This is a genomic window from Proteus sp. CD3 (assembly GCF_008808075.1).
Taxonomy (GTDB): domain Bacteria; phylum Pseudomonadota; class Gammaproteobacteria; order Enterobacterales; family Enterobacteriaceae; genus Proteus; species Proteus appendicitidis.
On sequence record NZ_CP019686.1, the window covers coordinates 2,191,517 to 2,652,889 of the forward strand.

Annotated in this window: 383 protein-coding genes, 19 tRNA genes, 2 other RNA genes, 2 pseudogenes and 1 riboswitch (2 of these 407 only partly in view); of the genes and pseudogenes, 142 read left to right on the plus strand and 264 right to left on the minus strand. The window is 37.5% G+C overall.

Annotated elements, in window-relative coordinates:
* The 4 genes from flhD to cspE form a co-directional block, all read right to left on the minus strand.
* Nucleotides 1-217, minus strand: partial view of a flagellar transcriptional regulator FlhD gene (gene flhD, locus BTA34_RS09980; RefSeq protein ID WP_151435501.1) — the 5' portion only. 134 nt of this gene lie to the left of the window's left edge; 217 of the gene's 351 nt are visible here — the first part of the coding sequence; its start codon is at nucleotides 215-217; its stop codon lies beyond the left edge, outside the window.
* Between the two features lie 3,728 nt (nucleotides 218-3,945).
* Nucleotides 3,946-4,644, minus strand: a complete 699-nt coding sequence (locus BTA34_RS09985) for an MgtC family protein (RefSeq protein ID WP_151435502.1) — start codon at nucleotides 4,642-4,644, stop codon at nucleotides 3,946-3,948.
* 403 nt (nucleotides 4,645-5,047) lie between these two features.
* The gene (gene dsrB / locus BTA34_RS09990) at nucleotides 5,048-5,242 is read right to left on the minus strand and encodes a protein DsrB (RefSeq protein WP_151435503.1); all 195 of its coding nucleotides are present in this window, start codon (nucleotides 5,240-5,242) and stop codon (nucleotides 5,048-5,050) included.
* 110 nt (nucleotides 5,243-5,352) lie between these two features.
* The gene (cspE, locus tag BTA34_RS09995; RefSeq protein ID WP_004243573.1) at nucleotides 5,353-5,565 is read right to left on the minus strand and encodes a transcription antiterminator/RNA stability regulator CspE; all 213 of its coding nucleotides are present in this window, start codon (nucleotides 5,563-5,565) and stop codon (nucleotides 5,353-5,355) included.
* Between the two features lie 455 nt (nucleotides 5,566-6,020).
* Between cspE and BTA34_RS10000 the strand changes: the two genes are divergently transcribed.
* Entirely contained in the window at nucleotides 6,021-6,527 is a 507-nt protein-coding gene (locus BTA34_RS10000; RefSeq protein ID WP_151435504.1) for a YlaC family protein, read from the plus strand.
* Between the two features lie 177 nt (nucleotides 6,528-6,704).
* Nucleotides 6,705-6,780 (plus strand) — tRNA-Asn (locus BTA34_RS10005).
* 158 nt (nucleotides 6,781-6,938) lie between these two features.
* Here BTA34_RS10005 and BTA34_RS10010 read toward each other — a convergent pair.
* Nucleotides 6,939-7,532 (minus strand): NAD(P)H-dependent oxidoreductase, encoded by a 594-nt coding sequence (locus BTA34_RS10010; protein ID WP_151435505.1) that lies wholly within the window; start codon nucleotides 7,530-7,532, stop codon nucleotides 6,939-6,941.
* A 90-nt stretch (nucleotides 7,533-7,622) separates the two neighbouring features.
* Nucleotides 7,623-8,564, minus strand: a complete 942-nt coding sequence (locus BTA34_RS10015) for an AraC family transcriptional regulator (protein WP_265576059.1) — start codon at nucleotides 8,562-8,564, stop codon at nucleotides 7,623-7,625.
* 296 nt (nucleotides 8,565-8,860) lie between these two features.
* Here BTA34_RS10015 and BTA34_RS10020 point away from each other — a divergent pair.
* The 6 genes from BTA34_RS10020 to BTA34_RS10045 all read left to right on the plus strand — a co-directional run bounded on the left by BTA34_RS10020 (nucleotide 8,861) and on the right by BTA34_RS10045 (nucleotide 12,388).
* A tRNA-Asn gene (locus BTA34_RS10020) sits at nucleotides 8,861-8,936 on the plus strand.
* Between the two features lie 365 nt (nucleotides 8,937-9,301).
* Nucleotides 9,302-9,377 (plus strand) — tRNA-Asn (locus BTA34_RS10025).
* Between the two features lie 321 nt (nucleotides 9,378-9,698).
* Nucleotides 9,699-9,774: transfer RNA gene (locus BTA34_RS10030), tRNA-Asn, on the plus strand.
* Between the two features lie 198 nt (nucleotides 9,775-9,972).
* Complete coding sequence (pyrC, locus tag BTA34_RS10035) at nucleotides 9,973-11,025, plus strand: dihydroorotase (protein WP_151435506.1); 1,053 nt, start codon at nucleotides 9,973-9,975, stop codon at nucleotides 11,023-11,025.
* A 211-nt stretch (nucleotides 11,026-11,236) separates the two neighbouring features.
* A complete protein-coding gene (gene bssS / locus BTA34_RS10040) occupies nucleotides 11,237-11,491 on the plus strand; it encodes a biofilm formation regulator BssS (RefSeq protein WP_064720401.1) in 255 nt (84 codons plus the stop codon).
* 294 nt (nucleotides 11,492-11,785) lie between these two features.
* Nucleotides 11,786-12,388: a response regulator transcription factor gene (locus BTA34_RS10045; protein ID WP_151435507.1), complete on the plus strand. Its 603-nt coding sequence runs from the start codon at nucleotides 11,786-11,788 to the stop codon at nucleotides 12,386-12,388.
* Between the two features lie 269 nt (nucleotides 12,389-12,657).
* On the opposite strand, the gene ttrA is transcribed toward BTA34_RS10045, so the two are convergent.
* From ttrA to ttrB, 3 genes are read right to left on the minus strand one after another with little or no spacing between them, the layout of a single operon-like run.
* Nucleotides 12,658-15,738 carry a tetrathionate reductase subunit TtrA gene (gene ttrA / locus BTA34_RS10050; protein ID WP_151435508.1) on the minus strand — a complete coding sequence of 1,027 codons (3,081 nt, stop codon included), beginning with the start codon at nucleotides 15,736-15,738 and terminating at the stop codon, nucleotides 12,658-12,660.
* Nucleotides 15,731-16,759, minus strand: a complete 1,029-nt coding sequence (gene ttrC, locus BTA34_RS10055; RefSeq protein WP_151435509.1) for a tetrathionate reductase subunit TtrC — start codon at nucleotides 16,757-16,759, stop codon at nucleotides 15,731-15,733. Before ttrC ends, ttrA begins: the two co-directional genes overlap by 8 nt.
* Complete coding sequence (ttrB, locus tag BTA34_RS10060) at nucleotides 16,756-17,499, minus strand: tetrathionate reductase subunit TtrB (protein ID WP_151435510.1); 744 nt, start codon at nucleotides 17,497-17,499, stop codon at nucleotides 16,756-16,758. Before ttrB ends, ttrC begins: the two co-directional genes overlap by 4 nt.
* Nucleotides 17,500-17,676: 177 nt before the next feature.
* On the opposite strand from ttrB, the gene ttrS reads away from it, so the two are divergent.
* The 7 genes from ttrS to BTA34_RS10095 all read left to right on the plus strand — a co-directional run bounded on the left by ttrS (nucleotide 17,677) and on the right by BTA34_RS10095 (nucleotide 25,965).
* The gene (ttrS, locus tag BTA34_RS10065) at nucleotides 17,677-19,440 is read left to right on the plus strand and encodes a tetrathionate respiration histidine kinase TtrS (RefSeq protein WP_151435511.1); all 1,764 of its coding nucleotides are present in this window, start codon (nucleotides 17,677-17,679) and stop codon (nucleotides 19,438-19,440) included.
* Between the two features lie 10 nt (nucleotides 19,441-19,450).
* Nucleotides 19,451-20,053 (plus strand): tetrathionate respiration response regulator TtrR, encoded by a 603-nt coding sequence (gene ttrR, locus BTA34_RS10070; RefSeq protein ID WP_151435512.1) that lies wholly within the window; start codon nucleotides 19,451-19,453, stop codon nucleotides 20,051-20,053.
* 74 nt (nucleotides 20,054-20,127) lie between these two features.
* Complete coding sequence (locus BTA34_RS10075; protein ID WP_151435513.1) at nucleotides 20,128-21,069, plus strand: Kdo(2)-lipid IV(A) acyltransferase; 942 nt, start codon at nucleotides 20,128-20,130, stop codon at nucleotides 21,067-21,069.
* A 272-nt stretch (nucleotides 21,070-21,341) separates the two neighbouring features.
* Nucleotides 21,342-22,550: a multidrug efflux MFS transporter MdtG gene (gene mdtG / locus BTA34_RS10080; RefSeq protein ID WP_151435514.1), complete on the plus strand. Its 1,209-nt coding sequence runs from the start codon at nucleotides 21,342-21,344 to the stop codon at nucleotides 22,548-22,550.
* Between the two features lie 420 nt (nucleotides 22,551-22,970).
* The gene (locus tag BTA34_RS10085; RefSeq protein ID WP_151435515.1) at nucleotides 22,971-24,506 is read left to right on the plus strand and encodes a peptide MFS transporter; all 1,536 of its coding nucleotides are present in this window, start codon (nucleotides 22,971-22,973) and stop codon (nucleotides 24,504-24,506) included.
* Between the two features lie 161 nt (nucleotides 24,507-24,667).
* Nucleotides 24,668-25,447, plus strand: a complete 780-nt coding sequence (locus tag BTA34_RS10090) for a PhzF family phenazine biosynthesis protein (RefSeq protein WP_151435516.1) — start codon at nucleotides 24,668-24,670, stop codon at nucleotides 25,445-25,447.
* 107 nt (nucleotides 25,448-25,554) lie between these two features.
* On the plus strand, nucleotides 25,555-25,965 hold the full coding sequence (locus BTA34_RS10095; RefSeq protein WP_023581781.1) for an acyl-CoA thioesterase: 411 nt from the start codon (nucleotides 25,555-25,557) through the stop codon (nucleotides 25,963-25,965).
* A gap of 230 nt (nucleotides 25,966-26,195) precedes the next feature.
* On the opposite strand, the gene BTA34_RS10100 is transcribed toward BTA34_RS10095, so the two are convergent.
* The 6 genes from BTA34_RS10100 to BTA34_RS10125 all read right to left on the minus strand — a co-directional run bounded on the left by BTA34_RS10100 (nucleotide 26,196) and on the right by BTA34_RS10125 (nucleotide 31,737).
* Nucleotides 26,196-26,513 (minus strand): hypothetical protein, encoded by a 318-nt coding sequence (locus BTA34_RS10100; protein WP_151435517.1) that lies wholly within the window; start codon nucleotides 26,511-26,513, stop codon nucleotides 26,196-26,198.
* Nucleotides 26,514-26,645: 132 nt separating this feature from the next.
* Nucleotides 26,646-28,343: a YadA-like family protein gene (locus BTA34_RS10105; RefSeq protein WP_151435518.1), complete on the minus strand. Its 1,698-nt coding sequence runs from the start codon at nucleotides 28,341-28,343 to the stop codon at nucleotides 26,646-26,648.
* Nucleotides 28,344-28,749: 406 nt separating this feature from the next.
* Nucleotides 28,750-29,379: a CatB-related O-acetyltransferase gene (locus tag BTA34_RS10110; protein WP_151435519.1), complete on the minus strand. Its 630-nt coding sequence runs from the start codon at nucleotides 29,377-29,379 to the stop codon at nucleotides 28,750-28,752.
* Nucleotides 29,380-29,612: 233 nt separating this feature from the next.
* The gene (locus tag BTA34_RS10115) at nucleotides 29,613-30,704 is read right to left on the minus strand and encodes an NADH:flavin oxidoreductase/NADH oxidase (protein WP_151435520.1); all 1,092 of its coding nucleotides are present in this window, start codon (nucleotides 30,702-30,704) and stop codon (nucleotides 29,613-29,615) included.
* A 173-nt stretch (nucleotides 30,705-30,877) separates the two neighbouring features.
* Entirely contained in the window at nucleotides 30,878-31,156 is a 279-nt protein-coding gene (locus tag BTA34_RS10120) for a DUF2798 domain-containing protein (RefSeq protein ID WP_099075800.1), read from the minus strand.
* 242 nt (nucleotides 31,157-31,398) lie between these two features.
* On the minus strand, nucleotides 31,399-31,737 hold the full coding sequence (locus BTA34_RS10125) for a DUF5713 family protein (protein WP_151435521.1): 339 nt from the start codon (nucleotides 31,735-31,737) through the stop codon (nucleotides 31,399-31,401).
* Nucleotides 31,738-31,899: 162 nt separating this feature from the next.
* Here BTA34_RS10125 and BTA34_RS10130 point away from each other — a divergent pair, with 162 nt between their 5' ends.
* The 3 genes from BTA34_RS10130 to BTA34_RS10140 all read left to right on the plus strand — a co-directional run bounded on the left by BTA34_RS10130 (nucleotide 31,900) and on the right by BTA34_RS10140 (nucleotide 35,389).
* Complete coding sequence (locus tag BTA34_RS10130) at nucleotides 31,900-32,634, plus strand: hypothetical protein (protein ID WP_151435522.1); 735 nt, start codon at nucleotides 31,900-31,902, stop codon at nucleotides 32,632-32,634.
* A 685-nt stretch (nucleotides 32,635-33,319) separates the two neighbouring features.
* Nucleotides 33,320-33,985, plus strand: a complete 666-nt coding sequence (locus tag BTA34_RS10135; protein WP_109373830.1) for a response regulator transcription factor — start codon at nucleotides 33,320-33,322, stop codon at nucleotides 33,983-33,985.
* A complete protein-coding gene (locus tag BTA34_RS10140; protein WP_151435523.1) occupies nucleotides 33,986-35,389 on the plus strand; it encodes an ATP-binding protein in 1,404 nt (467 codons plus the stop codon).
* 80 nt (nucleotides 35,390-35,469) lie between these two features.
* Here BTA34_RS10140 and BTA34_RS10145 read toward each other — a convergent pair whose 3' ends face one another.
* Both BTA34_RS10145 and BTA34_RS10150 read right to left on the minus strand, forming a co-directional pair.
* On the minus strand, nucleotides 35,470-35,799 hold the full coding sequence (locus BTA34_RS10145; RefSeq protein WP_151435524.1) for an AzlD domain-containing protein: 330 nt from the start codon (nucleotides 35,797-35,799) through the stop codon (nucleotides 35,470-35,472).
* Entirely contained in the window at nucleotides 35,796-36,458 is a 663-nt protein-coding gene (locus BTA34_RS10150; RefSeq protein WP_151435525.1) for an AzlC family ABC transporter permease, read from the minus strand. The genes BTA34_RS10145 and BTA34_RS10150 overlap by 4 nt, the downstream gene beginning before the upstream one ends.
* Nucleotides 36,459-36,543: 85 nt before the next feature.
* Between BTA34_RS10150 and BTA34_RS10155 the strand changes: the two genes are divergently transcribed.
* A complete protein-coding gene (locus BTA34_RS10155) occupies nucleotides 36,544-37,104 on the plus strand; it encodes a helix-turn-helix domain-containing protein (protein ID WP_151435526.1) in 561 nt (186 codons plus the stop codon).
* A 139-nt stretch (nucleotides 37,105-37,243) separates the two neighbouring features.
* Here BTA34_RS10155 and BTA34_RS10160 read toward each other — a convergent pair whose 3' ends face one another.
* Nucleotides 37,244-38,098 carry a D-amino-acid transaminase gene (locus BTA34_RS10160; protein ID WP_151435527.1) on the minus strand — a complete coding sequence of 285 codons (855 nt, stop codon included), beginning with the start codon at nucleotides 38,096-38,098 and terminating at the stop codon, nucleotides 37,244-37,246.
* Between the two features lie 191 nt (nucleotides 38,099-38,289).
* Between BTA34_RS10160 and BTA34_RS10165 the strand changes: the two genes are divergently transcribed.
* Entirely contained in the window at nucleotides 38,290-38,868 is a 579-nt protein-coding gene (locus tag BTA34_RS10165) for an HdeD family acid-resistance protein (RefSeq protein WP_151435528.1), read from the plus strand.
* A 91-nt stretch (nucleotides 38,869-38,959) separates the two neighbouring features.
* On the opposite strand, the gene BTA34_RS10170 is transcribed toward BTA34_RS10165, so the two are convergent.
* Complete coding sequence (locus BTA34_RS10170; protein ID WP_151435529.1) at nucleotides 38,960-40,582, minus strand: hypothetical protein; 1,623 nt, start codon at nucleotides 40,580-40,582, stop codon at nucleotides 38,960-38,962.
* Between the two features lie 598 nt (nucleotides 40,583-41,180).
* On the opposite strand from BTA34_RS10170, the gene BTA34_RS10175 reads away from it, so the two are divergent.
* The 4 genes from BTA34_RS10175 (at nucleotide 41,181) to BTA34_RS10190 (ending at nucleotide 46,637) form a co-directional block, all read left to right on the plus strand.
* Nucleotides 41,181-42,437, plus strand: a complete 1,257-nt coding sequence (locus tag BTA34_RS10175) for a mechanosensitive ion channel family protein (RefSeq protein WP_151435530.1) — start codon at nucleotides 41,181-41,183, stop codon at nucleotides 42,435-42,437.
* Between the two features lie 358 nt (nucleotides 42,438-42,795).
* Nucleotides 42,796-45,228 (plus strand): DMSO/selenate family reductase complex A subunit, encoded by a 2,433-nt coding sequence (locus BTA34_RS10180; RefSeq protein WP_151435531.1) that lies wholly within the window; start codon nucleotides 42,796-42,798, stop codon nucleotides 45,226-45,228.
* An 11-nt stretch (nucleotides 45,229-45,239) separates the two neighbouring features.
* Complete coding sequence (locus tag BTA34_RS10185) at nucleotides 45,240-45,857, plus strand: DMSO/selenate family reductase complex B subunit (protein ID WP_023581764.1); 618 nt, start codon at nucleotides 45,240-45,242, stop codon at nucleotides 45,855-45,857.
* A gap of 3 nt (nucleotides 45,858-45,860) precedes the next feature.
* Nucleotides 45,861-46,637: a dimethyl sulfoxide reductase anchor subunit family protein gene (locus BTA34_RS10190; protein ID WP_151435532.1), complete on the plus strand. Its 777-nt coding sequence runs from the start codon at nucleotides 45,861-45,863 to the stop codon at nucleotides 46,635-46,637.
* A gap of 74 nt (nucleotides 46,638-46,711) precedes the next feature.
* On the opposite strand, the gene BTA34_RS10195 is transcribed toward BTA34_RS10190, so the two are convergent.
* Entirely contained in the window at nucleotides 46,712-47,254 is a 543-nt protein-coding gene (locus BTA34_RS10195; RefSeq protein ID WP_151435533.1) for a DUF924 family protein, read from the minus strand.
* Between the two features lie 699 nt (nucleotides 47,255-47,953).
* Between BTA34_RS10195 and BTA34_RS10200 the strand changes: the two genes are divergently transcribed.
* Nucleotides 47,954-48,133 (plus strand): GhoT/OrtT family toxin, encoded by a 180-nt coding sequence (locus tag BTA34_RS10200; RefSeq protein WP_036912664.1) that lies wholly within the window; start codon nucleotides 47,954-47,956, stop codon nucleotides 48,131-48,133.
* A gap of 453 nt (nucleotides 48,134-48,586) precedes the next feature.
* Here BTA34_RS10200 and BTA34_RS10205 read toward each other — a convergent pair whose 3' ends face one another.
* The 18 genes and pseudogenes from BTA34_RS10205 to BTA34_RS10285 all read right to left on the minus strand — a co-directional run bounded on the left by BTA34_RS10205 (nucleotide 48,587) and on the right by BTA34_RS10285 (nucleotide 62,416).
* Nucleotides 48,587-49,768, minus strand: a complete 1,182-nt coding sequence (locus tag BTA34_RS10205) for a pyocin knob domain-containing protein (protein ID WP_265576332.1) — start codon at nucleotides 49,766-49,768, stop codon at nucleotides 48,587-48,589.
* Nucleotides 49,751-50,131, minus strand: a pseudogene (locus BTA34_RS18380) (hypothetical protein); the annotation flags it as partial. The gene BTA34_RS10205 and the pseudogene BTA34_RS18380, both read right to left, overlap by 18 nt.
* A gap of 5 nt (nucleotides 50,132-50,136) precedes the next feature.
* Nucleotides 50,137-50,793, minus strand: a complete 657-nt coding sequence (locus tag BTA34_RS10210; RefSeq protein ID WP_151435535.1) for a DUF2612 domain-containing protein — start codon at nucleotides 50,791-50,793, stop codon at nucleotides 50,137-50,139.
* Nucleotides 50,790-51,977 carry a baseplate J/gp47 family protein gene (locus BTA34_RS10215; RefSeq protein ID WP_151435536.1) on the minus strand — a complete coding sequence of 396 codons (1,188 nt, stop codon included), beginning with the start codon at nucleotides 51,975-51,977 and terminating at the stop codon, nucleotides 50,790-50,792. The genes BTA34_RS10210 and BTA34_RS10215 overlap by 4 nt, the downstream gene beginning before the upstream one ends.
* Complete coding sequence (locus BTA34_RS10220; RefSeq protein ID WP_151435537.1) at nucleotides 51,970-52,314, minus strand: hypothetical protein; 345 nt, start codon at nucleotides 52,312-52,314, stop codon at nucleotides 51,970-51,972. Before BTA34_RS10220 ends, BTA34_RS10215 begins: the two co-directional genes overlap by 8 nt.
* A complete protein-coding gene (locus BTA34_RS10225) occupies nucleotides 52,311-53,003 on the minus strand; it encodes a Gp138 family membrane-puncturing spike protein (protein WP_151435538.1) in 693 nt (230 codons plus the stop codon). Before BTA34_RS10225 ends, BTA34_RS10220 begins: the two co-directional genes overlap by 4 nt.
* 2 nt (nucleotides 53,004-53,005) lie before the next feature.
* Nucleotides 53,006-53,818, minus strand: a complete 813-nt coding sequence (locus BTA34_RS10230) for a baseplate hub protein (RefSeq protein ID WP_151435539.1) — start codon at nucleotides 53,816-53,818, stop codon at nucleotides 53,006-53,008.
* Nucleotides 53,787-54,107 carry a phage baseplate plug family protein gene (locus BTA34_RS10235; protein ID WP_151435540.1) on the minus strand — a complete coding sequence of 107 codons (321 nt, stop codon included), beginning with the start codon at nucleotides 54,105-54,107 and terminating at the stop codon, nucleotides 53,787-53,789. Before BTA34_RS10235 ends, BTA34_RS10230 begins: the two co-directional genes overlap by 32 nt.
* Nucleotides 54,108-54,119: 12 nt before the next feature.
* Nucleotides 54,120-54,608, minus strand: coding sequence for a phage baseplate protein (locus tag BTA34_RS10240; RefSeq protein WP_151435541.1), 489 nt, complete (start codon nucleotides 54,606-54,608; stop codon nucleotides 54,120-54,122).
* Between the two features lie 2 nt (nucleotides 54,609-54,610).
* Nucleotides 54,611-56,914 carry a hypothetical protein gene (locus tag BTA34_RS10245; RefSeq protein ID WP_151435542.1) on the minus strand — a complete coding sequence of 768 codons (2,304 nt, stop codon included), beginning with the start codon at nucleotides 56,912-56,914 and terminating at the stop codon, nucleotides 54,611-54,613.
* An 82-nt stretch (nucleotides 56,915-56,996) separates the two neighbouring features.
* A complete protein-coding gene (locus BTA34_RS10250) occupies nucleotides 56,997-57,455 on the minus strand; it encodes a hypothetical protein (protein WP_151435543.1) in 459 nt (152 codons plus the stop codon).
* A gap of 63 nt (nucleotides 57,456-57,518) precedes the next feature.
* The gene (locus BTA34_RS10255) at nucleotides 57,519-57,971 is read right to left on the minus strand and encodes a phage tail fiber protein (RefSeq protein ID WP_151435544.1); all 453 of its coding nucleotides are present in this window, start codon (nucleotides 57,969-57,971) and stop codon (nucleotides 57,519-57,521) included.
* A gap of 10 nt (nucleotides 57,972-57,981) precedes the next feature.
* Nucleotides 57,982-59,469 carry a DUF3383 domain-containing protein gene (locus BTA34_RS10260; protein WP_151435545.1) on the minus strand — a complete coding sequence of 496 codons (1,488 nt, stop codon included), beginning with the start codon at nucleotides 59,467-59,469 and terminating at the stop codon, nucleotides 57,982-57,984.
* Between the two features lie 8 nt (nucleotides 59,470-59,477).
* Nucleotides 59,478-59,990 (minus strand): phage gateway protein, encoded by a 513-nt coding sequence (locus BTA34_RS10265; protein WP_151435546.1) that lies wholly within the window; start codon nucleotides 59,988-59,990, stop codon nucleotides 59,478-59,480.
* Nucleotides 59,991-60,086: 96 nt separating this feature from the next.
* Nucleotides 60,087-60,536 carry a lysis protein gene (locus BTA34_RS10270; RefSeq protein ID WP_151435547.1) on the minus strand — a complete coding sequence of 150 codons (450 nt, stop codon included), beginning with the start codon at nucleotides 60,534-60,536 and terminating at the stop codon, nucleotides 60,087-60,089.
* A complete protein-coding gene (locus BTA34_RS10275) occupies nucleotides 60,533-60,937 on the minus strand; it encodes a structural protein (protein ID WP_151435548.1) in 405 nt (134 codons plus the stop codon). The genes BTA34_RS10270 and BTA34_RS10275 overlap by 4 nt, the downstream gene beginning before the upstream one ends.
* Nucleotides 60,930-61,238 (minus strand): phage holin, lambda family, encoded by a 309-nt coding sequence (locus tag BTA34_RS10280; protein ID WP_088495157.1) that lies wholly within the window; start codon nucleotides 61,236-61,238, stop codon nucleotides 60,930-60,932. Before BTA34_RS10280 ends, BTA34_RS10275 begins: the two co-directional genes overlap by 8 nt.
* A 362-nt stretch (nucleotides 61,239-61,600) precedes the next feature.
* The gene (locus BTA34_RS10285; protein WP_151435549.1) at nucleotides 61,601-62,416 is read right to left on the minus strand and encodes an antitermination protein; all 816 of its coding nucleotides are present in this window, start codon (nucleotides 62,414-62,416) and stop codon (nucleotides 61,601-61,603) included.
* 238 nt (nucleotides 62,417-62,654) lie between these two features.
* On the opposite strand from BTA34_RS10285, the gene BTA34_RS10290 reads away from it, so the two are divergent.
* A complete protein-coding gene (locus BTA34_RS10290; RefSeq protein ID WP_151435550.1) occupies nucleotides 62,655-63,392 on the plus strand; it encodes a LexA family transcriptional regulator in 738 nt (245 codons plus the stop codon).
* 122 nt (nucleotides 63,393-63,514) lie between these two features.
* Here the strand turns inward: BTA34_RS10290 and BTA34_RS10295 are convergent.
* The 4 genes from BTA34_RS10295 to BTA34_RS10310 form a co-directional block, all read right to left on the minus strand.
* Nucleotides 63,515-63,590: transfer RNA gene (locus BTA34_RS10295), tRNA-Thr, on the minus strand.
* A 6-nt stretch (nucleotides 63,591-63,596) separates the two neighbouring features.
* Nucleotides 63,597-63,684: transfer RNA gene (locus BTA34_RS10300), tRNA-Ser, on the minus strand.
* Between the two features lie 291 nt (nucleotides 63,685-63,975).
* Nucleotides 63,976-64,051 (minus strand) — tRNA-Thr (locus BTA34_RS10305).
* A gap of 6 nt (nucleotides 64,052-64,057) precedes the next feature.
* Nucleotides 64,058-64,145: transfer RNA gene (locus BTA34_RS10310), tRNA-Ser, on the minus strand.
* Nucleotides 64,146-64,347: 202 nt separating this feature from the next.
* Between BTA34_RS10310 and BTA34_RS18385 the strand changes: the two genes are divergently transcribed.
* Genes BTA34_RS18385 through rcsB form a run of 3 tightly spaced genes read left to right on the plus strand, consistent with a single transcriptional unit; the run spans nucleotide 64,348 to nucleotide 67,715 of the window.
* Nucleotides 64,348-65,463, plus strand: coding sequence for a hypothetical protein (locus tag BTA34_RS18385; RefSeq protein WP_265576062.1), 1,116 nt, complete (start codon nucleotides 64,348-64,350; stop codon nucleotides 65,461-65,463).
* 33 nt (nucleotides 65,464-65,496) lie between these two features.
* Nucleotides 65,497-67,056, plus strand: coding sequence for an Hpt domain-containing protein (locus tag BTA34_RS18390; RefSeq protein WP_265576063.1), 1,560 nt, complete (start codon nucleotides 65,497-65,499; stop codon nucleotides 67,054-67,056).
* 2 nt (nucleotides 67,057-67,058) lie between these two features.
* Entirely contained in the window at nucleotides 67,059-67,715 is a 657-nt protein-coding gene (gene rcsB / locus BTA34_RS10320) for a response regulator transcription factor RcsB (RefSeq protein WP_006533269.1), read from the plus strand.
* A gap of 410 nt (nucleotides 67,716-68,125) precedes the next feature.
* On the opposite strand, the gene rcsC is transcribed toward rcsB, so the two are convergent.
* Both rcsC and gyrA read right to left on the minus strand, forming a co-directional pair.
* Complete coding sequence (rcsC, locus tag BTA34_RS10325) at nucleotides 68,126-70,960, minus strand: two-component system sensor histidine kinase RcsC (protein ID WP_151435551.1); 2,835 nt, start codon at nucleotides 70,958-70,960, stop codon at nucleotides 68,126-68,128.
* A 192-nt stretch (nucleotides 70,961-71,152) separates the two neighbouring features.
* The gene (gyrA, locus tag BTA34_RS10330) at nucleotides 71,153-73,780 is read right to left on the minus strand and encodes a DNA topoisomerase (ATP-hydrolyzing) subunit A (RefSeq protein ID WP_151435552.1); all 2,628 of its coding nucleotides are present in this window, start codon (nucleotides 73,778-73,780) and stop codon (nucleotides 71,153-71,155) included.
* A gap of 172 nt (nucleotides 73,781-73,952) precedes the next feature.
* On the opposite strand from gyrA, the gene ubiG reads away from it, so the two are divergent.
* From ubiG to tyrP, 6 genes are all read left to right on the plus strand, one after another.
* Nucleotides 73,953-74,690 (plus strand): bifunctional 2-polyprenyl-6-hydroxyphenol methylase/3-demethylubiquinol 3-O-methyltransferase UbiG, encoded by a 738-nt coding sequence (ubiG, locus tag BTA34_RS10335; RefSeq protein WP_151435553.1) that lies wholly within the window; start codon nucleotides 73,953-73,955, stop codon nucleotides 74,688-74,690.
* A 348-nt stretch (nucleotides 74,691-75,038) separates the two neighbouring features.
* Nucleotides 75,039-77,330 carry a class 1a ribonucleoside-diphosphate reductase subunit alpha gene (gene nrdA, locus BTA34_RS10345; RefSeq protein ID WP_151435554.1) on the plus strand — a complete coding sequence of 764 codons (2,292 nt, stop codon included), beginning with the start codon at nucleotides 75,039-75,041 and terminating at the stop codon, nucleotides 77,328-77,330.
* An 11-nt stretch (nucleotides 77,331-77,341) separates the two neighbouring features.
* Entirely contained in the window at nucleotides 77,342-78,472 is a 1,131-nt protein-coding gene (gene nrdB, locus BTA34_RS10350) for a class Ia ribonucleoside-diphosphate reductase subunit beta (RefSeq protein ID WP_151435555.1), read from the plus strand.
* 25 nt (nucleotides 78,473-78,497) lie between these two features.
* On the plus strand, nucleotides 78,498-78,776 hold the full coding sequence (gene yfaE / locus BTA34_RS10355) for a class I ribonucleotide reductase maintenance protein YfaE (protein ID WP_151435556.1): 279 nt from the start codon (nucleotides 78,498-78,500) through the stop codon (nucleotides 78,774-78,776).
* Nucleotides 78,777-78,866: 90 nt separating this feature from the next.
* A complete protein-coding gene (locus BTA34_RS10360) occupies nucleotides 78,867-79,100 on the plus strand; it encodes a YgdI/YgdR family lipoprotein (RefSeq protein WP_151435557.1) in 234 nt (77 codons plus the stop codon).
* Between the two features lie 181 nt (nucleotides 79,101-79,281).
* Nucleotides 79,282-80,493, plus strand: coding sequence for a tyrosine transporter TyrP (gene tyrP, locus BTA34_RS10365; protein ID WP_151435558.1), 1,212 nt, complete (start codon nucleotides 79,282-79,284; stop codon nucleotides 80,491-80,493).
* Nucleotides 80,494-80,577: 84 nt separating this feature from the next.
* On the opposite strand, the gene BTA34_RS10370 is transcribed toward tyrP, so the two are convergent.
* Nucleotides 80,578-81,120 carry a YfaZ family outer membrane protein gene (locus BTA34_RS10370; RefSeq protein ID WP_151435559.1) on the minus strand — a complete coding sequence of 181 codons (543 nt, stop codon included), beginning with the start codon at nucleotides 81,118-81,120 and terminating at the stop codon, nucleotides 80,578-80,580.
* Nucleotides 81,121-81,403: 283 nt separating this feature from the next.
* Between BTA34_RS10370 and BTA34_RS10375 the strand changes: the two genes are divergently transcribed.
* The gene (locus BTA34_RS10375) at nucleotides 81,404-82,861 is read left to right on the plus strand and encodes a catalase (RefSeq protein ID WP_151435560.1); all 1,458 of its coding nucleotides are present in this window, start codon (nucleotides 81,404-81,406) and stop codon (nucleotides 82,859-82,861) included.
* Between the two features lie 132 nt (nucleotides 82,862-82,993).
* Here BTA34_RS10375 and menE read toward each other — a convergent pair whose 3' ends face one another.
* From menE to BTA34_RS10405, 6 genes are all read right to left on the minus strand, one after another.
* A complete protein-coding gene (gene menE / locus BTA34_RS10380) occupies nucleotides 82,994-84,430 on the minus strand; it encodes an o-succinylbenzoate--CoA ligase (protein WP_151435561.1) in 1,437 nt (478 codons plus the stop codon).
* Nucleotides 84,418-85,389 carry an o-succinylbenzoate synthase gene (menC, locus tag BTA34_RS10385; protein WP_151435562.1) on the minus strand — a complete coding sequence of 324 codons (972 nt, stop codon included), beginning with the start codon at nucleotides 85,387-85,389 and terminating at the stop codon, nucleotides 84,418-84,420. Before menC ends, menE begins: the two co-directional genes overlap by 13 nt.
* Nucleotides 85,389-86,246 (minus strand): 1,4-dihydroxy-2-naphthoyl-CoA synthase, encoded by an 858-nt coding sequence (gene menB / locus BTA34_RS10390; RefSeq protein WP_151435563.1) that lies wholly within the window; start codon nucleotides 86,244-86,246, stop codon nucleotides 85,389-85,391. The genes menC and menB overlap by 1 nt, the downstream gene beginning before the upstream one ends.
* Before the next feature lie 12 nt (nucleotides 86,247-86,258).
* Nucleotides 86,259-87,026, minus strand: coding sequence for a 2-succinyl-6-hydroxy-2,4-cyclohexadiene-1-carboxylate synthase (gene menH, locus BTA34_RS10395; protein ID WP_151435564.1), 768 nt, complete (start codon nucleotides 87,024-87,026; stop codon nucleotides 86,259-86,261).
* Nucleotides 87,001-88,695 (minus strand): 2-succinyl-5-enolpyruvyl-6-hydroxy-3-cyclohexene-1-carboxylic-acid synthase, encoded by a 1,695-nt coding sequence (menD, locus tag BTA34_RS10400; RefSeq protein ID WP_151435565.1) that lies wholly within the window; start codon nucleotides 88,693-88,695, stop codon nucleotides 87,001-87,003. The genes menH and menD overlap by 26 nt, the downstream gene beginning before the upstream one ends.
* Nucleotides 88,696-89,041: 346 nt before the next feature.
* Nucleotides 89,042-90,373, minus strand: a complete 1,332-nt coding sequence (locus BTA34_RS10405; protein ID WP_151435566.1) for an isochorismate synthase — start codon at nucleotides 90,371-90,373, stop codon at nucleotides 89,042-89,044.
* Between the two features lie 210 nt (nucleotides 90,374-90,583).
* Here BTA34_RS10405 and BTA34_RS10410 point away from each other — a divergent pair, with 210 nt between their 5' ends.
* Both BTA34_RS10410 and BTA34_RS10415 read left to right on the plus strand, forming a co-directional pair.
* Nucleotides 90,584-91,798, plus strand: coding sequence for an alpha-xenorhabdolysin family binary toxin subunit A (locus BTA34_RS10410; protein WP_151435567.1), 1,215 nt, complete (start codon nucleotides 90,584-90,586; stop codon nucleotides 91,796-91,798).
* Between the two features lie 15 nt (nucleotides 91,799-91,813).
* The gene (locus BTA34_RS10415) at nucleotides 91,814-92,857 is read left to right on the plus strand and encodes an alpha-xenorhabdolysin family binary toxin subunit B (protein WP_151435568.1); all 1,044 of its coding nucleotides are present in this window, start codon (nucleotides 91,814-91,816) and stop codon (nucleotides 92,855-92,857) included.
* Nucleotides 92,858-92,929: 72 nt separating this feature from the next.
* On the opposite strand, the gene nuoN is transcribed toward BTA34_RS10415, so the two are convergent.
* The 14 genes from nuoN to hexA all read right to left on the minus strand — a co-directional run bounded on the left by nuoN (nucleotide 92,930) and on the right by hexA (nucleotide 109,596).
* A complete protein-coding gene (nuoN, locus tag BTA34_RS10420; protein ID WP_151435569.1) occupies nucleotides 92,930-94,399 on the minus strand; it encodes an NADH-quinone oxidoreductase subunit NuoN in 1,470 nt (489 codons plus the stop codon).
* 6 nt (nucleotides 94,400-94,405) lie between these two features.
* Nucleotides 94,406-95,935, minus strand: a complete 1,530-nt coding sequence (gene nuoM / locus BTA34_RS10425; protein WP_100158484.1) for an NADH-quinone oxidoreductase subunit M — start codon at nucleotides 95,933-95,935, stop codon at nucleotides 94,406-94,408.
* A gap of 19 nt (nucleotides 95,936-95,954) precedes the next feature.
* Nucleotides 95,955-97,790, minus strand: coding sequence for an NADH-quinone oxidoreductase subunit L (nuoL, locus tag BTA34_RS10430; protein ID WP_151435570.1), 1,836 nt, complete (start codon nucleotides 97,788-97,790; stop codon nucleotides 95,955-95,957).
* Entirely contained in the window at nucleotides 97,787-98,089 is a 303-nt protein-coding gene (gene nuoK / locus BTA34_RS10435; protein WP_099073810.1) for an NADH-quinone oxidoreductase subunit NuoK, read from the minus strand. Before nuoK ends, nuoL begins: the two co-directional genes overlap by 4 nt.
* Complete coding sequence (nuoJ, locus tag BTA34_RS10440) at nucleotides 98,086-98,619, minus strand: NADH-quinone oxidoreductase subunit J (RefSeq protein WP_100158482.1); 534 nt, start codon at nucleotides 98,617-98,619, stop codon at nucleotides 98,086-98,088. Before nuoJ ends, nuoK begins: the two co-directional genes overlap by 4 nt.
* Nucleotides 98,620-98,631: 12 nt before the next feature.
* A complete protein-coding gene (nuoI, locus tag BTA34_RS10445) occupies nucleotides 98,632-99,174 on the minus strand; it encodes an NADH-quinone oxidoreductase subunit NuoI (RefSeq protein ID WP_006533299.1) in 543 nt (180 codons plus the stop codon).
* 14 nt (nucleotides 99,175-99,188) lie between these two features.
* Nucleotides 99,189-100,166 (minus strand): NADH-quinone oxidoreductase subunit NuoH, encoded by a 978-nt coding sequence (nuoH, locus tag BTA34_RS10450; protein ID WP_006533300.1) that lies wholly within the window; start codon nucleotides 100,164-100,166, stop codon nucleotides 99,189-99,191.
* Nucleotides 100,166-102,898 carry an NADH-quinone oxidoreductase subunit NuoG gene (nuoG, locus tag BTA34_RS10455; RefSeq protein WP_151435571.1) on the minus strand — a complete coding sequence of 911 codons (2,733 nt, stop codon included), beginning with the start codon at nucleotides 102,896-102,898 and terminating at the stop codon, nucleotides 100,166-100,168. Before nuoG ends, nuoH begins: the two co-directional genes overlap by 1 nt.
* Before the next feature lie 53 nt (nucleotides 102,899-102,951).
* Nucleotides 102,952-104,316: an NADH-quinone oxidoreductase subunit NuoF gene (nuoF, locus tag BTA34_RS10460; protein WP_151435572.1), complete on the minus strand. Its 1,365-nt coding sequence runs from the start codon at nucleotides 104,314-104,316 to the stop codon at nucleotides 102,952-102,954.
* Complete coding sequence (gene nuoE, locus BTA34_RS10465; RefSeq protein ID WP_006533305.1) at nucleotides 104,313-104,858, minus strand: NADH-quinone oxidoreductase subunit NuoE; 546 nt, start codon at nucleotides 104,856-104,858, stop codon at nucleotides 104,313-104,315. Before nuoE ends, nuoF begins: the two co-directional genes overlap by 4 nt.
* Nucleotides 104,859-104,860: 2 nt before the next feature.
* Nucleotides 104,861-106,657 carry an NADH-quinone oxidoreductase subunit C/D gene (nuoC, locus tag BTA34_RS10470; protein WP_099073806.1) on the minus strand — a complete coding sequence of 599 codons (1,797 nt, stop codon included), beginning with the start codon at nucleotides 106,655-106,657 and terminating at the stop codon, nucleotides 104,861-104,863.
* A 76-nt stretch (nucleotides 106,658-106,733) separates the two neighbouring features.
* Nucleotides 106,734-107,408 carry a NuoB/complex I 20 kDa subunit family protein gene (locus BTA34_RS10475; protein ID WP_004243697.1) on the minus strand — a complete coding sequence of 225 codons (675 nt, stop codon included), beginning with the start codon at nucleotides 107,406-107,408 and terminating at the stop codon, nucleotides 106,734-106,736.
* Nucleotides 107,409-107,425: 17 nt separating this feature from the next.
* Nucleotides 107,426-107,878 (minus strand): NADH-quinone oxidoreductase subunit A, encoded by a 453-nt coding sequence (locus BTA34_RS10480; protein ID WP_036912633.1) that lies wholly within the window; start codon nucleotides 107,876-107,878, stop codon nucleotides 107,426-107,428.
* Between the two features lie 800 nt (nucleotides 107,879-108,678).
* A complete protein-coding gene (gene hexA / locus BTA34_RS10490; protein WP_151435573.1) occupies nucleotides 108,679-109,596 on the minus strand; it encodes a transcriptional regulator HexA in 918 nt (305 codons plus the stop codon).
* Between the two features lie 860 nt (nucleotides 109,597-110,456).
* Here hexA and BTA34_RS10495 point away from each other — a divergent pair.
* Both BTA34_RS10495 and yfbR read left to right on the plus strand, forming a co-directional pair.
* Nucleotides 110,457-111,671 (plus strand): pyridoxal phosphate-dependent aminotransferase, encoded by a 1,215-nt coding sequence (locus BTA34_RS10495; protein WP_151435574.1) that lies wholly within the window; start codon nucleotides 110,457-110,459, stop codon nucleotides 111,669-111,671.
* A 136-nt stretch (nucleotides 111,672-111,807) separates the two neighbouring features.
* Nucleotides 111,808-112,389, plus strand: a complete 582-nt coding sequence (gene yfbR, locus BTA34_RS10500) for a 5'-deoxynucleotidase (protein WP_151435575.1) — start codon at nucleotides 111,808-111,810, stop codon at nucleotides 112,387-112,389.
* 47 nt (nucleotides 112,390-112,436) lie between these two features.
* On the opposite strand, the gene BTA34_RS10505 is transcribed toward yfbR, so the two are convergent.
* From BTA34_RS10505 to yfbV, 5 genes are all read right to left on the minus strand, one after another.
* Nucleotides 112,437-113,681, minus strand: coding sequence for a hypothetical protein (locus BTA34_RS10505; protein WP_151435576.1), 1,245 nt, complete (start codon nucleotides 113,679-113,681; stop codon nucleotides 112,437-112,439).
* 190 nt (nucleotides 113,682-113,871) lie between these two features.
* On the minus strand, nucleotides 113,872-115,701 hold the full coding sequence (locus BTA34_RS10510; RefSeq protein ID WP_151435577.1) for an SLC13 family permease: 1,830 nt from the start codon (nucleotides 115,699-115,701) through the stop codon (nucleotides 113,872-113,874).
* A gap of 109 nt (nucleotides 115,702-115,810) precedes the next feature.
* Entirely contained in the window at nucleotides 115,811-116,473 is a 663-nt protein-coding gene (locus BTA34_RS10515) for a sugar phosphatase (protein ID WP_151435578.1), read from the minus strand.
* Between the two features lie 53 nt (nucleotides 116,474-116,526).
* The gene (locus tag BTA34_RS10520) at nucleotides 116,527-117,021 is read right to left on the minus strand and encodes a YfbU family protein (protein ID WP_151436756.1); all 495 of its coding nucleotides are present in this window, start codon (nucleotides 117,019-117,021) and stop codon (nucleotides 116,527-116,529) included.
* A gap of 139 nt (nucleotides 117,022-117,160) precedes the next feature.
* Complete coding sequence (yfbV, locus tag BTA34_RS10525) at nucleotides 117,161-117,616, minus strand: terminus macrodomain insulation protein YfbV (protein ID WP_069367978.1); 456 nt, start codon at nucleotides 117,614-117,616, stop codon at nucleotides 117,161-117,163.
* A 392-nt stretch (nucleotides 117,617-118,008) separates the two neighbouring features.
* Between yfbV and ackA the strand changes: the two genes are divergently transcribed.
* From ackA to BTA34_RS10540, 3 genes are all read left to right on the plus strand, one after another.
* Entirely contained in the window at nucleotides 118,009-119,211 is a 1,203-nt protein-coding gene (ackA, locus tag BTA34_RS10530; protein WP_023581716.1) for an acetate kinase, read from the plus strand.
* Nucleotides 119,212-119,288: 77 nt separating this feature from the next.
* Nucleotides 119,289-121,433 (plus strand): phosphate acetyltransferase, encoded by a 2,145-nt coding sequence (gene pta / locus BTA34_RS10535; protein ID WP_151435579.1) that lies wholly within the window; start codon nucleotides 119,289-119,291, stop codon nucleotides 121,431-121,433.
* A gap of 409 nt (nucleotides 121,434-121,842) precedes the next feature.
* On the plus strand, nucleotides 121,843-121,986 hold the full coding sequence (locus BTA34_RS10540; RefSeq protein ID WP_099073797.1) for a Hok/Gef family protein: 144 nt from the start codon (nucleotides 121,843-121,845) through the stop codon (nucleotides 121,984-121,986).
* Between the two features lie 72 nt (nucleotides 121,987-122,058).
* Here the strand turns inward: BTA34_RS10540 and alr are convergent, their stop codons facing one another.
* The 4 genes from alr to BTA34_RS10560 form a co-directional block, all read right to left on the minus strand.
* Complete coding sequence (gene alr / locus BTA34_RS10545) at nucleotides 122,059-123,282, minus strand: alanine racemase (RefSeq protein WP_151435580.1); 1,224 nt, start codon at nucleotides 123,280-123,282, stop codon at nucleotides 122,059-122,061.
* 206 nt (nucleotides 123,283-123,488) lie between these two features.
* Complete coding sequence (locus BTA34_RS10550; protein ID WP_099073795.1) at nucleotides 123,489-124,745, minus strand: PTS ascorbate transporter subunit IIC; 1,257 nt, start codon at nucleotides 124,743-124,745, stop codon at nucleotides 123,489-123,491.
* A 10-nt stretch (nucleotides 124,746-124,755) separates the two neighbouring features.
* Nucleotides 124,756-125,043, minus strand: a complete 288-nt coding sequence (locus tag BTA34_RS10555; protein ID WP_069367973.1) for a PTS sugar transporter subunit IIB — start codon at nucleotides 125,041-125,043, stop codon at nucleotides 124,756-124,758.
* A 29-nt stretch (nucleotides 125,044-125,072) separates the two neighbouring features.
* Nucleotides 125,073-125,516 carry a PTS sugar transporter subunit IIA gene (locus BTA34_RS10560; protein ID WP_098942351.1) on the minus strand — a complete coding sequence of 148 codons (444 nt, stop codon included), beginning with the start codon at nucleotides 125,514-125,516 and terminating at the stop codon, nucleotides 125,073-125,075.
* 227 nt (nucleotides 125,517-125,743) lie between these two features.
* On the opposite strand from BTA34_RS10560, the gene BTA34_RS10565 reads away from it, so the two are divergent.
* Entirely contained in the window at nucleotides 125,744-126,790 is a 1,047-nt protein-coding gene (locus tag BTA34_RS10565; RefSeq protein ID WP_151435581.1) for a LacI family DNA-binding transcriptional regulator, read from the plus strand.
* Here BTA34_RS10565 and yfcD read toward each other — a convergent pair.
* The gene (gene yfcD, locus BTA34_RS10570) at nucleotides 126,787-127,329 is read right to left on the minus strand and encodes an NUDIX hydrolase YfcD (RefSeq protein WP_151435582.1); all 543 of its coding nucleotides are present in this window, start codon (nucleotides 127,327-127,329) and stop codon (nucleotides 126,787-126,789) included. The two genes, BTA34_RS10565 and yfcD, sit on opposite strands and share 4 nt — an antisense overlap.
* A 198-nt stretch (nucleotides 127,330-127,527) precedes the next feature.
* Here yfcD and BTA34_RS10575 point away from each other — a divergent pair, with 198 nt between their 5' ends.
* The gene (locus tag BTA34_RS10575) at nucleotides 127,528-128,142 is read left to right on the plus strand and encodes a glutathione binding-like protein (protein ID WP_151435583.1); all 615 of its coding nucleotides are present in this window, start codon (nucleotides 127,528-127,530) and stop codon (nucleotides 128,140-128,142) included.
* Between the two features lie 66 nt (nucleotides 128,143-128,208).
* Complete coding sequence (locus BTA34_RS10580) at nucleotides 128,209-129,114, plus strand: TIGR01777 family oxidoreductase (RefSeq protein ID WP_151435584.1); 906 nt, start codon at nucleotides 128,209-128,211, stop codon at nucleotides 129,112-129,114.
* 519 nt (nucleotides 129,115-129,633) lie between these two features.
* On the opposite strand, the gene BTA34_RS10585 is transcribed toward BTA34_RS10580, so the two are convergent.
* The 11 genes from BTA34_RS10585 to BTA34_RS10635 form a co-directional block, all read right to left on the minus strand.
* Nucleotides 129,634-130,215, minus strand: a complete 582-nt coding sequence (locus BTA34_RS10585) for a UbiX family flavin prenyltransferase (RefSeq protein WP_151435585.1) — start codon at nucleotides 130,213-130,215, stop codon at nucleotides 129,634-129,636.
* Between the two features lie 119 nt (nucleotides 130,216-130,334).
* Nucleotides 130,335-131,852 (minus strand): amidophosphoribosyltransferase, encoded by a 1,518-nt coding sequence (gene purF, locus BTA34_RS10590; RefSeq protein WP_075670606.1) that lies wholly within the window; start codon nucleotides 131,850-131,852, stop codon nucleotides 130,335-130,337.
* Nucleotides 131,853-131,882: 30 nt separating this feature from the next.
* On the minus strand, nucleotides 131,883-132,374 hold the full coding sequence (gene cvpA / locus BTA34_RS10595; RefSeq protein ID WP_023581692.1) for a colicin V production protein: 492 nt from the start codon (nucleotides 132,372-132,374) through the stop codon (nucleotides 131,883-131,885).
* 184 nt (nucleotides 132,375-132,558) lie between these two features.
* Entirely contained in the window at nucleotides 132,559-133,221 is a 663-nt protein-coding gene (dedD, locus tag BTA34_RS10600) for a cell division protein DedD (RefSeq protein WP_151435586.1), read from the minus strand.
* Nucleotides 133,211-134,509, minus strand: coding sequence for a bifunctional tetrahydrofolate synthase/dihydrofolate synthase (gene folC, locus BTA34_RS10605; protein ID WP_151435587.1), 1,299 nt, complete (start codon nucleotides 134,507-134,509; stop codon nucleotides 133,211-133,213). Before folC ends, dedD begins: the two co-directional genes overlap by 11 nt.
* Nucleotides 134,502-135,464, minus strand: a complete 963-nt coding sequence (gene accD, locus BTA34_RS10610) for an acetyl-CoA carboxylase, carboxyltransferase subunit beta (protein ID WP_151435588.1) — start codon at nucleotides 135,462-135,464, stop codon at nucleotides 134,502-134,504. Before accD ends, folC begins: the two co-directional genes overlap by 8 nt.
* Nucleotides 135,465-135,633: 169 nt before the next feature.
* On the minus strand, nucleotides 135,634-136,335 hold the full coding sequence (locus BTA34_RS10615; protein WP_151435589.1) for a DedA family protein: 702 nt from the start codon (nucleotides 136,333-136,335) through the stop codon (nucleotides 135,634-135,636).
* A gap of 24 nt (nucleotides 136,336-136,359) precedes the next feature.
* Entirely contained in the window at nucleotides 136,360-137,244 is an 885-nt protein-coding gene (truA, locus tag BTA34_RS10620) for a tRNA pseudouridine(38-40) synthase TruA (protein ID WP_151435590.1), read from the minus strand.
* Complete coding sequence (locus BTA34_RS10625) at nucleotides 137,244-138,254, minus strand: aspartate-semialdehyde dehydrogenase (RefSeq protein ID WP_151435591.1); 1,011 nt, start codon at nucleotides 138,252-138,254, stop codon at nucleotides 137,244-137,246. Before BTA34_RS10625 ends, truA begins: the two co-directional genes overlap by 1 nt.
* A 45-nt stretch (nucleotides 138,255-138,299) precedes the next feature.
* Nucleotides 138,300-139,442: a 4-phosphoerythronate dehydrogenase PdxB gene (pdxB, locus tag BTA34_RS10630; RefSeq protein ID WP_151435592.1), complete on the minus strand. Its 1,143-nt coding sequence runs from the start codon at nucleotides 139,440-139,442 to the stop codon at nucleotides 138,300-138,302.
* Nucleotides 139,443-139,591: 149 nt separating this feature from the next.
* Entirely contained in the window at nucleotides 139,592-140,374 is a 783-nt protein-coding gene (locus tag BTA34_RS10635; protein ID WP_151435593.1) for an AraC family transcriptional regulator, read from the minus strand.
* Nucleotides 140,375-140,495: 121 nt separating this feature from the next.
* On the opposite strand from BTA34_RS10635, the gene BTA34_RS10640 reads away from it, so the two are divergent.
* Nucleotides 140,496-141,416, plus strand: a complete 921-nt coding sequence (locus tag BTA34_RS10640) for a DMT family transporter (RefSeq protein WP_151435594.1) — start codon at nucleotides 140,496-140,498, stop codon at nucleotides 141,414-141,416.
* Nucleotides 141,417-141,978: 562 nt separating this feature from the next.
* Here BTA34_RS10640 and fabB read toward each other — a convergent pair.
* Nucleotides 141,979-143,190 (minus strand): beta-ketoacyl-ACP synthase I, encoded by a 1,212-nt coding sequence (gene fabB, locus BTA34_RS10645; RefSeq protein ID WP_023581685.1) that lies wholly within the window; start codon nucleotides 143,188-143,190, stop codon nucleotides 141,979-141,981.
* Nucleotides 143,191-143,395: 205 nt separating this feature from the next.
* Between fabB and mnmC the strand changes: the two genes are divergently transcribed.
* On the plus strand, nucleotides 143,396-145,444 hold the full coding sequence (gene mnmC / locus BTA34_RS10650; protein ID WP_151435595.1) for a bifunctional tRNA (5-methylaminomethyl-2-thiouridine)(34)-methyltransferase MnmD/FAD-dependent 5-carboxymethylaminomethyl-2-thiouridine(34) oxidoreductase MnmC: 2,049 nt from the start codon (nucleotides 143,396-143,398) through the stop codon (nucleotides 145,442-145,444).
* Between the two features lie 109 nt (nucleotides 145,445-145,553).
* Here the strand turns inward: mnmC and BTA34_RS10655 are convergent, their stop codons facing one another.
* The 7 genes from BTA34_RS10655 to prmB form a co-directional block, all read right to left on the minus strand.
* Complete coding sequence (locus BTA34_RS10655) at nucleotides 145,554-146,102, minus strand: GNAT family N-acetyltransferase (RefSeq protein ID WP_151435596.1); 549 nt, start codon at nucleotides 146,100-146,102, stop codon at nucleotides 145,554-145,556.
* A 108-nt stretch (nucleotides 146,103-146,210) separates the two neighbouring features.
* Complete coding sequence (locus BTA34_RS10660) at nucleotides 146,211-147,107, minus strand: hypothetical protein (protein ID WP_151435597.1); 897 nt, start codon at nucleotides 147,105-147,107, stop codon at nucleotides 146,211-146,213.
* 327 nt (nucleotides 147,108-147,434) lie between these two features.
* Nucleotides 147,435-147,707 (minus strand): YfcL family protein, encoded by a 273-nt coding sequence (locus BTA34_RS10665; RefSeq protein ID WP_151435598.1) that lies wholly within the window; start codon nucleotides 147,705-147,707, stop codon nucleotides 147,435-147,437.
* A 153-nt stretch (nucleotides 147,708-147,860) separates the two neighbouring features.
* Complete coding sequence (locus BTA34_RS10670; RefSeq protein ID WP_088495095.1) at nucleotides 147,861-148,415, minus strand: elongation factor P hydroxylase; 555 nt, start codon at nucleotides 148,413-148,415, stop codon at nucleotides 147,861-147,863.
* A gap of 17 nt (nucleotides 148,416-148,432) precedes the next feature.
* Nucleotides 148,433-149,233, minus strand: a complete 801-nt coding sequence (locus BTA34_RS10675; RefSeq protein WP_109370925.1) for a sulfite exporter TauE/SafE family protein — start codon at nucleotides 149,231-149,233, stop codon at nucleotides 148,433-148,435.
* 168 nt (nucleotides 149,234-149,401) lie between these two features.
* Entirely contained in the window at nucleotides 149,402-150,487 is a 1,086-nt protein-coding gene (gene aroC, locus BTA34_RS10680; RefSeq protein ID WP_151435599.1) for a chorismate synthase, read from the minus strand.
* Nucleotides 150,488-150,581: 94 nt separating this feature from the next.
* Entirely contained in the window at nucleotides 150,582-151,451 is an 870-nt protein-coding gene (gene prmB, locus BTA34_RS10685) for a 50S ribosomal protein L3 N(5)-glutamine methyltransferase (protein ID WP_265576333.1), read from the minus strand.
* Nucleotides 151,452-152,085: 634 nt separating this feature from the next.
* Between prmB and smrB the strand changes: the two genes are divergently transcribed.
* Nucleotides 152,086-152,628: an endonuclease SmrB gene (gene smrB, locus BTA34_RS10690; RefSeq protein WP_100158442.1), complete on the plus strand. Its 543-nt coding sequence runs from the start codon at nucleotides 152,086-152,088 to the stop codon at nucleotides 152,626-152,628.
* 88 nt (nucleotides 152,629-152,716) lie between these two features.
* Here smrB and sixA read toward each other — a convergent pair whose 3' ends face one another.
* The 4 genes from sixA to BTA34_RS10710 form a co-directional block, all read right to left on the minus strand.
* On the minus strand, nucleotides 152,717-153,190 hold the full coding sequence (sixA, locus tag BTA34_RS10695; RefSeq protein ID WP_151435601.1) for a phosphohistidine phosphatase SixA: 474 nt from the start codon (nucleotides 153,188-153,190) through the stop codon (nucleotides 152,717-152,719).
* Nucleotides 153,191-153,577: 387 nt separating this feature from the next.
* The gene (gene fadJ / locus BTA34_RS10700; RefSeq protein ID WP_151435602.1) at nucleotides 153,578-155,734 is read right to left on the minus strand and encodes a fatty acid oxidation complex subunit alpha FadJ; all 2,157 of its coding nucleotides are present in this window, start codon (nucleotides 155,732-155,734) and stop codon (nucleotides 153,578-153,580) included.
* Nucleotides 155,734-157,038 carry an acetyl-CoA C-acyltransferase FadI gene (gene fadI, locus BTA34_RS10705; RefSeq protein WP_151435603.1) on the minus strand — a complete coding sequence of 435 codons (1,305 nt, stop codon included), beginning with the start codon at nucleotides 157,036-157,038 and terminating at the stop codon, nucleotides 155,734-155,736. The genes fadJ and fadI overlap by 1 nt, the downstream gene beginning before the upstream one ends.
* A 235-nt stretch (nucleotides 157,039-157,273) precedes the next feature.
* A complete protein-coding gene (locus BTA34_RS10710; protein ID WP_151435604.1) occupies nucleotides 157,274-157,570 on the minus strand; it encodes a YfcZ/YiiS family protein in 297 nt (98 codons plus the stop codon).
* A gap of 345 nt (nucleotides 157,571-157,915) precedes the next feature.
* On the opposite strand from BTA34_RS10710, the gene fadL reads away from it, so the two are divergent.
* Nucleotides 157,916-159,271, plus strand: a complete 1,356-nt coding sequence (gene fadL / locus BTA34_RS10715) for a long-chain fatty acid transporter FadL (protein WP_151435605.1) — start codon at nucleotides 157,916-157,918, stop codon at nucleotides 159,269-159,271.
* A gap of 129 nt (nucleotides 159,272-159,400) precedes the next feature.
* On the opposite strand, the gene BTA34_RS10720 is transcribed toward fadL, so the two are convergent.
* The 3 genes from BTA34_RS10720 to BTA34_RS18395 all read right to left on the minus strand — a co-directional run bounded on the left by BTA34_RS10720 (nucleotide 159,401) and on the right by BTA34_RS18395 (nucleotide 162,509).
* A complete protein-coding gene (locus tag BTA34_RS10720) occupies nucleotides 159,401-160,411 on the minus strand; it encodes a hypothetical protein (protein WP_151435606.1) in 1,011 nt (336 codons plus the stop codon).
* A 631-nt stretch (nucleotides 160,412-161,042) separates the two neighbouring features.
* A complete protein-coding gene (gene mlaA, locus BTA34_RS10725) occupies nucleotides 161,043-161,780 on the minus strand; it encodes a phospholipid-binding lipoprotein MlaA (RefSeq protein WP_109399872.1) in 738 nt (245 codons plus the stop codon).
* A gap of 471 nt (nucleotides 161,781-162,251) precedes the next feature.
* On the minus strand, nucleotides 162,252-162,509 hold the full coding sequence (locus BTA34_RS18395; RefSeq protein WP_265576064.1) for a hypothetical protein: 258 nt from the start codon (nucleotides 162,507-162,509) through the stop codon (nucleotides 162,252-162,254).
* 783 nt (nucleotides 162,510-163,292) lie between these two features.
* Here BTA34_RS18395 and BTA34_RS10735 point away from each other — a divergent pair.
* The 4 genes from BTA34_RS10735 (at nucleotide 163,293) to BTA34_RS10750 (ending at nucleotide 168,161) form a co-directional block, all read left to right on the plus strand.
* Nucleotides 163,293-164,054, plus strand: a complete 762-nt coding sequence (locus BTA34_RS10735) for a hypothetical protein (protein ID WP_265576065.1) — start codon at nucleotides 163,293-163,295, stop codon at nucleotides 164,052-164,054.
* A 9-nt stretch (nucleotides 164,055-164,063) separates the two neighbouring features.
* The gene (locus BTA34_RS18400) at nucleotides 164,064-165,260 is read left to right on the plus strand and encodes a hypothetical protein (protein WP_265576066.1); all 1,197 of its coding nucleotides are present in this window, start codon (nucleotides 164,064-164,066) and stop codon (nucleotides 165,258-165,260) included.
* 882 nt (nucleotides 165,261-166,142) lie between these two features.
* Nucleotides 166,143-167,357 (plus strand): reverse transcriptase family protein, encoded by a 1,215-nt coding sequence (locus BTA34_RS10745; RefSeq protein ID WP_151435607.1) that lies wholly within the window; start codon nucleotides 166,143-166,145, stop codon nucleotides 167,355-167,357.
* A gap of 6 nt (nucleotides 167,358-167,363) precedes the next feature.
* Nucleotides 167,364-168,161 carry a retron Ec48 family effector membrane protein gene (locus BTA34_RS10750; protein WP_151435608.1) on the plus strand — a complete coding sequence of 266 codons (798 nt, stop codon included), beginning with the start codon at nucleotides 167,364-167,366 and terminating at the stop codon, nucleotides 168,159-168,161.
* A gap of 1 nt (nucleotide 168,162) precedes the next feature.
* Here the strand turns inward: BTA34_RS10750 and BTA34_RS10755 are convergent.
* The 3 genes and pseudogenes from BTA34_RS10755 to BTA34_RS10765 all read right to left on the minus strand — a co-directional run.
* A pseudogene (locus BTA34_RS10755) lies at nucleotides 168,163-168,932 on the minus strand (tyrosine-type recombinase/integrase); the annotation flags it as partial.
* Between the two features lie 59 nt (nucleotides 168,933-168,991).
* Nucleotides 168,992-169,066: transfer RNA gene (locus BTA34_RS10760), tRNA-Arg, on the minus strand.
* Between the two features lie 194 nt (nucleotides 169,067-169,260).
* Nucleotides 169,261-170,037 carry an AraC family transcriptional regulator gene (locus BTA34_RS10765; RefSeq protein WP_151435609.1) on the minus strand — a complete coding sequence of 259 codons (777 nt, stop codon included), beginning with the start codon at nucleotides 170,035-170,037 and terminating at the stop codon, nucleotides 169,261-169,263.
* Nucleotides 170,038-170,141: 104 nt separating this feature from the next.
* Here BTA34_RS10765 and BTA34_RS10770 point away from each other — a divergent pair, with 104 nt between their 5' ends.
* From BTA34_RS10770 to BTA34_RS10795, 6 genes are all read left to right on the plus strand, one after another.
* Nucleotides 170,142-170,945, plus strand: a complete 804-nt coding sequence (locus BTA34_RS10770) for a sulfite exporter TauE/SafE family protein (RefSeq protein WP_151435610.1) — start codon at nucleotides 170,142-170,144, stop codon at nucleotides 170,943-170,945.
* A gap of 884 nt (nucleotides 170,946-171,829) precedes the next feature.
* Nucleotides 171,830-174,109, plus strand: a complete 2,280-nt coding sequence (gene phsA, locus BTA34_RS10775) for a thiosulfate reductase PhsA (RefSeq protein ID WP_151435611.1) — start codon at nucleotides 171,830-171,832, stop codon at nucleotides 174,107-174,109.
* A 14-nt stretch (nucleotides 174,110-174,123) separates the two neighbouring features.
* Nucleotides 174,124-174,702 carry a 4Fe-4S dicluster domain-containing protein gene (locus BTA34_RS10780; protein WP_151435612.1) on the plus strand — a complete coding sequence of 193 codons (579 nt, stop codon included), beginning with the start codon at nucleotides 174,124-174,126 and terminating at the stop codon, nucleotides 174,700-174,702.
* The gene (gene phsC / locus BTA34_RS10785) at nucleotides 174,699-175,478 is read left to right on the plus strand and encodes a thiosulfate reductase cytochrome B subunit (protein WP_151435613.1); all 780 of its coding nucleotides are present in this window, start codon (nucleotides 174,699-174,701) and stop codon (nucleotides 175,476-175,478) included. The genes BTA34_RS10780 and phsC overlap by 4 nt, the downstream gene beginning before the upstream one ends.
* 276 nt (nucleotides 175,479-175,754) lie before the next feature.
* Nucleotides 175,755-177,896, plus strand: a complete 2,142-nt coding sequence (locus BTA34_RS10790; RefSeq protein WP_265576067.1) for a TonB-dependent receptor — start codon at nucleotides 175,755-175,757, stop codon at nucleotides 177,894-177,896.
* A gap of 12 nt (nucleotides 177,897-177,908) precedes the next feature.
* Nucleotides 177,909-178,955, plus strand: coding sequence for an ABC transporter substrate-binding protein (locus BTA34_RS10795; protein WP_151435614.1), 1,047 nt, complete (start codon nucleotides 177,909-177,911; stop codon nucleotides 178,953-178,955).
* A gap of 592 nt (nucleotides 178,956-179,547) precedes the next feature.
* On the opposite strand, the gene BTA34_RS10800 is transcribed toward BTA34_RS10795, so the two are convergent.
* The 8 genes from BTA34_RS10800 to BTA34_RS10835 form a co-directional block, all read right to left on the minus strand.
* Nucleotides 179,548-179,850 carry a helix-turn-helix domain-containing protein gene (locus tag BTA34_RS10800; RefSeq protein WP_088495080.1) on the minus strand — a complete coding sequence of 101 codons (303 nt, stop codon included), beginning with the start codon at nucleotides 179,848-179,850 and terminating at the stop codon, nucleotides 179,548-179,550.
* A 2,175-nt stretch (nucleotides 179,851-182,025) separates the two neighbouring features.
* Nucleotides 182,026-182,101, minus strand: a tRNA-Val gene (locus BTA34_RS10805).
* Nucleotides 182,102-182,115: 14 nt separating this feature from the next.
* Nucleotides 182,116-182,191: transfer RNA gene (locus BTA34_RS10810), tRNA-Lys, on the minus strand.
* A 40-nt stretch (nucleotides 182,192-182,231) separates the two neighbouring features.
* Nucleotides 182,232-182,307: transfer RNA gene (locus BTA34_RS10815), tRNA-Lys, on the minus strand.
* Nucleotides 182,308-182,345: 38 nt separating this feature from the next.
* Nucleotides 182,346-182,421 (minus strand) — tRNA-Lys (locus BTA34_RS10820).
* Nucleotides 182,422-182,462: 41 nt separating this feature from the next.
* Nucleotides 182,463-182,538: transfer RNA gene (locus tag BTA34_RS10825), tRNA-Val, on the minus strand.
* A gap of 43 nt (nucleotides 182,539-182,581) precedes the next feature.
* Nucleotides 182,582-182,657 (minus strand) — tRNA-Val (locus BTA34_RS10830).
* Nucleotides 182,658-182,696: 39 nt separating this feature from the next.
* Nucleotides 182,697-182,772, minus strand: a tRNA-Val gene (locus BTA34_RS10835).
* A 321-nt stretch (nucleotides 182,773-183,093) separates the two neighbouring features.
* Between BTA34_RS10835 and gltX the strand changes: the two genes are divergently transcribed.
* The 3 genes from gltX to BTA34_RS10850 all read left to right on the plus strand — a co-directional run bounded on the left by gltX (nucleotide 183,094) and on the right by BTA34_RS10850 (nucleotide 184,848).
* Nucleotides 183,094-184,512 carry a glutamate--tRNA ligase gene (gltX, locus tag BTA34_RS10840; protein WP_109370941.1) on the plus strand — a complete coding sequence of 473 codons (1,419 nt, stop codon included), beginning with the start codon at nucleotides 183,094-183,096 and terminating at the stop codon, nucleotides 184,510-184,512.
* 157 nt (nucleotides 184,513-184,669) lie between these two features.
* A tRNA-Ala gene (locus BTA34_RS10845) sits at nucleotides 184,670-184,745 on the plus strand.
* A 27-nt stretch (nucleotides 184,746-184,772) separates the two neighbouring features.
* Nucleotides 184,773-184,848: transfer RNA gene (locus BTA34_RS10850), tRNA-Ala, on the plus strand.
* A 64-nt stretch (nucleotides 184,849-184,912) separates the two neighbouring features.
* On the opposite strand, the gene BTA34_RS10855 is transcribed toward BTA34_RS10850, so the two are convergent.
* Complete coding sequence (locus BTA34_RS10855; RefSeq protein ID WP_151436760.1) at nucleotides 184,913-185,665, minus strand: SDR family NAD(P)-dependent oxidoreductase; 753 nt, start codon at nucleotides 185,663-185,665, stop codon at nucleotides 184,913-184,915.
* A 183-nt stretch (nucleotides 185,666-185,848) separates the two neighbouring features.
* Between BTA34_RS10855 and BTA34_RS10860 the strand changes: the two genes are divergently transcribed.
* On the plus strand, nucleotides 185,849-186,289 hold the full coding sequence (locus BTA34_RS10860) for a MarR family winged helix-turn-helix transcriptional regulator (RefSeq protein WP_151435615.1): 441 nt from the start codon (nucleotides 185,849-185,851) through the stop codon (nucleotides 186,287-186,289).
* Between the two features lie 2 nt (nucleotides 186,290-186,291).
* Here the strand turns inward: BTA34_RS10860 and BTA34_RS10865 are convergent, their stop codons facing one another.
* The 4 genes from BTA34_RS10865 to zipA form a co-directional block, all read right to left on the minus strand.
* On the minus strand, nucleotides 186,292-186,507 hold the full coding sequence (locus tag BTA34_RS10865; protein WP_023581656.1) for a DUF3820 family protein: 216 nt from the start codon (nucleotides 186,505-186,507) through the stop codon (nucleotides 186,292-186,294).
* Nucleotides 186,508-186,669: 162 nt separating this feature from the next.
* Entirely contained in the window at nucleotides 186,670-187,854 is a 1,185-nt protein-coding gene (locus BTA34_RS10870; protein ID WP_023581655.1) for a NupC/NupG family nucleoside CNT transporter, read from the minus strand.
* A 227-nt stretch (nucleotides 187,855-188,081) separates the two neighbouring features.
* Entirely contained in the window at nucleotides 188,082-190,109 is a 2,028-nt protein-coding gene (ligA, locus tag BTA34_RS10875; protein WP_151435616.1) for an NAD-dependent DNA ligase LigA, read from the minus strand.
* 58 nt (nucleotides 190,110-190,167) lie between these two features.
* Entirely contained in the window at nucleotides 190,168-191,196 is a 1,029-nt protein-coding gene (gene zipA, locus BTA34_RS10880; RefSeq protein ID WP_151435617.1) for a cell division protein ZipA, read from the minus strand.
* A 223-nt stretch (nucleotides 191,197-191,419) separates the two neighbouring features.
* Between zipA and cysZ the strand changes: the two genes are divergently transcribed.
* Entirely contained in the window at nucleotides 191,420-192,190 is a 771-nt protein-coding gene (cysZ, locus tag BTA34_RS10885) for a sulfate transporter CysZ (RefSeq protein WP_151435618.1), read from the plus strand.
* A gap of 112 nt (nucleotides 192,191-192,302) precedes the next feature.
* Here cysZ and BTA34_RS10890 read toward each other — a convergent pair whose 3' ends face one another.
* Nucleotides 192,303-192,833, minus strand: coding sequence for a hypothetical protein (locus BTA34_RS10890; protein WP_151435619.1), 531 nt, complete (start codon nucleotides 192,831-192,833; stop codon nucleotides 192,303-192,305).
* Nucleotides 192,834-193,068: 235 nt separating this feature from the next.
* Between BTA34_RS10890 and cysK the strand changes: the two genes are divergently transcribed.
* From cysK to crr, 4 genes are all read left to right on the plus strand, one after another.
* Nucleotides 193,069-194,022, plus strand: a complete 954-nt coding sequence (gene cysK / locus BTA34_RS10895; protein ID WP_151435620.1) for a cysteine synthase A — start codon at nucleotides 193,069-193,071, stop codon at nucleotides 194,020-194,022.
* A 330-nt stretch (nucleotides 194,023-194,352) separates the two neighbouring features.
* The gene (gene ptsH, locus BTA34_RS10900) at nucleotides 194,353-194,610 is read left to right on the plus strand and encodes a phosphocarrier protein Hpr (RefSeq protein ID WP_006533407.1); all 258 of its coding nucleotides are present in this window, start codon (nucleotides 194,353-194,355) and stop codon (nucleotides 194,608-194,610) included.
* 137 nt (nucleotides 194,611-194,747) lie between these two features.
* Nucleotides 194,748-196,475 carry a phosphoenolpyruvate-protein phosphotransferase PtsI gene (gene ptsI, locus BTA34_RS10905; protein WP_023581648.1) on the plus strand — a complete coding sequence of 576 codons (1,728 nt, stop codon included), beginning with the start codon at nucleotides 194,748-194,750 and terminating at the stop codon, nucleotides 196,473-196,475.
* A gap of 49 nt (nucleotides 196,476-196,524) precedes the next feature.
* On the plus strand, nucleotides 196,525-197,034 hold the full coding sequence (crr, locus tag BTA34_RS10910) for a PTS glucose transporter subunit IIA (RefSeq protein WP_036935451.1): 510 nt from the start codon (nucleotides 196,525-196,527) through the stop codon (nucleotides 197,032-197,034).
* Between the two features lie 289 nt (nucleotides 197,035-197,323).
* Here crr and cysM read toward each other — a convergent pair whose 3' ends face one another.
* From cysM to BTA34_RS10950, 8 genes are all read right to left on the minus strand, one after another.
* A complete protein-coding gene (gene cysM / locus BTA34_RS10915) occupies nucleotides 197,324-198,208 on the minus strand; it encodes a cysteine synthase CysM (protein ID WP_151435621.1) in 885 nt (294 codons plus the stop codon).
* A 179-nt stretch (nucleotides 198,209-198,387) separates the two neighbouring features.
* On the minus strand, nucleotides 198,388-199,476 hold the full coding sequence (gene cysA / locus BTA34_RS10920) for a sulfate/thiosulfate ABC transporter ATP-binding protein CysA (RefSeq protein WP_151435622.1): 1,089 nt from the start codon (nucleotides 199,474-199,476) through the stop codon (nucleotides 198,388-198,390).
* 32 nt (nucleotides 199,477-199,508) lie between these two features.
* Entirely contained in the window at nucleotides 199,509-200,351 is an 843-nt protein-coding gene (gene cysW, locus BTA34_RS10925) for a sulfate/thiosulfate ABC transporter permease CysW (RefSeq protein ID WP_151435623.1), read from the minus strand.
* Nucleotides 200,351-201,184 (minus strand): sulfate/thiosulfate ABC transporter permease CysT, encoded by an 834-nt coding sequence (gene cysT, locus BTA34_RS10930; RefSeq protein ID WP_151435624.1) that lies wholly within the window; start codon nucleotides 201,182-201,184, stop codon nucleotides 200,351-200,353. The genes cysW and cysT overlap by 1 nt, the downstream gene beginning before the upstream one ends.
* On the minus strand, nucleotides 201,184-202,203 hold the full coding sequence (cysP, locus tag BTA34_RS10935; RefSeq protein WP_151435625.1) for a thiosulfate ABC transporter substrate-binding protein CysP: 1,020 nt from the start codon (nucleotides 202,201-202,203) through the stop codon (nucleotides 201,184-201,186). Before cysP ends, cysT begins: the two co-directional genes overlap by 1 nt.
* A 236-nt stretch (nucleotides 202,204-202,439) precedes the next feature.
* The gene (locus BTA34_RS10940) at nucleotides 202,440-203,336 is read right to left on the minus strand and encodes a Dyp-type peroxidase (RefSeq protein ID WP_151435626.1); all 897 of its coding nucleotides are present in this window, start codon (nucleotides 203,334-203,336) and stop codon (nucleotides 202,440-202,442) included.
* A gap of 120 nt (nucleotides 203,337-203,456) precedes the next feature.
* Nucleotides 203,457-204,086, minus strand: coding sequence for an RpoE-regulated lipoprotein (locus tag BTA34_RS10945; protein WP_265576068.1), 630 nt, complete (start codon nucleotides 204,084-204,086; stop codon nucleotides 203,457-203,459).
* Between the two features lie 335 nt (nucleotides 204,087-204,421).
* Nucleotides 204,422-204,859 (minus strand): GNAT family acetyltransferase, encoded by a 438-nt coding sequence (locus BTA34_RS10950; RefSeq protein WP_075670504.1) that lies wholly within the window; start codon nucleotides 204,857-204,859, stop codon nucleotides 204,422-204,424.
* 133 nt (nucleotides 204,860-204,992) lie between these two features.
* On the opposite strand from BTA34_RS10950, the gene hemF reads away from it, so the two are divergent.
* A complete protein-coding gene (gene hemF / locus BTA34_RS10955; RefSeq protein ID WP_151435627.1) occupies nucleotides 204,993-205,901 on the plus strand; it encodes an oxygen-dependent coproporphyrinogen oxidase in 909 nt (302 codons plus the stop codon).
* 88 nt (nucleotides 205,902-205,989) lie between these two features.
* On the opposite strand, the gene BTA34_RS10960 is transcribed toward hemF, so the two are convergent.
* Nucleotides 205,990-206,337: a hypothetical protein gene (locus BTA34_RS10960; RefSeq protein ID WP_265576069.1), complete on the minus strand. Its 348-nt coding sequence runs from the start codon at nucleotides 206,335-206,337 to the stop codon at nucleotides 205,990-205,992.
* 305 nt (nucleotides 206,338-206,642) lie between these two features.
* Between BTA34_RS10960 and BTA34_RS10965 the strand changes: the two genes are divergently transcribed.
* Nucleotides 206,643-207,557 carry a Gfo/Idh/MocA family protein gene (locus tag BTA34_RS10965; RefSeq protein ID WP_151435628.1) on the plus strand — a complete coding sequence of 305 codons (915 nt, stop codon included), beginning with the start codon at nucleotides 206,643-206,645 and terminating at the stop codon, nucleotides 207,555-207,557.
* A gap of 70 nt (nucleotides 207,558-207,627) precedes the next feature.
* Here the strand turns inward: BTA34_RS10965 and der are convergent, their stop codons facing one another.
* The 22 genes from der to trmJ all read right to left on the minus strand — a co-directional run bounded on the left by der (nucleotide 207,628) and on the right by trmJ (nucleotide 233,538).
* Nucleotides 207,628-209,118, minus strand: a complete 1,491-nt coding sequence (der, locus tag BTA34_RS10970; protein WP_098942308.1) for a ribosome biogenesis GTPase Der — start codon at nucleotides 209,116-209,118, stop codon at nucleotides 207,628-207,630.
* A gap of 119 nt (nucleotides 209,119-209,237) precedes the next feature.
* Nucleotides 209,238-210,410, minus strand: a complete 1,173-nt coding sequence (gene bamB, locus BTA34_RS10975; RefSeq protein ID WP_151435629.1) for an outer membrane protein assembly factor BamB — start codon at nucleotides 210,408-210,410, stop codon at nucleotides 209,238-209,240.
* 14 nt (nucleotides 210,411-210,424) lie between these two features.
* Nucleotides 210,425-211,045, minus strand: coding sequence for a YfgM family protein (locus BTA34_RS10980; RefSeq protein ID WP_151435630.1), 621 nt, complete (start codon nucleotides 211,043-211,045; stop codon nucleotides 210,425-210,427).
* Nucleotides 211,046-211,055: 10 nt separating this feature from the next.
* Nucleotides 211,056-212,339, minus strand: coding sequence for a histidine--tRNA ligase (gene hisS / locus BTA34_RS10985; RefSeq protein WP_151435631.1), 1,284 nt, complete (start codon nucleotides 212,337-212,339; stop codon nucleotides 211,056-211,058).
* A gap of 122 nt (nucleotides 212,340-212,461) precedes the next feature.
* Entirely contained in the window at nucleotides 212,462-213,583 is a 1,122-nt protein-coding gene (gene ispG, locus BTA34_RS10990; protein ID WP_151435632.1) for a flavodoxin-dependent (E)-4-hydroxy-3-methylbut-2-enyl-diphosphate synthase, read from the minus strand.
* Between the two features lie 55 nt (nucleotides 213,584-213,638).
* The gene (rodZ, locus tag BTA34_RS10995) at nucleotides 213,639-214,607 is read right to left on the minus strand and encodes a cytoskeleton protein RodZ (protein ID WP_151435633.1); all 969 of its coding nucleotides are present in this window, start codon (nucleotides 214,605-214,607) and stop codon (nucleotides 213,639-213,641) included.
* Between the two features lie 74 nt (nucleotides 214,608-214,681).
* On the minus strand, nucleotides 214,682-215,116 hold the full coding sequence (locus BTA34_RS11000) for a hypothetical protein (RefSeq protein WP_151435634.1): 435 nt from the start codon (nucleotides 215,114-215,116) through the stop codon (nucleotides 214,682-214,684).
* Between the two features lie 88 nt (nucleotides 215,117-215,204).
* Nucleotides 215,205-216,386: a bifunctional tRNA (adenosine(37)-C2)-methyltransferase TrmG/ribosomal RNA large subunit methyltransferase RlmN gene (locus BTA34_RS11005; RefSeq protein WP_151435635.1), complete on the minus strand. Its 1,182-nt coding sequence runs from the start codon at nucleotides 216,384-216,386 to the stop codon at nucleotides 215,205-215,207.
* Nucleotides 216,387-216,542: 156 nt separating this feature from the next.
* Nucleotides 216,543-216,968, minus strand: coding sequence for a nucleoside-diphosphate kinase (ndk, locus tag BTA34_RS11010; RefSeq protein WP_023581630.1), 426 nt, complete (start codon nucleotides 216,966-216,968; stop codon nucleotides 216,543-216,545).
* A gap of 345 nt (nucleotides 216,969-217,313) precedes the next feature.
* Complete coding sequence (gene pbpC, locus BTA34_RS11015) at nucleotides 217,314-219,635, minus strand: peptidoglycan glycosyltransferase PbpC (RefSeq protein WP_151435636.1); 2,322 nt, start codon at nucleotides 219,633-219,635, stop codon at nucleotides 217,314-217,316.
* Nucleotides 219,636-219,683: 48 nt separating this feature from the next.
* Complete coding sequence (locus BTA34_RS11020) at nucleotides 219,684-224,777, minus strand: alpha-2-macroglobulin (protein WP_151435637.1); 5,094 nt, start codon at nucleotides 224,775-224,777, stop codon at nucleotides 219,684-219,686.
* A 289-nt stretch (nucleotides 224,778-225,066) separates the two neighbouring features.
* Nucleotides 225,067-225,492 (minus strand): enhanced serine sensitivity protein SseB C-terminal domain-containing protein, encoded by a 426-nt coding sequence (locus BTA34_RS11025; protein ID WP_151435638.1) that lies wholly within the window; start codon nucleotides 225,490-225,492, stop codon nucleotides 225,067-225,069.
* Nucleotides 225,493-225,519: 27 nt separating this feature from the next.
* Nucleotides 225,520-226,815: an aminopeptidase PepB gene (gene pepB / locus BTA34_RS11030; protein WP_151435639.1), complete on the minus strand. Its 1,296-nt coding sequence runs from the start codon at nucleotides 226,813-226,815 to the stop codon at nucleotides 225,520-225,522.
* 281 nt (nucleotides 226,816-227,096) lie between these two features.
* Nucleotides 227,097-227,291 (minus strand): Fe-S cluster assembly protein IscX, encoded by a 195-nt coding sequence (gene iscX / locus BTA34_RS11035; protein WP_006533441.1) that lies wholly within the window; start codon nucleotides 227,289-227,291, stop codon nucleotides 227,097-227,099.
* A gap of 15 nt (nucleotides 227,292-227,306) precedes the next feature.
* The gene (fdx, locus tag BTA34_RS11040; protein ID WP_006533442.1) at nucleotides 227,307-227,642 is read right to left on the minus strand and encodes an ISC system 2Fe-2S type ferredoxin; all 336 of its coding nucleotides are present in this window, start codon (nucleotides 227,640-227,642) and stop codon (nucleotides 227,307-227,309) included.
* Nucleotides 227,643-227,644: 2 nt separating this feature from the next.
* Entirely contained in the window at nucleotides 227,645-229,495 is a 1,851-nt protein-coding gene (hscA, locus tag BTA34_RS11045; protein WP_151435640.1) for a Fe-S protein assembly chaperone HscA, read from the minus strand.
* 11 nt (nucleotides 229,496-229,506) lie between these two features.
* Nucleotides 229,507-230,028: a co-chaperone HscB gene (gene hscB, locus BTA34_RS11050; RefSeq protein WP_151435641.1), complete on the minus strand. Its 522-nt coding sequence runs from the start codon at nucleotides 230,026-230,028 to the stop codon at nucleotides 229,507-229,509.
* 48 nt (nucleotides 230,029-230,076) lie between these two features.
* Nucleotides 230,077-230,400 carry an iron-sulfur cluster assembly protein IscA gene (iscA, locus tag BTA34_RS11055; RefSeq protein WP_006533446.1) on the minus strand — a complete coding sequence of 108 codons (324 nt, stop codon included), beginning with the start codon at nucleotides 230,398-230,400 and terminating at the stop codon, nucleotides 230,077-230,079.
* A gap of 89 nt (nucleotides 230,401-230,489) precedes the next feature.
* Nucleotides 230,490-230,876, minus strand: a complete 387-nt coding sequence (gene iscU, locus BTA34_RS11060; protein WP_006533447.1) for a Fe-S cluster assembly scaffold IscU — start codon at nucleotides 230,874-230,876, stop codon at nucleotides 230,490-230,492.
* A 24-nt stretch (nucleotides 230,877-230,900) separates the two neighbouring features.
* Nucleotides 230,901-232,115 (minus strand): IscS subfamily cysteine desulfurase, encoded by a 1,215-nt coding sequence (locus BTA34_RS11065; RefSeq protein WP_072063243.1) that lies wholly within the window; start codon nucleotides 232,113-232,115, stop codon nucleotides 230,901-230,903.
* Between the two features lie 68 nt (nucleotides 232,116-232,183).
* Nucleotides 232,184-232,678 (minus strand): Fe-S cluster assembly transcriptional regulator IscR, encoded by a 495-nt coding sequence (gene iscR / locus BTA34_RS11070; protein WP_151435642.1) that lies wholly within the window; start codon nucleotides 232,676-232,678, stop codon nucleotides 232,184-232,186.
* Nucleotides 232,679-232,809: 131 nt separating this feature from the next.
* Nucleotides 232,810-233,538 carry a tRNA (cytosine(32)/uridine(32)-2'-O)-methyltransferase TrmJ gene (trmJ, locus tag BTA34_RS11075; RefSeq protein WP_109370966.1) on the minus strand — a complete coding sequence of 243 codons (729 nt, stop codon included), beginning with the start codon at nucleotides 233,536-233,538 and terminating at the stop codon, nucleotides 232,810-232,812.
* A 124-nt stretch (nucleotides 233,539-233,662) separates the two neighbouring features.
* Here trmJ and suhB point away from each other — a divergent pair, with 124 nt between their 5' ends.
* Complete coding sequence (suhB, locus tag BTA34_RS11080; RefSeq protein ID WP_023581619.1) at nucleotides 233,663-234,466, plus strand: inositol-1-monophosphatase; 804 nt, start codon at nucleotides 233,663-233,665, stop codon at nucleotides 234,464-234,466.
* Between the two features lie 98 nt (nucleotides 234,467-234,564).
* Here the strand turns inward: suhB and BTA34_RS11085 are convergent, their stop codons facing one another.
* Nucleotides 234,565-235,719 carry a 3-phenylpropionate MFS transporter gene (locus BTA34_RS11085; RefSeq protein ID WP_196735110.1) on the minus strand — a complete coding sequence of 385 codons (1,155 nt, stop codon included), beginning with the start codon at nucleotides 235,717-235,719 and terminating at the stop codon, nucleotides 234,565-234,567.
* 92 nt (nucleotides 235,720-235,811) lie between these two features.
* Nucleotides 235,812-237,065: a serine hydroxymethyltransferase gene (glyA, locus tag BTA34_RS11090; RefSeq protein WP_088495048.1), complete on the minus strand. Its 1,254-nt coding sequence runs from the start codon at nucleotides 237,063-237,065 to the stop codon at nucleotides 235,812-235,814.
* 366 nt (nucleotides 237,066-237,431) lie between these two features.
* Between glyA and hmpA the strand changes: the two genes are divergently transcribed.
* The gene (gene hmpA, locus BTA34_RS11095) at nucleotides 237,432-238,631 is read left to right on the plus strand and encodes an NO-inducible flavohemoprotein (protein ID WP_151435644.1); all 1,200 of its coding nucleotides are present in this window, start codon (nucleotides 237,432-237,434) and stop codon (nucleotides 238,629-238,631) included.
* Between the two features lie 94 nt (nucleotides 238,632-238,725).
* Here hmpA and BTA34_RS11100 read toward each other — a convergent pair whose 3' ends face one another.
* The 7 genes from BTA34_RS11100 to purL form a co-directional block, all read right to left on the minus strand.
* Entirely contained in the window at nucleotides 238,726-239,373 is a 648-nt protein-coding gene (locus BTA34_RS11100) for a hypothetical protein (protein WP_151435645.1), read from the minus strand.
* 266 nt (nucleotides 239,374-239,639) lie between these two features.
* Nucleotides 239,640-239,978: a nitrogen regulatory protein P-II gene (gene glnB / locus BTA34_RS11105; RefSeq protein WP_075670460.1), complete on the minus strand. Its 339-nt coding sequence runs from the start codon at nucleotides 239,976-239,978 to the stop codon at nucleotides 239,640-239,642.
* Nucleotides 239,979-239,993: 15 nt separating this feature from the next.
* On the minus strand, nucleotides 239,994-241,610 hold the full coding sequence (locus BTA34_RS11110; RefSeq protein WP_151435646.1) for an NAD+ synthase: 1,617 nt from the start codon (nucleotides 241,608-241,610) through the stop codon (nucleotides 239,994-239,996).
* A 73-nt stretch (nucleotides 241,611-241,683) separates the two neighbouring features.
* A complete protein-coding gene (gene glrR, locus BTA34_RS11115) occupies nucleotides 241,684-243,021 on the minus strand; it encodes a two-component system response regulator GlrR (RefSeq protein WP_023581612.1) in 1,338 nt (445 codons plus the stop codon).
* An 11-nt stretch (nucleotides 243,022-243,032) separates the two neighbouring features.
* On the minus strand, nucleotides 243,033-244,097 hold the full coding sequence (gene qseG, locus BTA34_RS11120; RefSeq protein ID WP_265576070.1) for a two-component system QseEF-associated lipoprotein QseG: 1,065 nt from the start codon (nucleotides 244,095-244,097) through the stop codon (nucleotides 243,033-243,035).
* Nucleotides 244,097-245,545 (minus strand): sensor histidine kinase, encoded by a 1,449-nt coding sequence (locus BTA34_RS11125; protein ID WP_196735114.1) that lies wholly within the window; start codon nucleotides 245,543-245,545, stop codon nucleotides 244,097-244,099. Before BTA34_RS11125 ends, qseG begins: the two co-directional genes overlap by 1 nt.
* Nucleotides 245,546-246,235: 690 nt before the next feature.
* Nucleotides 246,236-250,126 carry a phosphoribosylformylglycinamidine synthase gene (gene purL / locus BTA34_RS11130; protein WP_151435647.1) on the minus strand — a complete coding sequence of 1,297 codons (3,891 nt, stop codon included), beginning with the start codon at nucleotides 250,124-250,126 and terminating at the stop codon, nucleotides 246,236-246,238.
* Nucleotides 250,127-250,390: 264 nt separating this feature from the next.
* On the opposite strand from purL, the gene mltF reads away from it, so the two are divergent.
* The 6 genes from mltF (at nucleotide 250,391) to BTA34_RS11160 (ending at nucleotide 258,324) form a co-directional block, all read left to right on the plus strand.
* Nucleotides 250,391-251,863 (plus strand): membrane-bound lytic murein transglycosylase MltF, encoded by a 1,473-nt coding sequence (gene mltF / locus BTA34_RS11135; RefSeq protein ID WP_151435648.1) that lies wholly within the window; start codon nucleotides 250,391-250,393, stop codon nucleotides 251,861-251,863.
* An 809-nt stretch (nucleotides 251,864-252,672) separates the two neighbouring features.
* Entirely contained in the window at nucleotides 252,673-253,221 is a 549-nt protein-coding gene (locus tag BTA34_RS11140; protein ID WP_151435649.1) for a fimbrial protein, read from the plus strand.
* Nucleotides 253,222-253,398: 177 nt separating this feature from the next.
* Entirely contained in the window at nucleotides 253,399-255,885 is a 2,487-nt protein-coding gene (locus BTA34_RS11145; RefSeq protein WP_151435650.1) for a fimbria/pilus outer membrane usher protein, read from the plus strand.
* Nucleotides 255,886-255,915: 30 nt separating this feature from the next.
* Nucleotides 255,916-256,680, plus strand: a complete 765-nt coding sequence (locus BTA34_RS11150) for a molecular chaperone (protein WP_151435651.1) — start codon at nucleotides 255,916-255,918, stop codon at nucleotides 256,678-256,680.
* A gap of 25 nt (nucleotides 256,681-256,705) precedes the next feature.
* Nucleotides 256,706-257,776: a fimbrial protein gene (locus BTA34_RS11155; protein WP_151435652.1), complete on the plus strand. Its 1,071-nt coding sequence runs from the start codon at nucleotides 256,706-256,708 to the stop codon at nucleotides 257,774-257,776.
* Nucleotides 257,776-258,324 (plus strand): fimbrial protein, encoded by a 549-nt coding sequence (locus BTA34_RS11160; RefSeq protein ID WP_151435653.1) that lies wholly within the window; start codon nucleotides 257,776-257,778, stop codon nucleotides 258,322-258,324. The genes BTA34_RS11155 and BTA34_RS11160 overlap by 1 nt, the downstream gene beginning before the upstream one ends.
* A gap of 7 nt (nucleotides 258,325-258,331) precedes the next feature.
* Here the strand turns inward: BTA34_RS11160 and tadA are convergent, their stop codons facing one another.
* Nucleotides 258,332-258,862 carry a tRNA adenosine(34) deaminase TadA gene (tadA, locus tag BTA34_RS11165; protein WP_151435654.1) on the minus strand — a complete coding sequence of 177 codons (531 nt, stop codon included), beginning with the start codon at nucleotides 258,860-258,862 and terminating at the stop codon, nucleotides 258,332-258,334.
* 107 nt (nucleotides 258,863-258,969) lie between these two features.
* Complete coding sequence (locus BTA34_RS11170) at nucleotides 258,970-259,605, minus strand: LysE family translocator (protein WP_099073671.1); 636 nt, start codon at nucleotides 259,603-259,605, stop codon at nucleotides 258,970-258,972.
* Nucleotides 259,606-259,811: 206 nt separating this feature from the next.
* Here BTA34_RS11170 and BTA34_RS11175 point away from each other — a divergent pair, with 206 nt between their 5' ends.
* The 3 genes from BTA34_RS11175 to BTA34_RS11185 all read left to right on the plus strand — a co-directional run bounded on the left by BTA34_RS11175 (nucleotide 259,812) and on the right by BTA34_RS11185 (nucleotide 260,944).
* Nucleotides 259,812-260,129 carry a type II toxin-antitoxin system RelE/ParE family toxin gene (locus BTA34_RS11175; RefSeq protein WP_151435655.1) on the plus strand — a complete coding sequence of 106 codons (318 nt, stop codon included), beginning with the start codon at nucleotides 259,812-259,814 and terminating at the stop codon, nucleotides 260,127-260,129.
* 3 nt (nucleotides 260,130-260,132) lie between these two features.
* Nucleotides 260,133-260,441, plus strand: a complete 309-nt coding sequence (locus BTA34_RS11180) for an addiction module antidote protein (RefSeq protein WP_151435656.1) — start codon at nucleotides 260,133-260,135, stop codon at nucleotides 260,439-260,441.
* Nucleotides 260,442-260,683: 242 nt separating this feature from the next.
* Nucleotides 260,684-260,944 (plus strand): YfhL family 4Fe-4S dicluster ferredoxin, encoded by a 261-nt coding sequence (locus BTA34_RS11185; RefSeq protein WP_072068718.1) that lies wholly within the window; start codon nucleotides 260,684-260,686, stop codon nucleotides 260,942-260,944.
* 40 nt (nucleotides 260,945-260,984) lie between these two features.
* On the opposite strand, the gene acpS is transcribed toward BTA34_RS11185, so the two are convergent.
* From acpS to trmN, 12 genes are all read right to left on the minus strand, one after another.
* The gene (gene acpS / locus BTA34_RS11190; protein ID WP_069367826.1) at nucleotides 260,985-261,365 is read right to left on the minus strand and encodes a holo-ACP synthase; all 381 of its coding nucleotides are present in this window, start codon (nucleotides 261,363-261,365) and stop codon (nucleotides 260,985-260,987) included.
* The gene (gene pdxJ / locus BTA34_RS11195; RefSeq protein WP_151435657.1) at nucleotides 261,365-262,096 is read right to left on the minus strand and encodes a pyridoxine 5'-phosphate synthase; all 732 of its coding nucleotides are present in this window, start codon (nucleotides 262,094-262,096) and stop codon (nucleotides 261,365-261,367) included. The genes acpS and pdxJ overlap by 1 nt, the downstream gene beginning before the upstream one ends.
* A 69-nt stretch (nucleotides 262,097-262,165) precedes the next feature.
* Complete coding sequence (recO, locus tag BTA34_RS11200; RefSeq protein WP_151435658.1) at nucleotides 262,166-262,906, minus strand: DNA repair protein RecO; 741 nt, start codon at nucleotides 262,904-262,906, stop codon at nucleotides 262,166-262,168.
* Nucleotides 262,907-262,915: 9 nt separating this feature from the next.
* Nucleotides 262,916-263,824 (minus strand): GTPase Era, encoded by a 909-nt coding sequence (gene era, locus BTA34_RS11205; RefSeq protein WP_151435659.1) that lies wholly within the window; start codon nucleotides 263,822-263,824, stop codon nucleotides 262,916-262,918.
* Nucleotides 263,821-264,501 (minus strand): ribonuclease III, encoded by a 681-nt coding sequence (rnc, locus tag BTA34_RS11210; protein WP_069367822.1) that lies wholly within the window; start codon nucleotides 264,499-264,501, stop codon nucleotides 263,821-263,823. Before rnc ends, era begins: the two co-directional genes overlap by 4 nt.
* Before the next feature lie 194 nt (nucleotides 264,502-264,695).
* Entirely contained in the window at nucleotides 264,696-265,667 is a 972-nt protein-coding gene (gene lepB, locus BTA34_RS11215) for a signal peptidase I (protein WP_099073675.1), read from the minus strand.
* A 14-nt stretch (nucleotides 265,668-265,681) separates the two neighbouring features.
* Entirely contained in the window at nucleotides 265,682-267,478 is a 1,797-nt protein-coding gene (gene lepA, locus BTA34_RS11220; protein WP_023581598.1) for a translation elongation factor 4, read from the minus strand.
* Between the two features lie 301 nt (nucleotides 267,479-267,779).
* On the minus strand, nucleotides 267,780-268,244 hold the full coding sequence (gene rseC, locus BTA34_RS11225; protein ID WP_151435660.1) for a SoxR-reducing system protein RseC: 465 nt from the start codon (nucleotides 268,242-268,244) through the stop codon (nucleotides 267,780-267,782).
* 13 nt (nucleotides 268,245-268,257) lie between these two features.
* Nucleotides 268,258-269,226, minus strand: coding sequence for a sigma-E factor regulatory protein RseB (gene rseB / locus BTA34_RS11230; RefSeq protein ID WP_151435661.1), 969 nt, complete (start codon nucleotides 269,224-269,226; stop codon nucleotides 268,258-268,260).
* A gap of 47 nt (nucleotides 269,227-269,273) precedes the next feature.
* Nucleotides 269,274-269,900, minus strand: a complete 627-nt coding sequence (rseA, locus tag BTA34_RS11235; protein WP_265576071.1) for an anti-sigma-E factor RseA — start codon at nucleotides 269,898-269,900, stop codon at nucleotides 269,274-269,276.
* A gap of 38 nt (nucleotides 269,901-269,938) precedes the next feature.
* Entirely contained in the window at nucleotides 269,939-270,517 is a 579-nt protein-coding gene (gene rpoE, locus BTA34_RS11240; RefSeq protein ID WP_006533574.1) for an RNA polymerase sigma factor RpoE, read from the minus strand.
* A 295-nt stretch (nucleotides 270,518-270,812) separates the two neighbouring features.
* Entirely contained in the window at nucleotides 270,813-271,568 is a 756-nt protein-coding gene (gene trmN / locus BTA34_RS11245) for a tRNA(1)(Val) (adenine(37)-N(6))-methyltransferase TrmN (RefSeq protein WP_151435663.1), read from the minus strand.
* 264 nt (nucleotides 271,569-271,832) lie between these two features.
* On the opposite strand from trmN, the gene srmB reads away from it, so the two are divergent.
* A complete protein-coding gene (srmB, locus tag BTA34_RS11250; RefSeq protein WP_265576072.1) occupies nucleotides 271,833-273,197 on the plus strand; it encodes an ATP-dependent RNA helicase SrmB in 1,365 nt (454 codons plus the stop codon).
* Nucleotides 273,198-273,363: 166 nt separating this feature from the next.
* Here srmB and grcA read toward each other — a convergent pair whose 3' ends face one another.
* A complete protein-coding gene (grcA, locus tag BTA34_RS11255; RefSeq protein ID WP_023581591.1) occupies nucleotides 273,364-273,747 on the minus strand; it encodes an autonomous glycyl radical cofactor GrcA in 384 nt (127 codons plus the stop codon).
* Between the two features lie 334 nt (nucleotides 273,748-274,081).
* On the opposite strand from grcA, the gene ung reads away from it, so the two are divergent.
* A complete protein-coding gene (gene ung, locus BTA34_RS11265; protein ID WP_151435664.1) occupies nucleotides 274,082-274,762 on the plus strand; it encodes a uracil-DNA glycosylase in 681 nt (226 codons plus the stop codon).
* A gap of 117 nt (nucleotides 274,763-274,879) precedes the next feature.
* Here the strand turns inward: ung and grpE are convergent, their stop codons facing one another.
* Nucleotides 274,880-275,491: a nucleotide exchange factor GrpE gene (gene grpE / locus BTA34_RS11270; protein ID WP_151435665.1), complete on the minus strand. Its 612-nt coding sequence runs from the start codon at nucleotides 275,489-275,491 to the stop codon at nucleotides 274,880-274,882.
* A 100-nt stretch (nucleotides 275,492-275,591) separates the two neighbouring features.
* On the opposite strand from grpE, the gene nadK reads away from it, so the two are divergent.
* The 3 genes from nadK to bamE all read left to right on the plus strand — a co-directional run bounded on the left by nadK (nucleotide 275,592) and on the right by bamE (nucleotide 278,716).
* Nucleotides 275,592-276,491, plus strand: a complete 900-nt coding sequence (nadK, locus tag BTA34_RS11275; protein WP_151435666.1) for an NAD(+) kinase — start codon at nucleotides 275,592-275,594, stop codon at nucleotides 276,489-276,491.
* Between the two features lie 87 nt (nucleotides 276,492-276,578).
* The gene (gene recN / locus BTA34_RS11280) at nucleotides 276,579-278,240 is read left to right on the plus strand and encodes a DNA repair protein RecN (protein WP_151435667.1); all 1,662 of its coding nucleotides are present in this window, start codon (nucleotides 276,579-276,581) and stop codon (nucleotides 278,238-278,240) included.
* A 113-nt stretch (nucleotides 278,241-278,353) separates the two neighbouring features.
* Nucleotides 278,354-278,716, plus strand: coding sequence for an outer membrane protein assembly factor BamE (gene bamE, locus BTA34_RS11285; protein WP_151435668.1), 363 nt, complete (start codon nucleotides 278,354-278,356; stop codon nucleotides 278,714-278,716).
* 207 nt (nucleotides 278,717-278,923) lie between these two features.
* Here bamE and BTA34_RS11290 read toward each other — a convergent pair whose 3' ends face one another.
* Both BTA34_RS11290 and BTA34_RS11295 read right to left on the minus strand, forming a co-directional pair.
* On the minus strand, nucleotides 278,924-279,217 hold the full coding sequence (locus BTA34_RS11290) for an RnfH family protein (RefSeq protein WP_151435669.1): 294 nt from the start codon (nucleotides 279,215-279,217) through the stop codon (nucleotides 278,924-278,926).
* The gene (locus tag BTA34_RS11295; protein WP_069367808.1) at nucleotides 279,210-279,644 is read right to left on the minus strand and encodes an SRPBCC family protein; all 435 of its coding nucleotides are present in this window, start codon (nucleotides 279,642-279,644) and stop codon (nucleotides 279,210-279,212) included. Before BTA34_RS11295 ends, BTA34_RS11290 begins: the two co-directional genes overlap by 8 nt.
* 156 nt (nucleotides 279,645-279,800) lie before the next feature.
* Here BTA34_RS11295 and smpB point away from each other — a divergent pair, with 156 nt between their 5' ends.
* The 5 genes from smpB (at nucleotide 279,801) to BTA34_RS18410 (ending at nucleotide 281,849) form a co-directional block, all read left to right on the plus strand.
* Nucleotides 279,801-280,283 (plus strand): SsrA-binding protein SmpB, encoded by a 483-nt coding sequence (smpB, locus tag BTA34_RS11300; RefSeq protein ID WP_109370996.1) that lies wholly within the window; start codon nucleotides 279,801-279,803, stop codon nucleotides 280,281-280,283.
* A gap of 59 nt (nucleotides 280,284-280,342) precedes the next feature.
* Nucleotides 280,343-280,709, plus strand: a transfer-messenger RNA (tmRNA) gene (gene ssrA / locus BTA34_RS11305).
* Between the two features lie 163 nt (nucleotides 280,710-280,872).
* Nucleotides 280,873-281,241 (plus strand): hypothetical protein, encoded by a 369-nt coding sequence (locus BTA34_RS11310; RefSeq protein ID WP_151435670.1) that lies wholly within the window; start codon nucleotides 280,873-280,875, stop codon nucleotides 281,239-281,241.
* Between the two features lie 181 nt (nucleotides 281,242-281,422).
* A complete protein-coding gene (locus BTA34_RS18405) occupies nucleotides 281,423-281,572 on the plus strand; it encodes a hypothetical protein (RefSeq protein WP_265576073.1) in 150 nt (49 codons plus the stop codon).
* Between the two features lie 154 nt (nucleotides 281,573-281,726).
* Entirely contained in the window at nucleotides 281,727-281,849 is a 123-nt protein-coding gene (locus BTA34_RS18410) for a hypothetical protein (protein WP_265576074.1), read from the plus strand.
* 1,023 nt (nucleotides 281,850-282,872) lie between these two features.
* Here the strand turns inward: BTA34_RS18410 and BTA34_RS11315 are convergent.
* From BTA34_RS11315 to BTA34_RS11325, 3 genes are all read right to left on the minus strand, one after another.
* Nucleotides 282,873-284,306 carry a DNA translocase FtsK gene (locus BTA34_RS11315; RefSeq protein WP_151435671.1) on the minus strand — a complete coding sequence of 478 codons (1,434 nt, stop codon included), beginning with the start codon at nucleotides 284,304-284,306 and terminating at the stop codon, nucleotides 282,873-282,875.
* 95 nt (nucleotides 284,307-284,401) lie between these two features.
* Complete coding sequence (locus BTA34_RS11320) at nucleotides 284,402-288,112, minus strand: hypothetical protein (RefSeq protein WP_151435672.1); 3,711 nt, start codon at nucleotides 288,110-288,112, stop codon at nucleotides 284,402-284,404.
* Nucleotides 288,113-288,670: 558 nt separating this feature from the next.
* A complete protein-coding gene (locus tag BTA34_RS11325) occupies nucleotides 288,671-289,339 on the minus strand; it encodes a hypothetical protein (RefSeq protein WP_151435673.1) in 669 nt (222 codons plus the stop codon).
* Between the two features lie 136 nt (nucleotides 289,340-289,475).
* On the opposite strand from BTA34_RS11325, the gene BTA34_RS18535 reads away from it, so the two are divergent.
* Nucleotides 289,476-289,565 carry a hypothetical protein gene (locus BTA34_RS18535; protein ID WP_416202680.1) on the plus strand — a complete coding sequence of 30 codons (90 nt, stop codon included), beginning with the start codon at nucleotides 289,476-289,478 and terminating at the stop codon, nucleotides 289,563-289,565.
* Nucleotides 289,566-289,764: 199 nt separating this feature from the next.
* On the opposite strand, the gene BTA34_RS11335 is transcribed toward BTA34_RS18535, so the two are convergent.
* Together BTA34_RS11335 and BTA34_RS11340 are read right to left on the minus strand one after the other, a co-directional pair.
* Complete coding sequence (locus tag BTA34_RS11335) at nucleotides 289,765-290,652, minus strand: PhzF family phenazine biosynthesis protein (protein ID WP_151435674.1); 888 nt, start codon at nucleotides 290,650-290,652, stop codon at nucleotides 289,765-289,767.
* A gap of 67 nt (nucleotides 290,653-290,719) precedes the next feature.
* Nucleotides 290,720-291,301 (minus strand): histidine phosphatase family protein, encoded by a 582-nt coding sequence (locus BTA34_RS11340; RefSeq protein WP_151435675.1) that lies wholly within the window; start codon nucleotides 291,299-291,301, stop codon nucleotides 290,720-290,722.
* A gap of 506 nt (nucleotides 291,302-291,807) precedes the next feature.
* On the opposite strand from BTA34_RS11340, the gene BTA34_RS11345 reads away from it, so the two are divergent.
* Complete coding sequence (locus BTA34_RS11345; protein ID WP_151435676.1) at nucleotides 291,808-293,358, plus strand: methyl-accepting chemotaxis protein; 1,551 nt, start codon at nucleotides 291,808-291,810, stop codon at nucleotides 293,356-293,358.
* 193 nt (nucleotides 293,359-293,551) lie between these two features.
* Here BTA34_RS11345 and BTA34_RS11350 read toward each other — a convergent pair whose 3' ends face one another.
* The gene (locus tag BTA34_RS11350) at nucleotides 293,552-293,842 is read right to left on the minus strand and encodes a putative quinol monooxygenase (RefSeq protein WP_151435677.1); all 291 of its coding nucleotides are present in this window, start codon (nucleotides 293,840-293,842) and stop codon (nucleotides 293,552-293,554) included.
* 2,024 nt (nucleotides 293,843-295,866) lie between these two features.
* Here BTA34_RS11350 and BTA34_RS11355 point away from each other — a divergent pair.
* The 4 genes from BTA34_RS11355 to BTA34_RS11370 all read left to right on the plus strand — a co-directional run bounded on the left by BTA34_RS11355 (nucleotide 295,867) and on the right by BTA34_RS11370 (nucleotide 300,372).
* Nucleotides 295,867-297,393 carry an L-lactate permease gene (locus BTA34_RS11355; RefSeq protein ID WP_151435678.1) on the plus strand — a complete coding sequence of 509 codons (1,527 nt, stop codon included), beginning with the start codon at nucleotides 295,867-295,869 and terminating at the stop codon, nucleotides 297,391-297,393.
* A gap of 119 nt (nucleotides 297,394-297,512) precedes the next feature.
* Complete coding sequence (locus tag BTA34_RS11360; protein WP_151435679.1) at nucleotides 297,513-298,232, plus strand: (Fe-S)-binding protein; 720 nt, start codon at nucleotides 297,513-297,515, stop codon at nucleotides 298,230-298,232.
* A 12-nt stretch (nucleotides 298,233-298,244) separates the two neighbouring features.
* Nucleotides 298,245-299,666, plus strand: coding sequence for a LutB/LldF family L-lactate oxidation iron-sulfur protein (locus tag BTA34_RS11365; RefSeq protein WP_075670932.1), 1,422 nt, complete (start codon nucleotides 298,245-298,247; stop codon nucleotides 299,664-299,666).
* A 1-nt stretch (nucleotide 299,667) separates the two neighbouring features.
* On the plus strand, nucleotides 299,668-300,372 hold the full coding sequence (locus tag BTA34_RS11370) for a LutC/YkgG family protein (RefSeq protein ID WP_151435680.1): 705 nt from the start codon (nucleotides 299,668-299,670) through the stop codon (nucleotides 300,370-300,372).
* Nucleotides 300,373-300,494: 122 nt separating this feature from the next.
* On the opposite strand, the gene umoC is transcribed toward BTA34_RS11370, so the two are convergent.
* The gene (gene umoC, locus BTA34_RS11375; RefSeq protein ID WP_151435681.1) at nucleotides 300,495-300,899 is read right to left on the minus strand and encodes a lysozyme inhibitor LprI family protein; all 405 of its coding nucleotides are present in this window, start codon (nucleotides 300,897-300,899) and stop codon (nucleotides 300,495-300,497) included.
* A gap of 451 nt (nucleotides 300,900-301,350) precedes the next feature.
* On the opposite strand from umoC, the gene BTA34_RS11380 reads away from it, so the two are divergent.
* Nucleotides 301,351-301,695: a DMT family protein gene (locus tag BTA34_RS11380; protein WP_098942257.1), complete on the plus strand. Its 345-nt coding sequence runs from the start codon at nucleotides 301,351-301,353 to the stop codon at nucleotides 301,693-301,695.
* A 405-nt stretch (nucleotides 301,696-302,100) separates the two neighbouring features.
* A complete protein-coding gene (locus BTA34_RS11385; protein ID WP_151435682.1) occupies nucleotides 302,101-302,484 on the plus strand; it encodes a YkgJ family cysteine cluster protein in 384 nt (127 codons plus the stop codon).
* A gap of 477 nt (nucleotides 302,485-302,961) precedes the next feature.
* On the opposite strand, the gene BTA34_RS11390 is transcribed toward BTA34_RS11385, so the two are convergent.
* From BTA34_RS11390 to galE, 10 genes are all read right to left on the minus strand, one after another.
* Nucleotides 302,962-303,540 (minus strand): DUF1287 domain-containing protein, encoded by a 579-nt coding sequence (locus tag BTA34_RS11390; protein ID WP_151436766.1) that lies wholly within the window; start codon nucleotides 303,538-303,540, stop codon nucleotides 302,962-302,964.
* A gap of 216 nt (nucleotides 303,541-303,756) precedes the next feature.
* Nucleotides 303,757-304,923, minus strand: a complete 1,167-nt coding sequence (locus BTA34_RS11395) for an MFS transporter (RefSeq protein WP_099074867.1) — start codon at nucleotides 304,921-304,923, stop codon at nucleotides 303,757-303,759.
* A 398-nt stretch (nucleotides 304,924-305,321) separates the two neighbouring features.
* On the minus strand, nucleotides 305,322-306,179 hold the full coding sequence (locus BTA34_RS11400) for an alpha/beta hydrolase (RefSeq protein WP_265576075.1): 858 nt from the start codon (nucleotides 306,177-306,179) through the stop codon (nucleotides 305,322-305,324).
* 115 nt (nucleotides 306,180-306,294) lie between these two features.
* Nucleotides 306,295-308,331: an IreA family TonB-dependent siderophore receptor gene (locus BTA34_RS11405; RefSeq protein WP_151435683.1), complete on the minus strand. Its 2,037-nt coding sequence runs from the start codon at nucleotides 308,329-308,331 to the stop codon at nucleotides 306,295-306,297.
* 257 nt (nucleotides 308,332-308,588) lie between these two features.
* Nucleotides 308,589-310,223: a sodium/sugar symporter gene (locus BTA34_RS11410; protein WP_151435684.1), complete on the minus strand. Its 1,635-nt coding sequence runs from the start codon at nucleotides 310,221-310,223 to the stop codon at nucleotides 308,589-308,591.
* A 336-nt stretch (nucleotides 310,224-310,559) separates the two neighbouring features.
* Complete coding sequence (locus BTA34_RS11415) at nucleotides 310,560-311,570, minus strand: substrate-binding domain-containing protein (RefSeq protein WP_151435685.1); 1,011 nt, start codon at nucleotides 311,568-311,570, stop codon at nucleotides 310,560-310,562.
* Nucleotides 311,571-311,753: 183 nt separating this feature from the next.
* On the minus strand, nucleotides 311,754-312,824 hold the full coding sequence (gene galM, locus BTA34_RS11420; protein WP_151435686.1) for a galactose-1-epimerase: 1,071 nt from the start codon (nucleotides 312,822-312,824) through the stop codon (nucleotides 311,754-311,756).
* Complete coding sequence (gene galK / locus BTA34_RS11425) at nucleotides 312,824-313,984, minus strand: galactokinase (protein ID WP_151435687.1); 1,161 nt, start codon at nucleotides 313,982-313,984, stop codon at nucleotides 312,824-312,826. The genes galM and galK overlap by 1 nt, the downstream gene beginning before the upstream one ends.
* Before the next feature lie 274 nt (nucleotides 313,985-314,258).
* Nucleotides 314,259-315,314 (minus strand): UDP-glucose--hexose-1-phosphate uridylyltransferase, encoded by a 1,056-nt coding sequence (locus BTA34_RS11430; protein WP_151435688.1) that lies wholly within the window; start codon nucleotides 315,312-315,314, stop codon nucleotides 314,259-314,261.
* A gap of 45 nt (nucleotides 315,315-315,359) precedes the next feature.
* A complete protein-coding gene (gene galE / locus BTA34_RS11435; RefSeq protein WP_151435689.1) occupies nucleotides 315,360-316,376 on the minus strand; it encodes a UDP-glucose 4-epimerase GalE in 1,017 nt (338 codons plus the stop codon).
* A gap of 702 nt (nucleotides 316,377-317,078) precedes the next feature.
* Between galE and ghrB the strand changes: the two genes are divergently transcribed.
* Nucleotides 317,079-318,038 carry a glyoxylate/hydroxypyruvate reductase GhrB gene (gene ghrB / locus BTA34_RS11440; RefSeq protein WP_151435690.1) on the plus strand — a complete coding sequence of 320 codons (960 nt, stop codon included), beginning with the start codon at nucleotides 317,079-317,081 and terminating at the stop codon, nucleotides 318,036-318,038.
* An 83-nt stretch (nucleotides 318,039-318,121) separates the two neighbouring features.
* Here ghrB and BTA34_RS11445 read toward each other — a convergent pair whose 3' ends face one another.
* A complete protein-coding gene (locus tag BTA34_RS11445) occupies nucleotides 318,122-319,036 on the minus strand; it encodes a cation diffusion facilitator family transporter (RefSeq protein ID WP_151435691.1) in 915 nt (304 codons plus the stop codon).
* Nucleotides 319,037-319,570: 534 nt separating this feature from the next.
* Here BTA34_RS11445 and BTA34_RS11450 point away from each other — a divergent pair.
* Nucleotides 319,571-320,008 carry a universal stress protein gene (locus tag BTA34_RS11450; RefSeq protein WP_151435692.1) on the plus strand — a complete coding sequence of 146 codons (438 nt, stop codon included), beginning with the start codon at nucleotides 319,571-319,573 and terminating at the stop codon, nucleotides 320,006-320,008.
* 88 nt (nucleotides 320,009-320,096) lie between these two features.
* Here BTA34_RS11450 and eco read toward each other — a convergent pair whose 3' ends face one another.
* Nucleotides 320,097-320,588 carry a serine protease inhibitor ecotin gene (gene eco / locus BTA34_RS11455; RefSeq protein WP_100159065.1) on the minus strand — a complete coding sequence of 164 codons (492 nt, stop codon included), beginning with the start codon at nucleotides 320,586-320,588 and terminating at the stop codon, nucleotides 320,097-320,099.
* Between the two features lie 252 nt (nucleotides 320,589-320,840).
* Between eco and BTA34_RS11460 the strand changes: the two genes are divergently transcribed.
* Both BTA34_RS11460 and BTA34_RS11465 read left to right on the plus strand, forming a co-directional pair.
* The gene (locus BTA34_RS11460; protein ID WP_023581560.1) at nucleotides 320,841-321,056 is read left to right on the plus strand and encodes a DUF465 domain-containing protein; all 216 of its coding nucleotides are present in this window, start codon (nucleotides 320,841-320,843) and stop codon (nucleotides 321,054-321,056) included.
* A 110-nt stretch (nucleotides 321,057-321,166) separates the two neighbouring features.
* Nucleotides 321,167-321,406, plus strand: a complete 240-nt coding sequence (locus BTA34_RS11465) for a YecH family metal-binding protein (RefSeq protein WP_023581559.1) — start codon at nucleotides 321,167-321,169, stop codon at nucleotides 321,404-321,406.
* A 132-nt stretch (nucleotides 321,407-321,538) separates the two neighbouring features.
* Here the strand turns inward: BTA34_RS11465 and BTA34_RS11470 are convergent, their stop codons facing one another.
* A complete protein-coding gene (locus BTA34_RS11470) occupies nucleotides 321,539-321,784 on the minus strand; it encodes a DinI-like family protein (protein WP_036934877.1) in 246 nt (81 codons plus the stop codon).
* Between the two features lie 179 nt (nucleotides 321,785-321,963).
* Between BTA34_RS11470 and BTA34_RS11475 the strand changes: the two genes are divergently transcribed.
* Complete coding sequence (locus tag BTA34_RS11475; protein ID WP_151435693.1) at nucleotides 321,964-322,314, plus strand: nitrous oxide-stimulated promoter family protein; 351 nt, start codon at nucleotides 321,964-321,966, stop codon at nucleotides 322,312-322,314.
* On the opposite strand, the gene BTA34_RS11480 is transcribed toward BTA34_RS11475, so the two are convergent.
* Nucleotides 322,292-322,849 carry a GNAT family N-acetyltransferase gene (locus tag BTA34_RS11480; protein ID WP_151435694.1) on the minus strand — a complete coding sequence of 186 codons (558 nt, stop codon included), beginning with the start codon at nucleotides 322,847-322,849 and terminating at the stop codon, nucleotides 322,292-322,294. The genes BTA34_RS11475 and BTA34_RS11480 overlap by 23 nt on opposite strands.
* An 81-nt stretch (nucleotides 322,850-322,930) precedes the next feature.
* Nucleotides 322,931-323,446 (minus strand): bactofilin family protein, encoded by a 516-nt coding sequence (locus tag BTA34_RS11485; RefSeq protein WP_226892275.1) that lies wholly within the window; start codon nucleotides 323,444-323,446, stop codon nucleotides 322,931-322,933.
* 1,165 nt (nucleotides 323,447-324,611) lie between these two features.
* Between BTA34_RS11485 and BTA34_RS11490 the strand changes: the two genes are divergently transcribed.
* Entirely contained in the window at nucleotides 324,612-325,448 is an 837-nt protein-coding gene (locus tag BTA34_RS11490; RefSeq protein ID WP_151435696.1) for a helix-turn-helix transcriptional regulator, read from the plus strand.
* Between the two features lie 84 nt (nucleotides 325,449-325,532).
* Nucleotides 325,533-326,408, plus strand: a complete 876-nt coding sequence (locus BTA34_RS11495; protein WP_265576076.1) for a T3SS regulon anti-activator ExsD domain-containing protein — start codon at nucleotides 325,533-325,535, stop codon at nucleotides 326,406-326,408.
* A 59-nt stretch (nucleotides 326,409-326,467) separates the two neighbouring features.
* Here the strand turns inward: BTA34_RS11495 and BTA34_RS11500 are convergent, their stop codons facing one another.
* Both BTA34_RS11500 and BTA34_RS11505 read right to left on the minus strand, forming a co-directional pair.
* A complete protein-coding gene (locus BTA34_RS11500; protein WP_151435698.1) occupies nucleotides 326,468-329,170 on the minus strand; it encodes a sugar transporter in 2,703 nt (900 codons plus the stop codon).
* A 5-nt stretch (nucleotides 329,171-329,175) separates the two neighbouring features.
* The gene (locus BTA34_RS11505; protein WP_265576077.1) at nucleotides 329,176-329,667 is read right to left on the minus strand and encodes a hypothetical protein; all 492 of its coding nucleotides are present in this window, start codon (nucleotides 329,665-329,667) and stop codon (nucleotides 329,176-329,178) included.
* A gap of 437 nt (nucleotides 329,668-330,104) precedes the next feature.
* On the opposite strand from BTA34_RS11505, the gene BTA34_RS11510 reads away from it, so the two are divergent.
* The 3 genes from BTA34_RS11510 to BTA34_RS11520 all read left to right on the plus strand — a co-directional run bounded on the left by BTA34_RS11510 (nucleotide 330,105) and on the right by BTA34_RS11520 (nucleotide 331,875).
* The gene (locus BTA34_RS11510) at nucleotides 330,105-330,653 is read left to right on the plus strand and encodes an NADPH-dependent FMN reductase (protein WP_151435700.1); all 549 of its coding nucleotides are present in this window, start codon (nucleotides 330,105-330,107) and stop codon (nucleotides 330,651-330,653) included.
* Nucleotides 330,654-331,158: 505 nt separating this feature from the next.
* Nucleotides 331,159-331,368: a sigma-S stabilization anti-adapter protein IraP gene (locus BTA34_RS11515; protein WP_069367749.1), complete on the plus strand. Its 210-nt coding sequence runs from the start codon at nucleotides 331,159-331,161 to the stop codon at nucleotides 331,366-331,368.
* 303 nt (nucleotides 331,369-331,671) lie between these two features.
* Nucleotides 331,672-331,875 carry a hypothetical protein gene (locus tag BTA34_RS11520; RefSeq protein ID WP_151435701.1) on the plus strand — a complete coding sequence of 68 codons (204 nt, stop codon included), beginning with the start codon at nucleotides 331,672-331,674 and terminating at the stop codon, nucleotides 331,873-331,875.
* Between the two features lie 253 nt (nucleotides 331,876-332,128).
* On the opposite strand, the gene BTA34_RS11525 is transcribed toward BTA34_RS11520, so the two are convergent.
* The 8 genes from BTA34_RS11525 to xerD form a co-directional block, all read right to left on the minus strand.
* Nucleotides 332,129-333,679 (minus strand): methyl-accepting chemotaxis protein, encoded by a 1,551-nt coding sequence (locus BTA34_RS11525; protein ID WP_151435702.1) that lies wholly within the window; start codon nucleotides 333,677-333,679, stop codon nucleotides 332,129-332,131.
* 372 nt (nucleotides 333,680-334,051) lie between these two features.
* The gene (locus tag BTA34_RS11530) at nucleotides 334,052-336,316 is read right to left on the minus strand and encodes a TonB-dependent receptor domain-containing protein (RefSeq protein ID WP_151435703.1); all 2,265 of its coding nucleotides are present in this window, start codon (nucleotides 336,314-336,316) and stop codon (nucleotides 334,052-334,054) included.
* Between the two features lie 353 nt (nucleotides 336,317-336,669).
* A tRNA-Gly gene (locus BTA34_RS11535) sits at nucleotides 336,670-336,743 on the minus strand.
* Between the two features lie 207 nt (nucleotides 336,744-336,950).
* Nucleotides 336,951-338,465, minus strand: coding sequence for a lysine--tRNA ligase (gene lysS, locus BTA34_RS11540; RefSeq protein WP_151435704.1), 1,515 nt, complete (start codon nucleotides 338,463-338,465; stop codon nucleotides 336,951-336,953).
* Nucleotides 338,466-338,473: 8 nt separating this feature from the next.
* A protein-coding gene (gene prfB, locus BTA34_RS11545) for a peptide chain release factor 2 (protein WP_109371064.1) occupies nucleotides 338,474-339,572 on the minus strand; the annotation gives its coding sequence in 2 pieces (ribosomal slippage) (nucleotides 338,474-339,496 and nucleotides 339,498-339,572; 1,098 coding nt in all).
* Between the two features lie 170 nt (nucleotides 339,573-339,742).
* The gene (recJ, locus tag BTA34_RS11550) at nucleotides 339,743-341,476 is read right to left on the minus strand and encodes a single-stranded-DNA-specific exonuclease RecJ (protein WP_151435705.1); all 1,734 of its coding nucleotides are present in this window, start codon (nucleotides 341,474-341,476) and stop codon (nucleotides 339,743-339,745) included.
* Nucleotides 341,477-341,485: 9 nt separating this feature from the next.
* Nucleotides 341,486-342,193 (minus strand): bifunctional protein-disulfide isomerase/oxidoreductase DsbC, encoded by a 708-nt coding sequence (dsbC, locus tag BTA34_RS11555; protein WP_151435706.1) that lies wholly within the window; start codon nucleotides 342,191-342,193, stop codon nucleotides 341,486-341,488.
* Nucleotides 342,194-342,226: 33 nt separating this feature from the next.
* Nucleotides 342,227-343,165 carry a site-specific tyrosine recombinase XerD gene (xerD, locus tag BTA34_RS11560; protein ID WP_151435707.1) on the minus strand — a complete coding sequence of 313 codons (939 nt, stop codon included), beginning with the start codon at nucleotides 343,163-343,165 and terminating at the stop codon, nucleotides 342,227-342,229.
* Between the two features lie 108 nt (nucleotides 343,166-343,273).
* On the opposite strand from xerD, the gene fldB reads away from it, so the two are divergent.
* A complete protein-coding gene (gene fldB, locus BTA34_RS11565; protein WP_100159164.1) occupies nucleotides 343,274-343,792 on the plus strand; it encodes a flavodoxin FldB in 519 nt (172 codons plus the stop codon).
* Nucleotides 343,793-343,808: 16 nt separating this feature from the next.
* Here fldB and BTA34_RS11570 read toward each other — a convergent pair whose 3' ends face one another.
* Both BTA34_RS11570 and sdhE read right to left on the minus strand, forming a co-directional pair.
* Complete coding sequence (locus tag BTA34_RS11570; protein ID WP_151435708.1) at nucleotides 343,809-344,216, minus strand: protein YgfX; 408 nt, start codon at nucleotides 344,214-344,216, stop codon at nucleotides 343,809-343,811.
* A 478-nt stretch (nucleotides 344,217-344,694) separates the two neighbouring features.
* Nucleotides 344,695-344,970: an FAD assembly factor SdhE gene (gene sdhE / locus BTA34_RS11575; protein WP_036913402.1), complete on the minus strand. Its 276-nt coding sequence runs from the start codon at nucleotides 344,968-344,970 to the stop codon at nucleotides 344,695-344,697.
* Nucleotides 344,971-345,234: 264 nt separating this feature from the next.
* Here sdhE and ygfZ point away from each other — a divergent pair, with 264 nt between their 5' ends.
* Together ygfZ and BTA34_RS11585 are read left to right on the plus strand one after the other, a co-directional pair.
* Nucleotides 345,235-346,221 (plus strand): tRNA-modifying protein YgfZ, encoded by a 987-nt coding sequence (ygfZ, locus tag BTA34_RS11580; RefSeq protein WP_151435709.1) that lies wholly within the window; start codon nucleotides 345,235-345,237, stop codon nucleotides 346,219-346,221.
* Between the two features lie 31 nt (nucleotides 346,222-346,252).
* Nucleotides 346,253-346,855, plus strand: coding sequence for an HD domain-containing protein (locus BTA34_RS11585; RefSeq protein ID WP_151435710.1), 603 nt, complete (start codon nucleotides 346,253-346,255; stop codon nucleotides 346,853-346,855).
* 93 nt (nucleotides 346,856-346,948) lie between these two features.
* Here the strand turns inward: BTA34_RS11585 and gcvP are convergent, their stop codons facing one another.
* The 7 genes from gcvP to BTA34_RS11620 all read right to left on the minus strand — a co-directional run bounded on the left by gcvP (nucleotide 346,949) and on the right by BTA34_RS11620 (nucleotide 356,339).
* A complete protein-coding gene (gcvP, locus tag BTA34_RS11590; protein WP_151435711.1) occupies nucleotides 346,949-349,825 on the minus strand; it encodes an aminomethyl-transferring glycine dehydrogenase in 2,877 nt (958 codons plus the stop codon).
* 133 nt (nucleotides 349,826-349,958) lie between these two features.
* A complete protein-coding gene (gene gcvH / locus BTA34_RS11595; protein ID WP_151435712.1) occupies nucleotides 349,959-350,351 on the minus strand; it encodes a glycine cleavage system protein GcvH in 393 nt (130 codons plus the stop codon).
* A 35-nt stretch (nucleotides 350,352-350,386) separates the two neighbouring features.
* A complete protein-coding gene (gene gcvT, locus BTA34_RS11600) occupies nucleotides 350,387-351,481 on the minus strand; it encodes a glycine cleavage system aminomethyltransferase GcvT (protein WP_100159083.1) in 1,095 nt (364 codons plus the stop codon).
* A gap of 414 nt (nucleotides 351,482-351,895) precedes the next feature.
* A complete protein-coding gene (ubiI, locus tag BTA34_RS11605; RefSeq protein ID WP_151435713.1) occupies nucleotides 351,896-353,131 on the minus strand; it encodes an FAD-dependent 2-octaprenylphenol hydroxylase in 1,236 nt (411 codons plus the stop codon).
* A 69-nt stretch (nucleotides 353,132-353,200) separates the two neighbouring features.
* On the minus strand, nucleotides 353,201-354,373 hold the full coding sequence (ubiH, locus tag BTA34_RS11610; RefSeq protein ID WP_151435714.1) for a 2-octaprenyl-6-methoxyphenyl hydroxylase: 1,173 nt from the start codon (nucleotides 354,371-354,373) through the stop codon (nucleotides 353,201-353,203).
* Between the two features lie 13 nt (nucleotides 354,374-354,386).
* Entirely contained in the window at nucleotides 354,387-355,697 is a 1,311-nt protein-coding gene (gene pepP / locus BTA34_RS11615) for a Xaa-Pro aminopeptidase (RefSeq protein WP_151435715.1), read from the minus strand.
* A gap of 63 nt (nucleotides 355,698-355,760) precedes the next feature.
* Nucleotides 355,761-356,339 (minus strand): YecA family protein, encoded by a 579-nt coding sequence (locus tag BTA34_RS11620; protein ID WP_151435716.1) that lies wholly within the window; start codon nucleotides 356,337-356,339, stop codon nucleotides 355,761-355,763.
* Nucleotides 356,340-356,515: 176 nt separating this feature from the next.
* Here BTA34_RS11620 and zapA point away from each other — a divergent pair, with 176 nt between their 5' ends.
* From zapA to BTA34_RS11650, 6 genes are all read left to right on the plus strand, one after another.
* Nucleotides 356,516-356,845: a cell division protein ZapA gene (gene zapA / locus BTA34_RS11625; protein WP_023581530.1), complete on the plus strand. Its 330-nt coding sequence runs from the start codon at nucleotides 356,516-356,518 to the stop codon at nucleotides 356,843-356,845.
* A gap of 109 nt (nucleotides 356,846-356,954) precedes the next feature.
* Nucleotides 356,955-357,138, plus strand: a non-coding RNA gene (gene ssrS / locus BTA34_RS11630) — 6S RNA.
* 170 nt (nucleotides 357,139-357,308) lie between these two features.
* Entirely contained in the window at nucleotides 357,309-357,902 is a 594-nt protein-coding gene (locus tag BTA34_RS11635) for a 5-formyltetrahydrofolate cyclo-ligase (protein WP_151435717.1), read from the plus strand.
* A gap of 123 nt (nucleotides 357,903-358,025) precedes the next feature.
* Nucleotides 358,026-360,083, plus strand: a complete 2,058-nt coding sequence (locus tag BTA34_RS11640; protein WP_151435718.1) for a peptidase domain-containing ABC transporter — start codon at nucleotides 358,026-358,028, stop codon at nucleotides 360,081-360,083.
* Between the two features lie 2 nt (nucleotides 360,084-360,085).
* The gene (locus BTA34_RS11645; RefSeq protein WP_151435719.1) at nucleotides 360,086-361,447 is read left to right on the plus strand and encodes an HlyD family type I secretion periplasmic adaptor subunit; all 1,362 of its coding nucleotides are present in this window, start codon (nucleotides 360,086-360,088) and stop codon (nucleotides 361,445-361,447) included.
* Nucleotides 361,448-361,463: 16 nt separating this feature from the next.
* Complete coding sequence (locus tag BTA34_RS11650) at nucleotides 361,464-363,575, plus strand: type I secretion system permease/ATPase (RefSeq protein WP_151435720.1); 2,112 nt, start codon at nucleotides 361,464-361,466, stop codon at nucleotides 363,573-363,575.
* Between the two features lie 72 nt (nucleotides 363,576-363,647).
* Here BTA34_RS11650 and serA read toward each other — a convergent pair whose 3' ends face one another.
* Both serA and rpiA read right to left on the minus strand, forming a co-directional pair.
* Nucleotides 363,648-364,898, minus strand: coding sequence for a phosphoglycerate dehydrogenase (serA, locus tag BTA34_RS11655; RefSeq protein WP_151435721.1), 1,251 nt, complete (start codon nucleotides 364,896-364,898; stop codon nucleotides 363,648-363,650).
* 272 nt (nucleotides 364,899-365,170) lie between these two features.
* On the minus strand, nucleotides 365,171-365,827 hold the full coding sequence (gene rpiA / locus BTA34_RS11660; protein WP_151435722.1) for a ribose-5-phosphate isomerase RpiA: 657 nt from the start codon (nucleotides 365,825-365,827) through the stop codon (nucleotides 365,171-365,173).
* 160 nt (nucleotides 365,828-365,987) lie between these two features.
* Here rpiA and BTA34_RS11665 point away from each other — a divergent pair, with 160 nt between their 5' ends.
* Nucleotides 365,988-366,887: a LysR family transcriptional regulator ArgP gene (locus BTA34_RS11665; protein ID WP_069367724.1), complete on the plus strand. Its 900-nt coding sequence runs from the start codon at nucleotides 365,988-365,990 to the stop codon at nucleotides 366,885-366,887.
* 74 nt (nucleotides 366,888-366,961) lie between these two features.
* Here the strand turns inward: BTA34_RS11665 and BTA34_RS11670 are convergent, their stop codons facing one another.
* From BTA34_RS11670 to ampD, 10 genes are all read right to left on the minus strand, one after another.
* On the minus strand, nucleotides 366,962-367,696 hold the full coding sequence (locus BTA34_RS11670; protein ID WP_151435723.1) for an oxidative stress defense protein: 735 nt from the start codon (nucleotides 367,694-367,696) through the stop codon (nucleotides 366,962-366,964).
* Nucleotides 367,697-367,780: 84 nt separating this feature from the next.
* Complete coding sequence (argO, locus tag BTA34_RS11675) at nucleotides 367,781-368,404, minus strand: arginine exporter ArgO (protein ID WP_151435724.1); 624 nt, start codon at nucleotides 368,402-368,404, stop codon at nucleotides 367,781-367,783.
* A gap of 164 nt (nucleotides 368,405-368,568) precedes the next feature.
* Entirely contained in the window at nucleotides 368,569-369,429 is an 861-nt protein-coding gene (mscS, locus tag BTA34_RS11680; RefSeq protein WP_151435725.1) for a small-conductance mechanosensitive channel MscS, read from the minus strand.
* 92 nt (nucleotides 369,430-369,521) lie between these two features.
* Nucleotides 369,522-369,893 carry a YacL family protein gene (locus BTA34_RS11685; protein ID WP_151435726.1) on the minus strand — a complete coding sequence of 124 codons (372 nt, stop codon included), beginning with the start codon at nucleotides 369,891-369,893 and terminating at the stop codon, nucleotides 369,522-369,524.
* Nucleotides 369,894-370,029: 136 nt separating this feature from the next.
* Nucleotides 370,030-372,627: a bifunctional aconitate hydratase 2/2-methylisocitrate dehydratase gene (acnB, locus tag BTA34_RS11690; RefSeq protein WP_151435727.1), complete on the minus strand. Its 2,598-nt coding sequence runs from the start codon at nucleotides 372,625-372,627 to the stop codon at nucleotides 370,030-370,032.
* A gap of 475 nt (nucleotides 372,628-373,102) precedes the next feature.
* Nucleotides 373,103-374,530, minus strand: coding sequence for a dihydrolipoyl dehydrogenase (gene lpdA, locus BTA34_RS11695; protein WP_151435728.1), 1,428 nt, complete (start codon nucleotides 374,528-374,530; stop codon nucleotides 373,103-373,105).
* A gap of 200 nt (nucleotides 374,531-374,730) precedes the next feature.
* Nucleotides 374,731-376,596 carry a pyruvate dehydrogenase complex dihydrolipoyllysine-residue acetyltransferase gene (gene aceF / locus BTA34_RS11700; RefSeq protein WP_151435729.1) on the minus strand — a complete coding sequence of 622 codons (1,866 nt, stop codon included), beginning with the start codon at nucleotides 376,594-376,596 and terminating at the stop codon, nucleotides 374,731-374,733.
* Nucleotides 376,597-376,608: 12 nt separating this feature from the next.
* On the minus strand, nucleotides 376,609-379,275 hold the full coding sequence (gene aceE, locus BTA34_RS11705) for a pyruvate dehydrogenase (acetyl-transferring), homodimeric type (protein ID WP_151435730.1): 2,667 nt from the start codon (nucleotides 379,273-379,275) through the stop codon (nucleotides 376,609-376,611).
* Nucleotides 379,276-379,438: 163 nt separating this feature from the next.
* A complete protein-coding gene (pdhR, locus tag BTA34_RS11710) occupies nucleotides 379,439-380,209 on the minus strand; it encodes a pyruvate dehydrogenase complex transcriptional repressor PdhR (RefSeq protein WP_151435731.1) in 771 nt (256 codons plus the stop codon).
* A 325-nt stretch (nucleotides 380,210-380,534) separates the two neighbouring features.
* Nucleotides 380,535-381,077, minus strand: coding sequence for a 1,6-anhydro-N-acetylmuramyl-L-alanine amidase AmpD (gene ampD / locus BTA34_RS11715; RefSeq protein WP_151435732.1), 543 nt, complete (start codon nucleotides 381,075-381,077; stop codon nucleotides 380,535-380,537).
* Nucleotides 381,078-381,288: 211 nt separating this feature from the next.
* Here ampD and ppdD point away from each other — a divergent pair, with 211 nt between their 5' ends.
* From ppdD to yacG, 6 genes are all read left to right on the plus strand, one after another.
* Nucleotides 381,289-381,732 carry a prepilin peptidase-dependent pilin gene (gene ppdD, locus BTA34_RS11720; RefSeq protein WP_151435733.1) on the plus strand — a complete coding sequence of 148 codons (444 nt, stop codon included), beginning with the start codon at nucleotides 381,289-381,291 and terminating at the stop codon, nucleotides 381,730-381,732.
* Nucleotides 381,733-381,832: 100 nt separating this feature from the next.
* Complete coding sequence (locus tag BTA34_RS11725) at nucleotides 381,833-382,933, plus strand: ATPase, T2SS/T4P/T4SS family (protein WP_151435734.1); 1,101 nt, start codon at nucleotides 381,833-381,835, stop codon at nucleotides 382,931-382,933.
* Nucleotides 382,930-384,129, plus strand: a complete 1,200-nt coding sequence (locus BTA34_RS11730; protein ID WP_151435735.1) for a type II secretion system F family protein — start codon at nucleotides 382,930-382,932, stop codon at nucleotides 384,127-384,129. Before BTA34_RS11725 ends, BTA34_RS11730 begins: the two co-directional genes overlap by 4 nt.
* Before the next feature lie 234 nt (nucleotides 384,130-384,363).
* Nucleotides 384,364-384,987 (plus strand): dephospho-CoA kinase, encoded by a 624-nt coding sequence (gene coaE, locus BTA34_RS11735; protein WP_151435736.1) that lies wholly within the window; start codon nucleotides 384,364-384,366, stop codon nucleotides 384,985-384,987.
* Nucleotides 384,980-385,732, plus strand: coding sequence for a cell division protein ZapD (gene zapD, locus BTA34_RS11740; RefSeq protein ID WP_151435737.1), 753 nt, complete (start codon nucleotides 384,980-384,982; stop codon nucleotides 385,730-385,732). The genes coaE and zapD overlap by 8 nt, the downstream gene beginning before the upstream one ends.
* 54 nt (nucleotides 385,733-385,786) lie before the next feature.
* The gene (gene yacG, locus BTA34_RS11745; RefSeq protein ID WP_151435738.1) at nucleotides 385,787-385,999 is read left to right on the plus strand and encodes a DNA gyrase inhibitor YacG; all 213 of its coding nucleotides are present in this window, start codon (nucleotides 385,787-385,789) and stop codon (nucleotides 385,997-385,999) included.
* A gap of 87 nt (nucleotides 386,000-386,086) precedes the next feature.
* Here the strand turns inward: yacG and mutT are convergent, their stop codons facing one another.
* The 4 genes from mutT to tnaC form a co-directional block, all read right to left on the minus strand.
* A complete protein-coding gene (gene mutT / locus BTA34_RS11750; protein ID WP_151435739.1) occupies nucleotides 386,087-386,479 on the minus strand; it encodes an 8-oxo-dGTP diphosphatase MutT in 393 nt (130 codons plus the stop codon).
* A 125-nt stretch (nucleotides 386,480-386,604) separates the two neighbouring features.
* Nucleotides 386,605-387,855: an aromatic amino acid transporter gene (locus BTA34_RS11755; RefSeq protein WP_151435740.1), complete on the minus strand. Its 1,251-nt coding sequence runs from the start codon at nucleotides 387,853-387,855 to the stop codon at nucleotides 386,605-386,607.
* A gap of 72 nt (nucleotides 387,856-387,927) precedes the next feature.
* Nucleotides 387,928-389,331 carry a tryptophanase gene (locus BTA34_RS11760; RefSeq protein WP_075670808.1) on the minus strand — a complete coding sequence of 468 codons (1,404 nt, stop codon included), beginning with the start codon at nucleotides 389,329-389,331 and terminating at the stop codon, nucleotides 387,928-387,930.
* Nucleotides 389,332-389,444: 113 nt separating this feature from the next.
* Nucleotides 389,445-389,549, minus strand: coding sequence for a tryptophanase leader peptide (gene tnaC, locus BTA34_RS18540; protein ID WP_071788547.1), 105 nt, complete (start codon nucleotides 389,547-389,549; stop codon nucleotides 389,445-389,447).
* 828 nt (nucleotides 389,550-390,377) lie between these two features.
* On the opposite strand from tnaC, the gene BTA34_RS11770 reads away from it, so the two are divergent.
* The gene (locus tag BTA34_RS11770; RefSeq protein WP_151435741.1) at nucleotides 390,378-392,063 is read left to right on the plus strand and encodes a ShlB/FhaC/HecB family hemolysin secretion/activation protein; all 1,686 of its coding nucleotides are present in this window, start codon (nucleotides 390,378-390,380) and stop codon (nucleotides 392,061-392,063) included.
* Between the two features lie 33 nt (nucleotides 392,064-392,096).
* Nucleotides 392,097-396,839, plus strand: a complete 4,743-nt coding sequence (hpmA, locus tag BTA34_RS11775; RefSeq protein ID WP_151435742.1) for a calcium-independent hemolysin HpmA — start codon at nucleotides 392,097-392,099, stop codon at nucleotides 396,837-396,839.
* Between the two features lie 198 nt (nucleotides 396,840-397,037).
* Here the strand turns inward: hpmA and secA are convergent, their stop codons facing one another.
* On the minus strand, nucleotides 397,038-399,746 hold the full coding sequence (gene secA, locus BTA34_RS11780) for a preprotein translocase subunit SecA (protein WP_151435743.1): 2,709 nt from the start codon (nucleotides 399,744-399,746) through the stop codon (nucleotides 397,038-397,040).
* Between the two features lie 99 nt (nucleotides 399,747-399,845).
* Nucleotides 399,846-400,373 (minus strand): secA translation cis-regulator SecM, encoded by a 528-nt coding sequence (gene secM / locus BTA34_RS11785; RefSeq protein ID WP_151435744.1) that lies wholly within the window; start codon nucleotides 400,371-400,373, stop codon nucleotides 399,846-399,848.
* A gap of 45 nt (nucleotides 400,374-400,418) precedes the next feature.
* Between secM and BTA34_RS11790 the strand changes: the two genes are divergently transcribed.
* Nucleotides 400,419-400,934: a DUF721 domain-containing protein gene (locus BTA34_RS11790; RefSeq protein ID WP_099074808.1), complete on the plus strand. Its 516-nt coding sequence runs from the start codon at nucleotides 400,419-400,421 to the stop codon at nucleotides 400,932-400,934.
* 34 nt (nucleotides 400,935-400,968) lie between these two features.
* Here the strand turns inward: BTA34_RS11790 and lpxC are convergent, their stop codons facing one another.
* The 19 genes from lpxC to leuO all read right to left on the minus strand — a co-directional run bounded on the left by lpxC (nucleotide 400,969) and on the right by leuO (nucleotide 423,412).
* Nucleotides 400,969-401,886, minus strand: a complete 918-nt coding sequence (lpxC, locus tag BTA34_RS11795; protein WP_036913397.1) for a UDP-3-O-acyl-N-acetylglucosamine deacetylase — start codon at nucleotides 401,884-401,886, stop codon at nucleotides 400,969-400,971.
* 98 nt (nucleotides 401,887-401,984) lie between these two features.
* Complete coding sequence (gene ftsZ / locus BTA34_RS11800; RefSeq protein WP_151435745.1) at nucleotides 401,985-403,151, minus strand: cell division protein FtsZ; 1,167 nt, start codon at nucleotides 403,149-403,151, stop codon at nucleotides 401,985-401,987.
* Between the two features lie 70 nt (nucleotides 403,152-403,221).
* The gene (gene ftsA / locus BTA34_RS11805) at nucleotides 403,222-404,478 is read right to left on the minus strand and encodes a cell division protein FtsA (protein ID WP_098942190.1); all 1,257 of its coding nucleotides are present in this window, start codon (nucleotides 404,476-404,478) and stop codon (nucleotides 403,222-403,224) included.
* A 45-nt stretch (nucleotides 404,479-404,523) separates the two neighbouring features.
* Nucleotides 404,524-405,309, minus strand: coding sequence for a cell division protein FtsQ (ftsQ, locus tag BTA34_RS11810; protein WP_151435746.1), 786 nt, complete (start codon nucleotides 405,307-405,309; stop codon nucleotides 404,524-404,526).
* 1 nt (nucleotide 405,310) lies between these two features.
* The gene (locus BTA34_RS11815; RefSeq protein WP_151435747.1) at nucleotides 405,311-405,667 is read right to left on the minus strand and encodes a hypothetical protein; all 357 of its coding nucleotides are present in this window, start codon (nucleotides 405,665-405,667) and stop codon (nucleotides 405,311-405,313) included.
* Between the two features lie 5 nt (nucleotides 405,668-405,672).
* Entirely contained in the window at nucleotides 405,673-407,136 is a 1,464-nt protein-coding gene (gene murC, locus BTA34_RS11820) for a UDP-N-acetylmuramate--L-alanine ligase (protein WP_100159118.1), read from the minus strand.
* Nucleotides 407,137-407,177: 41 nt separating this feature from the next.
* Nucleotides 407,178-408,260 carry an undecaprenyldiphospho-muramoylpentapeptide beta-N-acetylglucosaminyltransferase gene (gene murG, locus BTA34_RS11825; protein ID WP_151435748.1) on the minus strand — a complete coding sequence of 361 codons (1,083 nt, stop codon included), beginning with the start codon at nucleotides 408,258-408,260 and terminating at the stop codon, nucleotides 407,178-407,180.
* On the minus strand, nucleotides 408,257-409,450 hold the full coding sequence (gene ftsW, locus BTA34_RS11830) for a cell division protein FtsW (protein WP_151435749.1): 1,194 nt from the start codon (nucleotides 409,448-409,450) through the stop codon (nucleotides 408,257-408,259). Before ftsW ends, murG begins: the two co-directional genes overlap by 4 nt.
* Entirely contained in the window at nucleotides 409,450-410,760 is a 1,311-nt protein-coding gene (gene murD, locus BTA34_RS11835; RefSeq protein ID WP_151435750.1) for a UDP-N-acetylmuramoyl-L-alanine--D-glutamate ligase, read from the minus strand. The genes ftsW and murD overlap by 1 nt, the downstream gene beginning before the upstream one ends.
* A gap of 1 nt (nucleotide 410,761) precedes the next feature.
* Complete coding sequence (gene mraY, locus BTA34_RS11840; RefSeq protein WP_023581493.1) at nucleotides 410,762-411,844, minus strand: phospho-N-acetylmuramoyl-pentapeptide-transferase; 1,083 nt, start codon at nucleotides 411,842-411,844, stop codon at nucleotides 410,762-410,764.
* Nucleotides 411,838-413,220, minus strand: coding sequence for a UDP-N-acetylmuramoyl-tripeptide--D-alanyl-D-alanine ligase (gene murF / locus BTA34_RS11845; protein WP_151435751.1), 1,383 nt, complete (start codon nucleotides 413,218-413,220; stop codon nucleotides 411,838-411,840). Before murF ends, mraY begins: the two co-directional genes overlap by 7 nt.
* Nucleotides 413,217-414,704 carry a UDP-N-acetylmuramoyl-L-alanyl-D-glutamate--2,6-diaminopimelate ligase gene (murE, locus tag BTA34_RS11850; protein WP_151435752.1) on the minus strand — a complete coding sequence of 496 codons (1,488 nt, stop codon included), beginning with the start codon at nucleotides 414,702-414,704 and terminating at the stop codon, nucleotides 413,217-413,219. Before murE ends, murF begins: the two co-directional genes overlap by 4 nt.
* The gene (gene ftsI, locus BTA34_RS11855; RefSeq protein WP_151435753.1) at nucleotides 414,691-416,487 is read right to left on the minus strand and encodes a peptidoglycan glycosyltransferase FtsI; all 1,797 of its coding nucleotides are present in this window, start codon (nucleotides 416,485-416,487) and stop codon (nucleotides 414,691-414,693) included. Before ftsI ends, murE begins: the two co-directional genes overlap by 14 nt.
* A gap of 11 nt (nucleotides 416,488-416,498) precedes the next feature.
* A complete protein-coding gene (ftsL, locus tag BTA34_RS11860) occupies nucleotides 416,499-416,816 on the minus strand; it encodes a cell division protein FtsL (protein ID WP_151435754.1) in 318 nt (105 codons plus the stop codon).
* The gene (gene rsmH, locus BTA34_RS11865; protein ID WP_151435755.1) at nucleotides 416,817-417,764 is read right to left on the minus strand and encodes a 16S rRNA (cytosine(1402)-N(4))-methyltransferase RsmH; all 948 of its coding nucleotides are present in this window, start codon (nucleotides 417,762-417,764) and stop codon (nucleotides 416,817-416,819) included.
* A 3-nt stretch (nucleotides 417,765-417,767) separates the two neighbouring features.
* Nucleotides 417,768-418,226 (minus strand): division/cell wall cluster transcriptional repressor MraZ, encoded by a 459-nt coding sequence (gene mraZ, locus BTA34_RS11870; RefSeq protein WP_151435756.1) that lies wholly within the window; start codon nucleotides 418,224-418,226, stop codon nucleotides 417,768-417,770.
* A gap of 684 nt (nucleotides 418,227-418,910) precedes the next feature.
* Nucleotides 418,911-419,918: a catabolite repressor/activator gene (gene cra / locus BTA34_RS11875; protein ID WP_075670767.1), complete on the minus strand. Its 1,008-nt coding sequence runs from the start codon at nucleotides 419,916-419,918 to the stop codon at nucleotides 418,911-418,913.
* 223 nt (nucleotides 419,919-420,141) lie between these two features.
* Nucleotides 420,142-421,947 carry an AMP-dependent synthetase/ligase gene (locus BTA34_RS11880; protein WP_151435757.1) on the minus strand — a complete coding sequence of 602 codons (1,806 nt, stop codon included), beginning with the start codon at nucleotides 421,945-421,947 and terminating at the stop codon, nucleotides 420,142-420,144.
* Nucleotides 421,948-422,467: 520 nt separating this feature from the next.
* Nucleotides 422,468-423,412, minus strand: coding sequence for a transcriptional regulator LeuO (gene leuO / locus BTA34_RS11885; protein WP_151435758.1), 945 nt, complete (start codon nucleotides 423,410-423,412; stop codon nucleotides 422,468-422,470).
* An 869-nt stretch (nucleotides 423,413-424,281) separates the two neighbouring features.
* Between leuO and leuA the strand changes: the two genes are divergently transcribed.
* From leuA to mutH, 6 genes are all read left to right on the plus strand, one after another.
* Complete coding sequence (gene leuA, locus BTA34_RS11895) at nucleotides 424,282-425,841, plus strand: 2-isopropylmalate synthase (protein ID WP_109392855.1); 1,560 nt, start codon at nucleotides 424,282-424,284, stop codon at nucleotides 425,839-425,841.
* A 2-nt stretch (nucleotides 425,842-425,843) separates the two neighbouring features.
* Nucleotides 425,844-426,935 (plus strand): 3-isopropylmalate dehydrogenase, encoded by a 1,092-nt coding sequence (gene leuB, locus BTA34_RS11900; protein WP_151435759.1) that lies wholly within the window; start codon nucleotides 425,844-425,846, stop codon nucleotides 426,933-426,935.
* Between the two features lies 1 nt (nucleotide 426,936).
* The gene (leuC, locus tag BTA34_RS11905; RefSeq protein ID WP_151435760.1) at nucleotides 426,937-428,346 is read left to right on the plus strand and encodes a 3-isopropylmalate dehydratase large subunit; all 1,410 of its coding nucleotides are present in this window, start codon (nucleotides 426,937-426,939) and stop codon (nucleotides 428,344-428,346) included.
* Between the two features lie 8 nt (nucleotides 428,347-428,354).
* Nucleotides 428,355-428,960 carry a 3-isopropylmalate dehydratase small subunit gene (leuD, locus tag BTA34_RS11910; RefSeq protein WP_151435761.1) on the plus strand — a complete coding sequence of 202 codons (606 nt, stop codon included), beginning with the start codon at nucleotides 428,355-428,357 and terminating at the stop codon, nucleotides 428,958-428,960.
* Between the two features lie 267 nt (nucleotides 428,961-429,227).
* Nucleotides 429,228-430,907 (plus strand): HTH-type transcriptional regulator SgrR, encoded by a 1,680-nt coding sequence (sgrR, locus tag BTA34_RS11915; RefSeq protein ID WP_151435762.1) that lies wholly within the window; start codon nucleotides 429,228-429,230, stop codon nucleotides 430,905-430,907.
* Nucleotides 430,908-431,530: 623 nt separating this feature from the next.
* Nucleotides 431,531-432,208 carry a DNA mismatch repair endonuclease MutH gene (mutH, locus tag BTA34_RS11920; RefSeq protein WP_151435763.1) on the plus strand — a complete coding sequence of 226 codons (678 nt, stop codon included), beginning with the start codon at nucleotides 431,531-431,533 and terminating at the stop codon, nucleotides 432,206-432,208.
* A 92-nt stretch (nucleotides 432,209-432,300) separates the two neighbouring features.
* On the opposite strand, the gene BTA34_RS11925 is transcribed toward mutH, so the two are convergent.
* From BTA34_RS11925 to speA, 3 genes are all read right to left on the minus strand, one after another.
* Nucleotides 432,301-439,398 carry an anthrax toxin-like adenylyl cyclase domain-containing protein gene (locus BTA34_RS11925; RefSeq protein ID WP_151435764.1) on the minus strand — a complete coding sequence of 2,366 codons (7,098 nt, stop codon included), beginning with the start codon at nucleotides 439,396-439,398 and terminating at the stop codon, nucleotides 432,301-432,303.
* A 206-nt stretch (nucleotides 439,399-439,604) separates the two neighbouring features.
* Nucleotides 439,605-440,525 (minus strand): agmatinase, encoded by a 921-nt coding sequence (gene speB / locus BTA34_RS11930; protein WP_151435765.1) that lies wholly within the window; start codon nucleotides 440,523-440,525, stop codon nucleotides 439,605-439,607.
* 102 nt (nucleotides 440,526-440,627) lie between these two features.
* Entirely contained in the window at nucleotides 440,628-442,535 is a 1,908-nt protein-coding gene (gene speA, locus BTA34_RS11935) for a biosynthetic arginine decarboxylase (protein WP_151435766.1), read from the minus strand.
* Between the two features lie 689 nt (nucleotides 442,536-443,224).
* Here speA and metK point away from each other — a divergent pair.
* Entirely contained in the window at nucleotides 443,225-444,379 is a 1,155-nt protein-coding gene (gene metK / locus BTA34_RS11940; protein ID WP_151435767.1) for a methionine adenosyltransferase, read from the plus strand.
* Nucleotides 444,380-444,571: 192 nt separating this feature from the next.
* Here metK and bcsG read toward each other — a convergent pair whose 3' ends face one another.
* The gene (gene bcsG, locus BTA34_RS11945; RefSeq protein WP_151435768.1) at nucleotides 444,572-446,317 is read right to left on the minus strand and encodes a cellulose biosynthesis protein BcsG; all 1,746 of its coding nucleotides are present in this window, start codon (nucleotides 446,315-446,317) and stop codon (nucleotides 444,572-444,574) included.
* 853 nt (nucleotides 446,318-447,170) lie between these two features.
* Between bcsG and bcsR the strand changes: the two genes are divergently transcribed.
* The 5 genes from bcsR to bcsC are packed head-to-tail and all read left to right on the plus strand — an operon-like array spanning nucleotide 447,171 to nucleotide 456,404.
* Complete coding sequence (bcsR, locus tag BTA34_RS11950) at nucleotides 447,171-447,362, plus strand: cellulose biosynthesis protein BcsR (RefSeq protein WP_151435769.1); 192 nt, start codon at nucleotides 447,171-447,173, stop codon at nucleotides 447,360-447,362.
* Nucleotides 447,363-447,370: 8 nt separating this feature from the next.
* Nucleotides 447,371-448,108 carry a cellulose synthase operon protein YhjQ/BcsQ gene (locus tag BTA34_RS11955; protein WP_151435770.1) on the plus strand — a complete coding sequence of 246 codons (738 nt, stop codon included), beginning with the start codon at nucleotides 447,371-447,373 and terminating at the stop codon, nucleotides 448,106-448,108.
* Nucleotides 448,108-450,693, plus strand: coding sequence for a UDP-forming cellulose synthase catalytic subunit (gene bcsA, locus BTA34_RS11960; protein WP_151435771.1), 2,586 nt, complete (start codon nucleotides 448,108-448,110; stop codon nucleotides 450,691-450,693). The genes BTA34_RS11955 and bcsA overlap by 1 nt, the downstream gene beginning before the upstream one ends.
* A gap of 59 nt (nucleotides 450,694-450,752) precedes the next feature.
* On the plus strand, nucleotides 450,753-453,074 hold the full coding sequence (bcsB, locus tag BTA34_RS11965) for a cellulose biosynthesis cyclic di-GMP-binding regulatory protein BcsB (RefSeq protein WP_151435772.1): 2,322 nt from the start codon (nucleotides 450,753-450,755) through the stop codon (nucleotides 453,072-453,074).
* 3 nt (nucleotides 453,075-453,077) lie between these two features.
* Entirely contained in the window at nucleotides 453,078-456,404 is a 3,327-nt protein-coding gene (gene bcsC / locus BTA34_RS11970; RefSeq protein ID WP_151435773.1) for a cellulose synthase complex outer membrane protein BcsC, read from the plus strand.
* An 82-nt stretch (nucleotides 456,405-456,486) separates the two neighbouring features.
* Here the strand turns inward: bcsC and BTA34_RS11975 are convergent, their stop codons facing one another.
* From BTA34_RS11975 to BTA34_RS11985, 3 genes are read right to left on the minus strand one after another with little or no spacing between them, the layout of a single operon-like run.
* Nucleotides 456,487-456,900, minus strand: a complete 414-nt coding sequence (locus tag BTA34_RS11975) for a DUF6691 family protein (protein ID WP_151435774.1) — start codon at nucleotides 456,898-456,900, stop codon at nucleotides 456,487-456,489.
* Between the two features lie 4 nt (nucleotides 456,901-456,904).
* Nucleotides 456,905-457,339 carry a YeeE/YedE family protein gene (locus BTA34_RS11980; protein WP_151435775.1) on the minus strand — a complete coding sequence of 145 codons (435 nt, stop codon included), beginning with the start codon at nucleotides 457,337-457,339 and terminating at the stop codon, nucleotides 456,905-456,907.
* 3 nt (nucleotides 457,340-457,342) lie between these two features.
* Complete coding sequence (locus BTA34_RS11985) at nucleotides 457,343-457,666, minus strand: ArsR/SmtB family transcription factor (protein WP_151435776.1); 324 nt, start codon at nucleotides 457,664-457,666, stop codon at nucleotides 457,343-457,345.
* A 105-nt stretch (nucleotides 457,667-457,771) separates the two neighbouring features.
* Between BTA34_RS11985 and BTA34_RS11990 the strand changes: the two genes are divergently transcribed.
* Nucleotides 457,772-458,281 (plus strand): SprT family zinc-dependent metalloprotease, encoded by a 510-nt coding sequence (locus BTA34_RS11990; RefSeq protein WP_151435777.1) that lies wholly within the window; start codon nucleotides 457,772-457,774, stop codon nucleotides 458,279-458,281.
* Nucleotides 458,282-458,356: 75 nt separating this feature from the next.
* Here BTA34_RS11990 and mgtE read toward each other — a convergent pair whose 3' ends face one another.
* The 3 genes from mgtE to hcr all read right to left on the minus strand — a co-directional run.
* Nucleotides 458,357-459,430 carry a magnesium transporter gene (gene mgtE / locus BTA34_RS11995; protein ID WP_151435778.1) on the minus strand — a complete coding sequence of 358 codons (1,074 nt, stop codon included), beginning with the start codon at nucleotides 459,428-459,430 and terminating at the stop codon, nucleotides 458,357-458,359.
* Nucleotides 459,431-459,505: 75 nt separating this feature from the next.
* A riboswitch (M-box (ykoK) riboswitch) is annotated at nucleotides 459,506-459,677 on the minus strand.
* Between the two features lie 213 nt (nucleotides 459,678-459,890).
* Nucleotides 459,891-460,226, minus strand: coding sequence for a DUF6694 family lipoprotein (locus BTA34_RS12000; RefSeq protein ID WP_151435779.1), 336 nt, complete (start codon nucleotides 460,224-460,226; stop codon nucleotides 459,891-459,893).
* A gap of 271 nt (nucleotides 460,227-460,497) precedes the next feature.
* Nucleotides 460,498-461,373 carry the 3' portion of an NADH oxidoreductase gene (hcr, locus tag BTA34_RS12005; RefSeq protein ID WP_151435780.1) on the minus strand. Its footprint extends 129 nt past the window's final position, so the window shows 876 of its 1,005 coding nt (coding positions 130-1,005); its start codon lies beyond the right edge, outside the window; its stop codon occupies nucleotides 460,498-460,500.

Genomic DNA, 461,373 nt, shown 5'->3' on the forward strand with positions numbered 1-461,373 from the left:
CGCTGTCTTCAAACCGGAAATTACAGATTAGTTGGTTTGTTTCAGCCAACTTAACCAATTGAGGCAATGTAAGCTCTGCTAGCGCATCCGCCATTGCGTCACTAATCCCAAGCCGAAACATTGCGGAAGCCTTTTCTTGGTTAATTAACCTTTGCGCTAAAAGCAAATACGATAAATTTATGTCATAAATATGCTTAAGCAATTCAACCGTACTCATCTCTTTACATCCCGTCCGATTATATTGAACAAAGAGGATCTCTCTAATGAAAGATCCCGAGGAAATTAATATAAATGTAATATTAAATTTCCAGGCCCCATTTTATGAACATGACTCGTAGTAACACTACCTTGTATTACTTAGTTACGGTCATTTTCAAAAGTAGCGAAAAAAACATTTAAATTAAAAGTAAACTTTAAATGCTCGCCAATATAGCTCGTTAAGAATAATCCTAACGCCACAACTTTACTCCCTAACGATTAAGTTATTCAACGGATAAAGTAGTCTAATTTAAATACTATGTGAGTCACATCACAAAAAGATAATCATTATTATGGAATTAGTTCATTAACTATTCAAGTGATAAAAGTAATAAAACTTGGTGTAAATTAATAAGCTAATCTACCCAAATTAAAATATTAATGATAATTTTTTATTTTATACGATCTATTAAACTTATAAACCTAAAAATACAGCATAAAAATTTGACAAATCCGCAATTGTAGATTTTTTTGATCACAGTAACATATATTGATATATCTCCTCCTCATCTTTATCTAAACAAGGCTCCCAAATTTAATAAATATTTCTATAGATATTATTTTTTTCGTCATTTACGTAAACCTTCAGAAATGATCACTTTTTATTTACAATTTGTTTGAAAAATAATCAATTCTAATTATTTATAGTTATCCTAAATTTTTTTATTATTTTGCAACAGAAATTATTCTTTAAAATCAATACGATAATTCAATACATTTATTAAGCAGGACGATAAGTCATATAAAATTAAATTCTTAGTTATGCATCTTCACCCTTAAATCATTGAATATTTATTTCCACATTATTAAAGTTTCAACCGTAACAATACAATTTAACTAATGATTATTAAGCGCTATTTAACACTTAAATTACAGAACTCTTAATAAGTGTTTTCTTGGTTGTAAATTAATCACATAGAAATAATACCCACACATAAGTAAGTTTTATTTATGAATTACAGTGTATTTTATGAACAAAATAAATTTTAAATTGCCACAACTTTAATATAAAAATAGAAGAGTATTTTTTTATTTAATTAAATGAAAAAACCTGTTATTTAATTATCGATTCAAAATAGAATATAAAAATAATACATCATTTAACTTAAGTTAAATTTAAAAAAACAAGCGTTTTTTTATAAAATAAAGCCATAATTTATTAGTGTAAAAAATTAAATTAAAATCCGATTATTTTTATCCTTATATAAATATATATTAATAAAATAATCGACAATTAATTAACAATATAATACCCAGTAAAAAAATATAAAGAAAAAAAGCAGATTTATAATTTATGTCTTATATAAATACACCTCTTTTTTTATAAAAAAAAGACATTTTATGAAATATAAATTTCAATTTCATAAAAAAAGATCCCAAGATCTCCAATATAAAGTGATTAATTCATAAAATAATAATGCAGAATATAAATTCTGTTTTTCCTGTTATCAACATTATCTCAACACAATAAACGGCGGTAATGGCAAATATGACAACCTGAAGTTAACACTTGTATACATCAACTTTTTCAATGTAAAGACAGAAAAACAAATATGATCAAAATAACATCTCATTGACTATTCTATTAGCATTAGTGCGAACTAAAAAATATCAAATGTTACCTTTTAGCCCCAAAACAACCCCTAACAGCAATTGGTTTTGCTCTTACCAATGATGAGCATTGTTTCACTTTCTCTCTTATCGTGTAGTTAACCTCTTTTTTTCAACCTAGCTAGCACAAGTATCAAGACATTACAGAGCCAAAAGTGCTGACTTCGTAATAGCGTCATTACTTAACAAAAGTTGATGTGGATGGGCTTAGCAGAGTATAAAGATTTATATATCGGTATATCTTTACTTAAAGCGCTAAAATATATCTCTAAATATTTCTCTATTCTAATCACTAATTTTACTCATTTTGTTACCCTTTTTATGAGTAATTTTGCGTTTAAAAAGACTTTTCCTCTCTATCAAAACCTAATAAAAATATTGGTGTATCTAAATAATCAAGGCTTATATCTCATTTATTAGATTAGTCTTAAAAACCAATAACAGAGCTTAGTATTCTATACACCCAAACTGTTCTAAATTTTTGGAAAAGAAAGGTTTTGAAAAATATTGTAACCGTATTTTTCAAAAGTAATAATTGAGATTATTCATGTCGTGAATGCAAATACTTTATGCATTGCTTTCAGTTCTATTGAAATGAGTTACATCGTTTTTAGTAAGCAAACATGAAATGATTGTTCACCCTTTTATACCAGCAATTTTTTAAATTAAAGTTCCTCTTATCGTTGTTTTTATCTTTTTTAGTAAATCGAAAAAGGTCAGTACCACAATTATCTTTTATATATATTTTTACAGCAAATACTAATGACACATCTATTTCACACTAAGATAATTCTCTTTCTGTAATAAGTAAGATTTACGTCCTTGACAAAGTTGTAAACAAGATAATTTTGAAATTATTATTTTATTGAATGGAAAGAGTGGTGTGATTTTTCTACTCTTATTATAAGATTACTTATTGGTATCATTTTCTCTACATGACCTTTACAAAAAATCCTACAATTTTTCAAAAGATTTTCATTCATAATTGATTAGTGATTACAAACAACATACCGCCGCAATTCATCAGCTTTACTGTAGAGGTCTAAACTCACCGTTTTCCTGAATTTTCCCCCATTTTTTGAATGGTCTAATTTGATTAAATTAAAAACATTACTCAAAAAATCATACTTAAATTAAATACGATAGAAAATATTGATAAAATTTTCACCAAATACATTGAAATAATTTGAGAGTATAATTTAGGTATTAAAAAAAAATTCAATATAATCAATGGAAAACATCTATTTTCACCCCAAATTCTATACTGCATTAAGCCCCTTAATAACGATTTTTTGTCCTACAATACTCCTAAGTACCTCATTTAATAAGTAAACCAAGGGTAGCAATCGCTTACTTGATTTTAGCTTTTTCTATTTATTAAAAACAAAATAAACAAAGATAAATCAAATCAGCCTAGAACGAGCAATCAATAAAGATGAGAGAGCGCATCAAATATACCTAAACTCTGTTCAACTTTTTTCATTCATAACTCATGATATACGGGTTAACCACAATACAAATAATTGGACATGAATCAATTTAGGTAAAAATGTTTGTTTTTATTAAAACGAAAATGAATATATTCCCCCCCTACTGTGTATTTTAATTAGTTTTTTTAAGTTCATTTTTCTACTTTTTATTCCATGAAGTAATAGTTACAAAAATAATAATTACACAAACAAAATACTTTATTTCTATATATCAGTAATAATACGTAACTTATGGCTAAGATCTCATTATTCACATCAGAGAAATGAGTTTTAGAATTAAGCCTTATGCTAAAGCTCTTAATAACTTGAGGCTTGGATAGGCAAAAGTGAATGGTTTACGAAGAACAAACAAAAATATGTGACTGGGATGAATAAGCATAATCGACGACACAACAGCTTGAAATATGGCAGCTCTATTACTTACAAATTGCAAAGTTATATTCTTTATAACTTTTATCAATATTCATATTCCTTTTTGAAATAACTTTATAATTGGATATCTATCTCGGTCTTTATACGACAAAAAAACGCCCTACATTTAATATAGGGCGTCTTAAGTAGAAAGATAGTATCTTGAAAAGATCCATCAAGCGGGATGCTCTGCCGCTATCTTCCAATTAATTGCACTGACACTCTTTTCTAAACTTACTCTGCAAACAATCGCTTCTATCTCTTTTTGCTCGACAGGTGTTGCCAGTAATTCAGCACAAACTTCCAACTGGCTAGGCATCAATGTATCAGCACTGCTTAAAGACTGTAATCGAACGTGTAATCCATTGATGGCTTGCAAAATAAGTGTTCTCACTAAAACTTCATCTTCTTCATGACAAATAATTCGTATTGAGTAGCGTTGCTCTATATCTATTGCTTGATGTTGTGGTTGCGCGTTTATCCGCTGAGCAGCCTCTCGCAGTAAGATATTCGCACAAAGAATAAGAACTGTTGCTATGGTTGCCAATTGATATAAACCTAAGCCACATAACACGCCAATTCCTGCTGAACACCAAAGCGTGGCAGCTGTATTAAGCCCCCGTATATTCATTCCTTCACGCATGATCACACCTGCACCAAGAAACCCAATACCTGAAACAACTTGAGCCGCAATCCGACCAGGGCTATCTGGCGAAGTTTCTATTGAACTTAAAATAAAAACAGCCGCACCAGTTGCAACTAAAGCATTTGTTCTTAAACCGGCCATTCTTTGTCGCCATTGACGCTCGGCACCAATCAAAGCACCAAGACACATTGCAATCACGAGATTTAAAATATAAGGCGTCATCGTCATGTTTATTTCCTCTACATGATGATTAAAATTGATATGAAAATTTTGCTCTGATAATTCAGAGTGTTGAAATTAATTCATCGCCTTAGGTGGAGGAAATAGAGAGAAAAAAATGTAGCACATAAAATTACCCTTCTTATTTTAGAAGCATAAGGGAAATCATTTGGGTAAGTGCATAATAGGAATATATAAGAAAGGAATATTACAATGCACTGCCCACCAAAATGGTAAGCAGTTTTAGTGAAGAAAACAGCTTACCTGTTATTTTGAATAAAATTATTCTCGATTAATGGGGTTATCATTAACCTACAACTTTGTGTCTCCACAGTGTTTTCTCCTAACTGAAATTTGGCAAAAGTATAAGTAGCTGATTTGAAAATGTAAATGAACCGTACCTAAACGTCAGTCACTTTTGCTGTATTGGTCTAACAAATGTCCCTTCTCCGCCCTCTTTTTCATTAAAAAACCAAATTCCATTTGGATATTCAGGGAGTGATACTAAATACATTATGCCTTCATTAAATTCTTCGACAAGTAGGATAGTTCCTTCACGATCGGCAATACCATCAGTTTTCACAACAACGTTATCATTAACCTGCATTTTCTCTCCTGATAAATATTATCATTCTCTTTTTCTTTATTTTACCCATAAAGAAAAAGCCTGCCACCATAAGGTGACAGGCTTGAAGAAAATTTTTAAAAGGCTTTAAATTACAGAGCTGTTACGTTAGCAGCTGCTGGACCTTTTGCACCGTTTTCAATTGTGAATTCTACGTTCTGACCTTCAGCCAGAGTTTTGAAACCGTTACCTTGAATGGCAGAAAAGTGAACGAATACGTCTTTGCTTCCGTCTGCTGGAGTAATAAAACCAAAGCCTTTAGACTCGTTGAACCACTTAACTTGACCTTTCATTTTGTCAGACATGTGACTTTCCTATATATCAATAAAACGTTGCCTTCTCGGCATCTACTGGCCTGAACTACCTATAACTTATGGGCACACATGAAGAAAACGGTCAAAAAGCGATGCTGTTTAAAACTCATTAACTTAGAATGTCAATCATAAATCAGGTCTGTATTGAGGCCTTACTCATTAACGCATGAGACAAGTTTAATAGCAATAGTTTTATGCGTCTAAAGATTAAAAAAATGCGAATTGCACATTAAAAATACAATTCTTCCTCTATTTTTATCACTGTGCATAAAATTTATTTGATATTTTATCTCTATTATTAACAATGACTAAGAATATTCTTAGTCACCTAACAATAACAGTTAATGCCAGAATTAAAAAAAACTGTTCTACCCGCTTATCTTGTCCCCGTGATAATCTAGTAATAAGAAACAAGTTTGCAACATTCATCTCTTAAGGTATTTACAATGAATGTATTAAAAGAAATCTTAGAGCGTGATTTAGACCGGATCAATAAAGCAGAAAAAAGAGACGGGAAACCACATTTTAATAGTCAGTTTTTAAAAAACCATATCTGGTTATGTATCAGTATGGTTCTTTCTTATATATTGCTCGCTGCGTTATTAATTTATTCACCTTATTTTGGTGTTATCTCGCTCGTGCTCTTTACTGTGATGTTCTTAGTGATGGCTGGTATCTTGTTATTTGATATAAAGCCTACTTATAAATTTGAAGATATTGGCGTTCTCGATTTGAGAGTTTGCTATAACGGTGAATGGTATACCTTTGAAAAACTTTCTGATGAAGCCATAAATGAGATCCACCAGCACCCGGCAATATCCGAACAAATAAAAGAAGACATTCGCGAGATTATTAGTAAAAAACAAGAAATTCATTTTTACGATGTGTACTTGATGGCATTTGATCCTGTTCAACAATCAATTTCAGCATCGCAATTATCCCCTCAAATTTAATTGATTCTCCGTGTGACATATAAAAACACGGAGAATAACTGCTATTATACAGAGAATAACTTCTATTATTTAGCCACTTTGTTGATAAACCAACCAAACAGATGTTTAATCCACTTTTAACGTTGACACTCTGATATATCATCGTTATTATGCGCCTCGTTCTCACGAGAACTCACTTCCTCCATAGTTCAGTCGGTAGAACGGCGGACTGTTAATCCGTATGTCACTGGTTCAAGTCCAGTTGGAGGAGCCAAATTTAGAAAAGCCCGCGCTATTACAGTGCGGGCTTTTTGCTTTCTGCGTTCTTATTATCTAAATTAGCTATCACCTAAATCAGCGACCTAAATCCAATCTGGATCGTTATCTTGATTGATTAATAGATAGCTAATTTATAGCTGGCATGATAAATACCTAATCTGCTATTCCAATAATTTCTCGTTTTAGGTGTTTTTTATACGCTTCAACGTCTTGTTCAATTTGCGGTTGTTTCACCACATCAAACATTCCGAAAGTTTTTAATCCTTCCATACCTAAAAATTGATTCGCTTTATGGAATGGAAAATAGACAGCATCAATTCCTTTTCCTTCAAAAAACTGTTCTTGTTCTTCAAAAGCGCCAAAAGGTGCATTCCAAGTTACAGAAAGAAGATACTTTTTACCTTGTAATAATCCACCCGAACCATATTTTTTCGAAGGATCTTTTCGTGTACGGCCATCATCAATATACATTTTGCCATACCCAGCACTAAATACATCATCAACGTATTTTTTTAAGATCCAAGGACCTTCCATCCACCATGCTGGCATTTGATAAATAATGACATCGGCCCATAAATATTTTTCAACTTCTTCGTTATTATCATAACCATCATCAATTCGTGTTGATTGCACATTTATCTGATGCGAAGACAACAATTCTGTGGCAACTTGCGTTAAATGGTCGTTGAGTTTTCCTTTAGATCCATCAAACTCTTTTGCAGCATTAATAATAAAAACATTAGTCACTTCTAAACTCCTTTGCATACTCATCGTTAATAAGATGACTGTAACGCAATTATCTATTACTGCCTTAACTCATTTCTCCATTATTCTTGCCTAATAATCCAAAGATACTCTTTCTGATCCCGATACTTTTAATCGTTGAATATCTTTTAAGGGTGATAAGCCAAATAATCGCTGATATTCACGGCTAAACTGTGAGGGGCTTTCATAGCCGACAATAAATGCGGCTTCAGAAACGTCACTCATTTCAATCAGCATGATCCTTCTTGCTTCATTCAGTCGTAGCCATTTTTGATATTGCAACGGTGTCATGCCAGTTCGGTTTTTAAAGTGAAAATGAAATGAAGAGGCGCTCATACCCACCAACGTTGTAAGATCTTCAATCCGAATTATTTCGCGATAATGTTGTTTAATCCAATCCAGGGCATGGCTAATTTGCCGACACTGAGGATGTTGTGATGCTAATAGTTGCTGACGCGCACCATCATTCGATCGTAATAAGTAATAAAGGATCTCTTTTTGGATCAAAGGTGCAATAAAAGGCGCATCTTCTGGTGTATCTATTAGTTTTATAAGCCTTGTTACGGCTTGTAAGATTGGCGCGGTTGCTTGAACAATTTGTTGAGCGCGGATCTCATTATTTTGTTGTAGTAATTCAAACTTATTTTCAGCTAGCAGTTCAGGTAATAGAGCGAGGTCTAATTTTAGCAATATTGCTAAAAAAGGCGTTTCTTTTGAAGCTTCACAAACTTTAGCAAAGGTTGGTATTTCTGATGAGGTTAGAAGCATATTCATAGGGCGATAGCAATTCGTTTCTAACCCTATCGTTATCCGCTTTGCACCTTGTGCAGCAATAGCCAAACTGGGTTCATACACCCAGCCTTCTGACTCTGTAATAGAGGTATATCGACATAACGCTAAACCAGAAACTGCAGTATCCCATCCCCCTTCTTTATCTTTTGTATATAGAAGAAGTGTTTTTTTAAATTGCTCAAACTCTAATATCATCGGGGATGATAAGTTCGTCGTATCCATCGTCTCGGGATCTTTAATTAGTCTTTGAATTTGTCAGATTGTATTACTAAACAGTATGAAAAACTTTCTTTTAAAAAAATACTTTATCTTTTCTTTCTCATGTAAGACTCATTTCAGCGAGTAGAAATGTAATTTCGAATATTATTTCTACTGATAACCATTTATTTTTTATACACTTTTATCAAAAAAGAAACAATATGATGCACTCTTGAGCAAACAGTTATTTTTTTCATTTTTTTACTTTACAAGGTGAGCGAGGATCGCTATTATTCGCCTCGTTCTCACGAGAACTCGCTTCCTCCATAGTTCAGTCGGTAGAACGGCGGACTGTTAATCCGTATGTCACTGGTTCAAGTCCAGTTGGAGGAGCCAAATTTAGAAAAGCCCGCGCTATTACAGTGCGGGCTTTTTGCTTTCTACTCACCAGTTATTTTTATCCCTCTATTTTCTTGTTTATGCCCTTTGTATCCTCTACATATTCATCTTATATATCTGCTATTTCTATTCAGTTTCTATTTCGTGTTAACTCAAAATCATCAATAAAAGAATGCCTGTTTATAAGACTGTTTCAATCAGCATCACTCTACTGACTATTTTTTAAACTCAAAACGACCTTATTTGATTTAAAAACCATAAATTAGTTATTTTTTAACCACTTAAACTATTATTTCACTTTTTTTACTTTACAAAGTTCATCACCCTCGCTATTATCCGTCTCGTTCTCACGAGAACTCGCTTCCTCCATAGTTCAGTCGGTAGAACGGCGGACTGTTAATCCGTATGTCACTGGTTCGAGTCCAGTTGGAGGAGCCAAATTTAGAAAAGCCCGCGCTATTACAGTGCGGGCTTTTTGCTTTCCACCTTCTCTATTATCAAAGCTTTCTCCTTTTTCTATCCATTTTATTTTTCAAAGTCTGCATTGCCTCAAATACGTTATCTCTTTATTTTTTATCTTTATTTTCAATTTTCAGTGTGAAAAAAATAGCCATTTAAACGCGCTCATTATGTCATTATTAGATTATCTGTTTTAGAAACGCACAATGTGTTGTTTATCTATGCATTTAAACAAATATTGTCGATTGTCCTTTGACATATCAAATCACCCACTATATGATACACGCCACTTAATGTTGTTCCTCCATAGTTCAGTCGGTAGAACGGCGGACTGTTAATCCGTATGTCACTGGTTCGAGTCCAGTTGGAGGAGCCATTTCTTTTTGTGTCACCCTCGTAACCTTTTGATTTTATTCTCTGTTTTACCTTACAAAATTCCAAACACATAATAAAAAAATGCGATTAAATGGTAGCTATTTAATCGTTTTCGTATTAGCATTCGTTTCCGGCTTGACTATCTAGTCCAATCCAATCCTTGATCTTTCGATTTTCCTAAGACACACGGAGCCGGTATATGACCACTGCACAACCTATCACCCTCACTATTCGCCGTCCTGATGATTGGCATGTTCACTTTCGTGATGATGACATGCTAAAAACTGTTGTTCCTTATACCAGTCGCTATTTTGGCAGAGCTATTGTCATGCCAAATCTTGTTCCACCTGTCACAACGATTGAAGCTGCTCGCACTTATCGTGATCGCATCAAAGCGGCTATTCCTGCCGGTGATAACTTCGAACCGTTAATGACTTGCTATTTAACCGATAGCACATTGCCTTCAGAAGTAGAACAAGGTTTCTTACAAGGTGTTTTTACCGCTTGTAAACTTTATCCTGCGAATGCAACAACTAACTCAAGCCATGGTGTATCAGATATCACAAAGATTTATCCTATCTTAAGTGTGATGGAAAAAATCGGCATGCCATTGCTTATCCACGGCGAAGTAACCGCTTCAAGCATCGATATTTTTGATAGAGAAGCACGTTTCATTGATAGCGTTATGTCTCCTGTACGCAAGCAATTTCCTGAGCTAAAAATTGTTTTTGAACATATTACAACTAAAGAAGCCGCTCAGTATGTATTAGAAGGAAATGAATTTCTTGGTGCCACTATTACTCCGCAACATTTGATGTTTAACCGCAATCATATGTTGGTTGGTGGCGTTAAACCTCACCTATATTGCTTACCTATTCTTAAACGCAACGTTCACCAAGAAGCACTAAGAGAAGCGGTTGCATCAGGAAACTCTCGCTTTTTCTTAGGTACGGATTCCGCACCTCACTTACAACATCGCAAAGAATCATCTTGTGGTTGTGCTGGAGTATTTAATGCACCAACTGCACTAGCAGCCTACGCAACCGTATTTAAAGAACTCAATGCATTACAACACTTTGAAGCCTTCTGTTCTCTAAATGGCCCTCGCTTTTATGGCTTACCCGTTAATGAAGGAACAATCACATTAACGGAAAAAACGGTTGAGGCGCCAGCACAAATCCTGTGTGGTAATGAAGCGCTTATTCCTTTCTTAGCAAATGAAAATATTCATTGGGATATCACTGTCGATTAATCCTTCCCCTTGATATTTATCTAAAATGCACCATATAACATTTGTTCGACTGTTAATGGTGCATTACTCTGTTATCAGAGCCAGCACACATTTTTTTGTTATAACAAAAATTTATCTTTTTAATCACGATAAATCTCGTATACTGAAAAGTAACCACTTTGTGTGGGAGCTTCTCTCTTAGTCAAAACCGGTTGTATGATTAGGAGGTATTATGAGTAGAAAAAATGAAGTTATTCAGACACATCCTGTTGTAGGCTGGGACATCAGTACCGTTGACATCTACGATGCCATGATGTTGCGTTTACATTATCTTCCTGAAAACGAACATCATCCAGAAAACGCAGTTGTAGATAAGACACTTTGGCTGACAACAGACATAGCTAAACAGTTGATTCATATTCTTCAAGCAGGTATTGATAAAATTGAATCATCTGAAGATTCTGTTTCGGACAACACCAAGCATTAATAAAAAGATCTAGAAAAGATAGCGAACGCAAAGCAGGAGTACTTGGTACTCCTGTTCTTCTTTTATCCCGCTACAATCCACTATCTCATATTTTTTATATCAATATATAAACCCGCTCTTACTGTATGCAAATAATTAGCCATATTAATAAATCAACTTTCATTTAATTAAAATGTAATCATAACCTTTTTATTCGATATATCTTCAAAAAAAGAACATATAAGCCGAATTGACATAAAATAAGGTTATCTTTATTTTAATAAATTAAAACAGCTACAAACAAGGAAGTTATTTGTGAAAGTATTAATTATTGATGAATGTTTTTTTACTCGTAATGGTATAAAGCATTATTTTTCGAAGAGAAATGTAAGGCATGAAATAATTGACATGTCATCTATACAAGAAGCCAATAATTATATTAATCACTCAATGCCAGATATTATATTTATTGACCTCACAAGATATTGTCGAGAAATAGCACATTGCCCACATTTACAACTTTTTTTTATTTCAACAAGAAGCTGTCGGCTTTATCTTTATCTTGATGCTAACTACCCAGACAAAGAAAGACCTATCGCATTGACAAATAACTGTTTTATCCTTCCAAAGAAAATACTTCCTTGGGTGCTTGAAAAGACATCCTTATTCACTTCCCGCTGCCAAGTTTACTTTCCAACCTATAAACATTCATTATGCTCTATTTTTAGCTCACAAGAACAAAAAATTATTAATTATTGGATGAATGAAATACCTAATCATCAAATTGCTAAAAAACTCTCTATTAGTAGTAGCACAGTCTATTCTCATAAAAGACACATTACTGAAAAAATTAATGTGAAAAATCGAATTGAATTATTTTTCATATATAATATTTTAAAATATATATATGAGAAATAATCCCATCAAGTCCTAATAAAAAATAAACAGCAGAAAAAAAGGGAGCCAATTCACATTATTACTCCCTGTAAATGAGGTGGCTAATATGCGTGTTGGCCACCTTAAATTTATTAAAATATTATGTATGTAGGGTACATGTAATATTAAAATAATTAAACTGATCTAGTTCTATCTTACAAAAGATAAAGTAAAACAGATTTGTGGTGCAATCACTCCACTCTTCTTTTTAATAAAGAGTGAAGTGATTATTTAAAATACCAAATTGATAATTAAGCTATACGCTCAATCTTAGCTGGTAAGCCTTGACGCACAGATGCACCAGATACCCAATCTAACCATGTATTAGTGATTTGACGTGTTGGATCGGCAAACCCTAAATCATTAAGGTTGATACCGCTGCCAATACCTTTATCCATCGGTAATGGTTGTTCATCTAAGTAATGCTGACGTGAACCTAACTCTTGATGCCCATATCCATGTTCAATCGCTAAAACGCCCGGCATTACGCCATCGAGTAAGCTAATCTCCGCTTCCACTTGTCCACCCGGTGTGACAATGCGAACTTTATCACCATGATTAACACCCCATTTTTTACCATCTTGAGGGTTAATCGCGACTAAGTTACTTGGTTTTACCATTCTTAAACGCTGGATCATGCCTGTTGAACTACTCACCACATGAGACTTAAAGGACATTAGTTTTAATGGCCACTGCTCTTCAGGATAGTGCTGATGAATATCACTACCATCCGATAAACGTGGTGGGTAATAAGTCGGGCAACCACTATAACGTTCGCCTGTTATTGCATGATGGTTTTTTGCCACTTCTTCATTCCAGATTTGTAATGGCTTTTTCCACTGTGGCCCCGTTTCTTCGCCATTCCACGCTTTGTCATAAGGAGCGAAACGACCGCCTCGTGTATAGATATACGCAACCCGAAGAACTTCTTCATTTTTTAATGTTGAGGTTATTGCAGGTAAAATACGGTCTACCCCACTTAATAAAATATCTTCATTGGTTGCAGGGGCAACAGGTTTTTCCCCCATAAACGCCATATTAGCGGCAACACGTAAATAGTAATCTTCTGCACTATTGATTGGATAGAAGTTACCATCCATATCTTCAATTGCTTTCTCACCAAAGCCTGGCAAATCTAAGGCTTTTGCCACAGCAATACAGAATGTTTCCATTGAAATTGGCTGACCATCTGCTGTTTTTGCAACGCGAGGTTCAATAATCGGCCAACGCGCTGTACTTGCTTTAGTTTGAACACCAGACCAAGGCGCACTAAAGCCCCAGCTCTCAAAGTTATGTGTATCAGGAACAATATAATCGGCCAGCGCTGTTGTTTCATTCATAAAAGCATCAATACCAATAATCAAAGGTAGGTGCTTCGGATCTTTCAAGCGCTCTTCCATCACTTGGCGAATACCTGCAATCCCATAAATAGGGTTGGTCATATTCGTTATCCATGCTTTTAATGGATAAGGATAACCCGCTAATGCAGAGCCGAGCTGTTCAGTTAATTGCCCAGCAGCAAACGGATACCAAGGCGCTTTTGCTGGATATGGAGATTCTCCTTTCTCTACACGCTCACGGTACTCATCAGATTTCTCATAGGCTGCTTTACTGCGTGATAACACCATGCCTTTGGGTTTAACTTTACCTTTAAAGCTATCCATTTTGTAACATGGGCCATCGGTTGCACCATTAAACTTACCGCCACCAACAGATACCCCACCTTTAAGGTTTAAGTTACCGATTAGCGCATTAAGCATAATCACGCTCCACGCGGTATAGAAACCATTGCCGCCCATCATACCTCCATGAGAGATAACCGCAGCTTTTCGACCATAAGCAGTAAATTCATGACCTAATGCAGCAATTGTTGTTTCTGGTACTTTACAACGTTCACTATATTCCGCCAGTGTCATACGTTTAGCTGCGTCATCAAGTAACTGGAAACTTGATTTAACCGTAACGGTAGCACCCGTTTTTAATGTCACAGTATGCGTAGCAAACAATTGAGCTTTATTGACTTGGGTTGATGGAACTAATTCACCTTCAAGTGATAAAACTAAGGCTTGCTCTTCCCCTTCAGCAACATCATTTAAATGTGCTGTTGTCAGCATTTGCCCTGACAGAGGATGTTTTTCATCACTGATCACAAGATGAGTCGCATTCGTCCAGCTCTTCTCACCCATATTTTTCATTGAAACTTCGCTTGGCACTGACAGATAATCTGCATTGTAGCGATTGTTTTCAATGATCCAGCGGATCATCCCCATGACTAAAGCTGCATCTGTTCCCGGTTGAACTGGAACCCAATGCCCATGATCGTTAGCTAATGTCGTTGTTAAAGGCAAAGCTGGTGCAACAACCACATAGTTGAACGAATCACGAATACGTGCGTTAGCTAACTGACGACCTTGACGCTTAAATGGGTTACCTGATTGTGCCGGTGATGTCCCTAAGAACAGAGCAAATTCAACATAATCCCAGTCAGGCTTAACGTGGGCATTTTTATCTAAATCGTTCATTAACGCGCCAGAGCCAGCACGGTACGCTAATCCACAATAAGAGCCATGAGCACCAAAGTTTTTACTACCAAATGAGTTTTGAGCAAAGCGACGAATAAACGTATCTCGTCCATCATCACCCGCATTTGTCATTAATAATTGGTTAGCTTTAGGACCTAAAGCCGGTTGCTTTGGATCGATTAAAGTCTCTAAATCACGAATGGCACGTAAACCATCAACATGACCTTCACCAAAGAGATCGCCACCTTCAACAATTTCTTGGATCAACTGCTCAAAACTGATACGTTTCCATTTACCTTCACCGCGTTTACCCACGCGTTTCATCGGTTCAAGAATACGTGTTGGGCTATCAAGGCTTTCCATCATGGTTGCACCTCGAGCACAAGCCGTAGAGCGGTTTTCTAAACCACTTTCTCCCCCCATTTTTTCAAATGCTTCTTTAATTGGCATGTTATAGCCAAAATGATGATCATGAGAAAGTGGATGATAAGGATTACCCGCAATACGTAAAACTTTATTATTTGCTCTATCAACACGGGCGCGAACGCCACATTGTGTCCAGCAACCAAAACATTGCGTCATACAAACAGATTGATCTGTATTTGCTTGCCATTTTGCATCTTTTACAACTTTACCTTCAGGTAATAAAGAGTTTCCGTTGATCCTATCAAGTGTCACTTTGCCTGATGTGCCATCAACTAAACCATCTATGGCACGTTTAGCAACATCACGGTAGCTGGCAGCAAATGCGGCAATACCACCGATAACTAATCCACCTTTAAGCCATTGACGTCTTGTAAACTTAGCCATGCTGCACTCTCCTGACAACCCAACGAATACTTTCTCTAAACAAAATAGTTAACGCTATCCACAATCCAAATGTACCGACAATTGCCATCAATCCATCATTACCTAGCGTAAACTCATAAGGGTTTGTAATTATGTTATATTTTGGAATGTATTGAGCGCCCATCAACATCAACCAGCGTAATACCCACGCAAGCCCCATCGAGACAAGTGCCATGATGGTAATAAACGCAACCGAACGTACTTGTTTTGCCATCAAAAGTCCCATTGCGACGGAGATACCCCATAGTGCGATAACGCCCATAGCACTCCACCAGCCAAGACTTCCCATTACTAATTGTTCTCTAATTGCCTGGCCTGAAATCGTATCGCCTGCAACCCAAAAGCCCGTACATACCGCTAATAACATCAGCGAACTCACAAACCACATCGCTAACTCACGTTGATGTACAGGTTCACGACGTGTACCTAATGCGAGTAATGTCGGTAGTACTTGCATTGCACTAAAGAACAACAGTATTGGTAACCAGTAGGTATACAGCACAGGTCTTGCTTTTAAGATAGAGGCTTCGCGACCTGTATATAACAGCAAACCAATCGCAGTTAATGAGCAAGCTAATGCTACCCAACGCGTTAATTTGTATTCACGCTTCCAGACTAAGCGAACGACCATTGCAGCAAAGTAAAGCATGCTAAATGCTGAGAACAACGGCAGTAAGAGTGATCCCCATGCCATCCAAGACCACGGTGTTGGGTAAGCATAGAAATGCCAAACGCGTGCTGTTTGGTGTAAATCTGCTGTTAAAGCAAGAGGTGCCGTAATGCCGGCAGTTACGGCAATAAAGACAGCAACCGCTTCTAAACGTTGATTACCTGCACTGCCTTTCCAGCACTGCCAGCACGCATAAAGCGTTGCACTACAAGCAATACCGATAAAAAAGAAATATTGCACAGCCCAAGGTAACCAAAAATATTCTTGAGGGATGGCGATGACTTCTTGAATTTGAGAAACTTGCGGGATCATAAGTGAACCTCCTGATGCCATAACGCGGGTTGTCCTTGACCTGCTAACGGTTGTACAAATGCATCATCGAGACCGAGATAGAAAACTTGTGGTAATGTGCCGCTTTCTGGTTTTAATACTTTCAGCTCTTTTTCATGTGTACGCAGCATCTTGCTGATAGTGCTATTAGGATCTTTCATATCGCCGATAATACGCGCGCCGCCAACACAAGATTCAACGCACGCAGGCAATAATCCAACTTCGAGGCGATGAGCGCAGAAAGTGCATTTATCTGCTGTTTGTGTTGAGTGATTAATAAAACGTGCGTCATAAGGACAGGCTTGAACACAATAAGCACAGCCAACACAGCGTTCATTATCAACGACAACAATGCCGTCTTTACGTTGGAAAGTCGCTTGCACAGGGCAAACGGGTACACAAGGTGGTTCATCACAATGGTTACACAATCTAGGCAGTAAGACGTTGGTTATCCCCTCTTGCCCCTTGATAGCAACCTGATATTGGTTTACTGTCGTCCTAAATTGTCCTTGAGGCGTCTGATTTTCGATGTTACAGCTCACAGTACAGGACTGGCATCCTACACAGCGACGTAAATCAATCAGCATACCGTAGCGTTTATCTTCCGAGCCTTCACGACGCTCAGGTGATAATTTAATGCCGGCTTCAGCTAAAGGAACCAGTGAAGCACCCGCAGTAAGGACCCCTAATTGTTGTAAAAATTTTCGTTTTCCAAGATCCATATTTGTCTCCAGCATCACTCAATAACACAATCTCACTATGAGTGAAGGAAATAGAAATTAAAAAGTATGTGTTTTGTTATAAGTGCATTGTAAAAATTACTGAAGATGACACCTATTGTGGTTTACCACATACCAAGTGCGAACTTGATCCAAGACAATATTTAACATTAGATATTTATGACGATAAAACAGACAATTGGGATAAGAAACGCAGTAAGTATCGGGTTATTACTGCTCTTTTTTGTACTTCCTCTGCAAGCCACAGCAAAAGAGTGGACAATCGGTGTTTTAGCACTACGTGGTGATGCATCCACGCAAAGACACTGGCATCCACTTGTTGACACATTAAATGAACAATTTCCGTCAGAAAACTTTGTGTTAATGCCATTAAATCTGGAGGAGATGAAGTTAGCCGTTGCAAAAAAAAGTGTTGATTTCTTACTCACAAACCCTGCGCAATTTGTTCAATTAGATAATGCATTTCCATTACGCTGGTTGCTCTCTTTACGTTCTGGCTATGAGCCGGATAACATGACTCGAAATGTTATTGGGAGCCTCATTCTTGTCCGTAACGATAGCCCGATTACTACTGTACATGAATTAATCGGAAAACGCGTTGGAGCCATTGCCCCCGATGCCTTTGGTGGCTATCTTTTAGGTTACAAAGCGCTAAGAGAAGACGGTATTGATCCGGATAAAGATTTCACATTACGTTTCACTGGTTTTCCCGCTGACGCTTTACTTTATCTCTTACGAGATGAAGATATTAATGCGGCAATTATTCCCGTCTGTTTACTGGAAAATATGGATAATGAAGGGCTTATTCGTAAAAGTGATTATCGCCCCTTGATTTCTTATCAAACCAATACGCCATGTTTAACCAGTACACCGCTCTACCCTAATTGGTCATTTGCGGCACTAGATACCGTTCCTGATGAACTTGTCGATAAAGTCACTCGCGTTTTACTCACTGATGATAGTAAACCAATGAAATGGGGAGCGCCGGCTTCCCATACACAAGTTGAAAATCTATTAAGGGAAGTCAACCAACATCCTCGACAAAGGCAGCTTTGGCAAGATGCGAAAAGTTGGGCTATTCAGCACCAATTTATTATTGGTCTTTCATTGGCTGCTATCCTTTTTCTCATCCTAAACCAAGTCTGGATCAGCTATTTAGTTAGGCGTCGTAGTCGCCAACTGGAACAGGCTCACAATCGATTAAGACAGCAAAAGGAAGAGTTAGAACACGCTCAACGCTTAAATATATTGGGAGAAATGGCATCGGGATTTGCTCATGAGCTTAATCAGCCCCTTTCTGCCATTAAAAGCTATGCGCAAGGGAGCGTTATTCGCCTTAAAAAAGAGAATGAATCGCACCCATTGCTACCTGCATTACAACAAATAGATAAGCAAGCGCAACGCGGTGCTGATATCATTAGAAATCTACGTTTATGGGTTGGAAAACAAACACCTAATACCGATAGTATTTTGCTTTCTCATCAAAATATTGCGGAGTGTATTCAACACATTTGGAAGCTTTTACGCGTAGAAGAAAAATACCCTCAGGTTTCACTGATCACCCATATTGATGAGCATGATACCCTGTGTTTACCTGAAACATTATTAGAGCAAATTTTATCGAATTTAATCACCAATAGTCTCCAAGCTGGCGCTAAAGTACTAAAAATTAGCACCCATAAGGCACCTGATAGGTTACTTATCGTCATTGAAGATGATGCTGGTGGAATGAGCCACAGCCAACTTGAACAGCCCTTTTCCCCATTCCAAACAACAAAAACAGAAGGGCTTGGATTAGGTTTAGTCATTTGCCAACGTTTATTGCTTTCTCAAGGTGCTGATATTCATATTGAAAACCAAAAGAATGAACAAAATAAAGTTGGAATAAAAATCACACTTATTTTTCCTAACAAAAATAAATAACGGAGAAAAAATGCCAACAATTCATCTTGTTGATGATGATCTTGCTGTCACTGATGCTTGTCAGTTTTTATTAGAAAGCTTAGGTTATTCAGCCCATGTCTGGAATGATAGCGAATTCTTTATCAACAATGTCAATCTCTATCAGCAAGGTGTTGTATTGTTAGATATGAGAATGCCAAAACCCGATGGCAGGCAAGTCCACCAACATTTAATTGATAAGCACAGCACCCTTTCTGTCATTTTTTTAACTGGTCATGGCGATATTCCCATGGCAGTTGAAGAGATCAAAAAAGGGGCTATCGACTTTCTACAAAAACCCGTTGATAGCAATGCGTTGTTATCCGCTTTAGATGCAGCATTTATTGAAACCAATGCGCGTTTTACCGCACATGATATTCGTCGCCGTTATGCTTCATTAACCCCAAGAGAAAAAGACATTGCTTATTATGTTATTCAAGGATTAATGAACCGAGAAATTGCAGAAGTTGCTTGTGTGTCGATAAGAACGGTCGAAGTTCATCGCGCAAAAGTAATGGACAAAATGGCAGCTAAAAATATTGCCGAATTGGTGACGGCATTACAAGGCATCGAAATAATTTCACCTAATTTATGACAAAATTTCTGATCTGCACCAAAAAGTGTCACAATATAAGATATTCATTGGAAAAATAGTAAATAGATAGGCTTATGATAAAGTCACCTCAATTTAAAAAATCATTTTTGCAGCCTAAATATTGGCTGACTTGGTTTGGGATCGGATTACTCTATATTCTGGTTCTGCTTCCCTATCCTGTCATTTATTGGCTAGGCACACGCCTAGGTCGTTTCTCTAAAGTTTTTTTAAAAAAACGCGTCCAAATAGCGGAACGTAATCTTGAACTCTGTTTTCCACAGATGCCAAAAAGTGAACGAGAAGCCTTAGTTAATAAAAATTTTGAATCTGTTGGTATGGGATTATTCGAAACGGGTATGGCGTGGTTTTGGCCAGATTGGCGTATCAAACGTTGGTTTAAAGTCAGTGGAATTGAACATATCAAAAAGGCTAAAGACTCAGGACAAGGGATCTTACTTATTGGGATCCATTTTCTGACACTAGAGCTTGGTGCTAGAATTTTGGGTATTTGTAATCCTGGTGTTGGTGTTTATCGTCCTAACGATAATCCCGTTATGGACTGGCTACAAACATGGGGTCGATTACGTTCTAATAAATTTATGATTGACAGAAAAGATGTCAAAGGCATGATCCGTAGTTTAAAAGCAGGTGAAATTATTTGGTATGCACCTGACCATGATTATGGTCCACGTAAAAGTGTTTTTGTGCCTTTGTTTGCAGTTGATAAAGCGGCAACAACAACGGGAACTTATATTCTGGCAAAAACGAGCAAGCCCGCATTAATTCCATTTACCCCAAAACGCTTACCTGAAGGCAAGGGTTATGAATTAATTATATCGCCACCTGTTGCTGATTTTCCTATTGATAATGAGGAAAATACCGCTAAAGCAATGAATAAAGTAGTTGAACAAGAGATTTTACGCGCGCCAGACCAATATATGTGGTTACATCGCCGCTTTAAAACTCGTCCAGAAGGTGACGCTTCTTTATATAACGAAATAAAGAAAGTACACTAACGACAAAGTGGCTGTTTTGAAATAAAACAGCCACTTTGTTATATTATAATGCACTGAAATAACAATAATAAAATCAATAACAGTATAAGCTATAAACTCCTGCGAAACACATTATAAGAGCAAGACCTATCGCACTTATTCTGTATCATGGCTATATTCTTATTCATCATAAAATAAGAAAACCGACTCGTTGTTGCCACGCTCAACATCACTACGGTTATTGTCAGCCTATTTTCTTGGTTTACTCTCTCGTTCTCGGCTAAAGGAGTAACATGGATCTCAAACCCCGAAATAACTCTTGGAAACGTAATCTCTATATTGTCTGGTTTGGTTGTTTTCTAACTGGTGCCGGTTTTAGTCTGATCATGCCCTTTCTTCCTCTTTATGTAGAAGAACTTGGTATAACCGATCACGAAGAGCTTAACCTTTGGACAGGTGTTGCATTTAGTATTACTTTCCTTTTTTCTGCCATTGCAGCGCCTTTTTGGGGGAAATTATCAGATAGGAAAGGTCGAAAATTAATGCTGTTACGCTCCGCTCTTGGTATGGCGATTGTGATGGTATTAATTGGATTTGCTCAAAATATATGGCAGTTATTAATATTGCGAGCCTTACTTGGTGTATTAGGTGGCTTTGTTCCGAATGCCAATGCGTTAATTGCCACTCAAGTTCCTGTTAAAAAAAGCGGTTGGGCATTAGGGACACTTTCGACAGGTGCAGTGAGTGGTGCATTAATAGGTCCTTTAATTGGCGGTATGCTTGCCGATCTCTATGGTTTACGTCCTGTCTTCTTTATTACATCTGCCGTTTTATTTATTTGCTTTTTAGTCACCCTCTTTTTTGTCAGTGAAAACTTTACACCGGTTTCTAAAAAAGACGCATTGACCACAAAACAAGTATTCTCATCACTTAAAAATAAAAGACTCGTTGTATGCCTATTTTTCACTACGATGATCATTCAAGTCGCAACAGGGTCTGTTACGCCTATTTTGACACTTTATATTCGTGAATTAACAGGCTCTGTCAGCAATCTTGCCTTTATCAGTGGTGTTGTCGCCTCTGTACCCGGTATTGCCGCACTTATTAGCGCCCCTCGTTTTGGTAAATTAGGTGATCGAATTGGCCCAGATAAAGTCCTTCTTTTTACTCTCGGACTCTCTATTTTTATGTTAATTCCAATGGCATTGGTCAGTAATTATTGGGAACTTGGCGCACTACGTTTTTTACTTGGGGCGGTCAACGCAGCCATGTTACCTGCGGTACAAACGCTAATTCTTTATAACATTACGCCTGCTATTGCAGGGCGAATTTTCAGCTATAACCAAGCACTAAGAGATGTTGGAAATGTTACAGGACCGTTAATGGGCGCTTTTGTTGCGGCAAGCTATGGATTTAGAGCTGTTTTTTATTTCACCGCAGCCGTTGTCTTTTTTAATCTAATTTATTCTTGGTTAAGCTTTAGAACCCCACAAGAAAAGTAATCAAAAAATCTATAAATTAGATTAGTTAATAGTTTTTTTTCTTCAAAAAATTACACTTTTACATTTAAAGCCCTAATTGTTATTTTTTTTATTCTATTTTTTGTAATTTATTGTTTATTAAGAACATTCTTACCACCCTTTTGTTAACACCCATAAAATTTTCTTGTCCTCTTTTTTCAAAAAATTGCAAGGTTAACTATTGCAAAATGAGATTTTTATCGACTTTTGCACCAAAAAATGGTTTATAAAGTATTAAATATACTTTTAGTCACTAAATTCTGACAAAAGTATGTTAAAAATATATTAATTAAATGCAGTGGATATTGATAACAGAATGAAATAATTTTGTTTAGCCACTAGCTGATATTTTGTTCTTTTTACTTGCAAACGACCTGTAGAGGTTTTTTTTGGGAATTTAAGATGCAATCTACTCACTCAAAATCTAGCCGAACTTTCTTTGGCCACCCATATCCATTAAGCTCCCTTTTCTTCACCGAAATGTGGGAACGCTTTTCTTTCTATGGTATTCGCCCATTATTAATTCTATTTATGGCGGCAACCGTTTATGAGGGTGGCATGGAAATCCCCAGAGAGCAGGCATCTGCTATTGTGGGTATTTTCGCTGGCGGTGTTTATTTAACATCGTTGCCAGGAGGTTGGCTGGCTGATAACTGGCTAGGTCAGCGCCTAGCTGTATGGTATGGCTCTATCTTTATTGCGTTAGGGCACCTTTCCATCGCACTTTCAGCGTTTTGGTCACAAGATCTGTTCTTTATCGGTTTATTACTGATTGTATTGGGTACTGGGCTATTTAAAACCTGCGTAACTGTGATGGTAGGAACCTTATATAAAAGGGATGATACTCGCCGTGATGGTGGATTCTCCTTATTTTATATGGGTATCAATATGGGCTCATTTATTGCACCGCTCATCACGGGTTTCTTAGTGCGTGATTATGGCTGGCATTGGGGCTTTGGTATCGGTGGGATTGGTATGCTTGTTGCGTTACTGATTTTCCGCTTTTACGCAGTACCTACCATGCGTCGCTTTGATAGCGAAGTCGGTTTAGATTCAAGTTGGGATCGCCCAACCGTTGTTCGTCGTAATGTCGGTCAATGGATCTTAGCGTTATCTGTCGTTCTTATAGCAATTGTTGGTCTTATTATTTCTGGTGTTATTCCGTTTAACCCAGTTGTTGTGGCTAACTTTATGGTCTATGTGATTTCAGGTAGTGTTATCGCCTATTTTATCTATTTATTCCTATTTGCTGGATTAAGTAGTAGTGACCGTTCTCGCTTATTTGTTTGTTTCCTCTTATTGGTTTCAGCAGCCCTTTTCTGGTCTGCATTCGAACAAAAGCCAACATCATTTAACTTATTTGCCAACGACTATACTGACTTAAACTTTATGGGTTTTGAGATCCCAGCAGTTTGGTTCCAGTCTGTTAACGCATTGTTTATTATTATTCTTGCGCCTGTATTTAGCTGGTTATGGCCAATGATGGCACATAAGAATATGAATTTAAGCAGTATGACTAAGTTTGTGATTGGTATTTTATTTGCAGCGGGTGGCTTTACCGTCATGATGTTTGCATCTGAAAGTGTTATTGCAACAGGACAAGGCGTTTCACCGCTTTGGTTAATTGGCAGTATCTTATTGCTGACATTAGGTGAATTATGCTTAAGCCCAATTGGTCTTGCCACTATGACTATTTTAGCGCCCGCTAAAATGCGTGGTCAGGTGATGGGATTATGGTTCTGTGCAAGCGCATTAGGTAATTTGGCCGCTGGTTTAATGGGGGGAAATATCCGCCCAGACAAACTGGATGTAATGCCTGACTTCTTCTCTCATGTTTCTATCGCTCTGGTTATTTGTGCTGTTGTTCTTGCTGCACTGATTATTCCAGTTCGTAAGCTTTTACAAAGCGCAGATAGCAAAGAGAAAGCACAAGCTTAATCTAATGCGTTAATTATTAAAGCCATGTCTAATTAATTAGGCATGGCTTTTTGCTTTTATATCCTACAATTTGAACGCTTTTTTAAGTATTGCACCCAATATTTAAAACACTTAATCTCATTACCTTCTATTTATTGGTTGTTTATCACTAAGGTAATGCGATGACAGTTCTTCCTATTTATTATGTTAATGCTTTTTCCTCTCTGCCTTTTTCAGGAAATCCCGCTGCTGTCGTTTTATTAGAAGAGTGGCTGCCTGATGACACCTTAATTACACTTGCTAGTGAGATTAATTTACCTGAAACGGCTTTTTTAGTTGGCGATCATATTCGTTGGTTTACACCTAAAATTGAAGTTCCTCTTTGTGGGCATGCAACATTAGCCACAGCTTTTGTACTAAAAGCGATAAAACAGTCACCTAAGAAGCTCTTTAAATTCCAATCTCTTTCAGGTGAACTCACTATTTCTTGCCAAGGCGCTCTCTTTACACTTAATTTTCCGGCACTACCTGCGACATTAAATAACGATATAAAATCAGTGCTTGAACAAAAATTAGCATTACAAATAGATGAAGTTTGGCAAGCGCATGATCGTTATATTTGCTTTTTATCTGATCCAGAAACCGTCATTAACTACCAACCGGATTTCACTCAAATCGCACAGTTGCCTTTACCTGGCGTTATTATCACAGCGAAAGGTCATGCCCCTTTTGACTTTGTTTCTCGCTTCTTTGCGCCCGTAAAAGGCGTGAATGAAGATCCTGTTACAGGCACATCACATTGTGTATTAGCACCAATTTGGGGTAATAAGCTCAATAAAACACAGTTACAAGCAAGACAAGTTTCAAAACGAGGTGGAAATATCGACTGTGAGCTAAAAGATGGTCGCGTTTTACTAACAGGAGATGCTGCACTCTTTTTAACTGGCGAAATAACCTTTTAATTACAGACGGCATAATCAGCCATTCATCTACTTTGCTTTCAATTTACTCTATTTTATACTGTGGGGAATTTCTCCCCTACAGTATAAAAGAAGAAGGCTTTATTGTTATGTCCATCTCTGACTTATCTCCTGAGCTACAAGATAAAATTAAAAATTCAGTCACCCGTGTATCTAAAGTCATATTCCCCACCACAACTAATCACCACTCAACACTCTTTGGTGGCACGGCATTAGCTTGGATGGATGAAGTTTCATTTATTACCGCTACCCGTTTTAGCCGTAAACGCCTAGTAACGGTTTCAACCGAAAAAATAAATTTTAATCACCCTATTCCATCAGGTACGATTATTGAATTAGTGGGTGAAGTGATCCGTGTTGGCCGTACAAGTTTAACGGTAAATGTTTCTATTTTTCTTGAAGATATGTACGCAGAAGGTCGTGAAGAAGTGATCCATGGTCAGTTTAATTTCGTGGCGGTTGATCATGACGGAAAACCAACGCCATTATTCGATAAATAACAACTTATAGAGAGATTTGTCATACTTTTTATCTCTCTTAATTAAAAACTGCATTATTTTATTATGTTCTTTATTATTTTTAATAATAACAAAGCAGTAAGAGCATTAATTTAAATGGATATTTTTCAATCAACGTAAAATATCTAATAAAATCAATAAATAATAAGATTACTAACATGTAAGACAAGAGTTATCCACAGTTAATGTGGATAACTGAACAAGCCCCAAAATCAGAGAACACAGATTTTTGTTACTGCAAATTCAATCTGACAAATAGTCAGTTTCCTTCCTACTATTGCACTTTCAGCAATAACAATATCCGTTGATTGTGAATACTGTCGCCCTACTTCAAGTGCTAACTCAATAGTGGGTTCAATCAGTAATATCACTCCAGCCGGTTCAATATCAACAGGGAAGTCTGCAAACGCTATCAGTTGTACCACTTGTTTTATCTTACTTTTAGCAATCTCTTGTGCTTTTTCCGTTGCGGCCTGATTAACTCTAGTTTGTTTTTCAAAAGCACCACCACCAGAATAAAGATAGATCATAATTTACTCATTATAGAAAAAAGGCTGTTACCTTTATTATTCAAATCCACCGCATAAAAGCCAGTTGAACATATAAAAAGGCAACAACCTTATCTCTGCTTTTTATCCTAATCAATACGATATAAAAAGCATTTACCAACCATAAGATATACCACCACCGACAACAGCACGATCTTCCGTATTCCACGAAGCAGAAACACGAATAACAGCACTCTCTGTTATTTGATATTGAGCGCCAGTTGCAAACGCATTGGCATCACGATAATTCCCAGCACCCACGCCAAGGCTAAAAGTATGAGCCGCAACGTAGGGGATATTAGCCATCGCTGCGACAGAAGCGATGCCAGCACTTGCCCTTTTGTCTGCTTTGTCTATTTTATTATCCATATTATTGAGCGCGACATCATTATCAATAAAGATATTTTTAATCTTATTATTGGTGTATTCATTCGCAATAGAGATAGAATCTTTTTTGGATGAATCAATGTACTCTCTTAAGGATTCATCTCTTTCATTGATAACCGTATTGGTAATATTGATATATTCGTTTCCTTTTTGAGTAATATATTTTTCACGTTCTTTCGTGATCTTTTCGTTATTTCTGTTTATTGCACCATCAATACCTGTGGCAATTTTGCCAATCTCAATATCAGTATAGCTATTGGCATTTTTTTCAGATTTTCTTACTTGATTGTCTGTTAATGTAATAATTTCATCTCTCGTATTTGTGATATGTTCTACTGTTTTTTCGTGATGTTCGTTTACTTTAAAATCAGTATATTCTTTACCGCTATTCTCAACTTCTATAAATTTATTATTAGTATATTCTTTAATACTGCCTTCAGACTCAGCCACTTTATCGCTGATATTTTTTTCAATATCATCTTTCATTTCAGCATATTTATTTTCACTATAGATATGAAATTCATTTTTTACTTCATTGATATAACTAATCGTATTTTCTTGATGTTTTTCTATTTTACTATCAGTATATTGGTTTGCTTTCTTCTCTGCATTATTGGCTAATTCATTGGCTTTTATTTCACTTCTTTTTAGTACCTCCTCATTAGCTTTAGCTATATCGCCTTTTATTATTTTATTATTTTCATTTATTTGATTATTTGTCTCTTTAAGAATGTGATTTTTTTCTTGCTCAATTTTATTATAAATATTCTGATTATTGTCATTAATATGCTTATCTGTCTCAATAAGAATATTATCTTTTTCTTTTCTTAATTGTGAAACATTAACAGCATCGGTATCTTCCGTACCTGCTGCGACATTAATAATTTGTCGCTGATTTTTATCACTGCCGATTGATAATGTATTATTGCGATTATTGCTACTTTTATCGCCTAATATAATTGCATTACTTGCTGATCCTGAAGAATTACTACCAATAATAACTGAATTATCTGCACTATCAGAAAGGTGACTGCCACTCCCTAAAATAACACCATTTTCAGCATTATTTATAGCACCCTTACCAATACTTATTGCATCTTTACTTTCACTATAAGCTTGAGAACCAATAGAAAGGGAGCCTTCACCAATTGCCATTGCACCACTTCCCAATGACATCGCATTATCACCAATTGCTGTGCTTTTATGACCTATTGCTGTTGCATTTTGACCTTCCGCGCCCGCATTAGCACCAATCGCGGTTGATTGATCTGAATGCGCCCATGTATTATATCCAACCGCTGTCGATTCATTACCATCTGCTTTACTATTTCCACCTAATAAAGTGGTATTATCGGCATAGGCAGAAGTAGATGAAAATAATATAATAACTAATAGTTTTATCTTAAAATTTATATTACAAGTCATATCTATATCACTCCAAAATTAATAAACTCACATATAGAGTAATATGTATTTTATTTTTTACATGTTATATATCTTATAAAACAACTTAATAACGCTTGATAATTCTATTAAATACAAACAATAACATCATTAGATAATTTTAAATTTAATAAAAAAATAAATAACTAACTTTTATTTTTAAAATAAAATCAATCACTAAAGAAAAAACACAAATAATAAAGAAATAAAAACCATCCTGAACAATTTAAATAATAGTTATTTTAATAAATTTAAAATATTCTTAAATTTGAGATAGGGATCAAATAAAAAAACAACGTTCTTTTTTATCTTTCAGTGATATGATTAATTTATTAAGACAATATCTAAGTAAAAATCCCTAAACGTAGTTACGTTTAGGGATTTTGTTTTACTCAATAAATTTCGCTTCTGCAATTAATAATTTATCAATTGATGATTGACATAAATAAGGTCTCAGAGCATCAAATTTCTTTTCTGACCATTGGTAAATCTTTAACGATAAAAGTTGCTCAATAACCTTTGGCTCAAAACGATATTTAAGGTGTCGCGCGGGTGTTCCTCCAACAATGCTATAAGGTTCAACATCTTTGGAAACAACGCTATTAGCCGCAACAATAGCACCTTCGCCAACTGTCACACCAGGCATTATCATTGCACGCATTCCTATCCATGCACCATCATGAATATGAGTATCGCCTTTACCAATATATGCCTCTTCAATTTTATCCATAAAAGGATAAAGAGAGAACCAATCCATACGATGTGTATGGTTTCCTCCCATTAATATGACGGCTTGCGCACCAATACAAACATAATCGCCAATATATAATTTATCAATTTCCCACAATGGCTCCCATTGCAAGCTAATTTCGTCACCATAAAGATAACGTACTACGGAAGCTTCAAAACCTTCATCCCAACAATCACTGTAATAACTGTGTTGTCCTTTGATGATAATATTTTTATTTTTAACCGTTTCGTGTAGATATTCTACACGCGACCAATGTTTATTTTTCATAATATGACTCGCAATAAATTAATGAGTCATCAAAGAATGCTTAATTCTCTGATGATGTGTTCGCATTCAAAACACATCTTCTTAAGCAATCCTTGGTTGAAGCAATAAGGGATTTTTTTTCATCTTTTTTACGACCAATTATTACAACGCAATTCGTTTATGCGCATCATCATAAAGGTTATTAAAGAAAAAGCCACGGAGAATAACACTCAGCTTCCCGTGGCTTAGTATCACTATTTAAAAAAGTCTTTGCTACCATGAGGCGCACAACGTAAATATTGAGGCGCTACTTTTATGGTTTGTTTGAGTTTTTCCGCTGCATGCCAAGGCCAACGAGGATCATAAAGAATCCCCCGCCCTAAAGCGATAAAATCAGCCTGCTCGGTAAGTAAAATGGCTTCAGCTTGTTCTGCCTCGGTAATGAGACCAACAGTAATAACAGGTAGTTGCGTTTCATTATAAATTGCCTGAGCAAATGGTACTTGGTAATTAGGACCCAGTTTAATTTCTTGTTTTTCTGATAATCCACCAGAAGAAACATGAATATAATGGCAACCTAATTCTTCAAGATGCTGTGTTAATGCAATTGCACTTTCTAAGTCCCAGCCGCCTTCAACCCAATCTGTTGCAGAAATTCTGACACCAACACAGACATTATCAGAAACCGCATTTTTCACGGCAACAAAGACATCCGCCAATAACCGACTACGGTTATTAAAATCGCCACCGTATTGATCCGTTCTGTGATTTGATAATGGAGATAAGAATTCATGCAATAAATATCCATGAGCACCGTGGATCTCAATCACATCAAATCCTGCTGATTCAGCTCTTCTTGCCGCATCAACAAAAGCTTGTTTTATTTCTTCAATTTCATCAATAGTCAAAGCATGAGGCTGATGATTATTTCCAAAAGGAATTGCTGATGGTGCAACTTTTTGCCATCCATTAGGAGAATCTGGCGCTAATGATGCTCCGCCATTCCAAGGTAAATCGGTCGATGCTTTACGTCCTGCATGGGCAATCTGTATACCCATTTTTGCAGATGAATATTGCTTAACATTATCAACAAGTTTTTTTAATTCACTGCCATGTTGATCAGACCAAATACCTAAATCTTTATAGCTAATACGACCTCTAGGCTCAACCGCTGTTGCTTCAACAATCACTAGCGAAGCACCAGATAGTGCCAGTTGCCCGTAATGCATAGTGTGCCATGCTGTCGGGTAACCTTCTTGTGCTGAATACTGGCACATAGGTGCAACGATAATACGGTTATCTAACTGATGGGGGCCTAGTTTTTTAGGGGAGAACAACAAACTCATTTAAAGCCTCCTGCTATCAATAAGAATTTATGCAAAGAAAAATATCTTTGCTTTTCGATATACCATTTAAATATACAGGTTTAAGGCTATCGGATCTTATTCATTTAGGCGATGCTTTACTTCACATTGTGAAAAACAAAAAGATCAGCATCAATTGCTGATCTCTTTTTTAATTAATCATTAGATTTGGCAGGTTTCACCAATAACAGTGAAAAGCGTCTTGCGATCGGCAAAACGAATAAAACCGTAGGAAAAGCAATCATCCAAGAGATCCCCCAAGAAGTTAACCATGGAGAGATAACGTACATTCCCATTCCTAACGATTTGACGGTACTAATAAAAGCCACAATACCTGACATAATAAAAGAAAGGAAAAAGGGAACAAGAAAAATCATTGCTCGAGTAGGAAGTTTAGGAATACCTAAAAAGTAATTTTTGTCCTGAAAAGACATAGATAAAGACTCCAATAATACGATTGTACAACAGCACATAACTGCCAATACAACAGGCTAAAAAAAGTTATATGCGTTGATTAACGTAAACGCTTACGAGTCTTTTAGACCAAACTGAGAGCTAGTTTATTAATAAATATTTCTTTGTCAACTAAATTATTATCATTATCATTTAGGTGATAATGATAAAATTAAGATTAATGAAAAATGAGAAAACACGATAGGGTTTTCTCCTCTTCTTTCTACCAATCTCGTGTTGCAATTAACTCTTCTATATCCGCATCTTCAAAACCATATTCATCAGCGATAACGCCAAAATCCTCAGCAATGCACTCTCTTGCTATTGTTTCAATTTCGCTATTTTCTTCATAAAATTCTTCAGCTAACGCATTAAATTGATCTGTTGTTTGTTGCGTTAGAATATAAAGTTCTGCCAAATTTTTAGGTGAAGTCGCTTCTATTTTTACACAAAGCGCTTTTAATAAATCTTGCCCTTTCTTTACAAGGTGTGCTGGATAATAATTATCATTGTCCATTTCCTTTAAAAAATAATGTGCAGCGAGTACTTTATTTTTAATCATAAAAAATATCCTTATCTAAGTATTTATCTTAAGGTCATTAAAGCGCACTTATTATCTTAATGACAGGAAAGTATATTACGTTTTTTAATTAAATGTCTCGCTTTTATTTCTATGAATTTATAGAATTCTGACCAGCAAACGAAAAATAGGCAATTAATTAAAATGGCTAAAAAAATACGATTTATATTTCTTTTTTTGACTATTGCACTGCTCTCTTTTTTGACCATTAATAAATATTTTAAAAACGCACCTTTAGCGACATGGCACTTCTATGGCAATAATGGTGAATATATTACAGGTTATTACTACCCACCAGCAGAAGATGATGCAACAGATGCAGTGATATCCATTCCAGAAAAACCAACTAAAGAAGGTTTAACAATAACGCATTGGGATACTTGCAGCATTGAACTGAATATTGATAATAAAACACTTTATATTTCTTATTTTACGAGTGGTCTTATTCAAGCTTCATTAGCAACAAAAACCACATCTTATGTTGCATTAACTGAGCTGTATTTTTATCAACCTGATGATATGCATTGGTCGATAAATCGATTAGAGGATGGAACATATAAAGGCTGGATTTGGGATAATGTTGCAAATCAGCTTATTTCTGTTCGTTATCAGGAAGATAAAACAACAATTATTGACGGTACAAAATATACATTAATGCCAGAAAGTTATTGGCTATTTCAACGTTGGGCTAATGGCGTTTTAGTAGAAGAGTACACATTAGATGATTTACCAGCAAAAGATGGCTTTATTCCTGATATAGATAAACAAAGGTTGACCCAAGCAAAAGCAGACCTTCAAGCCACGGTAAATAAGTTGGTAATACCATTAAATTTACCATTTAACTTAATGTTGTGGGATAACTCACTTTGTAAGCAATAACATCAGGTGAAATGCTCCCAGAGGGTTGGGAGCATTTCTGACACAGAATGATTTAATTTATACTAAATAACACCATCTAATTTCATGTAAATTCCTTTTATTGAAAAATCAATTCCTTTTAAGTCGTTAATTTTTACTGCAAGAGTATAGATGAATAGAGTAAATAATTTAAATCTAATAAACATGTTGCACAACAGGGATATATTAAAACAGTTATCTATTTTCAATAAAAGAATAAGACATCAATTTGATAGTTATATTATTCAATGAAATTGATATTTTATATTTATATCATTCTAAATATAAAAACTTATTTATAGACTGTTGATTTTTAATAAACTTTACTTTTAAACTCAAGGTGACTCAAATAATGTATTTAAGTTACTTTAGCATAATAGAGTGAGATATTTATTATTCACATTAGATTAATCATGCTAATTCTATCTAAAATAGATCTCTACATTTAACATTAAATGCCTTAACGTGATAAAAATAAAATAAATAGCATTTTTATCTTAATCTATTTCTAAAAATTCCAGTCATTTATTTTTAGTAAAAAGTATTAAATAAAAATTTACCTTACATTAAGAGTTCATTAATCAAACCTTGCTTTGCATTTTATTATATTGCTCAATTTTTATTTGGCTCTTATACTTTCTTAAGACGATTTTAGATAGGTATTATTATGAATATTTTATTAGTTGAAGACGATTTACAACTCGGTAAAGCACTTTGTCGCGGGCTTGAAATTGCTGGTTTTCAACCATGTTGGGTCAGATTGCTTGCGGATGCTCGTGTTCAATTAAGCCAACGCCCTTTTGATTTAATGCTATTAGATTTAGGTTTACCTGATGGTGATGGGCAAGATGAACTGATTGCGCTGAGAAAAAGTGGCGAGAAAATTCCGATTATTATTTTAACTGCCCGCACTCAAATTGATAATTTAGTACAAACATTAGACTCAGGCGCAGATGATTTTTTACCAAAGCCTTTTGCTATGCCTGAACTTATTTCTCGCGTAAAAGCAGTGAGTCGTAGAATGGCAGGTTTTTCTTCACAAATATGGTCTATTGGCGATTTACAACTTAATCCAGCAAACCATCAAGTCACCTTAAATGACGAATTACTTTTATTATCAGGTAAAGAATACCAACTATTATATGAATTAATGCGTAATACTGACAATGTGGTGCGTAAGTCAGAGTTGGAACAGCGTTTATTTGGTTTAGACGATAAAATTGAGAGCAATTCCCTTGAAGTACATATGCATAATTTACGAAGAAAAATAGGCAAAGAACGTATTATCACAGTTCGTGGCGTAGGTTATTTATTAAAAAAAGAAACTAATTAAATGAAGATCCGCTCCTTCTTTATTTACACCATTGTCCTTCAGATTATCTCCATCGTTATGCTTTGGGGCGTTTGGTTAGCTTGGATACAATTTGATTATCTTGCTGAGTTTGAAAAAGTTTATAACAAACAGCAAGAAATTATTGCTGAGGGTTTTGCTAATACCTTAGAGATTGTTGCTGACCAACCTGAAGTTCTCAAAGAAATCGCTCATAATTTACAAGGTATGTATATCGACGCCATGCTTAACGGTGAAGATGATGAACTACAATATCTGCCGTGGTTTATTGCCTTAGATGAAAATAATACGCTGATTTATACTAATCGTCCTGAGTTGCCTATCCCTACAAGAGTACTTTCATTAGCATCAGAAAAAGTGTCTGTTGCAGGTGAAAAATGGATACTCTCTTTTAGTTGGGGAGAAAAACATAAAATAAAAGTGTTTATTGGTGAATCTGTTGAAGACAGAGGTCATGTTATTGGTAACCCTGTTGAAGGCACCTTTATTCCTTTCCTATTTATTCTTGCGACGGTTATTTTTGCCATCTTAATTACGGCTTATTTTAGTTTACGCCCTCTAAGACAAGCTGCAGAACTTATCTCTAACCGTAAACCACGTAATTTAACGCCGATTAATGTCGGTCAGCAATTTAAAGAAATTCGCCCTATCTTTAAAGAGCTAAACCAATTAATGGCAAGAATTGACGCTGCTAATATCCGTGAAAAACAATTTATGGCAGATGCCGCCCATGAATTAAGAACACCAATAGCTGCAGTTATCGCTCAATTACATCTACTCTCTTTAGTCGATGATCAGCAAGAGCGTGAAGAAATTATTGATGATATGAAACAATCTCTTGATAGAGCAGCAGCTCTTTCTCATCAATTAATTGATTTGGCACGATTAGAATGTGACGATTTTCCATTAAAAATAGAATCTCTTGATATCTATAACGTTATTGGAAATGCAATAGCACAACACGTTCCTTATGCGATTACTAAAAATATTGAGTTATCACTTAATGAAGGTCAAACATTAACACTTAAGACTGATAAACAGGCTTTACTCTCTATATTTAATAATCTGCTTGATAATGCTATTAAATATTGCCCTAAAGGTAGCCAAGTTGAGGTAACTATCGAGAATCGATATGCCGAAGGGATACATGTTATTGTGCGTGATAATGGTCCTGGTGTTGCCAAAGAACATATCAATGTTCTATTTTCACGTTTTTATCGCGTTCCAGGCTCTAACGAAACAGGCAGCGGGTTAGGTCTATCTATTGCACAAAATCTCGCTAATAAAATTCAAGCATCGTTAATTGTTACTGAAGGGCTAAATAATAAAGGAATTGGCTTTATTATTGTTCTCCCTTTAGAAGTAAAGCCATCAGAAAACGATTAATAAATAGATAGCGATATTGCAGAATAAAGGAGGTCATTGTACCTCCTTTTTATTTTATCGTGCTGAGTTCCTAAAAGGTGTTATCCCCAAAGATTAATTAACCAACGTAGGCCAGCTGTCACAATTGCTGCACTAAGCACAATCATAATAAAAGGTTTTTTTTGCCAAGTCAGCACACCTGCGACACCAACACCAACAATTTTTGAAATATCAGCAAGTTGGTCGCCATCAAAAAATGTCGATGTCATCGCCACTGAAAACAGAATAACAATCGCAGATAATGAAAGAAGCTCTTTAACCCTCTCTGATACCCCTGCTTTATTATTGAGTAATATTCCGGAAAGACGCATGGCGTATGTACCAACAGCAAGAATAATAATTCCTGTAATAATAGAAGCCGTGGACATTATATTCTCCTAATCACAAACAGTACGCCTAATAGCGATAATAAAACGGGTATCCCAGCAGGAAGGAATAATGTGGTTAAGAGTGCAATAATGCTCCCTATTATTGCTGCATGACGTGTTAGTTTATTTTTTAATGCAGGTAAACTTAGTGCGAGAATAATAGCCGGAAACATCGCATCCAGCCCTAGCATCTTTATATCTACGATAAATGATCCCAAGTAAACACCAAGCATGGTACCCAAAGGCCAGACAAGTAAAATACCTAACCCACAAGCCCAAAATGCTAATTTATTTTGTTCTGCAGTACGCTGAGATAAACCAAATACAACACTCTCATCATTTAATATATGAAAACCTAATAATGATTTAAGCCCTTTTCCCGGTAGATCCTTTACCGCCATACTAAAAGGAATATGTCGTGCATTAACCATTAATCCCGCAAGAGCGGCATATATTGCACTTCCTCCCATCGCCACAACGCCAATAAAAAGGAATTCAGAAGCGCCCGCTAAAACAAAAATGGATAACACTAATGGCACCCAAAAATCAAAACCCTGTGTATGAGCTAAAGCGCCATAAGAGATACCGACAATACCGTCAGCTAATGAAACAAGCACAATATCTCTAAGTACGTTATTATCAAGACGACTGTTAATTTGCATAGAATGTAGTATTTTTTATCGAACCATTCGTTCATTATGTTGAACGATTTATTTTTTTGCAAGATGATTTTTGAAGGAAGCTATGATGTCATCGCCTTGTGCGCCTATTGAAATTATTTCTCAGGCTCTGGCTAGAGAAAGAAAAAAAGCGGGTCTTTCACTTGCTGAAATAGCAAGACGAGCGGGTGTTGCAAAATCAACACTCTCTCAATTAGAAGCGGGACAAGGAAATCCAAGTATTGAAACACTTTGGGCAATTTGTGTTGCGTTAAATATTCCTTTTTCTCAACTTATTTCAGCACCACAGTCTGAAATTAAGGTGATCCGTAAAGGTGATGGCTTTAAAATCAGCGCAGAAAAAGCGTATTACCATGCTTTTTTACTTTCACCCTGCCCTGTAGGCGCAAAACGCGATATATACACCGTGATTGCACAACCCGGAAAAGATAGAGTCTCTGATCCTCACAGTAAAAATGTGACTGAACATATTATTATTATCAGCGGAAGCGCAATGGTAGGTACTTTAGATAATCAACAAGAATTACAACCCGGTGATTATATTTGCTATCCCGGTGATGTCACTCATGTATTACGAGCTTTAGAGCCAGACACAACTGCCGTCATGATTATTGAACATCATAATTAACATAATAGTAGAACGAATTATGATAAATTTACCGCACTGCTATATTACAATAATAATCTGAATTGTAATAAAAATCTGAATTGCAATAACAATCTGAAAGCAGTGCGATAAATTTGATAAAGAATGTCAGTCTAGTCAATTATTTTTTAAGTGCTTTATCAAGGTAGATCTCTCGTAACCGTTGAGATAAATGCCCAACTATTCCCTGATTGATATCTTCATTATCGATTGAAATAACTGGCCAAATTAATGTCGTCGCTGAGCTAATAAAAGCTTCTTTTGCTTTTTTGGCTTCATCAAGAGTAAATAGGCGTTCTGTTATTTTAAGCCCTTCTTCTTGCGCTAATTGAATAATCGCTTGGCGTGTAATACCGGGTAAAATATTCTGACTTAGCGGTCGAGTAATAATTTCATTATCATGATTAACAATAAAGAAGTTACTTGAACTGCCTTCTGTTATATAACCATCTTTAATTAAAATAGCATCATCGGCACCTTGTTGATGTGCATGGTGTTTTGCTAAACACGCCGCTAATAATGCCACTGTTTTAATATCGCAACGTTGCCAGCGAATATCTTCAACACTAATGACTGAAATTCCTTTTTTTGCATTAGGATGATCCACAACTGTTGAATGTTGTACAAAAGCAACGATTGTGGAAGGAACAGATGAAGATGGAAAATCAAAAAAACGAGAGGAATCAGTACCTCGTGTTATTTGTAAATAAATAAGCCCTTCATGAAGATTATTCTTTTTGATAAGTTGATGATGAACATCACTTAACAACTCTTTGGTAATGGGAAGCGATAGACCTAATTCTTTGCATGAACGCTGTAAGCGTTGAAAATGCCCATTAAAGTCAATAAGCTGACCATCAATAACAGCAGTAACTTCATAAACAGCATCTGCAAATAAAAAACCACGGTCAAAAACAGATATTTTAGCCTGCTCTTTAGGTACAAAGTGACTGTCTAAATACACGATATCAGACATTTTACCTCCGTTATAAATTTTATTAACAATCTATCTCAATCCACTACCTTACACCTTCAATTTTCTATTTAAAAGATGCCCCCTCATTCCGACATTTTTTTAATTATAATTTTATGTAACGAGGTCATGTTATATAAGCAAACATTGCTATAATTTAACTTATGTACCAAATATAAGGATAAGAGGTGGCTATGTTAGATATTAATAAAAATAATTTATCTCAGCTAACGGAGAAACTGGTTAAAAAACAATGCACTTTAATGACTATTATTGCCATACTGGGCTTTATTGCAGGTTTTATCTGTATTATTAACCCTTTTTCTTCTGGCATTGTTATTAGTGTATTACTCGGTGTTGTATTTTTTGCCTGCGCGATATCCAGCATTATTGGTGGTTTTAATGCTCAAGTTTCTTCTAGTTGGTCAATGTTGATTACGTTATTAGCGGGTTTTATTTATCTTCTGCTTGGCTATATTTTTGTCACTGATCCACTAAAAGGTATGCTTAGTCTTGCCTTTTTTATCGGCTTTCTATTTATTTTTGCGGGTATACTGCGCCTAAATATAGGCTTTAAACAGATTAAGGATAATTTTTATGGCTGGTTCAATATATTAGTGGGATTTTTGGATTTAGTGATTGCCTATTTCTTAATTGCTTTTGGACCTGAAACGTCAGTCGCTCTCGTCATGGCATTAATTGGTATACAACTTATTTTAAGTTCTATCACCATTTTATCGATAATAAGTGCGATAAAACGAATGACTCACTAATTGATTATTTAGTGATAATAATTTTATTGATGAAATATAGACAAAGAGCCACACAAAGTGGCTCTTAAATATGAAGTAAAATAGATTTGTATTAAGCACAAGGTAAGCGCATCGATACCGTATACATATTTTCTCCACAAAAGTAACAATTTCCTGTTTTTTCAAATACCATCACCTGAATACCGAGTTGCCCTACTTCAATATTAGGCAATGCATCAGCCAAAATGCTCTTTAATACCGGCTCCAGGATTTCAACTATATTAATAGGATCGTTATTAGATGTTGTATCATGTAAGAAATTACCTAAACGGGGATCATCAGCGTAGACTTCTAATGTTGAGCGATATATCACCTTTCTTTCATTGCCAGCTACCTTCGAATAACCATTAAAGATGATAGCTATTTTTTGGATATTCATTTTCGCTACGCGATTTTTAATTTGTAAACATAAAGAGGGAACAAGCCTAATATTGACAGAATTAAAGTAGCGATCGCAAATCTGAGGAATAGTGACACTAATACAAGGCTTGGGCGCGATATTTGTAATTTGCTTATTACATTCCCCCGTTAAAGTGTTATCAATAATAATACGCTCACGTCGAGAAAAACAGATATTATCGAAGATATCAACAGTGAAGAAAGAAATGTAATGAATGCCATTTGTTAATAACTGATTTTCTAATCTCACAGAAATTGCAGACTTATCAGTACATGGCAACATCTTAAGTTGATCATTAAAATAAAATCCAACTTGTGTGCTTTCACTAATATCACGACCTAAAATGAGATTCGCGTTAACGCAATAATTATCACTATGATAGCTGAGAATACCATTTAAAGTTGCTGGTACTTTAGGAGAGGATAATTTCTCCGTTGTCATTTCAACATAATAATGTCTTGATTTTATTGGTTTATCTGGATCTTCGATATTTTCAGTTTCGGCATAAAATATAGCGACTTGTTGAGGTTCACTCTTTTTAAATTTGACTTTAAAACTGACAATACCGTATTTGTTAGTTTTGCCAATACTAATTTTCTCACCATCTGAATTATAAATTTCTGGCGCAACCGCTAAGGTACTATTTTCCTCATCGTAAATTAATTTGACCTCTTTATTTTGAACATCTTCACCATCTTTATCTTGAAGATGTACCACAAAACTTTTAGGAACACTTTCCCACAGACTTGGCCATTGCATAGATTCTGAACGTATTGTCAGCAAATCATCAAATTTTTCACAATTCTTCGATGAACAGTCAGTGTTAGGATTGATTTTAGGTGGAGTAACTCGAATTTGTATCGGTGTTGCGTAATAAACAACATTATCATCATCTTCATCTTTTAAGATCAATTGTAATGATGCCACACCACTTCGATTACCCGTTAAAGAGATTTCTGTTTTGCTGTTATCCACTATAGTGGTGTACGCATCTTTGTTATTTGGCAAAATTAAAATGCCTTTTGGACTTGTACGCCATTCGGCTAAACGTAGATTAATCCCCGTTATAACCACCTCATATTTGATAACTCGATTCAGTTTTACTTCGTTATCAGAATCATCAGGAGATAATTTTATCTGATTGAATTTAATATCCACATCATCACCAATAACGGATTGAGTATTAGCACCATAAACAGGCGGCGTCAGTGCTATTACACTTTTATCACCTTGTAAAATTTTTTGTAAACGTTCTTCTTTTGTTTCGATATTCATTGAGTGATTTCCTTTCTTTTTCCGACTCCATTTTTAGCTTAAAGAAAAAAATTTAAGTGAAAATCACAATAGAAAAAAGTTAACTAAGCATTGTTGTCAGACAAAAATAAAAAATAGATTATAAACAATAAGATAAGGAAAGTTTTCAATAGAATACACTCTACAGGATCGATAAAAATCACCCTTGTAATAAAAAATAATTTAAATTTTAAAATATTTTTGTATAAAGCTATTGACTGTTATGGAAATGTGATTAAAATCAATCTCAGAAAATATTTGTGACGCGAATCACATTTTATTAATAGGATACTTAATATGAAATCAATGACTTCTTTTATTACTAACCTGCACCAAGTTGTTGTCAAATTATCATCAACTCGTTTACTGTAATTATTTGATTTAAAATAAAATACAGCATAAAGCCAGAAATAGCCCCTCATCGCATAAAAGACTATTTCTGGCTTTTATTCACTCCGCAACGCTTATTTATCATCTCGCTTACCCTCGCATTTTTCGTAACAAAAAATTCACCTTCTTGAACTAAGATCTCTTTTCTATACTCTTAATATACACCCCACATTAACTATGAGGATATTTTATGCAGCAGCAACTGCTTACATGGATACGTCAATTCAATGAGGAGTATGCACAAGTCGCCTCTCTCCTACTCGTTTTAGCCATTATTTTTCTTGTCGCAATCATTCTCCATTTTATTTTGCACAAATTGGTCTTACCCAAAATTTCCAAAGCAATAAGTCAGTACGATCAAAAATGGCAATTTTCTCTAGAAATAAATAAATTATTTAGTCGTTTTGCTTTTTTAATCCAAGGCGTTGTTGTTAATATCCAAGCGCTGGTGTGGATGGGAGCAGGTAAAACACAAGAAATTCTCACCACCAGCGCTCAAGCGTGGTGCTTAATTTTTGGCTTGTTGATGCTTTTCTCTATTATGGATCTTTGTATGCAGATCATGAGAAATTCATCCTCATTTGGCCGATTACCATTAAAAGGTATTTTTCAAAGCTTAAAACTTGCCGCCTCTGTGCTGATTGGGATAATGATTATTTCCCTACTTATTGGCAAATCACCTCTTATTTTACTCAGTGGTTTAGGCGCCATGACGGCTGTATTAATGTTGGTGTTTAAAGATCCTATTATGGGATTAGTCGCTGGTATTCAATTATCTGCAAACAACATGATAAGCCTTGGTGACTGGTTAGAAATGCCTAAATATGGTGCTGATGGCGCTGTTATTGATATTAGTTTAACAACCGTTAAAGTGCGTAATTGGGATAATACGGTTACGACTATTCCAACTTATTCTCTCATTTCAGATTCCTTTAAAAACTGGCAAGCAATGACAAAATCAGGAGGACGTCGTATTAAACGAAGTCTTGCTCTTGATATTAACAGCATCCATTTTTTAGATAAAAAACAACTTGATGATCTAGAAAAAGCTCACTTGTTGGCTCCTTATATACAAAATAAGGAAAGTGAAATTAATCAATTCAATGCAACCTTGGGTAATGAATGTCAAACACCATTAAACCAACGTGGCATGACCAATATTGGAACCTTCCGTGCGTATGTTGAAGCTTATTTAAAAAATCATCCTAATGTTCATAAGCAAATGACTATTATGGTAAGACAATTAGCACCAACTTCGGAGGGGCTTCCTATTGAAATTTACGCCTTTACGAACACGACTGTTTGGGTTCAATACGAAGCGATTCAATCAGATATATTTGATCACATCTTTGCTATTTTGCCTCAATTTGGCTTAAGAGTTCACCAATCCCCAACCGGAAATGATGTAAGAACACTCAGATTTCCTGTAGAAAATAATCCGCAATAAATCATTTTAGTATTTAGTAAAAAAGAAGAATTATTCTTCTTTTTTACTTTTCTTATTAACAAATATTTTTAATCTCTTATTTTGTTATCATGTTAACAATCTTGTTTTATTATCGTGTATTAAAAATCGATATGTTATTTTTTATATATCGATCGATTGTTAAATCCTATTTATTTGATGTTTCCGTTACCACTAAAGTGGTATTTATCAAAAAATGTAACCATTTGTTTAATAATTATTTTTTTAGATAACGTTATTAACATTTTTTATATTGATATAAATCATTATAGGTAGAAGGGTTATAACTTAACATATATATACAACTTTACTTGTTGTGAAAAATGTTAGGGTAATGTCAATGTCAAAAATTAAAAATAATACTTCTATTACTGAAATGAGTCGGCGTGGATTCATTCAGTCTGCAGCAGTTATTTCTGGTGCTGCCGCTATTGCAGGAACGGTTTCATTACCATTCGCTGCTAATGCTCAAACTCCCCAGGGTATTCGTCCTGATGAGACTTCTGAAACTATCAAATACAGTGCATGTTTAGTGAACTGTGGTAGCCGTTGTCCATTAAAAGTTCATGTGAAAGATGGTGTGATTCGCCGTATTTCTAATGAAACTATGTATGACGATTCAACATTTGGTCTTCACCAGATTCGCCCATGTCTGCGTGGTCGTTCTGTACGTTGGAAAACGTATAACCCTGATCGTTTAAAATACCCAATGAAGCGTGTAGGTAAGCGTGGTGAAGGTAAATTTGAGCGTATTTCTTGGGATGAAGCCACTTCAATCATCGCGGAAAAATTAAAATATACCATCGAAAAATACGGTAATGAGTCTATTTATTACCAATATGGTACAGGTTCTACAGGTGCAAACTTACACGGTAGAACAGCATGTAAACGCTTATTAAGTACTGTTGGTGGTTTTTTAAGTGATTATGGTACTTATTCATACTCTCAATTAACCGGTATTGTGCCTTATGTTTATGGCGATATGCTGGAATCACTGTTAACAGAAATTGAGAATTCAGATTTAGTTGTGATGTTTGGTCATAACCTTGCTGAAACACGTATGTCTGGTGGTGGTCAGTTCTATGAAACGTTAAATGCGTTAGATAAGAGCAAAAGTAAAGTTATCATTATTGACCCTCGTCGTACCGACAGTGTGACAACATTAGGTGCTGAATGGATCCCTATTTATCCGGGTACTGATGCTGCGTTAGTCGCTGCATTAGGCTATGTGATGATCCAAGAAGGCATCACCGATGAAGATTTCTTACGTGAATATTGCGTCGGTTGGGATAAACAAACATTACCTGCATCAGCGCCTGAAAATGGCTCTTATAAAGATTACATTTTAGGTAATGGCCCTGATGGCATTGCAAAAACACCTGAGTGGGCAAGCAAATTAACCGGTATTTCTGTTGCACGTATTATCCAATTAGCGCGTGAAATTGGTGGTGCAAGAGCTGCATGGATCTCTCAAGGTTGGGGTATTCAGCGTACTTCAAATGGTGAGCAAGCCTGTCGTGCGATTATGATGCTACCATTAATGTCAGGTCATATTGGTCGCCCTGGTACAAATACAGGTTGTTGGGGTGGTAACGTTGCTTATCCCGTTGCAAGTTTTGCTCTGCCTAACCCAGTTAAGACCTTGATCCCAACATTTATGTGGTCTGAGGCAATTGCTCGCGGTGATCAACTTACCAGCAAAAATGCGGGTGTCAGAAATAAAGATAAACTCGATACGGGCATTAAATTTATGTGGTGTTATTCCAGTAACGTGATTGGTAACCAACACGCTGACTTGAATAAAACACATGATTTACTGCAAGATGAATCAAAATGTGAGTTTATTTTAGTGTGGGATAACCACATGACACCATCTGCAAAATACGCTGATATCTTACTGCCAGATGTGACAACCGTTGAGACAAACGATCTTATCAATAACTCTTACGCAAGTGGTGCTTACCATTATGTCGTACGTTTACAAAATGCGATTAAACCACTTTGGGAAAACCGCCCTTGCTATGATGTCTTAACCGATATTGCAGAAAAAATGGGTACTAAAGAGCAATTCACTGAAGGACGTACTTACGAAGAGTGGATTGAATATTGCTATAACCAAATGCGTGAGAAAAACCCAGCACTACCTACATTTGCAGAAACTAATGATGTAGGCATTATCGATCGCAAATTACCTAACCGTAATCAATACGTTGCACTTGAAGCATTCCGTCAAGATCCTATCGCTAATCCATTAAAAACAGCGTCAGGTAAGATTGAAATTTATTCTGAAAAACTGATGCAAGACACCGATGGCTGGGTTCTACCCGAAGGCGATCGTATTCCTGCAATTCCAGAATATTGTAAAAATGAAGAAGGTGTTGAAAACGTTAAGCTTAAAGAGAAATTCCCTCTGCAAATGACGGGTTTCCACGATAAAGGTCACGTTCACTCAAGTTACTATAACGTTGCTATGTTACGTGAAGCTATTCCTCATCAATTCTGGTTAAACCCAATTGATGCGGCTGAACGTGGATTAAAATCTGGCGATATTGCTGAGATTTATAATGCTCGTGGTCGTTTAAATATTCTCGTCAAAGTAACCGATCGTGTATTACCTGGTGTGATTGCAGTACCGCAAGGTGCATGGCGTTCACTTGATACAACAGGTGTAGATACAGGTGGATGCATTAATACATTAACAAGCTGGCACCCATCGCCGTTTGCTAAAGGAAATCCACAACATACAAACCTTGTTGAAGTGAAACGTGCATAAGGAGTTAACTCATGAAGCAATATGGTTTTTATTTTGACTCCACTAAATGCACTGGCTGTAAAACCTGTCAAGTCAGTTGCAAGGATGAAAAAGATTTAGATTTAGGCCCTAAATTCCGCCGTGTTTATGAATACGGTGGTGGTAGCTGGGCAAAACAAGACGGGATCTGGACACAAAATATCTATAGTTATTATTTATCCATTTCTTGTAACCATTGTTCAAACCCTACTTGCGTTGCTGGTTGCCCAACTGGCGCTATGCATAAACGTGAAGAAGATGGTTTAGTGGTTGTTAACCAAGATATTTGTGTTGGTTGCCGTTATTGCGAATTGCGTTGTCCTTATGGCGCACCACAATTCGATGAGAAGAAAAAGCTCATGTCTAAGTGTGATGGTTGCTACGAACGTGTAGCACAAGGCATGAAACCGGTTTGTGTTGAGTCTTGTCCTCAACGTGCGCTTGATTTTGATGATATTGAAGTGATCAGAGCAAAACATGGTACTGAATGTGGTATCGCACCAATGCCTGATCCTAGCTTGACCAATCCAAATATCGTTATCAAAGCACACAAAGAAGCGAAACCTTCTGGTGATAAAACCGGCTCAGTTCAAAATGCGGCGGAGGTATAAACCATGCATGAACTTCCTCTAGTCTTTTTTACTGTTTTAGGTTCGTCAGCAGCGGGTCTGTTTCTTATTGCTTATATCAGTAAAAAATTAGGTCAAATTGATGAAAACCAACTGCGTAATGCTAATATTTTAGCCCTGATCTTAACATTAATTGGCTTAAGTATTGGTGGATTACACGTTGGACAGCCACTGCGTTTTTTCAATATGCTCTTCGGCGTTGGTCGTTCTCCAATGAGTAACGAAGCGTTTTTAAGTGGTGTGTTTACAGGTTTTGCTTTTGCAACTGTTGTACTCACTGTGATGAAAAAATGGAAGGGCTTACGTGAAATTTGTAACCTATTTACTGTTATTTTTGGTCTAGCATTTGTTTGGTCAATTCCACAAATTTATCATATTCCTACAATTGCTAACTGGAATACAAACTACACCACATTGCAATTTTGGATGACGCTATTAGTTGGCGGTGGTGTATTAGCAATGGCAACAGGTGCAAGACGTTTAGGTGCATTATCCTTTATTATCGGTGCCATTATCACTTTTGCTACTCGCTCTGGTTATGTGAGCTTCCTTGGCTTTACAGGTCCAGAACTCAGCGCTGAGCAATCTCTATTTTGGGGATTCCAATTAGCAGTATTAGCATTAGGTGTGGTTATCGTAGGATTTACTGCAGTAAAAGCGCAAGCATCAAAAATGACGCTGGCAACTTGTGCAGCCGCTGTGATTATTGCTGAATTATCAGGTCGTATCGCCTTCTATAATTTATGGCATATTACAATGTAATCTTGATGTTATAGTTGATTAATCAACCATAGAAAAGAAACAAAAATGCATACCCGAAAAGGTATGCATTTTTTTTAGAATGAAGATCCTGGTTGCTGTAAAAAATCTAATTCTTCTGGTGTAGATGTTCTGCCTAAGATCGCATTACGATGAGGATAACGACCATATTTATCAATAATTTCTTTATGTCTTAGTTCATATTGATAAGTATTTTCATCATTAAGCTGAGAAAACAAGATAACCGCATCTTGATGAATTTTAGGCGATTCTGAATGCATAAATGGCATGATCATAAACTTACGTTTAACGGGTGTTAATGTCAGGTATCCCGGTAACCGGATAGCTTCTTGCGCTAAGATTAATGCCATATTATCTTGGGCGAAGGCTTTTGGCGTATCACGCCAAATATTGCGTGAGAACTGATCAAGAATAATAATCTCAGCTAAGCGCCCTTCTATCGTTTCTCTCCATGATGCCAGTTCGCCACGACTCGCGCTTAAACATAATTCACCAAATCTGCGGCTAATTTCTTTATCAAACTGAATATCTTTTTTAAACCATTGCTCTGGTGTGCATTCTTCAAACCAAAACGTCAAAGTTGATTGATAAGGGATCATAAAAACTACCACGCTAGTTGTTTATTAATCAGAACAGCGTTTATTTTCACCAAAATAAACGTCATTGACGGGTTACTACTTTGATAAGTTACCATTTTAATAAAGTGACAGCTATTAACCCCTATCCGAAAAGACATAAAAAATAAATCCCCTTTTTAATCTTAAAAGGGGATTTTAAATGCTTCCTAGCTAACGCTTAAATCCATTAAGTCGCGCCATCCATAAGCCAATTTATCTACAAGTATGTATAAAATGGCATTCATCCCATTTGTTACATTCTGTCGATATCATGATGTAATATAATTAACCTGTACATTTTACAAACATTACATTTACCTCTTCATCACTATCCTGCCTTAAAAATCAGCATTTAAAAATTTTAATTTTTATAATGAAACTACTAAAAAAGATCGATACCATTTTGTTCTATTTTTTTATAAATCTTTTCTTAAAACAATAAAGGTTGTTATAAATAACAAATTAAATCAATGCACTAGCTTCTAAATTTTGATTTTTAGGCTTTAACCTTGTTATTATTTTGTGTGATTACAACCTAAAGAAATCAGAGATCAAAAATGAGATGAATGTTTAAAATTTGCACATTAGTAATGACATTTATTGAAAAGTTTGCCCTATTCCTCTGTTTCTTTAACAATTTTGGAGTACAATTGTTGCAGTCTATTTACTGAATGATCTGTTATGTCTGCTATCTCTATTATTGGAATAAGCTACCTTATTGGGGCTGTAATATCGTTTATTATTACTTTCTTTTTAACCAAAGATCCTAGCCTAGCCATGCGCCTTTTAAGTGCATTATTAATCGCCTTAACTTGGCCACTTAGCTTTCCTATGGCACTTATCTTCTCTATTTTTAGTTAATTTTTTTAATTTAAACTTAATAATCGTAGTTATATTCTATTAAATTAGAATAATAGCTATTTACGTTTTTACTCTTAAATAAATATATTTATTAATTTTCAAAAATAACATTTTTCTCTTAGATTTTATCTAAAAAAGAGTATCTAGTTTCTAGCCTAGATTATAAGAAAATTTCTTTAGTAAAGGATGTGAATGATTATATTAAAATTGAAGTTGACAATAAGAAAAAATAAGATAAAAGAGTAGTTTTATCTTATTACTGACAAGCCACCTATATAATAGGTGGCTTTTTTTTCAAGAGAAAAAACGCTTTATTATCACAAACTAAAAATAACTGTAGTAATAAATTTCTCTCTAATGTTAGATATATCATATCTTGAATAAAGATAGAAATATCTTCAGTGTTCATATAACAAAAAAATCATTTTTTTAATTTAACCATGAGAAGAATACTTAATCTAAAATATAAGCTGCTGTTATTTTTCCTTTTAGTGCTTTAATTTTAAGTTTTTGTAATGAAATCGCTATGACTATAAAGTAATTAGATTCTGGATGTGACACTAAAACAGAATTATTAATAATTGGTGGTATTACCATCTGGCTATTCCAGCCCCAAGCACTTATAAAGTATAATGTTTTTCCTAGTATATTTTCACTCATTGTAATCTCACTGTCTTGCCATGCTTCACCACTCCATACCTTTCTCATATTTGTAACTTTAGTAGAAAAACCAGTTTTCTTTATATAAAGATTATCAGACTCACCTTTTGAATAACTATATCCAGAAGCTAAATAATTTCCTTTCGGCTGATACTTACCATCAGACTCACCTTTTGAATAACTATACCCCGAAGCTAGATAATTCCCTTTCGGTTGATATTTACCATCTGATTCGCCTTTGGAATATGCGCCTACATCACCTGCGGTTGGTTTATTTTGGCTATTAAACTCTTTTGCCCATGGTGTAAAACCTTCGTTACCATACTGGCTACGAGAATAAATACGGCTCGAGTTATAAACATAATAAAGTTGAGTAATACCCGCATTTTTTAAAACAATTAATGTACCCGCCATGGCTTCTGGGTAATTTAAATTTGTCGCTGCATTCGCATTTGCAGACTGGAAATAAATACCGGCGGTTTTATAGTTATTTAAATTTTGATTAGCGCCAATTGAAATCGCCTGATTAGAAAAAATATCTTGCGATGTTACCGTTACATCACCACTCAATGGCTTATCATTAACTTTACGTGTGGCTGTAACATAATTACCTTTCGCTTGATATTTATTATCCGCTTCAGATTTTGAGTAACTATAACCCGCGGCTTGGTAATTCCCTTTCCCCTGATATTTACTATCAGATTCTGCTTTAGTATAGCTTTCGCCTTTATTGGCATAATTTCCCGAAGGTTGATAACTTCCTTTTGGCTGATATTTACCATCAGATTCGGCTTTGGTATAGCTTTCGCCTTTATTGGCATAATTTCCCGCGGGGGCATAATTCCCTTTAGGTTGATATTTCGTATCAGATTCAGCTTTTGAATAGCCATGGCCTTCAACTTGATATTTACCTACAGGTTGGAAGCGTTTATCGGCATCATCTTTAGAATAAGCACCAACATCATTCGCATTAATATCTGCTTTTAATTCAATCCATGCATTACCTGCAACTGGCTCTACATTATTATTTTCAATTTTAGACTGCCAAGCTTTATTTTTATGATAAACCACACTACGAATAGGATAAGGTTTACCTGCTTCCGACCACTTAGCAAAACCCTGCAATTGCATTTCACCAATAGACTCAGTGATATCGTGAAATAAACTATTCATTTTTTCACGTTCAATATCTTTTGCTGCCGGATCAGTGACTTGGTCACGCTCATAATCGTAACCATAACCTTGTGTATAAGACACTGAACCATCAGATTGAATTTCAACAGGCACAACTGTTTTATCCCCTTGTGTTGCAAAGGGGGTTTTAAATATTTTAGTCATAGGAATTATTCTCCGAAATTACTCTTCAGAAAGTTTTTACGATATTGACCATAACCAAAGGCTTTCTTGGTTACGATACGATATTTGACACCCACGCCAGAAGGACGCGGCATTAAGTCGAAGTTTTCTAATAAAAGGCGTAAACGTTCATCTGGATTAAAATTAAAAACGTAATACATATACGTCATATCAAAAGGATCGAGCACAAAAACTTTGCTATCTTCACGCCAGAAAAAACGTTTAAGGAACTCATTAATATTGGTCACAGTAGGGCTTTGGGTGAGATTAAAATAACGCATTCTCACCAGCATTCTTTTTTGATCTAAAGTCAGCGATAGAGTGTAATCAGCATTTCGTCGAAAGTTTGCCTTAAAATTGGCTTTCTTTTTACCAAAACCAAAACCTATTTTATTTTTATCACTAGGAGGAATATCTATTCCTAAAGGCACATCTAAAATGCGTGACCATACTGATAAACCAAAATCGTTAGCTGTATCAATATTAAATACATCTCGGTACCAGTTTTGCCAAAATAATACCGTAGATTGATTAAAGTAAGCCGCTTTTAAATGTGCTAATGCTTTTAGCTTATCTGCATTTTCATATTGCCAGAGGATCGCTTTAAGTAGATCAGAATGAAAATCAAATTCTTGAATATTCATACGATCACCACTTGCACTGCCCCTTTTGGTAATCGGGCAATTTGATTAAGACCAATAGGAATTAATGCAACATTCCAATTCTTTCCATCTGTTGAAAGCTCCACTTTAGTGACAAATAAATGAGGCTCCACCGCATTAACCGCGGCTGAAATTTCAAAAGGAGAAACTTCTCGCCCGACCACCAGCCCATTGTCTCCATCTATTTCACCCTGAACCCATTTCTCTAACGCATTAGGAATAATGGTTTGCGCATCAATATTGGATTTTTTGACAGAAACACGGCAAAACACCGATACTTCTTTCGGTCGTGAAAACTTAATAGGATATTCTTGACCACTTGCTGACTCTATTACCTTTATTTCAATATCACCATTAAATGCAGCACCTATTGTTTTTGTTCTCAATAATGATTTAGCAATTTCATGGCTATCTCCACCTTCTATACACACATAAATGCTATGCGGTAATAATGAAATGCCATCGACAATTAATGCCTTATCATTAAAATTTTCACGAAAAGAAAGAGAATTAACTCCCTCTAATTCATATAGCGAAGAAGTAATTGCTTCAGCAACGCTGACTGTATTTTTAGCAAGTGTTTGTTTACGCCGACGCCTTGCCTTTATATCTGACTCAGCATGACGACCAACAACCGCATGGATTAAGTTATTCACTTTTTCCCATCCCAATACAGAACTGGCCACTTTATTTAATTGCCCAATACCACAAGTAATAGCTCCATATTCTTTGGCTCGCATATCGCCTTTAATCTTCCCATCATTAGCGATAATTAATGGCGATAACGTTTCAAAAACAGCGCCCATTGTTGTGAGAGCCTGAGAACCTTTAGGAATAATAGTACCGGGAATGCCAGTAAACTCGACATCACTTAAATAGGAATGTGTGGCATTAATACGCTCCCCGCCCATTAACGCCCATATTGCATCGAGAAAAACACCACCAGCAATATCTGGATTTATTTGATTTGCCAGTTCAGCATTATTACGAACAATCGCATCTCTATTTTCAATTTCCATGGTTGCCAATACCCCTTGTGGGGTTTCTGGCGATAAATTAATAGATTGACCAAATACAGTACGAAATTCATCCTCGACATTGTTTCGTAACGTCGATGTATCTGGCACAATCACCCCTTTATTATTAATATAACGATAGTCAGCCATTCAATGTAAATCCTCCATATATCGTGCGTATATCTGCCTGATATTTCAATGTTCCCTCTTCTAGAAAAGCATGGAAATAAGTGATAGAGACAACTTCCTCTATTTCAGCAATACGTTGTCGAAACGCCATTTCAAATAAAGGAAGATCAACTTGTCGGCTAAATGTTGCTGACCAATAAGGGATACCTTTATCTTTTTTATGTAGCATTTCACCACGGACAGCCTTAATAAAATGCTGACAAAGATTTCTTACTGCATCATCGTTGTCACAAATTTGAAGGTTACCATCAGCACCTATCGCAAAATCATTCTGCTGGTTTATTGAAAATGTCCTCATATTGGGCTTCCTGTATTGTCTTTCCCTGCTTGCACCCCATTATGGGTATGTGTGGAGCCGATATCTTTTCCGTTATGGCGCATCAACCCACCTTTTGAATCGCTATTACCATTTACAGCGTAATTACCATTAACAGTAACATTGCCAGTAAATATCGTTTCAGGGGCGTTGATTTCATATTTTGGGGTTTCTAAGACAACTTTATCGTTATGAAGAGAAAAACAGACAGAACCATCCATTGATTGAATAACCAAGGCATCAATATTTTTTCCATCAATTGCCCATCCTTTGATCGTGTCAGGAAAAAACATCGCATCGCTAAATGAATGTAGTCGCGTTGTATTGGGTTGATCTTCTAAACCACCACGCTGAAAAATAAGGCTAATATCGCGATCACTGGCTTTTAACCAGCCAAAATCACCTGGTTTAATAGGCGCTCTAATAAAAAAACCACCGCCACCAAAGCGAAATACGGGAATATTAGCAACCGGTGCGCGAGAGATTTTTTCATCATCCGTAGTCAACATCATGACTAAGGGCTTTATCATGGCTCGATTAGTTTTCTCATCATAATTAATGACGGTTGCGGGCAACATATCATCTGTATTCATCATCAAATGGCGAAATGCAGACGAAAAAGCCCCAGCCAATGAACCAACATTGGCAAGATCATTATTGGGTTTACTCATAATTAAGCTCGTTTGCACGTTGCGGTATAAGCGAAATCAGCATCGTGAGAGGCAACTTTAAATTCAAGCTGCTCGATAATGTAATCACCATTTAGTGAGGTATTTAGTTTGCTATCAAGGCGAAGCATTCCACCTAATTCAGAGGTACTATCGATAAGATAACTCACCGTCAATCCACTCTCTGTGGCTTTAGGAATGCCAATCATGCCTGAATTCATATTCAAAATACGAAATCGACTTTTTAATGCTTTATCGTCATCTTTTACAAATAACGTATCATCATCAATAAAAGCTTTAACATTTCCCGACTCTTGTAAACGCTCTATTTGATGTAATGCAGAGCCACAATAATACCAATTAGCAATATTCTTATCGGTCGCCTGGAAATCTAATTTCACACCACAGTCATTAGCAATGGCTAACGCGATTTCACTCAATTTTTGAATTGCGCCACCACTAGAAGAAATAATTTTTCCAGAACAATGATTACTGGTTTTTGCAGATAATGTTACGGTGACATTTGGAGGAGAGTCTATTTCTGCACTGGTGATATCGCCAATAAAAAGCGAAAATAACCCAGTGTTAATTCGACCAACTTCTAAATAAAGCCGCCGAACTTGTTTGTTTTTATTATAAGGGCTGGTTTCCGTCAGTAAATAATCTCTTGTCTCGGCATTAAGCCCTGTAATAGCGATTTTACATTCGTTTTGTAATGGATTTGCATATTTCTTTCCTCCTGCTGATATGCGCAATCCTTCATACCATTGAAGTCTTTCGCCGACCTCAATACCTACCCTTATTCGCCGAAGATCCATCTTCATTACTCCAATACACTAATGATTGTGTTTTTGTAAATTCCTCATACCACGGCAAAGCATCATTTTCTGTTAGAAAAACTAAATTAATCCCTTGGTTTAAATAGCGATAAGGAATAATAGGTGTATTAGCAACTAAGCGAATACCTGTAATAAGTATTTCACCATCTCGCTCAATATCACAAAACATTGTTTGATTAGCGACTTTCAACGTAAAAACCCAATCAACACCGGCTATTTCGACAGAAAATCGCTGATTAGGAATAGCTTGTAATGGAATAACTTGCATTTTATCTACCTCCTAACTTTCTTTTTTTCCGGTTTGTGTTGATTTTTTGCTTTTGACATTTCCACGATTGACCGTAGAGGTTTGCTTTGGTTTTTTTGTTGATTTAGAGGATTTTTTATTATATTCAGGCTCTATTGTTTTCCATTCTATAAACTTAAGCTTTAATTCAATGGCATTCACTTTTTGAGGATCTTCATCATGAGTCAAACTTTCTAACAACATCGGTTGATAGGTTCTGACTCTGGTTTGAATTCCCACTAATGTATGCTCGTCATAAAGCTGCTTTATAATAGAATAACGATTTACAATATCACCCGTTAATAGCAACTCGACACTTATACAGATAGGATCAATAATGATGTGGTCACTACGGTTTTCACCATTTTCAACCGCAAATTTAATGACCTGATGACTATCAGTAATCGAAACTTTCATCGGATTAACGCTATCAAATAGTGTTGCGAATGACTCTAAATCAAAAATTCTAACTTCAGTTATCATAATTAAACCTTACCTCCGCTAGAGTGGTGCTCTGAGATTTCTTTAGCCGCTTCATTTATCAGTGTTTCATTAATCACTTTCGCAACACCTGGGCCATCAGTGGCTTGTGTTTCAATTCTGATTTCACCAATTTGAACATTACTTTCATTTTTAACGCTTGATTGGTTACTGATCATTTGACTGGTCATCGGGTTTAAACGATTTGTTGATGACAGTGTTAATCCATTATTTAACGCATTTACATCTTGTACTGGATTATAATAGGGTATTGCTGGATTCGGCTGTGGAATGGTGTAATTGAGATTACCTTCGTCAGATAATTGTCGCTCTACTTTTTGAACAACTTTTATTTCGTTTTCAGCATCTTCCATTCCCAAAAAGCTTTTTGCTGATTGCCAAATTCCTTTTATGGAATCAATACCTTCATTAACCCAACCTAATATTTTCTCTATATATTCCCACATCCAACTAAATACACTAACCACAGCATCAGAGACAAAAACAAAAACATTAATAATGGATTGTCCCCACTCTATAATATTATTAATGCCGGCATTCAGCGCTATAACAAATTGATTAAATGCGTCAGATATATAATTCCAAGCAGCAATAACATGTTCAGCAATAGCCTTTGAAGCAATCTTTAATGATTGAACAAAAACTTGCCATGCTTCCCATACAACCATTATTGCGTCTTTAAGCGCGGGGTATTGATCCAAAATACTTCCTATCATTGAATCATTACCATTAATAAAATTCATAATATCGTCATAGACGAGTTTAAATGCCGTCGCTAAGATGCCAATAACAGCAGCAATAGCTAATATGGGGAGTGCAGTTGCAAGTGTAGCAACTGCCGCAGACACCATTGCAGGTAAATAAAAAATAGCAACAGCACTACCAATAGCTGAAAAGAAACCGATAACAAAATCTTTATTCTCAATACAAAAATTAACTAATTTATCAAACCACGTTATTCCTTTTGCAAGAACGGGAATAATGATATCTAAAAAGTTATTTTTTAATTGTGCCGCTAATTGATCAAACTTATTCATTACTGCATTAAGTTGAATAGAACTTTCGACACTTTCATCATTAATACCAGAAAATTGTTTTTGCACCCCCATTGTGCGCTCTAATTCTTCGCGACCCTTCATCATTAATTCAATGGTTTTTTCATCCACAACACCCAATTTTTCTAGCTCTTTTTGGGCGCCATCAAAGCTCATTCCTTTGACTTTATCTGCGGTCTTTAAAAGTTGTTCGATAGGATCTTCTGTATCATTAAATGCATTGGCCATTGCCGTTAAATCGGCTTGAGCAGCCTCTTTTGTGCCCCCAATTTCAGCCATCGCACCAGAAAATGCATCGATATCAATAGCTGCGATACCTATTTTTTTACTCAGTTTATCTAGCGACTCTATTTCTTTGGCGCGATCTAATGAAGCAGAAAAAACCTTTTGCAAAGTCCCTGTAATATCCTTAACGCCAATAGCGTTAAGAATATAATCCTTCATTTTCTCTACGGTTTTCTGATAGCTTTTACCTGTTTCATCAACACTATCACCTAATCGACGTTGAGCCTTTGCTTCTTTAACTGCCGCTTCAATGCCTTGTGTTTGCATTGTGGTAATAAAAGTATCGTAATCGGCACCTAATTGCTTAATGAGTGCATCGATAGCAATTTTACTTTCTTTATTCTTCTTTTCTGCTTCAGTTAAAGATCCCAATTCATTATTTAGTGAGGAGAGTTGATCTTCCATTGCTTCATATTCAGCATTGAGACCTGCTAAAATATGAGCTTCCTCTGCGCCATTGTTATTGACCAATCCTCTTTGGTAATCTAACACCGACATAGCGTTTTTCAGGTCATCAATGCTTTGAGTTACTGAATTAATTTTATCTTGAGTTTCACTGATATTAAGATCAATATTTATTGGCTCATTAAGTGATAAGCCCAGCATGCCCACTAAGATTTCTTGCAAGAACTTATCAAACTCTTGCGCTCCCATTAGTGCGCTTTTAACAATGCTTTGAATTGAGTTTTCAATAGTTACAGAAGCACTTGTAATTTCATCACTATTAAATGAAATACTTATGTCATAATCTTCGGGTAATTCCCCAAGATTGAAGTGAATTTCTTGAACAAAGTTATAGAAACTAGTAATACCTCCTGAAACTCCCTGCTCAATATTTTTCATTTCAACCAAAATTTCATCTGCTGATTTTCTAATATTTGCTAATGCACTATCAGATACTTCAGCCTCCAACATCAGTACCTGAGAAAATACCTGTAATAGAGACATTATCTCTCCTTTGACGCCGCAAGCGCCTCGTTATAACGATTGGTAATCGCGATCTCCCACAGATCAAAGGCTTCCTCTAGATCTATAGTTGTTTTGAGTTCTGTGAAGGAGGCGAAACCCGCGGAGATGATGACTGCAAAGAAGCCATCAGCGTTTTTATAATCGACGGGAGAGAACCGCTGAACTTGCCTAGAAGGTATTGTAGGAAATTTTGGCTCCCGTCTTTGCCGAAAAAACTGGTGTTATACTTCAGCATTTCGAGTTCAAGACGAATCAAAGCTTCCCCATCAGGCACATGATTATCAATTAATGTGCTGGTTTTTAGATAAATTTCTTGTCCTTCTTTTTCAACTGCCACATAAGCCATCATTTTTAACATGGCTTCTTTGCTAACTTCATAATCGCCAATTTTAGGTGCATTTGATAAAGGATATTTAGCGAGAATTTCTCGCCCAATCGTTGCAGGTAATCGGCTAATAATAAAAGTATGTTCTTCACGATCACTATCAATAACAGTGATTTCTTTTGGTTTAATTAACATAATTAAATTCCATAAAAAAGGCGGCCGAAGCCGCCATTAGATGAATAAGAATAACGCTAAAAATTAACGCGCTCTGACACGATCAAAATCTTGGAAAATAAAGGTGTACTGTTTAGATTTGAGACGCCCTTCACTCGCAATTGAATTACCTCGGCTACCATTAGTAATTCGACCATTACGAGCCGTGGTAATAGAGCCATCGCCATAAGAAGCCACTAACGTAATAATATCGCTTGTAGGGCGACGTCCTCGTCTTGCTGTATTCGCATCAAGCAAAATAGCCAAGTTTTCGTCTTCTTCACTGCCAGCTAATACATTAATCGTCACCGTTTGAGGTGTAGGAGCCGACCAACTCACTAAATTACCATTAATATCCACTGCGGTTTGTGTGATATCTACTGCTGGTAGATCTAGCGGATCACCATTATCTGCAAATGTGCTAATAGGAATACCAGCAGGAAATGTGTTACTTGCCTGAATAATTAAACTTAAACCTGTTGCTGAAATATCGTTCATTGTTTGTTCCTTAAACTAAATTGTGTGAGCCTTCAACTTTACGAACCCAATCGCCTTTACCGTAAATTAATACATATTTCATGGTGTATTCTGGTAAATTAGAAGGGCCTGTTTCTTCAACGATTTCAGCGTTGTACCAATAACCTTTATTTTGTACGTCGTGCCACGCTAAATCATCACCTGCTGCATCTGTAATTGCGATTTTTTGTACTTCGGCCAGCGTTTTACCGGTAAGAATAGTGCCATTATTTAATGCTTTTGTAACAGCACCAGCAATAACCATCATCGCTTTTGCTTCACCATCTTTATTAGCTGGAATACCACGAGTGGAAAGCAATAAGCTTAACCATTGCTGTGCAATATAGGCTTTTAACCATTGCTCATTAGTATGAACACTCATATCTAATGGATTAGAAGCATTTCCACATAAAAAACCACGTTGATAGAAACTAATATCAGTGCCCGTAACAGCCGTTTCACCGTAATAGTTCACACGTAATTTATCTAATCGATCCGCCGCAAGATCTGTCTTAACTTGAGATGGGAAAGTGATACCAAATTGACGATACATATAGTTAGTGGTCGCATTTGTGCGATCAAAATCTGTTGCCGCCATAATTGCCATCGGTAGAGCTTGAACAAAAAAACCATCATCTGTTTTTAAATTTAATCCCGTTGATGCGGTGCCGATTAATGCTTTACTATAAATTTCGGCTTGTTTATCCGGAACTGACAAATAGAGCTGATATTTTACATTTTCACCTGCAATGTACTCTGCTAACTCAACACTTTGCTCGACTGAAAGCTCAGTTAAGAATGTTGCACTACCAAATGAATCAGAAATCGCTTCGGCAGCGATAAATGCTTGAAGTGCCGTTTGAGCCACATTGCCTTCAGATGCTTCTGCGTCACTTAATCCCAGAGCATCGGCTAAAGGTGAGTGATCCATCGTGATTTTCGCTTTTTCTTGTACGCCACCACTTAGCAAGAAAGCACCATCAAGTGCATTAAAAGTGACGTAGCAATTTGCAAATTGAGATTCGCTTTCAGCATTTAATTTAGCCTGGATCAGAGAAGCAACATCAGCGTAGGACTCAACATCTTTTAAAGAAATATCAGTCATATTTTTAGAGATATCACCGATAGTTAAAGTAAATGCGCCCTCTTCAATTAACTTTAATTTATCAAGCGTTGCTGCTGGCGTACCAAATAATGCCGGAGCGCGACCTACCGGTTCAAAAGAAGCAATTTGTAGCTCTTTAGGTTTACTAATAGGGGCGGGGCTAACATAACTGAAATATTGACGAGCAAATTTCGCTTCTGGTGATCCTGCACCAAGTAATTCATCCACTTGCCCGCTAGCAAATTCAAGTACTTTCCCTGCTGGAATTTTAGGATTTGTTGAGAAAATACGAGCTGTAAGTTTGCGCATAGGTGCGGCCGATGCACCAATAACCGCACTCGCGATATCAATATAGCGCGTTTGTTTAATAGACATATTTATCCTTAAATACGAAATAGATTAGAAATAAGTAAATTTGTTGCAGCAGTGTCTAAAGATAAGGTACTGGAAAAAGTGATATTAAAATCAAATGAAGGATTATGCTCATAGCTATTTCCAGCATTCATTATTGGCGCTCGCCTAATTTCGCTCGCACGTTGTATCCCTATTCCCACTTTTCTCATTGATTCGACAAAAGACAACGAATTAATAATCATTCGAGTCATTCGAATTAAATCACCTGCTGTTAAATTTGGATGTTGTTTAATAAAACCTTGAACCTGAAACGTTAATTCGATCAGTTGTTGTTCTTTATGGTTTGCATTATTACCTTGAATATTATAATTTCTTTTTTGCCAACCTTGGGCAACCTCCTTTATAGGGAAAAACATAACAATATTATTATCTTGTTTTTTATCTGGTTGATAACCAGCAATAACATCAACATTAATATTTGCTGATTTAAATTGTTTTAATAGTTGTTCACGAATGGCAATATTAATATCATTATCTTTCATTTCACCTCCTTAATATAGTTCTCCTTTTCTTTAAAAATTTAATCTATTTTATTTTATAAATAATTTTTATTGATTATAAATTAATTAAGTTAATTTTTAATTAATACACTCTTGTCGAATATAATCTTGTAAACCTAAAATGATCTGTTCTGACTGCGCAATTCGTTCTCTGAGTAGCCAATAATTTCGGATAGCGGTGTCAGTAGGTCTGGCGGTGTTTGCATCAACCAAGCTGGCGGTGGAAGTGGCTGAGACTTTGTGACATTCTGCTTTGATATACACCCGCTCAGGAGCGCGCTCGCTAATATCACGCAACTGATCAATTTCTTTTTTTGCATGAACAAGTTCCTGTAAATGACGATTATCAAGTTGATTAAGCTGATTTATTCTTAATTGATAATTTTTATTCTCTGCAATCTGCTGAATAAGAGATTGATAAATATTATTGTATTCCTGTTTCAAGGATTTGTTTTTATCAATTAACCAAATCAATCCTATACCTAGACATAAGATCGCTATTACCATTATTTTTAATAAATAATTCATAATAACAACCAAGCATCTTCAAAAACTTTTTCTGAATAAGGTTGATAGCCAAGTTCAATATTAACAATCGCTACGGTTAAAGGAATGGTGACACTTTTTAATTGTGTATTAATTGAATCATCGGATTCAATGCCAATTTCTTTTGATGCCAGGCTAATATAGCCGGCTGTATTATTTTCGTTAGGTGGCGCATAACGATTGATAATTGTTTTAATGGTGTTTAAACCATATTTTTTTTGGTACGTTTGTAATAATTTGTAGATAGCTCGTATTCCATATTCAGGTGAAATAAATTGGCAAAAATCTTTATCGCTTTGCTCTATGGATAATCCTTGCCATTTCGAACCGTGCCGGATATTACCGGGGTTATTATTACGCTCACCTCGTGCTATTTTAGCCATTTTTAACTCCTGCTCTTCCTTTAAGGAGTTTACTCACGGAATCTACTCCGACATAGCCAATAAACACACTGGCTAAGTAAGCAAACTCATGATTTATATTAAATAAAATTAGAATATCTTTAATAAACCAGGCAAACATTGCACACATCAGCCCATCTATAGAGGTTTTTTTCCATCCTCCGCCGTTATATAAACCTCGAAGAATAGCCATTCCTCCAGCTAGAGAGGCTGATATTCCTTGTTCTTTCATTGAAGAAAGGACAATAAATATCTGTTCCCATAGATCTGGATTTTCTTTCATTGTTTCTCATGGCTTACCTCCAATAGGAGGAACTGTAATAAATAATATACTCATCCACAGCACTTAAATTTAAGTACTGTTTTAACATGAGTATGTTTATGTTTTATCTAATTAGATAAGTGGCAGATATAAAAGAAGACCACATGGTGGTCTTCTATTGAAGATAAAATTTAGCAGATATCGTTAATTTATATTAGTTAAGACAATAGAGATACAAAAAAGCCCCACTTCAAAAGCGGGGCTATTTATATTCTGTTGTGAGGTCTTTAGATACAAATCTCTCACTGTGGAGTTATAGTATGCTTATTTTTCCTGAAAGTCAATAATTAGTTTCTACAAAAATAAATAAATATAGAAAATTATTACTTAACAGTCACTTCTTGAAGAATTTTTTCTGATAAAGACTCTTCTTTAAAGCACTCTTCAACTAAATGTTCAAATAACGGTTTATAGTTACTGTACGCAACAGTTTTAGAAACACTCACTACTGTTTGTACTTGCTCTAATACTTCACTGAATTTTAAGCGAGGATACCCACGACCTGAACATTGATTACAAGGTTTGAAAACAGACACCCCTTGCTTTTCACTCTCTTTTTTATCTAAAACTTGACCACGTCCATGACAACGACATGCTAAACGAATTTCAGCTTTGCCCTTACATGTAGGGCAAACAACCCGAGTTGTTTCTCTTACTTCACGGTAAGAAGTGTTATTTTTGGGTTTAACTTTAAGCTCCCCGTTAAGATTTCGCGCAAGCTCTTTAACAGATTTTGAGGTGTAACTTTTGGTAGTAAAAACGTCAACTTCAATAAATCCATTACTGCAATCAGGGCACGCTTTCTTACTTGCGGCACTTCTTGCGTAATCTTGGAAAGCATAATTAGCAATAATGTGTAAAACATTAGCTTTCACATCTTCATTAAGTTTATCAATGGCTTTGTATTGATAAGCCTGAGTTAATGCGTATTGATAAAGGCTTTCAATTGCTTCACTAGGATGATTAATACTATGTTTAGCTAAAAATAACTCTATACCCATTCGCCCTTTTCGAGCGGCTAAACTAATTGATGTCATTACATCAGTCACTGACAGTGAATCCACAGCTTTCACTGTTCTTACATCACTCAATACTATGCTTTTTGGTGAAAAATATTTAGGTAAGTCCGCTAGTCTCATTTAATGCTCCTTTTGATTTCCTATCACTACTTATTGGTCATCCATGTACCACGACAAGGCATGGCATTTATGCATCTAAATCACTCGCATTTTACGGCGTTATCTCAACGTGATTTTTACTTACCACTCTTGCATTGGTTTATTTAGTTACTTTTTTGTACTTTTCGCACTTTTATTAACTAATAGTTAATGTTATATTTTAACCAAAGTGGCGTCAAGCAGCAAAGGAAATTAACTAATGGTTAAAAATGATAATAAAACGGAGTTCACAAAAAGGCTTCAAGAAGCTTGCTTAGATTCAGGGATTGCAGGACGTGGGTTAGGTAAAAGAATTACAGATGCACTCGCTGAACAAGGCATAAAAGTCAGTGCTCCAGCAGTATGGAAATGGCTAAATAATGAATCAATTCCCGATCCAACAAATATCTTAGCATTAAGTCAATGGCTCGATGTTCGAGCAGAATGGCTAGAATATGGACGAGGAGCAAAAAGAAATGATGGTGTTTCAGTAAATGAAATGACACCCGTTGATGATTGGGATAATAATACGCCGATAGAACGAGATGAAGTCGAGATCCCCTTCTATACTACTATTGAATTAGCTGCAGGTTTCGGAAGTTGTACCACTGATAATCAAAAGGTGGAATTATTGAGATTTTCTCGTTCTACATTTAATCGCTATGGCGTTCAACCTAGCGATGCCGTTGCTTTTAAAGTTCATGGTGACAGCATGTCCCCTGTTATTCCTGATGGTTCGATTGTCACTATCAGTACAGGGCATACAAAAATTGTTGATGGCGGTATTTATGCTATTCAACAAGGCGATCTTTTGAGGGTCAAAATTTTACATCGACTCCCCAATAACACCATTATCATCCGTAGCTATAATACTATTGATTACCCAGATGAGCGTTCTACATTAGAAGAAGTGAAAATTTTGGGGCGAGTATTTAATTGGTCTGTGATGGGTTGGTGATCACGATAATACACAAAAACACCACGATCTTTTTATGTGGTGTTTTTTAATATCGCTAATTCAATATTAAAATTGATCCAAGAAAAAACCCGTTATCTCTTGCGAAATAACGGGTTCTTATATGGTGCCGGCTACCGGAGTCGAACTGGTGACCTACTGATTACAAGTCAGTTGCTCTACCAACTGAGCTAAGCCGGCTAATTCTGGCGGAAGGATAGAGATTCGAACTCTAGGATGGTTTCCCATCGGCGGTTTTCAAGACCGCTGCCTTCAGCCACTCGGCCATCCTTCCATAGCGCGGAATTATGCCTATCTCTGACCCCGCTGTCTAGTCCTGATCGTAAAAAAAATGACTTTTTTATCTGTTTGCTTAATCTTCAGTCTATTTTTGATTAAAAAGTGCTAACTTACTAATATGTTGGTTAAATTTTGATAACTAGAGATAAAAAATTATCGCTATATCGCGAGATAAACGGAGTAACCCAAAAGGAATTAAATAGAAATTAACTAAGAGGAAAAATACAAAGTAGAATTATAGATAAGAAAAAACCCGCTACCTCTTGCGAGATAACGGGTTCTTATATGGTGCCGGCTACCGGAGTCGAACTGGTGACCTACTGATTACAAGTCAGTTGCTCTACCAACTGAGCTAAGCCGGCTAATTCTGGCGGAAGGATAGAGATTCGAACTCTAGGATGGTTTCCCATCGGCGGTTTTCAAGACCGCTGCCTTCAGCCACTCGGCCATCCTTCCATAGCGCGGAATTATGCCTATCTCTGACCTCGCTGTCTAGCTCCGATTGTAAAAAAATTGGATTTTTTTGTTTGTTTGCTCAAAGTTCATCCGAATATCCCTTTTAATAGGATAACCTGTTAATATAATGGCTGAATAATGGTGATTGTTTATTCAATTTTCTATTTTTAACTACATTGTCTCTTAAAGGCTCGCAAACTGAATGCGTACATTGAACCAACTCAAGCCAAATACACTAACTCGTCTATATGCCCTGTTTCTTCTTTTTATGGTCATATCGCTTTTTCTCTACGCTTACAGTTATTTTGACACTTGGCTAGATAGCAAAAAAAATGCTATCAACAATACGACTCAAAAATTCGCCCGACAGGTTGAAGATTACCGTTACCACTCTAATCAACTTTTTCAGTTATCAAATAAAATAGCCGATACTTCGACGTTCCCTGTGTTACGACTTAATCCAATAAAATTACGTTCTGATGTATTTTGGCTTGAAGGGCGAGATCAAACTGTAGATTCCATTATATTTGGTAAACCCAATGAGCAAACCTTTCAGTTAGCGCAACGATTTGCAAATTCACTCGAAATTCTTTGGGGTGTACGTAATGATTACAGCTCACTTTATTATTTAAATGGTAAAGGGAATGATCTGATCTTAATTACAACCCATTCTGTTCTGAAGCCAGAGATCCGTTACAAAGAAAGTTATTTAACATTAACGGCTGAAAATAAACGGTCTGAGTTATTGATGCAATCAACGGCATTAGATGAAAAAGAAAGCCTTTCTCCTATTAGGAAGATGTCCACAGAAAACATCTATTACTACACTTATCGTATTATGTTTAATGTGCCGGGTCAGTTAACCAGCGTAGTGGCGTTTGATTTACCTATCAATAATTTCTTGCCTTCAGAGCTATCGCCACACTACCTAAGATTACTCCCGACAGGTCAACAATCCGTTTATGACAAGAATAGCATTGAAATATCAACCGATGGCTCTTCACTGATTTTTTCTCAACCGATTATTGGTATCCCATATTCACTCTCTTATGAATACCCGATGAAATCGATTATAAAAGAGATTGCCTACAAAAATATTTGGTTATTAATCAGCCTTCTGGTATTTATTTCTATCTCTGTTTTTGGTCATATTTATATCCGTAATAAGTACGTTTTCCCTTATATCTCTATGACTCGTAATCTACGGATCAAAGAAGAGATGACAAACGACATCATTTCAAACCTTCCGATAGGATTACTTGTCTATAATTTTTCCTCTAACCATAAGATTATTAGTAATAGTCATGCGGAAAAATAACTGCCTCATATCGATTTATCTAAGATCCGCCAAATGGCAGTGGAGCACAATGGCTTAATCCAAACGGCTATTAACAATGAAATTTATGAAATAAGAACAAGTAATAATAACAATATTGACAATACATCATTATTCATATTTCTGAATAAAGATAACGAAGCCCTAATCAATAAAAAATTACAACTTGCACAGCAAGAATATGAGAAAAATACCATCGCACGACGCAAGATCTTATCTAATATGTCATTAGAATTAATGCGTCCTATCAAAGATATAAATGAGATGGTTTATCAATTCAAAGAATTATTACCCGAAGACACTCACCAACAATTGCTTAGCTTATTATTAGAGAAAACAAATTACATTTCTGAGTGGATAGAAAACATTACATTAATTAATAAGTTAGAAAATCAAGAATGGAAAATTCATAAGGATGAATTTGAACTATCAACATTAGTTGAATCTATTCTGATAACAGCATCACCTTTTATGATAAGAAAAGGGCTAACACTTTATTTCCACAATAATATAAGACCTGGATTGCTTTTAATTAACGATGGCCCAGCTTTAAGTAAGATTATTTTATCATTGATTAATTATGCCATTAGCACGACTAATTATGGAAAGATAACCGTTAATCTGAATTTAGTTAAAAATAAAGATAAAGAAGAAATACTTATAGATATTATTGACAGTGGAAGCGGGCTTACACCTCAAGATATTGCTAATATAAAATACCCATTCTTAGGGCAAGCAATGGGAGACAAATATTATTCTAATTCAGGTATCATTTTTTATTTATGCCATTTGCTATGCCATAAAATACAAGGAGAATTAACGATTAAGAGCCAAGAAAGCATTGGTTCTCATTTTCAAATCGCACTCCCATACCAGCATATAGATACTGAAGAGCGAACATTTAACGTATTATTAGAGGGAATAAACGCAAAACTCGCTATAAAAAATCCTGAAATAGAAAAAATCATCTGTCAACAGCTTGATAAATATGGCGCGACATACTTTGATAAAAATAGAGAGAATCTTTATCCTGAATACGATATCATACTTAAGGATACACCGAATGATAACCCTGAATCTCCAACAATATTATTAATCAGCTCTATTGTTGGATTTGAAAAAATATCAAAAGATTTAATAAAGTGTAACTATAACTTCGGTGATCCTTTAATTGAGGCTATTACTTATTTAATTGAAGAAAATGAGTCATTTTCCCTAGATACAACTAAAGAGAGTATTTGGGATGAAAATAATAACCTTGATAAATACGAAGTAATTCTTAATAATTATAGGAAGAAGTTGAATGGTAGTGATTATAAGGAACTATTTATCAGTACTGTTCCTATTGATGTTGAAAAACTACACTTAGAAGCAACAAATAAAGACTTTCATTCTCTAGCCCAGACAGCTCATCGTCTAAAAGGGGTTTTTGCCATGTTAGATTTAGAATATCTCAGAGAAAGCTGTGAATATTTAGAGCATGACATAAAAAATCATAATGAATTAGAGATCAAAGAACGTATCACTCAACTGGATAAATGGATTCAACAGTTGCTGCAGCAAGGTAACAATTAAACATGAATAACCTTAATATTATTATTGCCGATGATCACCCAATCGTTTTATTCGGTATTCGTAAATCTTTAGAACAAATTGAATGGGTCAATGTTGTAGGTGAATTTGAAGATTCAACTTCACTTATCAATAACTTACCTAAGTTAAATGTGGATGCTTTAATTACTGACTTATCTATGCCTGGCGATAAGTATGGTGATGGTATTACACTCATTAAGTACATTAAAAGACATTATCCTAATTTGTCGATTATTGTACTCACAATGAATAACAACCCAGCTATTTTGAGCGCTGTTCTTGATCTTGAAATTGAAGGTATTGTGCTTAAGCAAGGTGCTCCGACTGATCTACCAAAAGCATTGGCTGCGCTACAAAAAGGTAAGAAATTTATGCCTGAAAGCGTTGCGAAGCTACTTGAGAAAGTAAATGCAAATGGTTACGGCGATAAACGTTTATCACCAAAAGAAAGTGAAGTGCTGAGATTATTTGCGGAAGGCTTTCTTGTAACCGAAATCGCGAAAAAACTTAATCGTAGTATTAAAACGATTAGTAGTCAGAAAAAATCAGCCATGATGAAATTAGGTGTCGATAACGATATCGCATTACTTAATTACTTGTCATCAGTGACTATTGATAAGGAAATTAACGGACCGGATTAATTTCACCGTTGTTACCTTAGCTTAGCCGCACCGATAAAATCAGGAAGCTCATCCCTTTGTGGGAGCTTCTCTGCTTTTTAGCCTTTGCTCTTTATTCCCACTCTCTTTAGGCTTTCCTTTCTCTTTCTTCGCCAATATTTCTTGTTCACAAGCACCTTATAAGCTGCGTGGCTTTTAATTCATCCCTTTTATCCCTTTCCTCATTTTTTCGCTTACAGGCTGTTACAAAGACTTTCTCCCCCTTTTTCATCTATTTGTCTTATTTGTTTATCTTATTATGGCTGTGCTTTATTTCATTTTGTCTATCAAAATGCTTTGTGATTACGTTATTTTTGCTTTATTGGGGCTTTAAACAAACAAAGACTAATAAATTAGTCTTTGTTTGTTTACTCGTGTTATCCGTTCTGGAATTATTCTTTTGGAATATACTTCACCAGCACTTCTCTTAAAATAGAGAGCGAAACAGGTTTAGATACACAATCATTCATTCCTGCATCAATGCAACGTTGTTTCTCTTCTGCAATCGCATTCGCTGTCACACCTATCACCGGCATATTACTGCCCATTTCTCTTATATATGTTGCCAGCTGATAACCATTCATGTTTGGCATATTGACATCCGTCAGAACGATATCAACATGGTTTTTAGCTAAATACGTTAATGCGTCACAGCCATCTTCTGCTGTTGCTGTATTAAAACCGATTTTTTTCAGTTGATCGGTCAACAATAAGCGGTTGATGGGGTGATCATCGACAATAAGAACCGTCAAGGTTTGTAAGTGGCAATCCGTATCTTGCGCCACCATTTCCACACAATTTGCTTCAACTTTAGTTTGAGGCAATTGTAGTATTATTTTTGTTAACTCGTTTAGTTTATAAGTACTGCAAACCCATACGTTTTCAGCGATTTTCTTCGACGGCTCCAAATAATGCTCATTGATCCTAATAAATTGGCAGTTATCTTTTCTGGGCACATCGTAATCTGTGATAATAAAATCGGTTGAAGATAACACCACGTCTTCAGTCAGTAATTCACAACTCAAACCAAAATAACGAAGGTATCGACCAATAAAACCTTCTAAATAAAGATTTTTAATATCAATAAAGCAGCGAACATTATTTTCTTTATAAATATTGCGTTTAAAAGAAGACTCTATTTCGTCTAGGGCGCCATAAAGAGGGATACGAACCGTAAAGCGGCTACCAATATTCTCTTGGGAAACAACGCTAATATCCCCATCCATTAAGTTGATCAGCTTTTCACAAATAGCTAAACCTAATCCGGTTCCTTCTGATGCACTTTCTGTATTTTGAGATACTTGGAAGAAAGGTTCAAAAAGCTCATGCAATGCTTTGTCGCTGATCCCTCGACCTGTATCGTGAATATCAAAATAGAGATAATAATCATCTTTATAAAGATGCAAGGTAATACATCCCGTCGTGGTGAACTTAATACTGTTATTCAATAGATTAGAGATAACTTGTTGCACACGAACAGGATCACTATTCACAATTTTAGGTACATCAGGTTCGATAAAACAGTAAATAGCTAAGTCTTTTTTCGCAATCAACGGTAAATAGTTAGAGATAACAAAAGAGAGCACTTGGCGACAATTAAATGGCTTAATATCAATTTTTAATTGTTTAGATTCAATTTTCGAGAAATCGAGGATATCGCTAATAATTTTTAGTAATAACGATGAGGAGTTATCCATCGTTTTTAATAATCGAGCAGTATCGTCGCTTTGTGTAAGAGATTGTAATAACTCTAAATTACCAATAATGCCATAAAGTGGTGTTCGTAATTCATGACTAACCGTTGCCAAGAACATCGATTTAGCTTGGTTAGCTTGCTCTGCAGCTGTCGCCATATTTTGTAATGAACGCTCCATTTTAACCCGTGCGCTGATATCCACTAAAACACAGATAGCCACATCTTCATTTTGATAACGTGAATTAACAAAGCTTATTTGTAGATGATTACGATTGTTGGTCACAACATCGACCATATTGCTACTTTTTTCAGCAATAATAGAGAGGATATTTTGTTTATCGCTATGGCTAAGTAAACGAAAATAGTTATGTGCGAGTTCGTTACTTAGAATAATCATACCGTCACGTATTCTAAGAATACTGATCCCGACTGGCGCTGATGCCACAATCTTATGATTAAACTGCTCGTGCTCTTCTAGACGAGAAGCATTATTTTCAGCTGGGGAGAATATTTTTCTCTCAAAGATCCATACAAAGATAAAAATCATAATGGCTGAAATAATATTTAAGATCAGCGCATTAAAAATCGTGAATTTAAATTCATTTAAAATTTGTTTGAGTGGTAATGAATACACCACACTAAAGGATGAAGGCAATAATTTACGCTTAGCAACTAAGTCACTAAAATCTTCATCAAAACCAAAATAAGGGGCGCTAACATCAGGGACTTGTTTAACTGTATGATAGTTATTTTCTGCAGGATAGCTTAAAACCGTGGTATTTCGGCTATTAAGAAGATGAATTGAAATCACTCTGTCTTTAGCTGGAGAAAAATATTCAAGACGGATAGCCCTTTCAATACCAATCAGACCAATAAATTTACCTGATGCATAAACTGGCGACATAACATATAAAATGCCACTATCCCCTTTTGCATCTGGTACTATCCAATATTGGTTTACTTCTTTGCCTTGCGCGCGTTGATTAATATAATTACGCGTGTTCTCGTAAACCATTTTCTTTAGCATTTCAGTATCAACAGGCGACGCTCGTAAAGGAAAGTTAATCATACACATGCTATGAGAACCGACCATAAAGACTTGGTTTATCCCTTGCAGCGCAGGAGTGTTATCTTTCCAATAATATAATATGCTGTTAAATGAGCGAAAATAGTTGTTCGTTTGTCCTTTAAATAATTCACAATCCGCAGTGTCATTCAGTTTATGAAGTGAAAAAGGACCTTCATAAAATAATGAATTTTTCATCCCCGGATTTAAATTGATCTGTTCTTGATGTCGTTCTGCGAGGTATTGTAAATCACGGATGGTGCCAGAGGTTTGCCTAAAGAAGCCAAGGAGATTGGTGTAGTTATTACTATACTCTTGCCGAATATCTGACTTAGTATCATTGAAAATATTGATGAGGTAAAACATGGTTAGCAATGCACCCATCGCCCACAACATAATACCTAATATGCGAAAAAGGTAGCGGGAAATTTTTAACGATGTTTTAAAGGACGAGAGATATCTCAAACAACCACCCTAATCAATATTCCTACCGCACTAGAAACTTATTCTATTCTAGCAGAAGTTACCGTATGTCTGAATGATATGATCTTTATCATCAGGATAATTATTTCTGATGATGCACTGATCCTACCTCATAAAAAAAGCAGGCAATTATGCCTGCTTTCATTTATTTATACATCACAATAATGATAAATACTATTCTTCGTCCGCATCATCTGCTAAATCTGGATCTGGCGCTTCCGATAACTCTTCGTTAATAACCTCATTAACTTCATCATCATCTAATGCATCGTCTTCATCTTCAACACGTTGCAAGCCAACAACCAATTCACCTTCTGTTGTACGAATTAAGGTAACACCTTGTGTATTACGTCCAACAATGCTGACTTCTGAAACTCGTGTACGAACTAACGTACCCGCATTCGTGATCATCATAATTTGGTCAGTTTCTTCAACTTGAATTGCGCCAACAACTTTACCGTTACGCTCACTAACTTTAATGGAGATAACGCCTTGTGTTGCACGATTCTTCGTTGGATATTCGCCTTGAGCAGTACGTTTACCATAACCATTTTCAGTAACAGTTAAGATATCACCATCACCGCGAGGAATAATAAGTGAAACCACTTTATCGTCATCGCTGAGTTTCATGCCACGAACACCTGTCGCAGTACGACCCATTGGGCGAACACAATCTTCTGCGAAGCGAACCACTTTACCATCCGCAGAGAACAACATAACTTCGTTAGTGCTATCGGTTAAATCAACACCGATTAACTCATCGCCTTCATTTAAATTAACGGCAATGATACCTGCACTACGAGGACGGCTGAAATCTTGCAGAGGTGTTTTCTTCACAGTTCCGCTTGCGGTTGCCATAAAGACAAACTTACCTTCTTCATACTCTCTTACTGGCAAAATAGCGGTAATACGTTCATTTTGCTCAAGAGGTAATAAGTTGATAATTGGACGACCACGAGCGCCGCGACTTGCTTCTGGTAACTGGTAAACTTTCATCCAGTAGAGACGACCACGGCTTGAGAAGCATAAAATCGTGTCATGGGTGTTAGCCACCAATAGACGATCGATAAAGTCTTCTTCTTTAATTCTTGCTGCTGATTTACCTTTACCGCCACGACGCTGTGCTTCGTAATCAGTAAGTGGCTGATATTTAACGTAACCTTGATGAGAAAGTGTCACAACAACATTTTCTTCATTGATCAAGTCTTCGATATTAATATCTGCTGTATTTTCAGTGATCTCAGTACGACGAGGATCGTTATATTGATCTTTAATCGCATTTAGCTCTTCACGAATGACTTCCATCAGACGCTCAGGGCTTCTTAAGATATGCAATAGCTCAGCAATTTGGAGTAATAACTCACGATATTCATCTAACAGTTTTTCATGTTCAAGACCTGTCAGTTTCTGCAAGCGCAGATCCAAAATAGCTTGAGCTTGTTGCTCTGTTAGATAGTACTTACCGTCATGCACGCCATATTGTGGCTCTAACCATTCAGGACGAGCAACATTGCTGTCGCCAGCACGCTCTAACATGGTAGAAACGCTACCTAAATCCCAAGGTTGTGCAATTAACGCCGCTTTTGCTTCTGCTGGATTTGGTGCTTGACGGATCATTTCAATAACTGGGTCAATGTTCGCCAAAGCAACAGCCAGTGCTTCTAAGATATGCGCGCGGTCGCGTGCTTTGCGTAATTCGTAAATCGTACGACGAGTAACAACTTCACGACGATGACGAATAAAGGCAGAGATAATTTCTTTTAAATTTAATAATTTTGGCTGCCCTTGGTGAAGCGCAACCATATTAATACCAAAAGAAACCTGCATTTGTGTTTGTGAGAATAAGTGATTTAATACCACTTCACCCACAGCATCACGTTTGATTTCAACGACAATACGCATACCGTCTTTATCAGACTCGTCACGTAAGCCGCTAATACCTTCTATACGCTTATCTTTAACAAGCTCTGCAATTTTTTCAATTAAGCGAGCTTTATTCACCTGATAAGGAATTTCTGTCACGATAATCGTTTCGCGACCTGTTTTCTCATCAGTTTCGATATCAGCCTGAGCACGGATATAGATTTTTCCGCGACCAGTACGGTAAGCATCTAAAATTCCTCTGCGACCATTAATAATAGCGGCAGTCGGGAAATCAGGCCCCGTAATATGTTCCATCAGCTCTTCAATCGTGATGTCTTCGTTATCAACGTAAGCAAGGCAGCCGTCGATAACTTCGCCTAGGTTATGTGGAGGAATATTTGTTGCCATCCCTACCGCAATCCCTGAAGAACCATTGACTAGCAAGTTTGGAATACGGGTTGGCATTACTGCCGGAATATGTTCTGTTCCATCATAGTTAGGAACAAAATCAACCGTTTCTTTTTCCAAATCCGCCAGCAGTTCATGGGCGATTTTCGCCATACGAACTTCGGTATAACGCATTGCAGCCGCCGAGTCACCATCAACTGACCCGAAGTTACCCTGCCCGTCAACCAACATGTAACGCATAGAAAAAGGCTGTGCTAAACGAACAATCGTTTCATAAACAGCACTGTCCCCGTGCGGGTGATATTTACCGATAACATCCCCAACAACACGGGCTGATTTTTTATAAGGTTTATTCCAATCGTTTCCTAGTACATTCATCGCGAAAAGCACTCGGCGGTGTACTGGCTTCAGTCCGTCTCGAACATCGGGTAATGCGCGTCCTACAATAACAGACATCGCATAATCCAAATATGAGCTTTTTAGCTCTTCTTCGATATTAACTGGTGTGATTTCTCTGGCAATGTCGCTCATGGAGCCACTGTCCCTCATACTACGGATTCAAAGGTTTAGAACTATACCACAAATCGCCAATTTTTGGAAAAAGGAAACAACTAAATTAATGATCCTTTCGCTATTCTCTTCGATTTCACCGTCTAACGTTGGTAGAATCATGGCAATATGAAAATAGGAGTAATACTTTCTGATGAATGATAAAACAACCTCTTTACATGCTAACGTGGATCAGCATGAAATCGACAAGTTTGAAAGCGTCGCATCACGGTGGTGGGATCTTGAAGGTGAATTTAAGCCATTACACCGCATCAACCCACTAAGACTCAACTATATTCAAGAACGCGCAGACGGCCTATTTGGAAAAAAAGTCCTAGATGTCGGTTGTGGTGGCGGTATTTTGTCTGAAAGTATGGCATGTACGGGAGCTGAAGTGACGGGTCTTGATATGGGAACAGAACCATTACAAGTCGCACGTTTGCACTCGCTGGAATCAGGTATTCCTGTCACTTACATTCAAGATACTGTTGAAAACCATGCAAATGAAAACCCACAAGCTTACGACGTCGTTACCTGTATGGAGATGTTAGAGCACGTTCCTGACCCATCTTCTGTTGTAAGAGCCTGTGCAAAATTGGTAAAACCGGGTGGGCATGTTTTCTTCTCAACCATCAATCGCAATAAAAAAGCGTGGCTAATGCTGGTCGTAGGTGCGGAGTATATTCTGAATATGGTACCTAAAGGCACACATGATGCTAATAAGTTTATTCGCCCATCAGAATTACTGAGTTGGGTCGATGAAACCGATTTACGCAGCAAAAATATGATTGGTTTACATTATAACCCAATCACCGACAAATTCCGATTAGCGCCAAATGTTGATGTGAATTATATGGTGCACACACAATCGACACATAACTCGAATTCATGAAACTGAAAGTTTGATTTGGTTTAATAAAACATCAAACGATCACATTTTTTAAAATTGACTTTACATCATTGTCACTTGAATTTGTGTTTCTTACTGCCTGTATTTATGCAGGGTACAGGCAGTTGTTAAAAAATTTATCCCCTATTTATCCACAGAAACAATCAGATTTGTACACTTGATCAATCTCTCAATTACCTTTATCTTGTTATCACCATTTGAACCAACCCCTATATATTGTGTTTCCTTAAATTTCACACCACAAGACTCCTTGACACTAATTGTCATCGGGAGCGTTTTTTTGCGGTATAAAATTTCAGGTAACACTAATGCAAGAAAGGTGCATCGCTCATGAATCACAGCCTGCTCGTCACAAAACGTGATGGTCATAAAGAACGCATTGACTTAGACAAAATTCACCGTGTTATCGCCTGGGCCGCTGAAGGTCTAGAAAATGTCTCTGTATCTCAAGTTGAATTACGTTCTCAGATTCAGTTTTATGATGGTATCAAAACTGCTGATATCCATGAAACGCTGGTAAAAGCTGCTGCAGACTTAATCTCTGGTGAAACGCCTGATTATCAGTATCTCGCTGCCCGTCTTGCCGTATTTAATTTACGTAAAAAAGCGTATGGCCAATTTGAGCCACCAGCACTGTATGATCACGTTAAAAAATTAGTCGATTTAGGCAAATACGATCGCCATCTTCTTGAAGATTACACACAAGAAGAGTTCGAACAGATGAATAACTTTATTGTTCATCAACGTGATATGAATTTCTCCTACGCTGCGGTTAAACAATTAGAAGGCAAATACTTCGTTCAAAACCGTATTACTGGTGAAATTTACGAAAGCGCACAGTTCTTATATGTTTTAGTTGCAGCTTGCTTGTTCTCTCGTTATCCACAAGCAACGCGTATGGACTATATCGAACGTTTCTATAATGCGATTTCAACTTTTAAAATCTCATTACCAACGCCAATCATGGCGGGTGTAAGAACACCAACTCGTCAATTTAGTTCTTGTGTTTTAATTGAGTGCGACGACAGCCTTGATTCTATCAATGCAACATCAAGTGCCATTGTGAAATATGTTTCTCAACGTGCAGGTATTGGTATTAATGCCGGTCGTATTCGTGCATTAGGTAGTGCTATTCGTAATGGTGAAGCATTCCACACAGGCTGTATCCCATTCTATAAACACTTCCAAACTGCGGTAAAATCATGCTCGCAAGGTGGTGTTCGTGGTGGTGCAGCAACCTTATTCTACCCATTATGGCATTTAGAAGTTGAAAGCCTGCTGGTACTGAAAAATAACCGTGGTGTTGATGATAACCGTGTTCGCCATTTAGATTACGGCGTTCAGTTAAACAAATTAATGTATGAACGTTTAATCAAAGGTCAGGATATTACTTTATTCAGCCCTTCTGATGTTCCAGGTTTATATGATGCGTTCTTTGCTGATCAAGATGAATTTGAACGTTTATATGTGCAATATGAGAAAGATAAGAGCATCCGCCAAAAACAAGTTAAAGCGGTTGAGTTATTCTCATTAATGATGCAAGAACGTGCCTCAACTGGCCGTATTTACATTCAGAACGTTGACCATTGTAATACTCATAGCCCATTTGATCCGGCTATTGCACCAATTCGCCAATCAAACTTATGCTTAGAAATTGCACTGCCAACTAAACCATTAAATGATATTAAAGATCCTAATGGTGAAATTGCACTGTGTACGTTATCTGCGTTTAACTTAGGCGCAATTGAAAATCTTGATGATTTAGAAGAACTTGCTCGTTTAGCCGTTCGTTCATTGGATGCATTGTTAGATTACCAAGATTATCCAATCTTAGCGGCAAAACAAGGTGCAATGGGTCGCCGTACCTTAGGTATTGGTGTTATTAACTTTGCTTATTATTTAGCAAAACACGGTGTTCGCTACTCTGATGGTAGTGCAAATAACTTAACCCATCGTGCATTTGAAGCAATTCAATACTATTTATTAAAAGCCTCTAATGAATTAGCGAAAGAACAAGGCGCATGCCCATGGTTTAATGAAACCACTTACGCTGAAGGTATTTTACCTATTGATACCTATAAAAAATCATTGGATGTGCTGACAAAAGAGCCACTGCATTACGATTGGGAAGGTTTACGTAAAGACATTAAAGAGCACGGTTTACGTAACTCAACACTGTCTGCACTGATGCCATCAGAAACCTCTTCACAGATTTCGAATGCAACAAATGGTATCGAGCCACCGCGTGGTTATATCAGTATTAAAGCCTCTAAAGACGGTATTTTACGTCAAGTGGTTCCTGAGTATGAGCGTTTGAAAGGCGCTTATGAATTACTGTGGCAAATGCCAAGTATTGAAGGTTACTTGCAGTTAGTGGGCATTATGCAAAAATTCGTTGACCAAGCAATTTCAGCAAACACTAACTACGATCCTACTCGTTTCCCTAGCGGTAAGGTTCCAATGAACCAACTGCTAAAAGATTTGCTGCTCGCTTACAAATATGGCGTGAAAACACTTTATTATCACAATACCCGTGACGGTGCAGACGATGTACAGGGTGATCTGGAAGAAGTCGTTGAGACGGAAGATTCAGATTGTGAAGGCGGCGCGTGTAAAATTTAATTGAGGAAGCTATGTCTTATACTACTTTTTCACAAGTTAAAAATGATCAACTTCAGGAGCCAATGTTTTTTGGGCAGCCTGTTAACGTAGCGCGTTATGATCAGCAAAAATATCCTATTTTTGAAAAGCTAATTGAAAAACAACTCTCCTTCTTCTGGCGTCCAGAAGAAGTGGACGTTTCTCGTGATCGTATTGACTATAATGCGTTACCTGATCATGAAAAACATATTTTTATTAGTAATTTAAAATATCAAACACTGTTGGATTCGATTCAAGGAAGAAGCCCTAACGTGGCATTCTTACCTTTGATTTCAATCCCAGAGTTAGAGACATGGGTTGAAACATGGTCATTCTCTGAAACCATTCACTCACGCTCTTATACTCATATTATTCGTAATATTGTTAACGATCCGTCTATTGTATTTGATGACATCGTTGAAAATGAAGAAATTTTAAAACGTGCGCGTGATATTTCTTCTTATTATGATGAGTTAATCAAGCTGACAAACCTTTATCACATGTATGGAGAAGGCGACCATCAGGTTAAAGGTAAAACGGTTCATGTCACATTACGTAAATTAAAGAAACAGCTTTATCTGTGTTTAATGAGCGTCAACGCACTAGAAGCGATTCGTTTCTACGTTAGCTTTGCCTGTTCATTTGCCTTTGCGGAGCGTGAATTAATGGAAGGTAATGCTAAAATCATTCGATTAATTGCTCGTGATGAAGCGTTACATTTAACCGGAACACAGCACATGCTGAATTTACTGCGTTCAGGTCAAGATGATCCTGAAATGGCTGAAATTGCGGCTGAATGTGAACAAGAGTGTTATGACCTGTTTGTTGAAGCAGCAGAGCAAGAAAAAGAGTGGGCGGAATACCTATTCTCTGAAGGCTCTATGATTGGTTTAAATAAAGATATCCTTTGCCAATATGTTGAATATATTACCAATATTCGCATGCAAGCTGTGGGTCTTAAATTACCATTTAAAGCACGCTCTAACCCTATTCCATGGATCAATGCATGGTTAGTGTCTGACAACGTTCAAGTTGCACCTCAAGAAGTTGAAGTCAGTTCTTACCTCGTGGGTCAAATCGATTCACAAGTTGATACTGATGACTTAAGTAACTTTGAACTGTAATACTGAGAAATAACACCGATACGTTATGGCATCTCATAAAGTGACCCTGCATCAGCAGGGTCTTTCAACACTTTTAGAATTTCATACTGACACTCACCCTTCTTTGCTTGATGCATTAGAACATGGGAAAGTCCAAGTCGAATACCAATGTCGTGAAGGCTATTGTGGCTCTTGTCGTCTACGTTTAGTGAAAGGCAAAGTATGTTATCGCAATGAACCTTTAGCGTTTATCCAAGCCGATGAAATACTCCCCTGTAGCTGTCATCCCATTAGTGATATAGAAATAGAAATTTGCTCTGAATAATTTGAATTATCTTAATTTTTGCTTTTTTCTAACACTCTTGTTCAATTTTGACTAAGGTTAAATTAACACGATAAAAAAAGGAAAAGCATTATGAAATTAAAGTCTATTTTCTCAGCCGTTGCTATTTCTACATCAATTCTGCTTGTCGCAGGCTGTTCAAGCCCACAAAAAATAGAAACAGTAAATGGGGAAACAATTTTAACGACAGATAAACCCCAAGAAGATGAAGCAACTGGATTAATTACCTACAAAGATTCAGAAACAGGGCAAATTAAACAAATTAATCGTGATCAAATAAGACGAATGGTAGAGCTTGACGATTAACGCGCCTATAAACATTTCTCTTAAAGCGCCAACTCATATTTATGATTGGCGTTTTTTTATTCACAAAATCCTTTTTGTAAACTAATCATTACACTATACGTAATTAAAATTTGACAGAAATTTACCATTCTTATACTCTGCTTTCCAAGTAAATAAAATAGTCTAGTGAACAGAGGATCTTGTGAAGAATCGCACTATAGGCAGTGTTTTTATTGTTGCAGGAACAACAATCGGGGCTGGTATGCTGGCAATGCCGCTGGCTGCTGTGGGTATTGGTTTTAGCACTATGTTGCTATTGCTCGTTGGCTTATGGCTATTAATGAGTTATACCGCATTACTGCTGGTGGAAGTTTATCAATACAATGATCCTCATACTGGTCTTGGCTCTATTGCAAAACGCTATCTTGGTATCGGTGGTCAAGTGATCACTGGACTCGCACTATTGCTATTAATGTATGCACTAACAACGGCTTATATTAGTGGTGCCGGTGAACTGCTCTCATCCACACTCTCGTCTTGGATTGGTCATGAGCTTTCTGTCACACAAGGTATCATTATCTTTACAGTAATTGGTGGTGCTGTGGTAGGAATTGGTACAACATCGGTTGATATGATTAACCGTTTATTGTTTACCGCAAAAGTTTTCTTCCTCATATTTATGCTGATTGTGATGTTACCTCACGTTGAATCAGTAAACTTAACCTCAATGCCTGTGGCATATGGGCTTATTCTTTCTGCTATTCCTGTTATCTTTACCTCATTTGGTTTCCACGGTAGCGTGCCAAGTATTGTAAGTTACATGAACGGTGATATTAAAAAGCTACGTATTATCTTTATTATTGGTAGTGCCATTCCGCTTGTTGCTTATATTTTATGGCAAATTGCCACATTAGGCGCCATCCCAACAAACACATTTATGGGGATTATGGCGCAACAATCTGGATTAAATGGCTTACTGACTGCTATTCGTGATGTTGTTGCTACACCTCGCGTGAATATTGCGGTAAACCTATTTGCTGCGCTAGCATTAGCCACCTCATTTCTTGGTGTTGCATTAGGTCTATTTGATTACCTTGCTGACCTATTTAAACGCAGTAATCGTGCAACTGGTCGTATGCAATCAAGCCTATTAACCTTTGTGCCACCTTTACTCTGTGCGCTTTATTTTCCTAACTTTGTGCAAGCCTTAGCCTATGCCGCTATTGCATTGTCAATTTTAGCGCTACTGTTACCGGCTTTATTAGTATGGAAAGTCAGACAAGAACAAAACGGTGCTGATAAATACAAAGTTAAAGGTGGGAAAGGTACATTGGCCGTTGTGTTTATTTGTGGCTTAGTGGTTATTGGTATTCAAATCGCTATCACCTTTGGTTTATTACCACAGGTCGGCTAAATACTCACTTATATCAACAACAAAAAAGCAGGTGCTGATTTTTCAACACCTGCTTTTTATTTGATCTTATCTGCTTTTTCTAGATTAGAAGCTTAAACCCGCGCCAACATAGAAACCATCAGCAATTTTATTATTACTTCTATTATGTGAGTTTTCGATTTCAATCACACGGTAACCCGCATTAACATGCAGTGGTTTAAAGACCGTTAATTGAGCGCCCACATCGGCTTCATAATAAGACTTGCTGCCAGAGGTTAATCCTTCAGGAGAAGCATAAGCTTCACCATAAACATTCAATGAAGGGAGTACATTCCAGTTTAAACCAACACCACCAGCTAGTGCAGCACCATCATCGCCATTTTTTGGTGATAAATAGAGTGCTTTACCTCCAACGCTCGCTGAAAAAGGTCCTAATGGTAATGCAAATTTTGTCCCTAGGCTGCCCATCTGACCATCATGATCACTACGCGCCCAGTTACCATTAAAAGATAGCCCTGCGTTAGGATTGCCTAAACCCGCACGAACATCAGTGTAATGTTTACCCGCTTGAATATTCATTGATACTGCATTTGCATTACCAGCCATAAATAACGCACTTACAGCGCCGACCAATAAATATTTTTTCATTGTTATTACTCCAGCAAATAATTGTCCTAACTTATAATTATACAACAAATTTATTAAACCACTTTAGCTAAAATTGAAAGCTAATCTGTAGAATTTTCAATCTATGTAAATAAGTTACATCTATCAATGTTATTGGTCTAATTGGTTTTATTAATGGGTTTATTATTGCTAAAGTGGAATTGCAGTCAATATTAACCATAATAAGTATAAGGCTGTTCGCTTCGTTTTATTCACACATGCTATTTTTTAGAACGTTCATTATTTCATAAACTGGAGATATGTGATGGAAAAGAAAAAGCTAACAACAGCGTCTGGTGCGCCGGTTGTAGACAATAATAACTCTATGACAGCAGGTCCTCGTGGCCCTATGTTGCTTCAAGATGTCTGGTTTCTAGAAAAACTTGCTCACTTTGATCGTGAAGTTATTCCTGAAAGACGTATGCACGCAAAAGGCTCTGGTGCTTTTGGTACATTCAAAGTGACTCACGATATTACAAAATATACTCGTGCTAAAATATTCTCTAAAGTGGGTAAAAAAACAGACATGTTTGCTCGCTTTTCTACTGTTGCGGGTGAACGAGGTGCAGCAGACGCCGAACGTGATATTCGTGGCTTTGCGTTAAAATTTTATACCGAAGAAGGTAACTGGGATATGGTGGGTAACAACACCCCTGTTTTCTATCTTCGTGATGCCTTGAAATTCCCTGACTTAAACCACGTTGTAAAACGTGATCCTAAAACTAACCTACGCAATATGGCATATAAATGGGATTTTTTCTCTCATTTACCAGAAGCTTTACACCAGTTAACCATTGATATGAGTGACCGTGGTTTACCGCAAAGCTATCGCTTTATTCATGGTTTTGGTAGTCACACTTATAGTTTTATTAATAAAGATAACGAGCGTTTTTGGGTTAAGTTTCATTTCCGTTGCCAACAAGGCATTAAAAATCTGATGGATGATGAAGCGCAATTACTAGTAGGTCAAGACAGAGAAAGCTCACAACGTGACTTATTTGATGCTATTGAGCGCGGTGATTTCCCTCGTTGGAATTTACAAATTCAAGTGATGCCAGAAAAAGAAGCCTCTAAAGTTCCTTATAATCCTTTTGATTTAACGAAAGTTTGGCCTCATGCGGATTATCCATTAATCGATGTAGGTTATTTTGAATTAAATCGTAACCCTGAGAACTATTTCTCTGATGTAGAGCAAGCAGCATTTAGCCCTGCGAACATTGTTCCGGGTATTGGTTTCTCTCCTGATAAAATGTTACAAGGTCGCCTATTCTCTTATGGTGATGCACATCGTTATCGTTTAGGTGTTAACCATCATCAGATCCCTGTTAATGCGCCACAATGCCCATTCCATAATTATCATCGTGATGGTGCAATGCGTGTTGATGGCAATAGTGGCAGCGGTATTACCTATGAGCCAAATAATGGCGGTATGTTCCAAGAACAGCCTAATTTCAAAGAGCCACCATTATCTATCGAAGGCGCGGCTGATCATTGGAACCATCGTGAAGATGAAGATTACTTCAGTCAACCTCGTGCTCTGTATGAATTACTGAGTGATGAGGAGCACCAACGTATGTTTGCTCGTATTGCAGGTGAGTTAATTCAAGCAAGTAAAGACACTCAAAAACGTCAGATTGCCCTATTTAAGAAAGTCCATCCTGAATATGGTGCGGGTGTTGAAAAAGCAATGAAAGCATTAGCAAAAAAAGAAGACGCTAAATAACCGTATAATAAGAAGCCCTGTGAGCAACTCGGCACTCATGCCCCTAGTTAAAAGCTAGGGGCATATTTTTATATTAAAGGATATTTAACTATATAAATTAAAGACTTCGCCTTTAGTATTAATAAATAACAATTATATCTTCTTAAGAGCCATTTGCCCTTTCACCCACTCTTGCACTTGTTTACGGGAAATTTTAATTCCGCCATTTTTAAGGCTTTCAGGGAGTTGCAGGCAAGCAACGGGTCGTTGAAATCCCGCTAATCGAGAGTGATACCATTGTGGTAATTGATTGATTATTTCAATTTCTGCATCAACAACTGCGACTGGACGTTGCCCAAATTCAGTATCATCAATAGGAACAATAAAAGACTGGCTTACACTTGGATGTGTATTAAGTATTTTCTCAATATCTTCTGGTTGAATACCTTCGCCAGCACTGAAAAAGAGATTGTCTAAACGACCTAAAACACACCATTCATCCGCGATAAAACCCCCTTTATCTCGTGTTGAATACCAGCCATCCGCAGTGAGTGATAACGGTTTTAATTTACCATCAAACCAATAACCTAAAGCAATACTGTCTGATTTAATCTGGATTTCATCATCGAGTGTTCTTACACTTTTGCCTTTTAATGGTAGCCCTACTCCCGCTTTACCGTCTGCGCGTTTGGCGCAAACTGTGGATGCCATTTCGGTCATACCATAACCACACCAGCATTGAACGCCCCAATGTTCTGCTTCTTGCGTTAATTCAATGGGGATCATCGCGCCACCTAATAGAACAGATTTTAAGCTGAACGAGTGCTGCTTATCTTGTTGCGCTTTATTTTGTAAGAAACGCCAAAGCTGAGTCGGTACTAAAGAGGCATGAGTACAACCTTGTAATGCATCGACAAAAGGATGCATTTCACGCACCACCAGCGTTGCACCTCGTAACAACCAACGCCAAAAAACACCTTGTCCTGAGACATGAAACAAAGGTAAAGAGAGTAACCAGCTATCGCCTTTTTCAAAGGGCATTAATGATAAAACACCTTCCGCACTGCAAAGATGTGCATCAAAAGTATGAACAGCCGCTTTAGGTAAACCCGATGAACCCGATGTCAAAATAAGCGTTGCCATGCGAGATGGCTCCCACTGTACAGCTTCTGTTTCATTTTTATGTTGACGTGGTGCGTTATCAAACTCAACGCCATTAAGATCAAGCAAAGTCGCATCCAGATCGAGGGTTGATTCACTCAGATCAGCATAAAAATCAATATTTAAATGAGGTAATAAATCATCAAGTAAAGACTTTGGAAGTTGTGGATTTAAAGGTAAAACCTTAGCTCCACATTGAAAAACAGCGAGTAATGTAAAAACAAGATTGAGGTTATTTTTTCCACGCAATAGCACAGTGCTTTGCGTATCAACACCTTGTTTAGCAAAATTGTTAGCTAAGTGATTAATATGACAACTGAGTTGCTGCCATGTAATAGGTGAAATACCTGAAATGATGGCCGTTTCATTTGGGTAGAATTGCGCCCAGTGATGCCACGGCCATTGTTTAAATGGAACTACTGTTGCCATACTGTCTCTAGTTGTTCAAGAGAGATAAGTGGAATATCCACGTTTGGCCAAGGACGAATAAGTTGTTGTTTAATTAAATCAACGGTATCCAATCCCGGAATAGTATTCGGTGTTAGCCACTGCGCAATTCTTGCCAATTGAGTCAGCCCAAAGCTGCTTTCAATACTTGAACTGATAATGGCGTCTAGCCCTAAAGCATGAGCTTGTTCAACAAAAGATTGACAGCGTTCAAGGCTTCCCACCAATGTAGGTTTGATAACAATTGTTGTTACACCAGCTTGAGGTTTGATTTCAAAACCTTCATCGCGCACCGTTTCATCCCAAGCAATGTTAATTCCTGTTGCTTGTGAAAAAGCGAGTGATTCTTCAGGTGTTTTACATGGCTCTTCTAAGAATGCAATGCGATCTCGCCATGCAGGGTTTACGTATTTCGCAAATCCTTCGGCTTTTGCTGGCGTCCAACTTCTGTTCGCATCCAATCTTAATTTTAAGTCTGGGATCGCTTCTAATAACAGATTAACCACTATTCCGTCACGCACAGCTTCATATAAACCCACTTTGATTTTAGCGACTTTTTCACCTTCCATATCATTAAGGCTTAAAATCAAATCATCAGGATCGCCATTACATAAAGGTGCGGCACGATAATTCGCGTCTTGTGGCAATGTGCCTTCAAGCTCTGCTAATGCACAGCTAATACCAAAAGCAACACTGGGTAGTTCACTATAAACCGGGTTTTCACCCGCACACCAAGCGGTTAACCAAGATTGTGCAGCTTCTTGGGCTTGTTCTAAAGTTTCACGGCTAAACTCAGGAAGAGGTGAAATTTCACCCCATCCTTGTTTGCCATTTTGCTCTAAACAGACCAGAAAACCATCACGCGTTTTTAGCCTTTGATAGCGCAGAACAACGCCTGCATCTACAGGTAGGCTGAATGAATAGAGTTTGGCGTTTCGCATTATGGGTTACGTTTAAATCGAGAGAAATCAGGTTGACGTTTTTCGTTAAAGGCGTTGCGGCCTTCTTGACCTTCATCAGTCATATAGAACAGCATAGTTGCATTACCCGCTAATTCTTGAAGACCAGCTTGACCATCGCAATCTGCATTTAATGCAGCTTTTAAGCAACGTAATGCCATTGGGCTGTTTTCCAGCATTTCACGACACCAACGTACCGTTTCTTTTTCAAGAGAAGCATAAGGAACAACGGTATTAACCAAGCCCATTTCTAAGGCTTCTTTTGCATCATATTGACGGCATAAGAACCAGATTTCGCGCGCTTTCTTTTGACCGACAATACGTGCCATATAAGAAGCACCCCAGCCACCATCGAAAGAGCCAACTTTAGGGCCTGTTTGACCAAAAATCGCGTTTTCAGCAGCAATGGTTAAGTCACACATCATATGAAGCACATGACCACCACCGATAGAATAACCTGCAACCATTGCGACAACAGGTTTTGGACACGTACGGATTTGGCGTTGGAAATCCAGCACATTTAGGTGATGTGTACCGCTATCATCACGATATCCGCCGTAGTCACCACGAATTTTTTGGTCACCACCTGCACAGAATGCTTTTTCACCGGCACCTGTTAAAATGATTGTGCCAATTGCATCATCATAACGAGCATCCGCTAACGCTTGGATCATCTCTTTCACTGTCAAAGGACGGAAAGCATTACGTACTTGCGGGCGGTTAATCGTAATTTTTGCAATGCCATCGACTGATTTATGATAGAGGATATCTTCAAAACCTTCCGAACAATCCTGCCATTCAATCGGTGCATATAATTTTTCTTCGCTCGGGTAAAGCATAATTAGGTTCCTTTAACCAAAGAGGGATAAAACATGATTTATCACCGCCGCATAAGCAACAGGCTGTGCCTGATGGGCATTATGTCCAGCGTGCGGGATAGTCGTTAATGGCAGCGAATATTGCTGCGCAATAGATTGAAATTTATTATCTTTCTCACCACAAAGCCAAATAAACGGTAATGTGAGTTGCTGTAACTCTGTGACAAGCCAAGGCTGATTGCCTAAAGAAAGCGTTTCTAAACTTTCTGCAATACAAAAACCAGCATTACGACAACGTTTTTCAACGAGGAATTGGCGTTTCTCATCACTTAAATCGGCAAATACGGGTTGCTGATACCATTGTGTCAATACGTCACGGATAGGCTCATTACGAAAACGCTCAGCCCAGTGTTTATCATGTGCAATGCGACTTTGTCTTTCCGTTGCATCATATAAACCCGGATTTCCACCTTCTACAATCAACCCCATTAATCCCGTAGTATCACCAAAACACGCATGATACATCGAAATTCTGCCACCTAACGAATAACCAATTAACCAATAGTGGTCAATACCTTGCTCTTTAAGTGTCTCTGTCAGCAAGGTACTCACTTCAACAAAATTTTTCGCGCTGATAGAAGCAGAACCACCATGACGAGGCAAATCAATCACCAGTGATGGATATTCATGGCAAGCCTGAATGACAGGTTCCCATTCACAACCCTCACCTAATAGCCCATGCAACCAAACTAACCAAGGCCCTTCATTATGGGTATTATATCGTTGACATGCTAAAGTCATGAGATGTTACCTGTTTTACCAGCTGATTTAATGTTTTTGCACCATCAGTATCATCAACAATTAATTCAATTAATGTCGTTGTTGGCGCCCCTGCCCAGCATTTCTGAACAGTCGTTAACAGTGCATCCCAACTTGTTGGTGATACATAATGCAAACCAAACATTGCGGCTGCATGTTTGAAATTTAGTGAATGAGGCATACAGTAAAAGCGTTCTCGCTCTGCCTCTGGCGTTGGTAGCATTGAAAATATTTGCCCACCGTTATTATTCACTACGATAATAACATTAGGCGCATAAACTTGTTGATGTAACGCTAAACTATTTAAATCATACAGTGCAGATAAATCACCCAATATTGTTAATGTGGGCTTTTCTGTTGCACGATGAACACCCGCAGATGTTGAAATTAAACCATCAATACCACTTGCGCCTCGATTACTCATCACAGGATAACCTTGTGGTAACTGAGCAAATGCATCGATTAATCGTACTATCAGACTATTACCAACAAATAATTGTCCATCATTAGGAAGTAATTTATCTAATTGGTGCGCAACCTGTGCTTCACCAAAATAATCGGTTATTTCACTGACTTTCTGATAGGTCTGTTTAGCGATATGAGTTAATGCATTAGCCCACGGTAAATTATCGACCGCAGAATGTGCTGTTAACCACTGCATTGGTGATAATGTAAATTTCTCACCTTGATGATGACCCGGATCTAAGCGCCCCGGAATTGGATCAATAATCCAATACGTTTTGGGAGAGCATCCTACTTGCCATTGTAATAAGCGTTTTCCGGTTAAACTAGAGCCAAATTGAACAACGATTTCAGCCTTATTTAATTCTGATTTTATCTGTGGATTATTCAACCATAAATCGGCACAAGGTAGTGGCTGCCCTGTTTGAGATAATACATCACCCAATAAAGGCCAACCTAATTGCGCAGCCCATTTTGCAACTTCAATCCCCTCTTCTGGGCTAATACGCCCTGCAATAACGACCCCTTTTTTCTGGCGTATAACATCCCATTGAGGATGCGTTGATACAGCGGTAAAAAGAGATCCTTGTAACCACGGCTTATCACTTTGCCACCAATGACCTAATGCCTCAGTCCACGGCGTGGATGTTTCAATATCATCACCATATAACGGCTCAGCAAAAGGACAATTGACGTGTAATGCGCCATGAACCAATGTGTTCATCGCATTATCAAGTGTAGAAACTAACCAATTTGCGGGAATATCAGTTGTCGGTCGTGGTAAAGAGAGTGTTTGTGAAGGATGAGTTGCAAAAATACCTTGCTGGCGAATTGCTTGATTCGCGCCACAATCAATTAATTCAGGCGGTCTATCTGCGGTTAAAAAGATCACTCGTTCACCCGTTAATCCTGCTTCAATTAAAGCGGGATATAGGTTAGCGACCGCAGTACCCGATGTCACAATAACAGCAACCGGTTCTTTCGATGCTTTTGCAAGCCCTAATGCTAAATGCCCCAATCCACGCTCATCAAAATGCGTATGACAGGTTAATTTATGATTTGCGGCTGCGGCAAGTGTTAAAGGTGTCGAACGAGATCCGGGTGCAATACAGATATGGCGTAAACCATGACGAGTCAAAGTTTCGAGTATAACTTTAGCCCATTGGCGATTAAACGAACTATTAGACATTGATCATCCCAACAACGAAAACCTGCAATTGCTATTATAATATCTGTTCCTAAATACTTTTCTTTAGCCTAGTTCAATGAACAGTCGTTTTCGTTAAATAAATCGTTAAAGAAACACTCAAAGAGTGCATTATTTAGGCTAATCATCCACTCTATTTTCAATGAATTCTTTTTATCGTTAAGAATAAGAATAAATAGCACAAGTGGCTTAAAGAATAGCATCAATTAGTTAACAAATCGTAATAGTTAATTGAAAAGTAGCACTAAAAATGCACTTAAAATAAAACCATCAAATTATGATGGTTTTAATAATGCTATTTAATAAATTTGAGACTATCTGTAAGTAATTAACTCTCTTTTTCCAACAATGTGCGTAGACCTGCGGCTTTATTCTCAATTTCGGTCCATTCTTGTAGAGGATCTGAACCTGCAACAACACCGGCACCTGCATAAAGTGTCAGAGTATCATCATGCAGCTCGCCACACCGTAGACTGACTGCAAACTCTGTGTGTGGTAATCCTAAATATCCTGCTGAACCCGCATACCAACGGCGTTCAAAAGGTTCATGTTGACGAATAAAAGCACGAGCAATGCTACGAGGTAAACCACATACGGCAGCAGTAGGTTGAAGTCGTTTTAAGCAGTCAATATCATTAGAATGAATTAATTTGCCATGTATATAGCGACGAAGATGCTGCACTTTACGCAACCGAATAACATCTGCGGGTGAAACATCGATACCTTCTACACCACCCTGTAATCGTTGACAAATATCATCGACGACCACCAGATTTTCATGCTGATTTTTTTTGTCATTCATCAGCCAATCTGCAAATTCTGTCGCTTGTTGTTCATTGTCAGAGCTGGCTGCCGTTCCTGCTAACGCTTCGGTATGCAGCATCAACTCATCACGCTTATATAATCGTTCTGGGGTTGATCCCATAAATGCATCAGAAGGCGAAAAAGCCAGCATATAATGATAGCAGTGATGATTAACATCACGACTTGCTTTCATAAATTGAATCGCTTTTAACGGATTATCCATCGTCAAGCAAGTTGCCCTTGCGGGGACAACTTTTTCAAATAAGCCTTGGCTAATCTCATCTAAAGCAATATTGAGATAGTGAGTCCACTGCTCTTGCGTTAAAGAGTGATTAACATGCGTCACAGAAACAGACAGTGGTTCAATTTCTACGGCTTGATTTAATGTTTGCAGAAAATCTAATGTATTTTGCTTATCACCTTCATCCAACATATTGAGATGAACAGAAAGCTGTTGCTGGTGGCGTCTAATTTCAATGCGAGGCAAAAAAAGGTAGGCATCATCACCTTTTACTTCATCAATACGACCCGGAATAATGGTATCCCACGCATTCAAGCCCCAAATACGGACATCATCAATACAGAGATCCGATTGATGCACAGCTAAAAATTGGTGTGCATCTTCAATATGATTGAAACAGCGTAATTGTCCACAGGCAGCCACTTCTTCATGCTCATCGCGATGCTGCCAATAAAATTGAGGATAATACGACTGCGCAGCAAGCCATGAGAGCAATGAAAATGAAACCTCTGCCGGCAAGGTGACTTTCAAATGTAAAAGATTACCTTGTGCTGTCAGATTTATATTTTTAACTTTTTCGTACAGTGTCGAAAACACAGGATTAACCTTTTCCACTCCAAATACCCACAACTAATTAAAAGGGAGATTATACGTCTCTATACGAATTATCAAAGGGCTGATTAATTATAACCTTTGTCATTTATCAAAGTTTTGTATTTTTCATGTTACAAAGTAGAAGCATTAACTCGCACTTCTGAAATAACCAACAAATCTTCATTAGATAAAGTGGTAAAGATAAAAATTTTCATACATAAGTGAGGTTATATGGATACAACCACCTTTGAACACGTCGATAAAATTATTGAGACGTCTGATATTCCTAAGGTAGCTTTGGGGTTAATATTAGGTATAGATATTGAAGATGGACGACTGCCTGGTATTGTGACATCTCATGATTTAATAAAAATAAAGTCTTATGTTAATAAAGCACTTTCTCTTCCTTACAAAATAGATGATGTCATCAAATTTATTCATTACAGTAAAATAAATGAATCACAACTCTCTCCTGATAATATTTTATCTCTGTTCATTCAAATACGGGAGCATGCATTTGAATGGAATCAAATTGAATATGCAATAAAGCAACAAGCAATTGATTTAGAAATAATGGGTAGAGAAATCACTTCTACAGGTGAAAATGTCATTTTATTTATTAGTCAAATGCCTTTATTAGCAAAAATATCTACTATTATTAATGATATTTCTGAACAAGAGTTAAAAAATATTCGATACACATCTCAAGATAAAGAAGTTTCAACACAATTAATTCATATATTAGAAAGTATGAAAGAGGATATTGAAAATGAACGTGATAAGACCATAAAAATAAAAGACAGCTTATCTACCTTTAGAAGTAAAATAATGGGAGGCAAAGATAGCCAGAATGTCAATCATCATTCTATTTATCACGACATTCTTAACAAGAAAAGATTTATTAATGAGTTTTATACAGATAATAGTCGTTCACTTATTGAAGAACGAGATTTACTCGTTGAAGAAATAGAAATGCTCAAAGATGAATATAAACACTATGTTGGTCTTGCATTTACAGGGCTAGCAATAGGTATTATTGGTGTTATTATCACTGGAGGAATATTCGGCTCCAAAGCCGAATCTATACGTAAAAAGAAAAATGAACTGGTTGAAAAAGTAAAAAAAATCAATATTGACATTGATATTTATGCCAATTTATCCTTACATTTAAATACACTTTATATTGAATTATCTGAAATAGAACTATTTATCGAAGATGCAAATATGGCGTTAGAACATATTGAATATGTTTGGCAAGCTATATTAACAGAAATAGAAACATCAATAATCCATTTTAATAAAATTAACAGTGCATTAGAGCTGATTAAATTTAGTATTTACCTAGAAAAAATTATCGCGCCTTGGTATATGGTCATTGGTTACTCAAAGGAGATCTTACTCTCTTTTGATGATGCTCTTTCTACATTTTATTCATCTAAAGATTAACAAAAGGATATTGTTATGAGTCATAATGAAAAACCCGTCAATTTAGACGAATGTTTTAAACATAATCAATTATTTCATGCGCACAGAAATATTCTCTCTTTAAGTAATAGTAAATGTTATCTAGATAGTACACTTGAGGAAGAAGTTAATAATCTATTAGAAACAAATAATAAAAATATTGAACGTATTATTTATTTTTCACTTAGTTTAAAAAGCAGATTAAGGCAAAGTTTATTTAATGATATTTTTAAAACAATAAATGAAATTGACAATGAGATAAAAACAGGAAATCTTGATGATGAAATAAAAAACAAATTAGAAAAAAAAAGAAAAGAAATAATCAGTATATTTTCAAATGAAATAGATGAAATAGAGAAAATGATAAATGAACACACTCATTCACTTTCAATTGAAATCAATAAATTAAAAAATAAATTCCTCACAAATAAAGTAATACCTTTTATCTATGATAAAGAAAATGATGTTAAAATATGTTCAGAAGAGATTATTATCTTAGAAAGTACATCAGAAAAAACAAAAAATGAGTTAGATATCATTCGTGATAGTGAAGATATCTTACATAAAAGAAATTTTTTCGATCTTTTCAAAAACAAACTTCCTCAACAACAACAAATTGAAGAACTTAATATTGAAACACAAGAAAAAAACGTTTTATCTTCATTAGTAAAAATACTGAGTAATTTATTTTCCACATTAGATTCTGGTTTTTCTTATAGTAAAGTTGTTGAAACTCGGCATCAACTTACTTCGCTTTATTTATCACAAATAAAAAGCCTTCATCAATTAAAAGCTAAGCAGCAAAAAATATTATTAAATATGAAACATCATTATAATATTATGGATATTGATTACTTTCTTCATATATTGATTAAACAGTTAACATTTCTATCTGAAAGTTGGCGAGAAATAGCCTTAAAAATATCAATATTAGAAAATAACATCTTATTAAACGAAGAGATTATTATTCCTATCTTCTCATTTTTAGATGATTTCTCTTTATATTATGAGAGCGCAGACAAAATAAATATTTATCAATAATCATTAAAAAACGGCTCTATAAAAGAGCCGTTTTATTATTTAACTATACGTTATTACAACACGTTATTACGATTAGTTGATTGCAGGTGCAATAATCGCAAAATTCGTTAATTCAATAAGTGGTTGTGGCCATACACCTAAGGCAATCACAACAACTGCACAGATTAACGCAACAAATGTTGCCATATTTTGTGATGTTGTAGAAATCGCAGGAGTGTTGTCATTGTCTGGTTTGCGTAAAAAGACAATAGCCGCAGCACGTAGGTAGTAGAATAAGCCAATCGCACTACCTAACACAACCATACCTGTTAACCACCATAAGCTTGAGCTAATGCCCGCAATGATGACATACAGTTTACCAATGAAACCTAATGTAATTGGTACACCTGCCAGCGATAACATCATCAGTGACATCACCACAGCCACAACAGGACGACGCCAGAATAATCCGCGGTAATCTTCCAGTGAGTCCATTTCGCTTTCACGATAAGGGCTTGAAGCTACTGCAATAGCACCAAACGCCCCGAGACTTGCAAACAAGTAGCCAGCTAAATAAATTTCAGCGGTTTCTTGTGCTAATACAGGGCTGTATTGCAGCACAATTAATGCCACGAGTAGATAACCGAGGTGCGACACTGAAGAGTAACCCAATAAGCGTTTTACGCTCTTTTGCGTTAACGCCATGATGTTACCAAACAAGATAGAGGCAATTGCCATGAAACCTAAGATCATTCGTAAGGTTTCACTATCCGCAGCTGGCGCTTCAAGGAATAAACGCATAACAACAGCAAAAATACCAATCTTACTTGCCGTCGCTAAGAACGCGCCCGTTGGTGCTGGCGCACCTTGGTAAACATCAGGAGTCCATAATTGGAATGGGAATAAAGATAATTTAAACCCAATTCCCACTAGCATCATACCTAAACCTGCGAGCACTAATGGTTTATGGATATTGCTATCACTCAAACTTTGTCCCATTGCAGTGAAGGAGAGGTTCCCTGCTTCTGCATAGAGAAGTGCCATACCAAAGAGTAAGAAAGAAGAAGCTGCCGCAGAAAGCAGCATATATTTGATGCCGGCTTCCAGTGATGGACGTTGTTGGAATGCGTAACCGATAAGACCAAACAGCGGTAATGTCAGTAATTCAATACCAATAAACATCGATGCGAAGTGGTGAGCTGAAGAGAGTAAAATCCCTCCCATCACTGCAATCGCAATCAGCAAGTAAAACTCTTCTTTGTTATCTTGATAGCCTTCTAACCAAGGATAAGCAAAAGCAATAGTGCCAATACCAGAAAGGATCACTAGTGCAGTAAAGAAGCTTGAGTATCCATCAACGTGGTAAAGCGTGGTTACGTCTACTACACCTAATGCATTAACGTAATAGAGCGAACCTAGCGCAATGATGAAACCTGTTGCTGTCAAAGTGGCAATAGTAAAATGATCGCGTCGCCACGCAATGGACAGCATCACAACCACCACCGTCAATCCGACGATCAATAGCGGTAGCATTGCAATCAATTGTTCAGAAGTTATTGTCATGGCGAATTACGGCCTTACTGTTGAAATAGAAGCGGAATACCAAGTCTGGAGATTTTCCATCGCTGATATTGATGTGTCTAATACAGGTTGTGGGAAGAAGCCCAAAATAACCAGTAAAACAACCAATGTGATCAGGATAAAGAATTCTCTCAGATCTAACCCTTTATAGGTTCTTTCAGCTGTTTTCGGTGAACCATAGTAAGCCTGTTGCATCATCCACAGTGCATAGACAGAAGCAAAGACTAAACCAAAGACCGAAATAATAGTGATCAGCTTAAAGTGACCATAAGTACCAAACAGGATCATAAACTCACCAACGAAGTTACCTGTTCCTGGCATACCTAAAGAGGCAACCGCAAAGAACAGTGAAAACGCTGGTAAGAAACGGATGCTTTTCCACAATCCACCCATTTGGTTCATATCACGCGTACCTAAACGCTCATACAGCATGCCACACATGATAAACAGACCTGCTGCTGACAAACCATTGGTGATCATTTGAATAATCGCACCTTGGTAAGCCAATACAGAGCCGGCATAAATCGCAATCACGATAAAGCCCATGTGAGAAATACTACTGTAAGCCGCGAGACGTTTGATATCTGTCTGACGGAAGGCTAACAGCGCTGCATAGAATACGGTAATTAAACCTAACCACATCGCCACAGGTGCCAGCAACGCTGACGCTTCAGGAAAGAGTGGTAAGTTAAAACGTAATAGACCGTAAGCCGCTGTTTTTAGCAAAATACCTGATAAGTCAACAGAGCCTGCTGTTGGTGCTTCTGCGTGAGCATCCGCTAACCAGCCATGAACAGGTACGATAGGCATTTTCACCGCAAATGCTGCGAAGAAACCTAACATCAGAATAAATTGCAGTTCAGAGCCTAATACCGTATGTGCTTGTAGTAAGGTATCGTAATTAAACGTCCAAATACCCGTTTCACGGTAGAAAGCAACCGCAAGACCGATAATGGCCAGCAACATTAACAGACCACTTGCCTGTGTATAGATAAAGAATTTTGTTGCTGCACTAACGTGTTTTTTATCGCTACTTCCTTTGTGTCCCCATAAAGAAATCAGGAAATACATTGGGATCAACATCATTTCCCAGAAGAAGAAGAATAAAAACAGGTCAGTCGCTAAAAATACCCCCATCACACCGGCTAAGATCCACAGCAGGTTAAAATGGAAAGCACCTTGTGATGGCTGATTTTCATTCCACGATGAAAGTACCGCTAAGATACCTAAAATCGCAGTTAGTACAGTCATCAGCAATGACATACCATCAAGTGCAAATTGGATATTAATCCCTAAAGCAGGGATCCACGGCACAAAGTAATACTCTGTCCAACGTGGTGCTCCATCAGCACTAAGTAGTTGATAATCGCCTTGCAACCAAAGTTGCACAGAAATAACGAGTGTTAATCCCATCGTCAGCAACGCAACCCAGCGAGGGACTTGCGAGCCGATTCGTTCAGCCTGCCAACTTAGCAGGCCACCGATGAAGGGAATAAGTATTAGCCAGGGTAATAACATGGCGCAATGTGTCCCTTAATTAAACCAGAAGCAGCAGAGCGATGACCAGCACTGCACCTAAACCGAGAGAAGCCGCATACCAACGTGCTAATCCATTCTCACTGAAACTTAATCCTTTATTGGTTCCTTTAAGCAGGCTACCGAATAGATTAAAGAATTGGTTAACAGGATCATTTTGGATAAGCCACGCCGCCCCTTTATAAGGTTTGACAAACAGCACTTCATACAGTGCATCGAATCCCCAAGCATGGAACCACCATGTTGAGAAGAAACGACCTGTACGAGTATTAGCAACCTTAGAAACACATTGACGCTGTTTCAGGTATAACCATGCTGCAATGGCAACGCCTACTATCGCTACCACACCAGAAAGTGCTTCTAATACATATTTACCCTCATGCGATGCGTTTCCTTCAGGGAAAACAGCACCTAACGGCTGAGTAATTAACGCACCGATAAATGTTGATAACAGTGCTAATACCGCTAATGGGAAAGTATGAGTAAACCCTTTAACTTGGTGTGCTTCGGTTTTGGTTTCACCATGGAATACGATGAAAATCAAACGGAAGGTATAAAGTGACGTAAATAACGCGCCAACTAAACCTGCAAGCATTAAATTGAAATGCCCGTTTGAATACGCACCCCATAAGATTTCATCTTTACTGAAGAACCCTGCTGTTAACAGTGGTAATGCCGCTAATGCGCCACCACCAATGAGGAAACAGGCATAAACAAATGGGATCTTCTTACGTAACCCGCCCATCTTAAAGATATTCTGTTCGTGGTGGCAGGCAATAATCACAGAGCCTGCAGATAAGAACAGTAATGCTTTAAAGAAAGCGTGGGTCATTAAGTGGAAAATTGCCGCATCCCATGCTTGAGCGCCTAAAGCCAAGAACATATAACCGATTTGGCTCATGGTTGAATAAGCAAGAATACGTTTGATATCGGTTTGTACTAAAGCCGCAAAGCCCGCTAACACTAATGTGACTGCACCAATAATACCGACTAACTCAAGTACTTCAGGTGCCATTAAGAATAGCGCGTTACTACGTGCAACCAAGTATACACCTGCCGTAACCATCGTTGCGGCGTGGATTAATGCAGATACTGGTGTAGGACCTGCCATCGCATCCGCTAACCAAGTTTGTAATGGAAGCTGTGCTGATTTACCTACTGCACCGCCTAATACCATCAACATTGCCCAGTTAATGACACTTGAACCTACTGCTAATTGCTCAGGCGCAAGTACGGCCATTTCACGGAAACTCAATGTGCCTAATTGGTCAAACAGGATAAACATACCGATAGCTAAGAACACATCACCGATACGCGTTACGATAAACGCTTTCATCGCAGCTGCGCCATTAGCAGGATTGCTATAATAGAAACCAATTAACAGGTAACTACATAGACCAACCCCTTCCCATCCCATGTACATCAGCATCATATTATCAGCCAGTACTAAGACAACCATACTTGCGATAAATAAGTTGGTATAAGCAAAGAAGCGAGAATACCCTTCTTCTCCACGCATATACCAAGATGCATACATATGAATAAGGAAGCCAACACCGGTAATCACACCCAGCATTGTTAATGAAAGACCATCAAGAACCAGTGTAAACGGAATATTAAAATTCCCTGCTGACATCCAGTTCCATAAAGTCAGAACTTGAGTTTCTTGCCCGTTAGCAAAGAAATCCATACCAGCCCAAAGTGCAACGAGGGCAGATAAACCAACAGAACCTGTACCAATCCATGCTGATACGTTTTCAGACCAACGACCATGCGAGAAAGCGAGCAGTAAGAATCCCAGCAGTGGTAGCAGAATGGTTAAATAGAGTATATTCATCCGCGCATCTCACTGACTGTATCAATATTGATGTTTTGGCGATGTCTATGAAGCTGTAACAACAATGCCAGACCAATACTTGCCTCTGCCGCCGCCAAACTGATTGCCATGATATACATTATCTGACCATCTGTTTGACCCCAAAAGCTACCACCGACAACAAATGCCAGTGCAGCTGCATTAATCATAATTTCTAGTCCGATCAACATAAACAACAGGTTGCGGCGAAGTACTAAGCAGGTAAAACCTAACACAAACAGTACCGCAGCCAAGATCAAACCATGTTGAAGAGGTATCATTTTTGCTCCCCTGCGTTTTCGTTTTCGACGAGATCGTCATGGCTCTTATCACGACCAATGTGGTAAGCAACAATCAATCCAGACAATAAGAGAACAGATGCTAACTCAACAGCCAGAATATAAGGCCCAAATAAGCTAATACCGACCTCTTTCGCGCCAATCACTTCTCCAGCAATTTCACCGTGAGTGACACTACTAATAGCGTAAATTAACACGACTAATAGCATCAGAGATAAAAGCGCAGGCCCTATCCAAAACTTCGGTTGTAGCCACTTTTTCTCTTGATCAACGACGGATTTACCTAAGTTGAGCATCATCACCACGAAAACGAATAACACCATAATAGCGCCAGCGTAAACGATGATTTCTAATGCACCCGCAAAATAGGCACCTAACGAGAAGAAAACCACAGAGAGCGCAATCAATGAAATCACTAAGTACAACAAGGCGTGTACAGGATTGGTATGAGTGATCACTCTCAATGTTGCAAGGATGGCAATCAGCCCCGCGATGTAAAATGCAAATTCCATGAATATCGCTCCTTACGGTAACAGGCTTTTGACATCGATAGGTTTAGCTTCATCATCCGCATCACCTTTATCTTTGCCGTTAATCGCCATACCTGTTTTACGGTAAAAGTTATATTCAGGATATTTGCCTGGCCCTGAAATCAACAGATCGTCTTTTTCATAAACCAAATCCTGACGCTTAAACTCACCCATTTCAAAATCAGGCGTTAATTGCAACGCCGTTGTTGGGCAAGCTTCTTCACATAAACCGCAGAAGATACAACGAGAAAAGTTGATACGGAAAAACTCCGGATACCAACGACCATCTTCATGTTCTGCTTTCTGTAATGAAATACAGCCAACTGGACAGACTGCTGCACACAAGTTACAAGCAACACAGCGTTCTTCACCATCAGGATCACGCGTCAACACAATTCGTCCACGATAGCGTGGTGCAACATTGACAGGTTCTTCCGGGTACATCTGTGTTTCGCGTTTGGCGAAGGCATGTAAGCCAATCATCCAAATACTTCGTACCTGGGTGCCGAAACCAGTCAATAACTCTTTTAAAGTCATGGTTCAATCACCCCTTATTGAGCGTTGTAAAGTATCACTGCAGCAGTAACCAGCAGATTAATAAGCGTTAACGGTAAGCAAATTTTCCAACCAAAAGACATCACTTGGTCGTAGCGCGGACGCGGCAACGATGCACGGATAAGGATAAACATCATCATGAAGAATCCTGTTTTCAGTGCGAACCAAATAAATGACGGTAAGAAAGGTCCTTGCCAACCACCGAAGAATAACGTCACGATAAGACCTGATACCGCAACAATACCGATATATTCACCCACAAAGAACAAACCGAATTTCATACCGGAATATTCAATATGATAACCATCAGCCAATTCTTGCTCTGCTTCTGGTTGGTCAAATGGATGACGGTGACAAACAGCAACCCCAGCAATCGCAAACGTAATAAAGCCAAAGAATTGTGGGATGACATTCCACATATTTGCTTGTGAGTTTACGATGTCAGTCAGGTTAAAAGAGCCAGCTTGTGCAACAACACCTAAGATTGAAAGCCCTAAGAACACTTCATAACTTACGGTTTGTGCTGATGCACGCATTGCACCTAACAGGGAATATTTGTTATTACTTGACCATCCTGCAAATAACACGGCATACACCGCAATACCTGCAACCATCAAGAAGAACAAAATACCAATGTTTAAGTCAGCAACAACCCATGTTGAGCTAACAGGTACAATCGCAAATGACAGCAGTAAAGATGAAAACGCAATCACTGGCGCAATGGTGAAGATAAAGCGGTCAGCAAATTTCGGGATCCAGTCCTCTTTAAAGAACATTTTGATCATATCCGCAATTAGCTGTGCTGAACCTGCATAACCTACACGGTTAGGCCCATAACGGTTTTGGAATAAACCCAGTAAACGACGTTCTCCCATACTCATAAAAGCACCACAAGTGACCACGACAAGCAAGATCACGACGGCTTTTAATACGGTGAGTAAAATCTCTGTAACTTCAGGAGATAACCAGCTCATTATGCAATACCCCGCAGTTGACGAACCGATACACCCACCAGCGATGGAGAAATACCTGCCATACCTAACGGCAAGCCAATTTGACCTTGAGTCAGGTGAGCACTGATTTTCACAGGTAAGGTGAATTCACGGCCTTCGTAAATAAACATCGCTTGCTGACCTTGAGTTAACGCTAATGCTTGGGCATCAGATTCACTCAATGTTAAATAAGCGGTTTCCATACGAGATTGAATAACTTCAGCGCGTTGTGATAACTCTTCACTACCAAATAAGCGGTAGCAAGGTGCGACAGTCCATTGATTTTTCTGTGCATTAAATGGCGCAGGAATATCAGTGAAGTAGCCAAGTGTATTATCACCACATTCGATTAAACGCACACCCGGATCGCCAAAGCGTAAGCTGCCACCCACTTCTGCTTGGAATTTATTCCATGCTTGAGGGGAGTTCCAACCCGGCGCCCATGCAAATGGAATTTGCTGACGAGGTGCTGTTGGGCTGTTATTACCTTCCATTGAGAACGCAAATGGGGTGTCGATATCTTTCGGTTGACGCTGTTCATGAACAGACACATTCGCCAACATAGAAGTACGACCACTATAACGATGAGGTTCACGAGCCAGTTTCTGTCCACGAATACGGAATGAGGCATTCGGTGCCGCATCAACAATGCCAGCAAACTGAGGAAGACGAGTTGCACAATGCTCAATAACATTGTCTAACTGTGTCCAATCCAGCGTTCTTTCATGCCATTGTGAATCAACAGCACTCAACCAACGCCAGCTTTCATGCATCACTACATCTTTGTTATAGAAAGAAGGTTCGAAAACTTGGAAGTAACGTTGCGCTCTGCCTTCTTGGCTCACCATTGTTCCATCACTTTCAGCGAATGAAGACGCTGGGAGAACAAGATGTGCTTTCGCCATAATGTCTGTTTGCTGGTGGTCGATAACAATTAAGTTATCTACTTTCGCAATCGCATCATCAATCACGTCGGCATCATAATGACGATATAAATCGTTTTCCATGACAACAACGGTGTTAGCTTGACCACTGCGCATCATTTTTAATGCATCATCAAGTGGCTGAGCATTCATCATGGCAAGACCCATGCTGTTTGCATCATCAGCAACAAAAGAAAGCCCTACGTCATTACCTTTTGCTTTTAATGCAAAAGCAATGTTTGCGGCGGCTTTAATAACGTCTTCGCTACCCGCATGGCTACCACTGATAATTAATGGTTTTTTCGCTTGAGAAAGTGCTTGAACAACCATTTCAATATGTTTATTCAGCGCTTCATCAATACCATCAACAGCGGGTGCATCACCGTTAATGTTATTTGCAATCGCAAAGCCTAAACGTGCTTGATCAACAACCGGTGCGCGATAGCTCCATGCAGCAACATCATCAAGGCGAGTTTCATCAACATGAGTAACAAACAGCGGATATTTTGCACGTTGCCCGATATTCATAATCGCAGCAATTTGCCAGTCAGCTACTTTTTGAGCTGCTGCCATTTCACGCGCTTTACCTTTCACTGCCTGACGTACAGACAATGCCATACGAGCGCCTGTTTGTGTTAAATCTTCACCTAACACTAAAACCGCATCGTAATTTTCAATTTCACGCAGAGATGGAGTATGAACGCCACCTTTTTGTAAAATATCTAACATTAACGTCAGTCGTTTTTGCTCTGATGCAGAGATACCGCTATAGAAGTTTTCAGCGCCAACAACTTCACGTAATGCGAAGTTACTTTCAATGCTTGCACGCGGGGAACCAATACCCACGATACGCTGGCTTTTCTTCAGCATATCCGCAGCAGCTTGAGTCGCTTGAACAGCGTTAATTTCTAACCAGTTACTGCCTAAACGTTTTTTAGGCTGACGAGGTCTGCTTGCTAAATTCACATAGCCATAGCCAAAACGACCACGGTCACAAAGGAAATAGCGGTTTACAGTTCCGTTATAACGGTTTTCAATACGACGTAATTCGCCATAGCGCTCACCCGGGCTTGTGTTACAACCCATGCTACAACCTTGGCAAATACTTGGTGCAAACTGCATATCCCACTTACGGTTATAACGTGATGAGTGAGTTTTATCAGTAAATACACCGGTCGGACAAATTTCGACCAAGTTACCCGAGAATTCGCTCTCTAATGTGCCATCTTCAACACGTCCAAAGAACACGTTGTTATGCGCACCAAAGACGCCGAGATCAGTACCATCAGCATAATCTTTGTAGTAACGAACACAGCGGTAACAAGCAATACAACGGTTCATTTCGTGAGAAATAAACGGTCCCAGATCTTGGTTTCTATGTGTACGCTTAGTAAAGCGATAGCGACGCATAGTGTGACCTGTCATTACCGTCATATCTTGAAGGTGGCAGTTCCCCCCTTCTTCACAAACTGGACAGTCATGAGGATGGTTTGTCATATACCATTCAACAACGCTTTCACGGAATTTCTTCGCTTCTTCGTCATCGATAGAGATAAACGTGCCATCAGTCGCTGGTGTCATACAAGACATCACTAAACGACCGCGGGTATCCTCAGCATTTTGATATTGCTTAACCGCACACTGGCGGCAAGCGCCAACGCTTCCCAGCGCTGGATGCCAGCAAAAATAAGGAATATCTAAGCCTAAATTAAGACAGGCTTCTAACAGGTTATCAGCCCCGTTAACTTCATATTCTTTGCCGTCTACATGAATCGTAGCCATAGTCAGCATGCTTCCCAAAGGCCTGCACAGCAGGCGTTAAACCTAGAATGTGTCGTGAAAAATTACCAGCGGCTTTTCAGCAAGTTAGGCTGAATACCTCTGATCAAGTTGGCATTGGTATAATCTTCTTGAATAATGCCAGCCTCAAATTCTTCACGGAAATATTTAATGGCGCTTTGTAAAGGTTCTACTGCACCCGGTGCATGCGCACAGAATGTGTGTCCCGGACTTAAAGAACGACATAAATGTTCAAGGGTTTCGATATCACCAGGACGACCTTTACCGTTTTCTATCGCACGTAAGATTTCGACACTCCATGGCAAGCCATCACGACAAGGTGTACACCAGCCACAAGATTCACGAGCAAAGAACTCTTCTAAGTTACGGGTTAATGAAACCATATTAATTTCATTATCTACCGCCATCGCAAGTGCAGTACCTAAACGGCTACCTGCTTTTGCAATCGTGCCAAAATCCATTGGGAGATCGAGGTGATCTTCTGTTAAGAAGTCAGTACCTGCACCACCCGGTTGCCATGCTTTCAGCTTAAGACCATCACGCATACCACCTGCGTAATCTTCAAGGATCTCGCGCGCTGTTGTACCAAATGGTAATTCCCATAAGCCCGGATATTTTACGCGACCTGAGAATCCCATTAATTTAGTACCCGCATCTGGGCTTTTGCCTTCACTTAAGCCGATATACCAATCTTTACCGTGTTCAATAATCGCTGGCACGTTACACAGTGTTTCAACGTTATTGACACAAGTTGGTTTACCCCATGCACCTGATGTTGCAGGGAATGGAGGTTTAGAACGCGGGTTAGCACGACGACCTTCTAAGGAGTTGATTAATGCTGTCTCTTCACCACAGATGTAACGACCTGCACCTGTGTGAACAAACAGTTCAAAATCAATGCCTGAACCGAAGATATTTTTACCCAGAAAGCCTGCTGCCTTTGCTTCTTCAATAGCATGGCGCAGATTCTTAGCCGCTTCGATATATTCGCCACGAAGGAAAATATAGCCACGGTAAGCTTTCAGTGCGTGAGCGCCGATAATCATCCCTTCAATTAACAGATGTGGAAGCTCTTCCATTAAGAGACGGTCTTTATAAGTACCCGGCTCCATTTCATCTGCGTTACAAAGGATGTAACGGATATTCATGCTTTCATCTTTTGGCATCAGGCTCCATTTCAAGCCTGTTGAGAATCCAGCACCACCACGACCTTTTAGGCCAGCATCTTTAACTTGGGTTGTCACCTCTTCTGGTGCCATCCCTTTCAATGCTTTTTCTGCCGCTTTATAACCGTTTTTAGCACGGTATTCATCCAGCCATACAGGCTGACGATCATCACGTAAGCGCCACGTTAGCGGGTGCGTTTCTGCGCTACGAATAATCGGTTTTGCTCCTGAAATTGCTGTCATGGATACTGCTCCAGTAACGTTTCAATCTCTTCAGGTTTAACAAAGCTGTGAGTATCGTCATCTACCATCATAGTAGGACCTTTATCACAATTACCTAAACAGCAGGTTGGCAGTAACGTAAAGCGACCATCTGGTGTTGTTTGACCAGGAATGATATTAAGGTGCTTTTCAATCGCTGCCTGAATGCCTTGATAACCTGTAATATGACAAACCACGCTGTCACAAAAACGAATGATGTGACGGCCAACGGGTTGACGGAAAATTTGGCTATAGAACGTAGCAACGCCTTCAACATCGCTTGCTGGGATCCCAAGAACATCCGCAATCGCATAGATTGCGCCATCTTCAACCCAACCACGGTTCTTTTGCACAATTTTCAGTGCTTCAATAGAGGCTGCACGAGGATCTTCGTAATGATGTTTTTCTTGTTCAATTTCAGCACGTTCTTCTTCAGTTAAAACAAACGTTGCTTTCTTTGAATGTGTTACATCGACGATTTCGATCTGCACAGCATCATCTTTTTGGTTTAATTCATTTTGCATGATTAACGATCCACATCCGACATTACAAAATCAATACTTCCCAGATACACAATCAAGTCAGAAACCAGACTACCGCGGATAACCGCTGGGATTTGTTGCAAGTGAGCAAAGCTTGGCGTACGAATACGCGTACGGTAGCTCATTGTGCTGCCATCACTGGTTAAGTAATAGCTGTTGATCCCTTTCGTGGCTTCAACCATCTGGAATGATTCATTAGCAGGCATAACAGGACCCCATGAAACCTGTAAGAAGTGGTTAATCATGGTTTCGATATGCTGTAATGTGCGCTCTTTTGGTGGCGGTGTTGTCAGTGGATGGTCTGCTTTAAATGGCCCTTCTGGCATATTTTTATAGCATTGTTCCAGAATACGTAAGCTTTGGCGTAGTTCTTCTACTTTCAGCATTACGCGGTCATAACAGTCACCATTACTTGCAACAGGGATTTCAAATTCAAAGTTTTCATAACCTGAATATGGACGCCATTTACGGACGTCAAACTCAACACCTGTTGCACGAAGACCAGCACCTGTTACACCCCACTCTAATGCTTCTTTTGAGTTATAAGAGGCAACACCAATAGTACGACCTTTCAAGATACTGTTTTGCAGAGCCGCTTTTACGTAAGAATCAAGACGTTTTGGCATCCAGTCTAAGAATTCACGTAATAAGCGCTCCCAACCGCGAGGTAAGTCATGAGCAACACCACCGATACGGAACCATGCCGGGTGCATACGGAATCCAGTAATCGCTTCAACGATGTTGTAAACTTTCTGACGGTCAGTAAAGGCAAAGAACACCGGTGTCATTGCACCAACGTCTTGGATAAAGGTACTGATATACAGTAAGTGGCTATTAATACGGAATAGCTCTGACAGCATGACACGAATAACTTTAACGCGTTCAGGCACTTCAATACCGGCAAGTTTTTCCACTGCAAGTACATAAGGCATTTCGTTAACGCATCCGCCGAGGTATTCGATTCGGTCTGTGTATGGGATATAGCTGTGCCAAGATTGGCGCTCACCCATTTTTTCAGCACCACGGTGGTGATAACCCACGTCAGGCACACAGTCAACGATTTCCTCGCCATCAAGCTGAAGAATAATACGGAATGCACCGTGAGATGATGGATGGTTAGGGCCGAGGTTTAAGAACATAAAGTCCTCATTCTCAGTACCGCGTTTCATCCCCCACTCTTCAGGTTTGAATGTCAGCGATTCCATTTCCAGATCCTGTTTCTGCTTGGTCAGCACATAAGGATCGAACTCTGTCGCACGAGCAGGATAGTCTTTACGCAGTGGATGACCTTCCCAATCAGGAAGCATCATAATACGGCGTAAATTTGGATGCCCATTAAAGACAATCCCAAACATATCCCAGACTTCACGCTCATACCAATTCGAGTTAGGAAAGAGAGATGTGATAGTCGGAACATTAAGATCATTTTCACTTAATGCGACTTTCAACATAATATCTTTATTACGATCGATTGATATCAGATGATAGAAAACGGAAAAGTCTGCTGCTGGCAAGCCTTGACGATGCGTACGAAGACGCTCATCAAAACCATGCATATCAAACAGCATGACATAAGGTTTTGGTAAAGATTTGAGGTATAGCATTACCTCAATGAGTTGTTCCCGTTTAACCCAAACAACTGGCATGCCAGTACGAGTAGGCTGGAACGTAAACGCATCGGGTCCAAATTTCTGACGTAGTTCATTAACCACCTGATCATCAATATGATCGGTCGTTTCCCACGCTGGCCGAGCGCCTTTTTGCGCTATCTGATCGGTCATTTCTATTCACCACAACTTTGATCAGGGTTACTATGATCGCAACACATTGCTCTGGTTACGTCTTAGGCAAAAGCCTTTAAATTTCGTCAGGAGTACGCAGGTTTTTCACTGCGATACGTTCACCGTGTTTTCTTTCTCGTTCTGATTGCATATTGGCACGGTAAACGCCTTGGTCGCCGACAACCCATGATAATGGGCGACGTTCTTTACCAATGGACTCTTGTAATAACATGAGTGCTTGCATATAAGCTTCAGGGCGTGGCGGACATCCAGGAATATACACATCAACTGGAATGAACTTATCCACACCTTGCACTACTGAATAAATATCGTACATACCACCAGAGTTTGCACATGCCCCCATAGAGATAACCCATTTAGGCTCTAACATCTGATCATATAAACGTTGAATAACAGGTGCCATCTTAGTAAAGCAAGTACCCGCAACCACCATAAAGTCAGCTTGACGAGGTGATGCACGTAATACTTCTGAACCAAAACGAGCCACGTCATGCACAGCCGTAAATGACGTCACCATTTCAACGTAACAACAGGAAAGACCAAAGTTATATGGCCATAAAGAGTTTTTCCGTCCCCAGTTCACAACATCATGCAATGCATGTTCCAGTTTTCCCATATACACGCTGCGATGAACGTGAGCATCTAATGGGTCGCTGACAATTTCCTGTGATTGAAGGGGATAACGGTCATTCTCACCATTCGGATCTATGCGGGTGAGTGTATAATCCATTTCTAATGCCTCGCTTATTACTGCTGCGGATGTTTGCCGCTGGTTAATCGAACATGGCTTTTACTCGCGGTTTCACGACGAGAACGAACAGGCGTCCAATCTAATGCGCCTATACGAACCAAATAGAATAATCCAGCTAATAAAATAGCGATGAAGACTGATGCTTCAATAAAGCCTAACCAGCCAACTTCACGAACGGAAACAGCCCAGGCATAAAGAAACAGTGCTTCAACATCGAAAATAACGAAAAACATGGCAACTAAATAGAATTTAGCTGACATGCGCAGACGAGCGCTGCCAACAGAATCAAGACCAGATTCATAAGGAACATGCTTTGCCCTTGCCTGTGCGCGTCCGCCTAAATAGCGGGCGCCCAACAACATGAGCGAACATAACCCCAATGCGCCTATGAGGAAGACAGCAAATGCCCAATGATGGGCGATAACTTCGGTGGTTGTAGACATACTCATTGCTTACTCATCAAAGGTGGTGTCAATTAACCAACTCTTATCCGGCGGTTTACACCACATTTCTAATTACGAAAAAAAAGGCGAATTAAAAAGACTTGCTAATTAAATAAATAATAACAGTCTATTTATACCTTTCTTATTTTTTGGAAAACTTTGCGACAAATCACTCAGTTTTCCATCGCGATTTAACAAATTTAACACTCATTTTTAACACTCAATTACTGGCTAATGCTAAAACGTGTCAGTTAACCGACAAACTTTATGCTAACACGCTTAGTCTAACCGATAATTCGATTTTACTACACCAGTATCTCAGGAAAAACCTGATTCAACACAGGCAAATGTGCCTTATTTTCTTGATCAAACTCACAAAATAGTCGAAAAAATACTTAATCAGTTTAAAATTTATCCAAATTTTAACAAATTAACTTTCTAATATTGTGGAGGAGGTCAAATATCCGCTTAGATTTACTTTTTTATTCTCTTAAAACCTAGACAATCTTTTTATTTGTTAACAAATCCTACAAGTGATTAACCAAGGGGGAAGGTAAACATTTTTTTAACAAGCAGTTAAGAGAGTGATGGAATGAAATGTCACAATGATAAATACATAAAACAGCATAATTATTAACATAGTGTTACTATTTCAAAAGATGGTAATAAAAAAACGGGAACAAATGCGCTTCATTGCATCTATTCCCGTTTATCATTATTCATCACTATCTAGCTTTATTTGACGCTTTTTTAATCTTTAATTTTTGTGTTTTAACGTTAAAAAATCCACACAATAATTAATGTGATTATTCAAGTTCAGTAGAGCTAATATCTTCAGATGCAGTGACGGTATAAGGTGTTTTCTTGTTTTCAATCGCATTGAATACCGTTAACACCGCTTCATTTTGTTCATCAGTATTACGATACAGCCAGTATTGTGTTTCAGGTAAACGAGGTAACCCTTCACTTTCGCCTAAAATACGTAAATCGGCATTTTGCATTTCAAGTGGGCGCGCAGTAATACCCACTTCTGCATTAACTGCGGCACGAACAGCAGATAAAGAAGCGGCTTCATAAGCAATACGCCATTGAATGCCAGCGTCATCTAACGTGTTTGTCGCTAATTGACGGAAGGGGTTCGTTTCATCCATTACAACTAAAGGAATAGGTTCATTCATTTGTAATTGGAAATCTGGCGCACAATGCCATAGCACCGGTGCAGTACGTAATGCTGTACGTGGGTGATGACCAATACGTGCTGTTGTTAATGCTAAATCAATTTCATGATTATCTAGCATTGTTTCAATATATTGAGAACGCTTAATGCGAACATCAACAGCTAAACGTGGATACACTGATGCGATACGATTTAATAAAAACGGTAATAAAGTATCAACAGAGTCATCAGAAGCACCAATACGTAGCTCCCCTTCTGCATCGCTATACGTTAATGATGCCGTTGCATCATCATTAGCACGCAGAATTTGACGAGCATAACCTAACAGTTGTAGACCATGCTCTGTTAAAAGTTTATTACGACCATGGCGGGCAAAAAGCTCTCTACCAACCAATTGCTCTAAACGTTGCATCTGCTGACTCACAGCAGATTGGGTTCGACATACAGCAGCAGCGGCTGCTGCAAAAGTGTTCAAATCTGCTACAGCTACAAACGTTCTAAGCAGATCGAGGTCGAGATTCATTATCGGACGATTTGCATTAATCATTGTTTATTCTTCACTTATTTTTGATTTTTAAATTACATATACCTGGTGTTTTTTATCAAAAGTCTAAAAAAGACTTCCGATTCAGACAGTACTCTACTCTGAAAAGGAGAGCAAAGACATATCGAATACTTTACATTTGTTTCTTATCGTTTACACCTCCTAGATAGAAAGGAATTGCATCTTTTTGTAACAAATTAAATTTTATTATCATTTCAAGCATTCACAAGAAAGAACTGTATACTGTCATCACAAGTTAGACTTAGATCATACTATATTGCTTTCTCATTCATAAATTTTAACATTTTGAAAATAATTCAAATTATCTTAACTATGCATTCAAGTTTAAGTATCTTCCCCTATAAATTAAATTTAAGATTTAAATTTAATTTATACTTAAACTAGTTGATTGCTATAGAATAAAGTAGATTTAACCATATTATTTGAAAATTTAATATATTAAGTCAGATAATACAAATCCGATAAAATTATTCAATAATTGATTATGCAACATTTCATCTACCTCTCTATCACACCAACTTATTTCTAATCACCACACTAAAAAGCACCTTTTCAATAGAATAATAATCCAGATTATTTATTGGAACTGAAACATAATACCATCATAAGTAATACAATCAGTCATCAAAATAACATTCTAAGAATAAACTGACCTTTTACACCAAAAATTACCTAGCATCTTCAAAAGTTTGTAACGTAAGAGTAGAGTGATAGAACAGTTATTTGCTGGGACAGCCTTTTCATTTGTATCTTTCTATATGAATAGCAATCGGTGATAAATATCGCTAAGTCGCCATAATCACAATAAAGATACGAGTCAGACCCTATTAGGTAAACGCGCTATGAATCAGATTAAAAAATCAAACAAACTCGAACATGTCTGTTACGACATTAGAGGTCCGGTTTTGCAAGAAGCAAAACGTCTGGAAGAAGAAGGTAACAAAGTTTTAAAACTCAATATTGGTAACCCGGCACCTTTTGGCTTTGAAGCACCTGATGAAATTTTAGTGGATGTGATCCGCAATCTACCAAGCTCTCAGGGTTATAGTGACTCCAAAGGTCTGTTTTCTGCGCGTAAAGCTATCATGCAGCATTATCAAGCCCGTGATATGCGAGATATCACGGTTGAAGACATTTATATTGGTAACGGTGTTTCCGAGTTAATCGTACAAGCAATGCAAGCCTTATTGAATAATGGCGATGAAATGCTAGTACCTGCACCTGATTATCCTTTATGGACTGCAGCAGTTTCTCTTTCGGGAGGAAATGCCGTTCACTATATGTGTGATGAGCAACAAGGTTGGTTCCCTGATTTAGATGATATCCGCAGTAAAATTACAAAAAATACCCGCGGCATTGTTATTATCAACCCAAACAATCCAACCGGTGCGGTATATAGCAAAGATATTCTGATGGAAATCGTTGAAATAGCTCGTCAGCATGACCTGATTATCTTTGCAGATGAGATCTACGATAAAATTCTCTATGATGATGCAGAGCATCACTCTATTGCGGCAATGGCACCGGATTTATTAACCGTCACTTTTAATGGTTTATCAAAAACCTATCGTGTTGCTGGTTTTCGTCAAGGTTGGATGGTACTAAACGGCCCTAAAAAACATGCTAAAAGCTATATTGAAGGCTTGAATATGTTAGCGTCAATGCGTTTATGCGCTAACGTTCCGATGCAACATGCCATTCAAACAGCATTAGGCGGCTATCAAAGTATTAGTGAATTTATCCTGCCGGGTGGTCGTTTATACGAGCAACGTAATCGAGCTTGGGAACTGATCAATCAAATTCCAGGTGTTTCTTGCGTTAAGCCAATGGGCGCACTTTATATGTTCCCTAAAATTGACTTAAATCGCTACAGTATTAAAGACGATCAGAAAATGATCCTTGATTTATTACTGCAAGAAAAAGTGCTATTAGTACAAGGTACTGCCTTTAACTGGCCATACCCAGACCATTTCCGTATCGTTACCCTTCCTCGTGAAGATGATTTAGATATGGCAATTCAAAAATTTGGTCGTTTTATCGTGGGTTATCACCAATAAGACTTATCAAATAAAAAATAAAACGCAGTATAACAATCAGTTATATTGCGTTTTTTTATTTTCTTTTTTATTGACGTTTACATCTGTTAATTATCCACTCACAATAATCACTTCAATCACGCAATTGGGAGATATTATGAGTTACTTTTTTGCTCACCTTTCTCGCTTAAAACTCATTACTCGTTGGCCTTTAATGCGTAACATTCGCCAAGAAAATGTGTCTGAGCACAGTTTACAAGTGGCTTTTGTTGCCCATGCCTTAGCGGTGATTAAAAATCGTAAATTTGATGGCAATGTCAATGCCGAACGAATTGCATTACAAGCGATGTATCATGATGCCAGCGAAGTGATCACCGGTGATATGCCAACCCCCATCAAATATCACAATCCGCAAATTGCCCATGAATATAAAAAAATAGAAAAATATGCACAGCAAAAATTAATTGAAATGCTACCTGAAGAGTTACAAGATGATTTTCGTCCGCTGATCGATGAACAATTACATAGTGAAGAAGAAATCTTTATTGTTAAGCAAGCAGATAGTCTGTGCGCTTATTTAAAATGTCTTGAAGAGTTAGCCGCAGGCAATAGCGAATTTAATCTGGCTAAAAATCGGTTAGAAAAGACACTAGCAGAAAGACATAGCCCAGAAATGGACTATTTTATAAAGGTGTTTGTACCAGGGTTTAGTTTATCGCTTGATGAAATTAGTGAGTGATAATAATCACTCACTTTAAAGTTGATACTATAATTTAATGATATAAATCAGTCTTCATTTTTTACATCGTTTTTATCAGAATTAATATCCTTATCATTCATACCTTTTATATTTTCCATTTCCTTTATATTTTCTGCTAAAAACTTCAATGTATTGGATTCAAAACTTACGATCAAACCTTCTGTTAATTTATTTAGCCTATCAATTTTGCTATTATCTTTACCAATAACTAGATTTCTTATTCCTTTCATACCTCTAATAAATACATTACTTCTATTGATACTTTTTGTTTTTCCCATAGCAAGCATTATTATATCATTTTTATTTTCATTAAGTTTTAGTGCTTTCATATAATCTAATGTTTGGTCAATTGCCGAATTAACTGTCTCTAATCGTTTTTCTGAGTTTAATGTAGCTGCAAACTCTAAACCTTTATCTTTGATCATTTTTTCAATAATATTTTCGGCTTGTTCTAAATTAACATGAATATTATTGTCATTAAGATAGTGTTCAGCAATTCCTTGAAAAATATCATGTGTATTTAAATCACTTTTATTTCTAACAATATTTTTATTTTTAAAATCATTAACAAGTTCAAAAAGACCTTCTATTTTTTTATCAAATTTATTTGACTCCATTATTCTTAATATATTTTTCGCTCTATTAGTGATATTCAACTTATTTTTTCCAGCGTCTATATATCCTTGGTATTTCTCATTTAAATAATCCTTTACATACTCAACAGAATCATTCTTATTATTATTTTCTAATATAGAAAAGATTATCGCCTCATCTGCATTGTTTAATTCTAATGAAATAGAAAAATTAGTCATTGCTTTTGATGCTTTATCATGAAACTCAGGTGCTAATGAAGTAAAATTATTATACTTTGATAATATCTCATTCCCCACACTTTCTTTATTATTCATCAGATTATTCGCGATCAATCCTTTAAAAACAGTACGACGTGTAGAAATAGCCTGTTTTATCTGTTTTAGATCATCGCTAACACTTTGAGTCAAATTTTTATTATGTTCACTAGAAAAAACAACGTTTTTATTATTTACTCTTGCTGTTGATTTACCCTGGCTATTTTTTTCTATTATTATCTTTTTTATTTTATTACTTAATACTTTGTTACTTTCTTTTGATGTATGATTATTGCCATTAGTTTTAAACTCTCTATTATTATTTGATATAGTGCTTATTGCCTTGTCATCTTGAGTATTTTTATCATTCTGAATCAAAATGTTGCTTTGGATGCTTTGGGTGCTTATTGAATTTATACACATTATATATCTCTCTTATTAAATTATTTTCAGATCAATAATATGACTATACTTTTTTTTCTAAGAAAGATTTTCAGAAAACACACATTCATAGATATGTCGCATACATCAAATAAAAAACATCGCCCAATAAATAAAAAACGCTGTTTATTAATTAACAAACAGCGTTTCAGAAAAACAAAAGTATTAATATTTAGAATGGGAATAATAGCGGGATCAGGAAGACACTAATCAACATCACAATAACCGTAAATGGCACACCAATCTTCATAAAGTCGGCAAACTTATAGCCACCCGGCTCCAGGATCAGCGTATTAACAGGCGATGAAACTGGCGTCATAAATGCTGCGGATGCTGCAACGCCTATCACCATTGCAAATGGTAGTGGAGAAACATTCATTTGGTTAGCCGCAGCTATAGCAATTGGTGCCATTAATACCGCCGTTGCCGTATTGGAAATAAACAACCCAATTGATGCACAAAGTATAAATAAACACACCAACATCACTTGAGGACCAGCACTACCCGCAACATCCATTAAACCATTAACAATAAGCTCTATACCGCCTGTTTTTTGTAATGCGGCTGCAAAAGGCATCATACCAACAATTAAAATAATACTAGGCCAATGAATAGAGCGATAAGCACTTTCCATATCAATACAACGGAATTTACCCATTAATAAACAGGCAATAAGTGCCGCAATAAAGTTAGGGACTTCATTCGTCACCATTAACGCCACCATTAATGCTAACGAAAACAATGCATGAGGAGCTTGGGATGAAGCAGGGGCAACAGTTTCAATTTCTGCGGCTAAATTTAACACAATAAAATTACGTGGTTTCGTCGAAAGAATACGGATTAACTTCCAATCACCAATCACCAATAACACATCACCAAGGCGTAATGGCTCATCGACAATTTTACCCGGCAAGGCGCTTCCTTCACGACGAATAGCAACCACGTTTAGTCCATAACGGGTACGAAATTTAATTTCTCTTAATGATTTGCCTAATAATTCGGAATCAGGATTCATGGATACTTCAGCAAGCCCTACATCACGAGATTGTTCAGAAAAATATTCACCTCGCAATACCATTGGCTCTAATAGCTGTTCGCGGCAAAACTCACGTAAATCGACATCACTGGCTGACATATCAACTAATAAAACATCACGCTCTCTTAATTCAGTGCCACCAGTTGCACTAACCATAACACGCCGAAACCGCCTCCAGCGTTCAATACCGACAACGTTTGCACCATAACGAGAACGTAAGTGTAATTCATCAAGTGAATGACCGACTAGCGGAGAACCTTTACGAATGGCTAAACGACGAGCGCGCCCCGCTAACTGATAATCACGAATAAGATCACGGAAAGTACGACGATAAGCTTCTTTTTGTTTACCATTATCGTTATTTCCTAGCCACCGACGTACCACCAGCATATAAAGAATACCTGCAAATAATACAGCAATACCTATTGGCGTAATGGAGAAAAACTGAAAACTCGGTAAACCTTCTCTGACTAATTCACTATTAACAACCATATTAGGTGGTGTTGCCACTAAGGTCATTAATCCACTAATCAGCCCCGCAAAACCTAACGGCATCATTAAACGACCCGGCGATGTTTTCATTCGAGCAGCAACACTCAATACAACAGGAATAAAGATAGCGACAACGCCTGTTGAACTCATGAAAGCACCTAAACTTGCAACGCATATCATTAATAGCACAAGCATTTTAACTTCACTGCTACCCGCGACACGAACTAGCCAGTCACCCATTTGATAAGCCACACCGGTTCTTACTAACCCTTCGCCAATAACAAAAAGGGCAGCAATCAGTAATACGTTAGGATCGCTAAACCCTACCGTGGCTTCATTTAATGAGAGAGTACCGCTAAGAACGAATGCGATGATGACAAGTAAAGCGACCACATCCATGCGGATTTTGTTGGTCGTAAAAAGGACAATAGCTATCAATAGCAGGCTTAAAACCCATAATAATTCGCTATTCAAAATGGCCTCGATCAGCAATAAGTGAAAACAGTTTAAGACATCAATTCACTACATTGATAAGTAGACCATTTTTACAACAATAAGTCTTCTAATATGATCAAAGAAAAGACTATCTTTTGTGCGTAATTATCACTTTTTCAGCTTGCTTCTCGATTTGAATATCATTTAAAGAATCAATAATTAAATGAATCTCATTACGACGAGGAAGGGAAAGAGGAGCATGAACGGCAACGACTTGGCATCCCGCATCTAAACCAGAGTAAATACCCGCTGCTGCATCTTCAAAAACCACACAATCTTGTGGTAATAAACCCAATTTTTTGGCACCTAAAAGATAAGGCTCTGGATCCGGTTTACCTTTGCTAATACATTCCGCGGTAACCCAATGCTTAGGTTCAGGAATGCCCGTAACAGATTGACGCGTCGAGGCAATAGGAACCGTACCTGATGTGACAATCGCCCAAGGAATATTTAAGTCATTAAGGCGATTAATCAACTGAATAGCACCCGGAAGTGGTGCTAAACCTTCTGTTTGTGTTGACTCTAATTTTTCTAACCAACGGAACGTTTCTGTTATCTCTTGTTCGGTTGCATTAGGCATAAAATGGCGAATCGACTCAATTGCAGGCTTTCCGTGGATGTAGTCGTTAATCTCTTGTGTTGATACACCGACACGCTCACCAAATAGCGCCCAACAATGTTCAACAACGGGTAATGAATCAACTAATGTTCCATCTAAATCAAACAGAAAACCTTTACATGTGATTGCCATATTTTATGCCTACCTTTACCTTACAGTGATGCGTCAACTATTATGTACTGCGATTACGCATTAAGTATTTGTTGGATTTCAACGGTGCTAAGGTGATACTGGCGAGGGCACGCTAACCAAACAGCAAGCATTCTTTGGTATTTTTCCCACATTGGTGTTTGAGAGTTAAAACCATGACTGCCACTATCAAAATGTGTATAACGCCCTTCTGTATTCACCATAAAACGCACATAGCTAAGATAGCGGGATTCTGTCGCTGCATCAAAGCCTATAAATGCGACACGGCGAGCATCTGGCATTTCTTGTTCTTTTAAGTTATCACGAGAAACTTGCAGTGCATGGTACATTTCCATGACGTTAATAATGGTACGGCAAGTCTCTTCTGACATTTCATCGAAATCACGGTCAAGTTCACGTAATTGTAATCCATAACCGCGTTCAATAATTGTCTGATAGCGACGATAACGTTCAGCGTTATCAGGATCCATCATAGTCATCATTTTATACTGATTAGAGAGGATCAAGCGTTGTGCGTGTGTCATTTCCATCATTAATTCTCCAAAGAAATTATTGGGAGGATCATGTCATTAATCAAAAGTATTGAGTAGTGCTAACTACGCGTTTTTTGATCTCAACGGGGTAATTCAGATGACAATCATGACAAACGAAGAAGGTAGAACAAATGTTCTACACATCATCAAGAAAAGAACGATCCAGTTGCTTAAAAGCACGTTTTAATAAATGAGCTAAAGAAAGGTAAGTCGGTGTTTGTTCAACAGGTGCTAAAGCGATACCTGCTTCTTCAAATTTCTCCCGAATTTCATAAAACCAGCGTAATAATGTTGCAGGAAGTGGCGTTGCTGCACGCTTACCTAACCACCATAATCCTTGCATTGGCAAGCTACAAGCAAAGAGCGCGGTTGTAATTGCTGGTCCCAAATTACCACCCAATGCGATTTGCCATGTCATTGTAAAAATGGCGATAGGCGGCATATAACGAATACCAAAGCGAGTGGCTTTGACAATACGATTTTCAGGGAAAACAGGCGCTAACTGCTTTTCAACCGGCCAGGTTTTTAAATACTCATTACCCAAACGAAGCTTCTTAAAAAAGCCGGGGGGAGTCACTGTCGGTTCGCTCATAATGACCTCAATCAATTTCTTCTGTAACTTTTAAAAAATATCTATAAAGAATAAAAATCTTTTAGTAGAATTAAGTATATTTTGTCTTTGTTGCCTTTACTCTGTATCCTGTGCCCATTCTAAAGGTTTGTGGCAATAAAGCGCTATATTTTGTTTGCCGGCGTGATTTTCAACCCTTTTCGCCGATTTTAACGCGAAAAGTTAATGGGTGAATAAAAATCGTCCAATTAATGATTGGCAACTATAATTAGCATCAAGTTTTTTACTTTAAGCATGATGCGCGTCATTAATGTCATCATAGGAATGCGATAGGCTTTTATGATTGACGTTTTATTAACCACCGTCTTTATAATATAAAAGACACTACGACAACAAGATAAATAGGTAATTCCATGTCAAGTAAGCTGGTGCTGGTACTGAACTGCGGTAGTTCTTCTCTTAAATTTGCAATTATCAACCCAGAAAATGGTGAAGAATTCCTGTCAGGTTTGGCTGAATGCTTCAACCTTCCTGAAGCCCGCCTGAAGTGGAAAATGGATGGCCAGAAACACGAAGCTGCGTTAGGCGCAGGTGCTGCTCATAGCGAAGCATTAAACTTTATCGTAAATACTATTCTGGCTCAAAAACCAGAACTTTCTGCACAAATCGCGTCTATTGGTCACCGTATTGTTCATGGTGGCGAGAAATTCACTAAATCTGTCGTGATCACTGACGAAGTTATCAAAGGTATTGAAGCAGCTATCCCATTTGCACCATTGCATAACCCAGCTCACCTTATTGGTATTGAAGAAGCACGTAAAGCATTCCCTCACTTAATTGAAAAAATGGTTGCTGTTTTTGACACGGCTTTCCATCAAACAATGCCAGAAGAAGCTTATTTGTATGCTCTGCCATACAGCTTATATAAAGATCACAGCATCCGTCGTTACGGCGCTCACGGAACTAGCCATTTCTACGTTTCTCGTGAAGCCGCTAAAATGTTAAACAAACCTGTTGATGAACTGAACGTAATCACTTGCCACTTAGGTAATGGTGGTTCTGTTTCTGCTGTCGTTAACGGTAAATGTGTTGATACTTCTATGGGTCTGACTCCATTAGAAGGTTTAGTAATGGGTACTCGTAGTGGTGATATCGATCCTGCTATCGTGTTCCATTTACACGACACTTTAGGTATGAGCGTTGAAGACATCAACAAACTGCTGACTAAAGAATCAGGTCTGTTAGGTTTAACCGAAGTCACTAGTGACTGCCGTTATGTTGAAGATAACTACGACACTAAAGCAGACGCTAAACGTGCAATGGACGTTTACTGCCATCGTTTAGCGAAATACATCGGTTCTTACTGCGCACTGATGGAAGGTCGTTTAGACGCTATTATCTTCACTGGTGGTATCGGTGAAAATGCAGCAATGGTACGTGAATTATCTCTGAAAAAACTGGCTCTGTTAGGTTTTGAAGTTGATCATCAACGTAACTTAGATGCACGTTTCGGTAAATCAGGCACTATCACTACCGATAACAGCCGTCTTGCTGTTGTTATCCCAACTAACGAAGAGTTAGTTATCGCTCAGGACGCAAGTCGCCTGACCGCTTAAGTTCTTTGATGTACTGCCAGTGTAATGCTGGCAGTACTGTTTTACATAACGAGCAACCGATATTTAAAGAGGTTTCCGTGTCCCGTACAATTATGTTAGTCCCAACTGATACACGCGTAGGTTTAACCAGCGTCAGCTTGGGTGTTATCCGTTCTATGGAACAAAAAGGCGTTAGCCTTAGCGTGTTCAAACCAATTGCACAACCTCGTGTAAAAGGCGCTTTAGACCAGACAACTGCGATTATCCGCTCTCACTCCACTATTCAATCATCAGAACCTTTAAACATGGATTATGTTGAGTCTCTACTCAGCTCAAACCAAAAAGATGTTTTGATGGAAGAAATTGTTGCTAGATACCATGAAAATACCGCTGATGCAGAAGTTATTCTCATCGAAGGTCTGGTACCTATGCGTAAGCACCCTTTTGCACAATCATTAAACTATGAAATTGCAAAAACATTAGGCGCTGAAATTGTTTTCGTTACTGCATTAGGTAACAACACTGTTGAACAGCTAAAAGAGCGTATCGAATTTGCGCGTGCTGAATTCGGCGGTGTAAAAAACCAAAATATCACAGGCGTTATTGTTAACAAACTAAATGCGCCAGTTGATGATCAAGGCCGTACACGTCCTGACTTATCTGAAATCTTTGATGATTCAAGTAAAGCGATTATCTCTAATGTCGATTTAAAAACCATCGAAAAAAATAGCCCACTGCCTTTACTGGGTTGTATTCCATGGAACTTCGATTTAATCGCCACTCGTGCAACAGATATGGCAAAACACTTAAATGCGACTATCGTCAATAAAGGCGATATTGAAACCCGTCGTATTAAGTCTGTCACTTTCTGCGCCCGTAGTATTCCACACATGTTAGAGCATTTCCGTCCTGGTTCACTTTTAGTGACATCAGCGGATCGCCCTGATGTATTAGTTTCAGCATGCCTTGCAGCAATGAATGGTGTTGAAATTGGTGCGATCTTACTGACAGGTGGTTACCAAATCGATGCACCAATCAAACAACTTTGTGAACGTGCATTCGAAACTGGCTTACCAATCTTTATGGTTAATGCGAACACTTGGCAGACTTCTTTAAATCTGCAAAGCTTTAGCTTAGAAGTTCCTGCTGATGACCATGAACGTATTGAAAAAATTCAGAACTATGTTGCTCAACATATCAATACACAATGGATTGATTCACTGACAGCTAACTCTGAACGCCCTAACCGTTTATCACCACCAGCATTCCGTTATCAATTAACAGAATTAGCACGTAAAGCGAAAAAACGTATCGTTTTACCAGAAGGTGATGAGCCACGTACTGTTAAAGCAGCAGCAATTTGTGCTGAACGTGGTATCGCAACTTGCGTGCTGTTAGGTGACCCAGAAGAAATTCGTCGCGTAGCAACCGCTCAAGGTGTTGAATTAGGTACAGGTATTGAGTTAGTCAATCCTAAAGAAGTCCGTGAAATCTATGTGCCTCGCCTAGTTGAACTGCGCAAAAACAAAGGTATGACAGAGGTTGTTGCTCGCGAACAGTTAGAAGATAACGTTGTTCTCGGCACATTAATGCTGGAAAAAAGCGAAGTAGATGGCCTAGTTTCTGGTGCTGTTCATACAACTGCAAACACTATTCGCCCACCACTACAGTTAATCAAAACTGCTCCAGGTAGCTCATTAGTGTCTTCTGTGTTCTTTATGCTGTTACCTGAGCAAGTTTATGTTTATGGTGACTGTGCAATTAACCCAGATCCAACAGCAGAACAACTGGCTGAAATCGCAATTCAATCTGCAGATTCTGCAATTGCATTCGGTATCGACCCTCGCGTTGCGATGATCTCTTACTCTACGGGTAACTCTGGTGCAGGTAGTGACGTAGAAAAAGTCCGCGAAGCGACTCGTTTAGCACAAGAAAAACGCCCTGATCTGATGATTGATGGTCCTTTACAATACGACGCAGCTGTTATGGCTGACGTTGCTAAATCTAAAGCGCCAAATTCACCAGTTGCAGGTAAAGCGACTGTGTTTATCTTCCCTGATCTGAACACAGGTAACACCACTTATAAAGCGGTACAACGTTCAGCTGACTTGGTTTCAATCGGACCAATGTTACAAGGTATGCGTAAACCAGTAAATGACCTTTCTCGTGGTGCATTAGTAGACGATATCGTCTACACCGTTGCGTTGACTGCTATTCAAGCAAGCCAACAAGAAAACGCATAATTACTGAAGTTTACTTCAAGTAAAGCAACGCCAGATGATTGATTTCATCTGGCGTTTTTTTATTCTACAGATTTCTTATTTGACTAAAATTCGAGGCAGTCTCAAACCAGACAACTTGATTCTGTCTCCTTTATAAAGGAGTGTCAAGAGACATTCCGCATATAAACACCAGATACAAAAACAATTAACATATTGATTTTACTTGTTTATTTATATTATTTTTATGCGAAAAAAGATAGGAATGAGGTGAATTTCTGTTAGTATGCGGGTGGGTGCTTGGATCATTTTGGTTCAAGCATTTGCGAGCGCCAAAAAGACGAAAGCCCCGAATTTTACTTTACTAAAATCCGAGGCAGTCTCAAAGCAGACAACTTGATTCTGTCTCCTTTATAAAGGAGTGTCAAGAGAAATGGCTAAATTTGCCCTGATGGGGCTGATTGCTGTCTGTATGACAGCACTGTGTTTATCATTACTTAAACATGAAAGATTATGCTCTTTCAATATTCGTAGTGGTCATACAGTAGTTCAAGCGACTTTATCTTGCGATAAATAGCTTTGTGGGGGAATTTTCCCCCACAATTTCTCAAACAGGTTGTTGTGTTTTGTGGTTACCAAGCACCCTACTTTAATCCACTAATATCCGTTGATTGGTTGCACCCCATAAAATCGACATTTCTGTAAACAGTGCACCACTAATATCTTCAACTTCTTCTGCCGTAATTTCGCTATTGCCTTGCTTACCAAAGAATACGACTTCATCCCCTGATTTGATATTTTTAAGATCTGTAATATCAACAATCACCGTATTCATTGACGTTTTACCTAAAACAGGCACACGTTGACCACCGATTAAGGCATGTCCAGCATTACTAAAAACTCGACGATAGCCATCTGCATAACCAACAGGAATATTAGCTAATACCGAGTCACGTTTTAGTGTGTAAGTCCGGTCATAACCAACAGTATTACCTTTAGGATAATAATTAATTGAAGCAATGGTCGATTTAAACGTCATAACACGTTTGTAATCTGTACTTGCGATGGTATCGCCATAGAAAATTCCGCCTACACGCACCATATCTAACCATGATCCAGGCACGGTAATTGTGGCAAACGTATTTGCCATATGCAGAGTAATGTCTTTGCGATTTAACCCTGTAACATCCAATACTTTTTGTGATTGCTGTTTAAAACGAGCAAGATCTTCTTTTACTTTATCAGCATCTTCTTCAGGATAATGAGACATAATGCCAACCACTTTAAGGTTAGCTAATTGAGCAATTTGCTTCGCCTCTTCAAGCCCTACTGCGTTACTAACTTCTAATCCATTACGAGACATTCCACCTGAATTTAAGGCAAGATGAATAGGGATCACTTTATTTTGTTGTTTAGCAATGGCATCTAATTTTTTAGCTATATCTAAATTACCAATCAATTCTTCCACGTTATAGCTTGTTGCCTGAGCCATTTCTTGCTCGGTGGCATTACGTACACGCATTAAACGACCTTGGAATCCTAGATCACGAACTTCTTTTAGCTCTTGGTTATTCGTTACACCAATACATTGCACATTATTTTCAATCATAATAGGTGCAACTAATGATAAATCATGACCATACGCATCACCTTTTAAAATGGCGCAAAGAGAGGATTTATCACCTAAAAGTGATTGTACTTTCTTCACATTAAAGTCAAGCGCACTACGTGAAATTTCAATCCATGAGTTATTCACAATTGCAGGTTGAACCTGAGCTGTTTGAACCGCAGATGGATTGTGATTAACCGGTTGTTGGCAGGCAGTGATAACAAAAAGTGGTAACAACGCAAGATATCGAATACCAAAAGACATCTTCTTTTTTCCTTAGTGATTGTGATGTAAACCTATTTTTATAATTAATTAGGTACGAAAATATACACACAGTGAATATTCAATCAGGATAATAGCATTGTTATTCACAAAATAAACATATAAATTCATATAAAAATTTTTGTAAAAAAAACGCCCCAATGAATTAGTTTCAATGGGGCGTTTATGTATCTTAATTTTTAAAACAATCAGCGAACAATAATACCTAACAATATACCGATAACACCAAAGTCTGCATCACTAAATGTGGTATTAGCAATACCGATATCGCCCAGTACTGGTAATAGGAATACAGGTAAGAAGGTAATTAATAAACCTTGAACGAATGCGCCTAAAATCGCACCACGGCGTCCACCCGTTGCATTACCAAACACCCCTGCGGTTGCCCCCACAAAGAAGTGAGGAACAACACCCGGAATGATCACTGTCCAATCTAAGGCATACAGAATAAACATGCCAATAACACCTGCGGCAAAGCTACTTAAAAAGCCCACTAATACCGCATTGGGTGCATAAGGGAATACAACTGGGCAATCTAAAGCGGGTTTGGCATTAGGCACTAATTTATCTGAAATACCTTTAAATGCAGGAACGATTTCAGCAATAACCATACGCACACCTTGCAGAATAATATAAACACCAGCTGCAAAGGTTATAGATTGCATCAATGAGAACATAAACCAGTTTTTACCACCACTGACTTCACGAACAAAAGCATCGCCCGCAAATAAACAGGTAATGATAAAAATAATCCCCATCGTAAAGGCGATGGCAACAGGCGTATCACGTAAAAATAGTAAACTTTTAGGCACATTCATCTCTTCTGTTGAATGTTCTTTATTACCAAATTTACTGCCAATAAAGCCAGCAACAACATAAGAAATCGTGGAGAAGTGCCCTAATGCAACATCATCAGAGCCAGTAATTTTTTTCATATAAGGATGGGCAATGGCAGGGAAAAACACCATTGAAATCCCAACAACTAACGAACCTACCGCAACTAATACTGTGCCTTCTAAGCCTGCTGTTGCCAAAATAACCGCCACCATCATCGACATAAATAATGTGTGGTGACCAGTTAAGAAAATAAATTTCCATGGCGTTAAGCGTGCAATTAAGATATTGATCAACATGGCAAAAAACATAATTAATGCCATCTCTTTACCAAAGCTTTTTTGTGCAATAGAGACAATCGCCTCATTATTAGGCACAACGCCTTGAATACCGAATGCATGTTGGAAAATCGTTGAGAAATCACCCAGTGAGTTAATGACAAGACCTGCACCAGCACCTAAAATCACAAAACCCATAATGGTTTTTACGGTGCCTTTAATACATTCTGTAACTGGTTTTTTTTGGGCAATTAAACCAATCAATGCGATCAAACCGACTAAAATAGCAGGCTCTGAAAGCACATCACTCATTAGAAAGCGGAAAAAGTCCATGATAGGCTCCTTATAACGCGCCTAATTCACGTAATGCGACCGAAAGCTTCTCTTTCATCGCCACTTTATCAATCATGTTATCCAGTGAAACAACCTTTCCATTTACCGCTTGTGAATTGAGTTGCTCTGCAATATCACGAGTACCAACATAGATATCACTTGGAGTACCTTTTGCTGATCCCAGATCAACATGATCGACTTCTGCATTCACAGAAAGATCTTTTAGGATACTTTTGATGCTCATTTCCATCATTAAGCTACTACCTAAACCATTTCCACACACAACAGTAATTTTCATGATATTCCCCTTGGTAATTTAAATTGTCTTTAATAGTTGTTGATAACGGCTAATACATCCGCTTTGCTTTTTGCATTAAATAGCTTTTGAATATCTGTATCGTTATCAAAAAGTTCAGCTAATTTTACAATGGCATTAATATGGCTATCGTTATCTGTTGCAGCCAAAACAATCAATAATTTCACCGGATCGTTTTCATCTGCACCAAACTCAACACCTTGCTCAACAATAGTTAAAGCAAGTGAAAGTTGATTAACACCATCTTCGGGACGCGCATGAGGCATCGCAATTCCAGGACCTAATACATAATATGGCCCTATTTTCTCGTGTGATTTGTAAATAGCGTCGATATAACGAGGTTCAATACAACCTTTATCAATTAATGGCTGGCACGCCACTTTAACGGCTTCTCGCCAATCGCTAACGTTTGGAACCACTTGTACCACATCTGGTGTTAATAACGTTTTAAGCATACTTGTAACCTCAATAAGACTCTCTTTGAGCTTCGTTATTAAGGATAGTAATCATTAATGGTAGCGCTATCTAGATAGATCATTCGTAATTGTGATAGCGCTATCATTTTAATGAAATGTTAATTGCAGAAAATGCCAACAATTGACACTGTATTGTTTCAGCATAATAAGAAGATTTCAGGTAGGATCTGCGGTTAATAAAATAGGCTAAGCAAGCATAATCACACATGATCAAAACACGTAAGCGCCGAAATACAGGTCGCGTCACATTACAAGATGTCGCTAAACATGCAGGAGTCGGATCAATGACCGTTTCTCGTGCATTGCGAACCCCTGAATTAGTTTCTGATAAATTACGAGAAAAAGTTAATCAAGCCGTAGAGGAACTTGGCTATATTCCTAATGCCTCGGCAGGTGCTTTAGCTTCAGCACAAAGCCATATTATTGCGGTACTGTTGCCCTCTTTTACAGATAGAGCCAGTGCAGATTTTATGCAGTCTTTACAACAAATCCTCAATCGCCATCAGTATCAAATTTTGGTGGGTTGCTATGAGCATCAACCTCATAAAGCCAGTGATGTGATTAATATGCTATTACAAAGTAATCCTGCTGCATTAGTCATCTTTGGTTCACAACTTAGCCCAACGCATTTTTTACATATCAGTAATGCCAATGTGCCTGTTGTCAGTGTTGCCAGTCAATCCGATGAACAAGCAGCTATTAGTATTGATTGTTCTTATGAGCAAGCTGCATATGATTTAACAAACCATTTAGTCACCCAAGGAAAGCGTTGTATTGGCTATATTGGTGCGTTACAAGGGCAACGCCTACACCACCAGCAAATAACAGGTTGGTCACGCGCATTACTCAAAAATTATTTAAATGCTGAGCAAAGTGTCACTACGCCTGATCCCGCATCTATGGCATACGGTCGGCAGGCATTAACAGAGATTTTATTGCGCCAACCCGAACTAGATGCGGTTATTTGTAGCCATGAGAGTATTGCACTAGGTATGATTTTTGAGTGTCAACGTCGATTAATTAAGATCCCACAAGATCTGGCTATCGCTTGTTTAGAAGGTTCTGAAAATAGTGATCAGATATCCCCTTCTCTTACATCAATTCGTTTTGATTATCATAAAATGGGAAAAGAGGCAGGAAAACATCTGATTGCACTTTTACAGCGTTTAAGAGACGAAGATGATAACGCTATATTCGAAGATACCGTTATCAACTATGCTTATCAATTTGAGTTGGGGCAAAGCACCCCTTAATCTACGGTTTCTCTACTTTCTAGGCGTGTACTGTTGTTACGCGTTAACCAAAGAGAGAGGGCTTTTAATGAATCAGGCGTGAATTCATCACAACGCTCAGTAATTTCAGAGGGAGTTAACCAACACACTTCCTCAATTTCTTCTGCTTGCAGTGCGAAAGGTCCATGAGAAACACAGCTAAACAAGCTTCCCCATACACGACAACTGTCATCATCATAATAAAATTGACCATGCTCCGCAAAAGGGACGCCCGCAATACCTAACTCTTCTTCTGCTTCACGACGCGCACTTTCAAGTAAATTTTCACCTTGTTGAACCACCCCGCCCGCAGTAGCATCTAACCAACCGGGATAAAAATCTTTTATTTCAGTGCGACGTTGCGCCAAGATTTTCCCCATTCCATCATGAACAACGATATAAGTTGCTCTATGTCTTAGATTTTCAGCTCGCATTTGTTGACGTGTTGCTTGTGCAACGACTTCATTTTTATCATCAACAATATCAACCCATTCAACCAATGCCGTCTTTTCTTGTTCCATCCTCAACAAACCTTTTTTAACCGATACTAAACGATCGTAATTTTTATCCTGAATATACCAAAATCACTATTTTTCACCACTACAATAATCATACGTAACTTGTTTTATCCATCTTGCGCTTTTTTGCTTTTTATGATGTTAGAAGGCAGACTGTGATTATATTGTGTATTTAGTGCCTACTTTATTTTGGAGCCTTTAATGATTGACTTATATTATGCAGATACCCCAAACGGCCAAAAAATAACGCTTTTTCTTGAAGAAACTGGCATACCTTATCAGTTACATCACATAGATATTAGTAAAGGTGATCAATTTAAACCTGAATTTTTAGCCATTTCACCCAATAATAAAATTCCTGCAATTGTAGATAACTCACCTATTGATGGCGGTGAACCTATCACTATTTTTGAATCAGGTGCTATTCTTATCTATCTAGCTGAAAAAAGTGGCAAATTGCTCAGTCAAAATTTACGGGAAAAAATAACACAACTACAATGGCTGTTTTGGCAAGTCGGTGGATTTGGTCCAATGTTGGGACAAAATCATCACTTCACCCGTTATGCCACAGAAAAAGTCCCTTATGCGATTAAACGTTATACTGAAGAAACACTGCGTTTATATAGCGTATTAGAGAAAAGGTTAGCGCACTCACCTTACCTTGGAGGCAAAGAGTACAGCATTGCGGATATCGCCACATATACATGGGCTAGATTACACGCTCACCACAATATTGATTTGGCAAATTATCCCGCAATTGATAAATGGCTAAACAACATAAGCCAGCGCCCAGCAACGAAAAAACTCTTTGGCTAATATAGGTAATTCATATATCAGGATGATATTTATTCTTTATCAAGCAAGCAGATCAGGAGGATTGTGATGAAAATACTTATCACAGGTGGTACAGGATTAATTGGCAAAGCATTAGTTTGTGAGCTTGCACTCGCCAATAATGATATTACGGTGCTTTCTCGTTCGCCTCAAAAAGTTTATTCGCATTTTTGTAATGAAATCACCTGCTGGACTCAACTCAACGATAAACAAAATCTTAATGAGTTTGATGCCGTTATTAATCTTGCTGGAGAACCTATTGCAGATAACCGTTGGACACCTTCTCAAAAGCAAAAACTGATTAATAGCCGTTGTCATTTAACCCAGAAATTGGTTGATTTGATTAAAGCTAGCGATTCTCCCCCTGCTGTTTTTATTTCTGGCTCCGCAGTAGGCTTCTATGGTGATCAACGTGATACACGAGTTACAGAAGAGACACCAGCAAATCCTGAGTTTACACATGAGCTTTGTGCAAAATGGGAACGTATCGCGCTTGAAGCTCAAACACCATTAACTCGCGTTTGCTTGTTGCGTACAGGGATTGTACTTTCAACTCTCGGTGGCGCACTGCCTAAAATGAGCAAACCTTTTAAGTTAGGTTTAGGCGGCAAATTGGGAAGCGGAAAACAGTATATGCCGTGGATACATATTGATGATATGGTCAGTGCGATTGTTTTCTTGCTTAAGACCCAAAACGCTAAAGGTGCTTTTAACCTAACTGCCCCTAACCCTGTGCAAAATAAAGAGTTCACTCGCCTTTTAGGAAAGACCTTTAATCGCCCAGCCTTAATGACTGTTCCCGAAAGCCTATTACGTTTGATAATGGGTGAAAGCGCGGCATTAGTATTGGGTGGGCAACAAGCCATTCCTGAAAAATTACTCAATGCCGGCTTTGAGTTCCGTTATCCACAACTAGAAGAGGCATTAAAAGATATTATTACCACAGGAAAATGATCTCTTTTAATTCGAAATAGGCATTCTACCAATAGGATACTCTAAATAATTCAAGGTGTAGCTAGGCGACAAGTGAATGAGTCGCTAGAAGCATACAATAGTATGTGACTAGTGCGAATAAACGCAGTCAACAACGTTGCAACTTGAAGAATGACGAGTAAATACTCTAAATAATTCAAGGTATAGCTAGGAGCATACAATAGTATGTGACTAGTGCGAGTAAACGCAGTCAACAACGTTGCAACTTGAAGAATGACGAGTAAATACTCTAAATAATTCAAGGTATAGCTAGGAGCATACAATAGTATGTGACTAGTGCGAGTAAACGCGGTCAACAACGTTGCAACTTGAAGAATAACGAGTAAATACTCTAAATAATTCAAGGTGTAGCTAGGCGACAAGTGAATGAGTCGCTAGGAGCATACAATAGTATGTGACTAGCGCGAGTAAACGCAGTCAACAACGCTACAACTTGAAGTATGACGAGTAACGCTGCAACTTGAAGAATGAGGAATATACTTAGCGACTTGGCTTATCGCCCTCCCACCTTTGAAATAAATCATCAGGTAAATCAATCTCAAACTGATCAAGTACACGATTTACTGTTTGATTAACAATATCATCAATTGTTTTAGGCTGAAAATAGAATGCAGGTACTGGTGGCATAATCACTGCACCTAACTCTGAAGCTTGTGTCATTAATCGCAAATGACCTAAATGCAGTGGCGTTTCACGCACACATAACACTAACTTACGCCCTTCTTTTAATACCACATCCGCAGCGCGAGTGACTAAAGTATCTGTATAGCTATGAACAATGCCTGACAGGCTTTTGATTGAGCATGGTAATATGACCATTCCATTAACACGAAACGATCCTGAAGAGATAGATGCGCCAATATCGCGATCGTCATAAATCACATCTGCTAAAGCATGAATATCTTTTAGCGAATAATCAGTTTCTAATGAAATCGTACGGCGTGCAGCTTGGCTAATCACTAAATGTGTTTCAACTGGCGGCACAGATTTTAGTATTTCTAATAAACGTATACCGTAAATTGCACCACTGGCACCTGTTAGCCCAACTATCAGCTTTTTCATTATAATCCTCAGAATATATACCTTTGTTAATCATTATGATGATTAACCCTCAAAAAACAAGCGTCGATGCAGAACACACTGGCATCGACGCTTTATAAGGATGGTATATTACCGAAAAATCAGCCTTCGTTATAGATTTCTAAATTTTCTATTTCATTCTGATCACGAATTTTATGTTCATCATCACGACGTAGATTTTCTAAATAATCCAAGTAATCTTGGTCGATATCTTTCGTAATATAAACACCGTCAAATACAGAACATTCAAACTGATTAATATCAGGATTCTCTTCTTGTACTGCTGCGATTAAATCAGTGAGATCTTGGAAAATAAGCCCATCAGCACCAATTAATTTACGAATTTCATCCACTTCACGTCCATGAGCAATAAGCTCATTGGCATTTGGCATATCAATACCATACACATTAGGGAAGCGAACTTCTGGTGCTGCTGAGGCAAAATAGACTTTTTTTGCACCCGCTTCTCTTGCAAGTTCGACAATTTGCTCTGACGTTGTGCCACGTACAATAGAGTCATCAATCAACAGAACATTTTTATCACGAAATTCTGCGCGATTTGCATTCAGTTTACGCCTTACTGACTTACGGCGCTCTTGCTGACCCGGCATAATAAAGGTACGACCAACATAGCGGTTTTTGACAAAGCCTTGACGATAAGGTTTATTGAGAATATGCGCAATTTCTAAGGCAATATCACAAGATGTTTCAGGGATTGGGATCACGACATCAATATGTAAATCATCCCACTCTTTAGCAATTTTGGCGCCTAATTTCTGCCCCATGCGTAAACGCGCATTATAAACCGAAATTTTATCGATAAAAGAATCAGGGCGAGCAAAGTAAACATACTCAAACAAACAAGGCATTAACTGCGGATTTTCAGCACATTGGCGAGTAAAGAGTTGCCCTTGCTCTGTGATATACACCGCTTCACCCGGTGCAACATCACGTAAAAATTCAAAACCTAATGTATCAAGTGCAACACTTTCAGATGCAACCATATATTCATGGCGACCATCTTCTAAGGTACGTTTACCCAATACTAAAGGACGAATACCAAAGGGATCACGAAAAGCCAGTAAACCATGACCGATTATCAAAGCAACACAAGCATAAGCCCCACGGAGTTTTTTATGCATTGCTGCAACGGCTGCAAAAATATTATCAGGCTCCAGCGGAAAATGGTCAAAACGGTCTAATTCATATGCCAATACATTGAGTAATATTTCAGAATCAGAGGTGGTATTGATATGGCGACGCGCTGTTTCAAATAATTGGCGACGTAATAAATGCGCATTGGTTAAATTACCATTGTGCGCCAACGTAATACCAAAAGGTGAATTCACATAAAAAGGCTGCGCTTCTGATGCACTAGAACTACCCGCTGTTGGATAACGGACATGCCCTATCCCGATAGTACCTTTTAAACGCAACATATGACGAGTTTCGAACACATCTTTAACCAGTCCGTTCGCTTTGCGAAGACGGAAACCGTTGTTACCGTCTATTGTTGCAATGCCTGCTGCATCTTGACCTCGGTGTTGTAACACCGTTAACGCATCATAAATTGATTGGTTTACTGGATTAGCTCCAGCGATACCGACAATACCGCACATGAATAGATCCTCATCAGCCAGACGGAGAGGTTATATTCTCTCCGACACGAAACTTGACGCATTTTGCAGGTAGTCAAAGAACCACCTAATAATATGGTTGAATTGAGGAATAAGCTCCGAACGTTGCCAATCAGCGCTATCTGCCATAGGCGTAAATGCGCCTAAAACAAAAAGTAATGCTGAGACTATCAGCACACCTCTTAAAGCCCCGAAACAGACCCCCAATACACGATCTGTACCTGATAACCCTGTGCGTTGAACAAGAGAGCTAATCACATAATTCACAACAGCACCAACAATCAGTGTTGCAATAAATAACGTGACTATTGCAATCCCGTTACGAACCAGCTCATCTTCAAACCGGGTAAAATAGACGGCAAGATAAGGATAAAACTGACTAGCAACAAAGAAACCACAACCCCAGGTGATGAGTGACAATGCTTCACGAACAAAGCCACGGATCAGGCTGACTAATGCGGAAAAACCAATAATGGCAATGATGGCGTAATCTATCCAGACCATAAATTCTTTATCCAATAATGATGCTCCGCATTAATACGGAAGCATTCTAACAGAAAACGAAAACGTTTGCGTAATGCTAATTTTCGCTAATTTCAAAATAATTTACGGCGATATGAAAAATCATAATCGCCGCAATAAGTTAACGCTTTGTTACATCACTCATCTGATGACTCGTTTAGAAAAATTAAGGCTTATATGCCCTTACCTCACCTTGTAAACCCGTAAGTTCTTTTAAATGAGGCAAAATAGCCTGTAATTCTGACTTAGATGCACTAGGACCAATGTAAATTCGAGTCACTTGCCCAGCAACAGGGCGTGCGGGTACGGTATATACCGGATAACCTGAGAAATGCATTTTTGCAATAATTTCTTCTACCTTCGCCGCATTTTTCAACGCACCTAATTGAACAACCCAAGCCTCGCCTTTTGGTGGCTTAGTTTCTTGCACTGGTGGTGCTGGTGGTTGCACAGGTGGCGTAACTACAGCAGGAGGCGCTGGCTGTGGTTGTGGTTGCTGTGGTGGTTGTTGTGGTTGTACCGGTGGTGTAACAGGTACCACCGCAGGCGGTTCAGACGTTGTAACAGCAGGTTGCTCAACGCCTGTCACTGCTTCAGAAAGCATACCTTCAGATGCGCCTTCTGATGGAGTAGAAGGCACTGCGGTTTGCTCTATCGGGGCGATAGATTCTATTTCTTGCTCATCACCGGGTTTGGGTACTAAAGGAATAGAGGCGAACTGGTCTTCGTTATATTTCTTATCGCCGTCGAGCAGTGCAGGTAAAAAAATGACCCCTACTGCCACCAATACAACGGCACCGACTAAGCGATTTTGAAATTTACTTGCCACCCACACTCTCCTTTTCCAAAAGTTCCATCACATGTGCGACAGTATGAAATGAGCCACAAACCACAACGATATCGTTAGGAGCAGCATCAGACATTGCTTGTTGCCATGCCTTTTCAACACTATCGAATACCATTGGTTTCTCAAGATGCTGAGCTAACACATCCACAGAAGCACCACGAAACTCATTAAGTGGAGCGACATACCAATGATCAGTCAATGGCGTTAAGCACGCTAATGTTCCTGCTATATCTTTATCACCCAGCATACCAACAACAATACGCACTTGAGTATCAGATTTTTGTGGTAATTGTGATAATTTTTCCGCTAAATATCCTGCTGCATGAGGATTATGTGCCACATCAAAGATAACCAAAGGATGTTGAGAAATTACCTGAAAACGACCCGGTAATTGAGCACGAGACATACCTTCGACAATGCTTTGCTGTGTGATTGCTTGACTGACTTTATCATCAGATTTAAGCAAGCAACGAATAACACCCATCGCTGTCGCCGCATTGGCTAGCGGAATATTAGGGATTGGCAACGCATCAAATTCACAGTCAGCACAACGCCACTGCCAGTGATCGCCTTCAATAACAAAAGACCAATCTGTTCCACGACGAAAAAGCTTGGCGTGTTTTTCATTGGCTACTTGTGCAATGGAATGAGGCATATCCGGCTCACCCACAACAGCATAGTGATTGGCTCGGAAAATACCGGCTTTCTCGTGACCAATATGCTCTCTATCTGCACCTAACCAATCAGTATGATCGAGGGCAATACTTGTGATAGCAGCAATATCTGCATCAACGATATTTGTCGCATCTAACCGACCGCCTAATCCTACTTCAAGAATAACAACATCAAGTTGTGCTTGTTGAAATAACTTCAGCGCAGCTAAAGTGCCGTATTCAAAAAAGGTTAGCGAGATATCGCCTCTAGCTTGTTCAATTTCAGCAAAAACATCACAAAAAGCATCTTCGACGAGTTCTTTGCCTTGGATACGAACGCGTTCTGTATAACGAACAAGATGAGGAGAGCTATAAACGCCGACTTTCAATCCTGATGCCATCAAGATTGACTCTAGCATATGACAGGTTGTGCCTTTTCCATTTGTGCCTGAGACAGTGATTACCTTCGGCGCAGGACGTAACACGTTTAATATTTTTCCTACCTTGCCGACTCGCTCTAACCCCATATCAATGGCACTAGAGTGTAAATGTTCAAGATAAGAAAGCCACACCGACAAAGGCGATGTGGCTTTAGGAGCAGTTATGATATTAGACATCTTCTTTTTTATTCGTTTCGATGTTAATTTCTGGCTCGTTGTCTGTAGATTCAATTTCATCAGCAATCATTTCTTCACCGATGATTTCATTTTCATCTTCAACTAAATCATACTGAGTCAGCTTAGCCAGTAATTCAGCCAGCTCATCACGCATTTCAGGACGGCGAATAATCATATCAATCGCCCCTTTTTCTAGCAGGAACTCACTGCGTTGGAAACCTGCAGGTAGTTTTTCACGTACTGTTTGCTCAATAACGCGAGGTCCTGCAAAACCAATCAATGCTTTAGGTTCAGCAACGTTGATATCCCCTAACATCGCTAAACTGGCAGAAACGCCACCCATTGTAGGGTCAGTCATAACTGAAATATAAGGTAAACCACGCTCTTGCATTTTTGCTAATGCTGCACTGGTTTTTGCCATTTGCATTAATGACATCAGCGCTTCTTGCATACGAGCGCCACCACTTGCAGAGAAACAAACTAATGGGCAGTTATCTTCTAATGCTTGTTCAACAGCACGAACAAAACGAGCGCCAACAACAGAAGCCATTGAACCGCCCATAAACGCAAATTCAAAGGATGCAGCAACAACTGGCATCTTTTTCAGCGTTCCTTTCATCACGATTAATGCGTCTTTTTCTTGCGTTTGTTTTTGAGCAGCGCTGATTCTGTCTTTGTATTTTTTAGAGTCGCGGAATTTCAGAATATCTTTAGGCTCTAATTCGCTACCTAATTCTGTTGTACTTCCTGAATCAAGGAAAGTCTCAAGGCGACGGCGCGCTGAAATGCGCATATGGTGATCACATTTAGGACAAACCTCTAAATTACGCTCTAATTCTGCGCGATAGAGTACCTGCCCACAGCTGTCACATTTAGTCCAAACCCCTTCTGGGATATTGGCTTTACGTGAACTTGTGATAGTGCTTTTGTTTAGAATTTTTTCAATCCAGCTCATTAATGGACCTTTTCGTCTGAATCTGACCTTCGCCAGTAAAATTATTGTTAGCGTATCAACCACAATGCACTGGCTGTGTGGTTAGCAAAGTTTATGATGATACCGCTTACTGAATTTCAGCGCATCTCTTTATTATGGCTATTCTACGGCAAAAACTGATGATAACTGCTCAAACCTCTTTGTTATCACTTTCTTTCTTTGCTTTTGCACTCGCTCTGCGATGGCGTAAGATCTCAATAACGCCCGGTAAAATAGAAATAACAATAATGGCAACAATTAGCAATTTTAAGTTCTTTTGAACTATATCTAAGTCACCAAAAAAGTATCCTGCATAAGTAAATAGTAGTACCCATGCAATTGCCCCAGTAACATTATAAAAGGCAAAGTGACGATATGACATTTTCCCCATTCCTGCAACGAATGGTGCAAAAGTTCGGATAATCGGCACGAATCTTGCCAAAATTATTGCTTTACCACCATGCTTTTCATAAAAAGCATGGGTTTTATCTAGATATTCACGACGGAAAATCTTTGAATTAGGCTTACTAAATAGTTTTTCACCAAAAAGCCGCCCGATAGAATAGTTAACCGCATCACCTAAAATGGCTGCACAAAGTAGCAGTAAAACAATAATATGGACATTCACATCATTAGTTTCTAATGAGGCTAAAGCACCAGCAACGAATAATAAGGAGTCTCCGGGTAAGAAAGGCGTTACCACCAACCCTGTTTCACAAAAAACAATAAGAAACAAAATGGCATAGACCCATGTACCATATTGTGCGACAAGCTCTGCTAAATGTGCATCAATATGTAAAATAAAATCAATTAAAAATTTAATTAAATCAACAAATTGTGTTAATATTTCCATAAATCCTCAGAAAACTGGGTGTCTTTATGATTGAGATATCTCAATAGGGTTATCCGCTAAAAATAGTGGGCCCATTGCAGGTTTTGGTAATTCAAAATGATCAGGATAATCCACCGAAACTAAATACAATCCATTCGCTTTCGCTGTTGCGGCAGCTTTAGTTCTGTCTTTTAAGGCTAATAATTCAGCCATCCAAGTAATATCCTGATTGCCACACCCTATTTCTAGAAGACTGCCAACAATATTTCTCACCATATGGTGAACAAACGCGTTCGCTTTGATATCCACCACAACATAGTCACCATATCGGGAAACATTGACATGCATAACGTTACGCCATGGCGTTCGCGATTGACATTGGACAGCTCTAAAAGAAGTAAAATCATTTTCACCAAGTAAACATTGCGCTGCTTGATGCATACGTTCAGCATCTAAAGGATAATGAAAATGCGTCACTCCAGATGACAAGATAGCAGGACGATAACGGTGATTAAAAATCACATAGCGATAACGTCTTGCTGTTGCACTAAAACGAGCATGAAAATCATCAGAAACTGTTTTTACCCAACGTATTGCAATATCCGCAGGTAAATGGGTATTCACCCCCATAGTCCAAGCGGGATCTTTACGATGTGCCGTTGTTTCAAAATGAACAACTTGCCCTGTTGCATGTACGCCAGCGTCAGTTCTCCCCGCACAAAACACAGATATAGGTTCATTAGCCACTTGTGAAAGTGCTTTTTCTAACCGTTCTTGTACACTGCGCACTTCATTTTGGCGTTGCCAGCCATAATAGCGACTACCATCATATTCAACGCCTAAAGCAATTTTGATTGTTGTGCTTTCAGAAGTAACCTCTGACTCAGTCAAAGGTTGTTCTGCCACTTCAGCACTCACTTGCGCATTCATTAGTAAAACTGCTCCTGCATTAATTGCTCTGCAACTTCAACTGCCATTAATGCCCCGCCAAAGCGCACGTTATCTGCTACTGACCAAAATTGTAATGCTTCTGGCATACCATAATCATTACGGAAGCAACCTAAATTCAAGCTCACATTGCCTGAAGCATCAGTGACTTGAGTTGGAAAATCATTTTCATCACTAATATTAAGATCTTCATTTTCTTGTAATGTTTCACGCGCTTCATCACTTCCCATTGGGCGTGAGGTTTCTAATTGCACGGACTGTGCATTACCATAGAAAACAGGCGCTTGCAGCGTAGTAACGGAGATGGGTAAGCCTTCGTCTTGCAAAATTTTACGAATTTGGTCAACCATACGACGCTCTTCTTGTATAGAGCCTTCGTCATCAACCATTAAAGGTAAGATGTTAAATGCTAGTTGCTTATTAAAGCGACCTAATTCAGGAGGGATACCGTTAAGTAAACGGGCGCTTTGCCCTGCCAGTTCATCTACAGCTTGTTTTCCAAAACGAGAAACCGACATTAAGTTTGTCACGCTAAGACGCGTTAAACCCGCAGATTCTGTTAATGGATTAATGGCACGTAATAATTGGCTCACCATGCTATCAGCAATTGAAACAATATTACGAGTACGATATTCCGCTAGCATTGCACTGTTCACGCCTGGAACCACCAGCGGTACATCCCAATCCATTGCAAAAATGCCACTGCAATCAATAACAATACAGCCAGCATCAGCCGCTTGTTGTGCATATTGCGCACTGATTTCTGTTGGTGCGGCAAAAAAAGCTAATTGAATATCAGCCCACTCGATATTGTGAATACCTTTAACCGCAACACTTTTGCTATTTACACGCACTGATTTCCCAATGCTATCTTCACTTGCGATTGCCGTTAATTCACCAATGGGAAATTCACGCTCTTGTAGCAGTTCTAAAATCGCTTCACCAACAGCGCCTGTTGCACCAACAACTGCAATATTCCAACCTTCTCCCATAAGATATCCTCCAATACCAGAAATTTTTAAAAATAATATTTTGCTTTATTTGTGTGTGGCACTTTTATATGTAGCACTAAAGCCAATTGTATTTAATGTATCAACCGTAGCTTGATTGTCACAAATGACATGGAGTGAAGACCACTCACGACGTACAGGATAAAATTTGCGTAATTTATCAAACTCCCCTTTTATTCCTGCCACTTTCCGTAATGGGGCATCATCACGACGCACATCATAAACAAGATGAATAAGTTGTTTTAAAAGTGTTTGTGTTAACTCACCTTGTACTGAAATGGTGGAAATAGTCGGTGCAGGCAACAGAGTTGATAATTCAACTTGTTGAGGCTGCCCAATAAAATCACAATAAGCTTCAAAAACTTGAGTTGTACCACGCGCCTTACCTTCTAAGGTATAACCCGCAATATGTGGTGTTGCGATATCAACTTTATTTAATAACTCAATAGAGAGATCTGGCTCTGGCTCCCAAACATCCAATACAACACGTAAGGATTTACCTTTCTCAAGTACAGACAATAATGCTTGATTATCAACAACCTCGCCACGGCTCGCATTAATTAAAATGCGTCCTTCAGGTAATTTTTCGAGGTTGCTCTCATTAATTAAATGATAACTTTTGTATGGGCCTGATTTATTGAGAGGTGTATGGAAAGTTAGAATATCTGCTTTTTCTAACAGTGTTTCCAATGGATGAAACTCTTCATCATCACCATTATCTGCTCTTGGTGGATCGCAAAGTAAAACATTGACACCCAATGCGCGAAGGCGTGTTGCTAATCGCCCCCCCACATTTCCTACACCAACAATACCAACGACTTTATCGGTTAATTGAAAGCTATCTTGCTCAGCTAATATCATCAAAGCAGAAAATACATATTCAACAACCGCGATAGCATTACAACCTGGGGCTGATGAAAAACCAATTTGTTGCTGTTTTAACCATGCAATATCGACATGATCGAAACCCGCAGTCGCAGTTCCAACAAATTTTACTGGCTTGCCTGATAATAAGGATTCATTGACTTTAGTAATTGATCTCACCATTAAGGCATCAGAATCATTCAGCTCATCAGTAGGTAATGGGCGACCAGAAACAGCTTTTACCTCACCTAATTGGCGGAAAAGTTGTTCCGCATAAGGCATATTTTCATCAACCAGAATTTTCACGGTGTTATCTCACTGATTTGGTATTTATGTGTGTCAACAATCAATCGAAAAATAAAATTAAGCGGTCTATTTTGCCACTTATTCACAGCAAAGCCTATTATTGACAGTAAAATCCGCCTAGATTTTAAGTAAATATATGAAAAGAAGGCTTAACAATTGGGTAATCGACGAAAACGTTCCGGTGTTGTACCAGCATATTGTTGAAACATCGCAATAAATGAAGATGAAGAGCTATATCCCACATCAAATGCGATTTCATTCACGCTTTTCCCTTGCTCTAATAAAGAAATTGCATGTAAAAAGCGTAGGCGCTTACGCCATTCACTAAATGACATACCTAATTCTTGTTGGCAACGACGAGAAAGTGTTCTTTCTGAGGTATAACGCTTTTTAGCCCATTCTTCTAACGAGGTATTATCTGCCGGGTCCTGCTCTAATACAGAAAGTATGGGAGCCAGTAATTTATCTTTAGAAGATGGTAAATATGTATGATGTATTGGCGAAGCTTTAAGTTGATCAATTAGTACTTGAGCTAAGCGAAAATCTTCTTCTGTTTGTGGTTTACACACACCACGATGAAAAAAATCGGAAAATATAGTTGAAAAAATAGCACTTAATTGAATCAAACAAGGTTTGTCTAATAATCCTTCACACCAACTTGGTGCGATATCTAGTACCTTAAAAGAGAGTGTTTTTTTATTGTAGCTGGCATGCCCTACGTTTTTGGGTATCCATACACTAAATTCTGGTGGCGCTAAAAACCGCTGTCCTCCGGCTTCTAAATCCATCACACCAGAAATCACATAAAGTAACTGACCAAAATCATGTTGATGATAAACAAACTCTGTTTCAGCTAATAGTTGCTCATCACGAAATCGAACCGTATCGGGATCAGACAATAACCATTGCATTTTTTGTTGTTCAATTGTCATCTTTATGTTGTTCTCTTGTCATGTTGTCTTTATTGGTCTACATGTTGTCTGGTTTTCATTATATATATCTAATCAGACAGACTTACAATAGCGACCTGGTTTAAAAATAGATGTGAGAACAATGAAAAACGCAATTTTTCCGCTTTTAGCGGTGCTAATCTGGTCCATTAATGCAGTCGTCAATAAAGCAGCCGCGTCTGTTATCGATCCTGCTGCAATCTCTTTTTATCGTTGGTTCCTCGCCTTTTTAATTATGACACCTTTTTTGATTATGCCAGTTTGGCATCATCGTAAAACCGTCAAACAATATTGGTGGAAATTATTTATTCTTGGTGCATTAGGGATGGTGATGTACCAAAGTTTAGCTTATTATGCAGCACATTATGTTAGTGCAACATTTATGGGGATCTTGAACTCTCTCATCCCATTATTAACCGTTATTATTAGTATTTTTGTTTTACGTGTTGTACCTACGGTAGGTATTGTTTTAGGCACAGTGCTTTCAATTAGTGGCTTAGTTTGGCTAATTAGCCGTGGCGAACCCTCTCAGCTACTTTCCCAAGGTTTGGGTTATGGTGAGCTGATGATGTTTATTGCTTCGGCGTCATACGCCCTTTATGGTGTATTAACAAAACGATGGTCAATTGCACTACCTAACTGGCAATCACTTTATGTGCAAATTGGATTTGGTGTTCTGTTATTATTGCCAAACTTCTTTCTTGCCGAAAGTGTTGCGTTAACAAAAGATAATATTGGATTAGTTATCTTTGCAGGTATCGGAGCTTCTATTCTTGCACCTTATCTGTGGATTTTAGGTGTGATGAAATTAGGTGCAAATACGACCTCTATATTTATGAACCTAATGCCATTATTTACTGCAATGATTGCTATCGCACTTCTCGGTGAAGAAATGCATAGTTATCACTTAGTGGGTGGTGGTATTGTGTTACTAGGTGTGCTCTTAGTGCAACAACTTAGAACACCACTGAATTTCCGACGTCAGTCTGCTCAGAAAAAAGCAGATTGTCATCAGGAGATGTGAGTCAATGTCAAAAAGACAACAATAAAAAAATGCCGGCTAAATTCTTAGCCGGTCACATTCATATGTTAGGTTTAATAAATAAAACTGACACAAGAAATCAAAGTATAAAATATAAAGTAATACAAGTATCCGTGGCAAACATTACCAACTTTTATATTAAATAGCTTCTACTTATTTGTAATAAAATAACCCAGATCAATTTTTTTGCGCTCTTTTTGCCTTATTCAACCTTTCCATTCTCCTAACCCCATATAAAACAAAATATTTAATAATTTCGGGTCAAATTAAATTAAACGATTGAAATAAAATGAAGCTAATTTATTTTTCTCAATATAAACAATATATTAACAAAATTTGTCTATTTTATTAGAGTAATAAAATGAGCAACTATTAGGAAAGGTATTTTTAAGCGTTGTTTATATAATCTTTTTTTAATGATTTTTATTCGAAAGATATCTTTATTAGAATAATAAATTATTATGTATAATGAATTTCAAATAAAAAAGCAGACCTCATTAAAATGAAGCCTGCTTTTTTTATAAGTAAATATAAGTATATCTAACTATTTTTTATATTTGCTCATGACTAATGAAGCATTCGTACCACCAAAACCAAAGCTATTTGACATTACAGTCTCCAGCTTCTGTTCGGTTGGTTGAGTAATGATATTCATTCCCTTTGCTTTATCGTCTAATTCTTCGATATTGATGCTTGGTGCAATAAATCCATGCTCTAACATCAGTAAGCTATAAATTGCTTCATGCACACCAGCAGCACCTAATGAGTGACCTGTCATGGCTTTTGTTGCTGAGATAGCTGGAGTATGCGAACCAAACACTTCAGTGATAGCTTCAAGCTCTTTTAGATCACCAACTGGCGTTGAAGTACCGTGTGTATTGATATAGTCAACTTTATCAATACCTTGCATTGCCATTTGCATACAACGTACAGCACCTTCACCTGAAGGAGCAACCATATCTGCACCATCAGATGTTGCACCATAACCTACGACTTCACCATAGATATGAGCACCACGCGCTAATGCGTGTTCTAACTCTTCAACCACCACAATACCGCCACCGCCTGCGATAACAAAACCATCACGGTTTTTATCGTAAGTACGAGAAGCTTTGGTTGGTGTTTCGTTATATTTAGTTGAAAGTGCGCCCATTGCGTCAAATTCGCAGGTCATTTCCCAACTTAACTCTTCACCACCACCAGCAAAGACAACATCTTGTTTGCCTAACTGGATAAGTTCAACGGCGTGACCAATACAGTGTGCTGATGTTGAACAAGCAGAGCTGATTGAATAGTTAACGCCTTTAATTTTGAAAGGTGTTGCTAAACAAGCTGAAACACCTGATGCCATTGCACGAGTTACCATATAAGGACCTACGCCACGTAGACCTTTCGCTCTCATGCCATCAGAACCTTGCACTTGGTTACGTGGAGAACCACCACCAGAGCCAACGACTAAGCCAGAACGGATATTTGAGACTTGGTCTTCTGTTAGACCTGAATCGGCAATTGCCTCTTGCATAGATAAATAGGCATAAACCGATGCGTCGCTCATAAAACGGCGGATTTTACGGTCAATAAGACCTTCAGTATCAAGCTTAACATTGCCCCAAATGTGGCTACGAAGCCCCATCTCTTTAAATTCTTCTGAGAAAGTTATCCCGGAACGACCTTCTTTTAAAGAATCCAGCACTTCTTTCTGGTTATTACCAATGCTCGAAACAATACCCAGACCCGTGATCACTGCGCGCTTCATTCATACCTCTTTACAATAATAGTTGTAGCTGCGGGATTTCTGACTAGCACTTTAGCGTACAGTTGTACGCTGAACAAGTCCGATCAGGATCTTTTTTACAAAAATAAAGATAAGCTGATAAAACACTTTCCCCTTTAAGGCTGGCACAAGCCATCTAACAGCGCTAAGATATTGGATAAATTTTTCGAGAAATACAGGCAGTTCCGTGAATAATAGCCCGATAAATACTGCGTATTTAAGTTGGAATGAACTTGGTACACCTATCTCTGAACAATTTGGCGATATTTACTTTTCAAACCAAGACGGTCTAGAAGAAACTCGACATGTGTTCTTGCATGGAAATCATTTTCCATCACGTTTTGGTACACATGTACGCTCTGAATGTGTTATCGCAGAAACAGGATTTGGTACTGGGCTTAATTTTCTAACACTATGGCAAGCTTTCGAGCAATTTAGGCAAACATCTCCTGACTCTCGTGTAAAACGCCTTCATTATGTAAGTTTCGAAAAATTCCCTCTAACTAAAAGTGATTTACGAGCCGCACATCGCCATTGGCCTGAACTCGAAAAATATTCACAAGCGCTTTGTTCTCAATGGCCATTAGCCATTGCGGGTTGCCACCGCATTATTCTTGCTGATGGAACAATTACATTGGATTTATGGTTTGGTGATATCAACACATTGTTACCCCAAACTCGCCAAGCGCTACATAACAAAGTGGATGCATGGTTTTTAGATGGTTTTGCACCTTCTAAAAATCCACAAATGTGGAGTGAAACTCTCTTCCAATCGATGGCTGATTCAATGAGAGAAAACGGCACATTTGCAACATTTACTGCCGCAGGGATCGTCAAACGAGGTTTGCAGAGTGTCGGTTTTGAGATAAATAAAATCAAAGGATTTGGCCAAAAAAGAGAGATGCTGGCAGGTGTTTTTCCACATACTCCATCTCCTGAGTTTCTCCCTTACTATGCAAGACCAAGTGCAACAAAAGCACAGAATATTGCAATTATAGGTGGCGGTATCGCCAGCACATTTATGGCTCTTTCCTGCCTAAGACGGGGTGCCAATGTCACTTTATATTGTGAAGATAAACAGCCTGCAACTAATGCCTCAGGCAATCGACAAGGTGTGTTATATCCTTTGCTCAATGGCAAATCCGATGAACTAGAACAATTTTTTACAACCGCATTTCTATTTGCTCACCGCACTTATGACAATCTGAGTAAAATAGGTATTCCTTTTTCACATCAATGGTCTGGCGTTGCACAGGTTATTTATAACGATAAAGTGCGTAAAAAAGTACAGAGGATCATCGATAATTCCATACCTTTTGCTCAAATTGCGTGTTATCTCGATAAAAATGAAATCAATAAACTCAGCGGAATAGACATTAATTATGATGCTTTGTTTTATCCACAAGCGGGCTGGCTTTCACCGACTGAGCTAACAATCAATACATTAAAGTACGCAGAACAATTAGGATTAGTGTTGCGATTTAATCATCAAGTCACTCAAATAAGTACACAGGAAACATCTTGGTGCTTAAATATTGTTCATCACGATGGAGAGCGTACGACACAATATCAATCACAACATGATTGCGTCATTTTGGCAAATGGGCATCGAATTGTAGACTTTACTCAAAGTGAAAAATTACCCATTAGCGCAGTCAGAGGTCAAGTTAGCCATATTCAAACAACAAAGACATTATCAAAACTAAAAACGGTACTTTGTTATGATGGCTATTTTACCCCTGTCGATAATCAAGATAATTTGCATTGTGTAGGTGCAAGTTTTAGCCGTGATCGATTAGATTTAGCGGTCTCGACTCAAGAGCAAGAAAACAACCAAGCACATCTTATACAGTGTTTAGCCAAAGCCCCTTGGATTAAAGAAGTTGATTTTAGCCAAAATGAAGCGCGAGTTGGTATTCGTTGCACTATTCGCGATCACTTACCGTTATTAGGCGAAGTACCTGATTTTGATAAATTGCGAGTGGAATACACGCATTTAGATAGATTTAAGCGTAGAAGACAAATCCCCGCTTTAGCACCCGCTTATCATCAGCTTTATATTATCAGTGCGCTTGGCTCTCGTGGATTATGTTCAGCACCGTTATCGGCTGAAATTCTGGCAAGCCAAATTTTTGATGAACCCTTTCCCGTTGAAGATAGCGTGTTAAATGCCTTACACCCTAATCGTTTTTGGGTAAGACCATTACTACGTGGAAAACCGATTGAAGTGAAATAATTGAAGTGAATAAATGTATAAGCAACCGACCTTGGTTGCTTAGCTCGCTTATTTTTTGCTTTTTGATTTACTGGTTGTTAGTTCCGACACCCTCTCATCCAAAGAGAAGCTAAACCTCAAATTTCATTGCACAGCGCGTTTCTTTTACAAATCCCCCGCTTTCAACTTCATCATCTAAGATTTCTTGCAAAGAATGAGGAATTTCGCTTTCTGGTAAAATAGAAAAGCCTAAGCGTTGATAGTACGGTGCATTCCAAGGAACATGGCGAAACGTCGTTAACGTAACGGCACTAAATTGATGTGCCTTTGCTTCGTCTTTTACTTTTTGAATAAGCAACTTACCAATACCTCTATTTTGCCAAGCTTCACTTACTGACAGTTCATGAATAAATAAACTTTCAGGTAATGGCGTCGTCATAATAAAACCGACGGGTTCATTTTCACTATTAACAGCCACCCAATGCCCTTTATGATTAATAAAAGCTAAATGTTTTTCAACGCTTTGTACGCCACTTTCACTTATCCAGCTTAAATCTTCTAAGGTGCTAAATAATTGCCCCGCTGATTGCTCGATAGCAGGTAATTTAATTGCATCATCAATTTGTGTGAGGCGAAGAGTAATATCGTTATTTTTTATTTTAGTTTGTGTTGTTGACATAGAGATCTCCAGTTATGTTCTTCTCTTTTTGTGACTTAAATACGTTAAAAAAGCCACCCGATTGGATGGCTTATAATTGAATTAAATAGCTTTTTACTCTTTGAATACCTACTCTTTAGGTAATATACCGTAAGATTGGAATTTACCACTCTCTTCCATAAAATGGTTGTAATACTTGTTGTCTTCTACCGTGTCTTTCACGGCTCTATTAGCATACGCGCTAGAGACAGCAAGTGTCGCCTTATAAAGTTTATCTTTTAATGTGTTATGGATCTTCGGATCTTCACTTGCTTGAATTTGATTTAATAATGAAACTAGCTCTTCAGCTTCAGCTTGAATATCAGGATCGGTAAATTCTGCTGTTGGTAACATATAGTCTAAATCAAGATTAACAGAGTCGTTATATTCATCTTCTTGAGTAAACGGCGCTAAATCTTTACTGTATTCCGCTGAAATATATTTAATAAATTCAGGTTTATCAAAGCATTTATTTTTTATGCTACCGTCATTATTTTTATTGCGAGTGCGAATTTCATTAGGAAATGGCTCGCCTAAGGCATAAGTACACTGAAAAACATTACCATCAATTAATGTGGCATTAGTACTACGCACAGGAAGCTCAAATTCATAGCCATTAATAATAACGGGGTAATCGACAGGCTTAAATTGATCTGTTTTTCCCTTTACGGCATAAACTTCAGAAAGGGTGTAATACATAAAATTATCCGGATTTAATATGCCACCATTATTATTATCATAAACCATAAATCGAGCATCATTACCGGCACTATCTTTTAAATTATGCTCACCAGGTGATAGTGTTATGTAGCCATTTTTACCCGGCTCTACCTGATATTCTTTACCATCGACGCTAAAACTAATGACTTTTTCACTTGGATTACTGTAATAAAACTTATTTTTTTTATTATCTAAATCAAGTTGATCACAAGCAGATAAAAATAAAACAGCGCTAGTCAGTAGTCCTATTTTAAAGAAATTTTTCATCGTATCGTTATCCTTATCATAAATATTCTATGCAAATCATTTGCATCCCGAGAAACATTCCTAAAAAACATTTAAAAGTAATTTTACAGAAATGGCAAGGAGTTACAAAAGATAGCACTATTATGCTTAATCAATGAGAGATACATCGACTTTGAAAAATCAAATAAAAACAATTGATAAATAGTAAGGATCAATTTTTGTATAAAAACCAATCTAATTCAACAGTAAATATCTTAAATATAACTTAGAGGCAGTGATCTTAATAAAATTTTAAGAAAGAAAAAACAACCGATTTCTGCCGGTTGTTCTCTTAGTAGACATAACAAATTAATTAATTGAGTTAACTAAATCATGCCATGTAGATAAAACCAACACTTGATCTGGAGGTGAAAGCTCGCCTGCTTTTATCGCCTTTTGAATGCTCTCTTCTACACGCGTTCTTAACGCTTCTAACTGTGTGTTATTTTCTTGCTCAAGTTCAGCAATAGCCAGTGTAATATGGCCTTGTAAATACCCGCCTGCAAATAACTCATCGTCAGAGGCATGTTCAACACGGCTATCAATTTTATCTAATAAGTACGCTTCATACTCAGAAAGCATTATTTATCCTCAATATATAATGTTGCTACCTTCTATATTTACCCTGTATTAGCACAGCATAAATACGTGAGTTCTAGCAACCTTACTACTTCAGACTCCACCCTATTGGGTAAAACCTTCACAGTGGATAGGCGATAGTTATTCTCGCAATCCTTAATTAACTAAAGGATTTTCCTGATAAGGAAACATCTCTTCCGTTAGCTCAGGGGTATTGTAAAACAAATGTAACGCATTAATAAATAGCTGTGCACGAGGTGGCGTGTTTTTGTCTCGTAAATAAGCTAGCACTTGTTCTCTAACTTTATTTCTAAATTCATAACGGTCAGGTTCGAAGTTACCTTCTAAATTGTCACAACTAACATTAAAAGGATAGCCAGCAGCTTGGCAGAATAACCAATCTAACGCTTGAGGTTTTATTTCTACAACTTCGAACTGTCCTTGAGTGGTTTCATCTCTTCCATCTGGACAATACCAGTAACCATAATCAACTTGTTGGCGACGAGCCTCTCCAGCGATACACCAATGTGATATTTCATGTAATGCACTGGCATAAAAACCATGAGCAAAAATGATTTGGTGATAAGGTGTCTCTTCATTTGCAGGCAAATAAATCGGCTCATCATCCCCTTTCACTAAACGGGTTTGGAAACTTTCGCTAAAACATTGATTAAAGATATCAATTAACTGTTGATAATGATGTGCTGACATTTAAAAACCATCTATTCCTAATTAAAAAGTGCAGAAAACCAAAGTGCAATAGTATCGCCATGATTGTCATGTATGAGTTTGATGCTCATCAAAAAGGAGATAATGACCAGCATAGGTCTTATTAATTTTTGCCCTTTTGTTAAGACTAAACCTGCACCTAAGCGAGCGCCAATAAACTGCCCACAAAGCATAACTAAACCAATAGTCCAAATAACCTGCCCACCAATAATAAAAAACAGTAAAGAGCCAAAATTAGAGGTGAAGTTAAGTAACTTAGCATGAGCTGTTGCTTTTGAAAGATTATATCCAAGTAACATGACATAACCTAAAGCGAAAAAAGAGCCTGTTCCGGGTCCAAAAATACCATCATAAAAACCGACCCCACCCCCTAATACGGCACCAAAAGTATAGTAGCCAATACGTTGTTTACTGTCTTGAGCGCCTATTGATGGAGTAAGAAGAAAATAGAGACCGATAGCTATGGTAAGAATAGGTAGTGCTTGTTTAAGGATTTCTGGATTAATAAATTGCACCAGCATGGCACCAGAAACTGCACCAATAAACGTCATTAAAATTGCAAATCGCTGCGCTTTTAAATCAATAACTTTTCGACGTATAAAATAGAGCGTAGCCGAAAAAGAACCACCAACTGATTGCAGTTTATTCGTTGCAAGAGCTTGAACAGGCGGAACCCCTGCTGATAACAACGCTGGAATAGTGATTAAGCCACCACCACCAGCAATTGAATCAATAAAACCGGCAATTAAAGCAACAAAGAAGAGAAGAAGGTAGATGCCATCTGAAAAGAGCCAATCCATTTATCTATCCGAATTATTAGGAATGAAGGACGTGTTGCTGTGTTTATCTCATTTATTTAAAAAAGCGACAGCAACACGATCTGAGCATAATAAAATTAGGCGCTCACACCTTTAAAGCTAACATCAAACTTACAACAGTTTATCGACTACGTTATTGACGTAGAATGATTACCATTGCATTAACGGAGGTACAACGTCACCACATTGACCACGTTGGCGCAATGCATGATCAAGCAACACAATTGCCATCATTGCCTCTGCAATCGGAATAGCGCGTATTCCCACACAAGGATCATGACGACCTTTAGTTATCATATCGACTTCTTCACCATCACGATTTATCGTTTTACCAGCAATAGTAATGCTAGATGTTGGTTTTAAAGCGATATGAGCAACAATTGGCTGACCACTGCTAATTCCACCCAAAATGCCACCTGCATGGTTGCTAGTGAAACCATTTTTAGTGATTTCATCTCTATTTTCAGTGCCTTTTAATGTCACAACACCGAAACCATCACCAATTTCAATTCCTTTAACAGCATTGATACTCATTAATGCGTGTGCTAAGTCTGCATCTAGTCTGTCAAAAACTGGCTCCCCAAATCCTGCTGGCACACCTTCTGCAACCACAGTCACTTTTGCACCAATCGAGTTACCTTCTTTTTTAAGCGCACGCATATATTCATCAAGTGCTTCTAAACGAGAAGGATCTGGACAGAAAAACGGGTTAGTTTCAACGATAGACCAATCAACAAGATCACAAGTAATGGGACCTAGTTGAGAAAGATAGCCTTTGACTTCAATACCCATTTTCTCTTTTAGGTATTTTTTGGCGATTGCACCGGCAGCAACACGCATTGCAGTTTCTCGTGCAGAAGAGCGTCCACCACCACGATAATCACGCAAACCATATTTTTGCTCGTAGGTGTAATCAGCATGACCAGGACGAAAAACATCTTTGATTTCACTGTAATCTTGAGAACGTTGATCTGTGTTTTCAATCAGTAAACCAATGCTTGTTCCTGTTGTAACACCATTAAATACACCTGATAAAATGCGGACTTGATCTGGTTCACGGCGTTGAGTGGTATAACGTGATGTTCCGGGTCTACGTCTATCTAAATCAACTTGTAAGTCGGCTTCTGTTAAAGGTAATCCAGGAGGTACACCATCAACAATGCAACCTAATGCAATACCATGAGACTCACCAAAAGTCGTGACTCTGAATAATTGTCCGATACTGTTTCCTGCCATCCCTTTATTCCTATCTTTTACTGTGTGATGTTATCAATATGTTATTTGCAATAAATGACAATTTACCGTCTCATTGCAGTTACATCAACGTTTATCATTGGATAAAACAGTGTGAGTGTTCAACAAGTTGTTCGCGGGTCAACATGAAAACACCAAGCCCACCATTTTCAAACTCAAGCCATGTAAATGGAACTTCTGGGAATTGCTCAATAAGATGAACCATACTATTACCCACTTCACAGACTAAAATACCTTTTTCACTCAGATATTCAGGGGCTTTTAGTAAAATTTGTCTCGTTATATCTAGTCCATCAATACCCGAAGCTAATGCTAATTCAGGTTCAACTTGGTATTCATCAGGTAAATCACCCATATCTTCGACATCAACATACGGAGGATTTGTCACAATAATATCGTAAGGCGTTGGAACAATGGCGTTAAATAAATCTGATTGCATTGGATAAACACGATGCACTAAACCATGATTTTCAATATTAAATTCAGCCACTTCCAGCGCATCTTCCGAGATATCAACCGCATCGACTTCAGCATCTTCAAACTCATGAGCACAAGCAATCGCAATACAGCCGCTTCCCGTACATAAGTCGAGAATACGTGTTGGCTCTTGCTGAATTAAGCCATCAAAATGGTTATTGATTAATTCACCAATAGGAGAGCGAGGAATAAGCACACGTTCATCAACATAAAATTCGTGGCCACAGAACCAAGCGCGATGAGTTAAATAAGGAACTGGAATTTTTTGCTCAATGCGGCTTTCGATAAGTGTAATAATTTCCATCTTTTCAGAAGTTGTTAACTTGGTTGATAACAGTGCATCTGGAATATCTAAAGGAAGTGCAATGGTCGGTAATACAAGCTGTAATGCTTCATCCCATGCGTTATCTGTGCCATGACCATAATAAATATCAGATGAATTAAACTGACTCATAGCCCAACGTAACATATCTAGGATAGTGCTTAGATCAGCAACCGCTTCCTCTTTTAGTGTTATATCCAAAACTGTTGTCCTCTGAAGAAATAGAAAGTCTGTAGTTTGCCATGAAGATGGCGATAAATCAGCGGGAAACCATAAAAAAACATCACTACATTATTATTCTCTTTACCATAACCACACAATCACTATGGTTTTAAACTTCAATCAGCTAATTAAAAGCGAAATTTACGATCTGCTCACAAATAAAAATTGGTGTTTTATACTTTTAATTTAACTTTTATTAGCAAGTTAATGAAATTGAACCATACTTAAAACATGAAGGAATTAACTGTGTACTAAATGCGCCTATAGATTTTTTTCATTCGATATGCAGTCATTTTAAGGCAAATAGCTACTTTTAAAGACGATTTTTATATCTTTTTTTATCGCAATCTGAAGATATAACAACGTGTTATGTTCCACAGATATCATGAGTAGAGCCATTTGTTAACCAGCCTATATTTGCTAACTATGTGACTATTTCGGCAGGGTAAATCCCCTGCCTTTTTTTATGCTAAATTTATGGTCTATATTTTTTATCTCCAACACTATTTCATGTACTATTGCCTAATAAAGACAGTAACACTATGAAGAATCGTAAAAAATGAATAAAAAATTTTCATTACCGCCTTCTGAAATTGAGTTATTTCAGGAGATGATAAAAGGCACTAAGAAATTACCTCAAGATAAAATACTTCATTCACCAAAACGTAAAAAAGTGACGCACTACGCTGTTGAACGTTTACAACAAGAGCAAGTTGATGCCTCTTATTATTTTTCAGATGAATTTCAGCCTAACTTAGCCACAGAAGGTCCAATGCGCTATTTAAGAGAAGGCGCTAATGCTTATGAATTAAAAAAGCTACGTCGAGGTGATTATGTACCTGAATTTTTTCTAGATTTGCATGGATTAACACAACTAATTGCAAAACAAGAGATTGGCGCATTAATTGCGGCATGTAGACGAGAACATGTTTATTGTGCCTGTATTATGCACGGTCATGGCAAACATATTTTAAAACAGCAAACACCACTTTGGTTAGCACAACACCCTGATGTCATTGCTTTTCATCAAGCCCCAAAAGAATGGGGAGGCGATGCTGCATTATTAGTGTTAGTGGAAAACGACGATATCGCGCGTCGCTAAACCCAAAAAATTCTATTGCATTAACCCTTAAATCACCTATTAGGTGAAATAAGGTGTTAATTACTTACTTAGTTAATTGATTTAAATTTCATTTTAATATTGAGGGTGACACTTGCCATAGTAACTCCCCTGCGCCTTTTGATAAGTCAAAATCAACACAAGCAATGGTTGATGTTGAAAACATAGGAGCGCATACCGCAGGGCAAAGTTCAGCGACAACATAGCCAACTAAAGGTAAGTGAGAAATAACCAGAATATTTTTATATCCTGTATCCCCCAAAGCACGTAAGTAATGTGCAACATGTGAAGGATTACCGCCTGGGATAAGCCCATCCTCTGTTTCTATTTTACTAGGTAGCGCTAAATCTGTTTTTACTGCATCCAAAGTCTGTTGAGCGCGTAAATAAGGGCTGACTAAAACATAATCGATTGTATGTCCCTGCTTTGTCATCCATTCAGCCATTTTTATTGATTCACTTTTTCCACGTTCAGTTAGTGGTCTTAGTGCATCGCTAGCAGCATCAAGAGCCGCTTCTCCGTGGCGCATAATAAAAATTTGCATAGTAAATTATTAAACCTATTTTATTTTTGTAATTACTGGTATTTACACTTGTAAGATACTTAATTTAATTCAGTTTAAATTAATATATTCCCATATCAAATCTTCAATACCTTAATTGCAATAGCATTATTAATCTTTTTAAGAAAATGCTGTTGGTTTACAAATTAACATCATTTTCAGAATTTTATTTTAAAAAGCTTGGTTTTTAAATTTATTTTCAAATAACTATTTTGCCATATCTGACCATAATTAACACTTTCGACCTCTTTTTCCATTAAAAATTCACCAATTATTAATCTGACGCAAAAAGTACAAGAAAAAAGGCGCATAAGCGCCTCAATCAAAACAAATGTCACAAAAGGAAAAAGCAATGGTAAAGCAATGATATTAATCGTAAAAACGTTCATTTCGTTTAGCCATTTCAACTAAACGCTCACAAGGGCGATATTTTTCTCCATATTTATCGGCAAGTTGGTTAAGTTTTTCTGCCACCTTTGTTGTTCCCATACTGTCCATATAACGGAATGGGCCACCAAAAAAAGGCGGAAAACCGATACCAAATACAGCACCAATATCACCATCTCGTGGTTGCTTTATAATATTTTCATCTAAACAACGAACGGCTTCATTTAACATTAATAATAAACAACGTTCCGTAATTTCAGAGGAAGATAGTTGGCTTTTAGGCTTAATTTGTAATAGTCGATATATAACCGGATCAGGTTGTTTTTTATTTTTACCGAATGAGAAAGGTAATGCATGTTTTGCATAAAGATAAAAACCTCGTCCATTTTTACGACCTTTTCTATCATCAGCAATAATGGCATCCACAGCAGGAGGAGAGGCAAATCTGTCACCAAATGCATTCACTAATATTGGCGTTATTTTTGTGCCAATATCAATACCCACTTCATCCAATAACTGAATAGGTCCTACGGGGAAGCCAAACTGAACAAGTGCTTTATCAATGTTCTCAATAGGCTCTCCTTGTACTAAACACGTCAATGCTTCACTGATATAAGGAGCAAGAATACGGTTAACATAGAATCCTGGTTTATCACCAACAACTATTGCAACTTTGCCCTGTTTTTTAGCAAAAGCTACCGTTGTAGCAATCGTTTTTTCATCCGTATTTTCATGTGGAATAACTTCAACCAAAGGCATTTTTTCTACGGGACTAAAATAGTGAAGCCCGATCACTTTTTCTGGGTATTTTGCTGTTTCTGCAATTTTATGAATAGGAAGTGAAGAGGTATTTGAAGCAAAAATAATTTTACCTTTTCCCACGCCCTCAATATCTGCGACCATTTTCTGTTTTAAAGCAAGATCTTCAAAAACCGCTTCAACAATAATATTTGATTGATGAAAACCGCTGTAATCCAAAGAACCAGAGAGTAGCCCCATTTGACGCTGACGTTCGCGTGCAGATAATCTTTTTTTACTTACTTTGGCTGAAAGCGCTTTCCAACTATAATTAAGTGCCTGAGCAATGCCTTTATCACTGATATCTTTAATTCTTACTGGTAAATTACCTTTTGTCGCCGTGACAAAGGCAATACCACCGCCCATTAATCCACCACCTAAAATACCAATATGGTGCAAATCATCTGGTTTTTCGGATGATCCTGTTTCATTTTTAAGTGCCGTAGAAGCAAAAAAGAGATGCCTTAATGCAGATGAAACTGGTGTCATAGCAAGTTCACCAAATGCATTTGCCTCTTCTTTAAACCCTGTTTGAATATCCTTTTCAAGACCACGTTCTATTACGTGTAGAATACGTTCAACTGCGGGGTAATGCCCTTTTGTCTTGGCTAATGTGCGTTTTTTCGCCTGCCCAAAAAGAATATTTCTACCTAGCGTTGTATTCGCCCAAAAACGATCCATCACTGAATGTTTTTTCTGTTCTTTTTTACCCGATAAAATCCATTTAGCAGCAACTTCTAATAGAATATCTTGTGAGACAACATCATTTACAAGACCTAATTTTAAGGCTCTTTTCGCATTAACTTGTCTCCCCGTTAAGATCATATCTAACGCAGAGGTCACACCAATAAGACGAGGTAAACGTTGAGTACCACCAGAGCCTGGCAGCAATCCAAGTTGCACTTCAGGAAGCCCTAAACGCGTTTTACTATTATCAGAACAAATTCGCCCATGACAGGCTAAGGCTAATTCAAGCCCGCCACCAAGGCATGCGCCATTAATAGCCGCCACAACGGGTAATGGGTAGTTTTCAAGTTGAGTAAAAAGATCTTGCCCTGCTTTTGCTAATGCACTCGCTTCTTCTTTAGTTTTACAACCCGCAATCATCGAGATATCCGCACCAGCAATAAAACTATCTGTTTTACCTGAGGTGATAATTAATCCTTTCACTCCAGAATGTTGCTGAGCTTGCTTTAAAACATCTTGAAATTGCTGCACAAATTCTGCTTTTAACGTATTTACTTTTTCACCAACAACATCAATGGTGATAACACCCACTTTGTCATTACGAACTGAGAACTGAAAAACAGATGATTTTTCTAGTGTTGTTTGTTGTTCCATTATTCCACCTCCAAAATCATCGCTGCACCCAATCCACCCGCAGCACAAGCTGTAGTTAACCCAAAACCGCCACCTCGACGTTTAAGCTCCTGTAGTGTCTGTGTGACCATTCTTGCACCAGTCGCAGCAAAGGGATGCCCATAAGCAATAGAACCACCTAGCACATTAAATTTATCCATATCCACTTCTCCAATCGCCTTGGATAACCCTAGTTGCTCTTTAGCAAACCGTTCACTGGCAAACAACGTCAAATTACTGAGTGTTTGTGCGGCAAAAGCTTCATGCATATCAATTAACGTGAGATCACTCAAAGAAAGACCTGCGCGAGAAAGCGCAAGTGGTGTGGCATATGATGGTCCCAATAGCATATCTTTCCAGACATCTGTCGCGGTAAAAGCATAACTGCGTAAATAACCTAAAGGTTGATAACCAAGACTTTTTGCAACTGATTCTTTCATCATTAATACCGCGGCTGCGCCATCCGTTAATGGCGTACTGTTTGCGGCGGTAACACTGCCATGTTTACGATCAAAAGCTGGTTTTAGTTTGGCGTAAGAATCAAGAACAGAGTTTTTACGAATATTATTATCTTGATGGAAGCCTTCTTTGTAAGGTGGAAAAAAAGCCGTCATCACTTCATCATTTAGTTTTCGCATCTCCCATGCTTTGGTTGCTAATTGATGGGAACGATGTGCTAATTCATCTTGAGCGGCTCTAGAAATATGATAAGTCTTTGCCATTTGCTCTGCGGTGTCTCCCATGCGTAATCCTGTTGAATATTCAGCAACAGCCGGCGCTACAGGGAGCAAATCTCGAAACCGTAATTGACTTAAATAACTTAATCGTTGACCTAATGATTTTGCTTTATTCAGGCTTAATAAAACATCAGCTAATTTTTTACTAACACCGATAGGCAAAACAGAAGACGAATCTGCGCCACCCGCAATACCGACAGAGACATGTCCTGCCATCATACTTTCAGCAACATTAGCAATCGCCTGAAAGCTTGTTGCACATGCTCTTGTGACACTATAAGCATCGGTTTTTACACTTAATCCGGCACCAAGCACAATTTCTCTGGCGATATTAGGGGCTTCTGGCATTTGAACCACTTGCCCGAAAACAAGTTGATCAATAATTTCGGGAGGAATTTCATTGCGAGTCACTAATTCTTGAACCACTGAACGCCCTAATTCAACCGCAGGTATTCCTCGATACGCAGTCGCTTGTTTGGCAAAAGGTAAGCGTAGTCCGCTGACAATGGCAATGCGATCTTTCATAGCACTGTTCGTTGATGACTTCATAACGGCTCCTGACAAAATGATTTTCCTAACACCAAAGAGGTCTGACCTGACAACAGTGTTAACAAAAATTTCACTTTTCAGAAACGTCATTTTACGAGAAGTGGGAGTTAGCGCTCAATATTTCGATGAAATGTCTGAAACTTAACAATAATGATAGAAAAGATAATGGAGTGATCGAGATAGATAAAAAAGGCTGTTGAATTTCAACAGCCTTAAATCTATTAATTTCAGAGGATTAACGTAATCCCAACTGGAAAATTAGGTTTTCTGCTTCACAAGAGAATGTAAAATCAGCGGTGAGTTGAATACCACCATCAACATCAGCAAATTGTTGATTAATTTTGCAAGGCTCTGAAGCAATAGATTGTGCTTTTGCACTGAGCTGATCTAACATTGCTTGCGCTTGTACTTTATCAGCGAAGACATGCTGATATGACGCTGTGCAATTCTTATTGTCAATAATAGTACCCACATCTACACAACAGCAAGCAGCGGTTTCTTCTGCACTACAACGATTAATTGCGTCTGCCATTTTAGTCCCCCAACGAAAGAAATGTTAATTATCTATCATAATCGCAAAAAAATAAAATAAACTGCTTTAGCTCAAATTTTATTACAACTTTACAAAAATAATTGATTATTCTGTTTATTTAACAATCAAAAATATCTTTATTGGGATGTTTTGTGAAAAATATGTTAAGCAAATCCCAATTATTGAATCAAAACAGAAATATTTGTAAAACATACTTGCAACATTTGGGGTGATCAACTTTATACTTAATCAACTGGTCTGATTTGTCATAACGACAACCGCACCTAAAATCCAGCGCTTCTAATCAGAAGTTACTAACTTAAAAAAATTATGAGGGTTTAGGTCATGAACCGTAAAAACCTGTTTACTCGCACAGCACTAGCTGCCATTGTAGGAGCAATCTCCTCTCAAGCAGGCGCTGCCGGTTTTCAGTTAAATGAATATTCTACATCAGCACTAGGGCGTGCATTTTCAGGGGAAGGCGTTATCGCCGATGACGCAAGCGTAGGTAGCCGAAACCCAGCTGCACTGACTATGTTTGATCGCCCCGAATTTTCTGTCGGTGCTATTCTCATTAACCCAGGGGTTGATGTTAAAGGTAAATCACCTCTTACAGGTACTGATACCACTGCAAAAGATATTGCACCAAGTGCATTAGTACCTAATATCCATTTTGTCGCACCTATCAATGATAAATGGGCCATTGGCGCATCAGGTACAACAAACTTTGGTTTAGCGACAGATTTCCCCGACGATTATCCTGCAGGGCTTATCGGTGGGAAAACTGATTTGAAAACCATGAACCTAAACTTAAGTGCAGGTTACCGTGTAAATAACCAATTTAGCGTAGGTTTAGGGTTAAATGCTCTTTACGCTGATGCCGAAATTACTCGTCATGTGGGCGAAGCTGGTAAAGTCTTAGGTGGCGCATTATCTCAAAAACCGGGCATGGAACAATTAGGTGGTTATTTATCAAGCCTATCTCCTAGCGATCGCTTTGCTCAGTTAAAAGGTGATGCATGGGGCTTTGGCTGGAACGCAGGTCTATTATACGAATTTGATGAAGGTAACCGTATTAGCTTCACTTATCGCTCTAAAGTAAAAGTGAAATTTAAAGATGGTGAGTATCAAAGCGATTTACGCCCTATTCCGCAACTCGAAGGAATGGGAATTGTCGGCACTAACGGCGAAACCATTAAAGGTAAACTTGATCTTAACCTACCTGAAATTTGGGAATTTGCAGCTTACCACCGCGTCGCACCAAAATGGGCTGTTCACTATAACTTCGCTTACACCAGTTGGAGTGCGTTCGAAGAGTTAAAAGCAACACGTAAGAGCGACGGTCAACAGCTGTTTAATAAAGAAGAAGGTTTCCGTGATGCATGGCGTGTGGCTTTAGGAACAACTTATTATCACGATGATAACTGGACATTCCGTACCGGTATTGCCTTTGATGATAGCCCAGTTCCCGCTGATAAACGTTCTATTTCCATTCCAGACCAAGATCGCTTCTGGTTAAGTGCAGGTACAACTTACGCATTTAATAAAGATATGTCTGTTGATGTGGGCTTAGCCTATATGCACGGTAAAAAAGTCACAATCAAAGAGAAATTATCTGAAGATTTACCATTACCTGCTTATGAATTTGAATCATCAGGTAAAGCATGGTTATACGGTATGAACTTTAACTACCGTTTTTAATCTATACGCTTAATAATATTGATACAAAAATGCTCTTTTATTTAAGAGCATTTAAACTAATAAAAAACGCTCTGTTAAAAACAGAGCGTTTTTTATTAGTTCGATTATAGTTAAAATAATTCTCGATACTTAAAAAAGAATAAACCAACGTTCATTATGATCGCCAACGAAAAATAGTTCTTCATTTCTAGAAATATTCTTTTTTTGATTAGCAATATGTACCGTTGAATTATATCCAGCATCACTGGTTATATAAATCACCGCATTATCAACAGGTGCGGTTTCTGGAATGTAAATATTAGGAGACCAATGTCCATCATATAATTCAATATGGATATGTTTATTTTTTTCTAACGCCTTGTTGAGTTTAGATGATGTTATATCTCTTGAATTGTGAAAATCTAATTTTGCAAAGTCATTATTTTTAATTATCTCTCTTTTCATTTTCATTGAAAGATAGCCGGGATCTGCTACATCCTCTATTTTATAAAGATAATCAATTCCCCAATCTTCTGCATGTTCTTTCCCTGAAAATGGTTGTTTAAATTCTATGGACTGATCCATAGTTCTATTCCACAGATTACCTGCAAACCATGTACAATTCGTCACAGGGGTATATACACCTTTTTCGCCATTGCCTGGGCGCATATTAAAGTTTTTTGCTATCTCCGTACTTTCTTCATTTAATTGAGGAATAACAACATGTTCTAAGCGATTAAATTGCTCTTGAGAGATTTTTAAACAAAGTTGATAAGCAAAGCCTCGAGTTGGACGATCATTACTTCTATTTTTAGTATATCCAACACCTTCATGATAGCCATATCGATGGCAATTTGAATCAGTCACATCTTTACTTTCAAAAACAATGACCCAAGCATGTCCTAAGCTTCCTCCGCCACAAATTTGATTTAATGCAGTTACCACGGCTTTAGCTCTAGCATTTTTATCATCGGGATAATCAGATGCTGCTTTATCGGCAATCTCACAAATAGCATCTAAATCTGTCGGCTCAGGTTTTCTATTCGATTGCAGACAAATTTGTGGATATCCTACTGTCGGATCTCCCTGTGGCATAATATATGATTCATTCTTCAAACCTGACAGTGACTTATTTAAAAAGAAACTATTAATACTACTCATAATTAAATACTCCATTTCATTTGGTTAAAAATTAATTAATACCAGTGATTTTACTTATTAAAATAATAACAACTAAAGTAATCAATTTATTTAACGGAAGAGTAAAGTGTTGAGGATATTAAATTACTTCAATATTTTTTTGAAGAAAACATCATGTAATAATTATCAAGATAAATTACTAACAAATAGTTAATCTATATAATTATTATAAAAATAACTTATATCATGCTAAAAATTAAAATCAAGCATAACGCTATAATTTAAATATAAAGTATTTTTAAAAAAGTCTTTAATTAACAAGCTATATTATTAATAAGATTTATCATCCGAACAATATCAATGGATAAGAATGAGTTAATAAAAATAATAATTATTTTTTGAGAAGATTTATTAATAATATTATCTTTATTAAAGACAATATTTATTGTGATAATCAATGTAATTCTATTGACAAAATAGGATAAAAATATGTTTTTCACTCGGTATTCTTCAATTTAAAATCAGTAAATTAGTTTTTCATATCTATGATAAATAATGTAATGGCTGTAACCAAACACAATTTGTTTGATTACAGTCTAAATGGTCTGTTTTCAGACCATTTTTCATTTATACATAAAACGAGTAGCAACGATTAGTCAATGGAATCTAAATCATCTTCAATTGCTTTTGCGTTAGGGTTCTCTTTTACCGTGCCAGCTTGGAAGTCATTACTCTGGAAGTAAGCTTCACGCATCATTAAGTAAGGATCAGAAGAGTTTTGTAAAATCGCATCTGAATCTAGCAATTGCGCTCGTGTTTCAATGCCTTCTAATGCCCACTTACCTGCTGACATCCAAAATGTTAAATAGCTCAGCATAGGATAGGTTAAGTCAGCCCAATCACCACCTTCTTCACGGACAGTAAAGCTACCATAGCCTGGTACAACAACATAAGGACCGTAATCCATACCATAATGCCCTAATGTGCTACCAAATCGCATTGGGACTTCTTTTTCCATCGTCTCTTTAGACATGCCAGCAACATCTATTAAGCCGCCCATACCAAAAACGGTATTGATCCAGAAACGACCAAAATGTTTTGCACCCTTTTCAAAATCACCACGTAATATGCTGTTTACCATACTTGCAGGCTCTTCTAAATTACCTAAAAAGTTAGATAAGCCATTTCTTGCTGGTGGCGGCACATAATCACGCCAAACAACGGCAACTGGGCGTAAAATATAGGGGTCTAAAACATAGTAGTTAAAATCAAACATCTGGCGGTTAAACCCTTCTAATGGGTCAGAGCGCCCCTCCCCATTATTAGAGGTACTTGCACATCCTGAAAGTAAGGCGACTGAAAGAGCAACACCGCACAGGCGATACTTCATAACGTTCTCCGCTAATTATCTTATGATGAGCAGCATCATAGTTCGCATATTCATAAACTCTACACATAATACTGTCAATGCGTAACAAGTGGTACTTTTATTAGGCGTTGATCTTATAAGATAATTCAGTTTTTAGGGTTATCCCATTGAGCTAATTTACAATATTAGCCCAATATTATTGGGTTAATATAAAAATACATGCTGTGATTTAATTATATCCTTTTATCACTAATAGCTCTTCTGGATCAGGGTACGAAAAACGCTGGGTAAAAAATCGAACTCTGCATCTGTGGTTTTGAATGGCTTCTTATCTAGTTGATTACGTAAAGATAATCGTTTTTTTCACTCACTGTTTTCTACTTTCAAAACATGAAATAAATAAGGCATATTCGTATTATCAGCTAATGATTTTAACCATTGTCGCTGCTAGGTGTATTAGCAAGAAAATTCATAATGACGGTATTTCCAGCACTAAGAAGAACTGCAATATGTTTGCTTAACAGCTCCTTCATTAATTAATACCGTTCTGGGGGATTTAGAAAAAGATTTGGCTAACGTTGATTTACCTGAAGTAATTCTTTCACAGAAAAAATGCAAACGAGCATTAGAATATGATTTTGATAAATCAGTACCATATGAGTTATCTATAACACAGAGCCATTGATCATTAACAAGTTTAAAAACATAAGTAGCTTCTCTTGCTGTATTAAATTTTCCTTCATTTGGCATATTTGCACTTAAAAATGTTTGCGCTAAAACGAGCGCACAATCTTTACTAAAATAACTTTTACTTTACCTTGAGAAACTTACAGTGAGTGATTAAAAATCCAGCAATCACCATCAATGCTTTTTTCAGTGAAGGCTTACCAGAAACATGCAAATCATCTTTAAACACCAACGTGCCATTTTCAGTATAAAAATTCATTAAATACTCAATATTTTCGTCAGTAATAGTCTGATCTACATTCGCAATTAGTTGTATTAGCGATTGGGTATGTTGATCAACTTCTTAAGTTGTCCTCTTGAATAGATGGTCAATGTACTGTTCCATAAGAGCAAAATACACAGCTATATTCTTCAAGAGGTTTTAATAGAGTATGACAATAAGTGCAAGTAATTTTTGATATCAAGTTTGTTATTTAGGTTACGCTCTTTTTATTTTTTAATAGCGTATAAAACCAAGTAATAAAAAGACTTCAAATGGACAATATTATTAATTTCATTTCCATATAAAACCGCAAGGGATTATTAATCATTAAACGAAAAATTAAAATATTGGTGATAATAGTGTGAATTAATAGACACTAATCTAAGAATAATTTTAAATTATATTAATAAGCATTATAGATTAAATAATTATAGTTATTAATAATAATGATTATTAAATAAATCATTTTGCTATAAAAATGACTATTCCTCTTAAATAATGTAATGATAATCACTTTCATTTAACTCTAAATTGTATACTATCTTCTTATGCATTTATAAATTAATTTAAAAGTGGATTTTGGTATGATTATTCGAGTTAAACATAATTTATTAATATTCAGTATTGTGCTACTTCCTTTCTTCACAAGTGCATATCCAATATACAAAAATGACTCATTTCATTTTATCCCATCAATTGCAGTGCAAGATGCCGCGACATCTGCAGTAATTGAAGCAATCACAGGAAAAAACATCTATGATGCTTATGTAACTGGTTTAATAAATGCTAACAGCAACAATAGAGTATCTATGCATTTATGCAATGGAGAAGACGAGAATATAGATATAGCACTAATAGGTGGCTGTTCTTTAATCGAATATGATTCATTCACTTTAGTTAATACAAAACATTATATTCAAAGAAACGGTGAGTTAGTTGAAATTGATGTTCATGACCCTAATACTGTAATTACACCAACAACTAGGATCACAGTAAAAAACGTTATAAAAGAAAATCCTTTAATTCAAAATAATCACTGTATTGAAAACCGTATAAACGATATTCCTACTTCTTGTTTTGTTTTCAAAATCGCATCTTTCATTTTCAATAATCAAGCACAAAGGGAATTAGTCATTAAGGCTATGGAAAATCCTTGTGCTTATCTAACAACAATTGAAGATGCTAGAAAATATACTAATTCTAAATATCCATATATACCTTATTTAGGTAGATCAGGAAGTGATGCACGTTACATTCTAGACTGCGACAAAGCCACCCCAGAATCATACTCATCGGTTGTAGATGAAAATACACAATCAATATTACTTATTCGCAATAAAAAATAAGGACTATTTATGGCTCAACCATATATTCGTATTAATCAGTTTGAGGCAAATTTATCTAATATTGGCGTAAAGTCTGCTACAGGTCATATAAACTTCACCTTTATTGATGGGAATGGAGTTAATAAAGGTACTTTTGGTGCAAATTTAAAAAATAAAAATAGACCTTCTGGTATCTCTAATGAAGAAAGAGACAATAGGCATAAAATTGAATCAAAATCGCCTTATCATTTTAATTACGTAAAACTATCATTAAATGATTTTACCACAGCATTAAAATATGCTGAAAAAGCCCAACATGAGTCAAATATGGGTAATTTAAAATATGCATTAGCTTGTGGTAATTGTGTTGATTTTGGTATGCAGCTATTTAATCAAACATCCTTAGGTCGTCGCCAACTGCCGAATTACTTAAAACCAAATACAGCTATAAGTATTTATGCAAATCTAAGTAATGCACTTTGTTCTGGAGATAGTTATCAAATTAAAGAAGCCCGCAAATTTGTTCTTACACCAGATAGATGGAGACCCGAGCGATTACCCAAATGGGGGCAACCTTGTGTAGATGCAATTGTACCAACAACGACGGTTGGGGGAGGAAAGTGGTTTGCAAAAAAATCATCAGATGCTTGGGATGTAGCTAAATATTTAACTTTAGAGTTAGGTACTTGTGAGCCTGAAATTAAGAAATTTGTAATAAATAATCTTCATACAGCCTCTCCTATTGTGATTAATCTTGATGGCTACGGTATAAAAACCACATCAATATTTGATCAATCTGTACAGTTTGATTTATTAGGGTCAGGTTACAAAGTTACATCAGCTTGGATTACACCAACTTCTGGTTTTTTAGTTTTCAATCCCCATGATTTAGATAGAGTATCTAGTGTCCATCACATGTTTGGTGGTTCAGAGCGTATGGAAGGTTTTTTAAAACTTGCTGATTTAGATAAGGAAAAAAAAGGATATCTTGACATGAATGATAAAATTTATGCATCGCTACGTATTTGGATAAATCATCAAATGGATGGAATACCTCATGCTGGAGAAATATTCACCTTAGAAAAATTAGGTATTGAAAAAATCAGTACTAATTTTGATATCATTGATTATATTGATGAAAATTGCAATCTTATTGGTGAGCGTTCTATTGCAATCATTAATGGAGTTAAACATGAAATGTCTGAGGTCTACTTTACTTACTTGTAAGTAATTTAACTTCAGTATGATATAAATTAACTAATTTATGTTATTCAAATATTCTTATTTATAAAGTTGAATGGCCTATTAAACTCAATTGAATTATATCTTAAAATTCAATGGTGATTAATTTATCTGGATTTAGTGCTGATGATGTAATAAAAATCATTCAAGCTCTCGTATCAAAACAAGTAAAACATCCATTGTTACCGCCCCACTCCTGATTTGTTTTTTCATTCGATTTCAGTTTGAATTTTCTGTAAACCCGCATGAATGGGGCATTTCAGTTTTTCATGTGGGGTTTACATTAAAAATAATTCTCACGTAAAGCATGAAAAATCTTTTATTTTCATGGTATTACAAGTCTACTTGCTTCTCTCTTTTTTTCGTCAAACTGAAATAACCTGAAATCTTTTTCAATCATTTCAGTTTGACGCTGACGCAAAGAAACCAGTCACTATGCGCTCTCGCGATATGTTTTGTAAAAAATTCAAACTGAAATAATTTTTAGATCCAAATTGTGCAGGCGGGTGCGGTGTAGTGCACATTACGTCATATTTTATTTTACTTAGGCTTGAACTAAATATATTTTTTGCTATAGTTTGTTTGCGTCAGCGTTCCGCTGATTAATTGCAACCAATATATTTTTTTGTTAGGTATTGCTTTAAATTTTATATTTAGAGCGTCCAAAATGTTTGGACATTTCCGAAGGCCACGACCATCGCAGTCAACGGCGGTAAAGATACCGTAGCCTACGGCATATTGCACATAGCCGCTATAGAGTGATGGCTGATGCTAACAAAAGTTGGTTAAGATTACATCACTCTGTGCACCCTTGATTATGGGAAGGCTATGTGTGACTTTGCATTTTTTTATACTAAATAGAATATCATGTTAAATAATGAAAACTATTGCCCTCATACCCCTCATTCTATTGCAAAAAAAAGAATTACCTCGTTAAAAATTTTATCGGATACCCTCTCTATAAGTGAGAGTGAATTAATTCGAATAAATTCTTTATCTGATCATGAAAAATATACTGAACTTAAAGTACCTAAAATTGATGGTACAGACAGAATTGTTTATTCATTAAATTCAGATTTACGTAAAGTTCAATATAGAATTAACAAAAGAATTTTTCGTGAATTGATTAAGTGGCCTAATCATTTATTTGGTTCAGTTCCTAGTAACAACGATAGCAATAAAGATCAAATTAAAAGAGATTATGTTGCATGTGCAAGTTTACATTGTGGCGCTAAATCAATACTTAAAATTGATATAAATAATTTTTTTGACAATATACACAAAGATATAGTTACCGATATCTTTAGTAATGTATTAAAAATAGAGGGATATGCATTAGAACTTATTACTGATTTATGTTGCAAAGGTAATTTTATTGTACAAGGTGCATTAACATCTAGTTATATAGCATCATTGTGTTTGCATGATCTAGAAGCTGATATTATTAAAAGAGCTGAGAGAAAAAACTTAGTTTACACAAGGCTGGTTGATGACATTACAGTATCATCAAAGCTATCTAATTTTGATTTTTCGCAGATTAAATCGCATATTGAAAATATGCTTGCAAATAAAGATTTACCCGTTAATAAAAATAAAAGTAAGATATTAAAGGAATCAATACAACCTCTTATTGTTCATGGATTAAGAGTTGATTTTGAACAACCAAGAATACCATCTGATGAGGTTAAAAAAATTAGGGCTTCCTTACATAATTTATGTAATTTAGCAAAAAAAAATAACATGAGAACATCGAGTACATATAGGAAGGAATATAATCGATGCTTAGGTAGAATTAATCGTCTAGGAAGATTAAACCATAATAAACATTCTAGCTTTATTAAAATAATAGAAAAAATTAAGCCATTGCCTTCTTGGAGAGATGTACAAAAAACCAAGGCAGCATTGAATAGCTTGAAAGCATCATATTCAAAGGGTAACAATAATAAATCATGGTATATCAGAAAATACCACCTAACCTATTATAGAACATCTATTTTAAATAGATCTACAGAGTTTCATGATATGGTTATCTACCTTAGAGAAAAACTAAAAAAAATAAAACCTAAAGATAAAAGAGGATAGGGATATATGAACATTGAAAACCCAACAATAAGGAGAGTTGTTTATACTATTGTAGGCATCTTAATTTTTTCAATAATTCTATGTTTTATATCTATAATATGGACAATATCATCTGCTAAATTATATGAGAGAGGTATAAATCTCTCAAGTCATGGGATTAATAATTTTTATGAAGAAGTAAAGTGGTCTTTATCAATAATAGAAGTAGCCTTTTGGGTAATTACCACGTTTATTACTGTAGCAGGTGTCATCATTGCGTTAATTACATATCAATTAAATGCTAATAATAATCGTATAGCGTTAGATACATATCACTTAAATGCTAATAATAATCGTGTAGCATTAGATACTTATCACTTAAATGCAAAAAATACAATAATAACAAATCATATATCGCATTTTGGAATGTTTAAAGATTATGTGAGTGCTGAGATAGATAAGAGAGATATGTTGAAGGCTGATAAGATAAATATTTTTTGTTTTTATAACTTAATGTTTCCAAAATCTAGAGCTGGGGAGTTAAATATATCTCAAGAGTATATTAATTTTATCTTTGGAATTAAAAGTATTATAGAAGAAGCTAACGAATGTATTACTAGCACAGCAGGAAAATATAATTATAAGTCACACCAAATAAAGCTAATAACTAAATTTGGTCAAGCAGGAATCACATTACATAATGGACCTAAAAACACCTTCATTGCTTTAGAAAATGAAATATTTAATTTCATAGATAATATAAATTCTGCATTTTCTGATATATTGATTGATAATCTATCAACTATTCCTAGAAATTATACCTAATTTATTTAAGTAAGTTAGCATAAAAATTTAACATTAAATGCCGTCCTTCTAAATACAAAGCATGATTATAAATTCCACGGATGGAATTTTTATCAACATGAGCAAGCTGTAACTCTATCCATGCGCTATCAAAACCTTTTTCATGTAAAATGGCACTCATCATATGGCGAAAGCCATGCCCTGTTAATCTGCCTTTATAACCTATCTTTTCAATAACTTTATTAATACTCGCTTCGCTGATTAGTTTTCTTACATCATTTCGACCAGGAAATAATAATGGGTAATATCCTGTAATTACTTTTAACTCATTGAGTATCACAATAACTTGTGGGGATAATGGTACTAAATGAGGACGGCGCTTTTTCATTCTCTTTTTGGATATTTCCCAAATAGCATTATCGAAATCAAATTCTGGTCATTCAGCTAGTCTCAATTCAACAGTCCTAACACCTGTCAGCATTAACAACTGGGTGGCATACTTCGTTATTTTAACGCTTTGATAGTTATTTAACGCTTTAACAAAATCAGGGATCTCATCTTCACGTAAAAATGGGAAGTGTTTAGTTTCAGGCTTATTCATTGCTCCCGCTAAATCAGGTACAGGATTATATTTTACCCTACCCGTTATGACCACATAACGAAAAACCTCACCACAGCGCCTACGGATTTTATTTGCTTGTCTAATGCACCTCTTTTCTCAATTTTTTGAAGTACAGCTAATAATTCTAAGGGAAAAATTTGATCAATAGGTCGCTTTCCATGGAACCTATATCCTATATATTGTTTAAATTATTATTTTAGACATTACTGAACATCATGAGATGTATAGATGGCGTTCCCTACAGGAATCGAACCTGTAACTAGCCCTTAGGAGGGGCTTGTTATATCCATTTAACTAAGGGAACATACATGAAAAAATTAAGTATAACTTATGGACGGGCTACATTTTACCTCCCTCACTCTCTATTAATCAAGTTTTAACGCACTGATATTGGAAGGAATTTTTTTGTTTCTTTTTTGAACATATCATTTGGCTTAAAAACCATCTGATAAATATCAGTATCAGTGATTATGTTTCTTCTTATATATGCTTTCTCTATTAAAACTCTTTCAGTTGTTTTAAAAACAATTTCGGTGAATATCCCATCTCTTTATTAAACATCGCGCTAAAGGCACTCGGATTTTCATAACCCAGTTCTAAAGCAACTTCAGTAACTGAATCACCTTTCTTTAAAGCCGTTAACGCATACATTAAACACGCTTTTTGACGCCAATCTCGAAAAGAAAGACCTGTTTCTTTATGAAAAAGACGGGTAAAAGTACGTAAGCTCTTATTCAATTTTTCAGCCCACATTTCTGGTGTTGTGCGAATATTTGGTTGTGACATAAATTCAGTACACAATTCATCTAATAAAGCATGTTGCGGTAATGGCGTAAAATAAGGCAATGGCTTAGCATGAGCTAATTCATGACAAAGCAAAGTCAGTAATGCGCTATCTCGTCCACCTAAATCATAAAGTAAAGGAAGCTCATTGGCCGAAAGTAATAACTGATGAAGCAAAGGAGAAACTTGTAAAACCTCACAATATTCTGAATAACGAGGAATTTTATTAGGTTCAATATAGAGACTATAAGTACTACTCCCCAACATCAGTACTTGATGTACTTTTTCTGCGGGGATCCACACGCCACTGTAAGGTAATACTATCCATTGACCATCTTCTGTTTTCACTTTCATTACCCCATTAGGAGCATATAAAAATTGAGCGCGTCGATGATGGTGAGCTTCAAGTAATGTGTCATAAGGATAATCAGAGCCTAATGCCAAAATATCACGAGGAAGATTATCCACACTGTTGATATCGATATTACGCATAATATTTAAATTGTCCTAAATTCGTATAAACTTGTCATTATCGCGTGGGTAAGCCATCACTTTATTCTATATTGTTAATCTCCTGACTCAACAGGAGATTTAAAATGACACTCTGGCTGATTTCTTTTGGTTTAATTTCAGGCATCACAACATGGTTATTTGGCTTTGGTGGTGGCTTTGTCACTGTTCCCTTACTCTATACACTTATTCTTACACTCTGGGGAATAGACAGTTTACCTGCTGAACATGCAATGCAAATCGCGGTTGCTACCTCTGCATTAATTATGTTGTTTTCTGCGACAGTCACAACTATTAAACACCATAAAGCAAAAAGGCTTGATTGGAATATCATGTCCATTCTATTTATTGGTATCGCTTTTGGTGGGATTTTAGGTGCGCTTCTCGCCTTAATGGTTGAAGGTGTGTGGATCAAGTGGATCTTTATTGGTTATCTTTTTGTCACTATTTTAGATTGCTATTTTCGCCCCGGTTTTATGGCTCCTACTCACAACGCAAAAAAAGTAACCAAAGTAAAAGAAAGCATTAATGGAACAGTGATTGGTATTATTGCCGCTTTTCTCGGGGTTGGTGGAAGTGTGATGACAGTCCCTTTATTACGCCGTAGAGGAACACCAATGGCACAGTCAGCAGCAATGGCGAACGCACTAACCTTACCTTTAGCGCTTACTGCAACATTCACTTATATCACCCTTTCTTTTACGTCACCTTTAAATAGTGAATCTGGGTTTATTGGTTATATTTGGCTAAAAGCTGCACTTATTCTGATTTGTAGCACTTGGGTTGGTTTGAAGATCTCTGAACGCTTTTTATCTCGTATTCCCGACAAATGGCATGCAAGAGTTTATCCTCTGTTACTGAGTCTTGTTTTAGTTGTCATGCTATTTTAAATCGTATCTTTTATGTAGAAGATACCAAGACAATAAACAACGAAAAAAACAATAATGGCTACACATAAAATATGTGGCAAATGGTGGTTTTGAGTGTTCAAAAAACTGCCATTTTTTTAACATTTCCCCCCATATTTTTCCTACGTATCTTCATTTAGCCTTAATGCTATTAAGACACATAAAACAAAAAATATCTCTTTTTGACAATCACGATACAGTTCCATAACTATTAATATCATTAATTAATATTTAAACATAATGAACAATAATTTATAAATTGTCTCGTATTTAGTATCAGTCTGTTTACGTTTAATTGAGCATTTTTCGTACCATTAATCACCGATTTATTTTTCTTTTTTTATTTGTATTTATTATCAAAATAACAAGTTAGCTATTTTTATAAGAAGATAATTTAAGAAAAAACCGGGTTTAAATAGCATTAAAAATATTATTTATTCTGATTTTTAAATAACAAATTAATTACAATGCAATCAACTTTCGATATATAAATAATTATATATCGATTGGCTTTTTTGTCAAATTTTAAATATTAATAATCATATATTTTAAATACACTTTAATAAAATGGATTAATACGATAACTTAGTGAATTTAAAAGAACAAAAGGTAACTTCGGCATCCCTTAAAACCGCCTACTCCTTCTCCAAACTTTTATCATAGTATTTAATAGAAGAAAATAATTATCATTTAATTTTGTCTATTTTAGTTAATTTATTTAGTGACATTTATTAACTTCTTATTCTCTATTATTTATTATTTACAACTAACTCATCACTTATGGATTAATAAAATGGAGGCACCTTCAAATATTTATTTAACCGTCCGTATATAATATTTAGCTATAAGAAGAAACTGGAGGTTATATGAGTATTAGTCGTCGTTCTTTTATTAAGGGGATGGGGATAGGATGTGTGGGTTGTACCGTGAGTAGTTTACCACCGGGTGCGCTTGCATTTAATCCTGTAGATTCTCTTAAGGGTCAGTCCAAATTAACACCTAGTCTGTGTGAAATGTGTTCTTATCGTTGTCCGATAGAAGCTCAGGTTGTTAACAACAAGACCGTTTTTATCCAAGGAAATAGAAATGCAGAGCACCAGAGTAGCCGAGTTTGTGCAAGAGGGGGAAGTGGCGTTAGCCTAGTTAATGATCCAAACCGGATTGTCAAACCTATGAAACACAAAGGTCCTAGAGGGGCTGGTGAATGGGAAGTGATAAGCTGGGAACAAGCTTATCAAGAAATTGCAGAAAAAATGAACGCCATAAAACAAAATTATGGTGCAGAAAGTATCTCTTTTTCATCTAAATCAGGTTCGCTCTCTTCTCACCTTTTCCATTTAGCTGCTGCCTTTGGTTCACCGAACACGTTTACACATGCATCGACTTGCCCTGCAGGTAAAGCCATTGCAGCATCAGTGATGATGGGCGGTGATCTTGCAATGGATTTAGCAAATTCTAAATATATTCTCTCTTTCGGTCATAACCTTTATGAAGGTATTGAAGTCGCTGAGACACACGAACTAATGACAGCTCAAGAGCGCGGTGCAAAACTAGTCAGTTTTGACCCTCGTTTATCTGTCGTTTCAAGTAAAGCTGATGAGTGGTTTGCAATCCGCCCAGGTGGAGATTTACCTGTTCTAATGGCAATGTGCCATATTTTAATTAAAGAAGATCTCTACAATAAAGATTTCGTTGAGAAATTTACGGTTGGCTTCCCACAATTAAAAGACGTTCTACAAGATACAACACCTGAATGGGCTGAAGCTCATTCTGATGTTCCCGCTAAAGATATTGTTCGTATCGCACGCGAAATAGCAGCAAAAGCACCTCATGCACTGATTATGCCTGGTCACCGCGCAACCTTTAATAAAGAAGAGATCAATATGCGCAGAATGATCTTCACCTTCAATGCCTTACTTGGCAACATTGAACGTGAAGGCGGTATGTATCAGAAAAAAGCAGCGTCAAAATACAATAAATTAGCGGGCATTAATGTTGCTCCTGAATTAGCGAAACCAAGCGTTAAAGGTATGCCTGAAATTACGGCAAAACGCATTGATGCAACAGCACCTCAATTTAAATACATCAATAAAGGTGGTGGTGTTGTTCAATCGATTATTGACTCAACTTTAGAGGGTGTACCGTATCAAACAAAAGCATGGATTATGTCTCGTCACAATCCATTCCAAACAGTCAGTTGTCGCCCAGAGTTAGAAAAAGCAGCACAGAAATTAGATTTAATTGTTAGCTGCGATGTTTATTTAAGTGAAAGTGCTGCTTATGCAGATTATCTGTTACCTGAAACCACTTATTTAGAGCGTGATGAAGAGATTTCTGATGTTTCAGGTTTAAACCCAGCTTATGCATTACGCCAGCAAGTTGTCGAACCTATTGGTGATACTAAACCAAGTTGGTTAATTTGGATGGAATTAGGTAAAGCATTAGGATTAGAAGCCTATTTCCCTTGGGAAAACATGGGAGTAAGACAGCTATATCAAGTTAATGGTAGCGAAGAACTTTATAAAGAGATGCATAAAAAAGGTTATATCTCTTATGGTGTTCCACTATTATTACGTGAGCCTTCTTATGTAAAAGCCTTTGTTGAGCAATATCCAGATGCGATTAAGCATGTTGATAGCAACAATACAATGGAAAAAGCCCTCTCCTTTAAATCACCAAGTGGCTTAATTGAAATCTACTCTGAAGAATTAGAAAGCCGTTTAGAAAACTATGGTATTCCGCGCTTCCACAACTTCCCATTAAAAGAAAAAGACGAGCTTTATTTTATCCAAGGTAAAGTCGCCGTTCATACTAATGGTGCAACACAATACGTACCATTATTAGCTGAATTAATGTGGAAAAACCCTGTTTGGCTTCACCCTGAAACAGCGAAAAACCATGGAATTAAACATGGTGATGAAATCATTCTGGAAAACAGTATAGGCAAAGAAAAAGCACATGCTTTGATCACTGAAGGCATTCGCCCTGATACGGTATTTGTTTATATGGGATCAGGTGCAAAAGCAGGTGCAAGAACAGCAGCGACTACAACAGGCGTTCACTGTGGCAACTTATTGCCTCATGAAATTAGCCCTGTATCAGGTACTGATGTGCATACATCAGGTGTCAGAATTAGTCGGGCTTAAGGAAAAAAATAACGATGAACAATAATGATAAACAATTTGTCATGTTACATGATGAAAAACGTTGTATTGGCTGCCAAGCTTGCACTGTTGCGTGTAAAGTCATCAATGACATTCCAGAAGGATTTAGCCGACTTCAAGTCCAAATTCAAGGTCCTCATGACGATGAAGCGGGTTATCCACATTACCAATTTTTCCGAGTTTCTTGCCAGCATTGTGAAGATGCACCTTGTGTTTCTGTTTGCCCTACAGGTGCCTCTTTTATCGATGAAAATGGTATCGTTCAGGTGAAAAAAGAGCTGTGTATCGGCTGTGATTACTGTGTTGGTGCTTGCCCTTACCATGTTCGTTATATCAATCCAATGACACATATCGCAGACAAATGTAACTTCTGTTCTGATACTCGATTAGCTGAAGGTGAATTACCTGCATGTGTATCGGTATGCCCAACAGATGCACTTGCTTTTGGCCGCATCGACTCACCTGAAATTCAGGCTTGGATCAAACAAAAATCCGTTTATCAATACCAATTAGATAATGTCGGAAAGCCAAGTTTATTCCGTCGTAAAGAAATCCATCAGGGAGATAAAGCATGACTAGTATCTGGGGAGCAGAACTCCATTATACGCCAGATTATTGGCCTGTATGGTTAATGGCAGCCGGTTTATTAATCGTTGCTATGATAGCTGTATTAGTTATTCATGGCTTACTACGCTATGCCCTTGCACCAAAACACTCTGGTCATTATGAAGAAGAACGAGTTTATTTATATTCTAAAGCAATTCGTTTTTGGCACTGGGGTAATGCTTTACTGTTTATCCTATTACTATTGAGCGGATTTTTAGGGCATTTCTCTATCGGAAATGTTGCTTCAATGGTGCTATTACATAAGATCTGTGGTTTTGTACTTATCGCGTTCTGGATTGGTTTTATTCTTATCAATTTAACAACCAGTAACGGCGTACATTACAAAGTAAGATTTAGTGGATTAATTGATCGTTGTATCAAACAAGCTCGCTTTTATCTTTACGGCATAATGAAAGGCGAACCCCATCCTTTCGCCGCAACTGAAACTGATAAATTTAATCCGCTTCAGCAACTCGCTTACTTAGGTGTGATGTTTGGTTTAGTGCCGCTGTTACTGGTTACTGGATTATTATGTTTATACCCTGAAGTACTTGGTGAAGGCTATTGGATGCTAAAAGCACACTTAGTATTAGGGATCGTGGCACTAATGTTTATTTGTGCGCACTTCTATTTATGTACACTGGGCGATACGTTTACTCAAACATTCCGCAGCATGATCGATGGTCATCACCGCCACCAGAAACATGATGATCATGGTTCCATAGCAGAAAAAACAGAACATTAATTTTTCAATATCCTTTCTGTTATGTTTCATTTCCTAAAATGCCCGTTTAAATGGGCATTTTTTTGATCTTAATTCAGAAACAATTTCATAATCTTATTATTAGCAAATATATCATTTTATTTACATGTTATTAGGTGTATAGTCGGCGCCCATCCTCGTTATATATAAATTTATACAATGATATACATTGCATTACATTTGCGATGAGCATCGTTGTATAAATTTTTTAATATCGATGGATTTAAATAACTAAAAAATACATTTTGGGAGTCTATCGTGAAGAAATTTATCATTTCGACAATAGCTTGTGCTATAGCACAAACATTAGCTGTATCAGCAAGTGTAGCTGCTGAAAATGCTGAAAAAATCGTCGTTACTGCACAACCAGTGAATAATAGTGAAGCCGGTGCTGGGTTTGTTACTCGTGAAGTTGATATGGGGCCATTAGGTGAGAAAAAATGGCTAGATACTCCTTACACAACAAATACTTTCACTCAATCTATGATTGAAAATCAACAAGTTACCAGTGTCTCGGATATCTTAAAATATAATGCCTCTTCCCAAATGCAAGCGCGTGGAGGAATGGATGTTGGACGTCCTCAAAACCGTGGAATGCAAGGCAATGTTGTAGCTAACTCTCGCTTAGATGGTGTGAATATTATTTCAACTACAGCCTTTCCAATCGAAATGCTTGAGCGTGTAGATATTATAAATGGTCTAACAGGCTCACTTTATGGACCAGCAAGCCCTAGTGGACAATTCAATTTCACCCAAAAACGTCCAACCTTAAAACGTTTAACCTCGCTTAATGCAACTTATGTCAATGATAACCAATTTAAAGGTCATCTTGATTTAGGTGGTTTTATTGATGACAACAACACTTTTGGTTATCGCATTAATCTAGTGCATGATGAAGGTAAAGGTTATGTTGCAGGTAGCAAAACACGTCGCCAGCTAATCAGCACTGCTTTTGATTGGAATATCTCTTCTGATACTGTGTTAGAAGTGAATTTTAGTGATTATTGGTTTAAAAAAATGGGCTTCCCTGGTGCGTTTTCTTATGGACCAAAAGTCACCGCATTACCTGATGCGCCAGATCCAACTAAAGCAGGCTATGGTCAAGCTTTTGCGGGTGTTGATCTTCACACCAGAACGGTCAGTAGCCGACTAAAACATGATTTTAACGAAGATTGGCAAATGAGTGCAGCAATTGGCTATCAAACAGCTGATCGTGGATTCCGTTCTGTTTCTAACCAATTAAGTAATGATGGTAAGCAATTTACACCAACGTTATCAGTACCGACAACTTATGGCCGTTTTACTGTTTTAAGTCATTCTGTCAATGTTAATGGTCATGTAATGACCGGCGCACTTTCTCATGATTTAATTCTTGCTACTAGCGGCTATCGCTGGGATATCTATGGTGCAAATGGTGGTGATCAGAAATTCACATTGCCAACTCAAGATATTAATAACCCTCATCGCTATGATGATCCTTCGAATGAAGGCTTTTATACAGGTGCGGCTCGTACTAAAAATAGTCGCTCTCAAGTTCAATCTGTTACTTTAGGTGATACTGTTACCTTTAATCCTCAATGGTCAGTGATGGGATCACTAAGCCAAAACTGGATCAAAGAAACGTCTTATCGTTCTGGTGGTGGAAATCACACTGAAAATGGTTTAAGCCCTGCTGTCGCATTAATGTTTAAACCTATTCCTGAAGTAATGACTTATATTTCTTATGCCGATTCATTAGAAGAAGGCGATTCAGCACCAGACACTGCCGAAAACAAAAATGAAGTGCTAAAACCTTATCGCAGTGAACAGTGGGAAATGGGGGTTAAATCGCAAATTGGCGATCTTAATTTAAATGCGGCTATTTTCCAATTAGAGCGCCCTTTTGCCTATGTGGGTAACGACAATATCTTTAAAGAACAAGGTAAACAACGTAACCGTGGGCTAGAGCTTATCGCTAACGGAAAAGTTACTAATGAACTTTTCGTTTTCAGTAGCATGACTTGGTTAGATCCTACCTTGACTAACACTGGCAATGCTCAGACTCAAGATAAAGACGTTGTGGGTGTACCAAAATACCAAGCTAATTTATTAGCTGAATACCATTACCCTACTTTGCCAAATGTTATCTATAGCGCCAATATTCACTACACAGGTAAACGTGCAGCAAATACCACTAATACTATGTGGGCAAAAGCGTACACCACCCTCGATCTAGGTGCTCGTTATCAAACACAATATTGGGATAAGAAAACAACCTTCCGCCTCAATTTAGATAACGTTACTAATGAGCATTATTGGGCATCTATTTTCTCAGGTAACCAAAACGGGGCTATTGGTGGGGCTAATGCCTTCTTAGGTACACCTCGTCAAATATCTGCATCTGTTAGTATTGAACTCTAAGAGGATCACAAAATGTATCAAGGGTTTTTCAAAACCCTGTGCATTACGTTACTGGGAGCTTTGGCTCTCAGTATCTCCTTTAATGTACAGGCACAAAGAGTTGTTCAATATTATCAAAACCAATCCATTACGGTTCCTGATTCCCCTGAAAGAGTTGCCACCAGTTGGAATGCGCAAAATGCCATATTAGCGATGCTGGGCGCAGGAGATAAAATTGTTTCGACAACGGATTTAGTTAAAACGATCCCTTTTTTTACGGAAATAGTGCCCGCGATAAAAACAGCCTCTATTTCGAGTAAAGGTAATAACGATACTCTAAATATCGAAACATTAATTGTTAGCCAACCTCAGATTTTTTTTGCAACAGGAAAGCTATCTGATGCACAAATGTCTGCACTAAAAAATGCAGGGATCAGTGTTGCATTATTAAAGTCAGGCTCTATGGATGCATTGTTAGAAAGAACATTGATCACGGGTGAGATTTTAGGTTCAAGTAGTCACCAATTAGCAAAAGATTACTTAGCCTACTTTCAGCGTAATAAAGCGCTTGTAAAAAATGCGGTAGGTGAAGTCAGCGCCAATAAACCAATGAAGGTCTATCATGCTTTTGGCTCACCATTAAGAACATCTGGCGCACCTTCATTAAATCATGATTGGATAGCGCTTGCAGGCGGTGTTAACGTTGCAGAGCATTGGTTTGATAATGTGCCAAGCAGAGCTGGCGATGTTTCTTTAGAGCAAGTTATTCATGCCAATCCTGATGTCATTGTCACTATGTATGCAAGAGACACCGAAATCATTAAAAATGCACCTGAATGGCAATCTATTACTGCAGTACGTGAAGGTCGAGTTTATACAAATCCTAAAGGCTTATTTTGGTGGTGTCGTGAAACCACAGAAGAAGCCTTACAATTTTTATGGTTAGCGACTGTTTTATATCCAGAACAAACAGCACATATTGATATCCGTAAAGAAACACAACAGTTCTATAAAACATTTTTTAATATCGCCCTCACCGATCAGCAACTCGAATACATTCTAAAACCTCTCAAAGACTAATTGTTGTTGCCTCTTCATATTCATAATGAAGAGGCAACAATAATCCATTCTAATGTGATATTAACTACTATTATCCATAAATAGTCATTTAATGATAAATATCTAAATTTTGATCTGATCACCTATTTTCACCAACGCACACATTTTGTCTTTATCATATTAAAATTCATTCTTTTTAAATTTATTGGTGTGAAGCGCATAAGTTATACGTTTAATAGCTTCAGAAATGTTATCAGGAGGTGGAATCGTGGTGGGTAATATATGTGGCAATTTTATGGGAAGCTTATTCTAAACAAGTATTAATTAGCTGCCTTTTTCTTATACAAATAAATACGAGAATATATTTCTCCAAGCATGAAAGTCTCGGTTCATTTACAATACAATTATTCTTTTTTTCTTAAAAATTAAAAATTATCATTCTCTATAAACGTAAAATGCCCTAATAAGGGCATTGGTTTCATATAGAGGCTTTATTTTATTCATTAAGAAAATTCTTATTATTAACTGACAAAAGGGGAATATCTGAATATAAGAATTATCTTACTCAATTTAGTTATTCTAAAATGAGTTACTTTCTAATTTAAGAATATTATTAGAAAATAGAGAGAGCCTTGCTATCGAAATGAGCTGGAATATGTTGTTCATTACGCTCAGTTTCTTGAGTCATTCCACCTGTTACTTCTTCAAAGAAGCTACCAATATTAACGCCCAGTACTTCAAGTACTCTAACTAAGCAATCAATATCAATACGGTTTACACCACGCTCATAACGAAATAACTGTTGTTCACTAATATCAATCTCTTTTGCTAACTGAAATACAGTATAACCTTGAGATTTTCTTAATGACTTAATTTTTTGTCCAACTGCATAAGCGACTGGATACTTGCTACTCATAATATTGTTCTCGCTTTTCACTTTGATTGATATCTAATTTTATAATGGTGTGTTCCTGCGCAATAATATGTAAAACTATATATTGTCGAGGACACCTTTTTGTTTTAATAAAATATTATTTTAGTAGATAAGAAATATTACAATTCATAACACGACTTATCATATGTAAATAATATACTACGCATTTAAACACTTTCAACTAGTCAAAAAAAGACAGTGCAAGTACAGTAATTTACTCATGCTAGTTAATAATACCTAGGATAATGGTATATATTCTTTATTTTCATAAAATTAGAATATTTTAGTTATAAAATTACGCTTTTTTTTCCTTAAACTTTACTCATTAATTAGAATTATTATCTATTACAAGCTTAATTTAAAGTGTGATTGTTTGAATTGTGCAAAAATAAATCAACTTATATCAGTCTAATTTATTTAAAATAATAAATTAACCTCGCAAAGGTAACGATTTTCTTATTTTTATTAAATAGCTTAAGCAATATCAATGAAATCTGATGAGTTTATAAATAAGCAAACATTATACTTTAATTTCAATACATTACAGATATTGCATTAAGATTTAGATATAAATCACACTTTAAACATTTGTTAATTAATTTATATAAGCATAAACCCTTACTCGTTCAACTAAATATATTTCAAAATCTACAATTCTTTATTACTCTAGAATAAACAAATTATAGATTTAATTACTCATTTTTTTTGAATTTTTATTAATGAATAACTTATTTTAAGTTTCAATTAGATTGAAAATCTTCTTTATAAAATAGAAAAAAGGTGAATGTTAATATAAATATTTTTGTTTTATCAGTAAGTTATTCAAAGACTACACTTATTACCATAAAAACTGTTCTTTTTATGAGCACACAATACTATTCTTTCTTTTTCGCTCAAATACGCGTATTTCGTACATTATAGAAACCGAGCAATCATCGCATATTAAGCTAAATTAATGAGAGAATGAACTATTAAATATCGATTTTAGTATGATCTAATTTTGTTAAAAAATACAAAAATTAATCTTTTTACGTCCTAAGTAATTTCACCTATTCCATATAAGAGTTATTCTTAGTGCAAAATAAACATTAATATTTTTATATAATTTATGTTCCTGTCAAATGCACAATTTTCTCCATTTTTCGTAAAAAATGAAATTAACCACTCCAGGACAAATCAATTACTGATAAAACAAGTGTATTTTGCTTTATATCATTTACTATTCAGTTCATTATGATAAAGATATTGATAAATATCAAACTTAAAAATTAATTTATTTTAATTCATAAGGTTAAGCAAATTATCTTGCTCGATCATATCTTTAAAAAAGAAGAATAAATAAGATAAAACATCATTATATTTTATCTTTCTTCTTGTTAGCACCATCCTATGTTTTATAAAAAGTACGAAAGATTAACTATAAAGCCCTATTTGGGTCTTTTAATCTTCTAAATTTTTTCTTAAAAAATGGGATCTACATATTTTTCAATGCTAACTAAAAATGTTTTAACTTGCTCATTTCACGAGAGATATTGCTCATAAGAAGTGTTCAAATGATTTATAACCGTGTATCTAAGGTTATTTAATTCTATTAATAAACTGGAAATGCCTATATTTACGCCTAAAGAGAGTAGAACTTTCTTTTTCAGTTGAAGTAATTTTTTTAATATTTTTAGCTCCAAATAGATACATATTTTCTACCGAACGCCCTTCATCTAAAATGATTAACTCAACAACAGAAGAGAGATTTCCTTTTTTATAAGCCCTCCATTTTAAATGATAAAAACATGACAAAATGTAAAAAAGCGTAATAAAGAAACCGACTTACGCTCTCTTTTCACAAAAAGTACAATGTAATAACAGGTTAAAACAGTCTTAGAGACTAATAGCGCTAAAGGAACAAGATGAGTAGCTAAGGGTATTGCCTTGGGTATATAAAAGGACTAGGAATGCATGTAGGTAAGGATATACGGGTATAAATAAGGCATGCATGAGCAAGATGATAAAACAGCAGATATAGATAAACCGATTGAGACTTAAAAGAATACAGCTAGACCGCAATAATACAGGTATTAAAAATACCAAATGGCTATTGTTGCTTGTTTTAAAGAAATACTAGGGAAATAAAAAAGAAGGAATGAAGAAAAGATAAAGAAGTGGTGGGCGGTATTGGGCTCGAACCAACGACCTCCTCCTTGTAAGGGAGATGCTCTACCAACTGAGCTAACCGCCCGCTTGATTATTAAATGGTGGGTCGTGGGCGATTCGAACGCCCGACCAATTGATTAAAAGTCAACTGCTCTACCGACTGAGCTAACGACCCATTTAATAATTTTGCGTAAATCTATAAGTAGCTTTGTGAATGGTGGGTCGTGGGCGATTCGAACGCCCGACCAATTGATTAAAAGTCAACTGCTCTACCGACTGAGCTAACGACCCGTCACAATGTTCACTACTTTATGTTGTATTTTTAGGAATGGTGGGTCGTGGGCGATTCGAACGCCCGACCAATTGATTAAAAGTCAACTGCTCTACCGACTGAGCTAACGACCCATACCTAAATTTGTGATATTGCGCGAAATAACCGGATGAAGTGGTGGGCGGTATTGGGCTCGAACCAACGACCTCCTCCTTGTAAGGGAGATGCTCTACCAACTGAGCTAACCGCCCACTTCATGATGACTAAATTCTCACTACCACGCTTTAATGTAATTGGTGGGCGGTATTGGGCTCGAACCAACGACCTCCTCCTTGTAAGGGAGATGCTCTACCAACTGAGCTAACCGCCCAATTACACTAAATCATACAACGTATCACAACAAAAATAATGGTGGGCGGTATTGGGCTCGAACCAACGACCTCCTCCTTGTAAGGGAGATGCTCTACCAACTGAGCTAACCGCCCGTCGTGATGGGGTGCATTATAGGGATACTGCGCTATGAGTCAACGATTTTTATCAGTTTTTTATCGTGAAAATGATCGTTCGTTTTATTTTTAGTCAAGATGCTTTTTTTAGCACCATAAGTGACACAGCAATTAACCAAAGTAATCCTACGGATACTCTTCGTCAAACAAAAAATCATCAATTTGAAAAATTTATCTCTGTTAAAAGCTTAATGCCATTGAGGAATTAGCATCCAGTGATAAAATAAGGCAACCATTTCGTTTTTTTGATAATCACGATTACTTATCTATATATAAGTAAGACGTACAAAGGCAATCCCAATGAGTAAAATAAAAACCCGTTTTGCACCAAGTCCTACTGGCTATCTACATGTTGGTGGTGCGCGTACCGCACTTTATTCCTGGTTATATAGCCGTCATAATAAGGGCGAATTTGTACTGCGTATAGAAGACACCGACTTAGAGCGTTCTACACAGCCAGCCATCGATGCAATCATGGACGGTATGAATTGGTTAAATCTGAATTGGGATGAAGGTCCTTATTATCAGACTAAACGCTTCGATCGCTATAACCAAGTGATTGATCAAATGTTATCTGCGGGTACGGCATACCGTTGCTATTGTTCTAAAGAGCGTTTAGAACAACTACGCGAAGATCAAATGGCGAAAGGTGAAAAACCTCGTTACGATGGTTGTTGCCGTGGCGGTAACCATAATCATAGCGCTGATGAACCTCATGTTGTGCGTTTTTTAAATCCACAAGAAGGTTCTGTTATTTTTGATGACAAAATTCGTGGCCCTATTGAATTTAGCAACCAAGAACTTGACGATCTGATTATTCGTCGTACTGATGGTTCTCCAACTTATAACTTCTGTGTTGTTATCGATGACTGGGATATGGAAATCACTCATGTTATTCGTGGTGAAGATCATATCAATAACACACCTCGCCAAATCAATATTCTCAAAGCATTAGGTGCTCCTGTACCTGAATATGCTCACGTATCAATGATTTTAGGTGATGATGGTAAAAAACTATCTAAACGTTACAACGCAGTCAGCGTAATGCAATATCGTGATGACGGCTATTTACCTGAAGCTCTATTAAACTACTTAGTACGTTTAGGCTGGTCTCATGGTGACCAAGAGATCTTTACGATTGATGAAATGATTGAACACTTCACTTTAGAAGCTATCAGTAAATCAGCAAGCGCATTTAATACTGATAAACTACTTTGGTTAAACCATCACTACATCAATACATTGCCAGCAGAGAAAGTTGCGGTTCATTTAGATTGGCATATCAAACAGCAAAATATTGATACCAGCAATGGTCCATCATTAGTGGAGCTGATCAAATTATTAGGCGAACGTTGCAAAACATTAAAAGAGATGGCTGAAAGTTGCCATTACTTCTATGTTGATTTCGAAACCTTTGAAGAAGCTGCTGCGAAAAAACATTTACGCCCAGTTGCTCGTCAACCATTAGAAGTTGTTCGCGATAAGTTATCAGCAATTACAGAATGGACGGCTGAAAATGTTCACCAAGCCATTCAAGATACCGCTGATGAATTAGAAGTGGGTATGGGTAAAGTAGGTATGCCGTTACGTGTTGCTGTAACAGGTGCCGGTCAATCTCCTGGCTTAGATGTTACCGTTCATGCTATTGGTAAAACACGTAGCATTGCACGTATTAATAAAGCATTAGACTTTATTACTGAAAGAGAAAACCAAGCTTAACTTACTCGTTAATCTTACTTATTAAGAAAGATACATTCCTCAAATAGCGAATGTATCTTTTTTTTGTACTCTTTTTCAGCAATCAATAAATAATGTGAGATTAACTGATTGACAGTATTGTGCTTGTTGCCTATTATCAAGCCCGTTCCAGTATGTTGGGGCTATAGCTCAGTTGGGAGAGCGCTTGCATGGCATGCAAGAGGTCAGCGGTTCGATCCCGCTTAGCTCCACCAATATACTTCTAGAACAATCCAATATGTGGGGTTATAGCTCAGTTGGGAGAGCGCTTGCATGGCATGCAAGAGGTCAACGGTTCGATCCCGTTTAGCTCCACCAGAATTTTAAAATCCTGAAGAGAAATCTTCGGGATTTTTTGTTTTCTACTCCCCTTTATTTATTTCTATTGTGCAGTATAACCCCCATCAATGGCATAAAATGCTCCAGTGGAAAAACTGCTTTCATCTGAAAGTAAAAAAGCGACTGTTTTAGCAACTTCTTCTCTAGTTGCCATTCGTTTCATTGGGTGTGTGTTTGCCATCCATTCACGTACTTCATCGGGTAACATTTGCATTCTTGGCGTATCGACATAACCAGGTCCAACCGCATTGATCCTTATTCCTTTATCTGCAAACTCAAGCGCAGCTGAACGAGTGATCCCTAATACGGCGTGTTTAGCCGCTGTATATGCTGAAATCCCCGCAATCCCCACAATGCCATTAGATGAAGAAAGATTCACAATACTTCCTCCCCCGCTTTTTAATATTGCAGGTATGCCATATTTCAAGCCATAAAATACGCCATTGATATCTGTATCAATTACAGCTTTCCAATCTTCAATCTCATAATCCACAATAGATGTATTATGAGGTCCCGTGATCCCAGCATTATTAACCAAGCCATGTAATGCTCCTGCTTGAGCGATGATAATTTCAATCATTTCTTTTACTTGAGAAAATGAGGTCATATCAGCCTGTAACGCAATGACTTTCTTACCAGTTATATCAATAGAACGTGCTGTTTTTGTTACTTCCTCTAAATGCCGACCTGTAATAAAAACCGTTGCACCACGTTGAAATAGTAATTGTGCAATGCCTTCACCTACACCTGTACTTGCGCCAGTGACTAAAATCACTTTATCTTTAAAATAATCCATCATTTCGACTTTACCTCTTATCAATTACATCAAGTTTTATCAGGCAACCGCAAGATAATTAACCAAAGTTAACTATGTGTCATCTTATTTGATTAACTTTAGTTAATCAACATAAAGTTTATTCACAATGAATGACCTGATAATATTAACTTTAGTTAACATAATTCATGAGATGGCGTATTTATGGAAAAGAGTGATTTAGAAAATGCATTGTCATTATTACAATGCACATTAGTCGCACAACGAACCCGTTATACCCCAGAGCAAGTTACTTGGGGTCAATATGATATTTTAGAATTATTGCGCTTACGAGGTGACTTAACCCCTTCTCAATTAAGTGACTCGTTGGCAATTTCAAGACAAAATTTATCGAAATTTATGCGGGGATTAAAATCTTTAGGATTTATTGCTCAAAATCGTTCAGAAAAAGACAAGCGTGAGTTTATTACCCATTTAACGCATGAAGGCCACGCTTTTTTAGCAAGAGCAGCATTAGGTCGAAAACAAAATGCCGAGAAAATAAGTAAATGTTTAACGCTCGGAGAACAAACATTATTTATTGAATTAAGTCAGAAAATTATTAATGCATTAACACCTGAAAAATCAGGTATGGATAATAATTAACTTCACCGCTTTAATGGCTTTAATAGCCCTTCTAAACCTTCAATTTTAATTGCTAAGGTCATCTCCATGAGTTGGCCAAGCTTACCTTCAGGAAACTCGCCTTTCTTTGCAAACCACAATAAATACTCTTCAGGTAAATCAACTAGCATACGCCCTTTGTACTTACCAAATGGCATTTGTGTGTTTGCTATATCGATAAGGTGCTGTTTCTCTAACATGTTCTCTACCACGTTGTCATTGAAGGAATAGAACCGATTATAGGGCAATTTAAAGATAAAAAAAGCAGTACCCGAAGGTACTGCTTGATTTTCTATCACTTGATTAGTGACTCAGTTTACATTGTTATTTTGTTCACATGCTATTTGTTTTATCTTCAGAGATTAAACAAACAGACCTGCAATAGCTGCTGATAAGAAGCTTACCAATGTAGAGCCAAACAGTAATTTCAGACCGAAACGAGACACAACGTTACCTTGTACTTCGTTTAGACCTTTAATCGCACCTGCAACAATCCCGATTGAAGAGAAGTTAGCAAATGAAACTAAGAATACAGATAAGATACCAACAGAGCGTGGTGAAATTTCAGCAGCGATATCTTGTAAGCTACCCATTGCAACGAATTCGTTAGACACTAATTTAGTTGCCATAACACTACCAACACGTAATGCATCTTGCTCTGGCACACCAATAACCCATGCTAATGGATAGAAGACGTAACCTAAACAATCTTGGAAGCTAATACCGAAAATCATGCTGAAAATCGCATTCACTGCTGCGATTAATGCAATGAAACCAATCAGCATTGCAGCAACGATTAATGCCACTTTGAAACCTGCTAAGATATATTCACCTAACATTTCAAAGAAGCTTTGACCTTCATGCAGATTACCCATTTGAATATCTTCTTCATTCTCAACAGAGTATGGGTTAATCACAGAAAGGACGATAAAGGTACTGAACATATTCAGTACTAGAGCAGCAACGACATACTTTGGATCTAGCATTGTCATATATGCACCAACAATTGACATTGATACGGTTGACATTGCTGTTGCAGCCATAGTGTACATACGACGCTGAGACATTTTGCCTAATACATCTTTATAGGCAATAAAGTTCTCTGATTGACCAAGAACCAGTGAGCTAACTGCGTTGAATGATTCCAATTTCCCCATACCGTTCACTTTAGAAAGTACAGTACCGATAATGCGGATCACGAAAGGTAATACTTTGATATGCTGAAGAATACCAATTAATGCAGAAATAAAGATAATTGGACATAAAACATTCAGGAAGAAGAATGCTAAACCACCTTTCATCATGCCACCGAATACGAATTCAGTACCTTGTGCGGCATAACCTAATAAGTGATCAAATAATCCAGCGAAGCCACGAACAAAGCCTTCACCAACATCAGAGTTGAGGAAGAACCATGCTAATGCGATTTCAATAACTAATAACTGCACGATATAACGCAGACGGATCCCTTTGCGGTTGTTACTCGCAACGAATGCTAATGCGCCAATAACGGCGAGTGCTAAAACGAAGTGAATGATAGAGGACATGCATGCTCCAAAAATAAAAATAAATCTTGTAGAGCATTTTATGTAACGCGTAACATTAGGATGTGACTATTGTCACAATCTCATGAAACCGCATACACACTATTTATTAAATAAGATAGGTTGATCACACTTTGAAAGTTACTTAAGAAACATAAAATGTAAATTTGACTTAAGTAAAAATGCCACTGAGAAGGTTTCCCAGTAGCATTTATTAAATATTAGAATGATTATTTCGATTGATCAAGTAATCGTATCATTTCATCTTCATCGATAACGGTTATCCCTAACTCATTAGCTTTCACTAACTTAGAGCCTGCGGCTTCACCCGCTATCACCATATCGGTTTTTTTAGAAACGCTTCCGCTCACTTTTGCGCCTAACGCGACTAATCTGTCTTTTGCTTCATCACGCGTTAACTGTGAAAGTGACCCTGTTAATACAACAGTTTTACCCGCAAAAGGATTATCGCCCGCTTCATGAGCCACAATAATAGGCGCTTGCCATGTAATACCCGCATCATTGATCAATTGTTCAATAACCGTTCTATTGTGTTCCTCTTGGAAAAAATTAACGACATGTTTAGCCACAACATCGCCTACATCAGGGACTGATTTTAGCGCTTCTACATCTGCATTTCGTAATGCATCAAGCGTTGAGAAATGTGTTGTCAGTCCACTTGCGGTTGCTTCGCCAACTTCTCGGATACCAAGTGCATAAATAAAACGCGCAAATGTCGTTGATTTAGCCTTATCTAAAGCAGTGATCAATTTTTTAGCTGATTTTTCGCCCATTCGCTCTAAACCAGATAAGATTTTTTCATCTAAACGGAAGAGATCTGCTGGCGTTTTGACATATTCTTTCTCAACCAGTTGGTCGATAATTTTATCGCCCATTCCATCCACATCCATAGCTCGACGTGAAACAAAATGTTTAAGTGCTTCTTTGCGTTGCGCTCCACAAATTAAGCCACCAGTACAACGTGCAACAGCTTCACCTTCAATGCGCTCAACATCAGAATCACAAATAGGACAATGTGTCGGAAAAATAATTTCTTGAGCATCATCAGGGCGCTTCTCTTCAATCACACTGACAACCTGAGGAATAACATCACCTGCTCGACGAATAACTACTGTATCGCCAATACGTATCCCTAAACGTTCAATTTCATCAGCATTGTGTAACGTTGCATTACTCACAACAACACCTGCAACCTGAACAGGTTCTAAACGTGCAACAGGCGTAATAGCCCCAGTACGCCCTACTTGGAATTCGACATCTTTGATAATCGTCATTTGCTCTTGAGCTTGGAATTTATAAGCAATAGCCCAACGCGGCGCTCTTGAGACAAAACCTAGCTCTTCTTGCAGTGCAATATCATCAACTTTGATAACAACACCATCAATATCAAAACCTAAATTAGGGCGAACTTCTTCTACATGGCGATAAAAATCAAGCACTGCCTTGCTGCCTGTACAAAGTTTTACAGCATCGCTAACGGGTAATCCCCATTTTTTAAATTGTTGTAGGCGCTCATAGTGGCTTGTAGGTAATTCGCCCCCCTCAAGGACACCGACACCATAACAGAAAAAGGTTAATGGACGTTTTGCTGTAATACGAGGATCAAGCTGTCTTAATGAGCCGGCTGCGGCATTACGAGGGTTAGCAAAAACTTTTCCGCCTGTGCGACGCGCTTCCTCGTTTAAATATTCAAAGCCTTTTTCATTCATAAAGACTTCGCCACGAATTTCAATACGAGCAGGAATGTCTTCACCATATAAACGTAGTGGAATGGCTTTGATTGTTCTCACATTCTCCGTGATATTTTCCCCTGTTGTACCATCACCACGCGTTGCAGCTTGTACTAATACTCCATTTTCATAAAGTAAACTGACTGCCAATCCATCTAATTTTAATTCACAACAGAAAGTGATCTCTTCATTATTTTTTAAACGATCACGTAAACGCTTATCAAAAGCCAGATAGCTTGTTTCATCAAAAGCATTATCTAAAGAGAGCATCGGAATTTCATGTCTCACTTGCTCAAATGCCGTTAGAGGTAAAGCACCAACTCGCTGTGTAGGCGAATCAGAGGTAATTAATTCGGGGTATTCAGCTTCTAATGCTTTTAGCTCATTCATTAAGCGATCGTATTCAGCATCAGGTATTTCAGGTGCGTCCATGACATGATAGAGATATTCATGGTGACGTAGAGTAACGCGAAGTTTATCAATTTTTTGTTGAGTGTTTTTATTCATGATTATCACCAAAGAAGAAAAACCCCCGCAAGCGGGGGTTTTTTTTACAGATATAAAGCTATTGATTTAAATCTAGCGTCCTGCGAATTCTAGATTTATAAAGCTCGATTTTTTGTGGCGTTAAGAGCTTGCGTTCATCATCCAGCACAACACCACCTACGTCAGATGCTATACGTTGAGCCGTAAGTAACATCAATTTAAAGTTTTGGTTAGCATCACCATAAGATGGCACCATCATAAACATCGATACACCGGGTGTTGTTAATTCAGCCATTGTATCAATGTTAAATGTTCCTGGTTTCACCATATTCGCTAAACTAAACAACACAGGTCCATTAGCAGTTGGATTGAGATGGCGATGGAAAATATTCATTTCGCCAAACTGGAAGCCAGCTTGAATGATACTCTGCATCAACGCTTCACCATCCAGCATTTGACCATGATGTGCGCTTACGTTTAGAACAATAACCAGCTCTTTCTCTGCTTCTGTTGCTTGCGAAGCAGATTCAACTTTTGGCTCTTCAGCCGGAGCATGATGCGAAGCCTCAGTTTCAACAGGAGTCATATGAGCCGTTGTTTCTGAAATTGAAGGCTCTAAACTCGCAGAAGGGCTTACTGTATTAACGTGTGATTTTACTTCACTCGCAACATTCGCCACAGGTTCTTGTTTTGGCTCATCCCTAACAATCGGTACAGGCTCTTTTTCAATAACATCAAAAACACCAAGACTTGGCTCTTGCTGTAATGAAGTATCGTGAGAACTCCCTTTTGTTTGGCTTTCAGACATTAATGGATCTCTATCTGCCACTGAAATTTCAGGTTCATGTAGAGGCTCCGATTTTATCGGTGGCTCACTCTCCCGCTTTTCAGTAGAGGATAAAGTTGATGTCTGATGACTAACCTCAGCATATTGTGGTTCGTCATCGTTCTCATCTGACTGATAATTCTGTTTCTGACGTTTTACTGGGCGATTACGGAAAAGCTTAGAACGCTCTTTTCGACCAATCCATAAGCCGTGTAATAACAAAGCTATGATTAAAATCGCACCAACAACGATTAATATCAGACGCAAATTTTGCTGCATCATTTCTATCTCTGTTGTCTTGAGGTTTAATAGCCACGTTGGCAAATATTACTTTTTACTAAGAGTATTTGCCAATGCTCATAAGTGCAAGCCAATACTTAATTTTCTTGTCACAAAGATACACACATCAATCTCTTATGCGCGTTTTTTAGACAATTCATGACTAGTAAGGCTGATTATCTCCCTATATGATACTAGCTTGCCCTCACTGGAGAGAATAGGAAGTATGACAAATTTGACAGAAACGAATAAAAATTTAAATGGATTTCATTATTTTGCTCTTGGTTGGCGTTTAATTACACGCAAAGGGCTGAAGCGTTTTGTTATCTTACCTTTACTTGCCAATATTATTATTCTCGGAAGCGCCTTTTGGTGGTTATATGGTCAAATTGGTAGCATGGTCAATTGGATGATGGAAAAAGTTCCTGATTGGTTACAATGGTTGAGTTATTTGATCTGGCCACTATCCGTTATTTTTATCTTACTCGTATTCACTTATTTCTTTAGTACCTTAGCCAATATTATCGCTTCTCCGTTTAATGGATTATTAGCTGAAAAATTAGAAGGTCAAATAACTGGCGTTAACCCACCCGATACAGGTGTTGCAGGTATATTGAAAGATATTCCACGTATTTTAAAACGTGAGTTAACCAAAATAGCTTATTATTTACCTCGCGCTATTGTCTTGTTATTGCTCTATTTTATTCCTGCTATCGGACAAACCGTTGCGCCTGTTTTATGGTTTGCTTTTGGTGCTTGGATGATGGCAATTCAATATAATGACTTCCCATTTGATAACCACAAAATATCATTTGCAGCGATGAAATCTTCGCTTAAACAGGATAAATGGAATAATCTTCAATTTGGTATGGTTATTAATATTTTTACCATGATCCCTATTCTAAATTTAGTCATCATGCCAGTTGCTATCTGTGGTGCAACCGCAATGTGGTGCGATCGTTATCGTAAACAGCATGTGCAAGATGGGCAGTGGTAAACCTCATTTAGTCATATCTCGATAAATATGAAAAACCCCGTTTTATTTAAGACGGGGTTTTATTTTATGCTTTTTTCTAAAACGTGATGTGGCTTATTTGTTGTTAATCATACTACTCAATTAATGAACGAATATAATCTTTCGTTTCTTCTCTATCCATCGGCTCACGCTCATTAATACCCATTTCAAAAATATTTAATGCGCCATCTAGTTTTTCAATTAACTCTTCATCATCTCGAATACAGAAAATATAAGCATTTTCAAACGGAGTGAGATCGACCAATCGTAACCCTTTTTCTGTCAAAAAGTGGTTAATATATTCCAAATAAGGTAGTTCATAAGGCAACATATAAGGGTCTACACTCGCCTCATCCCAATCAATATTTTCAACTTGAGATAAAATCAACGCACTCGGTGATTCAGACAAAGAGATGTGCTCTAACGATTTTAGATCAGGAATATCGCCAAAATATTCTGTCCACTCCACATAATCCATTAATCCTTGAGCTGAGAGTGATTCATATAGCCAATTAAGGACATCTTCTTGAGCATCTGACTCAGGTAAATTTTCACGCAAAGCTTGCGCATCTAATTCAGGCACAGCAAGTTCAAGCGCACTAATCAACTCTTCAATGGTTTCCATTATGACCCCTGTATTTGCAGTAAATGTGGTTAAAAATAGATTATCAGCCATCAATATACTGTACATCTCTTGATTTATTAATTTGTGAATCGTCTCACTGACTCTTGATTAGAACCTTTTGGAATAAAAATATAAAAAAGTTATAAGTATATTCATAAAGCTTATTTCCATCTTTAGTTTGATGGCGTATGGTAATTTCATCTGACCTTATAAAAATCATGTACCGAGGATAAAAATGAGTAAGATTTTCGAAGACAACTCGCAAACTATTGGACACACTCCCTTAATTCGCTTAAAGCATTTCGGAAATGGCAACATTCTGGCTAAAGTAGAATCTCGTAACCCAAGCTTCAGTGTAAAATGCCGTATCGGTGCCAACATGATTTGGGATGCAGAAAAGAAAGGCATTCTTAAAGAAGGCGTGGAGCTTGTAGAACCGACTAGTGGTAATACTGGGATTGCACTGGCTTATGTTGCAGCAGCTCGTGGTTACAAATTAACTCTGACGATGCCAGATACCATGAGTATCGAACGCCGTAAATTGCTCAAAGCATTAGGTGCTAATTTAGTGCTGACTGAAGGCGCAAAAGGCATGAAAGGTGCCATTGATAAAGCCAATGAAATTCGCGATAGCGATCCTAAGCGTTACCTTTTACTACAACAATTTAGTAATCCAGCTAACCCTGAAATTCATGAAAAAACCACAGGCCCTGAAATCTGGAATGATACTGATGGTGAAGTCGGTGTTGTTATTGCTGGTGTCGGCACTGGTGGTACGATTACAGGTATTGGTCGCTATTTGAAAAAGACACAAGGTAAAGCAGTAACCATGGTTGCTGTTGAACCAGCAGGCTCTCCTGTTATCACGCAAGCTTTAGCTGGTGAAGAAATTAAACCGGGTCCACATAAAATCCAAGGTATCGGAGCTGGCTTTATTCCTGAAAACCTAGATTTATCGTTACTGGATCGTGTTATTCAAATCACTAATGAAGAAGCCTTTGATACTGCTCGTGAACTTATGACTAAAGAAGGTATTCTTGCTGGTATTTCTTCAGGTGCAGCTATTGCAGCAGCAGTAAAACTGGCAAAAGAGCCAGAATTTGCAAATAAAGAAATTGTGGTTATTTTACCTTCTTCAGGTGAACGTTATTTAAGCACCCCACTTTTTGCTGACATTTCTGATAGCTAAATCGCGTCATCTCAATTGTAAAATATTTATTAAAAAAGCACCTCAACGGTGCTTTTTTTGTGGTAGAGATCAAAGTTTGTCACCCAAACAGGTGATTTATTTCTTCGAGTTTAGTATTTAATCAATTAATTATTTCGAAGGTCGAAATTAATCAGAAAATAACCGAGACGACAAAACTAGCTCTTTTATCTTTCTGAACACTATTTTTATCAGATGACGCTTTACGACTTAATATTATCTGATATTGCTACGCAAAGCAGGACAAATTCATCTACACTTACTAAGTCCTGACTTAATGTGAACAATTGAGTTATAAAAGGAAAAAATCCTATGTACCAGCAAGAAGTTACTATTACAGCACCAAACGGCTTACATACTCGTCCTGCAGCACAATTTGTAAAAGAAGCCAAAACATTCTCTTCTGATATTACGCTTATCTCTAGTGGTAAATCTGCCAGTGCTAAGAGCCTTTTCAAATTACAAACTTTAGGCTTAACCCAAGGTACTGTTGTAACTATCTCTGCTGAAGGCGAAGATGAAAAACAAGCTGTTGAAGCATTGGTAAAATTAATGGCGGAATTAGAGTAATTCGCGATTAAGTATTAACGCAGTATTTATTCCCCTGAAACCATTCAGGGGAGTTAATTTCAATGATGATTTTAAAACAACAGTATTTTGCAATCCTATTCTTTTAAGATTATCACCAGCAAGTCGTAGGATAAATTATGATTTCAGGAATTTTAGCGTCACCCGGTATCGCATTTGGTCAAACCCTTCTTCTCAAAGAAGAACCAATCATCATTAGCCAACGTAAGATCCAAAGTGATGAAATTGAGAATCAAATCGAACGCTTTAAAGACGGTCGTAACAAATCTGCACAACAACTAGAAATTATTAAAGAGCGTGCTGAGAAGAATCTTGGTGCGGATAAAGCCGAAATCTTTGAAGGCCATATCATGTTGCTAGAAGATGAAGAGTTAGAACAAGAAATTGTTACTCTTATCAAAAGCGACAAAAAAACGGCTGAAGCTGCTGTTCAATCTGTTATTGAAGATCAAGCAACCGCATTAGAAGCGTTAGATGACGAATATCTAAAAGAGCGTGCGGCTGACGTTCGTGATATTGGTAAACGCTTAATGCGCAATATCTTAGAGATGCCAATTATCGATTTAAGCGCTATCTCAGAAAAAGTTATTTTAGTTGCAACTGACCTTACCCCTTCTGAAACTGCGCAATTAAGCTTAGACAACGTATTAGGTTTTATCACTGACTTAGGTGGTAGAACATCTCACACTTCTATCATGGCTCGTTCATTAGAAATTCCAGCTATCGTGGGAACATCTAATGCGACACAAACCATTAAAAAAGACGATTATCTTGTTCTTGATGCGATTAATAACAAAATCATTATTAATCCATCAGATGAGGAACTCGAAACATTAAAAGCTATCAAAGAAGAGTACCTGCACGAAAAAGAAGAATTAGCAAAACTCAAAGACTTACCTGCTATTACGCTTGATGGGCATCAAGTTGAAGTTTGCGCTAATATTGGTACAGTTCGAGATGTTGCTGGTGCAGAACGTAACGGTGCTGAAGGTGTTGGTCTGTATCGTACTGAATTCTTATTTATGGATAGAGACTCTTTACCAACAGAAGATGAGCAATTCCAAGCCTATAAAGCGGTAGCTGAAGCAGTAGGAAGCCCAGCGGTCATTATTCGTACTATGGATATTGGTGGCGATAAAGACTTACCTTACATGAACCTACCAAAAGAAGAGAACCCATTCTTAGGCTGGCGTGCAATTCGTATTTGTCTTGACCGTAAAGAGATCCTTCATCCGCAATTACGTGCTATCTTAAGAGCATCTGCTTTTGGTAAACTACGTATTATGTTTCCAATGATTATCTCTGTTGAAGAGATCCGTGCATTGAAAGCAGAACTTGAAATACTGAAAAGCCAGCTTCGTGAAGAAAAGAAAGCTTTTGATGAATCTATTGAAGTCGGTGTGATGGTAGAAACCCCAGCCGCAGCAGTGATGGCTCGTCATATGGCAAAAGAAGTTGACTTTTTTAGTATTGGGACTAACGATCTAACACAATATACTCTGGCTGTAGACCGTGGAAATGAGCTGATATCTCATCTATATAATCCAATGTCACCTGCAGTACTCAACCTGATAAAACAGGTGATTGATGCATCACATGCTGAAGGTAAATGGACTGGAATGTGTGGTGAACTTGCTGGAGATGAACGAGCAACATTGCTCCTTCTCGGCATGGGATTAGATGAGTTTAGTATGAGTGCTATTTCAATTCCTCGCATCAAAAAAGTAATTCGTAATGCAAATTACGATGATGCAAGAGCACTAGCAGAGCAAGCACTTGCTCAGCCAACTGCAAAAGAATTGATGGACTTAGTAGAAACTTTTACTAAAGAAAAGACACTGTGCTAATCGCATTAGCCAGAGCCCGGTCCCAACTACAATAATTAGGAGAAGATTCATGGGTCTGTTTGATAAATTAAAATCACTGGTTTCAGAGGAAAAGAAAGGCAGTGGCACGATTGATATTGTTGCACCACTTTCTGGTGAAATCGTCAATATCGAAGATGTTCCTGATGTTGTTTTCGCTGAAAAAATCGTAGGTGACGGTATTGCTATCAAACCTGCTGGTAATAAAATTGTTGCGCCAGTCGATGGTACTATCGGTAAAATTTTCGAGACTAACCATGCTTTCTCTATTGAGTCTGACAACGGTATCGAGTTATTTGTCCACTTCGGTATCGACACTGTTGAACTGAAAGGTGAAGGGTTTAAGCGTATCGCTGAAGAAGGTCAGCAAGTAAAAGTTGGTGATACTATTTTAGAATTTGACTTGGCTGTATTAGAAGAAAAAGCAAAGTCAGTTCTAACACCGGTTGTTATCTCTAATATGGATGAAATTCAAGGTTTAACCAAAATGACAGGCCCAGTTACTGTTGGTGAAACCGTTATTATTCAGATTAAAAAATAATCTTCTGTGATATTCTCTATTTAAACCGCCACCAATAAAGTGGCGGTTTTTTTATATTTAAAAAACACGAACTAAAAACTACTCTAACTCATTCGACAATGTTCTTACTCTAAATAATTCAAGATGCAGCGAATGAGAGTAGTCAACAACGCTATAACTTGAAGAATGACGAGTGAAATGCTCTAAATAATTCAAGGTGTAGCTAGGCGACAAGTGAATAAATCCCTAGGAGCATACATTAGTATGTGACTAGGGTGAGTGAACGCAGTCAACAACGCTATAACTTGAATTATGACGAGAAAACGCCCGTAGATAGATAACGATCACCCCTATCACACACAATCGCAACAATCACCGCACCAGGATTCTCTTTTGCAACGCGCAGAGCGCCAGCAACAGCCCCTCCAGAACTTACGCCACAGAAGATACCCTCTTGACTTGCTAAAAGGCGCATCGTTGATTCTGCTTCTTTTTGTGACATATCTATCACACTATCCACCAGCTCTTTTTTAAAGATACCCGGCAAGTAAGCAGGTGACCAACGACGAATACCTGGAATTTGACTTTTTTCTTCAGGCTGAAGACCGATGACTTGCACACTATCAGATTGTGTTTTTAAGTAACTTCCTACACCTGTGATTGTACCCGTTGTTCCCATACTCGAAACAAAATGCGTAATGCGACCTTGTGTTTGTTGCCAAATTTCAGGGCCAGTAGAAATAAAATGAGCTCTTGGATTATCTGGATTATTAAATTGGTCTAATACCTTACCTTTGCCCTGCTGTTCCATCTGCTGTGCGAGATCTCGCGCACCTTCCATACCGACTTCACGACTCACTAAAATCAATTCTGCACCATAGGCTTGCATTGATGCTTGACGCTCTTTACTCATATTCTCAGGCATTAACAGCTTTAAACGATAACCTTTTACCGCTGCAATCATTGCTAAGGCAATTCCTGTATTACCACTAGTTGCTTCTATCAGCGTATCACCCGGCTTTATTTCACCGCGTAGTTCCGCTTGTTCAATCATCGATAATGCAGCTCTGTCTTTTACTGAACCTGCGGGATTATTGCCTTCAAGCTTAACCCAGATTTCAGCGTCCACCTCTTGTGTAAGTCGTTGTAGTTTTACTAATGGTGTATTACCAATAAATTGTTCTAACCCTGCCACAATAAGTTCCTGCTCATTTGTTTGTCTGTATTAATGAAGAAATCACATTTAACTTATTAACGCAATAATATTAACGTAATTCAATAAATCTCTTCATTTTCTTAAAAACCAAAACACCCATGCCTGAAATAAGCATGGGTGAAAAATAGTGAAATTAAGTGATAGATTAAATAATTAAATTAGGCGGTATAGGCTAACGATACCGTATTTAAGGGAGTATCCCCCGTATATAAACGGGCTTGAGCACCTCCCATATAATAGGTATTTCCTTTTGTTGGCGCTGAAGAAATAGCATTCCAAACTGCAGTAATCGGTGTTTCACTCCATCCTAATGGCTGTAAAATTAACTGCCAATAATGTCCTTTAGGTGATACCTCAATAACCTTGACGGGCAATCGGCAAACACTATTAGCATGCCCACTTAATGCAATTTCCCAAGGACGCAAGAACACATCTACCGAACCTTGATAAAGCGGTGTTACAGATAATGGCAAGTGATATCCCCCAATCTGTAATTGAGCGCCATTAATTTCACCTTGTAGATGATTCACATCACCTAAAAATTCTAAAACAAAGCGACTTTTTGGTGATTGCCACACTTCTTGCGGTGTCCCGACTTGCTCTATTTTGCCATTCCCCATAATCACAATACGATCAGCAACTTCCATCGCTTCTTGTTGATCATGAGTGACAAAAACACTGGTAAATTTAAGCTCTTCATGCAATTCGCGTAGCCAACGACGCAATTCTGTTCTTACTTTGGCATCTAAAGCACCAAAAGGCTCATCTAATAACAAAATTTGCGGCTCTACAGCCAATGCTCTTGCTAAGGCTACACGCTGTTTCTGCCCACCTGACAATTGTGCAGGATAACGTTGAGCTAAATGAGGCAATTGGATCATCTCTAATAACTGCTCAACTTTTTTATTAATTACGTCTTTGCTAGGGCGCTCACGACTGGGCAATACGGTTAAACCAAAAGCGATATTCTCAAATACAGTCATATGGCGAAACAGCGCATAATGCTGAAAAACAAAACCGACTTTGCGATCTCTCGCGTGTAACCGACTAACATCCTGCCCTTCGAAACGAATGCTTCCTTGGGTTTGATGTTCAAGACCAGCAATAATACGCAAGAGCGTTGTTTTACCTGATCCAGAAGGTCCTAACAATGCCACCATTTCACCTGAAGCCACATCAAGTGTGACATCATGCAACACTTCAGTGCGATCAAAATATTTTGTGACACTATTAATTTCAATACTCATATTTTGCCTCTACTTTGTGTAAATAATGATGTTCATTGCTGACGGGCTAAATGCCATTGCAAAGCACTTTTAAACATTAAGGTAAAAATTGCCATCATCGCGAGTAATGCAGCCGCAGTAAATGCACCGACGGTATTGTAATCTTGATGCAGTAATTCAACTTGTAACGGTAGTGAATAGGTTTCGCCACGAATAGCACCAGATACCACAGAAACCGCACCAAATTCACCGATAGCTCTGGCATTGGTTAATACCACGCCATATAACAATGCCCAGCGAATATTCGGTAATGTCACTCGCCAAAACATCTTCCAACCACTCGCGCCTAATAACACGGCAGCTTCATCCTCTTGGCTACCTTGGCTCATCATCACTGGTACCAGTTCTCTTACTACAAAAGGGCAAGTGACAAACACCGTCACTAATACCATTCCCGGCCATGAGAACATAAGTTGGATATCAAATTGTGATAACCACTGCCCAGCCCAGCCATTGCTACCGTAAAACAGTAGATAGAGTAATCCAGCAACTACTGGAGACACAGCAAATGGAATATCAATCAAAGTCATTAATAACTGACGCCCCGGAAAACGAAAGCGCGTGACAAGCCATGCCATACTGACACCGAACAACATATTGACAGGTACAGTGATTAACGCGATGAGCACAGTTAACCAGACTGCATGTAACATATCGCTGTCTAATAAGTTCTCAGTAAATATTTCAACGCCTTTTGAAAACGCGGTCATAAAGATCCACGCAATAGGTACAACTAAAAATAAAATGGATAACACAACGCCTGTAAAGATTAACCCCCACTTTACCCAATCAATTTGGCGACGATATGCCGAGCGTTGTTGCATAATATCTGACATCAATGCCCCCTCAACCGTTGACCAAATCGGCTTTGTAATCCATTAATTGAAAACAGTAAGACTAATGAAACAAGTAAAATGACAGAAGCAACGGCACTTGCCGCAGGATAATCAAATTCTTGCAATCGAATAAAAATCATCAAAGAAACAACTTCTGTTTGCCATGCAATATTGCCGGCAATAAAAATAACAGCGCCAAACTCACCTAAACTGCGCGTAAAAGAGAGCGCGGTTCCGGCTATTAGTGCCGGTGATAACTCAGGTAATACAACCTTACAAAAAGTCTGCCAACGACTCGCACCTAACGTCTCAGCCGCTTCTTCATACTCAGGGCCTAACTCTTCAAGAACGGGCTGAACCGTTCTTACAACAAAAGGTAAGCTGGTAAATGCCATCGCAACGGCAATGCCAATCCATGTATTAATAACTTTGATATCAAATTTATCCAATACAAAACCGTACCAGCCTTGTGTTGAAAAAAGAGTTGCGAGTGTCAAGCCAGCAACGGCCGTAGGTAAAGCAAAAGGTAAATCCATTAAACCATCAAGTAGTTGTCTGCCCGGAAAACGATAACGAGTAATGATCCACGCGAGCAACATACCGAAAATAGCATTAAAAATACTGGCAACTGCCGCCGCTAATAGCGTGACTTTATAAGCGGCCACTATTTGTGGATGCGTGATGACTGCCCAATATTGAGCAAAACTCATATCAGAAAGTTGCACAACCAGCGCACTCATTGGTAACAGTAAGATCAAGCAGGTATAAAACAGTGTTCCACCTAAACTTAATCCAAATCCCGGTAAAACTCGTTTGCTGGTTGCGGTAAACATTATTGACGTCCTTGCGCTAATAACTTATCAAGCATGCCATCTGTCGTGAAATGTGTTTTCATCACGTTATTCCAGTCACCGAATACCTCTTCAATCGTAAATAGTGACGTTGCTGGAAACTGTGCTGCTTTTGCAGCCATGACTGCTTTATCATTTACGCGATAATTAAATTGCGTAATGATTTCTTGTGCTTTAGGGCTGTATAAATAATTTAGATAGGCTTTTGCCAGTGCTTCGGTGTCGTTACGTTGAACATTTTTATCAATCCAAGCGACAGGAAACTCAGCTAATATATCAACAGGTGGCACAATGACTTGATATTCATCTTCACCATATTGTTGACGAATATTATTAACTTCAGATTCAAAGCTGATTAATACATCTCCGAGTCCACGTTCAATAAAAGAAGTCGTTGCACCACGACCGCCTGTATCAAATACCTCAACATTCTTGAGGAATTTCTTCATTGCTTCTTGTGTCTTCTCATCGCTGCCATAAGCTTTTTCAAAAGCGCCCCACGCTGCTAAATAGGTATAGCGACCATTACCCGATGTTTTAGGATTAGGGAAAACCACTTTGACATCTTCACGCGTTAAATCTTCCCATGAAGTAATATTCTTTGGATTTCCTTTGCGTACTAAATACGCCATGGTGGAATAATAAGGCGAGCTATTATTAGGAAGACGTTGTTGCCAATCAGCAGGAATTAATTTGCCTTTATCATGCAAAATTTGCACATCAGTGACTTGGTTATAGGTCACGACATCCGCAGGTAAACCTTGCAATATTGCAAGTGCTTGCTTAGAAGAGCCAGCATGTGATTGTTTGATGGTGACCTTATCGTCAGGATGTTGAGCATCCCACTGCGTTTTAAAATCACTATTTAGCTGTGTGAATAGCTCTCTTGCGATATCATAAGAGCTATTAAGTAATTGAGCGGCCCCTGCATAACTACTAACAACCAAAGACAATGCTGCGGTTGCTTGTAATGCAAAGGTTCTGATTGTGTTTTTCTTCATCAAAAGTACCCATCATTGTAAGTTTTATTCTAATGGCTACTCTATCGGCTTTATTTATAACAGTGTAGTTAGCTTTTGTTATTTGATATAACCACAAGCTATTAAAAATGACTAAAACTCAGGCTAATTAATTAAAATTACATCAATTACTATTAATGTGAAAAAATTTCAGACAAAAATGCCCGCTTATAAAGCAGGCATTTCACTAATAGAACGTCTTTAACACTAGATAATGATTACAGTGCTTTTAATACTTCATAAGAAGGAGCGAAGTAATAACTTCCTGTTACAGGTTTACTCATACGTAATAGGTCATCATATTTGCCGTCTAATTCACCAAACATGCTCAATAGTTGTTGCTCGATGTTATATAAACGACCACAGTAAGCTAAGAAATATAAACCATGCTTACCGCTTACAGTACCGTAAGGCAGACTGTGACGTAAAATCGCTAACTCTTCACCGTCTTCTTCAATTACCACACGAGAAACGTGAGATGTTACATTACGCTCAGATTCATCAAGTTCAACACTGTCTTTTTTAGTACGACCGATCATTTTTTCTTGGTCTGATTCACTAAAACGCGTCCACTTCTTCAGGTTATGCTCATAACGTTGAACTAAAACATAACTACCACCAGCATCAACACCGTCATTAATTAGTGCTACACCATAACGCTCATCATCTTGTGGATTTTCTGTGCCATCAATGAAACCGCTAAAATCGCGCTCTTCAATCCAACGGAAACCATGAATTTCTTCTTCAACTTTGATTGCATCACCAAAAGCAGCAATTGCGGCTTGTGCCAGTGAGAAATTCACATCATGACGCATAGATTGGATATGAATAAGCAGATCACGCTGTGTTGCAGGCGCTAGTCCTTTACCTAAAGGGCGAAAAGGTTTTAGCTCTGGTGCGCTATTTTCATCGGAAAGCTTTTTCCAAAGATCAGAGCCAAATGCAACAACTGCGCCTAGTGATGCATCCGGAAATTGCTTTTGTAAATCAGATAATGATTGCATGAATTTCTGACATCCTTCACGCAGAGCCTCTAATTCACCCACGACCATTGCTTCAATAAAAAGACCAAATTTACTATGTGCGACTAAAATGCCACTTTGCGCATGAGACATATTGCTTTCCTAATCAATAATCAAAACACCCAAAATAATGTTGATTATATCGAATACTTTTTCCTGAAGATTTGCCTTTCAACAAAAATCAGACAATCTGATCATAAAATCTTCCCTGTTTTATAAGGAATAGTATAAGGAATAGCGTGAAGGTGATTTGTTCTGCCAAATAATTTGCGTTAATACCCAGTTAGATAAAACTTCATCAGGTGGCATCAATCCATCAGGACCATCCCATTGACCACTAAAGACATAACTCACCGATTTAGCTTCTGCGGATTGGCATAAAATGGTTCTCTGTTTTTCATCTTTAGGACCTTTGCTACATGCACCAAATGCTTTTTTATAGATATCTTTAAATGGTGTACCTATAGTTGTTCCCCAATCCGTTGTTGCCTTAGCATCAAAGACTTCTATTTTCTCAACGGTGCCTTTTTCTTTGCCATAGAAAGCCACTTGGATTTTATTATCTTCAAGTGCTTGGACTACAACAGTAATATCGCTACCTTGCATCTCCATACCTTCACGATAATTGAAGCTACCGCCTAGCGCATTTTTTATTTCACTTTCTGTTATTTTTGTTGAGCTGGTGATATTACCTAATCCATTGGCAGAAACTGTTAACGTATCATTTGAAAACCAATTCATCGGATTTAGTGCAGAAAAAGACATTCCTCCCATGGATGAACAGCCACTTAATAGCAAAACACTTGTGCTTAAACACAAGGGTAACCAAAACTTAGGCATCATTTATTTCTCCATTAAACTTTTTCGTCACACATTAAAATAGATATTGAGGTGATTAAGGACACCTTATCTTACTCTTTGTATCGCCTCAATCATCAGGTTAAAACCATCGCGATAAATCAGCATAACAAAATATTTACTGATTTGATCTTAGATAACCACATGAAAAGAAAGCCTAGTTACGACCATCTACAGAACATTTTGTTCCACAGAAAAGGTAATATCAGATTTTACGCATAAAATAAGAAGTACAAACGTAAGAATAGAAACCGGGGAAAAGAGATAAATATAAAAGAAAGAGTAATAACCCCTAAAGATATCAGGGGTTTTGAATACAATTAAAGATCGAAATCCTGATCAACAATTAATCGCTTAGTATAAGTTGTGCTTTCTTGATTTTGATCTTCATACAATAACTTCTCAAACATACAAATGGTTGCATCATTTTCTTCTGGTACAACTAATGTAATTTGAGGGCATCCTTTCGCAATCAGCTTTTTCTCTAATCGAGAGATCAATGCATTCGCAATGCCTCTTCCTCGAAAATCTGGGTGAACGCCTAAATAGTATAAAGAGCCACGATGACCATCGTATCCCCCCATTACACTACCTACAATCTCTCCTGCCACTTCTGCTATCAGAAATAAATCAGGTGAGTGGTTTAATTTTCTTTCAATATCAATTTCAGGATCGTTATCAGGCGATATCAGATCGCAACGCTCCCAAAGTGTAATAATTGCCTCAAAATCATCTTGGCGAAATACACGTATTTCCATGGTTTTGCCCATTATCTGTCACATAAATCTGAATTTATTATCGCTTGTTTGGTTTATGAATCAACTTGAAAATGAGAACATAGACAATATGGAGTTCTATTTTTAATAAATATGATAAAAATTGTAGGTTATTATGAATTTACCTGATATTCATCGTGTTAAAGAATTTTTCTTATCACTACAAGATACGATTTGTCGCTCTCTTGAAAACATAGACCAAAAAGCCACTTTTCAACAAGATAACTGGGAAAGAAAAGAAGGGGGCGGTGGTCGTACTCGTGTTTTAACTCATGGCGCTCTTTTTGAACAAGCTGGCGTCAATTTCTCACATGTTTATGGCGATACATTACCGAAATCTGCTACAGCACATCGCCCTGAATTAGCAGGACGCCGTTTTCAAGCAATGGGGGTGTCATTAGTTATTCACCCTCTTAATCCTTATATTCCAACTTCTCATGCCAATGTCCGTTTTTTTATTGCTGAAAAAGAAGGTGAAGCTCCTGTTTGGTGGTTTGGTGGTGGCTTTGACTTAACACCTTATTATGGCTTTGAAGAAGACGTTATTCATTGGCATAAAGTCGCTAAATCTGTTTGCGCTCCTTTTGGTGAAGATTATTACTCGCGTTATAAAAAATGGTGTGATGATTACTTTTATATTAAACACCGCAATGAACCTCGTGGTGTCGGTGGTCTTTTCTTTGATGATTTAAACACCCCAGATTTTGACCACTGTTTCGAGTTTGTCCAACACGTAGGGCTTGGTTATCTTGATGCCTATTTACCTATTGTTGAAAAACGCAAATCGATACCTTGGGGAGAGCGCGAACGCCAGTTCCAACTCTATCGTCGTGGTCGCTATGTTGAATTCAATTTAGTGTGGGATAGAGGCACATTATTTGGCTTACAAAGTGGCGGCAGAACAGAGTCCATTTTAATGTCCATGCCACCTTTAGTCCGTTTTGAATATGATTACTCTCCTGAACCGAACACTCCAGAAGCAAAGTTATACAGTGATTTTTTGATCCAAAAAGAGTGGGTATAGCATATTTAATTTATTAAGAATAAAGCCACATTAAAATGTGGCTTTACTGGAATAAAACGAGAATTTTAATAACAAATATTTTCTAGAATCAATTAAATAAGAAAGCCAGTAAGCCTGTCACTTTATTTTTATTCTCCCACCCTTCCGCTCTCATACAGGTATTAAAATAATCTTTACGCTCCCATTCATTAGCATCAGAAGGAAAAGAGGTTCCTGCTCCTGAACTAGGAATATCTTTACCATTGACCCTCATAGGAGCAAAAGAAGGCTGAGTTGAAGTCACATATCTCGCAGGATATCGCTCTTTGGCTTGTTGCATACACATATTTTTAGCGATATCTAAAGGTGACGGATTTGTGGTTTTTGCTTCCCATTTTTCAGGAGTCGCACAAGCTGAAAGCATAAAAATGGATGCAATGATGATCGTTTTTTTCAAAGTAATAACTCATTAAGACGAATAGGAATCAATTGCATTTTAGCTGTTTTCTGAAAGAAATAATTAATTTTTTATGAAGTCCAATATCATTGAATAATTATTGAGCAGAAAAACGACAAATTAAATGTTAGATAAGCTGTGGAACCTCATTTAAGACAGTGATATCTATTTTTCATAATTTATCTCATTAAAATGTATCAAAGCTCCCATCATTTAAGTATGTTGAAAAAATATAAAATTGAGAAATTTATCATTTTTCTTGTCTTAAACTAATCATGCGATCTAAGAAATAAGGAAGGTAAATAATGAGAAAATTACGTATTGGTATGGTCGGTTTAGGATCAATTGCACAAAAAGTTTATCTCCCTATTTTAAGCAAAGCTTCTAACTGGGAATTTATAGGCGCATTTTCACCCAATCAGGAAAAAGGAAATATAATTTGTGCCGCTTATCGTATCCCTTTATTCACTAGCTTAAGTGCTTTAGCCCAACAGTGTGATGCGATATTTGTACATAGCGCAACATCAAGTCATTTTGAAGTTATAGACTATCTATTAAATGCAGATGTACATGTTTACGTTGATAAACCCTTAACAGAACATATTCACCAATCTGAAGCACTTATTGAACTTGCCGCTAAGAAAAATAAAAAGCTAATGGTGGGTTTTAACCGCCGCTTTGCACCTTTTTATCATCAGTTGAAACAAAATATTACACATCTTTCTTCTTTAAGAATTGATAAACATCGCTGTGATAGCGTCGGCCCTAAAGAGACACGCTTTACCTTGTTTGATGACTATTTACATGTTGTTGATACCGCGCTTTGGTTAGCGGGTTCAAACGCTGAATTATTAAGTGGTAGTATTATCCAAACAAAAGAAAATGCATTGTTTTATGCTGAACACCATTTAAAAATTGATGATTGCTGGATAACGACATCAATGCATAGAAAAGCAGGAAGCCAGCAAGAACAAGTTATTGCCGTTGATGAAGATGCAATCCATCAAATTACAAATATGAATTTATGGCGCAGCGAAAGCAGAAATAAACTCACTGAAAAACATCCAGAAAACTGGGACCCTATTTTATTACAACGGGGTTTTATTGGGGCGGTGGAACACTTTATTGAATGTGTGACGAATGATACAGATCCATCGATAAGTGGAGAGCAAGCCATTGTTGCTCAACTTATGATAGAAAAAATGTTATCTAATCAATAAATTCTAGGTATAAAAAAACTGAGTTCATTATAAATTGAACTCAGTTTTTATTTTTAGACGCTAAATTAACTTATTTAGATTTCTTCAAGTGTGACATTAAACGCTTACGTTTACGCAACTGAGATTGTGTTAATTTATTTTTCTTATCCGCATAAGGGTTTTCACCCTCTTTAAATTGAATACGGATTGGCGTACCCATCACTTGCAGAGTACGGCGGAAATAGTTCATCAAATAGCGCTTATAGCTATCGGGTAAATCAGTGACCTGATTACCATGAATAACTACAACAGGTGGATTATAACCACCAGCATGTGCATATTTCATTTTTACACGGCGTCCGCGAACAATCGGCGGCTGATGATCATCTTCTGCCATCTTCATGATACGAGTGAGCATTGATGTGCCTACACGACGCGTTGCACAGACATAAGCTTCTTGAATTGATTCAAAAAGATTACCCACGCCACTTCCATGTAATGCAGAAATAAAATGAACACGCGCAAAGTCAACAAAGCCCAGTTTAAGATCAAGCATGGCTTTTACTTGCTCGCGATCGTCTTGTGTCATGCCATCCCATTTATTGACAGCAATGACTAATGAACGCCCCGCATTCAGGATATAACCTAATAATGAAAGATCTTGGTCTGAAATACCTTCACGAGCATCAATAACCAACAATGCAACGTTAGAGTCTTCAATAGCTTGTAATGTTTTGATAACAGAGAATTTTTCTACTGTTTCTTTTACTTTACCGCGTTTACGAACACCCGCTGTATCGATGATGATATATTCTTTCTCATCACGTTCCATTGGGATATAGATACTGTCACGGGTTGTACCTGGCATATCGTAAACAACCACACGATCTTCACCAAGCATACGGTTTGTCAGTGTTGATTTACCAACATTAGGACGACCAACAATCGCTAATTTTACTGGTAATGTAGAAGGGTCAAAGTCGTCTTCTTCCTCTTCTAACGCTTGTGCTTCTTGTTCTGCTTCTAATGCAGCCCAATAAGCCGCATTTTCTTCTTCTTCAGTCAGCTCTAACTCTTCTTCCACCACTTTACCAGTAATTGGTAAGAGTGCTTGTTCAATCAATTGAGCAACACCACGACCATGAGATGCAGCGATTGGGAAAATTTCACCTAATCCTAAAGAGTAAAAATCAGCTAATGCAGTATCAATATCGATACCGTCAGTTTTATTCGCAACTAAATACGTTTTTTTCTCAACACCACGAAGGTGTTTTGCAATACCTTGGTCTGCTGGCATCAAGCCCGCACGAGCATCAACTAAAAACAGTACGATATCGGCTTCTTGAATAGCCTGTAGCGATTGTGATGCCATATGGGTTTCAACACCCTCTTCAGCACCATCAATACCACCGGTATCAATAATAATAAATTCTTCGCCTTCTAACTCTGCTCGACCATATTTACGGTCACGGGTGAGTCCTGGAAAATCGGCAACTAATGCGTCTCTTGTGCGTGTTAGTCGATTAAATAACGTGGATTTACCCACGTTAGGGCGCCCTACTAAGGCAATAACGGGTATCATTTTTTGATGCCTCATAAAAATACAATCACAAACCTAATTGTATTTTACATGTAATTACTAAAAAGACGAAACGGCTCCTTTAAAGGAGCCGTAAAATAAATAGATTTGTCAGCAACTAATTACCGACTATAAAGATAAACCTTACCATCGCGAGCTTGGATCATCAGCTTATCTTGTACCGCTTGAGGGCGGCTTAATAAGCCTGAACTGTTCACTTGGTTTTGTGCAATAAATTTACCTGTGCTGGTATCAATCCAATGGAGATAACCTTCTGCGTCACCAACCACTAAATAGCCATCAAAAATAGCCGGAGCAGTTAAATTGCGATGCAATAAATCTTCTTGTGTCCATAATGTCACACCATCAGATTTACGAACAGATAAAACTCTGTCATTTTGGTCAACAAGGTAAAGATTGTCACCCAACAGTACCATATCATTAACTGAGCCTAAATCACGTTTCCAAAGGATTTGTCCAGAACGCATATCAAGGCTAACTAAATTACCGTTATACGCCATTGCATAAACAGTATTTTCATCAATAATCGGTGTGATATCCACATCATTTAATCGGCTAATTTCAGTAGAGCCTTTAATTTGTGAAATATTTTGTTGCCAAATCAACTGTCCTTGAGAAAGAACAACTGCACTGACACGACCATTATCTGCACCAATAATTGCTGCGCCATAAGCAACAGCAGGTGCAGACTCACCACGAAGAGATAATGATGGAGTGTCTAAGTTAATAGTCCAAGAAATCTCACCCGTTAATAAGTCGAGTCCTTGCAACATACCATTACTGGTATGAATAAGGACTAAACCATCACTAACAACCGGTTTTGAAATGGCTTCACCAGCAACATCTGTTTCCCAATCAATGGAGCCATCTTCAGTGTTCAGTGCATATACTTTCGCTTTTTCAGTTCCCACAAAAATGCGAGTACCTGAAACTGTTAACCCACCAGAAAGTAATGCCGATTCATTAGATGAAAGAAAACCGGTTTTAATAGAAAGATCTTGCGACCAAATCTCTTTTCCTGTTTCTACATCTAATGCTTTAACTAAACCATGGCGATCAGCGACATAAACAACCGCGCTATCCCATGTTGGTGACAAGTGAGAATAGTATTTACCAATACCATTTCCAACTGATTTGTCCCAAACAGCTCTAGGTGTAAATTGGCTTTGCACCTCAGGCAATGGAGACATTGTCACATTATCCTGTTCACTAGAACATCCTGCCAACAAAGCAGATGCTAGTAGACCAACCAGGAGAGTTTTACGCAGTTGCATGTCTGAAGATCCCTTTAATTGGATAAATTATTGAGTTTAAGTTCAACCAGTGAGCGAATAGCACCCGCATTTTCATCAGTTAATGCGCTACGATAAGCGGTTGTTGCACCTGCGTTATCGCCTTTTTTCGCTAAGACATCACCACGGATATAATTTTTCATTCCATTCCATGCTTTGCCTTTCACTTGCTCTAACGAAACTAAAGCAGCATCTGTTTTATCTAATGCTAATTGTACGCGAGCTAAACGAAGATTAAGCATATCTGCAAATGCATCATTTTTTACTTTTGCCACAGCATTCGTTAGATGACGTTCACCACTGACCAAATCATTAGCATCGATAGCGATTTGCGCTAGCTCTAATGAAGCTAAAGCGCCATAAATATCATTCGTTTCAGTAACAAATTTTTCAGCTAATGCAATATTTTCAGGCGTAGGCTTAGCAAGTGCCTCACTGACTGTTGCAAAAGCACCTGCACTTTCTTGCAGACGATTTGTTTGATGTGATTGCCAATATTTCCAACCAAACACACCACCAAAACCAATAACAGCGGCTAAAACGATAGTTAAACCGTAGTTTTTAAAGAACTGTTTAATTGCATCAACTTGTTCGTTTTCGGTGCTATAAACTTCCACAAGTCTCTCCTTAACCTAATAACAGAGTCAATTGCTGAGCGAGTTCATTGCGAGCAACAACGGTTTGTTCCCCTGAACGCAAATCTTTCACTGCAACAGTGCCGGCATTAATTTCATCTTCGCCTAAAATCAGAGCAATTTTAGCGCCTTGTTTATCAGCACGTCCTAACTGCTTTTTAAAGTTACCATTACCATGATTCGTCATTAAACGTAATGTTGGTAATTGATCACGAATTTCTTCAGCCAGCATTAATGCTGCACTTTGGCTCTTCTCACCAAATGAAGCGAGGTAAACATCAGCGACATTAGTATCTGCAACAAATTCAGGGTTAACCGCTTGAACTAATAAAATCATGCGCTCCATCCCCATCGCAAAACCAACTGCTGGGGTTGGATGTCCACCTAGTTGCTTCACAAGACCATCATAACGGCCACCAGCACACACTGTTCCTTGTGAACCTAATGCGCTAGTCACCCACTCAAAAACAGTACGGTTATAATAGTCTAAACCACGAACTAAACGCTGATTAACGCGATATGTAATACCGACAGCATCTAATAAGGCACAAAGACCATCAAAGTGCGCTCTTGATTCGTCATCAAGATAATCGAAAAGTTCAGGCGCATCATTCAATAAAGTCTGAATTTCTGGATTTTTTGAGTCTAAAACGCGTAATGGGTTAGAATACATACGACGTTTGCAGTCTTCATCCAACTTATCTACATGTTGCTCTAAGAAAGCAACTAACGCTTCACGATATTTAGCACGCGCTTCTAATGAACCAATAGAGTTAAGTTCTAATGTTACGTGTTCTGCAATACCTAACGCTTTCCACCAGCGCGCAGTTAGCATAATTAATTCCGCATCAATATCTGGGCCTTGTAGGCCAAAGACTTCTGCACCTAACTGGTGGAATTGACGATAACGACCTTTTTGAGGGCGCTCATAACGGAACATTGGTCCTAAATACCATAAACGTTGTTCTTGATTATAAAGCAAACCGTGCTCGATACCCGCACGAACACAACCCGCTGTATTTTCTGGGCGTAATGTCAGGCTTTGAGCATCTTCACCACGATCGGTAAAAGTATACATTTCTTTTTCAACAACATCGGTCACTTCACCAATTGCTCGCTGAAATAGAGGGGTATGCTCTACGATAGGTGTTCTGATTTCACTAAAGCCGTAACCCGCTAAAATTTGTTTTAGCGTATTTTCAATTTTCTGCCATACACGAGTGTCAGCAGGTAGATAGTCGTTCATACCACGAATGGCTTGGATTTTTTGTGCCACTTTTCTTCTCTAATAGTTATTAATTGATTGTTAGGCTGATTATAGAAGCGAAATCAATCAGTATTCAATGTGAAATCTATAGTAAAACTGGCTCATTGATTAATGAGCCAGTTTTTTGAGTATTATTTGTCCAATTGATTTATGTTTATGCGCATACTGTCATCAAGCATTGATGCTTTAGCACGAATTTTTGCTTCTAATAAATCAATCATATTAACGTTATCAAGACGCTCTTTTTGTCTCACGCCATCTTCATAAAAACCACTGCGTGTTTTAGCGCCAGTTACACCTAACGTTGAAACTTCAGCTTCGCCCGGTCCATTAACAACACAACCAATGATAGAAACATCCATAGGTGTGATGATATCTTCCAAACGTTGCTCTAATTCGTTGACTGTTCCGATAACATCAAATTCTTGACGGGAACAAGTTGGGCAAGCGATAAAGTTAATTCCACGAGAACGAATACGTAAGGATTTAAGAATATCAAAACCGACTTTAACTTCTTCAACGGGATCTGCAGCTAATGAGATCCTTAATGTATCGCCGATACCTTCTGATAATAAGATCCCAAGACCAATCGCTGATTTAACCGATCCCGCTCTCGCGCCACCAGCTTCGGTGATCCCTAAGTGTAAAGGTTGATCAATTTTTTTCGCTAATAAACGGTAAGAATCAACTGCAAGGAAAACATCTGAGGCTTTTACGCTGACTTTAAATTGTTCGAAATTCAGCTTATCAAGAATATCGACATGACGCATTGCTGATTCAACTAACGCTTCTGGTGTCGGCTCCCCGTATTTCTCTTGAATATCTTTTTCAAGTGAACCACCGTTTACACCAATACGAATAGGAATATTGTTGTGACGAGCGCAATCAACAACTTGGCGAATACGATCTTCACTACCAATATTACCCGGATTGATACGTAAACAATCAACACCATATTCAGCGACTTTTAATGCGATACGGTAGTCAAAATGAATGTCAGCGACTAAAGGCACATTAACTTGTTGCTTAATTAATTTGAATGCTTCCGCAGCATCCATTGTGGGTACAGAAACACGAACAATATCCACCCCAACACGTTCCAGAGATTTTATCTGGCGAACAGTCGCTTCTACGTCTGTCGTTCGTGTATTCGTCATCGACTGTACCGCGATAGGAGCGCCATCGCCAACAGGTACATTGCCCACATAAATTCGTGTCGATTTGCGACGAATAATAGGTGATTCTTTATGCATTGATTAATTCTCCCATGCTTCCATGCTTCCATGCTTGCTCAAATGTGTAGTCAGATTAAGCGCTCGGTACTGTTATTTTTGCTATTTTTCCAGTAAAACGGCTTAAATCAACAGATTCACCATTAAACTGTAAGCGAGTAACAGAAGGTGCGCCTATTTTTAGTTTATAAGGTTGCTCACCATCAAATTCCAAACGATCACCCGCTTTCTTAATACCATTAAATAAGACTTTATTTTGAGCATTACGAACTTCTAACCAACATTCACCATCAAACATAAGAACCAATTGATTCGCAATAGCAGACGCTTCCGATGAAGTGGATTCTTGTGCTGAATTTGCTCGAGAAGTTGTTGAAGTTGTTAGAGGTGATACTGGTAATGGAACCGTTCTCACTTCTGTTGGTGCTGGTGACGTCGTTTCAGTCGTTGGCAATGTAGCGACATTATTCGCCTGATTATCAACTAATGGAGACGCAGGTACTTGTAAATTATCACCTTCAGATGTTGACGTATTATCTAAGGTTGCTAAAGGAGAATCTATCGTATTGGTGTTTTCTTGTGTACTATTTTGCCCTATGTCTTGAGATGCCATAGAGACTAATTCTTGTTGATCAGCCTGATGACCTTGCCACCACCAAACACCAACTAATGCAATCATCACAATCAAAATCACCCAAGTGATTTTCATCAGCCAGCCTTCACGTTTTTTATGACGCTTACCTAATGAGTAATTTTGTGTGGTTGTCATTCTAATTTGTTTGACAGGAGCTTGTTGGTCGATAAAACCAAGGATGTCTTTTTCAGGAACGCCGACTAACTTAGCGTAAGAACGCATGTATCCGCGTAAAAATGTGGGTGCAATATTAGAAGAAACAGAATCTGTTTCAATGTCGCGCACTGTTGATAACTTCAAACAAAGTCGATCAGCAACAGTTTGTTGTGTTAGCCCTACTTTTTCTCGTGCCTGACGTAAAAGTTGACCTGCTGTTAATTTCACTTCTTCGGTTTTGTTTTCAGTATTCATTAGCAATCTAGGCACTGTGGCTATTGGATGTTTAACATTGATGAACTCGCAAAAGCACAAAGTACCTTAACGTATCACCGCGAATTTTCTGATATTTTATTATCACTTTGCTGACAGACCAAATAATCTGGCGGTATATCCTCAATTAACACGCTATTATTGTTTAATAGTTTTTGTTCACAAAGGAAATTACCATAAAGCCTTAATACATTAACATTTACTGGCTTCGAGTTCATCGCTAATTTGTAATAATCTAACGCTTGAATAGAATTTCCCAATAACTGCGATGTTAATGCCATTCCTAAATTCGCATCTGGGTGATTTGGCATCACTGATAACACTTTTTGGAAATGATATTGCGCTATTTGATATTGTCTTTCAGCTAAATAAGCATCACCTAATTGTAAACGTGTAGACACTGCAACACGTTCTTGATTGGCTGATGATTGACAACCGAGTGTCAATAGCATCAAGCCAATAGTTATAACTACTGATGATATCCTTATCATCGTTTTATTCCTCAAATATATTCGTCCTTGTTCTCTCTACATTGTAATTATGTAATACACTTCACAAAGAAAGAGATATCCACCTGTATCAGACTGCTTTTACTGAAATTAGTTCACCTTGTTGACGTTTTTTCAGTGTACGCTTTGTACGGTCAATAACATCACCAGCTAATTGTCCACAAGCCGCATCAATATCATCACCACGGGTTTTACGTACAATCGTCGTGAAGCCATATTCCATTAATACTTTAGAGAAACGGTCAATACGGCTATTAGAACTACGTCCATATGGCGCACCCGGGAACGGATTCCATGGAATTAAGTTAATTTTACACGGCGTGTCTTTTAAAAGCTCTGCTAATTGGTGAGCTTGATCTGTGCTGTCATTAATATGATCAAGCATGACATATTCAATCGTCACTCGCCCTTGGTTCGCGTTTGATTTAGCAATATAACGGCGAACACCTTCAAGAAACATTTCAATGTTGTATTTCTTGTTAATTGGAACGATTTCATCACGAATTTCATCAGTTGGAGCATGTAATGAAATAGCTAAAGCCACGTCAACAGCATCGCTTAATTTATCTAATGCAGGCACAACACCTGATGTAGAGACAGTGACACGACGTTTAGATAAACCAAAACCAAAATCATCCATCATGATTTCAAGTGCTGGAATAACATTATTTAAATTCAGTAATGGCTCGCCCATTCCCATCATCACAACGTTAGTAATAGGACGACGACCCGTCTCTTTTAATGAGCCAATAATTTTAGCTGCACGCCAAACTTGCCCAATAATTTCAGACACTTTCAAGTTACGGTTAAAACCTTGCTGTGCAGTTGAACAGAACTTGCACTCTAAAGCACAACCTACTTGCGAAGAAACACATAATGTTGCGCGATCATCTTCTGGAATGTACACAGTTTCTACTTGTTGATCGCCAACTTTAATTGCCCACTTAATCGTGCCATCTGTTGAACGTTGTTCTTCAGAAACTTCAGGTGCTTTGATTTCAGCAATTTCTTTTAATTTATTGCGCAACACCTTGTTGATATCTGTCATTTGATCAAAATCGTCATAACAGTAGTGGTACATCCACTTCATAATTTGGTCAGCACGGAAAGGTTTTTCGCCCATAGAGACAAAAAGCTCACGCATCTGTTTACGATTTAAATCTAACAGATTAATTTTAGTTTTTTGATTCACAGTATTTTCTTTAGAAACAGCGACAGAAGCGCTTGGCGCTGGAGTGGTAGATTGGGTCATGACATTGCCTCGTTGTTACACTATGCGGCCTGCATTAGCATTGATGCTAATGGGATACTTATATATTTGTATAATTAAACAATAATAAAAAACGCCCTGTTAATTATCAAACAGGGCGTCGCATTGTACTGTTTTTCGCGTAGAGATGCTAATAAATTAGCGCGCGCAAACTTCGTTTTCAGTGAAGAAGTATGCGATTTCACGAGCAGCAGAAGCTTCTGAATCTGAACCGTGTACCGCATTTTCAGTAAAGCTATCAGCGTAATCAGCACGTAATGTACCCGCTAATGCGTTGTCTGGGTTAGTTGCGCCCATCAGATCACGGTGACGTTGAATCGCATTTTCACCTTCTAACACTTGAACCATGATAGGGCCAGAAGTCATAAATTCAACTAAACCGTCAAAGAAAGGACGGCCTTTGTGTTCTTCATAAAAGCCTTCAGCTTGTTCGCGCGTTAAATGCAACATTTTAGCGCCAATGATGCTAAAACCTGCACTTTCAAAACGGTGATAGATAGCACCGATAACATTTTTTTTCACTGCGTTTGGTTTGATAATAGAAAATGTGCGCTGAATAGCCATGTCTTACCTCTAAATTATTTTATTAATGATAACTTTTGTTATCTCTTTTATCGCAGATCATGGAAAAACGAATCAAAAACCGCATTCCCTGCAAAAAATAGTGCTCGATTATAGGAGGATAAAAATGAATTGCACAGATTGAATATCCTTTTTTTTTAAAAAACTGTGGCAAAAAAGTTATAAATTATCGATCTAATCACATTTTTGACCTCTTCCATGTTCAAACTTGAAAATTAAGAACAAAAAAGAACCAAAATGATACTCAATAAATAGTCTATTTATCTTTATTAAAAAGCCTATTTTAGTTAAAAATCACTCAGTTCTCGTTTATTTCATCTTTTTAGTTTAACGAAATATAAAATTAACCATATCCGTTTGACCACTTAGATCAAGCACTGAAAGTTGATATTTACCTCGTTTCTCTAATAAATAAGAGAATGTTTCCCCGTTTTCTGTTTTGCCTATTTGTTCACCATTTAAAAACCACCATTGCATACCACTTCCTCCTTGTGTAGAAACAGTTATTTCGAGATTAGTTTCACCGGGTAATGGTCTTAATAAATCACCCGCTCGGATACCTGAGATAAACAAGGGAATAATATCTTCTTTAATTGGTGGGCAAGTTTCAGAAATCGGCGGCAGTCGTTTTGCTCTGCGCTCTTTTTCAGGTAACCATGCTTCTAATGCTATCGGCCATAAAGCAATATCTTTTAACTCTGCGTTAGGACAATTAGGTCCCGTACGTTTACCTTCATCATCTAACCAAATTTTTTCGTTGATCCCCAAAATACCTTCTTGGCTATCATTCAATAAAGTGGGTGGAATAGTGTTATCTAAGATCCAGCTTCGACGACTGACTCTACAGTTACTATCTTCTTTAGGTAATGCCTTACCTGTCGGCCAACAAATTGTTGCTGCGGTTACACTATCAGGACGCAAATCAGTTGGTGGTCTTTGTTTATTTTGATAGAAATAGCCGGTTAATAAGTTATTGACCTGATTCATAATTGGGACAGCCGTTGCAAAGCCAAATTGCCCTGCAACAGGTGTTCCATCAGGTCTGCCCACCCAAACACCAATGGTATAGCGAGCATTCACACCGATAGACCACGCATCCCGATAGCCATAACTTGTTCCTGTTTTCCAAGCTAAAGGAACAACGGGTGAAATTGCACTATCTGGCCGAGGTCTAGCTTCTCCAGCTAATATGCGCCTAATAATCCATGCCGATCCTTGTGACATCAACACTCGGTTTTCTATTATTTGCTCTGGCTTAAAACGTAACGGTGCTGTTTTTCCTTGCCTTGCTAATGCACTAAAGGCAGAAACAAGCTCATCCATTCGTGTTGCTGTTCCTCCTAAGATCAGCGCTAAATTTGGCTCTGAACCATAAGGAAAGCGCATTTCAAGATGGTTATGACGCAATTTTGCCGCAAATTTCTTTGCTCCATACACTTCGATAAGTTGTACCGCGGGCAAATTTAAAGAACGGCTTAATGCTTCACTGGCACTGACCGCACCATTAAAATCAGAGTCAAAATTACCAGGACGATAATTATCAAATCGACGGGGAACATCTTGTAAGAGTGATTCTGCATGAATAAGCCCTTCATCTAATGCAAGTGCATAAATAAATGGCTTTAATGTTGAACCGGGTGAACGCCATGCACTAATCATATCGACATGACCAAAGCGCGAATTATCATTAAAATCGGCAGAACCAACATACCCTTTTACACTCATATCCGTATGATCAACAACTAGGATGGCTAAGGATGTTTTATCCGCTAATTGATACTTCCATTGATTCGCAATATCTTCGAGCTGTCGTTGAATATTAATATCAATCGTGGTGGTAATAACAGGCTCTCGCTTTTCGTTATACATACGACGAGCCAGCAATGGTGCCAATTGCGGTGTTTGCCTTGGTGCTAATAAAACCTGTTCTTCTTTGATTTCATCAACTTTTTCTTGTGACCATATTTGATATTCTGCCAGCCTATCTAATACTTTATCTCTAGCAGCTTGAGCGCGTTCAGGATATCTATCTGGTCGTAAACGACTTGGCGCTTGTGGCAATACGGCCATTAATGCCGCCTCGCCCGCAGATAAATCAGCGGGTGATTTGCCTAAATAAGCCCAACTTGCTGCGCCGATGCCTTCTAATGTACCGCCAAAAGGAGCTATATTGAGGTAAATCTCCAGAATTTCATCTTTTGAGTAATACCACTCTAATTGCAAGGTACGCCAAAGCTGTTTGATTTTCCCCCCTAAAGTACGCGAGTGAGGATCAATAAGGCGAGCCACTTGCATTGATAACGTACTTCCGCCTGACACTATTCTTCCTGAACTTAGATCTTGCCACGCTGCACGGAATATCGCCATCGGGTTAACACCAGGATGTTGATAAAACCAGCGATCTTCATAAGTAATTAAGGCTTCTAAATATTCAGGAGAGACATCAGCGAGTTTGACATGATAACGCCATACCCCTTCTTTATCGGCAAAACGCCAAAGAGGTGTACCATCTTGCGCTGTAACAATCGTCGCAATTTGAGGTTCAGGATCAGGAAGAGGCCAAATTTTATCTGCGATCCAGACTAAAATTGGCGTTGCTAGCAAAAAAATAATGATAACAGCAATAAGCCGTTTATATCCTAGTTTCATTCAATCACTCAAAGGAAAAAGCCCTTTCCGAAGAAAGGGCTACAAGATTTAAGGAACAACATCAATCTTGGTTTCTGTTGATCCTATTGCACGCCAATAAGGCACATACATAGATTCAACTTGTGGTGGTGGTACTTGATAGCTACCCGGTGTTACGGCTCTTGCTAAATAGAGCAATGTCGTTGGGCGATATTTATCAACAGAAATAGCAGCAACAAAGCGATCATCACGATATTCTAGATGTTTGATATTTGCTTGCCCCATATCGTCGATAAATTCCTGCAAGTCAGCAGCACTATCACTTAAGCTTGCACTACTTGATGCTAAGTTTTGGTTTTCGATTTCAAGACCGGCTGGTAATAAATCAACCACTAATGCATCAGGTACGTCTCTGTCAGCAGAAACTTCCAGTTTTACCACCAGCATTTCACCACTTTGTAAGCGATTAGGGTGAACGCGGTTTCCTTTCAAATCATAGTAACTACGATGGACATTTAATACATTACTATAAGGAGCAGGAGCGATTTTCGGATAGCCCACAATATTCATACGCGAATAAATCGCTGCGCCACCACGATTATTTAGCTCTAAACCTTCTTGTAATTGTGCTGATGTTAATGTCTCATTGACTGCGCGATCGCTACTGATTGCAGGGACTTGACGATTAACAGCAACTTCCCAAGGCTGTTCTGCCATATTAATAAAGAAGCGCCCAGCAAGATATAGCGAGTTACTTTCTTGAGTTGAGAACCATTCACGGCTTGTTAAGTTATCCGATAACGTCATCACGCTTGCATCACGAGATTGTGTTTCAAGATTATTTTCACTTAACAAAGCAATAATTAATGCTTGGTCACGAATGGTGCTACCGTAGTCGCCCAATCCATAATTATATTTACGCGATGTTGTCACACCTTCAGCAATTAAGCTTTCAGCGCGGCTGCTATCACCCATCAGTTTTAATGCGATACCTAACTGAACTAAGGCTAAGCCACTTCCAGCTTGATTACGCTCAAGATAGAGACGACGTAATTCACCTAAAGGTGCTTTTTGCTGATTAGCTAATACTAACGCAGCATAAGCCCTTGCTGAGAAACGAGCTGCATCTTGATTAACTGCATATTCATAGTTAACTAAGTTTTTATCTTGTAAATAACGTAATAAACGATCATTCGCGCGTTTTAATGAATCAGCGGGAACTGAATAACCTTGTTGTGACGCACGGAATAAGAAGTCAGTCGCATAAGCGGTTAACCAATATTCTTCACGTCCACCCTGATCCCATAAAGCGAATCCGCCTTCTGATTTTTGCATCGTCAGCAGATGAGCAATACCTTTATCAATAGCCGCTTTTCTATCAGCATCAGTTTGCGTTTTAATTCCCAACTGTTTCAACTCTTTTTCTGTTGAATACAGTGAAGGATAAAGCCCACTGACGGTTTGTTCTAAGCAACCATAAGGATAAGCAAATAGCTCTCTAACATAACGCGCTACTTGTAACGGAGGGCGACTTGTCAGCAATAATTCACCTTCAAGCGTTGAGCTATTAAAGCGATTTAAAATTTCTGATGGTAAACGCCAAGTATCACCATCTTGCAATGTACTTGCATAATGAATGGTTTCTGCTGGGAATGCAGGGCGAACACCAATATTCCATGTATTATGGTAAGGTTTAATCTCTTCACCCGGTACTTTAATACCATAAATAGACAGTGAGAATTCGCCCTGACCAAAACCATGTTTCGCTTTTACTGGGATTTGAATTTGAGTACGTTCACCTTTCGTTAGCGAGACAGTTTTGCTTTCAGCGCCACCTAATCCCACCAAACCTGAAGCGGTATAATTTAAGGTAATAGATTGTGCATCATCTGTCAGATTGGTTAAATCTAACGATAAGAGTGCATTATCACCGCCAGCCATAAAGCGAGGTAATGAAAGCTGAGTCACTAAAGGTGCGGCAATAACAACTTTACCTTCTTGGCTACCAAATTTATCCGCAGTCCAAGCTTGCGCCATTAAACGAACTTCACCATTAAACTCAGGAATAGGTAAAGAAACTTCGCCCTCACCTTGCGCATTTAATTTTACAGGAGCCGTTTGTTGAGCAATGATTTGCACATCCGTTAATGGCTTTTTACCACCACGAGATAATGCGGCGGCCTCACCACCATCACCACCAAAACGCAAGTTAGCTAAACGACCTTGCCCTTCAATTAATTGCCCATAAACATCATATTGGTCGATGCTGTAACGTTTACGACCAAAGAAAGCATCGTAAGGATCAGGGGTTTTATACTCAGTGATATTCAATACACCAGTATCAACCGCAGAAACCAATACATTAATATTTTCAGGTAATGGCTGACCGGCAACTGGATTCGCTTTAATGCGGATTTTTAAATCTTGGTTAGGGCGAATTTTTTCAGGTGCATCAAGTGAAATATCAATACGGCGGTTTTTATCCTGTAATGGTAAATGCAAAATACCCACAGCACGTTTTACTGTCGCTTGTTTTGAAGTATCTCCTGGTCTTACAACAACAGAAGTCAGATAGAGATCGTGTCTTGCCCACTCTTTATTAATAGGCACTTCAACATCAAGCCCTTTTTCGGGTACATCAATTTCCTGCCACCATAAAGGACCATTACTTGATTCGAGTAACACATAACCTTTACCCGGATGAGGCGCAACAATGTTTAATTTGACTTTTTCGCCCGGTAAATACCCCTCTTTATCCAGTTTCAATTTAACTTGGTCTGGTCTTACCGCGCCTGTTCCACCTGTGTTATCCATCCAAGAATAACCCGCCCAGAAACGTAGGCTACTGACTAATTCTGTTTTAGGATCGACAACTTCAATGCGATAAGAACCCCACTCAACAGGGAATGCCACTTTTGCAGTACCATCTTTCGCAATCTTGATTGTCTGTTCATCCATTTGCAGATCTTTTTCGTTATAGCCAGATTCCCAGCCATTCGAACTAGACCAACGCCAGTAATAATCATGACGTTCATAGATAAACTTCACTTTTAGATCATTAGCAGGTAGTTTTTTACCGTCTTGATCTGTATAGACAATTTCAAATTCAGCCATTGAGTTTTCATCAACGCTATAACCTGATTTATATTTGTCTGTGCGGTAATCGTAAACTTCTTTTTTAGGGAAGACAGGACGAATACCAGCAAGATGAGTGGCAGGCCAAACTGCTTGTTGATAACGACGAGTAACAGGACGTCCACCCGCTTCAAGTAGGCTTGCTTGTAGAATGATATTGATAGGTGATTTCAACTCAGCATAACGTTCACTATCAACACTTAACTCACCTTCACCATCAGAGTCTAAATTAAGTTCAAACTCATCCAATAGGCGGCTGAAGTTCTCATCTTTTACAGCACCAAATTCATAGCCGGGTAATTTACTGACAGCTTCACGCGAGGCTTTTAAGAAAACTTGCCCTTGTAAGCGATTATCCGCAGCTGGTGCGCCATAAAGATAGCGACCCTTAATGTCAAAATAAGCGTCATTACCACTCAATAAAATGCCTTTCTTACCGGTGATTTCTAATGCCATACGTTCTGGCATAAAGTCTTCGACCTGAAATTCATAGAAACGAGGAGTACCATCGCCTACATCAAAACGTAAGGTACGTGTACCCGTATTTTCATCCGCAGGAATAACTATTTTTAATTGGTAAAGCCCCTTTTCAGGTTGCCAAACAAAACTACGAGACACTTGCCCGTCTGTTTTAAGCAGATCGACTTTAACAGGTTGTTCTTTAATAGGATTACCATCACCGTCACGTAGCAATGCGTTAACGATTAATGTTTCACCCGGACGATAGAGATCGCGAGGACCGAAAGCAAAAAATTGTTTGCTATAACCTTGCGGACCACCAATATCAAATTCAGAAAGATCAAGCGCGGGTTTACGCAAGTCAATCATACTGGTTTGTCCATCACGAATGGCCATTAATAAACGTGCTTTATCACTTTTCTCAAGTGTGGCATGCCCTTGGCTATCTGTCTGTGCTTTAGAAATCAATCCACCTTTTTCATCTAATAGGCGAATTTCTACTTTATCTAATGCAGAACCATTTTTAAGTGATTGAGTAAAAACATCTAACGTATCAAGATAACTGTGCATCGACAGCCCGATATCACTAAATGTAAATACCGTGGCGGGCACTGTATAAGAGTATTTACCCGCTTGCTGCATAACCGCAATGTAGGCACCCTCTTTTTTCAGGGCATCTATTGATTTTAGCGGTAACAATACGTTTTCACGGGTATTTGTTTCTGTATTTAACTCAAAACGACCGGTATAGACCAAGTCAGCTTGAGATAAAAACTCATCTGATTCCCAATAGTTAATATTGGAACGGCTTTCCCATTGCGTTAAAAATTGAGCTAATTGTTCATCTTTAACGCGGAAAAAGTTTACGTCAACTTGCCCCACATTTAACGCAGTAATGGGTAGACCTTCAGCCGCTTCAAGTGGCAGTAGCGATCCTTTGCTGGTAAAGCCAACAGATGGGAAAATTTCTTCTGTCGTTAATTTCTGGCTAAAAGGCGTTGTTAATGTGCGTTCATTAATACCTTTTATTTTTTCATCGATGGTTAAATTTAATTCTGTTGATGGTGGTAAATGACGAAAACGCAGTTCCATTAAGTTATCAGATAACTCCCACGCACCTTCTAATTTCCCTTTTTTGGTATCAACAAGGTGAATTACGTCATCAAACTTTTGGTCAGGATCAAGTGGTACAGAGAAAGTCACCACCATTGTGCTCGCACCATCACGCTGTAATTCTGATGCATCTAATACAGTGACGTCTTTTCCGGCAAAACGCATTGCCAACTCATCACGGACTTCTTTGCTTTTTAATGCAGTTTGGTTATTCGTTTTTGTTGTAACTGCTGATTTTTCGCTTGTTTGAGTTTCAGTACCTGATGTGTTCTGAGCGGTATTTTTTTGCTCTGTCACTTGTGTATTTTGCGTCTTATTAGCAGATGATGTGTTTTCATCCGCTTTATCATCACAGCCGATAAGAGCCAATGCTGATGCCAATACAACAGCAAGGGAGCTATAACGATAGCCTCTCTTTTCTGTATATTGTCTAAATTGGTTTTGGTTCATATTCATTTCCTTTAATTCAACCCCTGAATAATGCGATGTTTTATGCAGGCAGAGATAATATATGTATTTCTTTATACTAATAAGATAAAAAAATAACTTAATAAGCTATCTTTTACCGCGTAAGACGAAACAAATGACAACACAAAGTCGCCTTATTTTTACTTTAAAAACAAAGCCTAGCTAAAACAAAGCGTTATATAAAAATACAAACGATTTGCTAATTTAGTCAATTTTCTATTATAAGATAAAAAAAAGCGATATCTGATGAGATATCGCCTAAATTTAAAGGGCTGTATTAACTATCCAAATTAACTATCGGGATACCTTTTCTTAAGAATCCCCCTAGTTTGCGTTGATAAAAAGGTGATACATGGTGGATCATAAAATGACTCACGCCTTTTTCATCTTTATTCACAAAGCAAAAATCTAGAGATTGCCCTTCTTCTAAATATTCAAAAGCTGATTCAGCCGCTTGTGGGAGTATCTGCGTAATTACATCTTCTTCACCCGTTATTTCTAAACCAATAAGATAAAATGACTCTTCATTATCTTGCTCCTGAGCATTAACAATAAAGGCGCGGCGGATCGGTTTATGTTCACCAAAAAACTCGCTAAGTGCGGTTGTTAATTTTTCAGGTTGTGGCTCTAGAACACTTAACTTTAAAGAAGAACCTTCAACAGAAACAATTTCTTGTGTCTCAAATTGTTCAGATACACCCATTACAAACTCCAAATCAAATAACGTTTATTATTTTGCTTTTGCTAATAACAGATTCGCGATAGAACGCACACCATAACCCGTAGCACCCGCTGCCCATTGTTCTACAGAAGATTTTCTGTATGTTGCTGAACAGTCGATATGTACCCAACCTTTTTTGTAGTCGGTAACAAAGTGTGATAAGAATGCAGCCGCAGTACTTGCACCCGCAGTATGGGAAGGTGCTGCGATATTATTTAAATCAGCGAAGCTAGACGGTAATTGACTACGATGGAAATCTGCTAATGGTAGACGCCAGAACAACTCATTTTCTTGTTCAGCGCTAGTCAGTAACTCTGCAGCTAATTTATCATCAAAACTCAATACAGAGTGGTAGTCATTACCTACTGCAACTTTAGCTGCACCAGTTAATGTTGCTGCATCGATAATCAGCTCTGGTGCAATATTGCTTGCATCAATTAAACCATCAGCTAAAACTAAACGCCCTTCAGCATCTGTATTCATGATTTCAACTGATTTACCATTACGGTAACGAATAATATCACCTAATTTAAAGGCATTACCGCTGACCATATTATCTGCGATACAAAGCAGTAGTTTTACGCGTTTATTTAAACCACGAGTAACCGCTAATGCTAAAGCACCCGCTAACGTTGCTGCACCCCCCATATCGGCTTTCATTGAATTCATGGATGATGTAGGTTTGATGCTATAGCCACCTGAGTCAAAAGTAATACCTTTACCGACTAAACACGCAAATACAGGGGCATTGCTATCTTTTGTTGGGTTGAAATCTAATGCTAAATAGACAGGATCACGCGAAGAACCTCGTCCTACTGTATAGATACCAGAATAGTTTTGATCGCGCAGATCAGAACCTTTGGTGATCTTATAGCTAATATCTTCTTTATCAAGACCGCAGAACAGATCAACCGTGCGTTGTGCCAATTGCTCAGGTCCTAATTCTTCAGCTGGTGTATTGATGGTATCTCTAACCCAATCAACGATGCGAATACGTGATTCTAGTTCGTGTTTATCTGCATCCTTTAATTGTGGCCATTCGATTGAACGAGCGCCTTTAGGCGCTCTAAAACCTAACCAGAAAGCCCAACTACGTTCTAAATCCCAGCCTTCGCCAACAAGTGCAACGTTGCGAATACCTTGGCTATCAACTTTACGTCCACCACGCTGAATAGCGCCTAAACGGTTTTCTTCCGTTAAGTGGATTGTCATGCCGGTTTCGCTAGTGCTAATTAGTGCTCTTTCACCCCAACATGCAGCAGCAGGTTCATTTGACAGCATGATAGGCATAATTTGTTTATTCATTTATTGTCTCACTTATTATTACTGGTGGCAGTTAACCCATTCAGACTACCAGATATTTACCGTTTAGCGTGATCAATTTACTGCAAAAACAAAGAGGTCACCATTATCATCCAGTGATCTTACGTATTTACATGATATTCCTCGAAGAAGATCGCACAATAGAATATCCATACTTCCCTCTTTATGGTTATTTTTTAGTCACTAATAAAATAAAAGATGAAAGGTTATAATGCAAAAAGACCAGCAATAAGCCAGTCTTTTTAAATTTACGATATTATCAATTATTCAAATTCATCAAGCCAAACAAGTAAAATAGCTTCAAGAATTTTTTCATTTGATTTCTGTGGATCATCGTCAAAATCTTCTAAATCACAAATCCACTGATGCATATCAGTAAAGCGTACCGTTTTAGGATCAGTGTCAGGGTAAAGATCAAATAATGCTTCCCCTATTTCTCGCGTGTCACTCCATTTCATGCTCGGCTCCTAAAATTAATGCTCTCTTGCGTGATTAATCGAATATTTAGGGATCTCAACAACTAAATCTTCGTCAGTCACTTTGGCTTGACAGCTTAAGCGGCTTTCTGGCTCTAAACCCCATGCTTTATCTAACATATCGTCTTCAAGTTCAGAGCTTTCTTCTAGTGAGTCAAAACCTTCACGCACTACACAGTGACAAGTTGTACATGCACAAGACATTTCACAAGCATGTTCAATTTCAATACCATTGCGTAATGCAACATCTAGAATAGACTCACCTTCTGTTGCGTCAACAACAGCGCCTTCAGGGCACAGAGTGCTATGGGGTAAAAATACAATTTTAGGCATAGTTATATCTCATCCACAGAATGACCTGCCAACGCTTGTCGAATAGATGAATCCATACGACGCGCTGCAAAATCCTGAGTTTGCTTATCCAGTAGTTTAATCGCGTTTTCAATAGCAACAGGATCTGTTCCTTCAACGCTCTCTATTAAGGTATCTACAACTTTGTCGATAGCCATTTTCTCATCTTCATTTAACAGATGAGCATCTTCTTCTAATGCTGCAGTTAAACTTTCTAACACGCGAGCTGCTTCGACTTTTTGCTCGGCTAAACGACGAGCTTGTAAATCTTCTTGGGCATTTTCCATCGAAGATTGGATCATCTTAGCGATTTCAGTATCGCTAAGACCATAAGAAGGCTTGACCTGTACGGAGGCTTCAACACCCGTTGATTTTTCCATCGCACTAACGCTGAGTAAGCCATCAGCATCAACTTGGAATGTGACACGAATGTGTGCGCCACCCGCAGCCATTGGAGGAATTCCACGTAATGTGAAACGCGCTAAAGAACGACAATCACTCACCATTTCACGTTCACCTTGAACAACATGAACGCTCATTGCCGTTTGACCATCTTTGAATGTCGTAAATTCTTGCGCTCTGGCAACAGGAATAGTGGTATTGCGTGGGATCACTTTTTCAACTAATCCGCCCATTGTTTCAAGACCAAGAGAAAGTGGAATAACATCCAGCAATAACATTTCGCTATCCGGTTTATTACCCACCAAAATATCAGCTTGGATTGAAGCACCAATGGCAACCACTTTATCTGGATCGATAGAAGTTAAAGGTTCACGTTTAAAATAATCACCCACCATTTGACGAACTAATGGCACTCGTGTTGAACCGCCAACCATAACCACTTCTAGAACTTCATCTATTTCAACATCCGCGTCTTTTAATGCGCGGCGAACCGATAATAGAGTACGTTTTACTAATGATTGAATTAATGATTCAAACTCAGCACGAGTGATCTCACCTTTCCATCCATTAATGTTGATATCTGCAACATCGTTATCACTCAATGCAATTTTGGTTTCTGATGCAACATCCAGTAATTGACGTTGTAATACAGCATCTTTTTGATGCCCAAAACCAGCACGTTCTCTTATCCAGTCTGCCAGCATCATATCAAAATCATCGCCACCTAACGCGGTATCACCACCAGTTGCTAAGACTTCAAAAACGCCTTTAGTTAAACGAAGAACAGAGATATCAAAAGTACCACCACCTAAGTCATAGACAACAATGGTGCCTTCTTTTCCTGAATCTAGGCCATAAGCAATAGCAGCCGCTGTTGGTTCGTTTAATAAACGTAAAACATGCAAACCAGCACGACGAGCCGCTTCTTTTGTGCCTTGACGTTGAGCATCATCAAAATAAGCCGGTACGGTAACAACAACACCATCAAGTTCGCCACCTAATGATTGTATCGCGCGCTCTGCTAATGTTTTTAAGATGTCAGAGGAGACTTGGATAGGATCGACAATACCTGCCGCAGTTTTAATTAATGGTAGACCGTTGTCATTTTCATGAAAATGATAAGGAAGGTTTGGATAACGGCTTGTCACATCACTCAGTGAGCGACCCACCATTCTTTTTATTGAGCTTATCGTGTTGGCAGGATCTTTTTCTGCTTCTTTTTTAGCATTCCAACCAACGTTGATATTATCAACTTGATACTGCACGACAGATGGCAATAAATAGCGACCTTCGCTGTCAGAAAGCGCTTCGGCTTGCCCACTACGTACAGTGGCAACTAATGAGTGTGTCGTACCTAAATCAATACCCGCTGCAAGCCGGCGCTGGTGCGGTGCAGGCGTTTGACCCGGTTCACTAATTTGTAATAATGACATAACAGTTTCCCTTAAAAACCATCAAACAGACGTTCTTCGAGTTGCTCTACTTGCTCTTTTAACTTTGCAAGAAAACGTAATTTTCTCACATTATCTGCAGCAATATCCCAAGTTTGATTATCCAGCGTTTTAACCATTTCATTATGGCGTACGGTGTACATTTTTTCTAAACGTGCAGAAAAATCGGCTAACAAACTTTCGGCTTCAGCACTGTGTTCGATGTTATCCAGCTCTTCACGTAATGTGAGTTGCTCCATTAAAAAAGCAGTATCGTGCATCGTTTGTTGCTCATTAGCAATATCGATACCGTGCAATGAGAGCATGTATTCAGCTCTTGAGAGTGGATTTTTTAAGGTCTGATAAGCCTGATTGATGGTTGAAGCAAGCGAGATTGCTTGAGCCTGTTCTTTGTCAGACTGACCTACAAAACGATCTGGGTGATATTGACGCTGCATATCTTGATAATGTGTAGCAAGTTGCTGTTTATCAATATCAAAACGATTAGGCATGCCTAATAGTGTGAAATAGTCCATACATCTACTCTTGGATTAATTAACATTAATACTGTGTTTTAACACAAATTACACAGTGAAGCTCTCACCACAACCACACTCATTTGATACATTTGGGTTGTTAAATTTGAAGCCTTCGTTTAATCCTTCTTTGACGAAATCAAGCTCTGTTCCATCTAAATAGACCATGCTTTTACCATCAACGATAACTTTCACACCTTTGTCTTCAAAAACAGTATCTTCGTCATTGATGACATCAGCAAATTCAAGAACATAAGCCATTCCAGAACAACCAGATGTTCTTACGCCTAAACGTAAACCTTCACCTTTTCCACGATTAGATAGGAAAGAGCGAACTCGATTAGCGGCGGATTCTGTAAGGGAAATTGACATGGCACACCTCACTCATAAAGAACGAAAGCGGATACTGAAAAAAAGTTTCAGCATCCGCCAATATTTTATTTTTTTATTATAAAAGACAATTACTTGCCTTGGCGTTTGCTTTTATAGTCTGCAATCGCTGCTTTTATTGCATCTTCTGCAAGAATTGAACAGTGAATTTTCACTGGTGGTAATTCTAATTCTTCTGCAATTGCTGTGTTCTTAATAGATTCGGCTTCATCTAATGTTTTGCCTTTCATCCATTCTGTTACCAGTGAACTTGATGCAATTGCTGAACCACAACCATAAGTTTTAAAACGCGCATCTTCAATTACGCCATTATCGTCAACTTTGATTTGCAGTTTCATAACGTCACCACAAGCTGGTGCGCCAACCATACCACTCCCGACAGTAGGGTCATTATTATCAAATGATCCGACATTACGAGGGTTTTCATAATGATCAATTACTTTTTCGCTATAAGCCATGATTTAACTCCTGAAAACGTCTGATTAATGGTGAGACCATTCGATACTGTTGATATCAACACCTTGTTTATGCATATCCCAAAGTGGAGAAAGATCACGTAAGCGACCAATTGCACTGTGGATTTGTTCAATTGCATAATCTATTTCTTCTTCTGTGGTGAAACGCCCCAGAGAGAAGCGAATAGAACTGTGTGCAAGTTCATCAGTTAAACCTAAAGCACGCAGTACATAAGAAGGTTCTAAACTTGCTGAAGTACAGGCAGAGCCTGAAGATACAGCAAGATCTTTCAGTGCCATCATTAATGATTCGCCTTCAACATAGTTGAAGCTCACATTAAGAATGTTTGGCGCAGTGTGTTCTAAAGAACCATTGATATAAACTTCTTCGATATCTTTAATGCCATTCCATAAACGTAAACGTAATTCGTTTAAGCGTTTAGTTTCATCAGCCATTTCTTCTTTCAAAATACGGTAAGCTTCGCCCATACCTACAATTTGGTGAACGGCTAATGTACCTGAACGCATGCCACGCTCATGTCCGCCACCATGCATTTGTGCTTCTAAACGAATGCGAGGTTTACGACGAACATAAAGCGCACCAATACCCATAGGACCGTAAACTTTATGCGCAGAAAGAGAAAGTAAATCAACTTTTAACTTAGAGAGATCAATCGGTAATTTACCCACGCTTTGTGTTGCATCTACGTGGTAAATAATACCTTTGCTACGGCATAATTCACCGATAGCAGCAATATCTTGAACAACACCAATTTCGTTATTTACATGCATGATAGAAACTAAAATAGTGTCTTCACGCATCGCTTCTTCAAGCTCTTTCAGGTCAATCAGACCATCACTTTTTGGTGCTAAATAAGTAACTTCAAAACCTTCACGCTCAAGTTGACGACAAGTGTCTAAAATGGCTTTATGTTCGGTTTTTGAAGTGATGATGTGCTTACCTTTTTTCTGGTAAAAGTTAGCAACACCTTTTAGTGCGAGGTTATCAGCTTCAGTTGCGCCGGATGTGAATACGATTTCACGAGGATCTGCACCGATTAAATCAGCAATCTGATTACGTGCAATATCAATAGCTTCTTCTGCTTGCCAACCAAAACGGTGTGAACGAGAGGCTGGGTTACCAAAAATGCCATCAATAGTCAGGCATTGCATCATTTTTTCAGCAACTCGTGGATCAACAGGAGTGGTTGCTGAATAATCTAGATAAATGGGTAATTTCATTGCTCACTAACTCCAAAGACGACGGATCTTCTTTAATAATTTTGTTTTTGCCTACCTAGAGATCGCCGTTAAACTCGCATATTAACAATGGTTTCTTGTAAACGACCATTGATAGCATGGCGTTTTTCATTGTCTTGACGATCGGCGACATCCATAACCTCTTCGTTATTTACTAACTCTTCAAGGCTGATACTGCTTAAGAAACTGGTTATACGATCACTTAAATCACGCCACAAAGTATGAGTCAGGCAACGATCGCCACCTTGACAACCTTCTTTGTTACCCTGACAACGGGTAGCATCGACAGATTCATCAACCGCAGAAATAACTTGAGCAATAAAAATTTGCCCTGCATCACGACCTAATAAATAGCCGCCACCAGGACCACGAACACTTGCAACTAATTCATTTTTACGCAAACGTGAGAAAAGCTGCTCAAGATAAGAAAGGGAAATCCCTTGACGCTCTGAAATATCAGCGAGGGGAACAGGGCCTTGCTGTGAATGCAATGCAACATCAAGCATTGCAGTAACTGCGTAACGCCCTTTTGATGTCAGTCTCATAACAAATACTCCGTGGTGAACAATAATCAAATTGTGTCATTCCCGAGTAATTTAGTCAACTATTTATCCGAGTGTTTTAGTCAAGTATTATACTCAGCCAAAAGTTGACTTAAGTTAATCAACTTTGCCCTCTATTTCTTAGCCCATTTCTCAACTGATGTCAGAATGCCACGTAAGATATGAAGCTCTTGTGTTTCTGGGCGTGCACGCGTAAATAGACGGCGTAAACGGCTCATCACTTGTCCCGGATGTTTAGGGCGAATAAAGCCAGATTCATTAAGCACCTGTTCTAAGTGAACGTAAAAACGTTCTATATCATCAGCAGGTGGATAATCAATCTCTGATGGGTTATTTTCCTCTTGTTTTTCTTCTTGGGCAAGTGCTGCCATACGAATTTCATAACTAACAAGCTGAACAGCCATCGCTAAATTTAAAGAACCATATTCTGGATTAGTCGGAACATACAGATGAAAATCACATTTTTGTAATTCTTCATTGGTTAAACCTGTGCGTTCACGACCAAAAATAATAGCAACTGGCTTATTTTTAGCTTCCATAACACAACGTTCACCACATTCACGAGGTGCAAGCATTGGCCAAGAAAGTGTACGGCTACGGGCGCTTGTTCCTATAACTAAACCACAGCCTTCAATCGCTTCATCGATACTATTAACAATATGTGCATTGCCAATAACATCACTTGCACCCGCTGATAGGGCAATAGAATGCGAATCTGGTTTTTCTTTTGGATTAACAAAATAAAGATTGGTTAATCCCATGGTTTTCATAGCTCGAGCTGTAGAGCCCATATTGCCTGTATGCGAGGTTTCTACAAGGATGATGCGAATATTTTCTAACATTGATTTCTTGTTAATTGCTTTGTGATCTATCTATTTTATCACAAATGTAGCCAGAAACACGAATGCCTGTTATACTCTGGCACGTTTTTTATCCCCGTTCTTTAACATCTTGTGGAAGATAACCATGCATCCGATGCTGAATATTGCCATACGTGCCGCACGTAAGGCTGGTAATTTAATCGCCAAAAATTACGAAAATCCTGAATCTGTAGAAACCAATCAGAAAGGTACCAATGATTTTGTCACTAACGTTGACCGTGACGCAGAACAAGCAATCATTGAAATCATCCGTAAATCTTATCCAAAACACACCATTATTACGGAAGAAAGTGGCGAGTTACTCGGTGAAGATCACGACATACAATGGGTTATTGATCCACTTGATGGCACTACTAACTTCATTAAACGTCTTCCACACTTCTCTGTTTCTATTGCTGTACGCATTAAAGGCCGTACTGAAGTGGCTGTTGTTTACGATCCTATGCGTAACGAATTATTCTCAGCCGTTCGTGGTCAAGGCGCACAATTAAATGGCTATCGTCTGCGTGGCTCTAACGCTCGCGATTTAGACGGTGCTGTTCTTGCGACTGGTTTCCCATTCAAAAGCAAACAACATTCCGCTGCTTACATGAACATGTTAGGTAAACTGTTTGTTCCTTGTGCAGATTTCCGTCGCACTGGTTCAGCAGCATTAGATTTAGCTTATGTTGCCGCAGGTCGTGTTGATGGTTTCTTTGAGATTGGCTTAAAACCTTGGGATTTCTTAGGTGGCGAACTAATCGCTCGTGAAGCAGGTGCTATCGTTTCTGACTTTACAGGTAACCACGGTTACCTACAAACCGGTAATATTGTTGCTGGTAATCCTCGTGTTGTTAGAGCATTACTCGCTGAAATTCGTAGCGAATTAACAGATGCGTTAAAACGTTAATTTTCATTAAAATACGAAGTTCCACTAAAGAATAAAGCAAAAGACCATAACAGATAATGTTATGGTCTTTTTTATTGCACTTTTTAGTACAGAGCAAATTAACTATTTTGAGGTTTAACTTGAGGTCTTATAAACATCGCAGGAATAGTTAATGCCGCCATTAACCAGAAAATTAATGATTCTTGATTTGGCAGTTTCTCATATAGCCAACCTGAAACTATCGTCATAATCGCAATACTTCCTCCCATTGCTAAAGCAGAATAAACGGCTTGCAAGCGAATAATTTCATGCTCTTGACGCGCACTAATAAAGCGCATAGCGGCTAAATGGCATACCGTAAACGTACCACTATGTAAGATTTGAACAATAATAAGCGCGGGTAATGCGGTAAAACTCCCCATTAATCCCCAACGTAAAAAGCCAGCAAAAGCAGAAAGCAAAAGTAAATTTCTTGCGCTCCAACGACGGAATAAACGATGGCTAAGCATAAAAACAACCACCTCTGAAACCACACCTAATGACCAAAGGTAGCCGATTGTTGCGGTGTCATACCCTGCTTTTTCCCAATAAAGTGCGCTAAAACCATAATAAGCTGCGTGCGCACCTTGCAGTAAAGAGACGCATAACAGAAAGCGCCAAACGGGTCCCTCTGAAATCAGTTTCATAAAAGACACATTACTGTGTTCTACTTTTTTCACTTTACCCTGTGGCATAACTTTAGGGCGGAGCATAGATGTCAGAAATAGCGCCAAAGTACTGGCAATCAATCCATAAAGAATAATAGGATGCCCAAAAGCATCAATTAAAACACCTAGCAATGATGAGCTAATAATAAAAGCGATAGAACCCCAAACGCGAATCTTTCCATAATCAAAAGGAAACTGTTTTTGCCACGTTCCTGCTAGAGAATCCCCTAAAGGCACCATAGGTGAAAAGAAAACGTTAAATCCTGTCATCACGAAGAATAACCATGCCCAATGGCTACCCATCATAAATGCAACCGTAAAAAGTAAGGAGAGAAAAGCAAATAATCTCAATGCAGTGATAAGTTTTGACGGATCTTTTACCGCAGGCGTTAAAATTAGGCTACCAACAAAACGTGCAGTTAAACCTACACCTAATAACAGACCTATCATTGCCGGATCGACACCCTCTCCTTTTAGCCATATGGACCAAAAAGGTAAAAAGATGCCGTATGAAAAGAAATAAGTAAAATAATCTAAGGCAAGCCACAATGTTGATGGAATAACCATCCAATCCCCCATTTTTAAGATGCAAAAAAACCCGCCAAGAACAAGTTCTCGAAGCGGGCTTGTACAACGGGTTTTATTATATCGTTACAAACTTATGCGTAAACTGGAAATTTAGCGCAGATATCCAAGACTTTTTGTTTCACTTTCTCAATGTTCGCTTCATCATTGATATTATCAAGGACATCACACATCCAACCGGCTAATTCACGAGCTTCCGCTTCTTTAAAACCACGACGTGTAATCGCTGGAGAACCGATACGAACACCAGAAGTAACAAATGGGCTACGTGGATCATTTGGTACGCTGTTTTTGTTAACAGTGATATTCGCACGACCCAGTGCAGCATCTGCATCTTTACCTGTAATATCTTTATCAACTAAATCTAATAAAAACAGGTGGTTTTCAGTTCCGCCAGACACTACTTTATAACCGCGATCTAAGAAAACTTCTACCATTGCTTTCGAGTTTTTCGCAACTTGTTGCTGATAAACTTTAAATTCTGGCTCCATAGCTTCTTTTAATGCAACCGCTTTACCTGCAATAACATGCATTAAAGGGCCACCTTGAGAGCCAGGGAATACAGCAGAGTTCAGTTTTTTATAAAACTCTTCATCGCCACCTTTAGCAAGGATAAGACCACCGCGTGGACCCGCTAAAGTTTTGTGGGTTGTTGTTGTAACAACATGTGCATGAGGAACTGGGTTAGGATAAACACCCGCTGCAACCATACCTGCTACGTGTGCCATATCAACGAATAAGAATGCACCAATGCTGTCTGCAATTTCGCGCATTTTAGCCCAATCAACCAGACCAGAATAAGCAGAGAAACCACCGATGATCATTTTTGGTTGATGTTTTTTAGCCTGAATAGCGATATCTTCGTAATCAATTTTACCTGATTCATCAATACCATAAGGCACGATGTTATACAGTTTACCCGAAAAGTTAACTGGTGAACCATGAGTTAAGTGACCGCCTTGCGCTAGGTTCATACCTAAAACAGTATCACCTGGTTTTAATAATGCCATATAGACAGCGGCATTCGCTTGAGAGCCTGAGTGAGGCTGTACGTTAGCGTAATCTGCACCAAATAATGCTTTTGCACGATCGATAGCCAGTTGCTCTACAACATCCACATACTCACAACCACCGTAGTAACGTTTACCCGGATAGCCTTCAGCATATTTATTTGTCAGCTGAGATCCCTGCGCCTGCATAACACGAGGGCTGGTATAGTTTTCAGAAGCAATAAGTTCGATGTGCTCTTCTTGACGAGTCACTTCACCTTCCATTGCATTCCATAATTCTGGATCGTAATCAGCAATATTCATTTCACGTTTTAACATTCACATCTCCTGACTCAGCTAACTTCACTAAAGACAAACTCCCATGCGGGAGAAAGAATGGCATACAGTGTAAACTCTTTTTCTTCATTGAGATAGCCCCTAATGAAAAAATACGCAATCGTTTGCCATTCAACTATAACAGCAAATTATTACTTTTTAACAACCTCATTTTATCCTGTGCTTATTCCTCTTTTTGAGGCGCATCTCGCCTTATTTTGCAAACACCCCGCATCATTCTCTAAGAATTGAGATTTTTTGTTAAAAAATAAAAACAGAGATTTACAAAATAATCAAAAAGAGATAAGTTGCATATAAAATGCAATTTATAAAAATTCACAATAAACTGAAAATTTTTCAGGAGCAATTATGTTAGATGCACAAACTATCGCGACAATTAAATCAACCATTCCCCTTATTGCTAAAACAGGCCCTGCATTAACCGCCCATTTTTATGATCGAATGTTTTCTCGCCATCCAGAGTTAAAAGATATTTTCACCATGAGCCATCAAAGCAGTGGTGCACAACGTGAAGCCTTATTTAATGCAATATGCGCTTATGCGACGAATATTGAAAACTTAGCTACTATTTTGCCTGCCGTTGAAAAAATTGCACAAAAGCACGTTAGTTTAAATATTCTTCCTGAGCACTATCCCATCGTTGGTGAAAACTTATTGGCAACAATTGATGAAATGTTTAGTCCTGGGCAAGAAGTGTTAGATGCTTGGGGAGAGGCTTATCAAATATTGGCTGATGTCTTTATTAATCGTGAAGAACAAATTTATCAACAAAAAGAACAAACAAACGGAGGTTGGAGAGGATTACGGAACTTTAAAGTTAAACATAAAATAAAACAAAGTGATGTAATTACTAGTTTTGAATTAGAGCCAGAAGATGGGCTTGCTGTTACTGCTTATCAAGCAGGGCAATATTTAAGTCTTTATATCCGTGATGAACATCTTGAAAACCAAGAAATACGTCAATATTCATTAACTCAATCTTCAAATAATAAAACCTATCGCATCGCAGTAAAACGCGAAGATAAAGGCATTTTATCGAATTTTCTTCATGACCATGTTCAAGAAGGTGATACTTTACAAGTCGCCGCACCAGGGGGCGATTTCTATTTAGATGTGTCACCAACAACACCAGTAACCTTAATTTCAGCAGGTGTGGGCTTAACGCCAATGCTATCCATGTTACACACGCTTTCAGCTCATCAAGCTAATATTAATTGGTTACATGCGGCCGAACATGGTGGAGTCCATGCTTTTAAAGATGAAGTTAATCAAGTCGGCACTCAACTTTCACACTATCAACAAGCGATATGGTATCGCACACCACGTTCTGAAGACGTGCAAAATAAAGATTATCAATTCGAAGGCTTAATGACATTAAAACAAGTTGAAGATTGGTTAGCTATTCCTGATATGCATTTCTATTTTTGTGGTCCTTTACCTTTTATGCAATCTGTTGCTAAGCAACTTATTGAATTAGGTATTAATAGTGACAAACTTCATTATGAGTGCTTTGGTCCTCATGCTGTTATTACACAAGATTTACAGTAAAAATACGTTCATGAAAGTCCAATTTTAAATTGAATAAAAAAAGCGCTGATAACGTTATATTTATCAGCGCTTTTATTGGTTATTTCACTACTTTTTATGATCGATATTTTTTTTCAATCGCAGCAGGAATAACATGATCTTTAGCAGAAAAACCGTACCAAATAACACTAATTAAACAGAGCGTATAACCAAATAATTCACAGCCCTCTTCCACCATGTTTTTAACAGTTCGGTTATAATCCCCGCCCAATAATTTATGCCACAGTATTCCCATACCAAATAAACGTGAGAACAGTAAAACGCATAATAGACCAGCAACTAACATTCCATGGCTTGGGTGAGTAATAAAGTGAATTAAACCTTTTAACGTTTTCTTGCCTTCTCTAATCGCAATAGCAATACAAATAAACGTTACTGTGAGCGCAAACCAAACCCACGATCCGTGTGCAATCTGATCAAATACACCATCTAACTCACGGATTAAAATACACAAGAAAAAGCCCATAATAAGCGTGAATGCTCCCTGTTGTTCACTTCCTTGGCACGCTTTAACAAAAAAGAATAAGCAAATCATGGCAACGATAATTTCTTGGCCTAATTCAGTTACCGACGTTTCAGAAATACCATTATCAAAAACCAAAATATCAAGAAAAATAAATCCCGTCGTGATAGCGATTAACACTGCTGCACATAAAAATAAAGCGAGACGCTTTAATAAATAAGTAAACACTATTTTGCCCATACCTTAATGATTTTTTAATGTTGATGATAATAACTTTCCTTAAAAGTTATTGAATAACATTTTGTGCCTTAAAGTTTATAAAAAATAGTAAAATAAATTGCTTAGAATCATCAATAGACTTGTATAAGATATAAATAGCATTATAGGTGAAACATTAAAAAATTAATTATGCGCAAAAAAAAGAAAAAGCCCGATATTTTGATTAAAAAATATCGGGCTTTAATAAAACTGAGAAATATAATTATTTAGCTTAAGTTAATTAATAACTAAATAGCCTCTTCATCTTGTTCGCCAGTACGAATACGAATAACGCGACTCACATCAAAGACAAAAATCTTACCATCACCAATTTTACCTGTTTGTGCCGTTGTCATAATTGTATCTACGCAGGTTTCAACAATTTCATCAGAGACAATAATTTCAATCTTCACTTTAGGTAAAAAATCGACCATGTATTCAGCACCGCGGTAAAGCTCCGTATGCCCTTTTTGGCGACCAAAGCCTTTCACTTCTGTTACCGTCATTCCCGTGATACCCACTTCTCCGAGCGCTTCTCTTACATCATCTAATTTAAACGGCTTAATTATCGCTTCAATTTTTTTCATCGTATTATCCTGCTATTACCAGTTGTGGCGACCAAAACCGCTTGTAATTGGGTATCTGCGATCTTTACCAAAATTACGACTTGTAATACGTGGCCCTACAGGGGCTTGACGTCGCTTATATTCATTAATATCGACTAATTTTATCACTTTACGGACTGTCGCTTCATCAAATCCTGCTGCAACTAAATCAGATACAGATTTATCTTGCTCAACATAACCTTCAAGAATAGCATCCAGAATGTCATAAGGAGGTAAATTATCTTGGTCTGTTTGCCCCGGTGCTAGTTCTGCTGATGGTGGTCTATCAATAACGCGCTGAGGAATAGCCGGTGAAAGTGTATTACGATATTTAGAAAGCTCGAAAACCAACGTTTTAGGTACATCTTTTAGGACATCAAAACCACCCGCCATATCACCATACAATGTAGAATATCCCACTGCTGATTCACTTTTATTGCTTGTGGTTAACACTAAACGACGGCGTTTATTCGACATTGCCATCAAAATAACCGCACGACAACGAGCTTGTAGATTTTCTTCTGTGGTATCTGCAACAGTATCTTTAAACATAGGCGCAAGTTGAGCCATAAAAGCATCAAACATGGGTTCAATAGAAACCGTATCAAACTCAACACCTAATAAATCCGCTTGTTCTTTTGCATCATGAATACTCATTTCTGATGTATAACGAAATGGCATCATAACAGCCTGAACACTCTCTTTGCCTAAGGCATCAGCTGCGATAGCAACCGTTAATCCAGAGTCAATACCACCAGATAATCCTAGAATTGCCCCTTTAAAGCCGTTTTTAATCACATAATCACGCGTTGCAAGCACTAGCGCTCGATAAACTTGTGCTAAAGGTGAAAGTTCCGGAGCAGGATCTGCCATCGGAACAATATTCAATTCATCGAATTCAACGATGGTAGTTTGTTCATCAAATGCAGCTAAACGATGCGTAATAGTACCGCGTTCATCAAATACTTTTGAACAACCATCAAATACCAACTCATCTTGACCACCAATTTGGTTAAGATAAATCACGGGAAGGTGTGTTCTTTGGCAATGTTCTTTAATGATCTGTGTACGAACATGCGGTTTTTCACGGTTATAAGGTGATGCATTAATCGATAGAACGAGATCAGCACCCGCTTGTTTTAATGCATCGATAGGCTCATTGATCCAGATATCTTCACAAATTAACAAACCTAGGTGATAACCTTTAAATGGCACCACACAGCGCTCATTTCCTTGTTGGAAATAACGCTTTTCATCAAACACACCATAATTAGGTAATTGTTGTTTGAAATAACGCGCTTGTAATTCACCTTTATAGAAAAATGAAAGTGCGTTGTAAATTTTGCCGTTTTGCCACCAAGGATGTCCAACAACAATCGCTGTTTTTTTACTTGCTTGTTCTAAACGCGTAAGTTGTGTTTCACAACGCTGTTGGAAATCGGGACGAAATAGCAGATCTTCAGGAGAGTAACCGCATAAAGCCAACTCAGAGAACATAACCAAATCGGTCTCTTCTTGTGCTTTAACGGTAGATAACATGCGTTCACAGTTACCTTCAATATCGCCAACAACCCAATTAAGTTGAGCCATGGTGAGTTTTAGTTTACGACTCATAAAAATTAGTCTCTCCGCTATCTTCCGCATAAAAGGAAAGTTAGTTTAAAAATATATTCGTTATCTGAAAAGGTTATTCTTTAAAATCATTCGCATCTAGCTCATGACGAGATAACAATTTATAAAACTCAGTTCGATTGCGCCCAGCCATACGTGCGGCTTGGGTCACATTGCCTTTTGTCATTTGCAAAAGTTTTCTCAAATAGGTCATTTCAAAATGTCCTCTCGCTTCTGCAAAGGTGGGCAGTGCCGTATTTTCACCTTGTAATGCTTGTGTTACAAGCGCTTCACTGATCACGGGTGCAGTTGTTAACGCTACACATTGCTCAATAACGTTAACCAATTGACGCACATTACCCGGCCAGCTTGCTGTCATTAAGCATTTCATTGCATCGGTTGAAAAGCTTCGAACAAAAGGTTTATGGCGTTTAGCAGACTCTCTCAATAAGTGATTAGCAAGAATAGGAATATCTTCAGCTCGTTCACTTAATGTCGGAATACGTAAGTTAACCACATTTAAACGATAGAACAGATCTTCTCGAAATTCATTACGTTCCATCGCTTTAGGTAAATCACGATGCGTTGCAGAAAGAATTCGTACATCAATATCAATATCGCGATTACTGCCTAATGGGCGAACTTTTCGCTCTTGTAAAACACGTAATAACTTAACTTGCAATGCCATTGGCATATCGCCAATTTCATCTAAAAATAATGTGCCACCTTCAGCAGCTTGAAATAGACCTTCACGGCTACTCACCGCGCCTGTAAAAGCACCTTTCGCATGACCAAATAATTCAGACTCTAGAAGTTGCTCAGGCAACGCACCACAGTTAATGGCAATAAACGGTTTTTTCGCTCTAGGGCTTGCGCGATGGATAGCTTGAGCAAGGACTTCTTTACCCGTACCACTTTGACCATTGATAAGTACACTGACATCAGATTGGGCGACTAACTTTGCTTGTTCTAATAAACGTAGCATTTGTGGGCTACGAGTCACGATATCTTTTGACCATTCTTCATCTGAAACAATAGTCACAAGCTCCAGTGCTTCATCAATCGCTTTATAAAGTGCGTCTCTATCAACAGGTTTGGTTAAAAAGCTAAATACGCCTTGCTGTGTTGCGGCCACTGCGTCAGGAATAGAGCCATGAGCCGTAAGAATGATAACAGGCATGCCCGGCTGCTGGCGTTGTATTTCAGCAAACAGCGCCATACCATCCATTTCATCCATTCGGAGATCACTAATAACAAGGTCTATTTTTTCTTTTAAGAGAAGTTTTAGTGCTTCTTGTCCACTTTCAGCGGTGAAGATATGAAAACCTTCACTTGTTAATCGCATACCAAGTAACTTTAATAACCCAGGATCGTCATCGACAAGTAAAAGATTTGCTGATTTATGGCCAGCCATGCACATTCTCCTTATTTAGAACCTGCTTCAGTCAGTTTTGAGCTTTGCGTGTCAGTATCAGTTTTGACAGGTTCTGGTTTTACCGTCTCGGGCTTCGTAGATTCTGGTTTTGAAGGCTCTGGTTTAACCACTGTTGCAGGAGGTTGTTTTTCCTCGCCCTTTGGCTTTTCTGTTATCGGTTGCGGCGAAACGGATTTTTCAGTTATTTTTTCAACCGTTGGCTTTTCAGCAACAGTTTTTTCAGTAATAGTTTTTTCAGTAACAGGTTTCTCTGTATTCACTGTTTCTGTAGATGTTGCTGTTGCGCTCTCGGTTAAATCTTCATTTTGCGATAACGAATCAACAGAACCACTCTGTTTTCTATTCGATAACTGCCGCTCAATTTGAGTCAGGCTTTCAAGCTTTTTCAGAGTGATATTCAGCTCATGCTGTAGCGTATTATTCTCTTTTCTTAGCATATCAATTCTATTATCTGTATCTGTAGTTAGACGACGATAACGATTCTTTTCTTCTGCTAAAGAGAGCATAAGCGTTTGGTTCTCAATCCATGTCGATAGTAGAACTCGCATAGAACTCGGAAATTGTAATTTATAGCTTTCTAATAATACTAATTGTGTTCGACGATCAGCAATCGTCATTCCTGCACGTTCTAATAAAATACTTTTATAAAATGCATCATCCCAACCAGTAACAACAACACTACTAGCTTGGCGTTGTGCTTCTGTTGTCATTATGCGGTTTGTACATTCAATGACACGTAACCAATAAAGCGCGTTATTGATGCCTTCATCATAAAAGGAGCTTAATGTTTTACATTCAGCCCAACGATAATCAATCGTTTTTTGTTTAACAACGGGGATTTCTGGCTCTGGCTCTTGTGCCTCAGTGAGCGACTTTGGTGTACACCCTGAAAGAACCAATGGAAGCATAATAAACAAGAAACACTGCTTCCAATTTAATGCGATTTTTCTAGTTGATGCAGGGGCCATAGATAACACTTCAATACCAAGCATCTTCTTATTTGTTTTTTTATATTCATGATGAGGAGATGCTTGTTTTTGTGACCTGATTTGCATTATTTAATCTCAGAAAGTAGCGGTAATTCAATACGAAAACAGACATCTGCATAGTCAGAAGGAACAACTCTTAACTCACCTTCCATTCTTTTGATACAGTCATGAGCAATACTTAAACCTAAACCACTTCCTTTTACAGCCCCTTTGCGTAGCAAAGATCCTTGGAAAAAGGGTTCAAAAATCATTTTTTGTTCAGATTCAGGTATAGGTGTTCCTTTATTGGCTATATCAATAACTATTTTCTGTTCAACTTGGTAACTAGAGATCCAGATATTACCTGATTCAGCACCATAGTGCACCGCATTCGAGTAGAGATTGTCGATAACCCGTGATAATAATGTCGCTTCTGCTCGACACGTAGTTAGATTAAGTGAAATTATCGTTTTAATATCTTTTGCTCTCGCGGGTAAACTGTGAGCTAATACCACATCATTTACTAAATCAGTCAAGTTAATTTCTTCGATTTGTTGAGGAACTTCAGAAAGTTTACGATTGTAATCAAGCAGTTGTTCAATTAATAGCTGTAACTGCTTACTGCTATTATCGAGAATTGAAACGACTTCTTTTTGATCAAGCGTTAAAGGGCCGGCAACTTCATCAGCTAATAATTCCGTACCTTCTCGCATACTGGCTAACGGTGTTTTTAACTCATGGGAGATATGACGCAAAAATTCATGGCGTTGTGATTCAAGCCATGCTAAACGCTCACTTAACCAAATAATACGTTGTGCTAATGAACGTAGTTCTCGTGGCCCTTGGAAAGTATCTAAATTATTACTGAGTGTTCGACCTTCACCTAATCGATTGATCATCTTCTCAATGCCTTTAACAGGACCAATAATCATTCGAGTAAATAACGCAATGAGGATCAAGCTGAAAACAAAAACGATAAGACTTTGCCAACCGAAATAGCGCCCCTTCTCAGCGATTGCCATTTGAAGTTGTTCACCACGGCTAAAAATAATCTCTTTGGTTAATACCACAATACGATTATTGGCATAAGAGAACTGCTCTAAAGCTTGTTGCATCTCTTTTGTAGGTTCGCTGCTTTCGCATTGGATCAATTTTAGTTTTTCAAGTGAAGTATTAAGTACATCAGCTTCTTTCGATGCCGAAAGAGGAATAATGGTTTGCTGTAATGTTGAGAAGAGTTTGGTGTATTGCTGGTAGCGTTGCTGATACATATCATCATCGGTTTTATCTCTTAAAACACAATATCGACGATAATTCCCTTCCATTTCAATGGCTAGATTTCGCATCACTTCACTGCGTTCAGTATCTGCAAGTGCATTTTTATTAGTAATAGCCGCCTGATTACTTAGTTGATCAAGGCTTTGATAAGCCTGATAAGCAAGTACAAGTAAAGGTAATAGCACCATCCAAAATGCCATTATCACGAGCTGTCTTAAAGAACGAGGGAAAATACGCCACTTTTTCAATGAAATCATCTCAACACCTATTAGAGTAATGCGATGCTACATGACTTGATAACAAGAAAAAAGTCCGACATTGGGAAAATCAGGTAAGAGAACAAACACAAACGAAGAAATGCGACAGGCTCTAGAAGTGGGAGAGCGGAATATCTTATTGAGATATTCCGCTCGTCAATATTTCATCTCTTTTTTCTCTAAAAGAGAATGAAGGTGGTGCCTCACTCAACGTGTCGCCCTGTGTTTGATAAGGTCCGAAGACGAGTATCGTGATGTTGGACGGTAGGCACCTTACTCTGGCGTCATTCCTGGCTTATGTGGTATGTTCCCACCCATATTGTGGACCGACATAAAAAGTTGAATGAGCAACTGATTTATATAATGCACAAGGCGTGCCAACTTTTAAATACTCTCTTTAACAGACTGAAACTAAACAAAAAATAAAAACACCCCTCTAATATTTTATTTATCACTCTTTTTTATCTAGTTATAAAACAACCAAGCTGTCTCCATATCCAGACAGAGTTACCCTAAATTTAATAATTACTTATATTTCAATGAATTAAGTGTCGCTAAAAAGAGACAAACAAAATGATAAGTGTCGCTGTTTTTACACAACAAGAAATAATTTCTTTATTATCAATATAATAAAGCCTCTAACAATGTAGAGGCTTTATGTATTTATCTCTAAGACAATATTACATTTGATTAATCAAATTGTTTTCTTGCATTGCGGAATAAACGCATCCAAGGGCTGTCTTCACCCCAATTATCTGGATGCCAAGAATTACTGACTGTTCTAAACACGCGTTCTGGGTGAGGCATCATAATGGTTGAACGCCCATCTTTTGTGGTGACAGCCGTGATCCCTTTTACAGAGCCATTAGGATTTAATGGATATTGTTCTGTAGGGTTTCCGTAGTGATCCACAAAACGTAATCCCACTAAATTTTGAGCTTCTAGTTGTGCTAGTTGCTCAACATTACGGAATTCAGCAAAACCTTCGCCATGAGAAACTGCGATAGGCATTTGTGAACCCACCATACCCTGTAGCAATAATGAGGGGCTTTCAGTCACTTTCACTAAACTAAAGCGCGCTTCAAAACGCTCAGAACGGTTGCGAACAAAACGAGGCCATAAATCTGCGCCCGGAATAAGTTCTGATAATGTAGACATCATTTGGCAACCATTACAGACCCCAAGAGATAAGGTATCTTGACGTTCAAAGAATTGAGCAAATTCATCGCGTAAGCGAGAGTTAAATAAAATAGATTTCGCCCAACCTTCCCCCGCACCTAATACATCACCGTAAGAGAATCCACCGCAAGCCACCAGCACATCAAAATCACTGAGTGAACGTCGTGATGAATGTAAGTCGCTCATATGAACATCGATAGCGTCAAAACCCGCTCTGTCAAAAGCTGCTGCCATTTCAACATGAGAGTTAACCCCCTGCTCTCTTAATACCGCAATACGAGGGCGACTCCCTGTTGCAATATAAGGTGCAGCAATATCTTCATCTGGATCAAAGGTTAACTTCACATTTAACCCTGGATCGTTGAGATCTTGTTTGGCTTGATGCTCTTCATCCGCACACTCTGGATTATCACGCAAGCGTTGCATTTGCCATGTTGTTTCAGCCCACCAAAGACGCAGTGTACTGCGTTTTTCATTGTAAACCTCAGTTTCACGACTTTGGATAATAATGGCGTCATTTTCTGTTGCTTGACCTAAATAGTGTAAACAATCCGATAAACCATATTCAGCAAACAGTGCTTCGACAGCCTCTTGATGTTCCGCACGAATTTGGATCACGCCACCAAGTTCTTCATTAAATAGCCCAGCTAAAATATCTTCATCATAAGCACTGATATCAACATGTAAGCCACAATGACCCGTAAATGCCATTTCTGCAAGAGTGACAAATAATCCACCATCAGAGCGATCGTGATAAGCCAACAATTTGCCATCATTGACCAATTGTTGCATCACATTAAAGAACTGTTTTAATTGCTCAACATCACGAAGATCTGCTGCTTTTTGACCTAATTGACGATAAACTTGTGCTAATGCTGTCGCGCCTAGTGCGTTATGACCATTTCCTAAATCAATCAAATACAAGCGATTTCCTGCTTGTGTTGATAATTCAGGTGTCACTGTTTTACGCACATCTTCAACACGAGAGAATGCCGTAATAACTAAAGAGAGTGGAGACGTCACCTCTTTGGTTTTCCCATCTTTATCTTGCCAACGCGTTTTCATTGACATCGAATCTTTGCCCACAGGAATAGTAATACCTAGCTCTGGGCATAACTCTTCACCAATGGCTTTCACTGCGTCATATAAGCCGGCATCTTCACCAGGATGACCTGCTGCTGACATCCAGTTAGCTGAAAGCTTAATACGATTAAGCGCTTCTACATCGCAACCTGCCATATTTGTTAGCGCTTCGCCGACAGCCATACGTGCAGATGCAGCAAAATCTAACAGTGCGATAGGTGCTCGTTCACCAATAGACATCGCTTCGCCATAATAGCTATCTAATGTTGCTGTGGTAACGGCGCAATTGGCAACTGGAATTTGCCAAGGTCCAACCATTTGATCACGCGCAACCATACCTGTTACCGTTCGGTCACCAATGGTAATTAAGAAGGTTTTTTCAGCAACAGCAGGTAAATGAAGAACACGATAAACCGCATCTTTTAAATCGATATCTTTGCGAGAGAGATACTCTCCTTCTGTTTTAAGTGATTTTACATCACGCAACATTTTAGGCGCTTTACCTAATAATATGTCTAATGGCATATCAATCGGTTTATTATCAAAATGTGTATCATTAAGGACTAATTCACGCTCTTGCGTTGCTTCACCGATCACAGCATAAGGTGCTCTTTCACGCTGGCATAACGCATCAAAGAGAGGCATTTTTTCAGGTGATACCGCCAATACATAACGCTCTTGAGATTCATTACACCAGATCTCAAGTGGGCTCATACCCGGTTCATCATTAAGAACATCACGTAATTCAAAACGACCACCACGACCGCCATCATTGACTAACTCAGGCATTGCATTAGAAAGACCACCAGCACCAACATCATGAATAAATAAGATTGGGTTATCGTCACCTAATTGCCAACAACGATCGATAACTTCTTGGCAACGACGTTCCATTTCTGGGTTATCACGCTGAACAGAAGCGAAATCTAAATCAGCATCTGATTGACCTGATGTCATAGAAGAAGCAGCGCCACCACCAAGACCGATGTTCATAGAGGGTCCACCAAGTACAATTAACTTAGCGCCAACCGTGATTTCACCTTTTTGTACGTGATCTTCACGAATATTACCGATCCCCCCAGCTAACATAATTGGTTTATGGTAACCGCGAATTTCAACACCATTGTGGCTATTGACTTGTTCTTCATAGGTTCTGAAATAACCTAATAATGCCGGACGACCGAATTCATTATTAAATGCCGCACCACCTAATGGACCTTCCGTCATGATGTCTAATGCATTAACAATACGCTCTGGTTTACCAAAATCTTCTTCCCAAGGCTGTTCAAATCCGGGAATACGTAAGTTAGAAACCGAAAATCCAACTAGACCAGCTTTAGGTTTTGCACCACGCCCAGTAGCACCTTCATCTCGAATTTCACCGCCTGAACCTGTTGCTGCGCCCGGCCAAGGTGAAATAGCTGTTGGGTGGTTATGTGTTTCTACTTTCATCAAGATATGTACAGGCTCTTGATGGTAGTGATAATGCCCTTTGTCTGTATCAGGATAAAAACGTCCCGCCACAGAGCCTTCCATTACTGCCGCATTATCTTTATAAGCTGACATGACATAATCAGGAGTTTGCTCAAACGTATTTTTAATCATTTTAAATAATGACTTATCTTGAGCTTTACCATCAATTATCCAATCCGCATTAAATATTTTGTGGCGACAGTGTTCAGAGTTAGCTTGTGCAAACATATAAAGCTCTACATCTGTAGGATTGCGTTGTAAGCGGTTAAAAGCATCGACTAAGTAATCAACTTCATCGTCTGCCAGCGCTAATCCCATTTCGATATTCGCTTTTACTAGTGCATCTTTACCTTTTGCAAGGACATCAATCGTTTTTAATGGTGCTGGAGTTTGTTCGGCAAAAAGTGCATTTACATCTTGATAATTTAAGAAGATGGTTTCCATCATTCGGTCATGAATAAAACCATAAAGTTGTTGCCACTGATTGTCTGTCATCGTACCGCATTCAATAAAGTAGGCGATACCACGTTCAATTCGGACAACCTTGGCTAAACCACAGTTATGTGCAATATCTGTCGCTTTAGAAGACCAAGGTGAAATTGTTCCTGGACGAGGTGTAACAACTCGCATTTCCCCAACAGGCTCATGTTCTGTTAATGAAGGTCCATAATGCAGTAGTTGGCGTAATTTAATTTGATCATCTTCAGATAACTGCCCTTCCACTTTCGCGAAATGAACAAATTCCGCGTATATACCTTGTACAGGAAGATCATTTTCCTGACATAGAGTGAGTAATTTATTAATACGAAACGCGGATAAAGCGGGGGAGCCACGCAGGATTTCCATAGTATTGAGTTCTCTCTTTTAGCAGCTAACCTGACCAATCATTCAGGGGAAACGCGCCTAGTATAATAGAATAACCGCTCAGACGAAACCGTTTGCGTGAACAAAATAACGGCATTTAACTTAGCGTGTTTTAATGATTAATTGGTGTAATCAAGTTGCGTCTTGCCAATATGTTAAGCAAAATGCTCGATTACTGGAAATTTATCCATGTTAAAATGACGATTTTACACACAACAATAAACAACGTTAACGAGAACCAACCTATTGAATAATATAAGGATAAACTATTTCGTTATCGTTATCATAGCGCTCTTTTCAGCGGCTATTATCGCGTTGAATATTACATGGCCAGATAGGCAAAAAGCGCAGATAAATAAGATTTTATCTCGTGGTGAGTTAAGAATTAGTACGATACCTTCACCATTGATAACGATGAACGATAAAAAGGACCCCGTAGGTTTCGATTATGAATTAGTGAAACGCTTTGCTGATTACCTAGGCGTGAAACTTGTCGTTAATATGCGGACAAATATCAACCAAATGTTTGATGATCTGGAGAATAATAGAGCTGATTTTATCGCCGCCGGATTACTTTATAATAAAGAGAGATTAGATACGACACGCAGTGGCCCTGCTTACTTTTCAGTTTCTCAACAGCTTATTTACCGTAAAGGGACATTAAGACCACGTAGCTTTGATACGTTAGATGGGCGTCTTGTTGTTACTGCTGGCTCTGCTCATGCAAGTTTATTGCGAACATTAAAAGAGACGCAATATCCTGAGCTTGAATGGGAAGAATCAGATAATCAGACAACCTCACAGCTGCTAGAAGCATTATCTGAAGGCAAAATAACCTATGTGTTAGCAGATTCTATTAGTGTTGCAGTACAACAACGCATTCATCCTAATGTTGCCGTAGGGTTTGAAGTCACAGAAAGCCGTCCACTAACGTGGTATCTGCCAGATGGTGAAGATAATAGCTTATATGCCGCGATGCTCGATTACTTTAATCAATTATCTCAAGAAGATGTGTTAGCAAGACTTGAAGAAAAGTATTTTGGTCATGTCGGTACATTTGATTACTTCGATACTATCTCTTTTATTACGGCAATAGATTCTATTTTGCCAAACTATCAGCCTCTTTTTGAAAAGTATGCAGATACTTTCGATTGGCGATTATTGGCTGCTATGGCATGGCAAGAATCACACTGGGACCCTCATGCGACATCACCAACTGGAGTTAGAGGTTTGATGATGTTAACTCGCCCTACTGCATCGAGCATGGGCGTTACTGACAGGCTTGATCCCGAAGAGAGTGTTCGAGGGGGAGCACAATATCTTAAGCATCTCCTTTCGCGCTTGCCGGATTCTATTCCAGAAGACGAAAGAATTTGGTTTGCATTAGCCGCATATAATATGGGATTTGGTCATATGCTTGATGCCAGAAGGCTTACTGAGCAACAAAATGCCGATCCTGATAGTTGGCTAGATGTAAAATCAAGATTACCTCTACTTAGCCAAAAGAAATATTATGCAGACCTGCCTTATGGCTATGCTAGAGGACATGAGGCTTATCGCTATGTTGAAAATATTCGACGATATCAACTTAGCCTTGTCGGTTACCTTCAAGCCAAAGAGAGCAAAAATAAAATATTATCTAAAGATAAAGAGACTGATAACGATGAAGAGCAAGAAAGCTCATCATTATCATTGACTCAAGATATGGCTTATCAATAATTTTTGTAATTAAAACAGCCTATTAAAAAACATAGCCTCTTTTATAGAGGCTTATTTATTTCATTTCTACCATTCAAAAATCACTCCAACCATTAAAGCAACCCCCAACTTAATGTTTTCTTAATATTAAAAATTGTTACATTTGATCATGCCATTTTTTACCTAAAATAGGGAAAATTCATGTGTTAAAAAATGTAACACTTATTAGCCAAAAAACTCAGCCAGTGAGTAAACTGTACTTAAAGTAATCTAATTAGTCATTTTAGGACTATCAGAATAGGTAAAATATAAGAAAATATTAACTTAAGTACGTAGGAATTATCTCATTGGTTATTATTCGTTTTATGATTGTTATTTTTTGAGAAACTTATTTTGTGATATAAATTAACCTAACTACGTCATTGTTAACATCTAACTTATTGAATTACATATATTATGATAATCTATAATTGATTTTATTAATTTTTCTAACCTAATGTTAATAACATTACTTTTTGTAAAGTTAAAACAATGTTAATTATATTGTCTATTAAATTTATCTGCCTGATAAACTTTTTCACCCATAAATTGAGTAATAAAAAGAATAAATCTATATAAAACTCTATTAATATGGAATAGGCAAGATTAAATGTGAAAATTGAGGAAATCAACAAAACGTTATATCAAATAGAACGCCTTTATTGATATCATATAAACCAGACATTATTCGAAACAACTCGAAATATAATGCAAATCAATTTTTATATTCCGACATCAATATTATTTTTCTATAAATAATAATACGCACGATCTTCAAGGGATTATCTATAATGAAACTGAGTAAAATTGCTTTAGCTGCTGCTTTAGTATTTGGTATTAATTCTGTTGCAACTGCTGAAACTTCTGCTCCAAAAATTGGTGCAACTAAAGGCGAAATTCAATTAAAAGGTGAAATTGTTAATTCAGCTTGTGGATTAGCAGCTTCTTCAAGTCCTGTTATTGTTGATTTCAGTGAAATCCCAACTTCTGCATTAGCAAATATGCAGAAAGCAGGTAACGTTAAAAAAGATATCGAATTACAAGACTGTGATACTACCGTAGCAAAAACAGCAACTGTTAGCTATACACCAAGCGTTGTTAATGCAACAAATAAAGACTTAGCATCTTTCGTATCTGGCTCCGCTTCTGGCGCGGGTATCGGCTTAATGGATGCTGGCAGCAAATCAGTAAAATGGAATACAGCAACAACACCAGTACAATTAGTTAATGGTGTTTCTAAGATCCCATTTGTTGCTTACGTTCAAGCTGAATCAGCAGATGCAACTGTAACTCCTGGTGAATTCCAAGCCGTTATCAACTTCCAAGTTGATTATCAGTAATCGTTTTATTTATTTAAATTAATTAAATAATAAATTAATTACTGCATTAACGCAGGGGACTTCCTCTGCGTTAAATTCTATAAAACACTTCAATTTAATAAAATAGAATAAAAAGTAATGAAATAAATATTCATTATTTAATTACTTTTTATTTTATTAATAATTAGGCGTTTATTCATGTTAATTTCTTTTTTTCACAGCACAATATGGAAAAACATTTGTGCCATTTTGCTATTGTGCTTAGCGTTTTTCGCTCAAGCCGAGCTTGATGATTCTGTGGAATTTAACATTCATATGCTAGATGCCGAAGACAGAGATAATGTCGATTTATCTCGTTTTGCAACCTCTAATTACATTATTCCGGGTATGTACTACTTAGATATCCGTATAAATGGTCGTGACTTCCCTCGCCAAAACATTAATTATGTTGAAGTGAAGCCTAATTACTCCATTGCTTGTATTGACCCTACTCTTCTAAAAAAGTTAACAGTTAACGAAGAAAATCAAAAATTTATCGAAGAAATCTCGCCTGATTGTTTCGATATTAGTCAATTACCAGGTATCTCTATCAAAAATGATGGTGGTATTCTCGATATTGTTATGCCTCGTTCATTAATGAAATATGAAGATACCGATTGGACACCACCTGAATTGTGGGACCCAGGTGTATCTGGGTTATTAGTTGACTATACCTTAACGGGTATATCGACTCGTCCGAATAAAGGCAGTAATAACAACTCATTGACAGGATATGGGCAAGCTGGAATTAATCTTGGTGAATGGCGACTACGTGCTGAATATCAAGGAAACTATTCATCTGAATATTCATCAAATAATAGCTTTGATTGGAATCAGATTTACGCATATAAACCCTTACCTAACCAAGCAGCAAAATTAACACTTGGTGAAACTTATTTAAACTCTCAAGTTTTTGAAAGTTTTCGTTTTACAGGTGCCAATATACAAAGTGATGAAAGAATGTTGCCTCCTTCTTTGCAAGGTTATGCACCTGAAATTCATGGCATCGCAAACACTAATGCTAAAGTGACTGTAACGCAAAACGGTCGCTTAATTTATGAAACCACGGTACCGGCTGGTCCTTTTGTTATTAAACATTTACAAGACACAGTACAAGGTCAATTAAATGTCAGAGTCGAAGAGCAAAACGGTAAAGTAAACGAATTCCAAGTACAAACAGCCAATCTACCTTATATGACTCGCCCAGGCTCCGTGCGTTATAACACATCAATGGGTCAGCCATCACTCAACAACCATAAAATGCAAGGCCCTGTTTTTTATCAAGGCGATTTTTCATGGGGTATGAATAACACATGGTCGCTATATGGTGGGGCTTTGTTAACTGCTAAAGATTACAATGCGTGGTCATTAGGTTTAGGTCATGATATGGGACGTTTAGGTACGCTTTCAGGTGATATTACTCAGTCTTATAGCAAAACCTATGATAATGAAAATATCAACGGTATGTCGTTCAAACTAAACTATGCAAAAACATTTGATGAATACCATAGTACGATTACTTTTGCGGGTTACCGTTTTTCAGAGAAAACTTTCCGATCTTTCTCTCAATATATAGATGAGCGTTACAACGACATTAATAACAATGGTTATGAAAAAGAGATGTATACCATTACAGGTAACAAAACTTTTTGGGCCGATGATATTGAAAAATCGACAACACTTTATCTCTCTTATCGACACCAAAACTATTGGGATAAAAATACACAAGAACAATATGGTGTTACGGTAAGCCGTAATTTCTCTATTATGGGTATAGAGCAAATTAATACTAACTTATCTGCATTCCGTACTCAGCATAAAGGAAATACCGATGACAGTATTTCTTTCAATATTTCAATTCCATTAGGAAGTGGCAAAAGCATTGGTTATAGCTTGCAAGACAGTAACGGAAAAGTGAACCAAATGGTCTCTTATTCTGATAATAGCAATTATAATAATCTATGGCGTGTCCGTGCAGGTTTAAGCTCTGACAATAAAGCTAATACTGATGGTTATTATCAACACCGTTCGCAATATGCAGAAATTAACGCCAATGCAAGCTATCAACAAGATAATTATGTGGCACTAGGTGCAACAGTTAAAGGTGGATTTACGGCAACACGTCATGGTGCGGCATTACATAGCAGTAGCATGACATCAAGTACTGCTCGCATGATGGTTGATACTGATGGAGTGGCAGGCGTGCCCTTTAATAATCAAAGCACAACAACAAACCTATTTGGTATTGGGGTATTAACTGACTTAACTAGTTATAACAATGTTGATGCTCGCATTGATGTTGATAAAATGAATTCAGATATTGAAACACATAAAGCCATTACTTCTGCCACATTAACTGAAGGTGCGATTGGCTACTATAAATTCCCTGTTCGCCAAGGTGAGCGCCTGATGGCTATCTTACAAACCGTCGATCAAAAACACCCGCCATTTGGTGCCGAAATCACCAATAAAAATGGTGAAAATATGGGAATGGTGATGGAAGATGGTTTAGTTTATATCGCCGGTGTTAACCTTAATGAATCATTAAACGTGATCTGGGGTGGTAAAACCCAATGTACGATTACAATTCCTGCGGCAATTAACGATCCACTAAAACATGAATTGTTATTATGTCAGGGATTTTAATGAATAAAATGAATTACTAGAGATAATTGTATGAACTCATTCAACACACTCAAAACGCTTTTTTGTGGCTCCTTAATTGCACTCAGCATAGTGAGTACAACTCAAGCTGGCGTGTCATTAGATAGAACTCGTATTGTATTAATGGGCAACGAAAACTCAGCTAGCGTAAACCTAAAAAATACTAGCCCTGATATTCCTTTCTTAGCTCAATCGTGGGTTGAAAATGAACACGGGCAAAAAATCACTTCTCCTTTAGTCGCGTTGCCACCTTTACAACGTCTTGATGGTGACCAAAAAGGCGTTGTCAGAATTACCAAAACAGCAGAAATTGGTCTTTTACCACAAGATAGAGAATCACTATTTTATTTAAATGTGCGTGAAATTCCACCAGCACCCAAACAAGCTAACGTGTTACAAATGGCAATGCAGTCTCGCATTAAATTGTTCTATCGCCCAACTGCTATTATTCCTGAAAAACCGGGCATGATTTGGCAAGACCAATTAGTGTTTAAAAAACAAGGTAATCAATTTATTGCCGAAAACCCAACACCTTACTACATCACCATTATTGGGCTTTCTAATAAATTGAATGGTGAAGATAGTGATAAGTTAACCACCTTCCCTGGTTTAATGGTTGCGCCTAAATCATCACTGGAAATCCCAGTTAAAACCAGTAACGTCAATCAATTTTACATGATGTATGTAAATGATTACGGTGGGCATCCAGAATTAAAATTTGTTTGCCAACAAAATAGCTGTAAAGCAGCACCAAAAGAACAACAACCGAAATATTAATTCACTTAACGCCGGTAGGAATAAAATGAAATTAACAACAGCAAATTTTTATTTCAATACGCTAAAATTACTTTTTACTGGCGCAATGTTATGTACTCCAATTGTTGCTTCTGCTTATATTCATGGTGAAGTTCGCACTGTCGGCGGTCCTAATATCTTTAGGGTTGCATTAGATAACGCGACATTTCCTAATAACCGACCGGGCGAAACGGCCACAGTAAACTTTTCTTTGCCCGATAGATACTTAGCAACCGTTTATTGCCCTAAAGATCCCTTGGTTTCAAATTCACGCACTTATTATATGGCAAATTCTGACCTACGCTATTTAGGTAATAATTACTATGAACTTAATGAGTACGTCGATGTTCAGATCAAGTTTTCTATTTGGGGTCCTGAATCACTTCCTACTGTTCCTTTTATTGAAAAACCGAACAATCGAAATGGACAACAAGGTTGCCGTATCCCTGAATCACCAAAACCCAATATGTCGTCAGGAAGTAGTGGTGTATTAGTCTTTCGCTTGAAAAAACCGATTATTAATGGGGTTTCATTAACAGGGCAAGCTGTCGCTCAAATGTATGCTCGCGTAGGTAATGGCTTATATCAAGAATATGGTCCAGAGCCAATTTCAAAATTAGTGATTAGTTCAGGAATATTAACCACTGAAGATAGATGTACATTTAATAACGGCTCTCCTATTACCTTTGATTTTGGCAATGTCGGTAATACTTCTGATTATTTAAATGGTCAAAACTACAAGATCACGCGTAATATCCCAATCAAGTGTGAAGGTGGTAGTTTTACTAATCCTAATAGTAAAATTATGTTTAAAATTCAAACGGGTAGCTCAGGTGTCGCTAGTTTTAACCCTAATTACCTTGGCACAACAGGACCTGTAGATAGAACAAATTTAGGTATTGTTTTAAGAGATAAATCAGGAACGATTGTGCCGCCTAATCAATATTTTTCTGTCGGAAAACTGAATAATTTTAAAGGTAGCTGGGAAGTCACAGCAGCCCCCATTGCCAAAACAGGTAGCAAAATTACAGAAGGTGAATTCTCAGCACATGCCACATTAGTTGCGGAGTTTATGTAATGAAAAACCCAATAACAAAATCTGCTATTTCTCTTTTATTATTACTTTCACCTTCAGCCTTTGCTGTGACAGAGCTTATTGGGGGTGATATGGAATTTAAAGGCGTGGTGGTTGCACATGGTTGCACCATTGTTGCTGGTGATGAAAATAAAGTCGTTGATTTCAAGCAGATATCAGCAAAAGATCTCTATACTTTTCAAAAAAGCGAATCTGTTGCTTTTAGTATTAGTTTAGAAAATTGCAGTCAGGATATTTATAAAAGCGTCACAATTACGTTAGATGGGAAAGAGCACCCTACAATGCCCAATCACCTTGCTGTTGTCGGCACAGGATCTGAAGATCCTAAAAGCATCGGGATTGTATTTACAGATGCTCAACGCAATGTTATTCAATTAAAAAAGCCTAGCTCTACTCGACTTCTTAATGATAAGCGTATTCAGTTTAATTTTGTGACATATGTTGAAGCATCACCCTCTGCACTGAAAAATCAAACATTGCTAACGGGTCCTTTCCAAGCACAAGCAACGTATACCCTTAATTATCAGTAAACAGATATTATTCTTTTATTGCTGCTTCAGTATTGATTATAACTGGACTGTTTTTTTGCTTTTTAAGCTGTTTCTTTTCAGCTCTTCTCATTTTAAAGAATTGGCTTAAAAGCTGTGAACACTCTTCACCTAATACACCCGATGTTATCTCAACTTTATGGTTCATTCCTGGATGCTGTAAAATATCAATAAATGAACCAGCCGCACCTGTTTTTAAATCTGAAGCACCATAAACCACGCGTTTTACCCGACTATGCACAATTGCTCCAGCACACATCACACAAGGTTCGAGGGTAATATAAAGCGTTGCATCGAGCAGGCGATAATTTTGTAAATGCTTTCCCCCTTTGCGTAATGCCATAATCTCTGCATGTGCAGTGGGGTCGTTATCAATAATTGAATGATTCCATCCTTTAGCAATGATTTTATTATCAACGACTAATACTGCGCCCACCGGTATTTCACCGATTTCTTGTGCTTTTTGCGCTTGCTCAATCGCTTTATGCATCCAATAAATATCATCTTTAACTTTATTCACAAGGATATCTCTTCATTATCATATAGCGGGCTATTGTACCCTGTTTTCTATTGATAACTAAAGAGATTGCCTTGAATTGTTTATGACAAAGATAGCAAGATGCAACTTTAGTTTACGCGTGCTTCTGTGGCTAATTTTATGGCTAAAGCCCCTAAAATAGTCGCCATAAACCAACGTTGAATTAATGCCCAGCGAGGTCTTTGCATAAAGAATCCCGCAATAGAACCTGCTGCAATAACAATCAATGCATTTACTGCGATGCTAATAACGATTTGAATACTGCCTAGCACTAATGATTGGTTTAAAACACTACCATTTTGAATACTGATAAATTGAGGTAACAGTGATAAATACATCAATGCAATCTTAGGATTCAATAGATTGGTAACAAACCCCATCACAAAGAGTTTTGTTGTATTACCTGAAAGTAATTTTTTGGGATGAAAGATAGAACGCCCACCGGGCTTAATAGATTGCCAAGCTATATAAAGAAGATAAATCGCACCACAAATCTTCAACGTATCATAAGCATAAGGTACAGCCATAAAAATGGCCGTAATACCAAATGCCGCTAATAACATATAAAAAATATAGCCAACAGCCACACCGATTAGCGAGATAAACCCTGCTTTTTTCCCTTGTGAGATTGAGCGTGAAATTAAGTAAATCATATTAGGACCGGGTGTTAGCACTAAACCCAAAGATAAAAGTGCAAATGTCCACATATTAAACAGCGTTGGCATAGAATACCCCTTATGTTATTGCGTTATTTAACATCAATAACAGGGTATTAGGTGTGCGGAATACCACAAAACATACTCTTTATCATTAATATTTACTCGCTTCTACCTAAGATTTTTGCTTTTTATGTATATTGTTGATAAGTTATAGTAGCTTATAAGCTACAAAAATAGTTGTTGATACGTAGCTTTTAAGCTACATTTTGCTAATGAAAACGATCAAACATTACTTAACAATAGATGGCAAAGACTTATATGCTGACTATTTCAAAAAAATACGCGATCCTGTTGCTAAAGCAAAAATTGCATCAAGAGTAAATAGAATGGCAAGTGCGCATTTTGGTGATCATAAACCTTGCCGTGATAGTGTTTGGGAATTACGAATTGATCAAGGTGCTGGATATCGGGTTTACTATAGTTTAATCGATAGCGAAATTATATTGCTACTTCTAGCTGGAGATAAGCGAACTCAGGATACTGATATTAATAAAGCTATCCTATGTCTAAAAGATTATTTAAAGAGGTAGATTATGCCCAATTCTCGTTTGCATGATGATGCAATGGTTGAAATTTTACGTGAAGACCCTGATTTTGCTAAAGCTTATTTACATCAAGCCTTCCTTGATATAGATGAAGATGGTGGGCAAGAAGCTTTTCTTATGGCATTACGCCATGTCGTAGAAGCCCGTGGAGGTATGGCAACTATTGCAAAAAAAGCCGGTGTTTCACGTGAAACACTTTACCGAACCCTATCACCAACAGGTAACCCTACATTAAAGACACTACGCCACGTCATTAATGCTACTGGTTTTCATTTCTCCTCATTGGCTCGTGCTTAATATTTTATTTATATAATCTGATAAGTCATTTGAGTGATGTTACTTTAGGAAATGTCATATAAATGGTAATCTTACCCTCCCTTGCTTATCTCTCATCAAGCAAGAAGATTTGGGCGATATCCCCATTTGAATGATAAAACGCTATTTTATCGGATATAGCTACATAAAACTGATAGATGGTAACATATAAGTGCAAGATATAAGTTACTGAAATTTAATAATTTATATATTAAGTGACTGATATGGCTTTACTAATTACGAAGAAATGCATCAATTGCGATATGTGTGAACCCGAGTGCCCAAATGATGCGATTTCAATGGGGGATGATATTTATGAAATTAATCCTGATCTTTGCACTGAATGCGTAGGACATTACGACAAACCTACTTGCCAATCGGTGTGTCCGATTACCAACACGATCATCATTGATCCTACTCATACTGAATCTCAAGATGAATTATGGGAAAAATTTGTGTTGATCCACCACGCAGATAAGATCTAAACCTTAATCAATGATTTTGTGGGTGATAAATCTAAGAGAGCTATTTTTCTAAAATAACTGTCGCACAAGCATAACGCTGTTCATCAGCAAGTGTTACGTGAATAGAGTTTATCCCCGCTTTCTCTGCCATCTCTTTTGCAACCGCTAAAAAATGCAGTGTAGGTTTACCTAACTCATCATTACGTACTTCAAAATGATTAAAAGCTAATCCTAAACGGATACCTGTTCCTAATGCTTTTGCCGCAGCCTCTTTTACTGCAAACCGCTTAGCTAAAAAGCGTATTGGCTGTTTATGAGATTGATAGATTTCCCATTCTGTATCAGTAAGAATGCGACGAGCAAGGCGTTCACCAGAACGCCCTATAATATCTTCGATACGTGATATCTCGACGATATCCATACCTAAGCCAACAATAGCCATTAGCGACGCGCTTCTCGCATTAAGCGTTTCATTTCTTCAACCGCAGGTGCTAATCCACTAAATACAGCTCTACCAATAATTGCATGGCCAATATTCAGTTCATAAAGTTCAGGTAATGCGGCAATACGTTGCACGTTATGGTAATGCAAACCATGCCCTGCATTCACTTTTAAGCCTTTAGATGCGGCATAAGTCACTGCATCACGAATACGGACAAACTCTTTTTCTTGAGCCATTTCATCTTCTGCATCAGCATAAGCGCCAGTGTGGATCTCAATAAAAGGCGCACCAACACGGTCGGCTGCGTTAATTTGTTCATGGTCAGGATCAATAAACAGAGAAACTTTGATACCCGCTAAAGATAAGCGTTTAATTGCATCAGCAACTTTTGCTTCATTGCCAACAACGTCTAAACCACCTTCTGTTGTCACTTCTTGGCGTTTTTCAGGTACTAAACAGCAAAAATCAGGCTGTGTTTGACAAGCAATTTCGATCATCTCTTCGGTGACCGCCATTTCCAGATTTAATCTTGTCTGAACCGTTTGGCTTATCAGCATTAAATCGCGATCAGTGATGTGGCGTCTATCTTCACGTAAATGGATAGTAATACCATCAGCGCCGGCTTGTTCTGCAACAAAAGCCGCTTGAACAGGATCGGGATACGTTGTGCCTCTGGCATTACGAAGGGTGGCGATATGGTCAATATTAACGCCAAGTAGAATATCAGACATGCTCTTCTCCTGAAAAATAACGTTGCATTATCTTAGTTTACACATTCCATAGAGAAGAAAAAGACAATATTACTGTTCTGCCATCAATGCTCTTTTCTTTGGGGATTTTTTAATGACAAATTGTCTAAAAAGTTCTCTACTTTTTAATGGTTTTCCGCCTAAATAGGGCTTCAATGCCATTCGAGTAAACCTTTTCGCCGCTTTTAATGTTTCAACAGTAGGAAATTCGCGACTGGCTAAGGATTTTAATTCAAATCCGGTGAAACTATTATGATCAACTACTAAACTCGCAATAAAACCTTTTTCTTCCCGATAACGATAAGTCATCGAATCTGAAACTGGCTCTCCACTTCCGGCACAATGCAGAAAATCTAAGCCATAGCCAAGTTGTGTTAATAACGCGAGTTCAAAGCGTCTTAGTGCCGCTTCAGGTGTGGTATCGCTCGCTGCAAGAATTTGCAAACAGGAGAGGTATTCAAAAAAAAGTACACTATAAGAGGTACCATTTTCTAAAACGCGAGACAATAATTCATTAAGATACAAGCCACTGTATAGTACAGAGCCTGTCAGTGGTAATGCTAAAGAGATAGGTTCAGCATCACGAAGTGTTTTAACTTCTCCTCGCCCACTCCAACGAATGAGCAAAGGAGTAAAAGGTTGAAGCGCCCCTTTTAAGGGTGAACGACGGCCTCGCGCACCTTTTGACAATATGCGTACTCGCCCTTCATTTTCAGTGAAAAAATCGAGCAATAAGCTCGTTTCACTGTAAGGTCGAGCATGGATAACGAATGCACGTTGCCAGCCGTCCACTTCAGTTACCTACTTTAAATCGTCCACATAGCCAAGGCTACGTAAAGCACGTTCATCATCAGCCCAGCCCGCTTTGACTTTCACCCAAAGTTCTAAGTGAACTTTGTTTTCAAATAAGTCTTCCATATCCATGCGAGCTTCAGTACCAATTTTCTTGATTTTCGCACCTTTATTACCAATAACCATTTTCTTCTGGCCTTCACGCTCAACCAGAATTAATCCGTGGATATCATAACCACCACGCTCATTGGTAACGAATTGCTCAATTTCAACAGTGACAGAATAAGGTAATTCTTCACCTAAAAAGCGCATCAATTTCTCACGAATAATTTCTGATGCCATAAAACGCTGAGAGCGATCAGTAATATAATCTTCAGGGAAATGATGAATAGCTTCAGGTAAACATTTACGTACGATTTTCGCTATCGTATCGATATTCATGTCTTTTTCAGCACTGATTGGTACAACATCAAGAAAATCCATTTGTTGGCTTAAAAAGCCAATGTGTGGAAGTAACTTGGTTTTATCTGTCACGTTATCTACTTTATTAATTGCTAATAAAACAGGGCAACGTAATGATTTTAATTTATTTAATACCATTTCGTCATCAGGCGTCCAGTTGGTACCTTCAACAACGAAAATAACCAATTCAACATCACCAATTGAACTGCTTGCTGCACGGTTCATCAATCTGTTGATGGCTCGCTTTTCTTCGATATGCAAGCCCGGTGTATCCACATAAATCGCTTGGTAAGCACCATCTGTATCAATACCCATGATACGGTGACGCGTTGTTTGCGGTTTACGTGATGTAATAGAAACTTTCTGCCCCAATAATTGGTTCAGTAGTGTTGATTTTCCCACATTTGGGCGACCGACTATCGCAATAAATCCGCAATAGGTTTGTTCTTCGCTCATTCAAGCTCCAGTTGTATTAATGCCTGTTCAGCAGCGGCCTGTTCAGCTTTACGACGGCTTGTGCCCATCCCTTTGACAGGTTGTTCGATACCGCTTATCTGACAATGGATCGTAAACTCTTGATCATGGGCTTCGCCACGAACCTGTACCACAATATAAGAAGGTAATGGTAAATGACGGCCTTGCAAATACTCTTGCAAACGAGTTTTAGGATCTTTTTGCTTATCGCCTGGGCTGATTTCAGCCAAACGATTCTCATACCAGTTTAAAATAATTTTTTCGATATTTTGAATATCACTATCAAGGAAAATTGCACCAATTAAAGCTTCCACCGTATCAGCTAAAATTGATTCGCGACGGAAACCGCCACTTTTTAATTCCCCTGGACCTAAACGTAGACATTCACCTAGTTCAAATTCACGCGCTAATTCAGCGAGTGTATTTCCACGAACAAGTGTTGCTCTCATTCGGCTCATATCACCTTCATCAACACGAGGAAAGCGATGATAAAGTGCGTTAGCAATCACATAGCTTAGAATCGAATCACCTAAAAATTCTAAACGTTCATTATGCTTACTGCTAGCACTACGATGCGTTAAAGCCTGTAGTAATAATTCATTTTGCGTAAAAGTATAGCCCAGTTTCTTTTGTAACTGGTTTACTAATAAAGTATTCATGTGCGATCAATTTCCATAACTTAATTTGAAGCACACGCAACAAATCTGTTTAAGACAACGAGAAATTATCGGGTTGGATAACAGAACTGTTGCGTTTGCACTGGCTCCTGACAATACAGGAGCCAATCATATTTAAAGAAGCGACATATTCTACACTTAGATAAGAAGGAATGCTGTCGCTATTTTGTTAATAATTACTTAATGCCACCGATACGGCTAAAACGAACACCTGTTGGCCATTCATTCTCTACTTTTTCAAAGCTCATCCAAATTGTTGTCGCTTTACCTACTAAGTTTTTCTCTGGAACAAAGCCCCAGAAGCGACTATCTGAACTACCGTCTCGATTATCACCCATCATAAAATAATGACCTTCAGGAACAATCCACGTACCGACAGGTAATCCAGGTTGGATAAACTCAGGCATCGTCATATCACCGGGTATTGTCATAATACGGTGAGAGACTTTATCAATAGTTTCTACTCTTTCTTCTTCACGTAATTGAGTTGCTGTTGAAATAGGCTCCTCAATTGGAATAGATTTCATACCATTAATACGCTGACCACCCGGTACATTCTGTAATAACAACGTCCATTCACTTGGGTAAGCAGTACCATAAGTTACTGATATTTCTTCATTACAAATAGCTTTATCACAATTTGGATAGATATGAAGTTTTTTCGACATCATATCATAAACAATTTTATCGCCCGGTAATCCAATAACACGTTTAATAAAGTCAGTAGAAGGATCACGAGGATATTTAAATACAGCGATATCGCCTCGTTTAGGTTTCCCTGTATTAATTAACGTGGTTTGTGTAATTGGATCTTTTAATCCATAAGCAAACTTTTCAACCAAGATAAAATCGCCAACCAACAAGGTTGGCATCATGGAGCGAGAAGGTATTTGAAACGGCTCATACACAAATGAACGCAGAACCAAAACAATAATCAAAACTGGGAATAAAGAGCCTAATGTCTCTGCCCAGCTTGGTTTATTAATTGATTTTGCTAACTCTTGCTGATCCTCGGTCCCTTGCGTCATCTCTTGAAGACGCTTTAGTTTTGCTTTTCGGGCTGGCTTGAGCTTAAAGCGCTCAATTCCCCAAAAAACTCCCGTTATTAGCGTTGCCAGCGTTAGGATCAAGGCAAACGTGTTAGCCATGTTTTCTCCTTAAATTATTTATCTTTACCAACATGAAGAATGGCTAAAAACGCTTCTTGTGGTAGCTCTACGTTACCAATTTGCTTCATACGTTTTTTACCATCTTTCTGTTTCTGTAACAGTTTCTTCTTACGGCTAACGTCACCGCCATAACATTTGGCTAATACGTTTTTACGTAACTGTTTAACAGTTGAACGAGCAATAATATGGTTACCAATTGCCGCTTGGATGGCGATATCAAACTGTTGGCGTGGAATAAATTCTTTCATTTTTTCCACCAGCTCACGACCACGATAAGGTGCATTATCGTTATGTGTAATCAATGCTAAAGCATCAACACGATCACCATTAATCAAGACATCTACACGCACCATGTTAGAGCCTTGGAAGCGGATAAAGTTATAGTCTAAAGACGCATAACCGCGTGATGTTGATTTTAAGCGGTCAAAGAAATCTAATACCACTTCAGCCATCGGAATTTCATAAGTTAATGAAACCTGATTACCATGATAGACCATATTGGTTTGAACACCGCGTTTTTCGATACATAAAGTAATTACGTTACCTAAGTATTCTTGCGGTAATAACATATGACATTCAGCAATAGGTTCTCTGATTTCTTCAATGTTATTCAGTGGTGGTAATTTAGACGGGCTATCCACTAATACAATATCACCGTTAGTCATTTCAACTTCATAAACTACGGTTGGCGCTGTTGTAATCAGGTCTAGGTCATATTCACGCTCTAAACGTTCTTGAATAATCTCCATATGAAGAAGACCCAAGAACCCACAACGGAAACCGAAACCTAACGCGGAGGAGCTTTCTGGCTCATAGAATAATGAAGCATCGTTCAGGCTTAATTTACCTAATGCATCACGGAATGATTCATAGTCGTCAGAGCTAATTGGGAATAAACCCGCATAAACTTGTGGCTTAACTTTTTTAAAGCCTGGCAATGGTTTATCTGCTGGTTTTTGTGCTGCTGTTAAGGTATCCCCTACTGGCGCACCTAAAATATCTTTAATCCCACAAACAACCCAACCTACTTCACCACAATTTAATGATGTTGTGTCAATTTGTTTTGGCGTAAAAATACCAATACGGTCAATGTTATAAACCTGCCCCGTACTCATTACCTTGATTTTATCGTTTTTGCTGACTTTACCGTTTTTCACACGGATCAATGAAACAACGCCAAGGTAATTATCAAACCAAGAGTCAATAATCAGTGCTTGTAATGGAGCGTCTGCATCACCTTCAGGTGCTGGAATTTCTTTAACAAGACGTTCGATAACTTCTTTAACACCAATACCTGTTTTTGCAGAGCAACGCACTGCATCTGTGGCATCGATGCCCACAATGTCTTCAATCTCTTCAGCAACACGCTCAGGCTCTGCTGCTGGTAAGTCTATTTTATTTAAAACAGGAACGACGGTAAGATCCATATCCATCGCGGTATAGCAGTTTGCTAATGTTTGCGCTTCAACCCCTTGCCCAGCATCTACGACTAATAACGCGCCTTCACACGCAGCGAGTGAACGAGATACTTCATAAGAGAAGTCAACGTGTCCTGGGGTATCGATAAAGTTAAGCTGATAAACTTCACCGTCATCAGCGGTGTAATTCAAGGTTACGCTTTGCGCTTTGATTGTAATACCACGTTCACGCTCAAGATCCATAGAATCAAGAACCTGCGCAGCCATTTCACGATCTGATAAGCCACCACAAATTTGAATAATTCGATCTGATAACGTCGATTTACCGTGGTCAATATGTGCGATAATGGAAAAGTTACGTATGTTTTTCATTCTGAAATTATTTTTCTCTATTGCTTTGCTCTATAAATCTGGCTTTGGAGTCATTCATGGACACAAAGCGAAAACTCTATATTGCAGGAGTTATTATTGATGACGCATTCTACACACTAGAGACATTATACTCAAAGAAACGTTCATCAAACACAAACATTTATGCTAAGACTTGCATTTATTTGTAATTTTTTGCGGGTAATTTCCAGATATAGAAACGTGTTAATTTAAGATAGATATTATTACAAAAGCAGCATGACAAAAATAATGGGGCAAAGGCCCCATTATTTTAATCAACTCATTATTCTTGAATTTGAACTTTAAGTTCATGAGGTGGAAGCCCTATTTGCAATACAATAGGTTCAAAACCTTCATCTTTGCTCCACCAAGTCGCCACTTTTTTGGCCAATAAAAAACCAAGGGCGCCCCCCACAAGTCCACTACAAAAAATAGCAAATTCACTCGAAAACCAAAGGCTCGCAATGCCTGCGACAATAAATAAGCCAATAAGTGGCGTTAAATACACGAGCATTGCAGAAAGAAGTAGATTATTTTCAGGAATACCCACTTCCACTTTTTGCCCTTCAACTAAAGGTTGTGCAACGGGAAGTTCGAGTTGATGAACTGTCTCAGGTCCTATTTTATTTAATAAATAAGAGCCACACGCAGCGCGAGCTTGGCAACTACCACAGCCAGAAGAAGATCCGTAGCGTAATAACGCCCGTCCTTCATGCCAATGTATAACTGTTGCCCACTCTTTAACCATAACTTATACCCTTTTACTTTTTCGTAAATACAACACTATTAACTATCGCTTGTGCCGTAGAAAATGGTAACTGACCAATAAAGGTAATTTCATTACCTTCTTTGTCATAGGTATAAATTGTATTACGACCATACCTCAACATTTTATCGCGTTCGGGCGAATTAGCGTGTTGACCACTTTTATTAACATAAATAGAGAAATCAAATAAGCCATCGCTAAATAAAATAGACTGACTAAACTCAGTTTCAGAAATTTGATGATTACTGCGTTTTACCTCTTTAAAACCCTCAGGTAATTGGCCAACCGACCAGTTATAAACCAAAGGTTTAGCTTTTGGTACAAGTAATAAAGGAGGCATATTGACGGTACGTAACGAATTAAGTTCAGTTTCGACTTCACTCCCTTCATTAACGGTGATCACTCGAAATTGTTCAATGATGTCATTATTCTTATCTAACAGATCGACTCTTAAAGGTAGATATCTTTCTTCATCTATAAACAAGACATAATCATAACGGTCATTATTTTTTGATAGCACACGAACAACTCGGCTTGGAATATCACCAATATGTGTTCTACCTGCATCAATAAAATTATAATAACCAGATAATTCATTGAAATCTTGGTAAATGATAGATGGGATATAATCAACGATATGATCATTCCTTAAGCTAAAAGCATCTAAGCCCGGCTCAAAATAGCTAATTTCATCACCACGTTGAACGATTTCACGGCGAGTACTATCCATCTGCATTAATTGCGCAAGTGGTTTGCCATCAATAAGAGTGTGACGGTAGCGAATAGGAACAATACCTTGAGAATTGATATTGATAAAAGATAATTCATAGGTAGAGCTTTGACTTGTCTGACCCATCTTTTGCAACAAAGCCTCGACACTACCTGTTTGAGGTTGTGCCAAGGCTTGTATCGGCATTGACAGGCTGCCCACCAGCAATAAGGTGGATAACCATAATTTTTTCATTACGACTGTTTCATTCCCACACGTTATGTATACATTAACATTTATTATTACTGTGCTACTGCAGGTTGAGTTTCACCTTTAGCGTTAACTGGCGCTTCATTTTGTGGTGCATTATAGATGCGGCGATCTAACTCATACTGTTGCAACATTAATCCAAGGCGCTGATTACGCTCTTGTAAACGTGTTTGCTGGTCTTTACCTAAAGTATCATTTTGAAGATTTAAGCTTACTGGTGAACCTGAACCCATAATAGGTTGAGTATTAAATACAGGTGTATCTATTTGAAAATCTTCAGAACCACTTTTTCCATTATATTGCTGAACACCAACAATAACAGCTAATGAAACACAAGCCGCGACACCGATTTGAGTTAACTGACTTGCCCAAGGACGTAACGTTTGTAAGAAAGAGTGCTGACGCCATTGCGATGGCGCAGGTTGCTGCTCTTGCTGTTGTTCAGGACTTATGCGAACAGGTTCATTCTCTAAAGCGAGCGCAACGCGACTTGCGATATCGAAGTGGACTACTTCACCTACATCACCACGCATTGTGTCACGAATTAAATGGTAGCGTTGCCATGTCTCTTTCATGGAGTCATCACGAGCAATTGCACCCATTAATTCTTTATCAAGAACTTCGCCATCCATAAATGCAGAAAGTTTTTCTTTTTGCATGTAAAAGTACCCTTCAGTCAATGATGGTTCACCCACAATTAAAACTCTTGTATTAATGGTTGAACCTTATTATCAATAGCTTCTCGCGCCCTAAAAATACGTGAACGTACTGTTCCGACAGGGCAATCCATAATGACCGCTATCTCTTCATAGCTTAGCCCGTCAAGTTCCCGAAGTGTAATAGCAACCCTTAAATCTTCAGGTAATGACTCTATGGTGTGAAAAACCACTCTCCGTAACTCTTCAGACAACATTAAATTCTCAGGGTTCGAAATTTCTTTTAGTGCATTGGGTGATTCGAAATTTTCAACATCACTCGCATCTAAATCATTCGAAGGCGGACGTCGCCCCTGTGCGACCAGATAATTTTTTGCTGTATTCACAGCAATACGATAAAGCCATGTATAAAAAGCACTATCTCCACGGAAAGAACCGATGGCGCGATAAGCTTTAATAAAGGCTTCTTGCGAAACATCTGGTACATCGCCCTGTGGTACATAACGGGAAATCAGGCTTGCTACCTTGTGTTGATAGCGGATAACCAGCAAATTAAACGCTTTCTGGTCACCATTTTGTACCTTTTCAACCAACATTTGGTCCGTTAACTGCTCGCTCATTAGAGATGGACTCTCCCGAAGTCAAGCTTCGCACTATTTTTAAATGACTCCGTCATATTTACTCTCGTTATTCCTTCTCGTTTTTATGAGCTACAAGACTTAGAGCGCAAAAATAGTATGAAGTTCAATTCAATCATTATTTTAAGAGATGAATCACAAAAAAATCATCATGGTGATCACCCAACCAAAATGCAATTTGCCAATAAAAAAACGATAACACAATGATATTATTTAAATATATACGATTACTTACAACAATATATATTATCTTAACAAGATATTATTAAATATAGATTTAATAATATAAATAAAAGTCAGTTACCCAAGATTGGAACTTATCGGTATAGCTCCCTTCATTATTACGAATAATAAGTTCATCTATACTGCATTCAACACTGCTTTGATTTTGCCTTTGAAATGCCAACAAAATTCGATGATAAGGTTTATCTTCGCTGTCTTTAATATTAACGCGTTTTGCAACATTCCACTCTTTCTTTTCTGCAATTTCAATAAATTGCTCACCAATAGAATAAGGTAACACAACACAAAACAAACCCTCTTCGGCGATAAGTGATTGCACACTATCTAGCAATCCTTCGTGTGTTAAAGTTTTGGTATAACGTGCTTGCTCACGAACATCATTACGACAAGCAATTGCTGGCTCAAAATAAGGAGGATTACTAACAATCAAATCATACTTGTGTTGCGCTTGCTCTACATAATAATGAATATCACTATGATAAATATGAATAAATGAATGCCATTGTGACTCTTGGGCATTTTCTGTAGCTTGTAATGCTGCCTTCTCATCAAGTTCAATGCCATCAATACACTCAATCTTATTCGCTCGTTGAGCCAGCATTAATGCAATTAATCCACTCCCTGTGCCAATATCAAGTGCTCTTTTTACATTATCGATAGGCGCCCAAGCTCCTAATAAAACACCATCTGTACCCACTTTCATTTCACACTTATCATGAGCAACAAAAAATTGTTTAAATGTAAAACCACCTTTGCGTAATCCTGCTTTTTTCACTTTCTTTTGATTCATCTATTGGCTCTATTGATTTGTACAGCAATCTCTTTTTTATTGCTTATCAATCATGTCACGGAAAAAGAGATATATGGTAAGATAACGTTTCTACAACCCCTATCTTAACATTAAACTATTTGTATACGATGCACGCTTATTTAGATTAAGCCTAAAAACAACGAATACCTTCGTCTATCGGTAATATATAATGTGATAGCGGTAAATCCTCTGGCTTTTAGCGGGGGATAATGTCAAAATCCGCGCCCTAAACAGAGGTATACAATGACAGCCACGACATTTTCCAGTCTTGAACTTGATGAAAGTTTATTGACCGCATTAGAAGAAAAAGGATATCAACGTCCTACTGCTATTCAAGCAGATGCCATTCCTGCTGCAATGGATGGACGCGATATTTTAGGCTCTGCGCCAACAGGCACAGGGAAAACAGCGGCCTTTTTGCTTCCGGCAATTCAACACTTGCTTGATTATCCACGTAAAAAATCAGGCCCACCACGTATTCTTATCCTGACTCCAACACGCGAACTTGCCATGCAAGTTGCCGAACAGGCTAAAGAGTTATGTGCGCACACACATTTAGATATCGCCACAATCACGGGCGGTGTTGCTTATATGAATCACGCTGAAGTCTTCAGCGAAAACCAAGATATCGTTGTTGCAACAACAGGTCGTTTATTACAGTACATCAAAGAAGAAAACTTTGACTGTCGTGCAGTAGAAATGCTGATTTTAGATGAAGCAGACCGCATGTTAGATATGGGTTTCGCTAACGATATCGAAACTATTGCAGGCGAAACTCGCTGGCGCAAACAGACATTACTGTTTTCTGCAACACTGGAAGGTAATGCGGTTATTGATTTTGCACAGCGCATCCTCAACGAACCTGTTGAGCTTAATGCCGATCCTTCTCGCCGTGAACGGAAAAAAATTCAGCAGTTCTATTATCATGCTGATAATCTTGAACATAAAACAGCGTTACTGGCTGCATTACTGAAACAAGACGATGTTAAAAAATCGATTGTCTTTGTTCGTAAAAGAGAGCGTGTAAGAGAGCTTGTCACCGCGTTAGAAAAAGAAGGTATTAAATGTAGCTACCTTGAAGGTGAAATGGCGCAAACACAGCGTAACGATGCGATCAAACGTTTAGAATCCGGCAAAATGAATGTGCTTGTTGCCACAGATGTTGCTTCTCGTGGTCTTGATCTTGATGACATCACACACGTTTTCAACTTTGACTTGCCTCGTACTGCGGATGTTTACTTGCATCGTATTGGTCGTACAGGACGCGCGGGCCGCAAAGGTATCGCCATTTCATTAGTTGAAGCTCACGATCACCCATTATTAGGGAAAATTGGCCGTTACGTTCAAGAGCCAATTAAATATCGTGTTGTTGCAGAATTACGTCCAGAAACCAAAGCACCAAGCCTGAAAGCAACATTCAAACCTTCTAAAAAAGTGCTTGCTAAACGTAAAGCAAAAAAAGAAGAAGAGAAAAAAGCAGTTAAAGAAAAAGTGCGGACTCGCGATCGTAAAAATATTGGTAAACGCCGCAAAGCAGTTGCTGAGCATACAGAAAAAAAGATTGCACCTACTGCACCAGCTAAAGAAGCAAATACTGATAACGAATAATCTGTACTCTTGCTGAACTTATAAAAAAACCGTAGCGATATAATATAGCTACGGTTTTTTATTTTATCTTTTTTCTGCTTTTATATAGATATATAAATATAGATATATAAAAAAAGCCCGATATTTTCATATCGAGCTTATTATTAACTGATTACTTTAGTGAAAATTACAGGCTTTCTGTGAAAGTACGAGTAATAACATCACGTTGTTGTTCTGGAGTCAGTGAGTTAAAACGCACAGCATAACCAGAAACACGAATAGTTAATTGAGGATATTTCTCAGGATTGTTAACAGCATCTTCCAGTGTTTCACGGCTTAATACGTTAACGTTAAGGTGTTGACCACCTTCTACACGAACAACCGGTTTAGATTCTACAGGCACTTCACGGTATTCGATATTGCCTAACTCTTTACGGTTAATCACTTGGCCTTCTTCAAAACCTTTTTTAGCACAGATGCAACGAGCTTCGCCGTTTTCATCATCTAATAACCAGAAAGAGTGTAATAAATCGTCGTTATCAGCTTTAGTAATTTGGATACCAGTAATCATTTCGACCTCCAATTTGGGCGCAAAATCAAATTCCAATCTCATATCAGAACTTGGGTATTTGGTCTAACCAATGTTTCTGTCTACTTATATACCAGTATAAATGGCATCATTCTTTGATAAATATCAATAAAATTCATAAGCTCTTTGCCCTGTAAGGTGCAAAGTGTTGTTTTAAATCAACAATCATTTATCGTTGATTTGCAATTTTTTTTGTAAATTTTCAAATAAAAATTGAAGGAACAATTAATTTTTATTTTTGGACCGTAATATTTTCATTCCCCTGATGAAATCGGTAAGCTTAGACACTATAAGATATCAACAAGGATTTTAGGTTATGACTACACCATTAACTTGGCATGATGTGATAGGCGCTGAAAAAGAAAAGCCTTATTTTCATCAAATTATGTCTCAAGTCGCACAACAAAGAGCCGCAGGTAAAATTGTTTATCCTCCTCAAGAAGATATTTTTAATGCTTTTCGTTTTACGCCTTTTGATAATGTGAACGTAGTTATTTTAGGGCAAGATCCTTATCACGGCCCTAATCAAGCACATGGACTCTCTTTTTCAGTACGACCAGGCGTGCCAGCACCACCTTCATTAGTCAATATGTATAAAGAACTTGAAAAAGAATACCCTGATTTTAAACGCCCTAACCACGGCTATTTAGAAAGCTGGGCAAAACAAGGTGTTTTATTACTTAATACCGTATTAACGGTAGAGAAAGGTCAAGCTCATTCTCACGCTAACTATGGTTGGGAAATCTTTACTGACGCAGTAATTGAACAGATCAATCAGCGTAGAGAGGGGGTTATTTTCTTACTTTGGGGCGCTCATGCTCAGAAAAAAGGACGTTTTATTGATACAAATAAACACGTTATTTTAAAAGCACCTCATCCATCCCCGCTTTCTGCTCATAGAGGCTTTTTAGGTTGTGGTCATTTTAAACAAGCCAACGATATTTTACAGCAACAAGGTCGCAAACCGATTAATTGGCATCTTGACCCCATCGAATAAAATCATCCTATAAAACATAAAACCGCACAATAACAAGAATATTAAATAATCTTCGTATTGTGCGGTTTACTTTATCTACATGCAATAACTCATGTGATAACGAATGTTTTATCGATATTATTTAGAAACAATAACCATAGCTGGGCGCAATAAACGACCGTTTAAGGTGTATCCTTTTTGCATAACATCAACAACATGATTAGCGTCATGTGCAGGGCTATCAATTAAAGTCATCGCTTGGTGAACTTCAGGGTTAAATACCACATTTTTTTCTTCAACCACTTCAATTCCAAATTTATGAACAGCATCTAAAAATGATTTCAGCGTTAATTCTAACCCTTCAATCATTGGCTTTAATGATTCATTTTCATGATCAGCCGCAGATAAAGCACGCTCTAAATTATCGAGTACAGGTAACAACTCATTAGAAAACTTCTCAAGCGCAAATTTATGTGCTTTCTCAACATCTTGTTGAGTACGGCGACGAATGTTCTCAACTTCAGCTTGAGCGCGGATCATTGCTTCACGCTCTGTCTTTTGAGATTGCTCAAGTTGTTTTTCGAGAGAATCAACACGCGCTAATGCTTCCACTAATTCAGCTTGAGCATTAAAGTCCGCTTGTGCTTCTTCGGTCATTGTTGGCTCTTGAGACTCATTCATTGCAGATCCCATTCCTTCTTTTTCTTTTGAGGCTTGCTCTTCATGTACATTTTGTTCTTTACTACTCATGAACATCTCCGCGTAGTTTTGGTATTCATCTTCATATTTAGTTTATTATGGGGATCAATAAACGGGTTTCAAGGAATTGGCGCAAAACGAGGGTAAAAAAATGCCAGATAATACCGTAACAGACGAAAAACACTTTAAATGCATTGGCATTGTCGGCCATCCCCGCCATCCTGAAGCAATTTCAACGCATGAAATGCTCTATCATTGGCTATTGGCTCAAGGTTATGACGTTATTATTGATACACAAGTTGCTCAAGAACTAAAACTAGAAAATGCACAAACCGGTAATTTAACACAAGTTGGCAAAGTTGCTGATCTTGTCATTGTTGTGGGTGGTGATGGCAATATGCTTGGCGCTGCGCGTGTTTTATCTCGTTATAATATCAAAGTGATTGGTGTTAACCGGGGTAATTTAGGCTTTCTTACTGACCTTGACCCTGATAATGCCTTACAGCAATTAACCAATGTGTTAGCTGGGCACTATCATGAAGAAAAGCGTTTTTTACTTGAGGCAAGAGTCTGTGCTGAAGGTCAAAGAAATCGCATTGGTACAGCAATCAATGAAGTTGTGCTTCATCCTGGTAAAGTTGCTCATATGATTGAGTTTGAAGTTTACATTGATGATCGTTTTGCTTTCTCTCAACGTTCTGATGGCTTAATTATCGCAACACCAACGGGATCAACGGCCTATTCACTTTCTGCGGGAGGCCCTATTTTAACCCCAAATCTTGATGCAATTGCTCTTGTGCCTATGTTTCCACATACCTTATCGGCACGTCCTTTAGTTATCAGCAGTGATAGCCAAATTCGCTTAAAATTCTCACAAACAAATATCGATTATGAAGTGAGTTGCGATAGCCAATTAGTGTTACCCATTAAAGAAGGCGATGAAGTTATTATTAAGAGAAGCCGTCAAAAGCTCAATTTAGTTCATCCGACTGATTACAATTATTTTAATACACTCAGCTCAAAATTAGGTTGGTCGAAAAAAATGTTCTAATTTTTTTGCCTCACTACTTTACTGTATAAAAAACCAGTTTATACTGTATGTAATTACAGATATGTTTTTATACACAGGAGAGGCACTATGCTGACTCAATTAACCATTAGTCATTTTGCCATAGTCCGTGAACTTGAAATCGATTTCTCTGGTGGCATGACCACCATTACAGGCGAAACTGGCGCAGGTAAGTCTATTGCAATTGATGCATTAGGTTTATGCTTAGGTAACCGTGGTGATGCCAATATGGTGCGCCCTGGTGCAACTAGAGCCGATTTATGTGCACGATTCTCACTCTCTGATACGCCCTCAGCACAACGTTGGCTTGAAGAACATCATCTTGATGATCATAACGAATGCCTATTAAGAAGAACTATCTCTGCTGATGGGCGTTCTCGTGGTTTTATCAATGGCACTTCCGTACCTCTTTCACAATTAAGAGAGCTTGGTTCTTTACTTATCCAAATTCACGGGCAACATGCTCATCAGCAACTTCTAGAGCCTCGCTATCAAAAACAACTACTTGATATTTATGCCCATGAACCGGCTTTATTAAAAAGCATGAAGTCGGCGTATCAAACATGGCATCAAAGTTGCCAAACTTTAGCCGCTTTTCAGCAACTCTCTTTAGAACGAGAAGCAAGGCAGCAACTGGTTGATTACCATTTAAAAGAACTCAATGAATTTCAGCCAGTACAAGGCGAATACCCAGAATTAGATCAAGAATATAAACGTCTTTCTAACTGCGGTCAGTTTTTAACGCTAAGCCAAAATAGTTTACAAATTTTAAGCGACAACGAAGAGCAAAATATTTTAAGTATGCTCAATGTAGCTAAACATGAAATTACTGAACTGACCTCTATGGAAAGTCAGTTCAATTCACTACTAGAAATGTTAGAAGAAGCAACGATTCAAATTAGTGAAGTGAGTGATGAACTTCGTCATTATAGCGATCGCCTAGAGATGGACCCTAATCGCTTATTTGAAGTAGAAAAACGCATGTCTAAGTACATTAGTTTGTCACGTAAACATCGCGTTGCACCTGAAGAACTCTATGATCTTCATCAGCAATTAATTGAAGAGAAGAATGCCCTACTTCGTCAAAATGATGATTGTGACGCTTTAATAGAACAAGTCAAAGCTGACCATTTAATTGCATTAGATGTTGCAAAGCAATTGCATCAAGTTCGCCAGCAATATGCAAATGAATTAAGCCAACTAATCACTAACAGTATGCATCAGTTATCCATGCCACATGGTTATTTTACTGTTGATACCTATTTTGATGACAGCTCTCTGCAAATCGATGGTGCCACAAAAGTTGAATTTAATGTCACCACAAACCCAGGGCAACCTCATCAAGCGCTTTCTAAAGTGGCTTCAGGAGGTGAGTTATCACGTATTGCACTCGCAATCCAAGTGATCACCGCAAAAAAAATGGATACTCCTGCACTTATTTTTGATGAAGTCGATGTAGGTATCAGTGGCCCAACAGCAGCTATTGTGGGTAAATTATTACGTGAGTTAGGCGAGTCTACTCAAGTTATGTGTGTAACTCACTTACCTCAAGTTGCAGGTTGTGGTCATCAACACTATTTCGTTAATAAAGAGACAAATGGTGAAGAAACTGAAACAACCATGAAACTGTTATCGAAAAAAGAGCGTCTACAAGAGCTAGCCCGTTTGTTAGCAGGCAGTGAAGTCACCAAAAATACCTTAGCAAATGCGAAAGATTTGTTGGCTGCATAACGATTAACAAACTTTTATTGATATTTAGGGTCATAGGCAGAGTGTGAAAGGTTTTCAATTGCTGCGTTGTCGATTATCATCGTCACTATGACCCTAAAAGGAATGTAATAACCATGCGTTTTAAACTGTTAAAAGTTGCCGCCTTATCTTTAGTCGTAATGACTTCAGGTTGCTCTATGTTCGAGAGACTGGTTTATCACCCAGATATCAATCAGGGAAATTATTTAACGCCAGCCGAAGTCGCAAAAGTTCAGCAAGGAATGACACAGCAGCAAGTTCAATTTGCCCTTGGTACGCCAATGCTTAAAGATCCTTTCGGAAGTCAGACTTGGTATTATGTTTTCCGTGAAGAGCCTGGTCATCAGAAAGTACGTCAAGAGACGCTGACCCTGACTTTTGATAGTAATGGCATACTGACTAAGATTGATAAACAAGGCAATATGCCTAACTTCTCAGTGCCTGAAACAAAATCGTAATACGATAACAGCGCTAAGAAAGCTTAGTTTTGTATAAGATTGGCAAAAACGAATTGCACCCCATACGTTAAGGTTGACGTTGGGGTGTGTTTTTATAAAGAGAAATTGCTTTTATAACAGTGTTGTCTTGTATTGTGTCTGTCTGTAATCAAACGGCCTATCAATGCAGTATATGATGCTCTCCCTATTGGGCAAAAAAGCATAATATTAATCCGCTTTTTGTCGTGCTTTCTCAGCACGTTTACGACGCATTTCTTTAGGATCAGCAATTAAAGGTCGATAAATTTCAACTCTATCACCGTCTCGCACATTATCGCTTAACTTTGCAGGTCGGCTATAAATGCCCACTTTGTTCTTAGTTAAATCAATATCATTACAAATCGTTAAGATATTTGAAGCAATTATGGCTTGTTCAACAGTGTCCCCTAATGTTAATTCAACAGGGATAAGGTACTGTTTGTCAGGCAACGCATAGGTTACCTCTACCGATATTTTAGTCACGATAGATCTCTTTCGCTCTGAGAGTAAATGCTTGAACCATATTATTCGTTAAATCCTTAAAAATACGTCCAAAAGCCAACTCAATTAATTTATTAGTGAACTCAAAGTCTAGCTGAAATTCTATTTTACACGCATTATCATCAAGTGCGGTAAACACCCATCCTCCAGTTAATTTACGAAAGGGACCATCAACAAGACGCATATCAACACGTTCATTAGTCTTTAAAAAGTTATGGGTAGTAAATGTTTTACTAATTCCCGCTTTAGAGACATTTATTGATGCAATCATTTCCTCTGGAGTGCTTTTGATCAGTTTACTTCCAACGCATCCTGGTAGAAAATCAGGGTAAGTAAGAACATCATTAACCAGTTTAAACATTTGCTCTGTGCTAAAAGGGACAAGAGCAGATCGACTAATCTGAGGCATAGTTATTCCTGTACGACAACACTGTGTGTGATCATATCATTGAACAGTGACTAATTAAAAATCTAATGGAATATAGCTTAAGTTTTATGCAATTGAAAAGAAAACAGTCGGTTAAATGATTTCTTTCTATTGCTCATACAGTATAATGTGGACATTATGACAAAGAAAAAATCACACAAACCAGGTTCTGCGACCATTGCGTTAAACAAACGCGCTCGCCATGAATATTTCATCGAAGATGAGATAGAAGCGGGCTTGGCGCTCCAAGGCTGGGAAGTTAAATCACTGCGAGCCGGTAAAGCAAACATCAGTGATAGCTATGTTATCATGCGTGATGGCGAAGCTTATCTTTTTGGTGCAACGATTACGCCTTTAAATGTTGCATCAAGCCATGTCGTTTGTGATCCGACACGTACCCGTAAACTATTATTAAAACAGCGTGAACTTGATAACCTTTATGGTCAAATCAACCGTGATGGTTATACCGTTGTTGCACTTTCTCTTTATTGGAAAAACGCTTGGTGCAAAATCAAAATTGGCGTTGCAAAAGGTAAAAAAGATCACGATAAACGTGAAACCATTAAAGATCGTGAGTGGAAATTAGACAAAGCACGTATTATGAAAAATGCTAACCGCTAAATTGCGTTAAGTACTAGCAATGACAAGTATTTTTCTGATATACTCGCTGTCAACAACTTGGGGCTGATTCTGGATTCGACGGGATTTGCGAAACCCAAGGTGCATGCCGAGGGGCGGTTGGCCTCGTAAAAAGCCGCAAAAAAGATAGTCGCAAACGACAATCAATATAAAGCACTAGCAGCTTAATAACCTGCTTTGAGCCCTCTCTCCCTAGCTTCCGCTCTTAAGACGGGGATAAAGAGAGGTCAAACCCAAAAGAGATCGCGTGGATGCCTAGCTTGGGGTTGAAGCGTTAAACTTAATCAAGCTAGCTTATTCATGGCGCGTCTGTCCGCAGTGGGTAAGTGAAATTAAAGATAGACTAAGCATGTAGTACCGAGGATGTAGAAATTTCGGACGCGGGTTCAACTCCCGCCAGCTCCACCAAATAAAACAAGGGGTTACGTGAAAACGTAGCCCCTTAATTTTTAGAATGTCCACATTGCGTCCACACAGAAAAAGATTAGCTATCTAATCAATACTATTCATATTTTTGCTTCAATACATACTGTTTAATCTTTTTTATAATATTTTAAGAAGGTAATATTCAGTGAATACAAATGAAAAACCACCTAAATATCGCGATATATCAATACAACTCCCTGATGATCTAAAGACTGATTTCTTGATAGAATGTAAACAAGCTGGCTTGGATGCTGGTGAAGTAAAATATTTTTCTGTTGGTGCACCTAGTGTTTTACGAGTGTTATATGAAACACTTACAAAAACCACAGTTATGGTGCCTAAGCTATTAGGAATATTAAAAATGTTTAACCAACAACGTAATATCAGAATTGAAGTATACACAGATAAAAAAATTATCGATTTAAAAGGTTATTCAGAAGAAGAGGCACAACGCTTACTTGAGAAATGTGATGGTATTCGTCTTTCTCATCGCGATGAAGAAAGTAACCCTTAAAAAAGGATTTATTATTATGAATTTAAATAGTAACCCAACAACCAACGAACTATCTACATTAATAGCTATGTGTAATGACAATGCTGGTAATCATATGCTTTAGGTAGATAAGTTTGGTGATGTACATATTAATTTATTAACTGGCACTACATCTGTAGATTTTCAAAATGCAAACCCAACGATGGCTATAAGATACGAAACTTTCCAACAAGGAAATAATTATGTGGGGTTAAGCGCATCAAAAGATATAAATTATATATCTCAAACACTTAATGATTTAATTCATGAATGGGAACAATATTCAGGTCATGGTGTGGTTTATATTGGTTAATAATTTTTTCTTATCAGTATATTGAATAATTTTTCACACAGAATTATTCCTCAAAACTAAAGGTGCCATGATGGAATCTCACATACCTAATAGCTTAATGAATATATGTGAAGTGCAAACTTTTTCCTCTCTATATTCTGAACATGAAAGGATTGTGAATGAGTTACTAAATTCTAACGAGTGGGTTTTAATTAGTTGTTCTAGTGGTACAGATAGAGATGGCTATCCAATTCATGGTTGGGTTTTGGGTAAATATCACAGTGAAATTAATAAATAATTTACAGACTATTTCAATTTAAAAAATGATTATCTTATTGATTAACCAGAGTTATTTTATTTTCTCTGGTTTTTTATTTAGATCATCAACCCCACGTAAAGTATGAAATCTCTTTTACTATCAATGCATTAATTTTTTATCGCGATCCTTTTTCTATCCCTCAAACTGAAATAACCTGAAATCTTTTATAATCATTTCAGTTTGACGCCGATGCAAAGAACCCAATCCCCGCGCGCCCTCGCAATATGTTTTGTAAAAAATTCAAACTGAAATATTTTTTTGATCCAAATTGTGCAGGTGGGTGCGGATTAGTGCGTTTTACGTGGTGAATGATTTTATTTCGTGGGGATTATGCGCACGCAGTCGCACGCTATCAAAGCGATCTATTTTGAGTTAATGCAGATGTATTATGAGAATGGAACGCCTTAGCGTGGCGTAGAAGTGGATATATTGAGGGCATAAAAAAGCCCGCAAGCGCGGGCAAGGATGGTAACAATTTTATCACCCAATCACGGGTAAATACTTCCGCTTAAGTCCTGTTGATTTGGTACCTGTGTTGCTAATTGCTGAGGCATTTAATGGGTTGCCTGTGTTGTTATGGGTGTGGCCAACTCATTTACCATATCTAACTAGACATCAGATAGCCCGAGTAATTCATCTTTTTCAATATCAAAAATTGCCATGGCTTAGACTTTTCAACAAAAATATTGGCACTTAAATTGCAGGAAGTGAAACTATTATATCGAGTTGGTCTAATAGTGCATGTTATAAGGCATAGGATGAGTAGAACAATCGCAGTAAAGACTAATAAATTTATGATCCGCCTATCTATCATAACACTATTGGTTAATAAAAATTATAACTAAACCAATAGCATATCAACATTGCTATCAAAACTGATTTATTTAATCAAACCCTTTTAGATCTTTTCTTGGCTATTTTCTTTTCGTAGTTTAGGGCGTAGCCAGTATTGATATTTGTGGTGCCCTTATGGCTACCTATACAACATATCAATATTAGTGACTACTCAAATGGTGGTGCTAATACCTTACGATTACCATTGTGGTTTTGTTCACTAACTATGCCTTGCAATTCTAACTGCTCTACAATCCTTGTCGCTCTGTTATAACCGATTCGAAATTGTCTCTGAATACCTGAAATAGAAACGCGCTGTTTTTCTACAACATACTCAGTTGCTTGATCAAATAATGGGTCAAGTTCTTCTTCTGACACATATCCATTCTGGGTATCCCCATAAAAATTAAGATAACTCGCGCTTCCCCATCGTTTACAATAATCGATTGCATTCCTGATATCTGAATCACTCACATAAGTACCTTGGATCCTAGTCGGTTCAGATAAACTCGGTGATGTAAATAACATATCCCCCAAACCAAATAGTGATTCGGCGCCATACTGATCAAGGATTAAATTAGAGTCAGCCCTAGACGACATAGAAAGAGCAACACGCGTAGGAATATTAATTCGAAGCTGTGAACCAATACTGGTGGATAAAGAGCCACGAGTCGTTAGAATTAGATGGATACCAACCACATGACCTTGCTGGCTCAATAGAACTAAAATTTCCCCTATTTGTTTATACTCGCCAATAAGTTGAACGTAATCATCAACACAAACAACAATTTCAGGCTCACTGCCTAAATAAGGATGGTCGCTATAATTTTCATTAGGGCGCCAGAAAGGATCAGGTATAGGCTTATCTAACTCTTTCGCATTTAATATTACCGTATTATAACCACTCAAATTGCGCTGATTTAACGCACTAAATAATTTTTGACGGCGCTGCAATTCAGCGAGCAAAAACGATAATGGCTTTATTGATTCAACAGAATCAGAGGCAACAGGAAATAGCAAGTGAGGTATACCGTTGTATAAACTGAGTTCAAGTTGGCTTGTATCAAACATCACAAAGCGAACTTTATCCGGCGAGTTTCTGTATAAAATGCTCATTACCAAGGAATGCATTAACATTGACTTGCCTGAGCGCGTCACACCCGCAATGAGTAAATGCGGCATTTGAGTAAGATCCCAACCAACTGGCTCCCCTATAATATCTTCTCCTAACATGACAGAAAGGGAAGATAAACCATTGCTTCCGTTCCATTGATTAAAGCATTCAACAAAAGGTACAGCTCTACGATAGGTATTAGTCACTCTTAATCCGATATAAGGTGTACCAGCAATAAAATCAATAACTTTTATATCAACGACACTCAGGAAACGACACAATTCTGGCACTAACGCTGTGACTTGAGATGCTTTTATCCCTCTGCCCAGTTCGATTCTAAAGAGTGTAAATGTTGCGCCTTCATCATAGCTGACTACCTCTCCTTTTATTTGGTATTGCAAAAAGCAAGATTCAATTGCTTGAGCCATTGAGTCTAGTTTTTGAGGTGACCAGCAAAGCTCAGAGGTATAAATAAACGGTTGTGCCATCAAACTCCCCTTATAGTGCATTCACTATATATGTTTAATATAACAACAAGAAATGAGCACAACATCAGTGCTCAAAACCTCAAAAATACATATCTCTATTTATTCACACCGAGAATAGACTGTTTTTTTATAATGTTATAATAAGTAGGGTTCTCCTCATCCATTTCAAAATCATAAAATAACTTACTATCCCTTAACGCAGTTAATAAGCTTTGATTAGCGGTATTAACCTCAATTTTAGGCTTTCCTCGCCCCAAAATTTTACTAAACTCTGATAAACCAAGCAGATCAAGATACTCTTTGCTGACAACCTTACTTAAATCCTTACCTGACAATAAAGCGATTAATAGCGCTATTTTATCCTGTATATCTAGAGTCTCTGAGGTAAACAGATCTATAAGTAACGGTTCAGGAATGTCATCAGAGGTAGCTATCAATGTTGAGATGTGCTCTATCGCTAAGCTCAGAATGAGTAACTGAGTGGAGGTCGGCCATGTTTTATATGATGAAGTCAGATCTAAGAGTTCATCTGGTTCAAAATTATTTTCTAAAATATAGTCATTAACGGCAGGAGAATATTCCTTATCATGAATAGTAAGCGATGTTTTAACAAACTCGAGTAACTTAATTTTTATATCATCATCAACGTTACAAGAAATTATCGATATAGCTTCATCTAAGACAAAGCTCTCTGCCACCATTAGTTCAACATAGGTTTCGATATTCTTTCTGATATAATAGAAAAGCTGTTCAGGATAACTTTCTCGTATAAATTCAAGCGAATCCACACTCATACGAATAATTTTTTTATCCACTAATATTTTGAATTTATCACCTACAATACCGTTGATGCCAAATGAGGATTCATAAATACGATTTAGCGAACAAATTAATTTTTCATATTTATCATTTAATAAATCGTTACAGATAATAATCGCTCTAAACAGTTTACCTTCTTGCTCATCTTCAATATCAATACTTGCAAAGTTCAACTCTGCATCAGTTCTATTGATAAATCCGATAAGTGAATCATCTAGCCCATCAATGCTTACAAAGTAAGATAATATATTTTCTTCAGAGCAAACTACTTTATCTTTATCCAACAAAGATGACCATAAGGATTCACTCTCAACCGCACTCAGGGAGGTCACGAAAGTTTGCAACGAATTTATATATTGTTCTTTTTGTTCATCCGATATTTCCTCATTATTGAGAACGGATAAAACAATAGTTTCATCATCTGTAATTGAACCATCACAACTAGATAAAACGATATCCAGATAGTTACTGATATGGTTATTAATATAGCTAGCCAAGGGAGATTCAGGTTGTGACATCACTAACGTATAGTTTTTATGGCGAATATCATCTTCACTGTTAAGCAGATAAACCTTACTCAGCATTAAACTCAGGTTGGCAAAATTAATAACATAAAGTGAATGTTGATAAACTGCATCAAAGAGTGTTTTATTTGCTCTTTCAAAATTAATATTGACAAAAAAGACGTTAAGCAGCTTAAAGCCACTAATTAATTTGTCAATCTTCGGCTCCGCTATGTCTAAATAATCCGCTGAATCAGAAAGGTAATCAGTCAGACAATTATCAATGTTAATGGTCTCAATGGCGTTACTGGCATAATAATAAAATGTGCCTATCGAGTAGCGTTTAACCCAATCAGCAGAAAACTCACTCTCTTTAAGGGCATAAAAAAAGAACTCAGGCCACAAGGTATTTAATCGATTAATAAAGCTAGGTTGAGCTTTATCTAACTCAAAATAATCGCGAATAAACTCAATGTTTTTATTATCTCTGAGCTGTTTAAATAACCGTTTGATCAAATTCAGATGAGCTGGAGCTTGAGTTTGAAGTAGGTAAGTTAATAGATCAAAATTAAGAGCCTCTTCCTGTTCAAAATCCACCTCTCGAAGGCGGGTAACAACCATCTTGGGATTCTTGAGTTGATAGGTAAACTCTTTGCTTTTTTGATCAGTAATACTACGTAAAAACATCTTATCAATGCGACTCAAGCTATTTTCGTAAAAATAGGTCATATAGTCAGTATAGGTTTCATCAATATAACCATCACGAATAAGATATTTGAGCAAGTCAAAATACTCACTGCTTTTTATTTCATTAAAATTCCTTTCTTCCCCAATTTCATTGATATATGTAAGTTTAAAGAGTTTATCAATATTTTCTCTTGTTATAATTTCTTTTAGTTTTTTACTTCTGAAGTCAACCAAATCTTCTCTTAACTTTGATAAAATCTCATTAATCTTTTCTATTTTCCCATTAGTTTTATTTTCAACATTTGCTTTCCTAGACGCTCTTCTCTGTGCTACATCAGCTTTTTCATCCTTATCATAGTAAGGATTACTATGATACTGAGATAATTCTTTATCATATACAGCATCAACCTCCTGAATAGACCTGAGAATTTCATTATTGATGACCTCAATATCTTTTTTTCTATCGTTAATTTCCTTTTCTAATTTTTCTATTTCCTCAGTAATAATATTTTCTTTTTCACTAAATATAGTGAAAACCAGACCTTGATTAACCTGTAACTCACTAAAGTCTTTAGGGAAAATATTTTTATAGGCGATAATAGCTAACATCTTATTACGATCAAGTTCTGTCGTATTTAATCTATCATTATACACCAGAAATTCATTATAGATATTTTTCAGTATTCTCATATCATCAATATATAATGAGAGACCTTTTAAGAAATTTTCATTGAATAATGATAAAATACCACCATTTCTAAAAATAGGGATAAACTGATCGTAAGAATTAGAACTATCAACAACTGGAATAACTGGGATAATATAATCAAAAAACTTAGTTCTATCCTTAGAAATAAAGATGTCATCACGAAGTAGGTAAATAAAACGTAAGGTTGGCTTCTTATGCTTAGATAAGAGCCTAAATAAGAACCCAGATAAAAATTTAGGTAATAATTTAGATGATAACCAAGAATTTTTAACTAAATTACGTTGAATATTAACCAATCTATTCACCTCATGAAGACGTTCAAAAATGTTATTAGCATTAAAGCGGTCCATATCTTCAAAAACAATAGCATCAGCATTAACGTTCTCAAAAAGGTATAATACTTCATTTAAATATCGGTCAAAATAAGATTCTTCACTCTCTTCAAAAATATCTATTTCATTACCCTGTAAGCTTATTTTTCTCAGTATGTTCCTATTTTTTTGTGTTCTAATTAATACGTAGATAAACACACAGAATAAAATAGCACTTATTGTGCCACTAATTAATAGAGAGTCATATTTGGTGGTGAATATTAAAAGCGTTTTTAACCAACCATCAGATAACAACGAGACAAAATCACGCCATTTTTCAAATAGCATGACATGTAATATCATTCCAATAAAGAACACCATCCAAAAAGTATTTTTAAAAACACTTTTAGACGTTACCTTTTTCTTTACTTTAAAGTTTGTTTGAGGAATATCATCAGCATTAATCTGGTGAATTAGCTGGTTAAGGATTTTACCTTCTAATGCAGTTGCATTGATAGGAGGGCTATCAGGTTCATTAGTTCCAGTCGGTTCCGACGTTCTAAAATGAGCAAGTGAAATATGAACAAATTTTTTATTGGGGTGATTTTTCTTATAGGATTCGACAAGGCTACTTTTGCCTGCACCATATTGCCCTGAAATTGCAATATTCTTTAGATCATCATTATCAAAAGCAAAGTTGATTGCATCTTCATAAATACCTAAATCAATATCACTAACAGGCGTAAGCTTTTGAAATTTATATTTTTTATCACTCATTGCTATTCCTTATTTCACTTTCCTCAAGTATTATCTATTAATTTAAAACTTCAAAAATATAAGTTATATGAAGAAATACATCCTTAAATACTATATTAAAAATACCTATAATCAATTGACAAAAAATTTTTGTGAATCAAACTTGCTTATTTTGAACCAATAAATTCTTAATGGATTAAATGGCTACTATTTGAAGCAGAGTAGTAATTTCCACATTAGCTGATAGATACAAAACTACAGTGAACAAGTGATCCATTAACTCCAATGCAAAAAAATAATTAAAATACTTTAAGAAGGTAATATTCAGTGAATACAAATAAAAAACCACCTAAAATATTGCGCTTTTCTAGGCTACCTAAACAGTAGTAAATAATAGCATTATTACGAAAAAAATTACGGCAAGGCAGTTAGTAACGTTTAGCTATTTTGCCTTATTAAAAACACCGCATATCACTTTTTATTTTTAAAGAATGAAAATAAAGGGATTAACCATTGAATATACTTAGGTCAACCCCAAAGTTCGGCGTTCCAATTGCTTTTACAATACCACCTACTCAATTATTTTTTCGTTGCAAAAAATAGATACTGCAAAGGCAATGTAACGACATCTAAAGCTAATGTCACAGGAAGTAATGCTCGGGCAGTTTTTGACCCAAAAGAGTTTGATTTATATTGGTAAAACTCAACCTCGAATGAATGATAGAATTGCATTAAATAGGTTATATCTTGCTCTTTATTTTTTTCATGTATAGTACCGACTAAATTTTGTATCAATACTGAACACATCTTTGTATTATCATTACATGAAAAACCGTATTTTGTGATTGCCATTTTATCCTTTTCTTCAGTCCAACGATAATTAAGTTCCACTCTTCCTGAAAACTCTTTTCTTTTTGGATCAATAATAAATTGGGCTGGTTGTTCAACGATAATTTTATCTCGGAATATAACCAGATCTTTCAATATACTTACAATATTATCGCCTCCATGGCTCAGTAAGTAGTCAAAATTTTCTCCAACAAATACCCACCCAGTATTTCCATTTGTATCATTCGCTAATGAAAGCGCAGTAATAGTATCTGATCCCCAATTAGATTTTTGGTAACCGGCTTCATGATCAGTAGCGACCATCAAATTAAATGAGAGACAACCTGATAATATGGAACAAACAAATGAAATAAATATTAATCTAACCATAATTAATTTAATATTATATCTTTTAAACATAGTGAACATCCTTTTATTTAATACTAAAAATATTACTTATTATTCTTATAGATAAGGCAAAAATAAATGTTACATCACCTTTCCTTTATACAGTAATAGTACTTATAACAATCATTTAACGCATTTATCTTTATCTATTTTTGAATGTAAACAGCTCAATGTACTTAACCTTTCTTGTAATCAACTTACCCATATTCCTATTGAAATAGAAAAGCTAACTCAATAATTATATATTCATTTTCGACTATAAAATAATTTTCCAGTGAACCCTCCAATTTTAGGATAGATACACTGGATTTATTTTATGGCGAGGATCAAATTGAATTTCAAATTTAAATTATGATAAAGGATCACTATCACTTATCACCTTGAAATTACATCACTCTTTTAAATAAGGTTTAGAAATCAAAAATTTTTTATTTTTTCTAAAGAGTAATAATCTTCACGCCAATCATTGTCGCTTTGCCACCTACTCTCACTCTACTAATTGTATTTTGGGTTGAATCAATAATAACGTTAATAAGCGAGGAACATTGCATTGCACGTCCCTGCTCTAATAGAAAATGTGCTTTATGAGGGAAAACATGCTTAACAAGATAGCAGCCTAAAGCACCACTTGAACTTCCTGTTGCAGACTCTTCATTGATGCCATATAAAGGCGCAAAGTTACGACAATGTGCAGTGATTTCTTTATCTTGGCTAAGCTCAAAAACATGAAAACCGATAGTATTAAATTCACGACTTAAGTTTGCAATTGCTTCAAAATTAGGTTTTAGCGTATCTAGTTGTCCAAATTGGACGGGGATCAGAATATCGGGTAATCCCGTTGAAAATATCTCAATAGGTAAGCCTGTTGTTGAAATAATTTCACTATTTATTCCCAGTGCAGCAGCTACAGCATCGATATTTGGAGCTTGTCGTGAAACTGGCAGTGTTTGCTCCATAACGACATTTTCATCATCAATTGCGACGCTTAAAATGCCTGCTTTCGTTTTTTGTGTGTAATGGCCAGAAGCCAATAAATTGAGTGAAGATAAAGTAAAAAATACCGCTAATGTCGCATGACCACAAAAATCGACCTCTCCTTCAGGGGTAAAAAAATCAACTTTAAAATCAGTCTCCTCACCTTGATAAACAAAAGCTGTTTCAGAAAACCCGACTTCTTTCGCGATAGCAATTTTCTGCTCATCACTTAATTGAGGAGGGTTAAGTACCACGCCAGCAGGATTGCCACCTTTATTATTTCGAGTAAATGAGTTTACAAGGTGTACTTTGATCTCGTGTTCTACTGAGTGTATCGCTTCATTTTGCATATATTTCCCGCATTGCTTCGAATAGCATTAAGTCTGTGTGTAAAAATAGAGTGTTATAAAATACTTACTAATCAGGGCAAATTTCTGACACGCCATCTAACCCTTGTTGTCTTTGTTCAAATACGATACTTTTCTTATCACCCTCTCGGATAATCCTTAAGATATAGATACTATCAAAATCACTGCTTTTCCATTTAGGAATTAATTTAGGATCTCCACCCTCTTGTTTCATAATATCTCGCGCAACTTTGGTTAAATTATCATGCTCCCATACAATAAAAATAACTGAGTTTACATACTGTTGACTTAACAGTTCCTCACGTAATGCTTTTATCTCTTTAGCATGATATTGAAGATGAATAGGCAATGAGGTTTTAATCGCGATAGGTGAGATCGTTTGGAGTGAACGTAATGAATTGCCTAACTTGCTCTGTTTAGGTGCTGCTGCGAATAATGCATCAGGTTTGCCAAATTGATTTATAAGCGCATCAGGCAGAGCTAATGCTCTATTTAATCCTTTACAGGTCAGTTGCCCACTATCATTATCAGGTTTTTCACCATGTCTTATAAAAACAAGTGTTTGATCAGAATACGCCATATAACTAAATCCTAAAATAAATACGCTCAAAAATATCAATACACTGCGCATACAGCGTTACCTTTAAGTCAACTGAGTATAAGAAAGAGGGAAAGTTAAAATACATCTTGTATTAACTATAAACTCACTGGTTTTAAGTCTCTCAGTCTAGCATAGCCAAAAAGGTTGCAGAGGTATGCAAGTCTTAGATAGCGTTTATTTAGCCAGTTTTACACTCTATTGATCTTTATTCTACCTTCTAAACGCCTCAAAATTAATTAACAAAATTAAAATCGACCAAACAATTGTTAACAGAAAATAAAGAGTTTTTTTAATTTTTTATTACTTTACACCCAAATTTATAAAGCTGAATGAAACTTAAATACTCAGCACATTTAGATAAAAAAATGGAGGAGATCTCTTTTTTACAATAAAAATAATATGTTAAAAATCAATGCAAGCCTTTTTATCTCCCTTTATTTAGTTTAATGACTAAAGTTCTGCCACCGCTTACCGATACTGTTTGTTCTTAAATAAGTTACAAATACTTATTAATTATTATTTATCCAGGGTTAAGCATGTTCTTTAAAAACTTTAAAATTCGTACAAAGTTAACCATCGCATTTGCAACTTTTGTGATGTTAATTATGTTGGGTTCCGGTTTCGCATTAATGGGTTTAAATAGTGCAAATCAAGATATTCATGATGTTGTTGATGATATCTATCCAGCCACAGTCAGAGCCAACTTACTGATTAATAATTTCAATGAGTTTATTATATTTCAGCAACTCACTATGCTTGATGAGCAAGGAAGTTTAGCCGCTGAGCAAGAGAGTAAAAAAGCAGAGATCACCGCTAAAGTTGCACAGCTATTGAAAGAATTAGACGAAACCACACACGATGCTGAGTCAAAAAAAATCTTAGCTGAGGTTTATGATATTCGTCAGCAATATATAAACTCTCAAAACTTTGTGGTGAAGGCATTTAATGAAAATAACAGACACGCTGCAGTCAATGAACTGATCACAAAAACTTCCGTTATTCAGTTAAAGTATCGCGATAAAATATTAGAGTTTATCGAATTACAAAATCAAAAAATGGAAGAGGCAGGTGACGCTGTTGAACGTGATTTCATTGAGAAAAGAATATTTTTAGTATTATTAACCCTAGTCAGTATTATTGTGGGCAGTATTTTAGGATGGTTTATTACTAAAGGCATTACACTTCCATTAGAGAAGGCAATAAACTTTGCTAAAGCCATTGCTAATGGTGATTTAACACAAGAAGTGAATACTGATTATCAGGATGAAGCAGGAATATTATTACAAGCCCTTGCTGAAATGAAAACACACCTATTAGAGGTTGTGCAAAATGTACAAAACGGCGCTGAAAATATTTCGTCAGCAGCAGAGCAAATTACGGCAGGTAGCCAAAATTTAGCCGCAAGAACAGAAGAGCAAGCAACATCAGTAGAAGAAACGGCAAGCTCCATGGAGCAGATGACATCAACCGTTAAAAATACCGCAGATCATACTCATGATGCGATTAATGTTGCTGAAAAAACTGAAATCGCCGTACATCATAATGGCGAAATGATGCTTCAGCTAACTGAAAAAATGAGAGCCATTAATAGCTCATCATCTCAAATGACAGACATTATTAATTTAATCGATGCCATTGCATTCCAAACTAATATTCTTGCACTAAATGCCGCTGTTGAAGCCGCAAGAGCGGGTGAACATGGTAAAGGTTTTGCGGTTGTTGCGGGTGAAGTCAGACTACTGGCACAAAAAAGTGCGGACTCCGCTAATGATATACGCGCGCTTATCGATAATTCATCAACTCAAACACAAGAAGGACTGGAATTAGTTGAACAAGCCGACTCTCAGATCCAAAAAATGATCACCGATGTCGAAGAGATCAGCGCACTCTTGCGTGAAATTGGGCAGGCAAGTAATGAACAAAGTGATGGTATATCGCAAATCAATAATGCTATAAGTCAGCTTGATTCAACAACTCAACAGAATGCGGGATTAGTCGAGGAATCGGTAGCCGCTGCGAATTCACTCAATGAACAAGCACTTAATCTGAATAAATTAGTGAATTACTTTCAGATTAAGTGCATCTAATTCATTATTGTAGTAGAGCAATTGTAGTAGAGCGCGTTGTTCTTTACTGATTATCTTTTCAGCAAAAAAGCTGATAACACAACCTGCTCAACTATTTTGGTCATTGCTTCATATTAACAATGACCACTTAAAAAATAAGCAGATAGACCTTAATGGTATATCTGCTTAACTTACTTACTGAAGAAAAAGAGTATTAAGCTAATTTCTCAATAAATTTAATCTCTAGTGAATCAATTTTATCTTTTAAATTTTCGATAAATGCTTTCATATGTGTCGTTTCATTGTGTTTATCGATAGCACTCTGGTTTTCCCATATTTCAAAGAAAATAAAGGTTCTTGGTTGAGTGGTATCCTTATGAAGTTCGTACTGGATACATCCTTCATCTTGATGACTTGGTTTTATCATCGCCTTGCAAGCAGATAACACTTCATTTTCATGATTTTCTTTTGCCACAATCGTGGCTATTAACCTGATATTATTCATATAAAATCCTGTATTCCAACATAAGTACAAATGAAAAATAAATAACAACCTGAAATTACTCTAGCATAATTCTTTATTTCATTATTTACATTTAGGCAAAAGCACTTTCCATTAGAGAAACTCAATTTACATCGAGGAAATTGCGACGACTGTTGTCTCTAAGTGAGATTTCTCAATCAAAATAGTGAACCGTTAATCTTAGTTCTGACAGTGGTGTGATTGTAATGGCGTCTAGAATGGCATTCGATTTGCTCATTAATGCGCGTTTATCTCAACGAAAAAAAGGAACCTAGTTCACACTTTGGTTCTTTTTTTTCATGTGTAACAACGTCAATAATAAAATGTAAACAATTTTACCAATATCAGACAAACTGTTTGTATTTGCCAACTTATTTCAGTCGTTCTGGAAAGCGTCAAATGTTAAATCCTAAAACATCGCTAACATAATCGCTGATTTCCATTATCAAAAAAGCGCTATTTAATGATGAAAATAATCTTTTCACTATTAATACTCCCATAATAATCTCAGGGTTATATCACTTATTGTGAGATAACTTTATAGCGCTAAAAACAGACAACAACAGATTTACACACTAAAGAAAATATTCCGTTAGAGATTATTACGTAGTTAAACCGAAGATAATTATCTGCCAACTCACTTTTCAATCACCTTTTTTATCTTGAATATTTGTATGACAATTGCTTGGGGAAAATGAATATCTCATCTAAAAATGAGACTATGACTTCAAAAATATTTGATCTCTTATCTTTGTTCTATAACAGTCAACTTAAACACGTTAAAAAAGGTAAGAAATACCCTTAAATAAATATTTTTCTATTATTAAATAGTATTTATTTCGCGATTTCTCAGTCACAAAGAATAAGAAAAATAGACTTTTTACTTTTATCAATGTGATCAGAGGCTCGTCAATCATATCTTTAAATGAGGATCGTTAGAAAGAACCATTCTCATTTATTATTTATTTTGCTTATCATAGACTCATTATCCCACTGATTTGTATTACAATTAAATCTAGTTCGAAAGCGAGTAATTGTGCGCCTCTGGATACAAAAAGAAGTCAATCATTGATGAGAAAATCACATTAATATCCATTTAAACAGTTAATATAAAAATATTAGTTTTGTATAATTAAAATTATTAAATTAAAAACAAATAAAAATAAATTTATGATGATAATTTATTTTTTCATACTAAACAAAATAGATACCAATAAAAAAACAAAGAATTAGCATGTTTCAATATATAAAAAAAGTAAAAACAAGTAAAAAACCAGCAAGAAATAAACAATAAAAAAATTTAAATAATAGATATTTTAAACAAGATGAAAAAATAAAATGAAATATAAAAAAGTTAAAAAATAAAACAATATTTATAATAAGGTGAAACATTATAAAAATAAAATAAAAAAATAATTTAAATAATTAATTCAGCAAAATTTATAATAATAGAATATTAAAATAAAAAACATTTATTTTATTTGTTAATAAAATAGGCAAAAAAATAATTCATTAACTTAATTTATGTTTAATCTAGGCATCGATGGTCCTTTTTATCCTAAAAAATGGCATTTTAGGCTGAAGTTTATCTTTTTATTACATAGCTAAAACCCTCAATATCGTTCTTTTTTTCATCAAAAATCAATTCGGCAACAACATTAGCAATTTAATTACATTGACAAACATCAAAAAACGCGACAATTAACAAGCAAATAAAGAGAAAAAAGGAATTTTTTTATATTTGTCACACAATTGATTTTATTCTATTACATCTCAATAAATATTCCCTACAATAGCCAACTAATCTAACCTGACAATTTCCTAAGTGATGATATTTTTCATTGTTTAGGTTAGTAACTATCTTTTTTTATTTATGATTTATCGTTTCAGCAAAGTAGAGCATTAATAAAACCTAGTACCCTACACAATTATATAATGACCAACTTATAGGTTTGCCAACGCAGTTATAAACGATAAAAATTGCAAACTTAAGGATAAAAATAATCATGTCAGACTATCTATCATTCTTATTAGGCATTGTGCCGTTAGCGGTTTTGATTTTTATGATCTTAAAAATGAAATCAGCCGTTCACCATGCAGTGCTTGTCTCTTTAGTAATAACTGTTGCACTTGCTATTTTCCATTGGAACAACACCATTCAATTTGCTTCAGTCTCTGTCCTTTATGGTGCAGTTAAAGGATTGTGGCCAATCATTATCGTTATTCTTGCTGCTATTTATAGCTATAACTTAATGCTAAAAACAGGTGGCATGGATGTTCTTAAAGATGTGCTGGCAGGCATAAGTGATGATAAGCGAGTGCAAGTTCTGCTTATCTCATGGTGTTTTGGTGGCTTTCTTGAAGCGGTTGCGGGTTATGGTACTGCGGTTGCCATTCCTATCGGCATTTTAATTGCACTTGGATTTGATCCTTTTAAAGCAGCCGTTGCCTCTTTAGTTGCCAATACGGTTCCTACTGCTTTTGGTGCGGTTGGTATTCCCGTTTCAATTTTGGCGCAAAATACAGGGCTTGATGTATTAGTGCTGAGCAAAACGATTATTATTCAGTTGGGATTATTTAATATCGTATTGCCTTTTGTCATCGTTGCCATTGCGGGTGGCGGAATTAAAGCAATTAAAGGTGTCGGATTTATTACCTTAATGTGTGGTATCAGTACATTGATCCCTCAATATATCGTTGCTGCCAATTTAGGTGCTGAATTACCCGCATTTGCAGGTAGCTTAGTCAGCTTAATTGTGGTTATTTTCCTTGCTAAACGCATGAAAAATAGTGGTGATAAACAAAAAAATGTCAAAAAACACACTGGCAAAGAGTTGTTAGTTGCTAGCTCTATTTATCTGTTTACCTTTATCTTTATTTTAGCGTGCTCACCTTTGTTCCCGACAATCCAAAGTATGGCGGGAGCAATTTCCACAAAGATCCCATTTGTATTAAGTGAAACACAAACGGAATATCAAACCATTGCTTGGTTAAGTACACCGGGTGTATTAATTATTCTCGCCAGCTTTGTGGGGGGAACCATTCAAGGCGCAAGTGTTTCAACGCTTATCTCTGTTCTGGTTAAAACAACTATCCAATTGAAAAACTCTATTATTGCCATTACGGCAATCGTAGCGATGGCAACCGTTATGGATTTCAGTGGCATGATTGGCAGTATCGCTGAAACCTTAGTCGATTTCACCGGCGCAGGATTTATCTTTATTGCACCAGTGATCGGTGCATTAGGAACGTTCGTAACAGGCAGTGACACCAACTCTAACGTGCTGTTTGGTAAGTTACAAACCAGTGCAGCCGCTAAACTTAATATTGATCCATTCATTCTGGCCGCTGCCAATACCTCTGGTGCAACGGGCGGTAAAATGATTTCACCTCAAAGTATCGCCATTGCTGTTTCAGCAACAAAAATGGATGGCCAAAGCAGTGCCATTATGCGTGAAACCTTAAAATACTGTATCGCTTACATCGTTATTCTTGGGGCGAAGATCGGCATTATTTATCATCTAATGAACTAATTAATAAGGAGAAGTGAGCGTGTTTATTCCATTCACTTCTCCCCTTATAACGAAGCAATAAAAGAATTTTATCTTTAGTAAAAATAATAACATCTGAGCGATGTTTTGGAGTTCGATTAATGAAAGTTAATTTTTATGCGACCTGTCTTGGTGATGTGCTGAAAGCAGATTCAGCCCGAGACACCGTCTTGTTACTTGAAAAATTAGGCTGCGAAGTCTTATTTCAGGAACGCCAAGGTTGCTGTGGTCAGCCTGCGCTTAATAGCGGTTATGTTAATAACGCAAAACCAGCCATGAAATCGTTAATTGAAACATTGGAAGTGAACGACTATCCCATTATTTCACCCGCAGGCTCCTGTACTTATGCCATTAAAGGTTATCCCACTTATCTTGCGGATGAGCCTCAATGGGCATTACGCGCGCAAAGTGTTGCCAATCGCCTTATTGATTTAACCAGCTTTATTGTTAACACCCTTGGAGTTGTTGATGTTGGCGCTCGTCTGCCAGGTAAAGCGGTTTATCACCCATCTTGCAGTTTAACCAGAAAGTTAGGTGTCGTAAGTGAGCCTTTAACGCTGTTAAAACATGTTGAAGGTCTTGAAATGTTGCCTTTTGCAAACTCAGAAACCTGCTGTGGCTTTGGGGGAACATTCTCCGTGAAGATGTCTGAAATTTCAGGCGAAATGGTGACTGAGAAAGTCAAACATATTATGGATGTCAGCCCTGATTATGTCATTGGTGCCGATACAAGCTGCTTAATCAACATTCAAGGTCGTTTAAGTCGTGAAAAACGACCTGTAAAAGTGTTGCATATTGCACAAGTTTTAATGAGCCAATAAGGGAGCCTGCTTATGTCTATCAAAACCAGTGATATAGATTTCAGACCTCGTCTAGAACATGAAATGAAAGACACAATTATGCGTAATGCGGTTGTTATGGCGCAAGAGCGTATTGGGGCTAACCGTCAAATCATGGTGAAGGAGCTAGGTAATTGGGAAGAGTGGCGTGATCGTGCTGAACAAATCCGTAACCATGTTCTTGAAAACTTAGATGCTTATCTCTATCAATTATCCGAAAAAGTGACTGAAAACGGAGGCCACGTTTATTTTGCTAAAACAGCAGAAGATGCCTCTCGTTATATTTGTGAAGTTGCCAAAAAGAAAAATGCGAAGAAGATTGTAAAATCTAAATCAATGGTCACCGAAGAAATTGGGATGAATAAAGCCTTACAAAATGAAGGCATTGAGATCATCGAAACTGACCTTGGTGAATATATTCTTCAATTAGATAATGATCCACCGTCTCATATCGTGGTTCCGGCGATCCACAAAGATCGTTATCAAATTCGCAAAGTTTTAAATGAAAAACTCAATTATGAAGGCAGTGAAACGCCCGAAGACATGACGCTTTTCATTAGACAACGTATAAGACAAGATTTCCTTTCTGCTGATATTGGTGTCACTGGCTGTAACTTTGCCGTGGCTGAAACAGGTACTGTCTGTTTAGTCACCAATGAAGGTAACGCAAGAATGACCACAACATTACCTAAAACCCATATCGCGGTGATGGGTATGGAACGTGTGGCTCCTACCTTTGAAGAAGTTGATCCGTTGATAACCATGCTATGTCGTAGCGCCGTTGGCTCCCGTTTAACCAGTTATAACACTTGGGTGACAGGTCCACGTGAAGCAGGCAATGTTGATGGCCCTGAAGAGTTCCATTTAGTGATTGTGGACAATGGTCGTTCTGAAATTTTAGGCTCCCAATTTAAAGATATTTTACGTTGTATTCGTTGTGGTGCTTGCTTAAATACATGCCCTGCTTATCGTAATATTGGTGGTCATGCTTATGGCTCCATTTATCCTGGTCCAATTGGTGCGGTAATTTCACCACTATTAGGCGGTTATAAAGATTTCCACGATCTCCCTTATGCATGTTCACTATGTAACGCTTGTAATGTGGTTTGCCCAGTCAAAATTCCTTTAGCACAACTGATTTTAAAACATCGCCGTGTAATGGCAGAAACGGGCCTTACACCAAAAGCAGAACGTCGAGTTACCGGTATGTTTAACTACCTTAATTCACACCCTGCCCTTTGGAAAGTAGGTATGAATGTCGGTGCGAAAATGGCGGGATTAATGATCAAAAATGGTTCTACACCAATCAAAATCAGTGTTCTTAATGATTGGATGGAATCCCGTGATCTCCCTAAACCAGATGGTTATAGCTTCCGTAGTTGGTTTAAACGCCATAAAGCAGAAGGAAAAAAATAATATGTTAAACGAACAAAATCGTAATGAATTTCTGCAAACTATTGCTGAAAAATTAGGACGTCCTATTGCGTACAAGCCACAACCGCAGCCTACACCGGTAAACAATTTAGCGAAAACACGCTTAACTAATTTGACTCAAGATGAACTGTGCAAAGAGTTTACGGACTTTGCACAGACTCAAATGGTAAAATGTGTTGTTAGCAAACCTGATGAAGTTATTAATAGCCTAATTGAGCTATGTGAAAGTTATGATTGTAAAGGCTCGGTGGTAATAAGTGGTGATGAACGTTTAGATGCACTTGGCGTCACAAAAGCAATTAGCGAAAAATATGAAACTTATATTTGGGACCCTGCACTTGGGCGTGAAAATATTGTTCATGCTGAACGCTCTCAAATCGGGATTGTTTTTGCTGAAGCGGGATTAACGGAATCTGGCGGGATTGTTTTATTTTCGTCTCCAGAGAAAGGCCGTGCCGTGAGTTTATTACCTGAAACCTCAATTGTGATCCTACGTAAAAGCGATATTTTGCCTCGTGTGGCTCAAATTGCTGAGCGTTTACATAAGATGGCTCAAGAAGGTGTGAGAATGCCGTCTTGTATCAATTTAATTGGCGGTGCTAGTTCTACTGCTGATATTGAATTGATTAAAGTGTGGGGGGTTCATGGCCCTGTTCATGCGGCTTATCTTATTATTGAAGATTGCTAATTGAAGATAAAATAACGTGAAAACGATAACAAAATAGCTAACAGTCAAAGTCGTTTATCGGCGCCTAAATCAAACCCAAAAGGTAAGTAATGGCTTTTGGGTTTTTCTCTATTATTTGCCAATTAATTATTTAATAAAATTTTTGCTCTCCATTGATTTAATTTTATTTCGCATGCCAGTAAAATATCTCCTGCCCCTGAGCCGCCCATTAATAATGCGGATTGTCGTTGACATTCAGCGCTTCTAAATTGAATAAAATGCTGTTGAGAACTGGCTAAAGCATCAATGGCACTTTTCGCTGCAACAGAATCCGTATCTTCAAGATCACTCTTACTTTTGTCATAAATGACATTCATTTGCTGTTCTGTCAGTTTTAACTCATCTAATAAACAAGTTTGCACTGCTGTTCTCGGCTCGTTTGCGGTCACTTCATAACATTTTGCTAAAGGATCGTATTTACCTTGTGCCGAAGAAAAAAAGCTCACTGTAAGTAAACTGCAAGAGATCAGAAATAAACTTATTTTCACGCAAACTCCTTATAGAAATTTATAATAAATTTATGTTCAACATAATGTATAAAATAACGAATATCACATCTATTAGTGCGAACAGCATCATTTTAGGATATATCGCATCTTACTCGATAAATTTAAATTTCAATCGAGCAATAATAAGAAAACATTATTAATATCTTTTTAATTCAAACGTATTTTGCTTATTTTTTATCAAATAAAGATTATTTAACCCAATATAAATAGATTGAAACTCAGCCAATAATTTTAAAAATTGTCATTTACTACTTTAATTTTGTGTTTAATTGATAAAATGACAAATTTTCTTATACCGAAAAAATCCTGCTATTTTCATTTTCACTCTTTTTTTCTTAGCATGGCAATAGAAAACCCTCTTTTTTTGCAGTAATCTCATATCATTCTTATTGGCAATTTTTGCCTAAAAACGACCCGTGGTATCACCAATATGTTCTACAAATTTACCCCCATTATTCTTCTTATCATTTCCAACATTTTTATGACATTTGCTTGGTATGGGCATCTAAAATATGGCAATAAACCCCTTATTGTTGTCATTATTTTAAGCTGGTTGATTGCATTTGTTGAATACTGCTTTGCTGTACCCGCAAATCGCATTGGTCATAATTACTACAGTGCCGCTGAATTAAAAACCATACAAGAAGTGATTACATTAACTATTTTCGCTATTTTTTCTGTCACTTACTTAGGCGAAAATTTTACATTAAACCATTTTATTGGTTTTCTTTTAATTGGTGCTGGTGCTTTATTTATTTTTAAAGGTCCTTTTTAGAAAAACCGATTAGTTGATATCGTTAGCTTATTTTTCCGGCATGTATCTACGCTTATTTTGTTATCGCCTTATCAAAACTGATAAGGCTTTTTTTATTCAAAATCTTACTTTCTGATGATTTTTAATACTATGTATAGTGTAGTTTTTACCGAGGGTTAAATAACACCATCACTTACCATTAAGTTATATAGTCTACTTAGAATGCTTTTACAAAATAATAGTCTGTTTTGTAATAAAAAAATTTCATATACAGAAATATTTCTCTTGAAAAATAATTTTCATTCAGCGCATAATGATTGCTCTAAGAGAAGCATCGTTTCTCTGCCTTTTTTTGCCTCTCTTAAACTACCGCACCCTTAAAACGTGCGTTTTGTCACTTTAACGTCAGATAAAATGGTATCTGGTATGAGCAAACATTCTAACGATTTTATTTATATGCAGGATAATCCCTGTATGCATTGTGGTGCTTGTTGCGCCTATTTTAGAGTTTCGTTCTATTGGGCTGAAATGGTAAGTGGTGGAGGCGTGGTTCCGGATGAATTAACAGAACCATTAACGCCTTTTCTCTCTTGCATGAAAGGAACGAATTCTAAAAAACCCCGCTGTGACAAACTGGTTGGTGAAGTGGGAGAGTGTGTAAGCTGTTCTATCTATGAACAACGCCCTTCTCCTTGTCGTGAATTTCAACAATCTTGGGTAAATGGCATTCCTAATGAAGCTTGTGATCGTGCAAGAGCGGCTTATGGTTTGCCTCCATTAACTCACATCACCTTACCTCATAGCGCGTAAGACATCAGAGGGGTAAAGCCCCTCCTGATCATTTAGTACCATCCAACCTATTTTTTATAAAAAATAAAATAACAGCACAAAAAAACCATTATTAAATAATACGTTAGTTTGACTTTATTTTTAAATAACCTAGTATATAAGGTAATGAATTAATAACGTGTGTTTAGTGAGGTTTTTTATTTAAAAATAGTAAAAAAGTTGGAGGGCATTATGATCAGTAGCTCTTTTTTTATCCTTTTCCTTTCTTTTATCTGTTCGATGGCTGTCGTTAGTATGTTACTCGGTGGCTTAGAGGAATGATTATGAATATTTCTGATGAAAATATTCTTTCCCAGAAATAATGCCCATACTTTGCATAACATCAGTATGGGCATTATTTTATTTATCGCTTAAATGTTAGATTTATTTTTATTGTTATTATTTTTATTCTATTTTTTATAAAAAATTAAATACCTCAAATTTTTCTCATTTACCTCTTTAGTAGGTAAAGTGCCCTGTTATTTTCCACGAAAATAAAACATCCTCAGCAACTTGCCCAAACCCAATATTATGCATAACGAGATAGCGTTGGTTATCCCCGCTTTTCTTATTTACTACAATGCCAATATGAGGCCGTCCATTATCTAAACGCCAGCTAACGATATCGCCCGGCACATAATCTTCGGCATTTTTTGTAATCGGTTTTACTTTTCCTTTTCTTGTAAAAAAGACCTCTAAATTGGGAACTCTACGGTGATCAATATTCGTATCAGGTTTATTCAATCCCCACATTCGTTTACTTGGGTAAGCAGAAAAATTGGCTTTAATATCTTCATGCAGTAATTTTTGTAAGTCGATATCAATCCCACGATAACTACGAATAATTACATCACTACAAACACCTTTATAAGCAGGCACGTCTCCCATTGGGTAGTCTATTTTTCGATAATCAGAGTCGTAAATTACGGCTCTTGGTAAGTCGGTTGCATATTCCACCAGCTTTTTATTTTGTTCTGAGGTTATCGCTTGTACACTTGAAAAGGGAATAATGAGTAAGAGTAAAACACTGATTTTCATTATTTTCACTGTATGTTCTCCATGAAAAAGTTAAATCCATTATTTAAGAAAGAAATGACGTTATCTGTTTATACTGATAAAGCACAGTATAAAAATATCAGGGAAGTCTTAATTCGTTTTTAGAGTAACTATAAAAAAACCGAGCCACCTTTACGGTAAGCTCGGCTGATAAATAAGAGAAAAGAAGAAGCAAGAGAACAAGTAAGAGAAAAACGTTTAGTTCAACACAATATGGCTTTTACGACGTAAACTTGCAAACAGCATGTAAATTGCTGTCACTAATAACACCACAAAGAAGAAATTCATAATGCCGTTATTAGCTTGTGCCATAAACATTCCTGCCCCTAAAGGTCCAATAGCAGAGCCAATGCTATAACTTAATAGCATCACTTGTGTAATAGCGACAATGTAACTCGCATTCACATGATCACACGCTAATGTAATAGCGATAGGATAAAGTGCAAAAGAAGACATTCCTAATAGCGCTAATGCAATAATAAGCACCATATAATCGCTAGAAAGATAAGTCAGTCCCATGGCAAAAACGCCCACTAAACACATCATCGCTAATAACAGTGTTTTGCTTATCATCACAGACAATTTACTAATAATAGGCTGAACCACCATTCCACCTAAAATAATTGCTGCCATCAACACACCTATTTGGTCTGTTGTAAATTGCCCTTGATTTAAAGCCAATGGCATCATGCCATAAATACTGCCCATCACAACACCAGACACCATACAGCCCACTAAAGCAGCTTTATTTAATCGGCTCATCTGCTTGAGTGACAAACTTTTATGGTCATGCCCTTGTGGTTGCCCCTGTTTAAAAAGCAGAGGCGGTAATACGGCAATTAATAGCAAAACTAATATCGCCATAAATGGGATAGCGCCTTGCGTACCAATTGCACCAATCGCCAATTGTCCTAATGTCGTGCCGCCATAAAGCGAGGTCATATAAAAACCTAAGCGTTTAGCTCGCTCTTTAGGATTATCGCCAATTAATAGCCATGACTCGACAACAACAAATATACCTGCAACCGCCATACCACCAATAAAACGGAAAACCATCCATGCTGATAAATAAGGCATTAAAGGCAACACACCGACAGTCACTGCCAGCAATAATAAAAATACAACGAAAGAAAGACGATGCCCTATTCTTGCAATAATAGGTTCTATCATGACCGAACCTATTAATAATCCAATAAAATAAATACTTGCTAACCAACTGGCATAAAGTGTATCCATTCCAAAACTGCTCATAGACAGTGGAATTAAACTCATTAAATAGCCTGACGCGATAGCAAATACCGTTAACCCAGCCACAGGTACTAATGTACTGTCGCCTTTGCGTACCAAAGTAGTGTTCTGTTTCACTACCCTCGTCTCCACAATCAAAACGGTTGATAATGTGCTGTTTTCTCGATGCCTGATAGAGGCAATTCTTTTATCTAGGAAAGATAAAAGAAACTAAGGTGAAAACAGTGGATGGCGTCCCTAAATTCAGGAGACGCGAATATAGCGCTTAAATTGCCATAAATAAAATTATAAAATCTAATGCCAGCAAACAATTTTATTTATATCAATCATGATTATCGTCTTTTTCTACAGAAAATAAATAGCTTAGTTAAGATATTTATTTTATAAAAAGATAAATATTATTTTATCAAGATTATTACGCAAAAATACGTATTTAATGGGTAATAAATGAAGAATTTTCATTGCTATCCTATCGTTATCCAATAGGATAGCTGAAAATAAATAAAGGGTTTCGCTTATTTGCTGCCTTTCTCTAAAGCAATTTTAATGGCATCAGGAATAGATCCACCGTGACCTTTGCCCTCAAACAGATAAAACTCACACTGTTTTCCTGCTTCCGATAAATATTGGCATAACTGGCGTTGTGTTAACCAGCTACTACGCTCTTGATAATTTTTTTGTTGTTCTTCACTCAATCGACTTAAATCAGGTGTTTCTTCTTTTTCGCCCAAGGTTATTGCAATAGAAATATCGTTAGGAATAGCTTGCCATTGCTCTTTTTTCACCCATTCGCCTTTTCCCCACCATAATGAGGGGCTTGCTGCGATATAACGTTGAAATGTTTCTGGATGATTAAATAAAACATAGAGAGTAAATACACCGCCAAAAGAGTGACCAAACAGCGATTGTTGAGTAATGGTGATGCGCTCTTTAGCGAGTTGCTCTAACGCGTAAGGTCTAACTTGCGTGAGAAAAAACTGATAAAAATTTTCGGCATTGCCACCTTGACTAAACGCCTCACCGAGTACGTTTGGCGTGTAATCATGCATTCTCTCTGTAATAAAATAGGCTTTATCCCCCACATATCCCACACTGATAATTGCAGGTAGCGGTTTATTTTTCTGCTTTATGGCTTCGTTTATTATCAACGGAAACTGCGCATTTCCATCAACACTAAAAATAAGTGTTGTCTTAGTTGTGTTTTTAGGAATAGCAAGAAAGAGGCGATATTGTTTCCCCTCATACGCCACTTCTTTTTGTGTAATTTGATAATAAGAGTGAGCCTGAGACTCAATTTCAGGCACTTCTTGGTTAGGTCTAGCTTGAGCAACCGCAGATAACATAATCATTCCACATAACATTAGTATTCGCATAAATCAGATACTCTGTCGGTAATTTAAAAATTGAACCATTAAGATGAAATTAATAGAGAGACATAAAAAAATAAACCCCATATTTAATACGGGGTTTATTTAAATTTAAGCTTGATTAGAAGCTATATTTAATATTCGCCCAATAACGACGACCTTCATCAACAACCCAGTTACCACCCTTATCATTTACAGCAGGGCCGGTTTCATCTGTAATATTTAATACCGCAAAATTAAACATGGTGTTTTTATTAAAGTTGTAGGTCATTCCTAAATCAAAGGTTGTATACCCACTACGATAACGCGCCCCAGTGTAACCATTACGTTGTGCAGCCCAAACTTGCTTACCGGTATAAGCGGTATTGGCATAAAAACTGGTTGCTTCATCAAACTGCCAATCAACTCGTGCATTGGCGCTGTGTTTTGGCGTTAAATCTAATGGGTAGCCTTTTAAGGATTCACCTGATGATAATTTTTCATCATCACTTTTACGTTCTGAATCGATATAGGTGTAGTTTGCATTGACATGCCAACTTTCCGTAATTGGGAAACCAACAGCTGTTTCAATCCCTTTAATATTCGCTTTACCCACATTATCGTATTGATACAGTTTTAAACCTGTAATTGGATCTATTTCACCCGTGTCGTAATTCGTGAGCTTATCTTTAAAATCAGTATTAAAGAACGTCACACTTGCCGTAACACCATCACCATTGTCATAACCAATACCAATTTCTTGGCTAACTGATGTTTCAGGTTTTAAATCACGATTACCGTACATAATTGCACGGCCTTTTTCCGTTGAAGTACCGTACTCAGGGCTGATTTCACGTAAACTTGGTGCTTTAAAGGCTTTCGCTACACCACCCTTTAAAGTGAATTCATCAGTTAAATGATAAACGGCATACGCTCTTGGACTCCAGTGATTACCGTAATATTCATGATCGTCCAGACGCACACCGCCAGTTAACGCAAGGTTATCTGTTACGCTATATTCATCTTCAAGGAATAACGCTTTTTGATCAGCGGTAATAGTCGATTGTTTAATGCCAGAGCCAGTAGATGATTCATCTTTTAAACGTGAATATTGATATTGACCACCAAAGGTCATCACGTTATCAGGTAAAAATGCAGTAAATTTCGCATCAAAAACGGTATTGGTAATTTCAGGGCGGCGATCTTCATAATACTTCTCGCGCTCTTTTGTCACCTTATCAATCATTTCTGTTTTAGTGATGCGTTTAGTCTGTTCTTGATAAACACTTAATTCTGAATGCAAAATATCAAACTGATTTTTATAGGTTAATGCCCAGTGATTACGGTCATTATTGGTTTCCAGCATTTTATTTTCATCCGCTTTGCCGCCACGGATGGTAAATTCGCTCATGGATTTACCTGGTGTCGTTGTACGTTGTAACGTATTGCGACCCGCTTCTAATAAAATGGTTTGGTTATCAGTCGGTGTGAAAGCCAATTTTGCCGTAATATTTTTATTATCATTACGACCTTGACCATAAGTGATTTTATCTTCAGCGCGTAAATAGCTACTGCCATAAAGCTGTAAGCCTAATTTATCTTCAATTAAAGGTCCTGAAAGATAAAAATCGCCATTAATGGAATCACCTGCATCACGGTTATGTTGCAAAGTACCGCCAAGTGCAACAGAGCCATGCCACTCTTTTGTTACTGGCTTCGTGATGATATTGATAACACCACCCATTGCATCGGAACCATACAGAGATGACATTGGTCCACGAATAACTTCTATACGTTCAATCGCATCTGCTGGTGGAATAAAACCACCTTCATAACCACCACTCCCATTAGGGCGCGACTCACGGCTATTTTGGCGACGACCATCAACAAGAATAAGTGTGTATTCACCGGGCAAACCACGCATCGTAATTTCTTGCTTATTAGCATTACCATTAATGCTAACACCTTCAACGCCTTTTACGGCATCGGCTAAATCATGAACGGGTTTCTTTGCGAGTTGTTCTTTGCTGATCACGGTGATACTTGCTGGTGCATCTGTAATTTGTTGAGCAAAACCCGATGCTGATACAACAAGTTTTTCTTCTTTGTTTTCTTGTGCATACAGCGGGTAAGAGGCAGATAAAATACAGGCTGTTAAAACGCCCATTTTAAAGTTCATAAAAATCCCCTGAAATTAATAACGTTTATAATAATGAGAACGATTAATATTATCTTAATCAAATAATCATGAGAATAATTTTCTTTTCACTTTAGTGCTTTTTTTTTAATCTGTATCAAAGCAAATTGACGCCATGCTTATCATATTTTGAAATAATGGTTTTAGATCACAAAAAAGCAGATGGCATAACCATCTGCTTTGTATTGTTTTGTAGCGTATTTTTAGATTTAGAAAACTAACCGATTACAATCTTGTGATTACCAGAATACGGCATAAAGTACACATAAGATGATCATAATGGCGTAGGAAGCAATATTGAATCCGCTTTGTGTTTTAAAGGTTTTATCTGTTAATACAATCGCCCCTACGCTGTCATCAGTTTTAGTCGAGGTTAAACTCACTAAAGCAATCACAACCGTAGTAAACATAAAGGTATACATCATTTGATCAAGGAACGGCATACCTAATGGCATTAACTTGAGGAACAACGCAAACGGTATAGATAAAACCACACCAATGATTGCACCTTTTGCATTCGTTTTTTTCCAGAATAAACCTAACAAGAATACCGCTAAAATTCCTGGGCTGACTAAGCCGGTATATTCCTGAATATATTGGAATGCCTGATCGATACCACCCAATAATGGTGCAATAAAGCAAGCAATAATTAAAGCAACAACGGCACTAATACGACCCACGTTTACTAAACGTGTTTCAGAGGCTTTTGGCCCAATATACTCTTTATAAATATCCATCGTGAAAATAGTCGCGATAGAGTTAAGCATAGATGCCAAAGATGAAACTATTGCAGCAGCAAGCGCAGCAAAAACGACACCTTTTGCACCTACTGGTAAGAACTGCGTTAACCAAGGGTAGGCTTTATCTGCTTGTGATAACGTTGGAATATGCTCTTGTGCCATTGAACCTAAACCCGCCATTAATTCAGGGTTCGTCGTAATAACAAATGCAGCAATACCCGGCACAACGACAAGAACAGGTACGATGAGTTTTAAGAATGCAGCAAACACTAGCCCTTTTTGAGCTTCATTGATAGATTTAGCCGCTAAAGCACGCTGAATAATGTATTGGTTAAAGCCCCAGTAATAAAGGTTAGCGACCCATAAACCCCCAATCAGTACCGCGATCCCCGGTAAGTTCATAAATTGCGGATTATCTTTCTCTAAGATCATTTTAAAGTGATCAGGTGCGGCTTGTGTCATTTTGCTCAAACCTTCCATGATCCCACCATCCCCACCGATATAGCTAACGGCTAATACAGTGGTAAATAAACCACCAAGGATCAGGAAAAACACTTGTACCACGTCTGTCCACGCAACAGCAGAAAGCCCACCATAGAGTGAATAGATAACAGCAAATAATGCCAAACCAATAATGGCATACATCATTGGGATACCAAGGATGGTTTCTAATGCCAAGGAGCCTAAATAAAGTACTGATGTTAAGTTAACAAAGATAAATAATGCCAACCAGAACACTGCAAGAATGGTTTTTAAATTACGGCTTTTAAAACGGTTCTCAACAAATTCTGGAATGGTATAAATACCTTTTTCGATAAAGACCGGTAAAAAGTATTTAGCCACAATAATTAATGTCAGTGCTGCCATCCACTCATAAGAGGCGATAGCTAGACCGATGGAAAAACCAGAACCTGACATACCAATGAATTGTTCTGCCGAAATATTAGCTGCAATAAGCGAAGAACCTATTGCCCACCAAGGAAGGGTTTTGCCTGCTAAGAAATAGTCCTTTGTTCCTTTTTTCTCACCATCCTTTGAACGAGAAACCCATAATCCTAGACTAATAATAATGACGACGTAGAGGGCAAAAATTGCATAGTCTATTGTGCTTAACCCAACACTTTCTGTATGCATAATATTTTCCTTTCAGACCCATAGAGAGAATAGGTTTTCAATGTAAACGTTTTCACAGGCTTTTTCCGTTACTCTGTTCACAAATTTATCGCTTATGTTACGTAAATAGATCATAAAATAGAAAAACAAACGATTACTATGACGAGTAAAGCAAAATTCACGCTTTAAATACGATGATGGTTTTCTTTTATAAATTTCGGACATTAAAATAATCGTTGAAAAAAGCCCTATAAATGATAACGATTACACAGATTAATTAAGTATAACCTCTTAATGTAAAGACCATTAAGAGGATCGACTCAATTAAAAAGCAAATGAGATAATTAAGATGGATAACTAAGAGAGATGGCTAAGATTAAAAACGGAATTACGTTGAACTAATGTTGGCGAAAAAATACGTTGTTTTTGTTCGAGTACTTCACCTTTAGAAAGCCTAATAGCGAGTGTTGCCGCTTGTTCTGCCATCATTTGTACAGGATAACGCACCGTGGTTAAACGAGGGTGAATATAGCGAGCAATTAATACATCATCAAAGCCAATAACTGAGATTTTTTCAGGTACAGGGATTTCATTTTCATCAAGAACAGATAAAGCCCCTGCTGCCATAAAGTCGTTGTAAGTCACTACTGCTGTAAAATCGATAGATTTCGTTAGCAGATGCATCATTGCTTTTTCACCGCCTTCACCTTCAGGCTCTCCATACTCAATATAGCTTTCTGGCAATGAGATATTATTGGCTTCTAATGCCGCTTTATAACCTGCAAGGCGCTGAGTTGTATCTTCAATCTGATGAGTAGATGAAATATACGCGATTTTAGTATGACCTTGGCGAATAAGATGCTCTGTTGCCATCCATGACCCTTTGTAATTATCTAAAGCAACACAACGTTCGGCAATGTCAGGAATAAAGCGGTTAATCAATACCATGCTTTTAACTTCTTGAGCATAAGCCAGTAATTCTTCATCAGAGAGTGCTTTTGAATGGATCACAAGACCATCACAGCGACTATTAATCAATAATTCGATAGATTGTCGCTCATCTTGAGCATCATGATAACCATTACAGACCAAGATGTGTTTCCCTGATTGTCTTGCAACGTTATCAACCGCTTTAACGAGTGTGCCAAAAAAGGGATCTGAAACGTCATGCACTAAAACACCTAAAGTTTGCGTACTTTGGCTAACCAAAGCCCTTGCTGCCGCATTAGGTCGATAGCCTAGCTTTTGCATCGCAGCATTAACTGTTTCGATAGATGTTTGACTTGCTTTTGGCGAGTTATTAATGACTCTAGATACAGTAGCGACAGAAACACCCGCTTCTTTCGCGACATCTTTGATAGTCGCCATATCCACCCCTTATGGATCACCTTTATTCATGGTTAAGAAATAACGAACCGTTAATCTACAAACAAAGAAAAAAGAGAGTAATAGAATTTAAGTGGCTTGATTATCAGCGAAGAAGGGAAAATTAAAAAGTAAAAAGATCAAATAAATAGTGAAAAGGAAAGCGTTTACACTTTCCTTTTGTTGTTACGAGTAAAACTTATAGATTGTTTGGCTATTCCATGCTGTATTTGCAGGTAAAACACCTTGGTTTTCATGCCATTCTGGATGATTAGGACCATCTGGGAAATATTGTGTTTCTAATGCCAACCCTGAGTAATTACCGTAATGGCGGCTCTTTCCTCTTGTTCCAGCCAGAAAGTTACCGGTATAGAATTGGACAGAAGGCATAGTTGTAAAAACATCCATTTTAAGTTCACCTTCAGGAGCAATCACGGTCGCAACAGGGGTTTTATCCTCAATCGCTTTTTTATCTAAAATAAACGCATGATCGTAACCATTTGCCGCTTTTTGGCACTCATCTGCCATAAAATCACGGCCAACACGTTTTAATTTACGAAAATCAAACCCTGTTCCTATTACGCTTACAAACTCCCCCGTAGGAATATTACCGTTGCCATTTTTTAAATAGTGAGTCGCACAAATTTTTAAATCATGCTCAAGTGCAGTGCGCTCAGTATGTTCACCCGCAAGATTGAAATAAGCATGATTAGTTAAACTTAATGGCGTAGTTTTATCACTCATCGCCTGATAATCAATGCACACTTCATTATTATCTGTCAGCGTATAGGTCACACTTACTTTCACAGTACCGGGAAAACCTTGGTCACCATCATTTGAAATTAATGAAAAAGTGACGGATTGAGATGATTGCGCAGTGATCCCCCAGCGAAGATGGCTAAAGTTTTGCTTACCACCATGTAAGGTATTTTTACCTTCATTCGCACTTATTTTATATTCTTGCCCTTCTAATACAAACTTGGCTCCTGCAATACGATTAGCAAAACGCCCAACCGTTGCGCCTAAATACGCTGTTTGTTGTTTATGGGCATTCATATCCGCAGAGCCTAATAACACATCTCGGCGATATCCATTAACCGGTACAATACAGGTTAACCAAGTCGCACCAATATCCATTAAAGAGATAGACATCCCAAAACGATTTTTAAGCACTACGATTTGCGCAGGTTTTCCATCTAATGCGGGTTGTGCTGTCATTTGTTCAGGTTCAAGAAAACGAAGCTCCTGAGTTGCCATTATTTTGCCTCCGAATAGCCCGCTCCTTGGCTGGCAGAGCAGACATAGATAGTTTCTTTTAATCCCGTTTTAGCTTCATATTGCGCCTTAACAGAGTCAATAACTTTATCAACTAAATCTGGTGTCACTAATGCTACGACACAACCGCCAAATCCACCACCTGTCATTCTTACCCCACCACGATCACCAATCACTGATTTTACGATTTCAACCAATGAATCAACCTCTTTGACTGTAATTTCAAAATCATCACGCATTGAGTGATGTGATTGCATCATTAACTGACTCAATGTGGTTAAATCACCATGACGTAAGGCTTCTGCGGCATCTAATGTTCGGTTATTTTCAGTGATAACATGGCGCGCCCGACGATAAACCACATCACTCATTAATGCTTTTTTAGCAAGTAAATCCTCTAATGTGGCATCTCTTAATGCGGTCACATTTAAAATATGAGCGGCTTCTTCACACTGTTGGCGACGGGTATTGTACTCACTATCAACTAAACCACGCTTTTTATTGGTATTGATAATCATCACAACCATATTTTCGGGCATTGTTACTGCCGACGTTTCTAATGAACGGCAATCAATTAATAGTGCATGATTTTCTTCACCACAAGCCGAAATAAGCTGATCCATAATGCCACAGTTACAACCTACAAATTGGTTTTCTGCTTTTTGGCCATTTAATGCAATCTCTTTTTGGCTAATAGGTAATTGATAAAGTGTTTTAAGCGTTTGACCAATGGCAACTTCTAACGCGGCAGAAGAACTTAACCCGGCACCTTGAGGAACATTTCCGGATATCGCGATATCCATCCCATGAAAAGAATAGTTCTCTTTTTGCAGAAAATGAATAACACCACGAATATAGTTCGCCCACATTTTATGAGGTAAAAACTCAATGGTGTTATCGAGACTAAATTCATCAACTTCATTTTGGTAATCAACCGCAATAACGCGAATAGTATTGTCTTCTCGTTTCGCTGCGGCAACGACCATTTGATAATCAATTGCACAAGGTAAAACGAATCCATCATTATAATCAGTGTGTTCACCAATAAGATTTACCCTACCTGGCGCTTGAATAAAATGTGTAGGTGCGTAACCAAAAATAGATGAAAATGAACGAGTCACATTATTAATAAGTGCCTGCATAATAAATCCTTAGCTTAAAATTAAGTAATGTACTCTAAATCATTTGAGTTGCAGGTAGGCGGCAAGCAAAGATATCCCGATGAGCATACTCATGTATGTGATTCGGGTAGCTGAGCGTAGCCAACACCCCTGCAACTTGCAGGATGAAGAGTATAAAAATCCCACCACACCATTATGTAAATAATGAGATGCCTGATTTAATTTATTTCGTGCGCAAAAAGCAGATTAATTAAAATGCCTTGCTATATTGCATGGTTATTAACTTGCATGGTTATTAACGTTGCTCTTTATAATGAATGTCACTTAATTGACGTAAATTATTCGCGGCTTGTTCTGGCGTTAGATCTCTTTGCGATTCTGCCAACATTTCATATCCCACCATAAATTTACGCACTGTGGCTGAACGTAATAATGGCGGATAATAAAGCGCATGTAATTGCCAGTGATCGATATTCCTATCATCTTTAAAAGCAGGCGCAAAATGCCATCCCATTGAATAAGGGAAAGAACAGTGGAATAAATTATCATAGCGGCTAGTTAATTTTTTCATTGCAATAGCCAGATCATCTCGCTGAGCGCTATTTAATTCACTCATTCTTCGAATATGCACTTTAGGTAATAACATCGTTTCATAAGGCCAAGAAGCCCAATAAGGTACTACCGCCAGCCAATGCTCTGTTTCAACTACAGTGCGACTTGCATCTTTACATTCAGCATCAACATAATCGATTAATAGATTACGCCCGTATTTTTCAAAATACGCTTTTAATTGCACATCTTTTCGCGCTAATTCATTAGGCAAAAAATCACTCGCCCAAATTTGCCCGTGAGGATGAGGTTGAGAGCATCCCATCGTTTCGCCTTTATTCTCGAATACTTGAACCCAAAGATATTCTTTGCTGAGTTCTTCTATTTGATTATCCCAAGTATCAACGATTTTACGTAAGCTACTGACAGGTAATTCAGGGATTGTTTTCCCATGATCAGGTGAGAAACAGACAACTCGGCTAATTCCTCTCACTGCTTGAGTTTGAAATAAAGGATTTGATGAAGGATCAATATGATATTCGTCTTGCAACAACGCAGAGTGGTCATTATTAAAGACATATGTTCCTGTGTAATCCGGATTTTTATCGCCAGAAACACGGGTGTTATTTGGACACAAATAACAGTGAGGATCATAAGAGGGAAGTGTCGCAATCTGAGGCTTTTCATCTTTGCCATTCCAAGGTCGTTTCGCTCTATGTGGTGAAACTAAAATCCACTGACCAGTTAGCGGATTATAACGACGATGAGGATGTTCAACAGGATCAAAAATCAGTTTCGACATAACCTTCTCTCTTATTTATTCAAGATTATCTGAATACTTTAAATCTTATTTCAGATAACCATTTGGGTTTTGTAACTGCCAACGCCAAGCATCCGCAGCCATATCATCAATTGAACGAATGGCTTTCCAGTGTAAATCTTTCTCTGCTTTTGCAGGGCTTGACCAACATTCTGCAATATCACCAGGACGACGAGCTTGTAATTGATAAGGAATAGGTTTGCCGCTAGCTTTACGAAATGCTTCAATCATTTCAATCACACTAGTGCCGTTACCTGTTCCCAAATTATAAATATGTAAGCCCGCTTTTTTGCCTAATGCATTTAATGCTGCGATATGACCATCAGCCAGATCCATAACGTGGATATAATCACGAACACCTGTACCGTCTTTTGTTGGATAATCATCACCAAAAACAGCGACTTGTTCACGACGACCAATTGCCACTTGTGCAATATAAGGGGTTAAATTATTTGGAATACCTTTAGGATCTTCCCCCATCGTACCTGATGGATGCGCCCCTACTGGGTTAAAATAACGCAGCAAACTAATAGACCAACTTTCATCAGCAACAAATAAGTCAGATAAAATGCGCTCGACCATATATTTGCTGGTGCCATAAGGGTTAGTCGTGCCCCCTACAGGCGAATCTTCAGTGATAGGAACCGCTTGAGGATCACCATAAACGGTTGCAGAGGAGCTAAAAATAAGACTTTTTACGCCCGCATCACGCATACAACGCACGAGCACCAATGTGCCATTAACATTGTTGTCATAATATTCAATGGGCTTCTGAACAGATTCACCAACTGCTTTCAATCCCGCGAAATGAATAACAGATTGAATAGAATGCTTAGCAAAAATGGATGCTAATAGTTGGTCATCACGAATATCACCGTTATAAAATAGAGGGCGTTTCCCTGTTAAGGCTTCAACACGATTAAGCACTTCGTCATTCGCATTGCTAAGGTTATCTAAAATAATCGGTGTCATGCCTGCTTCAATCATTTGTACGCAAGTATGACTACCGATATATCCCATACCACCTGTCACTAATATTTCCACATTCACCTCTTTTGATCTAAAGGAAAAGCGCAAGACGGTTTCTGTTCACTGACACAGAGTTTAGCAAGATCAACAAAATCATTTCGTGATCAAACCGACATTTAGTGTAAACGTTTACACTCTTTTGATACGCTTTAAATTTTTATCCAATATCCTAATTTAGACTTGCATTACAGTAAGTTAGTAGGATAAGCAACACAATCTCTCGATTTAACACTAAAAACAATACACATTAAAAGTAAACGATTACATCTCATTTAATGCGCTAATTATATGATAAAACTGACATTCAATAAGTTTTATCATACCTTATTAACTTCCTCGCTAATATGTTTAAGCGGTGTAAAAACACTCTCAATAAATACTTACAGTTTAATAAGTGTTTTATTGCATAAATACTCTCAATAAATACTTGCAGTTTAATAAGTGTTTTATTGCATAAATACTCTCAATAAATACTTGCAGTTTAATAAGTGTTTTATTGCATAAATACTCTAAATAATTCAAATTACAGCTAGGCGACAAGTGAATGAGTCGCTAGGAGCATACATAAGTATGTGACTAGTGCGAATGAACGCAGTCAACAACGCTGTAGTTTGAAGTATGACGAGTATTGACTGGTGCGAATGAACGCAGTCAACAACGCTGTAGTTTGGAGTATGACGAGTATTGAAGTATGACGAGTATTGAATGGAGAACATAATGAAACCGATTGTCGTGCTATATCAAGATCTTCCTAAAAAACTGTACAAAAAACTATCCGATTTTGCTGATATCAAACAATTTAAAACGCTCTCTTTAGACTCTGATGATTTTTGTTCAGCACTTGCCAATGCCTCTGGATTACTTGGTGCTGGTGGCAAAATCGATGAGAATTTTATTAGCCAAGCACCTAATTTAAAAGCCGTTTCAACGGTTTCTGTTGGTTATGACAATGTTGATGTTAATGCACTGACCAAACGTAATATTAAGCTAATGCATACTCCAACCGTATTAACAGATACCGTCGCAGATACCATGATGGGATTAGTACTTTCTGTAGCAAGGCGTATTCCTGAACTTGCTGATAATATTAAACAAGGTTTATGGATTAAAGGTATCACACCAGATTGGTACGGTACTGATGTTCATCATAAAACTATGGGTATTATTGGCATGGGGCGAATAGGTAAAGCTTTAGCTCAGCGCGCACACTTTGGTTTTAATATGAATATTCTTTATCACTCACGTACAGAACATACCGAAGTGAACGATAAATTTGCTGCAACATATTGCACTTTAGAGGCATTATTACAGCAATCTGATTTCGTCTGTATCACATTGCCATTAACACCAGAAACACACCATTTAATCGGTCAAAAACAATTTTCGATGATGAAACTGGATGCTTATTTAATTAATGCAGGACGTGGCGCTGTAGTGGATGAATTGGCATTAATCCATGCATTAGAACAAAAAGAGATCGCCGGTGCTGGTTTGGATGTGTTTGAAAAAGAGCCTCTATCTTCATCTTCACCTTTATTAACGATGAAAAATGTCGTTGCTGTGCCGCATATTGGCTCTGCAACAAAAGAGACTCGCTATGCGATGGCTGAATGTGCCGTAGACAATCTGATTGCAGCGCTGAGTGATCACGTAAAAGAAAACTGCGTCAATTTCTAAAATCATAAATAGCGTTTTTTAAGAAACAAAAAAAGGTAATGAAAAATCGCTCATTACCTTTTTTACTTGATGCTCAAATAAGTTTAAGCGGGATCAACATGAGCCATCACACTCAAAATCTGTTTATTTTGCAAAACCTTATTACGAGCATTAACAACAATTGAGTGGCTTTCACTGACGGTGAGATCACCTTTGATTTCAAGATGTACATCTACGAGTAAATAATCACCAGAACGACGTGTCTTTAAATCATGAACGCCTTGCACGCCCGGTGTTGAAACCAACATCTGTTTAATCTCTTTCAGCGTCTCTTCATCTGCCCCTCTGTCCATTAAATCTTGTAGCGCTTGATAAGTAAAACGCCACCCCATACGGCCGACAAATAGCCCGACAATGAATGCTGCTAATGGGTCAAAAAATTTAAATCCAGCCAAGCTTCCGATAATACCAATCGCAACAACTAATGAAGAAGCGGCGTCAGAACGCGCATGCCAAGCATTTGCGACTAACATATTGGAGTCCACTTTTTTTGCAACAGTAAGCATATAGCGGAATAACCCTTCTTTAGCCGCTAAGGCAAGCAAAGCCACATATAAAGCAACACTATGAACTTCAGGAATAGTCGATGGATCTAAAATTTTATGAATGGCAGAAAACAACATTCCTAAACCGACAATTAATAAAATCGTTCCAAGAATAAGTGATGCTGCATTTTCATAACGAAAATGCCCATAAGGGTGATCTGCATCAGGTCGTTTCTGACTACCTTTATTGGCAATTAAAACAACAAAGTCTGCAATAAGATCAGAAAGCGAGTGAATGCCATCGGCAATTAAACCTTGAGAGTGTGAAAAAAAGCCCACTGTAATTTGCCAAATGGATAAAATAATATTGACAAAAACACTCACTAACGTGCTTTTCTTAGCTGCCTTAAATTTTTCAGACTGCTTATTATCAGTCCGATCCAACTCAATATCATCAATGTGATTATGTGTCATAATAATAATCTTATTTGGTTTTAAATAGCCTACTCTATTGCCATAGATAAATAGAGTTCCATAGGTTATTTCAGGTTCCATAACTCATTGGTGAGGATAAAGGACGACTCTGAATAACAATCCAGTTTAGGGACTAAGATTGCTGTCCAGACATCATATTGAGATGTCATTGCCTATTAATATGCCATATTTAACTCTTTCTGTCTCTTATTTTTATCAATAAAATCTTATAGATACAGAACAATAATATAATTGATAATCATTCTTTTATGCATTTTCTATTTTTAATGAGAAACAGAGAAATTAATTTTTTATAAAAATTTATTAATCGCTTTTCTGTCAACAAGTTAAGGTGTATAACTTATTTTCATTATATTGTTAATATTATTTCAGACTGTTTTTAATTTTTAATGCTTAATAATGTAAAGTAGTAAATAATCATTCTCACTCTTATTTAAAACACAGATCACAGCTATTTTTTACTATTAGGCGATAATGGTAAATATTTTAAACTAACGCTAAGTGAGGTTTGTAATGTATAAGAAAATCCTAGTTCCCATTGATATTTTAGAAGATGAACTTTCTCAGGAACTAATCGCTCACATTGAACAAATAGCAAAGGTGGGTAAACCGGAGATCCACTTCCTCACCGTTATTCCTAATGCTGAACTTTTCTTTGGTATCGAGTTTGCCGCTATTCCTGAAAAATTCAAAGACTCGTCAGAACGTACTCGTCTTGCTTTTGTTGCACTACAAGACATGATTAAAGATGCAAAAATTCCTGATGAGCAAATTATATGCAATGTGGGTGTTGGTAACGCAAAAGATGAAATTTTAGAATATGCCCGCCACATTGATGCTGATTTAATTGCAATTGCATCACATAGACCTAATGTTTCCTCTTATTTATTAGGCTCTACGGCATCATCGATTGTACGTCATGCCAAAATGTCAGTTTTAGTTATACGTTAATATTTAGTTTAAATAACAACAAAGCCCTTTGTCTCAACAACAAAGGGCTTTTTCACAAACTGTGGTCTATTTTAAATAAGGTTAACTGTTATTTTTTAACTGAATCTTGGGTAGTCTCAGCCGCAGACCAAATACGATATTTCACATCAACATCTTTTGGTGCATAAACAACGATAGGTAATTTGCTGTTATAACGGATGAAGGCATCTGATCCCATATTTGCCTGAACGAAGGCATCTTTTTTCGTATTATCAGCACATCCCATCATTGTTGACATTGGGCCATTTAAATCGCCAACAACATAATAGCTATAGCCCCAACCTTCTAAATTCTTTTCATCTAAATCCGCACCAAACCACTGATGGTTGCAATCTACTTTAAGTTCTTTACCAATAATTAATTCAACTTGGTAATTGTTTTCATTATCTTTTTTCTCTAATTCGATAACATGACGAACTTGATTTTCTTGAGCCTTAGGATAAGGTGCAACTTTATCTAAACTGTCGGTAGCTTGTGCGCACGCAGATAAAGACATTGCTGCTACTAAAGATAATATTACTTTGTTCATCACTCTCTCCATTTTTACAGCGAACACTTCGCCGTTAACAAGATTAGTCAGATGTTTTTATTGCTGATTATCTGAATACTAATATTTTTAGTGCTTGAATGCTAACATCTTAGTAAATAGTACTATGAGTGGATAATTCTGAATGTTTTAAAAAGAAAAATCACGTTTTTTCATGAAATGTAAATTTGTGATACATCACCGTGCAGATAAGCTATCTATGATTATACTGAAATAGAGACCCAATTTCTTTTCATAGGAGGTTATATGTTCTCAGATCAACAAGCCCTTGTTTCTCAATTAAGAAATAGTGATCCCCGCTTTGAAGCCCTCTACGATAAACATCATCGACTCGATCAAGAAATTGCTAAATTAGAAGGACCTAACGGAGCTGGCTATAACGATGAAGTTGCCAAACTAAAAAAAGAAAAGCTTCATCTTAAAGATGAAATGCAAAAAATACTTCAACGAAGTGAAAAATAAGGCTCTTTTTAAGCGATGATATTATGTCATCGCTTTTTATGATTAAAAACAAAGATACCGCCCTATAAAGATGCATAATTAATGTATCTTTTATTTTCTAGGGGCTACCTATGTCATCAATACATGGTCATGAAGTTTTGCAAATGATCCTTTCTTCAGAAACAGCATTTACTAAAACATCACTAATTGATGCTATCCATAAACAATTCGGCAATGACTCACGTTTTCATACTTGCTCAGCTGAAAATATGACAGCGACTGAATTAGTTGATTTCTTAGAAAGGAAAGGTAAATTTATTCCGGCAGAAGGCGGGTTTACAACGAGTGAAAATAAGATTTGCCATCATTGATGGATATAGCGCTTTAAAGCTCGATTGCCAGTGATTTCCTTTTCTATGTCATTGGCTTTTTATATAAACAATAAAAAGCCAATTCGTTCTGACAATCGTAATGATTTTATTGACTATATTTTTTACTATATTTTATTCATCGTCTGTTTGTAACCAGCCATCATCTTCCCAAACGCTTTGAATAAGTTCCATAATGTGTTCATGCTTAGTTTCATCTTTTATGCCCGTAACTTGAATCGAGTTCATGCTACTAAAGGCAATACGAAACTGCATATCTGGATATTCTGGAATGATCTTTTTTCTCAGTTCGTGTTCTAAGAGCGGAAATAATGAGTCGGTTATCTTAGATTGTTTATTAAATAAAATTTCCACACGCATTGGTTTCACCATTTAAAGGCAAATAAACTGTATATAAATACAGTAGTATATTCTAAGAAAAAAGAAAAGTCTTTTTGATAAAATTTTTTATCATTACGCATTAAATAATATTTTAGCGTCTCTATCGGCTTAATGATAAGATGTATAATAAATGCAACATATTACTAAGAGAGAAAGGTATGTCAGGAAAAAGAATAAATCGTGAAAAAAAAACCATTCAAAAAATGGTTCACCTTTATGCTCATTCGCATCCTGAAGCTGACTCAGATTATTATCAACAATTAATCAACTATGCATATAACCGATTAGATAAATGTCGCTATGGTGAAGATAAACCAGCCTGTAAACAATGCCCTATTCATTGTTATCAACCAGCAAAACGAGAAACAATGAAACAAATTATGCGTTGGGCGGGTCCACGAATGCTAATTTATCATCCGATCTTAGCAATACGTCATCTTATTGATGATAAAAAGCCGGTTCCTCCACTTCCTGAAAAAAAACGTACTATTCGTTCGACTGAAAAGTAAAATCGGATTTCTTTAAGCGATATAAAACATGCTCAGCAAGAGGATGTGTTTTATCTAATGTTGGATGAAAGAAATTATCAGATTGATGCATACCTAGTTTTTGCATTACACCTTGAGATGGCAGGTTTGAAACTGCAGTAAAAGCGACAACTTCCTCTAACCTCAATGTCTCAAAAGCAAATTTAAATATAGTTAAAGCCGCTTCATAGGTATAACCTTTTCGCCAAAACTTTTTTGCAATCCGCCAACCAATTTCTACGCAGGGATTAAATGGCAAAGGCGCTGCTGGAATATTTAACCCAACAAAGCCAATAAACTCTTTAGTCTCTTTCAATTCAACTGCCCACATTCCCCATCCATTTTGTTGAATAAATTTTTCACGGATAGTCTCAACCATATTATCGCTTTCTAATTGAGATAAAGTGCAAGGAAAATAGCGCATTACTTCAGGTGAAGAATTGATCTCAGAAAAAAATGGCGCTTTATCACTTTCACGCCATTCTCTTAGGTGCAGTCTGGGAGTATCTAAATTCATCGTTATTCTCTTTTTATATAAAATTAAGACAATAGCGATAAAATAGGATAAGCAACGAACAATGAAAAGAAAAATAGTGTTTTATTTTTTGTTTTCTTTTAGTTGGTTTTCTACTGGTGCAACAACTTTATCTTTATTTGCATTAGAGCTTTCTTTTATTGAAACAACGCGTTGTTGAGCAACTGATTTTGCTTGATGTTCAACTTGCTCTGATTGTCCAGTAAATATACCGCCACGCTTAATAGACATACTGCCACAACGGCTCGTACCACGTAATTCACCATGTTCTAAGATATCGAGGTTATTAGCAGCACAAATTCCTTTTACAAAACCGTCAATAATAATATCTGGTGCTGTTAATTCGCCTTCAACTTGCCCCGCATGCATAACACGAATAACGCCATCTTTGACATTAATATTACCAGCGACTTTACCCCAAATTTGGATATCGCCTTCAACATTAATATCACCTTGGAATACCGTTCCTTTTGCAATAATCGTGTATAGTTTTTGCTCTGGCATCGGTTTTTTCTCTTCTGTTATTACTGGTGCAACAGGCTCTGCTGCTTTTGGTGTTTCAGTTTTACGACTAAACATAGCGGCTTTTTTTAACCTCAAAGTCATATAATAAATAGTAATGCTAAAAATTAGGATTAGAATAATCAAAAACTCGCCTGCCATTTGATAACGCCAAAAAGCAATTAAGGCAAGAGTCCAAATTATCCATATCCCGCTGAATATAATATTTCGCAGTGTTCGCTTATTCTCCATAATTAGCTATATCCTTACCTCCCTGACAATAAATACACTTATGCATTCACCATTTTAATAAACGAATGACAAGCATAATGCCAGCAATAAGCCTATTATTACCTTTTAGTTTTTTGATTTGTTCCTTAGGCTAAATAATATTTAGTTAAACACAAAGATTATCTATTTTAATCACCAAACTTTAATGTAAATAAATTATGAGTAGCAAACACTTATTTAGATAAATATTTCGTATTAAAAATTAACATTTTATACTTATATTCTTTTTTTTATAAAAAAATTGTTCAAAAATATTTATCATAAAGCCACAGGACAATCCAATTTTTCAAAATAAAAATATGAGACACCTATCACAGTAAAAAATAGAAGAAAAAAAACACTAAGAAGAAATCAGATTTAAGTGTGAGATCTGTGTTTATATTTTGTTAAATTTTATCTTTAGTTATCCACTTTTATAACTTACGTTAATATAACATATAAAAACCAGTTTTCTTTTTCAATTTTAATTCTCATTTTATGACTTTATTTTTCAAACAAAACACAACAATTAAATAACAAGATAAGCACAATAAGAAAACAATGATTATACCTACCTTTTAAATACATCTATTATTTATTTACACTGTAAAGAAAATGAAGTAAGAATAACTCCATGTTATATATGGATTTTAATACTAAAAAAAATAAGTGTAAATTATTGATTACACAAATATACTTACCATTCTTTATTGTCTCAAATAAAAAATTTTTCTTATTTAATTTTCTTTTGCAATTTATACCAAATCCCACTAAATTAACAAAACGACTTATCTTAAATTAGCAAAATAAAATGCAGTGTCTAATATCTAAAAAAAACATCATCAAATTAAAGAAAATAATCTCCTTTTTATTTTAAATAGCACTCAATAATAAAGAAGTGTTTTTATAAATGTTCTTATATTTATCATTATAAAAATACAGTGATACTCATATAATAATTTTTGGGCGAATTATGAATACAATGCAATGTGACAAAAACAATCAAAACGATTGTACGATTGAAAAAAAATCTTTTTTCTATTCACAATATCAAATACTAGAAAATGAGCAAAAAGCCCTCTTCCTTATTCGGAAAAATGCACTTATTTTGCAAAACTGCACAGATACAATCACAGCAAACCAAGATCAAGTTCTTTTTTTACAACAGGGCAACTATACAATAAAAACACAAGGCACCGATCCTGTAGAGATTATTGCAATACCTCTTTCAGATGATTTCTTAAGAGATTTCATGTCAAAGTACAACGATATTTTGTGTAATATAGAAAGAGATGAAGAATTTTCTAGTGCTTTTATTTGTTTTCAAGACTCCCCTCTTATTCACTTTTGTAGCAATGGTTTTGAATATCTCACCGCCCAATCCTGCCCTGAAGCGTTCACACGGTTACGAATTGAAGAGCTTTTAATCCTTTTGCTGTCAACAGAACAAGGCTCAGATTTAATGGCATTATTGCGTCAACTCAGTCATCGCCAGGTTGATCGCTTGAAAATATTTATGGAAAAAAATCATTTAAAAAGTTGGAAACTAAAACAATTTGCCCGTGAATTTGGTATGGGATTAACAACATTTAAAGAGCTTTTTAACCACGTCTATGGTACATCTCCAAGAACATGGATCTGCGAAAGAAGAATTATTTACGCACATCAACTATTACTGACTACTGAAATGAGTATTGTTGATATTTCAATGGAGTCAGGCTTTTCAAGCCAATCTTACTTTACACAAAGCTATCATCGTCGTTTTAATATGACACCAAGTAAAGCGAGAAACATCAGATTAAAATTATAAAAAATCCGACCGAATATCATAATATCTAAAAGTCATTCATAGTTAGAATACTTTAAATTTATTCTTATGAGTGAGTTCTATATCGTGATCAAAGAAAACAAACATACCCCACAAGCCCATTATTATGATTATTTAACTTTACTAAAAAAAATGATGGCAACCGGTGATAAAAAAACTGTAGATGATTTATTTGATCTACAGTTTTCTTTGCAGTCTAATAAAAATAGTGACACTGAATGCGATGTTAATGCACAGCAGATAAAAATATTATCTCGAGTATTATGTCGTGAAAGCGTAGACAGTTTATTACAATCCACTTGGTTTTTACGAAAAAAATACTGTTTTGTTGATATCACTAAGGAAGAAATCCTTGATGTCGTTAACTTGGTACGTTCATTTCATGCGCAACAAGCAAATGCTACGTTAACACCAATGGATTGGGATAAATCATTGAAGGCTACTGTCAATATCAATGAGCATATGCGCTTAATTCAAGCTGTTATAAAGCCTCTGTTTATTTACTGGGTTCAACATATTACCCCTCAGCTATTTACTCTTTATGAAACCAAAAGAGAGCTAGAGTCTCAAATTAAGCAGTGTGAAAATATTAAGTCATTCGAAAGAAAACAACTATCAAATACAAGTGATTCTTTTTTATCTTTAGATGACATCAATATCAAACTAAATTCAGATAAAGTCCGACTCATAGTGATTAATGATCTACTACAAAAAGATATCACGTTGCTTTTAGAGAGTTGGAAAAATGAGCCAGTCTTTAATATTGAAATTAATAACACACTAGATTACATCCAAGGTGTAACACCACGCTCAGAATTGATAAAACCACTATGGACGATTTTAAACAGTATTCCAGAAAATCCTGAAAATTGTCAAAAATTAAAAGATTGGCTACTAGAAAGGGAACTTTGTTTAAATAACGATGAATTTTTATGGCGATAATAAAATTTCAGCTCTTCTTTAAATAAAAAGAGAAGAGCTGAAATTAGCGTTTAATTATTCTATTTAATATCTAAGATCTCAATTGTTACGATAGACATGGATTCTGGAGGCACTTGCCCTGGAACACCATTTTTCCCATAGCCACCACCTGGTTTGATATAAATTTTAGCTTTACCATTGATACCTGCTTTGGCAATAAAGGTATTCAATGGTAGTGGTAATTGGCGATAAGGTAAGATAAGAGGCTTAGCTTTATCATAATTAAGCGTCACAGTGCCATCTGTTAGCTCTTCATGCATAGTGAAGACAACTGTTTTACCCGCTATTGATTCAACAGGTTTACCCTGTTTTAAAATTTTAAAATAAGTATTGTCATCATATTGCACGTAATTTTGTTTTTGGATCTCAGATAAAATGGATTTATTACGCTGAGCATTATCTTTTCCAATAATCGAATAAGCATAAGCAAGTTGCCCAGCAATCATTTGCCCTTCGCCCGCCATTTTCTCAAGCTGCTCTTTTAGCGTTTTATTTTCTTTTAAAATATTACTCGTGTCTGTATTCACTTTCGCTAATTCAGCATCTTTTGCTTTAATTTGCTCATTTAATTTAGCAATAGATTCTGTTTGCTGTTGCTTTAATGTACTAATTTGCTGTGTACTTTCTGTATTTTGTTTTTCTAATTGTGCTTTTGCTTCAGCTAATTGAGCGCTCAATTTATCCGTCGTATTTTGCTTTTCAGAGAGTTGTTTTTCTAGCAATGCTAACGTTTTCTCACTTTCTTTTTTGCTCGTAGTGACTTGAGCTAATGCGATATTATTCTCTTTAAATTGTGTATCTAATGTTTGGTATTTATTCGATAACTCACTTTGCGTTTTTTCTAACTTAGCTATTAGATTATTTTTATCAGCAATTAAATTATCAACGGCTTTTTCACCCGCAGATAAGCTCTTTTTCAAATCAGCTAATTCAGTTATTTTATTATCTAACTGTAATTTTAATTCTGGAATTGCTTTTAGTTTTTCGTCTGCCTGATCTTTTTGTTGCTGGACAGCTAAAAGCGATTTATTAATCTGAATTTGTTCCTGATTACTTTTTTCAACTTGTGCTTGTAGTTGTGCTATTTCTTTACGTTGTTCCTCAACAAGTTTGCTATTAGCATCTTGTTGCTTTTCTGCTTCTGCTACTTTTAACGCAAGTTCTTTAGATAAATCTTCACGTTCTGATGTGATCTTCAATAATGTGCTTTGTAATTTATCTATCTCTTTTTTCGCAGAGTCATCTTTTAGCAAAAGTTGAGCCTGTGCAAATAGAGCCTGCACATCTTCTTTCTCTTTCGTTATTGTTGCTAATTGATTTTGTACATCTGTGAGTTGTTTAGTTAATTTATCTTGCTCAGTCGTTATTGTTGATAACGAATTTTCTAATGTTGCTATCTCTTTATTTTTTGCGCTTTCTAAATTAGCTAATTCTTGTTCTTTTTGCTTATTGTTGTCATTTAGCAATTTCTGAGATTCAACATACTGAGCTTGTATAGCTTCTTTTTCTTGTTCAATTTTAGCGAGTAGTGCCTGCTTTTCAGTTAATTGGTTAATTAACTTCTCTTGCTCTACTTTTATGCTTTCAAGTGAACTTTGTAATTTATCAATCTCTTTTTTGGCGCTGTCATCTTTTAACAGAACCTGAGCCTGTTGATACTGAGATTGTAATTGCTCTTTTTCTTGCTCAAGCTGAGTATATTTCGCCTCTAAGGTTTTAAGTACCTCTGCTTGTTTTTCAAAATCTTGTTGCTGTTTTGCTAATTCGGTATTTTTTACTGTTGTTGCCTGTAATACGTTCTCTTTTTCGGCTAATTGCTTAACTAATAAGTCACGTTCTTTTTTTATTGTTTCTAAATCACTTTGTAGCTTGGCAACAGCCTGTTTTAACGAGTCATCATTAAGTAAGTTGTTCGCCGTCGCTAATTTGTCTTCTGTTTCAGCCAGCGTTAATTCAAGTTGCTTAATTTGGTTATTTGCATTTTGAAGTTTTTCTAAATGCGCTTTGGTGATAGCTGCCTGCTCAGTATATTTCTGATAAAGCGCTTGGTATTTATTTCTCGTCTCTGCTAAACGATTTAATAGCGTTTTATTAAAAAGAGGTTGTTTATGATCGAGTACAGAACGATTGAACTGATAGGCAAAGTGAAAAGGGATGGCCGTAACAGAATAAAATGTTCCTGGAATAATATCTAACAAGAAGTTGTCATTACGTTGAGGTCTTGTATAACTCTCTTTTGAATAAAGTGCTAACGGATTATAAACCGTTGCATTATTTCGGTAGCTATAACGATTAAGATCCTCAGGTGCAAATTGAGGCTTAATCGGAACAAATGAAAGCAACGGTGTTAAATAACGAGTGTAATCACTCTTTAATTTTGAATAATCCGCGGGTAACACAGGGCAATTTTCTGCCAGTGTGATATCAGGAGTCTTAATAGGTTCGACTTCCTGATTATCTGTTTTAACTGGCGTAGAAGGTTTAACTCGTTGCTCTGGTTTTATTTGTTGAGTCGCTGTTGTGGTGCGATTTACTCCACGATTAGCCTGACCGGTTCTTGTTGACGATGAAATTGTAGCAGATGTTTTAGGCTCAATTTTAATTGGCTCTTGCGTTTCAAAATAACGGTCAAAATCTTCAATAACAGAATTAAACTCATTATTGGCAAACGATAGTGTTGGAAACAGCATAAAAGCGAGACAAACACTCTGCTTTAATTTCATAGTAATTATTCACCTAATTTTTTTAATGTCGAATTAACTGACATAATCGACAAATAGCGAACTTTTGCACATAAAACTTCTGTTTTTGATTCAATACTCATTTTTAATAAATCTAAGCTATCTTTACTTGCTGTACCTTGAACACTACGGTACATCGCATTGATTTCACTAATTTCTTTAAATGAACTCATCATGGATTGATAGTCAGATGGAGAAAAAGTTTTCAAAGAATCAAGTTGTTTGATGCAAGCACTTTGTGGTGCTAGCCCTAATTTTCTTGCATCTACGCCACTATCAGCAGGCTCTGCTGCGGGTGCCATAGAAATCGGTTGTGCAACAGCTACTGGTTGAGTAGTTGCTACAGGCTGTGTGGTTTGTGTTGGCGCTGGCGCTTCAATTGGACGAGTTTGATCAGTCCACGCACACCCAGATAGGGCGAGGACGCTGGTTGCCATAAAAACAGCGAGAACATTCTTTTTATTTTGTAATAAGGACATCATTTTTCCTTAATTCCGATCAGACTTAAACAAGAGCATATGAGTTGTCGCATTTTAAGCCATTTTATTATAATTTTCTATTACCTACTGCATACTAAATAAATAGGCTAACACTCTTGGTTACAATGAGTGTTCCTATCATTTCATTTGTTTTTTCTTAAAATACTACTTACATCACACTAAATGCATCAAATCTTGAATATCGGATTTATTTAGTAAAAATGTTGTCATATAAACTGATCGTTTTTTATATTGATGGGATAATACCAGATTATTATAAAAATAATAATCCTAATTTTATCATTTATTTACGCAATATATGCGTAAAAAATACGCTTATATTTTGTTGCTGTTTTTTAATACCGAGATAAAATCAAAAAATGAATATCTAATTAAGTATTGATATTCATTTTATCCTTCAAAATAGGAGAACTAAAATGAGTCGTTTTAAAATTGGTATCGTTGTCGGTAGTTTAAGAAAAGATTCGTTTAATAAGCAAACAGCACATGCCTTAATTAAGTTATTTCCTCAAGAATTTACCTGCCAGTTTATCGATATTAGTGCTCTTCCTCTCTATAACCAAGATGATGACAGTCATACCCCTTCTTCTGTTGTCGATTTCAAACAACAAATAAAAGCGTGCCAAGGTATTGTTTTTGTTACTCCAGAATATAATCGCTCAATCCCTGGCGTGCTGAAAAATGCATTAGATCAAGCCTCTCGCCCTTATGGAACGAGTGCTTGGAATGAAATCCCAGCCGGTATTATTGGTGTTTCAATAGGTAATATTAGTACAGCAATAGCTCAACAGCATTTACGTAATTCATTAGCCTTCTTAAATATGCCAACGCTAAATCAACCAGAGTGTTATCTAAAATGGTATGACGGAATGGTTGATAATGGGCAGTTTTCAGAGAAAACAGCAGCTTTTATGCAAAACTGGGTTGATGCCTACGTTGCTTTTGTGAAGCAAAATAATCAATAATCAAATAAACTAAAAAGAGCTTTATGTGAAAAACATAAGCTCTTTTTCTTTTTAAACATCAAAGTTAATGTAATTTATTTGGTTATAATATCTCTACTGACAAATAAAAGTTTTAATATTTTATAGATTAAAAGTGACTATAAATTTGTCTACTTCAACATTTAATAACATAAGACAAAAATGGATTATCCTTAAAAGATATATTTTCTTATTACAATTAATAATTGTTTGTTATATAACCAAAAGTAAAGGGATTTAAATAGAATCGGACTTGAGATCAAATTTAATCATTTATCTTATTCGTTCTAAAGTCATAAAATATCAATAGACTTCAATCTATTACCACATATAAAAATTACAATTTGATAATTATTTTTAATAATTTATATTAGATTAGAACCTTAGCCATAATGTGCGATACATCTCTAAATAATATGCTTTTATAATTGTGACAAACAAAAAAATTACCTATATTATTAATCCATTAAATACTGGCAGGTAAATCATGGATAAAAATTTAAAAGAAATTGAATGCGAAATTGCTGCTCTAAAAATTGTTATCAAGTCTTTACTTTCCACGCTAAATGATAAACAACGAAGAGATATGTTGGGCAATATATCTATAGTGCTTGAGGATACATCGAACAAATACCCTCAGCTTAATGAAGTTATTAACTTAACTGAGCAATATGTGAAGAAACTGACTCAAGCCTAATGAAAACGATATTTGCTATTAAATTTATACCCTAATTTTTATAGGGTGCTAATAGCATCCTATTGATTATTTTATATAAGACATACTGTGATTTTCCTTTCATTTACATAGCACTAAGTTAAATTTACTGAGTGTCTATTTTCCTCATCTCAAATATCCTCACATTTACTATCTAATGAAAAATGCAACAACATTGTATATTTTCTTGTCTATTTAATTTTTTCTTGGATTTAATTAAACAATTAATTAATATAAAAAATAATTTATCACACAGCAATAAATTGTCTTTCTTTTGAGGATCTTATGGAAAAAAAAGTTGTCAATATAGAGTATGAAATTGCAGCAGTAAAAGTTGTTCTAAAAGCCTTGTTATTGACTTTGACAGATAAACAAAAAGAAATAGTGATCCATGATATAAATAAGACCGTCAATGATGCTTACATCGAACATCCTCAATACCAAGATATTATAAGTAAGACCGAACAATATATAAAAAAAATACTCTAAGCATTAAATTATCATTCTTCAACACCCTCTCTTTATTATTTATATTAGAGAGGATTTATATCTACATCTTTAAAAAATCAAATCGCTTCAAACTTTAACATAATCACTGATTGATTAAGTATAAACAAAATAATGTGATTATTTATGGCTCGCTAATTCGGATAATAATGAAAACTTTAGATTTATGATGTTTATGCGTCTAACGAGTAAAAACTTACCACCTTAGACACATACTTTATAAATTTTTTCTCTATTAACGATGAGCAAGATTAAACTTTTGTACCGATAACTGTAATTCTTCGGTTTGCCTTTCTAATGAAATAGCTGCTGCTGAGACTTGTTCAACTAAAGAGGCATTCTGTTGTGTTACACCATCCATTTGAGTAATCGCCACACTCACTTGACCAATACCTTTACTTTGCTCTTCAGATGCAATAGTGATTTCTTTCATTATTGACGTTACCTGTTTAACGCCCGTCAAAATGTCTTCCATCGTATTTTCCATATCACTGACTAATTTTGCCCCCTTTTTTACACGGGCAGTGGAATCAGCAATAAGAACTTCAATCTCTTTAGCCGCTTTGGCACTATCTCCGGCTAAATTACGCACTTCATTGGCGACAACCATAAATCCTCGGCCATGTGCTCCTGCTCTTGCCGCTTCTACTGATGCATTTAAAGCCAGTATATTGGTTTGAAACGCAATGTTATTAATGACATTGATGATATCTGCAATTTTGCTTGAACTATTAGAGATCCCATCCATTGTTGTCACAACAGATTCAGCTAATTCATTGCCTTTTTCAACAGTCACTGATGCAACTTCAGCCAATTCTCTTGCTTGATAAGCATGTTCCATGTTCTGGTTCACAGCCGCTGTTATCTCTTCCATACTTGCTGCTGTTTGTTCTAATGCTGTTGCTTGCTCTTCTGTACGAGAAGCTAAATCATTATTCCCTTTGGCTATTTCAGAAGCACCACGATAAATACTGTCACTTCCCATTCGGATCGTACTTACCGCTTCATGCAAACTATTTTGCATATCATTTAATAACGGTATTAATCGCCCTGCACAGTTATTACCAAAAGGTTCTAGTGGCTGACTTAGATCACCTTCTGTAATTTTCACAAAATGTTGGCGAATATTTTCGAGTGGTTTTTGTAACATAACGGCTAAATAGCGATCGGTGAGGAACAAAATAATTGCCCCTAAAATGGCACTAATAACAATAACAATTTGTGTCACTTCAATAAGCTTATCCACTTCTTCAATCGTATTATCAATTTTTATATTTGCGACATGATTAAAGTTTTCGCTTACATTGCCTAATTCGCGACTCAATGCAGGTGTTACATTTTTTGCATGATGTGTATATTGCTCGATAGTGCCATTGAGCGCTAATTCCATCTGCTTTTTTACGCCTTGTTCAAAAAGCGCTTGCCATACGTCCATAAGTTCTTTTGATACTTTTGCATCCATAGGTCCTGGAGAAACAGATTTCATATACTCAATCTGTTTTTCCATATTTTCCATCGCCAATTGTACTTGTGTAAAATCGACGTCTTTGCCTTCTGCTTTTTCATCAATGAGACGATTTAGTCGAGACGTGAATCGAAAATACTGATCATTTCCCTGACTGAGTGCAGCCATTTGTTTTATTATTTGATTATCAGATTGATTGCCTTGAGATATTTGTGATAGTGACCATGCGCTATAAAGACTAACACCGCCAAATAACACACATAAAGTCCCCAATATGATTATCAGCATCAGACGAATAGTAATGTTACGAAGTTTCTGCATCGAATTTCTCAACTAACAAGATAAAGTAAGCCCAATAGGGCGTAATGTACTCTTATCGACAGTTTTTCAATTTATTTTAATTTTTTACTAAAGTTTTTTATAAATTGGTTTTTTATTTTCTATACATAAAAAGGGTTAGATGAAAGAAGCAAAAACGTTACTTATCTATCATTTTTTATAATTTGATATAAAAAAAATAAAGTTCTATAAAATCAATACGCCATAAAAACAGTGAATTGAAAAATAAATAAGAAGCATTAAAAAAATAAAAGGATAGTTGAAGGGAAAATGAGGTTTAGAATATTCTTAAATAATTAACTCAATAAAAATCACCTCAAATTATAACAAATCTGAGGTGATCATATTTTATCGTTAGAAGGTTGTTTCTATCCCTAATCTAACAGTACGTCCAGGAATTGGCATATAAATAACCGTACCAGGATCAAATGTATAACGATTCGTTAAGTTATCAATATTAAATGTGAAGTTGATATTTTTTCTTAATGCGTACTTACCAAAAAGATCGACAGTTGTTGATGAATATAGTTTCTGAACAGGAGCCGCAGCCGTACCGACTAACCATTTTTGAGGGTAATCTTTTCCTGAATTATAACGAACCCTAACGCCTGTCTGTAATTTTTGATCAAACATTTTAATACCCGCAATCCCTGAGAAAATTTTCTCTGGTGGTATTCTTGAAGGTGATAATCCCCATGCAAAACCAACAGAATTACAGGCTGATTCAAGGTGACCTAATTCCATTTCAGCTTTTGAACATAGATCGGCTTTATTATAGAAAGTCGCATCAACTGAACCAAATAGATAATTTGAATCATATTTTAATTCAACTTCATAACCTGATAATTTAAATTTATCGTAATTCTTAGTGACAACGTAAGACTCAGGATAATATCCACCATTTGGATTTACCCCTTGAGAAAGATAATTTTTAATATCATTATTGAAATAAGCAATACGTAATGACGTATTATCTTCATCAAAAATAAGATTATCTTTATCTAAATGGATACCTACTTCGAAAGATCGCGCATTTTCAGGTTTAATCGGATACTTAGGGTTATAAGAATAGGTTTGATCTGATACAGAGCTTTCAAATAAACTCGGCTCTCTATAAGTATCTGAATATTTGCTATAAAGATCTAAATCTGGTGTCACATGGAAACGTATCTCACCAAAGAAATCATTTTTAGGTCCATAGGTTGTTGTTTTTCCGGCAATATGATCTTCAACTTTAAAGGAATGAATACGCCAACCGCCCAATGTATCAATCCATTTACCTTTATAAGCAATATTGGTAAATAGTGAGCTGGTTATTCCTTTTGCATTGCGATTTGCCGTAAATAGTTCTCTGCCTTGCGTTATCCCCTCTGGGCTCCAATTAGATTCATACCTTTTAGTTAATGGTTTTGTTGTTTGAGCCATATACTCAATACCATAAGTAATATCTATTGGCTTATTGGCAAGCTGTGACGTATTTTCGATATTAAAACCAATTCGTTCGTCACTGTATTTATGTTTGTATTGATCACCATAATGTGCAGAAACATCATCTGTTAAACCATTTCTTTGATTAAATTTTCCTTTGGTCCACCATACGCCGATATTCATATCCACTAAAATCGACTCTGGTTTATAAGAGTAGTTTACAGACGTTGTATCTATTCTGGCGCTACCTAATGTCCATTGTGACATTTGTCCATCAGATTGATACCAATAAGCAGCAAGAACTTCACCCGCTCTTTGTTCATGATGGCGGTAGTTAATTTCTAAACTGGAGTAAGGATTAAAATAGATATTGGACTTCAGTAAAGTTGACTGACTGTCATAACTGGTATTAACAACTTCCTGTCCAGGTTTAATCGGTGAATCTGCTAGCCTATATTTGTCATAACCATGCTTACCCGCAACAAAGTTACCCTGTGTACGATCACTATAAGCTATTAAGAAATCGAATTTTTCATTTCGATAAGCAACACCCGCGGTATAAGCACCATTATTAAAATGGGTACTTTTTAAATCTGTTGATGGTCGATAGTTGCCTTCTTCTTTCTCATTTGAGCCAATAGTAGGTCTAACATTATTATTATAAAGGCTGCCTTTAAATAGAAAGCCAACTTGATCACCTTGAGGAATAATACTATTTGCTGAAATGGTTTTTAACTTAACTGTTCCACCAATCGCGCCCCCCGAGAATTTACTCATGGAAGCACCTTTTTCTATTTCGATAGTATCAATCAAATCAGAATCAATATATGTTCTATCTGAACTTCCTTGATAACCCCGCCATGTATTCGTTGATTGTAGACTTCCATCAATAATAATAGGAACACGGCCATTTCCTTGTAACCCACGAATACCAATATCAAGCGCTCCCGCTTCATTTCTAGAATTATTACTTTGAAGCGATGTTTCATTAGCAAAGATATCTGAGTTAGTAGTTCCTCTTATCGTACTAATGTCTTTTGTATTAATCTGTTTAATATCTGTTTTAGTTTTATTTGCGGTAACAACAAGTTTGTCTTCTTGATTTGCTGGCGTATTTTGGCTGGCTAAAGATGACGTTGATGTGCATAAAATAACTAAGGTTATTATGTTTTTTTTTGCTTGAAATATCATTTAACTAATGCCTTTCACTTATCAACTATCAATCGTTTTATATCATCAAGTAACCTGATGAATGTTAAAAATTAATCTGTCATTTATCTAATAAATTTGAATAACTATTAGCTTTTTGAACAATAGAAAAATAAAATAGCTATATTATTTATAGGGTTATATTCCTTTAATGGTTTATTTAAGGAATAGGAATATACTCCAATGATAATAATTATCAATATAATAATAACTATTATTATCATCTGGTTAACATTTGGATTTTTATACTAATTATTTGACTTATTGGCTTGATAAAATAAGTGGAATAGGATTTAAACAATGCGTATTGAGATGATATTGAGGAAAAGATTATTTGGAGCGGGCGAAGGGAATCGAACCCTCGTATAGAGCTTGGGAAGCTCTCGTTCTACCATTGAACTACGCCCGCATTGGATTTTTCTGATTATACGCCTCCTTGATTGAACGACAATCCCCTTCTTATTTAAATGATTATTTAATCATCGAAAAAAAGATAACCATTTGTTTTTAAAAACAATAAAGCCACCTTTCGGTGGCTTTATAACTATATCGATATTCGTTAATGTTATTCGCTAATTAACTATTTATTTAAAATAGCAGTTATTCAAAATAACAATTATTTATTAGGGCGCATTGCCGGGAATAAAATAACATCACGAATAGTATGGCTGTCAGTAAATAACATCACCATACGGTCAATACCAATACCTAAACCTGCTGTTGGCGGTAAACCATGTTCTAATGCCGTGATATAGTCATGGTCGAAGAACATAGCTTCAGCATCACCCGCTTCTTTTTGGCGAACTTGATCTTCAAAACGCTCTGCTTGGTCTTGTGCATCATTAAGTTCTGAGAAACCATTACCAATTTCACGACCACCAATAAAGAATTCGAAGCGGTCAGTGATAAACGGATTATCATCGTTACGACGAGCCAGTGGAGAAACTTCTGCTGGGTATTCAATAATGAACGTTGGTTGAATTAAGTGGCTTTCTGCAACTTCTTCAAAAATTTCACACTGAACACGACCTAAGCCCCAGCTTTTCTCAATCTTAATACCAATAGATTGAGCAATAGCAACCGCTTTATCCATATCATCAAGATCCGTCATTACGGTTTCTGGACGATATTTGCAGATAGCTTCTTTCATAGTTAATTTGGCAAAAGGTTTACCAAAATCAAACTCTTGATCACCATATTTCACTAATGAAGAGCCAAGTACATTTTCAGTTAATGTACGGAATAATTCTTCAGTTAATTCAATCAAGTCGCGGTAATCTGCATACGCCATATAGAGTTCCATCATTGTAAACTCTGGGTTATGACGTGGTGATACACCCTCGTTACGGAAGTTACGGTTGATTTCGAATACGCGATCAAAACCACCCACAACTAAACGTTTTAAATATAATTCAGGTGCAATACGCAGATACATATCGATATCTAACGCATTATGGTGCGTAATAAACGGACGCGCACTTGCTCCACCAGGAATGGTTTGCATCATTGGCGTTTCAACTTCCATAAAGCCTTTGTTCACCATAAATTGACGGATACCCGCCATAACTTGTGAACGAATTTGGAACGTTTTACGCGATTCTTCATTAGAGATCAGATCTAAATAGCGCTGACGATAACGCATTTCTTGGTCAGCTAAACCGTGGAATTTATCCGGTAATGGGCGTAATGCTTTAGTTAATAAACGCACTTCGTGACAATGAATACTTAGTTCACCCGTTTTCGTTTTAAAAACACGACCACTAGCCCCTAAGATATCGCCCAAATCCCATTTTTTAAATTGCTCGTTATAGATGCCTTCTGGTAAATCATCACGAGAAACATAAAGCTGAATACGACCACCCATGTCTTGCAATGTAGCGAAAGATGCCTTGCCCATAATACGGCGAGTCATCATACGACCTGCAATAGAAACTTCCACATTTGCGGCTTCTAACTCTTCTGCACTCATTGCATCATACTTTTGATGTAATTCGTCAGACAGCGCATTTCTGCGGAAATCATTTGGGAATGCGTTACCATTATCACGTAAAGCGGATAATTTTTCGCGGCGTGTTTGCAGTTCGTTATTTAAATCAGGTGCCTGCTCCGCACCTTGTTGCTGTTGCGACATGTTTTTCCTCACAGGCCCGCTTTTAAGCTAGCTTCAATAAATTTATCAAGATCACCGTCTAATACTGCTTGTGTATTACGCGTTTCCACACCAGTACGTAAATCTTTAATACGTGAATCATCAAGAACATAAGAACGAATTTGACTACCCCAGCCAATATCGGACTTGTTATCTTCCATTACTTGCTTGTCTGCATTTTTCTTCTGCATTTCCAGCTCGTATAACTTCGCTTTCATCTGCTTCATTGCCTGATCTTTGTTCTTATGCTGAGAGCGATCGTTTTGGCATTGAGTAACAAGACCTGTTGGAACGTGGGTAATACGAACCGCAGATTCTGTTTTGTTAACGTGCTGTCCACCTGCACCCGAAGCACGATAAACGTCAATACGTAAATCAGCAGGGTTGATTTCAATATCAATATTGTCATCAACTTCAGGGTAAATAAAGGCAGAACTAAATGAGGTATGACGACGGCCACCTGAGTCAAAGGGGCTTTTACGAACTAGGCGATGAACACCCGTTTCTGTACGTAACCAACCATAGGCGTACTCACCAATAATTTTGATAGTCGCTGATTTTAATCCTGCAACATCACCGTCAGATTCTTCAATAATTTCTGTTTTAAAGCCTCTTGATTCCGCCCAACGCAAGTACATGCGCATCAGCATACTTGCCCAATCTTGCGCTTCTGTACCACCAGAGCCGGCTTGTAAATCAAGGTAGCAATCCGCACTGTCATATTCACCAGAGAACATACGACGGAATTCTAATTGCTCAAGCTTTTTATTTAAACCATCTAATTCAGCAATAGCTTCGTTAAATGTTTCTTCGTCATCAGCTTCAACAGCTAATTCAAGTAAACCAGAAACGTCTTCTAGTCCTTGCTCTAACTGATCGATTGTTTCTACGATAGCCTCAAGAGATGAACGCTCTTTGCCTAATGCTTGCGCCCTTTCTGGCTCATTCCATACATCAGGTTGTTCTAATTCAGCGTTAACTTCTTCTAAACGCTCTTTCTTGGCATCATAGTCAAAGATACCCCCTGAGAACATTCGTTCTTTCAGAGACTTCTTCAATTTGGTGTTTTACGGGGTTGATTTCAAACATATTTTTTCGTCTTTATGTTATTTTTAAAAACAATTGGAATAAATTTTGAACCGCATATTGTAACGGATATATCAGCGGGTTTATAGCATTTATATACAACTGTCTACCAGATAGTTATTAGCATAACAACGTGACTCTTTATATCACGGTAAATTGCTTAATTATTCGTGTTAACAAGGCCAAATATGCTCAACAAGCAGTTGCGCATTACGTTGCCCTCTAAACTCATTTACATCTAATCTATAAGCCAACTCGACGGTTTTAATACTGTTATCAGGCCATATATTGATATCAACATTAAATGCAATTGCATCAATCATAAGATGACTATTTACTGGCTGAAGCATCATTTTTAAATGCTTACTACCCACAATACGTTGTTGTAACAGCGTAAACTTACCGTCAAATAAAGGTTCAGGAAAAGCCTGTCCCCACGGACCTGCTTCTCTTAGCATTTCTGCGATAGGCAATGAAAATTGATGTTCAGTTAGTTCACCATCCGATAAAATAACACCTTGCAACTGTTCGTCAGAAACCAGCTCTGCCATTAAAGACGAAAAATGGCGCTGAAATAATGGGAATTTATCCTCTTCAAGTGAAAGCCCCGCCGCCATTGCGTGCCCACCAAATTTCACCATCAAACCCGGATTTAATGTATTTAATCGCTCTAAAGCATCTCGAAGATGAACACCACTAATTGAACGACCAGAGCCTTTTAATAAACCATCACCACTAGGTGCAAACGCAATAACTGGACGATGCAATTTTTCTTTAATACGAGACGCTAAAATACCCACAACACCTTGGTGCCATTGAGGATGATAAATCGCTAAACCATTGGGTAAATCGTGTTGCGTTCCCATAAATTGGCGAAAAATAGTTGAGGCTTCTTCTTGCATGCCCGCTTCAATTTCACGCCGAGTTTGATTTAATCCGTCAAGTTCATTAGCAATTTCACGCGCTGAACCAATATTGTCAGTTAAAAGTAACGCGACACCGACAGACATATCATCAAGACGCCCTGCTGCGTTTAAGCGAGGTCCTAAAGAGAAACCTAAGTCACTACTAACCAATTGAGATAGCTCTTTACGAGAAACTTCCGTAAGTGCTTTGATCCCTACACAACAACGACCAGCCCTTATTCGGCGTAATCCTTCGTAAACAAAAATACGGTTATTTTCATCAAGAGGAACAACGTCTGCCACTGTACCTAGTGCAACTAAATCAAGAAAATCCGCCATATTAGGGCGAGCTAAGTTTTGTTGCTCAAACCAACCTTGTTTTTCTAATTCAGCTCTTAATGCCGTCATTAAATAAAAGGTAACGCCAACACCGGCTAATGATTTAGATAAAAAAGAGCAATCTGTCAGATTAGGATTAATAATCGCATCAGCAGCGGGTAAGGTTTGTCCCGGTAAATGGTGATCCGTAACAAGAACACGAATACCATATTCATGAGCCGTATCCACACCTTCAAAAGAGGAAATGCCATTATCAACAGTGATAATGAGATCAACCCCTTTTTTAGCAACATCATGAACAACTTGAGGGCTTAAACCATAACCATCATCAAAGCGATTAGGAATATGATAACTAACTTGCTTAAATCCCATTTGGCGTAATGCTTTAATCGCAAGTGCGGTACTCGTTGCACCATCGGCATCAAAATCACCGACAATAACAATACGAGATTGTTGCTGTAACGCCTCAATCAGTAATGAAATTGCCGTTTCTATTCCGGTTAATGCTTGATAATGAAGTAAGCCTCTTAACGATCGTTCTAGTTGAACTTCAGATGTTATTCCACGATTAGCATAAATTTGTCGTAATAAGGGATCTAAGTTATCCGGTAATTGAGTTACCTGTGCAATTCGACGACGCAGTGTCGGTTCAATAGTGACCATAAAACGTAATTACTTCTCTTTTTTATCTAATAATTCAACAAGGTTTTGCGCAGAAATATATCCACCATAAATACTGGCATTAGGTAACACAATAGCAGGTGTACCCTGAATACCCATCATGGTGCCTAATTTAAAGTGTTCATTGATATTGATTTTTTTGCAGTCATCAATCGCAATAATTTTGTCACCTTTAAATGCGCTGTCTAATGATTTATTAGGGAATCCACTACACCACACAGCATTCATTTCTTTGCTCACAATATTGTTACTAATGCCATTACGAGGAAACGCTAAATAGCGTACTGTGACACCTTGTTTATTCAATTCGGGCACTTCTTGATGAAGTTTTTGGCAATAAGGGCAACTAATATCAGTAAAAATAGTGATCACATGGCGTTCATTTCGCGCTTTATAAACGATCATTTCATTCTTAAGTGAGTCTACTTTTTTCATGATAACTTGATTAGCAATGCTAACTGGCTCCCCACTGCTAATGTTATAAATAGGTCCCGCGGTCAGATATTTACCATCATCTGTAATATAAAAAATGCCTTTATCTGATAACACCGCATTTAATCCAACAATCGGTGTAGGTTGGATACTTTCAGCTTTAATTTGCATTTTAGCCAGTTGCGCTTCAATTGAGGCATTGTCAGCAAGCACGGGCATTGACACCATGCTTAATAATATTGGCAACCAGAGTAATTTCTTTTTCATTTGAATTCCTATTTAACGCCAGCTCTTTAGCGGCTATCCCCTTGGATGATGTTGCTGATGAAGCGCTTTCAAACGTTCTGTTGCAACATGGGTATAAATCTGTGTTGTAGAGAGGTCACTGTGCCCCAATAACATCTGTACAACACGCAAGTCTGCTCCATGATTTAAGAGATGTGTCGCAAATGCATGACGCAACACATGGGGTGATAGTTTTTCAGTATCGATCCCTGCTATCACGGCATAATGTTTTATCCGATGCCAAAATGTTTGGCGTGTCATTTTTTGCCCTCTTAAGCTAGGAAAAACAATATCGTCTGTTTTCCCTTGCATTAAAGTGGGTCTTCCATATTGCAGATATTGCTCCAGCCAGTAAATAGCTTCTTCACCTAAAGGAACTAATCGTTCTTTATCGCCCTTACCAATAACACGTAGCACGCCTTGTCGTAAGCTGATATCAGAGAGGGATAATCCCACTAATTCAGAAACACGAAGCCCGCATGCATAAAGAACTTCAAGCATTGCTTTATCGCGCAATTCAAGTGGCTCATCAATACAAGGAGCATTGAGTAAATCATCAACTTGTCGTTCACTTAAATCTTTGGGTAAACGCTTAGGAAGCTTAGGTGTTGACAGTAAGGAGCTTGGATCGTCTAAACGTAACTTTTCACGATACAGATACTGAAATAATCGACGCATTGTGCTAAGTAGGCGTGCAGCACTACTGGCTTTATAGCCTTCATCTAAACGCGTCGCGAGAAAGGATTGCAAATCCAAAGTAGTGACCGATAACCAGTCTAATTGGTGATGTGCAAGCCATTGCCCTAATGCTTGTAAGTCTAAGCGATAAGAGCTGAGCGTATTTGCGGATAAGCCTTGCTCCAACCAAATATTGTCGAGAAATTGTTCAATGATAATATCAGTATCTTCATTGATATGAGTTGTCTTTTTTGTCGATAATTTGGTTTGTGACACAGTCTTGCTCTCCCTCTCTTTAGCTTATCGCCTTTACATTATGCCTTATAAAAAAATTTTTCTGGTACAATAGTGACCTTTATTGGCAAAAATATCCTAAAAACCTTTATGAAAATTGGTCTATTTTACGGTTCCAGCACCTGTTACACCGAAATGGCAGCAGAAAAAATTCGTGATATTCTCGGTGAAGAGTTCGTTGATCTTCATAATGTTCAAGAGTGTGACATCACGCTTATGGAACAATATGACATCCTTATTTTAGGTATTCCAACTTGGGATTTTGGTGAGATCCAAGAAGATTGGCTCAATATTTGGGATACATTGCCAACATTAAATTTAAAAAATAAGCTGATTGCAATGTATGGAATGGGTGATCAGGTTGATTACAGCGAATGGTTTCTTGATGCGCTGGGTATGCTCTACCATCATTTATTACCAAGTGGTGTTAAGTTTATTGGTTTTTGGCCTGTTGATGGGTATGAGTTTGTCAGCCCAAAACCTTTATCAGATGATGGTAAACATTTTGTTGGTCTTGCATTAGATGACGTAAACCAATTTGAAGAAACTGATGAACGTTTATCACAATGGTGTATGCAAATTCTACGTGAAGTAGAAGAAAAGTTATAAATTTAATGTCCAGATATTAAATATCTGGATATTGCATTAATAACTGAGAAAAGTTACGCCACTCATTTTCAGCCATACTATCAAAAGCAACCCATAACGTAATTTGCTTTTTATTTAGAATAGAAGTCAACGTTATTCGAGTACCAAAACGACTGATCCAAGGGCGTTTTGTTATTTGCCATTCATGCAGTTTCCATTGAATTCGGTTGCCATTTAGTAAAATAAAATCCCCTTTGATACGACTAATATTCTTTTGTGTAAAATACCAACTAACTATCAAGAAAAGTAACAATGGAACCCAAACATAAATAAAATTAGGAGGCCATGGATACAACAGTAAACCGATCACAAAGACAACATAAGCAACCGTTGAGAAGAGTTGAGTGAACCATGATACTGTGAGGTGCGATTTCAATAAAATCACGAGTTATATTAACTCCTGCTGTAATTCTATACGAATATAAATAAGTTCAAGGTAATAAAAACCAACCTATTTATAATGAAACTTCTGCCTTAATATTACAAATAATTAATCTTATATTTTAGAGTGATTATTTATTGTTACTTTTTTGATTTAATATGTGTTAAAAAATATAACTTAATAATAAATACGTAATTCTATTCTTTCTTAATCGCGGTTTTAATAAAATTAGCATAGCTGATTTATTAAGTATAAAACGAAAAATATCGAAAAAAGGCGATTTAAACGATCATTTTTAGAGATAGTGCGCAAATTTAACGCAACTACATTTTTTATTTCAGTAAATTTTAGAGTGTTCTTAATATTATTACATTTTTATATAAAAAATAAAAACACCTTTATTAGATGATAAAATAAAGGTGTCATTTTTAATCAATCTTAATTATTGCTTAATCTATCGCTGATTTGATAATCTATTTTATTAATATTTATCAACGATCTCCGCCATTCTAGCTTTATTGCGATCTTGGATTAATTTCACCATATAATAGAGCGCATCATCATCTGGGCGTCCATGATTCATTAACCAGTTAAATAAATCAGGATCTGCACACTCTAGTAAACGAACAAAAAGCGCTTTATCGTTATCAGATAGCGTATCGTACTCATTCTCGAAAAAAGGCATGATAGAAATATCCAGTTCACGCATTCCACGACGACATGCCCAGTTAATTCGTGCTTTATTCTCTATATCGATAGTCATACTCTGCTCTTTACATTGTTCAAATCAAGAAATACCACTATTTCTTCCTAGCACTGATAATAGTCTTATCGCAAAATTTTTAACATCAAAATGATCACAGTTTGCTGGTTTAGTCTCATAGACAACTTATTGAACACGCTTTCATTTGTTATTTATCAAGTTCATTTTCTGTGCGCTAAAAATAATAATGACTTGCATTGTCTTGCCACTCTTTTACCATAACTGATGTATCTGATTAATTTAATAGCTGGTGACATCATGACTCAAAATTCTACTCAGGCTAAACGCCCTCATGCAGCAATCAATTTGCCATTAACACTGGTTTCTTTAGATGAATGGTCACTGATAACAGCAACAGGTGCTGACAGTGAAAAATATCTACAAGGTCAACTAACAACGGATATTGCAGCACTTCCAACAACAACACATACATTGGCTGCGCACTGTGAAGCAAAAGGTAAAATGTGGAGTACACTTCGCTTATTCCACCAGCAAGAAGGTTTTGCTTATATTTTGCGTAAAAATGTCGCACAAAAACAACTTGCTGAATTAAAAAAATATGCTGTATTTTCAAAAGTAACCTTAGCGGAAAATACGGATAACGTTTTATTAGGATTAGCAGGGCAAGGTGCTGCTCTTGCATTAGCAGATTACTTTCCAAATATTCCTCGTAAAGCAAACGAAGTGGTTAATCACGATAATACTTATATTCTGCAACTGCCTTTACCTACTGAACGCTTTTTAATCGTAACAGACGAAGCAACAGCAAAAAATCTTGCAACAACATTAAAAGCAGAAACCGGTGATAGTGAGCAATGGTTAGCCTTAGATATTGAGGCTGGATATCCTATTATTGATACTCCCAATATTGAGCAATTCTTACCTCAAGCAACAAATCTGCAAGCATTACCTCTGAGCATCTGCTTTAAAAAAGGCTGTTATACCGGGCAAGAAATGGTATCCCGTGCAAAATTCAGAGGTGCAAATAAACGTGCAATGTATCTGTTATCAGGTGGTGGTACTGAATTACCTGAGATCGGTGGTAGCGTTGAATGGCAATTAGGCGAAGATAAATGGCGTAAAACAGGAACAGTATTAAGTGCTGTACGTATGGCTGATAATACTATTTTGGCTGAAGTTGTTATGAATAACGATATGGAACCCGATAGTGTATTTCGCGTTCAAAACGATGACATCAGTCGTTTATCCATTAAACCACTGCCTTATTCTTTAGAAGAAGAGTAATTCTTATTTATCATAACCAATACGGAATTTTATGACACAATTACCTAAAGGGGCATTTGGCCCCTTCTCTGATACTATTAACTTTATTATGGAGTTAGATAAACTAAAGCGTGTTTATCGTAAAAATAATGTATTAGACAATAGTCGTTCCGAAAATACCGCAGAACATAGCTGGCACTTTGCCGTTGCAGCAATGAGTTTTCAGCCTTATGCCGGTGATATTGATATGGGACGTGCTATTCAGTTAGCCCTTGTTCACGATATTGTTGAAATAGATGCTGGCGATGTAATGGTTTATGACGTTGCAGCTCGTGAAGCGATTAAAGAGCATGAGCAAAAAGCCGCAAAACGTATTTTCTCTTTATTACCTTCCCCACAAAATGAATATTTCCTCAATTTATGGCTGGAATATGATGCAGCGGAAACACCAGAATCTCAGTTTGCCAATATTCTTGATCGCACTATGCCGATGCTGATGAACTTGCATAATGAAGGTCAAAGCTGGGTTGAAAATAATATTCGCCTTGAGCAAGTCTTGGCTAGAAATTTATTTATTGAAAAACAGTGGCCAGAATTTTGGCAATATCTCTATCCTCAACTATTAGAGGCACAGAAAAAAGGCTGGCTGAAGTAATCTATTCAATGCTGAATTTGTGAAATAAAAAATACCGATGGCTAACTTCTTAACCATCGGTATTTTAATTTAAGAATATGGCTAGATTAAAGCTTATTCATAGTCACTAATTGGCGCACATGAACAATGTAGATGACGGTCGCCATACACATCATCCAGACGTTTAACCGCTGGCCAGTATTTACTTTGTTTTGTTGCTTCACTTGGGAATACTGCACATTCACGACTATAACTATGTGACCACTCTTGCACTAATTCATATTGTGTATGAGGTGCATTAACTAGTGGATTGTCATCAATTGGCCATACTCCTTTATCTACCTGTGCAATTTCAGCACGGATAGAAAGCAGTGCTTCAATAAAGCGATCTATTTCAACTTTACTTTCAGATTCTGTTGGCTCAATCATTAATGTGCCCGCAACAGGGAATGACATGGTTGGAGCGTGGAATCCATAGTCAATTAAACGCTTAGCCACATCCATTTCACTAATACCGTAATTCGCTTTTAATGGACGAATATCGATAATACATTCATGTGCGACATAGCCATCAGCGCCAGCATAAAGAATGTCATAGTCATCTTTCAGACGTTGTGCAATATAGTTCGCATTTAAGATTGCCACTTGGCTTGCTTTTTTAAGCCCTTGAGCGCCCATCATACGAATATACATCCAACTAATCGGTAGTATTGAAGCACTACCAAATGGAGCCGCAGAAACCGCGCCTTGTGTTGTGACATTTTCCATTTCAACAACAGAATGCCCCGGTACAAATGGTGCTAAGTGTGATTTCACACCAATAGGTCCCATTCCTGGTCCACCACCGCCATGAGGAATACAGAAGGTTTTATGTAAGTTTAAGTGAGAAACATCAGAACCAATAAAGCCCGGTGTTGTGATCCCCACTTGCGCATTCATATTGGCACCATCAAGATAAACTTGTCCGCCATATTGATGAATGATTTCACAAACTTCACGAATACCTTCTTCATAAACACCATGCGTTGATGGGTATGTCACCATCACACAAGAGAGTTCCGCTTGATGTTTTTCTGCTTTGGCTTTTAAGTCTGCAATATCGATATTGCCATTATCATCACAACCGACAACCACCACTGTCATGCCTGCCATATGAGCAGAAGCGGGGTTAGTGCCGTGTGCTGAGCTTGGGATCAAGCAGATATGTCGCGTACCTTCGCCACGGCTTTGATGATAACGACGAATCGCTAATAAACCGGCATATTCACCTTGAGCGCCTGAGTTTGGTTGCATACACATCGCATCATAACCCGTAAGTGCCGCAAGCCAATTAGAGAGTTGTCCAATCATCACTTGATAGCCTTTCGCTTGATAGGCTGGGCAGAATGGATGTAGCTCTGTAAATTCAGGCCATGTGATCGGGATCATTTCGGCGGCAGCATTAAGTTTCATCGTACATGATCCTAATGGGATCATCGCTTGATTCAATGCTAAGTCTTTATTTTCTAATCGATGCATATAGCGCATCATTTCCGTTTCACTGTGATACTGATGGAAGTTTTCATGTGTCAGCACAGTGTCTTTACGTTGCATAGAAGCAGGAATTGATACTGATGAGGAAGCAACTTGTTTATCAAGTGCATCAATATCACCCACTAATGCTTTACCACTGATAATTTCAACAAGCTTTAATACATCTTCACGCGTTGTAATTTCGCTTAGTGTGACACCCACAGCACCCACGATATCGGTACGTAAATTAATTTCGGCATCTTTAGCGCGTTGTAATACAGCAGCTTTATCTACGGTATCAATCGTTAATGTGTCAAACCAAGTTTTATGGCGTAATACCATACCGTTTTGTTGTAAACCCGCGGCTAAAATATCCGTTAAACGATGAATACGTTGAGCGATGGTTTTTAACCCTTCTGGTCCATGATAAACCGCATACATAGCCGCGATATTGGCAAGTAACACTTGGGATGTACAAATATTCGAGTTCGCTTTTTCACGACGAATATGTTGTTCACGCGTTTGCATCGCCATACGTAATGCGCGATTACCCGCAGCATCGCGAGAAACACCAATAATACGCCCCGGCATTGCACGTTTATATTCATCACGACAAGCAAAGAATGCCGCATGTGGGCCACCGTAACCCATAGGGACACCAAAACGTTGTGCTGAGCCTAATACGATATCAGCACCTTGATGGCCCGGTGCAGTGAGTACCACCAGCGCCATTAACTCAGCGGCAACACTGGTAATAATTTTACGCTCTTTTAGTGCTGCTAATAACTTACTGTGATCATGAACTTCGCCTGTTGTGCCAACTTGTTGTAATAGCACACCAAACACACCTTCAAGCTCTAATACTTTTTCCGCTTTATCAACAACAACTTCAAAACCAAAGGTATCTGCACGCGTTCTGACAACATCTAAGGTTTGAGGGTGAATATCATCAGCGACAAAAAAACGATCAGCATTTTTCAATTTGCTTACACGTTTTGCCATTGCCATTGCTTCGGCTGCGGCCGTTGCCTCATCTAGCAACGATGCAGAAGCAAGATCCATTCCTGTGTAATCAATTGTAACCTGTTGGAAATTCAATAGTGATTCTAGACGACCTTGAGAAACTTCTGGCTGATAAGGTGTATAAGCAGTATACCAACCCGGATTTTCTAATAAATTACGCAAAATTACAGGAGGTAATACAGAAGGTGCGTAACCCATTCCAATGTAAGAAGTAAAACGTTTATTTTGGCTGACGATCGCTTTTAATTCAGCCAAGGCTTCTTGCTCTGTTGCCCCTGCTCCCACATTTGGTGGTGTTTCTAATTGAATATTATTTGGAACAATTTTTTGAGTTAATTCATTTAATGAGGAGACGCCAACAGCACTGAGCATCTCTTTAATCTGTTCTGGTGATGAACCAATATGGCGACGAATAAATTCATCGCGATACTCTAACTGATTTAAAGTCTGTGTCATTGCAAGTAATTTCCTGAATTCACTATGAATGGATAGGTAAATAGCACACGGCTTAAAGCGTGTTGAGATAGCATTACGATAACAAGCTAACAAATAAAAACGCCCCGACATTAATCTGACGGGGCGCTGCTTTTTACTCTTCGCTATCTACCAGTTCTTGATAACCAGCGGCATCAAGTAAGTCATCTAATTCGCTTTCATTATTTGCTTTAATGCGAAATAGCCAACCTTCTCCATAAGGTGCGCTGTTCACAAGTTCTGGAGAACCGTCTAACTCTTCATTTACTGCGATAATTTCACCCGATAATGGTGCGTATATATCTGATGCAGCTTTTACTGATTCTGCTACCGCACAATCATCACCGATTGCAACTTCTCTACCCACTTCAGGTAGATCAACAAACACCATGTCACCTAATAATTCCTGTGCATGTTCAGTAATACCGATAGTGTATTCACCATTGCCTTCTGAACGGATCCACTCATGAGATTGTGCGTATTTTAATTCACTAGGTATTTGACTCATCGACCTTACTCTCCATTTAAAATAATTGTACCGTGTTATACCAATGCTTTACCTGAACGAACAAAACCAGGTTTTACCACTTCTACTGGCATCTCACGATTACGCATTAATACAATTGCGCTATCTTTTATACCTGCTGGAACTCTTGCTAATGCAATACTAAAGCCTAATGTAGGCGAAAAAGTACCACTTGTAATAATACCTTCTCTTAATTCACCTAAATCATCAGTAAAGTGTACGGCAGTACCTGCACGCAACACACCTTTCTCTCGCATTACAAGACCAACAAGTTTATCTGTGCCTGTTGCGCGTAATTTTTCTAATGCTTCTCGACCAATAAATTGACGATCTTCTGGCGCCCATGCAATCGTCCATCCCATATTGGCTTCAAGTGGATTAATAGTTTCATCCATCTCTTGGCTATAGAGGTTCATTCCAGCTTCTAGGCGTAATGTGTCTCTTGCACCTAATCCTGCGGGTTTAACTCCCACAGCTAATAATTTTTTCCAAAAATCGACGGCTTGCTCTTTTGGCATGGCGATTTCATAGCCAGCTTCACCGGTATAGCCGGTTGTGGCAATAAATAAGTCTCCAAGCTCTACACCATAGAAAGGCTTCATGGCAGAAACAACTTGGCGTTGCGCTTCGCTTAATAAGCTTTGTACTTTCTCTTGTGCATGAGGACCTTGAACAGCGATTAAAGCCAGATCGTCGCGAACAGTGATATCAACGACATAATCTGAAGCATGTTGTTCAATCCATGCCAAATCTTTCTCACGAGTAGCGGAGTTCACAACGAGGCGATAGAAAGAGTCATCAAAATAGTAGACGATAAGATCATCAATTACACCGCCTGATGCATTGAGCATACCGGTATAAAGCGCCTTACCTTTTTCGGTGAGTTTAGCGACATCATTCGCTAATAAATAACGTAGAAAATCTTTAACTTGTGAGCCATGTAAGTCAACAATGGTCATATGAGAAACATCAAACATACCTGCATCGCGACGCACAATATGATGTTCATCTATTTGAGAGCCATAATGCAAAGGCATCATCCAACCATGAAAATCAACCATACGAGCACCGCAGGCTACGTGCTCATCATACAACGGAGTCTGTTTTGCCATTTTTCCCTCTTTCTACTTTTACTTTAGATTATTCAGAGAACGCAATTTGTTAAATATAAAATTAAACTTGATTTGAAATCATAGTGTTAATCTCAAGCTTAAGTTTATTTTTAAACATGGATTTAACAAATAAGAGCAATTAACGTACAACGCAAACGATACCATCCCTTTGAACTTAGCATTGTGAGAAAAAATAAACCATAAGTTAAAATAGGGTATTGTGTCTCTTAATCATAATGTAGACATATGGGTATGCAGAACTAATGATTGCAATTATGCGTATCAGCGCTCATTTTTAGCGAGGAATTACTGAAAAAAAGGAATTAGTGCAAAGAATAGACTGAAAAAATAGATTTTTTTAGTTCTATTTCTTCAGTCAGGTATAAATAAAAGTAATGTGAAATAAGAGAGGAATTAGATTTTTTCAACTGAAGTGAGATTTTTATTACTTAACCATTCAGGCAAATCAGAAAGTCCCATTGCTTGCTCAAGTAACTTAGGTTTTACCCCCGGTAAACTATCTGCTAACGAAAGACCGATATCTCGCACCAGTTTTTTCACGGGGTTATTGCCAGCAAAAAGTTCACGGAATCCTTGCATACTTGCCAACATCACAGCAGCCGCATGTTTTCGACGACGCTCAAACCGTCTCAAATAGAGATATTCACCAAAATCTTTACCTTCTGCTTTTAAGCGACGGATCTCACCAATTAACTCAGCAACATCCATAAAACCAAGGTTAACACCTTGCCCTGCTAAAGGATGAATAGTATGCGCCGCATCGCCTAATAACGCTAAGCGAGGAGCCGCAAACTGGCGAGCATAACGACCTGTTAATGGTATGGTCATACGATCACTTATTAATTCACATTGACCTAAACGCATATCAAAGGTCACACCGAGTGTGCGCTCAAATAGGTTTTTTTCTGCGTTTTTATAACGTTCAGCGAGGTTGTTTGGTAAAGACCAAACAATAGAACAAGTATGAGGATCAGAAAGAGGCAGAAACGCCAAAATACCTTCGCCATGAAAGACTTGGCGCGCAACATTTTCATGAGGTTGTTCGGTACGAATAGTCGCAACTAAGGCATGATGTTCATAATCCCAAAAAGTCAGGGGAATATCTGCATGTTTGCGTAACCATGAATTAGCACCGTCAGCTCCGACAACTAATCTGGCTGTCAACATTTCACCATCATCAAGGGTAATAAATGCATCATTTTCCCCCCACACCACGCGCTCAATTTGCGTGGATGAATAGAAGGTAATATCACTATGGCTTTCACATTTTTGCCAAAGTACTTCACGAATAAGGTTATTTTCGATAATAGAGCCTAAGTGACTAAATCCTTCTTTTTGTGCTGAAAACTCAATTCGACCAAAGCTATCTTGATCCCAAACTTCCATACCTTGATAAGGTGCAGTTCGTAATGCTTGTAAATTTTCCCAAACACCTAATTTTTTCAGCAACATTTCACTGGCTGTATTAATAGCAGATACCCGTAATGAAAAATCATCTTGTGGGTGAAAAAGCTTCGTTACAGGGTGATTTTCTATTATCGCTATACGTAATCCACACCCGTGTAAACCGCTGGCTAATGCAAGCCCTACCATTCCACCACCAGCAATAACAACATCAAATGATTTCATAATAAAAGTATCCTAAAAAGCGACTATATTTAATTCGAATGAAAATTGACCATCAAAGATCAACACGCTCTAGTCTGTCCAGCCAAGTGTTTGATGTGCCAATTTATCTCTCATCATTGGGAGCAATTCCATCGTCATTAACCCTAAGTTGCGAGAAACAATCAGTGGCACACAACGATTTGCAAACACTTTCACCAACCCATCAGTAATAGAGATTGTTTTTTCTCTATCTTGTTGGCGAAGTTGTTGATATTGAGAGAGCACTCGATAACTACCAATATCAATATTGGTATTAATCGCTTGGGTGATCGTATTGGCGAGAGCCATAACATCACGTAAACCAAGGTTAAAACCTTGTCCTGCAATAGGATGAAGTGTTTGCGAAGCATTTCCAACTAACGCTAAACGATGACCAATAATTTGATTGGCTTTTTGTAGCGCTAAAGGGTAGCAATTTCGCTTGCCAATATGCTCTATCTTCCCTAAACGCCAGCCAAAATCACGTTGTAAATGTGCGATAGTTGTTTCATCATCCCACCGTGAAACTTCATCTAATTTTTCAATAGGATGACACCACACCAATGAACTCCGCCCTTCACTCATTGGTAACATGGCTAAGGGGCCAAACTCCGTAAAACGTTCAAAAGCTTTGCCTTGGGGATCGATTTGCGTTTTGACATTAGCGATCACAGCCACTTGATGATAAGGCTCTCGGTGCCATTGGATCTGGCACTGGTGACCAATAGGTGAGTGTGTACCATCAGCAGCAATCAGTAAATTACCCGATAATTGCGTACCATCATCAAGTGTTACCTCAACAGAATCGATATTACGTTGAACATGTTCAACTTTGGCGGGGCAATAAAGCGTGATATTAGATTGTTTTTTTAACTTAGCAAAAAGCTGACGCCCTGCATCATGCAATTCAATAACATAACCCAGTGCTGAGATATCATAGTCTTGCGCATAAATATTAACAAAACCACAATGACCTTTATCAGAAACATGAACATGATTAATGGGAGTGACAAAAGGTTTTAATGTTGACCAAAGCCCGATTTGCTCTAACCGTTTTGCTGTTCCATGTGCTAATGCGATCGCTCTTGCATCAAACCCAGGGTGCCCATTGTCAGGCTCTCTTGCTTCAATTAACGAAATTGAAATCTTACCTTTATTTAATGCAGAGAGTGCAAGTGCTAAGGTCGCACCTGCCATTCCACCACCCACAATAATCACATTCATGCTGATTTTAGCCTTAAATTTTTCCTGCCATCAGAGCTTCAATTTCATCAGGATCTTTAACGACAGATGCCGTTAAATTCTCATTGCCTGTTTCCGTGATAACAATGTCATCTTCAATACGAATACCAATACCACGATATTCTTGTGGCACATCGGCATCTGGCGCAATGTAAAGTCCCGGTTCAATGGTTAGTACCATACCCGGTTCTAAAATACGGTCACGATCTGTGCCATAATGTCCAACATCATGAACATCAAGACCCAGCCAGTGGCTTAAGCTATGCATAAAGAAACGCTGATAGGCTTTTGTCTCAATAAGATGCTCGATTTCACCGTGCATAATGCCCAGTTTAACCAGTCCTTCGACCATGATATACACGACATGCTCAGTGACTTCTTTGATACTTGTACCAGGTTTGTACAATTCCAAAGAAACATTGATAGATTTTAAAACTATGTCATAAATTTCACGTTGTTGACGGCTAAATTTACCATTAACAGGGAAAGTACGGGTGATATCACCGGCATAACCTTCATATTCACAGCCTGCATCAATAAGAACTAAATCCCCATCACGCATTTTGGTTTCATTTTCGGTGTAGTGCAGAATACAACCATTTTCACCACTACCAACAATACTGTTATAAGAAGGGTAACGCGCACCATGAGAGACAAACTCATGTTCAATCTCACCTTGAAGTTGATATTCATACATACCCGGCTGGCATTTTTGCATCGCACGCGTATGTGCTAATGCGGTAATTTTTCCAGCTTTACGCAGTAATTCAAGTTCAAAATCAGATTTAAATAGGCGTTGTTCATGAACAATTGGACGCCAATCAATGATAGTTTGTGGCGCTTTTAAGTTACGACGAGAGCCTTTTCTTAAGATTTCTAATGCACCAAAGACTATCTCATCAGCAAACGCATATTCACCTTGAGCATGATAAACAACATCTAACCCGTTTAATAATTGATAAAGTTGCTCACCAACATCTTCATAAGGTAGCGCCTTATCAACACCTAATTTTTCAGGTGCAGCTTCTTGTCCGAGGCGGCGACCAAACCAAATTTCAGCGGTTAGATCTCTAACACGATTAAAAAGCACACTATGATTATGTGTTTCATCACTTTTAATCAGCACAAGAATAGCTTCAGGCTCGCTGAAACCGGTTAGATAAAGGAAATCACTATGTTGGCGATAAGGATACTCACTATCGGCATTACGTTGCGCTGGTGGTGCGGCAAAAAAGATAGCTGCACTCGCAGGCTTCATTTGAGCTAATAATGCCTGACGACGGGATAAAAATTCTTGCTTATTCATACCCACTCCTGTCTTTCATTTATCTTTATGGTTATCTAATTAATGATGCTATTAATAATGAAATTAATGTAGTACACGTTGCTCATTTTGTTCGTCATTTCCTTTGTCTTTTGGTGCGACAAAAGTGATATAACAAAGTTGAACGGATACTTTTACATATTCACTGACTTCTTCAAGAGCATCTTCAAGTTCTTCTTGGTTTTCGTCTTCTTCATAACCTAGCGCACCAATATTACGCAAATCAGTAATCACTTCGGTCAATTCTTTATGATCAGACAACTTAGGTTGAGCGACACCCAGACCTAAAAGAAAATGATTAACCCAACCTGCAAGGGCATCGGCTCTTAGAAAAACAGATTCAGATTCGTCAGGCACTAACATAGAGAAGTTGAACACACTGTCATCGAGCTGTTCATGGGTGATGTGATAAAGCTCTTCAAGTGGCTCTGATAGCGTTTTAGGAAAAGCTAAACCTTCATTAGTCAGATCGTGTAATAAGGTTTTCCAACTGCTATCACGCACTGCACCGCAAATAAATCCTGTAATCAAACCATGCATTTCAGCCGCGGTTAAAGGTACTGTATGTTGCTGTAATAATGCATCAATAGTTTGATAATTTGGTAATGTGTTCTGTTTTGACATAAGAATAAACGTCGCATTTAGGGGAATAGTTCAAGATATGCTACCATCAATAGAAGTCGCTGTACCAGTTAAGCCATGTTAATCATTGGAATTTTTGCAGTAATAGCGTTTAATACAGCGTTATAACCGTATACACTACTAAACACGTAGCACAGATTTTATGTCAGGAAGGAATCATGTCCGCACAACCCGTTGATCTTCAAATTTTTGGGCGCTCATTACGTGTCAATTGCCCACCAGAACAAAGAGATGCTTTACTGGCTTCTGCTGCTGAACTGGAACAACGATTACAAGATCTCAAAGAACGCAGTGGTGTTTCCAATACAGAGCACTTAATTTTTATCGTGGCATTAAATATGAGTCATGAGTTGGCAGAAGAAAAGTTAAAAACCAGAGACTATGCCTACAACATGGAAGAGAAAATAAAAATGCTACAACAATCTATTGAACAAGCTTTACACGATCAAGGCAAGCACCATGATCGCACTTTTTCAACTGCGAAGTAGATTTGTTCAGAAAGCACGCGTACACCACGAAATTCACAGATAATAGGTTGCTTTCTACAATTAAAATAATACAATAGTTCACAGATAAGGTGCTTAACGTACCCACCAAATTTCTCTGAGATGTTTGCCAGCGGGCCAGTCCCCTGAGCCGATATTCGAAACACATAGAACGTGGTGATCTGTTGCTTGTGAGCATACCCGATTCGTTCAGGCAGCCTAATGGCAACAACACTATGTTCACCTTGGACCATGGGTTCAAGGGTTACAGCTTGCGGCGGCATCTTGGAGATCCCTACTAAAGTTCTAAATATTAAGTATTTTATAGCTACTTAATATTTAGAACTTTTTTTATGCCTCTATTCTCATATCTTCAACCTCTTCGCGTTCTTACCTCTAAAGTGTGATAAATTGATTGAAATGATGGTTTCTACTTAATGCCAACCACTTATTGATGGATTTATGAATGACGCATACTTCACTTTTTCAGCAAAGAGATGAAATCCGCAAAGCTATTCGCCAAAAACGACGTTTACTTACATTAGCCGAGCAACAACAGGCAGCTGATAAATTATGTAAGCAAGTTCTTACTCACCCAAAAATCGAACAAGCACAGACGATTGCACTGTTTCTTTCTTTTGATGGTGAAATAGATACATCACCGTTGATCTCCCAGCTATGGGCATTAAATAAACAAGTTTGCTTACCTGTATTGCATCCCTTTCATCGCCATCACCTCCTTTTTTTACGCTACACACCTTCTACTGTGTTAGTAAAAAATCGCTTTAATATTTCGGAACCTCCTTTAAATGTGAATATGGTTATTCCTATCTCTAATATTGATATTATTTTTACACCGTTAGTGGCTTTTGATGAACAAGGTCAACGATTAGGTATGGGGGGCGGTTTTTACGATAGAACGCTAGAAAACTGGCAACAAAAATCATTTTATCCAGTGGGATTAGCACATACTTGCCAACAAGTTGCTCACCTTCCTATTGCAAATTGGGATGTGCCATTACCTGAAATTATTACACCAGAAAAGATCTGGCATTTTTAGTTTTATATTAGTACTAGATTAAGATTAATGATTATCATCTGTGTTTTTTTATATTTTTGATAAAAAAAATAATATTAAATACCTTTTTATATTTTTCAGCTATACAAAAGGTATTTTATTGTCATGGATAATAAAACAGAAAGTCACCTAATAAAAAGCATTAGTATTATTATCAATCTAACTAAAAAGAGAGAAATAGAAATAAAAAAAGACTCTACTATAAACTCATTAGAAAATGAATATCAATTTAAACTAAAAAAAACAAAGAAATCACTTATTTTAAAAAAAACAGAACATCACATTATTTTTTTAGATAATAAAAACAACACATTTATATTATTAAAAAAAAATGAAAACACATATCTGATTTATAATCTGCAAACAGATAAAACAGAAAACCTAAGTCAAAGCCAATTCAATTCATTAAACATTGCACAATGTTATTACCTTTGCTTTAAAGAAAATCCATTTTTTAGTCTCTCATGGTTTTTTATAGTAATAAAGAAATACAAACTTATCTTTATAAATATTCTTTTTTACTCACTCATCCTTCAACTATTAATGCTTACATCGCCTTTTATAATACAAATTATTATGGATAAAGTGATTATCCATCAGGCTCTATCAACACTAGATGTTTTAATTATTGGTTTAATTTTTATTGCTGTTCTAGAAGGAACACTAAAAGGAATTCGAGAATATATTTATCAACACACAGCAAATAAAATTGATATAACGTTAAGTCTAAAACTCGCTCAACACTTGTTTAGAGTTCCTATTGGCTATTTTAAATCACGTCAAACCGGTGCCATTGTTGCTAGAATAAAAGAATTAGATATTATACGAGAATTTATAACAAAAACGCTCTTACTGTTATTTGTTGATTCTTCTTTTATTTTTTTATTTATATTCGCAATGGCATTATTATCGTTAAAGCTAACATTAATATTTATTTCGACAATTCCTCTTTATCTTATTTTAGCTAAATTACTTGCCCCAAAAATAGAATTTGCAGTTCAACATCTTTATCAAAAAGTCGCAGTCAATACAGCCTTTCTTACTGAAAGCTTAGGTGGCATTGAGACTATTAAAAGCCTTTCTCTGGAGCCAAGATTTACACAACAATGGTATACACAAATTCATAAACTAACCGGTGAAAACGAAAAGCTTCAAAATATTGATAATTTATCTCGCTTTATTGTGTCATTTATAAATAAAACAACAGTTGCACTACTTCTATGGATAGGAGCTTGCGAAGTTATTTCGCTGTCAATGACAATAGGTCAGCTTATTGCTTTTACGATGCTACTTGGCTATTGCTTACAACCTTTAGCCACAGCTATTGATGTTTGGGGAAAATATATCAAAACAAAAACAGCAATCTATAACTTACAAGATATACTTAACCTTCCTAAAGAACAGAATAATTCAATATTAGAAACAAATATTAAAGGGGAAATTACTTTTAATAATGTCAGTTTTTATTACCAAAATAATACACCCGCTATTTTAAATAATATTTCATTACATATAAAAAGACATGAAATTATTGGTGTTGTTGGCACATCAGGATCAGGAAAAAGCACGTTAGCACGCATGATTTCAGGTCTTTATATTCCACAATCAGGTCATGTTGCACTTGATAATATTCCGCTTTCACAACTTAACTTAAATAGAGTACGCCAACAAATAGGAATCATTCTACAACAAAATTTTTTATTTCATCTAAGTGTGTTTGATAATATCCGACTCACTCGACAAAACGCCTCTTTAGAAGACGTTATTTACGTTACAAAACTAACGGGCGCTCATGAATTTATTTTAAAACTACCATTAGGTTACGACACTATTATTGCAGAAGGAGGACAATCTTTATCAGGAGGACAACGCCAACGTATTGCGATTGCAAGAGCCTTATTATCTTCGCCTAAAATTTTAATCTTTGATGAAGCCACCAGCGCATTAGATGATGAATCTCAGGCCATTATCCAAGAACACCTTCCTCTTATTGCAAAAGAGAAAACCATTATCATTATTGCTCATCGTCTTTCAACGGTGAGAACTTGCCATCGTATTATTGTGTTGGAAAAAGGCAACCTTATTGAAGAAGGATCACATAAGGAATTAATTGCAAAAAATAGCCACTACAAAAAACTTTGGCAACGCCAACAAGGATGTTGAGTATGAACCTAAATATAAAATCTGCACTCTCTAACGTATTTCAACGTAAAAAAAAGAATATTAATTATGATTTCTACCCTAATCATATTGCCCTTATTGAAAAACCTTTAACTCCTTATAGTCGTTATATTGCGTCAATTATTTCATTCAGCGTTATCGCTTTTATTATGTGGGCTTCTTTAGGTAAATTAAATGTGCAATCATCTGCAACAGGTAAACTTATTGTTGCAGGGCATTCTCAAGTTATTCAAATTTATGAGCATAGTCGCCTTGCTGTTCTTCATGTAAAAGAGGGACAAAAAGTCAATCAAGGTGATGCATTGTTAACACTCGATATATTGGGCGTTGATGAAGAAGTTAAAGGGCTACAGAAAAAAATAGATAGCCTGCTGTTACTTAAACTTCGTTACCAAGCATTAAGCCAAGAAGCATCTCCACAAAAACTTTATCATTTTAATAAATTAGATGAAAAAACAAAAAAATCTATTCTTATTAGTTACCAAAAAGAAAAAGATGAATTTGAAAGTAACATAAATTTAATTGATACCGAAATCGAGATTAATAATAAAAACCAAACCCTGATCCATAATGAGTTACTATCATTAAATACGTTAAAAGAAAATATTAACCAACGTTTTCTTCTTAAGAAAACGCTTTTTATAAAAAAAATAATTAGCCAAATGGAATATTTAGAAAATGAAAAAGAGTTATTAGAAATAAATCGAGTTATTACAATTAAAAATGCTGAATATCAACTTATTAAGAGCCAAGAGAAAAAATTAAATGAAAATTTAGATACATTAGAGAAACAGAAAAAATTAGAATGGCATGATAAATATAAACAGTATGAGAGTGAACTATTAATTTATAGCCAAAATCTTAATCATGCCCAAAAACGACAACAGCTAAAAATTGTCCGCTCCCCCGTTACAGGTACTGTACAACAAATTACAAATTACACACTTGGCAGTAGCTTACAACCATCACAACAGATGATGACGATAATCCCTGATAATCAGCACAATATAGCAGAAGTTAATATTCTCAATAAAGATATTGGTTTTATACATGTAGGGCAAAAAGCAATGATAAAAATAGATGCTTTTCCTTACACTCGTTATGGCACCTTAGAAGGAAATATAACCAATATCGCCAAAGATTCCATTCAACATGAGCAGCTAGGTTTAGTTTATCCCGCAACAATTGAACTAAATACGCAGATGATAGAAAGCAATAATCAACAATATAGCCTTGCTCCTGGGATGTCTTTAGTCGCTGAAATTATTATCGATAAACGTCGTGTTATTGACTATTTCTTAAGTCCAATAGAAGTTTACCGTCACAACGCACTAACAGAAAAATAATAAGGTGCTTAATATCATGAATAATATTAATTTAGAGAAAGAAAAAGAATATCACTCATCAATTATTGATGGATTAATTTGTTGCTCAAAAACACAAAATGGAAAGATAAAAAGAGAGCAAGTTATTCATTTTCTGGGTAAAGAAGAGCATCTTAACAAGTGGGACATTCTTGAAACTATTCAACTTTTGGAATTAAAAGGTGATTTTTGCTTACTCGATTATAATGAGGATCTTATTATCGATACGCTTATCGAAATAAATAATCATTGGTATATTTTAAAAAAAACGCAGGAAACAAAATTAATTATTATAAATCCTATAAATGATACAGAATTTGAACATATTATTGATAAAGATAAAAAATTAAATATATTAAAACTTATTGCTAAAGAGCCATCTTCATCATCGTCAAAATTTAATCTAAACTGGTTTATTCCTTCTATCCTAAAACAGAAAAAATCATTACTCCTATTTTTTATTTTATCTTGTTGTATTCAACTCTTTGCTCTAGTGAATCCCATTGTTTTTGAAAAATTTATCGATACTGTTTTAACGGGGAGAAATTTATCTAATTTACATCTATTTGGTTGTCTATTCGTTTTAATTGCCATCACGGAACCTATATATCTTTTTTTGCGTGATAAGTTATATGCTTTTGTCTCTTGTCAATTAAGTGCTGAGTTTTCAGGAAAGGCGTATCAACATCTCATCCGCTTGCCGAGTCATTTTTTTACTCAACGCCCATCTGGACAGATCATTGCTCGTATACAAGAGCTTTCACAGATCAGACAATTTATTACTGGTTCAGCATTGATGATGGTGCTTGATCTTATTTTTATTGCTGTGTTTATCTTTGTGATGTTTATTTATTCATCAACCTTAACGTGGATAACATTAAGCTCTTTAGTTCTTTATTTTATATTTTGGCTTATTCTTGGACCGATTATTCGTTATTGGGTAAAGCAAGAATATCAAACCAACGCAGATAATATTAGTTTACTGACAGAAGCGATAAATGGCATAGAAACGATTAAAGTGACGGCAACAGAAAATCATTTTGTAGAAAAGTGGCAATACAAACTGACCGATCATATTAATAAGCGTTTTTCTGGTGCTAAAAAAGCGTTATTCGCTCAGCAATTTATTTTTATTATTCATAAGATCACTACCGCAATTATTTTATGGCAAGGCGTTAATTTCATTATTAATGTACAAATGACCGTAGGTGAACTTATCGCGTTTAATTTATTTGCCGCCCATATTACACAGCCTATTTTACGTTTAGCGCAATGTTGGCAAGATTTTCAACAAACATCCATTTCTTTGCGTCGTATTGGTGATATTTTAAATAATCCCACAGAGCATCAATACCAAGGGTTAGCTACCGTTCCTAAAATAACAGGGAGCATTACTTTTTCAAATGTCTACTTTCGTTATACAGACAAGACACCTGATGTTATTGAGTCTCTTTCTTTATCTATTCCAGCAGGGAAATTTATTGGTATTACAGGGCGTTCTGGCTCTGGGAAAAGTACGCTCACCCGCTTAATTCAACGCTTTTATACGCCCCAACAAGGAAAAATTTATATTGATGGCATGGATTTAGCTATCGCTGATCCTTTATCTTTACGTCAAAGCATGAGTATCGTTTTACAAGAGAGTTTTTTATTTAGTGGTTCAATTCTTGAAAACATTCGTTTATCAAAACCGAATGCCAGTGAAGAAGAAATAACAGAAGCCGCTCAACTTGCAGGAGCTTTAGACTTTATTGAGCAACTCCCTTTAGGCTTTAATACTCAAGTTGGAGAAAGAGGTCACAATTTATCAGGAGGGCAACGTCAACGTATCGCACTTGCTAGAGCTTTATTAACAGACCCTCGTATTCTTATTTTAGATGAAGCAACATCAGCATTAGATTACGGATCAGAAGCACAAATTTTAGCTAACTTGCCTCAGATTTGTAAAAACAGAACCGTCATCAGTATTGCACATCGTCTAAATACATTAGCGCATTCAGATTATATCTATGTAATAGATAAAGGACGAGTACTAGAAGAAGGTACACACGCTCATTTAATAGAAAATCAAGCGCTCTATTACCAATTATGGCAGCAACAAATTCAATAAATAAAAATTAAAAGATACAAAAAAGGCTCGATATTTCGAGCCTTCAATAGATCACAGATAACTTATCAATAATTAGTAAAGCATACGAGCACGGATAGTTCCCGGTAATGCTTTGATTTTTTGTAACACTAATTCAGCTTGAGCTTTTGTTTGTGTTGTAATATCAATTACAACATAACCTACGTTACCTGATGTACGTAAATACTGTGCGGCTACGTTGATATTTTCTTCAGTAAACACTTTATTGATGCTATTCATCATACCTGGGCGGTTTTCATGAATATGCAGTAAACGGTTTACATCATCACCATGGCTTGGCAGTGATACTTCTGGAAAGTTAACAGCAGATAATGTAGAGCCGTTATCTGAATATTTCGCTAATTTACCCGCAACTTCATAACCAATGTTTTCTTGTGCTTCTTGGGTAGAGCCACCGATATGTGGTGTTAATATCACATTATCAAATTTGATAAGTTCAGATACAAACGGATCGTTAGGATCGTTATTTGCGCCCGGCTCTGATGGGAATACGTCAACCGCAGCACCAGATAAATGTTTTGATTCTAATGCTTGAGATAACGCAGGAATATCAACCACAGTGCCACGAGAAGCATTGATAAGAATGGAGCCGGGTTTCATGCGCCGAATTTCTTCATGCCCAATCATATTCTTGGTTGATGGTGTTTCTGGCACATGTAAGCTGACAATGTCACACATATTCAATAGCTCAGAGAGATGACGAATTTGTGTTGCATTACCTAATGGTAGTTTATTTTCAATATCATAAAAATAAACATCTAAACCAACGCTTTCTGCCAAAATACCTAACTGAGTACCAATGTGACCATAACCAATAATACCCAGTTTTTTACCTCGTGCTTCAAAACAGCCTTTGGCTTGTTTATCCCAAATTCCACGATGCGCCTTCGCATTTGCTTCAGGGATACGACGTAGTAATAACAGTAATTCGCCAAGTACCATCTCAGCCACGGAACGAGTGTTTGAGAACGGGGCGTTAAAAACGGGAATACCGCGGCGAGCAGCAGCATCTAAATCAACCTGATTAGTACCGATACAGAAACATCCCACAGCAACCAGTTTTTCAGCCGCTGCAAAAATGTCTTCTGTTAAGTGAGTGCGGGAACGAAGACCAACAAAACGTGCATCACGGATAGCTTCTTTTAATTCTTCTTCCGATAATGCGCCTTTGTGATATTCAATATTGGTATAACCCGCAGCTCTTAAATTTTCTACTGCACTTTGGTGCACACCTTCAAGGAGTAGAAACTTTATTTTTTCTTTTTCCAAAGATACTTTGACCATTTACCCTGCCCTATCGTTATTACATTTAATGAAAAACAAAATCCTGTCTCATCAACATAACAAAAATAGATTTTGTGGCAATACAACCGATTGCAGTGATGACAGAATAAGCGGTAAATAAAGTGATTTTCTACCGAGTAAAATGATTTTGACTTTGAAAATGGCAGGATTTTAAAGAGAGATATAACTGTCGTGTGATATATATCACTGAATTTACAGTTTCTAAAATAATTTAAAAAATAGGTAGCCATCGCTACCTATCTTAAAAAGAATTATTTAATGGTTTTCACACCTTCAGCGGTGCCCATTAAAACAACATTTGCGCCACGATTAGCAAATAATCCTACGGTTACAACCCCCGGAATACTGTTAATTTTGTTTTCCAGTTCAATAGGATTAAGGATAGTTAAGTTATGAACGTCTAAAATAACGTTACCGTTATCTGTTACCACGTTTTCACGATATTCAGGTAAACCACCTAACTTAACGAGTTCACGCGCAACATAAGAGCGCGCCATTGGGATCACTTCTACGGGGAGTGGGAATTTACCTAACACATCGACTTGTTTAGATTCATCAACGATGCAGATAAATGTTTTCGCTACACCTGCAATGATTTTTTCACGCGTCAATGCAGCACCACCACCTTTGATCATCTGCATTTGATGGTTAATTTCATCTGCACCATCAACATAGATATCTAAAGAATCGACTTCATTACAGTCGAAAACAGGGATGCCATAACTTTTTAATTTTGCAGTTGATGCTTCTGAACTTGAAACTGTGCCTTCGATTTGACCTTTCATTGTTGCTAATGCATCAATAAAGTGAGAAGCCGTAGAACCAGTACCGACACCCACAATCATGCCTGGTTTTACATATTCAAGCGCTGCCCAACCTACTGCTTTTTTCAATTCATCCTGAGTCATTTGAAAAACCTTATTTATCACGTTAATGGACTAAGAATAGCATATTGCATTCAAAACTAGCACGAGACACATCAAAAACTGAGAAGCAACATTTTAACTCATTACAACGAAAAATATGGCATAGTAAGCAATAGAATATAAAATCGAAGAGAGTCTGTTAATGAAACGCCCTGATTATCGAGCATTACAAGCCCTTGATGCCGTCATTCGAGAACGTGGTTTTGAAAGAGCCGCGCAAAAGTTATGTATTACACAATCTGCCGTTTCTCAGCGTATCAAACAGTTAGAAAATTTATTTGGACAACCACTATTAGTCAGAACTGTTCCACCTCAACCTACTGAGCAAGGACAAAAATTATTAGCGCTATTGCATCAAGTAGAATTACTTGAAGAACAATGGTTAGGTGATGAAAATAGCGGTTCTACGCCTCTTTTACTCTCTTTGGCGGTGAATGCTGATAGTTTAGCAACATGGTTATTGCCCGCTTTACATCCCGTCTTAACGCAACTGCCTATTCGTCTCAATATTCAAGTGGAAGATGAAACTCGCACTCAAGAACGATTAAGACGAGGCGAAGTTGTTGGTGCAATTAGTATTCAGCCACAAGCACTGCCAAGTTGCCTTGTCGATCAATTAGGCGCTCTCGATTACCTCTTCGTTGCTTCTCCTGACTTTGCTCAACGCTACTTTGCTAATGGAGTAACAAAATCTTCATTATTAAAAGCGCCAGCAGTTGCCTTTGACCATCTTGATGATATGCATCAGGCATTTTTACAACAAAATTTCGGTTTATCGCCCGGTAGTGTACCCTGTCATATTGTGAACTCCTCTGAAGCCTTCGTGCAATTAGCTAAACAAGGCTCAACCTGTTGTATGATCCCTCATCTGCAAATTGCTAATGAACTCAAAAGTGGAGAGTTGGTTGATTTAACTCCGGGGCTTTGCCAGCGACGGATGCTTTATTGGCACCGATTTGCACCAGAAAGTAGAACCATGAGAAAAGTGACAGACGCACTCATTGATTTTGGTCGTAAAGTTTTAAAACAGGATGAAGAGTAATACGCTATTTCATCTTATCAACACAAAAAAATAGGCTTCATATTGAAGCCTATTTTGTTTTTATTACAGCAGGATTATTTAGTGCGTTTTAATTCAAAAACCACATCAACATAATCTTTAAACTCGATGCTTTGCTGTTCATAGGTTTCTTGCACTGCAGCAGGTGCTTGTGCTTTTAATGCCATTGCATCCATACGCACTTGTGCGATTGGATAAGGTGTAGCTTCTGGCGCACGATAGCTCACGCTATAAACAGCACCTAAATCCGCACCGAAACCTTTTGCTACTGACGTTGCTTGATCAATGGCATTTTTAATCGCAACTTCTCGTGCTTTTGTTTTGTATTGTTCCGGATTATTTACGCCAAATTCAACGTTATTAATCTCATTTAAACCAGCTGCTAATGCGCCATCAAGCAACGTATTAAGCTGTTCTAATTTCTTAATTTTAACATTAACAGTACGTGTTGCCGTATAACCATTAATCACTGAACGCTCTGCTTTTTTATCATACTCATAGTTTGGTTGAGTACGGATATTAGCTGCGTCGATATCTTCTTTAACAACACCATTTTCTTTTAAGAAGGCAAAATATTTTGCAACACGCTCATCAACTTGTTTCTTAGCCTGAGCTGCATCTTTTGCTCTTTCGTTAACCTGAATATTTAATGTTGCCATATCAGGAGCGGCTTTAATTGTCGCATTACCCGATGTTATAATATGTGGTCCTTCTGGCTCTGATGCGGCTAATGCAAAAGAAGGTAATCCCAGTGTAAACACGGATGCTAATACAATTGCTTTTAATTTCACAAAAACCCCCGACATAATAAAATTTAAGACCATCTTTTATGGCTAAGAAGAACCTTAGCATATCTGATGTAAAGTTCTTTAAGATTAAAAGAGAGTTTTCCATCCTTGTGCCGCTAATTGAACAGCAATAAACCACATTACACATCCCACAAACAGATTAATAATACGTTGAGCGCGCGCTTTGCTTAATATTGGAGAAAACCAAGCTGCCAGTAGTGATAACGCAAAAAACCAGCTTATAGAGGCAAATACCGCACCAAATGTAAACCAAGGACGTAATTCTGACGTTAATTGCCCACCAATACTGCCTATCACAACAAAAGTATCTAAATAAACATGAGGATTAAGCCATGTTACGGCAACTAATGTTACTATCACACGCCAGCGGCTTTTTACCTGATTTTCACTTTGTGATAATTCAATATCTTTTGAAAAAGCAGTTTTAAATGCATTCCAGCCATACCACAATAAGAACGCAACGCCTCCCCAAGTGATCAGTAATAAAAGTATTTCTGATTGGCTAAGCAGAGCGCTTCCACCAAAGACACCTGCGGTGATCAAAACCACATCACTTAAAGCGCATAAAAATGCACTCATTAAATGAAACTGTTTTTTACTTCCTTGTTGTAAAACAAAGGCATTTTGAGCGCCTATTGGCAAAATCATTGCTGCGCTTAATAAGAACCCCTGAAAAAAAGTTGTGAACATGCAAAATATCCTAATAATTATTCGTTTGATATTGGATGAATAATAGAAGGGTTTTGATATTAGAGGAAATGAATCATTCTTATTGATAATAAGAAAAACTAATGGTGATAAATACAAAAAAGCCACGTTATTAACGTGGCTCTATGTCATCTATTCTTGTGAGACTATTCTGCTTTCGCTGTCGCACTTTGTGTTTGATGCATATAAACATCCATTTGTGGGAATGGAATACCGATATTATTCGCGTCTAATGCGCGTTTAAAATCTTCCATTAAATCCCAATAAACTGGCCATGCATCACCATTGGTTGTCCAAACACGTACCACAAAGTTTAATGAAGACGGCGCCATTTCATGTAAACGAATAGTCACGCCTTGCTCATGTTGAATACGTTTATCTTTTGCAACAACATCGCCAAGCACTTGTTTTACTTTATCAATATCGGCATCGTAAGCGACACCAACTATAATTTGTGTACGGCGATTAGGTTCACGCGTTAAGTTAATAACTTCACTACTGATAATTTTGCTATTTGGGATAACGATAATTCTGTCATCGGCTGAACGTAATGTGGTTGAAAAAATCTGCACATCTTTTACGGTACCTTCCACAGACCCGATCATCACATATTCATTCGTACGGATCGGACGGAAAATAACAATCAGTACACCAGCAGCAAAGTTAGACAGCGAACCTTGTAATGCTAAACCGACGGCTAAACCAGCGGCACCCAGTACGGCGATAACAGAAGCAGTTTGAACGCCTAATCGTCCTAATACCGCAATTAAGGTAAAAGCAACAACAGTATAACGAACTAAGACAGACAGAAATGTAACAACAGTTGCATCGATATGGCGCAACGTAAGTACTCTTGCGACACCTTTACCAATCACTTTTGCTACAAAAAGCCCAATAAATAGGATCAAAAATGCAGCCACAATATTCACAGCATACTGAATAAAGAGATCTTGATTGGCGACAAACCAACCCGTTGCTTCATCTAAACTAGCAGGTAATTCATTCATTAGACCACCTTTTAAACTTAAAAACGTAATAAAAAGAAGAGTAATTCAATAGTATATTGTGGCAGATTTATTCAAAAAATATATGGGATTTGTTAATTTTTTCTATTTTCCAGAATAAATAACCGATATTTTTGTAGCATAGCAGCAAAATCATCTAGCCCACAAAAAGCAATACTCTCGTTATCGTAATAACTCATGCCCTCTTCCATTTCATCTGTTTCAAAATGTAATGTATTTGCTCTTACCATTACTTCTTCGTCATCAATAGAAAGGCTATATTCTTTACCGATTAATTCCCACTGTCTTTCACTACCTTTAATACCTTCCATTTCTTCAAGAATTTGATCTATCAGACTAATATCGCCCTGAATTTCATCATTCAGCCAATAACCTATTGCTTCATGATCCATCGAAAAACGGGCTAATATACCGCCAGTGAGATCTCGCTGAAATTCATAATCCATGGTGTACGCCCCTTATTAAGCTGCTACTTTTTTGATAAAAAATATCTTATTCTTATTATGACAAAAATAACAAAAAACGGGAGGCATTTGCCTCCCGTTTGTTCATATAAAATACTTTAAAGCAATAAATTAACCGTTATACCGCTGTTTGGAAAATAACTTGGTCTGCTTTATCTGTATATTGCTCTAGTTGGTCAAAATTTAGATAACGGTAAGTATCTTCCGCGGTTTCATCCACTTTATTCATAAAGTCCAGATACTCTTGTGGCTCCGGCAAACGACCTAATAATGACGCAACAGCGGCAAGCTCTGCTGAAGCAAGATACACATTTGCACCTGTACCTAAACGGTTAGGGAAGTTACGTGTCGATGTTGAAACCACGGTTGCACCATCAGCAACGCGTGCTTGGTTACCCATACATAATGAACAACCCGGCACTTCGATACGCGCACCACTCTTACCAAAGACACTGTAATAGCCTTCTTCCGTTAATTGTGCCGCATCCATTTTTGTTGGTGGAGCAACCCATAAACGTGTTGGTAATTGACCTTTATGCTGATCAAGCAGTTTACCCGCAGCACGGAAGTGACCAATATTGGTCATACAAGAACCAATAAACACTTCATCAATTTTGCTGTTTGCCACTTCTGAGAGCAGACGTGCATCATCAGGATCGTTCGGCGCACATAAAATTGGCTCTTTGATCTCATTTAAATCAATTTCGATCACTGCCGCATATTCTGCATCTGCATCTGCTTCAAGTAATTGCGGATCTTTCAGCCAGTTTTCCATTGACGTAATACGACGTTCAATAGTACGGCGATCGCCATAACCTTCAGCAATCATCCATTTCAGTAAGATGATGTTAGATTGCAGATATTCAATGATAGGCGCTTTATCCAGTTTAATAGTACAACCCGCTGCTGAACGTTCTGCTGATGCATCAGCCAGTTCAAATGCTTGTTCTACTTTCAGCTCTGGTAAGCCTTCAATTTCAAGAATACGGCCAGAGAAAATGTTTTTCTTACCTTTTTTCTCAACCGTCAGTAAACCGTCTTGGATCGCGTAATAAGGAATAGCATGAACTAAATCACGCAATGTCACACCTGGTTGCATTTCACCTTTAAAACGCACCAGAACAGATTCTGGCATATCTAATGGCATTACACCTGTTGCCGCAGCAAAAGCCACTAAGCCTGAACCAGCAGGGAATGAGATACCAATAGGGAAACGGGTATGTGAGTCACCGCCTGTACCAACAGTATCAGGCAGTAACATGCGGTTTAACCATGAGTGGATAATACCGTCACCGGGACGCAGTGAAACACCACCACGGTTCATAATAAAATCAGGTAAGGTATGATGCGTTGTGACGTCAACAGGTTTTGGATACGCTGCGGTATGACAGAATGATTGCATCACTAAATCAGCAGAGAAACCAAGACACGCCAAGTCTTTTAGCTCATCACGAGTCATTGGACCGGTGGTATCTTGTGAACCCACAGAGGTCATTTTTGGCTCACAGTATTCGCCAGGGCGAATACCTGTACGACCACAAGCACGACCAACCATTTTCTGTGCTAAAGAGAAACCACGGTTACTTGCTTCAACAGGTTTAGCATGACGGAACAACGTGCTAACCGGTAAACCGAGTGATTCGCGCGCTTTTGACGTTAATCCACGACCAATGATCAATGGAATACGACCACCAGCACGCACTTCATCAATTAATACTTCCGTTTTCAGCTCAAAGGTTTCCAGTAACTCATTTGTTTCATGGTTACGAATTTCACCTTTGTATGGGTAAATATCAATAACATCACCCATATTTAATTTAGAAACATCAACCTCGATCGGGAGCGCTCCCGCATCTTCCATAGTATTAAAGAAGATAGGTGCGATTTTGCCGCCAAGAACAACACCACCACCTCGTTTATTAGGAACAAACGGAATGTCGTCGCCCATAAACCAAAGTACAGAGTTAGTTGCTGATTTACGTGAGGAGCCAGTCCCTACAACATCACCAACATAAGCCAGCGGGAAGCCTTTCTTATTTAATGCTTCGATTTGTTTTATTGGACCTACGCTACCTGGCTGATCAGGTTCAATGCCTTCGCGCGCATTTTTCAGCATGGCTAAAGCATGTAATGGAATATCAGGACGGGACCAAGCATCAGGTGCTGGAGATAAGTCATCGGTATTCGTTTCACCAGTGACTTTAAAGACGGTAACAGTAATTTTTTCTGCTAATTCAGGGCGCTCAGTAAACCACTGTGCGTCAGCCCAAGATTGCATAATTTGCTTAGCATAAACGTTGCCAGCTTTCGCTTTTTCCTCAACATCATAGAAGTTATCAAACATCAATAAGGTGTGAGAAAGCGCTTTGGCGGCGATTGGAGCTAACTTATCATTATCCAGAGATTCAATTAAAGCATGGATATTATAGCCACCTTGCATGGTACCTAATAATTCAACTGCTTTTTCTGGTGTGATAAGAGGTGATGTGGTTTCGCCTTTCGCGAGGGCAGTTAAAAAACCCGCCTTAACATAGGCAGCTTCATCAACTCCGGGTGGAACTCGGTTAACAATTAAATCAAGAAGAAATTGTTCTTCATCTTTAGGGGGATTTTTTAATAGCTCAACAAGTGCGGCTGTTTGTGTGGCATCGAGAGGTTTTGGAACGACACCTTCAGCTGCACGCTCTGCTACGTGCTTACGGTATTCTTCTAGCACGACTGTCTCCTCGCTTCTTTGTCATTTTGTATAACCCGGCTGTCTGCACCCTGTCTGTTGAAGGATGCCAGGTCAGAGGATCTTTTGCTCGCATAAAACATAAGAGGTTATAAAATTATGCCCAGCTAAGGGCTATCAGCATAGCAAATCTTCAACACGATGTTAATTCGTTCACATAAAAGTAACATTAATCAGATTCAAATATCCACTTATTCAGATTAAAACACTTAAACAAAATATATAACAGAGACTTTTAACCAAGATTTGGGTTAATAACCACACTTTTTATAGTTTTTTTAATCCCCCAATTAGCACTAAAGTGAAATTAACGGTTAAATAAACAACTAACGCACATAATAATCGATAGGCATCCTCACGAAACAGTCATATTCCAAATAGAAACCATAAAAAAAGAGCCAAGTTCTATAAAGAACTTAGCCCTTATCATTTAAACTGTTTTCAGTAAACGAACAGCTTATTTTTTCTTTTTCGCTTTTGGATTTGGCAGGTCAGTGATGCTACCTTCAAATACTTCCGCAGCCATACCAATTGATTCGTATAACGTTGGGTGAGCGTGGATAGTTAATGCGATATCTTCAGCATCACAACCCATTTCAATTGCCAGACCGATTTCACCTAACAGTTCACCACCGTTAGAACCAACAATTGCACCACCGATAACACGGTTAGTTTCTTTGTCGAAAATCAGTTTAGTCATACCATCAGCACAATCTGATGCGATTGCACGACCTGATGCCGCCCAAGGGAAAGAAGCGACTTCATAGCTAACACCTTTCTCTTTCGCTTCTTTTTCAGTCATACCAACCCATGCAACTTCTGGTTCAGTATAAGCGATTGATGGAATAACTTTAGGATCGAAGTAATGTTTCTTACCAGAGATAACTTCTGCAGCAACGTGACCTTCATGAACACCTTTGTGAGCCAGCATTGGTTGGCCAACGATGTCACCGATAGCAAAGATGTGAGGTACGTTAGTACGCATTTGTTTATCAACATGGATAAAGCCACGATCATCAACTTCGATACCAGCTTTACCTGCGTCTAACAGTTTACCGTTAGGTACACGACCGATAGCAACTAATACTGCATCGTAACGTTGTGGTTCTGCTGGGGCTTTTTTGCCTTCCATCGTTACGTAGATGCCATCTTCTTTTGCTTCAACTGCAGTTACTTTGGTTTCTAGCATCAGGTTAAATTTCTTGCTGATACGTTTGGTAAATACTTTAACCACGTCTTTATCAGCAGCAGGAATAACCTGATCAAACATTTCAACTACGTCAATCTGAGAACCCAGAGAATGGTAAACCGTTCCCATTTCCAGACCGATGATACCGCCACCCATCACCAGTAAACGCTCTGGTACGGTTTTCAGTTGCAGTGCATCTGTGGAGTCCCATACACGAGGGTCTTCATGTGGAATGAATGGTAATTCGATTGGACGAGAGCCGGCAGCAACGATTGCGTTGTCAAAAGTGATGGTAGTTGTACCTTCAGCACCTTCAACAGACAATGAGTGAGAACCAGTGAATCGTGCTTCGCCATTAACGACAGTAACTTTACGGCCTTTAGCCATGCCCGCTAAGCCACCCGTTAACTGAGAGATAACTTTATCTTTCCAGATACGAATTTTGTCGATATCTGTTTTTGGTGCGTCAAATACAACACCGTGCTCAGATAATGCTTTCGCTTCTTCGATAACTTTAGCAACGTGGAGTAACGCTTTAGAAGGGATACAACCCACGTTCAGACAAACACCACCTAAAGTAGAGTGACGTTCAACTAAAACTGTTTCTAAACCTAAGTCAGCGCAACGGAACGCCGCGGAATAACCCGCAGGGCCTGCACCGAGAACCACTACCTGTGCTTTAATTTCAGTACTCATCGTGACCTCATTATTTATTTGTCCGGCGAGTCAGACGATAATCCATATTTAACACCGAGACTTACATACCGCATGCAGTTTACAGAAATGTTAATAAACTGAAAAGCGCTCTAACATGACGGATCTCACAACCTAAGATGTATGACTGTAAAATCCATCATTGTAATCAGAGAAACCAGCGCTAAGCACCGGTTTTAAAATTACATTACCAAACGACGTAAATCGCTCATGTACTGATTAATCAGAGTGATGAATCGAGCACCGTCAGCACCATCGATCACACGGTGATCGAAAGATAATGACATTGGTAAAATCAAGCGTGGTACGAATTCTTTACCATTCCATACAGGTTTCATAGAAGAACGGGAAAGTCCCATAATCGCAACTTCAGGAGCGTTAACGATTGGTGCAAAACCGGTAGTACCGATACCACCAAGGCTAGAAATAGTGAAACATCCGCCTTGCATATCTGCTGCTGTCAGTTTACCTGCACGCGCTTTCTTAGAAACTTCAGCTAACTCATAAGACAGTTCGATAATGCCTTTTTTGTTAACATCTTTGAAAACAGGAACAACAAGACCGTTAGGTGTATCTACTGCAATACCGATATTGATGTATTTTTTCAGGATCAGTTTCTGTCCATCTTCAGAGATAGAGCTGTTAAAGCGTGGCATATCTGCCAGAGCTTTCGCTGCTGCTTTCATTACGAAGACTAACGGCGTGATCTTAACATCCAGTTTTTTCTTCTCTGCTTCTTTATTTTGCTGCTTACGGAATTCTTCAACCTCAGTAATATCTGCTTCATCAAACAGATTTACGTGAGGGATCATCACCCAGTTACGGCTTAAGTTAGCACCAGAGATTTTCTGGATACGGCTTAATTCAACTTCTTCAATTTCACCAAACTTGCTGAAGTCAATTTTCGGCCAAGGTAACATGCCTGGTAATCCGCCACCTGCATTAGCTGGCGCTGATTCAGCACGTTTAATTAATTCTTTCACGTAAGACTGAACGTCTTCACGTAAGATACGACCTTTACGACCAGTACCTTTTACTTTCGCTAAATTCACACCGAATTCGCGCGCTAAGCGACGAATAACAGGTGTTGCATGAACGTAAGCATCATTTTCAACAAACTCTTCTTTCGCAGCTGGCGCTGTCGCTTGTGCTTTAGCAGGTGCTGCTGGTGCAGAACTTGCTGGCGCAGGAGCAGCGGCGGCTGGTGCTTGAGCAACAGGAGCTGCACCGGCAACTTCGAAAGTCATGATCAGTGAGCCAGTTTTCACTTTGTCGCCCACTGCAATTTTGATCTCTTTAACCACACCTGCAAATGGTGCTGGAACTTCCATTGAAGCTTTGTCACCTTCAACAGTGATCAGTGATTGTTCTTCAGAGATGGAATCACCTACTTTCACCATCACTTCAGTAACTTCAACTTCATCACCACCGATATCTGGCACATTCACTTCTTTCACAGCGGATGCTGCTGGTGCAGATGCCGCTGGAGCTGGTGCTGCTTGAGCAACAGGTGCGCTACCTGCAACTTCAAATACCATGATAAGAGAGCCTGTGCTCACTTTATCACCTGTTGCAATTTTAATTTCTTTCACTACACCCGCAAATGGTGCTGGAACTTCCATTGAAGCTTTGTCGCCTTCAACAGTAATCAGTGATTGTTCTTCAGCAACGCTATCGCCCACTTTTACCATTACTTCAGTAACTTCAACTTCGTCACCGCCGATATCTGGAACATGAACTTCTTTCAGTGCTGCTGTTGCTGGCGCTGCAGCCGGTGCAGGCGCAGCCGCTTGAGCTGGTGCTGCTTGCGCGGCACCCTCTGCTTCAAAAATCATGATAAGAGAACCCGTTTGGACTTTATCGCCCACGGCAATTTTAATCTCTTTAACCACACCCGCTTGTGGTGATGGGACTTCCATAGATGCTTTATCGCCTTCTACGGTGATTAAGGATTGTTCTTCCTCAATACGGTCGCCCACTTTCACCATCACTTCGGTGACTTCAACTTCATCAGCACCGATATCTGGGACTTTAATTTCAATAGACATTCACTTTACCTCTTACGCCAGACGTGGGTTTACTTTTTCAGGGTTGATGTTGTATTTTTTGATTGCGTCTTCAACAACCTTCACATCAATCTCACCACGTTTAGCTAATTCACCTAATGCAGCAACAATCACATAAGAAGTATCAACTTCGAAGTGGTGACGCAAGTTTTCACGGCTATCAGAACGACCGAAACCATCAGTACCTAATACGCGGTAATCGTCTGCTGGTACATAAGTACGAACTTGTTCAGCGAACAGTTTCATGTAGTCAGTAGACGCAACAGCTGGTGCATCATTCATAATTTGAGCGATGTAAGGTACGCGAGGTGCTTCAGATGGGTGCAGCATGTTCCAACGTTCACAATCTTGACCATCACGAGCCAATTCAGTGAATGAAGTTACGCTATAAACATCAGAACCAATACCGTATTCAGCAGACAGGATTTCTGCGGCTTCACGAACGTGACGCAGAATAGAACCTGAACCCAGTAACTGAACTTTACCTTTCGCGCCTTCGTGTGATTTCAGCTTGTAGATACCTTTACGGATACCTTCTTCAACGCCGGCTGGCATTGCTGGCATATGGTAGTTTTCGTTCAGTGTAGTGATGTAGTAATAAACGTTTTCTTGTTTATCACCATACATACGCTCTAAACCGTCTTGCATGATAACAGCAACTTCATAAGCGAATGCTGGATCATAAGAGATACAGTTAGGGATAGTCAGCGATTGAATATGGCTATGACCATCTTCGTGCTGTAAGCCTTCACCGTTAAGTGTTGTACGACCTGAAGTACCACCAACTAAGAAACCACGCGCTTGTTGGTCGCCCGCAGCCCAGCATAAGTCGCCAATACGTTGGAAACCAAACATTGAGTAGTAGATATAGAATGGGATCATTGGCAGATTGTTAGTGCTGTAAGATGTTGCAGCAGCTAACCAAGACGCGCCAGCACCCAGTTCGTTGATACCTTCTTGCAGAATTTGACCTTTAACGTCTTCTTTATAGTAAGCAACTTGCTCACGGTCTTGAGGCGTATATTGTTGGCCGTTCGGGCTATAAATACCGATTTGACGGAACAAGCCTTCCATACCAAAAGTACGAGCTTCGTCTGCAATAATTGGTACTAAACGATCTTTGATAGATTTATTTTTCAACATCACGTTCAGAGCGCGAACGAATGCGATAGTTGTTGAAATCTCTTTAGATTGTTCTTCCAGTAATTGGCTGAAATCTTCCAGTGTTGGAATATCCAGTTTTTCTTCAAAACGTGGACGACGAGCAGGTAAATAACCGCCTAAATCCTGACGACGTGCATGCAGGTATTTGTACTCTTCGGACTCTTTGTCAAAAGTAATATAAGGCAGATCTTTGATTTGCTCATCAGCAACAGGAATGTTGAAACGATCACGGAAATGGTGAACGCCATCCATGTTCATTTTCTTAACTTGGTGAGCGATGTTTTTACCTTCCGCCGTTTCACCCATACCATAACCTTTGATGGTTTGAGCTAAAATAACAGTTGGTTTACCTTGAGTTTCTTTTGCTTTTTGGAATGCAGCAAAGACTTTCTTCGGATCGTGACCACCACGGTTTAATGCCCAAATCTCATCATCAGTCATGTCTTTAACTAATGCAGCAGTTTCTGGGTAGCGATTGAAGAAGTGTTCACGAACGTAAGCACCGTCACGTGATTTAAACGTTTGGTAGTCACCATCCAGCGTTTCGTTCATTAATTGAACGAGTTTGCCTGAAGTGTCTTTACGCAGCAATTCGTCCCAACGGTCGCCCCACATGACTTTGATAACGTTCCAGCCAGCACCCGCGAAGATACCTTCTAATTCGTTAACAATTTTGCCGTTACCTGTCACTGGGCCATCAAGGCGCTGTAAGTTACAGTTAACTACGAAGCACAGATTATCTAATTTTTCGCGAACTGCGATAGTGATAGCACCTTTAGATTCTGGTTCGTCCATTTCACCATCACCTAAGAACGCATACACAGTTTGTGCAGTGGTGTTCTTCAGGCCACGATGATTTAAATATTTCAGGAATTTAGCTTGATAAATTGCAGATAGTGGTCCCAGACCCATAGAAACAGTTGGGAACTGCCAGAACTCAGGCATTAATTTAGGGTGCGGATAAGAAGATAAACCTTTACCACCAATTTCTTGACGGAAGTTGTTTAATTGTTCTTCTGTTAAACGACCTTCTAAGAATGCACGCGCATAGATACCTGGGGAGATATGACCTTGGAAGTAAACCAAGTCGCCGCCATCAGTTTCATTTTGCGCACGGAAGAAATGGTTAAAGCACACTTCATATAAAGTTGCAGAAGATTGGAATGACGCCATGTGTCCGCCGAGTTCCAAATCTTTTTTGGATGCACGCAGAACCATCATTACTGCGTTCCAGCGAATAGCAGAACGAATTCGACGCTCTAATTCCAGATTGCCAGGGTAAGCGGGTTCATCTTCAGCAGGAATGGTATTGATATAATCACTGTGTACAGAGCCGCCCAAAGCGATATTAAGACCACCATTACGGGCTTGTTTTAATACCTGATCAATCAGGAACTGTGCACGCTCAACACCTTCTTCACGGATGACCGAGTCGATCGCTTGTAACCAGTCGCGAGTTTCGATCGGATCCACGTCATTTTTCAGCATATCTGACATGGTGTATTCCTTATCTGTTATCTGTTTTTAATGGTTATGGGAGCCTATCTTCCCGTTTTACCTATCTGATATGACGGGAAGATAGGCCCTGCTGTTATTACCGCTTCCCCTGAAAATCACAGGGCGATAGGTAGTACAGACTCAGCGGTCAGGATCTGTGCTACTAAAATAAATCAGGGTGTTGTTGTAGCCGGCGCAAAGAGCGCTCACGGCGAGTATGTTCACGACTCATATCCAACAAAACGTCTTCAATAAAAGCCAAATGGCGATGTGATGCTTCACGAGCAGCTTCTGGCTCTCTATGAATAATGGCCTGATAAATCTGACTACGATGCTCACTTACTGCAGTTAACATTTCTTTACGAGTGTAAAGAAACTCAAAATTCTGACGGATATTTTGCTCAAGCATTGGCACCATGCATCGTAATAGATGCAATAAAACGACATTATGGGCAGCTTCCGTGACAATTAATTGATATTGCAATACAGCCTCAGACTCAGCGGCTAAATCACCCTCTTCATGGGCTTTCAAAATGCAATCATGGCTAGCTTTAATGCGGTCAAGATCTTCATCAGTGCCACGTAATGCAGCGTAATATGCGGCAATACCTTCAAGTGCATGACGAGTTTCTAAAAGGTCAAATTGAGATTCGGGATGCCCGCTAAGCAGTTGAGCTAAAGGATCACTAAAACTTTGCCAGAGATTATGCTGAACAAAGGTACCACCGCCTTGGCGACGGAGTAAAAAACCTTTAGCTTCTAATTTTTGGATAGCTTCACGCAATGAAGGGCGAGATACATCAAATTGCTTCGCCAGTTCACGTTCAGGTAAGAGTTTCTCTCCTGGACGCAGAGTACCTTCTAAAATCAGATGTTCAAGTTGTTGCTCAATAACATCAGAAAGCTTAGGTTGGCGGATTTTTGTGTAAGCCATATTGCTGGAAGCCATTATTGGATAACTATTACCTTAGTGATTGAGTTGTCAATTGGTAATACCAATTTAATATAACGGATAATAAAGTAACAAAGTATTCACTAACTGTCTATACAGTTGTTGAGCGAAATCATAAAAACCTGTAAATTTTAACAAATTATTTTAAAAAATCATCAAAAGTGATAACTAGATCGCATTATACAGAAACGTTAAAAATAAATTTTTTAACGTTTTTTAAACACATAAACAGTCAAACTGAAGCGTGACAGCAATGTTATTCTGCATTTAAATTCAAACTCTATGATTTTAAATTCAACTCAGCCGGTTATTTTGTTAACAAACTGCGATAATAAGCCCAATCAAAATGAGGTCCCGGATCGGTTTTTCTATTTGGTGCAACATCACTATGCCCGGTAATGTTTTCTTCAATGGCAGGATAAAGAGCAATAAGCGATTGAGTTATCTTCGCTAATTGTTGATATTGCTGCTGGGTAAAATCGCACTCATCAGTACCTTCAAGCTCTATACCAATAGAGAAATCATTACATTTTTCTCTGCCTTTATATAAAGAAACGCCAGCATGCCACGCTCTCTCAGTAAAAGGCACATATTGCACAATTTCTCCATCACGACGAATAAGACAATGAGCCGATACTCTTAAGTTAACAATCTCACTAAAAAAAGGATGATCTTGCTCTGACAGTGTATTGGTAAAAAGCTGGTCAATATAAGGTCCACCAAATTGCCCTGGCGGCAAACTGATATTATGAACAATTAATAAAGAAGGAAGCTCACCTTCAGGTCTCTTATCATGATTAGGTGAAGGAACCTGTCTCGCATCGATTAACCAACCTTGTTTAATTTCCACATCAACCCTCTTTTATTCTGTTTTAGCCATTATCAATAACTTTATTAATTCATACTCATCAATAAATGCGAACTTTCCCTCAATAATAAAGATTAACTCTGTATCTCTCCTTTTTCTTTTCGATATTTTACTCAAATTTTATTTTATCTATTCGCCAATAAAGTCCTTTTTTTTCATACTACTAGTGTTTATTACTCAAGGAGGATGCTAAATGAATGTACTTAATTATCACTCTAATGAAAATGGTTTTACCCTTATGGAGCTTATGATTGTGATTGCTATCATCTCGATTTTAAGCTCTGTTGCTATTCCTGCCTATCAAGGTTATATCCAAAAAGCAGCATTAACCGATGTATTGCAAACACTGTCGCCCTATCGTTCTGCGATAGAATTATGTCGCTATGAAAACGATCCTCAACACTGTAATTCTGATTCAACTTTTATGCCGCAACAATTTCGTAGCCGATATTTGTCCGATATTAATGTGCTAAACGGTGTGATTAATGCAACTGGAAAATCACAGCTTGATGGTCTGACGATCACAATGTCGCCAGAGAAAGGAGTTAACGACCTTCTTCCAGTATGGAAAACACAATGTTTAGCAGCAAATCTCTCGTTGCAAAAACAGTGCAGTAAGATTTTAAAATCATATTAGTGCGTTAGATATAAAGGAGCACTTATATTAAGTGTTCCTATTACACACTTGAAACATTGAAGACAACACAGATAAATCAAAAAGTATAAAGAGGTGAAGAATGGATATCACACACTCTGCAACAGAATTCATTGAGTATTTATTACGTGAAAGTATTTTAAAACGCGTCTCTGATTTACATATAGAACCTCAACAAACCAGTGTAAGAATTCGCGCCAGAATAGATAATCATTTATATCTATTCTCGCCTCCTCCAGATGAATTTTCTGAAGAAATAGTCACTCGATTAAAGGTACTTGCTAACTTAAATATTGCAGAAAAGCGATTACCTCAAGATGGGCAATTTAGTTGGTCTTATAATGAAAAAAGCTATTCAATACGAATAGCGACACTCCCCACGCTGTATGGTGAAAAAGTTGTTTTACGGCTTATAAATAATTTACAACAGCCAGAATTAAATCACTTAGGCTTTCAACCCTCGCATTTAACACTATTAAAGAAATATTTAAATTTACCGCAAGGAATGATTTTGGTCACAGGACCAACGGGAAGCGGAAAAACGCTCACTTTATATAGTTGTTTGCACTATTTAAATAAAGAAAACCTAAATATAAATAGTGTTGAAGATCCGATTGAATTACCTCTAAAGGGGATTAATCAAATTCAAATTTCTGAAAAATCTGGGATCTCATTCGCGACAATATTACGAGCATTATTACGCCAAGATCCTGATATTATTATGGTGGGTGAAATACGTGATCAAGCAACTGCTGAAATGGCAATAAAATCAGCGCAAACAGGGCACCTTGTATTATCGACCTTACATACTAATTCGGCCTCATCTACATTAATGCGTCTACATAACTTAGGGATTGAAAAAGATCTTATTCATTCCTGTGTTAGTTTAATTATTTCACAACGATTAGTCCGATGTTTATGCCCACACTGTAAAATATGCTTATCCAATAAACAGCATATTAGTATAAATAAAGAAATGGTCGAATTACCAAATTGGCGAGCTGTGGGTTGCCAGCAATGCTGTTCAGGCTATAACGGAAGAACCGCTATCTATGACTGCTTTGAGCCATCAAAACAAACACACTCATCCTTTTGTCATTTACTTTATTCTGGCATTTCATTAGTTAAACAAGGCATAACAACGCTTGAGGAGGTTTATCAAACACTAGGAGATATTGAATGAAACTACAGCTAATATATCGTTATGATGCATTAACTTATCAAGGAGAATGGTGCTCTGGGAAAATACTTGCATCCTCTAATAACGAAGCATTTATTAACTTAACTCAACAGCAAAAATATCCCATAAAGATCCGTTTATATAAAATCGTTTTATTTCAAGATGCTGATAAACAATATCGAATTCAATTATTCGAGCAATTAGCTTTATTACTTCATTCTGGTTTAGCGCTTCTTCCTGCATTAACACTATTAAAAAATGAATGTCGTTACTCACATTGGCAATGTGTATTAGAAGATATTATTTTTAACTTAATGCAAGGAGGTTCACTTTCTAAACAATTAAATCGCTATCCACTTTATTTTCCAACCTCACTGAGTCGTTTTGTCTTTATTGGCGAAGAAAGTGGAAAATTAGATGAAGTGATTACTCTGCAAATAATACAGTTAAAGAAACACCGAGAGGTTGTAAAAAAAATCAAAAAAGCGTTTAAATATCCTATTTTTTTACTTACTGTATTAGTTTTTATTACCAGTATAATGTTGCTTTATGTTTTACCTGAATATCAATCCTTATACAGTGCATTTAATACAGAACTTCCTTTTTTAACACTAGCCCTTATTACTTTCTCACAATGGCTTACTGATTATATCAGCATAATAACGTTTATCTTTATTGGATTAATATTGGGTTATCGTGTAATTCGTTACTCTTTATCACCCTTTTATTTTGCTGAACAAGCCCTGTTTCTGCATATTCCCTATTTAGGTAAGCTTTTAAAATATCAGCAACTACATCTTATTTTTCAGATAATCAGTATTACACAACAAGCAGGATTACCTTTATTACAAGGCTTAAAAATAGGTACAGAACAACTTACACACCCTATTTATAAGCGAGCCCTTGCTCAAATGAGTGAACACATTATGCAAGGTAAATCGTGGAGCTTATTTATGAAAAATGAGCCGCTTTTTACACCTATTTGTTATCAGTTTATTATTTGTGCAGAAAACTCAGGACAGTTGCTCTATTTTTGTCAGCAATTAAGTGATTGGTTTTATCATCAACTCGATGAGCAATTAAATACAATGAGTGCTTGGTTAGAGCCAATGCTGATGACGATCATTGCATTAATTATTGGCACATTAATCATTGCTATGTATCTTCCTATATTACAGTTAGGTGATACTATACAATGAATCACAAATTTTATGAGTAACATGCTGTTACTCTGTATTGTACTAACTTATTGATTGATGGTAATTCTATCACATATTATAAGGTAGAATGTAAGGGTAGCAGAAAATCATCTATCATAATAACCGAATAAAACCCAAATATTGCAGTTATTATCTTGTGATAAAAACAAAATTAAGCTTTAGAATACCCGTACTAATAGTAAATTTTAATTCATTAAAAACAGACAAACACAAATGGCTTATACGGTTGCTCTTACAGGTGGAATAGGCAGTGGTAAAACTACCGTTGCTAATGCTTTTGCCTCACTAGGTGTACCTCTTGTTGATGCTGACATTATTGCTCGATTAGTGGTAGAGCCTAACTCCTCAGGGCTAAATGCATTGCATCAGCATTTTGGTGACTGCATTTTGCTACCCAATGGTTCATTAAACCGAGCACAGTTACGCCAGATTATTTTTGAAAATAATGAAGAAAAAACTTGGGTTAACAATCTTCTTCATCCATTGATACAGCAAGAGACTCAAAAGCAAATACAGCAAATTAAAGCACCCTACTTTATTTGGGTTGTTCCATTATTAATTGAAAATAAATTAACGCATCTCGCCTCTCGAGTTCTTGTTGTTGATGTTACACAGGAAGAACAAATAGAAAGAACCATGAAACGAGATGGCGTAAGTCGAGAGCAAGTTCTCAATATTTTAAAAGCTCAAGCTCAAAGACAGGAACGATTAGCCGTCGCTGATGATATTATTGAAAATCACGATAATAGCCAAAATATGATTGGAAAAGTTAAGCAACTCCATCAGCATTACTTAGAATTAGCTCAACAAGCGTTACAGGACAATTGCCATGAGTGATGACATCACAACAATCATCTTCGAACATCCCCTCAATGAAAAAATGCGTTCATGGCTTAGAATTGAAAACTCATTGATTCAGATTAACAGTTTTAGTGCAATTGATTCATTACCCACGGCACTTTCGTTTTTCCGTGCGATATCGGAATTTATTGAAGTACTTGATCGTGGCGAAATCCGTGCTGAATTACTTAAAGAATTAGAAAAAAGACAAAAAAAATTACAGCAATGGCTTTCATTTCCTAATGTTGATAAAGCGATTGTCACTCAAATTATTGATGAATTAGCTGAAAATGCAGCTGTGTTAAGTAAAGCACCTCGCATTGGTCAGCATTTAAAACAAGATAAAGTGATCAGTTTAGTTAAACAGCGCCTAAGTATTCCTGGTGGATGCTGCAACTTTGATGTGCCAGCATTACATTTGTGGTTAAGCTTACCTCAATCAACCCGTGATGAAAGATTGCAAAGCTGGCTGGCGGGTTTATTGCCATTACAAAATGCATTAAATAGTTTACTCATGCTTATTCGCCAATCAGATACATTCAAGCCTGCTCTCAGTCACCGTGGTTTTTATCAAGACAGCGCTGAAGAAGGCGAATTGCTACGCCTTAAGATAGCTATTGATCATCAAATCTATCCTCAAGTCTCTGGGCATAAAAATCGCTATGCGATCCGCTTTTTACCACTTGATAGTGAAAATGGAACAGTGCCTCTAGAGCTACCTTTTGAGATTGCTTGTTGCTAACATTATGTTTATTGATATGAGCATAAATCGCACCAACGAAATCTAGGAGAGATAATGAGCGAAGAATTAGTTGTAAAATGCCCAACCTGTCAAACAGAAGTTGTTTGGAATGAAAGTAGCCCTTATCGTCCTTTTTGTAGCAAACGTTGCCAACTTATTGATTTAGGCGAATGGGCGGATGAATCAAAACGCATTCCAAGCCAAAGTGATATTAATGACAGCGATGATTGGAGTGAAACGCCGCAACAAGAGCCTAAAGACTTTTAATTTTCCAGTCCTGAACATAAAAATTAGCCACTCAATCGAGTGGCTAATTGATTTATAAACGCTTACTTAGTAAGACGCTACTTGTGCTTATTTTTGCAATAACGCCACAATGGTGCGGTTAGCAGGCGGAAAATCATCAGCATTTAACGCGCCAATAGATATCCACTTGAATTCTTGCCCCTCTTTACCATAAGGATCATTATCCCATTGAGTAACTAAGAAAAAGGATAAAGTAATGTGTCTATCTGGAAAATCATGCTCTACCGTTTCAAAAAGTGAGCATTGCGTTACATCAATACCAATTTCTTCTTGTAGCTCACGGATTAACGCCTGCTCTGGGGTCTCTTGATCTTCTAACTTTCCTCCCGGAAATTCCCAAAATCCCCCCATATGCGATTTTAAAGGGCGTTGGGTGATAAAGACATTATTGTGTTGATCACAAATAATACCCGCTGCAATATGTAGCTTTTTTTTATCCATTATAGACAACCTATTGAATAGTCCAGTTATTATAACAACTTAACGTTATTATAACGTATATCCAATAGCGCTACTCTGGTTTTCTTTCCTTTGATTATCTCATTAATTAACGATAACTCGATTAGTTAACGATAAATAGGTAAGAAACCGAACTGTGCTAATGTTTGGCAAATGATCCCGACTGCACCAAAAGCGATAACCGCATAAATTAAGCCTTTTCCGCCCCATACTTTAAAGCCTGAGTTTGGAAATTTCTCGCGTGCTTTCAGCGCCATAACCGCAGGACAAATAATTGCCCACACACATGCCGCGGTTCCTGCATAAGCAATTGCAATTAAGAAACCATTAGGGAAAAGTAAACATAATAGTAAAGGCGGAGTGAAGCATAAAACGCCAGATTTTAAGCGCCCTGTTTTGTTATCTTCAAATTTTAGTGATGCCAAAATATAGTCGAATAGACCAATCGCGACCCCTAAAAATGAGCAGAATACGGCACTAATAGAGAACCATAATAAAAAGCCTTCAATATATTTACTATTTAACACAGTGTATAACGAATCAATAAAGGCATCTAAGTTACCGCCCTTTTGGATAATAGTAATAAATTGCTCACGAGGTAAATTCCCCATGGTGCCAATCATCCAAAGTAAATAAATCACTAGCGCTAACACACAACCAATAATACAGCTTTTCACGACCTTTCTTTCATTTTCATGATAAAGCTTATAAAGGCTACAAACATTACCATGATAACCAAAAGAGGTTATAGCATAAGGAATGATGATAAAAATAAAGGGATAAAGATATAATTGGCTTTTGCCTTCAAAGGTAGCTGTAAATAATAAATCGCCTCTCGCTTTGAAGAATAAGCCTGAGAATGCTAATACGAATAGAACAATCTTAATAAATAAAAATATTGAGGTTAAGCGGCTAGCACAAGCGCCTCCCCACCATATTGTTGCCCCTAGTACTATAGTAAATACAAAGAATATCACTCTAAGATTTAGGTTAATGCCATATAATGATGACGCTTCATAAATAATAGAACCTGCGGCAGAGATATAAGCATAAATTAATATATACAATACAAATATCAAGGAGGCATTCGCGAGATAACACGCCCATTTAGGTAATAGCTCTTTCGATATATGAAAGTAGTTTGTTCCTGCGCCATATTTCGATATACATTCAAGAATATAAATTCCAGAATGAAACATAAAGAAACAAACAATAAATAATATAAAGAGTGAATTAATAAACCAAGCGCCAGACATGATTGTTGGTAGGCTAAACATTCCCGCACCAATCATTGCGCCGCCCAACACAAATCCCCCTACAATAATTGAGGGTTCTTTATTTACCGACTTATTTTCCATTTTTTAGTCCTTACTGAAATAAGGATATAGCTCTCGCATTGCACGAGAGCCATTATTATTGTGGAGTATTATTTATTTGATAGGTTTTAATCTCGCAGTAAAGTGTCTTAATACAGGAGGTTCATATTCGAACTCAAGACCTTTAAGCGTTTTAAACTTCTCTTTTAAGCCGATAAGTGCGTCAGCAATATAATCCATATGGTCATTGGTATAGACACGACGCGCAATGGTTAAACGCATAAATTCCATATCTGCGTGTTTTTGTTCTCCCGTTGCAGGATCACGACCCAATAAGAACGAACCAATTTCAACAGCACGCACACCTGACTCTAAGTAAAGTGCGTTAATTACAGCTTGAGCTGGGAATTGATCACCAGGGATATGCGGTACTAGTTTTTTACAGTCAACGAAAACAGCATGTCCACCAGTAGGATATTGAATTGGAATGCCCGCTTCACGTAGACGATCCCCCAGATATTGAACTTGACCAATACGATAATGTAGATACTCTTCTTCAGTACCTTCCTCTAAACCTTGTACCATTGCTGCCATATCACGACCCGCTAAGCCACCATAGGTAACAAAGCCTTCCATTGGGACACAGCGCTGTCTTGCTAATGTAAACACTTCTTCATTATCACGAATTGAGACTAAACCACCGATATTTAACAATGGATCTTTCTTCGCTGACATTGTTAATGCGTCAGCATATTTATACATATCTAAAATAACTTCTTTGATGGTCGCATTTTTATATTTAGGATCACGCTGTTTAATGAAATACGCATTTTCACAATAACGCGCTGAGTCCATAACAACAAAAATACCGTGTTGTTTTGCGATTTCGTAAACTTCTCTTAAATTATCCATTGAAACAGGCTGGCCACCAGCACTATTACAGGTCACTGTCGAAACAATAGCAACAACGTTATCAGCACCATGTTTGGCAATATTTTCTTTTAATTTAGCAATATCAAAATTGCCTTTCCAATCATCATAGGTTTCTGAATCAAACGCTTTTTCAGTAACAATATTAATTGCTTTACAGCCATTTAATTCAACGTGTGCTGCTGTTGTGTCAAAATGGAAGTTAGAAATAAATACAGGATTTTTCGCTTTTCCATCTTTTTGTTTATATTTTAATAATACTGGGAAAAGAATATTTTCAGCACCACGACCTTGGTGAGCAGGAATAATATAATCGTAATTAAATAACTCTTTGGCTTTATCTTTTAAATCATAATAGTTTCTTGAGCCTGCATAAGCTTCATCACCTGTTATCATTGCTGCCCATTGGTGATCACTCATTGCGTTAGTACCAGAGTCTGTTAATAAATCAATATAAACAGCATGACTTGGTAATAAGAATGGGTTATATCCTGCTTCTTTTAATGCAGCTTCACGTTCTTCTCTTGAAGGAACACGGATTTTCTCCACCATTTTAATACGGAATGGTTCTACGATTCTTTTAGCCATGATAATACCTTTAATATAAATTAAATAATAAAATTAGAATAAATAAAACAATCTCTCCATTAAAATTAAATGGAAAAGAGTATTAAATTATTTTGGATGGATATAAAAAAGGATTATTTTTCAGGGAAGAAGAAGGCGAGTTCAGAATCAATATTAAACCATTTCTTCAATCTGAAGAAACCTCTTAATATTATCAAAACATTAAATGATGAGAACATACTTTAACCCTTATAGTCAGGAAATAGTACAATTTACACGCTAATTTATATAACAGTTAAACACAATTAGTAATATAACAATAGTATATTTTGGACAATAATCACACTATTTATAATAAATGATATATTAACGTGATCACTATCACTTACTTCAATCTTTAATAAACTATTTTTTATAACTTAAATTTTTATTGATACTACTAAGTGGTAATACATGTATTTATATTGAATTATTACAGCATCAAAGTTGCCTCTAAATAACCACACTTTTTATCATGATTAATAATTTAACAATAAACCTCCCATATTTTCACTTTTCTAATGCCTATTTTATTCATTAAAATGAAATAACAATTCATGAAATATTCATTCCAGAATAAAACATTAATAAACTTATAAACAACAAATGAAAAGCTAATTAGCACTCTGTTTTTATATCTTCGAATCCCCTCTCATTATTTATCTTTTCTTTATAAAAAATGGAAAAACCTTAATTAACATTGCTAAATCGGTGTTAATTTAAGCAAGCAGAAAAAGTAACATATAATATTATAACTATGAAAATCAATACACTAGACGCCATCCAAATGAATCATTTGTTTAAGTAATACCATTTGAGATATGAATAATTTCAGTTATGTCGATATTTAATATCGAAACAGATAAAAATTTATCTTTATTTCATCGATTTTTAATTTCTTTTCATATTGAGAGTAACCGGTATTTATTATTCTAAAATTAACGATAATATAAAAACATTAATTATTACCTTTCTATATTTAAGCAATATTATTTATATTTGAATTAATACCTTTCTATTGAGGTAAAATGAGAAAAAAAGTTATTTTATTAACACTATTAAGTGGATTTTCGACCAGTGGATTAACAGCAAATGACGCCGGTTATTTAGGTTCGATGGGAGAATCACGGCGCGCATTACAAGATAGCCAACGTGAAATAAATCAACTTATTGAACAAAATCGCTATCAACAACTTCAAGAAAATGCATTAGAGGTTTCACCTACTCCTACACTTATTACTGAATCAGAACATTGTTTACCTATTAATGGAGTTTATGTTCAAGGAATTACTTTACTTAATGAAAAAGATCTTGATTCCTTAACACCATTACCAGAGCAATGTATAAAAAGTGCTGACGTTAACCGTTTAATTAAAGAGTTAACTCAACGCTATCTTCAACATGGTTATATTACTGCCAGAGTCCAGTTTTTACGTCCGAATCAAGAGCAACAACTTGGGTTGTATGTTATTGAAGGTTTTATTGAAAAAATAGAAGGTGGCGATCGAGGCGTTAATACTGCATTACTTTTCCCTCATGTTGAAGGCGAGCCTCTTAAACTTTCCAAATTGGACCAAGGGCTAGATCAAGCAAACCGCTTACAATCGAATAAAGTTAAACTAGATATATTGCCTGGCACGCAATTAGGTGGCTCTATTATTCAGCTCACCAATCAGCGACAAGCACCGTGGCACTTAAACATTTCAAGTGATAATTACGGGCAAAAAAACTCAGGGCGCTGGTTAGTTCGAACAAATGCAAGCTTAGACAGCCCATTAGGGTTGTCTGATTTTGTTAGCTTAAATGCCAGCATTACCACTGATAATCCCAATACTCGTTTTAATCGTGCTTACACCCTACTCTATTCTTTACCTTATGGTGCATTGACGTTCAGTACTTTTGGTAGCTATTCCGAGTATGAATTTCATCAAGCATTACAAACACGTACCGTACGCTTATCCGGTGATACCACACAAGTTGGTTTAAGGGGTGATTACGCTTTTTATCGTAGTCAAAAACAGATTGATACCTTAAATATGCAGATAACGCATAAACGGATACGTAACTACTTCAGCCAAATCCGCCTTGATCTAAGTAGCCCTACACTGACAACAGTAGAGCTAGGCATCAACCATTTACACATTGTTCCAAGTGGTGTCATCAGCGTCAATTTAAGTGCTGAGAAAGCCATTGGTTGGTTTGGTGCAGATGAATCACCTCGTGTTGCTAATGGCAATGGTAATGACTATCGCTTTACAAAAGTTAAGCTTTTCGCCAATTGGCAACGTCGTTTTGCTATATCGAATTCGACATTTTTATTCAATAGCGCCTTCTTTGGTCAATATAGCCCCGACACCTTACCGGGTGTGGAATGGCTTAGTTTAACGGATAAAAACGCGATCCGTGGCTTTGATCGGAGCACTCTTTCTGGTGATAACGGCGGCTATTGGCGTAATACGCTTTCTTATCCTTATCGGATAAACACATTTTCAATCACCCCTCGAATTGGTCTTGATGCTGGCCGTGTTCAACAACACGGTAACTATGAAGGATGGCGTAGTGGCTATGGGCTAAGTTCAGGCTTAAACCTCCAATATCAAAAAGCACAGTTTGATATTGAAGTCGCCAAGGGGCATTTGCTTTACAACTCAACGAATTCCAATAAAACCAAAGACCCTACTCAAGTGTTAGTTAGATTTTCATATTTATTTTGATTCACACTCATAGCAATAAACGGAGAAAACTCTATGAAATCAAAAAACTTCAAGCTCTCTCCTTCGGGTAGGCTTGCTGCATCTTTAGCGATTATTTTCGTATCACTAAATGCATATGCTAGCGGTATTGTTCCTGATGCGGGCAATCAAGGACCGGATGTTTCATCAGTTAATGGTATTAATGGTAGCACTCCAATCATTAATATCGTTACACCCAATAACGAAGGTATCTCTCATAACCAATATCAAGATTTTAATGTAGGCAAACCAGGGGCTGTTTTTAACAACTCTTTAGAGTCAGGGCAATCACAGCTTGCTGGGCCGCTAAACGCCAACAGTAACTTAAATGGACAAGCAGCTTCTTTAATTTTAAATGAAGTTGTTAGTCGTAACCCTTCATTCTTATTAGGTCAGCAAGAAGTTTTTGGTATAGCTGCGGAATATGTACTTTCTAACCCAAATGGTATTACCTGTGATGGATGCGGTTTTATCAATACTAGCCGCTCTTCTTTGGTTGTAGGTAATCCACTGTTTGAGAATGGTGAGTTAAAAGGTTATAGCACGCTTAATAATACGAATTTACTTTCTATTGGTAAAAACGGATTACATGCGCCCGGTCTTTTAGATTTAATTGCACCTCGTATTGATAGCAGAGGTAAAATAACAGCAGCAGAAATTTCTGCATTAACGGGGCAAAATACGTTCTCTCAACGTTTTGATATTCTTTCATCACAAAAACCAGCTTCAGCCTTGGATAGTTATTTCTTTGGAAGTATGCAATCGGGTCGTATCCGCATCATTAATACTGCCGAAGGAAGCGGTGTTAAATTAACAGGTAAATTTGTTGCTGATAACGAATTAAGTGTCAGAGCGGACAATATTCAAGCAGATAGCCAAGTTCGTTATGACAGTTACGATAAAGATGGTAGTGAAAACTATCAAAACTACCGTGGTGGTATTGCTGTTAATAACAGTGGTTCAAGCCAAACGCTGACAAAAACAGAGTTAAAAGGTAAAAACATCACTTTAATCGCTGATAATAAAAATCAAATCAAAGCCTCTGATTTAATGGGTGATGATATTTTATTACAAGGCGCTCATTTAACTGTTGATGGCAAACAGTTACAGCAAAAAGATACAGATACCGACAATCGTTGGTTCTATTCTTGGCAATATGATGTCACCAAAGAAAAAGAGCTAGTGCAGCAAGTTGGTAGCCATATTGATGCCAAAAATAGTGCAACATTAACGGCAACTAAAGGTGATGTCACACTTGAAGGTACCAAAGTTAATGCGGGTAACACACTGGCAATTAATGCCAATAAAGATATCAATATCAACGGATTAGTTGAGAAAGAAAATCGCAGTGAAAACGGCTATAAACGTAACCATACTTCTCGTTTAGAAACAGGTAGCTGGAGCAATAGTCATCAGACAGAAACCTTAAAAGCGAGTGAGCTGACCTCAGGTAAAACGCTGGGCTTAAATGCTGAAGGCTCTGTTACCGCTCAAGGTGCAAAATTACATTCTAATGAAAATATTGTTGTTAACGCTAAAGAAAACATCAATCTTAATGTTCAAAATACCAACAATGATAAAACAGTCACCAACAATCATGTTGTTTGGGGCGGTATCGGCGGTGGTAACAATAAGAATAATAACAACAAACAAGAAGTCAGCCATTCAACACAATTAACGGCTGACGGACAACTGTTACTTTCAGCAGATAACAGTGTCAAAGTCACAGGTAGTCAAGTAAAAGGCAATCAAGGTGCCTTTGTTAAAACAACTCAAGGTGATGTTGTTATTGATAATGCGATTAGCGAAACCATCACTAAAACAGATGAACGTACAGGCACCGCCTTTAACATCACTAAAAATTCCCACAAGAATGAAACTAATCAGCAGCACTCAACCGGTAGTGAATTAGTTTCTGATGCAGAGTTAACCGTAGTCAGTGGCAAAGATATCAATGTTATTGGTAGCTTAATTAAAAGTGCCGATGAGTTAGGTATTGAATCTTTAGGTGATATCAACGTTAAATCTGCACAGCAAACCACAAAAATCAATGATGAAAAAACATCATTAGAGATAACTGGTCATGCTAAAGAAGTTGAAGACAAGCAATATAGTGCAGGTTTTCATATCACTCATACATCCAACAAGAACAATAGCACTGAGACTGAACAAGTAGGCTCTACTATTAGTGGTGGCAATGTTAAAGTTCAAGCGGAAAAAGATGTCACTTTTGCAGGTTCTGATTTAAAAACAACCGCAGGTAATGCCACTGTTTCTGGTGACAATATTGCTTTTGTTGCAACAGAAAACAAAAAAGAAACAGACAGTACAGATAGAACCATTTCAGGTGGTTTTAGCTATACCGGTGGAGTTGATAAAATCGGTAGTAAAGCTGATTTCCAATATGACCAACAGCATACAACAACTGAGATCACCAAAAATAAAGGTAGCGAAACTCAAATTGCAGGTGATTTAACAATTACAGCAAACAAAGATGTCACTCACCAAGGTGCATCACACCAAGTTGACGGTGCATATAAAGAGTCTGGTGAGAACATCAATCACCTTGCGGCTAATGACAGTGCAACATCAAAAACAGATACCTTAAATGTAGGTGTCGATGTGGGTGTTAATCTTGATTATAGCGGTGTGACTAAACCAATTAAAAAAGCAGTAGAAGACGGAATTGATACCACAAAACCGGGTAACAATGCCGATATGGATAAAAAAGTTACTTTTAAAGATGCTATTAGTAATCTTGCTAACTTAAGTAACCTAGAAGCACCAAATGTTGGTGTTGAAGTGGGTATTAAAGGTGGTGGTAGCCAGAAATCACAAAGCGATAGCCAAGTGGTTTCAACATCAATTACTGCGGGTAAAATCAATTCTGATAGTAATAACAACTTGCGTGACCAAAGTACTCATTACCAATCCACACAAGGTGATGTATCACTAACCGCAAATACTCACACCAGTGAAGCGGCTCAAAATAAACACCAAGAGTCTTTCCATGAAACAACAGGTGGTGGTCAAGTTGGTGTTAGCACGAAAACAGGGAGTGATATTACCGTTGCCATTAAAGGCGAAGGCAAAACCACAGATACAAGCCTAACCACAACGAAAGCTAATGGTAGCCAGTTTAATTCAGCCGGCAATATTAATATTAATGTACGTGAAGATGCACATTATGAAGGCGCTAAGTTTGACGCTCAAAATGGTAAAACGGTGATCAATGCTGGCGGTGATTTAACACTGGCACAAGCAACAGATACTCACACTGAAAGCCAACATAACGTGAATGGCAGTGCAAACCTGAAAGTAGGTACAACACCAGACAGCAAAGATTACGCTGGCGGCTTTAACGCAGGTGGTGTGACTCATCAGAAAGATCAGACAACAGCGAAAGCAGGTTCAGTGAATGGCTCTCAAGGTATTGAGTTAAATTCAGGTCATAATCTGACTTTACAAGGTACTCATTTAACCAGCGAAAATGATGTTGCTCTGACAGCAACTAACAAAGTTGATTTCCAAGCAACAGAATCTCAACGTACTGAAACCGGTAAGAACTTATCTGGTGGATTACAAGTGGGCTTCGGTCAAAAAACAGGAGAGAAATCATCTTCTGTCAATGGGTTAGGTGGCGCTGAATTTGCTATTGGTAAGCAAGATGAGAAAACTGTCTCTCGTGAAGGTGGAGTAATTGCTAACCAAGGTAATTTAACCGTTAACGGTAGTTCCGTTAATCTTCAAGGTACTAAAGTTAATAGCAAAGATACGCAATTAACCTCTCATTCTGGTGATACTACCCTGACTTCAGCACAATCCACTGATTACAAAAATAATTGGGGTACTGATATCTCTTTAAATGGCAAACAAACTAATACGACGCCAAAAGAAGTGACTGAAGAAAACCCAGTAACCTCTATCCATAATATTGGTGGCAAAGTTTTAGTAAACGTTGAAGATCAACAAAAATCTACACACCAAAATGCTTCAGTAGAAACAGGTACATTAACCGTAAATAGCGACAAAAACCTCGCTCTTTCTGGTGCCAATGTTTCTGCGGATAATGTGACGGGTAATGTGGGCGGTGACTTTACAGTGACTAGCCAAAAAGACAGCGATCGTCACGTTACTGTTGGTGTAAATGTTGGTTACAACCACAATAATGATCCTAAATCTAGCCAAGTTGATAAAACAGCTAAAGCAGGGGGATCACTATTAGAAAACACGATCAAAGAAACTATTGATTCAGGTATTAAATCTGCAACTGATGTTATCTCTGATAAATACAACTCACTCTCTTCAACTATCGCAGATAAAACGGGTATCAGTGGCGAAACAAAAGCCAAAATTGATAAAGGCGTTGGTACCGTGGGCAATGGCATCAAAAATATCGTAACCGGTGCTGAAGGTCATACGGCGAATGCAGATATCAAAGTTTCTCATATCGATAATGATGCTGTTACTCAATCCACAACCTTAACAAGCAAAAATGATATTTCATTAAATGTAAGTGGTACAACTAAACTTACAGGCGCTGAAATTAAAAGCGAGCACGCTCAGGTTGATTTAGGCGGTAGCAACGTTCAATTAAATAATATTGAAGGTCATCAATATGAAGCAGGTGCAGATCTTGATCTGAAATCATCTGCTGTTGATTTAGTGAAACAACTTGCAGGTGGTGACTTATCATTAAAATCACCCGTTAAAGTGAATGAAACTGTAAACACAAAATCGTCTATTTCTGAAAAATAATAGACACACCATAAAAGAGTAATGCCTATTCTTTTGTAAACCAAACCCCACTTATTAGGATAATAAGTGGGGTTTTTTATGTGTTCGTTTCAAAATAGAACGTAAAGTACGATCAGTAATCGATAAAAAAGACCCACTTATGACTAAGTGGATCTTTTTTTAATCAGTACATTACACAGCTATTATATGAAAAATAAATTAACCTAATTGACCATGACAATGCTTATATTTCTTACCTGATCCACAAGGGCATGGTTCATTACGACCGACTTTTTTACCTGCAGCAACTTGACCATCTATTGCTGACATTTGAGATTCTTTTGTCACTTCATGGCTTAATTGTTGTTGTTTAGCTAAACGCTCAGCTTCTTCACGACGACGACGTTCTAACTCTTCAACTTCTTCAGGTAAACGAACTTGTACTTTGCTTAGTGTGCTGATCACTTCATATTTCAGTGATTCCAACATGTTAGCAAACATAGCGAACGATTCACGTTTGTACTCTTGTTTTGGATCTTTTTGTGCATAACCACGTAAGTGGATACCTTGACGTAAATAATCCATTGCCGCTAAGTGCTCTTTCCACAGTGAATCCAGCGTTTGTAACATTACGCCTTTTTCAAAGTTACGCATCATTTCAGCACTAACAATCTCTTCTTTTGCTTTATAAACTTCGATAGATTTTTCTAAAATACGCTCACGTAATGTTTCTTCGTGTAATTCTGGCTCTTTATCTAACCACTCTTTGATTGGTAAATTTAAATCAAAGTCTTTTTGTAAACATGCCGTTAAGCCTTCAATATCCCACATTTCTTCTAGTGATTGAGGTGGAATATAGTTATCAATCATTGAAGTGAAGACATCTTGGCGAATACTATCGATAGTTTCACTTACGTCTGCTACATCCAGTAATTCATTACGCTGAGTATAGATTGCACGACGCTGATCATTTGCCACATCATCATATTCAAGCAGTTGCTTACGAATATCAAAGTTGCGGTTTTCTACTTTACGCTGTGCGTTTGCAATTGCTTTGGTTACCCAAGGGTGCTCAATCGCTTCGGTTTCATTCATACCTAATTTACGCATCATACCAGACACTTTGTCTGAAGCGAAAATACGCATTAAGGAGTCTTCCATAGACAAATAGAAACGAGAAGAACCTTCATCCCCTTGACGACCTGCACGACCACGTAACTGGTTATCAATACGGCGAGATTCGTGACGCTCAGTACCAATGATATGTAAACCACCTGATGCTAATACTGCATCATGGCGCTCTTTCCATTTGGCTTTGATTTCTTCGATTTGTTCTTCAGTTGGCTCTTCAAGTTTAGCCACTTCAGTTTGCCAGCTACCCCCTAACACGATATCAGTACCACGACCCGCCATGTTAGTTGCGATAGTGACCGCTGAAGGTAAACCTGCGTTAGCAATAATATCCGCTTCCATTGCGTGGAATTTCGCATTCAACACGTTATGGTGAACATTCGCTTTAGTCAGCGCTTTAGAAATCTCTTCTGATTTTTCAATTGAAATAGTACCAACAAGAACAGGCTGACCATTTTTGGTACGTTCACGAATATCTTCAATAATGGCTGCAAATTTACCTTGCTCATTCATATAGACTAAGTCAGGCAGATCTTTACGTACCATTGGGCGGTTAGTTGGGATAACAATCGTTTCTAAGCGATAGATAGAGTTAAATTCAAACGCTTCTGTATCCGCAGTACCTGTCATCCCTGCTAATTTTTCGTATAAACGGAAATAGTTTTGGAATGTGATTGACGCTAATGTCTGGTTCTCATTTTGGATCTTCACACCTTCTTTTGCTTCAACCGCTTGGTGTAACCCATCAGACCAACGACGACCTTGCATTGTACGACCAGTATGTTCGTCAACAATGATAACTTCGCCATCTTTAACGATGTAGTCAACGTCTTTGGTAAATAGCGCGTGAGCGCGCAATGCCGCTGTTACATGGTGCATTAACATAATATTAGCCGGTGAGTATAAAGACTCCCCTTCTTTCATCATGCCAGCATCTGCTAATAACCCTTCAATTTTAACCAGACCGCGTTCTGTGATATTCACTTGACGTGTTTTTTCATCAACAGAGTAATCACCTTCACCTTGGAAAGTATCTGAGTCTTCTTTTTCTTGAGAGACCAAATGAGGGATCACTTTATTCATTTGGATATAAAGCTCAGAGCTATCTTCTGCGGGACCTGAAATGATCAGTGGTGTACGTGCTTCATCGATTAAGATTGAGTCAACTTCATCCACTAATGCATAGTGTAATTTACGTTGAACACGCTCTTGAGGGCTAAATGCCATGTTGTCACGTAGGTAGTCGAAACCAAATTCATTGTTCGTACCATAAGTGATATCTGCATTATAAGCTTCACGTTTTACTGGTGGTGCCATATTTGGCAAGTTGATACCAACGCTTAAACCTAAGAATTCAAACAGAGGACGGTTATTTTCGGCGTCACGTTGTGCAAGGTAGTCATTGACAGTAACAACGTGAACCCCTTTGCCTGATAGCGCATTTAAGTATGCAGGTAATGTTGCAGTTAATGTTTTACCTTCACCTGTACGCATTTCTGCAATACAACGCTCATTTAAAACCATACCACCAATTAACTGTACATCGAAGTGGCGCATACCAAAGACACGCTTACTTGCTTCACGAACAGTGGCAAATGCTTCAGGTAAAATATCTTCTTCTTTTTCACCGTTTTTTAAACGCTCACGAAATTCATTTGTTTTCGCTTTTAGCTCATCATCTGTCAGCTTTTCAAATTCTGGTTCTAATTTGTTAATTTCAACAACAATTTTGCGCATACGACGGATTGAACGATCATTACGACTACCAAAAATTTTGGTTACAATTTTACCTAACATAAATCTTTATTCTCATTTATGGCGTGAAACGCCGAAAACAGCCTCTGTATCTATCAATAAACAGAGATAATCATAATCTTATTAGATTAAGTGACTCAACTAGGCTGTTAGGTAAGGTCCTGCGCGGATACCGCGGATTTGTGCAAGCCATAATCCGGTATGATAGGAAATTGTATTCTGTACTAAAACATAGCCAGAAAGAGGAAAATGGCTTAGTGCCGAGGATGGCGTCTCTGTTAATAAGGCATACAGAGTATCAAGCATAACCTCTGCAACATTAGAAGCAGGTAACGGTTCATCTTTGGCTTTAATCATCAATTCAGGCGAATTAATGGTGAATGCAAAAGAGAGCTGTTTGATCACATTTTTTACTGCATGTTGTTGCCAGTAATTAAAGGTGAAGGATGAGGCAGGATTCTGTACACTTTGACGTAAGAATAAGTTATCAAACGCAATAAGTGCCTGACTTTGACGGTTTTGAGAGGAAGGAGGTTCAGTTTGTTGTGGATTTTCGGCATGGGAAGACAACAGCGAAGGCATTCCAATACCTGCTGCAACCATCCCTAAAAGCAGATGCGACCAAAAATATCGCCTGCCAAACTGTCGCCAAAAACTTATAATGCTCATTAACCTTCGTTGCTCATTAATTTTTATTTTGTGGAGTCAAAATCTATGCGGGATAGTTACCCACAATCATTGGAAAAAATCTTCATTGAACTTGAAGGTTCCAACAAGAGTACACTACAACTTATACAACAGCGCGCAACGATTTTACTAAAATTAAATCGTGCCGTCATGGCTCTTTTACCCGTTCCTTTACGAGATAAGTGCCGTGTCGCAAATTATCGCAATGCTATTTTAATTATTGAAGTTGCAAACGCAAGTTGGTTAACTCGTTTACGTTATGAAACCCCGTCATTACTTTCCGCATTGAGGCAAGAAATTTTACCATCCTTATCTTCAATAGACATCAAAATAAATCCGTCTTTAGGAATAAAACAGGAAAAAAGATCTTTAATATCATCATTAAAAGAGCAAGAGCCTACAAAGAGACGTCACTTAAGTTTAGAAAGTGCGCAGTCATTGAAGTATTTGGCAGAGAAAAGCCCGAAGAAATTAAGAGAAAGATTAGAACGGTTGGCTGCACTTGCCGGAGAGAGTACAAGTACAGCCAAAGATGAACGTTAATTAGAGATAATTAACGTGCTTTCCTTCGCAGGAATTAAGCAAAGACCATTGAGGGAGCTTTGAATGCCACTGGCATTTGCGCTTCGTCTTCAAATGTGACGAATTCCCACGCAGATTCTTTTGCTAATACAGCTTGGAGCAATTTATTGTTCAGTGCATGACCTGATTTAAACGCGGTGAATTCACCGATAATGTTATAGCCACACATAAATAAATCACCGATTGCATCCAACATTTTGTGACGAACGAATTCATCTTCAAAACGTAGGCCATCGTCGTTAAGAACACGATAGTCATCAACTACGATTGCACAATCGAAGCTTCCGCCTAAACACAATCCTTTAGATTGCAGATATTCGATATCACGCATAAATCCAAATGTACGAGCACGGCTAATTTGGCTCATAAAAGATTCTGCGGAGAAATCTAATTTATAACGCTGTGTACTTGCATCAATGGCTGGGTGATTAAAGTCGATAGTAAAATCTAATTTAAACCCGTTGTATGGACGCATTTCTGCCCATTTGTCGCCATCTTCTACACGTACTGTTTCTTTGATGCGAATGAATTTCTTCGCAGTACGAAGCTCTTCGATACCTGCATCAAGTAACAAGAAAACAAAAGGTGCCGCACTTCCATCCATAATTGGAATTTCAGGTGCATTCACTTCAATTACGATATTATCAATGCCTAAACCAGCCAGTGCTGCGTTTAAATGCTCAACGGTTGATATACGCACATCGTCTTCGTTGACTAAGCAAGTACATAGCATAGTGTCACGAACTGATTTTGCGTCTGCTGGAAAATCCACCGGTGGATTTAAGTCAGTACGACGGTAGATGACCCCAGTATTTGCTGGCGCCGGACGCATTGTAAGCGTAACTTTTTTACCCGTGTGAAGTCCCACACCAGTTGCTTGTACAATTCGTTTTAATGTCCGTTGTTTGATCATCATTTTATCTCGCAATGTTATCCGTCCTACCAATCATTATACTTATAATTGGCAGGACAGTTTAGCACAAAAAGCGGAGATGCCAATCTTTTTGGCGATTAATCAGCCTGTTTTCTCAGGAACGCAGGGATATCTAAATAATCCGGTTCTTTGTTCGCCTGAGTAGATTGTTCGTTAACAGCTTTTGCCGCAGGCTTGCTTTCTTCTACGGTAGAGAAAGAAGACATGCTGTTTTGCATTTGCTGGTAACGATTCTCCATTGCGCTTTGCTGATTCTGTTTATTAGTTACCAGCGTAATTTCTGGACGTTTGTCCATACCAATACCTGTTGCAACCACAGTCACACGCAATTCATCATTCATTTCTGGGTCAAGGGATGTACCGATAACCACAGTCGCATTATCTGATGCAAATGCACGAATGGTATTACCCACTGTTTCAAATTCATCAAGACGTAAGTCAAAACCTGCTGTGATGTTGACTAACACACCACGCGCGCCAGATAGGTCAATATCTTCCAATAATGGACTTGAAATCGCCATTTCTGCAGCTTCTTCAGCACGATCTTCGCCTTTCGCAGCACCAGAGCCCATCATGGCATAACCCATTTCAGACATCACAGTTCTTACGTCAGCAAAGTCTACGTTCATTAAACCTGGGCGAGTAATTAGCTCAGCGATACCTTGAACTGCGCCTTTTAATACATCATTAGCTGCGCCGAACGCATCTAATAATGAAATTCCACGACCAAGTACTTTTAATAACTTGTCATTTGGAATAGTGATTAATGAGTCAACATGTTTTGATAACTCAGTAATACCTTGTTCCGCGAATGCCATACGTTTTTTGCCTTCAAAATTAAAAGGCTTAGTCACTACAGCAACGGTCAAAATACCTAATTCTTTAGCCACTTCTGCAACAACAGGCGCAGCACCAGTACCCGTACCACCGCCCATACCTGCGGCGATAAAGACCATGTCAGCACCTTCAAGTGCTGCGCGTAATCCTTCGCGGTCTTCCTCTGCTGCATTACGGCCTACTTCAGGATTTGCACCTGCACCTAAGCCTTTCGTAATGGCATTACCAATTTGGATAGTCTGTCCGACCGCTGTTTTACGTAGCGCTTGAGCATCCGTATTGACTGCAAAGAAATCTACGCCTTCAATACGTTCACGAACCATGTGCTCAACCGCATTACCGCCGCCGCCACCAACGCCGATGACTTTGATCACCGCATCGTTGGTTAATTCCATAGGTTCAAACATAATTTCTCTCCGTTTTGTGCCTTCTCAGGGCCGCTTGCTCAAACGACCTCTTTTTAAATTTGTCTGATTATTAAAACTCTCTTTTTAGCCAACCAGTGAGTTTCTTAAATAAACCACCGACAGCAGAGCGTTTCTCGGTTTCAGTTTCCTCACCAAAGTGAGATTCTTTACCGTAATGCAAGAGCCCAACCGCTGTTGAGTAGTAAGGATCCTGCGCATAATCTGTTAGCCCGGTAATATTTAACGGTTTACCGATCCGTACTTGCGTGTGGAAAACACGTTGAGCACATTCAACAAGTCCATCAATCTGTGCAGCACCACCTGTTAGCACGATACCTGCGGCTAAATGATGCTTAATCCCTTGCTGGCGTAACTGTTCTTGAACTTTTAAAATCTCTTCATTAACAAGATTGAGCAATTCGGTATAACGAGGCTCAATCACCTCAGCAAGAGTTTGTCGTTGCAGACTTCTTGGTGGTCTACCTCCGACACTTGGAACTTCGACATTTTCATCTTTACCAACTAAAGATCCTAATGCACAACCATGGCGAACTTTGATAGCTTCAGCATCATTTGGCGGAGTGCCAAATGCGTAGGCGATATCACTGGTTACAACATTGCCTGCATAAGGAATAACGCGGGTATGTCTTAATGCTCCACCGGTATAAATAGCGATATCCATTGTACCGCCACCAATATCAACAACACACACACCTAGTTCACGTTCATCTTCTGTTAATACAGCGAAACTTGAAGCCAGTCCCGCAAAAATCAGTTGATCCACTTTTAACCCACAGCGTTCAACTGCTTTTACAATATTCTTTGCCATGTCGTTATGGCAGGTAATCAAATGAACTTTAGCCTGCATACGCACGCCCGATAATCCAACTGGGTTTTTGATCCCTTCTTGATAATCAATGGCATACTCTTGCGGTATAACGTGTAAAACACGGTGTTCATCTTTTACTTTGACGGATTTCGCGGTATGAACCACGCTATCAACATCATCTTGAGTCACTTCTTCTTCTGAAATTGGCACCATACCAATCTCATTTTGGCAACTGATATGCTTGCCTGATAACGCCAAATATACTGAAGATATTTGACAGTCAGCCATCAACTCAGCCTGATCTACCGCCCGTTGCACGCATTTTACGACGGATTCGAGATCATTAACGCCACCTTTATCCATGCCCCGAGATGGACAACTCCCCACCCCGATAATATTTACTACACCATCAGGCAGGATCTCACCGACAAGGGTGGCTACTTTGGCCGTACCAATCTCAAGACCAACTACTAATTTTCTGTCCGTCGCTTTGATCATTATTGTTCTGCCTTCGCCTTCATCGTGTCATCTGCCACGTCTTGTTTATTCATTCTCAAGTAATAAAGGAGCCCACCCGACTGCACCACCACTGTCATAACGCAGATCCACGTAATCAACCCGTTTATCTGTTTGTTGTTGCAGTATCGGATACAACTCAATAAAGCGAGCGATCCGTTTTTCGTTATCCTTACGACCTAACTCCAATCGGACATCATTGTCTAAAACTAATTGCCATCCTTGACGGGCAGACATTGACGCTGCTTTTAAATTCAGGTTACTCGCAAGAAGCTGATCTCTCATTGCCACATAACCTGACAACACCATTTTTTCGCTTCCTTGAGGACCATATAACAAAGGATAACTTCCTTTGGTTTCCAACTGCGTTGGCAGACTGAAAATACGCCCTTCTTTATCAAGAAAGTAAGTATCATTCCAACGGGTAAAGGGAACATACTCTACCAGATGGATTTTAAGTTCATCAGGCCACTGTTTACGCACAGTGACTTGCCTAATCCATGGCATGCGTTCAATTTGTTGCTGAATGATATTCACATCCTGTGTCATAAATGTGCCCGGCTGTCCTAAAGACAAAATGGCCTGACGCACGTCATCATTCGTTGTGTAATGTCGCTCACCTGTTAATACAAGTTTTGAGATTGGCAGACGATTTGCGTCTTTCATCCAGTTAACCACTTGTATTCCACCCCAAATGATGGTGGCAATCACACATAAGAAAAAGATCAATCCTGATAAATAAGTACCATTACTCGGTCTGTCAGAATGTTGCTTCTCTTTGTGTTCTTTTATATTTAGCGCTGCTTGTGACATATTAACCCACTAACTCCTCAGCAACGTTTAAATAAGAGAATCGCCCATCCTTTTGTCCGATATTCCAGCGATTAATATTTTTCCTACATATATATACTTTATGAACACTTTTAGGTTTGATAATTAAATCACTAAATTGTTCAATCTGTTGAGAATTATTTACTTTAAAAGAAGAAATTGCGAATTTTTCTGCGTTTTTCTTACTTTTTAACTGAAATTTTTTCTCAATACAGATTTGAGCAAGCGAATTCTCGATCATTTTTTTCGCTAATACAGTGTTATTTTCCTCATAACACGCCATCATTACAGTTATTTTATTGACCATTTCACCATAAATGATGTTCACTTGCTCAAACATCCGTCTTAATCCTCGCTGAAAGATGGCTGTAATTTCGTATCTGCTAAGCGACGCGCTATTTTACCAATATTTCCAGCACCTTGAACTAAAACAAGATCATTATCTGTTAATACACCTGCCAATATTGATGAAATATTAGTCACATCAGAAACCCAGATAGGATCTAGCTTCCCACGTTGGCGAATTGTTCGACAAAGTGAGCGGCTATCGGCACCTGCAATAGGCGCTTCCCCAGCAGAATAAACATCTGTTAATAATAAAATATCAACCTGATTGAGAACAGTGGCAAAGTCTTCATATAAATCACGAGTACGTGTATAGCGATGAGGTTGGAAAATCATCACTAGACGTTTATCTGGCCATCCTGCTCTCGCTGCTTTAATCGTTGCATCAACTTCTGTTGGATGATGACCATAATCATCCACTAGCATTACTTCACCTTCTTGACCATTAACATGCTCAAGACCGTAGTTACCTAAGAAATCAAAACGACGTCCGGTACCTTGGAAGTTAAGTAATGCCGCTAAAATATGTTCGTCAGCAATGCCTTCTTCTGTGGCGACAGCAACCGCAGCTGTTGCATTCAATGCGTTATGGCGACCGGGCGCATTTAATACCACTTGTAAATCTGGCATACCTTCACGAGAAATAGTGAAAAAGCCTTGAGCACCTTTTTGTTCATAATGCGTAATACGAACATCAGCATCTTCACTAAAGCCATAAGTCGTAATATAACGACCCACTTTAGGAATAATCGAACGAATGACATCGTCATCCAGACACATCACTGCACGACCATAGAATGGTAAATTGTGCAAAAAGGTAATAAACGTCTCTTTTAGATTGTCAAAATTACCGTGATATGTGTCCATATGGTCTGCTTCGATATTCGTTACGACCGCAACCATAGGTTGTAAATGTAAAAACGACGCATCGCTCTCATCAGCTTCAGCAATTAAATAACGACTGCAACCTAAGCGAGCATGAGTGCCAGCCGATTTAACAAGCCCCCCATTAACAAAAGTAGGATCTAAACCCGCTTGCGCATAAATATTTGAAATCATCGCTGTGGTTGTCGTTTTGCCATGAGTACCCGCAATCGCGACACCATGACGATAACGCATCAATTCAGCCAACATTTCAGCACGACGAATAACTGGGATACGCGCTTCTCTTGCTGCAATAATTTCTGGGTTTTCAGCACTGATTGCTGTCGAAACCACAACAACACTTGCGCCACGAATATTTTCAGGGCGATGATTAAAATAGACTGTTGCGCCTAAGGCAACGAGCTGTTGTGTGACTACGTTTGGTGCTAAATCAGAACCGCTGATTTCATAACCTTCGTTAGCCAGCACTTCGGCAATTCCCCCCATACCCGCACCACCGATGCCGATAAAGTGAATATGCTTAACTTTTCTCATTTCAGGCACAAACGATCTTAATTTTGCCAGTTGTTGTGTATTCACTATTTACTTCTTCACTCTAAGTTAATGGTTACAAGTTACGTTTATTTTTTTGCTACTTCGATTATCACATTCGCTACGCGCTCTGTAGCATCCGTAATCGCAACACTTTTTGCTTTCTCTGCCATCGCTAACAAGGTTTCTCTATCCCAATTTTTCAGGGTTTGTGCAATGACTTCTGGAGTTAAATCTTTTTGCTCAATAATCCGCGCTGCACCCGCTTTTTCTAACGGCAGTGCATTCCAATATTGCTGTCTATCTTTGTGCTGGAAAGGAACAAAAATAGCGGGTAATCCCGCTGCGGCAATTTCGCTGACTGTTAATGCACCAGAACGACACACAACAACATCAGCCCATTGGTAAGCTTGCGCTATATCATCAATAAATTCAGTAACTTTATATTCAGATTTAACTGAATTTTTTGCTAATTCGTTCTGATAGCGTGTTTTTGTATCACTTTCGCCACCTTTTCCTGCTTGATGCCAGATTGTAACATGCTCACCGAGTAAACCGGCAACTACGGGTAAGGTGTGATTTAAAATTCTAGCACCTTGGCTACCACCAATAATCAGTACTCGAACAGGTTCTGTTCTCTCTTTTAATCGTACTGAAGGTGCTTCAAGTGCCAAAACATCTTCACGAACAGGATTCCCCACAACAGGTGCTTTTGGGAATGCCCCCGGAAAAGCCTGTAATACACGTTTCGCAATTTTCGATAACCAGCGATTGGTTAATCCTGCAATACCATTTTGCTCATGCAAAATAACGGGGACCCCACACATCCAAGCAGCGACACCACCGGGACCTGAAACATACCCACCCATACCAAGTACAGCATCTGGCTGATAGCGCTTCATAATGGCGCGAGCTTGGAAAATCGCTTTAATAATACGAATAGGTGCTGCGATTAATGCTTTAATACCTTTACCACGTAAACCTGAGATACGAATAAATTCAATTTCGATACCGTGCTTAGGAACTAAATCGGCTTCCATTCTATCTGCCGTTCCTAACCATCGGATTTCCCAACCTTGAGATTGTAGATAATGAGCAACAGCTAATCCTGGGAATACATGCCCCCCAGTCCCACCAGCCATAACCATTAAACGGCGTCTACGCTCGCTCATTTCGGGCTCCTTACAAACGCCTGAGCTTGTGCTAGACGTGTTTCATAATCAATTCGTAATAACATCACGATGGCAGTTGACATAATAATCAAGCTCGAACCACCGTAACTAATAAGAGGAAGGGTTAATCCCTTTGTTGGCAACATGCCTGCTGCAGCGCCTACATTCACCAATGATTGGAATGTAAACCAAATCCCGATAGAGCAAGCTAAAAAGCCTGAAAAACGTTGTTCGAGGATCAGCGCACGTCGTCCAATTTGCATCGCGCGAAAAGCGATGAAGAATACCATTAAAAGCACCAAAACCACACCGATATAACCAAGTTCTTCAGCCAAAATGGAGAAAATAAAGTCGGTATGTGCCTCTGGCAAATATTCTAGTTTTTGTACTGAGTTTCCTAAACCTTGTCCAAGTAAATCACCACGACCAAATGCCATTAGAGATTGTGTAAGCTGATAACCGCTACCAAATGGATCTTCCCAAGGTTCTAAGAAAGAAGTAATACGTCGAACACGGTAAGGTTCAACGATAATCAACATAACAACAGCGGCAATTCCTGAACCGATAATGGCTAAGAACTGCCAAATTTTAGCACCCGCTAAAAATAACAGTGCTAATGTTGTTACGAATAAAACCACAACAGTTCCTAAGTCTGGTTGTAATAACAATAAAACAGCCAGTACTAACATCACGCCCATCGGCTTACAGAAACCCCAAAAGTTATTGCGCACTTCTTCAACTTTTCGGACTAAATAGCTCGATAAATAACAAAACAGCGCAAGTTTTGATAATTCAGCAGGCTGGAAATTTAATGGCCCCACAGCAATCCAGCGTGAAGCACCATTAACTGAACTCCCTACTCCCAATACCACCAATAAAAGGAGTATCGAGCCGAACAGCATTAAGCTGCTATAACGTTGCCAAACTGCCATTGGGATACGCATGGTGACTAACGCAATACAAAATGCGACAAGGATATAGATGCCATCACGTTTAGCAAATAAGAACGGATCTTCTGCCAGACGTTGACCAACAGGCATTGACGCTGATGTCACCATAACAAAGCCGACAACCGCTAATCCGAAAGTAAACCAGAGCAAGGTGCGATCATACGGCACAAATGCCGTATTCTCAGTTTGATAACTGCCCACTAGCCACTGTTTTAATCTTCGCATTGCGAATACGCTCATCAGCCAAGCTCCCTTGCTAAACGTGCAAATTCATCACCACGTTGCTCAAAACATTTAAACTGATCTAAGCTTGCACATGCAGGAGAAAGCAACACCATATCCCCTGATTTTACAGTAGGAGCTAAGGCTCGCATTGCTTCTTCCATTGTCACTGTTAATAAAGAGACATCTGGTCGTAGATTTGCCAATGCTTGTCCATCTTGCCCAAAACAGTACAGACGGATATTGTCACCGCTGATATAAGGCAATAAAGAAGTGAAGTCAGCAGACTTCCCATCACCGCCTAATAAAAGATGTAGTGTGCCTTCAACTTCGAGTCCTCGTAATGCTGCTTCAGTGCTTCCCACATTGGTGGCCTTCGAGTCATTTATCCAACGTACATTTTGATGCGAATAAACTAATTGAAAGCGGTGAGCAAGACCGTGATACATTTTCAGTACCTCGGTTGCAGCTTTACGAGAAATACCCACTGCATCAGCAAGTGCTAATGCCGCTAATGCATTGGTATAGTTATGCTGCCCTGAAAGGTACATTTCAGCCGTTGAAAGAACTTTTTCACCTTTCACTTTTAAAATGCGATTTGTGTTATCAAGCTGATAATCACCTTGTCCGACACCAAAACTCACACAACGATTATCTTTACCCAGTAAAGGTAACGTTAATGCATCATCTTCGTTATACACGCAGGTTTTAGCATTATCGTAAATACGCAGTTTTGCTTCACGGTATTGCTCTAATCCTAACGGATAGCGATTCATATGATCTTCGCTAATATTTAATACCGTTGCAGCAGCGGCTTGTAAGCTATAAGTCGTTTCTAGTTGAAAACTCGATAGCTCTAATACGTATAAATCATGAGGCTCGGTTAATAAGGTCAGCGCTGGAACACCGATATTGCCACCGACGCCAACGCGAATATCATCCGCACGAGCCATTTCACCGACCAGCGTTGTCACTGTGCTTTTACCGTTAGAGCCAGTAATCGCTACAATAGGCGCTTTGGCTTCACGGCAAAACAGTTCGATATCACCAACAATTTCAACACCATGATTGATAGCTTCAACAAGCTCTGGCGTCGAAAGGGCAATCCCTGGGCTTGAGACAATTAAATCAGCATCGTTAAGCCATGCTTGATGGAAACTACCTGTATGATATTCAACGTTAGTAGGAAGCTTATCTAAGCCTCCTGGTTTTTGGCGTGTATCAATAACCTTAGGTGTAACACCTTGGCGGATAAAAAAGTCAACGCAAGAAAGGCCTGTTATTCCAAGCCCTACAACAACCACTTTTTTTCCCTGATAATTTGCCATCTTAACGTACCTTTAATGTCGCCAGACCAATAAGCACTAACATCAGTGAGATGATCCAGAAACGGACAATAACACGAGGTTCAGGCCAGCCTTTTAATTCATAATGGTGATGAATTGGAGCCATACGGAAAATACGTTGACCACGCAACTTAAATGAGCCGACTTGTAAAATTACGGAAAGTGTTTCAACAACAAAAACACCACCCATAATAACTAATAAGAATTCTTGGCGTAATAACACCGCAATCGTCCCTAATGCGCCACCTAATGCAAGAGAGCCTACATCGCCCATAAAAACTTGAGCCGGATAAGTATTAAACCAAAGGAAACCTAAGCCCGCACCAACGATAGCGGTACAGACAATCACTAATTCACCCGCATGCATCAAGTAAGGAATTTTTAAGTAACTGGCAAAATTAACGTTACCTGTCGCCCATGCAACTAATGCAAAACCTGCGGCAACAAAAACGGTTGGCATAATCGCTAAACCATCTAAGCCATCGGTTAAGTTAACTGCGTTACTTGTTCCAACAATGACGAAATAAGCCAGTAAGATATACAGCATACCCAATTGAGGCATGACATCTTTAAAGAATGGCACAACTAACTGTGTTGCAGGCGTATCTTTACCAATAGCGTACATACTAAACGCTACAACAAGGGCGAGTACGGACTGCCAAAAATATTTCCAGCGAGCAATTAATCCTTTGGTATCTTTACGAACAACTTTGCGATAATCATCAACAAAACCAATCACGCCATAACCAATTAAAACCAGCAATACACACCAAACATAAGGATTATCTAATCTTGCCCATAACAGTGTAGAGATGGAGATAGAGAACAGGATCATAATCCCGCCCATTGTTGGTGTACCACGTTTACTAAAGTGCGATTCAGGGCCTTCACTACGAACCACTTGCCCAATTTGCATTTTTTGCAACCATGCGATGAGATGAGGTCCCATCCACAAAGCAATAATTAATGCCGTCAATAAACCAACAATCGCCCTGAATGTCAGATAAGAAAACACATTAAAAAATGTATGGTATTTAACCAAATATTCGGCTAGCCAAACTAACATTCAAAGCACTCCTTTAATGCGTTCACGATATCTTCCATCGCGGAGCTTCGTGAACCTTTTACTAAAACTGAAACAACATCATGCTGCTGTAATAATGGAATTAATTGGGCAAGTAAGTCGGCTTTAAAGGCAAAATGCTGACCACCTTGATTTTCATCACTAATAAAATGGCTGTGATGCCCAACAGTAAAGACACTATCAATACCTGCACTGTGAGCAAAACGACCAACATCGCGGTGACATTTTTCTGAATCTTTACCTAATTCAGCCATATCCCCTGCAACAAAAATTTTGTATCCCGGTAATTGAGAGAGCACTTGCAAACCCGCAATCATGGAGCCATCGTTCGCATTGTAAGTGTCATCTAACACCATTTTCCCGGAAGTTAATTCAATAGGATACAATCTTCCCGGTACTGCTTTTAATGTCGATAAACCAAGGCGAATATCTTCAAGCGTCGCCCCAGCAGATAACGCAAGAGCACTTGCCGCTAAGGCATTCGCAATATTATGACGACCCGGTAATGGTAGAGTGACTTCAACACAACCTTCTGGTGTATGTAAGGTGAAATTTGTGATGAATTGCTTAACAGCTATCTCGGTAGGATAAAAATCTGCGTTACGTTGTGCTGATAAAGAGAACGACCATTGTGTTTGGCGCGCATTTAGATGATGTTGCCACAGAGGTAAGTCATTACTATCAAGATTAATAATAGCTGTACCTTGCTCTTTTAAATGAGTAAAGATTTCACCTTTTGCCTGAGCAATACCTTCCAGCGAGCCAAAACCTTCAATGTGTGCAGAAAAGAGGTTATTTACCAATGCACTATCTGGTTTTACCATATTGACGGTATAGGCGATTTCACCGATATGGTTTGCACCTAATTCAATAACTGCAAAACGGTGTTCAGGCGTTAAACGAAACAGCGTTAAAGGCACGCCAATATCGTTATTTAAATTGCCATGGGTATAGAGGGTTTCACCACAGTGACGCAAAATAGAAGCCGTCATCTCTTTAACGGAAGTTTTTCCAGAAGAGCCTGTCAGCGCAACAATCTTGGCGTGGCTTAGCGAACGAATATGTGCTGCAATTTCACCCATTGCTAGATGGGTATTTTTCACAATAATTTGTGGACAATCGACTTCAATTTCACGGCTAACTAAAACCGCAACAGCGCCTTTTTCTTTTACATCAGCAATAAAATCATGTGCATCAAAACGTTCACCCGCTAATGCAATAAACAGGCAATGTTCATCAATTTTACGGCTATCTGTCGAAATGGCTTTAATCGTTAACTGATTAGCTTGACTTTGCGCAATGTGGCTCAACGTACCATGAGTGACTTGTGCAATAGTTTCTAAGGATAGAGGGATCATGCTATCACCCCCAATAACCGAGCAACGGTTAATCTATCTGAATAATCAAGACGACGCGAACCAACCAACTGATAATCTTCATGCCCTTTACCTGCGACCAAAATCATATCATTGCTATCTGCTTGCATTATCACGTTAGTAACCGCTTCAGCACGACCTTCAATAGCAATCGCACGACCAGGGTCCATTAAACCCGAAAGAATATCTTGGATAATCGCTTGAGGCTCTTCACTACGAGGATTGTCATCGGTGATAACAACTTTATCAGCCAGCTCTTCTGCAACTGCTCCCATTAGTGGGCGCTTACCTTTGTCTCTATCACCACCACAACCAAATACACACCACAGTTTACCTGTGCAGTGTAAACGAGCAGCTTGTAGTGCTTTCTCTAATGCATCTGGAGTATGAGCATAATCGACAATAACCGTAGGACGATTATCCGCACTAAACACTTCCATTCGACCACAAACCGGTGTGAGTGAAGATGACGCTTTAATAACCGCATCTAATGGATATTCAAGTGCTAATAATGTCGCCAAAGCGCATAAAAGATTGCTGACATTAAATGCGCCCATTAATGGGCTTTCAATTTCACCTTCACCCCAGCTAGAACTAAAGTGAATGGTTGCTCCCGCATCATGATAATTAATCTGGGTTGTTTTAACAAAACGACCTTGCCAATTTAGTGGCAATTTATTTTCCATTGTTACGGCAACAGCGTCAGGCAAACGAGATAACCATTTTTGACCAACAGCATCATCTGCATTGATGATTTTTTCACCACTACAATGAGTGGAAAACAGTAACCATTTTGCTTCTTCGTAGTGAGCCATATCACCATGGTAATCAAGATGATCACGGCTTAAATTCGTAAAGACACTCGCGACAAAAGGCAATGCACTCACTCGACCTTGAACTAAACCATGGGAAGAAACTTCCATAGCCGTTAATGTCGCGCCTTGATTTAATAACTGCTGTAACTCTAATTGAATATCAACCGCAGATCCTGTGGTGTTCATCGCAGGAACAACATGACCTAAAAGCCCGTTACCTACTGTTCCCATCACAGCACTTGTTTCACCTAAACCTTGCGCCCACTGTGCTAACAATTGTGTTGTTGTCGTTTTTCCATTAGTTCCAGTGACGCCAATCAGTTTCAGTTTTTCTGCAGGTTGATGATAAAAATGCCCTGCTAACTTTGATAACTCTGCATTAAGATTATCAATATAAATAACTGGAATACCGTGGCTTTCACGGATTTCACCATGCGTTGCAACATCTTGTGCTTCCGCTAATACCGCCGAAACACCTTGAGCAATCGCTTGAGGAATATAGCGTCTACCATCAGTTTCATGACCTTTAATAGCGATAAAAAGATCACCACTCGCTGCTTTTCGGCTGTCGAGTGTCATGTCTTTGAGCATCAATGACGGTGCTTGTATCCCGAGCGCCCCTAATAGGTCACTTAAGTTAGGATCGGCCACTTGTATCCTCTTCTTTTTTAATTACAAATTCATTTTTATCGTCTGGCGTCAATGCATCAGGTTCTACGTTCATTGTGCGTAAAACTGCGCCCATAATGGCGCCAAACACCGGTGCGGATACTGCGCCCCCATAGTACTTACCCGCTTTAGGTTCATTGATTATCACAACCAATGCAAAGCGAGGACGGCTTGCAGGTGCAACACCCGCCGCATAAGAGATATATTGACTGATATATTTTCCGTCTGGCCCTACTTTCTTCGCTGTCCCTGTTTTAATCGCAACACGATAACCTTTAATCGCCGCGCTCACACCACCACCACCGGGTAATGCAACGCTTTCCATCATATGAACGACGGTTCTCATCACAGGTTCAGGGAATACACGAGTTCCCGGTACAGGAGGATCAACTTTGGTAATAGAAAGAGGACGGTAAATACCAAAACTACCAATCGTTGCGTAGACACGCGCTAACTGTAACGGCGTTACCATTAGCCCATATCCGAAAGAGAAGGTGGCCCTTTCAAGATCGGACCACCGTTGTTTTTTTATTGGAAATATGCCACTACTTTCACCAACTAGCCCCAAGTTAGTTGGCTTCCCGAATCCAAATCGTGAATAAACATCCACAAGTTCAGATGCAGGCATCGCTAACGCCAGTCTTGAAACACCAACGTTACTCGATTTCTGTAATATTCCTGTTATCGAAAGCTCATGATATAACGCCACATCTTTTATCTGATGCCCACTAATACGATAAGGAACAGTATTAATAACACTATTTTCTTGAATAATATGATTGTGAAGCGCACTCATCACAACCATCGGTTTTACGGTAGAACCCGGTTCAAAAATATCGGTGATAGCACGATTACGCATCGCATCTTTAGGTGTACCCGTTAAATTATTTGGGTTGTACGATGGGCTGTTAGCCATCGCCAGCACTTCACCAGTATTAACATCAACTAAAACAGCGGTTCCTGACTCTGCTTTATTCTTAATAACCGCATTGGTTAATTCGCGATAAACTACAGATTGCAAACGTTCATCGATACTTAACATCAGGTTATGAGCGGCTTGGCTATCTGTTTGAGCGATATTCTCGATAACACGGTTAAAACCATCTTTACGAACAACGCGCTCACCGGGCGCACCTGTCAGCCACTGGTTAAAGCTTTTTTCAACACCTTCAATACCATCACCATCAATATTGGTTACACCAATGATGTGAGCAGTCACTTCTCCTGATGGATAATAGCGTTTTGATTCCTGACGCATGTTAATCCCAGTGATTTTTAATTTATTAATATAATCACTAATTTCAGGATTCACTTGGCGAGCCAAATAGATAAAACGAGCAGAAGGCGTTGCAACAATTTTTTGCTCAATTTGATTCACTGGCATTTTCAGTGCATCAGCAAGTGCTAACCAACGAGAGTCCGTCATATCGGGCTTAGCATCTAATACAACTTTAGGATCAGCCCAAATGGCGAAAACCGGCACGCTAACGGCAAGAGGTCTGCCCATTCTATCGCTGATCATGCCTCTTGCTGTTGGTACTTTTTGCACACGTAGAGAACGCATATCCCCTTCACGAATAAGGGGATCAGGATTAATAATCTGTAAATAGGCAACACGGATTAATAGCGCGGCTAAAGCGATACCAATACCACCGCAAAGCAACGCAAAACGCCAACTCACAAATCCTGTTTTTTCTTCAGGCTTGCGTAGTTTGGCATTTGACTTTGTCTTTGCTTTCGCTTTTGCCGAACGTGAAAATTTCATACTTGCCTTAATTATTTAGTTACCACGATGTTCTCTTTTGTTGGGTCAACATGGATCATTCCCAAACCATCACTTGAAAAACGCTCTACTCGGCTATGGTCAGCCAGCGCGTTTTCTTCAAGAATGAGATTGCGCCATTCGATCTCCAATACGTTTTTCTCCAGCACTAAACGCTCTTTCTCTGCTGTTAATAAACGTGTCTTATGTGCTGTAGTGACGACATACACCGCAGAAATAATCACAGCAATCAATAAACACACAGGTAATTTGCCATGACGCAGTAAATCCTGCCCTATAACTCCTGGTAGTGAGTGTCGTTCAGTAGACATTTATTCCTCAATACGTTGTGCTACACGTAATACAGAGCTTCGCGCCCGTGGATTTTCTTCAACTTCTACGCCTGTCGGTTTCATCTTGTGAATACTCGATAAGCGAGCGCTTCCTAACTCTTTTATTTGCATTTCTGTGAGAGGAATTCCCGCAGGGACAACAGGTCCTTTGCTTTCATCTCGAATAAAACGCTTCACTAATCTGTCTTCCAATGAATGGAAACTAATCACTGATAAACGACCTTCAGGGGCTAAAACAGAAACCGCACCTTTTAATGCTTTTTCAATTTCATCTAATTCGCTATTAATATAGATGCGAATTGCCTGAAAACTGCGTGTTGCTGGATGTTTATGTCGCTCTTTTACTGGGCTTGCATCGCTAATTAAATCAGCCAATTGTTTAGTGCGCGTCAAAGGCTCTTCTGTTTTGTTACGTGCAACAATGGCGCGAGCAATACGTTTTGCAAAACGTTCTTCACCAAAGGTTTTCAATACCCATGTGATGTCGTCTTCTGCTGCTGTCATCAGCCATTGTGCGGCTGATTGCCCTGATGTAGGGTCCATACGCATATCAAGCGGTCCATCACGCATAAATGAGAAGCCACGTTCAGGATCATCAAGTTGAGGAGAAGAAACACCTAAATCCAGTAATACACCGTCAATCTTCCCAGCTAAGCCAAGCTCCTGCACATACTGTTCAATATTTGAAAAAGGTCCATGGACAATAGAAAATCGAGCATCATCAATTTCATTAGCAACGGCTATGGCTTGTGGATCTCTGTCTATCGCAATCAAGCGACCTTGTTCACCCAATTGCGATAAAATTAGACGGGAGTGCCCCCCACGGCCAAATGTTCCGTCGATATAGATACCTGAAGGTTTAATATTCAGGCCATTCACTGCTTCATCCAGTAATACACTGGTATGACTAAAATTATTCGTTGTCATTATTTAAAGTGATAAATCCAATAGTCGTGTCGATAACGGTTCCTGTGAGGTTTGCTCGGCTACAATGTCTTTTTCGATCTGTTTGTACCAGACCTGTTCATCCCACAATTCAAATTTATTGAATTGACCGACTAACATGACCTCTTTTGTTAGCCCCGCATGCTGTCTTAGGGTGCTAGCTAACAAAAGACGTCCTGCGCTATCCATTTGGCATTCGCTGGCGTGACCTAATAACAGACGTTGAACTCGACGTTCCGCAGGGTTCATGGAGGACAAAGCCGCTAATTTTAACTCAATTTTTTCCCATTCTGGAAGGGTATAAAGCAATAAACATGGCTGATTGAGATCAATGGTACAAACCATTTGACCTTCAGAAATCTCATTCAGCGTTGTTCGATAACGGGAAGGAATTGTTATTCGCCCTTTGCTGTCAAGATTAACGAGAGTTGCTCCACGAAACATCCTCATTACCCCCAGCTCTGTAATTTACACCACATTATCCCACAAATCCCCACAAATAGAGTTTACGGATGGTATGAAAACGTTGTCAAGCCAGATATAGGAAGCTTTATTTATATTTACAGTAATTTGATAAGAACACCGGAATGTTTAAATTATCGACAAAAAGAAAAAGGGGAATATTAACACCATGATTAATAGAGGTTATTTTTCAAATTCTATTTTTAATCACGAAAAGTAATTATTTATAGCGATTACAAGGGAGAAAACCAGATAAAGAAATCATAATAAGTAAATCATGATTTTTATTATAAAAAACTAATTTATTGCAGTTCATTTGCCTTTGGCCAACATAATAATTTGAGGTTGCTTTTATATAAACAAAAACAGTAAGGCGAAAAAAAATAATTCAATATCATGAAGATAGTTATTTATTTTTTTCTTAACTTTCCCAAAATAAAATTAATAACTCATTAAATTTAAGCAATATCACTTATGGATATGCCAAAATTTAATCTACGAACTTAGTAAAATGAGAAAAATAGTAAAAAAAGGCTTAAGATTAATCTCAAATTTAATATTCTCTAAGCAATTCGACATTCTTAAATCAAATAAAACATCCCCGTTTTAATTTAATAAAACAGGGATAGGTATAAATGCAGATAATTACTAACAGAGCGGCATCAATTAACGCGCACGTCCTAAACTACCTCGACGACATAAATCACGACGAATACGTGTAATTCCTGCTTGTGGTTTTTGTTCTTCTTCAAGACTTGCAAGAACAAGTTCTAACACGCGTTCGGCAATATCACGATGTCGTTGAGCGACAGATAAAACAGGGCATTCAAGGAAATCCAATAACTCATGATCACCAAAAGTTGCAATGACCAATTGTGTTGGCAAACGCCCACTGCGTTGTAATGTCACATCCATAACCCCTTGTAATAAAGCAAAAGAGGTTGTGAATAACGCATCAGGCATTGGATTGTTATTTAACCATTCAGAAAAAGCAGCCGCAGCAGCTTCTCGTTCATAGCTATTTGCATATAGGTAGGTGACTTCTCTAGGATCATCTTTCCATACATTACGGAAACCTTGTTCACGTAAAAAACTCACCGAGAGTTCAGGAAGTGCGCCTAAATAGAGTACAGATTGCGAAGGGAATGCTTTTAATTCTGTAGCCAGCATTTTGGCATCTTCTAAGTCATCGCCAACAACACTGATAAAATGTTCACTTTCTAATGCTCGGTCTAACGCAATAATCGGTAATGAGCGATTCGCCCAACGCTGATAGAAAGGATGCTCTGGTGGCAATGCTGTTGAAACAATAATGGCATCAACTTGACGTTGCAGTAAGTGCTCCACACAACGAATTTCGTTGTCTGGTTGGTCTTCTGAACAGGCAATCAGTAATTGATAACCGCGTTGACGCGCTTGTCGCTCAAGGTAATTTGCGATCCTGGTGTAACTGGTATTTTCCAAATCAGGAATAACCAAACCAATAGAACGTGTACGACCAGCACGTAATCCCGCGGCAACAGCGTTCGGGTGGTAATTATGCTCTCTGACCACCGCCATCACTTTTTCAACAGTCTTGTCACTTACACGGTACTGTTTCGCTTTACCATTAATGACATAACTTGCTGTTGTTCGTGAAACACCAGCCAAGCGGGCGATTTCATCCAGTTTCACATTAGCCTCTTTTAATTATTAAATGTGTTATTTATTACATATTGCTATGAATTTCAGTCATCATGCTGATCTGAGTTTGCATTTTAACACAATTTACTGATAAAACCGTATGCGTCAACGTTTCCGTTTATGTCTTTTATCAATTATTTCAATCATTATTATCTATCAATAAGTAATTTCAAAAGAAAAAAGCACCATTTAGGTGCTTTTTCATCAATTAAAATTAATCTTGATACATTAATTCGATTTCATTTCGATAGCGTTCAAAAATAATTTTACGGCGAAGTTTCAATGTTGGTGTTAATTCACCCGATTCCATTGAAAAGCCTTCAGCAAGAAGAGTAAAGCGCTTAACTTGATGAAAACTTGCAAAGTTTTTTTGCATTTCGTGTAAACGTTCATCAAATAGCTCTTTAATTTTAGTGTGGCGTAATAATTCTATACGATCTTGATATTTTAGATTTAATGCACGGGCATGTTCTTCTAATGCATCAAAGCAAGGCACGATAAGCGCCGAAACAAATTTACGGGTATCTGCGATCACCGCAATATGCTCAATAAAGCGGTCTTGTCCTAATGTTCCTTCAATCATTTGTGGTGCAATATATTTACCATTCGACGTTTTCATTAAATCTTTTAAACGTTCTGTGATAAATAACATGCCATCACAATCAAGAGCACCAGCATCTCCAGTGCGTAACCATCCATCTTCTGTAAAGGCAGCGGCTGTATCTTCAGGCTTATTAAAATATCCTTTCATAACAATGCTGCCACGTACTTGGATTTCGTTTTCTGCACCAATACGCACTTCGATGCCCGGCAATGGAGTACCAATAGAGCCTAATTTATATTTGTTCTCTTCCCAGCACGAAACGGTGGCACAGGTTTCTGTCATACCATAGCCATATTTAATATTAATACCGGCTGCCAAAAAGAAACGGATCACAGCATCATCTAAACGAGCGCCTGCCGCGGGTAAAAAGCGAACTCGCCCACCTAAAATTTGACGCACTGGACTTAACACTTTTTTATCTGCAAAACGATAACATAAGCGGGAAATAAAGCCCTGTTGGCGCTGATTCAGTTGTGCTTCACGCTGTTTTTCACCCTGCTTTATCGCCCATTTAAAGATAAATTTACGAAACACGGAAGCTTGAGATACTTTATCTTGAATGGCGCTATACACTTTTTCATAAAAGCGAGGAACGGCACACATCACCGTAGGTTTAACCGCACTCATTGCCTCTCTGACAGCATGAGTGTCTGTTAAATACACGTTAACCGCGCCAGTGTGCATCACATAGAAGCTCCACGCGCGTTCAAAAACGTGAGAAAGAGGTAAGAAACAGAGCGAAACATCTTTATCAGATAATGAGAGACGCTCATCATGTAGATAAAGTTGTGATGCCAAACTGGTATAGTCAAGCATAACGCCTTTAGGCTCGCCTGTAGTTCCTGATGTATAAATCAGAGTAAACAGATCATCTAAATTGCATTCATTAATACGCTGTTTTAACTCATCATCATGCTGAAATGTTGACTGGTTAATTAAATTTTCCAGATAGCATGAAGGTAGATTTTCGTTTAACACAACATCGGAGTTAAACACAATAATATGTTCAAGCTGAGGACATAACGCTAATAATTCAGAAACAATATCGTATTGCTTTTGGTCACCAATAAAAAGAATGCGAATATTCGCATCATTTAAAATGTAAGCGGCTTGTTCAACACTACTTGTTGCATAAAGAGGAACAGTTACTGCACGTAGCTGCAAAGAAGCAATATCAGCTAAAGACCAATCAATGGTATTTTGAGAAAAGATCCCAATGTTTTCTTGAACATCCACACCCATTTCTAACAATGCATTTGAGAGTGCGCGTGTTTTCTTTTCAACCACCTCCCAAGACATTTCGATATTGCACTTAGCATCCCACTGGCGATAAGCAATTTTATTTCCGCAATGCAAAAACTGCATCTGCAATCTTCTAATTATATGATAATCATTAAGATTATTATTAGCTATCATAATTTTCCTGCTATTTATGGAAAAGCGACCGTGTTATGAAATCGAAATGAAGAAAATGTCTCTCTTACAATTTCAGCTTACACTTGTTCGCTGACTTAAATAAAAGTCTAAGTGATCCGCCAAAATAAAGGAATCCAATTTTACATAAATTTGTAAAATTGTGAGTTATGAGAAGTTTTGTCAAAAAAGACTATCTCATTACAGTGAGAAAACTAAATATTACGATCTTATTTTCCATGGAAAGCCGAAAGAAAAAGATGATAAATAACAATAGGTAAGCGTTATAACTCAATCAGTGACAATATAAATAGAGGGGTATTATTGAAAAAAAAATAGGTTCAACACGGTATAATATGAATAAGAGCTATTATTACAAAGAAAGGGCAAAAATAGTGACAGCAATCCAATTGAGTTTACCTAACCGCATAAACGCCATTTTGGTCATTAGCCGAATAGCTAACGTTATCTGCCACTATTTCTGCATAATTAGCAATAAATACTAATTATGAGCAAAAACACTCTATTTTTGACAAACTTCACTTAATAAATTTTTCATCCATAAATGACCTTTATCTCGCGCTGTTGACTCATGCCAAATCAAGTAACATGGGCGCTCTGTTTTTTCCCAAGGTAACGACACTGCTTTAATACCTAATTGCTCAGAATAACTTTCAACTAACCATTTTGGTGCAATAGCGACCAAATAAGTTCTGGAGACAATATTTAATACACTATTTAAATCGGTTCCTTGATAAGTGATTAAATCTTCCAACTGAGTATCTTTATAATAAGGCGCACTAAATGAACCAATATCATCTAAAGAAACAATAGAATGTTGCTCATTTAATAACATTTCTTGGGTCACACTCTCTTTAATACGAGGATGTTTATTAGAAACGACCAAAACAACTTCGTCATTAAATAGTGGTTGTGAATGAAATTCAGCCTTTTCAAATTCCTTATAACTAATAAAGAACTCAACTTCTTGATATTTTAATTGGTGTTCTATATTGCTATTTAAATAAGACTTAATATTAACGTTAATATTAGGTGTTTCATTTTTAATTTGTTCAACTATTTTTGGTGCTAGTCTTATATCTAGAGGGCTACAAATAGATAAATTAAATATACGCTCACTTTGCTCTGGTTCAAATCCAGCTCCTGGAAGCTCGTTATGAACTAATTGTAAGGCTTGTCTTACTGGACCAAAAAGTTGTTTAGCTCTTAATGTCGGTTGAATACCGCGTCCATAGCGAACAAATAATTCGTCATTAAACATAACTTTAAGGCGAGATACAGCATTACTTACTGCGGGTTGTGACATGCCCAGTACTTGTGCAGCACGGGTAACATTTTGCATTTGCATAACAGCATCAAATACCGTTAATAAATTAAGATCAACATTACGTAAATGCATATCTGCTGATTCTCTGCTGGTAACTGTTGCTGATGTGTAATCCGTCATTTCTTACTCCACTATGTTATCATAATAGCCAAATAAATATTATTAACTAAAATATTATTAATAATAAATAAGCTTCAACTATTACTTAAACTATTTATTAAAATTTATTATTCATCATCCATGTATATAACTAAACACATAAGTTTCATATCAATAAAAAAACATATTTCATATAAGGAATGAATTTTTATATTAAAATTACATGTATAGAAAATGATTATATCAATATATATTACAACCTGTTTTACCTTCTGCCTTGCAAATAATAAAACAAAGTATGATAAAAATCATAATAAAATAATGTACTTTCATTCCTAAAATAGGTATCCGATATCTATTATCTTTTATAATACAATGATTTTTATTCTTACATTCAAAACGTTGCTCACTTTTATCAATTATTCCTCCCCTAACTCCCTCTTTTTTCCCTACCAACTGGCTGATTAAAAAAAAAGCAAACAATTGTTTAATTTTTCATTTCACTCTTTTTCAAACAACGTATGGAACATTAACCTAATCAATGAATGCTTGATAGTTATAATCATTAGTAAAAATTTAGATATTAGTCAGAATCACTATGAAAAATTTATAAATAACACTGAGAAATGAATTAATAAATTCCAACACTTGACATCTTTATTGGTATTAGGTATCAATAAATACAGATTATTGAGAACTTATCTAAGGATGTTTCATGTTGAACGCAATTTTACTATCAAGCCTACTACTACTCGCAACTTTGATGCGCGGTCGGCTTATGGGTAAAAAGTGAAACACACCTGCCCTTAGAGAGAAAACCCGCGCTAGTCGCGGGTTTTTTTATACCTGGGAGAGCGCAAACAGCAAATAAAAAGAGAAAGGAACAGATTATGAGCAATGACGTGATTATTTTTGATACCACATTGAGAGATGGTGAACAAGCATTGCAGGCGAGCTTAAGCGTAAAAGAGAAGTTACAAATTGCTTACGCTTTAGAGCGTTTAGGTGTGGATATCATTGAAGCGGGCTTTCCTGTTTCTTCCCCTGGTGATTTTGAATCTGTGCAAACCATTGCACGAGAAATCAAAAATAGCCGTATTTGTGCATTAGCGCGCTGCGTTGATAACGATATTGATGTTGCAGCGGAATCGTTAAAAGTCGCAGAAGCTTTTCGTATCCACGTATTCTTGGCAACCTCAGCATTGCATGCTGAACATAAATTAAAGAAATCGTTCGAAGATATTATTGAAATGGGCGTGAACTCAATAAAACGCGCTCGTCGCTATACCGATGATGTGGAATTTTCTTGTGAAGATGCAGGGCGTACTCATATCGATAATTTATGTCGAATTGTTGAAAGCGCAATTAATGCTGGTGCAACCACCATTAATATTCCAGATACTGTAGGTTATACAACGCCTTATCAATTTGGTGGAATTATCACCAACTTATTTGAGCGTGTTCCCAATATTGATAAAGCCATTATTTCTGTTCACTGTCATGACGATTTGGGCATGGCTGTTGCTAACTCAATTACCGCAGTACAAGCAGGTGCAAGACAAGTAGAAGGAACAATTAATGGCTTAGGCGAACGTGCAGGTAACTGTGCATTAGAAGAAGTCATTATGGCGATAAAAGTCCGTGAGCAAATGATGAATGTTCAGACACGGATTAATCACAAAGAAATTTATCGTACCAGTCAATTAGTCAGCCAATTATGTAATACGCCAATTCATGCTAATAAATCTGTTGTTGGCTCCAATGCATTCGCGCATTCATCGGGTATTCACCAAGATGGCGTTTTGAAGAACCGCGAAACCTACGAAATCATGACGCCAGAATCTATCGGATTAAAAGAAGTACAACTGAACTTAACTTCTCGCTCAGGTCGTGCCGCAGTTAAACATCGCATGGAAGAGATGGGATATCGTGAAACAGATTATAACTTGGATACTTTATATTCTGCCTTCTTACGTTTGGCAGATAAAAAAGGTCAAGTCTTTGATTATGATTTAGAAGCTTTAGCATTTATGGGGCAACAGCAACAAGAGCCTGATGAGTTTGTAATGAATTATTTTAATACTCAATCTGGTTCATCAACCGTTGCTACCGCGAGTGTCAGCATCACTCATGGTAATAAAGAAATTACTGAAGCAGCAACTGGTAATGGCCCTGTCGATGCGGTTTATCAAGCCATCTCTCGCGCAACAGGTTATCCATTGAAATTAGTCACTTACCAATTAACCGCTAAAGGTGAAGGTCGAGACGCCTTAGGGCAAGTTGATATCGTTGTTGAATATCAAGGACGTAAATTTCATGGAATGGGTTTAGAAACTGACATCGTAGGTTCATCAGCAAATGCCATGATCCACGTTATTAATAGCATTTGGCGCTCAGAGCAAGTCGAAATAGAAAAACGCAAACAACATACAACACAAGAAGCGGTTTAATTATGTCAAAAAATTATCATATTGCAGTATTACCCGGAGATGGTATTGGCCCTGAAGTCATGGCTCAAGCACAGAAAGTGATGAAGGCAGTTAGTGAACGTTTCTCACTCAATATCACAACAAAAGAATACGATATCGGTGGCATTGCCATTGATAATCATGGTACTCCGTTACCCGCAGATACTTTAGCTGGTTGTGAACAAGCTGATGCGATTTTATTTGGTTCTGTCGGCGGCCCTAAATGGGAACATTTACCCGCAAACGAACAGCCAGAACGTGGGGCTTTATTGCCATTACGTAAGCATTTTAAATTGTTCTGCAATTTACGCCCTGCTCGCTTATATGAAGGTTTAGAAGCCTACTGCCCATTACGCGCGGATATCGCACAACGTGGTTTTGATATTTTATGTGTGCGCGAATTAACCGGTGGTATCTATTTCGGTCAACCTAAAGGTCGTGAAGGTGAAGGCGCGCAAGAGCGTGCTTTTGATACTGAAATTTATCATCGTTATGAAATTGAACGTATTGCACGTTTTGCGTTTGGATCAGCACGTAAACGTCGTCATAAAGTAACCTCCATTGATAAAGCTAACGTATTACAAAGCTCTATTTTATGGCGTGAAGTTGTAACTGAGATAGCAAAAGAATACCCAGATGTTGAAATTCAACATATGTATATTGATAACGCAACAATGCAGTTAATTAAAGATCCTTCTCAGTTTGATGTGTTGCTGTGTTCCAATATTTTTGGCGATATTTTATCTGATGAATGCGCAATGATCACCGGCTCTATGGGAATGTTACCCTCTGCGAGTGTTAACGAAGAACACTTTGGTTTATATGAACCTGCTGGAGGCTCCGCTCCTGATATAGCGGGTAAAAACATCGCTAACCCTATTGCACAAATTCTGTCAGCAGCACTGTTATTACGTTATAGCTTTAATGAAGATAATGCAGCTCAAACCATTGAAGATGCTATCACACAAGTATTAGCAAAAGGCTATCGCACTGCAGATCTCGCAGGTGATGGTAACGCAATCACAACCGCTGAAATGGGTGATCGTATCGCTCAGTATATTCGTGAAGGGGCATAACATGGGTAAAACATTATATCAAAAAATTTATGATGCACATGTTGTCAGAGAAGTGAGTGATGAAACACCCATTCTGTATATCGATAGACATTTAGTGCATGAAGTGACATCACCTCAAGCCTTTGATGGATTAAGAACCAAAGGTCGCCCTGTTCGTCAACCGAATAAAACCTTTGCAACGATGGATCATAACGTATCAACACAAACTAAAGATATTAATGCTTGTGGTGATATGGCAAGAATTCAAATGCAAGAGTTAATGAAAAACTGCCAAGAGTTTGGTGTCACACTGTATGACTTAAACCATCCTTATCAAGGGATTGTTCATGTAATGGGGCCAGAACAAGGCTTAACCTTACCGGGAATGACTATTGTTTGCGGTGATTCACATACAGCAACTCATGGTGCTTTTGGTTCATTAGCTTTTGGGATTGGGACTTCTGAAGTTGAACATGTTTTAGCCACTCAGACCTTAAAACAGTCTCGTGCTAAAACATTAAAGATAGAAGTTCAGGGAAAAACCGCCATTGGGATCACAGCAAAAGACATCGTATTAGCCATTATCGGCAGATTAGGCAGTGCGGGTGGAACAGGCTATATCGTTGAATTTGCAGGTGAAGCCATTGAAGCCTTAAGCATGGAAGGTCGAATGACCTTATGCAACATGGCGATTGAGATGGGTGCTAAAGCGGGTTTAGTCGCACCCGATGACACCACTTTTGATTACTTAAAAGGGCGTCAATTTGCGCCTAAAGATCAAGCATGGGATGAAGCCGTCGCTTATTGGAGAACCTTAAAATCTGATGATGATGCAACTTTTGATGCCACGGTGACTATTAATGCTGCCGATATCGCACCACAAGTTACATGGGGCACCAATCCAGGGCAAGTTATTGCTATTGACCAAATAGTTCCGTTATTAGATAGCTTTAGTGATCCGGTTGAACGCGCATCTGCTGAAAAAGCCTTAGCTTATATGGGATTAAGTGAAGGTGTTAACTTAACCGATGTCGCTATCGACAAAGTCTTTATAGGTTCTTGTACAAACTCGCGCATTGAAGATTTACGAGCGGCTGCTGAAATTGCAAAAGGTCATAAAGTTGCATCTCATGTTCAAGCGATTGTTGTTCCGGGATCAGGACCTGTTAAAGCTCAAGCAGAAGCAGAAGGTTTAGATAAAATCTTTATTGAAGCTGGTTTTGAATGGCGCTTACCGGGTTGTTCAATGTGTTTGGCAATGAATAACGACCGATTAAATCCGGGTGAACGTTGTGCATCCACCAGCAACCGTAACTTTGAAGGTCGCCAAGGTCGTGGAGGTCGAACACACTTAGTCAGTCCTGCAATGGCAGCGGCAGCGGCTATTAACGGTCATTTTGCAGATGTTCGTACATTTGCAGTGGCATCTTAAAGGAGAACATGATGAATAAATTTACTCAACACACGGGTATTGCGGTTCCTTTAGATGCGGCAAATGTGGATACCGATGCCATTATTCCTAAGCAATTTTTGCAGAAAGTAACGCGTACTGGTTTTGGTAAGCACTTGTTTCATGATTGGCGTTTTCTGGATGATGAAGGCACACAGCCTAATCCTACATTTATTTTAAATCAGCCAATTTATCAAGGTGCTTCTATTTTATTAGCACGAGAAAACTTTGGTTGTGGATCATCTCGTGAACACGCACCTTGGGCATTAACTGATTATGGTTTTCATGCTGTTATCGCCCCCAGTTTTGCTGATATTTTTTACGGAAATTCATTTAATAATCAATTATTACCAATCAAATTAAGTGATGATGAAGTCTCACAATTATTTGACTGGGTAAAAGAACATGCGGGTACACCGATTACTGTCGATTTAGTGGCACAAGAGGTCAGAGCGGGTGAATTACATTTCTCTTTTGAAATCGACTCATTTCGCCGCCACTGCATGATTGAAGGATTAGACAGTATTGGATTAACGCTACAACACCAAGATGATATTAGTGCGTATGAAGCAAAACAGCCCGCCTTTATGCGCTAACTAAAGTCATTTTTCACCTTCTTCTACTTTCTGTGATGTTTACTTTGTCATTCTTGCCGTAAATTCATTTACGGCTTTTTTTTTGCCTAATAAAAAAGCCAGTGATTAAACATCACTGGCCGGTAATCACCGAATGCTCAAATGGGGGAGTCTGTCAGTATTCGTAATTTGTGATAACTAACATGAGAGCTAACTTTAAACACAGACATTATCGGTCTAATATAAGGAAATTAAAATTGATCACTTTATCAAGGGATTTCCTCTTTTATGACCTCACCCCGCTTAGAGTTACAATTTATTCGCTTATGGCAAGCCTTTCAGGGAAAAGCAACTGAAACAACATTACAAGAATTAGCACAAACCCTGCATTGCACACGTCGTCATGTCCGCTCTTTATTAAATAAGATGCAAGAAACGGGTTGGATAAATTGGCAAGCAGAAGTCGGTCGAGGTAAAAAATCGACGCTTATTTTTCACTCTAATGCGCTAGAGATCCAACAAAATCGCGCTGAAAGATTAATAGAAGAGAATGATATTGAAAAGCTTGTCGCACTAATGGGCGATAAAGATTCTGTACGCCAAATGGTGCTTTCACAAATTGAAAAAAGCTTTCACCCCGGTCAACAACTACTGCGCATTATTTACTATCGTCCCTTTAGAAATTTATTACCGGGCACACCATTAAGACGTTCGGAACTACATTTAATGAGTCAGATATTCAACTCATTAATACACTTAAAAGAGGAAAATGGGGAAATTGAAGCTGAATTAGCGCATCATTGGCAAATGATCACAGAGCAACATTGGCGATTTTATTTACGTCCTGCTGTCTATTTCCATCATGGTCGTGAACTCACTCTTGCAGATATCAGCACTTCTTTAATGAGAATGAAACACTGCAACCCTCTTTATGCACATATAGAACAAATTTCCTCGCCTCAACCTTATGTACTCGATATTTATTTAAGCGAAGCAGATAAGCAATTTGCAACGTTATTAGGTAGTCCACAAGCTGTTATTTTACCGCAAGAATGGGCATCACTTCCCTCTTTTGCACAACACCCTATTGGCACTGGCGCTTATCAAGTTATCGCTAATGATAAAAATAAGCTGCAAATCAAAGCCTTTAATCGCTATTTTGGCTTACGGGCGCTATTGGATGAAATTGATATTTGGGTCGTTCCTGAACTAAATAACAAAATGGTTTGTTCAACTATTCATTTAACGGACGATGATACTAATAAAAATCCACTAGAAAGTCGTAAAGAAGAAGGATGTTATTTTCTTCTCTATGATAGTCGCTCGAAGCAGTGCCAACAGACTGAAATAAGAGAATGGTTAAGCAGTGTATTAACTCCTGTTAATATGCTCACACATTGCGATCCTTTCTATCAACGTCATTGGTCTCCAGCTTATGGGTTATTACTTCATTGGCATCACAGTAAATTAATACGCCAGCATCCTAAACCGACTTCATTAACAAAGCTCACTGTTACTCTTTATAAAGAGCATCATGAATACAGCACTATTGCAGACTTAATAAAAAGTATTTTATCTCAATATGATATTGAACTGACCATTCAAGTGCTGGATTATGAACAATGGTATTACGGTGAAGCTGAGAGTGATATTTGGTTGGCGACAGTAAACTTTTATAAGCCTTTAGAGTTCTCAATTTTTGCTGCACTTTATGAGTTACCACTCTTTCACCAATGTTTGGGCGCATCGTTCTCACAAGAGCTAACATTATGGCACCAAAAATCTTTGCCTCTTGAAGAGTGGTGTCGCCAGCTAACACAAGATATTTGGCTTTATCCTTTATTTCACCATTTATTAGAGCTACAAGGGCAGAGAACCATACGTGGTGTCAAAATGAATACTTTTGGTTGGTTTGATTTTAAATCAGCGTGGTTTACACCTGATATTGATATACCAAGATTAAAATAGGTTATCGTCTCTTTTCCGTATGCAGATTAGCCATTATTTACGTTAATTCACAGAAACCTTGGAAGTTATAAACACCCACATAAATGCTTAGGGGATTTATTCACTTTTTCTGTGGATATCTATGTGAAAAAGAGTGAGATAATCAGGGTATAGTTTTTATATTGTTAGAAAGGCTGTTGATACAATTTTTAAAATATCACTTATAATTCAAATTAGTAGCTAGATTTCAATGCCTATTTCAGCGATTGGATAAAACAATTAAAATACACTCCTGCTTAAATCGCGCAAAAAATAGCCACAGGGTGTTTTATCCACAGGTTATGCCGATTAGTTAGACAAAATAGGATAATTTTGGCAAATATCTGCAAAAGTCAAGGCTGTAAATCAGAACAGTGATCTCACTTTCTGTGAGTTATCCCATAAAGCTGTGGATAACCTAGTGTAAAAGCCTGTTTATGATTTCAGGATAACCGTGCACAACTTGGAATTATAAATTTCAATTGGCGAGTTAACTCAAAAAAATGATGATATATCATGCTATTATGATTTAAATAAAATAAAGCTAAATACGTTATCAATAACCTGTTTTTTCTGTCTATTATTTATACAAGAAGATAATAACTATGTTTACGCCACCAGTAGCGCCCGAAAATGAGCAAGTTTTATTTGAACGAGCAAAAGCACTTGCAGGTTATACTTTTGGTGAACTTGCCGCTTTTGCACAACTTCCTATCCCAATGGATCTTAAAAGGGATAAAGGCTGGGTAGGTATGTTGTTGGAATATTATTTAGGAGCAAGTGCAGGTAGCAAACCGGAGCAAGACTTCAGTGAATTGGGCATTGAACTTAAAACAATTCCGATTGATAGATTAGGAATGCCTTTAGAAACGACTTTTGTTTGTGTCGCAGCATTAACCGGAAACAGCGGTATTACATGGGAAAACAGTCATGTAAAACGTAAACTCTCAAAAGTATTATGGGTGCCTGTTGAAGGAGAAAGGGAAATACCATTAGCACAACGTCGAGTTGCTTCACCATTACTTTGGCGCCCTAATAGTACAGAAGAAGAACTGTTACGTCATGATTGGGAAGAACTAATGGATATGATTGTGTTGGGTAAAGTAGAAAGCATTACCGCACGTCACGGACAAGTCTTACAAATCCGCCCGAAAGCAGCTAATAGCAAGGCATTAACCGAAGCCATTGGTGAAGATGGACAACGTATTATGACATTGCCAAGAGGCTTTTATTTAAAAAAGAATTTTACCGCGCCACTGCTTGCTCGTTATTTTCAGCTTTAACGTTAACAAATTTAAGCTATTTGTTATCAATAAAACAGCCCCAAATTTATTGGAGCTGTTTTTTAAGTGATGGGATCTCAATGATTAAAAAATCACAACTGCTTTTCCACTAATACCAAAGGTGACCATGTCGATAACGAAATAGTTTCGTGATTGTTCACAACAGTAAATTGTTGCTGATTGAATGTTGCCATATCTTGGATAATATTTGCCAACCCTTGTAATGATAACTCTGAGGATGTTTCAGTAACCGAAATAACCGGTTTCTGTTCTTTTTCACTAACCTCATTTACTGCCACTTTTACATTTAGTGTAAATTGCTTATCTTGAGTTTGATATTGTGTATTATTTCCCACTTGAGATGAAATCAATGTTTCATGTTCCGCCAATCCAGTCACTAAAATATGACTGTTTTTTCCTTCATCATAAACCGTCACATGACCTTGTCGTTTTTGCACCACATATACATTGCTACCTTCACCGCCACTCAGATAATCATGACCAAATTGAGAAATTAACAAATCGTTGCCTTCACCTCCACTTAAGCGATCATTACCTTCCCCTGCAATTAAAATATGATGCCCTTTATTAACAAGAATATTATCATCACCTTTTCCACCATCAATAACTGAGCTAGTATTATTATGATTAATAACAATATCATTCCCATCATTCAGTTCAAGAATAGGCAATAAATCAATGAGTTCTTTTGGTTTGTCTGCAAGTGTTGCTGATAATAGTGTTGAATTAAGCACTACCGAACTAACGCCATAGGCAGATAATGCCGCTTTATTTAAACTAAGTGATTCAGGGATCACCAATACATCATCACTTTTGCTTATATTTAAATTCAAATTAACAACAGGCATAAGAAAATTTGAATGACTATCTTTAGTTGGTAATGTAAAAACAACATTATCTTTATCTATTAATCGAATAGTCGCGTTGGTATCAACAATTTTATTTAATAGCTCTGGTTCGAAAGATAGCGTTAAATAATGATCAGGAAGATAACGATGAGATAAAAGACCATCTTTAAAGGTTAAATCAAAACCACTTATATCAGTTAAAAAGAAATGGCTTACATCATTATCAGTTAATTTATCAATATGATCAGATAGTGAGATATTCACCCTTTCATTATTACTTTTTGTTAAAAATGTTTTTATTTGATAAGTATCATTTCCCTGACTTAATTTAATGTATGAGTTAGCCTCAATACCAATATAATGATTATTTTGGTTATTGCCGTGAATACCAAGTCGTAAATTTGTTCCAGATGAGAAACCACTGTATTCAAATTCTGGCAATAATCTTATATTTCTACTCTGACTTTTAAAAGCAGTCACAACTAAATTATCATACTCATTAATATAAAAATCTTTAATTGCTAATTTTGATTCATTATATTTCTCTAAATAACTAAATTTGTATAAGATTTTATCTTTTGTATTTTCATCTAAAGTGAGTGTAAAACCATCTTGAGTTATTAATGTATAGCGATGTGAATATATGTTATTTACTGAATCATCATAAACATTTTTCAATGTCACAGAATGATAAATATATTTTCCCTCTTGATTTTCATTATTAATTTTAAAATCAAAAATAATATCTTTTTTATTACGTTTTATTGATGTTATTTCATCAAAACAATAATTAAACCTTACAACACTAGTTCCTAACTTATTAGTTTCATTAATAATAGTTTCAAATAATTTATTATAACTCTGTTCTAAAGAAGATCGTAAAATAACATAGCTATCATTGCCCTCACCGCCTTCAGCATAACCTTCATTTAAGACAAGTGTATCATTTCCCCCTTTACCATATAAATGATCAACACTACCAGCACCATTTAAATAATTAGCCTCTTCATTACCCAAAATATAATCATCACCCATTTCACTGCCAATAACATTTTCAATACTGTCTAAATAGGCAATAACTTGCTGATCTTGTAGCTCTATATTCGGCATTGTATCAATAAGTTTTTTCGAATAAAAATGCCCTTCATTTTGATAAAGATAAAGTTTTGAATGAAAACTTTGGCTATTAGTTTTATCTTCTGAGTTTTGAAATTTAACGTAATTATGTTGCAAATCGACTTTATACCCCGTGTATTTACCCGCAGTTTTTATCAGACGAAGTGTGTCATTTCCTTCTCTACCATAAAAGCGGCTCGCATAATGAGGTGACTCAGATGCAAAGACATTAAATACATCATCTTTTAAACCCCCACTTAATCGCTTAGTGCCATTATAAATATCAAATGTATTTTGAGTTATTGAGGGTGCAGCAATAATATCGTTACCATTGTGTGTATTAAAATAAAGCACTGCATTTTCATGCCAATCCGAAGTATAGTATTTTTCAATATTATTAGTTTTTATTAATCCATTCTCTAATTTACTTTCTCCTAATTTATTAATCACATATTCTTTAGTCGTTTTACTATTCTTAAAAAATTCCTCGTCCACTATTTCGCCAAAAATAACGCTTTCATCGTCAGAAGTAATTTTTATTGTATATCGGTTTAGCTCATTAACATAAAAATCCATATCAAAAATAAGCTTTTCATCTGTGGCAATTGCTTCTTTAGGTAAATAAAATTTATATGCTGTTTTTTTAGCACGCAGATAAGGAGTAATAGCTGAAATCTCTTCAGCCTCTTTTTGGCTTATATTTTGAAATATTCGTTTGGAGATAAAATCTTTTGAAGGCATTAAAATAGAATCAACGGTTTCTTCTATTAATGTAGGAATAACTTTATAATAATAATGCTCTTGATAAATCTGTTTTTCATTTGTATAAAAATAGCTACTATTAGCGCTTTGTTTTTTTATTTCTTCAAAATGAGTTAGTGCTTTTTTATCAATCATCTCTTCAAGTTGATTTTCGGTGTCTAAATATATTATCTCATTTTTCTTATCTGCCGTAATATCCCCCATAAGAAAGGCATGAAAACCATTATTGAACTCTTCTATCGGCGTAAATTTGACTTGTTTTTTTGCCTCTTCAATTAATCTTACGGCATTATAAATTGAAGTTGCCAATGCAATCAAAGCACCTGCGGCAATACCGACAGGTCCTGCAATTGCTGAACCTGCAAGCATAGCTATAGAAATTCCTACAGTAACAAGCCCTGAAACAATAGCGAATGAACCATCAACGATATAATCAATTTTTCGCTTTTCATCAGTTTCACCAGAAATACGGCTGAAATTATCATAAGCATGATAAATATCAAATCCAACTGAAAGAATATTAAGCGCAACCCCTACTCGCGTGCTTATCTTGCTCGCATATTCCAAAGGATTGTGTCGATATCGTAATAATCCTTTTGCTATTGCAATTTCAATAATTTCAGAAACCCCATTAAATGTCATCTCAGACCACATTAATGACAAGTTAGTGATGATTTCTTTTCGTTGTTGTAAAGATAGATTGGGATTATTGAGTTGTTCGGCTAAAGAAAACGTATTATTAACAGACTGCCACATAGAATAACTAATATTAGCATAACCTACCTTACTCAATATTTTCATATGCCTAGGTATTTTTAATGAAGGTTTTCTAATGCTATCCCAATAATGCTCATCAAATGCGCGTTTTTCTAATTCTATAATTTTAACCAATCGCTCATAACTTACAAGGTAATCAATACGTTCAGCATCAATTGAAATTAACTTTTTTATATTTTCTTCTTTATTATTTAATAAACTTTTAATAATAGAAATAGCTTGTTTATCATCATCTGTTCCTGAAGCACTTAAGAAATAATCATTTATCTTATCCGTATCGAATGTAAGATTTGAATAATCATGATTTATTTCAAAAATATCATCATGCTCTATTTTTTTATTATTAACTTTCGCACCTAAACTAATAAGTAACCTTTTATCCACTTCGATATCATGGATTTTTATTCTATTCTCTACCACTTCATTATTATTAAGACCTAAACTTAATTCAAATAAATTATCAGTTGATTTATTCTCATGTGTTCCTTTTTGACTTAATGCTCTTACCTCTGTTATTCCAGCTGATGATAAAATATCTTTATTGCTATTTAATGAAATTAAATAATCAATATCATTAATAGCAATATTATACTCCTGCTCATTTAAAGCTATTTTTAATAAATCAATCATCAATTTACTTTTATTAGGTTCATTAAAGTAATGAGAAAGTAAATCAATTGATGCATCACTTAAATAATTAATAGATTTAGGCGCATCATAAATATGATTTATTAATAATTTAATTCTATCTATATTATCAATTACAGTATCGTTTAAATAGTTAACATTATAGCTATTTCTCCACTCTTCTAAGGTTATATTTTCATTCACATATTGATTAAAAGCCTTACTTATTAATGGATCATAAATAGCAATATATAATTTATTCGATAATAAGGTGCTATTATCACTAGAGAAAACCTTGGAAATTTCTTTAAAATATTTATGTATTGCATATTCAACTGAAATTTTTCCTTCGATAATTTTATCTACTACATTTTTAATAGTCACTGATCCTAATGATTCACCACGCCAAGAACCAAAAATATCATTCAGTCTGGAAGAATTTATCTTTCTTTCCGTTTTTTCGTTAAATGTCGTTCTATGCTTATCAATACCAATACCTTTTAACTCGCCATCATATAAATCAAAAACTGGCTCTTGATAATTTATTTCATTAGCAATTTCTAATACAACGTAATTTTTATTATTAATAATTTTATTTTTTATTACACGAAAATGTGTTCCCGGTGCAATAATTGCTCTTTCTGAACTACCAGAATAAAGACTGGTTAGTGGTTTTGCACTGTGTTTTCCAACAATAGAAATATACACATTATCAGACGATGCTTTCTTTACATTTTCAATATTACTAAAACCATGAAAAATACCATCAAAAGCGAGTAAACTCCCTTTTTCATAATTATTTTTTAAAATATCACTGCTTTTAACAGTAAATGATTTGTATATTGGTGTATTAATATCAGAATATTTAGATAACAAAGAAAAAAAATCAATTAATTTATTTTCATTCGTTTTATTTAAAAAAAGCCCATCTGTCTTAATTAATGATTCAAGTAATTTATAACCTATTTTTTTAAACCATTTTATATCGCTTACTTTTGAATAAAATTCAATTTTATCTTTTGTAGATAAAAGATGATTTTTATTATCCATTTTATTTAAAAGATCATTTTTATGATTATATTCTGATGATAATAAATTTATTTCATTCTTAGCATTATTATTGAGTTCTATTTCTGGTAAAAGTGTATTATTTTTAACATAAGAACCTTCATTAAATTTATTAAGTGAAGCTTCGTATTCTAACGTATATTTATTTTTCTTATCTATGCTTAATTTTCGTTTTATTTCATTTTTTGTATCAATAAATGTGGCAGAAATCTTTCTTTGGCTTGTAAAATAATTATTATTGACCCCATTGTTCCATTTTTCATTTAAAGGAGCAATATAGCCTAGATCAATCATAGATTGTTGAAATTTTGAAAATTCATCTGGTGATTGTAATACCACGGTGCCATTATTATTAATATAAAATAAATCATGTAATGTTTGATTTTTTGAATTAAGCGGTTTATCAAATAATGATTTAGGGACAAAAAAAGTGGCAGGAAAATTGTCATGAATTACCGCAAAGGGATTAGCATCATCGGCACCATGATGGACTATTTCCATCCCACTAGATCTCCCCAATGCTGTGTTTAATTCGTTTTTTAGTTCTTTTATTTGCTGACTAATAAATCCTAACTGATGCCCTTCATTTTTTTCATATAGTAATTGATCATTGTACAATATTTTTTGCTTATCAGTGAGTTCATCATAATTTACACTCTGCTTCCATTCCTCCCAAGATACAGGCATATTAACGCGTGTATTTTTCCCTAAATGGCTATAAGGATAAATCACCGTAAATAAATCATAATCCGCAATCATCGGTTTATTGGATATAGGATCAGCTATCACCAATACAGGTTCTGTTCCGAATCTATTATGGTGTTGAACTAAATAATACTGTTTTTTTTCTATGATTTTTGGCTCTAAAAAGAACTCATGTGTTTTATTATTGTGTATGACTTCAAAAATTAAAGGTGAATTTTTATCATAAAGATAATTGAGCACTTTGCTCTCTACCAATTCGTTCACCCTTTCAGCTGAAAGATAAAGCTCACTCACAGATGCAACCCCTGTGTTTATTGCATCTGCTACTGCTTTATTGTATTTCAAGAGATCTTTTTGCGCTGATGCTTTAGCTAATGATTGATCGACAGGAATAAAACCAGCCATAGGTCCCCAATCAGAACTTTTCGCCTTGATAGCTAAACTCTTACTACTATATTCTCCTGATGAAATTAATGAAGTTGAGTTAGTATCGATGGGTCTTACACCAATAATAAGCCCTTTTTCTTCTGCTATCTGAGAAAATATCGTTTGATCTTTAATTGGCATACCGACTTTTACTTCGTTTATCTCCTTTTTATTATTATTATTACTTAACGAATTTAATATTTTATTATTTTCTTTTTTATTTAATTCTGAAAAGCTATTATATTCTTCTCTATTCGTGAAGCTGATCTTTTTTACTCTTTTATTTTTACTTAATAATTCATTGTAGATGATATTATTGTTATAATCCTCGGTAGGATTTTCATAGGAAAAATAAATATTTGTATTTATTTCTAAATCGGCTGGAAAAATAAATTCATTTTTAGGAAGATAACTACTTAATATAATACCTTTTATTTCATTATTCTTGGCAATATTATTTTTATATAATAACAGTGCATTTTCTCTTTGATCGTTGTTTCCATGAATTAGTATATTTTGAGGTAATTGCCCTCTATGCTGTAGCCAAAGATGTTCTAATAAATCAGAACCTGCATTTTTTTTTGTTGATACATCAACAATAAATAAATCATATCCAGCCGCATGATATTCATCTACATATCTAAGGTAGTTCTTTTCTATTTCATCCGTTTCACTCAGAAGAATAATGACATTTTCGTTAATGTCCTTTCCTTTATCATTTAATGAATAATATGCATTTATTTTATCATTATTGATTTTCTTTAAAAGATCTCCCTCTGCTTTTATGAGTGTAAAACAAAATGATCCATCATTATTTATTAATAATTTATTTTCTTCCATTTTATATTTTCCATTTAAATAATTTATTTAACTGAAAAATAATTGCATTATTCTACTAATGTAAATATAAAAAATAACACACATTAAAGTAATGATATTTAATTATAAGAAAACGAATTAAAATAACTATTTTATTAAAAAAGTAGCTTCATATTATGAAGCTACTTTGTATTTAGTTGAAACTAATTTATTAACATCAAGCAACGTTATTTTTTAGTCGCCTGCAAATAAAGCATATCAAGAGCAATAGTCGCCCCTGCGAGAGCGGTTATATCTGATTGATCATAAGCTGGAGAAACTTCGACTAAATCCATACCGACAATATTTAACGGTTGTAATGCACGTAAGATCTTCAGTGCTTTATCGGTTGTTAAACCGCCGACAACCGGAGTGCCTGTTCCTGGTGCAAACGCAGGATCAAGACAATCAATATCAAAAGTCAGGTAAACAGGTAAATCGCCAACAATGCCTTTGATCTGATCAACAAGATCAGTCACACCGCGATCGTTAACTTGCGCTGCATCCAATACAGTGAAACCATTATCACTGTCATGATCAGTACGAATACCAATTTGAACAGAGTGGTTAGGATCGATTAATCCTTCATTTGGTGCATGGAAGAACATTGTACCGTGGTCAAATTTACTGCCATTACCATAAGTATCGGTATGCGCATCAAAATGAACTAATGCCATTTTACCAAAGTGTTTTGCATGGGCGCGTAATAAAGGTAATGTGACAAAATGGTCACCACCAAACGTTAAACATTTTTTGCCTGCTGCTAATAACTTCTCTGTATGAGCTTGTAATTTATCGCTCATATCTTGTGCATCACCGAAGTTAAAAACTAAGTCACCACAATCGACAACGTTTAAACGTTCACGCATATCGAAATCCCACGGCCAGCGGTTACCTTCCCACGCTAAATTCGTTGAGATTTGACGAATAGCGCCCGGTCCATGACGAGTACCTGCGCGACCTGATGTTGCCATATCAAAAGGCACACCGGTAATAACCCAATCTGCATCACTGCTGTAAGGCTGAAAATTCAGTGGAAAACGTAAAAAACCAAATGCATTAGAGATCAATGAATTATCAGTCTCATTACCTAACGTACTATTTTTCATGCTATTACCTCTGTTACTTATTTAAAATAAGTAACATACAATCAATATGATAGATAAAGAGTGATGTTTAATAACATCACTCTTGCATTGGAAAGTGAAGAATTACTCTTCTTCTTCCAGATACGTATAACCGTATAAACCACTTTCAAATTCAGTCAGGAATTGCTCTTGTAACGCTTTATCTAACTGTGCATTTTTTACTTGAGTACGGAAACGATCTAACAGCACAGTAGGATTTAGCTTAACGTACTGAAGCATATCGGCAACCGTATCACCCTCTTCACTTTGCACGTAAGTCAGATTACCTTTCTCATCAAGGTAAACATCAACAGCTGCCGTATCACCAAATAAGTTATGCATATTGCCTAAAATTTCCTGATAAGCCCCGACCATAAAGAAACCAATCATCGGTGGATATTCAGGATCATAAGCTGGCATTGGCATTGTTGTTTCAACGCCATCACCATCAACATAATGGTCAATAATACCATCTGAGTCACAAGTAATATCGAGTAACACTGCGCGACGATCAAGAGGTTTATCTAGCCCTTCAATAGGTAATACAGGGAATAACTGGTCGATACCCCATGCATCAGGTAAAGATTGGAACAATGAGAAGTTAACATAGAACTTATCTGACATACGTTCTTGTAACTCATCAATAATAGGGCGATGAGCGCGATTACTTGGATCTAAATCGTACTGAATACGACGACAGATATTCAAATACAGCTCTTCTGCCCATGCACGCTCTGTCAGGCTTAACATGCCATGAACATATTGAGTATGCACATCGTGTAAGTCTAATTGGCTATCGTGTAACCATTCACGTAATGAACGGCTATGCCCCTTAGTTTGCATCTCTTCCCATGTTTCCCAAAGGCTTGCTATTGGTCTTGCAGCATCATCTTCAGGTGGTGTAATTGCCGTAAATTCATTACGTTCAACACCAATGACATTAGAAATTAACACGGTATGGTGTGCCGTTAATGCACGACCTGATTCAGTAATAACGGTTGGATGTGGTAAATCATTTTCATCACATGCGTCACCAATCGCCCAAATAACGTTATTCGCGTATTCATTAAGGCCATAGTTAACAGAGCAATCAGATTGTGAGCGTGTACCTTCATAGTCCACACCTAAACCACCACCCACATCGAAATACTGAATATCTACGCCTAATTTATGCAACTCAACATAGAAACGTGCAGATTCACGAACACCGGTTGCGATATCACGGATATTCGCCATTTGTGATCCCAAATGGAAATGCAGTAATTGCAGGCTATCTAAGCGGTCAGCTTGGCGTAACATATCAATTAATTGCAGAACTTGTGTCGCAGCTAAACCAAATTTTGATTTTTCACCACCACTTGCCTGCCATTTGCCTGAGCCTTGAGAAGCAAGGCGAGCGCGAACACCTAAACGTGGAATAACTTCTAAACGTTCAGCTTCTTCAAGAACCATTTTAATCTCAGACATTTTCTCAATGACTAAGAAAACTTTATGCCCAAGTTTTTCACCGGTGAGTGCTAAGCGAATATACTCACGGTCTTTATAACCATTACAAACAATCACAGAACTTGTCATATTGGCATGAGCAAGCACTGCCATTAATTCCGCTTTAGAGCCAGCCTCTAAACCTAAAGGCTCTCCTGCATTCACTAATGACTCAATAACACGACGTTGCTGGTTAACTTTAATCGGATAAACTAAAAAATAGTCACCTTTATAACCATAGGATTCACGCGCACGATGAAACGCAGCATTAATCGAACGTAAACGATGTTGTAATATTTGAGGAAAGCAAAACAGCGCGGGTAAACGCAAGTTCGATTGCTCTTCTTGAACTCGTTTCACTAATTCGGTTAAATCAAAAGTAGCATCAGGAATATCAGGATTAGGACAAACGCTAATATTTCCTCGATTATTCGCTAAATAGTAACCGCCCCCCCAATATGCAATGTTATAGGTCTGCTGCATCTTACGAGCGATGTTATCATTCATGACATTCTCCTTAGGGAGTATGAGTTTATACCTTGCCTGTCACCATAGTAGTCAATTATCTGACAAAAATCTGAAACGACTGATAAATAACAGTTGGAAGTAATGACTCACTATATATTTTTATATGATTATCCAGCTATACGCAGGACATAATAGTAGAAAGTTCTTGAGTTAACCTATAACGAGTTAACACAATCACCTATTGGCAAGTAACAGACAACTTCGCTCTAAAGAGAAAGAGCTAAAAGAGGAAATTACTCTAGATATACTATGTGTATAGTATTGATGAGTACTGTTTTGGTTTTTGAAAAGACTAACCTGTAGACAATGGATCATTACCCATTCACTCCACACATGGCTTAAACCCATAAGCCATTTCCCTAACAGAGAAACAGGATCAGAAATCCTGCGGTTTACACTGTGTTCAGATTTCACAGTAATCGCGAGGTTATACCTTTAGTTAGTAAAAAATGCAAAGCAAAAAGTACAAAAAGCTTTTTTTTCTCTACTCACTATTTTCTCAACGCAAAAATAGTGGGTAACAAAAAATAAGATTAACTGTTTGATTCTGCTTTATCCCTATATTTGATTAAAAAAAACTGGAATTAAAGAGAGAAGAGTCATAAAATGGACGTCTAGATGTTAAAACATCCATCCTTAAACCGTTTGTATTAAGGTAACGAAATATAATGACTACACACCTTTTTACTTCTGAATCAGTCTCAGAAGGTCATCCAGATAAAATTGCAGATCAAATTTCTGATGCTGTTTTGGATGCAATTTTAGAACAAGATCCTAAAGCACGCGTTGCCTGCGAAACTTACGTTAAGACGGGCATGGTTATGGTAGGCGGAGAAATTACCACCAAAGCTTGGGTCGATATCGAAGAAATTACACGTAATACTGTTCGCGAAATCGGCTATACCAGTTCCGAGATGGGCTTTGATGCTAATTCCTGCGCAGTTATCAGTGCGATTGGTAAACAATCTCCTGATATCAACCAAGGTGTTGACCGTTCAAATCCATTAGAACAAGGTGCTGGCGACCAAGGTTTAATGTTTGGTTATGCAACCAACGAAACTGACGTATTAATGCCTGCTCCAATTACTTATGCTCATCGCTTAGTTCAACGCCAAGCACAAGTTCGTAAAAGTGGCACTTTATCTTGGCTACGCCCTGATGCAAAAAGCCAGATTACCTTCCAATATGACAACAATAAAGTTGTTGGTATTGATGCAGTTGTATTATCAACTCAGCATTCTGAAGATATTTCACAAAAAGATCTGCATGAAGCAGTAATGGAAGAGATCATTAAACCTGTTCTGCCAGCAGAATGGTTAAATGAGCAAACTAAATATTTCATCAACCCAACAGGTCGTTTTGTTATCGGTGGACCAATGGGTGACTGTGGTTTAACTGGTCGTAAAATCATTGTCGATACTTACGGCGGTATGGCTCGTCACGGCGGTGGCGCTTTCTCTGGTAAAGATCCATCGAAAGTTGACCGTTCAGCAGCTTATGCTGCACGTTACGTTGCTAAAAACATCGTGGCAGCAGGTTTAGCAGATCGTTGTGAAATCCAAGTTTCTTACGCAATCGGTGTGGCAGAGCCAACATCCATTATGGTAGAAACATTTGGTACTGAAAAAGTCCCAACAGCACAACTGGTCCTGTTAGTGCGTGAATTCTTTGACTTACGTCCTTATGGATTAATTCAAATGTTAGATTTACTGCACCCAATCTACCAAAAAACGGCTGCTTACGGTCACTTTGGTCGTCCTGAATTCCCTTGGGAAGCAACGGATAAAGCTGAAATCTTACGTGAAGCAGCAGGCTTAAAATAAGCCTCTTGCCAATCCAATAACGTCACGTTATTGATTTTAATAAAACCACATCTTTATGGATGTGGTTTTTTTTATGACTGCTATTTATAAACCCCATAAAAAAACCCCGCAATCATACGGGGATCTCAATAAGAGAAAACGAGAACATAGATTTATGATGAAATAATTTGTCTCATAAAAAGCGATAAAAAGTTAGTTAGGATAATTAATCCACTCACCTCCATTTAACTTGATATAAGACTGCCCTTGATAATCAACCACAACCGTCGCTTGGTTTTCCGCAACATTGGCTGTTTTAGGAAGTTCATGGGCTAATGCATCCCAATCAATAACGGATTGGTTAAAAACATCCCCATTCACATTACGAGAAATAAACTCAGAGATAGCTAAATAGCTACTTGGTTCATCAACAATTACCGGTGGTTCAAATGATGCTTGGTCTTTTATTCCAGTGAAACGAATACCAACAGGTACAGTAGTAATACTTTGGCTTGGAATATCTCTTAACCCTGACATTTGCGTCTTATCACCTTGTAAAGCGGCACCATGCTCAGGCACAATCACCACCATCACTTTTCTTCCTTTTTTATCTAGCTCATTCATAAAGTTATCTAAATTATCAAGTAATGTAGAGGCACGTTTGCCGTAATCTGCAGTACTATTTTCGCCTACATAACGGTTACCATCATGTAGTGACACCAAGTTGACAAAGGTCACAGTGCGATCTTCATTAGACTGTTCACGCGCTTTCAACCAACGTTGTAATGTTTCTTTATCGTTGTAAATTTTGGTGCCATCAAATGCGGTAATTTGATGAGAAAGATTTTCTTGATCTTGTAAGGCGATATTAAGATTACCGAGTTGTCGGAGTTCTTTGAGGTAATTACCAAACTTCCCGTTATGGTCGAGTACCAATTTCTTAGCAAATCCTAATGATGATAAATTATCCATCAGCAAGCATTGTGTATCTGCGGGATCGTATAAATCAGAATGGTGAGTCTGACCACAACTGGCGCGCAATAATCTTAACGACGCAGGGCCACTATAAGAAGATACGGTATTAAAGTGGCTAAATAACACATTAAAGTTACCCCAAATAGGGTGTTCTTGTAGCCCTACAGCCGCCGCATCAGCGGTAGAAAGTGAACAAATATTAATAATCAAGATATCAAAAGGTTGGGCATTGGCGGCTAACTGCGCAGGAAATGGTGTCGTACGTTTTTTCTCGTAACCATAAAATTGAGTGAGCCAATCATCCAATACCTTATTATTAACCTTCTGTTTTTGTGGTGGATAAACAGCATTAATTGATGCAGTTTCTACCTCTTTAGTCGGTACAACTTCAGGAGGTACTTGTGGTTCAACTGATGCAGGCAACACCTCAGGCACTTTGGCAACGACAGTGTTTTTTTCTGTATTAATGTTACTTTCTTGCGTAAAAGTATTCGCTGAAACAGAAGGCACCATACCTTGAGAAATATGAGTAAACCCACCAATATTTAGCCACAATACACCAGCAATAATAAAAACAGATACCCTTACCCACTGCTCAATAAAAAGATAACCAACTAATAAAACAAAAGCGACACCTATCATTTTGAGATTGATAAAGTTAACAGTTAACTCAACAAGGTAATCGAAGGAAAAATGTTTAAGTTGCCCGCCTTGGGCAAGTACCGTTGAAAAGCTGGGTAACCAAGTATCATGATAAAATAGAATTATTCCTATTGGGATAGCGACCCAATTACGCATTTTATGCCAAATATTTTTTGGTAATGGGAACAATAAAAAGGCAAGAAAAAGTAAATTGCTAAAAGCATCAAAATTTAAATAACCATACCAAAGCAAAAAAAACTTTAGTAAAAAATAGAAATTCCATGCTCCCAACCCATGCCAGTAATGTAAAAGATTGAACTGGGTTGTATTAGATTTGTTCATTTTAATTTCCTACTCTTTAGTATAAATAAATCCAATTCGACAGTTATATGATTACTCATATCTGTCTTTTTATTACTTCTGATATTTAATTAACTACTAAATAAACATATAAGAGAATATTTATTTAAAACCAAGTAAAAACCCTTAAATAAAAAAAACGAAAAAAAGTAACTCGCCAGAAAACACTGACCTCTTATATAAAAGAGAAATTATGCTAGAAAACTTATTTAAGATGAGTTTGAAAAATAAAACACTCAACGTTCTATTTATATAATAGCGTCTATTTTTAAAAATGGTGCTTTATTTACATTAAATAATGAAACACAGAGTTATCTTATTTTTATATTTCGAAACAAAAACAAAACAAAGCACACATTAATAACACTGAACAACAATTAATAAACATATTTATCAATAAACAAACAAGAACCTCAATATAAAAACAGAACCAATCAATAAAAGACCACAATATAATGATTTTTCTATAAAAAATGATAACGATCAAGATACGATAATGATCATCGGATTTAAATAATTTAATATATTGTTATAAACGGCTATTTTACATTTCTTTTTTATTGCTTTATTTTTCAGCTGAATTCTTTCCACTTATATTTAATGATAAAAATTAAAAATATAAAAAACATAAAAGAAAACCAATAGTCATCATTTGTGAAAATAAGATAATAAATATCTATTTTATGTGTTTTTACGTAATTGAAATAATGTATTTTAAAGCCTATTCTAAAATAAGAACCTTAATCAAATAGAACAATTAATAATCAAATACTATTTTTATCAAGATTTTAATTCTGATGGAAATCTATTTTTATTTTATCTGGAGGTTATTAAAATGAAAAATGAAAGTTTTATTAATTCAAATATGAAAATAGAAAAAAATAATCTAAACAAGGACATTGATAAACTAAAAAAATTATTTTCATTAAATAACTATCACTATCAGGATATTAATAAAGAAGAAGTGAATAATATGCTTATTTATCGCTGGCCATTACTTAATGCATTTCATTACATGACTAAATGAGGCTAACTATGCCACTTATTGTATTAAAAGGGCTACGAGGTGGAGTGGGTACAACGTCCACGACAATTGCACTTGCTCGGCAATTTAATCAACAAAATAAAGAAGTGCTTATTATTGATAATTGCACTGAAAATATTTTGTCTTTCTATTTTCCAGCACAGCAAAAAAGTACCACATTAAGTCAGGCATTATTAGCAGAAACACCAATAGAGGAGAGTATTTTTTACTATCGACCACACTACCAAGTGTTACCTTTTGGTTTGGTTAATATGAAGGATCACTTGCTCTTACAGTTATCATTCTCAGCAAAACAACACCTTACCCATTTTTTAACGACATTTATTCAGCTACACCCTGATGTCATTATTTTAATGGATTTACAGCATACACAAGACACTCTTTTCACGCCTTGGATAGAAAAAGCAGATGTTTTTTTCACCGTAACAATGGCAGAAAGCAACTGTCATATTCGGCTTAATCAGCACGCATTTATCGAAAATGAATATGTCCTGATTAACCAATTTCGTGCCACCAGCCAAATTCACCAAGATTTCTATCAATTTTGGCAAACAACACCATTTCCATTATGCCCTGTTGTTCTTCATCGAGATGAAGCCTCACTAGAGTCCTGTGCCTCACGTTTACCTTTATATGATTACCGAGCTAATTGCATGTTAGTAGAAGAAATATCGCAACTTGCTCAATGGTGTTTTTCGTTATTTGAGAGGAAAGAAGGACAGCCATAATGCCATCATCTTACGATGCCACGAATAAAGTCGAAAAGAATATGACACAACATATTCTTATTCGTTACTACAAGTTTTATCGCCATAACGGTGCATCTCGTAGCGCAGCTATTGTTAGCGAGCTATTTATGGGCATTATGTGGTTTTTTTTACGGATGGAATCCCCTTTTTGGCAGAAAATTACCAGAAAACAACGAGAGCTATATCCCCATATAGATCCCCGTTGCCCTAAAATTTTCGATCCCTTACGCTATTTGTTACAAAGCATTTGGCTAGCTTGCCATTATGTAACGCATTTACTGATCCAAAAACCCACACAATTTATTTTCCATATTCGAAAAACATACAAAAAACTGTTTGTTCATGTCTCTCCTATCGCGATTGAACTCATTGAACATAAGAAAAAAACCACACCTTTGTGGCAATATGCTCTCTACTCCATCATCGCTATTTTTGCTATTTTCTTTATTTTACTCAGTATTACTCAACCATTTGATCTTACATTCCAGTTCGTTTTTGTGATTGTTCTTTGGTTAGTTGCCTTAGCTATCCGCGATATTCCTGGGCGTTTTTCTTCAATCGCAATGGTGATGTTGGCGCTGACAATTGCATGTCGATACATATGGTGGCGTTATCATTCAACCCTTTATTGGATTGATAATTTCAGCCTATTTTGTGGTTTACTGCTTTTACTGGCTGAAACTTACGCATGGTGTGTGCTATTCCTTAGTTTTATGCAATGTATTTGGCCACTGCATCGAAAACCTGTTTCCATGCCTGAAGACATTACACAATGGCCAAGCGTTGATATTTTCATTCCCACCTATAACGAAGATCTACAAGTTGTTAAACCCACAATCTATGCCAGCTTAAATTTAGATTGGCCTAAAGATAAGCTCACTATTTATCTGCTTGATGATGGCTCCCGACCCGAATTTAAAGCATTTGCTCAAGAAGTCGGCATTCGTTATATCGCACGAGAAAAACATGATTTTGCTAAGGCAGGTAATATCAATCATGCCTTAACACTCGCTTCTGGTGAATTTGTCGCCATCTTTGACTGCGACCATATTCCAACACGTTCATTTCTACAATTTACAATGGGATGGTTTTTAAAAGATGAAAAAATGGCTTTGGTACAAACACCTCACCATTTTTTCTCCCCCGATCCTTTTGAACGTAATTTGGGTAACTTTCGTGAGACCCCCAATGAAGGCACACTCTTTTATGGGTTGGTTCAAGATGGTAATGACACTTGGAATGCAGCATTTTTCTGTGGCTCGTGTGCAGTTTTACGTCGTATTGCATTGGATGAGATTGGTGGCATTGCTGTTGAAACTGTTACAGAAGATGCGCATACCTCATTACGCTTACACCGCCATGGCTGGAGATCGGCTTATATCCGCATTCCACAAGCGGCGGGGTTAGCGACAGAAACATTATCCGCACATATAGGTCAACGTATTCGGTGGGCGAGAGGAATGGTGCAAATATTCCGCCTTGATAATCCCTTATTTGGTAAAGGATTAAGCGTGCCGCAACGTCTTTGTTATTTAAATGCCATGTTGCACTTTTTCTCTGGCATTCCACGAATGATTTTCTTACTCGCACCACTGACGTTTCTTATTTTCCATGCCTATATCATTTATGCACCTGCGATTGCGATCGCGCTCTATGTTGTGCCGTATTTAATCCATATTTCACTCGCCAGTGCGAAGTTACAAGGTGCTTACCGCCACTCATTTTGGGGGGAGGTGTATGAAACGATTTTGGCGTGGTACACCACTCGTCCCGTATTAAGTACCCTTTTCTCCCCTCATAAAGGGACTTTCAACGTGACAGGCAAAGGTGGCATCATGGAAGAAGGCTTTGTCGATTGGCGAATTAACCGCCCTTACTTATTCTTTCTCAACCTAAACTTGCTAGGCATTTTGTTTGCATTTTGGCGCATTGCAACGGGTGATCCTGATGAAGCATGGGCGGTTGTCATGTGCTTATTATGGGTTTGTTATAACCTTATCTTACTGGGTGTAGCAATTGCCGTTTCTGTCGAAACCAAGCAACAACGTCGTTTTCCTCGTGTTCGCGTTAAAGTTCCTGCCATGTTGTTGTTAAATAATGGCGCTCTCTATCGCTGCTATCTTTATGATTTTTCTGATAATAGCTGCGCTATTTTATTGCCTGACAATATCAATCTTTCACTTTCTCCAAATGAAAGCATCACACTATTACTCAGTCAGAATCAGCGTGAGCATGCCTTTAAAGCCAATATTTCACGTATTAATGGACAAATTATTGGCTTACAACTCCTTGAAATGACAACGCAAAAAGCCATCGAATTTACTGCTTGTACTTTTGAGCGAGCCGATACTTGGGCAGATTGGCAAAATGAACTTCCAACCGACAGACCTTTAAGCAGTCTCAAAAATATTATTTTTATCAGCATGCAAGGTTATAACACCTTGTTAAAGCGCGCTCCTTACTTTATTTACGCCACATTTCGCTTACTCGGTCTCTTTTTACTGTGGCTTTCATCGTTACTTCCTCAACACGTTAATGTTTCAAAAATATTTCATCAGTCTTGAAGGAAAAACTCAGTTTTCTGGGAATTTATTATTAAACAATAAGATCATGGGTAACAATAATGAAAAAACGTTTTCTCATATTTGCCTTATTTATGCTCACTTCTTCAGTTCATGGAGATGAAACGCAAGAAGCGCAAATCAATATTTCAGAGCCACCCGTTACAATAACTGAAACGACTTCTGAAGTTATTTCTCAAGCAGAGCCTAGAAATTCACAATTACCTTCTGCCGATGTCACGCCTTCTGCTCGCCAGAAGATATTAAAATTTGCAGAGACAGCGCCTAGTTATGGCGCGATCCATTTAACGGGTGTTAGCCCCGATGGCTATTTAGAATTTGGTGTACGTAGTGATGAATATGTTTCTAAAGCCACTCTTGATTTAGAATTTACACCGTCTCCGTCACTCCTTCCTGTGGAGTCTCATCTTAATGTCTATTTAAATGATGAATTAATGGGCGTTATTACCTTAAAACAGGACGATTTAGGTAAGAAAAATCAAATTACGATCCCCATTGATCCTTTATTTATTCAAGATTTTAACCATATAAAACTCTCTTTTATTGGTCATTATCGTGAAATTTGTGAGAACCAAGCAAATACAACACTCTGGCTTGATGTAAGTAAAAGCAGTCAACTAAATCTGACCTTTCAATCACTGCGTTTAGGTAATGAGTTAGCGCACTTCCCAGAACCCTTTTTTGATAGCCGTGATTTTGGAGAATTAACACTGCCAATGGTTTTCAGCCAGTCGCCTAATTTAGTTCAACAAAAAGCGGCAGCGATCCTCTCTTCTTGGTTTGGTACTCAAGTTGATTGGCGTAAACAAAATTACCCTGTTTATTATGATGCATTGCCAAATCAACACAGCATTGTTTTTGCAACCAATACACAAAAACCTGCCTTTTTAAAACAGCATTCCGATGTGAAAGAGCCAACCATCGAAATGCTGACGCATCCAACCAACCCTTATATTAAATTACTTCTTATTATGGGGCGTGATGATAACGATTTGATCACTGCCGTAAACGGAATAGCCCGTGGACAAGTTATCTTCAGAGGGAATATTGTCACAATTAATGAAGTAGAAAAATTGATCCCGCGTGAACCTTATGATGCGCCAAAATGGGCACAGTTAAATAAACCTATCTACTTTAATACGCTACAAGACTATGAAGGTCAGTTGCAATCTCGCGGATTAAAACCGAATCCTATTACATTAAATATGACGTTACCGCCTGATCTCTTTATGTTTAATAATACGGGATTACAAATGCAATTGCGTTATCGCTATACCGCTCCTGCATTTCAAGATGATTCTCGTATGTCTATCTCAGTAAACGACCATTTCATTAAAGCTTATCCTCTTGAGAAAGATAAAAAAGATAATCTTGTCATCGCTTATTTACCGCTTATTCAAGGCTGGATTGAGCATAAGAATTTATTGAATATTCCCGCAGTAAAACTGGGTGAGCGTAACCAAATTACGTTTGCCTTTGATTATACCAACCCCATTCCCGGAGGCTCCGTAGATCAATGTATTACTTATCAACCTGTACCAAATGCGGTCGCCATTGATGATTTATCTAGTTTTAATTTTACAGGTGATTATCGACACTATATTGCACTGCCGGATTTACGAGTTTACAGCCATGCCGGTTTCCCATTTAGCCGTTATGCGGATCTGTCTGAAACCTTGATTTTTGTTAATCAACAACCGTCTCCAACACAATTATCTACCCTATTAATTTCAATGGGGAATATAGGTGCTCAAACAGGTTATCCGGCACTCAATGTTGCATTAACCAGTTCATTGGATGAAATGCAAAAAAGAGATGCTGATCTACTACTTATCGGAACCATTCCACCTGCATTAAATAATGATAAACAGATGAATGTACTGATTGATAAAGCACGTAGTGAAATCACGCTACCTTCTCGTGAAATCAGTATTTTTAGCCACACAAGTTATCAATCGTCTGATAAACGCCCTGATAGTCGGATCTCTCTGACCTCCAAAGGATCGATGGGCGCGATTATTGGTTTCCAATCTCCCTTCTTTTCACAGCGTAGCGTTGTCGCATTATTAGCTGATAGTACGCAAGGTTACAAACTGTTAAATGAGGCGATTAGTGACAGTGGTAAGCGAGATGCTATGCATGGCTCCGTGGTATTGATCAGAGAGTCTGGCGTAAATAGCTTGCGTGTGGGGGATACTTATTTCGTCGGTTATTTACCTTGGTGGGAAGAAGTTTGGTATGTGTTTGCTTCTCACCCTATATGGCTTGGTTTAGCGGCAATTGTCGGCATTATTCTTGTCTCTCTTCTTATTTGGCGAGCAATGAAAATAAGAAGCCAACGTCGTTTAGCGGCTAAGGACTAAGCTATGTGGCAATTTGGTCACACACATCGCCACTCTGTTATTGCTCTCTTTTTGCTGACAGGCTTTTTGCCTGTCACGCAAGCCAGTGAAGAGACAACGGAAGCCTTTTTACAAGAGCAAATGAGATTAGGAACATCCACAGGAAATGAAGCTTTAGTGGCTCAGTCATTGCATCGTTTAGCGTTAATTAAACCCAATGATCCTAATATCTTGTTAATGCAAATTCAGTTTGCTGTAAAACAGAAGGACAATGCAAAAGCACAACAGTTATTTACCCAATTAGGTACTCAATTTCCACAATCAGAGCAATATCAACGGGCAATAAAAACCTTATCACTGACAACAGATGTTAATCGGCAAAAATTACAGCTAGCCCAGCTTTACCGTACTGCTGGGCGCTATGATGATGCATTAAATTTATACGATGAAATTTATCGCGGAATGCCTCCAGATGAGACGTTAGCGCTAGAATATCTCCAAGTGCTTATGCACTCTTCTCATGATGATAAGATAGATAGACTTAATTATATTTATCACCAATATCCTCAGAATACGAAAATAGCAAGCCTCTATCAGCAACAATCCACAATAAAATCAGCCGTTACAACAAGCACAACCCATGCCGCTTCCACGGCAAAACCTAAAACCGACGTGGCCTCATTGCCTATTGCGACATTAAAACAAAAAGTACAGCAACAACCTGATAATGCTGATGTTGTAGGTGCTTTGGGTGTCCGTTATTCTCGTGCCAATCAACGTGGTGCAGCTATTTTTTATCTGTCACAAGCGTTAAAATTATCACCCAATCATGATAATAGTGGTCAGTGGCGAGCGATGTTGCAGGCCAACCAATATTGGCATCTCCTTTCAAAAGGTGATGAAGCACTATTAAAGCAAGATTATGAATTAGCTGAACGTTATTTTAACCAACTCAATAAGTTAAGCCCTTATGAAAGCGAGCCTTATATTGGTCTAGGTAACATTGCGGTTGCACAACACCAATTAGATCTTGCTGAAAGCCATTATTTACAAGCCTTAAAATATCAACCCAATCATGCTGCGGCTTTACATAGCCTCGCAAAACTTTATCGCCAACAGTCACATGATAAAGCGCAACAATTTATTAATGGTTTAACGCCAAGACAATATAAAAATTTGGCAGAAGATTATAGCTATATTATCTCAGGTATAAGACAAGATTTAGCCGCGGATGATGAGCATAAAGAGCAATACCTTAGTGCGATTGAAAAACGTAAGGCAATTGCTAAAGATTATCCTAATGATGTTTGGAATATTTATCGCCTTACTGATGATTTATTAATTACCCAGCAAGACTCTGTCGCTGAAGCGTATTTTAATCAGCTGAATCGTCGTCTTCCTAATGATCCGTCTCGCCTTTATGCTTATGCGTTATATCTCAATAAAACAGGGCGAGAAACTCAAGCACTTGATACGCTAAAAACGATCCCCTTATCTCAACGCAGTGAGAGCATGAAAGCGTTAGATAGTCGATTGCGTTTTGGTGAAATAGTCGCACATGCAGAGTCTCTACGCGCAAAAGGACAAGAACAACAGGCTGTTGATTATCTTTTTGCTCATATTCCGCCAGAGCAAAAAATTCAAACTTATTTGCTATTAGCTAACTGGGCTACAGAACGAAATAATCTCGATCAAGCCTTAAGTTATTACCATACTGCATTGAATTTAGAACCCAATAATGAAACTGCATTATTAGGTGCGATGGATATTGCCTTAGAACAAGGGGAAAAGACACAGGCAAAATACTACCTTGCCAAAATAGAAACGCTTTCTCCCAACCAGTTTAATAGCAACGCGATTAGGCGCGTCGCCAATGCAGAAAAAGAGGTTGGTAATACAGAGAAAGCACAACACTATTTTGCTTATTTAGCACAACAAATTGAAACAGAGCCAGACAGTGCTGATCCTTTAGTATTACGTGATATTGCTCGTTTTCAGCGTGATGAGCAACATAGTCAGCAAGCTCACTATTATTATCAACAAGCGATGATCAAGGACGGAATAACAGATAAGCTACCAAAAGATAATATTGAGTACACCACATTAATGCGTAATGACGAAAAAGATAATTGGCTATCTCGCAGTTTACGCGCTGATGCTGACGCGCTTTATCGTCAACAAGAGTGGCGATTTACGCTTGAGCATGATTATTGGGGGGCGAGTGGTAGCGAAGGTTACTCAAAACTACGCGCTCATACCACCATGTTACAGCTTGATCACCCTGTTTATGATGGGCGTTTTTTCTGGCGTGCAGACTTAGTTAATCTTAATAGTGGCAAACTAGGTACATCACCTTATGATTCGAAATTTGGGACTTGTTACCGAACAGGATGTTTCCCCCTAGAGCAAAAATCCTTTGGTGTTAGCCCTGCAATTGGCTGGGAAAATGGTCAATGGCAATGGGATCTTGGTACTACACCGTTAGGTTTTGAAGTGACTGATTGGGTTGGTAAAATCGCCTATAGTTATGATCTTTTTAATGTGGGCTGGACACTTGATATTCACCGTCGCCCTGTTAATAGTTCTATGCTTGCTTTTGGTGGTCAACGAGATATTTGGACTAACCAAACATGGGGCGGTGTAAGAAGAAGCGGTATTCGTTTAAGCGCAAGCTATGACTTAGGCGGAAAAGAGGGTTATTGGGGCGAGGTTTCTGTCGATAAACTCACGGGTAAAAACGTCGAAGATAATAGCAGTGTCCGAGGTATGGGAGGCTATTATTATAAACTTATCAATGAGAACAACCGCCGTGTTTCTGTCGGCTTAAGTACGATGCTTTGGCATTATGATAAAGACTTAAGCGGATATACTTTAGGCCAAGGTGGTTATTATAGCCCTCAAAAATATGTCTCTTTAGGGCTACCGATTAATTATCGTGAACGTACTGAAAATTGGTCTTGGGAATTGTCAGGCTCTGTATCTTGGTCTTACTCCCAAACGGATGACAGAAAGCGTTATCCTTTACAAAATCTCGTTTCTCTCGATAAATTTAATCGCTATATGAATGAACTTAGCCCTGAAGATCGAGAAGAAATGATGAGGCTTTATTATCAAGAGCGTGATGCTGTTGATGAAGGAGACTCCAGTAATGGTTTTGGCTATACCGCAAGAGCATTAGTTGAACATCGTATTACACCCCATTGGTTTATTGGTGCGGCTATCGATATTCAACAAGCAAAAAACTATACCCCAAGCCATGCGTTAATGTATCTACGTTATTCCTTTGATGGTTGGAATGGTGATTTAGATTTACCACCAAACCCTCTTATTCCTTATGCAGACTTTAAATAACGTTCAATGCATTAAAAACACAAACGGGAAGCACTGGCTTCCCGTTTAACGTTTTCGCTAAAATGTAGAGCGTAAATTGCCATTATTGCGCTTTACGAAAAAGCCCTACAAGTAACCAACCTACAATCATGGCAAGGACAAATAAAATACCTTGATAAAACCCTGCACCGACTAATACCAAACCAGGACCGGGGCAAATTCCCGCTAATCCCCAACCAAGGCCAAATAACGCACTGCCTAACACTAAGGGTTTATCAATCACTTTATTGGTCGGGATATTTAAAGGGCATGCTAATACACTTAGTTGTCTACGGCGTGTTAATTGGTAACCTATCACACTGACAACCAGCCCTGCTCCCATGATTATCAATAAAGAAGGGTCCCAATTTCCGGTGATATCCAGAAAAGCTAGAATTTTTTGCGGATTGCTCATTCCACCAACAATCAATCCTGCACTGAATAGAAGACCACAAAGAAAAGCAACAAACTTAGTCATTTTCTTAGCCTCCTATCACATGGCGCTGAATATAAACGGTAATAAATGCCGTTGCCATAAATACCAACACAGCAACAATAGAACGACGCGATAATCGTGCTAATCCGCAAATACCATGACCACTTGTGCAACCACTGCCTAAACGTGTGCCTGCTCCCACCAGCACTCCGGCAATAATTAACATCCAAGGTGATGTTTCAATCACTGGCGATAAGGGTTTATCAAAAAAATAAAACAGTGTAGGTGCGATTAGCATGCCAAGTAAAAATGCCCAACGCCAACCATTTCCCTGCTGTTTTGTTGATAAAACGCTCCCCAAAATACCGCTTATTCCTGCAATACGACCATTAAATAACAATAAAATGGCGGCCGCAGCGCCTATCATAAGCCCACCAATTGCCGCACTTAAAGGCGTAAAGTGAACCCAATCTATATTCATAAATTAACCTGCTATAGGGCAATAAAGCTGATAAAGCGTATTGAGCAGTACAAGAACTTTTTCATCAGCAATAGAATAAAAGATACGTTTTCCATCACGACGAGTATTCACTAACCCTTCAGTGCGTAAAACGGTTAGCTGTTGAGAAAGTGTCGGCTGACGAATACCTAAACTCTCCTCTAATTCACTCACACTTTTTTCGCCCTGACTTAGCTGACACAATAATAAGAGGCGATCGCCATTTCCTAGCGTCTTAAGCATGCTAGAGGCTTCATTAGCCGCCAATTTCATTGCATCTAATAAATCAGGTTGAACTCGTTGTGTCATGGTAAACTCCATAATCAATATACTTTTTAATAATATGTTAATTTATATATTGTGCAAGTTTTCTTTTTATTGCGTGTTTGTATAAGGCGCTATATGCTCTGTAACATGAAAACGGTAAGAGTCCCCATCGCCTTAGTGCAAAGCGTTATGCGAACACTGCGTGAAAAATTGCAGCAGGCTAATCTTTATCTTAATACAAATTACCCAGAACCTACTCTACATTATAATCAGAGAGGAACTATTGCAGGCAGTGCCTATTATGCAAATTGGGAAATCCGTATTAATCCTACATTATTGATTGAAAATAAACAGAATTTTATTGAAGAAGTTATTCCTCATGAATTAGCGCATTTATTAGTTAATCGCCATTTTGGTCGTGTAGCACCTCATGGAAAAGAGTGGAAATGGATGATGGAAACCGTATTACAAGTTTCAGCTAAACGAACTCATCATTTTGATGTCAGCGCAGTTAAAGCTAAAACCTTTCCTTATGCTTGCCATTGTAAAGAAGAACATCACCTAACAATTCGCCGTCATAACAAAGTATTACGCGGAGAGACACAATACCGTTGCCGCCATTGTCAGGCTATTTTGCAATTTATCAAAAATAAATAAACACAGGAAAAATAAAGCCGATATGTTGATTAATTCGTATCGGCTTTATCTTGAAAATGAATATGTGGGATTGTCTTAAGCAAACTCGCTCATCACATGAGATGCGATTTCAAAGTAAATAATAAGACCTGTACCATCGATTAACGTTGCAATAAATGGTGCTGAAACAACCGCAGGATCAATACTTAAACGCTTTAATACCATTGGAATAACAGACGAGACAATCGCACTCCAAACTGTGATTGAAATAAGCGTTAAGCCAACCACAATCATCACTTCCATACCCACACCTAAGAACCAAGCACGCACAAAACCGGCAATACCCATAGTCAGTGCAACCATTATGGATGTGGTTATCTCTTTTCTTAATACAGACCAAACATTACGTAAGCTCACTTCCCCTAATGCCATCGCACGTACTAATGTTGAGGTGATCTGTGTACCACTATTTCCGCCAGTACCAATCAGCAATGGAATAAAGAAGGCTAATGAGATTGCTGCTTCTAGTCTGTCTTCAAAAGCATGTAATACAGTGCTGGTATACGCTTCTGCCACAAACAGCATCAACAACCACACAACACGTTTACGCCATAAGGTTACTGGGCTGGTTTCTAAATAAGGCTGCTCTAAAGGTGACGTTGCCCCCTGCATTTGCGCATCGAGTGTATTTTCATCTTCAATTAATTCAGCAATGTCTTGAGGACGTAAAACACCGACTAATTTTCCAAAATGCATCACTGGTACACTGTCTAAACCACTATGGCTAATCAGTTGATACACATCATGTCGATTCTGCTCTGGTGAGACAGAGAAAAAAGTTTGACGCATAACATCAGACACAAATAGATCATTAGCCGCGGTTAATAATGATTTAACGGGCAAAATGCCATTGAGATAATTATCTTTATCCACCACATATAAATAGGTTGGAATTAATTCATCTTTTAAATCATTAACCAATTGAGCTTTCACATTTTCAACAGAATCAGCGACAGAAACTGCAATATAAGACTGGCTCATATAAGCACTAACGGTTGCATCATCTTTTAAACGATTATATTGGTCTTGAGTTGAGTTGTTTTGCGGTGTGTTTAAGGATGCATCTGCAACTAATACAGCATCCATTTTGTTTTGAGTATTGAATTTCATTTTGTGGTTCCCTATTACTGTTTGTGTTTAGCAAATCAGTTCTCCATAGGGGCGAAACCAGAAGCGAGAATGCAAAAGCTATCTACACGTCTCGGTTTTAGCACTATACAACGTATCCGATGAATACTGGAAGTTACATGGGGATATACCTTCGGTCGATATATCCTGTCCTAATCTTGGGCGTCTCTCGACGTCGTCAGATCAGTAACCTGTGTTTGTATAGGAGCCTCGCCTAACGAGATACTGCACTTTTCTTGCGAATGCGGCGCGCATTATAACCACTCACAATATAATGAAAAGCATGATAACGATTTTGTTTAAGTTCTATTGAAAAATAACTCCAAGCATTCATCACACAATTAAAATTTGTAATTACATTCAAAACCAATATATAAAAAGAAATGAAATTGCCTACGAAAGCTAAAATCGTATAGTAAAAGATAATCTGTTTATTAATTGTTTATTTGAATGCTAATTTTTGTACTCTTATTTCTTCTGCTTGTAAAAATATATCTTTTACGGTTTTACCATCTAATGATTGGCACATTTTACGAGTGATAATATCCGCATTTTTATGACGGCCAGCGATAACTAAATCATTAAAATTAATATCATTAAGGATAGCTAATTCTATTGCTTCATCAAAACGTGATTGTTCATCAAGGGGAAGTGAGTTGCGCATTTCAACAATAGAGATACGTAGCGACTCTACATTAGAGCCATCAAGGGTTTGTTGAGGTTTTTCACAGCCAGATAACATGACACTAAATAAACAAATAACTAACAATTTTTTCATATATCCCCCCTTACCCAGTCAATAGTTTAAATAATAGCAGAATGTTTATAAGGAAACTCCCCACTAACTAAAATATATTTTTAGTTAATCATCATTTCCAATATTTTTATTATTCTGAATAAATAAAACCCTTCTTTAATTTAAAATAAAGGGAAGCATTTTCCAGATTATTCAGTTTTTTAATGGGAAGAATAGACATAAAAAACCCTGCTAATAAATTAACAGGGTAAAAAAGACAGGAAAATAGAAGGAAATACTGACTAAAAAGAGGTTAAGCTAACTCAACATCTCCTTTTAAACGACAGCTACATGCTAAAACATAACCTTGAGCTATCTCTTCAGGCGTTAATGTACTGGTGCTGCTGACGTCATAATCACCACTCACAATGCGAGTTTTACAGCTACCACAAACTCCCGCTCGGCAAGCCGCAAAGACAGGAACGTTATTTTCTTCCATAGCTGATAATAAAGTCACGCCAACAGGGACTTTAATTTGTGATAATGGGTGACGAATAGTCATGGTTAATTGTTCGTTTTCATCAACACAAACAGGCTCATCACCAAAACGTTCCATAAAGATATTCTCAGCAGGCACACCAAGATTTCTTGCAAAACATCCTGTGTCTTCCATATAACTATTCGGGCCACAGCACATAACTGTACGACTCGCAATATCAGGTACTAATGCAGCTAATTTTTCTTGAGAAATGCGACCACTAAATAACCCTTTATTATCAGGTAGTTTAGACATCATGATAAAATTAAGATTGTATGGATATGCATTTGCTAGTTCGACCCATTCTTTCTCAAAAATAAACTGGCTTTGCTCACGAATATTAAAAATAACCGTGATGTCTGCTCTAGGTTGATTATTTAACAACCAACGAGTCATCGACATAACAGGTGTCACACCACAACCTGCTGCCAACATTAAATAGCGCGCACCTTCTTTACCAGCACAAGTAAATTCACCCTGAGCATCAGATAACCAAAGATAATCACCCGGTTTTACTTGTGATGTTAACCAACCAGAACCCACACCTTTTTCTAAACGGCGAACGGTTAAAGTGATAAATGGACTTAATCCCGGAGAAGATGAAATGGTATAAGCACGCAGTGTTTCATCACTATTATTGATACTCACCAG

What these genes read in the sequence shown, in the direction of transcription:
- BTA34_RS09985 (WP_151435502.1), bottom strand. Translation starts at nt 4,644, where the DNA reads ATGACGATGACGCCTTATATTTTAAATCTCGTGATTGCAATGTGTCTT.
- dsrB (WP_151435503.1), bottom strand. Translation starts at nt 5,242, where the DNA reads ATGCAGGTTAATGATAACGTTGTTGTGAAAACTGATGGTATTGCCGAT.
- cspE (WP_004243573.1), bottom strand. Translation starts at nt 5,565, where the DNA reads ATGTCTGACAAAATGAAAGGTCAAGTTAAGTGGTTCAACGAGTCTAAA.
- BTA34_RS10000 (WP_151435504.1), top strand. Translation starts at nt 6,021, where the DNA reads ATGAATGTATTAAAAGAAATCTTAGAGCGTGATTTAGACCGGATCAAT.
- BTA34_RS10015 (WP_265576059.1), bottom strand. Translation starts at nt 8,564, where the DNA reads ATGGATACGACGAACTTATCATCCCCGATGATATTAGAGTTTGAGCAA.
- pyrC (WP_151435506.1), top strand. Translation starts at nt 9,973, where the DNA reads ATGACCACTGCACAACCTATCACCCTCACTATTCGCCGTCCTGATGAT.
- bssS (WP_064720401.1), top strand. Translation starts at nt 11,237, where the DNA reads ATGAGTAGAAAAAATGAAGTTATTCAGACACATCCTGTTGTAGGCTGG.
- ttrA (WP_151435508.1), bottom strand. Translation starts at nt 15,738, where the DNA reads ATGGCTAAGTTTACAAGACGTCAATGGCTTAAAGGTGGATTAGTTATC.
- ttrC (WP_151435509.1), bottom strand. Translation starts at nt 16,759, where the DNA reads ATGATCCCGCAAGTTTCTCAAATTCAAGAAGTCATCGCCATCCCTCAA.
- ttrB (WP_151435510.1), bottom strand. Translation starts at nt 17,499, where the DNA reads ATGGATCTTGGAAAACGAAAATTTTTACAACAATTAGGGGTCCTTACT.
- ttrS (WP_151435511.1), top strand. Translation starts at nt 17,677, where the DNA reads ATGACGATAAAACAGACAATTGGGATAAGAAACGCAGTAAGTATCGGG.
- ttrR (WP_151435512.1), top strand. Translation starts at nt 19,451, where the DNA reads ATGCCAACAATTCATCTTGTTGATGATGATCTTGCTGTCACTGATGCT.
- BTA34_RS10075 (WP_151435513.1), top strand. Translation starts at nt 20,128, where the DNA reads ATGATAAAGTCACCTCAATTTAAAAAATCATTTTTGCAGCCTAAATAT.
- mdtG (WP_151435514.1), top strand. Translation starts at nt 21,342, where the DNA reads ATGGATCTCAAACCCCGAAATAACTCTTGGAAACGTAATCTCTATATT.
- BTA34_RS10085 (WP_151435515.1), top strand. Translation starts at nt 22,971, where the DNA reads ATGCAATCTACTCACTCAAAATCTAGCCGAACTTTCTTTGGCCACCCA.
- BTA34_RS10090 (WP_151435516.1), top strand. Translation starts at nt 24,668, where the DNA reads ATGACAGTTCTTCCTATTTATTATGTTAATGCTTTTTCCTCTCTGCCT.
- BTA34_RS10095 (WP_023581781.1), top strand. Translation starts at nt 25,555, where the DNA reads ATGTCCATCTCTGACTTATCTCCTGAGCTACAAGATAAAATTAAAAAT.
- BTA34_RS10100 (WP_151435517.1), bottom strand. Translation starts at nt 26,513, where the DNA reads ATGATCTATCTTTATTCTGGTGGTGGTGCTTTTGAAAAACAAACTAGA.
- BTA34_RS10105 (WP_151435518.1), bottom strand. Translation starts at nt 28,343, where the DNA reads ATGACTTGTAATATAAATTTTAAGATAAAACTATTAGTTATTATATTA.
- BTA34_RS10110 (WP_151435519.1), bottom strand. Translation starts at nt 29,379, where the DNA reads ATGAAAAATAAACATTGGTCGCGTGTAGAATATCTACACGAAACGGTT.
- BTA34_RS10115 (WP_151435520.1), bottom strand. Translation starts at nt 30,704, where the DNA reads ATGAGTTTGTTGTTCTCCCCTAAAAAACTAGGCCCCCATCAGTTAGAT.
- BTA34_RS10120 (WP_099075800.1), bottom strand. Translation starts at nt 31,156, where the DNA reads ATGTCTTTTCAGGACAAAAATTACTTTTTAGGTATTCCTAAACTTCCT.
- BTA34_RS10125 (WP_151435521.1), bottom strand. Translation starts at nt 31,737, where the DNA reads ATGATTAAAAATAAAGTACTCGCTGCACATTATTTTTTAAAGGAAATG.
- BTA34_RS10130 (WP_151435522.1), top strand. Translation starts at nt 31,900, where the DNA reads ATGGCTAAAAAAATACGATTTATATTTCTTTTTTTGACTATTGCACTG.
- BTA34_RS10135 (WP_109373830.1), top strand. Translation starts at nt 33,320, where the DNA reads ATGAATATTTTATTAGTTGAAGACGATTTACAACTCGGTAAAGCACTT.
- BTA34_RS10140 (WP_151435523.1), top strand. Translation starts at nt 33,986, where the DNA reads ATGAAGATCCGCTCCTTCTTTATTTACACCATTGTCCTTCAGATTATC.
- BTA34_RS10150 (WP_151435525.1), bottom strand. Translation starts at nt 36,458, where the DNA reads ATGCAAATTAACAGTCGTCTTGATAATAACGTACTTAGAGATATTGTG.
- BTA34_RS10155 (WP_151435526.1), top strand. Translation starts at nt 36,544, where the DNA reads ATGTCATCGCCTTGTGCGCCTATTGAAATTATTTCTCAGGCTCTGGCT.
- BTA34_RS10160 (WP_151435527.1), bottom strand. Translation starts at nt 38,098, where the DNA reads ATGTCTGATATCGTGTATTTAGACAGTCACTTTGTACCTAAAGAGCAG.
- BTA34_RS10165 (WP_151435528.1), top strand. Translation starts at nt 38,290, where the DNA reads ATGTTAGATATTAATAAAAATAATTTATCTCAGCTAACGGAGAAACTG.
- BTA34_RS10170 (WP_151435529.1), bottom strand. Translation starts at nt 40,582, where the DNA reads ATGAATATCGAAACAAAAGAAGAACGTTTACAAAAAATTTTACAAGGT.
- BTA34_RS10175 (WP_151435530.1), top strand. Translation starts at nt 41,181, where the DNA reads ATGCAGCAGCAACTGCTTACATGGATACGTCAATTCAATGAGGAGTAT.
- BTA34_RS10180 (WP_151435531.1), top strand. Translation starts at nt 42,796, where the DNA reads ATGTCAAAAATTAAAAATAATACTTCTATTACTGAAATGAGTCGGCGT.
- BTA34_RS10185 (WP_023581764.1), top strand. Translation starts at nt 45,240, where the DNA reads ATGAAGCAATATGGTTTTTATTTTGACTCCACTAAATGCACTGGCTGT.
- BTA34_RS10190 (WP_151435532.1), top strand. Translation starts at nt 45,861, where the DNA reads ATGCATGAACTTCCTCTAGTCTTTTTTACTGTTTTAGGTTCGTCAGCA.
- BTA34_RS10195 (WP_151435533.1), bottom strand. Translation starts at nt 47,254, where the DNA reads ATGATCCCTTATCAATCAACTTTGACGTTTTGGTTTGAAGAATGCACA.
- BTA34_RS10200 (WP_036912664.1), top strand. Translation starts at nt 47,954, where the DNA reads ATGTCTGCTATCTCTATTATTGGAATAAGCTACCTTATTGGGGCTGTA.
- BTA34_RS10210 (WP_151435535.1), bottom strand. Translation starts at nt 50,793, where the DNA reads ATGAATATTCAAGAATTTGATTTTCATTCTGATCTACTTAAAGCGATC.
- BTA34_RS10215 (WP_151435536.1), bottom strand. Translation starts at nt 51,977, where the DNA reads ATGGCTGACTATCGTTATATTAATAATAAAGGGGTGATTGTGCCAGAT.
- BTA34_RS10220 (WP_151435537.1), bottom strand. Translation starts at nt 52,314, where the DNA reads ATGAGGACATTTTCAATAAACCAGCAGAATGATTTTGCGATAGGTGCT.
- BTA34_RS10225 (WP_151435538.1), bottom strand. Translation starts at nt 53,003, where the DNA reads ATGAGTAAACCCAATAATGATCTTGCCAATGTTGGTTCATTGGCTGGG.
- BTA34_RS10230 (WP_151435539.1), bottom strand. Translation starts at nt 53,818, where the DNA reads ATGGATCTTCGGCGAATAAGGGTAGGTATTGAGGTCGGCGAAAGACTT.
- BTA34_RS10235 (WP_151435540.1), bottom strand. Translation starts at nt 54,107, where the DNA reads ATGCAAGTTATTCCATTACAAGCTATTCCTAATCAGCGATTTTCTGTC.
- BTA34_RS10240 (WP_151435541.1), bottom strand. Translation starts at nt 54,608, where the DNA reads ATGATAACTGAAGTTAGAATTTTTGATTTAGAGTCATTCGCAACACTA.
- BTA34_RS10245 (WP_151435542.1), bottom strand. Translation starts at nt 56,914, where the DNA reads ATGTCTCTATTACAGGTATTTTCTCAGGTACTGATGTTGGAGGCTGAA.
- BTA34_RS10250 (WP_151435543.1), bottom strand. Translation starts at nt 57,455, where the DNA reads ATGTTAATTAAACCAAAAGAAATCACTGTTATTGATAGTGATCGTGAA.
- BTA34_RS10255 (WP_151435544.1), bottom strand. Translation starts at nt 57,971, where the DNA reads ATGAACGATATTTCAGCAACAGGTTTAAGTTTAATTATTCAGGCAAGT.
- BTA34_RS10260 (WP_151435545.1), bottom strand. Translation starts at nt 59,469, where the DNA reads ATGTCTATTAAACAAACGCGCTATATTGATATCGCGAGTGCGGTTATT.
- BTA34_RS10265 (WP_151435546.1), bottom strand. Translation starts at nt 59,990, where the DNA reads ATGAAAGATAATGATATTAATATTGCCATTCGTGAACAACTATTAAAA.
- BTA34_RS10270 (WP_151435547.1), bottom strand. Translation starts at nt 60,536, where the DNA reads ATGAATTATTTATTAAAAATAATGGTAATAGCGATCTTATGTCTAGGT.
- BTA34_RS10275 (WP_151435548.1), bottom strand. Translation starts at nt 60,937, where the DNA reads ATGGCTAAAATAGCACGAGGTGAGCGTAATAATAACCCCGGTAATATC.
- BTA34_RS10280 (WP_088495157.1), bottom strand. Translation starts at nt 61,238, where the DNA reads ATGAAAGAAAATCCAGATCTATGGGAACAGATATTTATTGTCCTTTCT.
- BTA34_RS10285 (WP_151435549.1), bottom strand. Translation starts at nt 62,416, where the DNA reads ATGAGACTAGCGGACTTACCTAAATATTTTTCACCAAAAAGCATAGTA.
- BTA34_RS10290 (WP_151435550.1), top strand. Translation starts at nt 62,655, where the DNA reads ATGGTTAAAAATGATAATAAAACGGAGTTCACAAAAAGGCTTCAAGAA.
- BTA34_RS18385 (WP_265576062.1), top strand. Translation starts at nt 64,348, where the DNA reads ATGCGTACATTGAACCAACTCAAGCCAAATACACTAACTCGTCTATAT.
- BTA34_RS18390 (WP_265576063.1), top strand. Translation starts at nt 65,497, where the DNA reads ATGGCAGTGGAGCACAATGGCTTAATCCAAACGGCTATTAACAATGAA.
- rcsB (WP_006533269.1), top strand. Translation starts at nt 67,059, where the DNA reads ATGAATAACCTTAATATTATTATTGCCGATGATCACCCAATCGTTTTA.
- gyrA (WP_151435552.1), bottom strand. Translation starts at nt 73,780, where the DNA reads ATGAGCGACATTGCCAGAGAAATCACACCAGTTAATATCGAAGAAGAG.
- ubiG (WP_151435553.1), top strand. Translation starts at nt 73,953, where the DNA reads ATGAATGATAAAACAACCTCTTTACATGCTAACGTGGATCAGCATGAA.
- nrdA (WP_151435554.1), top strand. Translation starts at nt 75,039, where the DNA reads ATGAATCACAGCCTGCTCGTCACAAAACGTGATGGTCATAAAGAACGC.
- nrdB (WP_151435555.1), top strand. Translation starts at nt 77,342, where the DNA reads ATGTCTTATACTACTTTTTCACAAGTTAAAAATGATCAACTTCAGGAG.
- yfaE (WP_151435556.1), top strand. Translation starts at nt 78,498, where the DNA reads ATGGCATCTCATAAAGTGACCCTGCATCAGCAGGGTCTTTCAACACTT.
- BTA34_RS10360 (WP_151435557.1), top strand. Translation starts at nt 78,867, where the DNA reads ATGAAATTAAAGTCTATTTTCTCAGCCGTTGCTATTTCTACATCAATT.
- BTA34_RS10370 (WP_151435559.1), bottom strand. Translation starts at nt 81,120, where the DNA reads ATGAAAAAATATTTATTGGTCGGCGCTGTAAGTGCGTTATTTATGGCT.
- BTA34_RS10375 (WP_151435560.1), top strand. Translation starts at nt 81,404, where the DNA reads ATGGAAAAGAAAAAGCTAACAACAGCGTCTGGTGCGCCGGTTGTAGAC.
- menE (WP_151435561.1), bottom strand. Translation starts at nt 84,430, where the DNA reads ATGGCAACAGTAGTTCCATTTAAACAATGGCCGTGGCATCACTGGGCG.
- menC (WP_151435562.1), bottom strand. Translation starts at nt 85,389, where the DNA reads ATGCGAAACGCCAAACTCTATTCATTCAGCCTACCTGTAGATGCAGGC.
- menB (WP_151435563.1), bottom strand. Translation starts at nt 86,246, where the DNA reads ATGCTTTACCCGAGCGAAGAAAAATTATATGCACCGATTGAATGGCAG.
- menH (WP_151435564.1), bottom strand. Translation starts at nt 87,026, where the DNA reads ATGACTTTAGCATGTCAACGATATAATACCCATAATGAAGGGCCTTGG.
- menD (WP_151435565.1), bottom strand. Translation starts at nt 88,695, where the DNA reads ATGTCTAATAGTTCGTTTAATCGCCAATGGGCTAAAGTTATACTCGAA.
- BTA34_RS10410 (WP_151435567.1), top strand. Translation starts at nt 90,584, where the DNA reads ATGGATACAACCACCTTTGAACACGTCGATAAAATTATTGAGACGTCT.
- BTA34_RS10415 (WP_151435568.1), top strand. Translation starts at nt 91,814, where the DNA reads ATGAGTCATAATGAAAAACCCGTCAATTTAGACGAATGTTTTAAACAT.
- nuoN (WP_151435569.1), bottom strand. Translation starts at nt 94,399, where the DNA reads ATGACAATAACTTCTGAACAATTGATTGCAATGCTACCGCTATTGATC.
- nuoM (WP_100158484.1), bottom strand. Translation starts at nt 95,935, where the DNA reads ATGTTATTACCCTGGCTAATACTTATTCCCTTCATCGGTGGCCTGCTA.
- nuoL (WP_151435570.1), bottom strand. Translation starts at nt 97,790, where the DNA reads ATGAATATACTCTATTTAACCATTCTGCTACCACTGCTGGGATTCTTA.
- nuoK (WP_099073810.1), bottom strand. Translation starts at nt 98,089, where the DNA reads ATGATACCTCTTCAACATGGTTTGATCTTGGCTGCGGTACTGTTTGTG.
- nuoJ (WP_100158482.1), bottom strand. Translation starts at nt 98,619, where the DNA reads ATGGAATTTGCATTTTACATCGCGGGGCTGATTGCCATCCTTGCAACA.
- nuoI (WP_006533299.1), bottom strand. Translation starts at nt 99,174, where the DNA reads ATGACTTTAAAAGAGTTATTGACTGGTTTCGGCACCCAGGTACGAAGT.
- nuoH (WP_006533300.1), bottom strand. Translation starts at nt 100,166, where the DNA reads ATGAGCTGGTTATCTCCTGAAGTTACAGAGATTTTACTCACCGTATTA.
- nuoG (WP_151435571.1), bottom strand. Translation starts at nt 102,898, where the DNA reads ATGCTGACTATGGCTACGATTCATGTAGACGGCAAAGAATATGAAGTT.
- nuoF (WP_151435572.1), bottom strand. Translation starts at nt 104,316, where the DNA reads ATGACAGCAATTTCAGGAGCAAAACCGATTATTCGTAGCGCAGAAACG.
- nuoE (WP_006533305.1), bottom strand. Translation starts at nt 104,858, where the DNA reads ATGCAAAATGAATTAAACCAAAAAGATGATGCTGTGCAGATCGAAATC.
- nuoC (WP_099073806.1), bottom strand. Translation starts at nt 106,657, where the DNA reads ATGACCGATCAGATAGCGCAAAAAGGCGCTCGGCCAGCGTGGGAAACG.
- BTA34_RS10475 (WP_004243697.1), bottom strand. Translation starts at nt 107,408, where the DNA reads ATGGATTATACACTCACCCGCATAGATCCGAATGGTGAGAATGACCGT.
- BTA34_RS10480 (WP_036912633.1), bottom strand. Translation starts at nt 107,878, where the DNA reads ATGAGTATGTCTACAACCACCGAAGTTATCGCCCATCATTGGGCATTT.
- hexA (WP_151435573.1), bottom strand. Translation starts at nt 109,596, where the DNA reads ATGATTAATGCAAATCGTCCGATAATGAATCTCGACCTCGATCTGCTT.
- BTA34_RS10495 (WP_151435574.1), top strand. Translation starts at nt 110,457, where the DNA reads ATGAATCAGATTAAAAAATCAAACAAACTCGAACATGTCTGTTACGAC.
- yfbR (WP_151435575.1), top strand. Translation starts at nt 111,808, where the DNA reads ATGAGTTACTTTTTTGCTCACCTTTCTCGCTTAAAACTCATTACTCGT.
- BTA34_RS10505 (WP_151435576.1), bottom strand. Translation starts at nt 113,681, where the DNA reads ATGTGTATAAATTCAATAAGCACCCAAAGCATCCAAAGCAACATTTTG.
- BTA34_RS10515 (WP_151435578.1), bottom strand. Translation starts at nt 116,473, where the DNA reads ATGGCAATCACATGTAAAGGTTTTCTGTTTGATTTAGATGGAACATTA.
- BTA34_RS10520 (WP_151436756.1), bottom strand. Translation starts at nt 117,021, where the DNA reads ATGGAAATGACACACGCACAACGCTTGATCCTCTCTAATCAGTATAAA.
- yfbV (WP_069367978.1), bottom strand. Translation starts at nt 117,616, where the DNA reads ATGAGCGAACCGACAGTGACTCCCCCCGGCTTTTTTAAGAAGCTTCGT.
- ackA (WP_023581716.1), top strand. Translation starts at nt 118,009, where the DNA reads ATGTCAAGTAAGCTGGTGCTGGTACTGAACTGCGGTAGTTCTTCTCTT.
- BTA34_RS10540 (WP_099073797.1), top strand. Translation starts at nt 121,843, where the DNA reads ATGGCTAAATTTGCCCTGATGGGGCTGATTGCTGTCTGTATGACAGCA.
- alr (WP_151435580.1), bottom strand. Translation starts at nt 123,282, where the DNA reads ATGTCTTTTGGTATTCGATATCTTGCGTTGTTACCACTTTTTGTTATC.
- BTA34_RS10550 (WP_099073795.1), bottom strand. Translation starts at nt 124,745, where the DNA reads ATGGACTTTTTCCGCTTTCTAATGAGTGATGTGCTTTCAGAGCCTGCT.
- BTA34_RS10555 (WP_069367973.1), bottom strand. Translation starts at nt 125,043, where the DNA reads ATGAAAATTACTGTTGTGTGTGGAAATGGTTTAGGTAGTAGCTTAATG.
- BTA34_RS10560 (WP_098942351.1), bottom strand. Translation starts at nt 125,516, where the DNA reads ATGCTTAAAACGTTATTAACACCAGATGTGGTACAAGTGGTTCCAAAC.
- BTA34_RS10565 (WP_151435581.1), top strand. Translation starts at nt 125,744, where the DNA reads ATGATCAAAACACGTAAGCGCCGAAATACAGGTCGCGTCACATTACAA.
- yfcD (WP_151435582.1), bottom strand. Translation starts at nt 127,329, where the DNA reads ATGGAACAAGAAAAGACGGCATTGGTTGAATGGGTTGATATTGTTGAT.
- BTA34_RS10575 (WP_151435583.1), top strand. Translation starts at nt 127,528, where the DNA reads ATGATTGACTTATATTATGCAGATACCCCAAACGGCCAAAAAATAACG.
- BTA34_RS10580 (WP_151435584.1), top strand. Translation starts at nt 128,209, where the DNA reads ATGAAAATACTTATCACAGGTGGTACAGGATTAATTGGCAAAGCATTA.
- BTA34_RS10585 (WP_151435585.1), bottom strand. Translation starts at nt 130,215, where the DNA reads ATGAAAAAGCTGATAGTTGGGCTAACAGGTGCCAGTGGTGCAATTTAC.
- purF (WP_075670606.1), bottom strand. Translation starts at nt 131,852, where the DNA reads ATGTGCGGTATTGTCGGTATCGCTGGAGCTAATCCAGTAAACCAATCA.
- cvpA (WP_023581692.1), bottom strand. Translation starts at nt 132,374, where the DNA reads ATGGTCTGGATAGATTACGCCATCATTGCCATTATTGGTTTTTCCGCA.
- folC (WP_151435587.1), bottom strand. Translation starts at nt 134,509, where the DNA reads ATGTCTAATATCATAACTGCTCCTAAAGCCACATCGCCTTTGTCGGTG.
- accD (WP_151435588.1), bottom strand. Translation starts at nt 135,464, where the DNA reads ATGAGCTGGATTGAAAAAATTCTAAACAAAAGCACTATCACAAGTTCA.
- BTA34_RS10615 (WP_151435589.1), bottom strand. Translation starts at nt 136,335, where the DNA reads ATGGAAATATTAACACAATTTGTTGATTTAATTAAATTTTTAATTGAT.
- truA (WP_151435590.1), bottom strand. Translation starts at nt 137,244, where the DNA reads ATGAATGCGCAAGTGAGTGCTGAAGTGGCAGAACAACCTTTGACTGAG.
- BTA34_RS10625 (WP_151435591.1), bottom strand. Translation starts at nt 138,254, where the DNA reads ATGGGAGAAGGTTGGAATATTGCAGTTGTTGGTGCAACAGGCGCTGTT.
- BTA34_RS10635 (WP_151435593.1), bottom strand. Translation starts at nt 140,374, where the DNA reads ATGACAATTGAACAACAAAAAATGCAATGGTTATTGTCTGATCCCGAT.
- BTA34_RS10640 (WP_151435594.1), top strand. Translation starts at nt 140,496, where the DNA reads ATGAAAAACGCAATTTTTCCGCTTTTAGCGGTGCTAATCTGGTCCATT.
- fabB (WP_023581685.1), bottom strand. Translation starts at nt 143,190, where the DNA reads ATGAAGCGCGCAGTGATCACGGGTCTGGGTATTGTTTCGAGCATTGGT.
- BTA34_RS10655 (WP_151435596.1), bottom strand. Translation starts at nt 146,102, where the DNA reads ATGTCAACAACACAAACTAAAATAAAAAATAACGATATTACTCTTCGC.
- BTA34_RS10660 (WP_151435597.1), bottom strand. Translation starts at nt 147,107, where the DNA reads ATGAAAAATTTCTTTAAAATAGGACTACTGACTAGCGCTGTTTTATTT.
- BTA34_RS10665 (WP_151435598.1), bottom strand. Translation starts at nt 147,707, where the DNA reads ATGCTTTCTGAGTATGAAGCGTACTTATTAGATAAAATTGATAGCCGT.
- BTA34_RS10670 (WP_088495095.1), bottom strand. Translation starts at nt 148,415, where the DNA reads ATGTCAGCACATCATTATCAACAGTTAATTGATATCTTTAATCAATGT.
- BTA34_RS10675 (WP_109370925.1), bottom strand. Translation starts at nt 149,233, where the DNA reads ATGGATTGGCTCTTTTCAGATGGCATCTACCTTCTTCTCTTCTTTGTT.
- aroC (WP_151435599.1), bottom strand. Translation starts at nt 150,487, where the DNA reads ATGGCAGGAAACAGTATCGGACAATTATTCAGAGTCACGACTTTTGGT.
- prmB (WP_265576333.1), bottom strand. Translation starts at nt 151,451, where the DNA reads ATGTTACGTTGGGCTATGAGTCAGTTTAATTCATCTGATATTTATTAT.
- smrB (WP_100158442.1), top strand. Translation starts at nt 152,086, where the DNA reads ATGAATAAAAAATTTTCATTACCGCCTTCTGAAATTGAGTTATTTCAG.
- sixA (WP_151435601.1), bottom strand. Translation starts at nt 153,190, where the DNA reads ATGCAAATTTTTATTATGCGCCACGGAGAAGCGGCTCTTGATGCTGCT.
- fadJ (WP_151435602.1), bottom strand. Translation starts at nt 155,734, where the DNA reads ATGGAACAACAAACAACACTAGAAAAATCATCTGTTTTTCAGTTCTCA.
- fadI (WP_151435603.1), bottom strand. Translation starts at nt 157,038, where the DNA reads ATGAAGTCATCAACGAACAGTGCTATGAAAGATCGCATTGCCATTGTC.
- BTA34_RS10710 (WP_151435604.1), bottom strand. Translation starts at nt 157,570, where the DNA reads ATGGCAGACGCAATTAATCGTTGTAGTGCAGAAGAAACCGCTGCTTGC.
- fadL (WP_151435605.1), top strand. Translation starts at nt 157,916, where the DNA reads ATGAACCGTAAAAACCTGTTTACTCGCACAGCACTAGCTGCCATTGTA.
- BTA34_RS10720 (WP_151435606.1), bottom strand. Translation starts at nt 160,411, where the DNA reads ATGAGTAGTATTAATAGTTTCTTTTTAAATAAGTCACTGTCAGGTTTG.
- mlaA (WP_109399872.1), bottom strand. Translation starts at nt 161,780, where the DNA reads ATGAAGTATCGCCTGTGCGGTGTTGCTCTTTCAGTCGCCTTACTTTCA.
- BTA34_RS18395 (WP_265576064.1), bottom strand. Translation starts at nt 162,509, where the DNA reads ATGCCAAATGAAGGAAAATTTAATACAGCAAGAGAAGCTACTTATGTT.
- BTA34_RS10735 (WP_265576065.1), top strand. Translation starts at nt 163,293, where the DNA reads ATGATTATTCGAGTTAAACATAATTTATTAATATTCAGTATTGTGCTA.
- BTA34_RS18400 (WP_265576066.1), top strand. Translation starts at nt 164,064, where the DNA reads ATGGCTCAACCATATATTCGTATTAATCAGTTTGAGGCAAATTTATCT.
- BTA34_RS10745 (WP_151435607.1), top strand. Translation starts at nt 166,143, where the DNA reads ATGTTAAATAATGAAAACTATTGCCCTCATACCCCTCATTCTATTGCA.
- BTA34_RS10750 (WP_151435608.1), top strand. Translation starts at nt 167,364, where the DNA reads ATGAACATTGAAAACCCAACAATAAGGAGAGTTGTTTATACTATTGTA.
- BTA34_RS10765 (WP_151435609.1), bottom strand. Translation starts at nt 170,037, where the DNA reads ATGCGTAATATCGATATCAACAGTGTGGATAATCTTCCTCGTGATATT.
- BTA34_RS10770 (WP_151435610.1), top strand. Translation starts at nt 170,142, where the DNA reads ATGACACTCTGGCTGATTTCTTTTGGTTTAATTTCAGGCATCACAACA.
- phsA (WP_151435611.1), top strand. Translation starts at nt 171,830, where the DNA reads ATGAGTATTAGTCGTCGTTCTTTTATTAAGGGGATGGGGATAGGATGT.
- BTA34_RS10780 (WP_151435612.1), top strand. Translation starts at nt 174,124, where the DNA reads ATGAACAATAATGATAAACAATTTGTCATGTTACATGATGAAAAACGT.
- phsC (WP_151435613.1), top strand. Translation starts at nt 174,699, where the DNA reads ATGACTAGTATCTGGGGAGCAGAACTCCATTATACGCCAGATTATTGG.
- BTA34_RS10795 (WP_151435614.1), top strand. Translation starts at nt 177,909, where the DNA reads ATGTATCAAGGGTTTTTCAAAACCCTGTGCATTACGTTACTGGGAGCT.
- BTA34_RS10800 (WP_088495080.1), bottom strand. Translation starts at nt 179,850, where the DNA reads ATGAGTAGCAAGTATCCAGTCGCTTATGCAGTTGGACAAAAAATTAAG.
- gltX (WP_109370941.1), top strand. Translation starts at nt 183,094, where the DNA reads ATGAGTAAAATAAAAACCCGTTTTGCACCAAGTCCTACTGGCTATCTA.
- BTA34_RS10855 (WP_151436760.1), bottom strand. Translation starts at nt 185,665, where the DNA reads ATGGATTATTTTAAAGATAAAGTGATTTTAGTCACTGGCGCAAGTACA.
- BTA34_RS10860 (WP_151435615.1), top strand. Translation starts at nt 185,849, where the DNA reads ATGGAAAAGAGTGATTTAGAAAATGCATTGTCATTATTACAATGCACA.
- BTA34_RS10865 (WP_023581656.1), bottom strand. Translation starts at nt 186,507, where the DNA reads ATGTTAGAGAAACAGCACCTTATCGATATAGCAAACACACAAATGCCA.
- BTA34_RS10870 (WP_023581655.1), bottom strand. Translation starts at nt 187,854, where the DNA reads ATGTCCTCTATCATTCACTTCGTTTTAGCACTCGCCGTTATTGGCGCA.
- ligA (WP_151435616.1), bottom strand. Translation starts at nt 190,109, where the DNA reads ATGAATAAAAACACTCAACAAAAAATTGATAAACTTCGCGTTACTCTA.
- zipA (WP_151435617.1), bottom strand. Translation starts at nt 191,196, where the DNA reads ATGATGCAGCAAAATTTGCGTCTGATATTAATCGTTGTTGGTGCGATT.
- cysZ (WP_151435618.1), top strand. Translation starts at nt 191,420, where the DNA reads ATGACAAATTTGACAGAAACGAATAAAAATTTAAATGGATTTCATTAT.
- BTA34_RS10890 (WP_151435619.1), bottom strand. Translation starts at nt 192,833, where the DNA reads ATGGAAACCATTGAAGAGTTGATTAGTGCGCTTGAACTTGCTGTGCCT.
- cysK (WP_151435620.1), top strand. Translation starts at nt 193,069, where the DNA reads ATGAGTAAGATTTTCGAAGACAACTCGCAAACTATTGGACACACTCCC.
- ptsH (WP_006533407.1), top strand. Translation starts at nt 194,353, where the DNA reads ATGTACCAGCAAGAAGTTACTATTACAGCACCAAACGGCTTACATACT.
- ptsI (WP_023581648.1), top strand. Translation starts at nt 194,748, where the DNA reads ATGATTTCAGGAATTTTAGCGTCACCCGGTATCGCATTTGGTCAAACC.
- crr (WP_036935451.1), top strand. Translation starts at nt 196,525, where the DNA reads ATGGGTCTGTTTGATAAATTAAAATCACTGGTTTCAGAGGAAAAGAAA.
- cysA (WP_151435622.1), bottom strand. Translation starts at nt 199,476, where the DNA reads ATGAGTATTGAAATTAATAGTGTCACAAAATATTTTGATCGCACTGAA.
- cysW (WP_151435623.1), bottom strand. Translation starts at nt 200,351, where the DNA reads ATGTCAGATATTATGCAACAACGCTCGGCATATCGTCGCCAAATTGAT.
- cysT (WP_151435624.1), bottom strand. Translation starts at nt 201,184, where the DNA reads ATGTTTACCGCAACCAGCAAACGAGTTTTACCGGGATTTGGATTAAGT.
- cysP (WP_151435625.1), bottom strand. Translation starts at nt 202,203, where the DNA reads ATGAAGAAAAACACAATCAGAACCTTTGCATTACAAGCAACCGCAGCA.
- BTA34_RS10940 (WP_151435626.1), bottom strand. Translation starts at nt 203,336, where the DNA reads ATGTCTCATGCGCAAAGTGGCATTTTAGTCGCACATAGTAAATTTGGT.
- BTA34_RS10945 (WP_265576068.1), bottom strand. Translation starts at nt 204,086, where the DNA reads ATGATGCCTAAGTTTTGGTTACCCTTGTGTTTAAGCACAAGTGTTTTG.
- BTA34_RS10950 (WP_075670504.1), bottom strand. Translation starts at nt 204,859, where the DNA reads ATGGAAATACGTGTATTTCGCCAAGATGATTTTGAGGCAATTATTACA.
- hemF (WP_151435627.1), top strand. Translation starts at nt 204,993, where the DNA reads ATGAATTTACCTGATATTCATCGTGTTAAAGAATTTTTCTTATCACTA.
- BTA34_RS10965 (WP_151435628.1), top strand. Translation starts at nt 206,643, where the DNA reads ATGAGAAAATTACGTATTGGTATGGTCGGTTTAGGATCAATTGCACAA.
- der (WP_098942308.1), bottom strand. Translation starts at nt 209,118, where the DNA reads ATGATACCCGTTATTGCCTTAGTAGGGCGCCCTAACGTGGGTAAATCC.
- bamB (WP_151435629.1), bottom strand. Translation starts at nt 210,410, where the DNA reads ATGCAACTGCGTAAAACTCTCCTGGTTGGTCTACTAGCATCTGCTTTG.
- ispG (WP_151435632.1), bottom strand. Translation starts at nt 213,583, where the DNA reads ATGCATAAAGAATCACCTATTATTCGTCGCAAATCGACACGAATTTAT.
- rodZ (WP_151435633.1), bottom strand. Translation starts at nt 214,607, where the DNA reads ATGAATACTGAAAACAAAACCGAAGAAGTGAAATTAACAGCAGGTCAA.
- BTA34_RS11000 (WP_151435634.1), bottom strand. Translation starts at nt 215,116, where the DNA reads ATGATAAGGATATCATCAGTAGTTATAACTATTGGCTTGATGCTATTG.
- BTA34_RS11005 (WP_151435635.1), bottom strand. Translation starts at nt 216,386, where the DNA reads ATGACCCAATCTACCACTCCAGCGCCAAGCGCTTCTGTCGCTGTTTCT.
- ndk (WP_023581630.1), bottom strand. Translation starts at nt 216,968, where the DNA reads ATGGCTATTCAGCGCACATTTTCTATTATCAAACCAAACGCAGTGAAA.
- pbpC (WP_151435636.1), bottom strand. Translation starts at nt 219,635, where the DNA reads ATGAAACTAGGATATAAACGGCTTATTGCTGTTATCATTATTTTTTTG.
- BTA34_RS11020 (WP_151435637.1), bottom strand. Translation starts at nt 224,777, where the DNA reads ATGAATATGAACCAAAACCAATTTAGACAATATACAGAAAAGAGAGGC.
- BTA34_RS11025 (WP_151435638.1), bottom strand. Translation starts at nt 225,492, where the DNA reads ATGGGTGTATCTGAACAATTTGAGACACAAGAAATTGTTTCTGTTGAA.
- pepB (WP_151435639.1), bottom strand. Translation starts at nt 226,815, where the DNA reads ATGAATAAACAAATTATGCCTATCATGCTGTCAAATGAACCTGCTGCT.
- iscX (WP_006533441.1), bottom strand. Translation starts at nt 227,291, where the DNA reads ATGAAATGGAGTGACACGCGAGAAATAGGGGAAGCATTATTTGATCTT.
- fdx (WP_006533442.1), bottom strand. Translation starts at nt 227,642, where the DNA reads ATGCCTAAAATTGTATTTTTACCCCATAGCACTCTGTGCCCTGAAGGC.
- hscA (WP_151435640.1), bottom strand. Translation starts at nt 229,495, where the DNA reads ATGTCATTATTACAAATTAGTGAACCGGGTCAAACGCCTGCACCGCAC.
- hscB (WP_151435641.1), bottom strand. Translation starts at nt 230,028, where the DNA reads ATGGACTATTTCACACTATTAGGCATGCCTAATCGTTTTGATATTGAT.
- iscA (WP_006533446.1), bottom strand. Translation starts at nt 230,400, where the DNA reads ATGTCAATTTCCCTTACAGAATCCGCCGCTAATCGAGTTCGCTCTTTC.
- iscU (WP_006533447.1), bottom strand. Translation starts at nt 230,876, where the DNA reads ATGGCTTATAGCGAAAAAGTAATTGATCATTATGAAAACCCTCGTAAT.
- BTA34_RS11065 (WP_072063243.1), bottom strand. Translation starts at nt 232,115, where the DNA reads ATGAAATTACCCATTTATCTAGATTATTCAGCAACCACTCCTGTTGAT.
- iscR (WP_151435642.1), bottom strand. Translation starts at nt 232,678, where the DNA reads ATGAGACTGACATCAAAAGGGCGTTACGCAGTTACTGCAATGCTTGAT.
- trmJ (WP_109370966.1), bottom strand. Translation starts at nt 233,538, where the DNA reads ATGTTAGAAAATATTCGCATCATCCTTGTAGAAACCTCGCATACAGGC.
- suhB (WP_023581619.1), top strand. Translation starts at nt 233,663, where the DNA reads ATGCATCCGATGCTGAATATTGCCATACGTGCCGCACGTAAGGCTGGT.
- BTA34_RS11085 (WP_196735110.1), bottom strand. Translation starts at nt 235,719, where the DNA reads ATGGTTATTCCATCAACATTGTGGCTTGCCTTAGATTATTTTACTTAT.
- glyA (WP_088495048.1), bottom strand. Translation starts at nt 237,065, where the DNA reads ATGTTAAAACGTGAAATGAATATTGCTGATTACGATCCAGAATTATGG.
- hmpA (WP_151435644.1), top strand. Translation starts at nt 237,432, where the DNA reads ATGTTAGATGCACAAACTATCGCGACAATTAAATCAACCATTCCCCTT.
- BTA34_RS11100 (WP_151435645.1), bottom strand. Translation starts at nt 239,373, where the DNA reads ATGGGCAAAATAGTGTTTACTTATTTATTAAAGCGTCTCGCTTTATTT.
- glnB (WP_075670460.1), bottom strand. Translation starts at nt 239,978, where the DNA reads ATGAAAAAAATTGAAGCGATAATTAAGCCGTTTAAATTAGATGATGTA.
- BTA34_RS11110 (WP_151435646.1), bottom strand. Translation starts at nt 241,610, where the DNA reads ATGAGTCGTAAACTAAAACTCACCATGGCTCAACTTAATTGGGTTGTT.
- glrR (WP_023581612.1), bottom strand. Translation starts at nt 243,021, where the DNA reads ATGGCTGGCCATAAATCAGCAAATCTTTTACTTGTCGATGACGATCCT.
- qseG (WP_265576070.1), bottom strand. Translation starts at nt 244,097, where the DNA reads ATGCAAATCAGGTCACAAAAACAAGCATCTCCTCATCATGAATATAAA.
- BTA34_RS11125 (WP_196735114.1), bottom strand. Translation starts at nt 245,545, where the DNA reads ATGATTTCATTGAAAAAGTGGCGTATTTTCCCTCGTTCTTTAAGACAG.
- purL (WP_151435647.1), bottom strand. Translation starts at nt 250,126, where the DNA reads ATGGAAATCCTGCGTGGCTCCCCCGCTTTATCCGCGTTTCGTATTAAT.
- BTA34_RS11140 (WP_151435649.1), top strand. Translation starts at nt 252,673, where the DNA reads ATGAAACTGAGTAAAATTGCTTTAGCTGCTGCTTTAGTATTTGGTATT.
- BTA34_RS11145 (WP_151435650.1), top strand. Translation starts at nt 253,399, where the DNA reads ATGTTAATTTCTTTTTTTCACAGCACAATATGGAAAAACATTTGTGCC.
- BTA34_RS11150 (WP_151435651.1), top strand. Translation starts at nt 255,916, where the DNA reads ATGAACTCATTCAACACACTCAAAACGCTTTTTTGTGGCTCCTTAATT.
- BTA34_RS11155 (WP_151435652.1), top strand. Translation starts at nt 256,706, where the DNA reads ATGAAATTAACAACAGCAAATTTTTATTTCAATACGCTAAAATTACTT.
- BTA34_RS11160 (WP_151435653.1), top strand. Translation starts at nt 257,776, where the DNA reads ATGAAAAACCCAATAACAAAATCTGCTATTTCTCTTTTATTATTACTT.
- BTA34_RS11170 (WP_099073671.1), bottom strand. Translation starts at nt 259,605, where the DNA reads ATGCCAACGCTGTTTAATATGTGGACATTTGCACTTTTATCTTTGGGT.
- BTA34_RS11175 (WP_151435655.1), top strand. Translation starts at nt 259,812, where the DNA reads ATGAAAACGATCAAACATTACTTAACAATAGATGGCAAAGACTTATAT.
- BTA34_RS11180 (WP_151435656.1), top strand. Translation starts at nt 260,133, where the DNA reads ATGCCCAATTCTCGTTTGCATGATGATGCAATGGTTGAAATTTTACGT.
- BTA34_RS11185 (WP_072068718.1), top strand. Translation starts at nt 260,684, where the DNA reads ATGGCTTTACTAATTACGAAGAAATGCATCAATTGCGATATGTGTGAA.
- acpS (WP_069367826.1), bottom strand. Translation starts at nt 261,365, where the DNA reads ATGGCTATTGTTGGCTTAGGTATGGATATCGTCGAGATATCACGTATC.
- pdxJ (WP_151435657.1), bottom strand. Translation starts at nt 262,096, where the DNA reads ATGTCTGATATTCTACTTGGCGTTAATATTGACCATATCGCCACCCTT.
- era (WP_151435659.1), bottom strand. Translation starts at nt 263,824, where the DNA reads ATGAGCGAAGAACAAACCTATTGCGGATTTATTGCGATAGTCGGTCGC.
- rnc (WP_069367822.1), bottom strand. Translation starts at nt 264,501, where the DNA reads ATGAATACTTTATTAGTAAACCAGTTACAAAAGAAACTGGGCTATACT.
- lepB (WP_099073675.1), bottom strand. Translation starts at nt 265,667, where the DNA reads ATGGCTAACACGTTTGCCTTGATCCTAACGCTGGCAACGCTAATAACG.
- lepA (WP_023581598.1), bottom strand. Translation starts at nt 267,478, where the DNA reads ATGAAAAACATACGTAACTTTTCCATTATCGCACATATTGACCACGGT.
- rseC (WP_151435660.1), bottom strand. Translation starts at nt 268,244, where the DNA reads ATGGTTAAAGAGTGGGCAACAGTTATACATTGGCATGAAGGACGGGCG.
- rseB (WP_151435661.1), bottom strand. Translation starts at nt 269,226, where the DNA reads ATGAAAAAATTATGGTTATCCACCTTATTGCTGGTGGGCAGCCTGTCA.
- rseA (WP_265576071.1), bottom strand. Translation starts at nt 269,900, where the DNA reads ATGCAAAAAGAAAAACTTTCTGCATTTATGGATGGCGAAGTTCTTGAT.
- rpoE (WP_006533574.1), bottom strand. Translation starts at nt 270,517, where the DNA reads ATGAGCGAGCAGTTAACGGACCAAATGTTGGTTGAAAAGGTACAAAAT.
- trmN (WP_151435663.1), bottom strand. Translation starts at nt 271,568, where the DNA reads ATGAATCAAAAGAAAGTGAAAAAAGCAGGATTACGCAAAGGTGGTTTT.
- srmB (WP_265576072.1), top strand. Translation starts at nt 271,833, where the DNA reads ATGACAGCCACGACATTTTCCAGTCTTGAACTTGATGAAAGTTTATTG.
- grcA (WP_023581591.1), bottom strand. Translation starts at nt 273,747, where the DNA reads ATGATTACTGGTATCCAAATTACTAAAGCTGATAACGACGATTTATTA.
- ung (WP_151435664.1), top strand. Translation starts at nt 274,082, where the DNA reads ATGACTACACCATTAACTTGGCATGATGTGATAGGCGCTGAAAAAGAA.
- grpE (WP_151435665.1), bottom strand. Translation starts at nt 275,491, where the DNA reads ATGAGTAGTAAAGAACAAAATGTACATGAAGAGCAAGCCTCAAAAGAA.
- nadK (WP_151435666.1), top strand. Translation starts at nt 275,592, where the DNA reads ATGCCAGATAATACCGTAACAGACGAAAAACACTTTAAATGCATTGGC.
- recN (WP_151435667.1), top strand. Translation starts at nt 276,579, where the DNA reads ATGCTGACTCAATTAACCATTAGTCATTTTGCCATAGTCCGTGAACTT.
- bamE (WP_151435668.1), top strand. Translation starts at nt 278,354, where the DNA reads ATGCGTTTTAAACTGTTAAAAGTTGCCGCCTTATCTTTAGTCGTAATG.
- BTA34_RS11295 (WP_069367808.1), bottom strand. Translation starts at nt 279,644, where the DNA reads ATGCCTCAGATTAGTCGATCTGCTCTTGTCCCTTTTAGCACAGAGCAA.
- smpB (WP_109370996.1), top strand. Translation starts at nt 279,801, where the DNA reads ATGACAAAGAAAAAATCACACAAACCAGGTTCTGCGACCATTGCGTTA.
- BTA34_RS18405 (WP_265576073.1), top strand. Translation starts at nt 281,423, where the DNA reads ATGGCTATAAGATACGAAACTTTCCAACAAGGAAATAATTATGTGGGG.
- BTA34_RS11315 (WP_151435671.1), bottom strand. Translation starts at nt 284,306, where the DNA reads ATGGCACAACCGTTTATTTATACCTCTGAGCTTTGCTGGTCACCTCAA.
- BTA34_RS11320 (WP_151435672.1), bottom strand. Translation starts at nt 288,112, where the DNA reads ATGAGTGATAAAAAATATAAATTTCAAAAGCTTACGCCTGTTAGTGAT.
- BTA34_RS11325 (WP_151435673.1), bottom strand. Translation starts at nt 289,339, where the DNA reads ATGTTTAAAAGATATAATATTAAATTAATTATGGTTAGATTAATATTT.
- BTA34_RS11335 (WP_151435674.1), bottom strand. Translation starts at nt 290,652, where the DNA reads ATGCAAAATGAAGCGATACACTCAGTAGAACACGAGATCAAAGTACAC.
- BTA34_RS11340 (WP_151435675.1), bottom strand. Translation starts at nt 291,301, where the DNA reads ATGCGCAGTGTATTGATATTTTTGAGCGTATTTATTTTAGGATTTAGT.
- BTA34_RS11345 (WP_151435676.1), top strand. Translation starts at nt 291,808, where the DNA reads ATGTTCTTTAAAAACTTTAAAATTCGTACAAAGTTAACCATCGCATTT.
- BTA34_RS11350 (WP_151435677.1), bottom strand. Translation starts at nt 293,842, where the DNA reads ATGAATAATATCAGGTTAATAGCCACGATTGTGGCAAAAGAAAATCAT.
- BTA34_RS11355 (WP_151435678.1), top strand. Translation starts at nt 295,867, where the DNA reads ATGTCAGACTATCTATCATTCTTATTAGGCATTGTGCCGTTAGCGGTT.
- BTA34_RS11360 (WP_151435679.1), top strand. Translation starts at nt 297,513, where the DNA reads ATGAAAGTTAATTTTTATGCGACCTGTCTTGGTGATGTGCTGAAAGCA.
- BTA34_RS11365 (WP_075670932.1), top strand. Translation starts at nt 298,245, where the DNA reads ATGTCTATCAAAACCAGTGATATAGATTTCAGACCTCGTCTAGAACAT.
- BTA34_RS11370 (WP_151435680.1), top strand. Translation starts at nt 299,668, where the DNA reads ATGTTAAACGAACAAAATCGTAATGAATTTCTGCAAACTATTGCTGAA.
- BTA34_RS11380 (WP_098942257.1), top strand. Translation starts at nt 301,351, where the DNA reads ATGTTCTACAAATTTACCCCCATTATTCTTCTTATCATTTCCAACATT.
- BTA34_RS11385 (WP_151435682.1), top strand. Translation starts at nt 302,101, where the DNA reads ATGAGCAAACATTCTAACGATTTTATTTATATGCAGGATAATCCCTGT.
- BTA34_RS11390 (WP_151436766.1), bottom strand. Translation starts at nt 303,540, where the DNA reads ATGAAAATCAGTGTTTTACTCTTACTCATTATTCCCTTTTCAAGTGTA.
- BTA34_RS11400 (WP_265576075.1), bottom strand. Translation starts at nt 306,179, where the DNA reads ATGCGAATACTAATGTTATGTGGAATGATTATGTTATCTGCGGTTGCT.
- BTA34_RS11405 (WP_151435683.1), bottom strand. Translation starts at nt 308,331, where the DNA reads ATGAACTTTAAAATGGGCGTTTTAACAGCCTGTATTTTATCTGCCTCT.
- BTA34_RS11410 (WP_151435684.1), bottom strand. Translation starts at nt 310,223, where the DNA reads ATGCATACAGAAAGTGTTGGGTTAAGCACAATAGACTATGCAATTTTT.
- BTA34_RS11415 (WP_151435685.1), bottom strand. Translation starts at nt 311,570, where the DNA reads ATGGCGACTATCAAAGATGTCGCGAAAGAAGCGGGTGTTTCTGTCGCT.
- galM (WP_151435686.1), bottom strand. Translation starts at nt 312,824, where the DNA reads ATGGCAACTCAGGAGCTTCGTTTTCTTGAACCTGAACAAATGACAGCA.
- galK (WP_151435687.1), bottom strand. Translation starts at nt 313,984, where the DNA reads ATGCAGGCACTTATTAATAATGTGACTCGTTCATTTTCATCTATTTTT.
- BTA34_RS11430 (WP_151435688.1), bottom strand. Translation starts at nt 315,314, where the DNA reads ATGTCGAAACTGATTTTTGATCCTGTTGAACATCCTCATCGTCGTTAT.
- ghrB (WP_151435690.1), top strand. Translation starts at nt 317,079, where the DNA reads ATGAAACCGATTGTCGTGCTATATCAAGATCTTCCTAAAAAACTGTAC.
- BTA34_RS11445 (WP_151435691.1), bottom strand. Translation starts at nt 319,036, where the DNA reads ATGACACATAATCACATTGATGATATTGAGTTGGATCGGACTGATAAT.
- BTA34_RS11450 (WP_151435692.1), top strand. Translation starts at nt 319,571, where the DNA reads ATGTATAAGAAAATCCTAGTTCCCATTGATATTTTAGAAGATGAACTT.
- eco (WP_100159065.1), bottom strand. Translation starts at nt 320,588, where the DNA reads ATGGAGAGAGTGATGAACAAAGTAATATTATCTTTAGTAGCAGCAATG.
- BTA34_RS11460 (WP_023581560.1), top strand. Translation starts at nt 320,841, where the DNA reads ATGTTCTCAGATCAACAAGCCCTTGTTTCTCAATTAAGAAATAGTGAT.
- BTA34_RS11465 (WP_023581559.1), top strand. Translation starts at nt 321,167, where the DNA reads ATGTCATCAATACATGGTCATGAAGTTTTGCAAATGATCCTTTCTTCA.
- BTA34_RS11470 (WP_036934877.1), bottom strand. Translation starts at nt 321,784, where the DNA reads ATGCGTGTGGAAATTTTATTTAATAAACAATCTAAGATAACCGACTCA.
- BTA34_RS11475 (WP_151435693.1), top strand. Translation starts at nt 321,964, where the DNA reads ATGTCAGGAAAAAGAATAAATCGTGAAAAAAAAACCATTCAAAAAATG.
- BTA34_RS11480 (WP_151435694.1), bottom strand. Translation starts at nt 322,849, where the DNA reads ATGAATTTAGATACTCCCAGACTGCACCTAAGAGAATGGCGTGAAAGT.
- BTA34_RS11485 (WP_226892275.1), bottom strand. Translation starts at nt 323,446, where the DNA reads ATGTTTAGTCGTAAAACTGAAACACCAAAAGCAGCAGAGCCTGTTGCA.
- BTA34_RS11490 (WP_151435696.1), top strand. Translation starts at nt 324,612, where the DNA reads ATGAATACAATGCAATGTGACAAAAACAATCAAAACGATTGTACGATT.
- BTA34_RS11500 (WP_151435698.1), bottom strand. Translation starts at nt 329,170, where the DNA reads ATGAAATTAAAGCAGAGTGTTTGTCTCGCTTTTATGCTGTTTCCAACA.
- BTA34_RS11505 (WP_265576077.1), bottom strand. Translation starts at nt 329,667, where the DNA reads ATGTCCTTATTACAAAATAAAAAGAATGTTCTCGCTGTTTTTATGGCA.
- BTA34_RS11510 (WP_151435700.1), top strand. Translation starts at nt 330,105, where the DNA reads ATGAGTCGTTTTAAAATTGGTATCGTTGTCGGTAGTTTAAGAAAAGAT.
- BTA34_RS11515 (WP_069367749.1), top strand. Translation starts at nt 331,159, where the DNA reads ATGGATAAAAATTTAAAAGAAATTGAATGCGAAATTGCTGCTCTAAAA.
- BTA34_RS11520 (WP_151435701.1), top strand. Translation starts at nt 331,672, where the DNA reads ATGGAAAAAAAAGTTGTCAATATAGAGTATGAAATTGCAGCAGTAAAA.
- BTA34_RS11525 (WP_151435702.1), bottom strand. Translation starts at nt 333,679, where the DNA reads ATGCAGAAACTTCGTAACATTACTATTCGTCTGATGCTGATAATCATA.
- BTA34_RS11530 (WP_151435703.1), bottom strand. Translation starts at nt 336,316, where the DNA reads ATGATATTTCAAGCAAAAAAAAACATAATAACCTTAGTTATTTTATGC.
- lysS (WP_151435704.1), bottom strand. Translation starts at nt 338,465, where the DNA reads ATGTCGCAACAGCAACAAGGTGCGGAGCAGGCACCTGATTTAAATAAC.
- recJ (WP_151435705.1), bottom strand. Translation starts at nt 341,476, where the DNA reads ATGGTCACTATTGAACCGACACTGCGTCGTCGAATTGCACAGGTAACT.
- dsbC (WP_151435706.1), bottom strand. Translation starts at nt 342,193, where the DNA reads ATGAAAAAGAAATTACTCTGGTTGCCAATATTATTAAGCATGGTGTCA.
- fldB (WP_100159164.1), top strand. Translation starts at nt 343,274, where the DNA reads ATGAAAATTGGTCTATTTTACGGTTCCAGCACCTGTTACACCGAAATG.
- ygfZ (WP_151435709.1), top strand. Translation starts at nt 345,235, where the DNA reads ATGACTCAAAATTCTACTCAGGCTAAACGCCCTCATGCAGCAATCAAT.
- BTA34_RS11585 (WP_151435710.1), top strand. Translation starts at nt 346,253, where the DNA reads ATGACACAATTACCTAAAGGGGCATTTGGCCCCTTCTCTGATACTATT.
- gcvP (WP_151435711.1), bottom strand. Translation starts at nt 349,825, where the DNA reads ATGACACAGACTTTAAATCAGTTAGAGTATCGCGATGAATTTATTCGT.
- gcvH (WP_151435712.1), bottom strand. Translation starts at nt 350,351, where the DNA reads ATGAGTCAAATACCTAGTGAATTAAAATACGCACAATCTCATGAGTGG.
- gcvT (WP_100159083.1), bottom strand. Translation starts at nt 351,481, where the DNA reads ATGGCAAAACAGACTCCGTTGTATGATGAGCACGTAGCCTGCGGTGCT.
- ubiI (WP_151435713.1), bottom strand. Translation starts at nt 353,131, where the DNA reads ATGAAATCATTTGATGTTGTTATTGCTGGTGGTGGAATGGTAGGGCTT.
- ubiH (WP_151435714.1), bottom strand. Translation starts at nt 354,373, where the DNA reads ATGAATGTGATTATTGTGGGTGGTGGAATGGCAGGTGCGACCTTAGCA.
- pepP (WP_151435715.1), bottom strand. Translation starts at nt 355,697, where the DNA reads ATGAATAAGCAAGAATTTTTATCCCGTCGTCAGGCATTATTAGCTCAA.
- BTA34_RS11620 (WP_151435716.1), bottom strand. Translation starts at nt 356,339, where the DNA reads ATGTCAAAACAGAACACATTACCAAATTATCAAACTATTGATGCATTA.
- zapA (WP_023581530.1), top strand. Translation starts at nt 356,516, where the DNA reads ATGTCCGCACAACCCGTTGATCTTCAAATTTTTGGGCGCTCATTACGT.
- BTA34_RS11635 (WP_151435717.1), top strand. Translation starts at nt 357,309, where the DNA reads ATGACGCATACTTCACTTTTTCAGCAAAGAGATGAAATCCGCAAAGCT.
- BTA34_RS11640 (WP_151435718.1), top strand. Translation starts at nt 358,026, where the DNA reads ATGGATAATAAAACAGAAAGTCACCTAATAAAAAGCATTAGTATTATT.
- BTA34_RS11645 (WP_151435719.1), top strand. Translation starts at nt 360,086, where the DNA reads ATGAACCTAAATATAAAATCTGCACTCTCTAACGTATTTCAACGTAAA.
- BTA34_RS11650 (WP_151435720.1), top strand. Translation starts at nt 361,464, where the DNA reads ATGAATAATATTAATTTAGAGAAAGAAAAAGAATATCACTCATCAATT.
- serA (WP_151435721.1), bottom strand. Translation starts at nt 364,898, where the DNA reads ATGGTCAAAGTATCTTTGGAAAAAGAAAAAATAAAGTTTCTACTCCTT.
- rpiA (WP_151435722.1), bottom strand. Translation starts at nt 365,827, where the DNA reads ATGACTCAGGATGAATTGAAAAAAGCAGTAGGTTGGGCAGCGCTTGAA.
- BTA34_RS11665 (WP_069367724.1), top strand. Translation starts at nt 365,988, where the DNA reads ATGAAACGCCCTGATTATCGAGCATTACAAGCCCTTGATGCCGTCATT.
- argO (WP_151435724.1), bottom strand. Translation starts at nt 368,404, where the DNA reads ATGTTCACAACTTTTTTTCAGGGGTTCTTATTAAGCGCAGCAATGATT.
- mscS (WP_151435725.1), bottom strand. Translation starts at nt 369,429, where the DNA reads ATGAATGAATTACCTGCTAGTTTAGATGAAGCAACGGGTTGGTTTGTC.
- BTA34_RS11685 (WP_151435726.1), bottom strand. Translation starts at nt 369,893, where the DNA reads ATGGATTATGAATTTCAGCGAGATCTCACTGGCGGTATATTAGCCCGT.
- lpdA (WP_151435728.1), bottom strand. Translation starts at nt 374,530, where the DNA reads ATGAGTACTGAAATTAAAGCACAGGTAGTGGTTCTCGGTGCAGGCCCT.
- aceF (WP_151435729.1), bottom strand. Translation starts at nt 376,596, where the DNA reads ATGTCTATTGAAATTAAAGTCCCAGATATCGGTGCTGATGAAGTTGAA.
- aceE (WP_151435730.1), bottom strand. Translation starts at nt 379,275, where the DNA reads ATGTCAGATATGCTGAAAAATGACGTGGATCCGATCGAAACTCGCGAC.
- pdhR (WP_151435731.1), bottom strand. Translation starts at nt 380,209, where the DNA reads ATGGCTTACACAAAAATCCGCCAACCTAAGCTTTCTGATGTTATTGAG.
- ppdD (WP_151435733.1), top strand. Translation starts at nt 381,289, where the DNA reads ATGAATGTACTTAATTATCACTCTAATGAAAATGGTTTTACCCTTATG.
- BTA34_RS11725 (WP_151435734.1), top strand. Translation starts at nt 381,833, where the DNA reads ATGGATATCACACACTCTGCAACAGAATTCATTGAGTATTTATTACGT.
- BTA34_RS11730 (WP_151435735.1), top strand. Translation starts at nt 382,930, where the DNA reads ATGAAACTACAGCTAATATATCGTTATGATGCATTAACTTATCAAGGA.
- coaE (WP_151435736.1), top strand. Translation starts at nt 384,364, where the DNA reads ATGGCTTATACGGTTGCTCTTACAGGTGGAATAGGCAGTGGTAAAACT.
- zapD (WP_151435737.1), top strand. Translation starts at nt 384,980, where the DNA reads ATGAGTGATGACATCACAACAATCATCTTCGAACATCCCCTCAATGAA.
- yacG (WP_151435738.1), top strand. Translation starts at nt 385,787, where the DNA reads ATGAGCGAAGAATTAGTTGTAAAATGCCCAACCTGTCAAACAGAAGTT.
- mutT (WP_151435739.1), bottom strand. Translation starts at nt 386,479, where the DNA reads ATGGATAAAAAAAAGCTACATATTGCAGCGGGTATTATTTGTGATCAA.
- BTA34_RS11755 (WP_151435740.1), bottom strand. Translation starts at nt 387,855, where the DNA reads ATGGAAAATAAGTCGGTAAATAAAGAACCCTCAATTATTGTAGGGGGA.
- BTA34_RS11760 (WP_075670808.1), bottom strand. Translation starts at nt 389,331, where the DNA reads ATGGCTAAAAGAATCGTAGAACCATTCCGTATTAAAATGGTGGAGAAA.
- tnaC (WP_071788547.1), bottom strand. Translation starts at nt 389,549, where the DNA reads ATGTTCTCATCATTTAATGTTTTGATAATATTAAGAGGTTTCTTCAGA.
- BTA34_RS11770 (WP_151435741.1), top strand. Translation starts at nt 390,378, where the DNA reads ATGAGAAAAAAAGTTATTTTATTAACACTATTAAGTGGATTTTCGACC.
- hpmA (WP_151435742.1), top strand. Translation starts at nt 392,097, where the DNA reads ATGAAATCAAAAAACTTCAAGCTCTCTCCTTCGGGTAGGCTTGCTGCA.
- secA (WP_151435743.1), bottom strand. Translation starts at nt 399,746, where the DNA reads ATGTTAGGTAAAATTGTAACCAAAATTTTTGGTAGTCGTAATGATCGT.
- secM (WP_151435744.1), bottom strand. Translation starts at nt 400,373, where the DNA reads ATGAGCATTATAAGTTTTTGGCGACAGTTTGGCAGGCGATATTTTTGG.
- BTA34_RS11790 (WP_099074808.1), top strand. Translation starts at nt 400,419, where the DNA reads ATGCGGGATAGTTACCCACAATCATTGGAAAAAATCTTCATTGAACTT.
- lpxC (WP_036913397.1), bottom strand. Translation starts at nt 401,886, where the DNA reads ATGATCAAACAACGGACATTAAAACGAATTGTACAAGCAACTGGTGTG.
- ftsZ (WP_151435745.1), bottom strand. Translation starts at nt 403,151, where the DNA reads ATGTTTGAACCTATGGAATTAACCAACGATGCGGTGATCAAAGTCATC.
- ftsA (WP_098942190.1), bottom strand. Translation starts at nt 404,478, where the DNA reads ATGATCAAAGCGACGGACAGAAAATTAGTAGTTGGTCTTGAGATTGGT.
- ftsQ (WP_151435746.1), bottom strand. Translation starts at nt 405,309, where the DNA reads ATGTCACAAGCAGCGCTAAATATAAAAGAACACAAAGAGAAGCAACAT.
- BTA34_RS11815 (WP_151435747.1), bottom strand. Translation starts at nt 405,667, where the DNA reads ATGTTTGAGCAAGTGAACATCATTTATGGTGAAATGGTCAATAAAATA.
- murG (WP_151435748.1), bottom strand. Translation starts at nt 408,260, where the DNA reads ATGAGCGAGCGTAGACGCCGTTTAATGGTTATGGCTGGTGGGACTGGG.
- ftsW (WP_151435749.1), bottom strand. Translation starts at nt 409,450, where the DNA reads ATGAGCGTATTCGCAATGCGAAGATTAAAACAGTGGCTAGTGGGCAGT.
- murD (WP_151435750.1), bottom strand. Translation starts at nt 410,760, where the DNA reads ATGGCAAATTATCAGGGAAAAAAAGTGGTTGTTGTAGGGCTTGGAATA.
- mraY (WP_023581493.1), bottom strand. Translation starts at nt 411,844, where the DNA reads ATGTTAGTTTGGCTAGCCGAATATTTGGTTAAATACCATACATTTTTT.
- murF (WP_151435751.1), bottom strand. Translation starts at nt 413,220, where the DNA reads ATGATCCCTCTATCCTTAGAAACTATTGCACAAGTCACTCATGGTACG.
- ftsI (WP_151435753.1), bottom strand. Translation starts at nt 416,487, where the DNA reads ATGAAATTTTCACGTTCGGCAAAAGCGAAAGCAAAGACAAAGTCAAAT.
- ftsL (WP_151435754.1), bottom strand. Translation starts at nt 416,816, where the DNA reads ATGTCTACTGAACGACACTCACTACCAGGAGTTATAGGGCAGGATTTA.
- rsmH (WP_151435755.1), bottom strand. Translation starts at nt 417,764, where the DNA reads ATGACAACGAATAATTTTAGTCATACCAGTGTATTACTGGATGAAGCA.
- mraZ (WP_151435756.1), bottom strand. Translation starts at nt 418,226, where the DNA reads ATGTTTCGTGGAGCAACTCTCGTTAATCTTGACAGCAAAGGGCGAATA.
- BTA34_RS11880 (WP_151435757.1), bottom strand. Translation starts at nt 421,947, where the DNA reads ATGATAGCTAATAATAATCTTAATGATTATCATATAATTAGAAGATTG.
- leuO (WP_151435758.1), bottom strand. Translation starts at nt 423,412, where the DNA reads ATGACGGATTACACATCAGCAACAGTTACCAGCAGAGAATCAGCAGAT.
- leuA (WP_109392855.1), top strand. Translation starts at nt 424,282, where the DNA reads ATGAGCAATGACGTGATTATTTTTGATACCACATTGAGAGATGGTGAA.
- leuB (WP_151435759.1), top strand. Translation starts at nt 425,844, where the DNA reads ATGTCAAAAAATTATCATATTGCAGTATTACCCGGAGATGGTATTGGC.
- leuC (WP_151435760.1), top strand. Translation starts at nt 426,937, where the DNA reads ATGGGTAAAACATTATATCAAAAAATTTATGATGCACATGTTGTCAGA.
- leuD (WP_151435761.1), top strand. Translation starts at nt 428,355, where the DNA reads ATGATGAATAAATTTACTCAACACACGGGTATTGCGGTTCCTTTAGAT.
- sgrR (WP_151435762.1), top strand. Translation starts at nt 429,228, where the DNA reads ATGACCTCACCCCGCTTAGAGTTACAATTTATTCGCTTATGGCAAGCC.
- mutH (WP_151435763.1), top strand. Translation starts at nt 431,531, where the DNA reads ATGTTTACGCCACCAGTAGCGCCCGAAAATGAGCAAGTTTTATTTGAA.
- BTA34_RS11925 (WP_151435764.1), bottom strand. Translation starts at nt 439,398, where the DNA reads ATGGAAGAAAATAAATTATTAATAAATAATGATGGATCATTTTGTTTT.
- speB (WP_151435765.1), bottom strand. Translation starts at nt 440,525, where the DNA reads ATGAAAAATAGTACGTTAGGTAATGAGACTGATAATTCATTGATCTCT.
- speA (WP_151435766.1), bottom strand. Translation starts at nt 442,535, where the DNA reads ATGAATGATAACATCGCTCGTAAGATGCAGCAGACCTATAACATTGCA.
- metK (WP_151435767.1), top strand. Translation starts at nt 443,225, where the DNA reads ATGACTACACACCTTTTTACTTCTGAATCAGTCTCAGAAGGTCATCCA.
- bcsG (WP_151435768.1), bottom strand. Translation starts at nt 446,317, where the DNA reads ATGAACAAATCTAATACAACCCAGTTCAATCTTTTACATTACTGGCAT.
- bcsR (WP_151435769.1), top strand. Translation starts at nt 447,171, where the DNA reads ATGAAAAATGAAAGTTTTATTAATTCAAATATGAAAATAGAAAAAAAT.
- BTA34_RS11955 (WP_151435770.1), top strand. Translation starts at nt 447,371, where the DNA reads ATGCCACTTATTGTATTAAAAGGGCTACGAGGTGGAGTGGGTACAACG.
- bcsA (WP_151435771.1), top strand. Translation starts at nt 448,108, where the DNA reads ATGCCATCATCTTACGATGCCACGAATAAAGTCGAAAAGAATATGACA.
- bcsB (WP_151435772.1), top strand. Translation starts at nt 450,753, where the DNA reads ATGAAAAAACGTTTTCTCATATTTGCCTTATTTATGCTCACTTCTTCA.
- bcsC (WP_151435773.1), top strand. Translation starts at nt 453,078, where the DNA reads ATGTGGCAATTTGGTCACACACATCGCCACTCTGTTATTGCTCTCTTT.
- BTA34_RS11975 (WP_151435774.1), bottom strand. Translation starts at nt 456,900, where the DNA reads ATGACTAAGTTTGTTGCTTTTCTTTGTGGTCTTCTATTCAGTGCAGGA.
- BTA34_RS11980 (WP_151435775.1), bottom strand. Translation starts at nt 457,339, where the DNA reads ATGAATATAGATTGGGTTCACTTTACGCCTTTAAGTGCGGCAATTGGT.
- BTA34_RS11985 (WP_151435776.1), bottom strand. Translation starts at nt 457,666, where the DNA reads ATGACACAACGAGTTCAACCTGATTTATTAGATGCAATGAAATTGGCG.
- BTA34_RS11990 (WP_151435777.1), top strand. Translation starts at nt 457,772, where the DNA reads ATGAAAACGGTAAGAGTCCCCATCGCCTTAGTGCAAAGCGTTATGCGA.
- mgtE (WP_151435778.1), bottom strand. Translation starts at nt 459,430, where the DNA reads ATGAAATTCAATACTCAAAACAAAATGGATGCTGTATTAGTTGCAGAT.
- BTA34_RS12000 (WP_151435779.1), bottom strand. Translation starts at nt 460,226, where the DNA reads ATGAAAAAATTGTTAGTTATTTGTTTATTTAGTGTCATGTTATCTGGC.